Consider the following 430,000-nt stretch of genomic DNA (forward strand, 5'->3'; position numbering starts at 1 on the left):
GCGACCGCCGTCTACATCTACATGCTGTCGCTGATCGGCTACCTGCCCACGACGGTGGTGTTCCTCATCGGCATGATGCGGCTCATGGGCATGCGCAGCTGGGTGCGTGCGCCGATCATCGCGGTCGCGGTCACGGCCTTCCTGTATCTCGTGTTCCTGTACGCCCTGCAGATCCCGCTGCCGGACGGAAGCCTGTTCGAAACGGGCGAGTTCTAGTCAGCGAGGAGATGGAAGATGTATGAAATCGACATGCTCCTTCAGGGCTTCGCCAACCTTGCCAGCGAACCCCTGCCGCTTCTGCTCGCCCTGATCGGCGTGACCCTGGGCATCATCATCGGCGTTCTGCCCGGCCTGACGGCCACCATGGGCGTCGCGATCCTGCTGCCCTTCACCTTCGGCATGGACCCGGTTTCGGCCATCCTGATGCTGTGCGGCGTGTTCTTCGGCGGCATCTTCGGCGGTTCGATCACCGCGATCCTGCTCAAGATTCCCGGCACCCCGGCCGCCGCCGCGACCGCCATGGACGGCTATGCGCTGAGCCAGAAGGGCCAGGCCGGCCTCGCGCTCGGCACGGCGACGCTGTCCTCCTGCTTCGGCGGTTTCCTCAGCGTCTTCATGCTGATCTTCCTGGCGCCGCTGCTGGCCGGCATCGCGCTGGAATTCTCCGCCGCCGAATCCTTCGCGCTTGCGGTGTTCGGCCTGTCGATCATCACCAGCGTGTCGGGGGACTCCCTGGTCAAGGGCCTGATCGCCGGCTTCCTCGGGCTTCTGCTGTCCACCGTCGGCCTCGACCCGATGGCGGGCTTCCCCCGCTTCACCGGCGGCTTCAACGAGCTTCTAAACGTTCCCTTCATCCCGGTGATGATCGGCCTGTTCGCGGCGTCGGAAGCCTTCAAGTCGCTGGGCCAGCCGGAGACGCGGGCCGAGGTCAAGGTCTACATCGGCCGGATCATCCCGCCCTGGAGCGTCTTCAAGGGCCTGATCTTCACCATTCTGCGCTCGTCGGGTCTGGGCATCATCGTCGGCATCATCCCGGTGCCGGTGCGGACATCGCGTCCTTCGTCGCCTACAACGAGGCCAAGCGTTCTCCAAGAACCCGGAGAATTCGGCAAGGGCGAGATCAAGGGCGTCGCGGCCGCGGAGTCCGGCGCCAACGCCTGCACCGGCGGCGACCTGCTGCCGATGATGACGCTCGGCATTCCGGCGACGCGGTCAACGCGGTCATGCTGGGCGCGCTGACCATGCAGGGCTCCAGCCCGGTCCGCTGCTGTTCAAGGACCACGCGGTCTGGTCTTCACCCTGTTCGCCGGCATGCTGTTCTGCTACGCGGCCTGCTGATCGTCGGCCTGTCGTCGCTGCGTCTGATGGGCAAGGTGCTGGAGATGCCGCGCGCCATCCTGACGCGCTCATCCTGGCGCTCTGCGTCGTCGGCGCCTACGCCATCAACAACAGCATGTTCGACGTGGCATCATGCTGGCGTCGGCGTGGTCGGCTTCTTCATGCAGCGTTGGGACTATCCGGCGTCGCCGGTCGTTCTGGCCTGATCATGGTCCGATGGCCGAGGCGAGCTTCCGCCGCGCCCTGTCCCTGTCGGGCGCAGCCTGGACTTCCTCTACACCCGTCCGATCACGCTCGGCTGCTGACCGTCGCGGTCATCACCCTGGCGCTGCGCTGCTGCGCTACTTCCGGGCAACGGCGCAACGTCGACCGCGAACGGCGCGGCCGCCGGCACCGTGGGACCGCGAAATGACCGCCCGTGGCGTTGCCGTCACCCAGATCGGCCTGGAAGCCGTCTTCGATCCCGACCTGCGCAACGCACCGGCGAGAATCCGGTCTGGGACGCCGAGCGGGGTCTGTGGACCTGGATCGACATCCCGGCGCGGACCATCCACCGGCTCGACCCTCCAGCGGCGCCCACCGCGCTGATCCTGCCGGAGATGATCGGCAGCCTCGTCCTGCGTCCGGACGGCGGCGTGGTCTGCGCCTGCGAGACCGGCGTCTTCGACGTGGATCTGCCGGAAGAGGGCGGAGAGGCGGTGGTCACCACCCTCGCCACCCACCGTTTCCCGAAGGAGGGCATGCGCTTCAACGACGGGCGCTGCGACGGCAGGGGCGGTTCTGGCTGTCCAGCATGGTCATGGACATCAGCAAGGGCGACGCGTCCGGCCTGTGGCACCGCTCACGCGGGCCGATGGGCTGACGGACACCGGGACCGGCGGCTACATCATCCCAACGGCTCCGCCTTCAGCCCGGACGGCCGCACCCTCTACGCGTCCGACAGCCACCGCGACGTGCGGATGGTCTGGGCCTGGGATTATGACACGGACACCGGCACCGCCGCAACCGCCGCCCTTCGTCGACATGCGGGCGATGGTCGGCGTCCGACGGCGCCGCGGTGGACGTCGACGGCTGCTACTGGATCTGCTGCCTGGACGAGGCTGCATCAAGCGCTTCACCCCGAACGGCGACCTCGACCGCCGCATCGAGGTGCCGATGCGCAAGCGACCATGTGCGCCTTCGGCGGGCCGGACCTGCGGACGATGCTGGTCACTCGCTCTGCCGCGGCCCGGCGGACCTCGCGAGGACCCGCATGGCGGGCGCGTCCTGATGTTCGATCCCGGCGCCCAGGGCCTGCCGGAACCCCGCCTGACTGTTTGAACCTCTCCCCACTGGGAGAGGTGGCCCGAAGGGCCTTTCGCGCTGGCTAAAGCCAGCGCTGACGGCGGCAGGCGGATGCCTATGGCATCCGCTGAGAGCCGGTGAGGGGGATGTGCGTGGCGGTGCGTTCGGCGCAAGCGGAACCCCTCACCCTGACCCTCTCCCAGAGGGGAGAGGAACTTCAAGACCAAGACACGAGAGGCAAGGAATGTTTGACGATCTGAAGGGCAAGCGCGTTCTGATCACCGGCTCCACGCAGGGCATCGGCCTGGCGGCGGTGGAGGCGTTCGCCCGCGCCGGCGCCAAGGTCGCCATGAACGGCCGCCGCATCCCGGCGGACCTGGAGGCCACGCTGGCCCGTCTGAACGGGCTGGGCGGCGAGGTCGTCTTCCTCCAGGCCGACGTGTCGGACAGCGCGGCCTGCGGCACGCTCGTCGAGGCCTTCGTGGAGCGCTTCGGCGGCATCGACGTGCTCATCAACAACGCGGGCGGTCTGGTCGCGCGCAAGCCGCTGCCGGAGATCGACGACGCCTTCTTCGACGCGGTGACCGACCTGAACTCCCGCTCCGCGCTGATGGTCACCAAGCACGCCCTGCCGCACCTGAAGGCCGCGGCGGCGCAGAATGGCACCACCTCCTCGGTGATCTCGGTCGGCTCGGTCGCCGGCTACACCGGCGGCGGTCCAGGCGCCGGCCTGTACGGCGCGGCCAAGGCGTGGCTGCACAACATCCAGAAGAACTGGGTGGCCTTCCACACCAAGGACGGCATCCGCTTCAACATGGTGTCGCCGGGCACCTTCGACACGGCCTTCCACGCCGACAAGGACGAGGACACCAAGGCCCGCATCGGCTCCGGCTTCCCGATGGGCCGCTTCGGCCGTCCGGAGGAATGCGCCCCGACCTTCCTGTTCTTCGCGTCGCACGCCTGCAGCGGCTACATCACCGGGCAGGTGCTGGACGTCAACGGCGGCCAGTACATGCCGTAACGGTTGGCAATCCCGTCCGCGTCCGTCTGGGTCAGAGCGGGCGCGGCGGGATCGCGGCGGTGAAAGCCGCCGTCTTGGCGGCGATGGCCGGCAGGGTGGGGAAGGGCACGCCGTCCTCGCACCGCAACTGACGGGCCACCGCGTGCAGGGTGCCGTGATGGCGGCGGCAGAGGATGCCGTCGGCGTCGCGGTCGTAGAGCCGGACGAACTGGACGGGCGCCGCCCCATCCTCCGCATGGACCTCCACCTCCACCAGATGGGTGCAGAAGGAGCAGGCGGTCAGCGGGTCCGTCGAATCGAAGGCCACGCCGGCCTCCAGGCAGCGCCGCGCGAAGGCTTCGAGCAGCACCGACGCGCTGTCCACCGTCTCCAGCCCACGCAGGGCGCGCACGACGTCGCGCATGTGGCCGACCTCCGGCAGGATCAGTCCGGCGGCGGAATGGCGGTCGTGGATCACCAGTTTCATCATGATGCGCAGGCCGTCTCGAACCGGGCGTCCCGGTGGTTGGCCGTGCCGCTGGCGGCGTAGCCGGGCCGGTTCGACCACACCCGCTGGCGGATGCGGATCTGCGTCCGGCAGTCGGCCGAGCAATAGAGCGGGGCCGGGCCGCGGCCGGAGGCGCGGGTGAAGGGCCGCCCGCAGCAGGCGCAATGCAGCGTGGGCGTGGGAAGGGTCCGGGTCGTACGGGCGTGTGTCGGCGTCGGCATGGCTGGATTCACGAGGCATTTCCAAAGTTGGACGGACTATACGAGCGGTCTGTGACAGTTTGACGGGTGGGGGCGGACTACCACTTTTTCGCGCCCCGGCCGCCGCTCGCGGACACGGAAACGCCCGCGGGCGCCGGCCGGTTCCCCCGGCACGGCGTGGCGTCCGGTAAATTCGGTCGATGTGTAAAATTCAGTTGATCTTTGTTCAGAAAAAGAATCGAAAAGAGAGTGCTTCTCCCGAATGGCACCGATAAATTGTCTTTGATGATAAAAAATCGCGTTGTAAGGTCCCTTTTGGCGGACGAGGGTGTTTCTGCGGGCCGGTGACGCGCTGGTTGTGGCCGGCGCCCCTGAGCGGGGCCGTGCCGGATCGTCCCTTGCCGCTGCAGGAGGAAGGGGCGGATATGGGAGCACCGACGAAGGCGACGATTCTCATCGTGGATGACACCGCCGACAACCTTTCGCTGCTGAGCAGCCACCTGAAATCCATTTATGCGGTCAAGACCGTGAACAATGGCGACGCTGCGTTGCGCATCGCCTTTTCCGACCATCCGCCGGATCTGATCCTGCTCGACGTCATGATGCCGAGCATGGACGGTTACGAGGTGTGCCGCCGCCTGAAGGCCGATCCGCGGACCAGCGACGTTCCGGTGATCTTCCTCACCGCCCGCACCTCCGTGGAGGACGAGAAGTTCGGCCTGGACCTCGGCGCCGTCGATTACATCAGCAAGCCGATCAGCCCTCCCATCGTCCTGGCGCGGGTGAAGAACCACCTTTCGTTGAAGGCGACCGCCGATTCGCTGCGCGCCACCGTCGAGGAGGTGCGCGCCGCCCACAGCCGGCTGGAGGAAACCCAGCAGCACCTGATCCAGACCGAGAAGATGGCGGCGCTGGGCCTGCTGGTGTCCGGCGTCGCGCATGAGATCAACACGCCGATCGGCGTGGCCCTGACCGCGGTGTCCCATCTTTCCGGGCTGGTCGAATCGCTGGCCTCGCAATTCCAGAGCGGGGCGATCCGCAAGTCCGACCTCGCCCGCTTCCTGGAGAACGCGCGGGAAGGGACGCTGCTGGTCACCACCAACATCGTGCGCACCGCCAACCTGATCCAGAGCTTCAAGCAGGTGGTGGTGGACCGCGCCGGATCGGAACGGCGGGTGTTCGACCTCAAGGATTACTTGTCCGACGCGCTGTTCGGGCTGGACCCGCATCTGCGCGAGGCCGGTCACAGCCTCACCATCTCCTGCCCCGCCGGCCTGACCATCGACAGCCATCCCGGCCCGCTGTCGGAGGTGCTGTCCATCCTGATCCGCAACGCCGTGGCCCACGCCTTCCGCCCCGGGCAGAGCGGGCGCGTCACCCTGTCGGTCACGCCGAGCGAGGAGGAATGGGTGGAACTGCGCCTGTCCGACGACGGCAGGGGGATCGATGCGGAGCATCTGCCCAAGCTGTTCGATCCCTTCTTCACCACCCGCCGGGGCATCGAGTTTCCGGGCTTGGGGCTCTACATCGCCTTCAACCTCGTCCATCAGGTGCTTCAGGGCACCATCGAGGTGGAAAGCCCGTCCGACGGCGGGGCCAGCTTCGTCGTCCGCATGCCGCGGCGCGTGTCCGCCCTCGCCGAAGCGCCGGCCTGAAACCGGCCCGTCGCGACGCGGCAGGCGTGGGCGGGCGCGGTCAGGACACCGGAACGCGCTCGGCGACCCGTTGCAGCACCGTCGGAGGATCGACCGGCTTGGCGATGTAATCCACCGCCCCCATGGCGAAGCCGCGCTCCCGGTCGGCCTCGTCGGTCCGGCCCGTCAGGAAGATCACCGGGATGTTCCGGGTTCCCGGCGCCTCCTTCAAGGCGGCGCAGACCTCGTAGCCGTCCATGTCCGGCATCACCACGTCGAGCAGGATCAGGTCCGGCGCCGGGATCGCGGCGGCGATCTCCAGCGCCTTGCGCCCGTTGTTGGCGACCTTCACCCGATAGCTGTCCTTCAATAGGCTGCTCAGCAGCTTCAGGTTGTCCGGCGTGTCGTCCACGATGAGGATTGTGGGCTTCGACGCGGCAGGAACCGGTGCGGGCGATGCGATGTCCATGAAAACGTTCCGAATTGAGGTGCCGGCAAGGCCGGCGTCTGTTCAGGCCTGGGCGGTCGCGCCGCGGTCGATCGTCAAGCGGTCGGCCAGCGCCGCGTCCAGGGTGGCGACGGCGTCGTCGAAGTCGAAGTTGCGGATCTGGTCGGCGATGGTGTCGAAGCGGTCGGGGAAGGCGGCTCGCAGCAGGCCGGCGTTGGCCGCCAGGGCCTCCTCCGCGTCGGGGTCGCTGTCGAGCAGAAGCTGGCGGAGCCGGTCGCACAGGGCGAGGAGTTCGTTTTCATCCACCGTGGCGGGCTGGGCCGCGGCCCCGGCTCCGGACGCCGCGGCGTCGCCCGCCGATGCCAGCGCCGCGTCCAGATGGGCGAGAAGGGCGCCCAGCGGCGGCTCCAGCGCGGCCAGCCGCGCGTCGATCTCCGCGCGCGGCCGGGCGTCGCGGATGACCGCTTCCAGGCGTTCGGCGGCGTCCTGGACGGGGTGGGCGCCGATGTTGCCGGCGGTTCCCTTCAGCGTGTGGGCGTAACGCTCCGCCGCGGCGGCGTCGCCCTCGTCCAGCGCCGCGCGGATGGCGACCGTCACCCCGCGCTGTCCGGCGGTGAACTTGCGCAGCAGGTCGAGGTAGAGGCGCTTCTTGCCCAGCACCCGCGACAGCCCGGTGGCGGTGTCGAGCCCGGGGACAACGGCGGGCAGGTCGCCCTGGTCCTCCACCGCCGGTGCGGGGAGGGGAACCGGGGCCTCGGCGCCCAGTCCCGGCCGGGGCGTGATCCAGGCCAGCAGGGTGGCCCACAGCGCATCCGGGTCGATGGGCTTGGCCAGATAATCGTTCATGCCCGCGTCCAGGCAACGCTCGCGGTCGGCCTGCATGGCGTTGGCGGTCATGGCGACGATGGGCAGGCCGGTGAAGCCCAGCCGCCGGATCTCCAGGGTCGCGGCGACGCCGTCCATGACCGGCATCTGCATGTCCATCAGCACGAGGTCGTAGTGGGCCGCCTGCACCATGGCCACGGCGATGGCGCCGTTCTCCGCGACCTCCACCACCAGCCCGGCGTCGCCCAGCAGCTCGCAGGCCACCTGCTGGTTCAGGTCGTTGTCCTCGGCCAGCAGGATGCGGGCGCCGCGCAGGTGCGACAGGTCGGCGGCCGCCGCGGCGGCCGTCGCCGGAAGGGCGTCCGCGGTCTGCTCGTCCGCGCCCAGAACCCGCATGATGCCGTCAAACAGGGCGGACGGGTTGACGGGCTTGAACAACACCTCCTCAATGGCCGTGTTCTCGGCGCCCTTCAGCACCTCCTCCCGGCCATAGGAGGTGACCATGATGTGGTGGGGGGCGTGGTCCAGCTCCAGAGCGGCGAGGCCGGCGGAGGTCTCCAGCCCGTCCATGCCCGGCATCTGCCAGTCCAGCAGAACGACGCGGAAGGGCCGCCCCTCGCGCGCCGCGAGGCGGGCCGCCTGGATGGCGGCGGGGCCGGACTCCACCGCCTCGGCGGTGAAGGACATGGCCGCCAGCATGTCGGTCAGCACGACGCGGGCGTTCTCGTTGTCATCCACCACCAGACAGCGCAGGCCGCGCAGGTCGGGCCGCGGCAGCAGAAGGCGGCGCGGCTTGTCGCGGCCCAGCCGGGCGGTGAACCAGAAGCAGGAGCCGCGGCCCGGCGCGCTCTCCACCCCGACCGCGCCGCCCATCAGCTCGGCCAGCCGCTTGGAGATCGCCAGCCCCAGCCCGGTGCCGCCGTATTTGCGGGTGGTCGAGGCGTCGGCCTGCTGGAAGCTCTGGAAAAGCTGGCGTTTCTGCTCGTCGCTCAGGCCGATTCCGGTGTCGCGGACCTCGAAGCGGATCAACAGCTCGCTCCCGACCTCCTCCTCCAGCCGGACGATGATGGCGATCTCGCCGCGCTCGGTGAACTTGACCGCGTTGTTGGCGTAGTTGACCAGGATCTGCCCGATGCGCAGCGGGTCGCCGATCAGGTCGCTGGGCACGTTCTGGGCGACGTCGAAGATCAGCTCAAGCCCCTTGGCCGCGGCCTTCTCCGCGATCAGGTCGGCCAGCGTGCCCAGCACCTTGTCGAGGTGGAAGCCGGTGCGCTCGACGCTCAGCTTGCCGGCCTCGATCTTGGAGAAGTCCAGGATGTCGTTGATGATGCCCAGCAGATGCTGGCCGGACTGGCTGATCTTGAGGACGTAATCGCGCTGGCGCGGCGTCAGGTCGGTCTTCAGCGCCAGATGCGACAGGCCGATCACCGCGTTCATCGGGGTGCGGATCTCGTGGCTCATGTTGGCGAGGAAACTGGCCTTCGCCTGGGACGCCGCCTCCGCCCGGTCGCGGGTCAGGCGCAACTCCTCGGCCTGGGTGCCCAGCCGGACGACGGCGTTCAGGATGCTGTCCAGCTCCTGCGTGCGGGCGCCGGGAAGCCGGATGTCGCGCTCGCCCTCGCCGATGCGGCGCAGGCCGTCGGCCGCGAACAGCAGCGGCCGCACCACATGGCGGCGGATCAGCAGCCCCGCGGCGATGAAGATCGCCAGCACCGCGACGAAGGCGAACTGGATGACCTGCGACACCAGACGGGTGCGCTCCTGGATCTGGCCCAGCCGGCCCGCCGTCAATTCGGTCACGTCCACCAGCAGCCGGTCGCCGACCGCGTTCAGTTCCACCAGCGTCTGCGCCCATGACTCGCCCAGGCGCTCCTCCTCGGCGGTCGGCGCGGCGTCGCCGGCGGGGCCGTTCTCCGCCCGCCGCGCCTTGGCGGAGGAGACCTGCCGGATCACCGCGTAGGCGTCCGTCACCTGCCGCTTCAGCGAGGGATCGAACTGGAAGGTCGGGTGGAAGGCCAGCGCCTGGGCGGCCAGAAGGGCCTCGCGGCGGCGGCGCGGGTCGTCGACGGAGAGGACGATCGCCCCCGACTGCTTCAGCCGCTCCAGATTCACGACGGCGCGCTGGCGTTCCAGGATCAGCGGCACCATGCGGTCCTGGCTGTCGGCGGCCAGCCGTTCCATCTTGCCCTGTTCGGCGACGATGCCGAGGAAGAGCAGGCCGATCAGCGCCAGCAGGATCGCGCCGCCGGTCAGAATCGCCGGCTGCAGCCGTACGCGGGGATGCCTGCGGTCGCGGGCGGACGCCATGGCCGGTTCCGGATCAGTAGATGTCGAAGGGGAAGTAATTGCGGTTGATCCGCTGATAGGTGCCGTCGTTGCGCAAGGCCGTCAGGGCCCGGTCCACCGACTCCTTCAGCGCCTGCCGGCCGGGCGGGAAGACGATGTGCACGGTCCCGCCCAGCCCGTCCTCCGACATCGGGGTACCGATGGTCTCGAAGCCGTCTCCGGAGTCGGACAGCAGGAAATGCACCACGTTCAGCGTCGGGCCGATGGCCATGTCGCTCTGGCCGCTGCGCATGGCTTCCCACAAGTCCTCAAGCGTCAAGACGGGCACCACATTGGCCTGCAGCGCCGGATCGGCGTCGGCCAGACGGAGCAGGGCCGCGTGCTGCCGCGAACCGCGGATGGCGGCGATGCGCCGGCTGCGGACCGCGTCCTCCAGGCCCAGTTCGGGCATGCCCCGCCGCCCGACCAGGCTGGTGCTCGATCGCCAATAGGGAATCGAGAACAGCAGCCGCTGCTCGCGGTCCGGCGTGCGCAGGACGTTGCCGAAGCCGATGTCGTAGCGGCCGGCGGCGACGTCGTCGATGATCTGCTTGAAAGGGGCGGCGTCGAAGCTGCACGCCACGTCCAGCGACCGGCACAGCTCGCGGCCGAAGTCGATGTTGAAGCCGACCAGCAGCCCGTCGGCGTCGCGGTTGCTGAAGGGCGGCGAATGGTCGATGACCACGATGCGCAGGAACGGCTTGCCGGCCGGCGGCGGCGCGTCCGCCCGTGCCGCCTGGGCCAGCGCGAGTCCGGCGAACAGGACCGCGATGATCGGGAGGACCGGTGCGGTGGGGAAGCGCATGCGGAAACCCATCGGGGCCTCAGTACATCCGGAAGGGCAGGAAGCGGGAGCTGATGGCGTCGTATCGCCCGTCCGCGAGGATGGCGCGCAGGGCCATGTTGACGCGGTCGCGCAGTTCCTCGCGCCCCAGCGGCAGGGCGATGGCGGATTCGCCGCCCAGCCCGCTCTCGGTCAGCGGGTCGCCCACCACCTCCAGAGCCTCCCCCTCCGCGCTGGTCAGCAGGTGGACGGTGACGGCGGTCGGGGCCAGCGCCAGATCGACCCGCCCATCGATGACGGCGCGCAGCGCCTCCGCCTGATCGTCGTAGATCACGATCGCGCAGCCGGTGTTCTTCGCGGTCAGGTAGTCATATTGCTTCGAGCCGCGGGTGACGGAGACGCGCTTTCCCGCCAGATCGGGCGCCACGCCCAGCGTCCATTCCCCGGCCCGTCCGATGTAGCTGGAGCTGGACCTCTTGTGGCGGTCGGTGAAGAGGTATTTCTTCATCCGCTCCGGAGTCTTCAGGATGCTGGCGACCGCGAAGTCGGCGGCGTTGCGATCCAGCAGGTCCAGCACCTCCGGGAACTGCAGGGCGGTGATCTCGCAGCGGATGCCCATGGTGTCGCACAGCGCCCGGGCGATCTCCACCTCGAAGCCGGTCAGCTTGCCCTGCTCGTCCACCATCGCGTAGGGCGCCATCCTCCAGGTCAGCACCCGGTAGACCTCGTCCGCACGGGCCGACACCGCCGCCGGAACGCAGAACAGGATGGCAAGCCACAGGGTCGCGACGGTGCGGAACGGCATCAGGCGGTGCATGGGCTGCCTCGGCAAAGCGGAACGATGGAGCACAGCGCCCGTCCGACGTTTCAGCGCCGCGGGCACGGAGCGCTCCGATTGAATTTCAGCGCTTTCGCCGGACCGTTTTCCGGCTTCGACGAGACAATACCATCATGAAGAGACCGGTCAAGCTTGGCATTAACCTCATAAGTTGTTTCATTTCTGGAACATATCGCGGAACTGGTGTCGCGTGGATTTTCCGTCGCCGGTGCCACGTTTGGGTTTTGTCCACCCTGGCGATCGTCAGGCCGCCAGGGTGCGCGAGAGCGCCTTGACCTTTCCGGTCGACTCCGCGGCCTCTTCGGTGGCGCGGGCGATGCCGGCCATGTTGCCGCTGATGGTCGTGATGGCGTCGGCGGTGAGCTGCATGTGGGCCGAGATGTCGCGGACGACGGCGCTCTGCTCCTCCGTGGCGGACGCGATGGCGGCGGAGATGCCGTTCAGCTTGCGGATCGTCCCGCCGATCGAGGTGATGGCGCGGGCGGCGGAATCGGTGGCTCCCTGGACCTGTGCGATCTGCGAGGTGATCTGCTCCGTCGCCTTGGCCGCCTGGGTCGCCAGGGCCTTCACCTCGGACGCGACCACCGCGAAGCCCTTGCCGTTCTCCCCGGCCCGCGCGGCCTCGATGGTCGCGTTCAGCGCCAGGAGGTTCGTCTGGTTGGCGATGTCCGAGATCATCTTGACCACCATGCCGATCCGCTTGGCGGCCTCCACCAGCTCCTCGACGGTCGCGCCGATCCGTTCGGCCTCGCCGACCGCCTCGTTCGAGATGACGGAGGCGGTGGCGGTCTGCTGGCTGATCTCGTTGACGGAGGCGACGAGTTCCTCGGCGCCGGCGGCGACGGATTGCACGGTGTGGCTGGTCTGGGCGGCGGCGGTCGCGGCGGCGGCGGCCTGCCGGTTGGCATCGGCGATGGCCTGGCTGATATGGCCGAGGTCGCCATCCACCGTGCGCCCGACGCCGGCGCGGTTCAGCCGCTCCTTCACCCGGTCCGTGATGTCGGTGGCGAACTTGACGACCTTGACCAGACGGCCTTGCGGGTCGAAGACAGGGTTGTAGCTGGCCTGGATCCAGACGTCCCCGCCATCCTTGCGCAACCGCCGGAACTCGGTCGTCTGATGCTCGCCGCGACGGAGCGCGTCCCAGAACCGGCGGTAGCCGTCGCCGTTGCGCTCCTCCGGCGCCACGAAGATGGCGTGATGCCGCCCGGCGATTTCGTCCAGCCGATAGCCCATGGTGGCAAGGAAGTTGGCGTTCGCCGTCAGGACGTTGCCGTCGATATCGAATTCGATGACCGCCTGCGATTTGTTGACCGCTGCGATCTGCCCCTCCTGATCGGCGGACCGGCGTTTGACGGTGGTGATGTCCATGGCATAGACGACGATCTTGACGGTGCGCCGCCCCTGGTCGCGGATCGGCGTGAAGATCGCATGGACCCACGACTCCCGCCCCGCCTCGCCACGCAGCAGGCATTCGCCGGACCACGGTTCGCCGCGCCGCAGCGCATCCCAGAGGGCCTGGGGGTTGCCGCTTCCCTGGCCCTGAAGGGAAAGAACCGATGACCATTGCCGGCCCTTGATCGCGTCCTGGCCGCAGCCGAGGGCTGCAACGAAATTTTTGTTTGCGGAAAGAACCATGCCGTCCGGTGAAAGTTCGACGATGGCCTGTGCGGCATCCAACGCCGCGAGCTTGGCGGTTTCTTCTGCGCGTTTCGCTGACAAAAATTTGAACATGGCATCACCAGAGGCTTGTGGAAATGGCCGTCGGACCGTATTCGGGATTGATTTAGATGCCACTAATCATGGATTTCAAATTAATTTGTCACAAGAGGTTTTGTCAAATAGTCATAGTCTTATCGTTTACCGCATTTGTAATATACGGCAAGGGCACTCTCGGGCGGGTCAGGCCTTCATTGAATGTTTTGGTTCGGCACTGATTAATTTCCGGAGCGTTTTCGGAACGGAAATTACTGAGCAAGCCTTTGATTCCTGCCGATGGTGCCTGTCAAGACTGAGGCACGCCACCCGCGCGATTGGAAGGCCTGTGCGTCAGAGTGTTTCATCGCGACGCCAAGCCGTGGCGCCAGACAGTTGACAAGGAAACCATTCGCCTATAGTTTCCTAGGAAACTCATTGGAGGGCCGGTTGCCCGAATCGAACGTCAGCCCCCTGGACGCGCATCTTGGCTACTGGCTGCGCTTCGTGTCGAACCATGTCTCCCAGGCCTTCGCCGCGAAGCTGGCGGGGCGGGGGGTGACCGCCGCCGAATGGGTCGTCCTGCGCGACCTTCACGACCGCGACGGTGTGGCGCCCAGCCTGCTCGCCGACCGGCTGGGCATGACGCGGGGGGCGATCTCGAAACTGGCCGACCGCCTCACCGCCAAGGGGCTGCTCACCCAGACCCCCGACCCGGACGACCGGCGTTACCAGACCCTGGCCCTCACCCCGGACGGCCGGGCGCTGGTGCCGGACCTGTCCGCCCTGGCCGACCGCAACGACGCCGAGTTCTTCGGGCACCTGGACCCCGCCGAGCGGGCGCGGATCGAGGAGACGCTGAAGGGCGTCGTCCGCCGGATGGGGCTGCGCTCCATACCCATCGACTGACCGCGACGCGCGCGCCGCACGGAGGAAACGTCATGGACTCCAAGATCACAGCCATCCTGCGGGAGTGCAGCCGCGCTTCGGACGAGGAGCGCATCACCTTCCCCGAGGTCGTCGCCGCGCTGGGCGTCGCGGGGGTGGAGCGCTATCACACCGATCTCGTGCGCGCGGAAACCACCTACTACTTCCCGGACGGGACGACGGAGCGGGTGGAGGCCCGGCCTTGCCGCCTGCCGCCGGCCCTGGACTTCTCGGCGGAAGGCGTGGCATCCGCCGTCCGCGCCATCCAGTCCGGAGCGATCCGCTACGGTGGCTTCTGCGAACGGGTGCTGCGGGCCGGCTGCGCCGGCTGGACGGTCAGCCTCCTGGGCCGGCGGGTCGTCTATTACGGCCGCGGCGGCGACAGCCACACCGAGTGGTTTCCCGGCGCACGCTGACGCCGGTCCGCCGTTCCCGCCGTCACCAGCCCAGGCGGCGGGACAGCACGGGGCCGAGGTCGCCGCGCCACTCCTTCAACTCGGCCTCCGCGCGCTCGACCGCCCGCTGGTCGCGGTAGCGCTTGAGCGCGCGGTTCGCGTCGCCGCGCGCCTCCATGGCGGCCAAGCGCTTCGCCACCTCCGGCTCCGACGCCACCGCCTGCCGCCAGCGCTCCAGCCGCACCTCCGCCACCGCGTCCACGATGGGCTGCAGCGCCGGCATGCGGCCCAGCTTCTTCACGCCGGGCGCCAGCCGGGCCGCGGCGGCGGCGGCGGCTTCCTTGGGAATGCGGGGGAAGGCCCGCTGCACCGCCTTGGTCAGCGCGTCCTTGATGTCGTCGCCGCGTTGCTTCGCCTCGGCGCCCCGGCTCACCCGCACGGCGGCGCGCGCCTGCTTCTTGGCGTGCCAGGACAGGATGCCGTCGGCGATCTCCCGCGCGTCGGCGTCGAGCCAGACGACGCTCTCCGCGCTGTCCGCGAGCAGGGCCTTCGCCGCGTCGGGAAGCTCCGGGTTGTCCGCAGAGGCCGTCCCGGCGAGACCCAGGGCCTTCAGCGACCGCAGCGAGCGCGCCCGTCCCTCGTCGCCGGCCAGCAGAACGGATTCCGCCAGCGTCCCGCCATCCAGCAGGCTGTGCAGAAGCTCCAGGTCACCGTGCGTCCAGCGGCGGGCGGCGGTCAGACGGTCCACCCGCAGGCGCAGCAGGTCGCGCACCGCCGGGCGGGCGGCGGCCGGGACGCAGCTTTCCACACGCCACACCCCGCCCTCGAACCGCGCGACGACCCATTGCGCGCCGTTCTCGACGGGGCGGTCGGTGGGGAAGGCGCCGTCCAGATTCCAACGGTCGCTGGCCCGCAGACAGCCCTCCGGCGGCGCCAGCCATGGCGTTCCCGGCTTGGAATAGAAGCTGGGGGCCACCGGGCTGCGCAGGACGAAGCGCCAGCCGGCGACCTCCGCGGCAAGACTGTCGGGCATGGCGGCCGGACGAGGCGCGTCACCCAGCTTCAAGAGGGGTTCGGGGGCATCCTGGCTGGGCAGAGAGGTTTCGGGCGACGGGTGTTCAGACGGCATGACGGCTCCTTCCGGCGGCACTGTAGCACAGGGCGTGGCGGCGCCCCGCAACTTTAGCCGTGCGCCAGCCTGTCATTTTCGAACGTTCTGCGGAAATTTTCCAAAAGCAAATCTGCAATAGCTGTCACCAAATTCGGAGTTTTGTTCAAAACACGCTCCTGATCAGGCGCTTCGAGGTCCTTTGACCGAAGTCAAGGAAAGGCGTCGTGCTCTGCCTTTGAGTCGGTCAATGTTGTCCGTTCCCGAGGGTTCTGCGATGCGATTATTCTCCATCAAAGTCATTCTACCGATGATTGTCGGTGGGCTCGCCCTGCTTGGAATTTTCATGGCGGGGGACGCCGCGTTCGTGGCCCTTCGCGGCGTCGAAGCGGCGTCGGCTTACCGGAACGTCAATCAGGTGGCTGGTGGATTGGTCGTCGCCGCCGGAGAATTCGCCCTTGAGCGGGGAGCCACCAACGGAGCGCTGAACGGCGCCAGCGCGCTGCCCCCGGAACGGCGCCCCCGGCTGCAACAGCGCCGCGATGCCGCCGACGCCGCGTTGCGCACCGCGCTGGAGACGCTTCCCACCATTCCCGAAATGGTCCCGCACGGTCCTCGCCTGAGCGAGGTGGAGGCATCGTCGGCCTCCTTCCGGGAGCATCGGCGCGGGGTGGACGATGCGTTGGCCCGCGACGCCGGCGGGCGTTCGCCGCACGTGGTGTCGGGCTTCGTCGGCACGATCACCGCTCATATCGAACGGATCGGCGCCTTGCGCCTGCTGCTGGAAGCGGTCGCCCCGCCGCCGAAACCGGCGACGCTGCAACTTGTCCAACTGCGCGGCTACGCAGCGGACATGGCCGAACACGCCGGGCGGGAGCGCGCGCTGTTCAGCGCCCTCATCGCCAGCGGTCGGCCGGTCGTCCCCGGACAGGCCGAAGCCCTTGCGAAATCCCGCGGACGGTTGGAGCAGGCGTGGGATGGCATCCGCGCTCTGCGCACCCGGCCGGACATCACTCCCGACCTCGCGCGGGCCATCGACGGGGTCGAGACGGCGTACCTCCAGGGATTCGCCGAGACCCGGCAGGCGGTGCTGAAGGGCGGCGCGGATGGCCGGTATCCCCTGACCGTCGACGACTGGATGAGCCGGGCGACCTTGGGCATCGACTCCATCCTCAGGCTGGCCGGAACGGTGGGCACCGCCATCGACGCGGCGGTCGCGGGGGCCGCGGAGGAGGCGCGGACCGACCTGCTCGTCAGCCTTGCCGTGCTCACGCTCAGCCTGATTCTGGGCATCGGGGGCTCGCTGCTGGTGATCCGCCGGATCGTCCGGCCGCTGACGGCGATGACCGGGGCCATGCGGCAACTGGCCGACGGCGATCTGGCGGTGGCCATTCCCGGCACCGGACGGCGCGACGAGATCGGCGCCATGGCGCAGGCCGTCGCGGTCTTCCAGGAGCACGCCGTCGCGCGCGAGCGGCTGGAGGCGGAGCAGCGGCGCGACCAGGAGACGCGCGAGCGGCGGGCGGCGGCGCTGGACCGGCTGACGCGGGGCTTCGAAGCCAAGGTGAGCGGGCTGGTCGGCACCCTGTCCTCCGCCGCGACGGAGATGGAGGCGACCGCCGGCTCCATGTCGGCGGCAGCCCAGCAGACCAACCAGCAATCCTTCGCCGTGGCCGCCGCGTCGGAACAGGCCTCGACGAACGTGCAGACCGTGGCGGCGGCGACCGAACAGCTCACCGCGTCCATTCGGGAGATCGGCAACCGCGCCGCCCAGTCGCAGTCCATCACGACGCGGGCCGTCGCGGACGCCCGGCGGACGGACGAGACGGTGCGGCTGATGGCCGGCTGCGCCCAACGCATCGGCGAGGTGGTCGGGCTGATCCAGGCGATCTCCAGCCAGACCAACCTGCTGGCTCTGAACGCCACCATCGAGGCGGCCCGCGCCGGCGACGCCGGCAAGGGCTTCGCCGTGGTGGCGCACGAGGTGAAGACGCTGGCAAGCCAGACCGCCCAGGCGACCGACGACATCGCGGTCCAGATCGCCCAGGTGCAGACGGTGACGCGCGACGCCGTCTCGGCGATCCGCGACATCGCCACGGTGATCGGCGAGGTGAACGAGATCGCCACCGCCATCGCCGCCGCGGTGGAGGAGCAGGGCGCCGCCACCCAGGAGATCACCCGCAACGTCCAGCAGGCGGCCGTCGGCACGCAGGAGGTCGCCTCCAACATCGCCGGCGTGCAGCAGGCGGCCAACGACACCGGGGCGGCGGCGACCCATGTGCTGAGCGCGGCGCAGGAGCTGTCCCAGCAGGCGGAGCGGTTGACCGGCGAGGTCGGCGATTTCCTCGCCGGCGTCCGCAGCGCCTGATCGCAACGGGTGCTTGGGCGGTGCTCAGTGGTGCGCGGATTCCTCCCCGGCGCCGTCCTGGCCGAAGCTGTGCAGGATGCGGGCGAAGCTGGTGGCTCCGGCGCTGCGCATGGGAACGAAGGGCTTGCCCATGCGGCGGCACAGCCCCTTCACCCGCAGGCAGGCGTCGTGGCTGACGCAGTCGACCGGACAGACCACCACGTCGGCGCGCTCCACCAGCCCCTCCAGGCAGCGGGTGGTCTGCTCGAACCCGCCGTCATGGTGCAGCAGGCAGCCGTTGCGCGTCTCCACCGCCGCCCGCAGATGGGGCAGGCTCTTGGTCCGCCCGCCCACATAGAGGATGGCCCGCCCGCCGAGATCGGTCGGGGTGCTCGTCTCGGCGGTGGCGGCGCGACGGGTTTGCGCGGCCGGCGGGTCGAGCAGGCGGCGCAGCCGCTCGACCTCGGCCTCGGCGTGGCGGGCACGCATGCGCTCGCTGGCGACGCGGCGGTGCAGGGCGTCCATGGTGCGCAGCAGCCGCGCCTGACCCGGCGCCCGGACCGACGGGGCTTTCGGGACGCTGGGCGTTTCCGGAACCGCAGGCGCGGCCCGCTGTGCGGCGAGTTGCGCCTCCAATTCCCGGATGCGCGCGTCCTTCTCGGCGACGCGCTCGGCGGCGGCGCGTTCCTGCTTCGCCAGCCGGGCGGTCAACTCGTCGCAGCGCCGGGCCAGATCGCGGTTCTCCCGCAGCTGGCGCCGGTTCTCGCCCCCCATCAGGTGGGACAGCATGTGCACGTCGGCGAAGGCGCGCACGCGCACGGCGTCGGGCATGGCGCCGTGGCTCAGCACGCCCCAGTAGGCGGCGGCCACGTCGCCCGAGGCCACCGCGGCGGTCCACAGCGCCATCCAGCCCTCTTCCGTGGTCTCGCGGGCGAAGCGCTTCACCGCGACGGCGAAGGTCTCGTCCAGCCGCTTGTGCATCAGCCGGGCTTCCGGCCCGTCCTCCGCGGCCTTCTCCACGAAATAACGGTGGATGTCGTAGGGGCGGGCGTCCGCCGTGGGGACCAGCTTCAGCCGCCGGCACAGCCACGCCACGTCTTCCGACGACAGGCAGGTGCCCACGATCGAGCAATGATACTCCGTGGGGATCGTCCACAGCTTCCGGCGCTTGGCCTGTCCCAGTACGCAGGATGGCACGGTCTTCCGACAACGCTCACACATCGTCTCCGCCCCCGATTGGCTTCGGCTGTTGGGTTTCCGGTTCCCTCCGGAGCCAGGTGCGGCGGTGGAGCGGAACATGCTCCACTAATAGTGCGAATCATTCGCATTTGCAAATGAAGAGCGCTGTCAGCCGGACGCGCCCCGCGGGGCAGGTGATCCGGCGTCCGGGCGACGGCTTCAGGCCGGGAGAACGCGCTCGATCATCAGCCGCCGCGTCGTTCCGTCCGCGTCGCTGTAGGGCATGAAAGCCCCCTCCCGGAGGCCGAGCAAGGCGACGCCCAGCGGGGACGCGACGGTGATCTGGTTCTCCTTGGGCGATTGGTCCGGGTAGACCAGCTCGCCCCATTCGGGCGGCAGGCCGTCGTCGCGGCGGAACAGCACCCGGCTGCCCATGCGCACGATCGTTCGGGGCAGGTCGCTTTCCGGGCGGACGATCGCACGGTCCAACTCCCGCGACAGGAAGGCCGAGACCTCCGGAGCCTGCACAGCCAGCCGCTCCACGGCGTGCAGCAGGCGGCCGTAATCCAGGCGTCCGATCCAGATCAGCGGCCGGTCGTTTCCCTCGGTCATCGCTTTGTCCTCGGCTGGGCGGCGGCGGGCAGTCAATCCCGGACGAACTCTTGCCCGCGGGCATTGTCCGCAACCATCCGTATGATTACGGAGCGCAGGCCACACTTCGCCCTGTAAAAAATTTATCGTTGTTTTTCAGTGTGTTGCGTGATTTCCGTAGTAATACGGATATTTTGATCCGGGTTATTCCCCAGTAGAAAAGCCGTCATATGCCTTAGGGGAAGTGAGCAGAACCTTCCAGGAAGGAGATGCGGCCAACCTTCGGTGCTCCTGACCGAAACCATGGGGAAAAGGAATGGACGATCTGCTTTCGGGGGCGCTGAGCCGCCTGGATGAAGCCGCAAAGCATGTTGAGGTGGATTCCGAGGTTCTCGAGAAACTGAAATACGCCAAGGAGACCCTGAGCGTCCGCCTGTCCGTGCGCATGGACGACGGATCGCGGCGCTCCTTCCCGGCGTGGCGGTGCCGCTACGACGACACCCGCGGCCCGACCAAGGGCGGCATCCGCTTCCACCCGAGTTCCAACGTGGAGGAGGTGACCACGCTGGCCTTCTGGATGACCTTCAAGTGCGCGGTGATGAACCTGCCCTACGGCGGGGGCAAGGGCGCGGTGAAGGTCGATCCGCACAGCCTGTCCAAGTCCGAGCTGGAGCGACTGTCGCGGGCCTATGTGCAGGCCTTCGCCGGCATGATCGGGCCAGACCGCGACATCCCGGCGCCGGACGTCTACACGAACTCCATGATCATGGGGTGGATGGCCGACGAGTACAGCTCCATCGTCCGCCAGCCGAGCCCGGCGGTCATCACCGGGAAGCCGCTGCCGCTCGGCGGTTCGCTCGGGCGCGACGACGCGACCGCGCGCGGCGGCTACTACCTCATCAAGCATCTGGAGGAGGATCTGCGCCTGACCGGATCGGCCCGCCGGGTGGTGATCCAGGGCTACGGCAACGCCGGCTTCCACATCGCCCGCCTGCTGCACGCCGACGGCTACCGCATCGTCGGCCTGTCCGATTCCCGTGGAGCCATCGTCTGCGAGGACGGGCTGGACCCGCAGGCCGTGCAGGAGGCCAAGGAGCGCGGCGGTTCGGTGACCGCCTACACCGGGAACGGCGCCCGCGCGGTGACCGGCGACGAGCTGCTGGGCACCGCCTGCGAGATCCTGGTCCCCGCGGCTCTGGAGGATCAGATCCACAAGGGCAACGCTGGGCTGATCAAGGCCCGCGTCGTCCTGGAACTCGCCAACGGCCCGATCACGCCGGACGCCGACCGCATCCTGAACGAGACCGGCGTCATCGTCCTGCCCGACATCCTGGCGAACGCCGGCGGCGTGACGGTGTCCTACTTCGAGTGGGTGCAGAACCGCCAGGGCTACTACTGGGGCCTCGACGAGATTCATGAGCGCCTTCGCGTGATCATGGAGACCGAGGGCCGCCGGGTCTGGGACATGGGCACGGCCAAGCGCATCCCGATGCGCACCGCGGCCTACGCCCACGCGCTGGAACGGCTGTCGAAGGCCATCGCCGCGCATGGAACGCAGCCGTTCTTCGTCGGCTGATCCGTGCGTCGCGGGGACGGGGGCCCGCCGGGTTCCCGTCCATCGCATGGGCGCCCATCGCATGGGCGACCCGGCCGGGGGGAGGTGTATAGTCCGTGCCCGTCCACCCGCGCCGTTTCGCTCGTGCAGCCTGAAAGAACGCCTTGAGATGCCTTTTCCGCCCGCCAGCCGTGCATCGGGAGCGCCGGCCATCCTGACCGGCCGGGACATGGTCCTGCTGTCCCTTGCCTTCCTGGCGGCCTATCTGCCCATCGACTGGCTGACCTTCATCCACCCGCGCCCGAGCCTCAACATCACGCCATGGAACCCGCCGGCCGGACTCTACATGGCGCTTCTGCTGTGGACCGGGGCGCGCGGCCTGCCGATGGTCTACGCCACGCTGATCCTCGCCGATCTGGTGGTGCGGGGGCATCCCGCCTCGGTCTCCTCGCTGCTGCTCTCGAACCTCGCCATCGTCGCCGGGTACGGGGCAGCCGCCCATGTCCTGCGCCACCGGGTGGCGATCGGCCTGGCGTTGAACCGGGTGCGCGATGTCGGCTGGCTGGTCGGCGTCACCTTCCTGAGCGCCGCCGTCGTGGCGCCCGTCTTCGTCGGCGTGTTCGTCCTGGACGGGGCCTTGCCCGCCGCCGACCTGCCGACGCTGGCGTTCCAATACTGGCTGGGCGACGCCATCGGCATCGCCGTGGTCACGCCCTTCGTCCTCCTCCTGCACCGGCCGGACAAGACGCCCGCCTGGAGCGTGCCGAAGACGCCCACCGCCGCGCAGACGGCCGCCATCGCCGCGGCGCTCCTGCTGGTCTTCCTGCCCATCGGCGACGGCCAGTTCAATCTGTTCTACGTGCTGTTCCTGCCCCTCGTCTGGGTGGCCGTGTCGCATGGCCTGCCGGGCGCGGTGCTGGCGGCGCTGGCCATTCAGAGCGGCCTGATCGCCGGGCTGCAGGCGATCGGCCTTCCCCTGGGCGCGGTGGTCTATCACCAGACGCTGATGCTGGCCCTGGCCATCACCGCCCTGTTCCTCGGCGCTCTCGTCAGCGAGCGGCGCGAGGTCGAGGCCCGGCTGCGCGAACACCAGGCCGAGCTGGCCCATCTCTCCCGCCTCACGGTGACCGGAGAGATGGCGTCCGCCCTGGCCCACGAGCTCAACCAGCCGCTGCTGGCCGCCATCAGCTACGCGCGGGCCGCCCAGCGCCTCCTGGAAGGCAACGACACGCCGCCGCGCGCCCACGACCTCATCGACAAGGCGGTGATCCAGGCGGAGCGCGCGGGCGAGGTCATCCGCGGGCTGCGCACCTTCCTGAGCAAGGGATCGCTTCAACTGGCGCCGGAGCCGGCCAGCGAGATCCTGCGCGAGACGCTGACGCTGGTGCGGGGGGACGCGGCCTACAACCGGGTCCAGCTTCGGGTGGACATGGCGGAGCCGCTTCCCCTCGTGCTGTGCGACCGCATCCAGATCGAGCAGGTCCTCCTGAACCTCGTGCACAACAGCATCGAGGCCATCGCCGCGGCCGACAGCCCGGTGCGCGAGGTCGTCCTGCGGGTCCGGGCCACGCCGCCGGACGGCCTGACCTTCGAGGTCGAGGACAGCGGCCCCGGCGTGTCGGCGGGCATGGTCGACCATCTGTATTCGCCGTTCGCCACCACGAAGCCGGCGGGCATGGGACTCGGCCTGCCCATCTGCCGCTCGATCGTCGAAAGCCACGGCGGCAGGCTGTGGCTCGGCCGCACCGGTGCGACCGGTTCCGTTTTCCAGGTCTTTCTGCCCGCAGCCCCGTCCCGACACCCGGCCGTCCCATGACCCAGACCCGTTATCCCTCCACCACCGAACCGACCGTCTTCATCATCGACGACGACGAGGCGGTCCGTGACGCGCTCTCCGTTCTGGTCGAGGTGGCCGGCCTGTCCGTGCGCACCTTCGTCAACGCGTTGGAATTCCTGCACCGCTACAGCCCGGAGCAGCCGGGTTGCGTGGTGGCCGACCTCCGCATGCCCTTCATGGACGGGCTGGAGCTTCAGGAGGAGCTGACCCGGCGCGGCTGCGGCCTGCCGGTCATCATCATCACCGCCCATGGCGAGGTGAGTTCCGCCGTCACCGCCTTCCGGTCCGGAGCGGTCGATTTCCTGGAAAAGCCGTTCGACGACGGCGTCTTCCTGCGCCGCATCCACGAGGCCCTGCAGCGCGACGCCCACCAGCGCCGGGACCGCTCCGCCGCGGAAACCGCCCTGGCGAAGCTGGCCCTTCTCAGCCCCCGCGAACGGGATGTGGCGGCGCTGATGGTGGAGGGCTGCGCCAACAAGGCCATCGCGATCCGCCTCGGGATCGGCGTCCGCACGGTGGAGACCCACCGGGCGAACATTCTCAGCAAGCTCGACATCCGGACGGTTCCGGAACTCATGCGCCTCTGGATGCACGCACCGTGACGCGCATCCCTTTCTCCTGCGCTTGAGCGGTCGAAGCGTGCACCGGGTCAGCGCAGGAAGTACTGAACCGGCACCACCAGCTCCATGCGGTCCTGCGCCACGTCCGGCGGCGGGGCCGGGAGCGGGGAGGCGCGTTCGACCAGCGCGATCGTCTCCTCGTCCAGCGCCTCGAAGCCGGAGCCCTTGTGCAGCCGCACCGCCAGCACCCGGCCCTGCCGGTCGAGCGTGATGTGGACCTGCGGGACACCCTGCTGGCGCCGCATCTGGGCGATGCGGGGGTAGCGCTTGTAGCGTTCCAGATGGCCGAGCACGGCGCCGTGCCAGGTGGGCAGCGCGTTGCTGTTGCGCGGCACCGGCGCCGCCTGGGCCGGGGCGCCCGAGGGCGGGGCGGCGGCGGGAGCGGCGTTGGCCGGGGCTTCCGTCACCGGCTTGGGCGGCGCCTGCGTCTGCGGGCGCGGCTTCGGCGGTTCGGCCTTGGGCTTCGGCTTGGGCTCTTCCTTGGGCTTGGGCTTCGGCTTGGGCGGCGGTTCCGGCAGGGCGACCTCCGCCGGCACGGGCGGGGGCGGCTCCGGGGCGATCTCGGGGATGGGCTCGGGTTCCGGCTCCGGCTCGATCACCGGTTCGGGCGGCAACTCCGGCTCCGGGAGCATCGATTCCAGGGTCGGCGGCGGCTCCGCGGCCGGCGTTTCCGGCATCGGCGGCAGGTCGAGCATCACCGCGGGCGGCATGGCCGGCGCCTCTTCCATCGCCACGTGCCAGGACAGGGCGGCGAGCGCCACGAGGGCGTGGGCGCCCAGCACGACCACCAGACTGCCGCCCCAGCGCGCCAGGGCGGGCGCCGTGCGCTCCCCGCCGTCCGGGAGGTCGTTGGGATCGAAGGTCGCCACGCTCATTTCGCGGCCGCGCCTTCCAGCCCGACCAGGGCGATCTTCAGATAGCCGGCGGCGCGCAGCGCGTTCATCACTTCGGTCAGCGCGCCGTAATCCACGCTGCGGTCGGCGCGCAGGAAGACGCGCGCGCCCTTGTCGCCGTTCGTCACCCCGTCCAGCGCCGCCGCCAGGGCTTCGCGGGCCACCGGCGTGTCGCCCACCGACAGGCTGTTGTCCGCCTGGATGGTCAGGAACAGCGGCTTGTCGGGCCGCGGCTGCGGCTGGGCGGTGGAGGCCGGCAGGTCCACCGGAACGTCCACGGTCGCCAGCGGGGCCGCCACCATGAAGATGATGAGCAGCACGAGCATCACGTCGATGAAGGGCGTGACGTTGATGTCGTGCGACTCGGTGAGATCGTCGCCGTCGTCGAGACGCGCCGCCATGGCCTTACTCCGCCGCCTTGGACACGGCGCGCGGCAGGGCGCGGCGGTCCATGTCGCGGCTCAGCAGCCGCAGCACCGCCGCCGAGGAGTCGCCGAGCTGGGCGCGGTAGCCGCCGATGGAGCGGGCGAAGCCGTTGTAGATCACCACCGCCGGAATGGCCGCGACGAGGCCGATGGCCGTCGCCAGCAGCGCTTCGGCGATGCCCGGCGCCACCACCGCGAGGTTGGTCGTCTGCGACTTGGCGATGCCGATGAAGCTCACCATGATGCCCCACACCGTGCCGAACAGCCCGACGAAGGGGGCCGTGGAACCGATGCTGGCGAGGATGCCGGTGCCGCGCATCATGCGCCGCCCCTCCGCCGCCTCGATCCGCTCCAGGCGGGAGGCCGCGCGCTCCTTCAGACCCTCCTGCGAGGGGGCGTCGGCGGACTGGTGCGCCTCGGCGATCACGGCGCGCAGGAAGGCGGTGGCCGGGGTCTTCTCGAAGCCGATGCTCTCCGCCGCCTGGGTCAGCGAGCGCGCCTGCTCCAGCGCCGCCAGGGAGGCCCGCGCCTTGCGCTTGGCCTTCGACAGTTCCAGCGACTTGGCGAGGAAGATGGTCCAGGTCGCCACCGAGGCCAGCGCCAGCCCGATCATCACCGCCTGCACCACCGGGCTCGCCGCCATGAACATGCCCCAGGGGGACAGGTCGTGCGGCAGGGTCGCCGTCGCGGCGGTCATGTGGTCCAGCCCGGCGGCCGCTCCAGCCGCGGCGTCCGGCGCGGCCAGCGGGGCCGCCAGCGTGTCGGCGGCGGGAGCCGCCATGGGCGTTGGCGCCGAAGCCGGTGCCGCGGGAGCACCGCCGTTGGTTGCGGGGACGCCCTGCGCCCAGCCAAGTCCGCTCGACAGGAAGGTGCCGGCGGCGGCCATCGCGGCGATGGAACGGGTGTGAAGCGCTGTGAGCATTGGCGGTTCAAACTTCTTTGCGGCTGACTTCCTTCCTGTATAGTGCGAACGACTCTCATTTGCACCCATAAAGTGCTATATTGCTGCTATGCGACAAATGGGCATCGCGGCGGTTGTTCACGGCGTGGAATGTGAACCGCAAGGGGAGAGTGCGATGCCCAACGTCCGGACCGTATCGGAACATGGCAGCTTCCGGCTCGTCGAACGGGACGGTCTCTACGCCGTGATCGAGGCGCGCAACGGCCAAGTCTACGGCCTTCATGGGGACGAGGGCGACCGTGCCGGCGCGCCGGACCGTCCGGACGCCGCCGAAGCCGTCGTCGCCCCCGGCGACTGGAGCGCCGAGGACGACGCCCGCCGCCGCTTCGAGGAGATGACCGCCCGCGGCGAGGACCTGGCCCGCAACATCTGGTGATCCGAAATCCGGTGACCGACGGGGTCAGAAGGCCTGGATCGCCTTAGAGGAGACCGTCCGCCACCGGGCGTCGGCGTCCTTCAGCATGGTCTGGATGTGGCCGATGTGGACCTGACCGTAGAGGATCAGGATGTTGCGGTCCGGCTCGGCCTTGATGGCCGCCACCACCTTGTCCTCGCGCAGGGTGGTCAGCGCGGCCGGCAGGGCCTCGCGCACCATGGAGCCCGACGCGGTGGTGGCCAGCATGATCCGGATGGCGGCCTGGACGCGCCGCTGCACCCAGCCCGGCAGTTTGCCGTACTCGTCGCGGAGTTGCGCCAGATCGATGGTCTCCGGATCGGCGTCGTCCGGGTCGTCGGGGGGCAGGGCGGCCAGCAGCTGCGACAGGGTGACGTCGACGTTGCGGGCGTCCGGCCCCGGCGGGCCGATCAGGGCGCGGTTGTCCTGAAGCACCAGCCCGTCGCCGAGCAGGCTCGCCATCATCTCATAGGGATGCTGCTTGCTGTCCGGATTCCAGTCCGCGCCCAGCCGGCGCAACACGTCGGCCACCCCGGCGGGGTTGGAGGCGTCGTCGGGACGGACCTCCTCGTAGAAGACCAGCCAGCCGTCCTGGCGCCGCTGGGCGATGTGCCGGGCGATGCCGCTGTAGAAATCCGGCTTGGCGACATGGACCATGCCCTGCATCTCCACCTGCCGCCGGCCGTCGCTCATCACGACTCGGGACAGTTCCAGCGGGATGTGGTCGGCGATCACCGGCAGGGCGGCCACCACCCCCACGGTCAGGGTGACAAGGCCGCCGGCCAGGATGCCGACGGCGATCAGGGCGGTTCGGAGCGCGCGCTTCATGCCCCGACGCTGGCACGAAAAAGCGGTGGGGGCAACCGCTCCGGACCCGAACGCCGATCCTGGGACCCCAAACCTCAGACACCGACCTCCACCGCGGCGTTGACGATGTAGATCATCTCGTTGCGGTCGTTCTTGTCGGCCAGGAAGATGCCGCTGGGCGCCAGCATGCCGCCGGACACCACGTTGAAGGAGACCTGCCCATAGGGGAAGACCGCCCGCACGGCCTCCAGGTCCAGACGGTCGGCGTCCGCGGGAACGGCGAGATGGACGCGGACCTGCATCCGGCTGGTGTCGCCGTCGACCAACGCCCGCATGCCAGGCATGGAGTTGCGCTCGATGGCGTTGCGCACGGCGCGCACGGCGGCCTTGGTCACGTCCTGCCCGTGCAGATCGGCGCCCATGCCGAGTTCGACGAACATCACCTGCTTCATGGTCGTGGGCCCCCCTTGTTCCTGTGCTCGCCTTGTTCCTGTGCTGGGCGATTCCGTCCGAGGATGCGTCAGGATCGACGCGGCGCGGCAGCCGGTCCGGCCATTTTTTCGGCCTGCGGAATGCGGTCAGCCGATCCGGAAGGCAAGGTAGCTGTCGGTTCCCACCTGTCCGGGCATGGCGAGCAGTCCGCCGGGCGTCTGTCCGCTGAAGGTCAGGCTGAGGTCGGTGCCGCCGTTGCCGTCCAGGTCGAGCCGTGCGGTGGCCCCCTGATAACCGGCGGCCCCCGCCAGATCCTCCCAGGTCAGTTTGGAGACGGCGTCGGTCCAGCCCCAGGCGATGGCCCATTCCCCCGGCTGCAGGTCGGTGACGGTGGACCATGTGACGCCGTCGCCCCGCCCGTCGATGTAGAAGGTGTCCGTGCCGGCTCCGCCGGTCAGGAAGTTGGAGCCCACGCCGCCGTCCAGCACATCGTCTCCGCCTCCGCCCTGCGCGGCGTCGCTGCCGCCGAGGAGATTCAGGAAGTCTCCCTGGGGGCTGCCGATGACCGCCTCGTCCGACGCCGTTCCCAGGAACTGGTTCCGCAGCCCGGCGACCGGGCCGGAGTATGGGGCCATCCGCACCTCGTAGCTGCGGGCGCCATCCTGAACGAGGGCCCGCTGGCCCGGTTCGGCGCGGGACAGGGCGCCGGCGGCCTCCTGCCGCGTGACGGTGCGGTCGGTGAAGACCAGGCGCTCGACGCCGCGCAACCGGTCGGTGCCGCCGGCCCCGGTGACGGTCAGGTCCGCTGGGCCTCCCAACGGATCGCCGGTCACGAAGGCGCTGGCGGAGGGGAAATCGTAGAAGGCCGTGTCGGTGCCGGTTCCGCCGTCGAGAAGGTCGTCGCCACCCCCACCGGCCAGCGTGTCGTCCCCCGCGGCACCCACCAGCGTGTCGGCGAAGGTCGAGCCGGTCAACCGGTCGCCAGCCGATCCCCCGATGACGGTCTCGATGCGGGTGCCGTAGCCGACGAAGAACTGGTTCTGGGCCAGGATCGAGGGGGCCTGCGCCGAGAACCAGCCCCAGCCTCCCGTCAGGTCGACAGCGACGGGAACGTCCACGCCCGCCGCGGACAGCGTGTCGTTGCCCCCGCCGTCCCAGATGTAGCGCCCGGGCGCCCCCGGCGTCAGGAGATACAGGTCGTCGCCCGGCCGCACGGTGGGGTTGGGGCCGTAGAGACGCTGGATCGCGGCGATGTCGTAGACGCCCAGCCCGCCGGGCCAGACGCCGTAATAGGACATGACCGTGTTGGTCCGGTTGTCCTCGGACGGGGGAAGGAAGGGCGGGGTGCCGCCGCCCGTGCCGTTGTAGTCGCCGGGATGCTTCAGGCCCAGCGCGTGACCGATCTCGTGAACGTAGGTCCGGTAACCGGCCGATTCGGGATCGAGGTAGATGTAGGAGCCCGCCGGGTTGGGGTAGTAGGCCATGCCGGAGGCGCCGAAGGCGTCCAACTGGCTCATGTGGAACTGGAGGTTGGCGGTCATCGGCGCCGCCGATTCCACGAAGGCGAGGTTGGCGACGGCGCTCCATTCCCCCATCGCCTGCATCGCCATGGCCCGCTGGCTGTCGTTGAGCGGTCGGAAGCCGGGCACGTAGCGGAGGCCGGCGTCCACCACCCAGCCGTAGGTCAGGCTGTAGGGCGCCGTCGTGGCGCCGTCCGGCGGCGCGCCCCAGCGGCGCCCGCTGTCGAAGGCGCGCAGGAACGGTGGGTCGCCCGGGCCGCCCGTCGCCCGGCGCGCCGTCTCCATCGCCGGAGGGGGAAAATCATCCTCGGAGCTTGACCGGCCATCGCCGACTCCGTCCCCAGTCTCGCCAGGGCCGAGAATCCGAAACCCACTCATGTTGGCGCGCTCCGTTTGGGTGGACCGGTGTTTCGCTAAATTCGTTCCAAACTTCGATGGTTTTTGGCGAAAACGATCTGCGTTCGTCTTTCAATCGGTCAGTATTTATGACGAACGGCGAGGCGGCGTTCAATGGATCAGACGGCACTCGCAAATCCGGAAGAGGGAATTTTCTCTACGGATTTTCAGTGCTTTGCGGAGCCGTGGGGAATTTTCTCCCGTATCTTCGCGGGGGCGGGATGGCGCTCCGGTCTGTCGTGAGGAGGATTGGCAAGATTTCAGGAAACGCCTTGAGAACAGTACCTGCAAATGAAAATCCCGATCCTCTCCGCGTTTCCCATGATAAGAGGAAAATAAAATCGTTAAAGAATATTAAGACGCAATCCTGTCACAGCATAACGATGGTTTCGTGGATTGACAGGGTGGAGAGATTCCGCAACCGTTGCCGCAGAACAACAACGGGGGAGAAAAAGAGTGCGGTATGGCTGTGTAGCGCTCGCTATCTGTGCTGTTTCTGTTGGGGCATGCTCGACCGGTGCACAGATCGCCTCCGTCCCGCCAGTGCCGCAGGACCCGGTGCCGCAGGAGGTCGCGTTCGAAGAAACACTGGCGCCGGTCGTTCCGGACATCGAACCGGTCTATGTTCACAAGGGAAAAGCGTCCTATTACGCCGATTTCTTCCACGGCCGGACCACGGCATCGGGGGAGCGCTTCAGCCAGAACCGGCTGACCGCGGCGTCCCGCCGACTTCCGCTGGGCAGCCGGGTGACGGTGACCAACGCCGACAACGGGCGCAGCGTCGAGGTCGTGATCAACGACCGCGGCCCCTACGTGAAGGGGCGGGTGATCGACCTGTCCCGGAAGGCCGCCAGCGAACTGGGCATGATCGAGGACGGCGTGGTGAACGTCCGCGTCGAAGCCCGGCCCTCCGACCAGCCGAACCGCTCCCTGCGGCACCGGCTGGAGCAGATGGTCGCCGCCCTGTACCCCGACCGCAAGCCCCTGTCCGAACCGCCGGTGACGGTCGCCGAGCGTCCGGAAACGGATTGGTCCGAACCGGATCTGGCCAACACGGACTTGGCCAACACGGATCTGGGCACCGCCGAATAGCGGGACCGCGTCCTCCCGACGCTTTCCGTCCGCCCAACACACGCAAGCTTCCGTCCAACGGGCGCGGCGCCGCGAAGGCCGCCGATGCGCGCCCGCGGGGGAGGGAGCCGTGCGCACAGAGGAGGTTTCAACCCATGCTGAAACTGGTGATCCGCGACACGCATCACGCCGCCGGCCTGTTCCTGGAGCAGGTGGACAACGTCCGCCAACTCATCGCCGAGCTGAAGGCGCTGAAGCGCGTTCCATCCGCCTCGCTTTATCTGGAAGGTCTGGCCGAGCGCTGCCTGCGGCGCGGCTGGACGGTGATCCCCGCCGATCCGCTGATCCGCGGTTGCACGTCGCGCACCCACATCGTCGAGCTGCATCTCGACCCCAACCAGCCGGGCGCGCCGTTCGTCGGCATCTACGAGCCGGGGGAGGACGGCACCCCCTGCCGGCGCCTGCACGATTCCCTGGAAGGGCTGGCGGGCCGCCTGCGCCTGCCGCCCGCCAACATGGGCGCCGCGCCGACGACGGTGGGGCAGGCGCCCGCGCTGGCCGCATAGCGCCGTCGCCTGAGGCCATGACGGCGGCCCGGAGACTCCGGGCGCATCCATTGATTGGAATCATACCGCGGCAGGACGGGCAGGGGTAGCCTGCGGGCCGGCAATCCCGCCGCCCGCTGCCCGTGCCCGCCCCCATGACCGTCGAGCATCTCAGCCTCGTCTTCCTGCTGCTCCAGCAGATGTGCGTGTATCTGGTCATCGCGTACATGCTGAGCCGGACGCCGCTGTTCCTTCCGGTGATGCACCTCACCGTGCGCTGGCCGCACAAGCTGGCCTGCTACGTCATCTTCTCCATGTTCTGCGTCATGGGGACCTATTTCGGGTTGCAGATCGACGATTCCATCGCCAACACCCGCGCCATCGGGGCCGTGCTGAGCGGCATCCTGGGCGGGCCGTCGGTGGGGCTGGCGGTCGGCTTCACGGGCGGGCTGCACCGCTACTCGCTGGGCGGCATGTCGGCGGTGGCCTGCGCCATCTCCACGGTGACGGAAGGGCTGATCGGCGGGCTGGTGCACCGCCATTTCGTCCGCCAGGGCCGCATCGAGCCGCTGTTCGATCCGCTGCGCGTCGGCGCCGTCACCCTCGTGGCCGAGGTCGCGCAGATGCTGATCATCCTGCTGGTGGCCAAGCCCTTCCCGGCGGCGGTCCATCTGGTGGAGGTGGTGGCGCTGCCGATGATCGTCGCCAACACGCTGGGGGCGGGGCTGTTCATGCGCATCCTGATGGACCGCCGCGCCCTGATCGACAAGCAGTCCAGCGCCTTCTCCGCCAAGGCGCTGAAGATCGCCGCGCGGGCCGACGGCGTGCTGCGCCAGGGCTTCAACGAAGAGAACAGCATGCGGGTCGCCCGCATCATCTACGAGGAGACGGACGTCGGCGCGGTCGCCATCACCGACCGGGACAAGCTGCTGGCCTTCATCGGCGTCGGCGACGACCATCATCTGCCGGGCACGCCGATCACCTCGCCCCAGACCTATCAGGCCATCGCCAACAACCAGGTGCTCTACGCCGACGGCAATCTGGTGTCCTACAAATGCTCGATCCACCCGAACTGCCGGCTGGGCGCCTCGCTGGTGATCCCGCTGGTCGGGGAGGACGACCGGGTGATCGGCACCGTGAAGCTGTACGAGCCGAAGACCAAGCTGTTCTCCACCATCAACCGCACGCTGGGGGAGGGCATCGCCCGGCTGCTGTCCAGCCAGATCCTCGCCGGGCGCTACGAGCAGCAGAAGGCGCTGCTCGCCCAGTCGGAGATCAAGCTGCTGCACGCGCAGGTCAACCCGCATTTCCTGTTCAACGCGCTGAACACCATCTCCGCGGTCATCCGCAACGACCCGGAGCGGGCGCGCCAGCTCGTGCAGAGCCTGTCGGTCTTCTTCCGCAAGAACCTGAAGCGCCCCAGCCAGGAGGCCACGGTGGCCGACGAGGTGGAGCATGTCAGCGCCTATCTCCAGATCGAGCTGGCGCGCTTCACCGGGCGCCTGTCGGTGGAGATCGACGTGCCCGACGCGCTGCGCCACGCCCGGCTGCCGGCCTTCCTGCTCCAGCCGCTGGTCGAGAACGCCATCAAGCACGGCACCTCGCAACTCCTCGGCCCCGGCCACGTCCGCATCGCGGCGCGGCGGGAGGGCGGCGACCTGCTGCTGGCGGTGGAGGACAACGCCGGCCTCTACGAGGAAAAGCCGGGTGGCGACGGGCTGGGCATGTCCATCGTGGACCGCCGCGTCCGCAACCGCTTCGGCAACGGTTACGGGGTGGACGTCGTCTGCGAGGCCGACGTCCTCACCCGCATCACCCTGCGCCTTCCCCTGGACATTCCTGCCGTCGCGGAGACCGCGCCATGATGACCGTCCTGATCGTGGACGACGAGCCGCTGGCCCGCGAGGAGCTGCGGCGCCTTCTGGAGGAGTTCCCCGACCTCCAGGTCGCCGGGGAATGCGCCAACGCCATCGAGGCCATCGGCGCCATCAACCGCCAGCCCCCCGACGTGGTCTTCCTGGACATCCAGATGCCGCGGGTCAGCGGTCTGGAGATGCTGAGCATGCTCGACCCCGAGCGGATGCCCCGCATCGTCTTCCTGACCGCCCACGACGAATACGCCGTCCAGGCCTTCGAGGAGCACGCCTTCGACTATCTGCTGAAGCCGGCGGACCCGGCCCGGCTGGCCAAGACGCTGCAACGGCTGCGCCGCGAGCGGGCGCCGCAGGATCTCGCCGTTCTGAAGGGCGCCGCCCCGCTGCGGCTGATCCCCTGCACCGGCCACAACCGCATCTCGCTGCTGAAGCTGGACGAGGTGGAATGCGTGGCCTCCAAGGCCAGCGGCGTCTTCGTCGTCGGAGCGGACGGCGAGGAGCGCTTCACCGAATTGACCCTGTTGACCTTGCAGGAGCGCACCCCGCTGGTGCGTTGCCACCGGCAATATCTGGTCAACCCCGACCGCATCCGGGAAATCCGCCTGATCGACAACGGTCTGGCGGAAATCCAGACTCTGGGCGGCCAGAGCATCCCGGTCAGCCGCCGCTTCCTCGGCCCGCTTAAGGAACGGCTGGGCATCGGGTGAGTCATCAAAGTCTCCTCTCCCCTCCGCTCACGCGCAAACTTCGTTTGCGCTGACGCGACAGGCGGACCTTCGGTCCGCCGAGAGCGGGGAGAGGGTTAGGGTGAGGGGGTTGCGCTTGTGCCGGACATACCGCCATGCGCAACCCCCTCACCGGCCCTTCGGGCCACCCTCTCCCCGGAGGGGGGAGGGTTAAGAAGCCCCCCGCCGCTCACCCCCGCATTCCGACCGTTCGCCACGCCATGGCGCCGCTCCGGGGAGGGCACCACACGGAGGATGAAACCGCTCATACAGTGACGGCAGTTCCTTCCAAGGAGAGCTGTCATGGATCACGCCCTAACATTTGTGATCGCGACACTCTGCATCCTCGCCCTCTGCTACCGCTTCTACGGCGTGTTCTTTGTGCGCAAGGTGCTCCGTGCCGATGATTCCGAGGTGACGCCGTCCCACATCCTGGCCGACGGGCGAAACTATGTTCCCACCAAGAAGTGGGTGAACGCCGGCCAGCATTTCGCGGCGATCGCCGCCGCCGGCCCGCTGGTCGGCCCCGTGCTGGCCGCGCAGTTCGGCTATCTGCCGAGCTTCCTGTGGCTGCTGATCGGCTGCGTCATCGGCGGCGCGGTGCACGACACGGTCGTGCTGTTCGCCTCGATGAAGCACAAGGGCCAGTCCCTGTCGGAGGTCGCCAAGGCCGAACTCGGCCCGGTCGCCGGCTGGTGCACCGGTCTGGCGATGCTGTTCATCATCACCATCACCATGGCCGGCCTGTCGATGGTCGTCGTCCATGCGCTGGAGCGCAACGCCTGGGGCGCCTTCGCGGTCTTCATGACGATCCCGATCGCCGTGGCGCTCGGCCTCTACGAGAAGATCACCGGTTCGTCCAAGGGCGCCACGCAGGTCGGCATCGCCGCCATCGCCGCCTCCGTCTTCGCCGGCCCCTACATCCAGGGCACGGTCCTGGGAAGCTGGCTGACGCTGCACGCCGAGACGGTCGCGCTGATCCTGCCGATCTACGCCTTCTTCGCCACGGCCCTGCCGGTGTGGATGCTGCTGACCCCGCGCGGCTACCTGTCGAGCTTCATGAAGATCGGCGTGTTCGGCGCGCTCGTCGTCGGCGTCGTCTTCATCAACCCGGAAATCCGCTTCCCCGCGCTCACCGACTTCATCCATGGCGGCGGCCCGGTGCTGGCCGGCCCGGTGTGGCCGTTCATCTCGATCACCATCGCCTGCGGTGCCATCTCCGGCTTCCACGCCTTCATCGGCTCGGGCACCACGCCGAAGCTGATCGACAAATGGAGCGACATCCGCACCGTGGCCTTCGGCGGCATGCTGGCGGAATGCGTGGTCGGCGTCATGGCGCTGATCGCCGCCACCTCCCTGCACCCGGCCGACTATTTCGCCATCAACTCCTCGCCCGCCGCCTTCCAGGCCCTGAACATGCAGGTCGTCGATCTGCCGCGGCTCAGCCAGGAAATCGGCCTCGACCTCTACGGCCGCACCGGCGGCGCGGTGACGCTCGCCGTCGGCATGACGGAAATCTTCACCCGCATCCCGTGGTTCGGCACGCTGGCCTCCTACTTCTTCCAGTTCGTCGTGATGTTCGAGGCGGTGTTCATCCTGACCGCCGTGGACAGCGGCACCCGCGTGGCCCGCTATCTGATCCAGGACCTGGGCGGCGACCTCTATGCCCCGCTGAAGCGTCTCGACTGGGTCCCCGGTTCGATCGCCGCGAGCGTGCTGGCCTGCGTGGCCTGGGGCTACCTGCTGACGTCGGGCGACATCAACTCGGTGTGGGCGCTGTTCGGGGTGTCGAACCAGCTCATGGCCTCGGTCGGCCTGATCATCGGCGCCACGATCATCCTGCGCCTGGGGCAGAAGCGGGTCTACATGCTGACCTGCCTGGTCCCGCTGGCCTACCTGTTCGTGACGGTGAACTACGCCGGCTACTGGATGATCACCAACGTCTATCTGAACCCGCTGGCCAAGGGCCACAACGTCTTCAACGCCGGCATCTCGATCATCATGCTGTCGCTCGGCTTCGTGATCCTGATCGCCGCGCTGAAGAAGTGGAAGGAACTCCTGCGCATCCGCAAGGACACCCTGCCTGAGACGCTGATCGCCACCCCGGCTGAATAATCCGGCACCGGGCAGACCGCCCAAGGACGATCAAGCGCTCAACCGGAAGAGGTATCGCTGCTCCCCCAGCGGTACCTCTTCTGCATTCCTGTGGAATGGCTGGGACGCCACCGAATCCGCGAATTACAAGGGTTGATTCGCCATCGGGCGGGTGCCATCCAAGGGCCGGCGCCGTGGCCTCCGGGCTGCGGCGCCGGTTTTTCGTGGATGGAACAGGTGGTCGGACACATGCCGCAGGTTGCACGGTCGGTACTTTCGCTCCTGCTCGGGGTCGCTTTCCTGATGCTGGGCAACGGCGCGCTCAGCACGCTCATCGGCCTGCGGCTGGCCGGCACGGACTCCGGCGCGGTCGCGGTGGGCCTGATCACCGCGGCCTTCTACACGGGGCTGACCGGCGGCTCGCTGTTCGCCCACCGGGTGATCACGCGGGTCGGCCACATCCGCGCCTTCGCCGCCTTCGCCTCCGTCCTGTCGGCGGCGGCGCTGTCGCACGCCCTGTTCGCCTCGGTGCCGCTGTGGACCGTGCTGCGGCTGGCCGAGGGCTTCTGCATGGCCGGCCTCTACATCTGCATCGAAAGCTGGCTCAACGGTACCGCCAACAACGAGACGCGCGGGCAGATCCTGTCCTTCTACATGGTCACGCTCTACGCCGCCTCGGCGGTGGGCCAGCAGCTGTTGCAGCTGGACGACGAGGCGGGCGTGCGCATCTTCATGCTGATCGCCATCCTGCTGACGCTCGCCCTGGTGCCGGTCGCCTTGACGCGGACCACCCCGCCGACCCTGCCCAATGTGGAATCCTACGGCCTGCGGCGGCTGTACGAGGCGTCGCCGCTGGGCGTCGTCGGCGTCTTCATCAGCGGGACGGTGACCGGCTCCATCTACGGCCTCGCCCCGGTGTTCGGCGCGGCCTCCGGCTTCGGGGTGTCGGGGACGGCGCTGTTCATGAGCACCCTGATCCTGGGCGGCGTGGCGCTGCAATGGCCGCTGGGGCGGCTGTCCGACCGCTTCGACCGGCGCGCCGTCATCATCGGCCTGTCGGCGGCGCTGGCGCTGGTCAGCGTCGGCATGATCCTGGCGGAGGGGAGCGGGCGGCAGGAGACCTTGCTGCTGGTGGCGCCGTTCTTCGGCGGGCTGGCCTTCACGCTCTACCCGGTCTGCGCCGCCCACACCAACGACCACGCCGGACCGGACAATGTGGTGTCGGTCAGCGGCGGTTTGATCCTCGCCAACTCGGTGGGGGCGATCATCGGGCCGCCGCTGGCCTCCGCCGCCATGGGCTTCGCCGGGCCGGAGGCGCTGTTCGGCTTCATCGCGGCGGGGGCGGGGTCGGCGACGCTCTACGGTCTGTGGCGCACGCGCATGCGCCCGCCGCCGCCCGCCGAGGCGCAGGCGAGCTTCCGCCCGCTGCCCCAGACGACGCCGACCGTCACCCCGCTCGACCCGCTGGGCCCGCCCCGGCCGGAGCCGGCGGCGGGGGATTGAAGGGATTTGCGGTGTGAAGCCCTCTCTCCCCTGGGGAGAGGGTTTGGGTGAGGGGGATTTACGCCCGACAGGGCGGAGGAAAACTATCGATCAGCGACGCGGATCGCCTTCGGCGCCCCCTCATCCTGACCTTCTCCCCGCTTTCGGCGGACCGAAGGTCCGCCTGTCGCGTCAGCGCAAATTTCGTTTGCGCGTGAGCGGAGGGAAGAAGGAATGGGGTCACTCCTCCACCTTCGCGGGGGCGGTGGGCTGCCAGGGGAAGGCGCCCATCGGTCCCATGCCGACGCGGTCGCGCGGGATCGCCACGTCGCTCTGCATGTAGAGCGCGATCAGCTCGGCCAGCGAGCGCAGCGAGTCCGCGTGAATGCGCTCGTAGCCGTGGGAGCTGTCGATGCCGAAGCAGACCAGCGCCGTGCGGATGTCGTTGCCGGCCTCGATGGCGGCGGCGCTGTCGCAGCGGTAATAGCGGAAGACGTCGCGCTGGTGCTCGATGTCGTGCTGCTGGCACAGCGACAGCAGCTTGTGCGTCAGGTGGTAGTCGAAGGGACCGGTGCTGTCGGCCATGGCGACGGTGACGCCGAACTCGCGGCTGTTCTGGCCCATGGCGGTGGTGCCGTTGTCGATGGTCACCATCTCCGCCACGTCCTTGTGCAGGACCGACGAGGCGCCGGAGCCGACCTCCTCGGAGATGGTCAGCAGCAGATGGCAGTCCACCGGCAGCGGCAGCTTGGCGTCCAGCACCGCCTTGGCGGCGGCGAAGATCACCGCCACCCCCGCCTTGTCGTCGAGATGGCGGGAGTTGATGAAGCCGCTGGCGTCGAACTCCGCCTGCGGGTCGATGGCCACGAAGTCGCCGACATTGAAGCCGTGGGCCTGCAACGCCTCGAGGTTTTCGCAGCGGGCGTCCACCCGGATCTCCAGGTTGGTCCAGGCCACCGGCTGGGTGTCGATCTCCTCGTTGAAGGTGTGGCCGGACGCCTTCAGCGGCAGGATGGTGCCGCGGTAGCTGCCCTTGTCGGTGTAGACGGTGCAGCGCGCCCCCTCGGCGAAGCGCGCCGACCAGGTGCCGATGGGCACGACCTCCAGCCGGCCGTTCGCCTTCAGCATCTTCACCTGGGCGCCCAGCGTGTCGAGATGGGCGACCACGGCGCGGTCGGGGCTGTACTGCCGCCCCGCCAGATCGGCGCGGATCGCGCCGCGCCGGGTCAGCTCGAAGGGGATGCCCAGACGGTGCAGTTCGTCACCGCAGAAATGCACGATCTGGTCGGTGTATCCGGTCGGGCTCGGGATCTCCAGCAGGCGGCGGAGAAGGCCCGTCAGATAGTCCATGTCGATGACCGGCCGAACGATTCCGGTCCGCGTCAAGGCTGCCTGCTCCATACCACCTCCTGAACGTCACGCCCGCGGATCGACCGCGGAATAGGGGAAGAGAAGATCGAGGAAGCGTTCGGCGGTCGGCTGCGGTTCGTGGTTGGCAAGGCCGGGCCGCTCGTTCGCCTCGATGATCGCGTAGTCGGACCCCAGCAGGTCGGGGATCAGAAGATCCAGGCCGACCACCGGTATGTCGAGCGCGCGCGCGGCCTCCACCGCCGCCTCCACCACGCGGTGGTGCAGGCGGTCGGTGATGTCGTGCAGCGTGCCGCCGGTGTGCAGGTTGGCCGTCTTGCGCACGGCCAGGGCCTGCCCCTCCGGAAGGACCGAGTCCATGGAGAAACCGGCGTCCCGCACACAGCGTTCCGTCTCCTCGTCCATCGGAATGCGGCTTTCTCCGCCGGTGGCGGCGGCGCGGCGGCGGCTCTGCGCCTCGATCAGCTGCGCGATGGTCCGGTCGCCGGTGCCGACGATCTCCGCCGGACGGCGCACCGCGGCGGCGACCACGCGGTAGTCGATCACCAGGATCCGCACGTCCTGGCCCTGGACGAACTGCTCCAGCAGGACCGTGTCGCAGATCTTCTTGGCCTTGCCGATGGCCCAGGCCAGAGTCTCCGCGTCGCGCACGTCCACCGTGATGCCCTGGCCCTGCTCGCCGCGCGCCGGCTTCACCACGACGCTGCCGTGGCGCTCCAGGAAGGCGGCGTTGTCGTCCATGCCGTCCGCGGTCATCTGGTCCGGCACCGACAGGCCCGCCCGCAGCAGCGTGCGCCGGGTCACCGCCTTGTCGTCGCAGCGGAACAGCGCCACCGCCGAGGTCAGCTCGCTGAGGCTTTCGCGGCACAGGATGCTGCGCCCGCCGAAGCTGAGGCGGAACAGGTTGGACTCCGCGTCCACCACCTCCACCGCGATGCCGCGGCGCCGGGCCTCGTTGATGATGATCATGGCGTAGGGGTTGAGGCTGGCCTCCACCGCCGGGCCGGCGAACAGCTTCTCGTTGATCGGGTTCTTGGTCTTCAGCGCGAAGACCGGCACCCGCCGGAAGCCCAGCTTCTCATAGAGCGCGATGGCGTTCTCGTTGTCGTGCAGGACCGACAGGTCCATGAAACTGCGCCCGCGTTCCTTGAAATGCCCGGCGAGCGCGCGGACCAGCGCCTCACCGATACCGGGATAGGCCGCCTGCGGATCGACCGCCAGGCACCACAGCGAGGAGCCGTTCTGCGGGTCCCTGAAGGCGCGGACATGATCCACCCCGGTGACCGAGCCGACGACCGCCCCGCTGACCGGATCGGTGGCGATCAGATGGGTCAGCACGCGGCTGTCGCGCTCCGCCCAATAGAACTCCTGGTCCATGGTGACCATGCCGCGGGCGCCGTAGATGCGGTTCACGGCGTCGGCGTCCTGGCGGCTGCGCGGCTTCTCGATGGTGAAGCCGCGCGTCTCGAAGCCGGGCCGGAAGGAGGCCAGCCGCAGGCGGTAGGTGTGCGAGGGGTCGAGGAACAGCTCGTTCGGCGCCCTGGAGAGCGCGACATGCGGGTCCTCCAGATACAGCGCGATGTCGCGCCGTCCCGGTCCCTCCTGCCGCATGGCCTCGATCAGCTTCCCGACGTCGGGGAAGGTGTTGGCGAACAGCAGGCGTCCCCAACCGCAATTCACCACCGCGCACGGCATCGGCCCGGTTCCCACCCCCGTCCGCCGGCTCGGGCGCGGCGCGTCCTCGTCCATCAGGGCGGACACCAGGGTGCGTTCGATACGGAAGGGCGTCTGGTTGCGATTCTGCATCGTCATCATGCGGTGTTCAAATCCCGTGGGTTTGCAGCCAGAACTCCAGCAGGGCGGCCTGCCAGAGCTTCGAACCGCGAAGCGGCGTGATGTGGGTTTCCGGATCGCTGAACAGGCGGTCCAGATAGGCCGGCTGGAACAGCGCGCGCTCCCGCGCGGCGGGCTGGTTCAGCACGTCGCGCACCAGTTCCAGATAGGGGCCGCGGAGATATTTCAGGGCCGGCACCGGGAAGTAGCCCTTGGGCCGGTCGATCACCTCGGAGGGGACGACGCGCCGCGCCGCCTCCTTCAAGACGTATTTGCCGCCGTCGCGCACCTTCAGCTCCGGCGGGACGCGGGCGGCGAGTTCGACCAGATCGTGGTCGAGGAAGGGCACGCGCCCCTCCAGCCCCCAGGCCATGGTCATGTTGTCCACCCGCTTCACCGGGTCGTCGACCAGCATGACGGTGGTGTCGAGGCGCAGCGCCTTGTCCACCGGGCGGTCGGCGCCGGGACGGGCGAAATGGGCGGCGACGAAGGCGCTCGCCGCGTCCTCGTCGGCGAGGTATTGCGGGTTCAGCGCCTCGGCCATCTCCGCGCGGTTGCGGTCGAAGAAGACCTTGGCGTAGGTGGACAGCGGGTCCGTCGCCTCCATCATCGGCGGGTACCAGTGGTAGCCCGCGAAGATCTCGTCGGCGCCCTGGCCGCTCTGCACCACCTTCACATGCTTGGCGACCTCCTGCGACAGCAGGAAGAAGCCGATGGCGTCGTGGCTGACCATCGGCTCCGACATCGCCCGCACGCAGTCCTGAAGGGCGGGCAGGGCGCGGCTGCTGTCGATGAACAGCTTGTGGTGGTCGGTCTGGAACCGCTGGGCGATCAGGTCGGAATACTGGAACTCGTCGCCCTTCTCCTGCCCCACGGTCTCGAAGCCGATGGAGAAGGTCTGCAGGCCGGTCTGCCCGGCCTCCGCCAGCAGGGCGACGATGACGGAGCTGTCCAGCCCGCCCGAGAGCAGCACGCCGACCGGCACGTCGGCGACCAGACGCCGTTCCACCGCCTTGCGCAGCGTGGACAGGACGGCGTCCTGCCAGTCGTCTTCCGACATCCGCTCGTCGCCGGGCTGCGGGCCGAAGACCGGCTCCCAATAGGTTTCCTCGGTGCGGCGCCCGTCCGGCTCCAGCGTCAGCAGGGTGGCCGGCGGCAGCTTGCGCACGCCCTTCAGGATGGTCCCCGGCGCCGGCACGACGGCGTGGAAGCTCATATACTGGTAGAGCCCCACCGGGTCGATCGCGGTGTCGATGTCGCCGCCGGCCAGCAGGGCGGGCAGGGTCGAGGCGAAGCGCAGCCGCCCCGCCGTCTCGGACAGGTAGAGCGGCTTGATGCCCAGCCGGTCGCGGCCCAGCGTCACGCGCCCGCTGTCGCGCTCCCAGATGGCGAAGGCGAACATGCCGTAGAGCCGCTCGACGAAGCGGCGGCCCCAGGCGTGATAGGCTTTCAGCAGGACTTCGGTGTCGCCGTGCGAGAAGAAGCGGTAGCCCTTGGCCTCCAGCTCCGCCCGCAGCTCCGGGTAATTGTAGATGCAGCCGTTGAAGACGATGCCGAGACCCAGTTCGGGGTCGGTCATCGGCTGCTGCGCCGCTTCGGACAGGTCGATGATGCTCAGCCGCCGGTGGCCGAAGGCCATCCGGCCATGGGCGAAGACGCCTTGCCCGTCGGGGCCGCGCAACGCCAGGGCTTCGGTCATCGAGCCGACCGCGGACGCGGAGGCCGGGCGAGAATCGAAGCGGATTTCCCCGCTGATGCCGCACATTGTAAGAAAAATCTCCATATTCGAATTGACTGGACGCCGGCAAAAAACGCTGGAAAGCGGCGAAGGACCGGCGCCACCCCTCAACAGGCGTGCAGCTTGATCGTCGCAAGGTTGGGGCCTGCCTTGCAGGGCTTATCCGGGGTAGGGGGTGACGAAAGACCGGACGGGGCGCCCGTATTTCGGGCGTAAAAGGCTTACCGCTTCTGTCGCCGCCCGTTGCTCGATCCGGAAAAACGCAAGGCGCCGAGGCAGGAAGCGAATTGGAGGGACCAGGAGATTTGGAGGCGCTCCCTCTGCCCCTTATGGGGTCCGATACGCAACGGCCCCGAAAGAAAGGCAGGGTGCGAGGCTCAGTGGGCGAAACTCACAGGAAGCCGGCGCAGAAGGCTCCACATCCGTTCGATGTCCACCTCGAACGACGCGGCGTTGTCCATGCCATCCTCACGGGGTGGAACCGCTTCGACATGGCTGGTGTAGGATAGCCCGCAAACGCCGCTGATATGGTAGAAGCAGGGGTTGAGGTAATTGCTGCTCCGGATCTCCACCATCCAGGTGCCCGGCGCGCAGAAACCGCAATTGACCAAGCCCGCTCCATGCGCGCCGATCACCAACTCGGCCTCCTTGAACAAGCGGACCTGCTCGGCGAAAGACCGCTCCCCAAGCACCACCGTCTCGAAGCCGACCCGTTCAAGGGTCGTCGCCAGCGCCGCCTCGTTGGTGATGCGCGGGCAATCGCTGTCACGCCGGCTGATGAAAATCCGGCGGCGCGCGCGTGGATCGTGGGCGATGCGTCTGCGCAGGGTCGCGAACAGATCGGTCACCGTTTCGTCCGGGAAAAGCCCGACCCCGCCGAGGTGCGATGGCACGATCAGACGGCGGCACCGGACGAGATCGGATGCCGGATCGGTTCCGTCGGCCGATGTTGCGAACCCCACATCACCCACCAGGAGCCGCAGGGAGTCCGCTTGCCAGGGCTTCAGGGGCGGGGCGAGCAACGGCGGTGGCGGGCCGATGTGGTGGGCACAGGCTTGCACGCTCGCCAGAATGTCCATGATCCAATGAAAGTAATTCCGGTTCATCGCGGTGGACGCCAGAAGCGCCGGCCCTTCGACGACCTGGGCGTCAAGGCCGCCGTGCTCCAACCGCTCCAGATCCTCCCGGATCCGCTGGCTGTCGGACAGGTAATGGGAGTCCTGCCACACGCCATGGCCTGGCACATAGACGGCGCCGGTGGAGCGGCGGACATAGACATCGCTCAGAAAGGACATGGCCGGTGGGTGGGTGACGATCTCCGCGTGCGGGAAGCCGGACAGGAGCGTGCCGTCTGGATCCCGGCATGGACGCCAGACGCGGCGGATCGGCCCCTCGGGGAAGACGATGGTGGGGTTGGGCGATGCCCAGAGTTTGGCCTCCGCGACGTCCACGGGCACCGCGGCCACGTCCTGCGCGCGGCAGACGGAATAGCTTGGCTGCGGATGGGATGCCGGGGCACCGAATGTCCGCACCGTGAGCGGCAGGCTGCATTGAACGGTGGCGTCGTCCTGGACGTAGATGAAGGTCAATTGGACGCGATGCGCCCGGCCATCGCGAAGGTAGGCTGGAACCCGGTACGAGAAGTTCAGGCAGCAATGCCCGTTATGACGCTCGCCGACAAAAGGAAGGAACTCATCGGCTCGGATCGATGCCCGGTGCACGCCGTCGATCAGCACCTGGCACCAGACCGGGGCATAAGGACCGGCGCTGCTGATCACCCAGCCGGAAAAACCTTCATCATCATAATCGACCTGCACCTCGGCGGTTGGCGTGGAGGCGGAAGGTGCAGTTGCGGTCGTGTTCAGCACGTTGGGCTTGTCCGGACTGGCTCATGCGCTCTTCGTTCGCCGCGCTGTGCTGGGCGGACGCTGAAACATACCATCACACGCTTCAAGAACGCAGCGCTCATCGGCACACAATCTCCGATGGAATGGACGAACCAAAAAGCCGGCCGCAATTAGACGTCTAATTGCGCCGCTGGTCGTCCGTCGCCAACGCGGCGCCGAGTTCGCGGGCGGCGTGGCGCAGGGCGCCAGGCTCGTGGCCGGTGAAGCCCAACATCAGCGCTTGCAGGGGTGGGGCGGCGATGTGCATCGGGCTGACCGGGCGGACGGCGATTCCGCGCCGGGCCGCCACCGCCTCCACGTCGCGGTCCGACAGGCCGGGGCGCAGCCGGGCGATCAGCTTCATGCCCTGCTCCGGCACCTCCGCTTCCATCCAGGGGGAGAGATGGGCGCGGATGGCGTCGGCGAGCGCGTCCCGCGCGGCCGTGTAGCGGCGGCGCATGCGGCGCAGGTGCGGGCCGAAATGCCCGTCCTCCAGGAAGTCGGTCACCACGCCCGTGTACAGGGTGGCCGGGTGCCAGTCGGTCAGGCGGCGCATGGTCAGCACCGGCTCCAGAAGCTCGGGCGGCAGCACGGCGTAGCCGAGCCGCAGGCCGGGAAACAGGACCTTGCTGAAGGTGCCGACATAGATGACCCGCCCACCGCCGTCGATCCCCTGAAGGGAGGCGAGCGGACGGCCCGCGTAGCGGAACTCGCTGTCGTAATCGTCCTCCAGCACCCAGGCGCCGGCCCGCCGCGCCCAGGCCAGCAGTTCCATCCGCCGCGCCATCGACAGCACCACGCCCAGCGGGTAGTGGGAGGAGGGGGTGACATAGGCCAGCCGGGCGTCCGGCGCCGCGGCGACGCCCGACGCCACCTCCATCCCCTGCCCATCGACGGGAACCGGCACGATGCGGGCCTGCGCCGCCTCCAGCGCGGCGCGCACCGCGGGGTAGCAGGGGTCCTCCAGCCACACCGGATCGCCGGGCCGCAGCAGCACCCGCAGCACGAGGTCGATGGCCTGCTGGGCGCCCGCGGTGATCACCACCTGCTCCGGCTCGCAGCGCACCGCCCGCGCGGTCTGGAGATAGCGGGCGATGGCCTGCCGCAGCGCCGCCGGTCCGCCGGGCTCGCCGTAGCCGAGCATCTCCGGGTCGGGCCGCTGGAGGTGCCGCAGGGTCAGACCGCGCCAGATCCGCAGGCTGCGCTCGTCCAGCGCGCAGCGCCCCGTGCTGAAGGGCAGGGTGCTGAAGGGCAGGGTGCCGAAGGGAGTGGCCGGTGGCGGCGGGGAGGGGATGCGGCGGGGCGGTTCCGGCGGGGGGATCTCCAGCCCGTCCGGCAAATCGCGGGACACGAAGCTGCCGGCCCCGACGCGCCCCTCGATGAAGCCTTCGGCCAGAAGCTGCTCATAGGCGGCGACCACCGTGTTGCGGGCGACGCCGAGCCGTTCGGCCAGCGCCCGTGTCGGCGGCAGCTTCCCGCCGGGCGGCAGGGCGCCCGACAGGATGGCACGGCGCAGCTCCCGGTAGACCTGCCGCAGCAGCGGCTCCCCGCCCGTCCGGTCGATGGGAAGCAGCATCAGGTCGGAGAGATCGGCGGGCATCGGATTGGTCCAGTCGACAAGGTCGGAATTGGCTCTCACGCCGGACCAATGGCTAGGCTCTAATGGCGCCGTTGTCCACCGCCGCGAAGAGAGTTCCGCGATGTCCGAGGCCGTTCCATCCGACAGCTATCCCGTCACCGACCGCAACCGGGTGAAGCGCCTGCATGAGCGGGGACGCTACGACCGGGAATCCGTCCACGCCATCCTCGACGGCGCGATGATCGCGCACATCGCCTACGTCGTCGACGGGCAGCCCTACTGCACCCCCACGGCCTTCTGGCGGGAGGGCGAGCATCTCTATTGGCACGGGTCCTCGGCCAGCCGGATGCTGCGGGCGCAGCGCGATGGCCTGCCGGTCTGCCTGACCGTGACGCATCTCGACAGCCTCGTGCTGGCCCGCAGCGGGTTCAACCATTCGGCGGATTACCGGTCGGCCATGTGCTTCGGCACCGCCCACATCGTCGAGGAGCCGGACGCCAAGGCCCGCGCGCTCGACGCCATGGTCGACCGCTTCTATCCGGGACGCAGCGCCGAGCTGCGGGCCGGCACGGCGCAAGAGATCAAGGCGACCATGGTCGTCGGCATGGAGATCGAGGAGGCGAGCGCCAAGGTCCGGAGCAAGGGCCTGTCCGACGAGGGGGAGGACATGGACCTGCCCATCTACACCGCCCGCTATCCGGTGCTTCAGGTGATCGGCGCCGCGGAGCCCTGTCCGCGGCTTCCCGCCGACACGCCGGTCCCGCCGGGGCTGGCGGGATTCACCGCCGGCCGCCGGCTGGACGAGCTGATGGTGGAGAACCACCGCCTCCGGTTCGGCGGGGAGTGACGCGCCCCGTCACCGGGGCCGACTTCACCGCGTCCGGCGCCACTCGCCGTCGATGGTGTAGGGTGCCGAGGAGCGGCGGCGATGAGTCCGGCCGCCCCGCGGGGGAGGACCGTCCAGATGCTCGGCGAGGATCGCCATGTTCTTGCGGTTGGCCTTCCAGAACACGTCGGCGATGTTGCCGGCGACCGGAACGGCGCTGATCAGGCTGTCCATCGCCACGTTGCCGACCATGCGCAGCAGCTTGCCGCGCGGCACGCCGAGCCTCCAGGCCTCGCGGATGAGATAGCCGGACACCGCCGTGGTGGCGAGGTTGCCGAAGCCGGGAACCAGACCCAGCACCGCGTCGGCGCCGAAGGTGATGTTGGTGCCCGGCACGCGGACGGCGCTGTCCATCATCCGCGCCAGCCATTCCAACCGCTGGCGCGCGGCGAAATGCGCCGTCTCGCCGTAGGCGGAACCGTAACGGAAGGAAGAAAAAGACGTATCGGTCATACGGACCCTCCAGAAGGGGACGGCTGAACCGTCCGCTCAAGTGAAGGGCTCCGACATCGCGGTCCGTACCTTGCGGACCGCCAGAGGGGCCCGGAGCCAGTCCCGCACAGATGGCCCGGTCCTTCCGCCCGCGCAAGACCCGCCCGGTACATTTTCGTATGAGTACGTTGGAATCATCCCCGATTTTTTGGGGGCGCCGTCACAACAGCATCAGGAACGCCGGCAGGCCGCCCAGGACCGCCCCCTGGGCCCCGCCCCACAGAACGTCGCCCTGCTCCACCGAGCGGCGCAGCGCCGGGTTGGTGCCGCGCAACTGGCACAGGGCGAAGATGGCGGCGTTCACGGGACCCGCCAGGGCGAACCACAGGATCCAGGAGGGCATGCCGCCGAGCCAGACGGCGGGGGCGAGCATCAGGGCGGTGCGCCCGGTCCAGGAGAGGCCGCGGAACAACAGGGCTTCCCATGACCAGACCCCGCGCGGGCCGACCGGGCCGAAGGGCAGGAGATGCTGCCCGACGAGCGTCGCCCCGGCGGTGGCCACGCCGACCACCAGCGCCTGGTTGATCGGCATGGCCAGCGACCACAGGGCGGTGCTGAGCAGGGTCGCCGGGACGCCCCACATCAGCAGGCGGGACAGGGCCCCCGTCTGGCGGCTGAGCGCGCTGAGAAAGAAACTGCCGAGCAGGGAGCAGGTGACGGTGAGCAGGACGGCGGCGAACAGCAGATAGTCGATGACGAACTGTTCGGTCAGCATCACCATGGCCGTTCTCCCCCACCCGTTCTTTGTTCGTATTCCCCTCAATTACGGTGGGGCGCGACCGGGCCGGCGTCAATGGAAATCACCCCGATTTTTGGGGGGCCGCCTCACCCCTTCATTCCGTGCGTCTCAGCAGGTCGAGAAAGCGCTCCAGCACCAGGTTGGGCCGCGTCCCCTTCCTGGTGACCGCCTGGAATTCCTGGGCGTAATGGAAGCGGTCCGGCAGAAGGGCGCGCATCGCCCCGCGCTCGACCCATTGCCGCGCGTAATGGGTGGGCAGGAAGCCGACGTAGCAGCCGGTCAGGATGAGGAAGGCCACGCCCTCGCGGTCGGTCGCGGTGGCGGTGGCGGTCAGCGCCTGCTGCACCCCCGCCGCCTCCGGCACCTGCTGCGCCTCGGTCGGGGCCACGGCGTCGGCGGCCTCCACCGCCGCGTCGGGCACCGTCCCGGCGTCGAACAGCGGATGTCCGCGCCCGCAATAGAGGCGCGATTCCTCCTGGTACAGCGGCAGGCGGTCCAGGCCGGGCAGGGCGCGGCGCGCCGGCACGACGCCGACCTGCAGGCGCCCGTCGAGAACGCCGCGCTCGATCTCGTTGGGCGGGATCATGCGGATGTTCACCCGCACCTCCGGCCCCTGCTGCTTCAGGCCGCGCAGGGCGTTGGTCACGCGCATCTTCGGCATCGTCACGAGGTTGTCGGTGATGCCGATGTTCAATTCGCCGCGCAGCCGCCCGTGCGCGGCGTTGATCTCGCTGCGGAAGCTCTCCAGACCGGCGAACAGGCGCAGCGCCGCCTCGTAGGCCATGCGCCCGTCGTCGGTGAGCAGGAAACCCGCCCGCCCGCGCCGGCACAGCCGCAGCCCCAGCCGCCGCTCCAGATCGGCCATGTGCAGGCTGATGGCGGCGCGGCTGATGTTCAGCTCCACCTCCGCCGCGGAAAAGCCGCCGCACTCCACCACCGTCTTGAAGACGCGCAGCAGGCGCAGGTCGGCGTCGTTGAGGCCGCTCAAGGGGCGGGCGGGCTTGGACATGGATAGGTAAGCGGATGCTTGCGTAAGGTTTGGATGGTTTGGATTTAACCGCAACCAAGCCTCCGCGCACACTGTTTTCCGAGATGTTCTCCGAAGCCCACCCCAGCCAGCAGGAGTGCCGCCCGATGCCGCCGTTGGACGAGAGCCAGAAGACCGGAACCGCCCCGACCGCCGGGCTGACGCGCGAGGAGCTGGACGCCCACTGGATGCCCTTCACGGCGAACCGCGAGTTCAAGGCCAACCCACGCCTGATCGCCCGCGCCGAGGGCGCCTGGTACTGGGACGCCGAGGGGCGCAAGATCTACGACAGCCTGTCCGGCCTGTGGTGCTGCGGCGCCGGCCACGGCCGCCGCGAGATCAGCGAGGCGGTGGCCCGCCAGATCGGGGAGCTGGACTACAGCCCGGCCTTCCAGTTCGGCCACCCCGCCGCCTTCAAGCTGGCGCACAAACTGGCCTCGATGACGCCGGCCGGGCTGGACCATGTGTTCTTCGTCAATTCCGGGTCGGAGGCGACCGACACCGCGCTGAAGATGGCGCGGGCCTATTGGCGGCTGAAGGGCCAGCCGGCCAAGACCAAGCTGATCGGCCGGTCGAAGGGCTATCACGGCGTCAATTTCGGCGGCATCAGCCTGGGCGGCATCGGCGGCAACCGCAAGCTGTTCGGCGCGGGCGTCGAGGCCGACCATCTGCCGCACACGCTGCTGCCGCAGAACGCCTTCACCAAGGGCCTGCCGGAGCAGGGCGCCGAACTGGCCGATGCGCTGGAGGAGCTGGTCGCCCTGCACGACGCCTCAAACATCGCCGCGGTGATCGTGGAACCGCTGGCCGGCTCCGCCGGCGTGCTGCCGCCGCCCAAGGGCTACCTGAATCGGCTGCGCGCGCTGTGCGACAAGCACAACATCCTGCTGATCTTCGACGAGGTCATCACCGGCTTCGGCCGCATGGGGGCCGCCTTCGGCGCCGACGCCTTCGGCGTGGTCCCCGACATCATGAACGTCGCCAAGGGGTTGACCAACGGCGCGGTGCCGATGGGCGCCGTTGTCGCCAGCCACGAGATCTACCAGACCTTCATGGACAACGGCGGCGCCGACTACATGGTCGAGTTCCCGCACGGCTACACCTACTCCGCCCACCCCGTCGCCTGCGCCGCCGGCCTCGCCGCGCTGGAGCTGTTCGAGCGGGACAGGCTCGCCGAGAAGGCGGCGGATCTGGCTCCGCATTTCGAGACGGTGCTGCACGGGCTGAAGGGACTGAAGCACGTCACCGACATCCGCAACTACGGCCTCGCCGGCGCGGTGCAGATCGCTGCCCTGCCGGGCGAGCCGGCCCGCCGCCCCTACGAGATCGCCATGAAATGCTGGAAGGCGGGCTTCTACGTCCGCTTCGGCGGCGATACGCTGCAGTTCGGCCCGCATTTCATCAGCGAGCGCGACGACCTCGACCGGCTGATGAACGCCGTCGCCGACGCCATCCAGGCGACCGCCTGAGCCATCGACGGAGGACAGTGGAGACCGCCATGACCCTCGTTCCGCACCTCATCGGCGGCACGGCCGACGCCCCCGCCGACACCCGCAGCGCCGACATCGTGAACCCGGCGACGGGCGAGACCGTCGGCCGCGTCCCGCTTGCCGGCCGCGCCACCGTGGAATCGGCCATCGCCGCGGCCGAGGCCGCCTTCCCGGCGTGGCGGGCGACGCCGCCGGCCAAGCGGGCGCGGGTGATGTTCCGCTTCCGGCAGCTGCTGGAGGACAACGCCGACCGCGTCTGCGCGGCGATCACGCGGGAACACGGCAAGACGCTGGAGGACGCCCGCGGCGAGCTGACCCGCGGCATCGAGAACGTCGAATACGCCTGCGGCATCGCCGACCTGCTGAAGGGCGAGCATTCCAAGAATGTCGGGCCGGGCATCGACAGCTGGTCGGAGTTCCAGCCGCTGGGCGTCGTGGCGGGCATCACGCCCTTCAATTTCCCGGCCATGGTCCCGCTGTGGATGTTCCCGGTCGCCGTGGCCTGCGGCAACAGCTTCATCCTGAAGCCGTCGGAGCGCGACCCGAGCGCGTCCCTGCTCGTCGCGCAGCTGGCCCAGGAGGCAGGGCTGCCGCCGGGCGTGCTGAACGTCGTCCATGGCGACAAGGAGGCGGTGGACACGCTGCTGACCGACCGGCGCGTCCAGGCGGTCAGCTTTGTCGGCTCCACGCCGGTCGCCGAGCATGTCTACGCCACCGGCACCGCCAACGGCAAACGGGTGCAGGCGCTGGGCGGGGCCAAGAACCACGCCATCGTCATGCCCGACGCCGACCTCGACAATGCGGTCAGCGCCATCATGGGGGCGGCCTACGGCTCCTGCGGGGAGCGCTGCATGGCGATCTCCGTGGTCGTCGCGGTGGGCGACGCGACCGCCGACCGCGTGGTGGCGATGCTGGCGGAGCAGGTGCGCGGCCTGACGGTCGGGGCGGGGACCGGCACCGGCTGCGACATGGGTCCGCTGGTCACCCGCGCCCATTTCGAGAAGGTGAAGGGGTACGTGGACCAGGGCGTCGCCGAAGGGGCGGAACTGGTGGTCGACGGCCGCGGGCTGGTGGTGCCGGGGAACGAGGGCGGCTTCTTCCTCGGCGGCTGCCTGTTCGACCGGGTGACGCCGGAGATGAGCGTCTATCGGGAGGAGATCTTCGGCCCGGTCCTCTGCGTCGTGCGCGTGAAGACGATGCAGGAGGGCATGGACCTGATCGACGCCCACGAATACGGCAACGGCACCTGCCTGTTCACCCGCGACGGCGAGGCCGCGCGCTACTTCACCGACGCGATCAAGGTGGGCATGGTCGGCGTCAACGTGCCGCTGCCGGTGCCGGTTTCCTACCACAGCTTCGGCGGCTGGAAGCGGTCGCTGTTCGGCGATCTGGCGGCCTACGGGCCGGACGGCGTGCGCTTCTACACCCGGCGCAAGACGATCACCCAGCGCTGGCCGGCGGGCGGCGTGCGCGAAGGCGCGCAGTTTTCCTTCCCATCGATGAAGTGAGCGGAGCGAGTTTCCCCTCTCCCCTCTGGGGAGAGGGTTAGGGTGAGGGGGGTGCGCATGGCGCCACGTCCGGTACAGGCGCAACCCCCTCACCGGCTCTCAGCGGATGCCATAGGCATCCGCCTGCCGCCGTCAGCGCTGGCCTTTAGCCAGCGCGAAAGGCCCTTCGGGCCACCCTCTCCCCAGAGGGGAGAGGGCTAAGAGGCTACATCATCGGCAGACCGTCCTTGAACGCGGCTTTCACGTCGGGTCCCCGGACCTCGGCCAGCCGCAGCCAGTCGAGGAAGTCGCCGTGCCGCTCGACATGGGCGGCCAGGCCGAGCGTGTGCTCGCGCGCCAGACGCTCGGCCAATTCGCCGTCGCGCCGCTCCAGCGCCCGGATGATGTCGCGGTGCTCGTGCATCGACTGTTCGGCCCGGTTGTCCTGGCGGATCGACAGCTTGCGGATGGCCCGCATGTGGATGAACAGGTTGTCGGTCAAGGTCTCCAGGATGCGCGCCCGGCTGAGACGGATGATCGCCTTGTGGAACTCGATGTTGGCGTCGGAATATTCCTGGATGTTGTCGGACGGGGCCTGTTCCTCGAAGCTGCGGAAGATGTCCCACAGCGTGCCGATGTCCTCCGCGGTGGCGCGCTCGGCGGCGAGGCGGGTCGCCATGCTTTCCAGCGCCGCCCAGGCGATGATCATCTCGATGATCTCGGTCTTGGTCTTGCGGACGACGTAGATTCCCCGCCGCGGCTCCAGCCGCACCAGCCCTTCCTGCTCCAGCAGGGTCAGGGCCTCGCGGATCGGGGTGCGGCTGACGCCCAGCAGGCCGCTGAGCTGGCGCTCGTCCAGCCGGACGTCGCCGGGGTGGTCGTAGATGTCCATCTGGATGATGGCCTGCTTCAACCGTCGGTAGACCTGGTTGCGGAAGGTGGCTCCGGAGTCCAGCGGTTGCACGGACAGTTCGGGTGGCGGCATCGGGCTGCTCCTTCGATGGGCGGATGGCCGGGGAATCACCCGACGAAGCGGTTCCGGTTGAGATGCTCCTCCACGCGCTTCACCCCGCTCACGCCGCTTGCCGCGGTGTGCAGGGCGCGGCGCTGCTCCTCGCTGTCGACCATGCCCCAGAGCTGCACGACCCCGTCGTTGACGACGATGTTGATCCGATCGAGGTCCACCCAGGACTGTCCGTCCAACGCCTCCAGCAGCGCGGCGCGGATCGCCTCGTCGCCGGACGCGCCGAAGCCGGCGGCGCCGCGCCGGTTGCGGAGCAGCCCCTGCAGCAGGTTGGCCCGGCTGATGATGCCGACCGGGCGCCCGTCGACCAGAACAGGGGCGCGCTTGATCCGCTTGTCCTCCATCAGATCGGCGATCTCGGCGATCTCCGTGTCGGGTGCCACGGCGTGGACCGGGCGCGACATGACGTCGCGCGCGCAGCGCCCGTGCGTCTTCAGGAAGTCGGCGGCCTGCACGTTGCGGCCCACCAGCATCTCCAGCCAGCGGGCGCGCGGGCGGTCGGTTCCCGTCTCCACCCGGCGCAGAAGGTCCCCCTCGCTGATGATGCCGACCGCGCGGCCGTCCTGGTCCACCACCGGCAAGCCGCTGATCCGATGGCCTAAAAGCAGTTCCGCGATGTCCGGCACGGGGGTGTCCAGCGCCACCGTGATGACCGGCGATGTCATGACATCCTTCGCTTGCATCTCGACGTTCCTCCCTGAACTGGCGGTGCGGAGCCTGTGTCCGGCTCCTGCTGCGTGTCTGGTATACGAAATGCTATGTTTCTTATCCCTTGCTCCCCAACGGACTTTGCGCCATCTGTGCTGCAACGCAGCATGAGTGTGGTCAGAGTCCGGAGTTCCCCATGTTGGAGAGTCTTGTCATCGTGTTCGCCCTGGCCGGGTTGGCCGCCGTGGTGACGGAGATTTTGCGGAACGATCCGGGCCTCATCTCCGAGATCACCAGCGACGTGCGCGCCATGGCCCAGCCGGGCCGGTTCCGGGCGGTGCGGGGCGACCGCTGCCGCGAGCCCCGTCGCCCGTCCTCCTGCTGACGGCTCCTCAGGCCGGATCGGTCTCCACCACGGCGCGGCGGCGGTTGATGCTGCGGGCCATCAGGAAGCCGGCCGTCATCACCCCCAGCGCCGCGACGAAGGGCGCCGTCCCGGTCAGCACCGGCAGGCTTTCCGTCACGTGGGAATGGATGCTCGGGTCGGTGAGGATGACCTCCGCCGCGATGTAGCCGAGCAGCCCGGCGCCGGCATAGACCAGGGCCGGCAGCCGCTCGATGGCCTTCAGGATCAGGGTGCTGCCGAAGACGATCAGCGGGATGCTGATGGCCAGCCCCAGGATCAGCAGGACCGTGTTGCCGTGCGAGGCGGCGGCGATGGCGATGACGTTGTCCAGGCTCATAACCGCGTCGGCGATCACGATGGTGCGGACCACCCCCCACAGCCCGGCGGAAGTGCCGGCATGCTCCGCCTGCGCCTCCTCCTCGGTGGGCAGCATCAGCTTGATGGCGATCCAGAACAGCAGCGCCCCGCCGATGATCTTCAGGTACGGGATGGCCAGCAGATAGGCGATGATGACGGCGAACAGCACGCGCAGCACGATGGCCGCCCCGGTGCCGAGGAAGACGCCGATCTTCTGTTGCTTCGGCGGCAGCGAGCGGCAGGCCAGAGCGATGACCAGCGCGTTGTCGCCGCTCAGCAGGATGTCGATCCAGATGATCTGGAGCAGAGCGATCATGAAATCGGACGTGTCCATCGTCCCGAACCCCCCGATGTGAGAAGAAGGTCCCCGGCCGGCCGTCCCGTCCCGGAGGCCGGCGGGGGAGTGGGTGGAGCTATTTCACGGGGATGACCTGGGTCCCGCCGTCCTGCCGGGACTGGCGCTTGCGCAGCAGGGCGGAGATCAACGGCCAGAACAGCATGACCAGCGCCAGGGTGACGATGCTGCCGACCAGCGGGTTGGACCAGAAGATCGCCAGATCGCCCTGCGACACCAGCATGGCCTGCCGGAAGGAGCTTTCCGCCATATCGCCCAGCACCAGCGCCAGCACCAGCGGGGCCAGCGGGTAGGACAGCTTCTTGAAGACGTAGCCGACGACGCCGAACACCAGCATCATGACGATGTCGAGGAAGGCGTTGTGCACCGTGTAGGCGCCGACCGCGCAGATCACCACGATGACCGGCGCGATGATGCTGAAGGGGATGCGCAGGATCGAGGCGAAGACCGGAACCGTGGTCAGCACCACGATCAGGCCGGCGATGTTGCCCAGATACATGCTGGCGATCAGGCCCCAGACGAACTCCTTCTGCTCGATGAACAGCAGCGGGCCGGGCTGGAGCCCCCAGATCAGCAGGCCGCCCAGCAGCACCGCCGCGGTGGGCGAGCCGGGGATGCCCAGAGTCAGCATGGGCAGCAGCGCGCTGGTGCCGGCGGCGTGGGCCGCGGTTTCCGGTGCGACCACGCCCTCCATCTCGCCGTTGCCGAAATTCTGGCGGTTCTTCGAGAAGCGCTTGGCGAGGCCATAGCTCATGAAGGAGGCCGGGGTGGCGCCGCCCGGCGTGATGCCCATCCAGCAGCCGACGATGGAGCCGCGGATGGCGGTGACCCAATAGCGGGGCAGGCTCTTCCAGGTCTCCCACACGACCTTGGCGTTGATCTTGGCGCTCTTGCCCTTGAAGGCCAGGCCCTCCTCCATGGTCAGGAGGATCTCGCCGATGCCGAACAGGCCGATGACCGCGATCAGGAAGTCGAAGCCGCGCAGCAGTTCCACCGAACCGAAGGTCATGCGCAGCTCGCCGGTCACGCTGTCCAGCCCGACCGCCGCCAGCGCGAAGCCCAGCATCATGGCGCACAGCACCTTGAAGGGGGATTCGCTGCCCATGCCGACGAAACTGCAGAATGTCAGGAGCTGGACCGCGAAGAACTCCGCCGGGCCGAAGCGCAGGGCGAAGCCGGCGATCACCGGGGCCAGGAAGGTGATGAGCAGGACCGCCACGAAGGCCCCGAAGAAGGACGAGGTGAAGGCCGCCGTCAGCGCCTCGCCCGCGTGGCCCTTCTGCGCCATGGGGTGGCCGTCGAAGGTGGTCGCCACCGACCACGGTTCGCCCGGTATGTTGAACAGGACCGAGGTGATGGCCCCGCCGAACAGCGCCCCCCAGTAGATGCAGGAGAGCATGATGATCGCCGAGGTCGGCGACATGCTGAAGGTCAGGGGCAGCAGGATCGCCACCCCGTTCGCCCCGCCCAGCCCCGGCAGCACGCCGATCAGGACGCCCAGCGTGATGCCGATGAACATGTAGGCGATGTTCATGGGATCGGCGAGCACGCCGAACCCGTGTATGAGTGACCCGAGCGCTTCCAAGTTTCCCTCCCTTTCCGGCATCCGCGCCCGTTCCGTTTGGAATCGTCGCGTCTTGAGCGCGCAGGACGGGGTTCGTCCCCGCCGCATGGGCTGGTTCGTCGCGGATGCCTGCCGCTGCTTCGGTGTGCGCGGCCGTTCCCGCGGCCGCCCCGGCTTTTAAAAAACTGGACTGGTAATAACTGGACCCGTCAGAACCCGAACCCCGTCAGAACCCGAACATCGTCTCCACCGGTCCCTTGGGAAGCGGAACCAGGAACCAGATCTCGAACATCACGAAGAGGCCCGCGGGCACGAGGATGGAGACGGGCAGGATCGTCTTGAGCGGATACTTGCCCACCCAATGCATGAAGAAGGCGATGAACAGCACCGCCGACAGATAGATGCCCAGAAAGGCGGTCAGGATCACGAAGACCACGCTGGGGACCAGCACCTGGAGAACCAGGGCGAGTTGGTGTTTCTCGACGAAGGCGGTGCGTTCGCCGCTGTGGCGCCAGAGGTTGACGGCCAGCGTGGCCAGACTGCTGACCAGCATGATCAGGCCGACATAGAAGGGGAAGTAGCCGGCCTTCGGCCCGTCGGACCCCCAGCCGTTGCCGACGCGGACGCTGTCGGCCATCACCACGATGGCGACCAGGGCGAACAGCCCGGCGACGACGATTTCCATGGTCCGGTTCGAGACGACCGGATCACTGTTCTGCGTTCCATGCTCCATGGCTCACTCCCACAAGAACCCGGAAGGTGGGGGAGGGCGCCCGGGGCGCGATGCCCCGGGGGCCGCGCTTGAGACGAGAGGGCTATTGTTTGGTGAAGCCCGCCTTGTCCATCAGGGTCTTGTGCTGGGTTTCCGCCGCGGTCAGCCAGGTCTTGAAGTCGTCGCCGGTCTTGAAGCTGACGTTGAAGGCCCCCTTCGCCATGAAGTCCTTCCATTCCTCCGTCTCGCGGACCTTCTTGAAGAGGTCCACGTAATAGGCGATCTGGTCCGGCGTGACGCCCGGCCCCATGAAGATGCCGCGCAGCATGGTGTATTCCACGTCCAGCCCGGATTCCTTGCAGGTCGGGATGGTGTTCCACGACTTGCCGTCGGCCACCGGCTCCTTCAGCGGGATGCGCTCCTTGTCGAAGACGCACAAGGGGCGCAGAGCGCCGGCCCGCCATTGCGACACCGCCTCGATCGGGTTGTTGACGCTGGCGTTGATGTGGTTGCCGACGAGCTGGGCCGCCACGTCGCCGCCGCCCTTGTAGGGAACGTAGGTGAAGGTGACGCCCGCCGACTGCTCGATGGCGGCGGTGATGATCTGGTCCTCCTGCTTGGAGCCGGTGCCGCCCATCTTGAAGCGGTTGGCGCCGCCCTCCTTGGCGGCCTCGACGAATTCCTTGGGCGATTTCTGCGCGGCCTCGCTGTTCACCCACAAAACGAAGTTGTCGAGCGCCAGCATCGCCACCGGGGTCATGTCCTTCCAGGAGAAGGGAACGCCGGTCGCCAGGGGTGTGGTGAACAGGTTGGACAGGGTGATGATGATCTTGTGCGGGTTGCGGTTCGACGATTTGACGTCGAGGAAGCCTTCCGCACCGGCGCCGCCCGACTTGTTGATGACGACGATGGGCTGGCCCATCAGGTTGTTCTTCTGAATGATGCCCTGGATCATCCGCGCCATCTGGTCGGCGCCGCCACCGGTTCCCGCCGGGACGACGAATTCGACCGACTTGGTCGGTTCCCAGGCGGCCTGGGCCGCGTTCGGGATCAGCAGGAGGCCGAGCGCGCCGGCCAGGGCCGTTCCGCTTGCGAGCCTTCTTTTCCGGGTGTTTTTAAAAGCGAAGGAGTCAAAAGGGGTCTTCCGCGCGCAGCGCGGGCGCTGTACGTCCTTCATGCCTCATTCCTTCCCTTTTGGGTGGCCGGGCTTCCGTCGGCACGGCTCATCATTTTTGGATTGTCTGGCGAGACGGATTGTTTGTTCAGCAAACTGTCCGTGTGGCGTATGGTATGTGGCATCCCAGCTTTCTTCAACAGGAATGTCACAAGACAACCGGCCCCGATCACTGGGTGCGGCGCAGAAATCCGCTGGAAATCGGCGGCTAAATTCTTGTAGTTCGCTGCAATTTCAAGAATTTGCCGAAAGAATTACCCCTTTCGTGCTAGCGCTTAAATTCGAGGAACTACTTCTTTCGTTAGGGTAATTCCTGTGACGGATTTGGCGCACTTCAAAAACTAATTATCCTAAAATCGAACCATTTAAGGCCACACGGGGCTGGCTAGGCTCCGGTCCTGTCGAAAACGATTGAGCGCACAGCAAGCGGGACGGCGCGATCCGCGCACATTCCCGCCCACCGCCACAAACGTGGCGCTGTAAAAAGGAAAGAGTGAAAGACCATGGAACATATGGCCATTGAGCTTGATCATCAGAACCACGCCGACACGACTGGTTTTGTCGGTGATTCTGCTGCCGATCCGTTCCAGGCTGTTGTCGAAGGCATCACCCCGGTGACCGCCGACAGCGCCGCGACGTCGGACTCAATTCTCCATCTCCAGGCACTCCAGACCACCGCACAGCCTCTGGCGCTGGCCGAAGCCACGGCCGCTGCCGCTGCCACCGCCAAGATCGTCGTGAACGCCTCCGGCACCGCCGCGGGCGGTGTGTCGCCCCATTTCAAGCTGCTGGTGGACGGCGCCGTGGTCGGCGAAGGCACCGCGGGCGGCGACGCCAAGGATTTCTCGTTCGACGCCAACGTGACCGCCGATCAGGCGCACAAGGTTCAGATCCAGTACGACAACGACGGCGCCGTCGATGGGCAGGACCGCAACCTGACGGTCAACGCCATCACCATCAACGGCCACAAGGTCGCCCCGACCGACCCCTCCGTCACCTATGACAAGGGCGCGCTCGACGGGAAGGACGTCGTCCCGGGCCAGGCCAACATGTGGTGGAACGGCACGCTGGCCGTCGCCGCTCCCAAGGAATTCTTCGCGACGACCGCCGCCGCGGCCCCGGCCGCCCCGACGGCGCCGACCTCCGGCACGTCGGACTACCCGTCCACCCCGGCCTCGCAGATCTACTACGTCGATGCGACCAACGGCAGCGACAGCAACTCCGGCCATGATGCGAACCAGGCCTGGAAGTCGCTGGACAAGGTGAACTCGACCAACTTCGCCCCCGGCTCGCTGGTCCTGTTCGAGCGTGGCGAGACCTGGCACGACAGCCTGCTGGCCTCCACCTCCGGCACCTCCGACAAGCCGATCGTCTACGGCGCCTACGGCACCGGCGCCAACCCGGTGATCGAGGCGGCCAGCGGCTCCAGCTACGCCGTCAGCCTGAACAACAAGGACAACATCACCTTCGACAGCCTGACCATGAAGGGCTCGGGCGATGCCGGCCTGCTGCTCAACGGCGGCGCCGACAACGTGAAGGTCACCAACTCCCAGATCGTCGACAACCACGGCTCCGGCGTCGTCATCAGCGGCACCTCGCACGGGCTGCGGATCGACCACTCCACCATCGACGGCAACGGCGCCTACGGCATCGTGCATTACTCCGCCGACAACGCCGACCAGTACTTCACCAACAACACCATCAGCGACAACGGCTGGCGGACCGACGGTGTGTATTCGGGCTGGAACGGCCGCATCCTGAGCGGCGAGATCGCCGACAACACGATCTTCAACAACGGCGCCGGCGGCGGCGACGGCCGGTCGCACGGGCTGTACCACGACCACAGCCAGGCCAACAGCACGCTGAAGATCCACGGCAACACGATCTACGACAACCCGCGCGGCGCCGGCATCCTCGCCAAGTCGAGCACCGAGATCTACGACAACACGATCTACGGCAACGCCAACGTCGGCATCTCGGTCGGCCAGAACCAGGGCACCAGCGTCACCTACAAGATCTACGGCAACGAGATCTTCAACAACAACGGCGGCATCATGGAACACCTGAAGGGCGCCGGGTCGATCACGCTCGACGTGCACGACAACATCTTCAACAACAACAACGGCCGCTCTGCGGTGTCCATCGCCGACAGCATCAGCCAGAACGTCGTCAACAACACCATCTCCTCGGCCTCCAAGGCCAGCCCGACCGCCTAAGGACGGGCTCTCTCTCCACGTTTTCGGCGACGACCGCGCCCGGCCAGTCTCTGGCCGGGCGTCGGTGCGTGCGGATGCCGCCGATTCACCAGTGCAGGAAAATGCCGACGTCGCCCGGCATGCCGCCGGGATAACTCAGAATCTGGGCGCGCAGCTTGTAGCCGGCCGGGCGCAGATACCGGTCGTAGTTGTCGTAGACCTCCCGCGCGAAGCCGGTGAGGCTGTCCGGCCAGTCGGGCTCGAAATTGTTGATCGCCCGGCCGCCATCGCTGCAATAGCCGCTGGGAAAGCGCACGATCTCGATCTCGGTTTCCCCGCGTTCCGCCGCCGCGCGCACGGCGCGGGTGAAGCGCTCCTTGGCATCGGGACGGACATGCTGGTGCATGAAGGCGTCGTGGATCGCGCTCTGCTCCTCCTGCCTTTTCTTCTCAAGCTCCTGCGCCTCCTTCCGTCGCGCCATCTCCTGCGCTTCGGTGATCGCGTGGAGATCCTTGGGCGTGATCAGATCACCGCCAAGCGTGGGATACGGAGGGGTGGAAGGACCGTCTGCGGGCATGTCGCATGTCTCCCGGTAAAGGCCACTCCTTCAGGGTGGCACGCGGAACGGCGGCGCGTCCACCGCCGGCGCACGGAAAAGCCGCCGCCGGATTCGGCGGCGGCTGAAGCGCCTGGAAATGACGAGGTGGCGGCGGGCCGCCGTTATCCGAAGATCGCCAACCCGATCACCGTCGCGGCGAAGGCCCCCACGGCCGAGGCCAGGGCGGCGATGATGGTGGGGGCGTGCGACTTGGACGACTTCACCTTCAGCGCGTCGTCGAAGCCGCGCAGCGTCGTGTCCATGCGGACGAGGAAGACCTCCAGCCCGGCGACCCGCTCCTGAAGGCCGTGCAGCGCGTCCGACAGGGCGGCCTGCTGCGCCGCGGCGGCACCGGCTCCGGCCTGGCCGGCGGCGATGCGTTCCTGCGTCTCGCGCAGCAGCCGGGCGATGCCCTGCTGGCCGGCGGCGATCTGCTGATGGTCGCGGCGGGCGGCGTCCAGCCCGGCGCCGATGCGCACGAGATGCGGGGCGAGCGTGCGCTCCAGCAGCTTCTCCTCGGGGCTCGGCTGGGCGAAGGTGGCGATGGTGCCGGTGCTCGGGGCGACGACCACGGCGACGACGCGCGTCGGGTCGAGCCCGGCCGGAATCGCGAGATCGGCTTCGAAGGCGTGGTGGCCGTCGCCGAAATTGCCGCCCACCAGATCCTCGCGCGGGCGGTCGGCCAGCGCGCGCCCCAGAACGAGGCTGCGCCCGTCGGGCATCTCGGCGCGGAACTCGACCGTCAGGCGGTCGGTGGGGTAGGAGCGGTCCCAGGCCCAGCCGTAGATCCGTCCGGCCTGGACGGCGTCCACCCGGCCTTCGATGACGGACGCCGCAGGCTCCGCCGCGACGGGGGTGGAGGAAACGGTGTCGGGCGTGGCGACGTCGGGCATGGCGGGCACTCGCGAGTAAGCGGGAGAAGGAACGGGAACGGGGCGCCGGCCCCGGAGAAAACATTCTCCGGAACCGGCGCCCCTCTTTGCGGCAACCGCCGTCAGGCCGCCTTGCGCTGCGGCGACTTGCGCGCGGTCGGGCTGGGCATGCGGTGCGGGATGTAGTTCTCGTCCAGGAACTCCCGCATGTCGCGGTAGCGCTGGTAGAAGGTGCGGTTGAACTTCTCGAACAGGCTCTGGTCCCAATACTCTTCCAGGACGAAGGGCTTGTCGGAATAGACGTCGTAGCAGGGGATCGCGAAGGTCTCCGCGAACTCCGCCGTGCGGCTGTCGTAGCTGAAATAGACCGACGGCGTGCCGTTCGACAGCGCCATCAGGTTGCCGTGCAGGCGGTAGCCCAGCACGAGGTCCTTCGAGCGCACGATGTTCTCATAGTCGGCGACGACGTCCGAGTACCACAGGCGCGAGCGGTACAGCTCGTCCAGCTCCTCGTCGAAGTACCAGTTCTTCAGCCAGTTGTTGTTGTGCAGCTCGTCCCAGGCCTCGGCCTTCTGCTCGTCGGTGCCCCAGAGCAGCTTCTTCTCCTCGACCTCGCCCTGCATCATCAGGACGGTGTCGAAGCGGCGGCTCATGTCCTTGACGAAGTCGCGATGACGGGTGAGGTAGGTCTTCACGTCCGGCGAATAGTGGCTGGACACCTCACGGCGCATGGTGATGCCGACGTTGCGCACACTGTCCAGCGACGGCAGGTCGATGCGCAGCTCCGGATCGCGGTTGCGGAAGGCGGTCGGGCAGCCGACGATGCGGACGTTCTTGATGCCGAGGTCCCACAGCACTTCGGCGGTGTAGGTGCCGCGCACGCCCAGCGTCGTCGACTTGTCGGCGAACATCTGCCAGATGCGCTTGCTCTCGTCCGACAGCTTCAGCTTGCCGGTGGCCGGGGCCTGGGCGCCGACGCCGAAGGCGATGACCGGGATGCGCAGCTTGGACAGCACCTGCTCGGTGCCCTCCGGCCAGGTCATGTGGTCGTGGATGTAGTTCGACCCGCGCAGGAACACGTAATCGTATTCGGCGTTGGCCTTGTCCACCACCTCCTGCTTGAACTCGCGGATCTCGACGACGTCGAGACGGTCGAAGGTCAGCAGCTTCAGCGAGGAGTCGTAGACGAAGGCGTCGCCGATGTTGTGGTAATGATTGATGCTACGCTGAATGTTCTGGTAGCTGTACCACCGCACGCAGTCATGGTCATAGACTTCGCCGGAGGGAATCATGACTAGGATGTTAGCCAATTTAATTCTCCTGGGGTCGGGGTGGTGGAAGGTTGCGGGGTTCGGGTTTTATCTTGATGAATTTTAGCCGCCTTGGGACGGCTCAACCCGGATCATTATTCGGACCAGATCGCGTTCCCTGGTCGGCTTGCACTTCTTCTGGGCAAGCCGGGTCAGGTAGAGCCAGGCGTTTCCATCCGTGTCCTCGAAATTCCGGCTTCTGGCGTCCGGATCGAGAATGGCCGGGTAATAGAAGGTCTCGTCCGCGCCGCAGTCCTTGTCGGTGAGCAGCGGCGCCGCCCAGGCGAGGCGGGGGGCGGACCAGCCGATCAGGTCGGCGGAGGTCGACACCCACACGCCGGACACCGGCTCCGCCCCTTTGCGCTCCGCCCGCCGCCCGGCCATCACCGCGACGTAGAGGCCGCTCGGCGTGTGGCGGACGAGGCTGGTGACGGTGAAGGGCAGGCGGTCGGGCGGCAGCGGCGTGCAGACCGACGCCTCGGGATCGGCCTCGCCCTGGGTGTAGGGATCGCGGAAGCGGACGGTGAAGTCCCGCCCGTCCCACGCCCGCCAGGAGGCCGGGTCGGCGAGGTCGCGGGTGCGCATCAGGCAGACGCCGCGCTTCTGCGCGGCGATGCCTTCGGCGAAGGCCATGGCGTAGTACCAGCCGTCGCGCTCGACGATGTTGCTCGGCGCGAACAGCCCGGCGCGGCGTCCGAGATCGCCGCGGAAGCGGTAGGGCACCCCGGCGACGTAGCGCGCCGGCCCGAAGCTCTGCCCGCCATCGTGCGAGACGGTGAGGGTCAGCGCGTTCCACCAGCAGGCCATGTAGTCGCCGGTGGGGCAGAGGTCGCGGCGCTTGTGGCCGTGATACTCGTTGTGGACCAGCCCGTAGACGGTCGTGCCGTCCAGCGTGTAGGGCGAGGTCAGCCAGCCCATGTCGTCGAACCGCGCCGGATCGTCGCGCTTGGCCGACTGGAAGACGATGCGGCAGGCGTGGTGCAGGTCGTTCATCGACGGGCCGCTCAGGGTGCGCGCGCGGGTGTGCGCGGCGAGCAGCCGGACGCTGCCGTCCGCCGCCTTCCAGGCGCGCGCCGGGGCGTCCGGCACGTCCCAGTCCTCGCAGGCCTGGGTGCGGTGGTCGTAGACGGTTTCCAGTGCCGCACCCGTGGGGACGGTGACGCGGAGGTCCGCGGCGTGCGAGGGGGTGGCGAGGAGGAGGGTGCAGGCGATGAGGGCGTATAGCCCCCACCCTAACCCTCCCCCGCTGCGCAGGGGAGGGAACTCCGCGGCATGCCCCTCAAGCCCTCCCCTGCGCAGCGGGGGAGGGAGGGACCCGCGAAGCGGGAGGGTGGGGGCAAGGGGGGGGCGCATCACGGCTTCTGCGCCACCGCCCGCTCGGGCATCGACACGGCGCCGCCGCCCGCGTTGGCGATCAGCGCGTCGAACACGTCGGCGTGGCGGCGGGCGCATTCCGCGCGGTCGATGGGGCGGCGGATGCGCATGCGCAGCCGGTCCCAGAGGTCCGGCGTGGTCAGCGCCTCGGTCAGGCGGTCCACCAGATCCTCGACGCTGGCGTTGCGGAAATGCAGGCCGTCCACGCCGTGGGTCACCTTCTCGCCCATGCCGCCGATGTTGCTGGAGATGATCGGGCGGCCGTGCAGGAAGGCCTCCTGGATCACCACCGGCGAGTTTTCCCACCAGATGGAGGGCATCACCACCCAGTCCACGTCCTTCATCAGGCCGGGCAGCTCGGCGGAGCGGTAGCTGCCGTAGAAGCGCACGCGGTCGCCGGCGCGCTCCACCGCCTCGTTGAACTTCTTCTGGTAGGCTTCGGGCTGGCGCTCCAGGTTGCCGCCGAAGATCATCAGCGCGCCGTCCTCGCCCCACGCCTTTTCCGAGACGCGGCCGATCGCCTCGACCAGCACATGGGCGCCCTTGAACTCGGTGAGCTGGCCGAAGAAGGCGAAGCGGTTGCGCTTGCCGCCGCGGGCCAGCGGACGGGGCGGGGCGATGCCCTCGACGGTCAGGCCGTTCTCGATCATGCGGAACTTCTCGCGGGGCAGGCCCCAGTCGACGTAGCGGTCGATCAGGAAGTTCGACGGGCTGACGTAGAAGTCCGCCTGCTCCAGGAAGGTCTTCAGGAACAGCTCGCGCTTGAAGAACTGCGCCTCGCCGATGTGCGGGAAGCAGCCGGCGCAGTCGGCCGGGCTGGCGCGGTAGCACAGCGTGTTGCGGCTGGTCTTCACCATCTGGCCGTGGTGGTGGCAGATGGACAGATACTCGTGGAAGGTCACCACGATCGGCACGCGGGGCAGGGCCTGCCGGATCGCCTGGATCGTCTCGATGCCCAGACCCAGGAAATGGTGGAAGTTCACCACGTCCGGCTGGAGGTCGCGGACGTAGCGGACGAAGTCCTTCTCCAGCCCCGGCAGGTTGCGGTTCGACAGCCGGAAATGGTCGTAGTCGTTGGCGTAGTAGAGGACCTCCCGCTCCTTCTGGCGCAGCGCCATCAGGGCGGAGCTGCCGTGCGGGGTGACCGGCGGGGAGGTGCGGGCCAGATAATGGCTCTCCCAGCCCGGCAGGTCGTGAAGCCCCTGGTGCAGATTGTAGGAGGCCACCTCCGCACCGCCCAGCGAGAAGGCGGGATGGCCGTGGCTGATGATCAGGACGCGCTTGTTGCTCATGGTCGGGCCGATCTCGAAAGGGCTGCTGGGTTCAGGCGGCGGCGCGGGCGGACCAGATGTCCTCGAAGCTCCAGCGGTCCACCATGGCGCCGGCGCGCCGCCAGCGGTCGGCGTGCGCGTCGCGCGGCTGCTCGTCCAGCGCCACCAGCGTGACGCGGGGCAGCCAGACGCAGGCCCCGCCGAGCGCGCGCAGGCGCAGGCAGAGATCCAGCCCCTTGTGGTCGGACCCCATGTAGGAGCCCATCGTCGCCAGCGCCCGGACCAGCGCGTCCTTGGGCAGCAGCGCGCATTCCGGGGCGGCGGCGTCCACCGTCGCCGCGTCCTGCTCCTTCAGCCAGTCGCGCGGGTAACCGGCGAAGCGGCGCTCGAAGGTCTTGGTGCCGTCAGTACCTTCCACGGCCATGATGCCGGCGAAGCGGATCGAATGGTCTTCGTAGAGCAGGGTCGGGCTGACCATCACCGGCCCGCCGGACTTGCGCGACACCCGCTCCAGCGCCGACAGCCAGCCCTTCTCGGTCGGCAGGACGGAGGGGGAGAGCGTCAGCACCCGCTCGCCGCGGGCGTGGGGCAGGGCGGCGGCCATCGCCTCGAACGTGTCGGTGGCGTCGGGGGCGGCGACGAAGGTGACGGCCATGCGGTAGAAGGCGGCGGCCTGACGGACGGCACCGCCCAGCCGCTCGTGCGTGCCGGCGGCGGCGACCACCAGCAGCTCGGTCTCGGCGAAGTCCGGATCGATGGCGAGGCGGGCGATGTTGAGGTCCACGTCCTCGCGCCCGTCGGTCACCGGCAGGATCACCGAGAGGCGCGGCGCCTTCACCGGGCGGCCCATCGGGTGCACGCCCGCCGACGGCGCGGTGCCGGAGCGGGCGCGGGCGGTGCGCAGCATCGGGCCGACATGGCGGGCGATCAGTGTGTCGATGGACGGGCTGTCCAGATTGACCAGCGACAGCATGCGGCGCAGCGCCTCCGGCGCCGGGGGCAGGCAGCTCAGCGGCAGGAAGGCGAAGCGGTCGTCGGCCAGTTCCAGCTCCAGATGGAACTCGGCGCCCTGGGGCAGGCCCGACGGCTCGGCCGCGAAGGCGGTGAAGCCGTGCTGGTCCTGGCCGGGGATCAGGCGCCCGGCGAACAGGCCGTCATGCTGGAAGGCCTCCGTCACGTCGCGGCGGGCCAGCCGCGACCAGCCCTCGTCCAGCCGGACGGCGACGCCCGGTCCCTTCAGCGTGACGGCGCGGACCTGTCGCGTCGGGTCGAGCAGCCAGCCGGCGACGAACAGCCCGGCCCCCGGCACGCGCAGCGCCATGTCCAGCCCGGTGCGCACCGGGATGTCGAGCCGCGACACCGTTTCCGCCCCGTCGTAGCGCGACGCGGCGATGCGCGTCATCCGCTGGCGCGTCTCGGCGTCCTGGATGTTGCCCAGCATGTCGCGCACATGGGCGGAAGCGACGCCGTCGGGCAGGATGGTGCGGTGCTCGAAGATCTCCAGATGGCGCCAGCCCTCGGCGGCGCGGTAGTGGATGCGGCGGATGGCGGTGGGGAGCGGGGTCTCGTCCGTCAGCACCGCCATCACCCCCGACGCTTCCGGCGGCAGGTCCGGACGGGCGAAGGACCCGGCGGTGGCGCGGTAGGCGGCGGTCTCCTCCGCCTCGATCAGGATCTTCTGGGCGCCGTTGCGGAAGCTGCGCGCCCAGCCCTGGAGCATCAGGCTGCCGTCGCGGAAGCGCCCGAACACCTCGGCGAAGCCGTCCGGCTGCGACACCTCCTGGGCGAGGCCCGAGAGCAGGCGCCCGATGCGGTCGGATTCGCCTTCCGATGAGGCGGCGAGCTGGATCGCGAAATCCAGCGCCAGGGCCAGAGCGCCCGGCTGGAAGCCCTTCAGCGCCGAGACGAGGTGCGACGGGTTGGTGCGGACGTTGGACAGGCGCGGCAGGACGAGGCGTTCCCCTTTCTCGTCCGCCAGTTCGACGCGCGACGGGCGCATCTGGGCCAGCCCCGGCACGCGGATGCCGCCGAGGAACCAGCGCTCGCCCTCGGCGTCGGCCCAGGAGCGTCCGGCGTAGCGGCCCTCCACCGACCCGTCGAGATGCACGGCGCCCTGCGCGGGCAGCGCCCGGTCGATGGCGCCGAACAGGACGAGCGTGTCGTCGTCAAGAAGAATGGCCGCCGTGATGTCGGCCTTGGTGATCGGTTCCTTCATCCCGCGATGCTCCCCGCAATCGAGCCCTGCCCATGTGTTTGCCCGTGCGATCCCCCCGGACCGTTCATTATGTCGTCATAGAGAATGACGTGTTTTTCGGCGGACTCCTCGGTCGTCGGGACCGCCGGCATGTTGGAGACGAGCCGGTCCCACAGGCCCGGCTCGGTCATCGCGCGCGTCATCACGCGCGCCAGATCCGCGGCGTCCCCCGCCCGGAAATGCAGGCCGTCCACCCCGTCGGTCACCGATTCCGCCATGCCGCCGATGCCGCTGCAGATGACCGGGCGGCGGTGCTGGAAGGCTTCGCGGATGACCAGCGGGGCGTTCTCCCACCAGATCGACGGCATCACCACCCAATCGGCGGCGGCCATCAGCTCGGGCATCTCCTCGCGCCGGTAGGGGCCGTGGCGGACGGCGGTGCCGCGGGCGCCCTTGAAGCCCTGCTCGACCTTGTCCTTGAAGGCGTCGGTCTGGAACGGCGCGCCGCCATGGACGGCCAGCGTCAGGTCCTGCCCCTGCTTCTCCAGCCGGGCGGCGGCGTCCAGCGCGACGGTGATCCCCTTGAAGGGGTTCAGGTTGCCGAAATAGGCGAAGGCGTTGCGCGGCGCGCCCGCGGGCAGCGGCCGGTGCGGCGCCGGGCGGACCGCCGGGCGCCCGTTCTCCATGACGGAGATGCTGTCCGGGTCGATGCCCCAGGCGATGTAGCGGTCGCGCAGGAAGGCGCTGGGCGCCAGGAAATGGTCGACCAGCCCAAACATCGCCTTGATGTGCTTGTCGCGCAGCACGAACTGGTCGGCGGGCCGGTCGGGGAAGCAGCGGTGGCAGGCGTCGGGCGAGGCCATGCGGCACAGTGCGTGGCTCCCCGTCGTCACCATCTGTCCATCGTTGGCGCAGATCGGGTAGTAGTCGTGCAGCGTGTAGACGATGCGCGCCCGCGGGCAGACGCGGCGGATCAGGAACAGCATCTCCACGCCCAGCAGCAGCGTGTGGTGGATGTGCACGATGTCCGGCTGGAAGGCGCGCAGCAGGTTCGACAGGTCGGGCACGATGCCGTGCAGGTCGATCTGGCTCTGGAAGAAGTGATCGAAATGCCCGGCCCACAGCACCACCTCGTCGGCGCTGCGGCCCAGCGTCTGGAGGTTGGTGCCGGGCTTGCGGTCGCGGTGGACGCCGTTGGTGCAGGCGAGGAACAGGGCCTCCGCCCCCTTGGCCTTCAGGCTGCCGAACAGCTCGTGCGCGAAGATCTCCGTGCCGCCGGGGTGCAGGCTGGGGTGGTTGTGGGCGACGACGAGGACGCGGGGGAGGCTCATCGCGCGCCCTCCTTTTCCAGAACCAGGAGATCCTGGAAGTTCTCGGCGTTGCGCTGCCCGCTCCAGTGGCCGCGCAGGACCGGGCGCGCCGGGCGCAGCCCCTGCTCCGCGAAGGTGTCCAGCAGGAAGGATTCGCTGTAGGCGACGGCGGCGTTCGGGTTCGCCTCGTCGGCGATGAACTCCGGCCCGGCGGCCTCGATGAAGGCCGGCCGGGCGGTCTTCTTGGCGATGCCGTCCCGCGCACGGGCGTCGACCAGGAACAGGCTGAGGAAGCAGCGCCCGCCCGGCGTCAGCACGCGGGCGATCTCCGCCGCGTAGCGCACCGTCTCCGCCGTCCGCAGATGGGTGATGACCGAGGTCAGGATCACGAAGTCGTGCCCGCCGTCCGGGAAGGGCAGGCGGGTCTGCGCCGCGTCCTCCGCCCCGCCGGGGTTGTAGAGCGCGTTCGCCACGTCGAGCGTCCGGAAGCGGAACTCCGGATAGGCCGGGGTGATCGTCTCGGCGCACCAGCGGATGCCGTCCTCGACGATGTCCACGCCGTCGTAGCTGGAGTCGAGATACTGGGTCAGCGGCACGGCCATGCGCCCGATGCCGCAGCCGATCTCCAGCACGCGGTGCTTCGGCTTCAGCCCGCCGACGCGCACGAAGTGGCGCAGGAACTCCGCCCCGATGGCCCGGAAGTCGCCGTCTCCGATGAACACGCGGTCCGGCGGCGGCACAGGCAGGAAGCGGTTGCGGGCGATCTGCGCGCACAGCCACTCCAGCCGCGGGTCGGTGTTGCGGCGCAGGACGGCGAGGCGGCGCCCGGTGAGGATCTCGTTCATCAGGTCAGCTCCGGTTCCGGTTCGCGCGCCCGAACAGGCGGGACTTGCCCGGAACGGCAACGGGAAGGGCGGTGTCCGTGGGGGCGCCCGCCGACAGGGGGCGCATCAGGCTGTCCTCCAGCGCGGGCGGCGGTGGCGGCTCGTTCCAGTCGCGGGCGGCCAGCTCCTCCATCATCGCGGCCCAGCGGCGGGCGTGGAGCCAGCCGTTGTATTCGGACGCGACGCCGCGGGTGTAGCCCTGGTGCCGGCTGATCGAGCGGCGCTCCAGATGGTACAGCTCGACCGACGGAACGTAGCGGATGTCCAGCCCCGCCTTGCGGATGCGCAGGCAGAGGTCGGAGTCCTCGTAGTCGCCGATGACGTAGTCCTCGCAGAAGCCGCCCACGGCGTCGAAGGTCTCGCGGGTCATCATCAGGCAGGCGCCGGTCACGCCGGGCACGCTGCGCTCCCGCCGGGCGGGCAGGAAGTCGCGCGGCAGGCCCTTGAAGAAGTGATGGTTGTACCAGCGCCCGCGGACGTCGCGGTCGAAGTAGAGTCCGGCGTGCTGCAGGCTGTCGTCGTCGAACAGCAGCTTCGGCCCGACCGCTCCGGTCCCCGGCGCACGCTCCAGCGCGGCGAGCAGGACGGGCAGCCAGCCCGGCTGGTCGGGGATCACGTCGGAGTTCAGGAACAGCAGCGTCCGCCCGCTGGAGGCCGCGACGCCGGCGTTGTTGGCCGCCGAGTAGCCGTAATTGGCCGGCTGCACCAGCACCCGCATCGGCAGGCCGTAGAGCGCGTGGAAGCCGTGCAGCATGTGCACCAGCTCGTCGCGCTGCTCCGGGCTGTCGAGCACGAAGACCAGCTCCACGCCGGCCATGCCGGGATCGGTGGCGAAGCTGGAGAGCTGGAAGCGCAGGAACTCCAGCGCCTTGTAGAGCGGGATGATGACGGAGACGGCGGGCGTCTCCGGACCGCGCCCGAAACCGACGGTTTCCGGCTCGCCGCGGCTGGCCATGTGGGCGGCGTGGAGCGGGGCGACGGCCGGGGCGATCACGGTTTCCAAAACCAGCGGCGTCGCGTGCTGCGGCGGCAGGCTGCCGAGCACCGCGGCGCGGGCGTCGGCGGGCGACAGCGGGCGCAGCGGCGGCACCAGACGGATCGACCCGCCGGAGCCGAGGCGAAGCTCCGCATGGACCTGAAGCGCCGCGGCGGGCTCGGGCGCGCCGGGCAGATAGGCGACGAAACCGCTGCGGTCGGTGGACGGGGCGGTGCCGAACAGCTTCGCCACGTCGTCGCGCGGGAAGCGGTGCTCCAGCATCTCCAGCCGCCGCTCGCCGCCGAAGGGCGTGTGCACGGTGAGGCCGCCGGACAGGCCGTGCGGGTCGTGCACCCAGCCGGCCAGGAACAGCCCGCCGTCGCCGGTCGGCACGGCGAGATCGAGGGCGGCGCCGATGGAACGCTTGGCGTCGGCCACCTGCCGCTTGGGCAGCGGGGCGAGCACCTGGAGCTCGCGCACCGCCGCCGCCGCCGTGGCGTCCGACCGCCCGCGCTGGGCGAGCGCGTTCAGAATGTACTGGCGCAGCTCCAGCGGCGTGTCGCGGCGGGTGGACAGGCGTTCGGTCAGGCTCGGCAGGTTGGGTGCCACGGCCGAGAAGGCGCGGCAGGCCAGCCCGTTGCGGCCCAGCACCACCAGCAGGTTGCCCGGCGCGCACAGCGCCTTGTCCACCAGCAGCGACATGGCCGCGCGCCCGCGCCGGTCCAGCGCGGACCCGATGCAGACATCGAAGGGGGAGGGGCCGACGGCGCCCGGCGTGATGATCACCGCCCCCGTCACCTCGCCGAAACCCGACGACAGCGATCCGCCGCAGAGCAGAAGATCGCCGGTCGCCAGGGCGCGGGCGACGAGCGGGGAGGGGGTGGGCGACAGTTCCAGCACCATGCGGCGGCAGACCGTCGCGAAACCGGCGTCGCTGCGCAGCGCCGGGGTGGAGCGCGCGAAATCGAACAGGAAACGGACCACGCGCAGCCGCGACGGCGCGTCGAGACTGCCGAGCAGGAAGGCGGGATCGGGATCGGGGACCTGCGGTTCGGCCAGGACCTCCGCGACGACGCGGCCCTGGGCCACGAAACGGACGGGCGCACCGGAGATCCGGGGCGCCCGCAGGATCGACAGCACCCGCTGCCCACCCCAGCTCGTCCGCACGGACAAGGTGGTGTAGGGGGGCCGGACCTCCTCACCGTCGAGGGTCGGAACGACCCGGCCGGAGGGCTCCGGTCCGTCGCTCTCCCACGAGGCGAGCACGAAGTCGTCGCCGAGCGCATGGAGCTGGGCGGACGCGATGGAGGCGGAGGCCGGCAGGACGGCGAGTACGGTCATGCGTTCCTTAGCCGGACCCATCGGCGGCGTGGATTCAGCACGCCGCCGGTCCGGTCCCTGGGTGGGTTACGGCTTAGTGAATGACGAAGAAGTCGTTCGGATTGTTGTGAACTTCGTCGGCCGAAACGCCCTTCAGCATGATGCTGTCGCCGTTGCCGAGATCGATGACGGCGTTGCCGCCCATGTCGGTGACGCGGGCCGCCAGATCGGAGGCGTCGTTGATCTCGAGACCGTTGATGTTGCGCTCGATCTGGAGGATGTCCTCGCCGGCGCGGAAGTCGAGAACCACGTCCTGGCCACCGCCGCCGGAGAAGACGAAGATGTCGTTGCCGCCGCCGCCGACGAGGATGTCGTTGCCCGCCCCGCCGTCCAGGATGTCGTTGCCGTCACCGCCGGACAGGAAGTCGTCGCCCTCGCCGCCCTTAAGGATGTCGTCGCCGGTGCCGCCCATCAGGATGTCGTTGCCGGCGCCACCGTCCAGGTAATCGTTGTGGCCGCCGCCCATCAGGACGTCGTCGCCGTTGCCGCCCCGCAGAATGTCGGCGCCGTCGCCGCCGTTCAGGACGTCGTCGCCGTTGCCGCCGTCGAGGATGTCGTTGCCGCGGCCGCCGATCAGCACGTCGTCGCCGTTGCCGCCGGACAGGTAATCGTCGCCGTCCCCGCCATCCAGCGTGTCGTTGCCGTTGCCGCCGTCCAGAACGTCGGCCCCGCTGCCGCCGCTCAGCAGGTCGTCGCCGTTCCCGCCGAACAGGGCGTCGCGCCCGTCGCCGCCCAGGATCGTGTCGGCGCCGTTGCCACCCATCAGGATGTCGTCACCGTTGCCGCCGTCGATGAAGTCGTTGCCGTTGGTGCCGGTGATGATGTCGTCATAGTTGCCGCCAGGAAGGGTGGCCATGAATCATACTCCTTAACGATTGGATTCGGTGGGGTGGGGGATTTCCTACCCCGAAATGGCGAGGTACCCCTTAGCCTTTACCCAAATACCGTTCGGGGAGGCTGTGACAAACATAAGGTCAAACCCAGGCAAATCTTGAGTTCAAAGAGTCAAAACACAATAATCATCAACGTTCATTACGTCATTCCTGTCACCTTGGCTTCAAATCCCTTCGAAAATCTAAACATCTAATTTTGGACACGGCGCCGAATTGGCGGTTTTACGGCTCCGCTGTAAGACAAAGACTCATGATTAGACGAAGATGCAAAATTGTTCGCCCATAATACTTTCAAAGATATCGGGAAGGCGTTTTTGTCGAAATTCGACGAAATGCCTTGAAATGGCCCGCAAGTCCTATGCATTAGGCTTAGGATTATGCCGTTGTTCATTGCCCTTCGGGGGTGTCCGGCAATGCTGCGGCGCATTAAAAACCCCGGCTTTTTAAAAAGCCGAGGGAGAAGGACGGGAATTTTAAAAGCCGGAATTTGAAAGCGGTGGCTGTGCGGTGGGAGCCGTCCGGAGGCGCGCGGCGTCCGGAGCGCCGTCTTCCGGACGTTCCGGGCAGGCATTGGCCGATGTCCAGGCCGCTCCGGCGGCCCGCCGATGTCGGGCCGAACGCCGCCGGACGGCTGTCGGGAACACCCCGGAAGGGGCAAAATTTTTTGTCTTGCGTCTGATCCGGATCAGGCCTTGCCGGCCTCCGCGGCGTCCAACGCGACCCGCGCCAACTGCATCAGCTTGTCGTCCACCGCCGCCCGGTCATAGCCGGGGCTGTCGGCCAGCGAATCGCGCAGGCGCATGGCGATGAACTCGCCGGTGTGGTGCTTGTCGTAGAGATGGACGTCGCCGATGGCCTCGGCGACGCGCTTCAGGGTGTTCCGGTCCCACTGTGTGGTCATGCTCGCGCGCTCCCATTCTTGCCTGCTGGCCTTTTCTTGCCTGCTGGGCAACGGGGGAGCGCGCGAAATGATCCGGTGCGGCGGCGCCGCGGTCAGTTCTCGCGGAAGGCGCGGTTCATGCCGTCGGTCAGCGGCGTCAGGAAATACTCGATGGCCTTGCGGGTGTGCCCGTGGATCATCACCTCGGTCGGCATGCCGGGATGCAGGTCCACGTTCGGCAGCGCCTTCAGCGCCGCGGCGTCGAGGCTGATCCGGGCCAGGAAATAGGCCTGCCCGGTGCGCTCGTCCTCCAGCTGGTCGGCGGAAAGGGTCAGCACCTTCCCCTGCACCGGCGGAACCAGCCGCTGGCGGTAGCCGACCAGCCGCACCATGGAGCTGCCGCCGACGTCGATGTTCTGCACGTCGGCGGGGGAGACGCGGGCCTCGACGATCAGTCCGTCGTCCTGCGGAACGATGTCGAGGATGCCCTGGCCCGCCGGGATGACGCCCCCTGGCGTGTAGAAGCGCAGGTTGGTGACCCGGCCCGCCTGGGGAGCGACGAGTTCCTGGCGCTTCAGCACGTCGCCGGCGCTGCGCAGCCGTTCCGACAGGTCGGAAACGGTGGCCTGGATGGTCTGAAGCTCGTTTCCGACCTCCGACCGGCGGGTGTTGCCGAGGTTGATGATCTCCAGCTCCGCCGCGGCGATGCCCTGCTCGGCCTTCGACTTGTCGGCCTGGATCTCGCCCAGCCGACCCCTGGTGTCGGCGACGTTGCGCTGCAGCTCCAGCATGCGCGGCTTGCGCTCGTAGCCCTTGGCGAGCAGCGTCTCGACGATCCGCAGCTCGTCCTGGGTGTAGCGCAGCCGGTCGTTGGCGGCGACGCGCTGCGACTCCAGCGCCACCAGCTCGTCGCGGAGCTGGCCGATGCGCTTGCGCTGGATGGAGATCTGCCCCTGATAGGCGTCGCGCCGCGATTCGAACAGGCGCTGTTCGGCGGCCAGCGCCTCGGCGGCGACGGAGCTGGTCTTGGCGGCGGCGACCAGCTCGTCGGCGTAGACCGGGGCCTTCGCGTCGGTCTGTTCGGCGCGCAGCCGGGCCAGCCGGGCCAGCGAGGTCCAGTACTGCCCGTGAAGCTGGGCGACCACCGCGCCGCTCTGCGTGGTGTCGAGGCGCAGCAGGACCTGCCCGGCCGTCACCATGTCGCCGTCCTTGACCAGCAGCTCGCTGAGGATGCCGCCCTCCAGGTGGGAAACGGTCTTGCGATGGCTTTCCACCATGATGGTGCCGGGCGCGATGGCCGCGCTGTCCAGGCTGGCGGTGAAGGCCCAGCCGAAGAAACCGCCGAAGCCGATGGCGACGGCCAGCGCCCCCGCCAGCGCCGTGCCGCGCAACGTCGGTTCGTGCGGCGTCACGTCGATGACCGGCGCCCAGGCGGCGGTGAGCGGGGATGGCGGGGTCGGGGATTGGGTGATCGTCGTGTCGGTCATGCGGACTCTCCCGTCCGGACCAGCCGGGCCACCTTCACGGCGCCGCCGGGCTGGACCATCTTCAGCACGTCGGTGCGTTCGCCGAAATGCTCGACCATGCCGTCCTTGAGGACGAGCAGCTTGTCGGCGACGGACACGATGGAGGGGCGGTGGGCGACCATCACGATGGTGGCGCCGTCGCGGCGCGCGTGGTTGATCGCGTTCAGAAGCGCCTGCTCGCCCTCATGGTCGAGGTTGGAGTTCGGCTCGTCCAGAACGATCAGGCGGGGCTTGCCGAACAGCGCGCGGGCCAGCGCGATGCGCTGCCGCTGGCCGCCGGACAGGGCGAAGGCGTTCTCGCCGACCGGCGTGTCGTAGCCGAAGGGCAGGCGCCCGATCATGTCGTGGACGCCGGCCAGCCGGGCGGCGCGCACGATCTCCGCCGGGTCGGCCTGGGCCATGCGGGAGATGTTCTCGCCGATGGTGCCGTCGAGCAGCGCCACCGACTGCGGGACGTAGCCGACATACCGGCCGAAGCTCTCGCGCTCCCACAGGAAGGTGCTGGTGCCGTCCAGATAGATGCCCCCGGCGGTGGGCTCCCAAATGCCGACGAGCAGGCGGGAGAGCGTCGATTTGCCGGCCCCCGACGGGCCGATGATGCCCAACACCTCCCCCGGCTCCAGCGCGAAGGAGACGCCGCGCAGCACCGGGCGCTGCAGGCCCTTCGGCACATGGCTGACGCGGTCCACGGTCAGGCGCCCGTCGGGACGGGGCAGCGGCATGGTGCTGCGCCGCGTGCCATCGCCGTTCAGAAGCTCGCGGATGCGCTTGTGGGCCGTCTGGGCGACGATCCACTGCCGCCAGTTCTCCACCAGATGCTCAAAGGGCTGGAGCAGGCGGGCCATGATGATGCCGGTGGCGATCATGCTGCCCGGCGACGCCTCGTTCCGGATGACCAGCGCGGCGCCCGCGGAAATCGTGGCGATCTGCAGGATCAGCCGCAGCGAGCGGGAGGCCGAGGCCATGCCGCGCGACAGCACGACGCCCCGGTCGATCAGCGAGGCGGAGCCGATCTGCGCCATCTGCCAGCGCCGGGCCAGCGGCGGCAGCATGCCCATGGCCTCGATGGCCTCGGCGTGGCGGACGGTGCTGGCGACGTCGGCGAAGACCTTGGCCGACGCCTCGTTCGCCTCGGCGATGGGGCGGCGGGTCAGCGCGTCGGTCAGCGCGTTCATGGTCAGCAGCAGCAGCGCCGACCCCACCGCGATCCAGCCGTAGATCGGGTGCAGGATGAACAGGATGACCAGGAAGATCGGCGTCCACAGCAGGTCCAGCGGCACCACCACGGCGTTGCTGGTCATGAAGTTGCGCAGGTCGTTCAGGTCGCGCATCGTCTGGCCGGCGTTGCGCGTCCCGCCGCCCAGCGCGTCCACGATGGCCGCCTGCAACGCCGGCACGTTGAAGCGGTGCGCGATCACCGCCCCGCAGACCAGGAAGGCGCGCGCCCGGATGAAGTCCAGCACGCCGTACAGCACCAGCCCGCCCACGGAGATCACCGCGAGCATGGTCAACGTCTCCAGGCTGCGGCTGCTCATCACGCGGTCGTAGACCTGCATCGTGTAGAGCGGCACCACCAGCATCAGGATGTTGACGAAGAAGGTGAGGGCGCCGGCCAGCAGCAGGCCGCGTCCGATCTTCCGGTAGGCTTGGGTCAGCAGGGTCCGATCCATACCGCTCATGCCGATTCCTTTTCTTGCGTCCCGCGTTCCGGAGTCCCGCGTTCTCTGGTTCCGGGGCGGGCCATGAAGCCGGTCATGCAAAGGGTTTCATGGTTAATGAAATGTTGAGATGCGGCCGCGTCGCATGAACTCCTTTTGAGACGAAGTCCGGACAAAGGCCGCCCATTGCGGGGAGCCTGCCGCGCGCCATTTCCGCTTACGTCCGACGCTGCGCTGCGGCGTGTGACAAGTTTGAGCCCATACCCCGTCCGGCGCTCATCGAAAGAGGTATTTGCAGCGCTGTAAAATGTTGTTCCAAAACATTTTTCCGATGACGCGCCGAGCATTTCCCGGCGGTCATGTCTCTTTTTCGTCAACTGGCCTTCCGTCTGAATTGGCGGCATGGTGCATCGCGGAACTCTTGCACTTGCCACCGGGGGATGTACGATCCTTTGATGCCGGCGGGTGCCTGGACTGACGAATATTTCTCAAATCCAAGGAATATTTACGATGAACACGCCCCAGACCGTACTCGTGACCGGCGGTGCCGGCTATGTCGGCAGTCACTGCGTGGCCGAACTGCTCGACCGCGGCTTCCGGGTCGTCGTGCTCGACAACCTGCGCCAGGGCCACCGCGCCGCCGTGCCGTCCGACGCCGCCTTCGTGGAGGCCGATCTCGCCGACACGGACGCGCTGACCCGCGTCTTCGCCGAATGGCGATTCGACGCGGTGTTCCATTTCGCCGCCCTGTCGCTGGTCGGTGAATCGATGCGCGACCCGCATCTCTATCTGCACGGCAACACCGTCAACTCGCTGAACCTGATCCGCGCGGCGACGACGGCGGGCGTGCGCAAGATGGTCTTCTCCTCCACCGCCAACCTGTTCGGCACGCCGGAGCGCCTGCCGATCGATGAGGAGACCACCATCGACCCCGGCAGCCCCTACGGCGAATCCAAATTCTTCATCGAGCGCGCGCTGCACTGGGCGGACCGCTGCCACGGCCTGCGCTCCGCCTGCCTGCGCTACTTCAACGCCGCCGGCGCGCACCCGAACGGAAATCTCGGCGAGGACCACGCCCCGGAAACCCACCTGATCCCGCTGGTGCTCGACGCGGCCAGCGGCCGGCGCTCGCACATCGAGATCTTCGGCGACGACTACCCGACGGCCGACGGCACCTGCGTGCGCGACTACATCCATGTCTGCGACCTCGCCGACGCGCATCTGCGGGTGCTGCCGGCGCTGGAGACGCGCAGCGTCCGCTTCAACCTGGGCAACGGCAAGGGCTACAGCGTCCGCGAGGTGATCGAGGCGACGGAGCGGGTCACCGGCCTGACGGTCCCGGTGAAGGTCGGGCCGCGCCGCGCCGGCGATCCGGCGGTGCTGATCGCCTCGTCGGAGCGCATCCGGGGCGAGCTGGGCTGGACCCCGCGCTTCCCCGATCTGGACAGCATCATCGGCAGCGCGTGGGAATGGCGCCGCCGCCATCCGGGCGGCTACCGCGGCCCGGCCGTGGCGCAGGCCGCCGAGTGACGGAGAAACGAGGGATGAGCACGCAGCGCCGGGCGGGCGCCGAAGCCAAGCCGGCCGAAGCCAAGCCGGATGCCATCGATGCGGCGGAACTGGCCGAGTATCACGGGCTCGCCCGGCTGATCGAGCGGATGCACCGCCGGTTCCTCGACGTCGTGCGGGCCGGCCTGCTGCGGCAGGGGATCGACGACATCGGCCCGGTCCAGGCGCTGATGGTCATGCTGATCGGCGACGACGAGCCGTCGGTCCGCGACCTGATGGAGCGCGGCTATTACCTGGGGTCCAACGCCTCCTACAGCCTGAAGATCCTGGTGGAAGCCGGCTACATCGACCGTGGCGCCAGCCAGCGCGACCGCCGCACGGCCCGCCTGCGCCTGACCGACAAGGGACGGACGCTGCGCGACGAGCTGTTCAAGCTGGAGCAGGTGCAGGCCGGCGCGCTGGTCCGCAACGAGGCGGAGGCGGCCGATCTCAAGGCCGCCTACCGCACCCTGCGCCGGCTCGACCGCATCTGGGGCGACATGGTCCGTTACGCCGGGCAGGGGCTTGATTGAGGGACTCGATTGAGGAACTCGACTGAACCGCCTTACGCATCTTCCATCCGCAGGCATCCGCACATGACCGACTCATCCCTCTCCATCCGCGACGTCGAGCGCCTGCTCGAATCCTCATCGGCGGAGGCCCGCATCGACACGATGCAGAAGCTGGCCGGCGATCTGGAGAAAGGCGGGCTGACCGACGCCGAACGGTCGCTGGCGCTGGAGGTCATGCACTGCTTCGCCGCTGACGCCCAGGTGGCGGTGCGCGAGGCCGTGGCCTGGCAGATCCGCAACAACGCCATGCTGACCGCGGAACTGGCCGAGCGGCTGGTGAAGGACGTGGCCCGCGTGGCCTTTCCGATCCTGCGCGACGCCGGGAGCCTCAGCGACGAGCTGCTGCTCGACGTGCTGGCCGACCCCGACGCCGGCAAGCACATGGCCGTCGCCAACCGCCACACCGTGTCGGCGCGGGTGGCCGGGGCGGTCGTCGAGACCGGCAACGTCGCGGTGGTGACCGCGCTGCTGCGCAACCCCGGCGCGGAGCTGGCGGAACCGGCGCTGCACCGGGCCTTGGACCGGTTCGGCCGGGTGCGCATGGTCAGCGAGGCGGCGGCGACCCGTCCCGGCCTGCCGCTGGCCGTGGTGGAGCGGCTGGTCGCCTTCGTCTCCGACGCGGTGCGCGCCACGCTGGCCCACAGCCATGGCCTGTCCAAGGATCTGGTGGACCGGCTGGCCAACCGCGGGCGCGAGTCGGCGACGCTGCGGCTGCTGCGTCCGGCGCTCCGCGGCACGGAGGATGTGGAGGCGGTGGCCCGCTGGCTGCACGCCAACGGGCGCTTCACCGCGGCGCTGCTGTTCCGCGTGCTGTGCGCGGGCGACGTGGCGCTGTTCGCGGCGGGGCTGGGGGCGAAGGCCGGCATTCCGGCGGAGAACGCCCGCAAGCTGGCCTGGGACGACGGGGCGCTGGGGCTGCGGGCGGTGCTGAAAAAGGCGTCGGTCGCGCCGGTCCTGGTGCCGCCCTTCCAGGTGGCGATCGCCACGGCCAAGCGCATGGGCTACGAGGGCAGCGACAACCGCCGCAACGATTTCCAGGCGGAGGTCATGGCCGATCTGTTCGCCGCCCTGACCCCGACGAACGAGTGGGCGGTGGATGAGCTGCTGCTGCAACTGTTCGACGGCGCGTCGGACGAGGTGATCGACCGTGCGCTGGATCAGGCGGGCCTGCCCTTCGCGCCGGTGCGCGGGACGGGGACGTAATTTGCGGATGGGGCGACGCTTGCCCCCTCCCTAACCCTCCCCCGCTGGGCGGTGGAGGGAACTAATCTCCCTCTCCTGCGATAGCGGGGGAGGGAAGGGGCCCGCGGCGAAGCCGTGGGAAGGGTGGGGGCAACGCACACTACACTTCCTCCGGCACCAGCACCTTCCCGCAAATATCCCGCGCCTTCTCAAAGCGGTCCGGCGCCGCGGAGCGCGCCAGCAGCCCTTCCCCGAAGATGAACGAGTAGAACAGGTACGCCCGCGCGAAGGCGTCGTCGGGGTCCAGCCCCAGGCCGGCGAACAGGTCCGACACGCAGCGCAGGCGCTCGCGGTCGACCTCGGCCACGATCTCGGACGCGCGGGGATCGCGGCGCGCCCAGTCGCGCATCGCCAGTTCGATGGCGATGCCGCGCGGGTTGCTGCTGCCGCCGTACAGCGACAGCACGTAGCGCAGCCCCTCGGCGGGCGTGCGGCCGTCCAGCCGGGTCTGCGCCTTGATCGCCTCGATGCGGCCGGTCTTCCAGCCCTCCAGCATCGCCTCCACCAGCTCCATCCGGTCGCGGAAGTGCCAGTAGAAGCTGCCCTTGGTCACCTTCAGCCGCTTGGCCAGAAGCTCGACCCGCACCTGCTCGACGCCGCCTTCCGCCAGGGCGGAAAAGGCGGCGGACAACCAGGATTCACGGTTCAGCGTCTTCGCTTCCATCGGTAACACTCCGGAGACCATACGGCAGCGTATCGAGTCGCCGTTGGCCTGTCCACAATCCGCCGGGTGGAAAAAGCGCTGAACCTTATACGGATTTGACCGGAGAGGGGAAGACGGGCGCGCCTCAGCGCGCCTTTGCCGCGGTGAACAGGTCCTTGTGGGCGTCGCGCAGCAGGTTCTTCTGCACCTTGCCCATCGCGTTGCGCGGCAGCTCGTCCATGAAGAAGACGCGCTTGGGCACCTTGAAGTTGGCGAGCTGCTCCTTGCAGACGGCGATCACCGCCGCCTCGTCCGGAATGGTGGCGCCTGGTTTGCGCAGCACGACGGCGGTCACCGCCTCGCCGAAGTCGGGGTGCGGTACGCCGACCACCGCCGATTCGACCACGCCGTCGATGCCGTCGATGACCGTCTCGACCTCCTTCGGATAGACGTTGAAGCCGCCGGAGATGATGAGGTCCTTGGCCCGCCCGACGATGTGCACATAGCCGCGCCCGTCCACCTTGCCGACGTCGCCGGTGATGAAGAAGCCGTCCGGCTTGATTTCCTGCTTCGTCTTCTCGGGCATCCGCCAGTAGCCGGAGAAGACGTTCGGCCCGGCCACCTCGATGATGCCGATCTCGTCGGTGCCGAGGCTGGCGCCGGTCTCCGGGTCGACGACGCGCACGGAGACCTCCGGCAGCGGGAAGCCGACGGTGCCGGGGATGCGGTCGCCGTCCAGCGGGTTGGAGGTCAGCATGCCGGTCTCCGTCATGCCGTAGCGCTCCAGGATCGCGTGGCCGGTGCGGGCGGAGAACTCCTTGTGCGTGTCGGCCAGCAGCGGCGCCGAGCCGGAGACGAACAGCCGCATGTGCGCCGTCGCCTCCCGCGTCAGGCCGGGATGGGCGAGCAGGCGGGTGTAGAAGGTCGGCACGCCCATCATCACCGTGGCGCGCGGCAGCAGCCCCATCACCTGATCGGCGTCGAACTTCGGCAGGAACAGCATGGCGGAGCCGTTCAGCAGCACGCAGTTGGTCGCCACGAACAGGCCGTGCGTGTGGAAGATCGGCAGGGCGTGCAGCAGCACGTCGTCCGGCTGGAAGCCCCAGTATTTGTGCAGCGTCAGCGCGTTGGAACCGAGGTTGCGGTGGCTCATCATCGCGCCCTTCGACCGCCCGGTGGTGCCGGACGTGTAGAGGATCGCGGCGAGGTCGTCGGCGTCGGCCGGGACGGTCGCGAAGTCCGTGCCCTTGGCGGCGGCCATCTCCGGCAGAGTGCCCTCGCCGTGGGTGCCGAGGGTGAGCAGGTGGGCGACCTTGGCCTTGTCGGCGACCTCGCGCAGCGCGTCCGCGGATTCGGGGCGGGCGACGAAGACGTGGGGCTCGGCATCGGTCAGGAAATACTCGACCTCCGCCTTTGTATAGGCCGGGTTCAGCGGCAGGAAGACGCCGCCCGCCCGCACGGTGGCGAGGTAGAGGATGATGTTCTCGACCGACTTCTCCACCTGCACGGCGACCCGGTCGCCCTTCTTCAGGCCGAGGTCGGCGAGCAGGTTGGCGTAGCGCCCGGTCAGGGCTTCGAGGTCGCCGTAGGTGACGGTGCGGGCGTTGGCGGTGCCGGGCTCGGTCTCGGCGAAGGGGCGGCTGCGGTCCGCCGGAAAGCGGGAACGGAACAGCTCGAACAGATTGCCACCCACCAGATTGCCACCCACGTCGGACATCGTCTTTCCCTCCATGCACCCGGTGATCCGGTGTCCAGGGTTTAGCACAGGCGCATGCCGTGGACCACATCTTTGTATACGGAATGGCCGTCTATTGTATTTCGCTTCCGCCCATGATGGACACGAACTCGGTGAAGATGTCGATCTGGATGGTCACGTGGCGCCGCATGGCGGCGTAGGCGGCCTCAGGATCGCCGGCCAGGATCGCCTCGACCACGTCGTCATGCTCCGTGAAGCTGTCCTTGACGCGGTAGGGGTGGTTGAGCTGGTAGCGGCGGTAGGGGGCCAGCCGGGCGAACAGGCCGCGCGCGATCTCCTGCAGCGGCTCGTTGTGGCTGCCCGCCTGGACGGCCTCGTGGAAGGAGCGGTTGACCGCGTAATAGGCGTCCAGCTCCCGCGCCTCCATATGTGCCTTCGAGGTGTCGTGCAGGCGCTTCAGGGCCTGCTTCTCCTCCTCCGACATGCGGCGGGCGGCGAAGCGGGCGCACAACCCCTCGATTTCCGACATCACCTCGAACATCTGCACCATGCGGTGCAGCTTCAGCGGGGCGACCACCGCCCCCTGGCGCGGCTGCTTCTCCACCAGCCCGGCATGGACGAGCTGGAGGATCGCCTCGCGGATCGGGGTGCGGGAGATGTTGAAGCGCTGGGCGAGGCTTTCCTCGTCCAGCCGCGTTCCGGGGCGCAGGCGGCCCAGGAAGATGTCCTCCTCGATGGCGAGCCGCACCTCGTCGGCGCGGGTGGCGCCCTTGTCTGCGGCCTTGCTGGCGGCAATCCGGTCGCTCATCCCGAGCGTGTCCCCTTCGTCGTCCGCGGCCTTCCGCCGCTCCCGTCTCTGTATACAAGAGATGGACAGCGCGTATCCAGCATGATAGTCCTTCACCCCAACAATGAGAACCGGAGATCCGTCTTGGACTCCGGGCCACTGCGGTTCTGGGGAGGATGCGCATGGATTTTGCGCTTTCGGAGGAGCAGCAGGCGTTCCGCGACACGGCGCGCGATTTCGCGCAGCAGGAAATGGCGCCGAACGCCGCGCACTGGGATGAGAACAGCGTCTTTCCCGTCGACACCCTGCGGCAGGCCGCGGCGCTCGGCTTCGCCGGGATCTATGTGGGGGAGGAGTTCGGCGGCTCCGGACTCGGGCGGCTGGACGCGGCGCTGATCTTCGAGGAATTGTCGGCGGCCTGCCCGTCCACGGCGGCCTACATCTCCATCCACAACATGGCCTCCTGGATGATCGACCGCTTCGGCAATCCGGAGCAGCGTGAGCGCTTCCTGCCCAAGCTGACGACCATGGAGCATTTCGCCAGCTACTGCCTGACCGAGCCGGGGGCGGGGTCCGACGCGGCCTCGCTGCGCACGCGGGCGGAGCGGGACGGCGACCACTATGTGCTGAACGGGTCGAAGGCCTTCATCTCCGGCGGCGGCACGTCGGACGTCTATGTCTGCATGGTCCGCACCGGCGAGCCCGGCCCCAAGGGCATCTCCTGCATTGTGGTGGAGAAGGGTACGCCCGGCCTGTCCTTCGGCAAGCAGGAGCACAAGCTGGGTTGGAAAAGCCAGCCGACCTCGGCGGTCATTTTCGAGAACTGCCGGGTCCCCGTCGCCAACCGCATCGGCGAGGAGGGGGAGGGCTTCCGCATCGCCATGAAGGGGCTGGACGGCGGGCGTCTGAACATCGCCGCCTGCTCGGTCGGCGGGGCGCGCTTCTGCCTGGAGCAGGCCATCGCCTACACCACGGAGCGCAAGCAGTTTGGCAAGCCGCTGAACGCCTTCCAGGCCCTGCAATTCAAGCTGGCCGACATGGCGACGGAACTGGACGCCGCCCGGCTGATGCTGCACCGCGCCGCCGCCAGCCTCGACGCCGGCTCGCCGGAGGCGACCGCCCATTGCGCCATGGCCAAGCGCTTCGCCACCGACGCGGGATTCGAGGTGGTGAACGAGGCGCTGCAGCTTCACGGCGGCTATGGCTACATCAAGGAGTACCCGATCGAGCGGATTTTCCGCGACCTGCGGGTTCACCAGATTCTCGAAGGCACCAACGAAATCATGCGCGTCATCATCGCCCGCCACCTGACCGGCGGCTGACGGCAGCACAACAAACAGCGTCACAATAAGACGAGGGGAAACGCTATGGCGACGATCGCCTTTATCGGGCTGGGCAACATGGGTGCGCCGATGATGCGCAACCTGCTGAAGGCCGGCCACACCGTCCTGGCCTTCGACCTGTCGGAAGCCGCCTGCACCGCCGCGCGCGACGCCGGCGCCACCATCGCCGCCGGCCCCGGCGCGGCGGCGGGGGAGGCCGAAGTCGTGGTGACCATGCTGCCCGCCGGCAAGCATGTGCGCGAGGTCTACACGGCGCCGGACGGCATCATCGCCAACGCGAAGCCGGGCAGCCTGTTCATCGACAGCTCCACCGTGGACGTGGACAGCGCCCGCGCCGTCGCTGCGGCGGCGGAGGCGGCGGGCCACGCCATGGTGGACGCGCCGGTGTCCGGCGGCGTCGGCGGGGCGGATGCGGCGACGCTGACCTTCATGGTCGGCGGCAGCGACACCGCCTTCCGCCGCGCCGAGCCGATCCTGTCGGCGATGGGCAAGGCCATCGTGCACACCGGCGGGCCGGGCAACGGCCAAGCGGCGAAGATCTGCAACAACATGATCCTCGGCATCTCGATGCTCGGCGTGTCGGAGGCCTTCGCGCTCGCCGAGAAGCTGGGTCTGGAGTCGCAGAAGCTGTTCGACGTGGCGTCGAAGTCGTCGGGCCAGTGCTGGTCGCTGACCAGCTATTGCCCGGTGCCGGGCCCGGTCCCGACCTCGCCGGCCAACCGCGACTACCAGCCGGGCTTCGCCGCGGCGCTGATGCTGAAGGACCTGAAGCTGGCGGTGGAGGCCGGGCAGAGCACCGGCAGCCCGCTGCCGCTGGGCGGCGAGGCGGCGCAGATGTACGCGCTGTTCTGCAACGCCGGTTTCGGGGGGAAGGACTTCTCCGGCATCGTCAATCTGCTGCGCGGGAAGGACTGAGGGGGCGACGTCTGCCCCCCACCCCGGCCCTCCCCCGCTGGGCGGGGGAGGGAGATTCTCGCGAAGCGGTGGCAGTCCCCTCCCCCGCCCAGCGGGGGAGGGTTAGGGTGGGGGCGAAGCAACCGCCCTCAATCCGCCTGCTGCATGACGATGGCGTCGGATGCCCGGCCGCGGAAATGGATGTTGCCGTCGCCATCCAGGAACGCCCAATCGCCGGTCAGGTAATAGCGGCGGCCATGGCGGAAGCGGGCGGCGGTGCGCCCCGGATCGTTGGCGTAGGCGTCGAACCAGAAGAGCGGCGAGGACTCCACGTCGATGGCGATCTCGCCCGCGCCGCCGACCGGCGCCTCGCGGCCCTGCGGGTCGAGGATCACCACCCGGAAGCCCGGCATGGGCCGACCCAGCGAGGAATCGGCGGTGCGGTCGGCGTGGCCGGGGTCGTAGCGGTTCATCATGAAGATGCCGGTCTCGCGCTGCCCGTACTGGTCGAGCAGGGGGACGCTGACCACCCGGTTGGCCCAGCCGATCAGCTCCGGCGGCAGCGGTTCGCCGACCACCGACAGGATGCGCAGCGCCAGCTTGTGCGGGCCGCCCTCCGGGTCGGCGCTGTGCCAGGCGCGGATCTGCGAGGGCGCGCAGGTCAGGTTGGTGACGCCGAACTTCGTCAGCATCCGGTAGCCCTGCCGCACGTCGTAGGGGCCGTCGCAGAAGATCGTGGTGCGCCCCAGAAGCAGCGGCCCGACCAGCCCGTAATAGGCGCCGTAGGCCCAGCCGGGGTCGGCCATGTTCCAATAGATGTCGTCGTCGCGCAGGTCGAGGCCGATGCGCATGTACTGCTCGATCCCCGCCAGCGCCATGACGGGCAGGGAGACACCGAGCGGCTTCGGCTCCGCCTCGGAGGTGTAGATCAGCGCGAAGGCGTCGCGGTCGGCGTAGCGGGCGATGTCGCCCAGGGGAGCGGACTCATGAAGCGCCGACCAGAAGGGCACCGCGTCGGCGCCGGGACCGAAGGCCTCGTCGCCCTCCACCATCACCACGGGGCGGCTGTTGTCGCGCGGAATCTTGCGGCGCAGGAAGCCGGTGGTGACGATCGCCCGCGCCTCGCTGTCGGCCAGCCGGTAAGCGACCGCCGCCGCGGAATAGGTGGTGAAGAGCGGCATGTAGACGCCGCCGAGCCGCCAGATCGCCAGCGCGGCGATCAGCAGCTCCGCCCCCTTGGGCAGCAGCACCGCCACCCGGTCGCCGCGCCCGACGCCGAGGCCGCGCAGCACCGCGGCGAAGCGCGCCGAATCGCGGGCCAGCCGGGCGAAGCTCAGCTCCGTCGTCTGCCCGGCCACACTCTCGTGCAGCAGGGCGGCGCGGGCGCCGTCGGCGCGGGCGTGGCGGTCGCACAGCAGGTCGGCCAGCGGGATCGCCTCGCCCTGGTAGTCCGGGCGCAGGAAGGCGGTGGGCTGCACGGTGGCGGGGCCGGGCGCCGCCGCGCCTTCGCTGTCGCCGTCGCCTTCCGGGCGGTGGCGGGCGGCGGCGATGCGGCCCAGCGAATCCAGTTCCGGCCCCAGATGGTAGCGGCGGCTGCGCGGGTCCTGGTCGATGAAGCGCTCCCGCGCCAGCGCGGTCAGCAGCCGGTGCGCGGTCGCCTTTGACAGGGCGGTGTCGCTCATCAGATCGGCCAGACGCGCGCCGTCGGCCCCGTGGGAGGCGACGGCGCGCAGCAGGGCCAGCGCGCGCTCCAGGCTTTGCGTGCCGCCGGACGCTCCGGCGGGGGCGGTTTCGGTGTCGGAATCGGGCCGGGTCATGATGGGGTCCATATTATGGACCTTCGGGCCGGATGTCGTCCCAAAAAACATGCATACACGGAATGTCCGTGTTGAAAACGGTGCGCATCACAGGCTATAGTTCAGACGTTGCACAAAGGACGGTCCACAATATGGACCAGTTCGCTAGGCCAACGATCCGGCGAACGATAAAAAAGGCAGTTCCACAGCAACGGAGGAGGAAATGTCAGGCGCGCCCGTCGCATCGCCACGCGGTTACGCCCATCCGGCCGACGCCACCCGCGCGGCCTCCCCATCGGACACCATCTTCGAAGCCCGGGGCGTGTCCTTGCGCTTTGGCGGCGTGCAGGCGCTGACCGACGTCGGTTTCAGCATCCGCAAGGGGGAGCTGTTCTCCATCATCGGCCCGAACGGTGCGGGCAAGACCTCCATGGTCAACTGCATCTCCGGCCGCTACCGGCCCACCGACGGAAAGGTCTATTTCAAGGGCCAGGACATCACGGGCATGACGCCCAACCACCGCGCCGCGCTCGGCATCGGGCGCACCTTCCAGAATCTGGCGCTGTTCGGCCACATGACGGTGCTCGACAACATCATGGTCGGGCGGCATCACCTGCTGAAGAACAACTTCTTCACCGGCTCGCTCTACTGGCTGACCGGCGCCCGCAAGGAGGAGCTGGCCCACCGCCGCGAGGTCGAGGAGATCATCGACTTCCTGGAAATCCAGCATGTCCGCAAGGCCACCGCCGGCACGCTGTCCTACGGCCTGCGCAAGCGGGTGGAGTTGGCCCGCGCCATCGCGCTGAAGCCCGACCTGATCCTCCTGGACGAGCCCATGGCGGGCATGAACCTGGAGGAGAAGGAGGACATGGCCCGCTACATCGTCGACCTGAACGAGGAGTTCGGCATGACGGTGGTGATGATCGAGCACGACATGGGCGTCGTGATGGACATCTCCCACCGCGTGATCGTCCTGGAGTTCGGCAAGAAGATCGCCGAGGGCACGCCCGAGGAGGTTCTGGCCGACCCGCGCGTCAAGCGCGCCTATCTCGGCGAGGACGACGAGGAGGACGAGGCCGTGGCCCCGCCGCCCAAGCAGGAGGTCGCGTGATGTCTATTCCCGACATTAAGACCCACGACACGCTGCCGAAGCTGCTGACCCTGCACGCCCGCGAGCATGGCGGCGACGTCGCCATGCGCGAGAAGGACTTCGGCATCTGGCGCGAGTTCACCTGGGCGGACATGCACGCCCGCGTGCGCGCCTTCACGCTCGGCCTCATCAAGCTTGGCGTGGAGCGCGGCCATGTGGTGGCCCTGCTCGGCGACAACCGGCCCGACTGGGTGATGGGCGAGATCGCCGCCCACGCCATGGGCGCCATGAGCCTGGGCATCTACCGCGACGCCATGGACGAGGAGGTCGCCTACCTCATCACCTACGCCGACGTGCATGTCATCTTCGCGGAGGACGAGGAGCAGGTCGACAAGCTGCTGAACCTGGGCGAGCGCCTGCCGACGCTGAAGCACATCATCTATTCCGACCCCCGCGGCATGCGCAAATACAGCGACCCGCGCCTGATGGAGGCGTCGGATCTGGTCAAGCTGGGCAACGCGCTGCACGCCGAGAAGCCGAACCTCTACGAGGAGCTGGTCGGCGCGACGAAGGGCGACGACGTGGCGGTGCTCTGCACCACGTCGGGCACCACCTCGAACCCGAAGCTGGCGATGCTGCCGGCGGGGCGGCTGATCCGCCACGTCGCCAGCTATCTGTCGGTGGACCCCAAGGGGCCGGCGGACGAGTATGTGTCGGTGCTGCCGCTGTCCTGGATCATGGAGCAGATCTACGCCGTCGGCATGGGCATGGTGTCGCGGATGCGCGTGAACTTCGTCGAGGAAGCCGAGACGATGATGAACGACTTCCGCGAGATCGGGCCGAGCTTCGTGCTGTTCGCCCCCCGTCTGTGGGAGCAGATCGCCGCCGACGTGCGCGCCCGCATGATGGACGCCTCGCCCTTCAAGCAGAAGATGTACGACTACGGCATGAAGCTGGGACTGGAGGCGCTCGCCAACGGAACCCGCTCCGCGGTCGCCGACCGCATTCTCTTCGCAGCGCTGCGAGACCGCCTGGGCTTCACCAACCTGAAGTCGGCGGCGACCGGCGGTGCGGCGCTCGGCCCCGACACCTTCAAGTTCTTCCAGGCGCTGGGCGTGCCGCTGCGCCAGATCTACGGCCAGACCGAGACGATGGGCGCCTACACGGTGCACCGCTCGAACGACGTGGATTTCGACACGGTGGGCGTGCCCTTCGACGACGGCGTCAAGGTCAAGGTGATCGAGCCCGACCAGAACGGCATCGGCGAGATCGTGGTCAGCCACCCCAACATGTTCGCCGGCTACTACCGCAACGAGGCCTCGACCACGGCCGATCTGCGCGACGGCTGGATGCACACGGGCGACGCCGGCTTCTTCGACAAGAAGGGCCATCTGGTCATCATCGACCGCATCAAGGACATCGCCACCACCAGCAACAACGACCGCTTCAGCCCGCAATACATCGAGAACAAGCTGAAGTTCAGCCCCTACGTGGCCGAGGCGGTGATCCTGGGCAACAAGCGGCCCTACCTGTCGGCGATCATCTGCATCCGTTTCCCCATCGTGTCGAAGTGGGCGGAGAAGAACCGCATCACCTTCACCACCTACTCCGATCTGGCGTCCAAGCCGGAGGTCTACGAGCTGCTGCGCCAGGAGGTGGAGCGGGTGAACGCGACGCTGCCGGAGTTTCAGCGCATCACCAAGTTCCTGCTGCTCTACAAGGAACTGGACGCCGACGACGGCGAGCTGACCCGCACCCGCAAGGTGCGGCGCGGCGTGATCGCCGAGAAGTACGGCGAGATCATCGACTCCATCTACGCGGGCCAGCCGGCCATCGACGTGGACACCACCATCACCTTCCAGGACGGCACCAAGCAGCGCATCCGCACGGTGCTGAAGGTGGTCGACCTGCTGCCCGCCCCGGCCAAGAAGCCGGCGCAGGCCGCGGCATGAGGGGAATGAGGATGACGCACATCAATCCCCCTCTTCCCCCCGGGGAGAGGGTAGGGGTGAGGGGGACCGGCGTTTGCCGAACCTTTCATCCCGCGACGCGCCCCCTCACCCTAACCCTCTCCCCGGGGGGGAGAGGGGATAAGAATTGTGGTTTTGGGGAGGCCACGCCATGACCTTGCTCTTCCAGCTTCTCGTCAACGGACTGATCGTCGGCGCGCTGTACGGCGTCGTGGCGATGTCCTTCGTGCTGATCTACAAGGCCAGCCGCATCGTGAACTTCGCCCAGGGCGAGTTCCTGCTGATCGGCGCCTGGACCTGCTGGTGGCTGCTGACCTCCTGGCAGTTGCCCTTCTGGATCGGATTCCCGATCACGCTGGCCTTCATGATGGTCTTCGGCATCGTGCTTCAGGTCGTCGTGCTGCGGCCGATGATCGGGGAGCCGATCATCTCCGTCATCATGGTCACCATCGGCCTGTCGATCTTCTTCCAGGCCCTGATGAAGTGGATGTTCGGTGTCTTCGCCAAGCCGTTCCCGACCATCTTCGCCAGCCCGACCGTGAACATCTTCGGGCTCGACGTGCAGACCGTCTATGTGATGAGCCTCGTCATCTCGATCCTGATCATGGCGGGCTTCGGCTGGTTCTTCAAATACTCGCGGATGGGGCTGGCGATGCGGGCGACCGCCTTCGACCAGCAGGTGGCGCAGTCGCTGGGCATCTCCGTCCGCCACATGTTCGCGATGAGCTGGGCCATCTCCGCCATGGTGTCGGCGGTGGCCGGCGTCACGGTCGGCGTCGTCAACGGCGTGTCCTCCGCGCTCTCCTTCTTCGGCATCAAGGTCTTCCCGGCGGTCATCCTCGGCGGGCTGGACAGCGTGGCCGGGGCGGTGCTGGGCGGCCTGATCGTCGGCGTGCTGGAGAATCTCGCTCACTATCTGGACAGCCAGTGGCTGAACTGGGGCAACATGTACGAGATCGCCCCCTTCTACGTCCTGATCGTCATCCTGATGATCAAGCCATACGGCCTCTTCGGCACCAAGGACATCGAGCGCGTGTAAGGAGCGGCCGCAACCATGGCGAACATCAGTCTCATCCCCTGCGGCGACTTCAAGACCCGGTACGCCGCCGACACGACCATCTTCCCGACCAAGACCAGCCGCAACTTCGCGATCCTGGGCGTGGCGCTGCTGCTGCTCTGCCCGGCCTTCATGGACCGCTACTGGCTGAACCTGTGCATCCAGATCGGCTATCTCGGCATCGCGGCGCTGGGGCTGAACATCCTGGTCGGCTTCACCGGCCAGATCTCCATCGGGCACGCCGCCTTCTTCGGCTTCGGCGCCTTCTCGTCGGCGTGGCTGTCGAACAGCTTCGGCATCCCGGTGGCGCTCGCCATCCCGCTGGCCGGCGTGATGACCACCGCGGTCGGCATGCTGTTCGGCATCCCGGCGGCGCGGCTGAAGGGCCTGTACCTCGCCATCGCCACGCTGGCGGCGCAGTACATCCTCCAGGACTTCTTCTCGCGCGCCGACTGGTTCACCGGCGGCACCGCCGGGACGATCGCGGAGCCCTTCACCCTGTTCGGCTACGCCTTCGACACCGACGAGAGCTTCTTCTACGTCGTGCTGGTCTATGTGGTCGTCATGTACATCCTGGCGACCAACCTGATGCGGTCGCGCGACGGGCGGGCGCTGGTGGCGGTGCGTGACCATTATCTCTCCGCGGAGATCATGGGCATCAACCTGACCAAGTACCGCACGATGTCCTTCGGCATCTCGTCCTTCTACGCCGGCATCGGCGGCGCGCTCTACGCCCACTATCTGCAGTTCGTGTCGGTGGAGGGCTTCACGATCCTCTTCTCGATCCAGTTCCTCGGCATGATCATCATCGGGGGCCTGGGCTCGATCATGGGGTCGCTGATGGGCACCGCCTTCATGGTGCTTCTGCCGGAGGTGATGCAGGCCATCACCACGGCGCTGTCCGGCACCGCCATCGACGCCGCGCTGAACCTGAGGGAGGCCATCGCCTTCCTGCGCGAAATGGCCATCGGTCTGGTCATCATCCTGTTCCTGGTCTTCGAGCCGGACGGGCTGGCCCACCGCTGGAAGCAGATCAAGGCCTACTGGAAGCTCTACCCGTTCTCGCACTAGGGCCCTCTTCGCCCTGGCACGCCTCTCGCACATCGGCTTCTGAAAAACATAACGACTGGGAGAAAACGCACCATGACCATGAAGACCGTCCTGCTGGCGTCCGCCGCCGTCGTCCTGCTCGGCACCGGGGCCGCCAACGCCCAGAAGATCCCTGTCGGCCATCTCGCCGACCAGTCCGGCGCCACGTCGGACGTGGGCGTGCCCTTCGGCCAGGGCGTGGCCGACGCGCTCGCCTACATCAACAAGAACGGCGGCGTCGCGGGCACGACGATGGACGTCGAGACGGTGGACTACGGCTATCAGGCGCCGCGCGCCATCAGCCAGTACAAGAAGTGGTCGTCGGGCAGCGGCAAGGTCGCGGCCATCCAGGGCTGGGGCACCGCCGACACCGAGGCGCTGACCGGCTTCGTCGGCAAGGACGAGATCCCCTACTACTCCGGTTCCTACTCCGGTCACCTGACCGACCCGACCGGCAAGGGCCCGCACGGCTCCAAGCCGGCCCCGTACAACTTCTTCTACGGCCCGTCCTACTCCGACGGCCTGCGCGCCATGCTGATGTGGGCGGCCGACGACTGGAAGAAGAAGGGCGGCTCGGGCAAACCCAAATACGTCCACATGGGCGCCAACCACCCCTACCCGAACGCCCCGAAGGAAGCCGGTGAGCAGCTCGCCAAGGAGCTGGGCTTCGACGTGCTGCCGGCAGTCCAGTTCGCTCTGACGCCGGGCGACTACACCGCCCAGTGCCTGACGCTGAAGGAGGCCGGCGCCAACTACGCCTATCTCGGCAACACGGCGGGCTCGAACATCTCCGTCCTGAAGGCCTGCCAGACGGTCGGCGCCCAGGTGCAGTTCATGGGCAACGTCTGGGGCATGGACGAGAACGCCGCCAAGGCCGCCGGCTCGGCCGCCAACGGCGTGATCTTCCCGGTGCGCACCGCGGCGATCTGGGGCGGCGACGCGCCGGGCATGAAGATCGTCAAGGAGATCTCCAAGGTCTCCGACGCCGCCGGCACCGCCTACCGTCCGGTGCACTACGTGTCGGGCATCTGCTCCGCCTTCTACATGAAGGAAGCCATGGACTGGGCGAAGCAGAACGGCGGCGTGACCGGCCCGAACATCCGCAAGGGCATGTACCAGAAGAAGGATTGGGTGCCGGCGGGCCTTGAGGGCGTCTGTGTGCCGTCGACCTGGACCGAGACCGACCACCGCGGCATGGACAAGGTCAACCTGTACCGCGCCAACGTGACCGGCGAGACCGGCGGCTCGGTGGACGAGTTGGTGAAGGCCGGCACGATCAAGCTGGAGAAGATCGCCACCGTCGACGTCCCGCGCAAGCCGGAGTGGCTGGGCTGGTAAGCCGGACCGCCCCCGTCGCCACCGTGAAAGGGCGGCGACGGGGGCACCCGTCCCGTCTCACTGCATCAGGTGCCGCATCATGAACGCCGCCACCGCGACCGCCGCGGTCACTCCCGCCAGCGCTCCGGCGCCGGTTCCCGGCACGGCCAAGGCGCCGCTGCTGTCCGTCAACAACATCGAGGTCGTCTACAACGACGTCATCCTGGTGCTCCGCGGCCTCAGCCTGGAGGTGCCGGAGGGGGAGATCGTCGCCCTGCTGGGCGCCAACGGCGCCGGCAAATCGACGACCCTCAAAGCCATCTCGGGTCTGCTCAAGACCGAGGACGGCGAGGTCACGCGCGGCGACATCTCCTTCGCGGGCGAGCGCATCAACGGCATCGACCCCGACAAGATCGTCCGGCGCGGCATCTTCCAGGTGATGGAGGGCCGCCGCATCATCGGCGACATGACCTGCCAGGAGAATCTGCGCCTCGGCGCCTTCACCCGCCGCGACGGCGGCGTGAAGGACGACATCGAGATGGTCTATCACTATTTCCCCCGCCTGAAGGAGCGCACCGGTCTGGCCGGCTACCTGTCGGGCGGCGAGCAGCAGATGCTGGCCATCGGGCGCGCGATGATGGCGCGGCCGAAGCTGATCCTGATGGACGAGCCGTCCATGGGCCTGTCGCCGCTGATGGTGAAGGAGGTCTTCAGCATCATCCGGCAGATCAACAAGGACCTGGGCGTCACCATCCTGCTGGTCGAGCAGAACGCCCGCATGGCGCTCCAGGCCGCGACGCGCGGCTACATCATGGAGAACGGCAAGGTCGTCCTGGACGGCACCGCCGAGGAGCTGCGCAACAACGAGGACGTGAAGGAATTCTACCTCGGCGGCGGCAACGAAGAGCGCAAGAGCTTCAAGAATCTCAAGAGCTTCAAGCGCCGGAAGCGCTGGATTTGACGTGAGAGGAGTGGTTGTTGCGGGCCCCCCTCCCAACCTCCCCCCGCTCTCGGCGGACCGAAGGTCCGCCTGCCGCGTCAGCGCAAACCTTCGGGTTGCGCGAGAGCTGCGCAGAGGGAGGAGTTGAGCCCTCCCCTGCGAAGCGGGGGAGGGTTGGGTGGGGGCCCACCACGACACCTCAAGAAAAACAGCCGGGAGGCATCGGTGTCCGACACTTACGATCAACTCGAAACCCGCTCCCCCGACCGGCGCGAGGCGGAGCTGTTCGCGGCGCTGCCGGCGCAGATCGCCCACGCCAAGGCGAACGCGCCCTATTTCACCCGCCTGCTGGCCGATGTGGACCCCGCCGCCGTCCGTGACCGGGCGTCGCTCGCCACCCTTCCGGTCACCCGCAAGTCGGACCTGATCGCGCTGCAGAAGGAGGCGCCGCCCTTCGGCGGGATGACCACCGTCGCCATCGGGCGGCTGGCCCGCGTCTTCGCCTCGCCCGGCCCGATCCATGATCCGGAGGCCCACGGCACGGACCCCTGGCGCACCGCGCGGGCGCTTTACGCCTCGGGCATCCGCGGCGGCGACCTCGTCCAGAACTGCTTCGCCTACCACCTGACCCCCGCCGGCTCGATGTTCGAGACGGGGGCGCACGCGCTGGGCTGCGCGGTCATCCCCGCCGGCGTCGGCAACACGGAGATGCAGGCCCAGGTGGCCGCGCATCTGAAGCCACGGGCCTACATCGGCACCCCCGACTTCCTGAAGATCATCCTGGAGAAGGGCGACGAGCTGGGGCTGGACCTCTCCTCCATCGCGATCGGCCATCTGACCGGCGGTCCCTTCCTGCCCGACGCCCGCGCCTATTACGAGGGGCGCGGCATCGCCGCCTACCAGAGCTACGGCACCGCCGATCTCGGCCTCGTCGCCTACGAGACGACGGCCCGCGCCGGGCTGGTGGTGGAGGAGGGGGTGATCGTCGAGATCGTCCGCCCGGGCACCGGCGATCCCGTGCCGGAGGGCGAGGTGGGGGAGGTGGTCGTCACCACCTTCAACCAGGCCTATCCGCTGGTCCGCTTCGCCACCGGCGACCTCTCCGCCGTGCTGCCGGGCGAGAGCCCCTGCGGACGCACCAACATGCGGCTGAAGGGCTGGATGGGCCGCGCCGACCAGACCACCAAGGTCAAGGGCATGTTCGTCCACCCGCAGCAGATCGCCGAGGTGGTGCGTCGCCACCCGCAGATCGGCAAGGCCCGCCTCGTCGTCGGGCGGGAGGACGCCAACGACACCATGACCCTGCGCTGCGAGTCGCCCGAGTCCGGCGAGGCTTTGGCGGCTTCGGTGCGTGAAACTCTGGCCGCCGTCACCAAATTGAAGGGTGTCGTGGAGTTCGCGGCCCCCGGCAGCCTGCCCAACGACGGCAAGGTCATCGAAGACGCCCGCGTCTGAGAACCGCTGATAACCGAAAACAACGATAACCGACCCGATACACACGAGGACCTTTTCGACATGAGCGTCAGCACCGACCTCCAGCTCGACCCCTTCGCGCTCGCCAGGGAGCTGTCGGGCAAGCATTTCTTCGGCGGGGAGTTCCGCCCGGCCTCCTCCGGCAAGGGCTTCCCCGTCGTGAACCCGGCGACCGGCGAGACGGTGGCCGAGGCCGCCTTCGGCGAGGCGGCGGATGTCGACGCCGCGGTGGCCGCCGCGGTGGCCGCGCAGAAGGAATGGGCCAAGCGCCCGGTGCGGGAGCGCGGCAAGCTGGTCGCCGAATGCGGGCGCGTGCTCGACGCCCACAAGGAGGAAATCGCCAAGCTGATCGCGCTGGAGACCGGCAAGGCGCTGCGCACCGAGTCGCGCGTCGAGGCGGGCGTGCTGTCCGACGCCTTCGTCTTCTTCGGCGGTCTGGCGCCGGAGCTGAAGGGCGAGACGGTCCCCTTCAATCCGTCCATGCTGACCATGACGGTGCGCGAGCCGGTGGGCGTGGTCGGGGCGATCATCCCGTGGAACGTGCCGCTCCTGCTGATGGCGCTGAAGATCGCCCCGGCGATGGTGGCGGGCAACGCCGTGGTGGTGAAGTCGGCGGAGGAGGCTCCGCTCGCTGTGCTGCGCGTCGTGCAGCTCATCAACACGGTGATTCCGGCGGGGGTGGTGAACATCCTCTCGGGCTACGGTCCGGAGTGCGGTGCCCCGCTGGTGGCCCACAAGGACGTGAAGAAGGTGACCTTCACCGGCTCCGTCGAGACCGGCAAGATCGTCTACAAGACCGCTGCCGAGAAGCTGATTCCGGTGACGCTGGAGCTGGGTGGCAAGAGCCCGATGATCGTCTGCGGCGACGCCGACCTGGATCAGGCCATCGCAGGGGCCATCGCCGGCATGCGCTTCACCCGCCAGGGCCAGAGCTGCACCGCGTCGTCGCGCATCTTCGTCCATGACAGCATCCACGACGCCTTCGTGGAGAAGCTGAAGGAGAAGGTGAACGCCATGAAGATGGGCGACCCACTGGACGAGTCGACCGACATCGGCACCATCGTCTCACCGCAGCAGCTCGACCGGGTGCAGAGCTACATCGCCATCGGCAAGGAGGGCGGGGCGACGCCGCATGTCTGCTCGGCGATGCCGTCCGATCCGAAGCTGACCAAGGGCCTGTACGTGCAGCCGCACATCTTCACCGGCGTGAAGAACAGCGACCGCATCGCGCAGGAAGAGATCTTCGGCCCGGTCTGCTGCGTCATCCGCTGGACCGATTACGAAGAGGTCATCGCCCAGGCCAACGACACCGAATACGGTCTCGCCGCGACCATCTGGACCCGTGACCTGAAAGTGGCGATGGACGCGGTGCACCGGCTGGAGGCCGGATTCGTGCAGGTGAACCAAAATCTGGTCGTGCAGCCGAACCTGTCCTACGGCGGCGTGAAGTCGTCGGGGTTGGGCAAGGAAGCCTCGCTGGAAGCGATGCTGGAGCACTTCACCCACAAGAAGACGATCATCATCAACATGAAGTGAGCGGACCCTCTTGGCCCTCCTCCGGAAGGGGGATGGGCCAAGAGGCCTTGCCACGCCCATTTCCATACGCTACCGTACGGCTCCATACGTCGCCGTATGGCGGGAACGAAGAACAGACCTCCGGGGGGAGCGCCAACACCATGCTGTCGAACCAGTATCCGACCCTGAACTTCGACCTCGGCGAATCCGCGGACATGCTGCGCGACACCGTGCGCAGCTTCGCCGCCGACGAGATCGCGCCCCGCGCTGCCGAGATCGACCGCACCAACGAGTTCCCGAACGAGCTGTGGCGGAAGTTCGGCGACCTCGGCGTGCTCGGCATCACGGCGGAGGAGGAATACGGCGGCGCCGGCATGGGCTATCTGGAGCATGTCGTGGCGATGGAGGAAATCTCCCGCGCCTCGGCCTCGGTCGGCCTCAGCTACGGCGCGCACTCCAACCTCTGCGTCAACCAGATCCGCAAGAACGGCACGGCGGAGCAGAAGACCCGCTACCTGCCCAAGCTGATCTCCGGCGAGCACATCGGTGCCCTCGCCATGTCGGAGCCGAACGCCGGGTCCGACGTGGTGTCGATGAAGCTGCGCGCCGAGAAGCAGGGCGACCGCTACGTGCTGAACGGCACGAAGATGTGGATCACCAACGGGCCGGACGCCGACACGCTGGTGGTCTACGCCAAGACCGACGTCAACGCCGGCCCGCGCGGCATCACCGCCTTCCTGATCGAAAAGTCGTTCAAGGGCTTCTCCGTCGCGCAGAAGCTCGACAAGCTGGGCATGCGCGGCTCCAACACCGGCGAGCTGGTGTTCGAGGACTGCGAAGTGCCGGAGGAGAACATCCTGGGCGGCGTCGGGCGCGGCGTGAACGTGCTGATGTCCGGCCTCGACTACGAGCGCGCGGTGCTGGCCGGCGGGCCGCTCGGCATCATGCAGGCCTGCATGGACGTGGTGGTTCCCTATCTGCACGACCGCAAGCAGTTCGGCCAGCCGATCGGCGAGTTCCAGCTCATGCAGGGCAAGCTGGCCGACATGTACACGATCATGAACGCCGCCAAGGCCTACGTGTACGCCGTCGCCAAGGCCTGCGACCGCGGCGAGACGGCCCGCAAGGACGCCGCCGGGGCGATCCTCTTCGCCGCCGAGAAGGCGACCTGGATGGCGCTGGAGGCCATTCAGACTCTGGGCGGCAACGGCTACATCAACGAATACCCGACGGGCCGCCTGCTGCGCGACGCCAAGCTCTACGAGATCGGCGCCGGCACCAGCGAGATCCGCCGCATGCTGATCGGGCGCGAGCTGTTCAAGGAAACGGCCTGAGGGAAACGGCCTGAGGGAAACGGCGCAAAGCCGGAGGGAAGGGAAGAACCATGACCGATACCGTTGTGATCGCGGGCGCCGCCCGCACGCCGATGGGCGGCTTCCAGGGCGACCTGCAGGGCCTGACCGCGCCGCAGCTCGGCTCCGCCGCCATCAAGGCGGCGCTGGAGCGCGCCGGCGTCAAGCCGGAGGCGGTGGACGAGGTGTTCATGGGCAACGTCCTGCCCGCCGGGCTGGGACAGGCGCCGGCCCGTCAGGCGTCGCTCGGCGCCGGCATCCCGGAGGCCGCGGGCTGCACGACCATCTCCAAGGTCTGCGGGTCGGGCATGAAGGCGCTGATGCTCGCCACCGACCTCATCAAGGCCGGATCGGCCACGGTCATGGTGGCCGGCGGCATGGAGAGCATGTCCAACGCCCCCTATCTGCTGGACCGCGCGCGCGGCGGCTACCGCATGGGCCATGGCCGCGTGCTCGACCACATGTTCCTCGACGGGCTGGAGGACGCCTACGACCGCGGGCGCCTGATGGGCACCTTCGCGGAGGAATGCGCCACCCATTACCAGTTCACCCGCGAGGCGCAGGACAACTACGCCATCGAGAGCCTGAACCGCGCCCGCCGCGCGACCGAGGACGGCAGCTTCGTCAAGGAGATCACCCCGGTCACCGTCAAGGGCCGCAAGGGCGACACGGTGGTGGAGAAGGACGAGCAGCCGCTGAAGGCCGACCCGGCCAAGATTCCGACGCTGAAGCCCGCCTTCGCCAAGGATGGCACGGTGACGGCGGCCAACGCCTCCTCCATATCCGACGGCGCGGCGGCGCTTGTGCTGACCACGCGGTCCAACGCGGAGAAGCTCGGCCTGCCGATCCTCGCGGAGATCAAGGCCCACGCCAACCACGCCCAGGCCCCGGCCTGGTTCACCACCGCTCCGGTCGGCGCGATCAACAAGGTGCTGGAGCGCGCCGGGTGGTCGGCCAAGGACGTTGACCTCTACGAGCTGAACGAGGCCTTCGCCGTCGTCGCCATGGCGGCGATGCGCGAACTCGACATCCCGCACGACAAGATCAACGTGCATGGCGGCGCCTGCGCGCTCGGCCATCCGATCGGTGCGTCGGGCGCGCGCATCCTCGTCACGCTGCTGGCGGCGCTGGAGAAGAACGGGCTGAAGCGCGGCGTCGCCTCGCTGTGCATCGGCGGCGGCGAGGCCACGGCGGTCGCGGTGGAGCTGGTGTAAGGGGACACTTGCCCCCACCCTAACCCTCCCCCGCTCACGCAGGGGAGGGGACAAAACTCCCTCCCTTGCGAAGCGGGGGAGGGAAGGGGCCCGCGAAGCGGGAAGGGTGGGGGCTTCGGGATCGGGAGGGAAAGCAATGCGGCTGACGGAAGAGCAGCGGATGGTGCGCGACATGGCGCGGGATTTCGCGGCGGAACGGCTGGCGCCCACCGCCGCCGAGCGCGACCGCACCGGCGCCTTCCCCAAGGAGGAGCTGGCCGAGATGGGCCGGCTCGGCCTGATGGGCATGCTGGTGCCGGAGGCGTTCGACGGCGCCGGCACCGACCACATCGCCTACGCGCTCGCCATCGAGGAGATCGCGGCGGGCGACGGCGCCATCTCCACCATCATGAGCGTGCACAACTCCGTCGGCTGCATGCCGATCCTGAAGTTCGGCAGCGCCGAGCAGAAGGAGCGCTTCCTGAAGCCGATGGCCCGCGGCGAGCAGCTCGGCTGCTTCTGCCTGACCGAGCCGCAGGCGGGGTCCGACGCCGCCGCCATCAAGACCCGCGCGCGGCGCGACGGCAACCACTGGGTCCTCAACGGCACCAAGCAGTTCATCACGTCGGGCAAGAACGCCGACGTCGCCATCGTCTTCGCGGTCAGCGACCCCGACGCCGGCAAGAAGGGCATCACCGCCTTCGTCGTGCCGACCGACACCCCCGGCTTCCAGGTCGCGCGGGTGGAGGAGAAGCTCGGCCAGAGCTGTTCCGACACCTGCCAGATCGTGCTGGAGGACTGCCGCATCCCCGCCGACCTGATGCTCGGCGCGGAGGGCGGCGGCTACCGGGTGGCGCTCGCCAACCTGGAGGGCGGGCGCATCGGCATCGCCTCGCAGTCTGTGGGCATGGCGCGCTCCGCGCTCGACCACGCCACGCGCTACGCCCAGGAGCGGCAGAGCATGGGCGTGCCGATCATCCAGCATCAGGCGGTGGCCTTCCGGCTGGCCGACATGGCGACGAAGGTGGAGGCCGCGCGCCAGCTCGTCCTGCACGCGGCGAGCCTGCGCGACGCGGGCGAGCCCTGCCTGAAGGAGGCCGCCATGGCGAAGCTGTTCGCCTCGGAAATCGCCGAGCGCGTCTGCTCCGACGCCATCCAGATCCACGGCGGCTACGGCTATCTGAACGATTTCCCGGTGGAGCGCATTTATAGAGACGTGCGCGTCTGCCAGATCTATGAGGGCACGAGCGACATCCAGCGGCTGGTCATCAGCCGCGCCCTGATGCAGTAGAACAAGAAGAGACGGGAGGACGACGGCCATGACCGTCCTGAAGAGCGCCCTGAACCCGCGCTCCGCCGAGTTCCAGACGAACGCCGACGCCATGTCCGCCCTGGTCGCCGACCTGCGCGAAAAGGTGGGCGCGATCAAGCAGGGTGGCGGGGTGAAGGCCCGCGACAAGCACCTGTCCCGCGGCAAGCTGCTGCCGCGCGAGCGCATCCGCCAGCTTCTCGACGTGGGCTCGCCCTTCCTGGAGCTGTCGCAGATGGCCGCCTACGGCGTCTATGACGACGACATCCCGGCGGCGGGCATCATCACCGGCATCGGCAGCGTGGCCGGGCAGGAATGCATGGTGGTCGTCAACGACGCCACGGTGAAGGGCGGCACCTACTTCCCCCTGACCGTCAAGAAGCACCTGCGGGCGCAGGAAGTGGCGCAGCAGAACAACCTGCCCTGCATCTATCTGGTGGACAGCGGCGGCGCCAACCTGCCGAACCAGGACGAGGTGTTCCCCGACCGCGACCATTTCGGCCGCATCTTCTTCAACCAGGCCAACATGTCCGCTCAGGGCATCCCGCAGATCGCGGTGGTGATGGGAAGCTGCACGGCGGGCGGCGCCTACGTCCCGGCGATGTCGGACGAGGCGATCATCGTGCGCAACCAGGGCACCATCTTCCTCGGCGGCCCGCCGCTGGTGAAGGCGGCGACCGGCGAGGTGGTGTCGGCGGAAGACCTCGGCGGGGCGGACGTGCATTCCCGCACCTCCGGCGTGACCGACCATTACGCGATGAACGACGCCCACGCGCTCGCCATGGCGCGCAAGGTCGTGTCGAACCTGAACCGCAGCAAGCGCATCGACATGGACCTGCGCGAGCCGCAGGAGCCGGCCTACGACCCCCGCGAACTCTACGGCGTGATCCCCAGCGACCCGCGCAAGCCCTTCGACGTGCGCGAGGTCATCGCCCGCGTCGTCGACGGCTCGGTGCTGGACGAGTTCAAGCCGCTCTACGGCACGACGCTGGTCTGCGGCTTCGCCCACATCTTCGGCTACCCGGTCGGCATCATCGCCAACAACGGCATCCTCTTCAGCGAATCCGCCCTGAAGGGCGCGCATTTCGTCGAGCTGTGCTGCCAGCGCGGCATTCCGCTGGTCTTCCTCCAGAACATCACCGGCTTCATGGTCGGGCGGAAGTACGAGGCCGGCGGCATCGCCAAGGACGGCGCGAAGCTGGTCACCGCCGTCGCCTGCGCCAAGGTGCCGAAATTCACCGTCATCATCGGCGGCAGCTACGGTGCCGGCAACTACGGCATGTGCGGGCGCGCCTATTCCCCGCGCTTCCTGTGGATGTGGCCGAATTCGCGCATCTCCGTGATGGGCGGGGAGCAGGCGGCGGGCGTGCTCGCCCAGGTCCGGCGCGACGCCATGGAATCCCAGGGCAAGTCCTGGGCGCCGGAGGAGGAGGAGGCTTTCAAGGCGCCCATCCGCCAGCAGTACGAACACCAGGGCCACCCCTACTACGCCTCCGCCCGGCTGTGGGACGACGGCATCATCGATCCGGCGGACACCCGCATGGTGCTCGGCCTCGGCCTGTCGGCGTCGCTGAACGCCCCGGTCGAGAAGACCACCTTCGGCGTGTTCCGGATGTGAGCGGAGGGACGACGAGCATGAGCGACATTCTGATCGACATCGCCGCCAGCGGCGTCGCCGCCGTCACGATGAACCGGGCGGAGGTGCACAACGCCTTCAACGAGCGGGTCATCGCCGATCTGACCGACGCCGTCCTCAGCCTGGGATCGAACCCGGACGTCCGCGCCATCCTGCTGCGTGGTGCTGGCAAAAGCTTCTCCGCCGGGGCCGACCTCGGCTGGATGAAGAAGATGGCGGGCTACAGCCACGAGGAGAACGTCCAGGACGCCATGGGCCTCGCCACCATGCTGCGCACGCTGGACGAATGCCCGAAGCCGACCATCGCCGTGGTGCAGGGGCCGGCCTTCGGCGGCGGGGTGGGGCTGGTCGCCGCCTGCGATATCGCCATCGCCGCGGAAACCGCCAGCTTCGCCCTGACCGAGGTGCGGCTGGGCCTGATCCCCGCGGTCATCAGCCCCTATGTGGTGGCCGCGATGGGCGAGCGCGCCTGCCGCCGCTACTTCCTGACGGCGGAACGCTTCTCCGCCGCCGAGGCGCTGCGGCTCGGCCTGCTGCACCAGACCGTTCCGGCGACGGAGCTGGACGCCTGCGTCGAGGTGATGGTGCGCAACCTTCTGCAATGCGGCCCGGCCTCGCAGACCGCGGCGAAGGAGCTGATCCGCGCCGTGGCGCGCCGTCCGCTGGACGACGCGCTGGTCCGCGGCACGGCGGAGCGCATCGCCCGCCAGCGCGCGAGCGACGAGGGGAGGGAGGGCGTCGGCGCCTTCCTGGAGAAACGCGAACCCGCGTGGCGGAGCTGATGGCCATGTTCGAGACAGGCATGTTCGACAAGATTCTGATCGCGAACCGCGGCGAGATCGCCTGCCGCGTCATCCGCACCGCCCGTCGCATGGGCATCCGCACCGTCGCCGTGTACTCGGAAGCCGACGCCCGCGCCATGCATGTGGAGATGGCCGACGAGGCCGTTTGCATCGGCCCGGCGCCGGTCGGCGAGAGCTACCTGCGCGGCGACGTCATTCTTGAGGTCGCCCGGCGCACCGGCGCCCAGGCCGTCCATCCCGGCTACGGCTTCCTGTCGGAGAACGCCGGCTTCGCGGCGGCTTGCGCCGAGGCCGGCGTGGTCTTCATCGGCCCGCCGATCGAGGCCATCCGCGTCATGGGCTCCAAGGCGGAATCCAAGCGCGTGATGTCCCAGGCCGACGTGCCGCTGGTTCCCGGCTTCCACGGCGAGGCCCAGGACCTGGAGACGCTCAGCGCCGAGGCCGAGCGCATCGGCTATCCCGTGCTGGTCAAGGCCTCGGCGGGCGGCGGCGGCAAGGGCATGCGCGTGGTCCGCGCCGCCGGCGAATTCGCCGACGCGGTGGCCGGCGCCAAGCGCGAGGCCAAGGCCGCCTTCGGCGACGACAGCGTGCTTCTGGAGAAGTATCTGGGTCGCCCGCGCCATGTGGAGATCCAGGTCTTCTGCGACACCCACGGCAACGGCGTCTATCTGTTCGAGCGCGACTGCTCCATCCAGCGCCGCCACCAGAAGGTGATCGAGGAGGCACCGGCCCCGGCGCTGCCCGACGATCTGCGCCGCCGTATGGGCGAGGCCGCGGTGGCCGCCGCCAAGGCGGTGAACTACGTCGGCGCCGGCACGGTGGAATTCCTCTACGAGGACGGCGGTTTCTACTTCATCGAGATGAACACCCGCCTCCAGGTCGAGCATCCGGTGACCGAGAAGATCACCGGCCAGGATCTGGTGGAGTGGCAGCTGCGCGTCGCCGCCGGGGGGACGCTGCCGCTGATGCAGGACCAGCTCACCCGCCGAGGCCACGCCTTCGAGGCGCGCCTCTACGCCGAGGACCCGCAGCGCGAGTTCCTGCCGGCCATCGGCAAGCTCGTCCGCCTGCGCCCGCCCGCCGAGAACGACCATGTCCGCGTCGACACCGGCGTCCGCGAGGGCGACGAGGTCACCATGTTCTACGACCCGATGATCGCCAAGCTGATCGTCTGGGACGAGGACCGCGACGCCGCGCTGCGCCGCCTGCGCGTGGCGCTCGCCGCCTACGAGGTGGTCGGGGTGACGACCAACGTCGCCTTCCTTGGCGCCATCGCCGGGCACCCGGCCTTCCGCGCGGTGGAGATCGACACCGGCTTCATCGAGCGGCACCGCGCCGACCTGCTGCCCCCGCCGGCCCCGGTGCCGGACCGCGGGCTGGCCATCGCGGCGCTTAGCGTGCTGCTCCGCCGCAACGCGGACACCCGCAAGGCCCGTCGCGCCGCGTCGGACCCCTGGTCGCCCTGGCTGTCGGCCAGCGGCTGGCGCCTCAACGACGACAACCACCACGACCTGCGCCTGCTCGACGGCGACACGCCGCGTAGCCTGACCCTGCATTTCCGCCCCGACGGCTACGAGATCGAGGTGGAGGGCCGCCCGGCCATGCGGGCGGAGCGGGTGACGCTGGACGGCGACACGCTGACCGCCACCATCGACGCGGTGCGCACCCGCGCCACGGTGGTCTGCCAGGGTCTGGACCTGACCATCCTGTCGGATGGATCGGTGTGGCGCCTGCATTTCGACGACCCGACCGCCCGCGCGGCGGAGCAGGAGGGCGGTTCCGGCCGCCTGACCGCGCCGATGCCGGGCACCGTCGTCCGCGTCCTGGTCGAGCCGGGCCAGACGGTGGAGGCGGGCGCGCCGCTGATGCTGCTGGAGGCGATGAAGATGGAGCACACCATCAAGGCTCCCGCCGCCGGCACGGTCAGCGCCGTCAACTTCGCGGCGGGCGATCAGGTGTCCGAAGGCGTGGACCTGCTGGTCCTCGACGTGGCGGAGGGATGAGCATGCGCCTGCCCAGGAGCGTCCGCATGGTGGAGGTCGGCCCGCGCGACGGCCTCCAGAACGAGAAGCAGATCGTCCCGACGGCGGTGAAGATCGGTCTGGTCGACCGGCTGACCGAGGCCGGGCTGACCGCCATCGAGGCCGGCAGCTTCGTATCGCCCAAATGGGTCCCGCAGATGGCCGACACGCCGGACGTCTTCGCCGGCATCCGGCGCAAGGAGGGGGTGCGCTACGTCGCCCTCACCCCGAACGCCAAGGGGCTGGAGGGCGCGCTCGCCGCCCGTGCCGACGAGGTGGCGGTCTTCGCCGCCGCATCGGAGAGCTTCAGCCAAAAGAACATCAACTGCTCCATCGCCGAAAGCCTGGACCGCTTCGTCCCGGTGCTGGAGCAGGCGAAGGCCCAGGGCGTGCCGGTGCGCGGCTACGTCTCCTGCGTGCTCGGCTGCCCCTACGAGGGGGAGATCGCTCCGGCGGCGGTGGCCGCGGTGGCCGGCCAGCTGCTCGACATGGGTTGCTACGAGGTCTCGCTCGGCGACACCATCGGCACCGGCACGCCGGCCAAGGCCCAGGCGATGATCGCGGCGGTGGCGGAGCGCGTGCCGATGGAGCGCCTCGCCGTGCATTTCCACGACACCTACGGCCAGGCGCTCGCCAACATCCTGGCGACCCTGGAGATGGGCGTGGCGGTGGTGGACAGCTCCGTCGCCGGGCTGGGCGGCTGCCCCTACGCCAAGGGGGCGTCGGGCAACGTGGCGAGCGAGGACGTGCTCTACATGCTGAACGGGCTGGGCATCGAAACGGGGGTGGATATCGACAAGCTGGTGGCGGCTGGCGCTTATATCAGCGATGCCATCGGCCGACCGACCGCCTCGAAGGTCGCCCGCGCGCGGGGATGTGCGTAAAACACGGGGAAAGAGGGAAGGGAAGGGCGCCATGAGCTTCACGAACCTGCTGGTGCATGTGGACGACAGCGACCGCTGCGGGGAGCGGCTGACCGTCGCCCTGACCCTGGCGCAGAAGCATGGCGCCGCGCTGACCGGCCTGTTCGCGCAGAGCGACAGCTCCGGCGCCGGCATCGTCACGCGCAAGGCCGGCCCGGCGCTGACCCAGGCGGCGCAGCGGGCGCGGGAGCTGTTCGAGGAGAAGGCCCGCGAAGCCGGTGTGACCACGCGCTGGTGGCAGCTCAGCCACGGCGAATACGGCCATGTGATCGCCGAGACGGTGATCTGCTCGCGCTACGTCGACCTCGCCGTCTTCGGCCAGCACAACCCGGAGGACAGCCGCGTCCCGGCGGACCTGCTCGAAGAGGTGGTGCTGAACGCCGGGCGCCCGGTCCTGGTCGTGCCGCACACCGGCACCTATCCGCAACTCGCCGACCGCCCGGTGATCGCCTGGAACGGCAGCCGCGAGGCCGCCCGCGCCGTCAACGACGCGCTGCCGCTGCTGAAGCAGGCCAGTTCCGTGCTGCTGCTCGCCTTCCACACCCAGCCGCGGGCGGAGGGCGGCGGCAACGTTCCGCAGGTCGACATCCTGGAGCATCTGGCGAGCCACGGCGTGAAGGCCACGCAGGAGCGCATGACCATCGCCAGCATGACCCCCATGGACGCCGTGCTGTCGCGCGCGTCGGACCATGGCGCCGATCTTCTGGTGATGGGCGGCTTCGGCGGCTATGGCGGCTCGCTGTTCCCGCTGTTCGGGCGGGGCAGCAACACCCGCCAGATCCTGCGCCAGATGACCCTTCCCGTTCTGTTGTCGCACTGACCGACGTTGTTCGCACGAAAAGTTGTTCGCACGAAACAAGGAAAGAAGAAGAAATGGCTGACGAGATGGCTCGCGATCCGCGCGAGGTGATGGAGTACGACGTCCTTGTCGTCGGAGCCGGCCCGTCGGGCCTGAGCGCGGCCATCCGCCTGAAACAGCTCGCCGTTGATGCCGGGCAGGACCTGTCGGTCTGCGTCGTCGAGAAGGGCTCGGAGGTCGGCGCCCACCTGCTCTCCGGCGCGGTGTTCGAGCCGCACGCGCTCGACGAGCTGATCCCCGACTGGAAGGAGAAGGGCGCGCCGCTCACCACCCCGGCGCGCGAGGACCGCTTCCTCTATCTCACCGAGACCAAGGCCCTCAAGTCGCCCTTCGCCCCGCCGCAGATGCACAATCACGGCAACTACATCATCTCGCTGGGCAACCTCGCCCGCTGGATGGCCGGGCAGGCCGAGGAGCTGGGCGTGGAAATCTACCCCGGCTTCGCCGCGGCGGAGGTGCTCTACGACGACACGGGTGCTGTCAAGGGTGTCGCCACCGGCGACATGGGCATCGGCAAGGACGGCGAGAAGACCGCCAACTACACGCCGGGCATGGAGCTGCACGCCAGGCAGACCATCTTCGCCGAGGGCTGCCGCGGCTCGCTGACCAAGACCCTGTTCGAACGCTTCGACCTGCGCCGCGACGCCGATCCCCAGACCTACGGCATCGGCATCAAGGAGCTGTGGGAGGTCGCGCCGGAGAAATCCCAGCCCGGCCTGATCGTCCACACCATCGGCTGGCCGATGGACCCCAAGACCTACGGCGGCTCCTGGCTCTACCACATGGAGGGCAACCTCGTGTCGGTCGGCTTCGTGGTCGGGCTCGACTACGAGAATCCGCACCTGTCGCCCTTCGAGGAGTTCCAGCGCTACAAGACCCACCCGGCGATCCGGCCGACCTTCGAGGGCGGGCGGCGCATTGCCTACGGCGCGCGCGCGCTCAGCGAAGGCGGCTTCCAGTCGATCCCCAGGCTGACCTTCCCCGGCGGGCTGATCGTCGGCGACGCGGCGGGCTTCCTCAACGTGCCCAAGATCAAGGGCAACCACACCGCGATGAAGTCGGGCATGCTGGCGGCCGAGGCGGTGTTCGAGCTGCTCTCCGCCGAGGCTCCGGCCCGCGAGGCGACGGCCTATCCGGAGAAGCTGAAGGCCTCCTGGGTGTGGTCGGAGCTGCACGCGGTGCGCAACATCCGCCCCGGCTTCCAGAAGGGTCTGTGGGCGGGTCTGGCCAACGCGGCCTACGAGACGGCGACCAAGGGCAAGTCGCCGTGGACGCTGCACCACCGCCACGGCGACCACGAGACGCTGAAGCGGGCGTCGGAGATGCCGAAGATCGCCTATCCCAAGCCGGACGGGGTGGTGTCGTTCGACCGGCTGTCGTCGGTGTATCTGTCGAACACCAACCACGAGGAGGACCAGCCGGCGCACCTGACGCTGAAGGACGCGTCGGTGCCGATCGCGGTCAATCTGGCGCTCTACGACGCGCCGGAGACGCGCTACTGCCCGGCGGGCGTGTACGAGATCGTGCGGGCGGAGAACGGCAGCGACCCGCGCCTGCAGATCAACGCGCAGAACTGCGTGCACTGCAAGACCTGCGACATCAAGGACCCCACCCAGAACATCAACTGGGTCGTCCCGGAAGGCGGCGGCGGCCCGAACTATCCCGGCGGGATGTGACGCTCTAGCCCCCTTCCCTCCGGGGAGAGGGGGGCCCGCAGGGCCTTTCGCGCTGGCTAAAGGCCAGCGCTGACGGCGGCAGGCGGATGCCTGTGGCATCCGCTGAGAGCCGGTGAGGGGGATGTGCGGCGTGAGGCGTTCGGCATAAGCGCAATCCCCTCATCCTAACCCTCTCCCGGAGGGGAGAGGAGGGGACTTCAACAACGACATCAGGGGGAAACACGATGCAGATCAACGGTCAGGCCGCCATCGTCACCGGTGGCGCCTCCGGCATGGGGGCGGAAACCGCGCGCCATCTGGCGAAGCTCGGCGCCAAGGTGACCGTGCTCGACATGAACGAGGCGGCGGTCAAGCAGGTCGCGGAAGAGATCGGCGGGCTCGGCCTGCTGTGCGACGTGTCGAGCGCCGAGTCGGCGGAGAAGGCCGTGGCCGAGGCCCGCGCGGCCCATGGCCCGGCCCGCATCGCGGTCAACTGCGCGGGCGTCGCCCCGGCCAAGCGGATCGTCGGGCGTGACGGCCCGATGGCGCTGGACGATTTCCGCAAGGTGATCGAGGTCAACCTGATCGGCACCTTCAACATGCTGCGCCTCGCCGCCGCCGACATGGGCAAGCTCGACCCGCTGGAATCGGGCGAGCGGGGCGTGATCGTCAACACCGCCTCCGTCGCCGCCTACGAAGGGCAGATCGGGCAGGCCGCCTACGCCTCGTCGAAGGGCGGCATCGTCGCTCTCACCATCTGCGCCGCCCGCGATCTGGCGCGCAGCGGCGTGCGCGTGATGACCATCGCGCCGGGCCTGATCGGCACGCCGATGCTGCTGAACATGCCGCAGGAGGTTCAGGACAGCCTTGCCGCCACCGTCCCCTTCCCGAAGCGCTTCGGCCAGCCCTCCGAATACGCCCGCCTCGTGCAGCACATCCTGGAAAACGAGATGCTTAACGGCGAGGTGATCCGGCTGGACGGCGCCATCCGCATGGCGCCGCAGTAACGGGATTCAGCGAAAGTGCGGCATCGCTCCCTCTCCGCGCTGCACAACAGCGCGGAGAAGGGGAGGGCGCTGAACGACGATCTCCCTCCGCCTCAATCGTCCCAGATCGGCAGGGTGCCGAGTTGCGCGTTCGACAGGGCGGTCGTCAGGCTGCGTCCGTCGTCGCGCAGCTGGTCCAGCCCGACGATCACCTCCTTGTCGCCGATCCCCACGCCGTGTTCCACGTCCACCACCACGGCGACCGGTTGGCCGGAGGCGTCCATCAACACCTCCTCAACCTCCCCGATCTTCGTGCCGTCCGGCCCCAGGACGTCCATGTCGTCCAGTTGCCCGACCGTCCGCTTGAGGGACGGCACCATGACATTGTCGTCCTTCACCTCCCGATAGGCGTTGGCCGGGTTGGCGATGGCGGCGCTCTGCTGGGCGAGCGAGGGCCCGGCCGTGACCATGACAGCGGCCATGGCAAGGGTGACCGCCGTTGCGGAAAGGAGCTTTCTCATCGCGTTGCTCTCCTGCTGCTGACCGTGCAACAACATGGGGCCGCCGGCACGGTTCCATCCGATGCGCCGGTGCACACCGTCCGATTGCGCAGGAACCGCCGATGCTCCGATTCGCCACGACCGTGCTGCTGATGGCCTTGTCCGGCGTCGGCGTCCAGGCCGCGCAGGCCGGAACCGTGACGGCCGAGACCATGAAGGAAGCCCGCAGGATGGACCATTTCGATCTGCGCGCCGACCGGACGGGCCTGGATTACCGGGTCTTTCTCGTCCGCCCCGCGGAACCGCCGCCACCGGACGGCTATCCGGTCATCGTCCTGCTGGACGGCAACGCGACCGTACCGATGATGGAGACGGTCATCGGTCCGAATCCATCGGAGCCCTACGGTTCCGCGGTGATCGTCGGAATCGGGTATCCGACCGCCGAGCCGTTCGACATCCTCCGCCGCTACCGCGACCTGACCCCGCCGACCCCGCCGGAGTTCATTCCACCGTCGCGGGACGGCTCCTCCGTCATCGAAACCGGTGGGCGCGACGATTTCCTGGCCTTCCTTGAGACGCAGGTGATCCCGGCGGTCGAAGCGCGCCTGCCCATCGACCGGCGCCGCCGCACTCTGTTCGGCCATTCGCTGGGCGGCTTGTTCTCCCTCTACGTCCTCTACACCCGGGGGGACCTGTTCCAGACCTACATCGCCGCCGACCCGGCGATCTGGTGGAGCGGGCAGGCGATCCTGAAGGAGCAGGCGGCGTTCCTCGACCGGGCGGCGCGCGACGGCGTGGCGCCCGGCACGGCGCTGCTGATCGAGACGTCCGGCAAGCTGGTGGAGCGCCCGTTGCCCCCGGCGGAGGCCGAGCGGTTGAAGCGCCTGCGTTCCGGGCAGACGGGCAGGGAGGTCGCGGCCACACTCGCGGCGGTTCCGGGTTTGCGGCTGGCCTTCCATGACTTCATGGAGGAAAGCCACGGCTCCATGCTGCCGCTGGCCGTGGCCGACGCCCTGCGCTTCGCGTTCGGGCGAAATCCGGACTGATCGGGGCCGGATGCGGCCGTTGGCGATACGGGAGAACCTTTCGGAATCGACACGGCTCCCCACATGTGAGTGACCGTCCGCAAGGAGCGGGCGGCCAGATTGGGGAGCGGATTCCTTGACCGTGCAGTCGATCTTCATGCCCGAGGCCATCTACCGGTACATGCTCGACGCTTCGCTGCGCGAGACGGCCATCCAGGCGAAACTGCGCGCCGAGACGGCCCGTTTGACCGAGGCGCATTACCAGATCGCGCCGGAGGAAGGCCAGCTTCTGGCGTTCCTGGTCGAAATGATCGGCGCGCGCCGGACCCTGGACATCGGCACGTTCACCGGGTACAGCGCGCTGACCGTGGCGCAGGCACTGCCGGACGATGGCCGCGTCATCAGTTTCGACATCAACGAGCAGTGGACCTCCCAGGCCCGTGCGATCTGGTCCGAGGCCGGAGTCGCGAGCAGGATCGACCTGCGCATCGGGCCGGCGCTCGACAGCCTGGACACACTGATCGCAGACGGCGGGGACGAGTCGTTCGATTTCGCCTTCATCGACGCCGACAAGGAAAATTACGACGCCTATTACGAGCGGTGTCTGCGTCTGGTGAGGCGCGGCGGCCTGATCGTGGTGGACAACACCTTGTGGCGCGGGCGAGTCGCCGATCCCGGCGATCGCAAACACAAGACCGAGGCCATCCGCGCCTTCAACGCGGCCCGCCTGGACGACGAGAGGGTGGCCCTCTGCATGCTGCCTGTGGGCGACGGCGTGACCCTCCTGCGGCGGCGCTGAGCGCAGGACGGCGGACCGTCCGCGGCGGAGAGCATCAGCACGGTGCCGTTTGTGGGAGCTTTCAGAGGGGAATATTCTGGAAGGCGCCAACAAATCCCATAAGGATCATTATGGAAAATAAACCTGAGAAAGCCGTGACAACGTCATCCGGACGATGATCCTTATGGAGGCGTGACAAATTTTGCTCTATTTCATAAGAGGTATCGCCCACACCTGATTTCACTGCGGCGATTTTGATGGTCGATCGCACATGATGTCAGGTTTGGGCCTCTCCACCGTTCACAGCGTCACCCCTTCAACGATGCAGGGTCGACGGCGCTTAGGATTTCTGGCCGCCAGCCTGTTGGCAGCGGCGGCTTTTGCCCCGTTCTTCAGCGCGGCTTGGGCCGCGGACCAATCGCATCTCTCCACCGTCACCACGCTGCGCAAGGATACGGATGGCCAGCCGGCCAAGATGCTGCAATTCGGCGTCTACCGGACGGAGGCCGACGCCTGGGTCGCCTGGAAGGCGGTCGTCCGGCGCCAGCCCGACATGGTTGCCGACCTCGTTCCCCGAGTTACCCTGCAAAGGCCCGAGGTCCCCGATTCCGGTTTCGTCCTGCGGGCGGCACCCCTGCCCGACCTCGATCCGACTTTCGTCTGCCGCCGGATCGTCGGTGGCGGCGGCAGTTGTCTCGTCGTGGACGCCGTTGCCGAGCATCCGGCAGCGACGACGCCCGCCGCCGGCCCGGAGGACAACGACCACAACGGCGTCGTCACCTACAGCCCGGACCAGAGCCGGGAAATGCAGGAGATCGAACGGCAAGCCGCCCGCCTGTCGCGAATCGCCGCCATCGTGCCCGGAAACGAAGCCCGGGTGGACATCGGGGCGTTGAAGGCCAGCCGCTGGAACCTCTGCTCCCTGACCTTCGACGACGGGCCGCACCCGGCGGTGACCCCGCGCATCCTCGACATCCTGCGCAGCGAAGGGGTGCGGGCAACCTTCTTCCCGATCGGCAACGTCGCGGTCCGCCACCCGCGGATCATCCAGCGAATCGTCCAGGAAGGACACGAGGTCGGCAACCACAGCCTGACCCACCCGAACATGCGCACTCTGAACACCGAGGCCCAACGCGCGCAGATCGCGGAAACGAATCGCATCCTGTCTCAAGCGGGTGCCGATCCGGTGCTGTTCCGCCCGCCCGCCGGACGCTGGAACAGCGACACGCTGAGCGCCGTCGAACAGGAGAAGATGAGCCCGGCGCTGTGGAATGTCGACACGCGCGACTGGTTCACCCGCGACGCCGGCAAGATCATGGCTCAACTCGAAGCCACCGGCACCATCGGCAGCGTCGTTCTGATGCACACCACCTACAACGCGACGGCGGAAGCGCTTCCCCGGGCCATCGGCCTGCTGCGCACGCGCGGCTGCCGCTTCGTGACCCTGTCGGAATGGATCACAAGCCTGAACAGCCTCGCCACGCCGCGCATCGCGCAGCGCTGAGGGGGAGCGACGGAACAGGGCCCCATCCCTCCGCCACCCCCTTCCCGGACGTCGGGAAAGGAGCGGTTCGGAGCGGATGCGTGATCAGGCGACGTTCTTGGCGCGGCCGCGGCGGGCCGGCTTGGCCGGAGCGGCGGCCTTCTTGCCCAGACCGATCGACTTGGCGAAGGCGGACCGCTGTTCCGCGTAGTTCGGGGCGGTCATCGGATAATCCGCGGGCAGGCCCCACTTGCGGCGGTATTCGTCCGGCGTCATTCCATAAGCCGTGCGCAGATAGCGCTTCAGCATCTTCAGCTTCTTGCCGTCCTCAAGGCAAACGATGTAGTCCGGCATCACCGACTTCTTCACCGGCACGGCGGGACGCAGCTCCACCGCTTCCGGTTCCACCGGACGGCCCGTGCCCGACAGACTTTGATGGACGATCCGGATGAGGTTCGGAAGATCATTCACCGCGATCTGGTTCGAGCGGACATAAGACGCAACGATCTTGCCCGTCATGGCGACCAGATCGGTGGCCGAATTCTCAGAACCGTCGGTGTCGCTGCTTTGCATGTCAGTTTCCTTCGAGAACGAATGATCCAGGACGGAGGATGGGCAAAGTGATGCGCAAAGCGCAAGCCTGTGCATCAGGTTTAACATGCAAATGTGTAATGTGTTTCATGCAGGACACGCGGCCGGGCGGTCCAGTCGAACGAAAATAGTAGGCTTCGGTGATGAAATCGCTGCCCGTTCAGGCACCGCAACGCGCGCGCTTTATCAGGTCGGCGTACCAGCGGGCAGAGGCTTTCGGCGTGCGTTTCTGCGATTTGAAGTCGACATGGACGATGCCGAAACGGTTCCCGTAACCGCTTCCCCACTCGAAATTATCGAGAAGCGACCAGACGAAGTAACCGCGCACGTCCGCTCCGCCGTGAATCGCCTCGTGCATTGAGGCGTTATAGAGTTGCAGATAGTTGATTCGGTGCTGATCGTCGATGACGCCCGATTCGTTCGGCGAATCGCTGCCGCCGCAGCCGTTTTCCGTAATGACGATGGGAATGCGGTAGCGCCGGGTGATCTCCAGCAACTCGTCGCGGAAGGCGTCGGGGAAAACCGCCCATCCGACACCATAGGTCGGCGAATCGGGCGGCGCGTCACCCCAGCCGTAACCCCAGGTGGTGTCGGGGTTCACGCGGGCGAAGATCGGGCCGTAATGGTTCAGGCCGAACCAGTCCATGGGGCGGCAGATCCGGGCCATGTCGCCGGCCTGGACGTAGGGTTCGATGGCGCGGGCGACGCGCGGCGGGTAATGGCCGAGAAGCTGCGGATCGCAGAAGGTCAGGTTCCAATGCTCGTCCAAGAGGGCGGCGGCCTCCGCGTTCTCCGCTTTGCCGCCCTCCGGCAGCACCCGCTGGCGGTTGTGCACCGCCCCGATGGAGGCGCCGGGCACCAGGGCGCGGATCACGTCCACCCCGGCCCCGTGGGCAAGGTTCACATGGTGGATGGCCCGCAGATGCTGGTCGCGGTCGGTGATGCCGGGAGCCGCCCAGGGGATGGCGTAGCCGAACAGGGTGAAGACGGAGAACTCGTTGAAGGTGATCCAGCGCGTCACCCGGTCGCCGTAGCGCCGCGCCAGCAGGGCCGTGTAGTCGGCGTACCAGCCGGCGCTGTCCCGGTGGGCCCAGCCGCCGAGGTCCTGCAAGGCCTGCGGCAGGTCCCAGTGATAAACGCACAGCCAGGGCTCGACTCCGGACTCCAGCACCGAGTCGATCAGGCGGTCGTAGAAGTCCAGACCCGGCTGGTTGACCGCTCCCCGCCCCCGCGGCAGCACCCTGGGCCACGCCACCGAGAAGCGGTAGGCATCCACGCCGAGCCCGCGCATCAGCGCCACATCCTCGGCGTAGCGGTGATAGTGGTCGCAGGCGATGTCGCCGGTGTCACCGTTCACCACACCGCCCGCCGTGCGGCAGCGCGTGTCCCAGATGCTGGGTCCACGCCCGTCCTCCGCCGCGGCCCCCTCGATCTGATAGGCTGAGGTGGAGACGCCCCAAACAAAGTCCTTCGGCAGGTCCGCCATCGCCGTCTCCATCCGCACCACTCGTCCATTCCCATACTACCTTTGGCGGAATGGTCAAGAAACAGGCATAATGAGGGGCGAATGGTTCGACGGAGCGGTCTCCCTTGGAACGTAAAGCTGCGCAACGGCGAGCGACGCCCCATCCCACCTCCGGTTTTCCCGATGGATTCCTGTGGGGAACCTCGACGTCGGCCTTTCAGGTCGAAGGGGCCGCGGCCGAGGATGGGCGGGCGCCCAGCATCTGGGACAGCTTCTGCCGCCTGAAGGGCCGGGTGGACAACGGCGACACCGGCGACGTCGCCTGCGACCATTATCACCGCTACGCCGAGGATGTGGCGCTGATGCGGGACATCGGGGTCGGCGCCTACCGCTTCTCCATCTCCTGGCCGCGCGTCCTGCCCCGCGGGCGCGGGGCGGTGAACGAGGCCGGGCTGGATTTCTACGACCGCCTGATCGACCGGCTGCTGGAGGCGGGGATCGAACCCTGGGCCTGCCTCTACCACTGGGATCTGCCGCAGTCCCTGCAGGACCTCGGCGGCTGGGCCAACCGGGACAGCGCCGGCTGGTACGCCGACTACGCCGTCCTCTGCGCCCGCCGCTTCGGTGACCGGGTGACCCGCTGGGCGACCTTCAACGAATTCTCCGTCTTCACCCTGTTCGGCTACGCGCTGGGCTGGGGGGCGCCGAGCGTGTCCGACCGCGGGGAGCATCTGAAGGTCATCCACCACACCAACCTCGCCCACGGGGCCGGGGTGGACGTGCTGCGCGATCTGGTGCCGCGGGCCTCCATCGGCGCGGTGCACAGCTTCCAGCCTTGCCGGCCCGCCGACCCGGCGCCCGAACACGTCGAGGCCGCGGCCCTGTTCGACGAGCTGTGGAACCTGTGCTTCCCCGACGCGCAGATTTTGGGTCGCTACCCGCCGCGCATCGCCCGCGCCATCGAACCCTACGTCCAGGCCGGCGACATGGCCCGGATCTGCCGGCCCGTGGACTGGTTCGGCATGAACCATTACGCGCCCCTCTTCGCCCAGGCCGAGCCGGGCGCCGTCTGGGGCTGCGGCTTCGGCGCCCCGCCGGAGGGTATGCCGCGCACCGACATCGGCTGGCCGCTCCAGCCCGGCGCCTTCCACGAGGCGTTGATTCACGCCACCGCGCGCTACCGCCTGCCGATCTACGTGACGGAGAACGGCTACGGCACCAAGGCGCCGGAGTCCCCGGACGCACAGGGGATCGTGATGGATCGGGAGCGGCTGGACTATCTGCAGGCCTGCATCGGCGAGATGGCCCGGGCGTTGTCGGACGGGGCCGACGTGCGCGGCTATTTCGTGTGGTCGCTGCTCGACAACTTCGAATGGGGCGGCGGCTACGGCACGCGGTTCGGCATCGTCCACGTGGACTTCGCGACGCAGGCGCGCACGCCGAAGGAGTCCGCGAAATGGTATTCGGCGCTGATCGGCGGGCGGTTGGGCGGTTAAACCGCCGCCACGGCTGGGGTGGGCACGCTTGCCGGCCGTTCCTGGATCTCCTCGCCGGTGTAGACCGGGCAGGTCCGGCACACGCCGGGCAGAGCCGCCTCGTCGCCGGCCATCATGGCGAGCCTCAGCGCCCGGTAGCGCTCACCGTTCCAGATGTCTTCCAGGGTGTCCCGGCCCAGGTTGCCCATGACCTTGATGCCGGAAATGTCGTAACAGCACAGAGTCACGTCGCCGTTGGGACGGATCACCGTCTCCGTGAAAGGCGCGCCGCAGAAGCCGCGGCGCCGCCTCGGATCGACCTCGACCACCAGCGCCGCCTCCTCTCCCGTCTGCGTCCAGCCCGGCCATTTGTAGGCGTAGTTCGTGGCGATCGGCAGGCCGGGAAAATCCTGGACCAGGAAGGCCGGAACCGTGGCGGCCGGCGGGTCACCCGGGCGGCGCAGGACGTTGTTGGAGATGATCAGCTTCACCCCGGCGGGTTCGAGATACCGGCGCATCAGAGTCAGGTTCCGGCGCACCGTCGGATAGTGGGATCCCCGGCGGATGGCGTCGTTCTCTTCCGGCGAGCGGCCGTCGATCGATACATAGATCTTTTCCACGCCGCACTCCGCCAGGGCACGGCAGCGCTCTTCGGTCGCCAGCATGGCGTTGGTGACGAAATGGATCTGATCGATCGACGTCTCGTCCCTCAAGCGCCGAATCATGGATTCCAGCTGGGGGTTCATCAGCGGTTCGCCCCCCAGATACATGACCCCGCTGACCAGCCCCTCGATCCCTTTGAGATTCCGCAGGATGCGCTCGAACATCTCCGGCTTCAGCAAACGGCGCTCGGTGCTGTGGTAGGCCACGCCGGTGGTGCAGTGACGGCACCGCAGGTTGCAGGCGCTGGAGGATTCGATGCGGACCCTCATCGGCAGCATCGCCGTTCCATCGCTCACCCGCCCCTGTCCGGCGTTCAGGGCGACGGCCGCGGCCCGCGGGTAATCATCGGCATCGATGCAGCGCAGCACCAGCCGGTGCAGAGCCAGTTTGGCCCCCAGCCTCAGGGTCGCGTCGGTGGAGCGGGTCAGGCTGTGCAGCCGGTGGCTCGCCTCCTCAATCCGGTCGAGCGCGGACAAGGCGAGGCCGTGTTCGTAGGCGAGAGTCTCTTGCCCGGGGTCCAACCGAAGGGCTCGGCGATGCGTCCGTTCGGCGGCGGCGCTGTTCCCCTGACCCGTCTCGGCACGGCCAAGCGCCGTCAGCATGGCGGGGCGATGGGGCTCCAGAGCGATGGCCGCCCGGGCCTGGAGGGCCGCCCCCGCGGGGTCTCCGATGCGGTTGAGCACACCGGCCAGATTGAGACGGCTGTCCGCCGCGAGCGGTCTTTGGACGATGGCCTTCCGGTAGGCCGCCGCGGCCTCCAGCGACCGCTCCGCCTGGACCAGGGCATTGCCATGGTTGAAGTGGCATTCGGGAAAGACCGGCCGCAGCAGCGTCGCCCGGCGATAGGAGTCGAGCGCCTTCTCGAGTTTGCCGGCTTGCCGGAACGCACCGCCAAGAACATGCAGCGCCTCCGACGAACCGGGATTGACCGCGACCGCGCAGGACAGGCGCGCGCAGGCCGCGTCGGCCGCACCCGACTGCAATGCGACCAGCCCCCACAGCCGCAGCGTGTCGCCATGGTCCGGGACCGCCTGCAGGACGGCGCGGTAAGCCGCCTCCGCTTCCGGCAGGCGCCCTTGCTGATGCAGCGCCACCGCCTGCCGGAAGCTCATGGAAAGATCCTGCATGACCGCCGCCCGCTCCTGCGCCTTGTCTCCGCCCCTTCACGGCCCAAGAAAGCGCTTTCATGACGGGAATTGCAATCTTCCGGATCCTATTTTCGAGTGTTTGTTGAGGAATTGGACTTTCCTGGGATAGAAGAAAAAAACCCTACCTTCAAATCAAAGACGACTGCCATGAGCGCGCCCATTCCTTCCGAGACGCTTCTCGCGGATGCCGTGGCGCTGCACCGCACCGGCAATCTCGCCGGGGCCGAACCGCTGTACCGCACCCTGCTGGAGCGGCAGCCCGGCCATCCCGATGCGCTGCATCTCCTCGGGGTGCTGCGAAGCCAGGCCGGCGATCCGGCGGAGGGCGCCTCCCTGATCGCCGAGGCCATCGCCCGCCGCGGCACCGTCGCCGCCTACCATTCCAACCTCGCGCTTGCCTTGAAGGCGCTCGGGCGCTTCGACGACGCGGAGGCGGCGCTGCGCAACGCCATCGCCCTGGCACCGGGATCGGCGCCGCTCGTCGCGCTGGGGGGCGTGCGGCGGGCCGGCGGCCGCCCTGCCGAGGCCCTGTCCGTCTACCGCGCCGCCCTGGCCATCGATCCGGCCGACGGAGCCGCGCAGGAGGGGATCGCCCACGCCACCGCGGAACTCGCGGCGACGGACGCCGGCCCTCCGGCCGCGGCCCTGACGGCCTACCGCCGGGCCTTCCGGCTTCGTCCCGCCGCGCCCTTCGCGGCTTACAATCTTGCCTCGACGCTTCGGAAAGCCGGGGACGCCGGGGCCGCCATTCCCATGTTCCAGGCGGCGGCGGCCCTCGCCCCGGCGGACCCGGCGGCGCTGTCCGGGCTCGGGCTGGCCCTGCTCTCCGGGGGCCGCGCCGACCAGGGCGCCGCGATCCTCGCGCGGGTGGTGCGGCTGCGCCCGGACGACGCGCAAGAGCGTTTCCATCTGGCCGAGGCCGCGCAGGCGGCGGGCGATGCCGACCGCGCCGCGGCGGCCTACAAGGACACGGCGGCCCTGCGCCCCACCGACTACACGGCGTGGGAAAACGCCGCCCTTCTCGACGCGCGCGGGGACCGCCTGTCCGCCCTCGCCGCCCACGCCGGCGGGCTGATGGCCGCGGCGCGGGCGAAGCACCTGTTCTGGAAGGCCCCCGTCTACGTCGCCATGCATGTGGCGAACGACCGGATCGCGGCGGGCCGCCCGGACGCCGCGATGCGGGCGCTGGACCGCTTCCGTCAGGCCGCGGCGGCCGAGAACCGGGATCTGCTGCCCTGGATCGATTTCCTGCGCGGCTCGCTGCTGCTGCGCAGGCCGGGGGACGAGGCGGCGGGCCGTGCCTTGTTGGAGGGGCTGGTCCCCGCCCTGCCCTTCCTGCGCCACGTCGCCTCCGCCGACGAATTCGATGCCCTCTGCCGGTCGGTTCCGCCGGAGGAGCGCGCGCTCCACCGGGCCGGATTCCAATCGGAGCCGGCCGCCGGCGGCGAGGGACCGCTGCTGTTCGCGGCCTGCGACGACCGCTACCTGCGGCTGTTCGCGGCCCCCCTTCTGCTGACGGTGGAGGCCTTCTGCGGCGCCGGGCAGCGGGTTCATCTCCACATCGCCGACCCCGGCCCGGACATCGCGGAGGTGGTTGCCGGCCTGCGGGCGCCGCTGCGGCGTTGCCGCCTCACCGTCAGCACCGAACGGACGCCGCCGGACCTCGATCCGGCGGGCCGGCGCACCCTCTACACCTGCCTGCGCCTGATGAGGGCGCCGGACGTGCTGGACCTCCACGGGCATCCGCCGCTGGTGATGATCGACATCGACGCCCTGCTGCCGATCGACCCGCGGCGTCTCGTCGACGCCATGGCGCCGGAGGAGGAGGCGATGCTCATCCATCGGCCGGACAGCCTGGACCATCTCTACAACACCATCAGCAACGGGCTGATCGTGCTGCGCCCGAGCAGCGCCATGCTGGAGGTCCTGGAGCGCACGGCCACCGTCCTCCTGCATTGGCTGCGGCGGCGCAGCATGGCCTATTTCCTCGACCAGATGGCCCTGATCCAGGGGTTCGCGGATGTGGAGCGCCGGCGCGGTGCGGTCGGAATCCTGCCGATCGAGGAGCTGGGCCGCCGTCTCGGCGTGCCCGACGTCTTCCTGCCCTTCTTCGACGAGAAGCACCGCGCCGGCTTCACCGACGAGCTGTCCGCTCTGACGGCGCGCGTCTGCGAGGAAACGCAGGGCGGCGGCCGGTCCGAGGAGGAGCGCCGCGCCGCCCTGACCGCCCTGCTGCGCCGGCTTCAGGCCGCAGTCCCCACAACGCGGTAGGGCGGCCCCCCTTACTCCGCGACCGCCGCGATCCTGCGGTCGCGGTCCCCGCAGGGCACTTCGCGCATGCGGACGGTGTCGCCCACCCGTTCGAGCACCAGCTTGCGGCGGTGGTGCGCCTCCAGGCCGGGGTGGCTGCCGATGGTGATCAGCGTGGCGTCGGGGAACTCGGCGTCGATCAGGCGCAGCATCGCCTCCTCGGTCCGCGGGTCCAGGCTGTCGGTGGAATCCTCCAGGAAGATCCAATCCGGGCGGTGGATCAGCAGGCGGGCGAAGCCCAGCAACTGCTGCTCCGGCACCGCCAGGACCTCGTCCCAGCTGTCGGGCTCGTCCAGCCTCGCCAGCAGGTGGCCGAGCCCGATCCGCCCCAGCGCCTCCGCCGCGCGCGCGTCGCTCACCGTCTCCGCGCCGTCGGGATAGCTGAGGGCGGCGCGCAGCGTGTCGTGCGGCAGGTAGGGCCGTTCGGCCATGAAGAACACACGGGAGAGCGCGGGCAGGACGACGCGCCCCCCACCCCAGGGCCAGACCCGCGCCACCGCGCGGAACAGCCGCACCGCCGCCGCCGGATCGCCGACGATCAGCACGCGCTCGCCGGGACGGATCTCCAGGTCGAAGGGCTCCACCGCGCGGCGCCCGTCCGGCTCGGCGATGGACAGCCCGTGGAAGCCCAGGCTGTGCTCGCCGTCGCTACGCTCCACGGTGATGCGCTCCGTTCCCTCCCCGCCGATCTCGCGGTCCAGGCGCTGGAGCGCCTCGTGCAGGCCGAGCACGCGCTCCACCGACGCCTTCCACTCCGCCGCGCGGGCGAGGTTGTCGATCGGCCAGGAGAGGGCGCCCACCGTCTGCTGGAAGGCCTGCGCCGTCTGCATCAGCACGCCGAGCGAGATGGCCCCGGCGATGTAGCTGGGCGAGGCGACCAGGATCGGGAAGACGGCGGACAGCACCGAATAGGCGGCGCTGAAGACCATCATGTTGGACAGCGCGTGCGTCTGGCCGTTCCAGCCGCGCTGCACCCCGCCGAACAGCACGCCAAGGCGCTGGCGCTCCCCCGACTCGCCGTGCAGGAGCGCCACGTCCTGCGCGTTCTCCCGCACGCGGGCGAGGCCGAAGCGGAAGGACGCCTCGTGCCCCTGCCGCCGGTTCACCGCCTTCACCAGCGGCTTTCCCATCAGCAGGGCGATGCTCGTGCCGACGGCCGCGTAGACCAGCGCGATGTAGAGCAGATAGCCCGGCACATGGAAGGTGCTTCCGGCCAGCGTCACCTCCGGCGCGCCGGACAGCCGCCACAGGATGTTGGTGAAGCTGATCAACAGCAGAGCGCAGTAGGACAAGGACAGGACAAGATCGATCGCCGCCTCGGTCGCGATGCGGATGTCCTCGGCGATGCGCCCGTCGGGGTTGTCGTGGTCGCCGGACAGGTAGGTCACCTGATGCTGCCGCCCGCGCGTCAGCCAGTCGCCCAGCAGCTTCTGCGTCAGCCATGTCCGCCAGCCCAGCTGGAGGCGGCGCTTCACCCGAAGATGCAGGATGGTGTTGACGATGTTGAACAGGATGATGCCGCCGGCCGCCGCGATCATCAGCACGAAGCGGTCCATCGAGCGCTGCTCCAGCGCGTCGAACAGATGCTGGCTCCACAGGTTCAGCAGGATGGGGACCACCACCTGCCCGACCGTCAGAAGCCCGAGCGCCCCGGCGAGAAGCCACACCGTCCAGTTCCGCCGGCCCGGCCGGGAGCCGCCGGACCGGCAGTCAGCCGACCAGAAGCCTCCGGCAAGGTGAAGGAAACGGCGGGTGAAGCCGGACCGGTCCGGCGTCCTGGACGCGATCGACATGGCCCTTCACCCCCTGGGCTTGAAGCAAGACCTCCTTTACCCTAACGAACAGTTTATTACCAACAGCTTGCCCCGCAGTGCACCAAAGGATTGGTGCGCCGCCACAAGGTCATAGTCGGCTAAGGGGTGGCGGCGACCCCGTCCGCCATCGGCAGCGCCGGCGGATTGGCCCAGGCGGTGCGGGAATCGATCTCCAGTTCGAAATCGGAAAAGATGGTGCGTCCATACAGGCCGTGGCCACGGTCCGGAAGGTCCGTGAAAAGATGAAGCGCCATCGGCCCCGACCAGGGTGCCGCCAGCACCGCCGACAGGTCGAGCGCGCGGCGCGGCTCCTCCAGCACCATCCAGCCGCTGGAGGCGAGGATGCCGTCCTCCCGCTCGGCCTCGTCCACCGTCAGCGACGGCGGGGCGACCACCAGCTTGCAGGCGACGGGGGTGCGGCAGCGCGGATCGTCGATCACCGCCCGCGCCCGCACCGCCACGGCACCCGGCACCTCGTCCAGCGGGATGTGCGCCGCCGTGACGACGCCATGGAGCGGGTGGAGCAGGACGCGCCCGCCGCGCAGCAGGCCGAACCAGGGGAAGGTCGCCTCGAACTCGCGGCCCTTGCGCAGTTGCGCCAGCACCGGCTCGGTCAGCGGCCAGACCAGGCGTTCGGGCGCCGGACTCGGCGCCAGATGCGCCGCCGGGCCGTAGTCCAGCCCCGGCAACCCGCCCCACAAGCGCAGCGCCAGCATGGCCGGCTGCCCGATGGCGCGGGCCGGCGGCGCGACGGCGTATTCGTCGAGCAGACCGGCCTGGGCCAGCGACAGGCGCGGCGCCTCCGTCACCACTCCGGTGGCGCCGATCCGCAGATCGAGAAGGCGATCCATCCGGGTGGAAGCGGCGGGCAGGCGCAGCGGCAGCCAGCCGGATCGCAGGTCGCCGAAGGACAGCGTCCATTCCGCGATGGCCTCGCCGGTCTCCACCCCGGTCAGGGCGACGGCGAGCACCCCGCTTCCCTTCGGCGCCCGGTCGAGATGCAGGTCGAGTCCCGTCAGCCCCCGCGCGCCCGCCGGCAGGCGCTGCACGATCTCGGCCGCCCCCGCGGGATTCCGGCCGTGGCGCAGCGGCACCGCCAGCGCCCCCACCGGGCGCGGCGTGGCGAAGACCAGCCGCGGCGGGCTGAGGCGCAGGGCGTCCAGAAGCTCCACCGCCTCCGGCGGCAGGCGGGCGGAGCGGCCCCATTCCTCGCGCAGGGTGGACAGGGTCCGCTGAAGCCCGGCGTTGCGGCGGTGCAGCCCGTCGATCTCCGTAAAAGCCTGAGCCAACAGGCCATGCAGCAGGCTGGACGCATCGCCCGTCAGTTGCGGCGGCGCGCTGTCCGGCCCCCCGGCCTCCGCCCACCAGCCGAGCAGACGTTCGGCGTCCCGCCGCGCCGCCTCGTCGCCGGACCACAGCGCGCGGACGGCGGCGGGCGGGATGGCCAACGTGCGCACCGCCTCGCCCTCCGCCGCCCCGGCGTCCCCCGAGAGCAGCAGATAGCCGCCGTCGTGACGGACGAGCCGCAGGAGGCGGAGGGGAACGGCGCCTGGCTCCAGTCCGGTGCCGGCGCCGACCACGATGAGCTTCGGCGTGCCGTCGTAAAGGGAGGCGAACTGGGCCGCGGGGGCGGAGAGCTTCATGACGATGACACCCTTCTCAGGCGGCCGCGGATGGGTCTGGAAGACAGGAGGACAGGGGCACGCAGGCGGCCCAATCGGGATCGGCGTCCGGCTCCGTCGCATCCTCCCAGCGCCGCAGCTTGTCCGGAGGGAACCCCAGCCCCTGGCAAAGGCGGACGGTCCGGGCGTCAAGCGGGACGACGGTCTGGTAGGCGTGCTCGAAGGCGGCGCAGCCGTTGACCGCGTCGGCCAGGGACGGCGCATCCGGCGCATCGGAGGAGCCCAGCAGCGCCCATCCCGTGACGCCGAGGGCGCGCAGCCGCCCCATCAGCGGATGGGCCGCGCCATGCCGCACCGTCACCACCAGATCGAAGACGGCCAGCGTGCCGACCGCCCCATCCTCCTCCACCGGGTCCAGCGGACGCAGCGGCGTGCCCAGATAGGCGTCGCGGCGAGTCAACGGGCGTTCGGGCAGCACCAGCGGCAGCGGATGGGGGATGACCGACGCGAACGCCTCCACCATCTCCGCCGTCAGCGACAGGCTGCGGCCACCCAGCGCCACCAGATGCGCGTCATAGCCCTTCGCGGCCAGCCAGCGGGCCATGCGGGCGGCGGTGTCCAGCGCCGCCGCGTCGGCGGGGTCGGCCACCAGCGCCGCCAGCCGCCGGTTCCCAACGGGGTGGAGCAGCGGCAGCACCGAGGGCAGTTGATGCACCGTCCGGTAGACATCCTCCGGCGTCGCGACCCCGGCGCGGTAGCGGTCGATGGGCGCCGCCGCCCAGCCCCCGTTGGACGGCCGCGACCACGCCGCGGCCATCGCCTCGCGCAGCGCGGACAGGGCGGCGTCGGCGCCGGCCGGCGGCTGGACCGCGCCGGGCAGCGCCAGGGTCAGGCTCAGCCGGGCTTCGGCGCAGGGCTTCCAGGGCTCCCGCTCCAGCAAGGCGGTGCCCGCCGGCTGGCGCCGCACGAGGTCGAGCAGGACCGCGGTGGGCAGCATCGCCATGGCCGCCCCGCCGTCCGGCAGGGGAAACGGCGCGTCCGCCTGCAGCCCCACGGGCGCACCGGACCAGGACAGCGCGCAGCCGCCCTCCGCCGTCCGCGCCGTCACCGCGGCACGCACCAGGGTGGCCTGGGCCGCCGCGCGTTCCAGAACCCACAGGGCGCCGCGCAGCAGGCGGTGGCGCTTCAGCAGGTCGTAAAGGCCGGAGTCCATGACCGCCAGCAGGCCGGGGCACTCTCCATAGCCGGGCCGTTCCGGCGCCCGCAGGGCGCGGCGCACGAAGTCGGCGAGCGGCACATCCTCCTCGCCCGCCGCGGGGTCGGTGACGCAGCGGACTATGGCGTGGTCGGGCAGATGGACGGCGTAGCGCCGCCCGACCGCCGTCTCCGCCCGCAAGACGGCCTGGACCGCGAACAGCGCGGGGTGGCGCTTCTGGATGTGGGTCAGGATGGGGCGGTAATCGCGCTCCGATTCGGTCAGCATGCTCTCGCCGCGGCGGCGGTAGCCGAAGCCGGTGCCCGGCACATGGACACCGTGGAAGCCGCGCTCCAGCCCTTGCAGCCAGAACTCCCAGTCCTCGCTGCCCTGGCGCATCGCCTCGTCGAAGCGGGCGCCGCTGTCCAGCAGGCGGCGCGACGCCATGCTGCCCGCCTCGCTGACGTTGCGGAACAGATGCTCCAGCGGCGAATAGGCGCCGGACATGTCGCAGAACTCGAAGAAGCCGAACTTGTCGACGTCCGGATAGGCCCAGCCGACCTCCGGCCCCGCCGCCCGCAGCGCATCCAGCATCCTCTGCAGCAGATGGGGCCGGATGCGGTTGTCGGAATCGAGGAAATAGACGGCCTCCAGCGCCGGAAAGGCGTCCAGCGCGAAGGCGATCCCGCTGTTGCGCGCCGCGCTCAGCCCGGCATTGCGTTTGTGCAGGTGAAAGAGCCGCCCCGGATGGGCCGCCGCGAACTCCCGGCACACCCGTTCCGTTTCCGGAAAGGGGCAGCCGTCGTTGACCACGACCACCGCGTAAGCGAAGTCCGTGTCCTGGGCAAGCGCGGTGGACAACGCTTCGACCAGCAGGCCCGAATGCTTGTAGGTCGGCACGACGATGACCGCGCGGACGTCTTCGGCGTCACCGGACCCTGAAGCGGTGTGAGTTCCAACGGAATGCATGGGCGGACGCAGTGGTGACACGACACCGTCGATAGCACCGCTTCCGCTTGCCCACGATGTGACAATTCCGGGACGGGTATGATCAAGCCCGCGGCCAATCCAGAGACGCGCCTTGGGACGTTTGGTTGAATCGACGAGAAGTCCTCTGCGATCTACTTGACGGCCGGTCCGACCGTGATCACTGACTTGCCCTCTTCAGCCACGTATTTCTGGGCGAACCCCTTGGCAAGCGTCGAGAGCGCTTTATCGAAAGAGCCGGATTGGAATCCCAGGTCCGCAAGCTTTTGTCCGGCCGCCTGTTCCTTCGACGTCGCAAAGAAGCGCTCGTCGCCTCCTTTCAGCGTGTAGGCCGTCATCGGCCTGCCGATCCCAGCCAACTGGTCGTACGTGTCCTGCAACGCCCTCATCTCGTCGGCCAGTTGAGACGTCGCGGCCATCCGGGCCTCCATGCTCATGCCTGACGCGAACATGGCCGCCCGCCGGGTCTCCGTCTCGGAGAACATGCGCTGCGTGATGGCTTGCATCTTCTGTTGCCGCGCCTCTGCATCGGGGGTGCGCCCGGCCTCGGCGTCCTCCTGGGCGGTCTGCCAGAACGCCTTCTTGCGCTCCGATTTGAGAGCGGACGACAGCGCGTCGTTGAGTTCGTCCGCCGACAGCGCCCCGCTGGAGACGAACTTGCCCAACGACGTCCGATCATCCGCCGACAGGTTCGTGAACAGGTCGAGCGCGTCCCCCTTGAGCGCCGATGCCAGATCGCTGAGATCGACCTTGTCGGTCTTGGAGGCGGCGGCCGGTCCCGTCCCGTCGGTGGCGCCGGTCTTCGCCGCGGCGGGTTTCGCCTGGACGGAGGCTGCGGCGGTGGCCTGGAACAAGGATGCCGAAACGTCGGAAATACCCATGGCCCCCTCCGGTGATTCTGAACGCATGGCGCTCGACGCCAAGCAGTCTACCACCAGGATCATGAACTGAAAATTAATATAAAATTCTTCCAATTCTAATGATTAGATCGCTAACTATCAATCACCGCAAATCAACAGCGCCAACAAGACAAGCAGGCCGGCGGAACCACACCCCGCACGGCCTGCCCTCCTCTCCAATCATTCGAGATCGAGCCGACCGTTCTTCGCCACTTCGCTCAGGAAGTGGTAGCTGTCCTTGGGCGTGCGAACCAACGTGTCGTAATCGACGCGGACGATGCCGAACCGCTTCGACAGGCCGAAGGCCCATTCGAAATTGTCCAGCAGGCTCCAGCACAGATAGCCCTTCACGTTGCAGCCGTCCGCCAGGGCGCGCCCGACCGACGCCACATGGTCGCGCAGGAAGGTCACGCGCTCCGCGTCGTGCACCCGTCCGTCCGGCGTCACCACGTCGTCATAGGCCGCACCGTTCTCCGCGACGAAGACGGCGGGGTTGCCGTAGTCGCGCTTGAACTCCATCAGCAGGTCGTAGAGCCCGTCGGGCTGCACGGGCCAGGCCATGGCGGTCCAGCGGTCGCAATGGGCGTCGCCCCACCACACGTCGAACGGATGCCCCGTCTCGTGCTTCATGGTCATGCGCGAGTAGTAGTTGATGCCCAGCAGGTCGATGGGGAAACGGATCGCCTCCTCGTCGCCGGGCAGGACGAAGTCCTTCATCCGCTCGGCCATCAGGTCGGGGATTTTTCCGCGCATCACGCCGTCCAGGGCCACCCGGTTCCACACCGCGTCCCAGCGGGCCGCCGCCGCGACGTCCTCCGGCCGGTCGCTCTCGGCCCGGCAAGGCTGGAGGTTGATGACGGTGCCGAGCGTCAGGCCCGCATGCTCCGCCGATAGGGCGCGGAGCGCCGCCCCTTGCGCCAGATTCTGGTGGTGCAGCGCGCGCAGGATGCCGGTCTCGCCCAGCCTGTGGCCGGGCGCGTGCTCCCCGGTGCCGTAGCCGTGGGTGGCGACCACGTTCGGCTCGTTCAGCATCATCCAGTCCTTCACCCGGTCGGCCAGCCGGGCGGCGACGATGCGGGCGTAGTCGGCGAAGGGGCCGACGACCTCCCTGCCCTGCCAGCCCCCGCGATCCTCCAAGGGTTGCGGCAGGTCCCAATGGTAGAGGCAGGCCATCGGCCGGATGCCGGCGGCCAGCAGCCCGTCCACCAGCCGGTCGTAGAAGTCTAGCCCCGCCGCGTTCACCGCCCCGGTCCCGGTCGGCAGGATGCGCGGCCAGGCGATGGAGAAGCGATAGGCGTTGAATCCCGCGTCCTTCAGCAGGGCGATGTCCTCCGCCCAGCGGTGGTAATGGTCGCAGGCGACGGCGGCGCTGCTGCCGTCCTGGATGCGCCCGGCGTCGGTGAAGCTGTCCCACACGCAGGGGCCGCGCCCGTCCTCGTGAATCGCCCCCTCGATCTGATAGGCCGCGGTGGACGCCCCCCACAGGAAGTCCTTGGGAAAAGTGAAGAGTGCCATGACGGGGACTCCCTTGAAGTGATTATGCTGCGGGCGCACTGTTGCGAGCGCGAAGGTCATGTTGCGCAAGCGAAGAGATCACCACACTTATTCTGACCATCAGGTATAGTCTCTTCGTCTTAACAAGTGTATGCTTCACCCAAGGCGGCTGCCCTGACAAATCAGCACAGCAGCATTCCCGCCGGCGGGAGGCATCCCATGGCCGTTACCACTCCCAAAACCACCAAGATCGTCTTCCTGGGCGCCGGCAGCGCGGCCTTCGGGCTGAGCATGTACCGCGACCTCTTCACCACGACGGAGCTGGCGGGCAGCACCCTGACGCTGGTGGACACCAATCCGGCGGCGCTCGACCGCATGACCGCGCTCGCCCGCCTGTTGAACGCCAAGGGCGGCGCCGGCCTGATCATCGAACAGACCACCGACCGCCGCGCCGCCCTGCAAGGCGCGGAATTCGTCGTCAACTCCGTCGCCATCGACCGCAACCGCCTGTGGAAGCTCGATTTCGAGGTGCCGAAGAAGCATGGCATCCGCCACACGCTGGGCGAGAACGGCGGCCCCGGCGGCCTGTTCTTCACGCTGCGCACGCTGCCCCTGATCTTCGACTTCGCCCGCGACATCGAGGAACTGTGCCCCGACGCCCAGTTCATCAACCTGTCCAACCCGGAAAGCCGCGTCGTCCTGGGTCTCGGCAAATACACCAAGGTCAGGACGCTGGGCCTGTGTCACGGCATCTTCCTGGCCCGCTGGTTCATCTGCCAGATCCTCGGCATGGCCGAGAAGGACGTGGAGGTCTGGGGCGCCGGGCTGAATCACTTCCAGTGGCTGATGCACATCCGGGACAGGGCCGGCGGACGCGATCTCTACCCGCTGCTGCGCGAGAAGGAAAAGACCCACGACCCGGCCTTCACGCCGCTGACCCGCCGCCTGTTCAACAGCTTCGGCCTGTGGCCGACCTGCAGCGACGACCATATGGGCGAATACCTCCCCTATGGCTGGGAAGGCGGGGAGCATGGATTCGACTTCGCGGAGGACGAGCGCGGGCGCGGCATCCTCAACACGCTGATGGACGGGGTGACCGCCGGGACGACCCCGGTGCCGGACGATTGGACCCAGCCGTCCTGGGGCGAACGGGCGGTGCAGGTCATCGCCGGTGTGCTGCACAACCAGAAGCGCTTCATCGAATCGGGAATCGTCTACAACCAGGGCGCCATCCCCAACCTGCCGCCCGATCTGGCGGTGGAGGTGCCGCTGCTGGCCGACGCGGCGGGCGTCCACCCGGTCTCGCTCGGCCCCCTGCCCGATCCGATCGCCAAACTGCTGCACGTCCAGGCGAGCGTGCAGCAACTGTCCGTCGAGGCGGCGGTCCACGCCTCGAAGGAACTGGCGCTCCAGGCCCTGCTGATCGACCCGGTGGTGACCTCCACCGACGCCGCCGTGAAGATCCTGGACGAGTTGTGGGAGGCGAACCGGCCCTACATCCGCCCCTGTGTCTAGGTCCTGTTCTCAAACCCTGAGCCATAGTCGGATAGCCCCGATGTGGACCATGGCGAGGTAGTTGGCGGCGAGTTTCTCGTATCGGGTGGCGATGCGACGGAACTGTTTGAGGCGGTTGATCAGGCGCTCGATGGCGTTGCGGGAGCGATAGGCGGCCCAATCCACCAGAGCACAGGGCTTCTGGCTGGAGGGCTGTGGGATCACCGCCCCGATCCCGCGCCGACGCAGGTAGCGGCGGATGGCTTGGCTGGAGTAGGCGCGGTCAGCGACCACGCGCTCGGGTCTTTCCCGCGGTCGTCCACCTGCCACTCGGCGCACTGCGACCGCCTCCATCAGCACCGTCAACGCGCTCTGGTCGGCGGCTTGACCGGGGCTCAGCACGAAAGCGAGCGGTTGGCCGTGGCGGTCGGCGCGCAGGTGGATCTTGGCTGAGAAGCCGCCGCGCGAGCGGCCAAGCGCTTGGTTCAACTGCCCCCTTTTGCGCCGGCGGCGTGCTGGTGGGCGCGGACCACTGTGCTGTCGACTTGGTGCAGGCTCCAGTCCAACTTGCCGGCCTCATCCGCCTCGGCCTGAACCAGTTCCAACACGCGCTCCCATACCCCGGCCTTGCGCCAGCGGTAGAAGCGGTTGGCCGCCGTCTGCCAGGGACCGTACTCGGCCGGAAGATCGCGCCAGGGCGAGCCGGTGCGGTTCACCCACAGGATCGCCCGCACGGTGCGCTCCAGGTCCCGCGCCGGCCGGCCCGTCCACGGGCGTTCCGGCGGAAGCAACTCCAGCAAATGCTGAAGCTGCTCATCGCTCAGTTCAGATCGTGCCATCCCCCTTCAACAGGGCACAGCCAAACCCTCACAGCCTTTGAGAACAGAACCTAGGAGCGCGCAGGGCCGGTGCGGGTCAATGCGCCGGTTCGGTGTCCGGCGCGACCGGCTTGCGACGGGTGCGCGGCGCCGCCGGCTTCGCGGCCTCCGCCTTCACCGCCTTGGCGCGGGGCGGCTTTGCCGCCTTCGCGGCGGCCGGGGTTTCCGCGGGAGCGGCGGCCAGGGTGTCGTTTGCCGGGGCGGGCTCGGCCTTGGCCTTGCGGGCGCGCGGCTTCTTGGTCGCGACGGCCTCCTCGACCACATCGACCACGGCGTTCAGGCCGACGCCCAACAGTTCGGTCGCCGCCGTCTTGGTCCGGCGGACCGCCTTCTTCACTGCACCCGCGGCGGCGTCCTTGACCGCCGCGACCATGGCGACCGGCTCCGCCGTCGCGGCCGTCCGGTCCTCGGCTTCGATCTCGGCGCAGGCCTGCGCCCAATGCTCTTCCCCCCGTCCCTCCGGTCGCCCGTCGCGCTCCCAGATCTCATAGGCGCGGTGGCGGATGCGGTCCTCACGATCGCCTTGCATTCTTCCGTCTCCAAATGGGCTTGGTCCAAGTGGGCATGGCCGCAGAAACATCGACGCTTGAGGAAAACGGCGTCCTGCGCCCGTGGGTTCCCGTTTTAGTGCCCGGTTTATGTGACGATAAACGTACACAAAGAAAGCGTGCCTTAGTTCATAGGAAATTCATAGGCCCATAGCTTGTCCAACCTCGACAGACAGCGGACGGTGATAGACCATGGGGTGGTACCGCCGCGGTGGCGCCAGGGTTGGTCCGGCTTGCTGTCCGCATAGAACCCTTCGCCGGGTTGAAGCGGGCCGCCCGGCCCAATTAACTTTGGGTGAAACGTCTTGGCAGGGGGCCGTTTGCGGCCCAGAGCCGTCACGGAAGGCAAAGAGTTCAGCGCATGTCCCTTGATCCCTTGCTTCAAGCCAACCGTATCCTGACCGAAGCCATCAGCAACTACCTCCAATCCTCGAACGAGCTTGCCGCGGCGGCGGAGCGGGCGACGGCGGCCAGCGCCGGGCGCGACGCGACCACCCGGCGGCTGGCCTTCCAGGAACTGTCGGAACGCGGGAACCAGGCGCGCTTCGCCAAGAAGCATCTGACCGACACGGTGCGCCGCCTGCGGGCCACCCTGCCGCCGGCCCAGATCGAGGCGGTGGCGGCGAAGCTCGACGGACGCGAGAGCGCCGAGAGCGCGCTGACGCTGGTGCGCACGATCCTGACCGAGAAGGTCTGGTCGGCGGCCTGACCGCCCCCCTTCCGCCCGGCGACGCACCGGCCCGGGCGATTGCGCTTCACGACCGGTTGGACGGCACTCCGAAGGCGGGGGGACCGTTCAACCGGCGTTTGCCATTGGCCGCTATGCCCGCGTATTACGGACGACTCATTTGACATCGTAGGGTGCAGGGGCCAGTGTCTGACTGCTGAAGATTATCACAAGCGCAGGGTCTGCGGCGCCATCCCGCGGAATAACCCGCAGATTGGATCTTAAGGGTGCAAGACGGCTCAAAGGCGATGATCGCCCGCTTGGTCGGTTTCGACACGGTTTCGCGCCGCTCCAACATGGCACTGATCGACTGGGTTCGGGACTATCTCGCCGGATACGGCGTGGAGAGCCGGCTGGTCCCCAGCCCGGATGGCGCCAAGGCCAACCTGTTCGCCACCATCGGCCCGATGACCGAAGGCGGTGTGGTGCTGTCGGCCCACACCGACGTGGTGCCGGTCGATGGGCAGCCCTGGGACACCGATCCCTTCACGCTGGTCGAGCGCGACGGGCGCCTCTACGGGCGCGGCACCGCCGATATGAAGAGCTTTCCCGCCGTGGCGCTGGCCCTGCTGCCGGAAATTCTGGAGGCCGGGCTGAAACGGCCGCTGCATCTGGCGCTGTCCTACGACGAGGAGGTCGGCTGCATCGGCGCCCCGGCCATGATCGCCCGAATCGCCGGTGAATTGCCGCGCCCCAGCGCCGTCATCGTCGGCGAGCCGACCTCGATGGGGGTCGTGCTCGCCCACAAGGGCTGCTACGTGCTGCGCACCACGATCACCGGACACGAGGTCCACTCGTCCCAGATCGACCGCGGGGTCAGCGCCGTGATGACCGCGGCGCGGCTCGTCAATCTGGTGGGCGACATGGCGGCGGAGAACGCCGCCGCGGCGGACCCCGCATGCGGCTTCGACCCGCCCTTCACGACGCTGCAGGTCGGGACCATCGAAGGCGGCACGGCGGCCAACATCACCGCCCGCCACTGTTCCTTCGTCTGGGACATCCGCCCGCTGCCCGGCGACGACTGGACGCGCTACCGCGACCGGTTCGAGGCGGAATGCGCGCGGCTGCGCGCGGTCATGCGGCGGATCAGCCCGGATTGCGACATCCGCACCGAGCAGCTCGCCGGCGTGCCGGGCCTCGCGCCGGAGCCGGACGGGCCGGCCGCCCAGCTCTGCCACGCCCTGACCGGGCGCAACGACACCGGCATGGTCTCCTTCGCGGCGGAGGCCGGGCAATTCCAGGAGGCCGGGCTCTCCACCGTCCTCTGCGGACCGGGTTCCATCGATCAGGCGCATCAGCCCAACGAGTACATCGACGTCGCCCAGGTCACCGCCTGCGAGGGGTTCCTCCGGGATCTCGTCCGCCGGTTGGCGGCATGACCCGCAACAGGGTGCGACGGAGCGTCACGCCGGACCACAATACAGGCGGCCTTTTTATTCAGGCCGCAATCAATGGAAGGAACCAATTGTTGGATCGACGGCACCTTGTTGCTGAATTGCCTAGAGCACTCCCAATTTGGCCTATGCCGTTGACGGGGGAGACTTTGACGGCGTTCCTGTCGCACTGTGCCCCGGGGGCGCCGATGCCGCGGCGCTTCCATGAAAACGGGAGCGCCGGTGCATGGTGGATCTGAGCGACCTCGAGCGCGACGCGCTGACCGAGCTGGTGAACATGGGCGTCGGCCGTGCCGCGACCAACCTCAGCCGCATGGTCGCCGATCAGGTCCTGCTGTCCGTTCCCTCCATCGAGATCGTCAGCCGCAACGACGCCGCCGGCCTTCTCGCCGCGCGCGAGAAAATGAGCCTCGTCGCGGTGGAGCAGCGTTTCGACGGGTCCTTTTCCGGCCGCGCCCTGTTGATCTTCCCGGAGACCAACAGTCTGGAGCTGGCCCGCGCCGTCCTGGGCAGCGAGCTGAGCCTGGAGGAGATCGTCGATCTGGAACAGGACGCGCTCGCGGAGATCGGCAACATCATCCTCAACGGCTGCCTGGTCGTGATGGCCAACACGCTGAAGGACAATCTGGACATCTCGCTGCCCAGCGTGTTGCGCGGCGACAGCGACCGCATTTTCCAAAGCAACGGGCCGAACCCCGACGAGCTGGTCATGTTCCTCTACATCGACTTCCTGATCCGCAGCCGGAGCATTCGCGGCTACATCGCATTGCTCATGGGACTGTCGTCTTTGGAGTCGCTGAAGGGACTGATCCATGGATTCATCGACCGCATCGCCTCCGGAACGCCCGATGGAACCGACCGAGTTTAAGCGCATGCCCTGGCTGGACGGCCTTCTGGACGCAATGGATGCCGGCATCGTCGTGCTGGACCGCCATGGCCGCGTGCAGTTCTGGAACCGCTGGATGGAAAGGGCGTCGGGCACCCCCGAGCCCGGCATCCACGGGCGGGAACTGGTGGAGGCCCTGCCGGCCCTGCGCGACACGCGGCTGCACAACGCGGTGCGCGACGTGCTGGAGACCGGGGCGCCCAGCGTCCTGTCCCACACGCTGAATCCGGTGCTGTTTCCGCTGCGCTGTCCCGACGGGCGGCGGATGGTCCACAACGTGCTGATCCGTCCCTTCACCGTCAGCAACGCCTCCTACTGCCTGATCCAGGTCACCGACGTCACCGCCGTGGTCAACCGGGAGCGGGTTCTCCGCGAACAGCGCGACGCGCGCTACCGCGCCATCGTGGACACCGCCCCCGACGCCATCGTCACCACCGACACGCGCGGTGTGGTGCAATGGGCCAACGGGGCCGCCGCCCTGCAGTTCGGCTTTCCGCCCAACGAGCTGATCGGCCAGCATGTCAGCCTCTTCCTCGCCGACGGTTCCCCCGACTGGTCCGGCCTGCTGGAGCGCGACCCGGCCGGCCGGCCCGCGCCGGTGGAGCTGATCGGCCGCAAGCGCGACGGCACCCGCATCGACCTGGAGGTCTCGCTGGCCCGCTGGGAGTCGGAGGGGCGGAGCTTCATCACCGGCGTCCTGCGCGACATCACCGAGCGCCGCCGCACCCGCGAGGAGCTGAAGGCCAACGCCCTCGCCATGCGCCAGCTCGCCGAGCAGACCAAGGCCACGCTCGATGCGCTGCCGGCGCACATCGCCGTTCTCGACCATGGCGGGCACATCATCTCCGTCAACAAGGCCTGGGCGGAAAGCGGGCCGCGGGCCGGCTTTCTCGGCGACGGCTCGGCCATCGGCGACGACTATCTGGAAGCCTGCGCCGCCACCCGCAGCGGGGCGGAGCATGCCGACGCGCTGATCGAAGGGCTGCGCGGCCTGCTGCGCGGCGGATCGCCGGTGTCCATCGAGTATCCGGGCCTGTCCGACGCGGGGGCGCGCTGGTACCGCTGCCTCGCCGCGCCGATGGCCGCCGGTCCTTTCGGCGGGGCCGTGCTGATGCACATCGACGTCACCGAGATCAAGTCGATGGAAGCGGCGCTGCGCAAGCTGGTGGGGCAGAAATCCACGCTGCTGCGCGAAGTGAACCACCGGGTGAAGAACAGCCTCCAGCTCGTTTCCAGCCTGCTGACGCTGCAGACCATGAGCCTGCCGGGGGCCGCCGAGCGGGTTCATTTCCAGGACGCCCGCAGCCGCATCGACGCCATCGCGCGGGTGCACAGCCGGCTGTACCAGACCGATCAGTTCCAGACCATCGAGTTCGGCAGCTACCTGAACGAGCTGTGCGCCGACCTGTCCCGCGCGTCGGGCGGCGACACGCTGGGCTCCATCGAGGTGCGGGCCGAGCGGGTCGACCTGCCCATCGATCAGGCGGCGCCGCTGGGGCTGATCGCCAACGAGCTGATCACCAACGCCATCAAGCATCGCGGGCCCTCGCCCGCCAACGTGCTGGTCTCGCTCGACCGGGCCGGCGACCTGCTGGCGCTGACCGTGACCGACCAGGGGCCCGGCCTTCCCGCCGGGTTCGACATGCGCCGGTCGCGCAGCCTGGGCATGCGGCTGATCACCAGCCTGACCGGTCAGGTCGGGGCGACGGTCACCCTGATGCCGGTGGAACGGGGCACCTCCTTCCGCATCGCGCTGACCATGCCGGAAACACGCGGCCCCATCCTGGAAGACAGCGCGGCGGAGTGGAACGGATGAAGATCCTACTCGTCGAGGACGAGGTCCTCATCGCCATGGAGCAGAGCTTCTACCTGGAAACCGCCGGGCACGAGGTTCATGGACCGGCCTCCACCAGCGAAAAGGCGCTGGTCCTGGCGCAGGAGGTCAAGCCGGATCTGGCGCTGGTGGACATCCACCTGGCCCAGGGTTCCAGCGGCATCGACGCGGCCCGCCGGATGACCGCGCTGGGCATCCCCTGCCTGTTCGTGACCTCCTACCGCGAGGAGGTGGAGCCGACGCGCGAGTACGGCGTGGGCTGCCTGCCCAAGCCCTTCTCGCAGACCTCGCTGGTCTCCGCGGTCGAGGCGGTCGCCGCCATCCTGGCCGGGCGGACGCCCGCCAAGGTGCCCGACACGATGGAGCTGTTTTCCTGACCCCCTGACGCCAAGGCTGGCTGTCCGCGACAAGTGTCCGCCGCAAGCGCGCTACGGCCTGACCAGCACCGGCATCACCCAGCCCTTGAGAAAGGCGTCCTCCGGCGGCACCGCGACCGGCCGGCCCGCCGCCAGCAGCACCTGAAGCAGCGCGGTGTGCAGGGCGGTGCAGCCGCCGAGATCCAGCCGGGGCTCCTCCACGGCGCACAGCCATTCGGCCAGCGGGATCGCCTCGTCCACCGTGCAGGCGCCCTCGAAACGGGCGGTGCGGTCCTCGAAACGGATGGGCATCACACCAGCTCCCGCAGGTTGAGGGCGAGCAGGAGCCGCCCGTCGCCGAGCACCGCCGTGCCCGCGTAGCCGCGCAACCGGGCGAGCAGCCCGGTCATCGGCTTCAGAACCACCTCGGCGCGCTCCCGGAAGGCGTCCACCACCAGCCCCACCGGCTGCCCGCCGAGGTCCACGAGAAGCACCGCCTCCCCGCTGCGCTCCCGCTCGTCCTCCGGCAGGTTGAGCAGGCGGCGCAGCCGCAGGAGCGGCACCACCGCATCCTGAACGACGACGCTTTCCGCGTGCTTCATCCGGCGAATCGCGCCGTGGGGAACGCGCTGCATGCCGGTGACCAGCGTGACCGGAAAGCCGTAGAGCGCACCCGCCGTCTCCACCGTCACCAGCCGCGTGACCATCATGGTCAGCGGCAGGACGAGGCGGAAGCGCGTCCCGGCGCCGGGGGTCGAGGCGACCTCCACCCGCCCCCCGGCCTGTTCCACCGCGCCGCGCACGGCGTCCATCCCCACCCCGCGGCCCGACAGGTCCGACACGGTGTCCGAGGTGCTGACCCCCGGCAGGAAGATCAGGCGCAGCGCCTCGGTGTCGGACAGGGCGGCCGCCTGCTCCGCGGTCAGGGCGCCTTGAGCCACCGCCTTGCGGCGCACGGCCGCCGCGTCGATGCCCGCCCCGTCGTCGGAGACCTCCACCACCACGCCGCCGCTGTCCTGGAAGGCCTGGACGCGGATCGCCGCCACATCGGGCTTTCCGGCGGCGCGGCGGCGCTCCGGCGGCTCGACGCCGTGGTCCAGCCCATTGCGGACGAGGTGCAGCAGCGGTTCGCCCAGGATATCGAGAATGTCCTTGTCCGCCTCCGTCTCGCCACCGGAGAGGTGCAGCTCGACGGGCTTGCCGAGCCGCCTCGCGGTGTCGCGGACCATCCGGGGCAGCGGGTCGAAGACACGCGACAGGGGCAGAAGCCGCAGGCGCAGCACCGCGTCCTGCAGTTCGCCGACGATGGCGTCGATGCGGCCGTGGGCCTCCTTGATCCCCTGGGCCAGCGCGTCGGCGCTCCGCCCCTCCTGCGCTTCGCGGGCGAGGTAGGGCAGGCTTCCCTTGGCGACGACCAGTTCCCCGACCAGCGCCATCAGCCGGTCCATGCGCTCCGCGTCGACCCGCAGCGTCCGCCGGGCCGGGAGTGCCGGAGCGGCGGGCGCCGCCGGCGTTGCCGCGGCCGGCCCGTCGGCCAGGGATTCGATGCAGCGGATGAGCGCGTCCGCCGGGCCGTCGGCGGCGCGGTCCAGAGTCGACGCGTCCGCGTTCCGGCCCTCGGCGGCGAGGATGTTGCGCACCACCCGCAGCACCGCGGCCCGGCGGGCCGCCGTCTCCCCGTCGCTGCCGGGCAGGCCGAGGATGCGCGCCTGCTCCCGCAGCATGGCCGTGGCGAGGCTGGCCGGCGCGGCCAAGGGCACCGGCGCGGCCGGGGCGGGTATCGCGACCGTGGCGAGGGACACCTGATCGGGAACGCCACGGAACAGGCGTGTCAACTCATCCTTCGAAGCGCCGCTCAGCGCGCGGAAGCGCAGGGCGCAGCGGTAGGGGTCGAAATCCGTCAGCGGCGGCCACGCCCCGGCGGCCTCGATGCGCAGCAGCAGCAGGTCCGGGACGCGGCGGCACAGGTCCAGCGGATCGTCCCCGGCGAAGAAGCAGTCCTCCGCGGGATCGTAGGCGATGGCGGTGACCGTGCGCCCGGCGGCCGTCGCCCGGTCGGCCTCCGGCAGGTCGTCCACCCAGGCGAAGCCGGCGGGCGTGCCGCTGTCCGCGGCCTCGGCCGGCCGGCCTAGGGCGGCACGAAGCCCCGCCTCCTGCGCCTGCGCGCGGGTGTCGGCGTCGTCGGGCAGGGATTGGTGGTGCTCCAGCCCGTCGACCCAGGCCGCACCGACGTCCAGCAGGTCCAGCAACCGGTCGGCCAGATCGCCGCTCATGACGGCGCGCCCGTCGCGCACGGCCATCAGCGCGTCCTCGCCGGCATGGACCATGCGGGTGAAGGGCGCCATGTCGAACAGCGCGGTGGCGCCCTTCAGGGTGTGCAGCGCGCGGAACAGGTCGTTGATCGCCGCCGTCTCGGTCGGGTCGCGCTCCAGCCGCAGCAGGGCGGCGCCCGCCGCCTCCAGCAACTCCCGCGATTCCAGGACGAACTGCTCGAACAGCGCGCTCATGACCGTTCCCCACCGCCGGTTTGACGCCCGCCATCCGGACGCCGCCCGGTCAGCAGACGGGCGGCGGCGGTGAGGTCGGCGGGGCGCACCGGCTTGACGAAATACCAGTTGGCCCCGGCGAGCAGCGCCTTGTCGCGGTCGCTGTCCTTGGATTCGGTGCTGATCATGATCGCGGGCACGTCGCGCAGGGTTTGCTCCTGCCGCAGGCGGCGCAGCATGGTGTAGCCGTCCATCTTCTGCATGTTGATATCGACGATCAGCAGATCCGGCGTGGAGGCCAGCGCGTGCTCCAGCCCGTCGAGCCCGTTCACCGCCTCGTCGACCCGAAAGCCGTCGGCCTCCAGAACCTGTCGGGTGTAGGCCCGGACGGTCACGGCATCGTCCACCACGAGAACGCGAGGTTGCGGGTCTGGTCGATCGGTCACCGGGCGGCCTCCTTAACTCTGGGGCTTCTGATAGAGGATGGCGTCGGGGAACCGGCGCGGCACGAAGAGCGAGGACATCCGGCTCATGCTTTCCGAATGGCCCAGGCAGACGAACCCGTTGGGCGACAGCGCGTCGTAGAACATCGACGCCGCCTCGCGCCGCCCCAGATCGTCGAAGTAGATCAGCAGATTGCGGCAGAAGATGACGTCGATGCCACGAAAATTCGCCATCTGCTGCGGATCGGCGATGTTCACCAGCGAGAAATCGATGGAGTCCCGCAGTTCCTCCATGATCTGCCAGGTCTGGTCGTCCAGCCGGGTGAAGTACTTGGCGATGAGATCCCGCGGCATCGCCTGGAGCGACCGCTGCTCGTAAATCCCCTCGCGCGCGCGGGCCAGCACATGGCTGTCGATGTCGGAGGCGTACAGCTCGATCTCGAAATCATCGACCCGGTTCCACCGCTCCAGCAGGGTGATGGCGATGGAGTAGGGCTCCTCCCCGGTGGCGCAGCCGGCGGACCAGATGCGCACCCGGCTGCCCGGCGCGCGCCCGCTCACCACCTCGTCCAGCGCGGCGTTCACGAGGCAGTCGAGCTGGTACATCTCGCGGAAGAAGTAGGTCTCGTTCACCGTCATGCGGTTGACGAGAAGCTGCAACTCCTCCCCCGACGCCTGGAAGCGCAGCAGGTTCAGATACTGGCGGACATGCTCGACGCCGACCGCCGCCATCCGCTCCGTCACGCGGCGGTCGACGAAGTAGCGTTTGGCCTCGGTGAAGGACAATCCGGTGCGTTCCCGCAAGAACCGGCAGAAGGCGTCGTAATCGGCGGCGCTCAGGCCGGCGCCCCCCTTGTCCGAAGGCAGCGTCATTCAGGCTCCGGAAAACAGGCGGCGTGCCGCATCGACGGAAAAGGCGACGAAGGGATCGTCCGGGAAACGCGCGCCAAGCCGCTCCACGACCGGCAAGGCCGCGGGATCGCCGCTGTCCATCAGCGCCTCCACCGCGGAGAGGCAGACGTTCACATGCGGGTCGCGGTCGATCACCCCGGCCAGCAGGTCCAGCCGGTCCGGATGGGGCAGCTTTCCGACGAGCTGCGCCGCGAAGATGCGCAGGTCCGAATCCGCGGCCGTCAGCAGCGGGGCGACCTCCGGCATCACCACGGCGGCGGGCATCTGCTGCAGGCTTTCGATCACGCCGTTGCGCAGCCCGACATCCTCGCTCACCAGATGGGGCACCAGCGCCGCCGCGGCCGCCGCGGTGCCGGTGCGGACCAGGGCGGTGAGCAGGGTTTCACGGACGCTCGGGTCCTCCTCCCGCGCCAGCCTTGCCGAGAGGGCGGGAACAGCGTCGGGACGCTCGCCGAGCGCGTGGGCGGCCCGGCGCCGCCGCGCCGGGTCGGCATCCTCCAGCCAGGCCAGCGGATCGCCGCCCTCCTCAACGGACCCGGGCTTCGCTCCGTCGATCTTGCGTGCCTTCACCAGGGCCATGCCGCCGCCTCCACCGCGCCTGTCACTGTTGTCATCCCCTCACCCATCGCGTCACCTGATGGGCCACCCGGTCGGACGGCAGCACCATGTCGGCGCCGCCGCGACGGATCAGCTCCTGCGGCATGCCGAACACGACGGCGCTGCCCTCCGCCTCCGCGATGGTGCGCCCGCCCAGGCGGCGCAGCTCCGCCATCGCGGCCGCGCCATCCGACCCCATGCCCGTCAGGAGAACACCGATCAGCCGCGACGGTGCCACGGCGCGCAGCGCGCTTTCGACGAGCCGGTCCACGTTGGGGTGCCAGCTCCGCCGCTCGTCCATCGGAACGGGCTGGGCAACGAGCCGCCCGCCGCGCCGGACGATCTGGAGGTCGGCGCCGCCACGCGCGATGCAGGCCATCCCCGGCTGGAGCGCCGTCGCCGTCGCGGCTTCCACCACCGTCACGGCGGAAATGCTGTCGAGGCGGCGGGCCAGCGGGCCGGTGAAGCTCGCGGGCATGTGCTGGACCACCACCACCGGCCAGGGAAAATCGGCCGGCAGAAGCGGCAGGATGTCCTCCAGCGTGCGCGGCCCGCCGGTGGACACGCCGATCAGCACCAGCCCCTCGTCCGGATCGCCGGCGCTGTCGGCCACGGTCGGCGGCTTGGAAAGCGGAGCATCGGCCAGGAAATCCGCCCCGGCGATGCGCTCCCGCGCCAGGCGCAGACGTTCCCGCAACCCTTGGACCCGGCGGGGCCTTGACCCGGCGGCGGCGCGCACGGTGTCGACCAGCTCCTCGGCGATGCCGGTGATGGCGCCGACCCCCGTCGGCTTCCGCACCGCCTCCACCGCCCCCAGCCGCAGGGCTTCCAGAGTGATCTCCGCCCCGTCCGCGGTCAGGGCCGAGACCATCACCACCGGCTTCGGATGCTCGACCATGATGCGCTTCAGACAGGCGAGGCCGTCCATGCCCGGCATCGTGACGTCCAGGGTCACCACATCCGGATCGAAGACGGGCAGCCGTTCCAGCGCCTCCGCCCCGTCGGCGGCGGTCTCCACCACGAAGCCGGCGGACGAGAGGATGTCGTCGATGCGCCGCCGCATCAGCGCCGAATCATCGACGACCAGAACCTTCAGCATGACTGGACCGCCTTCCGATCAGACGGTGGCCAGCAGGTCGGCGAGCTGGTCCATGTCCAGCAGTTCGGCCGGGTCCATCAGCAGGATCATCCGCCGCTCCCCGGCGTTCTCCAGCGCGCCGATCCGGCGGATCAGCCGGTGCTGGGCCTGCGACACGACGGGGGCCGGCCCGATGGCGCCGACCGGGATGCGGACGATCCCGGCCATGCCGTCCACCAGCAGCCCGGCGCGCGCCGCCCCCGCGGCGATCACCACGACGCGGCCCCGCTCCCCCGCGCTCCCCCGCCCCTCCGGCAGGCGCAGCAGGCGGCGCAGCGCGACCAGCGGCAGGACGGCGCCGCGCAGCGTGGTCACGCCGCTGACGAAATCCGGCGCGTTGGGCAGCGGAGTCACGGCGTCGGGCTGGCGCAGCACCTCCTGCACCGCCGCGACCGGCAGGCCGTATTCCGCCCCGGCCAGCCGGAACACCACGAAGGCCTCCGCCCGCTCCGCCTGCGTTTCCGTTGCCACAGCCGCCTCTCCTTCGCGCATCCCGGCGTCGCCACCCGACACCCCTGCCCCATTGCCCGTGCCATGGCGGAACAGCCGTTCCGCCGACAGAACCGGGATCAGCCGCGCGCCGCCGTCCAGCCGCGCGATGCCGTCCATGTCCGCAAACTCCGCCTCCCGCGCCATCAACGGCGGCACCGGGTCGATCCGTTCGCGGGAAACGCGCAGGATTTCCCGCACGTCCTCCACCACCACACCGACCAGCCCCTCCGCCGTGCGCAGGACCGCCACCTTGCCGCGCCCCCGATCCGCCGCCGGGGAATCGGGCGCGGCGGCGAGCCCGAACAGCTCCCGCAGCCCGACCAGGGGAAGCAGCGCGTCGCGCAGCGTCATCATGCCCAGAAGATGCGGGCGGGCGCGGGGAACGCGGGTCACCGTCCCGGGGAACGGAACGACCTCCCGCACCGCCGCCACCGGCAACGAGAACTCCTGCTCCGCAACGGTGAGGACGACGAGTTGTTCCTCGTCCTGCCGCACCACGGCAAGAGTCTTCGGCTGGGCGGAGGCGCTGAAATCCGCCGCCCCCGCGGAACCGCCGGCCGGTCCGAGGTCGGCGAACTGGCGCTCGATCAGCGGGCCGGGATCGAGGATCAGGGCGCCATCCTGTTCGCCCCCAGCCAGAATGGCCCCGGCCAGAAGATCCGCGTCGATGGATGGATCGGGCACCGACCCGGCATCGGCGACGCGGTCCTCGTCCACGGCGGACAGGCCGAGGACGCGGTCCACCAGCAACCCGACCGGCTGGCCGTTGTGGCGGACGATCAGCAGCCGCGCCGCCTTGGTCTCCCCGCCATCCGCTCCACCCTCCCCGGTCCTGGCCCCGGCCCCGGTCCTGGCCCCGGCCCCGGAAAGGCCAAGGACACGGCGCAGCCCGATGACCGGAAGCACGGTGCCGCGCCGCCGGGCCAGCCCTTCCAGGCTGGGCGGTCCCAGCGGGATGGGCACCAGCTCGGGCGGGCGGCGGATTTCCAGAACCCCGTCCAACGGCAGGGCCAGCCCCATGCCACCGACCGAGAAGAGGACGAAGGAACGCACGCCGTCGCGGCGGATGATCGCGGCCATGGGTCGTCTCCCCGCCGGCCGGTCAGCCGGCCCCTTGCAGTTCTTCGGCCATGGCGGCGATCTCCTCGATCGCGGCGGCCAGTTCCTCGGCGCCCTTGGCCTGCTCCCGCGCGGCCTTGGCCGCTTCGTTGGCGGAGCGGTTGGCCTGGTTGGCCGCGGCGGCGACCTGCTCCACGCCCTTCTGCGCCTCGGCCACGGCGCGCTGCACCTCGCCGGCGTTATCGACGATCTCGCGGCTGCCGGAGGTCACGGTGCGCAGGTCGGCGATGGCGGCGGCGAGGCTGCCGGCGAACTCCTGGTGGCGGGAGGACTGGCGCGCCGTCTCGCTCCCGATGTCCTCGATGTCGCGGCGGACGCGCCCGATCTGGTCCTGGATGGCGTGGACGATGTCCTTCACCCGCTCGACATTCTCCGAGCTGTCGCGGGCGAGGTTGCGGATGTCGTTGCTGACCACGGTGAAGCCGCGCCCGAATTCCCCGGCCCGCGCCGCCTCGATGGAGCCGCTGACCGCCAGCATGCCGGTCTGGATGGCGATGATCGAGATGGCGTCGACCACCTTGTCGATGCGCCGGCCGATCTGCTCCATGGCGCCGATGCGCTCCACCGTGCGGCGGCTGGCGGCCACCGCCTCCCCCACCCCGGCGGTCAGGGCGCCCACCATGTCCTGCGTCTCGGACAGCAGCGCCTCCAGACCGACGCAGCGCTGAAGCGCCTCCTCGGCGCGGCCGTGGCCGAGCTTGGCGCTGGCCTCGATCTCGGCGATGGCGCTGCTGGACTGGTGGGTCGCGGCCCCCTGGGCCTGGGCGCCACGGGAAATCTGGGTGATCGCCGCCATGATCTGGGCGGCGGCGCGGTTGATCTCCTCGATGGCGGCGGAGAGCTGCTCGGCGGCCGAAGCGAGATCCGCGGCGGCGCGGTGCACGTCGGTGCTGCCGGTCAGCTCGTCGGCCAGATCGGAGAGCTGGCCGGCGGCCTGCTCGCTCTGGGCGAGCGCCTTGGCCTGCTCGCCGACCGTCTTCAGCGCCTCCTCGCTCGCCGCCGCCTGCTCCTCCGCGGCGGAGGCGACGCTTTCGGCGCCGCGCTGCGCCTCCCGCCCGGCGGAATCGGCCTCCATCGCGGCCTTGATGGTGTCCTGCGCGCCGCGGGCGATGTCCCCCATGCCGTCGCGCACCCGGTCGAGCTGGGCGGCGATCTGGCGGCCGCGGTCAACCTCGGCCTTGGACGCCCCCGCGCCGGTCACGATGCTTTCCGCGATGGCGCCGACCGCCTCCTGGATCTGCGCGACCATGCGGTTGATCTCGTTGGCGGAGCGCTCGGAGCGCTCGGCCAGGGCCTGCACCTCGTCGGCCACCACGGCGAATCCGCGCCCGGCGTCGCCGGCGCGGGCGGCCTCGATGGCGGCGTTGAGCGCCAGGAGGTTGGTCTGGTCGGCCATGACCGCCACCCCCTCGACGATGGTGCCGATCTCCGCCGCCTGCCGCTCCAGGTCGCGGACCAGGGCGACCGCGGCCTCCTGCCGCGCGGCGGCGCGGACCAGCCCATCGACGGAGGTGAGGATCTGGCCGCTGACGTCCTTCATCAGCGCTTGCAACGCCTCGATGCGGGACAGCGAGGATTCGGCGTTGCTGCGCGCCCGCCCGATCAGGCTGGCGCTGCGGTCGATCATCCGCTGCGACTGCTGGGTGGCGCTGGCCGCCTCCTCCGCGCCGGCGGCCACCTGCTCCATCGCCTTGCGCAGTTCCTCGGCGGCGGCGGCGGCCTGGGTCACGCCGCTGGCAAGCTCGTTCGCGGCGGCGGCGATGCCCTCCGCCGCCTTGCGCCGCCGGTTGCCGGCGCGGGCGCGCCGCCGCACCTCCGCCGCGCGGCGGGTCGACAGGGCGTTGTCGGGTGTTCCGGACAGGGCGGCGTCGTTGGGAAGCGCAGCCGCGTCCTCGCCGGTGTCCGCGTTGCGGGAGGCGCTCGCCGTATCGATCCGCTTCTTCTTGACCAAGGCCATGATCCAAACCCCTTGCCCCGTGAGTCCGTGCTTCTCTGTCGGGGGCTCTTGTTGATTGGCGTGTGTTGATTGCCGGCGGTTGTGCCCGCCCTCAGGCCAGCACCCGGCCGATGTAGCGCCCGATGGCCGCCTTCAGCTCCGTCGCGGACCCGGCGTCGAGCGCCAGGACGATGGTCCCCTCGACATCGTGGGGCGGCGTCCGGAAGGTGACGTGGAACAGGATCGCCTGCGCCTCCGCCGTCAGGGCGACGCCGCAGCGTTCCAGAAGTTCGTCCCCCAGACCGCGAAGAACCTGCGGCAGGGTGGTGCCGACCGCGACGCCCAGCAGATTCCCCATGGAGGACAGGCAGCTGTTCAGCACGATGTTGCCGACCTCGGCCAGCGCCTCCTCCATCAGCTCCGCCGCGTCCTCCTTGGGGACGCCCGGCGGCAGGGCGGCGGCGGCCAGCGGCAGGCCGCTGCGTTCCGGCATCAGCAGGATGGCCGAACCGAGAAAGGCGCCGGAAAGGCACTCGGTCACCGCGGTCAATTCCCCCGGCAGCGCCGACCGAAGCAGGCCGGACACCCGGTCGCCGGGAACCAGGCTGACCAGCGGCACGGAGATCTCCACCGGCCCGCCGATCATCCGGCTGAGCGCCGTGGACGCCCGGCCGACGCCGATGTTCCCCAGCTCCGTCAGCGCGTCGCGCTCCAGATCGTCCAGCTCAAACCCCATGGGGATCGGGTCCATTGGCGGGCGCCGGCCGGACCGCGCCGGTCAACCGGCGCCCCCGCCGGTTCCATTGCCGGCGGACGCATCGTTGGACGAAGAACGGCGCGGCAGGCTGGCGGCGGTCAGGAAGCGGGCCATCTGCTCCTCCTCCAACGGCTTGGGCATGAAGGCGGCGCCCAGCGCACGGATGCCGGAGACCACCGCATCCTGGGCGTTGGCCGTGATGATGGCGACGCGGATGTCCGGCTTCGCCTGCAACAGGCGGGCGGCGGCCTCCAGGCCGTTGTCGCCCGGCATATTGAAATCGATTATGGCGATATGGATATCACTTTCGTCCAGTTTTCCATAAAGTTCAACGCTGTTCGCCGCCTCGATGACCGTCCAATCCGGCTTGTTCCGAAGTATTATGCCGCGGACATGCATGCGGGACAGCTTGCTGTCGTCCACGACGATTACGGTCTTGCTCAACGCCTGTGCTCCGGGAGGAGAGAAAATTTGAATTGTGAAGCGATTATAACCACGGCCACGCCATGCGCCAGCATGGATTGCGGTTTGCAATCAGCGTTTTTCGCCGAGCCTCCCCTTGGCCCACCGCGGTGGCTTTGCTAACAGAAGGTCGGCCAACAGGGCCATGCCGTCCGGGGTTCCGTCCGTGGAAGATTTCATCAGCGCGCTCGTGGTGTTTCTCGTCGTGGTCGATCCGATCGGGCTGGTCCCGATCTATCTCGGCCTCACCCGCGGCTTCGACAGCCGGCGCAAGCGCACCATCGCCCTGCGCGGCCCGCTGATCAGCTTCGCCATCATCGTCTTCTTCGCCTATCTGGGCGAGCTGGTGCTGAACGCCCTGTCCATCGGCATGCCGGCCTTCCGCATCGCGGGCGGCGCGCTGCTGTTCTGGATCGCCTTCGAGATGCTGTTCCAGCGCCGGGCCGAGCGCAAGGAGCGCACCGCCGACGACGCCCGGACGGAGGAGGAGGCCCACGACCTCGCCGTCTTCCCGCTGGCGATTCCGCTGATCGCCGGGCCGGGTGCGATCACCTCCACGCTGCTGCTGATGGACCGCTACGGCGCCACTCTGGGCGGCCAGGGCATGGTGCTGGGCGCCGCCGCGGTCGCCGTGGGCAGCGTCATGGCGCTGCTGGTCGTCGCCGATCTGGTGAACAGGCTGCTCGGCCGCACGGTGATCCACACGGTCAGCCGCGTGCTGGGCATCGTCCTGGCGGCGCTGGCCGCCCAGACGATCATCGAAGGCATCACCGCCGTCTATCCGCCCCACTGATCGCCACAAAGGACCTCGTTCCATGGACCGGCACACGCTCAGCAACGGACGCCTCGGCGCCGCGATCAAGGCCGACGGGGCGGAGCTGTGCTCGCTCACCCTCGACGGGCGGGAACTGCTTTGGCAGGCCGGGCCGGAATGGCCGCGCCACGCCCCCGTGCTGTTCCCCATCGTCGGGCGGCTGAAAGGCGACACTCTGCGCCACCGCGGCCGGACCTACCGCATGACGCAGCACGGCTTCGCCCGCGACCGCCGTTTCGCCTGGGTGGAGCACACCCCCACCCTCTGCCGCCTGTCGCTGTCCGACGACGCGCAGACCCGCGCGCTCTATCCCTTCGCCTTCCGTTTGGAGCTGGTCTTCGAGCTGGACGCGGCGGGGCTGACCATCCGACACCGCATCGCCAATCCGGGCGACGAGGCGCTGCCCGCCTCGCTCGGGGTACATCCGGCCTTCCTCTGGCCGCTGCAGGACGGCGTGCCGAAGGAAGCGCACGAGCTTCTCTTCGAAACCGACGAACCCGCGCCGATCCGCCGCGTCGAGGGCGGCCTGCTGGCGCCGCAGCCGGAGCCGACGCCCATCGAGGGCCGCCGCCTGCCGCTGAACGAGGGGCTGTTCGCGCGGGACGCGGTGATCCTCGACCGGCCAGCCAGCCGCTCCGTCCGTTACGGCGCGCCCGGAACGCCGGCCATCACCGTCTCCTGGGAGGGCTTCCGGGAGCTGGGCATCTGGTCGAAGCCGACCGGTGCGCCCTTCCTGTGCATCGAGCCCTGGCACGGCCACGCCTCCCCGGCGGAATTCGACGGGGAGTTCGCGGACAAGCCGGGGCTGCTGCATCTCGAACCCGGCGCGACGCGGGAGCTGAGCTACCGCGTCGCCGTGGCGTAAGGGACCGGCACTCCGTCAGCCGCGCTTGTTCAGCGGAACGAAGGCGCGGCCCGGATTGCCGGTGTAGAGCTGGCGGGGACGACCGATCTTCTGCTGCGGGTCCTCGATCATCTCCTGCCACTGGGAAATCCAGCCGACGGTGCGCGCCAGCGCGAACAGCACGGTGAACATGCTGGTCGGGAAGCCCATCGCCTTCAGGATGATGCCGGAATAGAAGTCGACGTTCGGATACAGCTTCTTCTCGACGAAGTAGGGATCCTCCAGCGCGATCTTCTCCAGCTCCATGGCGATGGCGAGGTGCGGCTCGTCCTTGATGCCCAGCACGTCCAGAACCTCGTAGCAGGTCTGGCGCATGATCTTGGCGCGCGGGTCGTAGTTCTTGTAGACCCGGTGGCCGAAGCCCATCAGGCGGAAGGGATCGTTCTTGTCCTTGGCGCGCTTGATGAATTCGGGGATGCGCTCGACCGTGCCGATCTGCTCCAGCATCAGCAGCACGGCCTCGTTGGCGCCGCCATGGGCCGGTCCCCACAGCGCGGCGATGCCCGAGGCGATGCAGGCGAAGGGGTTGGCGTGCGACGAGCCGGCCAGCCGCACCGTGGAGGTCGAGGCGTTCTGCTCGTGGTCGGCGTGGAGGATGAAGATCTTGTCCATGGCGCGGGCCAGGACCGGATCGACCTTCCAGGTCTCGCAGGGCGTCCCGAAGGTCATGTAGAGGAAGTTTTCCGCGTAGCTGAGGTCGTTGCGCGGGTACATGAAGGGCTGGCCGACCGAGTATTTGTAGGCCATGGCGGCCATGGTCGGCATCTTGGCGATCAGCCGGTGCGCGGCGATCATCCGCTGGCGCGGGTCGAGGATGTCCGTCGAGTCGTGGTAGAAGGCCGACAGCGCGCCAGTCACCCCGCACATCACCGCCATGGGGTGGGCGTCGCGGCGGAACCCGCTGTAGAAGCGGCTCAACTGCTCGTGCACCATGGTGTGGTAGGTGATGGTGCGCTCGAACTCCTCCTTCTGCTGCGGATCCGGCAGCTCGCCGCGCAGCAGCAGGTGGCAGACCTCCAGATAGTCGCAGTTCTCCGCCAGATCCTGGATGGCGTAGCCGCGGTGCAGGAGGATGCCTTCGTCGCCGTCGATGTAGGTGATCGCCGACTCGCAGCTCGCCGTCGAGGTGAAGCCGGGGTCGAACGTGAAATAGCCGGTTTCCGCGTAGAGCTTGCGCACGTCGATGGCGCGCGGGCCGGTTTCGCCTTCCAGCAGCGGCAGCTTGACGGTTCTTCCGGTCGTGTCGTCGGTGACCGTGATGGTCCCGACCTGCTTGACCTCGCCGCGCCAGACCGGCCGGCCCTTGCTGCTCTCCATCGGCCCCTCCTTATGCACGCGTCATCGGGCGTGACGCTGTTTCGTTGCACGTAGGAGACTGTATGAAAGGGGGGTGTCGTCAATAGCACTCCCGATAGATGCCACTCCGCCGGGCATAGGCCGTCAGAAGATTCCCGCCTCCAAGCCGGCGGCCATCAGCAGCCCCAGTTCCCCGCAGGAGGCGGCGAAGTCGTCGCGGTACGGGCCGCGGCAGACCAGCGGTTCCTGCACCGGACGCCAGCGCAGACCCGTCGCGATGGAGGCGACGGCGCGGCAGGTCCCCGTCCCGTCATGGCCCGCCCGGACGAACAGCGCGTAGGGCAGCCCCTGCGTGCGTTCCAGGCAGGGATAGTAGCTGCGGTCAAAGAAATCCTTGAGCGCCCCGCTCATGTACCCCAGATTCTCGGTCGTGCCGAGGATCACGCCCTGCGACTCCAGCACATCCTCCGGTCCCGCCTCCAGCGGCGGCTTCGCCACCACCTCCACTCCCTGCACCTCCGGCGACCGCGCCCCGCGCAGCACGGCCTCCAGCAACGCCCGCGTGTTGGGCGATGGGCAGTGGGCGACGACGAGGAGGCGTTTGGGGGGCATGATTCGTCCTTTCCACGGCAATTCTACCAACAACACAGGATGAGGTCCCATGAGCGATGACGCGCGCCGCTTCGTCGTCGTCACCGGTGGCCCCGGCTCCGGGAAAAGCACCCTGATCGACGCGCTGGCCCGCGAAGGCTACGGCCACAGCGTGGAAGCCGGCCGCGCGATCATCCAGGACCAGACGGCCATCGGCGGTCGGGCGCTGCCCTGGGTCGACCCGCCGGCCTTCGCGGAGCTGATGCTGTGCTGGGAACTGCGCTCCCTCCGCCTCGCGCGGGAGCATGCGGGGACGGTCTTCTTCGACCGCGGCATCCCGGACGTCATCGGCTATCTGCGCCTGATGAAGCGTCCGGTTCCCACGCATATGGAAACGGCGGCCCGCCGCTTCCGCTATCACCGGACCGTCTTCATAGCACCGCCCTGGCCGGAGATCTTCGCGCCGGACGCCGAGCGCCAGCAGACCCCGGCCGAAGCCGCGGCGACCCACGACGCGATGGTCGAGACCTATGGCGGGTTGGGCTACGAGCTGGTCGCCCTGCCCAAGGCGCCGGTGGCGGAGCGGCTGCGCTTCGTCCTGGATCGGCTTGCCGGGCCGGAACCACTCACGCCATGAGTTGGCCGCCGTTCACCTCGATCACCTGACCGGTGATGTAGCCGCTGAGCGCGTCGGAGGCCAGGAACAGATAGGCGCCGACGCAATCCTCCGCCGTGCCCAGCCGGCCCAGCGGGATGCGCGCCGCCGTCGCCGCCAGCTTCTCCGGCGAGGAGTAGCGCTGGTGGAAATCGGTGTCGATGGTTCCGGGCGACACGGCGTTGACGCGGATGCGGTCCGGCGCCAGCTCCGCCGCCAGGGAGCGTGTGAAGGTGGAGACGAACGCCTTCGACGCGCTGTAGATCGACGAGCCGGGGCTGCCCCCGGTGCGGGCGGAGATGGAGACGGTGTTGACGATGGCCCCGCCCCCGGACGCGCGCAGGGCCGGCAGGGCGCGCCGGCAGGCCACGACGACGGAGCGCAGGTTGAGGTCGATCACCTCGTCCAGGAAATCGTCGCCGATCCGCTCCAGCGGCACCCGCCCGACCATGGTGCCGGCGTTGTTGACGAGGATGTCCAGCCCGCCCAGCGCCTTCACCGCCGCGTCCACCGCCGACTCCACGGCGCGCGGGTCGCGGAAGTCGCCGGTGACGGCAAAGACCTCCGTCCCGCCCGCCGTTAGGGCGAGCGCCAGCCGGGCCGCGGCATCGCCGTTCCCCGATCCGTGGAGCGCCACCCGCGCGCCCAGGCTGGCGAAGGCGGTGCCCACCGCCGCCCCGATGCCCCGGCTGCTGCCGGTCACCAGCACGCGCTTGCCGCGCAGATCCTCGCCCAGCAGGGTCATGGCCTTCCCTTTCAGCGTTCGCGGCGCACGCGGCGCACGGCGTCCAGCCAGCCGTCGTAGAGGCGGACGCGCTTGGCCGCATCCATCCGCGGCTCGAACCGACGGTCGCAGCGCCACGCGCCGGCCAGCGCCGCCTGATCGCGGTAGACCCCGGCCTTCAGCCCGGCCAGCCCGGCGGCCCCCAGAGCGGTCGTCTCGATCACCGCCGGGCGCTCCACCGGCAGGTCCAGCACGTCGGCCAGGAACTGGCACAGCCAGTCGTTCGCCGCCATGCCGCCGTCCACCCGCAGCGCGTCGGAGGTCGCCATGTGCGAGGCCGACCAGTCGGAGACCATGGCGTCGCGCAGGTCGCGCGTCTGGTAGGCCACGGCCTCCAGTGCGGCGCGGGCGATGTGGGCGGGGCCGGCGTCCAGCGTCAGCCCGAAGATCGCGGCGCGGGCCTCGGGGTCCCAGTGGGGGGCGCCCAGGCCCACGAAGGCCGGGACCAGATAGACGCCGTGGCTGTCCGGAACGCGGGTCGCCATGTCGTCGGTCTGGGAGGCGTGGGTGATGATCCCCAGCCCGTCGCGCAGCCACTTGATCGCCGCCCCGGCGATGAAGATGGAACCCTCCAGCGCGTAGGTCGTCCGCCCGTCCAGCCGGTAGGCGACGGTGGTCAGCATGTTGGAGCGCGATTCCACCGGCGCATCGCCGGTGTTCAGCAGGGCGAAGCAGCCGGTGCCGTAGGTGGACTTCACCATGCCCGGCTCGAAGCAGGCCTGCCCGAAGGTCGCGGCCTGCTGGTCGCCGGCGATGCCGGTGATCGGGATGGCGCGGCCCAGCAGGTCCGGCTCCGTCGCGCCGAACTCGGCGCTGCTGTCCAGCACCTCCGGCATCATGGCGCGAGGGATGCGGAACAGGGCGAGCAGTTCGTCGTCCCAGTCCTGGCGGTGGATGTCGAAGACCATGCTGCGCGAGGCGTTGGTCGCGTCGGTGGCGTGCACCCGCCCGCCGGTCAGCCGGTGCAGCAGGAAGCTGTCGATGGTGCCGAAGCACAGCTCGCCCCGCTCCGCCCGCTCCCGCGCGCCGGGGACATGGTCGAGAATCCAGGCGATCTTGGTGGCGGAGAAGTAGGAATCGATCAGCAGCCCGGTCTTGCGCCGCACCAGCGGCCCGCAGCCTTCCTCGACCAGCTTGCGGCAGAGGTCGGACGTGCGGCGGTCCTGCCAGACGATGGCGCGGTGCACCGGCTCGCCCGTACGGCGGTCCCAGACGACGGTGGTCTCGCGCTGGTTGGTGATGCCGATGGCGGCGATGTCCGACGCGCCCAGCCCGGCCTCCGCCACGGCCCCCCGCACCACCGCCACGGTGTCGCGCCAGATGTCCTCCGGATCGTGCTCCACCCAGCCGTCGGCCGGATAATGCTGCGCGAACTCGCGCCGGGCCATCCCGGCGGGAACGCCCCGCCGGTCGAAGACGATGGCGCGGGTGGAGGTGGTGCCCTGATCGATGGCGAGGACGTGGCCGGCTTCAGACATGGTCTTTCCTATGGTCTCGTTCGTTCCCTCTCCCCTCTGGGGAGAGGGTTGGGGTGAGGGGGGTGCGTTTTTGCCGGACGTGGCGCCATGCGCATCCCCCTCACCCTCCCCTCTCCCCAGGGGGAGAGGGTTATGCTGGAGTTAGTATGATATCACTGCGCCATCGCGGCCTTCTTCGGCGGCGAGGCCGGCCAGGACTTGATGAGCTGGTCGTAGTCCACCGTCTCGCCCTTGGGCTTCTCGTTGGACAGCTTGCGCTGCGGCGCGGTGGTGCCGTCCTTCTCGGCCTTGGCGAACCAGAACTCCGCCGACTCCTTCTTGTTCAGCTTCGGCCCGCATTCGCCCTGCACGCCCGACCGCTCCAGCCGCTCCATCACCGAGTCCTGGGCCGCGGCCAGCGCGTCCATGGCCGCCTGCGGCGTCTTGGCGCCCGACGAGGCGTCGCCGATGTTCTGCCACCACAGCTGCGCCAGCTTCGGGTAATCCGGCACGTTCACGCCGGTCGGCGTCCACTGCACGCGCGCCGGGGAGCGGTAGAACTCGACCAGCCCGCCCAGCTTCGGCGCGCGCTCGGTGAAGCTCTTGTCCCAGATGTCGCTTTCCCGGATGAAGGTCAGGCCGACATGGCTCTTCTTCAGGCTGACCGACTTCGCCATGGTGAACTGGGCGTAGAGCCACGCCGCCTTGCGGCGGTCCACCGGGGTCGATTTCAGCAGCGTCCACGACCCGGCGTCCTGGTAGCCCAGCTTCATGCCGTCCTTCCAGTAGGCGCCCTTGGGCGACGGGGCCATGCGCCATTTCGGCGTGCCGTCGGCGTTCACCACCGGCAGGCCATCCTTCACCATGTCGGCGGTGAAGGCGGTGTACCAGAACATCTGCTGCGCGACGTTGCCCTGGGCCGGCACCGGGCCGGATTCGGAGAAGGTCATGCCCGCGGCCTGCGGCGGCGCGTATTTCTTCAGCCACTCCACATATTTGGTGACGGAGTAGACGGCGGCCGGGCCGTTGGTGTCGCCGCCCCGCTCGATCGAGGAGCCGACCGGGCGGCAGCCCTCCATGCGGATGCCCCACTCGTCCACCGGCTTGCCGTTGGGCAGGCCCTTGTCGCCGTTGCCGGCCATCGACAACCACGCGTCGGTGAAGCGCCAGCCCAGCGACGGGTCCTTCTTGCCGTAGTCCATGTGGCCGTAGACCTTGACGCCGTCGATCTCCTTCACGTCGTTGGTGAAGAACTCGGCGATGTCCTCATAGGCCGACCAGTTGACCGGGACGCCCAGATCATAGCCGTACTTCGCCTTGAACTTGGCCTTGATGTCCGGGTTGGTGAACCAGTCGTAGCGGAACCAGTAGAGGTTGGCGAACTGCTGGTCGGGAAGCTGGTAGAGCTTGCCGTCCGGCGCGGTGGTGAAGGACTTGCCGATGAAGTCGTTCACGTCCAGCGTCGGCAGGGTGACGTCCTTGCCCTCCCCCTCCATCCAGTCGGTGAGGGGAACCACCTGCTTGTAGCGGAAATGGGTGCCGATCAGGTCGCTGTCGTTGATCCAGGCGTCGTAGATGTTCTTGCCGGACTGCATCTGCGTCTGGATCTTCTCGACCACGTCGCCTTCCTGGATCAGGTCGTGGCGCAGCTTGATCCCGGTGATCTCGCTGAAAGCCTTGGCGAGCGTCCGGGCCTCGTACTCATGGGTGGTGATGGTCTCGGAGACGACGTTGATCTCCATGCCGGCGAAGGGCTTGGCGGCGTCGATGAACCACTGCATTTCCTTCAGCTGCTCCTCCTTCGACAGGGTCGAAGGCTGGAACTCGCTGTCGATCCAGCGCTTGGCCGCCTCGATGTCGGCGAAGGCCGGGGCCGATGACAGAAGAAGCGCCGCCGCGGATGCGGAGGCGAGATACAGGGTACGCATCGTTTATTCCTCCCGTTTCCATTGTTGTAGGCCCGTTCCGGCCGGCGACGGCCGGCCGTCACACCCAGCGGAAGACCGCCGCGGCGTAGAGAAGCGAAAGCGCGGTCGCGTAGTGCACCTCCTCCCCCACCAGCCCCAGCCAGGCGAGGTGGATGAAGGCGCTGCCGAGCAGCGTGATGAACAGCCGGTCGCCGCGCGTCGTGGTGATTCCCAGCACGCCGTGGCGCGCCACCTCCGGCCGGTTGAGCGCCAGGACGGTCAGCAGGGTCAGCAGCCCGGCGATGACGGCGAAGAAGGCGCCGGTCTGCCAGGTCCAGGCCATCCAGGCGAGATGTTCGGTGACGGTGTCCATGGCGGCGTCCTCCCTCCCGTCAGACGCGGCCCAGGGCGAAGCCCTTGGCGATGTAGTTGCGCACGAACCAGATCACCAGCGCGCCGGGCAGGATGGTCAGCACCCCCGCCGCCGCCAGCAGCCCCCAATCCATGCCGGAGGCCGAGACGGTGCGCGTCATCGTCGCCGCGATGGGCTTGGCGTCCACCGAGGTCAGCGTGCGCGCCAGCAGCAGTTCGACCCAGCTGAACATGAAGCAGAAGAAGGCGGTGACGCCGATCCCGCTGGCCACCAGCGGCATGAAGATCTTCACGAAGAAACGCGGAAAGCTGTAGCCGTCGAGATAGGCGGTCTCGTCGATCTCCCGCGGTACCCCCGACATGAAGCCCTCCAGAATCCACACCGCCAGCGGCACGTTGAACAGGCAGTGGGCCAACGCCACGGCCAGCGGCGTGTCGAACAGCCCTATGGCGGAGTAGAGGTTGAAGAAGGGCAGTGCGAAGACCGCCGCCGGGGCCATGCGGTTGGACAGCAGCCAGAAGAACAGATGCTTGTCACCCACGAAGCGGTAGCGCGAGAAGGCGTAGGCCGCCGGCAGGGCCAGCGCGATCGACAGCACCGTGTTCAGCGCCACATACTGCAGCGAGTTCAGGTAACCCGAATACCAGGACGAATCGGTGAAGATCCTCCGGTAGTTCTCGAAGGTCAGGGTGTGGGGCCACAGCGTCAGGCCGCTGACGATCTCGGTATTCGTCTTCAGGCTCATGTTCACGAGCCAGTAGATCGGCAGCATCAGGAACAGGATGTAGAGCGTGAGGACGATCCGTGCGCGCAGCATGGCCCGTTTCCTTTGCTAGTTCCGTTGCGCGTCCATGCGGGTCATGACCGTGTAGAAGACCCAGCAGACCGCCAGGATGATCAGGTTGTAGACGATGGACAGGGCCGCGGCCTTGCCCAGGTCGAACTGCCCCAGCGCCAGCTTCACGAGGTCGATCGACACGAAGGTGGTCGAGTTGCCGGGACCGCCGCCGGTCACCACGAAGGGCTCGGTGTAGATCATGAAGCTGTCCATGAAGCGCAGCAGCACGGCGATCAGCAGCACCCGGTGCATTTTCGGCAATTGGATGTTGCGGAACACCGCCCAGCGCGAGGCCCCGTCGATCCGGGCCGCCTGATAGAAGGCGTCGGGGATGGAGCGCAGGCCGGCGTAGCAGAGCAGCGCCACCAGCGAGGTCCAGTGCCAGACGTCCATCGTCACGATGGTCACCCAGGCCGACAGCGGGTCCGCCGTGTAGTTGTAGGGGATGCCCAGCCGGTTCACCGCCCAGCCCAGCAGGCCGATGTCCTCGCGGGCGAAAATCTGCCAGATGGTGCCGACGACGTTCCACGGGATCAGCAGCGGCAGCGCCAGCACCACCAGCGTCGCCGCCACCCGCCAGCCGTGGCGCGGCATGCTCAGCGCCACGGCGATGCCCAGCGGCACCTCGATCAGCAGGATCAGCAGCGAGAACAGCAGGTTGCGCCACAGCGCGTCGAAGAAGCGCCCGCCGAGGTCGGTGGAGGGGTCGAGAAGCTCCTGGTACCAGCCGATGCCGTTCCAGAAGAACTGGTTGTTCCCGAAGGTGTCCTGCACCGAGTAGTTGACCACCGTCATCAGCGGCAGGATGGCCGAGAAGGCGACGATCAGCAGAACCGGCAGGACCAGAAGCCATGCCCCCTGGTTGACGGGCTTGTCCATCACGCCGCCTCCCCTTCCACGAGCGTTCCGTCCGCGTAGACATGCACCATGGCGGGGTCGAGCAGCAGCGACGCTTCGTCCCCCGCCAGCGTCAGATCCTCCGGCACCGTCGCCGCCATCGGCAGGCCCGACAGCTCCACCCGCGCGATGCGCGTGCGCCCCAGATCGTCCAGCCGCCGCACCCGCACCGGCACGCCGCCGGCCCCGGCGGGGGCCAGCGTGGCGAATTCCGGCCGCACGCCGATCTCGATCTTTGCCCCGCCGTTCAAGGCCGGATAGCCGCGGCGCAGCGCGATGATGTGGCCGCCAACCCGCGCGGCGCGCCCCGACACCTCGGCCGGCAGGACGTTCATGCCCGGCGACCCGATGAAATGGCCGACGAAGACGTGGGCGGGCCGCTCGAACAGCTCCTGCGGGCGGCCCACCTGGACGACGCGCCCGTCATGCATCACCACCACCTTGTCGGCGAAGGTCAGCGCCTCCGTCTGGTCGTGGGTCACGTAGATCATCGTCAGGTCGAGCGCGCGGTGCAGCGCCTTCAGCTTCGACCGCAGCTCCCATTTCAGATGCGGGTCGATGACCGTCAGCGGCTCGTCGAACAGGATGGCCGCCACGTCCGGGCGGACCAGCCCGCGCCCCAGGGATATCTTCTGCTTGGCGTCGGCGGTCAGGTTCCGCCCGCGCCGGTTCAGGTCCGCCGTCAGGTCGAGCAGCCCGGCGATCTCCCGCACCCGCGCGTCGAGCGGCGCCCCGCGCAGGCCACGGTTGCGCAGCGGAAAGGCGAGGTTCTCGTAGACCGTCATGGTGTCGTAGACGACGGGGAACTGGAAGACCTGGGCGATGTTGCGCGCCTCGGTCGGCAGCGCCGTGACGTCCTTGCCGTCGAACAGCACCCGCCCCTCGCTGGGGGTCAGCAGGCCGGAGATGATGTTCAGCAGCGTGGTCTTGCCGCAGCCCGACGGCCCGAGCAGCGCGTAGGCCCCGCCCTGCTCCCACACATGGGTCATCGGCTTCAGCGCGTAGTCGTCGTCGCTTTTGGGATTGGATATGTAGCTGTGGCCGAGGGATTGAAGGTCGATGCGCGCCATGCCGTCCGCCCTCCCGTCACGCCGCCATGACCAGCGGCGGCGCCGCGGCCAGCCGCCCGTCATGGCCGAACACGAACAGCCGCCGCGGGTCGATGAAGCAGTCGATCCGCTCGCCCGGCTCCACCTCCAGCACGCCGCGGGTGACCGCCACCCAACGGTCCGTTCCGCCATCGGTGCGCGGCAGGTCGATGTGGACGAAGCTCTCCGAACCGGTGATCTCGCTGACCGCCACCGCACCGCTCAGGGACATCGCGTCGGCGTGGGGCCGCGTCAGGTGCAGGTGGTCGGCGCGGAAGCCGATGGTGTAGTCGTCGTCCGGCAGTTCCGCCAGGACGCCGCGCGCCGGCCCGTGCTCCCCGGTCGCCAGCACGATTTGCAGGCCGCGCTTGTGCACCCGCATGGTGTTCAGCGGCGGGTCGGAGAAGACGCGCGCGCTGGTCAGGTTGGCCGGGCGGCGGTAGACGTCCGGCGTGCGCCCGAACTGCGCCAGCCGCCCTTCCCACAGCGTTGCCGTGTTGCCGCGGAGCAGAAGCGCCTCCGCCGGTTCCGTCGTCGCGTAGACGAAGACCGCGCCGGTCGCGGCGAAAATTTTCGGCAGCTCCTCCCGCAGCTCCTCGCGCAGCTTGTAGTCCAGGTTGGCCAGCGGCTCGTCGAGCAGGACGAGCTGCGCCTCCTTCACCAGGGCGCGGGCGATGGCGGTGCGCTGCTGCTGGCCGCCGGAGAGCTGCTGCGGCGTGCGCTGCAGGTAGGGCTCCAGCTTCAGCAGGCGCGCCGCCTCCCGCACCTTGCGGTCGATCTCGTCCTTGGGCCGGCGGGCGACCCGCAGGGGGGAGGCGATGTTCTCGTAGACGGTGAGGGAGGGGTAGTTGATGAACTGCTGGTAGACCATGGCGACGGAGCGTTCGCGGACATGCCGCCCCGTCACGTCCACCCCGTCGACCAGCACCCGCCCGGCGCTGGGCACGTCCAGCCCGGCCATCAGCCGCATCAGCGACGTCTTGCCCGACAGGGTCGGCCCCAGCAGAACGTTCAGCGACCCGCGCTCCAGGGTCAGCGACACGTTCTCCAGGTGAACGTGGCCGCCGACATGCCTGCTGACCTTGTCCAGAACCAAGCCCACCGGCCTTCCTCCCCAATATTCATTTTTTCTTTATTGAGATGGTTCTTGTCGCCGTGTTTCCAGCCCACTCTTCCGCGCCCGCTATTCCGCAGCGTCGGATGCCCTCTCCCTCCGGCTGCGCTCCTCCGTCATGAACGCGTCGAGCGCCTGGGCCTGGGCGGCGTCCAGCCGCAGGCCCAGCTTGGTCCGGCGCCACAGCACGTCCTCGGCGGTCTCCGCCCATTCCTCCGTCATCAGATAGCGGACCTCGGCCTCCGTCAGGGTGCCGCCGAAATCCTGGCCGAGATCCTCCGGGCGCGCGGCGCTGTCGAGAATCCGGCGGGCGCGGGTGCCGTAGGTGCGCGCCAGCCGCTCCAGATGCTGCTGCGGCAGGAAGGGCGCCCGCCCCCGCAACTCGGCGACCAGCGCCGCGACGCCGTCCGCCGGGAAATCGCCGCCCGGCAGGGTCCCGGCGCTGCTCCAGTCCGAGGCGCCCGGAGCGAGCTTCGGCAGGAAGGGCGCCAGTTTGGCGATGGCCGCGTCGGCGAGACGGCGGTAGGTGGTGATCTTGCCGCCGAAGATGTTGAGCAGCGCCGCCTTGCCGTCGCCCGGCGCGTCGAGCGCCAGCACATAGTCGCGGGTCGCCGCCTGCGCCGTGGAGGCGCCGTCGTCGTAGAGCGGGCGGACGCCGGAGTAGGTCCACACCACGTCGGCGGGCGTCACCGGCTTGGCGAAATACTCGCCGGCGGCGGCGCAGAGATAGGCGATCTCCGCCTCCGACGCGCGGACGTTCGCCGGATCGCCCTGGTAGTCGTTGTCGGTGGTGCCGATCAGGGTGAAGTCGCGCTCGTAGGGGATGGCGAAGACGATGCGCTTGTCGGCGTTCTGGAAGATGTAGCAGCGGTCATGGTCGAACAGCTTCGGCACCACGATGTGCGAGCCCTGGACCAGACGGATGCGGGCGTCCACCGTGGACCGCGCGCCCTGCCGCATCACCTCCGACACCCAAGGGCCGGCGGCGTTGACCAGCGCGCGGGCGCGGATGCTGCTGCGCTGGCCGCTGCGCGCGTCCTCCACCGTCACGGTCCACAGCCCGTCCTCGCGGACGGCGCTCAGGAAGCGGGTGCGGGTGCGGATCGCAGCACCCATGCGGGCGGCGTCCTGCGCGTTCAGAACCACCAGACGCGCGTCGTCGACCCAGCAATCCGAATATTCGAAAGCGCGCGCGAAACCCGGCTTCAGCGGCTTCCCCGCCGGATCGCTCCGCAGGTCGAGCCCGCGTGTGCCCGGAAGCTTCTCCCGCCCGCCGAGATGGTCGTAGAGGAACAGGCCCAGCCGCAGGAACCAGGAAGGCCGCAGGCCGGGCAGATGCGGCAGGACGAAGCGCAGCGGCCAGATGATGTGCGGCGCCATGCGCCACAGCACCTCGCGCTCGCGCAGCGCCTCGCGGACCAGCCGAAATTCGTAATATTCCAGGTAGCGCAGGCCGCCGTGGATCAGCTTCGTCGAGGCCGAGGACGTGCCCGACCCCAGATCCTTCTGTTCGCACAGATAGACGGAGCAGCCGCGACCCGCGGCATCGCGCGCGATGCCACAGCCGTTGATGCCGCCGCCGACGATGGCAAGGTCGTAGACCCCGGCCATCCATCCCTCCTCTCCGTTTTGCGCCCGCCCCTTGCGGTCCGCGCCTTTGTTTTCGTTTCAAACGGTAGCCGAGGCCTCAGCGGGCCGCAATACGAAAAAAGTGAAAGCGATACGAAAGGCCATGGTGTGGCCCGCCCTCCCTCTTTGGGAGAGCCGGTGAACTCCCGCGGTGCCGGCGGGTTATCCAGGGGAACCGGAACCGGAGGACCGCGTGTTCGAGTGGATCGCAGACATGGTCGAGAGCGGCGGCTACGCCGGCATCGCGCTTCTGATGCTGCTGGAGAACGTCTTTCCGCCCATTCCATCGGAACTCATCATGCCGCTGGCCGGCTTCGTCGCGGCCCGCGGGGATCTCAGCCTGCCGCTGGTGGTGCTGGCGGGCAGCGCGGGGTCGGTGGCGGGAGCGCTGTTCTGGTACTACGCCGGGCGGTGGCTGGGCAGCGAGCGGCTGAAGCGGCTGGCCGCCCGGCATGGCCGCTGGCTGACGGTGGCACCCGCGCAGGTTGACGAGGCGACGGGCTGGTTCCGCCGGCACAGCGCGGCGTCGGTGCTGATCGGCCGCCTGATCCCGGCGGTGCGCACGCTGATCTCCGTTCCCGCGGGAATCGCCGGGATGGGGCTGACCCGCTTTCTGGTCTATTCGACCATCGGAACGGCGCTGTGGTCGCTGGTCCTGGCCGGCGCGGGCTATCTGCTGGAAGGCCAGTACGACAAGGTCGCGGGATGGATGGACCCGGTGGCCAAGCTGGTCATCGCCGCCATCGCCGCCTGGTACGCCTACCGCGTCGCCACCTTCCGCCCGCAGGAACAGAACTGACGGGGTCGCCCCCGTCAGTTTCCCCGTAGCGGACGACCCTCAATCCTTCGCATCGTCCTTCGAACTGCGGGTGGGCAGGTCCTTGCGCTTCGCGGACGCCATCTCCCGCAGCTCCTTTTCGCTCATCGACTTGGCCATGTCCTTCGAGGCGCCGCGCAGGCTGGATTCCGGCTGCTCCCCGCGCTTGGCGGCCAGCGCCGCGCCGGCGGCCATCTGCTGCTTCTTGGACTCCGCCTTGCTCATCCGATCCCTCCACCGGTGATGTGAACGCTCCTTTCCTCAACAGGATCGGAACGGATTCCGTTCTCGCAGGCCGGCGCCGCAACCTGTGATGCCCCCGTCGCGCCCATTCGCTCCGCCGTGACTGAAGCGAGGTCGGCCGGAACGGAATAACCACACGCGGGTGTGTTCAAAGCCGTTCCATATCCGTAATGCGGCTTTCCCTTTTGTCAGAATCGCCATGAGTTGTATCATTCGTTGACAATCCCTCTTTAGGACGTATTTTTGGCGGCCTAATCCCTTTTGGGGACGCATATGACGTTTCTGTAAAAATTCGCCGCGAATTTTCCCGTCGGATCATTGCAACGCCGAAGGAATTGTGGGGATTTCGATGCCCGACACCACGCCGCACCTCCCCAACGACCGCCTTCATCTCTCCAACAGTTTCGGACCGGTCAGACTCTGGCCCGATCTTCGTGTGCATGAGGGATTCGAACGGCTTGTGGACCGGCACCCCACCGCCCCGGCGGTGGTGACGGAGGACGGCATCCTCGACTACGCCGGGCTGGACGGAGCGGCCAACGCGCTGGCCCACGCTCTGCTGGCGCTCGGGCTGGACAGGGAGGAGCCGGTCGGCGTTCTGGCGGAGCGGTCGGGCCATCTGCCGCAGGCGTTCCTCGGCATTCTCAAGGCGGGTGGGGTCTATGTGCCGATGGTCGCCGACCTGCCGCCGGAGCGGCTGGGCAACATGGCCCGGCAATCGGGGATGCGGCTGCTGATCGCTCTGGACGGCCTCGCCCCGCCGGACGCGCTGGCCGATGCCCTGTCCGCCAACGTCCGGGTGGAGCGGCCGGACGCGGTACTGCGCCCCGAGGCTCTGGATGGCGACAGCCTCGCAAGATCCGCGGAACGCCCGAACCGGCCCGGCCCGGCCGATGGGCTGGCGGTCATCCTCTTCACCTCCGGCTCCACCGGCCAGCCGAAGGGCGTGCTGATCCAGCACGACGCCTGCGTGAATCTGGCGCTCGGCCACACGGAGGCGCAGGACGTCGGGCCGGGCGACCGGGTGCTGCTGTCCACCTCCCCCGGCTTCATCCTGGGATTCCGTGAGCTGTGCCTGCCGCTGCTCTCCGGGGCCGCCTATGTCCCGGCCTCGCGCGCGCTGATCGACGATCCGGCGCGGCTGCTCGACCACATGGCCCGGCTGGGTGTGACCATCGCCCTGTTCACCCCCTCCTACCTGCGGCTTCTGCGCGGAGCGGTGCCGGCGGGCCTCCGCATGATCCTGACCGCCGGGGAGCGGCCGAACCCCGACGACGCGCGGCATTACGCCCGTCACCTCGACTACTGGAACATGCACGGCGCCACCGAGGTCTGCGGCACCATCTGCATGCACAAGGTGAATCCCCACGGCGACGGCCCGCTGCCCAGCGGGCGGCCCTTCACCAACAACGCCGTCCATCTGCTGGACCGCCACGGCAACGAGGTCCCCGATGGTGAGGTCGGCGAGATCCACGTCGTCGGGCGGGGCGTCTCGCGCGGCTACCTGAACCAGCCGGAGCTGTCGGCGGAGAATTTCGTCGGGACGCGCTTCGGGCGCGCCTACCGCACGCACGACCTGGGGCGCTGGAACGAAAACGGCGACCTGGAGACGCTGGGCCGCGCCGACGACATGGTGAAGGTGTCCGGCCAGTCGGTGTCGCTGGGCGAGATCGAGCGGACGCTGCTGCGCCACCCGCTGGTCAGCCGCGCCGCCGCCCTTCAGCACCAGGGCCGCCTGACCGCCATCGTCGAGAGCGCCGACCCGGAGGCCGCGCAAGGAGAAGACTGGCGCGCCTATCTCGGCCGCAGCCTGCCCACCTACATGGTGCCGGCGCGGGTGAAGGCGGTGGCGCGGATGCCGATCAGCTCCGCCGGCAAGACCGACCGCCGCGCCCTGCTGGCGCTCGCCGATGAGGTCCTGGCCGCGGCACGCGGCTCGGGCGGAACGCCGCCGCAGGGCGATCTGGAGCAGGCCATCGCCGCGGTCTGGGAAGAGGTGCTGGACACCCGCCCGGTGATGCGGGACGACCCGTTCTTCGCCATCGGCGGCACCAGCCTGCTCGCCATCGCGGTGGGCCAGCGCCTGCACGCGCTCGGCCATCCGGTGGCGGTGCCGGTGATCCTGGCCGCCCAGACGGTGGAGGCGCTGGCCCGCCGCATCGCGGACGAGAGGGACGAGGACGCCGCTCCGCCAGACCTGACCAATGGCCCCGCCACCGCCGGGCAGGAGGATTTCTGGGTCGCCGCCAAGCTCGGCCTCGCCGCCGCCGGGTCGCACGTCGTGCGCGTCCTATCGGTGCGCGGTCCGGTTCCGGGGGTGGAGCGCTGGCGCGCCGCCTGGGCCGCCCTGCTGGAGCGCCACCCGGCCCTGCGCACCGCCTTCGAGGACGATGCCGGCGCCGACGCCAACGGGCGGGTGCGCTGGCGCACGGTCCCCGCCGCCGACCTGCCGCCCGCCGCCGGCTTTTCCATCGACCGCTGCCACCTCCCGGAGGAGGCGCGGGAGTTGATCGCCGGCTATGCCGGGACGCCCTTCGCCCTGACCAAGGCGCCGCTGGCCCGCGCCGGCCTGATGGTCATCGAGTCCGGCAACGAGACGCTGTTCTGGTTCGTGCTGCACCACGCGGTGGTGGACGGCCAGTCCGCCCGGACGGTGCAGGAGGATGTCCTGGCCCTGCTGCTGGGCCACGCCTTGCCTCCGGCGCCGCACGGCATGGCTCTGGCCGCGCGGGACGAGGCGCGCCACCTCCGTTCCGACCGGGCGGAGCAGGACCGCGCCTTCTGGCGGTCCACGCTGGACGCCCTGCCGCTTGAGGCGTTCGAGGAGCTTCCGCTCGACCAGCCCCGCCCCACCACACCCGGCGGACGCTCCGCCCCGCCCCTGGCGGAACGGCTGGACGCCGCGACCACCGCGGCCCTCACCACCATCGCGAAGGCGCAGGGCGTCGGCCTGCACGGCCTGCTGCTGGCGATCCTCGCGGCGGAGACGCGGCGGCGCGGCGGACGGGCCGACCTGATCCTGGGCACCGGCGTTTCGCTGCGCCCCGCGGGGGCTGACGACGCCGTTGGGCATTTCGTCAATCTCGTGCCGGTCGTCCTGCCCGGCGCCACGGCCCCACTGACCGGGCAGATCCGCGCCACCCAGGACGCTCTGACCGAGGCGGTCGGGCACGCCGGCCTGCCCGCCAACCTGATCCAGCGGGAGTTCCGTCAACGCCGCCCCGGAGCGCTGCCGCCCGCCCGTCCCAACCTCTTCTCGGTGGCGCTGACCGCCAACCCGCCGCGGACCAGCGGCGATCCGGCCAGCGGCCTGTCGCTGGCCCCGCGTCGCCTGCCCGGCGCCCTCGCCCACCCCGCCGCCGGGCTCGACCTCGCCTTCAGCCACGAGCCGGTGACGGCGGAGGACGGCGAGGGGCTGGAACTCGCCCTGCTGTGGAATCCGGACGTCTACGCGGAGGCCACCGCGCGCTCCTGGCTGGCCGGCTTCGCCGCCTGGGCGCGCTGGCTGGCCGCCGATCCGGCGCTGCTGGAATCGCCGCTGCCCGCCCTGCTGCCGGAAGAGGCGGTCCTTCTGGAACGCTGGGAGCATGGGGAGGAGCGTCCCCGCCCGGCCCGCCGCGCCCATGAGCTGTTCGAGGAGATCGCCGCCCGCCAGCCGGACCGCCCCGCCGTGGTCACCCGTGCCGGCCTGCGCCGCTACGGCGAGTTGAACCGGGACGCCGACCGCATCGCCACCGCCCTGCTCCGCTGCGGCGTGACGCGGGAGGAGGCCGTGGCGGTGCTGACCGGCTGCGCCCCGGACCTGCCCGCGGCGGTGCTCGGCGTGTGGAAGGCCGGGGCGGCCTACCTGCCGCTGGCCCACGACCTGCCGCCGGAGCGCATGGCCTACATGGTCCGCGACGCGGGGGTCCGGCTGCTGATCGCGCTGGACGGCCTGCCGGTCCCTCCCGCCCTGGCAGAGGCCGTGCCGACGCTGATCCGCCCGGACATCCTCGAAGGCCCCGCCGAACGGACCGCCGTGGCCGGGGCGCCGGACGACCTCGCCTACATCATCTACACCTCCGGCACGACCGGGCATCCGAAGGGCGTCGCGGTCCGTCACGACGGCTTCATCAACGCCGCGCTGGCCACCGGAGAGACGGTCGGCCTGCGGGCCGACGACCGCATGGCGCTGGCCGCGACGCCGGGATTCGACGCCTCGCTGTGGGAACTCGGGCTGGCGCTGCTGCACGGCATGGCGCTGGTGCCGGTGCCGCCGGACCTGCGCGACGATCCCTGGGCGCTGAAGGACGCCTATGCGGAGCTGGGCGTCACCGTGGCCTTCCACGCCCCCTCCTATCTGCGGGTCAGCCAGGAGAAGCCGTTCCGCGGCCTGCGCGTCCTGCTGACCGGCGGGGAGGCGCCGAACGCCGACGACGCCCGCCGCCACGCCGCCGATCTGGCCTTCTGGAACGCCTACGGCCCTACCGAGGCGAGCATCCTCGCGTCCATGGGCCGCATCCTGCCGGACAGCGGACGCGGCGGCCCGGTGCCCGCCGGGCGCCCGCTGCCCAATGGCCGCGTCACGCTGCGCCGCCCGGACGGCACGCCGGTGCCGCCCGGCCTGCCGGGGGAGCTGTGGCTGGGCGGGGTGGGGCTCGCCCGCGGCTATCTCAACAACCCGGAATTGACCGCCCGCTCCTTTGTCGAGACGGCGGAGGGCCGCTTCTACCGCACCGGCGACCTCGGCCGCTGGTCGGCGGAGGGGCAACTGATCCTGTGCGGCCGCATCGACCATCAGGTGAAGCTGCACGGCCAGCGCGTCGAGCTTGCCGAGATCGAGCAGGACCTGCTGGCCCACCCCGCCGCCGCGCAGGCCGTCGTCCTGGTGGACGCCGCGGCCGAAGGCACCAAGGCCCTGCGCGCCTTCGTCCGCGCCAAGGACGGCGCCACCCTGCCCGACGAGGAGGCGTGGCGCGCCTTCCTGGCCGACCGCCTGCCCGCCTTCATGGTCCCGGCCAGCGTGACGGCGGTGGACGTCGTCCCCCTGACGCCGGCGGGCAAGATCGACCGCGACGCCCTGCTCCGCCTCGCCCACTCCCATAGCCACGCCGCCACGGCGGAGCGGCAGGCGCCGCGGGATGGACTCGAAAGCCGCATCGCCGCCCTGTGGAGCGGTCTGCTGGGCGAGGAGGTCGCGCGCGGCGACAATTTCTTCGCGCTCGGCGGCAACAGCCTGCTGGCGGTGACCATCGCCCACCGGCTGTCGCAGGAGCTGGGCACGACCGTCCCGGCGCGCGCCCTGTTCGCCGCCCCGACCCTGGCCGGCTTCGCCCGCAAGGTGGCGGAACTGCGCGACGCGGACGCGCCTCAGGCCGACGCCGGCGATTCCGACCTCGCCACCGAAGGGGAACGGGAGTTCCGGGTGGCCGAAGCGGCGGGGCTGGACACGCGGCCCTTCATCATCCCGGTGATCCGCGCCGTGGAGGGCGACCTGCCGGACCCGGACCGCTGGTCGGACGCCTGGACGGCGCTCGTCGAGCGGCACGAGGCGTTGCGCACGTGCTTCGCGGAGGACGCGGAGGGGCGCCTGCGCCGCCGCGTCGCGGCCTCCGTCGATGGTGCGCTGGAGCTGTCCACGCAGACCGGCCGCGCCGCGGCGCTCGCCCACATCCGCGCCCGCCAGGGAGAGCCCTTCACCGTGTCCGTGGCGCCGCTGTGGCGGGCCGGGCTGGTGACGACGGCGGACGACGGCGCGCCTCTGTTCTGGATGGCGATTCACCACTCCATCGGCGACGGGCGCTCGGTCGGCATCCTGCTGGAGGAATTGGCCGCCCTTCTGGCCGGTGAGCGCCTGCCGCCCCTGTCCACCCGCCACGCTTCCCTGGCCGCCCGCGAGCGGCGCTATCTGGACGGCCCGGATTGCGTTGCTGACGAGGCCCATTGGCGGGAACAGCTGTCCGCCCTGCCCGCCGAGGCGTTCGACGACTGGCCGCTCGACACGCCGCGCGCCGCCGGAGCCGCCCCCGGCAGCCATCGCTTCGAACTGCGGCTGGACCCGGCCACCGCCGCCGGGCTGAAGGCCGTCGCCCGCCGGCATGAGGCCAGCCTGCACGCCGTCCTGCTGACCCTGCTGGCGCGCGAGGCCCGGCGGCGCACCGGGCGCGGGGCCGTCACCATCGGCACCACCGGGGACATCCGGGAAACCGCCGAGGACATGCGCGTCGTCGGCTACGGCGTGACCATGCTGCCGCTGGCCCTCCGCCCCGCCGCCGACGCCCCCTTCGGGGCGGAGCTGCGCGCCACCCAGGCGGCTCTGGCCGGGGCGCTGCTGCACGCCCGCCTGCCCTTCGCGCGGATCTGCCACGGCTTCTGGGCGGAGCACCCGCAACACCGCGACCCGGCGCGCTACCCGCTGTTCGACATCGCGGTGACGGAGAATCCGCAGGGCGCCTCCGCCGCCGGCCCGCTGCGCTTCGCCCGTCCCGATCACCAGGGGCTGGCCTACGAACGCACCGGCCATTCGCCGGGCCAGGACATGGTGCTCATCCATGAACGGCTTGCCGACGGCGGGCTGCTGCTGCAATGGCACGTCAACGCCGCGCTCTACGCCAAGGACACGGCGGAGCGCTGGTTCGAGGCGCTGGCCGGCTGGGCGCGCTGGCTCGGCGGCGACGCCGCCCGCGCCGAAAGCACGCCACCCGCCCTGCTGCCGGAGGAGGAAGCCACCCTCGCGGCGTGGGAGCACGGACCGGCGGTGGAGCGCCCGGCGCTGCCCTTCCACGCGCTGTTCGAGCGGCTGATCGACCGTCCCGGCACCGGCCAGGGCGGGCGCCCGGCGGTCATCGGCGCCGACCGCGTTCTGACCTACCGCGCGGTGGAGGCGGAGGCCAACGCCATCGCCCACGCCCTGCGGGAGCGTGGAGCGGAGCGCGGGACCGTGGTCGGCGTGCTGACCGGCCGCTCCGCCACCCTGCCCGCCGCGCTGCTCGGCGTGTGGAAGGCGGGGGCGATCCATCTGCCGCTGGCCGCCGACCTGCCGGCGGAGCGGCTGGCCTTCATCGCCGGGGACGCCGGGGCGGCGCTGCTGCTGGCGCTGGACGGCGTCACGGTGCCCGAGGCGCTGTCCGCCCTGCCCGTTCTGCGTCCGGAGGAGCTGTCCGCCGATTTCCGCACGGCGCACGCCCACCGCCCGCAAGCCCACCATCCAGAGGACGAGACCGGGCCGGAGGACACCGCCTACATCCTCTACACCTCCGGCTCCACCGGCCGGCCCAAGGGCACGCCGGTCCGCCACGGCGCCTATGTGAACATGGTGCTGGGCGCCGTGGAAACCTTCGGCCTGACCGCCGAGGACCGGACGCTGATGTTCGCCTCCCCCTCCTTCGACGTGTCGCTGTCGGACATCGGCGTTCCGCTGGCCGCCGGGGCGGCGCTCTGCGCCGTGCCCTACGAGGTGCTGAGCGCGCCGGCCCGCCTGATCGCCTTCCTCGCCGAGCAGCGGGTGACCGTCGCCGACCTCACCCCGACCTATCTGCGCCTGTTCGACGGGGCGGATCTGCCGTCGCTGCGCATCCTGGTGACCGGGGGAGAGGCGCCGCTGGCGGCGGACGTGCGGACCTACGCCGGGCGGCTGCGCTACTACAACGCCTACGGCCCGACCGAAAACACCATCACCAGCGCCATGGGCCTGCTGGGTGCGGAGGACCGGGGCTTCCTGCCCGTCGGCCGCCCGTTGCCCAACACCTCGGTCCACATCCGCGACGCGGCGGGCCGTCCGGTGCCGCCGGGGGCGGTGGGAGAGATCTGGCTCGGTGGCGCCAACCTCGCCCGCGGCTATCTGAACCGTCCGGAGCAGGAGGCGGCGGCCTTCGTCGGGACGGGGGCCGGGCGGCTCTACCGCTCCGGCGACCTCGGGCGCTGGCGCGCCGACGGCGAACTGGAGGTTCTGGGCCGCATCGACGATCAGGTGAAGCTGAACGGCATCCGCATCGAACTCGGCGAGATCGAGCAGGCGCTGGGCGGCCATCCGGACGTGGCGCAGGCGGTGGCCGTGGTGCAGGGCAAGGCCGGAACGGCGCAGAGCCTGTGGGCCTTCGTCCGTCCCGTCCCCGGCAAGCCGGTCCCGGCGGAGGACTCCTGGCGCGGCTGGCTGGCCGACCGGCTGCCCGCGGTGATGATCCCGGCGGGGGTGATCGCGGTGGAGACGGTGCCCGTGACGGCGTCCGGCAAGGTGGACCGCGCGGCGCTGCAAGGTCTGATCGCCGGTCACGCCCCGCAGGGTGCGCGGATCGCACCGCAGGGCCGGCTTGAGGAAACCGTCGCCCGCGTCTGGGCGGAGCGGCTGGGCCGCGGCCCGGTCTGGCGCGACGACAATTTCTTCGCGCTCGGCGGCCACAGCCTGCTCGCCATCGCCGTCGCCCACGCGCTGGAGACGGAGCTGGGGCGTCCGGTCTCCGCCCGCGATCTGTTCACCGAGCCGACCCTGCGCGGCTTCGCCGCCCGCCTCGCCGCCGCCATGCCAACGGAACCCCTGTCCGGCGCCGAATCCGACCGCGCGACGGAGGGCCAACGGGAGTTCTGGGTGGCCGAGCAGGCCGGGCTGGACACCCGCGGCTTCATCATTCCCCTGACGCTGGCGGTGGAGGGCGATGTTCCCGCCGATGACCGCTGGCGGGAGGCTTGGAGTGCCCTGGCGGACCGGCACGAGGCGCTGCGCACCGGCTTCCGCGAGGATGAGGACGGCACGCTCCGCCGGACCGTCCATTCATCGACCGCGGGGCTGAACCTGGCGACGGCCCCCGACCGCGCCGCCGCGCTGGAGCGCATCCGGGCGCGCCAGACCGAACCCTTCGCCATGGCCGCCCCGCCGCTGTGGCGGGCCGGGCTGGTCCGGGTGGCGGACGGCAGCGGCGATCTGTTCTGGCTGGCCCTGCACCATTCCATCGGCGACGGCCTGTCGCTCGGCCTGCTGGCCGACGACCTCGCGGCGCTGCTGCGCGGGATGCCGCTGCCCGGCCGGGCCCCCGGCTTCGGCCGTTCCGCCGCGCGGGAGGAAAGCTATCTCGCCGGCGAGGCCACCCGGACGGACGCGGAGCATTGGCAAAGCCTGCTCGCCGGGATCGACCCCGCCGCCTTCGAGGAGTGGCCGCTTGATAAACCCCGGCCACCGGTGCGCAGCGTGGACGCCGCCCAGGGAAGCCATTGCCACCGCGTCCGCCTCGCCCCGGACGTGGCGGAGGCCTTGCGCGCCCTCGCCCGGCGCAACGGCGCCAGCCTGCACGCCCTGATGATGACGCTGATGGCACGGGAGGTGCGCCGCCGCACCGGCCGCGCGGCGTTCCTGATGGGGACCGCCGCCTCCACCCGCGAAACGGCGGAGGAGGCGGGCGTCGTCGGTTATTACGTCAACATGCTGCCGGTGCCCTTCCGGGTGGAGCGGAGCGAGCCGCTGGAACAGGCGGTCAAGACCACGCAAGACCATCTGGCGGAAGCGCTGCGCCATGGCCGCCAGCCCTTCGCCCGCATCCACCAGCAGTTCCGCCGCAGCCAGCCGCAGGCGCTTCATCCGGCCCGCTACCCGCTGTTCGATCTGGCGGTGACGGAAAATCCAGCGATGCCCGCCCCGCCGTGCGACGGGCTCCGCTTCGCGGCCATCGACACCCTCGACGACGGCGATATCCGTTACGAGCTGCGCCACAGCGCCCCCGCCCAGGATCTCGTCCTTGTGCATGAGGGGCAGGCGGACGGCGGTCTGGTCCTCCAGCTCTACGCCAACGCCGCCCTTTACGAGCGGGAAACCGCCCAGGCCTGGACGGCGGCCTTGGCCGGATGGGCGCGGCGGCTCGCCGATCCGGGACGGGCGCCGGGCGACCCGCTGCCCGCCCTGCTGCCGGACGAGGAAACGCTGCTCGCCGCGTGGGAGCGCGGTCCGGCGATGCCGCACCCGGTTCCCTGCTTCCACCACCAGTTCGCCGCGCTGGCGCGCTTGCAGCCGGGCCGCCCGGCCCTCGTCACCGACGACGGGGAAACCAGCTACGCCGCGATGAACGCCCGCGCCAACGCGCTGGCCCACGCGCTGCTCGCGCAGGGCGTGCGGACCGGCGACGCGGTCGGCGTCCTGACCGAACGCTCGCCCGCCCTGCCGGAAGCGGTGCTGGCGATCTGGAAGGCCGGGGCCGCCTATCTGCCGCTGACCCGCGACCTGCCGGCGGACCGGCTGGCCTTCATCGCTCGCGACGCCGCCATCCGCGTGATCGTGGCGCTGGACGGCCACGCCCTTCCCGACGCGCTGGCGCAGGCCGGCCACGCCGTCCTCCGCCCGGAATCCCTGACCGACGACTTCCACGCCGCCCACGCCCAGGAGCCGGAGGCCGGACAACGCAGCGCGCCCGGCGATCCCGCCTACATCATCCACACCTCGGGGTCCACCGGGGTGCCGAAGGGCGTCGTGCTGCATCATGGCGGATTGCTGAACCTCGGCCTGTCGATGGCGCGGATGATGGGCGTCCAGCCGGACGAGCGGACGCTCCTCAGCTCCTCCCCCTCCTTCGACGCCTGGATCTCCGATTGCGTGATGACCTGGGCGACGGGCGGCGCCCTCGTGCCGATCCGCCGCGCCGAGATGGACGACACCGCCGGGCTGCGCGCCAGGATGGAGCGGCTGGGCGTCACCTCTGCCACGCTGCCGCCCTCCTACCTGCGGCTGTTCGAGCAGGCCGACCTGCCGACCCTGCGCATCCTGATGACGGTGGGCGAGCCGCCCAACGCCGCCGACGCCCTGCACTACGCGGCCCGGCTGCGCTACATCAACGGCTACGGCCCGACCGAGAACACCGCCGCGGCCAGCATCGGCATCCTGTGCCCCGGCTCGCCGTGGATGAGCGCCGGGCGCCCGCTGCCCAACACCGCCATCCACATCCTGGACGAGGACGGCGAGCCGGTTCCCCCCGGCGCCATCGGCCATGTCTGGCTGAGCGGCATGGGCTTGGCCATCGGCTACCTGAACCGGCCCGACCTGACCGCCGCCGCCTTCGTCGAGACGCCGAAGGGCCGCCGCTACCGCACCGGCGACCTCGGCCGCTGGCTGCCCAACGGGGAACTGCTGGTCCTCGGACGGTCGGACAGCCAGGTGAAGCTGCGCGGCCAGCGCGTGGAGCTGGGCGAGATCGAACACCGGCTGGAGGCCCATCCCGGCGTGCAGCAGGCGGTGGCGCTGGTGGACACCGCGCCGGGCGGTGCCCAGACGCTGTGGGCCTTCGTCAGCCTCGCCCCGGACGCCGCGGAGCCGAGCCAAACCGCCTGGGCCGCCCATGCTGCGGCGGCGCTTCCCGCCTACATGGTGCCGGCGGCGGTGATCCGGGTGCCGGCGATCCCGGTGACCGTGGCCGGCAAGGTGGACCGCAAGGCCCTGCTCCAGGCGCTGGCCGATCACACCCCGGCCGAAGGCGCCGCCTCCACCGCCTACACCCCGCCGCGCAACGCGGTGGAGCAGAGGGTGGCAGACCTCTGGGCGGAGCAGCTTCAGCGGCCCGTTCCGGGGCGCGAGGCCGGCTTCTTCGAGCTGGGCGGCGACAGCCTGCGGGCGATCGCCGTGGTCAACCGCCTGCGCCGCGAATTCGCCTGCAGGATCAACGACCTCTACGAAGCGCCGGTGCTCGCCGACTTCGCGCTGCGCCTGCGGCCCCAGCCGGACCATCTGCACCGCGTCATCACCGCCGTCCGCACCCATTGGCGGGACTATCAGGCGACCCTGCCCGCCTTCGACGCCGCCCGCGACCGCGCGCTGGCCGAGCAGCAGCAAGCCTACGAGGCGCGCAACGCGGCCTACGCCGCCTTCGACGGGACGCAGCGGCGCGATTATGGCGAGGCGCTGCTGACAGGAGCCACCGGCTATCTCGGCGCCTATCTGCTGCGGGAGCTTCTGTCCGATCCGACACGGCGGGTGACCGCCCTGGTCCGCGGGGGCGACGACGATGCCGCCCGCGCCCGGCTCGGCCGCGTGCTGGCCGGCTATTTCGGAGCGGACGACGGCGCCGCGCTGATTGCCGATCCACGCCTGACCGTCCGGGCCGGCGACCTGCGCCGCGACGGGCTGGGCCTCGCGCCCACGGCGCACGGCGCGCTGGCGGAGGGGCTGCGGGCGGTCTTCCACTGCGCCGCCAACGTCAACCATTTCGGCCATTACGCGGAGTTCCACGCCGACAATGTGGAGGCGACCCGCCGGCTTCTCGACCTCGCCGCCGCGCGGCGCGGCGACCCGGCGGACTTCCACCTGATCTCCACCCTGTCGGTCACCGGCAAGGCGCCGGAAGACGGCTTCAAGCTGGTCACCGAATACGACGCGGTGCCGGAAACGCTCGACGAGAACTACTACGTCCGCAGCAAGCAGGAGGCGGAGCGGCTGGTCACGGCGGCGCGCGGCGATCTGCGCAACGCCAGCATCCACCGCGTCGGCAACGTCGTCTTCGCGGCGGAGGGCGGGCCGTTGCAGCTGAACCTGCGGGACAACGCCTTCTTCCGGCAACTGGCCGCCTTCGTGCGGCTGGGGGTGGTGCCCGACGATTCGCACGTCTGGCTGTGCCATGTCGATCGCGTGGCCCGCGCCGTGGCGCTGCTGGCCGGTGCCGCCGGCCTCGCCAACGAGACGCACCATGTCGAGAATCACCGCCGCGACACTCTGGCCGACTTCGTCACCTCGGCGGCGGGCATGGAGGGTGCGGTGCGGGCGGTCGGCTTCGACACGCTGCTCGACCGGCTGGAGCGCGCCATCGCGGAGCCGGACATGGACGGCGCGCTGGCCCAGACGCTGGAGGGCTTCGGCCTCTACAGCGGACGCTCGCCCCAGGCGCGCGGACGGCGGCAGGAGCTGACCTCCGAACGCACGCAACGGCTGCTCGGCCGCATGGGCTTCGGCTGGCCGCCGGTTCCCCGCGCCGGGCAGGCCGACATGCTGCGCGCCGCCGCGGACCTCTTCACCCGATGAACGCCTCCGGAGCCACCATGCTGACCCACGTCCACGACATCGGTTTCCGCACCGGGGAGTTCACCGTGGAACCGTTGGCCGACGCCGAGACGGCGCGCGTGCTGGCCGTCCTGGCCGCCCGCCACGGGGCGGAGAGCGACGCCGCCGCCCTCGTCCCGGACGGGCGGGAGGCCGAGTTGCGCGGCGAACTGGCGGAGGCGGCACCCGGCCTGTCCGCCCTGGCCACGGCGATCCGCGACCGGCTGGAGATCAGCCACAGCGGCGTGCTGATCCGCCGCGCCCATCTCGGCCGCCACGACCTCGACACCCGGCGCCGCCTGCTCTACGCGCTGGCGGTGTGCATCGGCGCGCCGACCGCGACCGACCGGATCGACCGCAAGGTGGTGTGGGACATCAAGCTCCGGCCCGAGTTGGTCCGCAACGGCGGCGCCTCCACCTTCTCCGAGCACGCCGACGAGGCCGACTTCCACACCGACACCCAGTATTTCCCGAATCCCGAACGCTACATGCTGCTCTATTTCGCCAAGGCGGCGGCCTGCGGCGGCGGGCGGTCCAGCCTGCGCGACGCCCGCTGCGTCCGCGAGGCCCTGGCCGGCAGCGACGAGGGACGCTGGGCGCTGGACCTGCTGTCGCGGACGGCCCTGCCCTTCCGCATCCCCGCCACCTTCACCCGCACCGGGTCGCGCGACGCGGTCGAGGTGACCTTCGCCACCGTCTTCGGCGACCGCCCGCTCATCCGCTTCCGCACCGACACGCTGCGCCGCGGGCTGGCCGCCCGACCGGAGCACGACACGCCGGAGGCCCGCCGCGCGCTTGCCATCCTCCAGGCGGAGCTGGACAACCCGGCCCGGCGGCTGGAGACCTTCATGGAGTCCGACAGCCTGCTGGCGATGAACAATCACGAGGCGCTCCACGGACGCGGCGCCTTCGCCGACCCGGACCGCCACGCGCTGCGCATCCGCATCGATGACGGCGCCCCGCAGGATGGCGCACCACAGGATGGCGCACCGCAGGATTCAGCGCGATGAACCTTCTCCGCCTGCTGGGACGGCTGGGACCGGCGCCGCTGCGCCGGCTGGTTCTCTACGCGCTGGGGTCGGCCCTCTTCTCCACGCTGGTGCTCGCCCTGGTGAACCGCGGGGCGGAAGAGATCGCCGCGGAGAAGGCCGATTTCGTGAATGTGCCGCTGGCCGCCGCCTTCGTCGTCAGCGTCCTCCTCTACATGCTCGTGGAAGGCCGCATGGTCGCCCACCTGTCGGCGGACGCCGAGGAGGTGGTGGACACGCTGCGCATGCGGCTGCTCGACCAGATCCGCCGCGCCGACCTGTGGAAGCTGGAACGCTTCGGCCAGACCCCGCTGTTCGAAAGCGTGACGCAGAGCAGCCAGCTCATCTCGCAGAACTCTCAGTTCCTGGCGCTGACGGTGCGCTCGGTCCTGCTGACCGGGACGATCCTGCTCTACATCGCCACCATCTCGCCGGTCGCCTTCCTGCTGATCGGCGGGCTGCTGGGCGCCGGGACATGGTTCTACATCCGGCTGGGCCGCGCGCTGGAGGAACGGCAGCGCGCCATGATGGCCGAGGAGGCCGCCCTGTTCGAAGGCGTGTCGGACCTGTTCGACGGGTTCAAGGAGCAGCGGCTGAACAGCGCCCGCAGCCACGACCTCAACGCCGCCTTCGGCGCCGTGTCCGGCCGCACCACCACGGCGCGCGGCGAGGTTCATCTGCACACCTGGCAGCAGTTCGTGTTCGGCGAATGCGCCTTCAACCTGATGCTGGGCGTGGTCGTCTTCGTGGTGCCGACCTACTCCAGCGCCATCTCGGCGGAGCTGGTGAAGATCACCGCCGCCATCTTCTTCATGTCGGCCCCGGTCTTCGGGTTGATGCAGTCGCTGGCGGTGATGAGCGCCGCCGAGGCCGCCGCCGGGCGCATGATGGCTCTGGAAGGCCGGCTCGCCGAGCTGGCGGAGGCCGGGAGCGATGGCCCCGCCCTGCCGGTGCCGATCAACTTCGCCGAAGTGAGGCTGGAGGGGGTGGAGTTCGCCTTCCCCGCCCCGCCGGGCGAGCCGCCCTTCGCGGTCGGCCCCTTCGACCTGACCATCCGGCGCGGCGAGGTGATCTTCATCACCGGCGGCAACGGGTCGGGCAAATCGACCTTCATCAAGCTGCTGACCGGCCTCTACCACCCGCTGCGCGGGCGGATCACGGTGGATGGCGTGCCGGTCGGGCCGCAGCGCATCGCCGCCTACCGCGAGCTGATGGCGACCGTCTTCGCCGACTTCCACCTGTTCGCCCGGCTTTACGGCCAGGACGCCCTCAACCCTGTGGTGGCCGCCGACCTGATGCGCTGGATGGAGATGGAGCGGGTCACCGCGCTGGAGGGCGACCGCTTCGGGCGGCGCGACCTGTCCGCCGGGCAGCGCAAGCGGCTGGGCCTCGTCGCGGCGATCCTGGAAAAGGCGCCGATCCTGATCCTCGACGAATGGGCCGCCGATCAGGACCCGCATTTCCGCTTCAAGTTCTACCGGGAAATCGTGCCGGAGTTGAAACGGCGCGGCCTGACCATCGTGGCGGTGACCCACGACGACCATTACTTCGACGTCGCCGACCGCCGCCTGCACATGGAGGAAGGCCACCTGACCGAGCTGACCCTCGCGGTGGAGGGCGTGGCATGAGGCTGGCCGCCATCGTCCTGCGCGAGCTTCCGGAGAATCTGCGCACGCTCGCCCTGATGAACGTCCTGTCGGCGATCGCGACCGCGGCGCTGCTCTGGCTGGTCGACGCCGCCGCCAAGGACGCCGCCAAGGGCATCATCAGCCCGCGGCTTCTGGTGATGTACGCGGTCACGGTGACCCTGTTCGGGGTGACCCACAATTACGCGCTGGTCACCGCGTCCCAGGACGCCGAGCGGCTGATCCACAAGATCCGGCTGCGCCTGTTCGATCTGGTGCGCCGCGCCGACCTCGTGACCGTGGACCGCATCGGGCGGGCGTCGCTGCACGGCGTGCTGACCCAGGACACCCAGACGCTGGCCCAGACCCTGCCGCTTCTGGCGATCGGCGGGCAGCAGGCGGTGATGCTGGTCTTCCTGGCGGTCTATCTGGCCTGGCTGTCGCCGCTGGCCTGCGTGATGGCCTTCGCCTTCGCCGGGATCGCGGTGGCGGTGAAGGTCGCGCGGGTGCAGCGCCTGCGCCTCAGCATGAGGGAGGCCGCGGCGGCGGAGGCGCGCGTCTTCGACGGGCTGACCGACCTTCTGCGCGGCTTCAAGGAGGTGCGGATGAACCGCCGCCGCGGCGACGGGCTGATCCGCGACCTCGCCGACGCCTCGTCCCGGGCGCGGGCGGTGAATGTGGACATGAAGGCGCAGTGGGGCCGCAACTTCGCGCTGGTCGAGGCGATGTTCTACACGCTGATCGGCATGATGGTCTTCGTCGTGCCGCTCTTCACCACCGGCTATCACGAGGTGGTGGTGGCGGCGACCACGGCGGCGCTGTTCATCGTCGGGCCGGTCAGCACCGTCTCCTTCGTCACCCCGCTGGTCGCCCAGACCGAGATGGCCCTGTCCAACATCGAGGCGATGGAGGAACGGCTGCGCGCCGCCGCCGGGGATGCCCCGGACGAGGGCGCCGACCGTCTGCCCGGACCGCCCTCCCGCATCGCGCTGAAGGACGCCAGCTTCGCCTATCACGACGGCGAGGGCGCTCCGGTGTTCGCGGTCGGGCCGCTGTCCGCGGAGTTCCGGGCGGGGGAGATCACCTTCGTCACCGGCGGCAACGGGTCCGGCAAATCGACCATGCTGCGCCTGCTGACCGGCCTGATGCCGCTGGGAGGCGGCCGGCTCCTCGCCGACGGGGAGCCGGTGCCGGCGGAGCGGATGCAGAGCTACCGCGACACGATCTCGGCCATCTTCTCCGACTATCACCTGTCGCGCCGCCTCTACGGCGTGGCCGACCCCGACCCGGCGCGCGTCCGCGCCCTGCTGGAGCGGCTGGAGATGCAGGACAAGGTGACGGTCGCGGACGGCGGCTTCAGCACGGTCGCCCTGTCCACCGGCCAGCGCAAGCGCCTCGCCCTGGTGGTCGCGCAGCTGGAGGACAAGCCGGTCATCGTGCTGGACGAATGGGCCGCCGACCAGGACCCGCATTTCCGCCGCGTCTTCTATGAGGAGCTGCTGCCCGAGCTGAAGGCCCGGGGCAAGATCGTCATCTGCGTGACCCATGACGAGCGCTGGTTCGGCCTCGCCGACCGTGTCTATCACATGAACGAGGGCCGCATCGAGGAAGGCCACGATCACCGTCACCTGTTCGCACTGGAGCCGGCATGATGGCCCCGCCCCCGTCCTCCTGGCTGCAAGGCTTCCGCCCGGTGGCGGAGCCGCGCCGCAGGCTGGTCTGCTTCCCCTACGCCGGAGCCGGAGCCGCCGTCTTCCGGGACTGGGCGCCGGAGGTCGGGCCGGACACGGAGTTGCTGGCCGTGCGCCTGCCGGGTCGGGAAACCCGCATCGGCGAGCCGCCGCTGCATCGGGTGGAGGACGCCCTGCCCGCCATCCTGGCCGCGCTGGCCCCGCTGGGGGACCGCCCGCTGGTCCTGTTCGGCCATTCGCTGGGCGCGGCCCTGGCCTACGCCGCCGCCCGCGCCCTGACGGCGCAGGGGCGCCCGCCCGCCCTGCTCGCCGTGTCGGGGCGCCGGGCGCCGCATCGGACGTCGCGGCGGCCATCCACCCGGGGCCTGGACGATGCGGCGTTCCGCGCCCGCCTCGCCGCGCTGGGCGGCACCCCGCCGGAGGTTCTGGCCTGCGACGACCTGATGGAGCTGATGCTGCCCATGCTGCGGGCCGATTTCGCCATGTCCGAGGCCTTCCATGACCATGATCCCCCGCCGCTTGCGGTGCCCATCCTGGCCTTCGCCGGAACGGAGGACACCGAGGCTGCCGTGGACGAGGTCGCCGGGTGGGAACGGCTGGCTGGGGCGGGCTTCACACTGCGCCCGCTTCCCGGCGGCCATTTTTTCCTGCACGAGCAGCGCGCGCCGATTGTCTCATGCCTGATGGATAAGACGTTCCGAAACGATAAAAGTCACCGCACTTCTTTTTAATGGCAAATCCTTTGACGAAGACAACTCTATTCGTTAGCCCATATGACGGTGCCGCCGGCGACCACCGGCGGCGTTTTCGGAGCGGGCCGTCCCTTCGGGGTCGGGGTCGTCGCATTTGGCCTTCCCTAGCCTTCTCCCCAGAGGCGGGGGGAGATTCCAAATGCGTTTGCCCGGCCTTCGGGGCCGACTGTCGCCGCGCACCATCCCGGCGCACGGCGTTCATTGCTGATTTTCTCTCGACAACGTCCCTTTTTGGAGCACCACAGCATGGTCAGTGAGAAGGATACACCGGGCGGCAAGGCGAAGCCGGAAACGGCGGCCACCCCGGCTCCCACCCCGGCTCCGGAGGCCGTGACGGCCGCCCCCGAAAACGCCAGCACGGCCCCCAGCACGTCCGAATCCGCTCCGGAAGCCCCCCCGGCCGCTCCGGCCTCCACCGAGGCGCAGGCGGCGGAGATCATCCGTAAGCATGTGCTGCTGTCCGCGGCGGCGGGCGTCATCCCGCTGAACTTCGTGGACACCGCGGCGCTCGCCGTCGTCCAGCTCCGCCTGCTCAAGGAGCTGTCGGAGCTGCACGGCGTCGACTTCCGCGGCGACATCGGCCGCTCCGCGGTCGGCACGCTGTTCGCCACGGTCGCCCCGACCGCTCTGGCCGGCGGCCTGCTCGGCTCCATGGCGTTCAACCTGGCCCTGCGGTCGGTGCCGGTGATCGGCACGGTGACGCGGCTGGCCACCCAGCCGGCCTTCAACAGCGCCTTCACCTATGCGCTGGGCAAGGTCTTCCAGCAGCACTTCGCGTCGGGCGGCACCTTCCTGACCTTCCAGCCGGAAAAGGTGAAGGCCTTTTTCCGCGAGAAGTTCGAGGAGGCCCGCCGCCGCAAGGGCGCCGCGCCGGAGGCGGCCGAGGCCGCCGCCTGACCGCGGCACCCGGACGCCACCGCGGATCAAGGAGGATGGGCGGGGATGCCTCCACGCTTCCCCGCTCCCTTCCGGTCGCCCTCACCCCTCCGCCTGCTCCCCTTCCAAGGCCGGACGCGCATGCCCCTCGTTCTCGTCATGCTCTATCTCCTCGCCTGTCTGGTGTGCGCCGTCATGGGCCGCAACACCACGATCGGCTTCATCGGCCATTTCCTGCTGGCCCTCTTCCTGACCCCGCCGGTGAACTTCGTGATCCAGGCGGTGGGGCGCCCCAGCACGCGGGAACGTGAGAAGATGCTGACGACGAGACCGCGATGACCACGCTGGACCAGTCCGCCGGCGAAGGCATCGCCCGCGCGCCGTTGCCGCAGCGCGCCGGCCTTTGGCTGAAGCGGCGCAGCGTGTCGATCTACGCGCTGACTCTGACGCTGATCCTCGGTTTCCTCGCCATCGCGCCCGCCGTCTTCGTCGAGGTGCCGTCCGGCCATGTCGGCGTGCTGTGGCTGCGCTTCTTCGGCGGCACGGTCACCGACCGGGTCTACAGCGAAGGCACCCACCTGATCTTCCCGTGGGACCGGGTGACGATGTACGACGTGCGCCTGCACACCGACACCCGCACCTACGAGGCGGTGGCGGCCAACGGCATGTCGATGACGGTGACCGTGGCTCTGCGCTACCGCGTCAACCCGCCCGCCGCCGGTCTGCTTCACAAGCTGGCCGGGGACGACTACGCGGAAAAGCTGGTGCATCCGGAGATCGCCAGCCTCATCTACGAATTCGTGTCGAAGCACAATCCGGAGAACTTCTATTCGATCAACCGCGCGGACATCCAAGGCTTCCTGCTGACCGAGGCGCGCAAGCAGTTCCCGGCGCCGCCGACCGATCTGCAGGCGCTGAAGCTTCCCCCCGGCGCCATAGCGGACGATTACAGCTCCGTGATGATCCGGGTGGAGGATGTGCTGGTGGCCGGCGTCAGCTTCCCGCCGCTGGTCCGTCAAGCCATCGACCGCAAGATCGAGCAGCAGCAGATCATGGAGGAATACGACTTCCGCATCGCCCGCGAGATCAAGGAGCGCGACCGCAAGCGGATCGAGGCGGAGGGGGTGCGCGACTTCCAGGACATCGTCGCCCGCAACATCACGCCGGAGTATCTGCGCCTGCGCGGCATCGAGGCGACGCGGGCCTTCGCCACCTCGTCGAACGCCAAGACCATCATCATCGGCGGGCGGGACGGTCTGCCGGTCATCCTGAACACCGGTGACGACGCCAGATCGGGGACGGCAGCGTCGGGGACGGCAGGAGCACCCGCCGCAACGCCGCCCCACGAGACCGCCGCCAAGGACTCCAATGGCCTCGCCGGACGCCTGTCCACCTTCGACGAGCCGCCGCCCGAGAACACCGCGCCGGAAGCCCCCCCGGAGGCCGCCGGGCGCTGACGTCCGGCGGGACCGCCCGTTCCAAAGGAGCCGGCTACTCCGCGGCCTCGGCGAGGGTCTGGGCGAAGTCGCGCTCCATCTCGTCCAGCAGGCGGATCACCTCCACCGACGCCCGCTTCATCTCGGCGGCGTGGCGTTCGGCCTCCATCCGGTTGCCGGCCTGGAGGGCGAGCAGCGTCTCGCGGCCCGACTCATGGACGGTCCGGTGCGGCGTGGCCATGCCCTTGTAGGTGGACAGGCGCATCGTCCGGGGATCGTTCACGCTGTCGTACCAGCGGCCGAGGCGGCAGGAGTGATGGGTGGACAGGTCCGCCGGCAGAAGCGTCCGCTGCCCGCCCACCGCCTCCATGATCTTCTCGACGAAGGCGAGGTGGTCCTGCTTGGCCAGCCGGACCAGTTCGCCGACCCCGTCGCGGCTCATGCGGTCCACCTCCTCGCGGCCGATCTTCCGCTCGTCGAAACGGATGTGCAGCCGGTTGTCGTGCCGCGCCACCACCGAGCCGCGCAGGGACAGCTTGTAGCCGGGAAGCGACACCGTGACCTGCCCACCGGTGGGCGCCGCCCCCTTCGTCTCGGCGTAGCAGCCGCATTCGGAGATGTCGCGGACCAGCGCCGGCGTCTGGTCCACGCTGCCGTCCAGCAACACCGGACGGCGGCGCGTGTGGCGGCGGTTCGCCAGATCGGAGGAGGTGCGGATGGCCCGCGCCAACAGGGACGGCAGGGTGTCCAGCGCCTCCTGCATGCGGTTGGCGCTTTCACCGACCGTGTAGGCCACGGTGGTGGCCCGCTGCGTCTCGCCGCCCACTTCGGTCATCCGGGTGGTGATATCGCGGAAGATGCCGGCGACCTCGCCGATGTTGCGGGCGATCTCGCGCGAGGCGGAGGACTGCTCCTCCACCGCCGCGGCGATCGAGGCGTTGATCTCCTGCATGGTGGTGATGGTGGTGGCCACCCCGTCCATGCCGGTGATCGCCTGCTCCGCCACCGCCTGGATGGCGCCGACCTTGGCGGCGATCTCGTCCGCCGCCTTGGCCGACTGGCCGGCGAGGTTCTTCACCTCCGTGGCCACCACGGCGAAACCCTTGCCGGCTTCCCCGGCACGTGCCGCCTCGATGGTGGCGTTCAGCGCCAGCAGGTTGGTCTGCCCGGCGATGGCGCGGATGAGGTTCAGGATGCCGCCGATCTCCTGCGCCGCGGTGCTGAGCTGCGCCATGATCTGGCGGGCCTCGCCGCTCTTCTCCACCGCCTCGCCGGCGATCCGCGACGCGCCGCTGACCTGGACCGAAATCTCGCCGACCGCGGCCTGGAGCTGCTCCGCCCCCGCGGCGACGGTCTGGGCGGCGTCCAGCGCCTCGGCCGTGTCGGCGGACGTGCCGGCGATGCTGTCCTTCACCGCCGCGCAGACGCTGTCCAGGTCACCGACCGTGCGGCGCAGGTCCGCGGTGTAGCTGGCGACGCTGTCGACCACGTCGTTGGCCTCGTGATCGATGGAATCGACCATCGCGTCCACCGCCTGGAGCCGCTCGTCGATCAGGCGGTCCCAATAGACGGACAGGGCGGCGTCGAGATCCATCAGCACCGCCGAGACCACGGCGCGCTGCATGGTCACGATGGAGCCGAGCCGGCCACCGGTCAGCAGGGTCCCGCCCATGCTCTGCGCCAGGGCGGCCATGATCTCGCCCAGGATGAAGGCGTAGCCGCCGACGTACCAGCTCGGGCTCAGCCCGATGCGGTGGTGGGCGATGCCCACCGCGCGCACCGACTCCTTGTAGCTGTCGTCGAAGCGGCCTTCGAACAGCCGGGTCCAGTGGGCGATCTGGGCGCGCTTGGCCCCTTCGACCTGCGCCGGGTTGGCGAACAGGGCGGCCAGTTCGGGCTGCGACAACGTGCGGGCGTAGAAGCGGTCCAGAATCCCCGGAAGGGCCCTGGCGATGATCGGCGACGCCTGCTGCAGGCTGCCGACCGCCTCCGGTCCCAGATCGAAATAGGCGGTCTTGGTGACGTCCAGGGCGCGCAGGGTGTCCGGCATGGCGAATGTTTGTATTCTGTAATGAACGAGCACCAACCGATAACATCTCCGCCATACCAAAGGTATCTCTAAAAGGAATTCGCATGCGGCATGCTGTCCCACTTCATGATTAACAGATGGTTTAATTTGTGCACCTCCAAAAAGGAACGCGGTCGATAAGCCTGATAATACAATCACTTTCCTCCAGGCGGGCGACCAACGCCGCAACGACACCTTCACATTGCAGGGAGCCGGTGCGTCCCGAGGTTGCTAAAACTATTTGTTACAAATACGCGACAAAGGTTACGAATGCCCGCCCTCCCGGTGCATCCGGGACGATCCGACGGTTTTTCAAGGAGTTTTCGGCCGATGAATCCCCTCCGGACGCTCAGCCTTGCGACGAAGCTGACCATTCTGTGCACGCTCGGCCTGATTGCCCTGTCCGGCGCGCTGACCTACGCGACCATCGCCAAGATCACCGCCAGCATCAGCAACGACGCTGCGGAGCGGAGGGAGCAGGCGATCACCAACTTCCGGATGCTGCTCGACCAGCGGGGGTCCGAGTACCGGCTCAAGGACGGCGCGCTCTACATCGACGATGTCAAGCTGGACGGCGCGAACGACATCGTCGACACCGTCCGCAGCGTGACCGGCGGCGTGGCCACCATCTTCCGCGGCGACACCCGCGTGGCGACCAACATCCACAACCCGGACGGCAGCCGGGCCGTCGGGACGAAGCTGGCCCGCGGCCCGGTCTACAGCGCCGTCATCGACGGCAAGGAGCCCTTCCGCGGCGAGGCCGACATCCTGGGCGAGGCCTATTTCACCGCCTACGACCCGATCATCGACCAGAACGGCGAGGTGATCGGCGTCCTGTTCGTCGGCCTGAAGAAGAGTGTCGCGTTGCGCGTGCTGGAGGAGGTGGTTCCCAACGTCATCCAGGTGGCGGCGGTCATCACCGTCGGCATGGCCCTGGTGATGCTGCTGGTGGTCCGGCGCCAGTTCCGCACGCTGGACCAGATCCGCGGCACCATGTTCCAACTGGCCGACGAGCGCTACGAGGTGACGGTGCCCGGCCTGGACCGCCAGGACGAGATCGGTGCGATGGCCAAGACGGTCGAGGTCTTCCGCCAGAAGGGCATCGACAACCAGCGCCTGCGCGAGGCGCAGGAGCGTGAGCGCCGCGAGGCCGAGGCCGCCAAGATCGCCGCCCTGGAATCCATGGCCCGCACGGTGGAGCAGGAAACCCGCACCGCCGTGGACCGCGTCGCCGAGCGCTCCGTCTCGATGGACAGCAACGCCCAGGCGATGGCCAGCTCCGCCGAGACCGTCTCCGCCAACTCGCAGAGCGTGGCGGCGGCGGCGGAACAGGCGCTGGGCAACGCCCAGGCCGTGGCGGCGGCCACCGACCAGCTCACCGCCTCCATCGCCGAGATCACCGGCCAGGTCACCTTCGCCAGCCAGATCTCCCGCCGCGCGGTGGAAAGCGGCCGCAAGACCGAGGACGTGGTGCTGTCCCTGTCCGAGGCCATCGGCCACATCGGGGAGGTCGCCACCTTCATCCAGGACATCGCCAGCCAGACCAACCTCCTGGCGCTGAACGCGACCATCGAGGCGGCGCGCGCCGGCGAGGCGGGCAAGGGCTTCGCCGTGGTGGCCCAGGAGGTGAAGAACCTCGCCACCCAGACCTCCAAGTCGGCGGAGGAGATTTCCCGCCAGATCACCGACCTGCAGAGCATGACCGCCGGGGCCGTCGACGCGGTGCAGGACATCGGGCGGACCATCACCGAGATCGACGGGGTCGCCAGCAGCATCGCCAGCGCCATGGACGAGCAGGGGGCGGCGACCAGCGAGATTTCCCGCAACGTCGGCCAGACCGCCGCCGCCGCGCAGGAGGTGTCATCCCGCATCGCCCATGTGTCGGAGGAAGCGGCGGTGACCGGCAGCCGCGCCGACGAGGTGCGCCGGGTCGCGTCCGACGTGGCGGGGAGCATCGACCATCTCCGCGAGATGCTGGTGCGCGCCGTGCGCACCGCCACGCCGGAGGTGGACCGCCGCCGCGCCCCGCGCTTCGAGGTCAACCTGCCCTGCACCGTCGCCGGGGCGGTGGGATCGCTGTCGGGACAGCTCACCAACCTGTCGGAAGGCGGCGCCACCATCCGCGGCCTGGACCGGTCGCAGGTGGGCAGCCGCGGCGTGCTGACCATTCCCGGCTGCGCCGTCTCCATCCCCTTCGCGGTGCTGGGGGGCAAGGAGCAGGATCTGCATGTCCGGTTCGAGCTGACGCCGGACATCGCCGACCGGTTCTCCACGGATGTCCAGCGCCTCACCGCCGGCCTGCGCCCGCTTCCCGCGGTCGCCTGAGGCGGATCGGGTCAAGCCCGCGGCCGATCCGCCGGGCTTGACCGCGGAATCCCGGCCGCTACCGCAGTTGCGCCAGCGGGCTGCCGAGCGCGCGCAGGTCGCGCGCGTGCATCTGCAGACCGGGCAGCCATTTGGCGGCAAAGGCCCGGATGTCCGGGTCGGTCCCACCCTGGGCCTGCGCGTTGAACAGGGCGATCGACACCTCGTGCTCGGCGATCTGCTGCTGCAGATACTGCCGGTCGAACGCGGCTCCCTGAAGCGAGGCCAACGCGTCGGCGACCGCCTGCCGGCCGGGGTCCGGGGCGGTGGGCGGCGTGACGCCCTTGGCTTGGGCGAGCCGGGCGAGATCCCGGTTGGCCTGGGTGTGGTCGGCGGCGATGCGCCGGCCGAGGTCGCGCACGGTGGCGCTGGACGCCTGCCGCTGGGCCAGCGTGCCCATCGCCACCTCGCCGAAGCCGCCATAGGCCGCCTGGGTCAGGAAGGACTGGTCCGCCACCGTCAGCGTCGAGGAGGCGCCTGACCCGGCGCTTCCCACCTGGGACGCGGAGGCACCGGAGTTGCCCATCGGTGGCACGAGCCCCGGCTCGCTCGAGCAGGCGGCGAGCGCGAGGATGGACACGGCGGCTAGGGCCGCGGTTCGCAGCATGGGCATTCCGACCTCCCGTTATGCAATCTTGCGTTGGGACGCACCGGACCCCCAACAGCCTGTCGTTCTCCTTGTGCCTGGCAATGGGCGCTTTTACGGGTGCCCTGCCCACAAGGGCAGGTTGATCGGAACCATCCTCATAGGATGGACAGCCGGGGAGCGGACAGGCCTGCCCGAACGGGTGTGTCCTGGCAACCGCCTGTCCTCCCACCAAAGGAACGCAGCGGTGGCCGGCGCCATCGGGCGCCGGTCACGGGAGGGGCCGCTGCCCCTCCCGGCCGCACTGGGCATCGTCTGTCGGACGCGTCAGCTGTTCTTCTTCAGGAAGGCGATCAGGTCCTTGCGGGCCTGCTCGTTCTTCACGCCGGCAAAGGCCATCTTGTTGCCGGGGACGGTGCCCTTCGGATCGGTCAGATACTTGTCGAGATTGGCCTCGTCCCAGGTGAGCCCGGCGCCCTTCATCGCGTCGGAGTACTTGAAGCTCTCGATGGAGCCCGACGGACGGCCGACGACGCCGTGCAGGTTCGGGCCGACGCGGTTGGGGCCGCCGGCCTCGATGGTGTGGCAAGCCTTGCACTGGTTGAACACCTTCTCGCCCGCATCGGCGTCCTGCGCCGAGGCGATGCCGGGAAGGGTGGCGAACAGGCCGAAGGCCAGAACGGCAACACGACGCTTCATTGCGCTATCCTCGATTTCCAATGCCTAAAAGACAGGCACGACCACCCAAAGCCCGCAGGACGTCCTGCGTTCTTCGCTTTGCCATGAACAATATTCGTCGCTTCGGCGCGCGGCGACTGCCGGCCCGTTACTTCGTCTTGATCATGACAAGCGGCATGGGAAACCAGCCGCCACCTCGGCCGGCGTTTTAATCCTGGTATGCTGGCATGCACAATGCCGGGAATGGGCAGAGGGCATGCCCTGCGACAAAATGACCAACTCTTTGCGAAAATTTTTCGGGATTAAATTTCGCGGTCACTTCAACCGGCAATGGACCAGCGTCGTTCCGGTGGTGTTGGCCTTGTCGATGTCGGTGTCGCGCAGGTCGGCGCCCGACAGATTGCAGTTGGTCAGGTCCGCCCCGGTCAGCCGCGCGCCCCGCAGATCGGCGCCGCGGATGTCGCTGTCGGCCAATTGGGCGTTGCGCAGATTGGTCGGCCACATGCGCCCGGTGGATTCGCCGCTCGCCGACAGAAGCTCGATGGCGCGCATCACCGCGTTGCGCATCATGGCGCGGGTCAGGTCGCAGCCTTCGAAGCTGGCGCCGGACAGTTCCGAATTCTCGAAACAGGTCTCGCGCATGCGGCAGCCGGGAAACTGGGCGATCTGCAGCTTGCTGTCCCGGAAGGTCGCCCGCGTGAAGTCGCAGTTGCGGAAGATCGCCCCGCTCAGGTCGCAGCCGTCGAAATCCGTCCCGACGAAGGCCGCGTCGGACACGTCGAACCGCTTGCCCTGCTTGCCGTTGCTGTTGATCCACCGGACATGGCCATCCAGCCCCTCCCGGATTTCCGGCGGGAAGTCCGACTGGTTGCGGTGGTAGATGGCGCCCATCATCCGCGCCTCCGCCCAGTCGGCGGTGGCCATGGCGACGTTGCGCAGTTCGGCGTCGCGCAGGTCGGCGCCCTGAAAGGTGGCGCCGGCGACGGCGGCGTTGTTCAGGATGGCGCCCTTCAGCTTCGCCATGCTGAAATCGGCGCCGCGCAGATCGGCGCCGCTGAGATTGGCGCCGAACAGTGCGGCGTTGCTGAAATCCGCCCCTTCCAGGCTGGCGCGGGTCAGGTTGGCGCCGGTCAGGTCGGCGTCGGTGAAATTCGCGTTGACCAGGACGGCTTCCCGCAGCGCCGCCTCCTGCCGGGCCTTGCGCCGGTCCTTCCACAGCACGAGCTGTCCCGGGCGCAGGTCCGCGCGTTCGAACAGGGTGTTGCGCAGGCACGCCTTGGTGAAGTTGGCCCCGCGCATGTCCGCCCCGACCAGCGAGGCCTCCCGCAGGTCGGCGGACACGAAGCTGGCGCCGAACAGATCCGCCCCATCGAAATTGCAGCGCCGGAGAACGCTGCGCCGGAAATTCGCTCCGGTCAGGATGGCGTCCGACAGAGCCAGCCCCGACAGGTCGAAGCCGGTCAGGTCCGCCGCCTTCATCTGAAGACGCAGGCCGTTCGGGCGCGCCGCCAGATAGAGCCGGTGGGCTCGGATGGCCTGCGCCAGATCCTCCAGGCTCAGCTCCGCTCCATCGCCCGGCCCGTTTGTCGGGGCAACGCTCATCCCGGTCCCCAGCACCCCAATGGTCGACTCCACGCCCGCCTCGTGGACAGAAACAAGCTTACGCGTAAAATTGCTTGAAAAATTGTTAAGAAGTCCGCACATCGCGACATGGCAGCCGCGCATTTGCGCCGTGTATTTCAATCGACGCAAAGCAAAGACGCCCCAAACGCTCCCGATTCGTGCTATTCCACATCGAGGCTAAGGAATAGGCGCGCCCTCTTTTGGAGAGCGCTCACTCTATTGGGCATAACCTGTAGGGGGTATTTGACCTTTTCTCCCTTAATTGCCTCACCCCTCCGTGCTACTCGTCCCGGTCAGCTTCGCCGGTATCCGACGTCTCCGCTCGGGTTCCGGCGGCGGGCAGGATGGGCGTCTCACCAGCGCCGTCCCGGCACCGCAGCCGGCAGAACGACAAGAGGGATAAGGGATGACCAACCCGATCAACAGGTCACCACGGGCCGGGGCGGACGGGACCGCACCCGCCGCAGCCGCCCCCGTGCGGGTCCTGGTCGTCGAGGATGAGACGATCGTCGCCATGTATCTGACCGATATGCTGGAGGAGCTGTCCTACGAGGTCTGCGGCGTCGCCGCCAACGCCGCCGACGCGCTGAAGATCGCGGAGCGGGAGCGCCCCGCCCTGGCCCTGGTGGACATCGGCCTCGCCGGTCCGCAGGACGGCATCGAGACCGCGCAGGCGCTGCGCGAGCGCTTCGCCGTGGGCAGCATCTTCATGTCCGGGGCCAGCGATCCCGTCCTGCTGGAGCGCGCCCGCGCCGCCGGCCCGCACGGCTTCATCCAGAAGCCCTACGACGAGCGCCAGCTGAAGACCCTGCTCAACAACGCCGCCCCCCGGCATTAGCTCCCGCCGCCTTCCGCTTGCCGTCCCATGGCTGCGCCGCTCCGGCGCGCGGCCATTCCGGCGTTCCGCCGGGCGCGCGCCGACCGTGCGCAAGGGGACAACCGAGACACAGGCCTGGACTTCTTAGGGACCATCGCGTCATGACGATGACGGACGCTCACGACCGGCTTTCCCCACAACTTCTCCTGCGCGCGCTGCGCCAGTTCCGCAAGGGCGACTTCTCCGTGCGCCTGCCGCTGGACCTGGACGGGCTGGACGGCGAGATCGCCGCCGCCTTCAACGACGTGGTGGAGATGAACGAAGCCCTGGTGGAGGACGTCGGCCGGGTCAGCGTCGCCATCGGCAAGGAGGGCCGTATCGGCCAGCGCGTCCGCCTGCCCACCGCGTCGGGCGGCTGGGGCGCCTGCGTGGACAGCGTCAACGCCATGGTGACCGACCTGACGCAGCCGACCCAGGAGATGGCCCGCGTCATCGGCGCGGTCGCCAAGGGCGACCTGTCGCAGTCCATGCCGCTGGAGGTCGACGGGCGCCCGCTCCAGGGCGAATTCCTGCACACCGCCCGGACGGTCAACCGGATGGTCGAGCAGCTCGTCACCGTGACGGCGGAGCTGACCCGGGTGGCGCGCGAGGTCGGCATCGAGGGCAAGCTGGGCGAGCAGGCCCAGGTGAAGGACGTCGCCGGCACCTGGAAGGACCTCACCGACAACGTCAATCTGATGGCCGCCAACCTGACGGCCCAGGTGCGCAACATCGCCGACGTCACCACGGCGGTGGCGAAGGGCGACCTGTCGCGCAAGATCACCGTCGATGTGAAGGGCGAAATCCGCGAGCTGAAGGACACCATCAACACGATGGTCGACCAGCTCAACAGCTTCGCCAGCGAGGTCACCCGCGTCGCCCGCGAGGTCGGCAGCGAGGGCAAGTTGGGCGGGCAGGCCCAGGTGAAGGGGGTCGCCGGCACCTGGAAGGACCTTACCGACAACGTCAACCTGCTGACCGGCAACCTGACCAATCAGGTGCGCAACATCGCCGACGTGACCACGGCGGTGGCCAACGGCGACCTGTCGCGCAAGATCACCGTGGACGTGAAGGGCGAGATCCGCGAGCTGAAGGACACCATCAACACGATGGTCGACCAGCTCAACAGCTTCGCCTCGGAAGTCACCCGCGTGGCGCGCGAGGTCGGCACCGAAGGCAAGCTGGGCGGGCAGGCCCAGGTGAAGGGGGTCGCCGGCACCTGGAAGGACCTCACCGACAACGTCAACGCGATGGCGACCAACCTGACCAGTCAGGTCCGCAACATCGCGGAGGTCACCACGGCGGTGGCGAAGGGCGACCTGTCGCGCAAGATCACCGTGGACGTGAAGGGCGAAATCCGCGAGCTGAAGGACACCATCAACACGATGGTCGATCAGCTCAACAGCTTCGCTTCGGAAGTCACCCGCGTGGCGCGCGAGGTCGGCAGCGAGGGCAAGTTGGGCGGGCAGGCCCAGGTGAAGGGGGTCGCCGGCACCTGGAAGGACCTTACCGACAACGTCAACCTGCTGACCGGCAACCTGACCAATCAGGTGCGCAACATCGCCGACGTGACCACGGCGGTGGCCAACGGCGACCTGTCGCGCAAGATCACCGTCGACGTGAAGGGCGAGATCCTGGAGCTGAAGGACACCATCAACACGATGGTCGACCAGCTCAACAGCTTCGCCAGCGAGGTCACCCGCGTGGCGCGCGAGGTCGGCACCGAAGGCAAGCTCGGCGGTCAGGCCCAGGTGAAGGGGGTCGCCGGCACCTGGAAGGACCTCACCGACAACGTCAACATGATGGCCGCCAACCTGACCGGTCAGGTGCGCGGCATCGCCGAGGTCGTGACGGCGGTCGCCGAGGGCAACCTGAAGCGCAAGCTCACCGTGGCGGCGCGCGGCGAGATCGCGGCGCTGGCCGACACCATCAACGGCGTGATCGAGACGCTGGCGATCTTCGCCGATCAGGTCACCAACGTGGCGCGCGAGGTCGGCATCGAAGGCAAGCTGGGCGGTCAGGCCAAGGTGCCCGGCGCCACCGGCGTGTGGGGCGATCTGACCGACAACGTGAACCAGCTCGCCGCCAACCTGACCACCCAGGTGCGCGCCATCGCCGAGGTGGCGACCGCGGTGACCAAGGGCGACCTCACCCGCTCCATCGCCGTGGAGGCGTCGGGCGAGGTGGCGGCGCTGAAGGACAACATCAACGAGATGATCCGCAATCTGCGCGACACGACGCAGAAGAACGCGGAACAGGACTGGCTGAAGACCAACATCGCCAAGTTCACCCGGATGCTCCAGGGCGAGCGCGATCTGGTCACCGTCACCAACATGATCCTGTCGGAAATCGCGCCGCTGGTGAACGCCCAGCACGGCGTCTTCTACGTCACCAGCCGCGAGGGCGACGAGCCGGTCCTCGATCTGGTCGCCAGCTACGCCCTGAAGGAGCGCGACGGGCTGGGCGCCCGCTTCACGCTGAAGCAGGGACTGGTCGGCCAGTGCGCCCACGAGAAGAAGCCGATCCTGCTGACCAACGTGCCGAAGGACTATGTGCGGATCAGCTCCGGCCTCGGCGAGGCGGCGCCGCTGAACATCATCGTCCTGCCCGTGCTGTTCGAAAACGAGGTGAACGCCGTGCTGGAGCTGGCCTCCTTCGGCCATTTCAGCGAGACGCACCGCTCCTTCCTGGAGCAGCTGACGGAAAGCATCGGGATCGTCCTCAACACCATCGCCACCAACATGCGGACCGAAGGGCTGCTCAAGCAGTCGCAGCGCCTGACCGCCGAGTTGCAGAGCCAGCAGGAGGAGCTGAAGACTACCAACGAGCGGCTGGAGCAGCAGGCCGCCTCGCTCCGCCAGTCGGAGGAGCTGCTGATGGCCCAGCAGGAGAAGCTGCGCCAGACCAACGAGGCGCTGGAGGAGAAGGCGGAACAGCTCTCCCTCACCTCCAAATACAAGTCGCAGTTCCTGGCGAACATGAGCCACGAGCTGCGCACCCCGCTGAACAGCCTGCTCATCCTGTCCAAGCTGCTGTCCGACAACGGCGACCACAACCTGACCCCCCGGCAGGTGGAGTTCGCCCGCACGATCAATGCCGCCGGGTCCGACCTGCTGAACCTCATCAACGACATCCTGGACCTGTCCAAGATCGAATCCGGCACGGTCACGCTGGAGATCGGCGCGGTGGTGCTGGACGACCTGCGCGGCCATGTCGAACGCACCTTTGCCCAGCTGGCCGAGGAGAAGGGGCTGCGCTTCGACATCGACATGACCCAGCCGCTGCCCGCGGCCATCCAGACCGACCAGAAGCGGCTGGAGCAGGTGCTGAACAACCTGCTGTCCAACGCCTTCAAATTCACCGAGACCGGCGGCGTCACCTTCCGGGTCGGGCTGGCGAGCGAGGGCTGGAGCGCCGCCCACCCCGTGCTGAACGCGGCCGAGGGGGTGCTGGCCTTCACCGTCGTCGACACCGGCATCGGCATCCCCGAGAACAAGCAGCGCATCATCTTCGAGGCGTTCCAGCAGGCCGACGGCACGACCAGCCGCAAATACGGCGGCACCGGCCTCGGCCTGTCGATCAGCCGTGAGATCGCCCGCCTGCTGGGCGGCGAGATCCGTGTGCAGAGCGAGTCCGGGGCGGGCAGCGCCTTCACGCTCTACGTGCCGATGGCGTTCGACATCGCCCGCTACGGCGACCCGGCGCCGAAACTGGCCCCCTTCCCCACGCCGACACGGCCCATCGTCGTGCCGGGACCGGAGGAACGGCTGGCGCTGCCGCAGAACCACCCCGTCGCCGACGACCGCGAGCGCATCCGCCCCGGCGACCCGGTGGTGCTGATCGTCGAGGACGACGTGAAATTCGCCTCGATCCTGGTCGATCTGGCGCGGGAGAAGGGGTTCAAGGCGATCCTCTCCCACGCCGGAAGCCCGGCCATGCCGATGGCGCGCAAATACCGTCCGGACGCGGTGATGCTGGACATCGGCCTGCCGGACATCGACGGCTGGGCGTTGCTCGACCTGCTGAAGCGCGACCCGCACACCCGCCACATCCCGGTGCACGTCATCTCCGCCAAGGAGGAGCGGCGCCGCGGCCTCGCCATGGGGGCCTTCGACTACACCGAGAAGCCGGCCGACCGCGAAGCGATCTTCGCCGCCCTCGCCAAGGTCAAGGGCTTCGTGGAGCGCCACCAGCGCCGGCTGCTGATCGTCGAGAAGCTGCCCAACCCGGAGACCGGCGGCATCGCCGGCCTGATCGACCACGACAAGGGCGGCAATGGGGGCGGAAGCGGGGGCGGGGACGACATCGACATCAGGACCGTCACCTCCGCCGAGGCCGCCCGCGCCCTGCTGGCGCAGGAGCGGTTCGACTGCATGGTGCTCGACCTGACGATCCCCCAGCCCAGCGATTTCGAGCTGATCGACAGCCTGCGCACCCGCGATTCCACCGCCTGGATGCCGGTCGTCGCCTATGTCAGCGACGCCATCGCGCCGGAGGACGAGGCGCGGCTGCGCCGGCTGGCCGAGACGGTGGTGCTGCGCAGTGTCCATTCCGCGGACTCGCTGCTGGACGAGACGGCGCTGTTCCTGCACCGGGCGGTGGACCGGCTGCCCGACGACAAGCGCAACGCGCTCGACCAGATCCGCCAGCGCGACCCGGTGCTGGCGGGGCGCAAGGCGCTGATCGTGGACGACGATTTCCGCAACATCTTCTCGCTCGCCAGCGTCCTGGAGGCCCACGACATGACGGTGCTGCACGCCGAAAGCGGGCCGGAGGGGCTGGAGTTGCTGAAGGCGCACCCCGACCTCGACGTGGCGCTGGTGGACATCATGATGCCGCTGATGGACGGCTACCAGACCATCCGGGAAATCCGCGCAACCACGGCGGGACGCGGCCTGCCGGTGATCGCCGTCACCGCCAAGGCGATGAAGGGCGACCGCGAGAAGTGCATCGAGGCGGGGGCGACCGACTATCTCGCCAAGCCGGTGGACATCGATCACCTGCTGTCGCTGCTGCGGGTCTGGGCCGGGCGCCGGCAGGGCGATGACGGCGCCGCGCGCCACGATGCCGGACGGGAGTGAGGAGACGCCCATGCCCCACACCCAAATCCCGAGCTTCGCCGAGATCGAGGACGCCACCCTGCCCCCGCCGGAGGTCCGCGTGCTCGTGGTGGACGACGATCCCCGGAACCTGCTGGCGATGCGGGAGACCCTGGCCGACCTGGACGCCACGGTGATCCTCGCCCGCTCCGGCGAGGAAGCGCTGAAGCGCGTGCTCGACCAGGACTTCGCGGCGATCCTGATGGACGTCCACATGCCGGGCATGGACGGCTACGAGACGGCGGAGCTGATCCGCAACCGCCGCAAGTCGCGGCACATCCCCATCCTCTTCCTGACCGCCATCAACAAGGACGAGATGCACATCTTCCGCGGCTATTCCGCGGGGGCGGTCGACTACATGTTCAAGCCGGTGGACCCGGTCATCCTGCGCAGCAAGGTCACCGTCTTCGTCGAGCTGTACCGCAAGACGGAGGAGGTCAAGCGCCAGGCCGCCCTGCGCGAGCGGCTGATGGCCGAGAACTACCGCGTGCGGGCCGAGAAGCTGGAGGCCGAGCAGGCGCTGCGCCGGTCGGAGGAGCGGCAGGCGATGATCGCCCGCTCCCTGCCGATCCTGCTCTACACCGCCGGACCGGAGCGCGGCACGCCCTTCCGCTACGTCACCGAGAATGTCGAGGCGCTGTTCGGCTTCCCCGCCGAACGCTTCCTGACGGACGGCGGCTTCTGGGAATCGCGCCTGCATCCCGACGACCGCGAGCGCGCCGCCGTCCAGTTCGAGGCGATGCGGCAGGGCGGCGTGTCCACCGTCGAGTACCGCTGGCGCGCCGCCGACGGGCAGTACCGCACGCTTCTGGAGAAGGCCATGCTGTTGCCGGGCGAGAACGGCCGCCCGCCGGAGCTGTGCGGCACGGTGCTGGACGTCACCGACACGCGGGAGCTTCAGCTGCAGCTCGCCCATGTCCAGAAGATGGAGACGATCGGGCAGCTGACCGGGGGCATCGCCCACGACTTCAACAACATGCTGACCGTGGTCATCGGCAGCCTGGAGCGGCTGGGCCGCATGGCCTTCGACGACCCCAAGGCGGCGCGGCGGGTGGAGATGGCCCTTCAGGCGTCGCTGCGCTGCTCCGACCTGACGCGTCGGCTGCTCGCCTTCGCACGGCGCCAGCAACTCCACCCCGAGAGCGTGGACATGGAGGCGCTGGTCCGCAACATGGGCGAGCTGATGGAGCGCACGCTCGGCTCGGCGATCACCGTCGAGATCGACAGCGCGCCGTCGCTGTGCCCGGCGCTCGTCGATCGCACGCAGGCGGAGTCGGCCCTGCTGAACCTCGTCATCAACGCGCGCGACGCCATGCCGGCGGGCGGAAAGCTGACCATCGCCACCGCGATGGTGGAGGCCGAGGAGGGGGATGCCGAGCTGAACCCCGGACGCTATGTGCGGATGACCGTGAGCGACACCGGCTGCGGCATGCCGCCGGAGGTCCTGGCCCGCGCCTTCGAGCCCTTCTTCACGACCAAGGAGATCGGGAAGGGCACCGGGCTGGGGCTGAGCATGATCCACGGCTTCGTCAAGCAGTCGGGCGGGCTGATCCGGGTGGAGAGCGAGCCGGGGCGCGGCACCTCCTTCCACCTCCATCTGCCCTGCGCGCCGGTGGCCGCCCGTCGGGCGAAGGCGTGCGAGGAGAGCGAGGACAGCGGTCCGCTGCCCGGCCAGGGCGAGGTGATCCTGGTGGTGGACGACGACCGCGACGTGCGTCAGGTCGCCGTCCTGACCCTCCAGGATCTGGGCTACACCGTGGTCGAGGCGGAGAACGGGCCGGAGGCGCTGGCCGTGCTGGCCGGGGAGCCGCGGGTGGACCTGCTCTTCACCGACGTGGTGATGCCGGGCGGCATGAACGGGCTGGAACTCGCCCAGGAGGCGCAGCGGCGCCATCCCGCCCTGAAGGCGCTGTACGCCTCCGGCTACGCCCATGGCGTGGCCGGCGGATTGACCGGCGAGGGGCCGGGTGCGGAGTTCCTGATCAAGCCCTACCGCGACCGCGACCTCGCCCGCGCCGTCCGCAAGGCGCTGGGCGGCAGCGTGGCGGACGCCTGCCCGGAGTTGAAGAGCGCCTGACGATTGCCATTTCTGTCCAGGGCCGTCTCTGAAAGGTCATTGTCGCCCTTTTGCCCCAACCTTGAACGGGGCCGCGGTGCTCAGATGACGGTCGCGTTGCAATAAAGGAGTAGCCGACGTGCCTGCTGTCCGTCTGTCCGGGATTCGCTTCGCCTCGGTCCTTTGTCTTGGCCTGTCCGTCGCCCTTCCCCTGACCGCCGCGCCCGCCGCGGCGCAGGTGTTCAGCCAGGGCGGTTACGGCGCGCCGACCCAGACCAACCCCCAGGGCAACGGCGGCAACACCACCTTCGGCATCGACAACGACCTGCTGGGCAAGCTGGGCGGGGCCGCCGTCGGGGCGCTCGCCGGGTCGCAGATCGGCAAGGGCAGCGGCAACCTGCTGGCCATCGGCGCCGGCGGCCTGCTCGGCTACTTCGCCGGCGGCTACCTGATGGAGCAGCTGAGCCCCGGCAGCCGCGACGCGGCGCAGAGCGCGGAGACCCGCGCGCTCGACGCGCCGGTCGGCCAGACCATCCGCTGGAACAGCCCGGACAGCGCCAACACCGGCGGCACCATCACCCCGATCCGCGCCGGGCGTGATTCCGCCGGTCGGGAGTGCAAGGAGTTCCAGCACAAGGTGACCATCGACGGCCGCCAGGAATCCGCCACCGGCACCGCCTGCCGCGGCGACGACGGCCAGTGGCGCCTCGCCGCCACCCCCTGATCGACCGTCGGACGATAACGGAGCGGGTGGACCGGCGCGGCCGACCCGTCAGGACAGGGAGGCGCCGGTCAGGGTCTCCGAGACGCGCCACAGCCGCTCGGCCAGCGCGTCGTCCGCCGCCCAGGGATGCACACCGCGCCGTCCCGTCGCCGCGTCGTGGATCGGCGCGACGTCGCAATCCTCGCAATAGAGCCCGCCGAGGCCGGCGAGCCGCGGGCTGGTCGCGCACCAGACGTTGGTCGCCGCCCCTTGCGTGACGGTCTTCATGCCGCGCGACGGGTCGATGCGCGGGCGCCCCTCCGCGTCCAGGGCGTCGAAGCCGGCGATCTCCGCGGCGCTCAGATGGCGGCCCAGCTCGGTGATGATCTGTCCCGGATGCAGCGAGAAGGCGCGCACCCCATGCTCCCGGCCGCGGCGGTCCAGGGCGACGGCGAACAGCGCGTTGGCCGTCTTGGATTGGCCATAGGCGATCCACTTGTCGTAGGAACGCCGTTCGAAATCGAGGTCGTCGAAGTCGATCCCGGCGAGTTGGTGGGCGCGCGACGAGACCGCCACGACGCGCGCGCCGCCCGCCGCACGGAGCGCCGGCCACAAGGCCAGGGTGAGCCGGAAATGGCCGAGATGATTCGTCGCGAACTGCCCCTCGCGCCCGTCGGAGTCGCGACGAAGCGGCGTCGCCATGATCCCGGCGCTGTTGACCAGGATCGACAGCGGCCGTCCGGCCCCGTGGAAGCGCCGGGCGAAGGCGGCGATCGAGGCGGCGTCCGCAAGGTCGAGCGTCTCCAGTTCGACGCGGTCGAGGCCGGCCAGCGCGGTCGTCGCGCGGTCGCGATCCCGGGCCGGCACGATCACCGTCGCGCCGGCCTCGGCGAGCGCGCGCGTCGTCTCCAGACCGATGCCGGAGTAGCCGCCGGTGACCACCGCCACCCGCCCGCGGAGATCGATGCCGCGGACCGCTTCGGCGGCGGTGGTGGCGGGGCCGAAGCCGGACCCGATGGGTGTCTGGTCGGGGGAAATCATGGGGGGCCTCCTGGCAAGGCATGGCGTCGGACGCCGTTGTCGCCTATATGCGCGGGATGATCCATCCAGCCCCGTCCGGAATCCTGTCGTGATCGTCCAGAACGCGCCCGCCGACGTGCTGTCGGATGTGCTCCGCCTGATGCAGGCCCGGACCCTGTGCTCCGCGCGCCTCGCCGCCCGGGGCGACTGGTCGATCCGCTTCCAGCCTCCGGACACCATCAAGTTCAATGTGGTGACCGCGGGCACCTGCTGGATTCGGGCGGACGGAACGGACGGGACGGAAGCGCCGCAGCGCCTCGACGCCGGCGACTGTTTCGTGGTGGTGCGCGGCGGCTTCGTCCTGGCGAGCGCGCCGGATCTGCCGCCCGTCCCGGCCCGGGAGGTGTTCCGGGCGCCGGGCGGTGAGGCCCGCGTCGATGCGGGGGATGGCGCGCCCGACGGCGCGGACGAGGTGCGGTTCCTCGGCGGCAGCGTGCGGTTCGACCGGTGGGACGGCGGCCTGCTGTTCGACCTGCTGCCGCGCCTGCTGATGATCCGCGGCGGCGCACCGGGGGCCGCCCCGGTCGGCTGGCTTCTGGAGCAGCTCGACCGCGAATGGCGCGGCGGGACGGCGGGGTCCCAGCTCGCCTGCAACGACCTGCTGCGGCTGATGTTCATCCACGCCTTGCGGACGCATCTGAGCGAACAGCCGCCGCTGGGCGCCAACTGGCTGGCGGCCAGCCTGGAGCCCTCGATCGGCCGGGCCCTCGGCGCCATCCACGCCGAGCCCTGCCGCAACTGGACGCTCGCGGAGCTGGCGGGCATCGCCGGACGCTCGCGCTCCAGCTTCGCCGCCGCTTTCCGCGAGCGCGTGGGCATGCCCCCGATCGACTACCTGCTGCGCTGGCGCATGCGCCTCGCCGCCACGCGGCTGCGGCAAGGGCAGGAACCCGTCTCGGCCATCGCCGCCTCGCTCGGCTACCTGTCGGACAGCGCCTTCAGCGCCACGTTCCGGCGGATCATGGGCGTCTCTCCCGCACGCTACCGCAGGGAAGCGGACCGGGAGGCCGCCTTGGAGCCCGGTTCCGCGATCGGGGGGTGAGAGGCCTCGGCGGGAGAATGGGGGACGACCAAGCCCCCTCCTCCCGCCACCGTTCCCCAGGAGGGATCGGCGATCACGAGCGCCGCACCGGTGGCGGCGGGACACCGGAACGCGTATGGTGCGGGGACTTGTTCGCCTCATGTTTCTTTTCAGGACCCTGCCGCCTTGGACCAGACCGCCGTTCCCACGCCCCAGTCCGCCACCATCGCCGAGCGCGTCGCCAAGACCGGCATCGACGAGGCGATGATCGAAGCCCTAGTCCGCACCTTTTACGGCAAGATCCGCGACGATGCCCTGCTCGGCCCGGTCTTCGGCGCCGCGATCACCGACTGGGAACCGCATCTGCAGAAGATGATGGACTTCTGGTCCTCGGTCGCCCTGCTGACCCACCGCTACGACGGGCGCCCCCTGCCCGCCCATGTCCGCTTCGACATCGGACCGGCGCATTTCGAGCGCTGGCTGGAGCTGTTCCGCGAGACGACGGCCGAGGTCTGCACGCCCGAGGCCGCCGCCTTCTTCGAGGACCGCGCGGCCAACATCGGGCGCAGCATCCAGATGGGGGTGGATTTCTTCCGCAAGCAGGCCGCCGCTGACAACGCCAAGGCTGACAACGCCAAGGCCGACAACGCCAAGGGGGCCATGGGCGCCTGATCTCAGGCCCCGCGCACCGGCTTGCCCTTCACGCCCCAGCTGTCCGTGAAGTCGCGCACGCCGGGGATGGTCATCATGTGGGCGTCCTTGACGTAGACGAACTGCTTGGGGCCAAGCTCGTACTCCATCATCGTGATGCCCTTGGAGCGGCAGCGTTTCTGCTCCTCCGCCCCGATGCGGCGGTCGGACACCACCATGTCGGGATGCTCCAGCCCGACGCCGGCGCAGAAGCTGCGGAAACCGGCGTTCGTGCCCTCGGCGACGAGGCGCGGCTGGGTGTCGGGCGTGCTGTTGAAGCGGCTGGCCGCGGTGCCGACCGCCCCCCGCATGGACGGGCTGCCGACGATCCAGATCCCGCGCTCCTCGGGCGGCGGCTTCGGCACGGTCGGGGGCGGCAGGGTGGCCGTCTGCTGCGGCGACTGGAAGCCGGGAAACTGGCACCCGGCCAGCGCCGCCGCGACGGCGACCATGGCAAGGCCTTTCGACAGGGATGGCACTTTGTTGTCTCCTCCATAAGCCTCGCACGGGCGGCGCCATCGGCGCCGCTGGTGGTAGCAACGCTCAAGCCGGCCCGATGGCTCCAAGATGGCGGGCGAGCGCGGCTTCGAGAAGGCGGGGGGTCACCGGCTTGTGCATCAGGCCGATGCCGTGCCGGGCGGCGTCGCGCTGCGGTTCCGGACCGATCTCCCCGGTGACGATGAGGCCCGGCACGTCGGCACCGAACAGGTCGCGGACGCGCAGGATGGCCTCGGTGCCGACGCGGCCCTGGCGCAGCCGGTAATCGGCCAGCACGATGTCGGGCCGCCGCCCGCCCGTGCGCAGGCGCTCCAGCGCCTCGCCGGTGCTCCCGGCGGACAGCACCTCGAACCCCCATTCGCCCAGCATCGCCGCCAGTCCCATCAGAACGATGGCGTCGTCCTCCACGACCACGGCCAGCCGCCCGCCTCCGGTCGCCGTCATGGCGTCGGCCCGCACCGTCCGGGGGGTGGTCGCCGGGGGGTGCGGCGCGTCCTGGCGAACCAGCGGAACGCTGACGGAGAAGATCGAGCCGCGCTCCGGACGCGACACCAGATCAACCGGGTGGTCGAGCAGCCGCGACAGCCGGCGCACGATGGCGAGGCCGAGGCCGAGCCCCTGGTCGCGGTCGCGCTCGGGGTTGCCGATCTGGTGGAACTCCTCGAAGATGCGCTCCCGCTGGTCGGGCGGAATGCCCAGGCCGGTGTCGTGCACCTCGACGCACAGGCGCGTCCCCTGCGGCCGGCAATCGACCATGACGCGGCCGCGGTCGGTGTAGCGGATGGCGTTGTCGACCAGATTGCGCAGCATCCGCCCCAGAAGGACGCGGTCGCTGCGCACCGTCCCGGTGCAGGGAACGACCCGCCAGTCCAGCCCCTTGGCCTCGGCCAGCGGGGCGTAGGCCGCGGACAGCGGGACGAGCAGGTCGGTGACCGGAAACTCCTCGATCTGCGGCGCCACGACCCCGGCGTCGAGGCGCGACACGTCGAGCAGGCTGTCCAGCAGATCCTTCAGCGTGTCCAGCCCCTGCTGGAGCCGGTCCAGCGCCCGCAGCCCGGCCTCGCCGGTGACGTGGGGGGCCAGCGCTCCGGCGAACAGCAGGATCGACTGCATGGGCTGGCGCAGGTCGTGGCTGGCCGCCGCCAGGAAGCGGCCCTTGGAGCGGTCGGCCTCCTCCGCCGCCTGCTGGGCGCGGCGAATCTCGTGGATGTCGACCGCGGTGCCGATCCAGGAGACGATGGCCCCCTTCTCCCGCACCGGCACCACGCGGCACTGGTGCCAGCGCCACGCCCCGTCGGCGCGCCGGATCCGGACGTTGCTCTGATAAGGCGTGCCCGCGACGATGGAGCGCGTCCGCAGCGCGATGAAGCCCTGACGGTCGTCCGGATGGATGGTCTTCCAGGTGGACATGCTCTCGACGTCCTGCCCGGTGTAGGAGCAAAGCTCCACGTTGTAGTATTCGGGGGTGCCGTCCGAACGGTTGATCCACATGAGCAGCGGCGTGTTGTCCACCAGCGTGCGGAACCGCGCCTCGCTCGACCGCAGCGCCTCCTCCGCCCGCTTGCGGGCGGTGATGTCGCGGGCCACCCCGACGACGCCGATGGCCTTCCCCCAGGCGTCGCGCAGCGGCATCACGCTGATCATCAGAACGCGTGTGCCCTCCTCCGTCGGAAAGGGCAGTTCCTCCTCCACCGTCTCTTCCCGCCCGGTGGCGATCACCCGCCCGCACAGGTCGTCGAGCCGTACAGCCTCCTCCGGCGGGAACAGGTCCTCGTCGGTCAGGCCCACCACCTCTTCCCGCGTCAGCCCGAACAGGCGCGCGGTCGCGGAGTTGACCAGGGTGAAGTGGCGGTCCCGGTCCTTGGCGAAGATCGGGTCGGTGACGCTCTCCAGAAGGCTTTCCAGCAGGGCGTTCTTGTCCCGCAGCAGCGCTTCCGCCGCCTGGGCGGCGCGGTGGGCGGCCTGGGACTCCATCTCGTGCATGGCGAGGCGGGCGAATTCCTCCAGGTCCCGCTCATCCTCCGCGCTGAATTCCGGGTGGGGCTGGTGGTCGAGCAGGGAATAGGTTCCGATCCGCAGCCCGTCCGGCGCGATCAGCGGCGCCCCGGCGTAGAAGCGCAGATGCGGCGGCCCGGCCACCAGCTCGTGGTCGGCGAAGCGCTTGTCCTCCCGCGTGTCGCGCACGACCAGCGCCGCGTCGTCGAGGATGGTGTGGGCGCAGAAGGACAGCCGTCGTTCAAGGACCATCGTGTCCAGCCCATAGCCGGCCTTGCACCATTGCCGCGTCTCGTCCACCAGATTGACCATGACGATGGGCACGCCGAAATGGCGGGCGCCCAGCCGGGCCAGCCGGTCGAAGGCCGCTTCGGGCGGCGTGTCCAGCACGCCGTAGCTCTTCAGCCGGGCGAGCCGGGCGCGCTCATCCGATGGCCATGGCGGCTCGATGCTGGTCAACGTGACCCCTTACAAGCAAGACGCGGACAAGACGGCGGACGGCCGGACGCAGACGCGCCTGAACCATGATGTGGGCAGGGCGGAGGCTCATGGAAAGACGCGGACGCGGTTTCCCTTCCGCCTCCCTCCGGTCTGCGGCACAATTCCTTTGAATGCAAACCCTTTGAGTCCGGGCAGCGAGCCGTCCGCGACCCCACATGACCAGAAGCCGTCCCCGTCCCCATTCGGAGCACAGCATGAAGGACAGCCGACCGAACCACGAATCCGCCGCCTACCGCATCGCCTTCGAGGACCGCGATTTCCTGTTGAGCGAGCCGATGCGCGGCGTGCGCTTCATGCTTGAATACGCCAAGCCGGAAGCGGAGCTGAAAGCCTGGGGCATCCGCTCCACCATCGTGGTCTACGGCAGCGCGCGGGTCCCCTCGCCCGAACGGGCGGAACAGCTTCTCAGCGCCGCCCGGACGCCCGAGGAGCGGCAACAGGCCGAACGGCGGGCCAAGCAGGCGGCCTGGTACGAGGAGGCGCGGACCTTCGGCCGCATCGTGTCGGAACGCGGCGGCGCGCTGGCGCCCACCGAGGACGGGCAGCGCGACAACGTGATCGCCACCGGCGGCGGTCCCGGCCTGATGGAGGCCGCCAACCGCGGCGCGCAGGAGGCCGGGGCGCCGAGCATCGGCTTCAACATCAGCCTGCCGCAGGAGCCGCACCCCAACCCCTACAGCACGCCGGAGCTGACCTTCCGCTTCCATTATTTCGCCATCCGGAAAATGCATCTGGCGATGCGCGCCAACGGGCTGGCGATCTTCCCCGGCGGTTTCGGCACTTTCGACGAGGCGTTCGAGATCCTGAACCTGCGCAACACCAACAAGGCGTCGCGCCTGCCCATCGTCTTCGTCGGGCGCGACTACTGGAACGAGGTTGTGAACTTCCGCGCCCTGGCCGACCACGGCATGATCAGCGCCGGCGACCTGGAACTGTTCGACATCGCCGACACGGCGGAGGAGGCGTGGGACTGCATGACCCGGCTCGGCCTCAAGCGCGGCAACCCGCCGCTCGGCCCCGCCGGCACCGGCATGTCCGCCGCCGACGAGGAGACCTGAGGTTCAGCCCGGAGGCGGGCTGTCGGCGGCCGGGGCCGTCGGGGCGGGGGCGTTCAGCGCCACCCGCCCGACACCCGGGATCTTGACCGCGAGATCGAAGGGATCGACCCCGAAGGTCATGCCGAGCAGATTGACCTCGAACCCCTCCTCCTTGGCCAGGAGCAGGCCGGCGATGCCGAACAGGCTGACCTGCCAGCCGGTGCCGCTGGGCGCCCGCGCGATCACGTCGGTGCCCAGATAATCCTTGCCCAGCGCCGTGGAGGGCAGGTCGAGCCGGAGGTCCGGCACCGCCCGCCCCACCCAGGCGGCGAAGGTGTTGCTGTTGGGGCCGGGCCAGATGCGGTATTCTCCGGCGTAGGGGTAGCTCCGGGCGGCCTCGGCGATCTTGGGGATGGCGGCTTCGGCGGCGGGGCCGCGCAACTCGGCCAGCACGGCGGGGGCGGAGCCGAACCAGCGCCCGTCCGGGTCGCGGTTGCTGACTGCCACCGCCGGCAGGCCGCGGTAGACCCGCCAGCCGACCACCTCATAGACGGTGTAGGCCGACGCCCCCGCCGGCTTCACCGCGAACCAGGGGTGCGTGCCGAAGGCGCCGCGCCAGGACAGGGCGCGGGCGGCGTAGACCTGCACCACCGCCTCCGGCGTCGTGGCGGGATCGGGCGCGAGGCCGACGGACCTGCGGTCCGCCCGGCTCCAGTCGACACCGAGCGTCGCCGTTCCCGACGCGATCACGAAGGCCGGACCGGCCAGAAGCAGGACCAGCGTCATCAAAATCACCAGGATGGTGGCCGTCATTCTTTTCCGCACCGCTCCCTCTCGCCTGATGGGCCGTATCCCAGATAGGCTGTCCTCGTCCCGCCCGCCACCGATGTTGTACGTTGAGGACCATCCGGTTGGTTCATCACCAGTCGGTTATCAAAGGAGCGCCCCGATGCCCGCCGCCGACCTGACCGATCTCCTGGACCGCATCACCCGTCAGGCGCCGACCCGCGCCGCGACGATGGAGGTCGCCCGCGCGCTCGGCTGGACCACCGGGCCGAGCCGCAAGGGGTGGAAGGTGGTCCAGCCCACCGGCTATGTCGGCGGCATGGTCGTCCCGCCCAGCGCCGACACCGCCGCCGCGGAGGCGTGGTTCGACCCCGAGGGAACGGAACGCGGCCTCGCCGGCGCAAACGCGGAATTCCCGCCCTACCTCACCAGCCTGGACACCGCCCTGTCCGCCGTCCCCGCGGCGGAGCGTGCGGCCGCCCTGCGCAACGCGCTGGACCGCCACCGGGCATGGCAGGAGGAGACCGGCCGGGACGACGCGGCGCTCGGCCGCCTGCCCGCCTTCGTCATCGCGGCGTGGCTGTCCGTAAAGCCGGCGGCGTAACGGACCTCAGTCGGCCGCTCCGCTCTCCTTGCGGGTGCCGTTCACGGCCTGGGCGGCGGCGAAGCCGATGATCCGGTTGGCGGCGTCCGGGTCTTCCACCCGCACGACCACGCCGCGCCCGACCAGATGGATGTCGTGGGCCTGGAAGGCCTGGATCAGGCGGTGGTAGGCCTCGCGCCGGATGACGAACTGCTCGTTGGGCTTGGTGATGAACTTGACGCCGATGATGACCGCGTCGTCCTCCACCCGCCGCACGCCCTGGGACTTCAGCGGCTCGATGAAGCTCGGCCCCATCTCCGGGTCGGCGGACAACTCCTTGCCGACGTCCTTCACCAGCTTCTTGACCAGCCCCATGTCGGTCTCCGGCGGGACACGGAACTCCAGACGCATCAGCGCCCAATCGCGGCTGTAGTTGGTCAGCGCCTTGATCTGGCCGAAGGGCAGCGTGTGCACCGCGCCGCGGTGGTGGCGCAGCTTGAGCGAGCGCAGGGAAATACCCTCCACCGTGCCGCGCAGGTTCCCCACCTCCACGTAATCGTCCATGTGGAAGGCGTCCTCCAGCAGGAAGAAGACGCCGGCCAGGATGTCGGCGATGGTCGATTGGGCTCCCAACCCGATGGCGATGCCGACCACCCCCGCCCCGGCCAGCAGCGGCCCGATCTCGATGCCCAGCGAGGACAGCACGATCATGGCGACGATGGCGACCAGCACGACCTGAAGGAACTTCCGCAGCAGCGGCAGCAGGGTCGCCAGCCGTTGCCCGCGGGACGACGGCCCGTCGTGCCGGGCCTCCTCCAGCGTCCGGTCGATCGCCCGCACCACCATCGTCCAGGCGACGTAGCCGAGCAGAAGCACGACCGTCACGTTGAACAGCAGCCGCAGGGCGATGCCGGACGCTCCGCTGGCCTGCTCCACCCGGAAGCCCCAGATGGCCGCGGTGGCGAAGACGCCGACGACGAACAGGGCCAGCCACAGCGCCCGCATCACCCGCGCCACCGCGGCCTTTCCCGCCTCCGTCTCCTCCCCCCGGTAGAAGCGGGCGAGCGGGCGCTGGGCCATCAGCGCGACAGCCGGCACGGCCAGCGCCACCAGCAGGCTGGCGAGCATCCGCGGCCCCGTCGCCGGCTCCAGCCGCACCGCCGCCGCCGCGACGACCAGCCACAGGACGACCAGATAGACCGAGGCCACCACCGCCCATAGCCCCAGCGTGGGATGGTCCTTCGCCTCGATGCCCAGCGGACGGGCGATCGCCCGCGCCACCGCCACGCGCCCACGCCACACACGATGGAGCAGATACAGGAAGGGCACGGTGCTCAGCGGCAGGCCGACGGCGACGATGGCGTTCCCGCCGACCCCCAGCGCCAGCAGCAGATCGACCAGCCCGAGCACCGTCGCGGCCAGCGTCACGGTGACCACGCCGGTGCGGTGCAGGGCGCGCGCGTCGGCATCCTCCAACGGGATCAGGCGCAAGCCGCGGTGTCCTGGCGCGCAGAGGAAGCGGATCAGCCGGTCGGTCAGCAGCACGGTCAGCGCGGCCTGAAGCACCGCCAGCAGGACCGCCGGGGCCGCGGGGTGCGGCGGGCGCACGATCGCGTAGACGACCAGCACCCCGAGCGCAAAGGCGCCCACCGGAACCAGCCCCAGCACGAAGCGCAGCGCGCCGGTCAGCAGCGGCGCCCCGCCGTCCGCCTCCAGCTTGCGGAGCGGCCCCGCCAGGACCCGGCGCGTCAGCAGAAACGCCACCGTCCCCGCCGCGAAGAGGATCAGCAGGCCGCGCAGCAGGCGCAGCGGGTGCACCGCCGCCTCCCGCCCGTTGGGGCGGGCGAAGGCGTCCGACAGGATGGAGGGAAGCAGTGGATAGGTGGCGGCGACCGCCTCCAGACGCGCGGCATACACCTCCAGCGCTGTCGCCGGTCCTTCGGGCGTGGAGGTGTGGGCATCCGGTGTCTGCGCCACGACCCATCCGGACGGCCAAGCCGCAAACAGCAGGGCGGCAAGCAAGGCCAGGGCCGGCCACCGGGCCGACGTGCGGCGCGTCCCCGAATCTCTGTTCATAGGGCCATCCTGCCGGAGAGCGACGGAGCGGTGCCCATCGGGCGGAAAAGCCCGCGCCGATGACGTGGACCGACAATGGGAAACGCTCGTCCGCCCCTCGATCAGGAAGCCAGTACGTTACCGTTGCCTATCGAACGGCCCCGCGGCGGAACGCGCACCGTGATCCTGACTTTGGAACGTCCCGAAGCATGGGAACGGAGCATGGGAACGGCCGGAGGCCGCCGCCCGCCAACGGGTGAGGCGTATGTTACCGTAACACCCGGGTTCGTGACCTGCCTTCACATGGAGGCATCATCAATCGTTCCTAAAATGCCCGGAGTCACCAACGGTCATAAGGAGCCGCCGCATGCGCCTGTTATCCATCCCGTCCTTTGCCTTCGGGGTCCACGCCGCCGCGCTGGTCGCGACGCTGGCCTTCGCCGCCCCGGCGCAGGCCCAGTTCGGCCTCTTCCTCGGCGGACGCGGCGGGGTGGATCTGACGGACGAGGATTGGGATCTGTTCCGCAAGGCGCTCGGCGACGCCCTGACCCCCATGGAGGAGGGGCGGCGCACCGAATGGAACAACCCGAAGACCGGGGTGCGCGGCGATGTGGTCGTGCAGAAGGTTCATGAGCGCGACGGTGCGCCCTGCGGGGACGTTCAGGCCAATTTCATCCGGCGGACGATCCAACCCTACAGGCTGACCTTCTGCAAGATGGCCAACGGGCAGTGGGCGATCGCGCCCTGAGGGGCGCCGGGGCAATCGCGCCCTGAGGGGCGCCCAGGTTGATCGCGCCCTGACGGCCGCCCCCCGTCAGAACCCGGTTTCGCGGATGAGCACGGCCAGCGCGGTGCGCCAGAAGCGGTCGGCCAGGCTGCGCGCCTCGCCGTCGACGCGGGCCACGCCGCGCATCTGGTGGGCGGGTCCCGCCTGCGTCCGGTCCAGCGGCGCCAGGGTCACCCGGTAAACGGCCTCCACCGGCTTCAGGTTGGAACGCGCGGCCTCGGCGTTGGTCCGCCCCATCGACGGGCCGGTCTGGCTTTCCACCGCGATGGGACCGCCGTGGATCGAGGCCAGGGCGGGAACGTCCAGCCCCTTCACGCCGACCCGGTCCACCGCCGTCACCCGCGCCTCCATGCGGGGGCGCAGCGGATCGTCGGGGTGGAACACCGCGGCGGCGCCCGCCATCACGCGGGTCAGGTCGTTCTCGGCCACATAGCCGACCAGTTCCCCGCCGCCGTCGGCCACGATCTGGCCCAGCGCCAGCGACGGCCCCACCCAGCGGCCGGGGCGCAGCGCGTCGGCGACATCCACCACCGTTCCGGCGATCGGCGCGCGGATCTCCAGCCGCGCCAGACCGTCGAGCAGACCCTGCCGGTCGGCGAGCCCGGCGGCCAGATCCTCCTCCATCACGCGCACCCGGTCCAGCCCGTCGCGGGCGGCCAGCATGCGGTCGATGCGGTCCTGGGCCAGCGCGATGCGCAACTCCGACTGCTGCAGCCTGCTGGTCAGCTCCGGCGCCTCCAGGCGGAACAGCAGGTCGCCCGCCGCCACGCGCTGGCCGGGTTGGACCAGCACCTCCGCGATGCGGGACGGCACCGGGGCGAACAGGGTCGAGAACCCCTCCGCCCGCCACACCGACGGCACGGCGATGGAGCCGGTGACCGGCACGAAGGCCAGCCACACCAGCGCGGTCAGGCCGCCCAAAGTCATCAGGAGGTTCCGGTTGGGCCGCAGGCTGCCCCGCCGCTCCCACCATTCCATCATCTCGTTGACCAGCGGGCGCAGGATGAACCAGCCGACTTCCACCGCGAACAGCACGATGCCCAGCACCTTGATGAAGACGTGATAGACCAGCACCGCGATGCCGATGAACAGCACCAGCCGGTAGACCCAGGTGGCGAAGGCGTAGGCCAGCAACACCCGGTGCATCCACGGATCGAACCGCTCCGGCACCTCGTCGCCCAGGCCGAACAGCCATTCCCGCAGCCGCCAGCGGGCCAGCGCGAAGGCGCGGTCCTGCAGGTTCGGCACGTCCAGCGCGTCGGCGAGCAGATAATAGCCGTCGAAGCGCATGAAGGGGCTGAGGTTGATCGTCAGGGTCGTCACCCAGCTCACCGTCGCCACGAAGAAGGCGGCGCTGCGCAGCGGCCCGTCGGGCAGGAAGCTCCAGGCCAGGGTGGCGAAGGCGGCCAGCGCCAGTTCCGTCAGCATGCCCGCCGCCGCGATGTGCAGCCGGGCGCGGCGGGAGACGAGCCGCCACGCGTCGCTGGTGTCGGTGTAGAGCACCGGCCACATCACCAGGAAGGCCGCCCCCATGGTCGGCACCCGGCAACCGAAGCGTTTCGCCGTGTAGGCGTGCCCCAGCTCGTGCAGCGTCTTGGTCACCAGCAGGGTCAGGCCGTAGAGCGCCATGCCCTCCAGCGTGAAGAAATGCAGGAAGGTGTGGGCGAAGCTGTCCCACTGGCGCATCGCCAGGATGATGCCCAGAATCCCCGCCCCGATCACCGTCCACAGCCAAGCGCGGCTGTAGAAGGGCGCCACATAGCGCACCGTGGCGTTCAGGAAGGCGTCCGGGCGGACCAGCGGAATGCGGAAGAACAGGTAATTGTGCAGCAGCCACATCCACCAGGACGTGCGCCGCGCCGCCGTCTGCTTCGCCAGGAAATCGACGTCGGCGTCCTGGGTCAGGTTGCTGGAGGCCAGGAACTTGTAGAGGCCGACCACGTCCTCCGCCTCCGGCTGCAGGACCGTTTCGGCGGCCACCGCGGCGGCAATGGCGCGGGGCGACCCGTGATGCCAGCGCGCGATGACCTCGAAGGCGCCGTGGCCGATGCGGAAATAGCGGTTGCGCACCGGGTCGTGGATCGTCCAGCAGGGCGAGCCGTCCACCGCCGGCGGGGCCGGCAGCAGCTGCAACTCCTCGCGCAGCGGCGGCAACCGCACGCTGTCCAGCGGGTCCACCGGCGTGACGACCGCCGGTCCCGTCGTCATGCCGATGGCGGCGGCGCCCATGGCTCAGAGCCCCACGGTCTGGCGCAGCGCCGCCAGCGGACGGCGGAACAGGTAGAAGGCCAGCGGCACCCGCTCCCCCTGGATCTTGGCGGTGCCGCGCAGCCCGATGCGCGGCGTCGGCTGGTCCGGCGCCAGATCGGCGCGGACGCGGTAGGCCAGAACCCCGCCCGGGGTCAGCCCCGGTTCGTAACTGGCGTGGGACACCCTGGCGCGCAGCGGACGCAGCGGATCGACGTTCAGATAGAGGCTGACCTCCGCCCCCTCCTGCAGCACGATCGCGTCGTTGACCGGCACATGCACGTCGACCTCCGCGGCCTGCGGATCGGCCAGGGTCAGGATGCGCTCGCCGACCGCCACCGGCTTGCCCAGCCAGTCGTTGGCGTCGGTGAAGACGGCGATGCCCGTCCGCTCCGCCTTCACGGTGACGCGGTCCATCAGGTCGCGGGCGAAGTCCATCTCCGCCCGGCGCAGCTCCACCTGGGTCTTCAACTGGGCGATGCGCGCCTTGCTCAGCGGATCGGTGAAGGCCCCCTGCGAGGCGGTCAGCAACTCCGCCTCCGCCGAAGCCAGCGCCTTGCGCGCCACCTCCAGGCGGCTCTTCAGAACCGTCGCCTCGAAGGTGAACAGCGGTTGGCCGGTGGTCACCGGCTCGTTCGGCTGCACGTGGAAGCGTTCGATCACGCCTTCCAGCGGCGCGCTGACGATCAGCGGGTCGCGCGGCGCCACCTCCGCCGGAGCCAGCGTCGATTGCGGCACCGGGATGGCCAGGACCGCCGCCAGGACCGCCACCACCGCCAGCGCCCACACCCCCTTGCGCGCCCGGACACCGGAGCGGCGTCCCGCCCGGGTCAGCGCCCACCAGGCGTGTCCATAGCCGCCGGAGAGCTGCGCGAGCAGCACCTTCTCGCCTTCCGTCCAGGCGTCGTCGCGGGCCAGCCACAACACCGCCGTGACGGTGCCGTCCGGCCCCGGCAGGGGCACCCACAACGCTTGCGCCGGTCCCCACTGCCCCCAGTCGCGGGCCAGCGCGGGCGGCACCTCGGTGGGAGCGATGCCGTGCAGGTTGCGCGCTTCCGCCCCCGCGGCGATGGCCGAGGCGGCGGCCTCCAGCCAGCGGGTGAAGGGAGCGTCGCGTTCCGGAACGGCGACGTTGGACACCGCCTCCAGCCGCGCCTTGCCCGACGGCGCGACGGTCAGGAACACCGCCTGCTGGTAGGCGATCATCCGCCGCGTCTGGTTCACGATGAGGAAGCGCAGCGCCTCCGGATTCTGGGCCTGCCGGGCCTCCTGCTGCAGGTTCAGGAGGAGCAGGAGGCTGTTCAGCGGGTTGGCCGCCTCCATCCGGACGGATTTGACGTCATCGGGCACCTTTGGCCTCCTCCGCCGGGTTGAAGCGGGCGGTTCCGCTCATGCCGGCGACCAGATTCGGGGCGTTGCCCTGCTTGTCGGCCAGCAGCTTGCCCGTCACCTTCAACGACTGGCTGACCGGGTCGACGCGGGCGCCGATCAGGGTGACCTCGCCGTCCAGGGCCTCGCCCGTCTCGTCGATGCGCAGCTCGAACCGCTGGCCGGGCTTCAGCCAGACCAGCCAGGAGGACGGGACGATCAACTCCACGCGAAGATCGCGGTCGGACAGCACTTCGAGCAGGGCCGTGCCGGCGGGAACCGACTCATGCTCGCGGATCCGCTGTTCCACCACCTTGCCGTCGAAGGGCGCCTTCACGTCGCAACGGCGGACCTCGATCTCCGCCTTGCGCAGATCGGCACGGGCGGCCTCGGCCTTCACCTCGGCCATCTCGACCTCGGCCCCGCCGATCGACTTCAGCTGCTCCAGGCGCCGGCTCTGCCGCACCGTGACGTCGGCGGCGCGCAGGTTGGCGCGGGCCGCATCGACCGCCGCCTGATAATGGCTGCAGTCGAACGCGATGAGCGTCTGCCCCGCCTTGAAGGACTGGCCCGCCTCCACGGTGATTCGCCCGATGCGCCCGGCGATCTCGCTGGACAGCACGGCGTGCTGCCGCGCCTCGATCAGCGCGCGGACCCCGCCTTCGGGGACCGGCGCCGGGTCGGCGGCGGCAAGCGGCAGGGGGAGCAGCGCGATAGACAGCGCAGCGAGGAAGCGTGAGGGGCGAAAGCGGCACATCATGGCAGAGATTTTCTGCACCCTTTGCTCCGGAAGCGCAACGATCCAGGATTCGCGAGCGGTCCTGTACGCTTATTTGTTTCAGCGGCGGCGCACCGACACAGCCGAAAGGGGGCGGTGCCGGTGCGCCGCCCCATCGGAATCAGCGCGCGGAGGCACGCCCCAGCGGGGACAGAGCGCTCGGCGGCACCGAGTAGACCTTCGCCGGTTCCGGCCGCGTGGGCGGGCTGTAGGACACCGTCATCGGGGTGGCCATGGTGGCGGCCGGTTGCTGCGGCAGTTCGGCCACCGTCACGCGCTCCGGTGCCGCGGCCTTGCGATCCGCCGGCTCCTCGCCGCGCGCGGCGACCGGGGCGCCCTTCGGCTCGGTCTTCGGCTCGGCCGCCTTTTCGACCGGAGCCTTCTCCACCGGGGCCTTCTCGGAGGTCGTGGCGGGAACCAGCAGATCCTGGAGGCGCGCCGTGCCACCGGCCTTCTGCTGCCAGGTGCCCAGCCCGTCGGACACCGCCTGACGCAGCGTCGTGAGATCCTGGGACGGAACGGCCTCCGGCATCGGATCGACGCCCGCCGACACCATGACGCGGGCGTAGGCGTTCTGCAGGTCGGCGTAGACGAGATCGCGCCGCAGATCGGAGACGAGTTCCGACACCTCGGCCTGGATCACGCTCATGTCGCCCTGCTGGCCGACCGTGCTGCTGTTGACGTACTGCTGCCGGATGCGGCGGTCGATCGCCGCCTGATCGGCGTTGAGCGAGAACTCCTGCGACAGCTCGCGGAACTGCACCATCGCCACGCGCACCTGGCTCAGCACCGCCACGCTGAGGGCCTGACGGCGGAAGGCGACCAGCTCCTCCTGCGCCTTGGAGAAGGCGTGGGTGTCCGGGGCCGAGGCCAGGGACAGGATGTTCCACGACACCCGCGCTCCGTAATCGGCCCAGCGCTGGTTCAGCAGGAAGCTGTTGCTGTCGTAATGCAGGCCAGCGTTCAGGTCGATGCCCGGCAGCAGCTTCAGCAGGGCGCGGCGCGTCTCGTCGGCGGTGATGCGGGCGTTGTAGGACTCCTCCAGCAGCTCCGGACGGTTGAGGAGCGCGTAGGTTTCCAGGGATTCGACCGACGCCGTGATCGCCGGCACGTCCTTGCCGGTGACGTCCGGCGGCATCTGGATGGTGAAGTTCTCGCCCGGCGGCAGGCCCATCAGCGCGCCGAGCTGCGACTTGGCGGCGACCAGTTCGCGCCGCAGCGTCTGGAGCTGGCGCAGCGTGTCGACCAGCGCGCGCTGGTAGGAAAGGGTCTGCAGCGGGGCCTGGACGCGCTGGGCCTCCAGGGCGTTCGCGTTCTTGCGGGCCGCCTCGATGCGCTTCTCCAGCGGCTCGATCCGCTTCAGCAGCCGCTCCGCCGCGACCGCGCGCCAATAGGAGGTGCGCACGTCCTGCAGGATGCCCTGGACGACGCGGCGGCGGCGCTCGTCGGCGATCAGGACGAGGTTGGAGTTCTGGCGGGCGCGCAGGTAGCTGACGCCGAAATCGAGAATGTTCCAGGTGAAGCCCAGGTCGGCGGTCCGGCGATGCCGGTCCGTCGCCGTGGTGCTCTCGCCCGTGCGGCGGCCGGTGGCGAGGTTGAGGCTTTCCGATCCGGATTCGTTGTTGCGCCCGGTGTAGCCCGCCCCCGCCACGAGACGCGGCAGCATATCGAAGCGCGACAGATCGAGCTGCTGGTTGGCGACCGCCATTTCCATCAGCTTCACGCGTTCGTCGAGGTTGTACTTGATGGCCCGCGCCATCGCCTCGTGCATCGACACGGGGCCGGTGATCGGCTCCTGCGGCGCCATGATGACCGACATGTCCTCGCGCAGGCGGGACACGTTCTCGTCATCGGAGAGGGGCTTCGGGCTGACGGAACATCCGCTGGCGAGCAGCGCGGCGGCAGCCAGGACGAAGGACGCGCGGGCCTTGTGGCCCCGCGGCCGGAAGGAGGAAGCGAACCGGGTCATTCTCGTCGGCAATCCATTTGGAAAGAAAAGCTTAAGCGGGGAAGACGGCGAAGGAAGGCGCGGGCGGCGCTAGGCCGCCCGACTTCCCGGAGGAGCATGCGAGATGAGGGCCGCGAGCAACGCCGCGGACTGCGCGTCGGCGGCGCCGTGGACCTGGGCGACCTGGCGGGAGAAGGCCGGGCGGGCCGGCAACGTCCCGTCGAGGTCGGCGCGCGGGCCGGGGGCCTGTCCCGGACCATCCGGCGCGGCCGGAGCGGCGGCCGGATCGCCACCCGCCGGCGGTGCGTCACCGGCCGGCGGCTGCCCCTGACCCTGACCCTGCGGCCGTCCTTGCGGTCCACCCGGGGCGGCCGGCCGGTTGGCCGGCGCGCTTTCGATCGTGGAGCCGGGGCCCGGCTGGCCGCCGGGCCGGTTGCCCGGCGCACCGCCGGGGCCGCCGGTTGCGGTGCCGGGGCCTCCGGGAGCCGCGCTGCCACCCGGCGTGCCGCCGGTGGCCGATCCAGCCGCACCGCCCGGACCGCCGACTCCGCCATTCAAGCCGCCATTGCCCGTTCCGGTGCCCGTCGCCGGCCCGCCGGCTGCCGGTCCGCCCGTCGCCGGGCCACCGGAGCCGAGGCCAGCGCCCGGACCACCGCCCGCCGGTGCTCCACCGAACCCGGCACCGGCACCGGCGCCGATCCCGCCCGACGCGGTCCCGCCCAAGGCTGAACCGCCCAAGCCCGAACCGCCGCCAACACCGCCGCCAACACCGCCCCCGAGACCACCGCTGCCCAGGCCGCTGCCGCCGCTGACGACGCCGCTCAACCCGGAACCGCTCGACCCGCCGGTGCCACCGCCCAGAACCCCGTTGGACGAATTCGCCGTGCCGCCGCCGGAGGGAGCCCCGCCCATGGCCGAGATGGTGATCGAGCGACCGGCGTCGCTGCTGGTCGAGTTGCCGATGTTCCCGATGGTGATCGAGCGACCGGCGTCCGTGCTGCTGTTCCCGTTGCCGGAGCCGCTCCCGCTGCCGATCGACGAGCTGGTGATGACGCGGCCCGCGTCGCTGCTCGTCTGCAGGCTGGGCAGGGTCGGCGCGGTGCCCAGCGTCGGCCCGGTCGTCTGCGTGGTCCCGGCGGACGTCGCCACCGCGGAGTTGGAGGGAGACGCCGCCGTCGTCGTGTTCCCGGTGGAGGCGGCCACGACGACGACCGGCGGTGGCGGAGGCGGAGCCACCGAGTAGGTGGTCGTGCCGGCGTTGCCGGTGTTGCCCACGGCATCGCTCGCCTTGGCCGAGATCACATAGCTGCCGACGCTCAGGTCGGAGGCCAGGGCCAGTTGCCAGACGCCGGTCGCGCTGGCGCGCGCCGTGCCGACCGCTTGCCCGTTGATCGTCACGGTGACCAGACTGTTCGCCTCGGCCGTCCCCTGCACGACCGGCGTGCTGCCGACGGTGGTGTTCAACGCCACGGTCGGGGCGACCGGCGGCGTGGTGTCGATGGTCAGGGTGGTGACCGCCGACAGGCTGCTGACGTTGCCGGCCTTGTCGGTGGCCTGCACCTGCAGGCTGTGCGTGCCGTCGGCCAGCGCCGCCGTGAACTGGAAGGTCCAGGCGCCGTTGGCGTCGGCGAGCGCCGTACCGACGGCCTTGCCGTCGACCAGCACATTCACCGTGCTGCCGGCCTCGGTCGTCCCGGCGAGGGACGGCGTGGCGATCCCGGAAATCCGCTCGCCCGCCGTGGCGCCGGCGACGGTGGCGCTGGTCACCGACGGCGCGGGCGCCACCGGCACCGCGGTGTCGATCACCACGGTCAGCGCGTCCGACGGATCGCTGACGATGCCGAAGCGGTTGGTCGCCGTGGTCGTGATGCTGTGCGTCCCGTCGGTCAGCGCCGTCTGGAGGCGATGGACCCAGAAGCCGTTCTCGTCGGCCACCGCGGTTCCCACCGCCTTGCCGTCCACCAGCACGGTCACCGTGGCGTTCGCCTCCGCGGTGCCGGACAGGGTGGGCCGCGTCACGTTGGTCAGCCGGTCCGTCGCCGAAACGCCGGAGTCGGACAGGCCGCTCAGCGCCGTCCCGACCGGCTTCGCCGGGATCGGGGTGTCGATGCGCACCTGGCTGGTGTCGCCCACCCCCTTCAGGGTCGTCACCAACGGTCCCTGCGCCGCGTCCGTCACGATGGACCCGTTCAGCGCCAGCCCCAGGACCGCGATGCCCTGCGGCGCGCGGTCACCGACCGGAACGACATAGTCGAACCGCAGAAGCGTGCCGGTGCTGCCGGCCGCGTTGTAGGTGGCGTTCCGGATCTCGCTGCCCACCGCCAGTTCCAGGACCGGATTGCCGCCGCTGATGATGGACGCTTCGCTGAGCTGCACGAAGAAGCTGACCGTTTCGCCCGGCAGATAGGTCCGCGCCGGGGGAGGCGTGACGCTGACCACCGACGGCGGTGTCCGATCCACCGCCACGCTGCGGGTCGCCTGGGTGGGGTTGCCCGCCGCGTCGGTGAGGCTGGCGGTGACGGTGTAGTTGGCGCCGTCCGTCAGCGCCAGCAGGTCGCTGGACGGAACGGTCAGGCTCCAGCGGTTGTTGGTCACCGTCGTGGTGTAGGACTTGCCGTTCAGCGTCACCGTGACCGTCCGACCGTACTCGACACCGTTGGTGACGCCCGCCACCGTCTGCCCCACGGCGCTGTCCGCCGCGTTCAACACATTGTCGCCCGCCACCGTGGCGATGGCGAGGGTCGGCGGCGTGCGGTCGACCGAGACGCTGCGCGTCGCCTGGACCGCGGCGTTGCCCGCCACGTCCGTCAGGTCGGCGGTGATGGCGTAGGTGCCGCCGTCCGGAAGAGCCTGCAGGTCGGCGGAGGGGATCGACAGGCTCCAGGCGTTGTTGGTCACCGTCGTGGTGTAGGTCTTGCCGTTCAGCGTCACCGTGACCGTCTGGCCATCCTCGACCCCCGTGGTGGTGCCCGACACCGTCTGGGCCACGGCGCTTTCCGACGCGTTCAGCACATTGTCGCCGCTCACCGTGGTGATGGCGACCGTCGGCGCCGTGCGGTCGAAGGTGACGGTCCGGACGGCCGAGTCGGCGCTTTCCATCCCGGCGATGACCTGACGGACGGTGAAGTCGACCGCACCGCTGAGGCCGGACACGTCGACGCCGGTGAAGCTGTAGGCCCCCGACGCGTCGGCCGTGGTCGTCGCCACGAGCGAGCCGTTGGCGTAGAGCCGCACCGTCGTACTGGCGTTGGCGTTGGCGCCGCTGCCGTTGAAGGTGACGCTGCTCGCCTTGGTGATGTTGTCCGTGTTGCTGTTGCCCGTGTCCGACGCGGGCGCAAGCGTCACGGCGCTTCCCAGGATGGCCGGGGTGATCGAGAGGCTGGCCGTGTCCGTCGCCGCGGAGAAGGCGGATGTCCCGCCGCCGCCTGCGGTCGCCACCTTGGTCCCGGCGGTGCCGCTGGTCTGGTCCCAGGCACGGAAGGTGATCGCGGCGCTGAGGATGCCGGCGTTGGCCCCCGTCGGCTGGTAGTAGAGCCGGTCGGTCGTGCGCAGCAGCAGCGCGTTTCCGCTGTCGTTCACGGTGCCGACCGCGGTCCAGCTGGTGCCGCCGTCGGTGCTGTAGTACCAGGTGCCCCCTTCCGAATTGTCCAGGCCGACCAGCGCGATGCCCGTGACGGCACCGCTGTCGACATCGGAGACGTTCGCGCCGAGCGCCACCAGAGACGACACGGCGACGCCGACGGCGCCGTTCGGCGCACCCGCGGCCTGGGCGACGCTGGGCAGGGTCAGGACGGTGTCGGTCAGCACCGGGGCGTCGTTCACCGCGGTCACGTCGATGCCCGCCGTTACGCTGGCGGCGCTGAACTGGCCACCGGCTCCCAGCCCGCCGTTCGCGGTGGTGTCGTTCCCAACCGTGGTGCCCGCCGTGCCGGCGGTCTGATCCCACGCCTTGAAGGTGATGCCGTTGGCGACCGATCCGTTGTAGTCGGCGTTCGGCACGAAGCGCACACGGTCGGTGCTGGCGAGCAGCAGGGCCGACGCACCCGAGACGCCGGTGATGGTGGTCCAGGTCCCAGCCCCGGTCTTGTACTGCCACACGCCGTTGCTGGTGTCGGTCGCGGTGATCGCGATGCCCAGCGTATTGCCGTCGACATCGGTGGCGGTGCCGGCGGAGGCCAGGATGGCCGCCACGGTGTCGCCGTTGTTGCCGGTGGCGTCCTCCTGGATGGCGGTCAGGCTGCGCGCGTCCGTGCTCAGCACCGGCGCGCTGTTGATGACGGCGGTGTAGATCGAGGTGGCGGTCTGCGTGCCGCCCTTGCCGTCGTTGGCCGTCACCACGACGCGCAGGTACTTGTGGGCGTCCGAGGTGGTCAGCGTGTAGCTGGAGCTCGTCGCCCCGCTGATCGAGGCGCCGTTGGTCCCGGTGGTGTCGTCGGCACGATACCACTGGTACGAATAGGTCCGGCCGTCGCCGTCGGCGTCCGTCCAGGTGCCGTTGGTGGTCGACAGCGCGTTGCCGACCGTCGCCGTGCCGCTCACGCTCGGCACCGCGCTGTTCACCGGCGCGCTGTTGGTGATCGCCGTGTAGGTCGAAGTGGCGGTCTGCGTGCCGCCCTTGCCGTCGTTGGCCGTCACCACGACGCGCAGGTACTTGTGGGCGTCCGAGGTGGTCAGCGTGTAGCTGGAGCTCGTCGCCCCGCTGATCGAGGCGCCGTTGGTCCCGGTGGTGTCGTCCGCCCGGTACCACTGGTACGAATAGGTCCGGCCGTCACCGTCGGCGTCCGTCCAGGTGCCATTCGTTGTGCTCAGCGCGTTGCCGACCGTCGCCGTGCCGCTCACGCTCGGCACCGCGCTGTTCACCGGCGCGCTGTTGGTGATCGCCGTGTACGTCGAGGTGGCGGTCTGCGTGCCGCCCTTGCCGTCGTTGGCCGTCACCACGACGCGCAGGTACTTGTGGGCGTCCGAGGTGGTCAGCGTGTAACTGGAGCTCGTCGCTCCGCTGATCGAGGCGCCGTTGGTCCCGGTGGTGTCGTCCGCCCGGTACCACTGGTAGCTGTAGGTCCGGCCGTCACCGTCGGCGTCCGTCCAGGTGCCATTCGTTGTGCTCAGCGCGTTGCCGACCGTCGCCGTGCCGGTCACGCTCGGCGCCGCGCTGTTCACCGGCGCGCTGTTGGTGATCGCCGTGTACGTCGAGGTGGCGGTCTGCGTGCCGCCCTTGCCGTCGTTGGCCGTCACCACGACGCGCAGGTACTTGTGGGCGTCCGAGGTGGTCAGCGTGTAACTGGAGCTCGTCGCCCCGCTGATCGAGGCGCCGTTGGTCCCGGTGGTGTCGTCGGCCCGGTACCACTGATAGCTGTAGGTCCGGCCGTCGCCGTCGGCGTCCGTCCAGGTGCCGTTGGTGGTCGACAGCGCGCTGCCCACCGTCGCCGTGCCGGTCACGCTCGGCGCCGCGCTGTTCACCGGCGCGCTGTTGGTGATCGCCGTGTACGTCGAGGTGGCGGTCTGCGTACCGCCCTTGCCGTCGTTGGCCGTCACCACCACCCGCAAGTACTTGTGGGCGTCCGAGGTGGTCAGCGTGTAGCTGGAGCTCGTCGCCCCGCTGATCGAGGCGCCGTTGGTCCCGTTGCTGTCGTCGGCCCGGTACCACTGATAGCTGTAGGTGCGGCCGTCGCCGTCGGCGTCCGTCCAGGTGCCATTCGTTGTGCTCAGCGCGTTGCCCACCGTCGCCGTGCCGCTCACGCTCGGCGCCGCGCTGTTCACCGGCGCGCTGTTGGTGATCGCCGTGTAGGTCGAGGTGGCGGTCTGCGTGCCACCCTTGCCGTCGTTGGCCGTCACCACGACGCGCAGGTACTTGTGGGCGTCCGAGGTGGTCAGCGTGTAGCTGGAGCTCGTCGCTCCGCTGATCGAGGCGCCGTTGGTCCCGGTGCTGTCGTCCGCCCGGTACCACTGGTACGAATAGGTCCGGCCGTCGCCGTCGGCGTCCGTCCAGGTGCCATTCGTTGTGCTCAGCGCGTTGCCGACCGTCGCCGTGCCGCTCACGCTCGGCACCGCGCTGTTCACCGGCGCGCTGTTGGTGATCGCCGTGTAGGTCGAGGTGGCGGTCTGCGTGCCACCCTTGCCGTCGTTGGCCGTCACCACGACGCGCAGGTACTTGTGGGCGTCCGAGGTGGTCAGCGTGTAGCTGGAGCTCGTCGCTCCGCTGATCGAGGCGCCGTTGGTCCCGGTGGTGTCGTCCGCCCGGTACCATTGGTACGAATAGGTCCGGCCGTCACCGTCGGCGTCCGTCCAGGTGCCATTCGTTGTGCTCAGCGCGTTGCCGACCGTCGCCGTGCCGCTCACGCTCGGCACCGCGCTGTTCACCGGCGCGCTGTTGGTGATCGCCGTGTAGGTCGAAGTGGCGGTCTGCGTGCCGCCCTTGCCGTCGTTGGCCGTCACCACGACGCGCAGATACTTGTGGGCGTCCGAGGTGGTCAACGTGTAGCTGGAGCTCGTCGCTCCGCTGATCGAGGCGCCGTTGGTGCCGGTGGTGTCGTCGGCACGATACCACTGGTAGCTGTAGGTCCGGCCGTCGCCGTCGGCGTCCGTCCAGGTGCCGTTGGTGGTCGACAGCGCGTTGCCCACCGTCGCCGTGCCGCTCACGCTCGGCGCCGCGCTGTTCACCGGCGCGCTGTTGGTGATCGCCGTGTAGGTCGAGGTGGCGGTCTGCGTGCCGCCCTTGCCATCGTTGGCCGTCACCACGACGCGCAGGTACTTGTGGGCGTCCGAGGTGGTCAGCGTGTAGCTGGAGCTCGTCGCTCCGCTGATCGAGGCGCCGTTGGTCCCGGTGGTGTCGTCCGCCCGGTACCATTGGTACGAATAGGTCCGGCCGTCGCCATCGGCGTCCGTCCAGGTGCCGTTCGTTGTGCTCAGCGCGTTGCCGACCGTCGCCGTGCCGCTCACGCTCGGCACCGCGCTGTTCACCGGCGCGCTGTTGGTGATCGCCGTGTAGGTCGAAGTGGCGGTCTGCGTGCCGCCCTTGCCGTCGTTGGCCGTCACCACGACGCGCAGGTACTTGTGGGCGTCCGAGGTGGTCAGCGTGTAGCTGGAGCTCGTCGCCCCGCTGATCGAGGCGCCGTTGGTCCCGGCGGTGTCGTCGGCACGATACCACTGGTACGAATAGGTCTGGCCGTCGCCGTCGGCGTCCGTCCAGGTGCCATTCGTTGTGCTCAGCGCGTTGCCCACCGTCGCCGTTCCGCTCACGCTCGGCGCCGCGCTGTTCACCGGCGCGCTGTTGGTGATCGCCGTGTAGGTCGAGGTGGCGGTCTGCGTGCCGCCCTTGCCGTCGTTGGCCGTCACCACGACGCGCAGGTACTTGTGGGCGTCCGAGGTGGTCAGCGTGTAACTGGAGCTCGTCGCCCCGCTGATCGAGGCGCCGTTGGTCCCGGTGGTGTCGTCGGCCCGGTACCACTGATAGCTGTAGGTCCGGCCGTCGCCGTCGGCGTCCGTCCAGGTGCCGTTGGTGGTCGACAGCGCGCTGCCCACCGTCGCCGTGCCGGTCACGCTCGGCGCCGCGCTGTTCACCGGCGCGCTGTTGGTGATCGCCGTGTACGTCGAGGTGGCGGTCTGCGTGCCGCCCTTGCCGTCGTTGGCCGTCACCACGACGCGCAGGTACTTGTGGGCGTCCGAGGTGGTCAGCGTGTAACTGGAGCTCGTCGCTCCGCTGATCGAGGCGCCGTTGGTCCCGGTGGTGTCGTCCGCCCGGTACCATTGGTACGAATAGGTCCGGCCGTCGCCATCGGCGTCCGTCCAGGTGCCGTTCGTTGTGCTCAGCGCGTTGCCGACCGTCGCCGTGCCGCTCACGCTCGGCACCGCGCTGTTCACCGGCGCGCTGTTGGTGATCGCCGTGTAGGTCGAAGTGGCGGTCTGCGTGCCGCCCTTGCCGTCGTTGGCCGTCACCACGACGCGCAGGTACTTGTGGGCGTCCGAGGTGGTCAGCGTGTAACTGGAGCTCGTCGCCCCGCTGATCGAGGCGCCGTTGGTCCCGGTGGTGTCGTCGGCCCGGTACCACTGATAGCTGTAGGTCCGGCCGTCGCCGTCGGCGTCCGTCCAGGTGCCGTTGGTGGTCGACAGCGCGCTGCCCACCGTCGCCGTGCCGGTCACGCTCGGCGCCGCGCTGTTCACCGGCGCGCTGTTGGTGATCGCCGTGTACGTCGAGGTGGCGGTCTGCGTGCCGCCCTTGCCGTCGTTGGCCGTCACCACGACGCGCAGGTACTTGTGGGCGTCCGAGGTGGTCAGCGTGTAACTGGAGCTCGTCGCTCCGCTGATCGAGGCGCCGTTGGTCCCGGTGGTGTCGTCCGCCCGGTACCATTGGTACGAATAGGTCCGGCCGTCGCCATCGGCGTCCGTCCAGGTGCCGTTCGTTGTGCTCAGCGCGTTGCCGACCGTCGCCGTGCCGCTCACGCTCGGCACCGCGCTGTTCACCGGCGCGCTGTTGGTGATCGCCGTGTAGGTCGAAGTGGCGGTCTGCGTGCCGCCCTTGCCGTCGTTGGCCGTCACCACGACGCGCAGGTACTTGTGGGCGTCCGAGGTGGTCAGCGTGTAGCTGGAGCTCGTCGCTCCGCTGATCGAGGCGCCGTTGGTCCCGGCGGTGTCGTCGGCACGATACCACTGGTACGAATAGGTCTGGCCGTCGCCGTCGGCGTCCGTCCAGGTGCCATTCGTTGTGCTCAGCGCGTTGCCCACCGTCGCCGTTCCGCTCACCGTCGGCGCCGCGCTGTTCACCGGCGCGCTGTTGGTGATCGCCGTGTAGGTCGAGGTGGCGGTCTGCGTGCCGCCCTTGCCGTCGTTGGCCGTCACCACGACGCGCAGGTACTTGTGGGCGTCCGAGGTGGTCAGCGTGTAGCTGGAGCTCGTCGCCCCGCTGATCGAGGCGCCGTTGGTCCCGGTGGTGTCGTCCGCCCGGTACCACTGGTACGAATAGGTCCGGCCGTCACCGTCGGCGTCCGTCCAGGTGCCATTCGTTGTGCTCAGCGCGTTGCCGACCGTCGCCGTGCCGCTCACGCTCGGCGCCGCGCTGTTCACCGGCGCGCTGTTGGTGATCGCCGTGTACGTCGAGGTGGCGGTCTGCGTGCCGCCCTTGCCGTCGTTGGCCGTCACCACGACGCGCAGGTACTTGTGGGCGTCCGAGGTGGTCAGCGTGTAACTGGAGCTCGTCGCCCCGCTGATCGAGGCGCCGTTGGTCCCGGTGGTGTCGTCGGCCCGGTACCACTGATAGCTGTAGGTCCGGCCGTCGCCGTCGGCGTCCGTCCAGGTGCCGTTGGTGGTCGACAGCGCGCTGCCCACCGTCGCCGTGCCGGTCACGCTCGGCGCCGCGCTGTTCACCGGCGCGCTGTTGGTGATCGCCGTGTACGTCGAGGTGGCGGTCTGCGTGCCGCCCTTGCCGTCGTTGGCCGTCACCACGACGCGCAGGTACTTGTGGGCGTCCGAGGTGGTCAGCGTGTAACTGGAGCTCGTCGCTCCGCTGATCGAGGCGCCGTTGGTCCCGGTGGTGTCGTCCGCCCGGTACCATTGGTACGAATAGGTCCGGCCGTCGCCATCGGCGTCCGTCCAGGTGCCGTTCGTTGTGCTCAGCGCGTTGCCGACCGTCGCCGTGCCGCTCACGCTCGGCACCGCGCTGTTCACCGGCGCGCTGTTGGTGATCGCCGTGTAGGTCGAAGTGGCGGTCTGCGTGCCGCCCTTGCCGTCGTTGGCCGTCACCACGACGCGCAGGTACTTGTGGGCGTCCGAGGTGGTCAGCGTGTAACTGGAGCTCGTCGCCCCGCTGATCGAGGCGCCGTTGGTCCCGGTGGTGTCGTCGGCCCGGTACCACTGATAGCTGTAGGTCCGGCCGTCGCCGTCGGCGTCCGTCCAGGTGCCGTTGGTGGTCGACAGCGCGCTGCCCACCGTCGCCGTGCCGGTCACGCTCGGCGCCGCGCTGTTCACCGGCGCGCTGTTGGTGATCGCCGTGTACGTCGAGGTGGCGGTCTGCGTGCCGCCCTTGCCGTCGTTGGCCGTCACCACGACGCGCAGGCACTTGTGGGCGTCCGAGGTGGTCAGCGTGTAACTGGAGCTCGTCGCTCCGCTGATCGAGGCGCCGTTGGTCCCGGTGGTGTCGTCCGCCCGGTACCATTGGTACGAATAGGTCCGGCCGTCGCCATCGGCGTCCGTCCAGGTGCCGTTCGTTGTGCTCAGCGCGTTGCCGACCGTCGCCGTGCCGCTCACGCTCGGCACCGCGCTGTTCACCGGCGCGCTGTTGGTGATCGCCGTGTAGGTCGAAGTGGCGGTCTGCGTGCCGCCCTTGCCGTCGTTGGCCGTCACCACGACGCGCAGGTACTTGTGGGCGTCCGAGGTGGTCAGCGTGTAGCTGGAGCTCGTCGCTCCGCTGATCGAGGCGCCGTTGGTCCCGGCGGTGTCGTCGGCACGATACCACTGGTACGAATAGGTCTGGCCGTCGCCGTCGGCGTCCGTCCAGGTGCCATTCGTTGTGCTCAGCGCGTTGCCCACCGTCGCCGTTCCGCTCACCGTCGGCGCCGCGCTGTTCACCGGCGCGCTGTTGGTGATCGCCGTGTAGGTCGAGGTGGCGGTCTGCGTGCCGCCCTTGCCGTCGTTGGCCGTCACCACGACGCGCAGGTACTTGTGGGCGTCCGAGGTGGTCAGCGTGTAGCTGGAGCTCGTCGCCCCGCTGATCGAGGCGCCGTTGGTCCCGGTGGTGTCGTCCGCCCGGTACCACTGATAGCTGTAGGTCCGGCCGTCACCGTCGGCGTCCGTCCAGGTGCCATTCGTTGTGCTCAGCGCGTTGCCGACCGTCGCCGTGCCGCTCACGCTCGGCACCGCGCTGTTCACCGGCGCGCTGTTGGTGATCGCCGTGTAGGTCGAAGTGGCGGTCTGCGTGCCGCCCTTGCCGTCGTTGGCCGTCACCACCACCCGCAGGTACTTGTGGGCGTCCGAGGTGGTCAGCGTGTAGCTGGAGCTCGTCGCTCCGCTGATCGAGGTGGCGTTGGTCCCGGTGGTGTCGTCCGCCCGGTACCACTGATAGCTGTAGGTCCGGCTGTCTCCATCGGCGTCCGTCCAGGTGCCGTTGCTCGTCGACAGCGCGTTGCCGACCGTCGCCGTGCCCGACACGCTCGGCACCGCGCTGTTCACCGGCGCGCTGTTGGTGATCGCCGTGTAGGTGGAATAGGCCGTCGTCGTGTTGGAGTTGCCGTCGTTGGCGATCACCGCCACGCGCAGGTACTTGTGGGCGTCCGAGGTGGTCAGCGTGTAGCTGGCGCTCGTCGCCCCGGCGATCGACGCCGCGTTGGTGCCGTTGGTGTCGTCGGCACGGTACCACTGGTAGCTGTAGCTCAGCGAGTCGCCGTCCGGATCGCTCCAGGTGCCGGTCCCCCCGGTCAGCGCGTTGCCCACCGTCGCCGTTCCGCCCACCGTCGGAACCACGCTGTTCACCGGCGCGCCGTTGCCCGCCGCCGCCACCTGCGACGAGTAAGCCGACGTGGCCGCCTGCGTGCCGCCGCGCCCGTCGTTGGCCGTCACCTCCACCCGCAGGTACTTGTTCAGATCGCCCGCCGCCAGCGTGTAGCTGGAGCTCGTCGCTCCGCTGATCGAGGTGGCGTTGGTCCCGTTGCTGTCGTCGGCCCGGTACCATTGGTACGAATAGGTCCGGCCATCACCGTCGGCGTCCGTCCAGGTGCCATTCGTTGTGCTCAGCGCGTTGCCCACCGTCGCCGTGCCGCTCACGCTCGGCGCCGCGCTGTTCACCGGCGCGCTGTTGGTGATCGCCGTGTAGGTGGAATAGGCCGTCGTCGTGTTGGAGTTGCCGTCGTTGGCGATCACCGCCACGCGCAGGTACTTGTGGGCGTCCGACGTGGTCAGCGTGTAGCTGGCGCTCGTCGCCCCGGCGATCGACGCCGCGTTGGTGCCGTTGGTGTCGTCCGCCCGGTACCACTGGTAGCTGTAGCTCAGCGAGTCGCCGTCCGGATCGCTCCAGGTGCCGGTCCCCCCGGTCAGCGCGTTGCCCACCGTCGCCGTTCCGCCCACCGTGGGAACCACGCTGTTCACCGGCGCGCCGTTGCCGGCCGCCGCCACCTGCGACGAGTAAGCCGACGTGGCCGCCTGCGTGCCGCCGCGCCCGTCGTTGGCCGTCACCTCCACCCGCAGGTACTTGTTCAGATCGCCCGCCGCCAGCGTGTAGCTGGAGCTCGTCGCTCCGCTGATCGAGGTGGCGTTGGTCCCGTTGCTGTCGTCGGCACGGTACCACTGGTAGCTGTAGGTCCGACTGTCTCCATCGGCGTCCGTCCAGGTGCCGTTGCTCGTCGACAGCGCGTTGCCCACCGTCGCCGTGCCGCTCACGCTCGGCGCCGCGCTGTTCACCGGCGCGCTGTTGGTGATCGCCGTGTAGGTGGAATAGGCCGTCGTCGTGTTGGAGTTGCCGTCGTTGGCGATCACCGCCACGCGCAGATACTTGTGGGCGTCCGACGTGGTCAGCGTGTAGCTGGCGCTCGTCGCCCCGGCGATCGACGCCGCGTTGGTGCCGTTGGTGTCGTCGGCCCGGTACCACTGGTAGCTGTAGCTCAGCGAGTCGCCGTCCGGATCGCTCCAGGTGCCGGTCCCCCCGGTCAGTGCGTTGCCCACCGTCGCCGTTCCGCCCACCGTCGGAACCACGCTGTTCACCGGCGCGCCGTTGGAGGGGGAAGAACCCCCGAGGGTGATCTGGCTGGTCCGTGCGGTGCTGGTCGTTTCACCGTCGTTGACGGTGACCGTCGCGGTGCGGGTACCCGCCGTGGCGCTGCCGGCGGTGTTCTTGTACTGGATCAGCTGGAGCACCGCCTGGTAACCCGCCACGCTGGCCGCACCCCGCAGGGTGATCGTGCCGGTGTCGTTGCCGGTGACGCTGATGCCGTAGGTCTTGGCCGTCGCCACGGACGCCGTAAGCATGCTCAGCACTTCCGCCGCGCCGTCCGACGTGCCGGACAGGGTGATGGTGGCGCCGAGCAGGCGCGTGTCGCTGTCCGTCTGGGTCACGACGGCGTTGGGAGCGATCAGCACGCCGGAGGCGGGGGTGGAGGTGCTGACGGACTCCCCGGTGCCGGCGCCCGCCCCGTTCAGGTCGACCGACGGGTCGCCCGCGTTCCAATGCACTTCGTAAGCGCCGAGGTCGAGGACACCGTCACGGATGCGGTCGATGCCGCGGATGTCGTAGCTACCGCCGTAGCGGTTCGCGTTGCTGCTGTCGCCGGCGTTGATGAAGGTCGTCGCTGTCGAGGCCGGACGATAGTCGCGCAGGCTCTTTGTGGCGTTGGTGGAGTCGACGAAGATCGCATTGCCAGTTATGGCACCCTGATAATTGCTGCCTGTGTTCAGGGTGATCTTTCCGCTGTTGTAAATAATGGCGTTCGGATCGGCAAAACTCGTCCCGCCAAGACTACCGGAATTGCCCGCAATGATCGTGTTGTAAACGTTGACCGTTGCTGTTCCCGTAGAACCGTTGTACACGGTACCGATCGCCGCGGTATTGATGGCAGCGGCCGCCGCGTTGTTGGCGATGAAACTGTTGTTGGCAATGGTGACATTGCGTATGTTCGCCGTGAAAGCCGACGCGCTGCTCTGCACCACGATGATGCCGCCGGGATAGGTGGCGCTGTTCCCGTCGGGGCTCATGACGAAACTGTTGTCGACAAAGACACTGTTTTCGATCGTGGTCGCTACGGATGCCTGCGATTTGATCACCGCATGTGCGGCGGTCCCGGCCACCATCCCAACGTTTTCACGAAAAACGGAGTTCCTAACCGTCACATTTGCCGCATTGGTGCCGGTGTAGATGATCGTGTTCGCATTGTTCGCAAAGGTCACGCCGTCCACTTCGATCGAACCGTTCGTCAAGGCCAAAAGGCCGCCGGCGCCAGTTGCAACGTAAAAGCGCTCGAACGTCAAATTCTTGACCGTCAGCGTCTTGGCCGACGCGTTGAAGGTGATGCCGCGGTAGTCGGTCGACGCGGGCACACTGCCGGTGCCGGCGCCGGATATGGTGATGTCGGCAATCCCATCACCGTTCACATCACCGTTGATCGTTATGTCCTGAGCCGCCGCCGTCAGGGGAGACGACGTGACACCCAGGGAAATCGTACTGGACGTCAACGTCGAGCTGAACTCGATGATGGTCGATTGGGTCGCGTTCTTGATCGCGTCGTTCAGCGATCCGGCCGCCGTTCCGCTCGCCGAGGTGACGACGACGGTTCCCAGCCGGCCGCTGAAGGTTTCCATGGACGCGCGGGCGAAGGGAATCGCCGCTTCGATAGCCCCGCTTTGCACCTCCAGCGTCCAGTTCTGGCCGGCGGCGTTGCCGGTCTCGTCGCTGGACACCGCCACGTCGGCCCCGGTGAGCCGGTGGATCGTCTGGACGAACTCCTGCCCCGCCTGTCCGGCGCCGACGTTGCAGGCGTAGAAAAGAATGTCGCCGCCGGGCTTCAGCGCGGCGCCGATCGCCTGGAGATCCTGGGCGCGATTCGCCAGCCCGTCCGCCCAATAGGCGCGGCCGGCGATGTAGAGATGGCCCTCGTTGCCATGGCTGACGACCTGGACGGAATCCAGGCCGGACATCCCGGACAGCGCCTTCGCCATCTGGCCGAGCGCTTCCTGCTGGGAGTCGAGGAGAACGACCTTGGCGTCGGGCGCGATGTCCTTGAGCAGCGTCTGGTAGTCGGACACGCTGGTATCGACGAACACCACCGACCGGGCCGCTCCCTGGAGCCCGGCGAGTCGCGCCGTAACCGCCGCGGGCTCGGTGAGCGCCGGGGCGGAGGCGGCCGGAGACGACGCCGCGGCGGGAACGGTCGACTCCTTGATGGCCCAATCGGCAAGCTTGTCGGCGTCGGCAGCCTTCGCGGCGCCCTTGTCGCCCGGCGCGGGCTGATCGGGTTGCTGATGGACCTCGGCGGCCGTGACGGCACCCGCCGCGTCGAACATGAAGCGCGGTTCGAGAGCCATCGCGAACATCGATGAGGACGGCTTGTGCGTCTTGCCGGAACGCCCAGTCACACCATTGCCGTTCGAACCACGCTTGCGCGTCATCGTCAGTCTCCCGCCATACGCAACACCGCCCGACCCTAAGCCGAAAGCGGTCACCAAAAAGTGAATAGCGTTGGAAGGGTACCACCTTTTCACAGTCGTTGACAGCGCATCGGTCTATTCAGGCGACAAAAGGGGTGCCCGATTTGCACCGATTCGCGTCGTCAAAAAGAACAGCATGTCATAATTTGACGCATTTGCTTCCGCGAAGCGTTTTGTATTTCATTGCTGAAACGAACGCATATGTTGGTATGCTTTCCACACCGCCATTTCGCTGTCAGCGAGCGAGCATTGTGGTGTCGTCAAACATTTGTGTGCAAAACACCACGCACCGATGTCACAGGCCCGGCAAGCCATGACCGGGCCGAGACCCGATTCGGAGAGGGCGGACCGCCCGACCGAACCACCAGCGATTCCGGCTCAGGACGCGCCGCCCTGCTGCATCTGGGCTGGCAGGATCTGCGGCGGCAGGTGCTGAATTCCCGGATGGCCGGGCGGAAGCCAGATCAGTTCCAGAGACGGCGACGTCTTCGCCAGAAGATCGAAGCCCAGCCGGTGGTAGAACCAATGAACGCGCGTGTCCACCTCGGCCACAGACAAGGTGATCGGGATGCGCATTTGCGCCGCGGTTCCCTGGATACTGCGCAAAAGATCGGTGCCGATGCCCTTGCCACGGGCCAGACGGTGGATTTCCACCTCCGACACCCGCCAGTCGTAGCGCCCCAGATCCATGACGATCCGCCCCACCGGCTGGCCCGTCTTCTCGACGACGAAATCCAGATGCTCCGGATAGCGGGTTTCCTGGCCCATCCGCCGGGCGCTGTACTGCTGTTCGTAGAGCGTCCGGATGAAGTCCCGGTCGTGATGCGCCTTGGCCAGCCAAGGGCGCGCGTCCATGAACAGGCCCATCAGGAAATCGTCGTCCGACGGCCGGGGGAACCGCACCGTCAATCCGCCGAGCAGCGGCAGCGACCCATTCAGAACGGCCATCGGCCACACCCCTTCCGGTAGCACAAGCGCGGATCCTGAATAGCCGAAGATGCGTGCACGGCGCAAGAATCGCCGTCGCGGACCATCGCCGCAGCGAACACCGTGCGAGTCGTCCGCTTCGGCGTCGGTCCGGGACGGGGAGCACCATGGCAGGAACCACTCGATACCCCGGGCAAATCATCCAATACGGCGCCTCCGCTCCGGCCGCATCGTCAAAAGCATACGCTGATATGCAACCCAAGGGTCATTCTGCAAAGATAACAATCGAAAAAAGTAACTTTTTGTATCGCCTATTGCCGCTGATCTAGCCGATCAGGAGAATATGTCGGTATGCTTTCTATCACATTCGGCGGCGTGGCGCGTCCTTAAGGGGAGGCCGGCCACAGGTCGCCGCAACCGGTTTCATACACAGGAGGTTTCGCCATGGAAGTTTACCTCGGCCTGGTCATCCCGTTCACCGGCGCCTACGCTCCGCAATACACGGCCCAGTGTCTGGGCCAGCAGTTTCAGGTCAGCCAGAACCAGGCCCTGTTCGCGATCACCGGCGCGATGTACGGCGGCAACGGCACGACCAACTTCAACCTGCCGGACCTGCGCGGCCGCGTGATGATCGGGTCGGGCACCAGCCCCTACCTCAACAACCAGACGCTCAACCCGGGGAACTTCGGCGGCGTCGCGAACAACACCCTCACCCAGCAGAATCTGCCGGCGCACATCCACGCCGCGACCTTCTCGCCGGTCGGCAGCAGCACCAGCGCGACCGTCACCGCCGCCGCGGCCATCCCGGTGAGCACCGTCGACGGCGCCAGCAGCACCCCGCTGGGCGGCAACAACTATCTCGGCGCCCTCCGGTTCAACGACACCGTCGGCGCCGGCGTCGAGCTGGTGGGTCCCTACAGCTCCGGCACCGCGCCGAACGGCTCGGCCCTGGTCGGTTCGGCCACCGGCACCGTCACGATGGGCGGGCTGACGGGCACGGTCAGCATTTCGGCGGGCGGCGGCGTCACCAACCCGACTCCGGTGAACAACATGCAGCCCTATCTGGCCCTGACCATGCTGATCGTCACCAGCGGCATCTTCCCGATGCGCGACTGATCCGGAAGCACACCCCGATCGTCGACCACCGGATGGACGGATGCGGCGCGTTGGCTTTGTATGCCTGGAACGACAACCGTACCTTCAGAACTTGAGCCCGGACCTTTGAGATGACCATCGACATCGCCTCCATCTCCCACGAGATGTTCGCCCCGCATCTCGGCCAGACGTTCCGTTTCGTGGCCCCGGAGGACGGGTCCGTGATCACGGAGGTCGAGTTGACGAAGCTGACGCCGCGGCCGGAATGCACGCCGCGCTGGGCGAAACGCACGTCCTTTTCGGCTCTGTTCGAAACCTACGGCCCCAGCCAGCTGTGGAACGGCTATTTCCAGATCGACCATCCGACGATGGGATTGCTGGGCCCCTTCTACATCGTGCGGATCATTCCGCGCGATCCCGAACGGGGCTGCTTCGAGCTGGTCCTGAACTGAGCCCCGGCAGCCAGACGCCACCGCACAACACCGCGCACCGTCCGTCCCAGCGCATCGATTCCACCGGAGATTTCGCCATGGAATTCTACCTAGGTTCCGTTTTTCCATTCGCCGGCAATTTCGCCCCCGTGAACACGCAGCAATGCCTGGGGCAGGCGGTGAACACGAGCCAGTACCAAGCCCTGTGGGCGGTCATGGCCGGGGCCTTCGGCGGCGGACAGGGCTCCCCGACGTTCAACCTGCCGGACCTGCGCGGCCGCGTGATGGTGGGGCCGGGCACCAGCCCCTACACCAGCACCACGCTCAACAACGGCAACGCGGGCGGGACGCAGTACACGACGATCATCGGCAACAATCTGCCGATGCACACCCACGGGGCCGCCTTCCAGGGTGGCAGCGCGGGCGGCACCGCCCCGTTCAACGCGACGGTCACCGTTCCGCTGAACCCCGCCGTCGGCACCAGCAACATCCCGTCCGCCATTCCCGCGGTGCTGGGCGGCCAGTTCGTCGACCCGAGCACCGACCTGAGCGTCGACGGCCCCTACATCCCGGCCTCCAGCCTGCCGACGCCGCCGACCGGAAGCTCGCTGACAGGCGCGCTCTCCTCGCAGGGCACGGTCAGCGGCGGTCCCACGGGTGCCACCGTTGCGGTGAGCCCGGGCGGCGGCGTCGTCTCAACCCCGGTCGCGATCAACAACCTGCAACCCTACCAGTCGCTGTTCTTCTTCATCTTCATGCTGGGCTATTTCCCGTCGCGTGATTGATGCGGAGAGCCCCGGTCCCTTCCGGTGGGCCGGGGCCTTCCCCGCGCACGGCGCCTGCCGCGCCCGCACCGATCCGGATCAGCAGATCATCGAGTAGACCGGCGAAGCGCTCCCGTGCGGCGCGCTCCATCAGGCTGTGGTCGGCTCCGGCGATGCGCTCCATCCTCAAGCCGCCCATCCGGCGCAGACGCCCGCCGCCCGCCCCGGCCTGGGCCTCCAACTCGCCCAGCGTCACGTCGCCCTCGCTGTGCACCATCAATGCGAGGACTCCGCGGTCGGTCAGCGCCTGGAAGGCGTGGAGCAGGTCGTCGCGGGCGTAGCCCCGGCCCGTCAGCCCGGCGCGCAGCCGCCCGGCCCCGATGCGCAGGCGGCGGGCCGCGCGCTCCGACAGGCCGAGCGCGACGCGCGACGCCTTGCGGTCCTGGCGCAGGATGGCCCGCCACACCGCCGGCTCGGTCAGCCGGGGCAGATAGGCGGCGGCCGGCTTCACCGCGCTGCCGATGGCCTCCTCCTGCGTCACGCCGTCCCCCAGGACGAAGCGGCCCGGATTGACCAGCGCCAGCCCGACCACCCGCGGGTCGGCCAGCGCCACATGCAGCGCCACCGCCGCGCCTGCGCACAGCCCCACGGCGACGGCGGCGCCATGCCCCGCCGCCGCCAGCGCGTCCAGCCCGGCCCGCGCGTCCTCCACCATGTCCCGGCAATAGATCAGCCCGTCGCGGCGCCCCGGCTTCGACGCGCTGTCCCCCAGCCCGCCCAGGTCGAGGCGCAGCGAGGCGATTCCCCGCGCCGCCAGCCGCCGGGCCAGCCGCACCGACATGCGCCCGGTGCCGGTGTGGGGCGTGGCGCCGCTGTTCAGCAGCAGAACGGCGGGCCGCCCGGTGGTCGCGGCGGCAGGCTCGCAGAGGATGCCGAACAGACCGGCGCCGGGACCGAAGCGGAGCGGGCGCTCCACCGCGCCGGCAAAGCACAAACGGAGGGTCGGCGCCTCCACCGTCCGGACCGGCCCCGGGGGCGCCATGTCCTGCGTCAGCCAGGCCGTCACCCGTGCGAAGGCCGGGCAGTCCAGGGCCGCGTGCTGGACGCTGGTCATCAGCCGTGCGTGGTCGGCAAAGGGCGCCTCCTCCACCGCGGCGCCCAGAGCACGGAACCGCTCCGCCAGAACGGCGGCGCGGCCCTCCGGGCGATCGAGGATGAGCACCCGCCGCGCCGGAGCCTCCGTCATCCGCGCAAGGTCGAGCGCGCGCAGAGCCTCCACCGTTTCCGGAGCCAAACGGAAGCCGGCGCTGTCGATCCCCTCCGGCCCCACCGCGGACGGGGCATTCGCCGGCCGTTCGGCGAGCAGGGCCACCGCCCGCAACTCCTGGAGGAAGGCCCGGCCCGAGGGGAAGGGGGACAGCAGGACCAGGGAGTCCGCCCCCACCTCGCGGGCCGCCGCCGCCGCGAGCAGCGCGCCCAGCCGCAAGCCCACCAGAGCCACCTCCTCCACCCCCGCGACGGCGCGCAGATGGGCGGCCGCGGCGCGGATGCCGCCGAGCCACGCCTCCAGCCGGGCCGGATCGCCCTCCTCCCCGGCGCTGTTTCCGGTGCCGGGATAATCGAAGCGCAGAACCGGCATCCCCGCCGCCGCCAGTGCCCCGGCGAAGCCGCGCCACGCCCGGTGGGTGGCCAGCGCCTCTCCGCCATAGGGCGCGCACAGCACGACGCCGCGCCGCCCTCCCGCCGGGTGCAGCCAGCCGAAACAGCCTTCGAACAGAATGGGTGCGGCAGCGTCGGATGTGAGCCGATCGGGCGTCATGCGGTCCACCGGTAGCGCGTCGGGTCCAGACCGTTCAACGCGTGGACCTCGCCATCGGGCACCGCCGCGCCGGGATGACGCGGGACCAGCCGGACCCGGCGCTCCCGTCCTGGCGGCAGATGGAACCACTCCTCCTCGGCCCGGAACCCGTCGTCCTCGATGTGGACGGAGCGGGCAAGCCGCCGGCTCGACAGGAACAGCACCCACCCCTCGTCCGTCCGCTCCAGGCGGGTGCCGAGGCCCAGCTCCGCACGCTCCATCCGCCCGCCCTGGAGAAAATGGAAGGCCTCCGCCACCGGCGTGCCGGACCGCGGGTCGGACAGCGCCGCCACCACCACGTCGTGCGCCGGCGGGCCGAAACGGTAGGCGCCGGTCAGGTCGACAAAGCGGTCGGGCAGCGAGGCAGCCGGAACCATCTGGACGCTGCGCGGCGGCAGGGTGACCGTCCGCTCGGCCCGCAGCACCGGCACCTCGCCCCGCCGCAGGGCGGTCAGGGTCAGCACCGCCTCCACCGGCGCCGCCGTCTCGTTCAGCAGATGGATCGCCAGCCCGTTCACCCCCTCGTCGGTCAGCAGCACCTGCACGGGCCGGAAGGCGCGGCGCAAGGCGTGCCACGCCGCCTTCGGCACACGGCCGGAATCGACCACGCCCCAGCCGGCCCCCGGCCAGACGTCCTGGAACATCCAGACCAGCCCGCCCCCGCAGGAGGAGCCCGCCCGCCGCCACTCCGCGAAGACGGCCTCCATCACCTCCCCCGTCACCGCGCGGGACAGCCGCGCGTAGCGGTCGGGGTCCTCGTAGCGCAGGACCATGGGATCGACGCCGTACAGGCCGCGCAGGTAATGGTCCCGCACATCCTCGAAATCCCACGGGGCGCCGGGGTCGCGCGGCACGCGCGCCTTCCAGCGCGGGTCATGAACCGCCGGCACGCCGGGCAGCGCCCCGGCCGCCGGCATGTTGGCGAAGGCGAGGCATTCGGAGGCGAAGCGAACATTCGCCCGACGCGCGTCCTCCAGCGGGCGCAGATAGGCGCCGACGCCGTAGTAATGGGTCACCCCCGCGTCGGCGGCGAAGGGTAGCGGCCCGCCGGTCGGGGAGTTGGCCACGTATGGCACATCGGGCCGTCCCCGCTCCGCCTCGTCCCGCAGGACACTGTCGAACAGCGGCTGGCTCCAGCGCTCGCGCGGCAAACCGAGCATGGCCGCCTGCTGCTCCGCCTCGCTGCCGCCGCACAGCACGGCCAGCGACGGCGCCGACTGGACCCGGTCGAGGAACTGCGCCGCCTCCCGCCGGGCGCCGTCGAGGAACGGCTCGTCGGCCGGATAGTCGAAATTGGCGAACATGAAGTCCTGCCAGACGAGAATCCCCATCTCGTCGCACAGGTCGAAGAAGGCGTCGGCCTCGTAGGCGGCGATGCCCGGCACCCGCAGCATGGTCATGCCGGCCTGCCGCGCCAGTTCCAGCCAGGGAGCGTAGGCGTCCCGCGTCCCCGGCAAGGCCACGACGTCGGGGCTGCTCCAGCAGGCGCCGCGGCAGAAGATGCGCTCCCCGTTGATGCGCAGGGCGAAGCCGTCACCGGGCTCCCGCTCGATGCGGCGGAAGCCGGTCCGGCCCAGCTCGATGCGGGCGTCGCCCACCACCGCGCGCACGGTGTGGAGCGCCGGGTTGCCATGGCTGTGCGGCCACCAGGGCGCGACCTCCGGCAGGCGGACGTCGCCGCGCAACTCTCCCGTCCCGGTCCAGCGGAGCGGCGCCCGCGCCTCCCCCACCTCCAGCCATCCCGGCGGCGGAGCGGAGCCGCTCCAGTCCGCCGCCAGGGCCAGGGATAACCGGCCGTCCCGCCCGTCCAGCGTGGCGCGCAGATCCGCCGCGCGGACGCGCAGCGGTCCGGTTTCCGTGATGAGGTCCACCGGGCGCCAGGGACCGACCGCCGGCACGGGCGGGCACCAGCCGGGCATATGCCCCAGCAGCGTCGTCCGCACCGCGCGCAGCCCCGCCGGACCGGCCAGCCGGACCGGCCAGCGCCCCCGCCCCTTCTGCGCCTTCAGAACCGGATTCAGGGCACGGAAGACGATGCGCAGCGCGTGCGTCCCGCGCAACGTCACCGGAACGTCGTGGCTCTGGAACATGCTGGCGCTGCTCAGGATGCGCTTGCCGTCCAGCCAGACCTCCGCAACGGTGGCGAGGCCATGGAAACGCAGGATGCAAGGCCCGTCACCGGTCAGCGTCACCCGGTACCAGACGTCGCGGTCGTGCAGGGGAAGCGGATCGCCCAAGCGGTAGAGCCCGGCCGCGCGCAACGCCTGCGCGACGGTGCCGGGCACCGGGGCGGGCAGCCAGTCCCCCGCAGGCGTTCCCCCCGGCTCGGTCACGCACAGCTCCCACCCCGCGGACAGGGGCGTCACGCTGCGGCCCGTCACGGCGTGTAGGCGCGCCATCGTCCGTCACCCGTAACGGCGGAGCAGCGCGCCGAGCGCCCGGTCGTAGGCGCGCTCCATCGCCTCCAGCGGTTCCGCGTGATCGCCGAAGCGCCGCCGGTGCACGCCGCGCGCGAGCTGGAACTGAAACGCCTTGGCGGTGGCGGAGAGGGTGGCGCAGGCCTCCGCCGCGTCCGCCGGCCCGCCGATCCAGCGCGCATACATCCCGAGAAGCTCGAAATTCGCCCCCACCTGCCGCAGCGTGTTGAAGGCGTAGAGATGGAAATAGTCCATGGGCCGGGCGGCCAGCGTTTCCAAATGCTCGGGCAAGGCGGCGCGGAAGGCGGCGATGGGGTTGTCCACCGGACGGCGGCCCAGATGGCGGGACAGCAGCCCGCGGGACGCCTCCATCAGGGCCTCCCCCTCCAAGGCCGGACCGCCGCGCTTCACGAACTCCACATAGGGGAACAGGGGGGCGGGGGCGAACAGGCCGTCGTAATCCTCCCCCTCCAGCGTGAAGCGCCCGGCGTTGTGGATGTAGTCGAGCCGCCGCGCGCCCGTGTCCATGCCGAGGATCGCGATGGTCGTCTTGACGCGCTGCGCGCGATACGAGGTTCCCCGCGTGTCGGGCAGGTGATAGCCGTCCACCTCCACCAGCACCGGGCGGCCGCGCGCCACCTGCACCGCCGCGTGGGTCTCCACCCGGTCGTAGAGGGCGAGTTCCTGCACCTCCAGCCCATAGAGGCGGCGCAGGTCCTCCGGCGGCACCTTGAAGAAGGTGAACTGGTCGCCTTCGAAATCCTGCGCGACGGTGAAGGCCAGGGCGGCCATCGGTTCCATCCCCAGCGCCCGCAGCAGCCCGAGCCACAGGTCGGTGTAGCAGTTGGTCTCCGCCCAGTCGCGGTCCGGCCTGTCGAGCGGATGCGCCATGCCCGGCCTCCCCTGCCCGCTCAGCCCCACAGGACGGCGCGCACGGCGGCCGGCCACGCCTTCACATCGAAGCCGTGATGGCGGAACAGCGCCAGCGCCACCCGCTCCATCCCGAAGCCGACGCAGGCCGTGTGGGCGACGGCACCGTCCGGCGTCCGCAGATCCCACAACAGCCCGAAATGGTCCTGGTGGTAGTTGAAGCTGAGGCAGGCGGTGGGCTGTTCCGCCGACGCGATGGGGATCAGCAGTTCGAACTTCAGCCCCTGGTCGCGCTGGCTGGCCGCCAGCATCCTGCCGGCCCGCCCGAAGAAGGGGTCGTTCGCCAGATCGACCGCCACCGGCAGGGAGAGCGATTCCATCAGCGCCCGCCCGCGCTCCACCCAGCTCTGCCGAAAGGCCATGACCTGCTCCGGCGTGCCGGCGCGCACATATTCGCGCATCCGGAACAGCTGCATGCGCGCCGGGTCCAGCGACGGTTCATGGCGGAAGCAGTAGGAATAGACATCGACCAGCGCGCCGTCGGCGGGCAGCGGCCCGCGCTCCGCGATGGTCGGGTAGACGGGGTAGCAGGCGGCGGGAGTCAGGACGACGTTGGTCGCCATCTGGGCGTCGGTCCACTCCTCCCCCTCCTCCAGCCGGCGCAGCAGGGACTGGTGGGCGCGCTCGTCGCCCTTGAAGGCGTGAACGGTGCCGGCCAGATGCGGAAAGCTCTTCAGATAGCCGCTCTGTTCGAACTGATGGCGGGCCACCCCCGGAGGAAAGCGCATCACGTCCGCGCCGTCGTCGCCACCCCAGGTGGTGATCAGGTCGTTGAAGCGCTCCACGACATCCTCGAAGACGCCGCTGCGGCCGTAGAGCCCGTCGACCCCCGTGGGGATCAGCAGCCCGGCCGCGACCAGCGCATCGCGGAACGCCGCCTGCCCATTCTCCGCCGGTGTACTTCCTGCCCGCATGTCCATCCGCCGCGTTCCGTTCCGAGAAAGCCTCAGCCGAAGAGAGTGCCGTTGTCCCTGTGCGCCAGCAGCAGGTTCGCCGTGTTGCCCAGTATCCGGTCGTTGTTGATCATCAGCGGCGCCGAGTGGGCGTCGCGCAGATGGCGGCACAGGCTGTAGGGGCTGTCGTTGCGGTAGGCGGCCAAGCCGCCGGCCAGCATCGCCTGCCCGACGATCCGCACCACCATCTCCGCCGCTTCCGTCTTCAGCGTGTTCATGGCGACCGTGAAGCCCGGCGCGGTGAGACGGTCGGGATCGTCCGCCGCCTCCTCGAACCGGGCGAGCGCACCGCGCACCATGCCGCGCATGGTCTGAAGCCCGGCGGTCGCCTCGGCCAGCCGCCGCGCCCCCGGCGGCGGGGTGCCGGGGCGCTTGCGCGCCTCCGCCCGGATGAAGGCGGCGGCCCGCGCCACCGCGTCCGTCGCGATCCCCAGCCAGACGCTGCTCCACAGGATGTGGGTCACCGGCAGCATGGTGCGGGCGGAGATGTCGGCGTAGGGCAGCGGCAGGATCTGCGTCCGGTCGGCCTCCGCCACCAGACGGAAGCCGATGCTGCGGGTGCCCCGCATGCCCAGCGTGTCCCAGCCGCCGATCTCCTCCAACCGCGTCTGCCCGCGCAGCACCGGCACGATGACCTGATCGGAGGGCGGCGAGTCCGCCGTGCGCCGCGCCGTCACCAGGATCGCGTCGGCCTCCGTCCCGTAGGAAATGACCGTCGCCTGCTTTTCCAGCCGGAAGGCCGCGCCCGTCGCGTCGTCGCCCGCGCCTTCGACCGCGCAGGCGCTGGAGCGGACGTCGCCGCCGATCCCGGCCTCGGTCGTCGCGGAGGCGAGAAGAAGCTGCTCCCCGGCCAAGCGCTCCAGGAAACCGCGATGCCAGTCGCTGCCCTGCCCATGGCGCACGAGGCAGGCCACCTGGATCTGGTGCATGGCGTAGATCAGCCCGGTGGACGGGCATTGCCGGGCCAGCGCGTGGGCCACCGCCGCCGCATCGGCCAGACCGCTGCCGCCGCCGCCGAAATCCCGCGGCACCATCAGGCCGAGCAGCCGCGCCTCCTTCAGGGCGGCGAAGGCTTCGGCGGGAAAGCGCGCCTCGCGGTCCACGCTGTCCGCATGGCGCCCGGCGACGGCCGCGGCATCGGCGGCAACCTCGGCGGCCATCGCGGGCAAGCTGTCCGGTGCCGGCGCCCTCATCCAGCCCCCAACCCGCCCGGCGCGCCGCCCAGCAAACCGGCGACCGCGGAACGGATCGCCGCGATGCTCTCGAAGGTGCGGCGGCGCAGCAGATGTTCCGGGAACTCGACGCCGTAGCGCTCCTCCAGCGCCAGCATCAGGTTCACCGACCCGTGGGAGGTCAGTCCGGCGGCGTAGAGATCGTCCTCGTCGGCCAGGCTGGAGGCGTCGGTGGCCAGCCAGCCGCTCTCGGCCAGAAGCGCCCGGATGTCGGCGGCGCTGACCGCCGGGGCATCGCCGCCCCGCGGCGCCGTCCCAGCCGCGATCTGCCAATCCGGTTGGCGCATGCTCATTCCTCCTACCCCCATTCAACCTCTGGCTTTCCCTGTGCCGGGACAACGCCACAAAACCTTAATTGTTCTGCGCCTTCCTCTGCTTTTCCGTATGCCTCGGGTGCTTTTCGGATGCCAAACGCTCCTCTTGCTTAACTCCTGTGGCGATTGCCGTTTCCCCGGACGGCTCTAACTTGAGCGGCGGTTCATCCACCAATCTCATGAATGGGAGAACACCAATGGCTGTGCGGCAATCGGATGCGGAATGGCGCGGCAATCTCGCCCAGGGGTCGGGCACCATGCGGCTGGGCAGCGGCGCGTTCGAAGGCGCCTATTCCTTTCCGTCGCGCTTCGAGAACGGCACCGGCACCAACCCGGAGGAGTTGATCGCCGCCGCCCATGCCGGCTGCTTCTCCATGGCGCTGTCCGCCGGGCTGTCCAAGGCCGGACACACGCCGACGCGCGTGCACACCACCGCCCGCGTCCATCTGGACAAGGCCGGCGAGGGGTTCGCCATCACCAAAATCGAACTGGATTGCGAGGCCGAGATCCCCGGCATCGACGCCGAGACCTTCCGGCAGCAGGCCGACGGCGCCAAGAAGAACTGCCCGGTGTCCAAGGCGCTGGCCGGAACGGAGATCACCCTGAACGCCCGGCTTCTGTGATCGTGTCCGGTCCGGCGGTCCGCGACGATGCAACGACCGCCGGGCCGACGCCGCTCCGCCCATTAACGTTCGGCGCTGGAATTTGCCACATTCACACGGCGGAAGCAGAGCGGCGGGCGGTCCGGAGTACGGCTTTTGACAATTTTCTGCATTTTCAAATCAGGGCATTCTTAAAATTGTTAATTGGTTAAGCCCCTTTCTTCCGAACAGAACGATCAAACCTGAATGAAATTCTCCAAACAAGACACCTATCGATCTTTTCATTATACAAGAACCCACAACTTCATTATCTAATGTTCATGACGATTTACAAGATTAGGGAAAAATTAAGTTCGTGATTTTTATGTTTGTATGCATTTTATCTTAGCGGCAATGCGAGGTACTCGTTATGATTGGATGGTGTAAACCATTGGTCGTAACGCTTACGCCCCGCTCGCAAGGTGAATCGCCTATGCCGCCGCAATCCCCCCTTGAGTCGATCCGCCAGAGCCTGATGTCGGGCGGGCGCCTGCCGGCGATGGTCGCCGCCCCCATCGCGCTCGGCGTGTCGCTGGCCGCGAACGCGGCGCCGATGGACACGCTGACGACGATCCAGAACCAGACCTTCGAGCCGACCTCCGGCAACATCCTCATCACCAGCACCGGCGGCGTGGTCGACAGCGGCACCGGCAACCACGCCACCGACCTGACCACCGGCGTGTGGGTCAAGTCGCCCGGCGGATGGACCCTGACCAACCAGGGCACGATCAAGATCTCGATCGAGACCAACTTCTATCAGGCCGACGGCATCTACGCTCAGACCTATGGCACCGTCATCAATTCCGGACTGATCGAGGTGCCGAAGACCTACAACGGCATCCTGTTCGCCAATTCGGCGAATTCGCTGAAGTCGGTCGTCGAGAACACCGGGACGATCATCGGCAATTGGGCCGCCATCGAATCCTCGCACGCGCTCAGCCTCACCAACGGCTCCCCGTCCAACAGCGCCGCGCTGATCAAGAATGTGCGGTCCGCAACGGCGTTCTCGCAGACGGATTACGCCGCGGTGATGGTGTCCGCCCTGTTCACGCCCTCCAGCATCACCAACCACGGCACGATCATCGGCACCACGGACGCGCTGTCCGTCTCCGGCGTTTCGACCATCGTCAATCACGGGACCATCGCCGCCGGAAGCGGCTTCAGCGCGATCAAGACGTTCGGCATCGCGGGCGGCAGCTTCATCAACCTGAAGGATGGCAGCCTTGTGGTCGGCGGCATCCAGGCCGCGGGTGCCAACCAGGTCCTTCTGCTGGAGGGCAGCGGCACGCTGTCCGGTCCGGTGTCTGGCCTGACCACCCTCAACGTGAACGGTACGGAGTGGACGCTGGGGGGCGTGAGTTCGGCCACGACCACGAACCTCCAGGCCGGCACGCTGCGCGTCAACGGCTCCCTCACCACCGGGCTGCAGCTCGGCAGCGGCACGACGCTGACGGGCACCGGGACGGTCGTCGGCAACCTGACCAGCCCGTCCGGGACGACCGTGACCCCCGGCGGTTCCGGCGCGCCCGGCACCCTGACGGTCACCGGCAACGTCACGCAGCAGAGCGGCAGCACGCTGGCGATCCGGACGACGTCTTCGGCTGCCAGCAAGCTGGCCGTCACCGGCACCGCCACCATCGGCGGCGACCTGTCCGTCACCTCCACCGGCAGCGGTTACGGCGACAGCACGACCTACACCATCGTGACCGCGACGGGCGGGGTGTCCGGCGCCTTCACCACGATCACCGGCAGCGACACGACGCTGACCCCGACGGCCACCTTCGACACGGCGAACAACCGGATCCAGCTCACCCTGACCAAGGTGACGCCGCCGCCCGACCCCGATCCGACTCCGAACCCCGATCCTGATCCGAATCCCGATCCTGGCCCGACTCCGAACCCCAACCCCGATCCGACGCCCAACCCCGATCCGAGCCCGAATCCCGACCCGACCCCGAATCCTGCCCCCACGCCTCCGGTCACCGGCGTGATCGACACCAGCCGCCCCAGCTTCACCAACAGCGATGGCGCGGTCCAGGGCAGCTCGGTCACGTTCGATGGCGGAACGCTGCGCCCGGCCTCGCCGCTGACGGTCGGCCAGTCGGTCACCGTGACCAGCCGCGGCGGCACCATCACGCCGGACGGCAGCACCGTCACCCTGGCGGGCGCCGTCGGCGGCAGCGGCGCGCTGGCCGCGTCGGGACCCGGCACCGTGGTCGTCTCCGGCCAGCTCGCCAACGCCGGCGGCCTGTCGGTCGGCGACGGCGCGGCCCTGACCATCGCCAAGAGCGGCGTGGTCGCGGGCGGCACGCTGGCCCTGAACAACGGCGGCAGCGCCACGGTCGGCGGCATCGTGGCCGTTCCGGTGACGGTGGCCCGCGGCGGCGCCATGACCGTCGTCGAGGGCGGCGGCGTCGGCGGCACGCTGGCGGTGGAGGGCGGCACCCTGACCGTCGCCGCCTATGGCGCGGTCAACGGCGCGGTCACCGTGACGTCCGGCGGCAGCGCCACCCTGGCCGGCGCCGTCATGGCCCCGGTCACGGTGAGCGACGGCACCGTCACCGTGGCCGCCACCGGCATCACCGGCGCGGTCAGCGTGGGGAACGGCGGGTCGGTTGCCGTGAACGGCGTGGTCTCCGGCTCGCTGACCACCAGCGCCGGTTCGACCTTCAGCGGCGGCGGCACCGTCCGCGGCCCGGCCACGCTCGCCGGCACCGTGTCGCCGGGCAACTCGCCGGGCGTGCTGACCTTCCAGTCCGCGGTGACGCTGACCGGCACCAGCGTCCTGAACGCCGAGATCGACGGCCCGACCGCCGGCTTCGGCGCCGGCCATCACGACCAGATCCGGGTGCAGGGGGCGTCCTTCACGGCCGCCGGCACGCTGGCTCCGCTGCTGCGCGGCATCAGCGGCGACGCGACCAACGCCTACACCGCCACGCTGGGCCAGAGCTTCACCATCGTCCAGGCCGACGGCGGCGTGTCAGGCGGCTTCGCCACGGTGACGCAGCCGGCGGCGGGGCTGGAGGCCGGCACCCGCTTCGACACGCTGTACGACGCCACCGCCGTCCGGCTGGTGGTCACGCCGACCAGCTACGCGGTCCGCGGCGGCACCCGCAACCAGCGGGCCGCCGGCGCGGCGGTGGACGCGCTGCGTCCGGCCGCCGGGGCGCGGCTGGAGGGCGTCGCCGCCCCGCTGTTCAACGGCCTCTACGGCCTGCCGGGGAACGGCATCGCCGGGGCGCTCGACCAGCTCTCGGGCAAGCTCCACGCCGACACGCTGGCCGCCGACCGCACCAGCCGCCGCCTGTTCGGCAGCGCGGTGGAAGGCCGCCTGTCGGCGCTGCGCGGCGGCGAGGCGGCGTCCTCCGGCGTCCGGCTGGCCGGCAGCGGCAACGGCACGAGCGCCGTCGGCGAAGCCGGTGAGGCCCGCGGGTCGGGCGGCGTGTGGGGCCAGCCGCTGGCGGCCTACAGCCGGACCGGCTCGGACGGCAACGCCGCCGGCACCACCGAGCGGATCGGCGGTTTCCTGCTGGGCGCCGACCACAGCTACGAGAACGGCGTGAGCGGCGGCGTGGCGCTCGGCTACCTGCGCAACCGCGTCACCTCGCGCGACGGGCTGGGCAAGGCCGACGTGGACAGCTACCAGGCGACGCTCTACGGCTCCTGGAGCCTGCGCGGCACGGCGGACAGCCCCTATGTCGAGGGCGCCATCGGCTACGGCTACGCCAACTACGACGCCTCGCGCGGCATCGCCTTCGGCACGCTGGGCCAGGGCGCCAGCGGCAGCGCGGACGGCCATGACGTCTCGGTGGAGATTGCCGCCGGGCACCGCATGGCCTTCGCCGGCTCGGACAGCGCCTGGATCGAGCCGCGGGCCGGACTGCGCTTCGACCGCATCACCCGCGAGGCCTTCCGCGAGTCCGGCGGCGGCGTGGCGCTCGACGTCGAGGCGGCGGGCTGGACCAGCCTGCACAGCGCGCTCGGCGTCCGCGCCGGGACCAGCGTGACGGTGGGCGGCTGGCGCCTGCTGCCCAACGCCGCCCTGGCGTGGGAGCATGACTTCGCCGACGCGACGGCCTCCACCACCAACCGGCTGGGCGGGGTGGCCTTCACCGCCGACGCCAGCAAGCCGGGCCGCGACGCCCTGGTGATCGGCGCCGGGCTGGGCATGGCTCTGGACGACCGGCTGACCGCCACCATCGGCGTTCAGGACGCGATCCGCGCCCGCGAGAACACGGTGTCGGCGACCGCCGGCCTGAAGTGGAAGCTGTGAGGAGCATGACGGCGATGCGCAAGGCCATCATCACGGGGGCGCTGGCAGCGCTCCCCCTCCTCATGAGCGGGGCTCCCGCTATTGCGGTGGAACCGGGCAAGACCTTCGGCGACTGGCAGACCGAATGCGAGACGCCCCCCGACGGCAAGCCGCGCTGCTTCCTCTCGCAGACCCGCGTGATGGAGAACAAGGAGGCCAAGCAGGCGACCCGCATCCTCAAGGCGTCGCTGGGCTATTTCGCCCCGGACGGCAAGGGGGTGATGGTGGTGATCCTGCCGCTGGGCGTCGACCTGCGCGCCGGGGCCGCCCTGACCATCGACGACGGCAAGCCGCTGCCGTTGACCTACCAGCAGTGCATCCAGGACGGCTGTCTAGCCAACGCCCCGATGGACGAGGCGACCCTGACCGCGCTGCGCCGCTCCAAGGGGGCGCAGATCGCCGTGCGCCCCTATGGCGGGACGCAGGCCGTGGCCTTCCCGATCTCCACCAAGGGGATCACCGACGGCTTGGCCGCCCTGAAGCCCTGAAGTTGCTTCCGGCCACCGCGGCGACGGCGCCGCGGATGGCCTCGTCCCACCGTCCCGGCGCCGGCTGCCGGTGCAGGGTGACGGTGGGATACCAGGGCGTGCCGCCGCGGCCGAGCAGCCAGCGCCAGTCCGGCGCGTAGGGCAGCAGCACCGCGGTCGGGCGCCCCATCGCCCCGGCCAGATGGGCGACCGCCGTGTCCACGCAGACCACATGGTCGAGCTGTGCCAGCACCGCCATGGTGTCAGCGAAACTCTCCAACTCCGGCCCCAGACCGACCAGCGGCGCCGCCCCGTAGTAGCGGGCGGCCTCGGCCTGCGCCGGCCCCTTCTGGAGCGACACCAGCGCGGTCTTCTCAAGCGCGAACAACGGCGCCAGCCGCGCGAGGGTCAGGGAGCGGTTGCGGTCGTTCCCGTGCGTCGGACGCCCCGCCCAGACCAGCCCGACGCGGCGGTGGCCGCGGGGCAGCAGCCCGTCCAAACGATCCGTCCAGCGCTCCACCCGCTCCGGCTCGGCCCGCAGATGGGGGACGGGTTGCGGAACGCTGTCGAGCGTCGTGCCGAACAGCCCCGGCAGGCTGGACAGCGCGGCGTAGGCATCGAAGGGCGGCGCCGCGTCCCAGGCGGTGAAGGCCCGGTGCCCGCCGGGCAAGGCGCGGATCACCGGCAGCATGTCCAGGCTGCACGCGACGATCACGCGCGGGCAGAGCGCCGCGGCCCTCGGCAGGTAACGGGCGAACTGGATGGTGTCGCCGAAGCCCTGGTCGGCGATCAGCAGAAGCGTGCCATCGGGCAAGGGGCTTCCATCCCAGGGTCTGGGGATGGCGCTCCCAAAGCGCTTCAGAATCGCCGGCGGGACCGGGGGCGGCACGCCGGGAAGGCGCCAGCGCCATTCATACTCCCGCCAGCCTTCCTCCCACTGGCCGGAGAGCAGCAGCCCCTCGGCCAGCTCGAAATGCGGCCCCGGCCAGTCCGGGCGAAGCCGCAAGGCCCGCCGCTCGCAGGCGATGGACGCCGCGACCTCCAGCCGGTCGTAGAGGGCCACGCCCAGATTGTACCAGCCCGCCGCGTCGCCGGGATCGAGCGTGACGGCGCGGCGGCCATGGGCGGCGGCCTCGTCCAGCCGGCCCGCGCGGCGGCGGATTTCGCACAGGTCGCTGTCGGACGGGGCAATCGGCATGGCGGCGGCTACAGGCCGTAGCCCAGCCCAAGAATGACCGGCTCCAGGATCGGGATCGCCGGCTTCAGATGGGTCATGTAGGCGCGGTGACGGCCGATGGAGCGGCTGTGGAGCTTCTCCGCGACCTGGGCGTGGCTGGGCGTGCGGGCGGGGCGCCGGTTCTCCTCGAAGCGCAGGCAGCGCCGGTCGAAGCCGAGCCCGAGGAAGCCCAGCAACCGCCGCACCGCCGGTTCCGGCTCCCGCACCAGATCCTCGTAGCGCAGCGGCAGGTAGCGCAGCGGCATCTCCCGCCGGTAATGCTCCACCAGATCGAACACCCGCAGGACGTGGCGGGCCGCCGTTTCGACGTCAATGGCGCAGTGGAAGCCGTGGGTGAGGTCGGTGCCCATCATCGACAGCACGACGTCCAGCGGGTGGCGAAGCACATGCACAACCGGCGCGCTCGGGAACATCAGCGCGATCAGGCCGAGATGCGTCTCGTTGAAGGGCATCTTGTCGGTGAACAGCGCGTGGCCGGGCTTGGCCGGGAGCAGCTTGCGGGCGTGGCGCAGATAGGCGTCGCGCAGACGCTCCAGCCCATCGCGCTGGTCGCCCATCCACAGCTCCGACAGCGCTTCGGGATAGCCGAGCGGGCTGCCCAGCGTCTGCGGCAGCGCCCGGACCACCGCGCCGAGCGACGGCAGTTCGTCCCCCGCGGCGATGGCCGGATGGCAGGACAGGATCTGCTCGACCAGCGTGGTGCCGGAGCGCGGGGCGCCCGTGACGAAGACCGGCTGCGGCCCGGCGGCGGGCGTGGCGGGCCGCGGCATCAGGCGCAGGCGCGGCGCCACGAAGAAGGTGGCCAGCCGCGCGATGAGGTCCACCGCCGCCGCCTCGTCGTAACGGCGCCCGGCCTGCCGCAGCAGGGCCTTGCCGGCGGCGAAGGCGGCGAAGGCCTCGTCGTGGCGGCCCAGCCGGTCGAGGATGCGCCCCGTCTCCAGCAGCGCGTCGGGGTCGGGGCAATCATGACGGGAGGCCGACGCGTCCAGGATGGCCAGCGCCCCCTCTCCGTCCCCCTGCCGGGCCAGCAGGGCCGCCGCGAAGATGTCGGCGCCGCGGTGGCCGGAGTCGAGCCGCCGGGCGCGGCCGACCAGCCGTTGCGCGGCGGGAAGATCGCGGGCGGCGTCCTCGGTCTGCGCCCAGCCGTGCCACGTCAGGGCGATGGACGGGTGCAGGGCCGCGGCCCGGCGGTAGGTCCGCCGTGCCTCCTCCAGCCGGCCCTGCCGGGTCAGGCTCCAGGCGAGATTGGCCACCGTCGCGGCGTCCGGCGGCGCCAGGGCCAACGCCCGGCGGTAATGGAACTCGGCGGCCTGGGGCCGCTGGGTGTCGGCCAGCACCAGCGCCATCAGCCTGTGGGAGTTGGCATCCTCCGGCGCGAGCCGGACCGCGTTGCGGGCGTGAGGCTCGGCTTCCGCCGCGCGGCCCGTCCGGACCAGCAGCCCGGCCAGTTCCTGGGTCGCCGCGAGATCGTCGGGAGCGGCCCGCAACCGCCGCTCCAGCGCCGCAGGGGCATCAGCGCCGCTCGGAAGGTCGTCGGGCGTGGTCGGCATGACAGGCGGGTCCCATGGCGGCTGAACGCCCGCATGGGCGCGTGGTGCGGCGCCAGGATAGGGAAGGGCTTGGGTGGCGGCAAGGACATCCCCTCTCCCCCGCTCACGCGCAAACTTCGTTTGCGCTGACGCGACAGGCGGACCTTTGGTCCGCCGAAAGCGGGGAGAGGGTTAGGGTGAGGGGGGTGTGCTTGTGCCGAACGTACCGAAACGCAAATCCCCCTCACCCGCCCGCTTCGCGGGCACCCTCTCCCCGGAGGGGAGAGGGTTGTAAAGGCGAAATGCGATGGCTTTGGTGCCCCTACCGCCCCGTCCAGACCGGGCGGCGCTTCTCCAGGAAGGCCGCGATGCCCTCCTGATAGTCGGCGGAAAGGTAGCAGAGGCGCAGCAGGTCGGCGTCGCCGTCCGCCGGCAGCCCATGGTCGCGCCAGCGCCGCAGCGCCTCGCGCGTCGTCCACAGGGTCAGCGGGGCGAGGCCCGCCAGTTCCTCCGCCAGTTCCTGGGTGCGCTCGGCAAGGTCGTCGTCGGGCACGACACCGCGCAGGGCACCGGCGCCGGCCAAGTCGTCGGCGCTCAGCAGGCGGGCGCTGAAGATCATCTCCTTGGTCCGCGCGGTGCCGAGGATGGCCGCCAGCCGGGCGAGATTCTTGATGCTCAGGCAGTTGCCCACCGTGCGGGCGATGGGGAAGCCGAAGCGCACCGACGGCGTGGCGATGCGCACGTCGCAGCAGGCGGCGAGCAGCGCCCCCTCCCCCACGCAGGCGCCGGCCAGGGCGGCGATGGTGGGAACCCGCACCGCCTCCAGCGCCATCGCCGCCGTCTCCGCGCGGTCCTCCAGGATCGTGTAGTCCTCCGGCGTCTTGACGCTCTGCAGGCAGGACAGGTCGGCGCCGGCCATGAAGGCGGGCTTGTCGCCGGCCGCACCGGTCAGAACCAGCGCCTTCACCGCCGGGTCGGCATCGACCTCCCGGCAGATCTCGATCAGCCGGTCCTCCATCCAGGGGGTGATGGCGTTGCGCGCCTTGGGCCGGTTGAAGATCACCCATTGGACGGCGCCGCGCCGCTCGGTCAGGATTTCGGGCAAGGCGTCGGCCTCGCCGCTCGTGGCGATGGTCATCGTTCGGAACTCTCTTGGATTGGGCTGACGGATCAGGCTGCGATCAGGCCGCCGGCCCGAGGATCTGGCAGGACCCGATGGGAAGAAGCGCCGTCACCACGCTGCCCGGAGCGAAGCTTTGCGCGGGCGGAATGAAGGCGCGCAGCGTCCGCCCGCCCCCGAGATCCACCAGCACGTCGCGGTACTCGCCGAGATAGGCGGAGCGCTGGACCGTGCCGGACACCACGTTGCAGCCCGTGGCGTCCGGCGCCTGGTCGGCGCCGAACAGCCGGACCTGCGAGGGCCGCACGCACAGCGACACCGTCCCGCCATGCGCCGCGCCGCTGCGGTCGGGTGCCGTCAGCACATGGCCGCCGACGCGGATGGCGCCGTTGCCCTCGCTGGTCCCGGCCAGCTCGTTGTTGGCGCCGATGAAGGTGGCGACGAAGGCGTTGGACGGCCGCTCGAAGATGTCCTCCGGCGAGCCAAGCTGCTGGAGGTGGCCGGACTTCATGACGGCGATGCGGTCGGCGGTGACCAGCGCCTCCGACTGGTCGTGGGTGACGTAGACGGTGGTCAGCCCCAGCAGGTCGTGGACCTGCCGGATCTCGAACCGCATCTCCTCGCGCAGATGGGCGTCGAGGTTGGACAGCGGCTCGTCGAGCAGGAGGATGCGGGGCTCGACGGCCAGCGCGCGGGCCAGCGCCACGCGCTGCTGCTGGCCGCCGGACAGCTCCGACGGGTAGCGGTCGCGCAGGGCTTCCAGCCGGACGGTGCGCAGCGTGCGGTCCAGCCGCTCGGCGATCTCCGCCTTGGGCAGGCGGCGGATGGCGAGGCCGAAGGCGACGTTCTCCGCCACCGTCTTGTGCGGCCACACCGCGTAGTTCTGGAAGACCAGGGAGATGCCGCGCTTCTCCGGCGGCAGCACCCCGCGCGCCGAGGACAGCAGCACGTCGTCGGCCCAGATCTCGCCCTCCGTCGGCGCTTCGAACCCGGCGAGGAGCTGGAGCGTCGTGGACTTGCCGCAGCCCGACGGGCCGAGCAGGGCCAGCAGCGTGCCGTTGGGGACCTGGAGGTCGATGCCGTGCAGCGCGGTGTAGGTGCCGAAGGACTTGCGGAGGTTCTTGATGCGGATCCCGCTCATGTGGGGCGAACTCCTTCCGCCGGGGCGGTTTTACGGCCGGATTTGCGGGACGTGCGTCGCACGGTGGTCAGGCGCGTCAGGGGACCGGCGGCGGCCACCAGCGCCAGAGTGATGAGGAGGAGAAGGACGCTCATGGCGCAGACGGCCTCGTAATTGCCGCCGTCCTTGGCGTTGTAGATCAGGGTGGTCATCACGTTGGTCTTGGGCGTGATGAGGAAGACGGCCACCGACAGTTCCCGGATGATCGGGATGAAGACCAGGAACCAGCCCGACAGCAGCCCGCCGCCCATCAGCGGGATGGTGATGGACAGGAAGGTCCGCCCCTCCCCCGCGCCCAGGCTGCGGGCGGCGCGCTCCAGCTCCGGCCCGATGCCCTTCAGGATCGACCCGCCATGGGCGTAGGCGATGGGCAGGAAGGTCGCCGCGAAGGCCGCCACCAGCAGCAGCGGCGTGCCGTAGAGGTTCAGAGGCGCCCGCGTGTAGGCGGCGAAGAAGCCGACCGACATGACGATGCCGGGGATGATGATGGGGACGGTCGCCACCGCGCCGAACAGGCTGGCGCCGAACACCATCTTCCGCTCGACGATATAGGCGACCACGGTGCCGAGCATCACGCACATCGTCGCGGCGAGCGTCGAGAACAGCAGCGAGTTGACGATGGCGGTGTGCGTCTCCGAATTGCCAAACAGCGCCCACCAGTACCAGTGAAGCGAGAGGTTCTCCCACGACAGGCCCTGGCCCCAGGCGCGGGTCAGCGACACCAGCAGCAGCGCCGCGTAGGGCAGGAACACCGAGACCAGCGGCAGCAGCAGCGCCGCGAAGAAGGCCGGCCAGCGCGCGGCGCCCAGCGCGATCCGCCGCCCCGCCCGGCTCTTGCCGGAGATGGTGACGAACTGCTTGCGGCCCAGGATGCGGCGGCGCATCCAGAACAGCATGGCGGTGACCAGCAGCAGCGGCATGCAGTAGGCGGCCGCCATGTAGATTTCCGGCGGGAAGAGTTGGTAGAACTCGGCCAGCTTGGTCGTGACCACCGGGATGCCGGTCGGCGTCAGCAGGAAGGCGGGAACGCCGAACAGCGTCAGCCCCTGGATGAAAGACAGGATGAAGCTGGCGATCACCGCCGGGGTGACCAGCGGGATGGTGATGCTGAGCATGGTGCGCAGCGTGCCGGAGCCCAGGGTGGCGGCGGCGTCCTCCAGCTCCACGGCCATCTCGTCGAGCGCGCTCGACACCATGGTGAAGCTGTAGGGGACGGTGTAGATGCCGCAGATGAAGATCGCCCCGGTCATCGAGTAGATGTTCAGCAGCGGCCCCGCCTCCGCCCCGGCGAGCGTGCGCCACAGCGCGTTCAGCCAGCCGGAGTTGGGCGCCGCCAGCAGAATCCAGCCGGTCGCCCCGATGAAGGACGGGGTGACGAAGGCGGTCAGCGTCAGAACGCGAATGGTGCGGCGGAACGGCAGGTCGGTCCGCGACACCAGCCAGGCCAGCGGCACGCCGATGCCGACGGCGATCACGGCGGTCGCCACGGCCAGGAGCAGCGAATTGAACAGCGGTTCCAGCAGGTCCGCGGACTGGAAGATCCGCGCGTAGTTGCCGAGCGTCCAGGCGCCGGTGATGTCGTCGTGGAAACTGTTGTTGAGAACCCAGCCGAAGGGCAGAACCACCAGCAGGAAGAGAAGAAGGGCGACGGCGCCGAAGACCAGGGTCCTGGCGAGCGGCACGCGGGCCATCACCGGGCGCGCGGTCACCGTGGCTGCGCTGTCTGGGCTGTCCGTTGAAATGACCCCCATAGGGTCCGCCTCCATTGTCCGTACTATCCCTCGCCCCTCCGGGGAGAGGGTGCCCGCGAAGCGGGCGGGTGAGGGGGTTGTGCGTGGCGGCACGTCCGGCACAAGCACATCCCCCTCACCCTAAAGCAAACTTTCGTTTGCTTTAGACTCACATCGCCTCACTCGCCGGCGGGCTTCGGCCGCATGTGCGGCCGGGACCGCCGTCGCGGTCCAAAGCGGATTGCAATCCGCATTAACCCTCTCCCCGCTTTCGGCGGACCAAAGGTCCGCCTGTCGCGTCAGCGCAAACGAAGTTTGCGCGTGAGCGGGAGGAAGAGGGAATTAAGGTCAGCGCACCAGTTCCTTCCACTTGGCGATGCCTTCCGCGACTTCCGGGCCGAGGTCGTCGCCGGTGTTGCGGGTCCACTTCAACTGGTCGAGCGAGCGACCCTCCGCCCAGGGCACGTCCTTGCGCAGCGTCGGCCAGTAGTTCTTCTGGAGGATCATCGACACCTCCGTGGAATAGAGGAAGTTGGTGAACAGCCGGGCGGCGTTCGGGTGCGGGGCCTTGGCCAGGATGCCGGTGACGCCCAGGTTCAGGATGGCGTCGTCGGACGGCGCCACCACGTCGATGGGGTTGCCGGCGGCCTTCTGGGTCAGCGTGTAGCTGAAGGGCGCACCGGAGCCGACGACCCGCTCACCGGCCAGGATGTCGGTCACGGTGTCGACGTTGGACTGGCCGACCTTCGGCTTCTGCTTGCCGAAGGCGCGCAGGAAGTCGTCGCCGTACTTGCGGCGGATGGCGACCACCCAGTTCGCCACGTCGCCGGAGAAGGCCGGGCTGCCCGTGGTGATCTTGCCCTGCCACTGGTCTTCCAGCAGAGCCTGCCAGCTGGCCGGCGGAGACGGGACCTTGCCCGGTGCGTAGTTGATGCTGGTCAGGCTGATGGCGCCGACATGGAACATCTTGTCGGGGTCGAGGGTGCGGAAGGCGTCCGGGATGTGCACCCCGTCCACCGGCTCGAAGGGCGCGAGCGCGCCGATCTTCTTCAGCTCGGTGTAGTGCAGCATGTTGGTGGTGCCCAGCGAGTCGCACTCGTGGACGCCGCTCTGCAGCTCCATGCGCAGGCGGGTGTAGACGGTCTGCGAGGCCTGGCGGAGCAGGTTCACCTCGATGCCCGGATACTTGGCCTTGAAGGCGTCGCGGATTGCCTCCATCGTCTGCTGCTCGTAGGAGCCCCAATAGAGGGTCAGGGCGCCTTCCTTCTTCGCGGCGGCGTAGAGCGGGTCGTCCGCCGCCGACGCGATGCGCGAGAAGGCGGTGCCGGCCAGCCCGCCGGTCACCAGGGCGGTGCCGACGAGTCCGCCGGTCTGGAGAAGGCGGCGGCGCGAGAATTCCATCATGTTGCCAATCCCTGTCTTGTCGTTGCGGTATCGCCGTTTCGGCGTCGTTCTTCGTTGCGGAGGAAAAAGGGTCAGTAATCGCCGGTGGTCGCCCCACCGTCGGCGACGATGGTCTGGCCGGTGACGTAGGCCGCGTCGTCGGACGCCAGGAAGGCGACGACGGCGGCGATCTCCGCCGGCTTGCCCAGGCGCCCGATGGGCGTCTTCTCCAGCCATTGTGCGCGCACCGTGTCGGGCACGCCCTCGACGATGGCGGTCTCGACAACCCCCGGAGCGACGGCGTTGACCAGGATGCCGCGGCGCGCCCCTTCCAGGGCGGCGGTGCGGGTCAGCCCGACCACCCCGGCCTTGGAGGCGGAGTAGTTGGCCTGCCCGAAGGTCCCCAGGATGGCCGTGGAGGCGATGTTGACGATGCGCCCCCAGCCGCGGTCGCCGACCAGCCGGAAGGCCGTCTGGCAGCCCAGCCAGGTGCCGCGCAGGTTCACGTCGATGACGGCGTTCCATTCCGCGTCGGTCATCTTGGGCAGCGAGCGGTCGCGGACGATGCCGGCGACGTTGACCATGATGTCCACGCCCCCGAAGGCCTCGGGCAGGCCGGTCACGGCGGCGCCCCAGCTTTCCCGGTCGGCGACGTTCAGCGCGGTGGCGTGGGCCTGAGCCCCTTCGGCGCGCAGCGCGGCGGCGACGGTCTCGGCGGCCTCCGCGCCGATGTCGGCGACGACGACCGCGGCACCCTCCGCGGCCAGCCGCTCGCAGACGGCGCGGCCGATGCCGCCGCCGCCGCCGGTGACGAAGGCGACACGGCCGGCGAGGCGGTTGGATTGAGCGACAGCGGAACTCATGCCTGCGCCTCCTTGCGGGCGATGGAGAGCACGTCCTCGCCCTCCTGCACGGTCTCGCCGCGCTGGTTCTTCACGGTGATGGCGACGCGGACGATGCCGCGGTCCGGCTTGGAGGCGCTGGGGCGGACCTCCGCCACCTCCGCCTCGTAATGCACGGTGTCGCCGGCGAAGACCGGGCCGACGAAGCGGCGGCGCGTCTCCAGGAAGGCGAGGATCGCCCAGTCGTCGATGGCGGAGCGCAGGCCGGTGCTGAGCGAGTGGGTCAGCATGCCGTGGGCGATGGTCCGCCCGAAGCCGTTGGCCTTGGCCGCCTCGGCGTCCATGTGCAGCGGGTTGAAGTCGCCGGTCAGCCCGGCGAACCAGACGATGTGCGCCTCGGTGACGGTGACGCGCGAGGAGCGCGTTCGGTCGCCCGGCTTGATGTCGTCGAGATGGATGGCGGTCATTCTTATGGCACCCTCAGTCGGGAGTCCGCGGGCGGAACACGGGGAGGCTGGTGGCCTCGTCGAGCTGGTGAAAGGCCACGGCGAGCGGCAGTCCGGCCCGCAGATCCGCCTCCGCCACCCCCTCGACGCGGGAGAAGACGGTGACGCCCTCCTCCAGCCGGATCAGGGCGCAGACGTAGGGATCGCCGCGCTGGTTGCCGCGATGGACGACCGAATAGGTCAGCAGCTCGCCGCGCCCGCTGGCCTCGACCCAATCCGGGCGGGCGTGCGGGGCGTGGATGGAATGGGCGCGCGGGTACCATTGATACCGCCCGGTCTCCGGGCAGCGCTGGATCAGGAAGCGCCCCTCGCGCGCCGCCTCCCAGAAGGGGGCGGATGTCTCATCCTGGACAGGCGGGATGGTCATACTGGTCATCGGGGCACCTTACCGGGCAAGGATGGCGGTGGCGGCGGAGCAGAAGGTGCCGCCCAGCCCATGGGCCAGGGCGATGCGGGCGTCGGGCACCTGGACGCCCGGCCCCTCGCCGCGGAGCTGGCGGACGCTCTCGATCAGGGTGAAGATGCCGCGCTTGCCGGGGTGGTTGGACGACAGGCCGCCGCCGTCGGTGTTGGTCGGCAGGCTGCCGCCCAGCGTCAGGTTGCCGTCCGCGACGAAGGCGCCGCTTTCCCCCCGCCCGCAGAAGCCCAGATCCTCCAGCGCCAGCATCGGCGTGATGGTGAAGGCGTCGTAGATCTGCGCCACGTCGATCTCGCCGGGGGTCACCCCCGCCATGGCGAAGGCGCGCGGGCCGGACAGCGCCGCCGGGGTGGTCAGGTCGTCGGGGATCTGGCTGTTCTGGGTGCGCGCCACGGCGGCCCCGTAGCCGACCAGATGGACCGGCGGCTTCTTCAGGTCGCGCGCCCGCTCCCGGCTGGTCATCACCACGGCGCCGCCGCCGTCCGTCACCACGCAGCAGTCCAGCCGGTGCAGCGGGGACGCGATCATCGGCGAGGCCAGCACGTCGTCCACCGTGATCGGCTTGCGCAGCCGGGCGTCGGGGTTCTTCGCGGCGTGCTCGCGGAAGGTCACGGCCACCTGGGCAAGCTGTTCCGGCGTGGTGCCGTAGAGGTCCATATGGCGACGGGCGAACAGGCCGTAGGTCGAAATCAGCGTCGGCGCGTAGGGAATCTCGTACTGGCCGGGACCGGCGGGGAAGACGAAGGGGTCGAAGGACGGGCTGCTCAGCGGCCACCAGCGCGGGCAGGCGGCGTAGCTGATGACCACCACCTCGGCCAGCCCGGTGGCGATGGCCGCCGCCGCCTGCCCGGCCTGGAGGATGTAGGAGCAGCCGCCGACGTCGGTGCTGTTCACGTAGGTCGGCGCGATCCCGATGTACTCGGCCAGTTCGACCACATCCATGGTGCTGCCGCCCTCGGCCCAGTCGCCGGAGGCCGCGCACAGCCCGTCCACGTCCTTCAGCGTCAGCCCGGCGTCATCCAGCGCGCCGAGGATGCACTCCATCTGAAGGGCGAAGGGGTGGACGCGCGGCGCATCCCGGCGGGGCGATTCATAAACGCCGGCGATGGCCGCCTTTCCCGAAAGATCGATCACGCGCGGGTTGTCCTTTCCTGGTTGTGGAAGGCCGCGCATCGCTGCCGCGACGCGCGCCGAGCGGTTTCACAGGACAGGCGATGAGAGTAAAGAGACCGCCCGTCTCGGAAATCATGAAGACTTTCCGATGGCCGACAGAGATTACGATCAGGCCGATCCGCTCCCGGCAAGGTCAAGAGTACCGGACACAGTCAGTGTCACAAGCAGAAAAAACGATGCGGTCCGGTGCACGGAACGCACCAATATCACCGCCGGGCCGAACCGCGGAACGGTGCCTTCCATGCACCGGATTGGGCCAAACTAAGCGATTGTTTTCCGGCCGCCGTGGCGCAAGCCTTTGGGTATCGCATTCCCGCCGCCGCCCTGGACCGGACCGGTTTCCGGCCGGGCGCGCGGCCCCGCCCGGACCGCCTGCGCGGCGCCCGGCCATCCGAAGGATCATGCATGCTCAACACCGATACGCAACGCCGCGAAGGCCCCCTGGCCGGCGTGCGCGTGGTCGATCTCACGCACATGTTGGCCGGCCCCTACAGCACGTGGCTGCTCGGCGCGCTGGGGGCGGAGGTCATCAAGATCGAGCGTCCCGGCAAGGGCGACTTCACCCGCATCATTGCTCCCTTCAGCGAGGAGGAGAGCATTTACTTCCTCAGCGTCAACCGCAACAAGCGGAGTCTGACGCTCAACTTGAAGGAGGAAAAGGGGAAGGCGATCTTCAAGAAGATCGTCGCCACCTGCGACGTGCTGGTGGAGAACAACCGGGCCGGGGCGATGGACCGGCTGGGGCTGGGCTACAACGACCTGAAGGCGGTGAATCCGCGGCTGGTCTACGCCTCGATCTCCGGCTTCGGGCAGGACGGCCCCTACCGCCACCGGCCCTGCTTCGACGTGGTGGCCCAGGCCATGTCCGGCATGATGAGCATCACCGGCGAGCCGGGCGGCGATCCCTGCCGGGTCGGCGCGTCGATCGGCGACATCGGGTCCAGCCTGTTCGCCGCCGTCGGCATCCTCGCCGCCCTGCAGAAGCGGACGGCCACCGGCGAGGGCAGCTTCATCGACGTGGCGATGCTCGATTGCCAGCTCGCGCTGATGGAGAACGCCATCGCCCGCTTCCTGAACGCCGGGGAGACGCCGCGGGCGCTGGGCAGCCGCCACCCGCTGATCGCCCCCTTCCAGGCCTTCCCCACCGCCGACAAGCCCATCGCCATCTGCGTCGACACCAACGAGCAGTGGGACCGGATGTGCCGCGCCATGGGGCTGGAGCATCTGCTGTCCGACCCGCGCTTCCCCACCGGCTCCGCCCGCAACGCCAACCATGCGGAGTTGGAGCCGCTGCTGCGCGAGGTCTTCCTCACCCGCGGGCGCGACGCCTGGCTGGACGCGATGGAGGACGCCGACGTGCCGGCCAGCCCGATCAACAGCGTGCCGGACGCGCTGAACGATCCCCAGGTGGTCCACCGCAAGATGGTCGTGGAGGTGCCGGAGGGCTCGGGCAAGCGCTTCGCCGCCGTGCCGATCACCATGCCGCAGGCTCCCCTGCCCGCGGAAAGCCCGGCGCCGCGGCTGGGCGAGCACACCGACGCCATCCTGGCGGATCTCGGCTTCAGCCCCGACGAGATCGGCGCGCTGCGCCGCGACGCGGTGGTGTGATGGGCAACGCGGGGGGAGAGCGGCGGGCGGCGGGCGGCGAAGGGGCGCGTGCGGTGCTGGCGGAAATGTTCCATACTGCCGCCGGGATCGCTCCCAGCCTCGCCCCGGCTTCCGTCCACAGCCCAAAGGTCCGCATGGCGCGCCGCCTTCCGCCCCTTCTCGCCCTCCGCGCCTTCGACATCTTCGCCCGCCAGGGCACGGTGCGGGCCGCCGCCGACGAGCTGGCGGTGTCCCACACGGTGGTGTCGCGCCACATCCAGAATCTGGAACAGGCGGTGGGGGTGAAGCTGGTGGCGAAGTCGGGGCGCGGCCTGTCCCTGACCCGCGAGGGCATCCGCTACGCCTCCCAGCTCCGCCGCGCCTTCGACCTGATCGGCGAGGCCAGCAACGAGCTGCGCAACGGCGGGATGGAGGCGGTGCACATCTGCTGCCTCGCCGGGCTGGCCTCGCGCTGCCTGCTCGCCCGCCTGCCGGAACTGGAGGAGGCGCTGACCGGGCGGGAGGTGATCCTTCAGCCGACCTCGACCCGCCCCGACTTCAGCCGGGAAGAGGCCGACGCCGAGATCATGTATCTGGAGGACGGCGGCGCCGTCGCCGACGGGCTGCGCTCGGAGATGTTCGCGCGGCCGCGCATCCTCGCCATCGCCAGCCCGGAGTTCAAGGCGCGCTACCCCGACGTGCGCACCCCCGCCGACCTCGTCGGGCTGCCGCTGATCCACGAGCAGTCCACCGGCATGTGGGAAGCCTGGCTGGAGGAGGCCGGCATCGCCGACATCCCGCGGCTGCGCGGCCCCCGGCTGTGGCAGGCGCACCTGACCATCGAGGCGGCCCGGCTGGGGCGCGGCGTGGCCCTGGTCAGCGACCTGCTGGTGACCGAGCCGCTGGCCAACGGCGAGCTGGTGGAGATGGTGGACAGCAACGTGACCATCGGCGGCTATTACTTCATCGCCCCGGTCCACCGCTGGAACACGCCGGTCATCTCGGCCATCCGGCAATGGCTGCGCAGCGTCTTCCCGCCGGACCAGACCTCCACCCTCCAAGGCACTCCATGACCCAGGACCACGCCCTGCCGCCGGACATCCTGCCGTCCGACATCCTGCTGTCCGGCGTGCACACCGTCGAAGACAGCTGGATCGACCTTTACGGCCACATGAACATGGTGCGCTACGTCGCCCTGTTCGACGAGGTCGGCTACGCCCTGATGGAACAATGGGGGCTGGGCGAGACCTACACGCGGGACGAGGGGTTCGGCCTGTTCGTGGTCGATGTGGCGGTGCATTACCGGCGGGAGCTGCGCGCCGGAACGCCTCTGCAAGTGGCTCTGCGGCTGCTCGACGCCGACGACAAGCGGCTGCTGAGCCTGCTGGAGATCCGGCGGGCCGACGACCGAACGGTCGCGGCGACCATGGAACAGCTGTCGATCCACGTCGATCTCGGGACCCGCAAGGTGACGCCCTTCCCGCCCGCCCTGGCGGAGCGCCTGCGCGCCCTGGCGGCGGTCCAGTCCGCCCTTCCCCTGCCGCCCCGCCATCGGCGACGGCTGCACTGCCGGGGGTAGCCGCGCAGGCGCCTTTATGGCCCTCGCCCCTCCGGGGAGAGGAAAATTTCAAACGCGACAGCGAGGCTGCCAGAACGGTTGCCGGCCGGCGGGACCTTCACGATATGTCCGCCATGACTCATCTGCGCATCGCGTTGCGGCTGGCTTGGCGGGACCTGCGGGGCGGCGTCGCCGGACTTTGGATCGTCGTCCTCGGGGTGGCGCTGGGGACCGCCATGATGGCCGCCGTCGGCTCCCTCAGCGGCGGCGTGCTGGACGGGATGCGGGCCACCGCGCGCGAGGCGGTCGGCGGCGACCTCTCGCTGCGCCTGTTCCACGCCCCGGCGACGCCGGAGCAACGGGCGTTCCTCGAAACGCTGGGCGGGCTCGGCGAGACGGCGGAGCTGCGGCCCGTCGCCTCGACGGTCGCCGGCGGCGCCCGCGCCCTGGTCGAACTGAAGGCGGTCGAAGAAAGCTACCCGCTGGTCGGCACCGCGGCGGTGTCCGGCGCCCTGTCCCTTGCCGAGGCGCTGGCCCGGCGGGACGGGCGATGGGGAGCGGCGGTGTCCGCCGACCTCCTCGACGCGCTGGCGCTGAGCGTCGGCGACCGGCTGCGGCTCGGGACCGCCGAGGTCGCGATCCGTGCCGTTCTGGAGCATGAGCCGGACCGGGCCTTCCGCGCCTTCTCCCTCGGCCCGCGCGTCGTCATCGACCGCCGGGCGCTGGACGAGACGGGCCTCGCCGAGCCGGGGATGCCCGTCTACTGGTACTATCGCCTCGTCCTGCCGGAAACGGCCCGTTCCGACGCCGTCCTGCGCGATCTGGAAAGCCGCTTTCCCGATGCCGGATGGCGGATCGTCGACGCCGCCCACGGCATTCCGGGCGTGGACCGCACCGTGCACCTCGCCCGCGCTCTGTTCCTTCTGGGGTCGCTGTCCATCCTGCTGATCGGCGGCGTCGGCATCGGCCGGGCGCTGTCGGCACACCTCGCCCGGCGCTTGCCGGTCCTGGCCACGCTGAAGGCGCTGGGCGGCTCGCCGCGCCTGCTCTTCACCGCCTTCCTGGTGCAGACGCTGGCCGTGGTCGGCGTGGCGCTGCTGATCGGCCTGTGCACCGGCGCCCTGCTGGCCGCCATGGCGGTGAACGCCCTGCCGCTCGACTGGATGCCGGAGACGGGTGGAGCCGTCGATCCGGCGGCCCTGCTGCTGGCGGGGACGGTCGGGCTTCTGGCGGCGCTGCTCTGCGCCGTGCCGCCGCTGGCCCGCGCCGCCGGGACCAGCCCCGCCGCGGTCTGGCGGGGGGCGGCGGATGGCCTGTCCCAGCCGTTGGGGTGGCGGACCCGCGGCGCCGTCGCGCTGCTTGGGCTGGCGCTCGCCGGTCTGCTCGCCGCCTGGACGGGGATGCCGCTCGCGATCGCCGGATTCCTGCTTGTCGCCGGGATGATCGCGGCGGCGTTCGCCCTGTTCGGGCGGGGGCTTGCCGGGATGGCCCGCCGGCTGGCGCATGGACGGCGTCCGGTGGTCCGGCTGGCCGTCGCCAATCTCGGGCGGCCCGGCGCGCCGACGGTCCCGCTGGCCGTGGCGCTGGGCATCGGCCTGACCCTGCTGGTGGCGGTCGGCGTGGTCGGACGGTCGGCGACCGGCCATGTCGAGGCGACGCTGCCGGCGCAGACGCCCTCCGTCGTCGTGCTGAACATTTCCCCGCGGGACGGCAAGCTCCTGAGCGAACAGCTTTCCGCCCTGCCCGGCGTCGTGCGGGTCGAGACGGCGCCCTTCCTGCACGCCCGGATCAGCCGCCTCAACGGCACCGCCATCACCGAAGCGGATGCCCCGCGCTCCGTCGGCTGGGCGGTGCGCGGCGACCGCGGCCTGTCCTGGCGCGACCGTCCCGCACCCGCTGACCGGATCGTCGCGGGGAGTTGGTGGCCCGAGGGTTACGCCGGCCCACCGCTTGCCTCGCTGGACGCGCAAGTGGCCCGCCGGCTGGGGCTGGCGGTGGGCGACCGCCTCACGCTGGCCCTGGCAAGCGGCCCGGTGACCGCGACCGTCGCCAACCTGCGGCGCATCGACTGGGCGCGGCTCGACCTGGATTTTCCGGTTCTCCTCTCCCCCTTCCCGGAGCCGCCGCCGCACAGCCTCGTCGCCGCCGTCTGGTCACCCTCCGGCGCGGTTCCGGCGGTGGAGGCGGCGGTGGCGCAGGCGGTCCCGCAAGCCCCCACCGTCCGCGTGGCGGAGGTGCTCGACGCGCTCGGCTCGACCGTCCGGACCGTGCGCGGGCTTCTGAACGGCCTGTCCGCCGTCGCCCTCGGCGCGGCGGCCGTGGTCCTGCTCGGCGCCGTCGCCAGCAGCGCGCAGCGGCGCCGCCATGAGATGGCGATCCTGCACACCCTCGGGGTCGGGCGGCGTTCGATGATTCAGGCGGTGGTGCTGGAGTTCGTCCTCCTGGGCGCCGCCGTCGCCGCGGTCGCGGTGCCGCTCGGCTGGATCGTCGGGGCGGCGGTGGTCGCCGGTCTCGCCGATGGCGCTCCCCTTCCCGGAGGGGCGGTGCCCCTGGCCGCCGTCCTCGGCACCGTCGCCGCGATGGCGGCGGCCGGGGCCGTGCTGGTGGCCTTCCTGCCCGGGAAGGACATGATGCGGCGGTTGCGCAGCGGCGGCCTGTCCGGCTGATCCGCCGGCCCGTCAGGCCATCTCCGCCGCCGGGATGATGTCGTCGGTCAGCAGGGCGTGGAGGACGCCGACATGCCCGTCGGAGCGCGCCGGGCGGGTGGGGTCGGAGGTGACGACGACGGTCAGCCCCAGGCCGGGCACCAGATAGAGCATCTGCCCGCCATAGCCGCGCGCGTAGGCGATGCGGTGCCTCTTCGCCTCGGCAAGGAACCAGCCGTACCCGTAGTCGTCGCCGGAGAAGGGGGAGCGCGTGCGCGGCACCCAGGAAGCCTCCACCCAGGCGGCGCTGATGACGCGCTGTCCGTTCCACAAGCCGCCCTGCCGCCACAGTTCGCCGAAGCGGAAGAGGTCGAGCGGCGACAGCGCCATGTTGTTGCCGCCGAGGTAGAAGCCCTGCGGGTCGCGCGTCCAGGACGGCACGTCGATGCCCAGCGGCTCGCCCAGCCAGTCCCGCGCCAGGGCCAGCAGGCTGCGCCCCGACGCGCTGGCCAGCGCCGCGCCCAGCAGGTGGTAGCTCCCGGTTGAATAGAGCATCCGCGCGCCCGGATCGGTGACGAAGGGACGGCGGAGCGCGTCGACGACCCAGTTGCGGCTGTTGATCCAGCGGCCGTAGCCCGGCCCGGAGGTCGGCTCCAGACCGGCCTGCATGGTCAGAAGGTCGGCGATGGTGATCCGGCGCACGCGCGGATCGACGGCCGCCGGAACCAGCCCCGGCGCCGCCTCGGCGAGGGTGACGTCGACGCCACGCAGGACTCCGCGGTCGATGGCGATGCCGGCGAGCGAGGCGGCGATGGTCTTGGACACCGACTTGACGTTCACGGCGCGGTTCACCGCCGGTCCCCGGAAGGCCTCCGCCGACACCACCGCCCCATGCCGCCCGATGACCAGCGCGTGGATCTGATCGAGCCCGGCCGCCCGCTTGACCGCCCGGTCCAGCAAGGCCGGGTCGAACGCGGCCCCGGCCGCCGGTTGGGCGGCTTGCAGCGGGCGCGCCAGGGCGCCGCCGAGGGACGCGGCAGCGACGGCTGCGGTGGCGGCGAGGACGGTGCGGCGGCCGAGCCGGAACGGCGGTGTCGAGGTCATCCCGGATATGTGGTTCCGCTTCGGCGCCATCCAAGATTGCCCCGGCGACGCTGGTCGGACTTTGTCCCACCCGGCGCCGCACGCGCCGCTTGCCTCCCACCCCAAGGGGAACATATTAAGAACACGCACGCAGCATGGGATGGGACGATGGACGACGCCTTGATCGAGAAGCTCGGCATTCTGGCCGATGCGGCGAAATACGACGCCTCCTGCGCCTCGTCCGGCGCCAAGCCGCGCCGCGGCGGCAAGGAGGGGCTGGGTTCGACCACCGGCGCCGGCATCTGCCACGCCTACACGCCGGACGGGCGCTGCGTCTCGCTCCTGAAGATCCTGCTGACCAACCACTGCCTGTTCGACTGCGTCTACTGCATCAACCGGCGCTCCTCCAACGTCCGCCGCGCCCGCTTCACGGTGGAGGAGGTGGTGACACTGACCCTGGGCTTCTACAAGCGCAACTGCATCGAGGGGCTGTTCCTGTCCTCCGGCATCATCCGCTCGCCGGACCACACGATGGAGCAGATGATGCTGGTGGCGCGGACGCTGCGGCGCGACCACGGCTTCGCCGGCTACATCCACCTGAAGACCATCCCCGAGGCCAGCCCCTGGCTGATCGAGCAGGCCGGGCTGTGGGCGGACCGCCTGTCGATCAACCTCGAACTGCCCACCGACCACAGCCTGAAGGCCTTCGCGCCGGAGAAGAACGGCGGCACCATCAAGGCGGTGATGGGTCAGGTCAACGAGCGCATCGTCGAAGCCAAGGAGGAACGCCGCCGCTTTTCCCCCGCCGGCCAGAGCACCCAGCTGATCGTCGGCGCCGACGACGCCACCGACCGCTCGGTCCTGGAGACCAGCGGCACGCTCTACCAGCGCTACGGGCTGCGCCGCGTCTACTACTCCGCCTTCAGCCCGATCCCGGAGGCCAGCTCGGTCCTTCCGGTCAAGCCGCCGCCCCTGCAGCGGGAGAACCGGCTGTATCAGGCCGATTGGCTGCTGCGCTACTACGGCTTCACGGTGGAGGAGATCGCGTCCGGCGGCGAGGACGGGATGCTCGACCTCGGCATCGACCCGAAGCTGGCCTGGGCGCTGAAGAACCGCGAGCGCTTCCCGGTGGACGTCAACAGCGCCGACCGCGAGATGCTGCTGCGGGTGCCGGGGCTGGGTGCGCGCGCCGTGGACAAGATCCTGTCGGCGCGCCGCCACACCCGCCTGCGCCTGGAGGATCTGGGGCGGCTGTCGACCGGGCTGCGGCGGGCGCGCCCCTTCCTGATCGCCGCCGATTACCACCCGGCGGGCGGGCTGACCGACCGGCTGGATCTGCGCCAGCGGCTGGTCACGCCGTCCAGCCAGCTGAGCCTGTTCTGACGATGCGCACGATCACCTTGCGGGAGGGGGCGGACCTCGACGGCTTCCGCCGGGCGGTGCGCCGCCTCGCCGCCGCCCGCACGGCGCCCGAAGGCGTGCTGTGGAGCGTCGGCGCACCATCGCTGTTCGGCGACGACGCCCCTGCCTCCGAAGACGGTGCCCCGGTCTTCCTGCCCCAGGCGGTCGGACAGCTGATCGAAACCGTCGTCTGCCACAGCGACCCGGAACGCTACGCCCTGCTCTACCGGCTGGTCTGGCGGGTGCTGAACGGGGAGCGGGCTCTGCTCGACCAGCACGCCGACCCGCTGGTGCACCGGCTGGAGCGGCTCGACAAGGCGGTGCGCCGTGACATCCACAAGATGCACGCCTTCCTGCGCTTCCGCGCGCTCTCCGACCCGGACGGCGGGGAACGCTACGTCGCTTGGTTCGAGCCCGACCACCACATCGTCGAGGCCGTCGCACCCTTCTTCGTCGAGCGCTTCGAGAGCATGGTGTGGACGATCCTGACGCCGAAGGGCTCGTTGCACTGGGACCGCCGGAGCCTGATGACCGGCCCACCCGCGGAGCGTCCGGACTCCTTGGCCGACGACCGCTTCGCCGAGGGCTGGCTGCGCTATTACGAGAGCACCTTCAACCCCGCGCGGGTCAACCCGACGGCCATGCGGGCGGAGATGCCGCGGAAATACTGGGCCAACATGCCGGAGACGGCGGCCATCCCCGCGCTGGTCCGCTCCGCCCCCGCCCGCGTCCAGGCGATGCTGGAGGCGGAGGCCGCCATCCCGCGCCGCCGCATGCCCGAGAAGGCGGTGGCGGCGATGGCCCGGCAGGCCCCGGAAAGTCTGGCTGAGTTGAACCGCGTGATCCAGCGTTCCGAACCCCTGGTGCCGGGCGCGACGCAGGCGGTGCTGGGCGAGGGGCCGGAGGGGGCGGCCATCGCCATCGTCGGCGAGCAGCCGGGCGACCAGGAGGACCGTGACGGCCGCCCCTTCGTCGGCCCCGCCGGCCAGTTGCTGACTGCCGCGCTGGAGGAGGCCGGCATCGACCGCGGCGGCGTCTACCTGACCAACGCGGTCAAGCACTTCAAGTTCGTCCAGCGCGGCAAGCGGCGCATCCACCAGTCCCCCACCGCCGGCGAGGTCAAGCATTACCGCTGGTGGCTGATGACGGAACTGGGCTTCGTCCGCCCCCGCCTCGTCGTCGCGCTGGGAGCCACCGCGGCCCTGGCGCTGACCGGCCGGACGGTCGCGGTTCTGCGCGAACGGGGACCGATGGCTTTCGACGGATGGAACGGCTTCGTCACCGTCCACCCGTCCTACCTGCTGAGGCTTCCGGGGGAGGAGGAGCGGCGGCGGGCGCAGGCGGAATTCGTGGCCGACCTGCGCCGGGCCGCGGCGCTGGTGTGAGACGGGAGCGAACCGTCCCCCGCGCTCACATCCTCACGCGCCCTGCTGCTTGAACCGCTTGCCCACCGTGCATTGGATGCGCTGAAGCTCGTACTTCGGGTGATCGTTGATCCACTTGGCGCTCTCGATCTGGCCGGCGATCGGGCAGCTCGACATGGTCAGGGGTTCGGTGTCGGGAACCATCGGATTGATGGTTCGGCACTGGGTGGGGTCGGAGGCCAGGCAGAAGATCATCGACAGAGTAACAAACATCGGGTGCTCCAAAACGCAACGGCACGGCTGTGCCAACATCGTGTGGATCAGCGAGAGCAAGCCGCATGCCATGCCCCGGACGAGGACAGGATGCCGGGATACAGGCTGCTCAGAAATGAGCCAAACCACAGGGCGCCGAATCATTAGGCATCGAAGGTTAACCAATGCCTAAACGTTAGGAGTTTGCGAGGCCGAAGATGCAGGGGAAGAAGCGGAACGGGCACAAGCCCCAGAGAAGTGTTCGCGCAAGTCTGGACTCGCCGCGCCGCAGATCAACGGAACGTTGAATTGACCGTTTCGTGTCCTTGGTTCGATCTGCGCGGGCGTCAGGCTCCAGGCTGCTCGCACCGCCATTGACGGACGTTCCAGTTGGGATGCTCCATGAGCCAATGCACGACGTGGACGTAGCTGTTGCGCGTGCATTCCACCGCCGTCGGATAGCGTTCGATGGAGAGTGGACGTTCGATGGCGCATTGCTCCGGCCGCATGGCCAGACAGATCACCAGAACCAGTTCGAACATGATGTGTCGTTCCCGTAGGCAAGACGGATGAACCGGCGCCTTCGGCACGTCCGCCCAGACGGACGAAGGCCGGAATAACCCTCCCAACAGTCCGCGACCCAAACAGTCTGCGGCGAGGAGCGGGCCGCAGCCAATCATGCTGCTTTGCAGCAAATATTGCTGCTCCGCACAAAATTCACGCAGGAAACTGCAAATAAATAAATAGAAAAATCATATTTTTAAGGGATTATCCTCTTACTCCCAATTTGTGGACATGTCTGGATAAATCTGGATCAAGACGACTGTTTGTCGTTTTCTATTCTACAGAGCCTTGACGAGAAGATGGCCCCAATATAGCATTAAGCACCAATTTGGCGTCAGCTTTTCTGAATATTGAATTCAGATCCAACCATACCGCGCGACAACATCCGCGCGACAGCGCCTTTTGCACTCAGAACCGCGCTCATAAGCAAGAAGCCCATTGGTTTTTGGGTAAACAATAAGCGCCATCACGGGAGGGATCGTCATGAAAATGTTGTCTCGCTGGCTTCTGGCGTCTGTCGCTGTCGTCGCCGCCGGCTCGGTTTCTGCGAATGACAGCATTCTGAAGAATGAAGCGAACCCCAACAACTGGGCGTCACAGCTCGGCAACTACGCCGGGCAGCGTTACAGCCCGCTCGACCAGATCACCACGAACAACGTCAAGAATCTCCAGGTCGCGTGGTCGTTCTCGACCGGGGTTCTGCGCGGCCATGAAGGCGGGCCGATCGTCGTCGGCGACGTGATGTACATTCACACGCCGTTCCCCAACAAGGTCTTCGCGCTGGACCTCAACAATCCGGGGCGGGTCATCTGGAAATATGAGTCGGTCCAGGACCCGACCGTCATCCCGGTGATGTGCTGCGACACCGTCAACCGCGGTGTCGCGGTCGCCGACGGCAAGGTCTTCCTGGCCCAGGCGGACAACACGCTGGTCGCGCTCGACGCCAAGACGGGCAAGGAGGTCTGGAAGGCGAAGAACGGCGACCACACCAAGGGCGAAACCCTGACGGCGGCCCCGCTGGTGGTCAAGGACAAGGTCTTCGTCGGCATCAGCGGCGGCGAGTTCGGCGTGCGCGGCCATCTGACGGCCTACGACACGAACAGCGGCAAGATGGTCTGGCGGGCCTTCTCGACCGGCCCCGACGCGGACGTGAAGATCGACCCGTCGAAGACGATGATGATGGGCAAGCCGATCGGGCAGAAGGATCTCGGCGTCTCGACCTGGCCGGGCGAGGAATGGAAGCGCGGCGGCGGGACCACCTGGGGCTGGTACACCTACGATCCGGCGCTCAACCTGATCTATTACGGCACCGGCAACCCCGGCACCTGGAACCCGACGCAGCGGGCCGTCGACAAGGACCGGGCCAAGAGCGACAACAAATGGTCGATGACCATCTTCGCCCGCGATCCGGAAACCGGCGAGGCGAAATGGGTCTACCAGAAGACGCCGTTCGATGAATGGGACTTCGACGGGGTGAACGAGAACATTCTGGCCGACATCAATATGAACGGCCAGCAGCGCAAGGTCCTGGTCAACTTCGACCGCAACGGCTTCGCCTACACCCTGGACCGGGCGACTGGCGAGCTGCTCGTCGCGCAGAAATACGACCCGACGGTCAACTGGGCGACCGACGTCGACATGAAGACCGGACGGCCGAACGTCGTCGACAAATACAGCACCTTCGCCAACGGCGAGGACAAAAACACCGCCGCCGTCTGCCCGGCGGCGCTGGGCACCAAGGACCAGCAGCCGGCCTCCTTCTCGCCGGACACCGGCCTGTTCTACGTCCCGACCAACCACATCTGCATGGACTACGAGCCGTTCTCCGTCTCCTACACGGCGGGGCAGGCCTATGTCGGCTCGACCGTGTCGATGTACCCGACGCCGAACTCCCACGGCGGCATGGGCAACTTCATCGCCTGGGACGCGGCAGCCGGCAAGATCGTCTGGTCGCGGCCGGAGCGCTTCGCGGTGTGGAGCGGCGCCCTGTCGACCAAGGGCGGCGTGGCCTATTACGGCACGCTCGAAGGTTACCTCGTCGCCGTCGACATGAAGGACGGCAAGGAGCTGTGGCGGTTCAAGACCCCGTCCGGGATCATCGGCAACATCAACACCTACACCCACAACGGCAAGCAGTATGTGGCCGTCCTGTCGGGCGTCGGCGGCTGGGCCGGCATCGGTCTCGCCGCCGGCCTGACCCAGGAATCCGGGGCGCAGGCGTGGCACAACGCCGTCCATCCCGGCCACACCGAGGGCGGGGGGGTGGCGACCGCCGGCCTCGGCGCGGTCGGTGCCCACCAGTCGCTGGGCGAATACACCCAGCTCGGCGGCGTTCTGACGGTGTTCCACGTTCCGGACCAGAAGTGATCGGCAGACCTGCCCCCGGTGCCGCAAGCACCGGGGGTTTTTTGACTTCCGGCATTCACTGAGCCCGGGCATCCGGGCAAGGATCTCGACATCCATGAAACGCAGACTTGGCTTGCTGACCGGTGTGCTCACGGCGGGCACCGTCGCCTGTTTCGCCGCCCTGGCGCAGGACGCGCCGACGACCCCCGAGGGGACACCGACCTACATCGTCAAGGACGGTCAGGTGGACAAGGGAACCTACAACGGTTACCGCCGCTTCCACGCGACCTGCCACACCTGCCACGGCTTCGACGCGTCGGGGTCGTCCTTCGCCCCCAGCCTCGCGGACTCGCTCAAGCGCCTCAGCTATGACGAGTTCAAGGAGGTCGTCGTCAACGGCCGCCAGAACCAGGGCGCCACTGGCGACAAGGTGATGCCCTCCTTCGGCCTGGACCCCAACATCATGGATCACCTGGACGACATCTACCGCTACCTGAAAGCGCGGGCGGACGGCGCCCTGCCCGGCGGACGCCCGCAACGCATCGGCGGTTGAACCGGCGGAGGACCCCCTTCATGGCCATTCCCTCCACGTTCGCCGCCGCCGTCGCCATCGCCGCGGCGCTGCTGTCCGTCACCGCGCCGGCCCGCGCCGTCGAGGTGACGGAGCGCGAGAGCGTGCGCGTCTGCGCCGACGCGAACCTCCTGCCCTATTCCAACGAGCGGATGGAGGGTTTCGAGAACGAGATCGCCCGGCTCATCGGCGAGGACCTGAAGAAGCCGGTGACCTATTACTGGTGGCCGCAGAGCATCGGCTTCGTCCGCAACACGCTGCGCGCCCGGCAATGCGACCTCGTGATGGGCACGGCGTCCGGCGAAGAGCTGATGCAGAACACCAACCCCTACTACCGGACCGTCTATTCCCTCGTCTACCGCACCAAGTCGGGGATCCGCGCGGAAAGCGTGGGCGACCCTTCCCTGAAGGACGCCCGCATCGGCGTGGTCGAGAAGACGCCCGCGGTCAACCTGCTGCGCCTCTACGGCATCACCCGGACCGAGCCCTACCAGCTCAACACCGACACGCGCGCCAACAACCCGGCCCGCGACGCCATCGAGGACGTGGCCGCCGGCAGGACCGACGCCGCGGTGATCTGGGGGCCGATCGCCGGCTACTTCGCCGCCCAGCAGACGGAGCCGCTGACCGTCGTTCCGCTGGTCAGGGAGCCGGCGGTCGCCCGGCTGCAATTCAACATCTCCATGGGCATCCGCGCCGACGAGCCGGAGTGGAAGCACTGGCTGAACGACTTCATCAAGCGCCGCCAGGACGACATCGACCGCATCCTGCTGCGCTACCACGTCCCGCTCATCGGCCCGGACGGCGCGCTGAAGACCGCCGCCGCCATCGAGCCGCCGGGCTACCGGATGGACCAGTACCGCGCCCCGACCCCCGCCGGTCTGTCCGGCGCCTCCACCGTCACCCTGGCGGAATTGCGGCGGCTGATCGAACACTTTCCCGACACGCGGCTGGTCGACGTGATGCCGGCGCCGCCGCGCCCGGCGGACCGCCCGGCGCCGGCCGTGTGGGTTCCGCCGCCCCGCCGCAGCCTGCCGGGAGCGGTCTGGCTGCCCAACGTCGGCTACGGCAGCCTGTCGGGCGAGCAGGAACGCTATTTCCGCGCCGGGCTGGAGACGCTGACCGGCGGGGACCGGGCGTCCCGGCTGGTCTTCTTCTGCGAACCGGACTGCTGGATGTCCTGGAACGCCGCAAAGCGCGCCGTGGAGTGGGGATACGGCAACGTCTACTGGTATTCCGACGGCGCCCTGCGCTGGCAGGAGGCGGGATACGGGCTGGAGACGGTCGAACCCTTCGCCGGCGGCGCGTCCAACTGACCGACGCGGCTCGCCTCAGTCCAGGCGTGCGGCGATGTCCCGGGCGATGCGGCCGGCCTTCTGTTCGAACTGGACCGGCTGTTCGCACAGCGCCGTCTGGTTGCGCCGCCGCTCGTCAAGGATGCGCCGCCGCCACGCGATCTCCTCGCGCAGCGCCGCCGCCTCGGGGGCATCGGCGGGGAGCGCCTGGAGACGGGTCAGCGCCGCGTCGATGCTGTCGAGCAGGACGCGCTGCTGGTGGGCGTAGCGCTTGATGGCCGAAATAGCTTGGCCGCGCTCCCGGTTGAGCGCGTCGAAGGCTCCGGCGAACAGGGCGGTGAGGGCGGCGTTGCGGTCCGCCGCCGCCCCGTCGGCCTCCAGTTGATCGGCGAAGCGGTCGATCGCCGCCTGTTCCTGGCCCGGATCGAGCCGGCGGTCGAGAATCTGCTTCAGCACCGGTTCGGTGCCGGGAATGTCGCGCCAGTCGCCTTCCTTCCCCTCGATGGGATCACCGGGCCAGATCTGGCCGGACGACAGGGTCGGCACGAGGATCTGGACGCAGGGCCAATCCGGATCGCTCCCGGCCGCCGCCGCCGGGACGGACGCCGCCGGGACAGACGCCAGGGTGAGCAACGCGGCAGCGAGGACAGCGGAGCGGTGACGCATGATGAAAGTCTGCCGGATATCGGGCGCCCTTGCCCATCCACGCATTCGGGTGAGGCCAACGGAATTCGCCGCAACGGCGCTCCTGTTCCTGCTGCTGAGCGGCGTGGCGGCGGCGCAGGCGCCGGCCAAGGTTCTGGTCTTCGATCTGGAACTGGTGGACACCAGCCGGGAGCCCCCCGATCCGGACCATGCCGGACGGCTGGAGCGGGTGACGGCGCTGCTGCGCGACGGGCTGAAGGACGGCGGCTACGAGGTGACCGGCGTCCGCGACAGCGCCGTCGCCGCGGAGGTGCCGGCGTCGCTCTATCGGTGCAACGGCTGCGAACGCGACCTCGGGCGCCGGGCCGGCGCGGACATCGTGGTGACGGGTTTCATCCATAAGATCAGCACGCTGATCCTCAACATGCAGATTATAATGCGCCGCACCGGAGACGACACCGGAGACGGCGGGATCGTCGCCGTCGCGAACGCGGACATCCGCGGCGACAACGAGCGTTCCTGGCGGCGCGGCGTCGACTGGCTGCTGCGTCACCGCCTGCTGGCCGCACCGCCGTCCGACCGGTGACGAACCCTGACGACATCCGAGGCGGGGGAGCCAACCTTCGTCCGACACGGGGAGGAGGATCGCTTGGCCGATGACGCTTTGCTCTCCTATGTGCCGTACCGCCCGGCGGCGAGCCGCGTCCGGTACTACGACATCACGCTGCGCGACTATGTGGACCAGTTCCGGATCGGCGTCTGGGACCAGGAGAAGGAGCGCACGCAGCGCGTCCGGATCAACGTCTCTCTGACCCTGCCCTGGCCCGACCGGCCGATGACCGACAGCCTGGACGACGTGCTGTCCTACGACTTCCTGATCGACGGCATCCGCGCCCTGCGCGACGGCGCCCATGTGAACCTCGTCGAGACGCTGGGCGACCGGATTCTCGCCCTGTGCTTCTCCAACCCGGAAGTGACCCGCGCGCGGGTGCAGGTGGAGAAGCTGGACGTCGTTCCGGAATCCGCCGGCGTCGGCGTTGTCATCGAACGCACCCGCCACGAGGGAGCGCAAACGGGATCATGAGCAGCGCGCCGCTGTGGGTCGTGAAGCTGGGCGGCAGCCTGTGGCGCGCCCCGGAATTGCGAAGCTGGCTGGAAATCCTGGCCGCGGCGCGGCGCCTGAGGGTCGTGGTCGTCCCCGGCGGCGGCCCCTTCGCCGACGCCGTGCGCGACGCCCAGCCGGCGCTCGGCTTCGGCGACCGCGCCGCCCACCGCATGGCCCTCCTCGCCATGGAGCAGTACGGAACCGCCCTGGCCGACCTGGAGCCGAGGCTGACCCCGGCCCGCAGTCTCGCCGACCTGCGCGGCCGGCCGAGCCCGACCGTCTGGATGCCCCTCCCCCTGGCGGACAGCGCCGACGTGGCGGAGAGCTGGGACGTCACATCCGACAGTCTGGCGGTCTGGCTGGCCGGTGCGCTCGGCGCCACCTGCGCGGTCCTCGTCAAGTCCGCCTCCCTGCCGGACGCCACCGTCCCGGCGACCCGGCTCGTCGCGGAGGGCGTCGTCGACCCGGCCTTGCCGGGCCGCATGGCGCGCTACGGCGGCGCCGTCTGGTGCGTGTCGCGCGACGATCACCGACGCTTCGCCAAGGCGCTGGACCAAAGCAACCCGTGCGGCACCCGGCTGACCCTGCCCGCCGACGATCCGAACGCCGACGATCCGAACCCCGATGGCTGAACGCCCCAAGCACGTCCTGTTCCTGACCGGCGCGCTGGCCGAACCGCGCCTGCGCCATGTGCTTGCTTCCCTGGAGCCACTGGAGTTCCGGACCACCGTGGTCAATCTCGGCATCAAGGTCGCGGCGCTGGCGACGACGGAGATCGTGCTGCGCCGCCTCGCCTCGACCGAGGGGGCCGACCTCGTTCTGCTGCCGGGGCGGTTCCGCGGCGACCTCGACCGGCTGTCCGCCCATTTCGGCGTGCCCTTCGAGCGCGGTCCCGACGAGGTGGAGGACCTGCCCCAGCATTTCCGGCGGCAGGCCGCTCCGCTCGATCTCAGCCGCTACCGCACAAAAATCTTCGCCGAGATCGTCGAGGCGCCGCTGCTCGGCCTGCCGGCCATCCTGGAGCGCGCCGCCCGCTTCACGGCGGACGGGGCCGACGTGATCGACCTCGGCGGACTGCCCGACCATCCCTTTCCCCATCTGGAGGAGGCGGTGACGGCGCTGCGCGAGGCCGGTCACACGGTCAGCGTCGATTCCCTCGACCCCAAGGAGCTGTTGCGCGGTGCCGGGGCGGGGGCCTCCTACCTGCTGAGCCTGACGGAGGAAACCGCCTGGGTCGCCCAGGAGACCGACGCGGTGCCCATCGTCATCCCCACCACACCGGGCGATCTGCCGTCTCTTTACCGGGCGCTGGACGCCATCCACGGTACGGGGCGGCGCTGCATCGCCGACCCGATCCTGGAGCCGATCCATCACGGCTTCACGGACTCCCTGCTCCGCTACCGCGAGGTGCGGACGCGCCATCCCGACCTGGAAATCCTGATGGGCGTCGGCAACGTGACCGAACTGACCGACGCCGACACGCCGGGGATGACCGCCCTGCTGATGGGGATCGTCTCCGAGCTGCGCATCGACCACATCCTGACGGTCCAGGTCAGCCCCCATTGCCGCCGGACCATCCGAGAGTTCGACGCGGCGCGGCGCCAGTTCCTCGCCGCGTCGGAGGCCCACGCCCTGCCGCGCAACTTCGGCGACGCCCTGCTCTGCCTGCGCGACCGCAAGCCCTTCACCAGCACGCCCGAGCAGGTGGCCGACCTCGCCGCCCGCATCCGCGACCCGAACTACCGGATCGAGGTGACGGAACAGGGACTTCATCTCTACAACCGCGACGGGCACCATGTGGCCGGCGATCCCTTCGCCCTGCTTCCGCACATCGACCCGCGTACCGATGCAGGGCACGCCTTCTATCTCGGGGCGGAACTGGCGCGCGCGCAAATCGCGTGGCAGCTCGGCAAGCGCTACAGCCAGGACAACGAACTGCGCTGGGGCGTGGCGGTGGACGCGCCGGACGGCGCCGGAGGGCGCGAGACGTGACCTTCATCCGCGAAACCATCATCACGAGTTGCGACGCGGCGGGCAACGTCCATGTCGCTCCCATGGGCGCCACGGTGACGGAGACCGGCTATGTCCTGGCCCCCTTCCGCCCGTCGCGCACGCTCGACAACCTGCTTGCCACGCGCTGCGCGGTGGTGAATTTCAGCGACGACGTCCGGGTGTTCGCCGGCTGCGTCACCGGACGGCGGCGCGACTGGCCGACCATTCCGGCGGAGCGCATCCGCGGCGCGGTGCTTGCCGGGGCGCTGGCGCATGAGGAGGTGGAGGTTGCGGCGGTTGAGGATGACGGCGTGCGCCCCCGCCTGGACTGCCGCCCGGTGCATCGCGTCACCCACCGCCCCTTCCGCGGCTTCAACCGGGCGCAGGCCGCGGTGGTGGAGGGGGCGATCCTGGTCAGCCGCCTGAATCTCCTGCCTCCCGAGAAGATCGACCGCGAGATCGACTATCTGTCGATCGCCATCGGAAAGACCGCCGGCCCCGTGGAGCTTGAGGCGTGGGGTTGGCTGCTCGACCGCATCGCCGAACACCGGGCGGGCGGGGACGGCGCGCCATGACCCGGCTGCTCGCCAGCGTCGCCTCATTGGATGAACTCGCGCTCGCCGCTCAAGGCGGGGCGGACATCCTCGATCTGAAGGACCCCAAAGCGGGTGCGCTCGGCGCATGGCCGCTGGAGAGCATCGCCCGCGCCGTGGACACGGCCCGCCGATGGCCCGCCCGTGCGCCGCTGAGCGCCACCGTGGGCGACCTGCCGATGGACCCCGCCATCGTGACGGGGCGGGTGGCCGCAACCTGGGCCTGCGGCGTCGATTACGTGAAGATCGGCCTGTTTCCGTCCGGCGATCCGGCGGGCTGCGCGGCCGCGCTGACGCCGGAAGCCCGGCGGGGCGCCCGCATCGTCGCCGTTCTCTTCGCCGATCTCTGGACCGACGCCGACCGTCTGCTTCCCGCCCTTGCCCAAGCCGGCTTCGCCGGCGCCATGCTCGACACCGCCGGCAAGGGCAAGGGCAGATTGCCAAGCCACAAGACGAACGAGGAATTGTCACGATTCCTGGCGCGGGCGCGCGGTCTCGGCCTGCTCACCGGCCTTGCCGGTTCGCTGAGGCGGGAGGATATCCCGGCTCTGCTGCCGCTCGCGCCCGATTACCTCGGCTTCCGCACCGCGCTGTGCGCCGGAGCCGACCGGGGCGGCGCGCTGGACCCCACCGCCCTGGCGGCGATCCGCGACGCCGTCCCGAATCACTCCGTCAGGGAGTGACCGTCCGGGCCGCTACTGCCCGGACCCCTGCTTCGGCGGTTCGGACGTGGTGTTGCCGCCCTGCGATACCGACCCGCCGCCGATGGTGCCCTGCCGCTGTCCGGCCAGGGAATTGTCCGGCAGTGCGCCCGTGCCGCTCGTGGAGCCGCCGGTGGCCCCGGACGCCGAGGGATCAGGGGTCGAGGAACCGGACGTGCCGCCCTGACCGCCTCCGCCCTGGGAAACCGAACCGCCGACGGTGCCCTGCCGCTGTCCGGCCAGGGAGTTGTCCGGCAGTGCGCCGGTCGATGGGCTGGTCTGGGTTCCCGAGCCCTGCGGCATCGCGCCGCCCGTGGATTGGGCCGACGCCGGGAGCGCCGCAAAGACCGCGGCAAAGGCCAGCGCCGATGCGCCGGCCAGGATGTGCAGATGTTTCATGGACATGTCCTTCGGCATGATGTTGGGGGGATAACCGCGCCTCTAACCCATGTCCTTCGTGCTGCGGTTCTCGCGCGACGCTTCGCCCATGCGGCCGATGTCGTCCTTCGCCCGCTCGTCCCGGCCGGCGTCCTGCGGCTGGTCCTTCTTGAAATCCTGCTCGCTGCCGAGAACGCTCTTCTCGCCGCGCGGCTGGTCCTGATCCTTGTCGGATTTTCCGGTCATGACGTTTCCTCCACCGGAACCCGCCCGGCGGGATGACCGGACGGTCGTCTCCTCCATCAACCGCAGGTCGCCGGGGGCGGTTCCACCCGTCCCGTCACCCCTGTTCCGCCGGGCCGCCGCGGCGGGCCCAGAAGCCCCGTCCGGGATCGTAGGCGAGGATCGCCGCCCCCAGGAACAGCGCGAGGCACGCCGTGACGGCCAGGAACGCCGTGCCGTTGAATTGCAGATACAGCGCGAAGCGGATCAGTTCGACGGCCTGCGTGAAGGGGTTGACCCCGGCGATCCAGGCGAGCGTCGGGCTGCCCTCGCGGATGCGCCACAGCGGATAGAGCGCGGAGGAGGCGAAGAACATCGGGAAGATGACGAAGTTCATCACGCCCGCGAAATTCTCCAGCTGACGGATGAAGGAGGACAGCAGGAGGCCGAGCGCTCCCAGCATCAGCCCGCTCAGCACCAGGGCCGGGAGAACGGCGAGGTAGCCGACTTCCGGCGGCTGGACGCCCCAGAACCAGGCGATGGCGAAGAAGACATAGACCTGGGCGATCGACACCAGCACGCCGGCCAGCAGCTTGCAGACCAGCAGGTACCAGCGCGGCAGCGGGCTGACCAGCAGGGTCTTCATGCTGCCCATCTCCCGGTCGTAGACCATGGACAGCGAACTCTGCATCCCGTTGAAGAGCTGGATCATGCCCACCAGCCCCGGCGTCACGTAATCCTCGTACAGGATGTAGGTTTCGTAGGGCGGGATGATCGACAGGCCGAGCACCGCGCGGAAACCCACCGCGAAGATGGCCAGCCAGACCAGCGGCCGCACCAGCGCGGCGAAGAACCGCTCGCGCTGGTGCACGAAGCGCAGCCCCTCGCGGACGATGACCGCGCGCAGGCACCGCCAGTAGAGCGTCGCGTTCATCCAGCCCCCCCCTTCGCCGTCAGCCGGGCGAAGGCATCGCCCAAGGTCGCCGTCCCGGTGGCGGCGCACACGTCGTGCACCAGCCCGGAGGCCAGCACGCGGCCACGGTGCAGCACCACGACGCCGTCACCGTCGCGCGCCTCGTCGATCAGGTGGGTCGCCCACAGCACGGCCAGCCCCCGCTCCCGGCAGAGGTCGTGCACGTGGTCGAGCACCTGCCGGCGCAGCTCGATGTCGAGGCCGACGGTGGGCTCGTCCAGCAGCAGCAGGCTCGGGCGGTGGAGCAGCGCGCGGGCGATCTCCACCCGCCGCCGCTGCCCGCCGGACAGGGTGCGCACGCGCTCGTCCGCGCGCTCGGACAAGCCGATGCGGGCCAACTCCTCGTCCGCCCGCGCCGCGATGTCGGCGGGTGCCAAGCCGTGCAGCCCGCCGTGGTAGCGCAGGTTCTGGATGACGGTCAGGTCCGGGTCGAGCGTCGGCTGCTGGAACACCACGCCGATGCGCGCCAGCGCCTGGGCCGGATGACGGCGCATGTCGAAGCCGAAGACCCGGATGCTCCCCCGGCGGGTGTTGTAGATGCGTGTGATCAGCGAGAAGAGCGTTGTCTTGCCGGCGCCGTTCAGCCCCAGCAGCACGGTGAGCCGCCCCGCGGGGACGCCGAACGACACGCCGTCCAGCGCCGTCCGCGCCCCGAAGCTGTGGCTCAGCCCCTCGACCGCCAGGACGGGGTCCGCCGTGGCGCCGCCGGACATGGCGCGCGGTTCGGGAGGCGCGGTTTCGAAGCAATCCATGTCGTCTCCATCACCAGGAGCAACCACCTGTGAAATCCCCTCTCCCCTCCGGGGAGAGGGTTAGGGTGAGGGGGTTGCGCTTGTGCCGGACCTAGCCCCATGCGCAACCCCCTCACCGGCCCTTCGGGCCACCCTCTCCCCGGAGGGAAGAGGGCTATAAAGTCACGGCTTGACGATCACGCCCCAGGGCGCGCCGCCGACCGAGATCGACTTCACGACCCGGCCGCGCTCCAGGTCCATCACCGACATGTCGTTGCTGACGCCGTTCGTCGTGTAGAGACGCTTCTCGTCCGGCGACAGCGCCAGATTCCAGACGCGCTGGCCAACGAGGTGGTAGCGCTTCACCTCGTAGGTCCTGGCGTCGATCTCGGCGACCCGGTTGGCCGGGCCGAGGGCGACGAAGGCGCGCTGCCCGTCGCTGGTCAACTGGATCCCAACCGGCTGGATGGACTCCCGCGGGACGCCCTGGACGGCGAAGCCGATCTTGTGGACAAGCTTGCGGGAGGCCGCGTCGATGACGCTGACCGTCCCGCCGACCTCCGACGACACCCAGACGAACCGTCCGTCCCCGGTGAACTGGGCGACACGCGGGCGCGCATCGACCAGCACGTTGTCGATGATCTTGTGCGACTCGGTGTCGATGAAATGCGCCATGTTCGTCGTCTCGGACGTGTTCACCAGGATCTTGCCGTCCGGGCTGACGCCCATGCCCTCCGGCTCCACCCCCACCTGGATCTCGCCGACGATCTTCTTCGTCGGGATGTCCACCACCGAGACCATGTTGTCGTCCTCGTTGGCCACGTAGAGCCGGTGCCCCTGCGGATCGAGGACGAACAGCTCCGGATCGGGGCCGGACGGCAGCCGGTCGACGACCTTCTGGGTCGCCACGTCGATGACGTCGATCCGGTTGTCGTCGCCGACGCAGACGAAAATCCGCGTCATGTCCTCGTTGAAGGTGATGCCGCGCGGCCGGCGCCCGACCTTGATCGTGGCGACCACCTGCAGCTTGCCGCCGTCCACCACCGAGACGGTGTTGCTCTTCTCGTTCGACACGAAGATGGTGTCCGCCTGGGCGGACGGGGCGATGACGAAGCCCAGCAGCGCTAAAGCGCCGATCCGGGCGGCTCCTCCGGTTAACGACATGATGGTCCCTCCCATGGTTGCCCCCTGCCGGGGCTTTTCTCAGCGGTTGCCGCACCGGCTTTCCGGGCGGTCGTCGCCGAGCGTGTCGAGTTCCGAGAACTGGTGCAGGTAGCCCGGCTGCGGCGACACCGAGACGAGCACCCGCGGCCCGGCCAGCAGCACCGGCTGCCGAAGCTGCCCGTCCCAGTCGCGGAAGGTCAGCCCCTGTCCCTTGAAGGCCGGCAGGGCGAAGTCCGGGCCGCGCACGAAGGCGGCAAGCGCCGCGGGGTCGGCGGACTTGGTGCGCGTCGCCGCCTCGCCCACGGCGCGGACGGCCATCCAGGCGGTGTAGTCGCGCGGGCGCATCCAGCGCCCGGCCTGCCGTTCGAAGCGGCTGTGGATCTGCGTCGCCCCCCACTGCTCGTGCACGCGCGACCACGCCGTCGGGACGAGCCCGTGGGTGCCGGCCACCGGGCGGGGCAGCCAGGTCTGGTACAGCAGATACTCGCCGAACCCGTCCGCCTCGTCGGCGACGACCAGCACGTCGTGCTCGGTGCCCTGGGTGAAGGTGAGGATTTCCGACTGGACGGTGACGTGGCCGGTGTCGACGCGGCGGTTCGCGTCCTCGAAGGCCCAGCGCTTCTCCTCGACGATTTTGGCGCGGTAGCGCTTGGCGGCGGCGCGGATCGCGTCGGCGTAGGCGGCGTCCTGCGGCGTCCGCCCGACCACCAGCAGCCAGTTCATCCATTTCCGCGACGCGAGATACTGGGCCAGCGCGTCGGCCTGCATCCGCCGGCTGGGCGTGACGTGCAGCAGGTTGGCGCGGCAGCGCTCGTTGCGCAGGTCGTCGTCCGGGGCGCGGGTGTTGAAGATCAGCATGCCGCCGGCCTCGGGCGCCGCCGCCGCGGCGAGCAGCGCGTCCTCCTTCAGATCGGCGACGAGCAGGCGCACATCCTGCCCGGCGAGGTCGCGCACGGCGTCCTCGACGCGCCCGTCCTCCGGCACCGTCACCTCGACCAGATCGAAGCGCTGGTTGAGGAATCGCCCGGTCGTGTTGTTGTCGGCGATGGCGAGGCGGGCGCCCTGGACACCCTCGTCCTCCGACACCGGTTCGAGGAAGGTCTGGGGAATCCGCGGCTCCTCCGCACGGGTCAGATAGCCGATGCGGACCACCAGCGGGTCGGCGCCCCAGGCCGGGGTCCCGAGCAGGAGCGCTGCGGCGGCGGCCAGAAGGGCGGCGGCCCGCATCGCGGGCGGGCGCCCGCTACGCCTCCGACAGGATAAGCATCTCTCCGATCCCCCCGGCCGACCGGTCGCCGATAAGGCGCCGGGCGCGGGTTCCGGCGGTTGGAAATCCACTGGGCCATGCCCCGCCATCGATCAGCTCCTTCCGCATCAGTTCCAGAAACAGCCAGTCGTTCATGCCGCCGTCGCTGAAGCCGGACGGGATGGCCTCCGGCGCCCGCGACAGCAGGATGGAGCCACGGCGCATGGCCTGCCCCGCATCGGGGCCGCAGCCGGCGCCGACGACGATGGTTCCCGCGATCATCCGGGCGCCGCACAGGCTCCCCACCCGTCCATGGACGGCGATCAGCCCCCGCCGCATCCGCTCGCCGACGCGGTCCCCGGCGTCGCCCGCGACGACGACGGAGCCGCCGCTCATGCCGCGCGTGCCGCCGGCCAGCGGCGCCCCCAGGAAATTGCCGGCATCGCCCGCGACGCGCAGGGACCCGCCGGCCATCTCCGCGGCGGCGAAGGCGCCGCAGTTCCCCTCGACGGTCAGCGCGCCGCCGCGCATGCCGCTGCCGGCGCAGGCGCCGCAATCCCCCTCGACCCGGATGTCGCCGGCGGTCATGCCGGTCCCCACCCCGTCGAGCACCGCACCGCCGGGACGCAGGACCAGGGCGCCGGTCGGGCCGCCGTCCTCAAGCGTGAACAGCGTGTCCAGCCGATGGCGCTCCCGCCCACGGAGCAGCATCAGCCCGGCCAGCGCCTCCCGCCCGCCTTCGGCCAGCCGTTCGGGCAGGACGCCCGTCATGTCGATGGGCGGACCGGAAGAATCGCGCGTGGTGAGGACGGCGCCGCTCATGCCATCACCTCATGCAGGCGGAACTGGTGGCGGCCGAGCTTGCCGCCGTAATTGCCGGCGGTGACCGACACCACGCCGCCCGCGGCGCCCAGGTCCGCCACCGCGGCGATGCCGGCGCGCATGGCGGCGGCGACCGCCGCCTCGCTCACCCCGTCGATGACCAGTTCGAGGATGGATTCCACACCCTCCGGCACCAGCGACGCCGGCACCGCCGTCCGCAGCGTCGGGCAGAAGGCCGTGTTGGTGGAGGCGATCATGCCCTTGTACTTGCCGCCGATCTTGGAGCCGGAGCGGACCACCCCGCCGGGAAAGGGCAGGATGGCGCCCGGCACCGCGCGGATCGCCAGGACCGCGGCCTGCGCCGCCGCCAGCCCGGCGCGGCGGTCCGCCGCCAGGATGATGAAGTTGCCGCCGCCGACGCCCTCGACCGCCGCGGTGGCCGCCTCGCACAGGAACTCGCCGTCCATCACCGGGATGCGCCAATAGCGGCGGCCGCCGATCCGCTTGGCGATCTGCCAGCCGTCGCCGAAATAGCGCAGCGCGTTGCCGAGCGGTATGGACGGCCCGTCCCGCAGCCCCGCGTAGCAGGCCGTTCCGGGGCAGGTCATCACGCATTGACCGACGCGGCGCGCCACCTGCTTGGCCAGTTCCGCCTTGGACATGGCGAACAGCAGCACCGCGGCGCCCGGCCTTGCATCCGGCGTCTCGCCGGGCGGCAGTGCGCGCTCCATCGCCGCCTCGCAGCCGCAGGCGATCACGGAGGTGGCGAAGCCCGTCATGCTGACCACCGCCGCCTGGACCCAGGCCGGCGTGTCGGCGGTGACCACCAGCCGCGTGCCGAGCATGGGGAAGGCCTCGGCGAAGGTGTCCTCGATGTGGACGCCGTTGAGCCGCATCAGAACGCCCCCATCAAAATGGTCCGGGCTGGCAGGCGTGGCGGATCAGGCCGGTGCCGCCGCGGATCTCCTCCTCCGCGATGCGGAAATGGGTCAGCCGCTGGCCCATGCGCTCGTCGAAGCGGCGCGCCATCCAGGACTCGATCTTGGCGTCGTAGGCGGGCTCCACCACATGCGTGCGCCCCTGGAGGAACGACACCACCACGCCGTCGCGGACGATCAGCCGGCCGTCCTTGAAGACGAGGTCCGGTTTCTCGAACATGGCGCGGCGGTCCGGCCGGTCGGTGTAGACGGTGATGTCGGCGACCGCCCCCGGCCCAAGATGGCCGCGGTCGCTCAGGCCCAGGATGCGCGCCGGCGCGGCGCGGGTCATGGTGGCGATCTCGCCCAGCGAATACTCGCGCGTCAGCGACCCGAGGATGGTGTGCTCCGGCAACGCCGGGTGCAGCTCCGCCATCCGGGCGAGGCGGTAATCGCGGTCCATCAGCAGGCGGATCAGCTCGGGATAGCTGGTGAAGGGCGCGCCGTTGGGGTGGTCGGTGGTGAGGAATATCCGCCAGGGGTCCTCGATCAGCAGGAACAGCTCCAGCCCGATCGCCCATTGCAGCGCGTTGACGAAGGCCTTGTCGCGGTAGCGGAAGGGCACGACGCCGCAGCCGGCGTCGCATTCGATGTCCATCATCACCCATTTCTTCGGATGGGCGAGCCCGGTGTTGCTCATCTGCGCCATGGTGTCGGCCGACGCGGTCACCGTCTGGCCGAACATGATCTGCCCGACGTCCACCGAGATGTTGGGGCGGCGGTTCACCGCCTCCGCCACCCGCGCGGCGGAGGAGGAGAATTTCCGGTCGCCCTCCGCGCCGTAGGCGTGGAACTGGACGTGGGTGAGGTGGAGCCGCAGGCCGTCGACCGCCGCGATGCTGTCGAGCGTCGCCTCCACATTGCCCGGCACGCCGAGGTTGAAGCCGTGCAGATGCAGCGGGTGCGGGATGCCCAGCCGCTGCACCGCCCCCGCCAGCGCGGTGAGGATGCGGCGCGGCGTGATGGCGTGGAAGGGGCCGTTCTCGTCGACGTCGAGGCGGCGCTGGTTGTATTTGAAGGCGTTGATGCCGCCGGGATTGACCGCCTTGACGGCGAGGCTGCGCGTGGCGTTCAGCATGAAGCCGACGTAATCGGCCACCGCGTCCTCCCCGGCGCCGGAGGCGAGAAGCTCCAGCAGCAGGTCGTCGTTGCCCAGCACCAGATAGCCGCCGGTGTCGATCAGCGGGATGTCGGCCATCTCCAGATGCGCGTGCCGGGCGTTGCTCGGCAGCATCGCCGGCTCGAAGGCCGCCGTGTAGCCCATCCGGGCGTAGCGGCAGCCCGTGGCGTGGGTGGAGGGGGTGGCGATGCCGACGCCGCAACCGCAGGGCTCCTCCGCCGCCGCGCGATGCTCCTCCGCCATCAGCAGGCGCGCGATGTTGACCTTCCCGCCGGCGATGTGGCTGTGGATGTCGATGGCGCCGGCCATCACGACCCGCCCGGACAGGTCGTGGACCTCGTCCGGCGTGGCGCCGGGGCCAGGGTCGGGGCCGGGATCGGCGACGATCCGCCCGTCCCGGACGAACAGGTCGCCCACCGCGCCGTCGCGCCCGTTGGCCGGGTCGTGAATGCGCCCCCCGGCGAGCTTCATCAGCATGTGGAAGCCTCCTGCGGCAGGGCGGCGGCGATGGCCGTCAGCACGGTCGCCGCGTCCGGCAGACCACGGTCGATGAGGCGCCGCGCGCGCAGGGCGACCACCGTGTCGCTGCGGAAGACATGGCCCGCATGGTCGATGCCCGGCGTGCCGACGGGGATGAACACCGCCGGCTCGTCGGCGAAAGCCGTTCCCGGCGGAGCCAGCGCGATGATCGCCTTGTCGGCGGGAAAGGCCGGGACCTCCGGCCGGAAGGAAGACACCCAGACGACGGCGTCCGCCACCGCCGCATAGCGCGCCCCGTCGAAACGGTGGGGATCGTGCCGCGCTACCCCTCCGGCGAGGGAGGTGCGCAGCGGCACGCCGAACCGCCAGGTGCAGACCTGATTGACCCCGACCACATTGTCGTGCCCGGCGAGCGGCAGGCCGGCGCAGCGGGTGTGCCGGTTCGCATCGCGCACGAGGCGGACCAGCCGTTCCACCGTCAGGTCGGCGTGCGGTCCTTCGAAAGCGGCGGCGGCCCAGGCCACGACCGCGTAGCGCGCCGTCCGCAGCCGCTCCGCCAGGGCGGCGATGTCGCCAGCGGCGATGCCGGCGGCTCCGGACGCGCGGGACGGATCGGGCAAGGCCGCGGCCAGCGCCGCCGCCGCGTCCCCGACCCTCGCGGAGTCACCGGCCAGGACCGTGATGGGAAAGCCCGAAAGTGCGGCGCGCGTGGTGTCCAGCGGTTCGCCGCACAGGAACACCACCTCCCGCGACGGCGGCGCCTGGAAGGCCGGCGCGGGCACCACCCAGCGCTCGAAGACGCGCGGGTGCGGCACCGCCGGGTCCGGTCCGGCCACCAGCAGCAAATCGCAGCGGTTGCGCAGCTCGGCCAGGGTGGTGGCGATCCAGCCCGTGCGCTGGAGCACCGCCAGATTGCGGTACAGCCCGTCGGACAGCGCGTGGTCGACCACCGCGCCCAGCCGCCCGGCGAGGGCCAGGGCGGCGCGCGCGCCATCGACGTCGGTGCCGAGCCCGGCCACCAGAGGCGCTTGCGCCGCCGCCAGCACCGCGGCGGCGGCCTCCACCGCCTCCGCCAGCGGCACCGGAACGCCCGCGACGCGCGGCGGTTCGGCCGCCGGTGTGCGGGAAAAGCGCTCGCGCGCCACCGGGCAATCGGTGGAGCGCACCGCCAGCGTCGAGGGCGGTTCCTCCTCGACGGTCAGGTCGTCGCAGCCGAGGCCGCAGAACGGGCACACGACGTCGCGATGGACGACGGGGCGGACGGCAGGAGGGGGTGGCCGGTCGCTCGCCATGCCGTCAGTCGTACTTGATGTAGGCGAAGCGCGGATCGTCGCGGGGCGTCCCCTCCAGCGCGCCGCCGTCGCGGGCGGGCTGCCATTGGATGACCTCCTCGATCTTGCGGGCGAGTTCGAAATCCTTGTCGGTGATGCCCTTGGCGGTGTGGGTCTTCAGCCGCACCTCGACCCAGGCGTAGGAGGCGGTGAGGTCCGGGTGATGCCACGCGGCCTCGGCCAGATGGCCGACCGCGTTGATCACCATCAGGGTGCCCTTCCAACTGTTCGTCTTGTACTTGCGCCGGATCCAGCCGTCCTCGAACCGCCACCGCGGCAATATTTGCTGCAGTCGCTCAACGATTTCCGTATCGGAATAGGTGGTTTCCTGAACCGCGGTCATGTCTTCCTCCCCGAAGTGACCGAACAGTCCTCACCCCGAAGAGGTATATACTATTGGATCGGGGTCTTTTTTTAACGCAAGATTATCATGATCAAAAGAACGACGCAACTTTCCTTAAGCGAGTGAGGTCCTCATGCCACTCGGCGTCGATGAAGTCCGGGAGGTGCGGGTCATGGCGCCCGCGCGGCTGCATCTGGGGTTTCTCGACATGAACGGCGGTCTGGGCCGCCGCTTCGGCAGCCTGGGGCTGACGCTCGACGGCATGGCGACGACGCTGCGGGTGCGTCCTTCCGACCGGCTGTGCGCGAACGGCCCGTCGGCGGAGCGCGCGCTGAAGGCCGCAAGGGCGGTCTGCGACCGCTTCCGCTGGCCGGCCCGCGCCGAACTGACGGTGGAGGAGGCCATTCCCGAACATGTCGGGCTGGGCTCCGGCACCCAGCTCGGTCTGGCGGTCGGCACCGCGCTCGCCCATCTGCACGGCCGGCCCTCGACGGTGCGCCGCCTCGCCGCGGAGCTTGAGCGCGGCGCACGCTCCGGCATCGGGATCGGCGCCTTCGAGAAGGGCGGCGTCATCCTGGACGGGGGCCGAGGGCCGGGCGACGCGCCGCCGCCCATCGTCGCGCGCCTGCCCTTTCCGGACTCCTGGCGCATCCTGCTGATCCTGCACCGCGACGGCCAGGGGCTGCACGGCACCGCCGAGCTGCAGGCCTTCACGGCGCTGCCGCCCTTTCCGGCGGAGCGGGCCGGGCATCTCTGCCGCCTGATCGTCATGGCGGCCCTTCCCGCCCTGGTCGAGGGCGACGCCGATCGTTTCGGGCAGGCGGTGGGCGAGCTGCAACGCACCGTGGGCGACCATTTCGCCCCGGTCCAGGGCGGGCGCTTCACCAGCCCCCTGGTGGCCGACGCGCTGGCGTGGCTGGAGGCCGAGGGGATTCCCGGCGTCGGACAGACGTCCTGGGGGCCGACCGGCTTCGCCATCGTCGGCGACGCCCGGCGGGCCGAAGCCCTGCTGGCGGAGGCGCGGCGCCGCTGGGCGGGGTCCGCGCTGGACTTCCACCTGGCCCGTGGCCGCAACGACGGCGCGACGCTGGAATCCACCACCGACCGGGTGGTGCTGCGGGCCTCCTGACCCCCACACCCGAGCCAAGCGGGAGGCGCGCGATGGCCGCACCCTACGTTCTGCACATGCTGACACCGCTGAAGCACGTCAGCGCCTTCGACGTCAACATGGCGGCGGACGCCGGCATGGGGCCGCTGTTCCCCTACACGGGCGTCGCGCTGGAGGAGGTCACCGGCATCACCCAGGACGCCATGTTCTCCCGCGACCCGGCGAACGCGGCGCGCACCGGGCTGTTCATCGGCGGGCGCGACGCCGTGCTGGCGCTCGATATGATGGACGCCGCCCGCAAGGCCATGTTCGCGCCCTTCACCATCTCGGTCATGGTCGATCCGTCGGGCGCCTTCACCACGGCCGGCGCCATGGTCGCCGTCGTCGAGCGCGCCCTGCGCCGCAGCCACCCGGACGGGCTCAAGGGGCTGACCCTGAAGGTTTTCGGCGCGACCGGCGTGGTCGGCGGAATCGCCGCCGTGATCGCGGCGCTGGCCGGCGCGCGCGTCACCCTGGTCAGCCACCGCGGCCTGTCGGGCGTGGAGCCCAAGGCCGCCGAGTTCCGCCGGCGCTTCGGGGTGGAGCTGGCCTGCGCCGACGCGCCCGACGACGCGGCGCGGGAGGCGCTGCTCGGCGATGCCGAGGTGGTGTTCGGCTGCGGACGGGCGGGCGTGCAGATCCTGTCGGCGCGCAACCTCGCCGCTGCGGGCCGCCTGCTGGTCGCGGCGGACATCAACGCGGTGCCGCCCTCCGGGATCGAAGGGGTCGGCCCCAAGGACAACGGCACGCCGCTTCCCGGCGGGCACGGCGTCGGCGTCGGCGCGCTGGCGATCGGCGCGGTCAAGTTCCGGGTGCAGCACGCCCTGCTGACGCGCCTCGCCGCGGCGAAGTCGGCGGTGTATCTGGACTTCTGCGATGCCTACGACGCCGCCCGCCAGATCGCCGGCTGACCCGGTGGCGGAAGGGCCGGACATCGTCGTCGCGGCCCTGTCGGCGCGGGCATTGGCCGCCGCCGCCCGCCGCGCCGGCCGGCGTCCGGCGTCCGTCGACCTGTTCGCCGATCTGGACACCGGACAGATCGCCGGGCCCTGCCTGCGCCTGCCCTCCGGGGCGCTGCGCCTGGAGCCCGCCCCCCTTCGGGACGCCCTGGCGCGGGCGGATCTGCGCGGCCTGCCGCTGGTCTACGGCGCCGGCTTCGAGGACGACCCGGCGCTTCTGGCGCGCCTCGCGGAGGAGCGGCCCCTGCTCGGCAACCGGCCCGAGGTGGTGGCGCGCGTCAAGGACCCGTTCCGCTTCGCCGCCACCCTGGCCCGGCTCGGCATCCCCCATCCTTCGGTCGCGCCGGCCTGGGACGGATCACCCGGCGACCATCTGCTGAAGCGGATCGGCGGCAGCGGCGGCGCGCACATCACCCCGGCCTCGACCGCCGAAGCCAAGCCGGGCTGCTACGTCCAGCGCCGCGTCGCCGGCCATGCCCTGTCGGTCCTCTTCCTCGCGGACGGCGACCGCGCGGTCATCGTCGGCTTGAGCCGGCAGTGGACCGCGCCGACCGCGACGAGCCCCTATCGCTACGGCGGTGCCGCCGGGCCATGGCGCTGCCCGGAGCGGTGGACCCGGACCTTGCCCGCCACGATCAGCCGTCTCGCGGCGGCGTTCGAGCTGGTCGGGCTGAACAGCGCGGATTTCCTGGTGACCGGGTCGGCCCCTCAGCTGTTGGAGATAAACCCGCGGCCGGGCGCGACGCTGGACGTCTTCGACCGTCCACCGATGCCGCCCTTGCTCGGCCTGCACCTGGACGCCTGCGCCGGGCGCCTGCCCGGCCGGTTGCCGGTGTTGACGGGATGCCGGGCGGCGGCGGTGCTCTACGCCGACTCTCCCACCCGGATCGAGGCCGACCGGCGTTGGCCGGTCTGGACCGCGGACCGGCCGGCGGCACCGGCCGCCATCGGACGCGGCGAGCCGATCTGCACGGTGTTCGGGGACGGTCCCAGCGCCGGCGCGGCGCGGCGCCATGCCGAGCGGCGGCAACGCGAACTGGCGGCCTTCGCCGCGATGGAGATGCAGTGATGACCACGCAAGCGCCGCAGGATCCGCGTCCAAGCCTCGCCGCGCTGTCGGCGCCGCTGGTCGAACGACTGGTGGCCGAAGCCCCGGTGCTCCGTCTCGGCGTCCTGAGGGTCGGCGGGGCCTGCGTAGTCGATGCCGGGATCGGCCATCCCGGCGGGCTGGAAGCCGGACGGCGCATCGCCGAACTGTGCATGGGCGGCCTGGGCCGCGTCACGCTTGGCCCGGTGCCGGGGCCGGCGCCCTGGCCGTTCGGCGTCACCGTTCACAGCGCGCAGCCGGTCCTGGCCTGTCTCGGCAGCCAATATGCCGGCTGGAGCCTCAGCCACGGCAGCGGCAAGGGCGCCTTCTTCGCGCTGGGCTCCGGCCCCGGCCGCGCGCTGGCCCGGCAGGAGGCGCTGTTCGACGAGCTGGCCTATCGCGACACCGCCGACACGGCGGCCTTCGTCATGGAGGCGACGGCGGTGCCGCCCGCCGAACTGATCGCCCACATCGCCGCCACCTGCGGCATCGCCGCGGACCGGCTGACGCTGGTCCTCACCCCGACCCAGAGCCTCGCCGGGACCACCCAGGTCGTCGCCCGCGTGCTGGAGGTCGCCCTGCACAAGCTGCACGCCCTCGGCTTTCCGCTCGACCGCGTCGTCGACGGCATCGGCATGGCGCCGCTTCCCCCACCCGGCGGCAAGTTCCTCACCGCGATGGGCCGCACCAACGACGCGATTCTTTACGGCGGCACGGTCCATCTGCACGTCACCGGCCCGGACGGCAAGGCCGAGGATCTGGCGCACCGCCTGCCCTCCTCCGCCTCGCGGGACCACGGGCGCCCCTTCGCGGAGGTCTTCGCCGCGGCGAAGGGGGATTTCTACGCCATCGATCCCATGCTGTTCAGCCCGGCGCGCGTGACCGTCACCGCCATCGACAGCGGGCGCAGCTTCCACGGCGGAACCCTGGCGCCGCACCTCGTGGAGCGCTCGTTCCGCGATGTCCGGTGAGCGCGCCGCCCTGATCCTCACCGAACGGCCCGACTGGCACACGCCGCGGCTGGTCCGGGCCATCGAGGCGCGCGGCCTGCCCTGCCGCTGCGTCTCGCCGCGGCGCTGCGGGATCGCCGTCGGCCACACGGCGACGGGACTGCTGATCCCCGGCTTCGAGGACACGCTGCCGGCGGGCGTCTTCGTCCGCGCGGTGGGCCAGGGCAGCTTCGAGCAGGTGACGCTGCGCCTGGGTGTGCTCCACGCGCTGCGCGACCTCGGGGTGCCGGTCTGCAACGACGCGCGGGCCATCGAGCGCTGCGTGGACAAGAGCATGACCAGCTTCCTGCTGGACCGCGCCGGCCTGCCGACCCCGCCGGCCCTCGCCGTTCAGGAGGCCGAACCGGCCCGGCACATCCTGGACCATGCGCCCGACCAGGTGCTGAAACCGCTGTTCGGCGCGCAGGGGCGCGGCCTGCAACGGCTCGACGGGCCCGACGCCCTGCCCGACGCCGAAGCGATCGGCGGAGTCTACTACCTCCAGCCCTTCATCCCGCCGCGGAGCGAGGGCGCATGGCGGGACCGCCGCGTCTTCGTGGTCGGCGGGCGGGCGGTCGCGGCGATGACCCGGCACGGGCGGAGCTGGATCACCAACGTCCATCAGGGGGCGAGCTGCGAGGCCGCTCCCGCCGCCGACGAACCCGCCGCGCTCGCCGTCCGCGCCGCGGCGGCGGTCGGCGCACGCTACGCGGGCGTGGACCTGATCCAGGATCGGGAGGGGCGCTGGCTGGTGCTGGAGATCAACAGCATGCCGGCGTGGCAGGGGTTGCAGCGGGTCAGCGCGGTGGACATCGCCGACGCCCTGGCCGCCGACTTCGTGGAGCGGGTGGGCACATGATCGGCGGGCACATGATTGATTGGGCGCCGATCCCCCCCGATCCGGCCTCCGGCGTGGCCGGCGCCTACCGCGCCGCCTGCCACCTGGACCTGCGGGCGCTGAAGCCCGGCAACGTGCACATCCATGCCGAAGGCCACGGCATGACCGTCGCCCAGTTCCTCGCCAGCGCCGACGTGACGGCCCCCATCCTGGCACAACCGGGGCTGAGCGTCGGGGAACGGCTGCACGCCTCCGTCGTTGCCACGCGCGCGGTCGCCGGCTGCAACACCAACCTCGGCATCCTGCTGCTGGCCGCACCGCTGGCCCAGGCGGCGCTGATGACTGGCGGCGGTTCCTTGCGCGACCGGTTGGGCCATGTCCTCGCCACCCTGACGGTGGCGGACGCGGAACTGGCTTTCCAAGCCATCGCGCTCGCCGAACCCGCCGGGCTGGGCCGCGTGGAGGGGGCGGACGTGCACGCCCCCGCGCGGGTGACCCTGCTCGACGCCATGCGGGAGGCGCAGGACCGCGACACCATCGCCCGGCAATACGCGACGGGCTTCGCGGACATCTTCGACACCGGCGTGCCGAGCCTGCGGCGATGGCTGGACGCCGGGGCGGATTTCGAGCGGGCCACGGAAATGATTTATGTCGAATTCCTTGCCACCCTGCCCGACAGCCATGTCATCCGAAAATACGGGCGGGAGCGTTCTGAATGGTTACGCTTACAAGCTTCGGAATTGAGGGAAAACACGGCCCCGGATCGTGCATTCACGCTAACGCGATCGCGCTTGGCGGAAATGGACCGTGACCTCAAATACAATGGCGTCAACCCGGGAACGACCGCGGATATTGTCGTGGGTTGCCTTCTTGCGTTCTGGCTCATGCAATCGCCGCAGCCACCCGTCATAACGGACGTTCTTCAAAACGACGCGCTCCGCGAAGAGCGCCGGCAACGCTAGGGAGAAAGGACATGCCGATGTGGGGAGGACAATCCACGAAGATCAACCGCGTGCTCGTCGGTGAGTCGCTGGTCGGTGATGGGAACGAGGTCGCCCACATCGACCTGATCATGGGGCCGCGCGGCAGCGCCGTGGAGACGGCCTTCTGCAACGCGCTGACCAACAATAAGGACGGCTTCACCGCCCTTCTCGCCGTCGTGGCACCCAACCTGATGTGCAAGCCGGCGACCATCCTGTTCAACAAGGTCACCATCAAGGGCGCGGAACAGGCGGTGCAGATGTTCGGTCCCGCCCAGCACGCCGTCGCCAAGGCCGTGGCCGACTGCGTGTCGGAAGGCACCATCCCGCAGGAGGAGATCGACAACATCTTCATCTGCGTCGGCGTCTTCATCCATTGGGAAGCCAAGGACAACGCCAAGATCCAGGACTACAACTACCGCGCCACCAAGGAAGCCATCGAACGCGCGGTCGCCAGCTTCCCGAGCGCGCAGGATCTCATGAGCCAGAAGGACAAGGTGAAGCATCCCTTCGCCGCGTGACCGGCTTACCGGTTCAGGGCATCCAGCTCCGCGCCGCCGATGCGGCCGTCGTGCAGCGCCGTCGCCACCAGGGCGCCGGCGCCGCCGCGCGCCGCGAGGTCCCGGAGGTCGTTGCCGTCGCGCACCCCGCCGGCGGCAAACAGGCTGGCCTGCGGGTTGGCCCGGCCGATCTCGGCGAGGCGGCTCCAGTCCGGGCCCTCGCCCGAGCCCACACGGGCGAGGGTCATGGCGATGATCCGCTGCGGCCACAGGTCGGGGTGGTCCAGCAGGCCGGTCGGTCCGACGAAGCGGTCGCGGAAATCGAGCGAGAGGATCACCCGCGCCCAGGCCGGATCGGCCTTCAGCATGGCCAGCGGCGCGAGGCCGTCCAGGCTCTCGCTGCCGAGCACCGCGTCGCCGAGCCCCGACGCGACGAAGCCGCGCACCTCGTCGGCGGCGCGGAACCCGGCATCGACCCAGAATCCGACATCGGGAAAGGCCGCCCGCAGCCGCGCCAGCGCCGGCCGGTTGTCGCCGATGCCCTGGATGGCGTCGAGGTCGGCGGCATAGACGACGCGGAACGGATGCAGGCGGAGCAGGCCGCCGACCACCGCCACCGGGTCGTTGCCCGCGCACAGCGACGAGCGCAGCGGCGGGTAGCGGCCCCGGTCGCCGCGGCGGGCGTGCACCACGCCGCCATCCCTGAGGTCGATCACCGGAACGACGTGGAACATCTCGCCCTCCCTCGGCTGCATCGTGGCGGACGGCATGCGCATCCTGGTCTGTGAGTTCGTGACCGGCGGCGGCATGCCCCCGGACACCGCCATCCCCGCCAGCCTCGCCCGCGAGGGCGACCTGATGCTCCACGCCCTGCTGGCCGACCTGCTGGAGGTGCCGGGGGTGGCGGTGACGGTCACCCGCGACGCCCGCCTTCCGCCGCTCGCGGCCCCGGTGCGCAGCATAACCATCTCCGACCCGCGCGAGTCCTGGGCGCTTTGGGAGGACCTCGCCCGGCAGGCGGATGGCGTCTGGCCGATCGCTCCGGAAACGGACGGCGCGCTGGAGCGCTTCAGCCGCATGGTCGAGGCCGGCGGGCGCCGCCTGTTCAACAGCAACGCCGACGCGGTGGCCGTCGCGTCCAGCAAGGCGGCGACGGCGGCCCTTCTGTCGGCGGCCGGTCTGCCCGTCGTCCCGGTCTGTCGGACCGGCGCCGTCGCTGCGGACGGCCCGTCGGGGCACGGCCCCTGGGTCGTCAAGCCCGACGACGGGGCCGGCTGCATCGACACCCGGTTGATCCGCGACCATGCCGATTGGCAGGGCTGGCTGGCTGAGACGGACCGGAGCGGTTTCGTGGTGCAGCCCTTCCAGCCCGGCACGCCGGCCAGCCTGTCGATGCTCTGCCGCGAGGGGCGGGCCTGGCCGCTGACCGCCAACCGCCAGACCATCACCCTGTCCGGCGGATTCTTCTCCTACGACGGAGGCGTTGTCGGCGGGATGGCGCTGTCGCCCGCCCTCCTCGACCTCGCGCAGGGCGTCGCGGCGGCGCTGCCCGGCCTGTTCGGGTTCGTGGGGGTGGATTTCATCGACGGTCCCGACGGACCGACGATCATCGAGGTCAACCCGCGCCTGACCACCCCCTCCGTGGGATTGCGGCGCGCGACCGGGCTGAACGTCGCCGCCGCGGTGCTGGAACTGGCGCGCGATCCGCCGGTCCCGCCCCAACCGGTGACGCGCATCGAACCGGTCCTTCTGACGCTGGAGGAATGAGGCATGGATGGCGGCGCATTGATCGGGCTGGACATCGGCGGGGCGCACCTGAAAGCGGCCCTGTTCGACGGGGCGGGAACGCTCCGCGACCTCGACCAATGGCCCTGCCCGCTCTGGCAGGGCCTCGACCGGCTGGAGCAGGCCGTCGCGGCGGTGCTCGTCCGCTGGGGGCATCCGCAGCGTGTCGCCGCGACGATGACCGGGGAGTTGGCGGACCTGTTCGACGACCGCGCGGACGGCGTGCGCCGGATCGCCACCACGATGCGGTCCGCCCTGCCCGCCGCGACACTCACCGTTTTCGCCGGCCCCCGCGGGTTGGTGCCGGCCGCTGCCGTGTCCGACTGCGCGGAGGCGGTGGCCTCCGCCAATTGGTACGCCACGGCGCTGGTGGCCGCTGCGGGCGGCGACGGCGTCCTGCTGGATGTCGGCAGCACCACGACCGACATCGTCCCGCTCGTCGGCGGCGGCCCGCTCCATGCCGGCTATTCCGACGCGGAGCGGCTGGACAGTGGGGAGCTGGTCTACACGGGCGTTGTGCGCACCCCGGTCATGGCGGTGGCCCGCGCCGTTCCCTACGGCGGGCGCCGGCGCGCTCTGATGGCGGAGCTGTTCGCGACCATGGCCGACGCCCATCGCCTGACCGGGGCGCTGCCGGACGGAGCCGATCAGCACCCGGCGGCGGACGGGCGCGACAATGGCATCACCGCCAGCGCGCGGCGCCTGCTGCGGATGGTCGGTGACGACCTGGGACCGGACGGCCTGCCGAAGGCCCGCCGCCTCGCCGACCATCTCGCGGAACGCCAGCTCCGTCGGATCGAGGACGCGCTCGACCAAGTGCTGTCACGGGGCCTGATGGCGGACGCCCCGCCGCTCGTCGGCGCCGGGGTCGGCCGGTTCCTGGTGCGGCGCCTCGCCGAACGCCGGGGATCGGCATACCGGGACTTCGAAGCGCATCTGCCGGTGGCGCCGGCCTTGCGGGAACGCACGGGATGGTTCGCCCCCGCCGTCAGCGTCGGCTGGCTGGCCTTCGACGGTGCGCCGCACAAACACCTTTGCCCGGTTGCCGCCCCCGCAGACGGGGTCCCATACTTGCGCGATTGAACACAGTGCAGGACCGGACGATGGCTGCTGGGGCCACGTTCCTCTGGCCGTCCGCGCGCACGGCGCCGGCCGGCGTCTGGCTGCTCGTCTGCCTGCTCTGGGCAGACCCGGCGCCGGCCGATCCCCTGCCCGTGTTCGAGGTCGCACCCGGCGTGTTCGTGCACGCCGGCCGCCACGAGGAAACCGACGCGGCCAACGCCGGGGACATCGCCAACTGCGGCTTCATCGTCGGGGACGACGCCGTCGCCGTGATCGACAGCGGCGGCTCGCCGGTTGTCGGACATCGTTTGCGCGACGCGATCCGCGCCCACACCGACCGGCCCATCCGCTACGTCGTCAACACCCACATGCACCCGGACCATGTGCTGGGAAACACCGCCTTCCTGCCCGACCGGCCCGAATTCGTGGCGCACGGCAACTTCCAGGCGGCCCTGACGGCGCGCATGGACCATTACCGGCAGGCGTTCGAGGCCGAGACCAGTCCCGCCGCCGCCGCGGAGGTGCGGCTCATCCCGCCGACCCTCGTGGTCGCCGACCGCCTGGAACTGGATCTGGGAGGGCGCGTGCTCGACCTCGTCGCGTGGCCGGTGGGCCACACGGACAACGACCTGACGGTGATCGATCGGCGAACCGCGACGCTGTGGGCCGGGGACCTGTTGTTCATGGAGCGGGCGCCGGCCATCGACGGTTCCGTCCTCGGCTGGCTCCGCGTTCTCGACGCCCTGGCCACGGAACCGGCGGCGCGCGTCGTTCCCGGACACGGCCCGCCTTCGGCCCCCTGGCCGGATGCCGCGGGGGATCTGCGCCGCTACCTGGGCCGGGTGGTCGAGGGCGTCCGCAAGGTCCAGGCGGCCCACGGCACGATTCAGCAGGCGGTCGAGACGGTCGCCGCCGACGAGGCGCCGCGCTGGCGCCTGTTCGAGTCCTACAACCCGCGCAACGTGACGGCGGCCTTCGCCGAACTGGAATGGGAATGACACCATGACCACACCGCACCGGACCATCTTCACGCTGTCGGGCACTGCGCTGGCGGGAGCGGCGTGGCTGTGCCTGAGCGGCGCGGGCGCTCTGGCGGCCTCGCCGCAGGAGGAGCGCTGGGACATGCTGCGCGACATGTATTTCTCGGGCCGTACGGTCGAGGATGCCGGGGCGCTCCTCAGCCTGGAGGCCCCGAAACGCGCCAACGACGCGGCGGTCGTGCCCATCCGGATCGTGACGGCCCCGGGAAGCGGCGTCCGGATAACCGCGGTCCACCTCATCGTGGATGAAAATCCGGTGCCGATGGCCGTGACCTTCCGGTTCCCCGGCGGCGACAGCCCGCAGACGATCGACACCCGATTGCGGGTCAACGCCTACACCAACATCACCGCCGTCGCGGAAACCGGCGACGGACGGCTGCTGCGGACCGCGCAGTTCGTCAAGGCGTCCGGCGGGTGTTCCGCCCCGGCCCTGAAGAACGCCCAGCTCGCCGTCGCCCGCATGGGCAAGATGAAGCTGAACCTGCCCGACAGCATCGTCGCCGGAAAGCCGCTGACCGCGCAGTTGCTGATCAGCCACCCCAACTACACCGGCATGCAGTACGACCAGCTCAACTACTACTTCATCCCGGCCCACTACGTGAAGACCGTCGCCATCCGATACAACGGAGCGCCGGTGCTCGACGTGCAATCGGACATTTCGATGAGCGAGGACCCCAGCATCCACTTCTCCCTGGTGCCGGAGGAGCAGGGAACGCTGGAGGTCACCGCCGAGGATTCGAACGGGCGGGTTTTCCAGGAGAGCTGGCCGATCCGCGCCAACTCCGGTTCGTGAGGGGACGGCGCCGCCGGACCGTCAGAAGCATTTCAGGTCGGCGGCGACCTGGGCCTGCCGGAACTCGTTCAGCAGATCCTTGATCCACCCGACGTCGCGCATGAGCGCCGCGCGCTCGCCGGGTGCCTCCTGCATGCCCCGCGCGGTCTCCACCGCCACATAGCTGTCGTAGGGAAAATGCGCGGCGATCTCGTCGATGCTGCAGGAGCATTTGCGAACGACGTCCGGCCCCTGTCCGTTGGAGACCATGCAGCCGAGGACGTAGTCGACGCGGGCGTAGGTGGGGTAGCCGTCCTCGGCCTGCGCCGTGCCGCAACCGATCAGAAGCGCGATCAAGGCGATCGGAACACCATTCCTCGTCATCGGGTCGGGTCCATGCTTGTCTGTTCGAAGAAGCGCGTCGTCATCGTGGGACGATCAAGCATTCGGTCTCAAGCACGCATTTGGAGACTGCCGCGGGAAAGACCGGCTGTACAAAACCAGAGATGAATCAATTCGGCGTTCTTTCACCACAAAGAAATCCACCCCAATTTTCCATGCCGCTATCCCTTCGCAGGATGGCCGCACCAGGATTGGACCGGTAGGCTTCCTCAAGAGGACCGAAACCGCAGATGGTCCTTTCCACCCATCCAAGACCCAAGGGAGCGCATCATGAAGACCTGGCGCAAACCGAAAATCCGTGTGATCGCCGTCGGCACCGAAATCAACGCCTACGCCTGCGCGCAGCTTTGATGGCGTGGCAGCGGCGAAGCCGTGTGCCTCATCGTGCCCACCACCGACCTTCCCGCGGGCAGCGGCCAGCCCTGTCTCCGCTGCCCGCTGGCCTGTTCCGACAGGGCCGCCAATCGAAAACGGCCCTGAACCGGGTCACCGCACTCACGCCGGGCGCAACGGCTCGAACCGGGCGAACCATTGGCCCGCCCCATCCGGCGCCGCGTTGTCGTAATACAGCGAGGACAGGCTCAGGCGGCCGGCTCCCTCCAACCGTGGCCCCGTCGCCATGGTGTGAAAGCCCTCGCCACCCACCACACGGTGCGCGATGGTGAGGTAAAGCCGCGACAGCATCCCATCCCGCAGCATCGTCGACAGCATGCGGGGGCCGGTCAGCAGATACACGCTGCGAAAGCCGAGCGCGCCGAGTTCACGGATCAGAGGCGCACCCTCCACCGACGCCCCCTCCCCGGCGACGATCACCGGATAGCCATGCGCGCGCAGCGCGTCCACCCGCTCTCGCGGGGCCTGCCGGCCCGTCGCGACCAGAACGCGCTGCCTTTCCCGGATCACCGACTCCGGAATCGGGAAATCCAGACTGGCGCTGGCGATCACGACGGCGGGCTGAGGGAGCAGGCCGTTCTCCCGCCGCCATTGCGCGAGGTCGCGGTCCATGGCGCGCGTCCCGATCTGCAACACGTCGTCCAGCCGGCCGGCCGCGAGGTCGCGCAGATAGCCGCCATGCGTGACGAGGCAATCGGCCTGGGCCTGCAGTTCAAGGAACAGGCGGAAATCGTTCTCGCTGGTGATCTCGGCGGGAAGGTGGCTTGCTCCGGTGACGGCGTCCGGCAACGCGATGCGCCCGTCGAGGCTGCCGACGAAGCTCGCATAGACGAACGGAGCCGCTGCGCTGCCCAGGGTGTGCAACGCATCGGCCACATAGAGCCCGGCCAGCGCCACCTCTTCGGGCGGTCCCGGAAAAAGCCTCAGCACGCGCGCAGCCATACCCGACGATAGCACCGCCCTTTCCGCGGCCAACAGCGCGGAAGGAGGGGGGCGCTTGCGGCCGCCCCCTCCCCGTCAGGTGAACCAGCGGGCGGCGTCACCGGTCTGCCCGACGATGGTGACGCTCACCCCCGGCCGCAGATCGAGCACGGTGTTGCCGTTCACGACCCTCGCCGACGCGATCACGCTCTTGAGGTCGAGCGAGGGGTCGAACAGCGCCAGCCGGTCGGTGCCCGCGGTGAAATCCATCACCATCGACCCGCCGGACGCCCCGCCGAGGGCGAAGATGTCCGCCCCGGCACCACCCCACACCGTGTCGGCCCCCTGGTCGAGGAACAGGAGGTCGTCCCCCGCCCCGCCGACCAGCACATCGTCGCCGGCCCCGCCGAACAACGTGTCGTTGCCGTCCTCGCCGAACAGCGTGTCGTTGCCCGCCCCGCCATCGGCGAGGTCGTTGCCCATCCCCAGCGACAGGATGTCGTCGCCGGCCCCGCCGAACAGCGTGTCGTTGCCATCCTCGCCGAACAGCGTGTCATTGCCCGCCCCGCCGTCGGCGAGGTCGTTGCCCGTTCCCAGCGACAGGATGTCGTCGCCGCCCTCGCCGAACAGCGTGTCGTTGCCGTCGCCGCCGAAGAGGGTGTCGTTGCCGGTGCCGCCGAACAGAGCGTCGTTGCCGCCTTCACCGATCAGGATGTCGTTGCCGGCTCCGCCGCCCATCGTGTCGTTGCCGGCCCCACCGCCCATCGTGTCGTTGTCGGCGCCGCCATCCATCAGGTCGTCGCCGTCGCCCCCATGCATCAGGTCGTCGCCGTCGTCGCCATAGAGCGTGTCGTTGCCGAGCGTGCTGGCCACCGTGTCGTTGCCGCCGCCGCCCGACAGGAGATCGTCGCCGGGGCCGAGGATGATCGACTGGCTGCTGGCATCGCCGTACACCACCTGGTTGCCCTCGCCACCGGTCAGCGTCGCCGAACCGATGACCGCGGCGAACGACACGGTGTCGAGCTGGATGGTCAGCGGTCCCGCGGCCCCGGTCGTGTCGATGACCAGGGCCGTCGGCATGGTGGAGCCCGACGCGGCGCCGGTGACCCGGACCGCCGCCCCCGGCACGCCGGGCGCGGTGAAGGCGAGCGTGCGCAGCAGCAGGGACGTCTGCTGCGACAGCATGCTCAGATAGCGGGCGCCGCCGCTGGACAGGTCGGACCGCGAGACCGACCCCGCCGTCGTGCGCGCCTCGATCGCCTGGATCAGGTCGGCCTGCGCCAGGGTCGCGCCCTCGCGGGCCGCCGGGCCGCTCGCCGTAACGCCGACGCCGGTCGGCAGGCCGACCTGCAGCGTGGTCACCAGCGCCGGCTGTCCGGTGGTGGAATCGGTCACCGTCTCGCGGACCAGCGCCACGTCGGCCAACCCGGCGTTCGGACTGCCGGGATCCTCCACGCGGCCGACGGCGGGCGCCTGGACCACCACGGTGCTGAAGGCCCGTCCGTCGGACTGCGACGCGAGCGTCTGGACCTGCGTGCCGTCCACCACCGCTCCCGCCGCCTTCGCCGCGGTCGCCGTCCCGGCCGCCGAGACGTTGCCCGCCGCGTCGGTCAGCGTGACCGACAGGGACAGCGTGCCGTCGAGCAGGCCGGACACGTCGATCCCGCCCACCGCACCGCCCGCCCCGGTGAGCGTTCCGGTCCCGGTCAGCGGCCCGCCGCCGCCCGAGGAGGACAGCGTCCAGCGGTAGGTCGCCCCGGTCTCGCCGCCGGAGAGGAGGAAGCCGACGCTGCTCTGCTTGGCCTGGTCGATGGAGGCGTCGCTGAAGGCCACCGACGGCGCCGTCGGGGCGATGGTGTCGATGACCACCGACAGGGCGCCGGACGCCGGACCGCTGTTGCCCGCCGCGTCGGTTGCCCGCGCGGTGAAGGCGTGCGTGCCGTCCGCCAGCGGCGTCGCGCTGAGATCGGCGACCCAGGCGCCCTGCCCGTCGGCGGTGACCGTCGCCAGCTCCGTCCCTCCGTCAGACAGGACGACCCGGCTGTCGGCTTCCGCCGTGCCGCGCACGAACAGCCGGTTGCGGTTGGTGCTGGTGACCGTCACCGGCAGCGTGCCGGCGGAGTCCGCGCTCACCGTGGTGATCGCCGGGCGGCCCGGCGGGGTGACGTCCACCATCGGCAGCGTCAGCGTTCCCGTCGCTGGCGTGGTCACGCCGTCGCTCACGGTCACCGCGACGGTCGCCGTGGCGGCGGCGCCGCCGGTGATCCGCAGGGCGGCGAGGGTCGCGTTCACGTCGGCGACCGACCCGCTGATCGTCAGCGTTCCGTCCCCCGCCGTCGCCACATTGGCCTGTCCCGCCGCCGTGGCCCCCAGGGTCGCCTGGGACGGGGTCAGGGTCACCGTGACCGCCGGGCTGTCCGGATCGGTGACCTGGATGCCCGTCAGCGCCGTGGCGAGGCCCTGGTCGAGGGTGATCGGCTGCGGCAGGGTCAGCGTCGGGGCGGCCAGGGTCGCCGGATCGGCGATGGTCACCGCGATGGTCGCCTCGGCGTCGGTCGTCAGCGTGCCGAGGTCGCTGGTCGTCACCCGGATCGTGCCGGAGGTCTGGCCCGCCGTTCCGGTGAAGGTCAGGGTGGCCAGCGTGGCCGTGATGTCGGCCTGCGTGCCGAGCAGGCGCCAGACCCCGGCGGAGGGCTGGGTCAGGGTCACCCCGCCCTGCGCCGTCAGAGCCAGCGCGCCGTTGGTCGGGGTCAGCGTGACCTGAAGGTTCGGGCTGTCGTAATCGCTGACCGACAGGCCGGTCACCGCCGTCGCCACGCCGGAGACCACCGACAGGGTGGCGGGCGCGCTGTGCTCCGGCGAGGACAGCACGCCGATGACCAGCAGGCTGTCGGCGTCGGGGGTCAGCGGCTGGTCGTCGGACGATTCGAAGCGGATCGACGCGCTGGTGACGTTGCGCGACGCGGTGAATTCAAGCTGCTGCAGGGTGCGGTTCACGTCCTCCAGCGAGCCGGTGAGCCGGATCTTGCCGTTGCCGAGGTCGCTCGCCGTGGCCGCGCCCTGGAGCGGCAGGGTGAGGGTGCCGTTGGTCGGCGTCAGCACGACGGTCATGGTGCCGCCGTCGATGTCCGTGATCTCCAGCCCCAGCACCTCGGTCGACCGGCCGGCGACCAGGGTCGGGCTGCTCGGCAGCACGTTGGCCGGCGGCGACTGGATGGCGATGGCCAGCGTGCCCGAGGCGTCCGGCGTCGCGGGATCGCCGTCGGCAACCGTCACCGCGATGCTGCCCGCCGTCTGCCCGCCGGAGCCGGTGAAGACCAGCGAGGCGAGCGTCGTGTTGACGTCGGCCACGCTGCCGCTGACCGTCACGGTGCCGTCGCCGGCCGTGCTGACCGCGGCGGGGCCGGCAAGGCCGAGGCTGCCGTGGCCGGGCGTCAGGGTCACCGTCACCGTGGCGCTGTCGCCGTCCATCACCGACAGCCCGGCGATCGCCGCGGCCGTTCCCGCCACCACCGTCGGGGAGGTGGGCAGGGTCAGCTTCGGGTCGATCGGGTCCTCGTTGCGGATGGTCCCCGACGCCGACGCCGTCTCGATCGCCGTCGCCGCGACCGACGGGTTGGACAGGGTGACGGTGAAGGTCTCGTCCGGCTCGATGTCCGTGTCGCCCGACACCAGGATGGTGATGGTCTTGGTCGCCTCCCCGTCGGCGAAGGAGACGCTGCCCGACGGCAGGGTCCCGCCGAAGTCGGCGGCGTCGAGCGTGGCGCCCGCCGACCCGGCGCCGGCCGCGACCGCCCAATCCACCGTCAGGGCGCCGCTCGTGTTGCCGGCGCGGGTGACGGTGAAGGTGAAGGCGGTCGTGCCGCTGTCACCTTCGCGCCTGTCGGCGTCGGTCGCCGCGATGGCGAGGCGCGACGGGACGACCACGGCCACCTGGGCCACGCTGATCTGCTGCTGGAGGTTGGTGCCGGTGAAGGCGGTGACGGCACCCGACACGTCGCCCGCGGCGGTGCCGCTGCGCAGCTCGTCCGCCGCCGTGCCCTGCGCCACCACCTGGGCCTGGGCCATCTGGGTCAGCCCGTCGATGCCGCCGCTGTTGGTCGTGCCGGCGGTGATCACCGCGCCGTTCGACGCGGCGATGACGTTGGCCGCCCCGTTCGTCACCGCGGCCAGCTTCGCGCTGTCCACGGCCCCGATCCGCGCCCCGGCGACGGCCAGGATGGCGGCCAGGACCGCCGGGTCGGCGAGGTCGATCGTGCCGCCGGCCGGGACGGCCTTGATCGCGTCGGCGATGGCACCCACCAGCGCCCGCCCGATCACGCCGCTGGCCCGCGGCGTGCCGATCACCACCCCGGCGAGCACGGCGCTGCCCTGGACGATCACGTTGGCGATGCTGGCGGCGGCGGCCTGGGTCTTCAGCGCCGCCGCGATGGCCGCAGCGTCCGCCCCGGCCGTGGTCACCGCGACGATGGGGTCGTAGCTGAGCAGGTCGAGGCCGGCGTCGAGGCCGAGCTTGCTCTTCAACTCGGTCGCCGCCGCGGCGATCTCGCTGTCCGTTCCGGCGAGCCCCGCCATGCCCATGATGATGGTGGTCAGCGGCGTGATGACGGACGCCGAGCCCGGCGCCTCGTAGACGCCGGTGAAGGACAGGTTGGTCGAGATGTCGGTGCCGCCGATCATGACGATGGGGCCGGACCCGCCGGGGATCGACCAGCTCCCCACCGCGTTCGTGGTCCCGAACGCCTCGCCGGCGTCGAGCTGGCCATTGGCGTTGGCGTCGGCGAACACCGTGGCGCCGGCGATGTAGCCGTCGATGGCGTGGCCGCCACGGACATTGACCAGCACATGGCCGGTGGCCGGCGCCGCGCTGCCGAAACCGAGGCTGGTCACGGCGTTGCCGGCGCTGTCGCGGATCTGCGCGCCGTTCAGGTCGATGGTCCCGGCGACCACGATGCCGTCGCTGTCCAAGTCGTCCGCGCCGACGGCGTAGCGGAACACCAGCTTGCCGGAGTCCACGCGGAGGAAGGTGGCGTAGCGGGTCTGGGTCCCGATGGTCAGGGCCAGCCGCGGCGCCCCGGTGCCGGAGACGCTGACCGCGTCGCTGAAGGCGACGGTGAAGTCCAGCGTATCGCCGCGCGCCGCCAGATAGCGGCCGGCGGCCGGGCCGGTCACCGCGGCGACTGTGGCGGCCTGGTCGTCGTTGAGGATGGTGCCGATCGCCGTCGCGTTCTCCACCGTGATCTTGGCGTCGGCCACCGTGGTCGAGGGGGAGAAGAGCAGCACCCGGAACTGCTCGTTGCCCTCCACCTGCCGGTCGCCGCTGATCGGAACGGTGATGGTCTTGCTGGTCTCGCCGGCGGCGAAGGTGACGGTGCCGCTGGGCAGCGTGCCGCCGAAGTCGGCCGCGTCGGCGAGGCTGCCGCTCAAGCCGGTCGTGTCGACCTGCCATTTGACCGTGGTGGCGCCCGAAGTGTCGCCGCGCCGGGTGATCGTGTAGGTCAGGCCGGTGGAGCCGCCGTTGCCCTCCGCGATCGACAGGCTGGACGGGGTGAGGCTCAGCCATTGCACCGGCGTCAGGCTGATCGTCACCGCCCGGCCGACCAGATTGGTCCCGTCGGACACGGCGTAGCTGAAGGACCCGGCGGCCCCGGTGGCGCCGAAGGGCGGCGTGTAGATCACCGCGGCGAGCTGGTCGGGCGTCAGCGTGTCGCCGACGGCGAGCGCCGTGCCGTCGTAGCGCTGGAGCGTCCCGACCGTCGGCAGACCGGTGACCGTGATGGTCAGCGGATCGCCCTCCGGGTCGACCGGCTTGTCGATCGACAGGCCGACGCGGCTGGAATTCTGGTCGATGGCGACGTGCTTGGCCTCCTGCACCGCCGGGGCGGTGTTGACCCCTCGCACGGTGATGGTCAGCGTCGCGGTGGAGGTCGCGCCGGACTGGTCGGTGACGGTGTAGCTGACCGTCTCCTGCCGGGTCTGGCCGAACAGCAGCGTGCCGTAGCCGCCCGCCGGGTCGAAGCTGTAGCCGCCGTCGGCGTTCAGGGTCAGCCGGCCGCCGCCGGCCAGGGTGATCGCCCGGCCGACGTTGGCGGCGTCACCGTTAACCGCGCTGACGGCCAGACGGTCGCCGACGTCGGGGTCCGTATCGTTGGCGAGCACGCCGCTCGCCGCAACCACCGTGACCGGGGTGAGCCGGTCGGTGTCGCCCGCATCGTTCGCCGCGACCGGCGCGTCGTTGACGTTGGCGACCTGAATGGTCAGCAGGTCCGAAACCGTCGCGCCGGAGGAATCGGTCGCGGTGACGCGCACCGTCCGGGTGCCGACATCGGCGTTGCCCGGCGTGCCGGACAGGCGCCCGGTGGCCGCGTCGAAGCTGAGCCAAGCGGGCAGCGCCGAACCGTCGCCGCTGGTCGCGCTGAAGGTCAGGCTGTCGCCGGTGTCGGCGTCGGTGAAGGCTCCCGCCGGAACGGTGAAGGAAAAGGCCTGCCCCTGGTCCACGTTGCGGGTGCCGAGCGCCTGGGCCAGCACCGGGGCGTCGTTGACCGACAGAACGTTGACGCTGGTCGTGCTGTTCGTCGCCGAAGCGCCGTCCGCATCGGTGACCGTCACGGTGAAGGCCGTGGTCTCCTGGGAGCTGGGAGCCGCCCGGTTGGCCACCGGCTGGAAGTCGAGCAGCCGCAGGGCGGCCTGGGCCGCCGCCGCGGAGCCGGCGGTCAGGGTGTAGGTGCCGGCGGCCGCCTTGGCAAAGCCGCTGGCGGAGAGGCTGGCGGCGGTGAAGGCGCCGGTGGCGTCGCCGACCGTGCCGCCCGAACCGCGGACCGTCACCACGACCGTCTGGGCTTGGCCGGCCTCGTTGTCGGCAACGGTCATGGTGGCGAAGGGCAGGCGGCTGACGATATCGTTGGTCGCTTGCCCGGCCACCGCGCCGCCGATCACGGGGGTGCTGTTGCCGGACGGACTCCGGGTGTCGATGGCGTAGCCGACCGAGGTCACGCTGCCCACCGGGCTGTTTCCGGCGGTGTCACTCCACCCCGTTGCCACGGTGATCCGGCTGTCGGAAGCAACCGTTTCCACGCTTGGGGTCAGGATGGCCGTATAGACCAGCCCGTCGCTTCCGGGCATGACCGCCAGATCCGACAGCGTTCCGTTCTGGGCGCCAACGGCCGAGAGGGAGAAGCCAACCGGCGCCTCGCTGAAGGTGAAGGTGACGGTTGCCGTCTCCCCCGGCCCGATCGTCGTCTTGCTCAGCGCAATGGCAACAGACGGTGTCCCGGTGTCGATGGTGACGGTCAGCGCGGTGGAGGCGGATGAGGTGTTGCCCGCCGCGTCGGTCACCGTGGCGGTCAGCGTGTGAGCGCCGTCGCTCAGCGAGGCCGCCGTGAGGCTCCACGCACCCGCCGCGGACGCGGTCACCGTGCCCAGGGCCGTCGCGCCCTCGTACAGCACCACGACGCCAGCCTCGGCAACGCTGCCGGTGATGACGGGAGCCGCCACGTTGGTCAGCGTGTCGGAGGTGGACCCGCTGTTCGACGCCGTCGCCAATGCAAGGCTGGTTGGAGCGTTGGCCCCGGTGTCGATGGTCACGGTCAGCGCGGTGGAGGCGGACGATGTGTTGCCCGCCGCATCGGTCACCGTGGCGGTCAACGTGTGCGCGCCGTCGCTCAGCGAGGCCGCCGTGAGGCTCCACGCACCCGCCGCACCCGCGGTCACCGTGCCCAGGGCCGTCGTGCCCTCGTACAGCACCACAACGCCAGCTTCGGCAACGCTGCCGGTGATGACGGGAGCCGCCACGTTGGTCAGAGTGTCTGCCGTCGAGCCACTGTTCGAGCCCGCGGCGAGCGCCAAGCCGGACGGAGCGTTGGCCCCGGTGTCGATGGTCACGGTCAGCGCGGTCGAGGCGGACGAGGTGTTGCCCGCAGCGTCGGTTACCGTGGCGGTCAACGTGTGAGCGCCGTCGCTCAGCGAGGCCGCCGTGAGGCTCCACGCACCCGCCGCACCCGCGGTCACCGTGCCCAGGGCCGTCGCGCCCTCGTACAGCACGATCACGCCAGCTTCGGTAACGCTGCCGGTGATCACCGGTACCGCCACGTTGGTCAGCGTGTCGGACGTGGACCCGCTGTTCGACGCCGCCGCCAATGCGATGCCCGTCGGGGCAGAGGCCCCGGTGTCGATGGTGACGGTCAGCGCGGTGGAGGCGGACGATGTGTTGCCCGCCGCATCGGTCACCGTGGCGGTCAGCGTGTGCGCGCCGTCGCTCAGCGAGGCCGCCGTGAGGCTCCACGCACCCGCCGCACCCGCGGTCACCGTGCCCAGGGCCGTCGTGCCCTCGTACAGCACCACAACGCCAGCTTCGGCAACGCTGCCGGTGATGACGGGAGCCGCCACGTTGGTCAGAGTGTCTGCCGTCGAGCCACTGTTCGAGCCAGCGGCGAGCGCCAAGTCGGACGGAGCGTTGGCGCCAGTGTCGATGGTCACGGTCAGTGCGGTCGAGGCGGACGAGGTGTTGCCCGCCGCATCGGTCACCGTGGCGGTCAACGTGTGCGCGCCGTCGTTCAGCGAGGCCGCCGTGAGGCTCCACGCACCCGCCGCACCCGCGGTCACCGTGCCCAGGGCCGTCGCGCCCTCGTACAGCACGACCACACCAGCCTCAGCCACCGTCCCGGTGATGACCGGGGTTGTGACGCTGGTCAGTGTGTCGGACGTCGAGCCGCTGTTCGAGCCAGTGGCGAGCGCCAAGCCGGACGGAGCGTTGGCCCCGCTGTCGATGGTCACGGTCAGCGCGGTGGATGCGGACGAGGTGTTGCCCGCCGCATCGGTCACCGTGGCGGTCAACGTGTGCGCGCCGTCGCTCAGCGAGGCCGCCGTGAGGCTCCACGCACCCGCCGCACCCGCGGTCACCGTGCCCAGGGCCGTCGTGCCCTCGTACAGCACCACAACGCCAGCTTCGGCAACGCTGCCGGTGATGACGGGAGCCGCCACGTTGGTCAGCGTGTCGGACGTGGATCCGCTGTTCGACGCCGCCGCCAATGCGATGCCCGTCGGGGCAGAGGCCCCGGTGTCGATGGTAACGGTCAGCGCGGTGGAGGCGGACGAGGTGTTGCCCGCCGCGTCGGTCACCGTGGCGGTCAACGTGTGCGCGCCGTCGCTCAGCGAGGCCGCCGTGAGGCTCCACGCACCCGCCGCACCCGCGGTCACCGTGCCCAGGGCCATCGCGCCCTCGTACAGCACGACCACGCCAGCTTCGGCAACGCTGCCGGTGATCACCGGGGCCGCCACGTTGGTCAGCGTGTCGGAGGTGGACCCGCTGTTCGACGCCGTCGCCAATGCAAGGCTGGTTGGAGCGTTGGCCCCGGTGTCGATGGTCACGGTCAGCGCGGTCGAGGCGGACGAGGTGTTGCCCGCCGCATCGGTCACCGTGGCGGTCAGCGTGTGCGCGCCGTCGCTCAGCGAGGCCGCCGTGAGGCTCCACGCACCCGCCGCGGACGCGGTCACCGTGCCCAGGGCCGTCGCGCCCTCGTACAGCACCACGACGCCAGCCTCGGCAACGCTGCCGGTGATGACGGGAGCCGCCACGTTGGTCAGCGTGTCGGAGGTGGACCCGCTGTTCGACGCCGTCGCCAATGCAAGGCTGGTTGGAGCGTTGGCCCCGGTGTCGATGGTCACGGTCAGCGCGGTGGAGGCGGACGATGTGTTGCCCGCCGCATCGGTCACCGTGGCGGTCAACGTGTGCGCGCCGTCGCTCAGCGAGGCCGCCGTGAGGCTCCACGCACCCGCCGCACCCGCGGTCACCGTGCCCAAGGCCGTTGCGCCTTCGTACAGCACGACCACACCAGCTTCGGCCACCGTCCCGGTGATCACCGGGGCCGCCACGTTGGTCAGCGTGTCGGACGTCGAGCCGCTGTTCGACCCCGTCGCCAATGCGATGCCCGTCGGGGCAGAGGCCCCGGTGTCGATGGTCACGGTCAGCGCGGTCGAGGCCGTGGAGGTGTTGCCCGCCCCGTCGGTCACCGTGGCGGTCAGCGTGTGGGCGCCGTCGCTCAGCGAAGCCACCGTGAGGCTCCACGCACCCGCCGCGGACGCGGTCACGGTGCCCAAGGCCGTCGCGCCTTCGTACAGCACGATCACGCCAGCTTCGGCCACCGTCCCGGTGATGACGGGAGTTGTGACGCTGGTCAGCGTGTCGGACGTGGACCCGCTGTTCGACGCCGTCGCCAATGCAAGGCTGGTTGGAGCGTTGGCCCCGGTGTCGATGGTCACGGTCAGCGCGGTCGAGGCGGACGAGGTGTTGCCCGCCGCATCGGTCACCGTGGCGGTCAGCGTGTGCGCGCCGTCGCTCAGCGAGGCCGCCGTGAGGCTCCACGCACCCGCCGCGGACGCGGTCACCGTGCCCAGGGCCGTCGCGCCCTCGTACAGCACCACGACGCCAGCCTCGGCAACGCTGCCGGTGATGACGGGAGCCGCCACGTTGGTCAGAGTGTCTGCCGTCGAGCCACTGTTCGAGCCAGCGGCGAGCGCCAAGTCGGACGGAGCGTTGGCCCCGGTGTCGATGGTCACGGTCAGCGCGGTCGAGGCCGTGGAGGTGTTGCCCGCCGCATCGGTCACCGTGGCGGTCAGCGTATGCGCCCCGTCGCTCAGCGAGGCCGCCGTGAGGCTCCACGCACCCGCCGCACCCGCGGTCACCGTGCCCAAGGCCGTTGCGCCTTCGTACAGCACGACCACACCAGCTTCGGCCACCGTCCCGGTGATCACCGGGGCCGCCACGTTGGTCAGCGTGTCGGACGTCGAGCCGCTGTTCGACCCCGTCGCCAATGCGATGCCCGTCGGGGCAGAGGCCCCGGTGTCGATGGTCACGGTCAGCGCGGTCGAGGCCGTGGAGGTGTTGCCCGCCGCATCGGTCACCGTGGCGGTCAGCGTGTGCGCGCCGTCGTTCAGCGAGGCCGCCGTGAGGCTCCACGCACCCGCCGCACCCGCGGTCACCGTGCCCAGGGCCGTCGCGCCCTCGTACAGCACGACCACACCAGCCTCAGCCACCGTCCCGGTGATGACCGGGGTTGTGACGCTGGTCAGTGTGTCGGACGTCGAGCCGCTGTTCGAGCCAGTGGCGAGCGCCAAGCCGGACGGAGCGTTGGCCCCGCTGTCGATGGTCACGGTCAGCGCGGTCGAGGCCGTGGAGGTGTTGCCCGCCGCATCGGTCACCGTGGCGGTCAGCGTATGCGCCCCGTCGCTCAGCGAGGCCGCCGTGAGGCTCCACGCACCCGCCGCACCCGCGGTCACCGTGCCCAAGGCCGTTGCGCCTTCGTACAGCACGACCACACCAGCTTCGGCCACCGTCCCGGTGATCACCGGGGCCGCCACGTTGGTCAGCGTGTCGGACGTCGAGCCGCTGTTCGACCCCGTCGCCAATGCGATGCCCGTCGGGGCAGAGGCCCCGGTGTCGATGGTCACGGTCAGCGCGGTCGAGGCCGTGGAGGTGTTGCCCGCCCCGTCGGTCACCGTGGCGGTCAGCGTGTGGGCGCCGTCGCTCAGCGAAGCCACCGTGAGGCTCCACGCACCCGCCGCGGACGCGGTCACGGTGCCCAAGGCCGTCGCGCCTTCGTACAGCACGACCACACCAGCTTCGGTAACGCTGCCGGTGATCACCGGTACCGCCACGTTGGTCAGCGTGTCGGACGTGGACCCGCTGTTCGAGCCCGTCGCCAATGCGATGCCCGTCGGGGCAGAGGCCCCGGTGTCGATGGTGACGGTCAGCGCGGTCGAGGCGGACGAGGTGTTGCCCGCCGCGTCGGTCACCGTGGCGGTCAGCGTGTGCGCGCCATCGCTCAGCGAAGCCGCCGTGAGGCTCCACGCACCCGCCGCACCCGCGGTCACCGTGCCCAAGGCCGTCGCGCCCTCGTACAGAACGATCACGCCAGCTTCGGCCACCGTCCCGGTGATGACGGGAGTTGTGACGCTGGTCAGCGTGTCCGTGGTCGAGCCGCTGCTCGAGCCAGCGGCGAGCGCCAAGCCGGACGGAGCGTTGGCGCCAGTGTCGATGGTCACGGTCAGCGCGGTCGAGGCCGTGGAGGTGTTGCCCGCCGCATCGGTCACCGTGGCGGTCAGCGTGTGCGCCCCGTCGCTCAGCGAGGCCGCCGTGAGGCTCCACGCACCCGCCGCACCCGCGGTCACCGTGCCCAGGGCCGTCGCGCCCTCGTACAGCACGACCACACCAGCCTCAGCCACCGTCCCGGTGATGACCGGGGTTGTGACGCTGGTCAGTGTGTCGGACGTCGAGCCGCTGTTCGAGCCAGTGGCGAGCGCCAAGCCGGACGGAGCGTTGGCCCCGCTGTCGATGGTCACGGTCAGCGCGGTGGATGCGGACGAGGTGTTGCCCGCCGCATCGGTCACCGTGGCGGTCAACGTGTGCGCGCCGTCGCTCAGCGAGGCCGCCGTGAGGCTCCACGCACCCGCCGCACCCGCGGTCACCGTGCCCAGGGCCGTCGTGCCCTCGTACAGCACCACAACGCCAGCTTCGGCAACGCTGCCGGTGATGACGGGAGCCGCCACGTTGGTCAGCGTGTCGGACGTGGATCCGCTGTTCGACGCCGCCGCCAATGCGATGCCCGTCGGGGCAGAGGCCCCGGTGTCGATGGTAACGGTCAGCGCGGTGGAGGCGGACGAGGTGTTGCCCGCCGCGTCGGTCACCGTGGCGGTCAACGTGTGCGCGCCGTCGCTCAGCGAGGCCGCCGTGAGGCTCCACGCACCCGCCGCACCCGCGGTCACCGTGCCCAGGGCCATCGCGCCCTCGTACAGCACGACCACGCCAGCTTCGGCAACGCTGCCGGTGATCACCGGGGCCGCCACGTTGGTCAGCGTGTCGGAGGTGGACCCGCTGTTCGACGCCGTCGCCAATGCAAGGCTGGTTGGAGCGTTGGCCCCGGTGTCGATGGTCACGGTCAGCGCGGTCGAGGCGGACGAGGTGTTGCCCGCCGCATCGGTCACCGTGGCGGTCAGCGTGTGCGCGCCGTCGCTCAGCGAGGCCGCCGTGAGGCTCCACGCACCCGCCGCGGACGCGGTCACCGTGCCCAGGGCCGTCGCGCCCTCGTACAGCACCACGACGCCAGCCTCGGCAACGCTGCCGGTGATGACGGGAGCCGCCACGTTGGTCAGCGTGTCGGAGGTGGACCCGCTGTTCGACGCCGTCGCCAATGCAAGGCTGGTTGGAGCGTTGGCCCCGGTGTCGATGGTCACGGTCAGCGCGGTGGAGGCGGACGATGTGTTGCCCGCCGCATCGGTCACCGTGGCGGTCAACGTGTGCGCGCCGTCGCTCAGCGAGGCCGCCGTGAGGCTCCACGCACCCGCCGCACCCGCGGTCACCGTGCCCAGGGCCGTCGTGCCCTCGTACAGCACCACAACGCCAGCTTCGGCAACGCTGCCGGTGATGACGGGAGCCGCCACGTTGGTCAGAGTGTCTGCCGTCGAGCCACTGTTCGAGCCCGCGGCGAGCGCCAAGCCGGACGGAGCGTTGGCCCCGGTGTCGATGGTCACGGTCAGCGCGGTCGAGGCGGACGAGGTGTTGCCCGCAGCGTCGGTTACCGTGGCGGTCAACGTGTGAGCGCCGTCGCTCAGCGAGGCCGCCGTGAGGCTCCACGCACCCGCCGCACCCGCGGTCACCGTGCCCAGGGCCGTCGCGCCCTCGTACAGCACGATCACGCCAGCTTCGGTAACGCTGCCGGTGATCACCGGTACCGCCACGTTGGTCAGCGTGTCGGACGTGGACCCGCTGTTCGACGCCGCCGCCAATGCGATGCCCGTCGGGGCAGAGGCCCCGGTGTCGATGGTGACGGTCAGCGCGGTGGAGGCGGACGATGTGTTGCCCGCCGCATCGGTCACCGTGGCGGTCAGCGTGTGCGCGCCGTCGCTCAGCGAGGCCGCCGTGAGGCTCCACGCACCCGCCGCACCCGCGGTCACCGTGCCCAGGGCCGTCGCGCCCTCGTACAGAACGATCACGCCAGCTTCGGCAACGCTGCCGGTGATGACGGGAGCCGCCACGTTGGTCAGAGTGTCTGCCGTCGAGCCACTGTTCGAGCCAGCGGCGAGCGCCAAGTCGGACGGAGCGTTGGCCCCGGTGTCGATGGTCACGGTCAGCGCGGTCGAGGCCGTGGAGGTGTTGCCCGCCGCATCGGTCACCGTGGCGGTCAGCGTATGCGCCCCGTCGCTCAGCGAGGCCGCCGTGAGGCTCCACGCACCCGCCGCACCCGCGGTCACCGTGCCCAAGGCCGTTGCGCCTTCGTACAGCACGACCACACCAGCTTCGGCCACCGTCCCGGTGATCACCGGGGCCGCCACGTTGGTCAGCGTGTCGGACGTCGAGCCGCTGTTCGACCCCGTCGCCAATGCGATGCCCGTCGGGGCAGAGGCCCCGGTGTCGATGGTCACGGTCAGCGCGGTCGAGGCCGTGGAGGTGTTGCCCGCCCCGTCGGTCACCGTGGCGGTCAGCGTGTGGGCGCCGTCGCTCAGCGAAGCCACCGTGAGGCTCCACGCACCCGCCGCGGACGCGGTCACGGTGCCCAAGGCCGTCGCGCCTTCGTACAGCACGACCACACCAGCTTCGGTAACGCTGCCGGTGATCACCGGTACCGCCACGTTGGTCAGCGTGTCGGACGTGGACCCGCTGTTCGAGCCCGTCGCCAATGCGATGCCCGTCGGGGCAGAGGCCCCGGTGTCGATGGTGACGGTCAGCGCGGTCGAGGCGGACGAGGTGTTGCCCGCCGCGTCGGTCACCGTGGCGGTCAGCGTGTGCGCGCCATCGCTCAGCGAAGCCGCCGTGAGGCTCCACGCACCCGCCGCACCCGCGGTCACCGTGCCCAAGGCCGTCGCGCCCTCGTACAGAACGATCACGCCAGCTTCGGCCACCGTCCCGGTGATGACGGGAGTTGTGACGCTGGTCAGCGTGTCCGTGGTCGAGCCGCTGCTCGAGCCAGCGGCGAGCGCCAAGCCGGACGGAGCGTTGGCGCCAGTGTCGATGGTCACGGTCAGCGCGGTCGAGGCCGTGGAGGTGTTGCCCGCCGCATCGGTCACCGTGGCGGTCAGCGTGTGCGCCCCGTCGCTCAGCGAGGCCGCCGTGAGGCTCCACGCACCCGCCGCGGACGCGGTCACCGTGCCCAGGGCCGTCGTGCCTTCGTACAGCACCACGACGCCAGCTTCGGTAACGCTGCCGGTGATGACGGGAGCCGCCACGCTGGTCAGCGTGTCGGAGGTGGACCCGCTGTTCGAGCCAGTGGCGAGCGCCAAGCCAGACGGAGCGTTGGCCCCGCTGTCGATGGTCACGGTCAGCGCCGTCGAGGCGGACGATGTGTTGCCCGCCGCGTCGGTCACCGTGGCGGTCAGCGTGTGTGCGCCATCGCTCAGCGAAGCAACCGTGAGGCTCCAGGCACCCGCCGCACCCGCGGTCACCGTGCCCAGGGCCGTCGCGCCCTCGTACAGAACGATCACGCCAGCTTCGGCCACCGTCCCGGTGATGACGGGGGTTGTGACGCTGGTCAGCGTGTCGGAGGTGGACCCGCTGTTCGACGCCGTCGTCAAAGCAAGGCTGGTTGGAGCGTTGGCCCCGGTGTCGATGGTCACCAGCAGGGAGCCCGACGCCCCGCTCTCGACACCGGACAGCACCACCTTGGCCGTCAGAGTCCAATCCCCGTCGGCAAGCGTCGTGCCGGGGATCACGGACCAGGCGCCGGAGCCATCGGCCGTACCCGTCCCGATCTCAACGCCGTTTCCGTACAGATGCACGACGCTGCCGGCTTCGGCGGTTCCCGTCAGGGTGGGTTGAGCCGCATTCGTCAGCCCGTCGCCGGGCACGCCGCCGTCCGAGGCCGGGCTCAGCGCCGGGGTGGACGGGCTGGCGGGCAGGACGATCAGCGTGTCAACGCCGTTGAGCGTCAGCGTCTGGAACGGCGTGTAGACGGTTTCAACGCCGGAAACGAACAGCGATCCCTGGTTGCCGACCGGGGCGAAGGTCACCACGTCGGTGCCGACGCCGCCGATCAGAGTTTCCAGCAGCGTCACCGCCAGGGTGCTGCCGGCGCCGTCCAGCGTCACCACGTCGGTGCCGGCGCCGCCGGTCAGCGTCTCGACGCCGCTGACCAGCAGCGTGTTGCCCACACCGTCCAGCGTCACCACGTCGGCGCCAATGCCGCCGACCAGCGTCTCGATACCACTCACCAGCAGCGTATTGCCGGCGCTGCCCAACGCCACCAAGTCGACGCCGATGCCGCCGACCACCGTCTCGACACCGTCCACCAGCAGCGTGTTGCCGGCGCTGCCCAGTTCCACCAGGTCGGTGCCGGACGTGCCGATCAGCGTCTCGATCCGCCACACTGTGAGCGTGTTGCCGGCACTGTCGCCAAGCGTCACGATGTCGAGGCCGCTGCCGCCCTTGATCGTTTCGACACCGCTCGCCGTCATCACGTTGCCGCCGGTGCCGAACGTCACGACGTCGGTGCCGGAACCGCCGGTCAGCGTCTCCAGCAACCGGACCAGCAGCGTGTTGCCGCCGCTGCCCAGCGTCACGACATCTGTACCGGAGCCGCCAAACAACGTCTCGACCCGCGACACCTCGATGGTGTTGCCGCCGCTGCCCAGCGTCAAGACGTCGGTCGCGATGCCTCCGATCAACGTCTCGACGTGGCTCACCAGCATGGTGCTGCCCCACGTCGTGCCCAAAGACACCACGTCGGTGCCGGATCCGCCGGTCAGGGTTTCCAGCCGGGACACCGACATCGCGTTGCCGCCGTCGCCGAGCGTCACGATCTCCAAGCCGGTGTTGCCGTTCAAAGTCTCGATGCCGCTGACCAGCACGGTCAACCCGGAGGCGGAGACCGTTAGCACGTCGGTGCCGGTGCCGCCGATCACCGTTTCCAGAGCGTTCACCAGCATGGTGCTGCCGGCGCCGTCCAGCATCACGACGTCGACGCCGGAGGCGCCGATCAACGATTCCAGAAGGGACACCGTCAATGTGTTCCCACCCGTGAGCAGCGTCGCCACGTCGGTGCCGGAACCGCCGACCAGGGTCTCGACGCCGGTCAACCGCAGCGTGGCGCCGCCGGTGCCCACGGTCACGACGTCGGTGCCGGCCCCGCCGATCACCGTCTCCAACAGCCGGATCGTCAGCGTGTTGCCGCTGCCGTCGAGGTTCACGGTGTCGGAGCCGGTGCTACCGATCAGCGTTTCGACCAGACTCACCGACACCGTGTTGCCGCCGATACCCAGCGTCACGAAATCGGCGCCGGCCCCGCCGATCAGCGTCTCGGTCAACCGCACCAACAGCGTGTTGCCGTTGCTGTCGAGGCTCACGATGTCGGCGCCGGTGCCACCGATCAGCGTTTCGACGAGACTCACCGCCACCGTGTTGCCGCCGCTGCTCAGCGTCACCACATCGGTGCCGGCACCGCCAGTCAGAGTTTCGACGCCCCGTATCAGCAACGAATTGCCGCCGGTGCCCAACGTCACGTTGTCCGTACCGGAGCCGCCAATCAGTTGCTCAATCAACCGGACCAAGACCGTGCCGCCGCCCAGAGTCACAACGTCGGTGCCGGTGCCGCCCGTCAGCGTCTCGACGCCGGTCACCAGCACCGTGTTGCCGCCGCTGCCCAGGGTCACCACATCGGTGCCGACGCCGCCCGTCAGCGTCTCCAGCTTCGACACGGTCAGCGTGTTGCCCGCGCTGTCGCCCAACGTCACCACGTCGGTGCCGATGCCGCCGGTCAGCGTCTCGATGCCCTCAACCAGCATCGTGTTGCCGCTGCTGCCCAGCGTCACCGCATCGGTGCCGATGCCGCCGGTCAGCGTCTCGACGCCGCCCACCAGCATCGTTTTGCCCAGGGAGCCCAGCGTCACCACGTCGGTGCCCGCACCGCCGGTCAGCGTCTCGACCCCGCTCACCAGAAGCGTGTTGCCGCCGCTGCCAAGAATCACGAAGTCGGTGGCGGTGCTGCCGGTCAGCGTCTCGATCCCGGAGACGATGTAGGTCGCCCCGATGTCGACCAGCGACACCACGTCGATGCCGGTGCCGCCGGTCAGCGTGTTGATCTGCGACAGCGCGATCGTGTTTCCGCCATTGTCCAGCGTCACGATCACTGGGGCGACGTTGCGGAAATACTCCACATCGCCCCCGTCCACGCCGACCACCAGATCAATGTCGCCGTCGCCGTCGAGATCGCCCAGGGTCGGCCGCGGGTACGCTCCGGGGCCGAGAGCTCCGTAGGGATTCGTGGCCAGCAACGAAAAGGTCGGCGCCGCCGCCGTACCGACGTTGACGTAGACGGTGCTCTTGGTGATGAGGTCGACGAAACCGTCCCCGTTGATGTCCGCCAGCGCGGGCGACGCGTAGCCATCGATGTCGCGGGGCACACTGAAAGGATTGGTTGCTTCCAGCGAGAAGGTCGGCGCCAGCGTCGAGCCGTTGTTGCGGTAAAGGAAAATGTCCCCGCTCGAATTGCCGATCAGCAGGTCGAGGTCGCCATCGCCGTCCAGGTCGGCGAAGCTCGGCGCCCCGTAACTGCCAGCGCTCTGAATGCCGAACAGGCCGGTGCCCTCCAGCGAGAAGGTCGGCGTCTGCGCTGAGGTCCCGTTGTTGCGGAAGAACAGGGTGGTCCCGGCATGATTGCCGATGAACAGGTCGAGATCGCCGTCGCCGTCGATATCCGCCAATCCGGGAAGCGCGCCGCCCGCGCTGACGTTGGTGACCCCGAACGGGTTGGTGCTGTCCAGCGTGAAGGTCGGCGACAGCGTCGTTCCGGTGTTCCGGAAGAAGAGCGTGTTCCCGTCCGCGTTGCCGACCAGGAGGTCGAGATCGCCATCACCATCAAGGTCGACCAGCACCGGCGCGGCCTCGCTTCCGGTGTCGGAAAGGCCGAAGCTGTTGGTGCCGATCATGGTGAAGGTCGGATTCGCCACGGTCTTTCAGCCCTCGCGTCACACAGCCGGCTCGGACACCGGTCTCATCAGGTGAATCTGTGCATTATTAAGGCCTAATTATTGGTACATGTGAAGCATGCGAGTTGCCTCGTTGGTTGATAAGGTCGGGGCGCGCCCGCAAAAATCCTTACTTTTCCAATAGTTTCTTGCGTACCGCGAAAGCACGTATGCATCCGTCGCAACCGGATATGACACACGGACAGGTGCCCTCATCCGGTTGAATTTGAAACCAAGGGTTTCCAGTGGGGCGGAGAAGCGCTGTCCCGAACAGAACAAACACGAAACGCTCCTGCCGGCGTGTCCGTCGGGCAGCCGGTCCCATCGGAAGCACCGGCCGAACACCGAAGCGGCTTCAAAGCCGCTCCACCGATGGCGAACCGATGGATCGATGCCGTCCGACGGCCGCCGAGGCGGCGACTCGGGCTCCACCGACGACCGATCGGCGGACGGGCGGACGTCCGGCCGCCGCGCCACCGGCGGCGCCGGGCCGGTGCGAGGGGAGTCGAAACAGGCCGTGCGAGGGACGGGATCGTTTCCTCCTTCGGCCTGCGGGATGTTCAGAACCGACAAAATCCGTTCCGAAGAGACAATCAAGCCCGCAGCGCTTCCGCTACCCTCCGGCCATCACGACGGCCGCGACCGGTCCAGCCGACCGACTCCAAAGACCTGACCGAAGGAACGAGACCCATGCTCCAGGGCAGCCACGTCACCACCAAGGACGGCGTTCATATCCACGTCAAGCAATGGGGCCCGCAGACCGGACAGCCCGTCGTCTTCAGCCATGGTTGGCCGCTCACCGGGGACGCCTTCGAGGACCAGATGATGTTCCTGGCCCAGCACGGCTATCGCACCATCGCCCATGACCGCCGCGGCCATGGCCGGTCGTCGCAGCCGGGATTCGGCAACGATCTGGACCATTACGCCGACGATCTGGCCGCGGTCACCGAGGCGCTGGACCTGAGGAACGCCGTCCATGTCGGTCATTCCACCGGCGGCGGCGAGGTCGCGCGCTACATCGGCCGCCACGGCGTGTCGCGTGTCGCCAAGGCGGCGCTGATCGGCGCCATCACGCCCATCATGGTGAAGACCGCCTGGAACCCGGACGGCGTGCCGATGGAGGTGTTCGACGGCATCCGCGCCGGCGTGAAGGCCGATCGCTCCCAGTTCTTCAAGGATCTCACGATCCCCTTCTACGGCTACAACCGTCCCGGCGCCAAGGCGTCTCAGGGCGTGATCGACAGCTTCTGCATGCAGGGGATGATGGGCGGCCTGCTGGCCGAGTACGAGTGCGTCAAGGCCTTCTCCGAGACCGACCAGCGCGACGATCTGAAGAAGATGATCGTTCCGACGCTGGTCCTGCATGGCGACGACGACCAGATCGTCCCGCTCGCCACCACCGGCAAGGCCGCCGCCGCCATGCTGCCCAAGGGCACGCTGAAGATCGTCTCCGGCGCCCCGCACGGCCTGTGCACCACCCACAAGGACGTCGTGAACGAGGAACTGCTGGCCTTCATCCGGAGCTGAGCCGGACGAACCGGTCGGACGGCCCCCGGTTGAACAGTCCCTGACCGAACAGCCCCCCGCCGAACAACCAAGATCCGCGGTGCCCGGTTGCGTCCGGGCACCGCGCCCCTGTTCGACTCCGGCGCGCCTGGCCCGGCGGCGTCACGGGGCGTGGTCGGGCACCAGGCTGTCGACGATGCGCACCAGATCCACGACGGACCTCACCCCCATCTTGCGCATGGCCTGACCGCGGTGCAGCTTCACCGTCGCCTCGCTGAGGTCCAGGTCACCGGCGATCTGTTTGTTGCGCCGGCCGGACACCACCATCATCGCGACCTCGCGCTCGCGCGCGGTCAGCGTGTCGAAGCGGGCGCGCTGGGTGACGAGGCTGCGCTCCTGGTCACGCCGCTCGCCGTGGCGGGTGATGGCGGCGTGGATCGCGTCCAGCAAATGCTGGTGGTGGACCGGCTTGGTCAGGAATTCGAAGGCGCCCGCCTTCATCGCGCGGACCGACATCGGAACGTCGCCATGCCCGGTGATGAAGATCACCGGAAGGCTGTTGCCGCAGCGCGCCAGCTCCGCCTGGAAATCCAGCCCGCTGCGCCCCGGCAGCCGCACGTCCAGCACCATGCAGCCGACGTCGATGGCCGGTTGCTGGTCGATGTACTGCTGCACCGACCCGAAGCTCCGGACCGGCAGCCCGACGGAGTCGAGCAGCCCCTCCAGCGCTTCGCGGACGGCTGCATCGTCGTCGATGACCACCACGGTCACCGTTTCCTCGGCGGCCTTGCGCCCCATCACGTCTCTCCGAGCGATACCGGGATCACGAATTCGAACACGCTCCCGCACGGCGTGCCCGCCGTCGCGGTCAACCGCCCCCCATGCAGCTCCACGATGGACCGGCTGATCGAGAGCCCCATGCCCAGCCCGCCGGGCTTGGTGGTGTACAAGGCGCGGAAGAGGACATCCGGATCGGCCTCCGCGATGCCCGGCCCGCTGTCCTCGACGCGGACGCCGATCCCGCCGTCGCCGCTCCCGGTCGCGATGCGCAGGCGCCGCGGCGGCCGGTCGGAGGCGGCCATCGCTTCGATGGCGTTCATCACCAGATTGAGGATGAGCTGCTGCAGCTGCACCCGGTCGCCATGGACCCAGGGCGGACCCGCCTGGAGATCGGTTTCCACGGCGATGCGGGCCCGGCGCAGCTCCGCCCGCACCAGCGCCAGCGTCTCGACGATCAGGGCGTTCATGTCGACCCATCCCGGATCGGCCGGGGTCCGCCGCGCCAGCGCATGGATGCTGCGGACCACGTCGCCGGCCCGCTGGGCGTCGCGCACGATCCGCTCCGCCACGGCGCGGGTCTTGCCGAGGTCGGGTTCCGGCTGCGACAGGTGCTGGAGGCAGGTGCCGGCGTTGGTGATGATCGCCATCAGCGGCTGGTTGACCTCGTGCGCGACGGCGGCAGCCAGTTCCCCCATCACGGTGAGCCGGCCGATATGGGCGAGGTCGGCCTGGGCCTTGCGCAAGGCCTCGGCGATGCGGCGGCGCTGGGTCAGGTCGCTGAACACCAGGATGGCGCCGGCCACCTCGCCGCGGTCGTCGATGATGGCGGAGCAGCGCTCCTCCACCACGATTCCGGTCATCTCGGCCGCGGCCGCATCGGGCCGGGCCGGAGCCGTTTCGCCGCGGGGCAGCAGGCGGGACAGCCGGTCCGGCGGGGCGTGCGCGCCGCTGCGCCGGACGAGGGCGGAGAAATCCTCCTGCGGCTCCTGGGTTTCCTCGTCCACGGCGACGAAGACGGAGGTCAGCGGCTGCCCGGCCGCGTCCGCCGCCGTCCAGCCGGTCATCGTTTCCGCCACCCGGTTCATGAATTCGACGCGCCCGTCGCGGTCGCACAGGATGACCCCGTCGCGGATGCTCGCGAGCGTGGCGGCGTAGCGCCGTTCGCTCATCCGCAGCCTGGCATCGCTGGCCTGCTTGAAGAGCGCCATCTGGATGACGGTGCGCATCTGCGGCTCTTCGAGGGGCTTCAGCAGATAGCCGAAGGGCTCCGTCCGGCTGGCCCGCTCCACGATCTCGTCGTTGGCGTAGGCGGTGAGGAAGACGACGGGTATGCGCTGCGCCTCGCGGATCCGGCGCGCCGCCTCGATCCCGTCCATCTCCCCGTCCAGGCGGATGTCCATCAGGACCAGATCGGGCTGATGGCTGCCGGCCAGCCGCACCGCCTCCTCGCCGCTGGCCGACAGGCCGACCACGACATGCCCCATTCGGGAAACCTGATGCTGAATATCACGCGCGACGATGCGGTCGTCTTCAACGATCAGGATACGAGCCGCGATCATTCATCTCCCCGATTGCGCCCCTTCAAGGGAAAGGCAACGACGAATTCTGTTCCTGTGCTGGGGTTGTATTCCAACGCACCGTGCAACTGAGCGGTCAAGTCCGCGATCAGCTGGAAACCGAGCGTGTCCATCCTATCGGGATCATAACCACCGGGCAAGCCCACGCCGTCGTCGCGGACGGTCAGCCGGCACTCCCGCCCGTCCACCGCCAGGACCACGCCCAGCACCCCGCCCCGCCCCCCCGGAAAGGCGTGCTTCAAGGCGTTGGAGACTAGCTCATTGACGATCAGGCCGCAGGGCACCGCGCGGTCGAGGTCGAGCTGCAGGTCGTCCATGGCGGTTTCCAGCCGCACCGCGCCGGCCTGCCGGGAATAGGCGCGCAGCAGGTGGGCGCACACCGATTCCAGATGCTCGCGCATCGGCACGCGGGCGAAATTGCCGAGGCGGTAAAGGTTCTCGTGCACCAGCGCCATCGAGCGCACGCGATCGCGGCTGTCGGCGAACAGGGCGGCGACCGCCTCGTCCTCGACGCGGCGGGCCTGGAGGTTGAGGAGGCTGGTGACGAGTTGCAGGTTGTTCTTCACCCGATGGTGGATTTCCTTCAGCAGCGCCTCCTTCTCGTCCAGCGTCGCGGTCTCCAGCGCCGCCGCGGCCTGGGCGCCGAGCAGCGTCAGGACGTTGACCCGCTGCGGCGTGAAGGCATGGGTGGCCAACGCGTTCTCCAGATGCAGCAGACCGACGACGCGGCGGCGGCGCAGCAGCGGCATGCACAGGATGGACCGCGCCTCCGTCTGGCGGAAATAGGGATCGGCGGAGAAGGGGCCGGACGCCCGGGTGTCGTCGACGATCACCGCCTCCTGGTCGCGGATCGCGCCGTGGACGATGGCGTGGGGCAGCGGGATGCGCTCGGCATCCTCGCGGACCAGCCGGACCGACACGCCGTAGAGCCCGGTCGTCGCCTCCGCCTCCACCCGCAGCCCGTCGCCGCGGGCGAGGATCAGCAGACCGCGGCTGGCGCCGGCATGCTCCAGGACCAGGGTCAGCAGGGTGGTGGTGAGCTGCTCCACGCCCGCTTGCTCGGAGACCGCGCGCAGCGTCCCGAGGAGCGCCGCCGGATCGATGCCGTCGAAGCCACGCGGAGCCTCCGGCGGGGCCGGCTCGACCGTTTCCAGGGCGAGGGATGGATAACGCCGGGCGAGCTGCCGCACCTTGGCGGTGGCGCCCCACCGCGCGTAGGCCTCGGCGGCGTCGCGGACGCAGGCGCGCTCCAGCGTCGCCAGCCCCAGCCGGCGGTAGTGGCCGGCGGCGCATTCATGGGCCAGCGCCTCGACATGCGGCAGGGCGTTGCGCCGGGCCGCCTGGACCGCGCGGTCGTAGCCGCGCATCGCGTCCTCCGTCCGCCCCTGGGTCCTCGCCGCCTCCGCCTCGACGAGGGCGAGGCGGGCGTCGAAGCTGTCGGGGCCGTGGACCGCCCAGTCGCGCAGCTGGCCAAGATGCCGGTCGAGCGCCGCGGCGTGGCGGGCGCGGTGGTCCGCAGGGGCGTCGTCCATCGCCCCGGCCCGGGACAGGGCGGCGTGGACGTGGAACTCCGCCATCTCCCAATGACCCGACGTGGTCCACAGCAGCCCCTCCGCCCGTTCCGCCGCCTCGACCGCCGCCGTCATCTCCCCGGCGATGCAACGGAGCTGGAGGGTGCGTATCCAGTGCCAGCAGGTGGCGATGTCCAGGCTGGGGTTGGCGAGCAGCCGCGCCTCGAAGGCGGCGTTGTCGAAGCCCTGGCCGCCAAATTTCCGTGCATCGAAGCCGCCGATCGCGTCGGTCTGGCCGCGCAGGGCGCGCAGCAGTTGGAGCTGGGTGGTCAGGATGTCGGCGCAGAGCCCGAACCTGACCTGCCGGACATAGGCGAGGCGCGCCTCGGCCGTGCGCTGGACCGTCGCCAGCGGATCGCCCGACGCCAGCATGCTGGTAACGAGCGTGACGCTGGTGAAACCACCGTAGGTGACGTCGCCGACTTCCCGCGCCTCCTCGAAGGCGCGCAGCAGCAGGGCGCGCTCGCTGCGGATGTCGCGGGTCCACGGGACGACGTGATAGGCGAAGGTCATCAGCACCCGCGCCCGGTAGCGCGTCGGCCCCTGCCGCTCCGCGAGATCGTAACCGAGGCGGCCGAAGTCGTAGCCGGCGGCGTAGTCGCCGAAACAGGGGCCGGCCATCATGCCGAGATAGGCGAAGCCCAGGGCGGACGCGTCGCCGCGCCCGTTCCGGAGGGTCAGGTTGGCCATCCGGCAGAGGATCAGGCAGACGAGGTTGCGGTCGCTGAAGAAGGCGGGTGGCAGGGCGGCGGCCAGCACGTCCAGCGTCGCTTGGCTGTCGGGATCGGCGACGGTGGACAGCGACGCCAGCGACGCGATGGGCCGGTCGCCGATGGCCGCCCGCAGCCGCTCATACTCCTGCTCCGCCAGGGCGGCCGGCGGGTGGGCGGGCCAATCGATCCCGACCCCCCGCAGATAGGCCAGACAGGAGTCGACGGCGCGGTCGCTGCGGTCGATCGCGGTGTGGACGGTGACGAGCAGCGCCGTGATCGCGGCGCGGTCCGCCGGATATTCGGCCCGGCCGGCGAGGGCGAGCAGGCGTCGCTCCGCCTGCTGCAGGTCGCCGCAGAGGAACTCGCACTCGGCCTGGAGATGCTCCAGCGCGAAGGCCAGCCGGCCGTCCCGCCGCCCATCCCCCCCGCCCTCCAGCAGACGCAGGCCGCCCAACGCATAGGCCAGCGCCGAACCGTGGGCGCTGGCGGCCTTGGCCTGATGGCCGGCGGCGAGATGAAGGGCGGCCACCTCCGACCGTTCGCGCCCATACCCGATCAGCGGGAGGCAGCGATCGTACTGGCCGACCAGGGCGAACAGCCGCTCCCCCGTCAGGTCGCCCGCGAAGCCGCGATGCAGCGCGCGGGCGATGCCGAGGTGGAGCGCCCCGCGCGTGTCCTCCGGCACCAGGGCGTAAGCGCCTTCCTGCACCCGGTCGTGGAGAAAGCGGACTCCGTCCCCGGTGCGCAGGATCAGGCCCTCGGCCAGCACCGGCTCCAGTCGGCGCGCGGTCTCCTCCTCCGTCAGGCCGGCGGCCAGGGCCAGGGTGGACAGCCGGACGGCGGCGCCGAGCGCGGCATGGCGGAACAGCAGGTCGCGCGCCGGCGCCGGGAAGCGGGCCAGCCGTTCGCCCATCAGCGTGGCGATGCCGGCGCCACCCGGCGCCCGCTCCACCGCCGCCAGATCCCAGTCCCAGCGCTTGGCGTCGCGGTCGAACCACAGATGGCCGGAGCGCTCCAGCGCGCTCAGCAGCTGGACCACGAAGAAGGCGTTGCCGCCGGTCCGCTCCTGCAGCCGTGCGGCGAGGGCCGCCACCGCGTCGGGCTTGCGGTCCAGCGTGTCGGCGACCATGCGGCGCAGATCGTCGGGGGACAACGGTCCCAGCGCGATCCGCTCGCAATCGATCGCGTCGCCGGCCGCTTGAATCCGGCGCATCAGCGCCTCCAGCGGGTGGCCGCCGCCGACCTCGTCGCTCCGGTAGGCGCCGACCAGCAGCAGATGGCCCACGCCCCCGTCGGCGACCAGCCGGTCCAGCAGGTCCAGCGTCGCACCGTCCAGCCATTGCAGGTCGTCGAGGAACAGGACCAGCGGATGGTCGGGGTGGGCGAAGACCTGCAGCACGCGCCGGAACAGCAGGTCGAAGCGGTTCTGGGCCTCCCGCGGCGGCAAGGGGGGCACGGCGGGCTGCGCGCCGATCAGCAGGGCGAGATTCGGGATGAGCGCGGTCATCAGGGCACCGCCCTCGCCCACCGCCTCCGCCAGGGCGCGGCGCCAGTGGTCGCGATGCGGGGCCGGCAGCGCCAGGATGCGGGTGACCAGCCCGCGGAAGGCGTCCGCCAGGCTGGCATAGGGAAGGTCGTGCTCGCCCTGGTCGACCTTGCCGCCGGCGAACAGACCCTGCGGCGGCACCACACGCTCCTCCAGCGTCCGGACGACCGCCGACTTGCCGACCCCCGACCGGCCGGCGATCAGGACGATGCCCATCCGGCCGCGGGCGGCGACCCGCTCGAAGGCGGCCTCAAGGGTGGCCGTCGGCTCGTCCCGCCCATAAAGGCCCGGCGGCGGCACCAACCCCTCCGGCAGATCGCGCCGGCCGACCGGAAAGGCGGGAATGCGGCCCTCCATGTCCCAAAGCCGGAGGGCGTGGGCAAGGTCGCGGACAAGGCCGTCGGCGGTCTGGTAGCGGTCCTGCGCCATCTTGGCCAGCAGCCGCAGCAGGAGGTCGGCGATGGCGGGGGGCAGGTCGGGCGCATGGTGGGTGGGTGGGATCGGCGCCCGCGCGAGATGGCTGTGCACCCATTCCATGGGATCGCACGCGGCGAAGGGAAGCGCGCCGGTGAACAGCTCGTAGAGCGTGACGCCCAGCGCGTAGAGGTCGCTGCGCTGGTCGACGGGCCGGCTGGTCCGCCCCGACTGTTCGGGGGCCATGTAGGGCAGCAGCGCGTCCGGCCGCCCGGCGGGGTGGAGCGGCGGCACCGGCACGGGGAAGGCCCGGCCGAAGCCGGTCAGGCGCACCGCGCCGTCATCATCGACCAGCAGGTTGAACGGCCGCAGATCGCCGTGCAGCAGGCCGCGGCGGTGCAGGTGCGCCACCGTCTCCGCGATGCGGAGCGCCAGCGCGAGCCGCTGGCGGAAGGGCATCGCCGGCACGGGCAGCGCCGACAGCGGCTGTCCACCCGGATCGGCGAGGGTCAGAACCGGGACATGGCCATGCTGCAGAAGATCGAGCGGCTTGACCGCCCAGGCGGGGTCGAGCCGGCGGGACAGGGCGTGCTCGCGCCGCAACCGGTCGAGCGCGTCGTCGAAGCGTCCGGCCTGATCGTTCGGAACCGTCACCGCCATGCGGGCGAGGATGGGAAAGGGCTGGTCCGGCCGCGTCACGCGCAGCAGGCGGCTTTCCCCGTCGCTGTCCAGGACGCGGCTGCCGGAACCGGCTTCCGTCAGATGATCGATGCTGAGTTCCATGGATCGGCCCCTCTCCCTCGACGCCCATGGTAGCGGCATTCCGCCGCCAAGGGGGACTCCGCCGACGGATCGCCCGATCTTGACCGGCCGCCGGCCACACTTAGCTTTGCTTGCGGCCCGATCGGCGCCGGCATCCCGCCGGCGGCGGTCCGCCACTCCCAAGGTCCGGCTGCAGGAGCGCGCCATGGTCGACGCCATCATCATCGGAGCCGGCCAAGCCGGGCCACCGCTCGCCGGGCGCCTCACCGCCGCCGGCATGACCGTCGCGGTCGTCGAACGCAAGCTGTTCGGCGGCACCTGCGTCAACACCGGCTGCACCCCCACCAAGACCTTGATCGCCAGCGCCCGCGTGGCCCGGATGGCGCAGCGCGCCGCCGAATACGGCGTGGTTCTGGACGGCCCGGTGCGCGTCGACATGGCCCAGGTCAAGGCGCGCAAGGACGCGGTCTCCGGCCGGTCGCGCCAGAATGTCGAGCGCTGGCTGCGCGGCATGCCCGGCTGCCGGGTTCTGCAGGGCCACGCCCGTTTCGAATCCCCCAACAGCGTGCGCGTCGGCGACGAGGTGCTGACGGCGGAGCGCATCTTCATCAACGTCGGCGCCCGCGCCGCGGTGCCGGACATGCCGGGGGTGCGCGACGTCGGCATCCTGACCAGCGGCACGATCCTCGACCTCGACCGCGTGCCGCGGCATCTGGTGGTGGTCGGCGGCAGCTACATCGGCCTGGAATTCGCGCAGATGTACCGCCGTTTCGGCGCCGAGGTGACCGTCGTGGAGAAGGGCGAGCGGCTGATCGCGCGCGAGGACCCCGATGTTTCCGCGGCGATCCGCGACCTGCTGGAGGCGGAAGGCGTGACGGTCCGCCTGTCGGCCGACTGCATCCGCTTCGCCCCCCACGACGACGGCGTGGAGGTGGGCGTGACCTGCGCCTCCGGCGCGCCGTCGGTGGTGGGAAGCCACGCGCTGCTGGCGGTGGGGCGCGCGCCCAACACCGACGACCTCGGCCTCGACCGGGCCGGGGTGGAGACCGACGCCCGCGGCTACATCACGGTGGACGAGACGCTGCGCACCACCGTGCCGGGCATCTGGGCGATGGGCGACTGCAACGGGCGCGGCGCCTTCACCCACACCGCCTACAACGACTTCGAGATCGTCGCGGCGAACCTGCTCGACGGCGACCCGCGCAGCGTGGACGACCGCATCCAGGCCTACGCCCTCTACACCGACCCGCCGCTCGCCCGCGTCGGCATGACCGACGAGGCGGTCCGCCGCTCCGGCCGGCGCGCGCTGGTCGGCATGCGGCCGATGACGCGCGTCGGGCGCGCGGTCGAGAAGGGCGAGACGCAGGGCTTCATGCGGATCGTCGTCGATGCCGACAGCCGGGAGATCCTGGGCGCCGCCATCCTCGGCCCCGGCGGCGACGAGGCCATCCACGGCGTGTTGGACATGATGTACGCCAAGGCGCCCTACCCCACCCTGCAACGCGCCGTCCACATCCACCCCACGGTGGCCGAACTGCTGCCGACCCTGCTGGGCGAGCTGAAGCCATTGGACTAGGTCCTGTTCTCAAACCCTGAGCCATAGTCGGATAGCCCCGATGTGGACCATGGCGAGGTAGTTGGCGGCGAGTTTCTCGTATCGGGTGGCGATGCGACGGAACTGTTTGAGGCGGTTGATCAGGCGCTCGATGGCGTTGCGGGAGCGATAGGCGGCCCAATCCACCAGAGCACAGGGCTTCTGGCTGGAGGGCTGTGGGATCACCGCCCCGATCCCGCGCCGACGCAGGTAGCGGCGGATGGCTTGGCTGGAGTAGGCGCGGTCAGCGACCACGCGCTCGGGTCTTTCCCGCGGTCGTCCACCTGCCACTCGGCGCACTGCGACCGCCTCCATCAGCACCGTCAACGCGCTCTGGTCGGCGGCTTGACCGGGGCTCAGCACGAAAGCGAGCGGTTGGCCGTGGCGGTCGGCGCGCAGGTGGATCTTGGTTGAGAAGCCGCCGCGCGAGCGGCCAAGCGCTTGGTTCAACTGCCCCCTTTTGCGCCGGCGGCGTGCTGGTGGGCGCGGACCACTGTGCTGTCGACTTGGTGCAGGCTCCAGTCCAACTTGCCGGCCTCATCCGCCTCGGCCTGAACCAGTTCCAACACGCGCTCCCATACCCCGGCCTTGCGCCAGCGGTAGAAGCGGTTGGCCGCCGTCTGCCAGGGACCGTACTCGGCCGGAAGATCGCGCCAGGGCGAGCCGGTGCGGTTCACCCACAGGATCGCCCGCACGGTGCGCTCCAGGTCCCGCGCCGGCCGGCCCGTCCACGGGCGTTCCGGCGGAAGCAACTCCAGCAAATGCTGAAGCTGCTCATCGCTCAGTTCAGATCGTGCCATCCCCCTTCAACAGGGCACAGCCAAACCCTCACAGCCTTTGAGAACAGAACCTAGCGGCGCGGCGGCGGCGCAGGTCAGTCCTGCGTCCGCGCGACGGCGAAGGCCCTTGACCGCCATGTCACCGGGCGTATTTTGGATCACATGATCTAAAACACCGGCTCGGAAGGCGGGACCCATGGCTCGGCCGCGGAAATTCGATGAGATGGCGGTGCTGGACGCGGCGGTGGACCGCTTCTGGACCCAGGGGTACGAGGCGACCTCCACCCGCGAGCTGGCCGACAGCATGCGCATGACGCTCGCCAGCGTGCACAACGCCTTCGGCGACAAGCGGGCGCTGTTCCGCCGCGCCCTGGAGCATTACCTGGACGGGTCGCTGCGCGCCCGCATCGCCCGGCACGAGGCGGCGGCATCGCCGGCCCTCGCCATATCCGGCTTCCTGCGGGAGAGCATCGAACGGTCGCTCGGCGACGGCTGCCGGCGCGGCTGTCTGCTGGTGAACTCCGCGCTGGAGGTCACGCCGGACGACCCCGACCTGCGCGACTTCCTGAACGCGGAACTGACGACCATCGAAGACTTCTTCCGCCGCTGCATCGTCACCGGGCGGCGGAGCGGCGCGATCCCGGCCGGCATCCCCGACGACGACGCGGCGCGTCTGCTCTTCTCCTGCCTGCTGGGCATCCGCGTCCTGGCCCGCATCCGCCCCGAACGCGACCTGTTGGAGGGGGCGGCGCGCGCCGCCCTGGCCAGCCTGGGGCTGCCGCCGATGCCGGATTCCTGACCGCCCGACCGGCTCCCTCCTTCCCCACCTCATCCCGATCAACGGGGCGGACCGCAGCGGCGGTGCCGCCAACAGGGACGCACGCCCATGAGCAGGATCTCCGCAACCGCGGCCATGGACCGCCTCGACGGCGCCGCCTGGATGGCGACCCTCGCCGGCATGGCGGGAAGCCTCGTCGCCGTCGGGCTGGCCCGCTTCGCCTACACGCCGCTGGTCCCGTCGCTGATCGAGGCCCATTGGTTCTCCGCCGCCGACGCGGTGACGCTGGGTGCGGCGAACTTCGCCGGCTATCTGGCGGGCGCCCTGCTCGGCCGGCCTGTGGCCAGCCTGTTGCCGAACCGGGCGCTGCTGCGGGTGCTGATGCTGACGGCCTCGCTCGCCTTCATCGCCTGCGCCTATCCGCTGTCGACCGGCTGGTTCTTCGGCTGGCGCTTCGTCTCCGGGCTGGCCGGGGGCGGCATCATGGTCCTGGTCGCGACCAGCATCCTGCCCCACGTCCCGGCGGCGCGGCGCGGCTTCGTCAGCGGCATGATCTTCCTCGGCATCGGGCTGGGGATCGCGGCCTCCGGCACCGCCGTGCCGGCGCTGATGCGGCTGGGCTTGCGCGAGACATGGCTGGGGCTGGGCGGCCTGTCGCTGCTGCTGACCGCCCTGTCCTGGTTCGGCTGGCCGCCGTCGGCCCCGCCGCAGGCCGCCGCCGCCGCCCCGGTGGACCATGCTCCGCGGCACGAAGGGCGCGCTCTCCGCGCGCTCTACGCCGAGTACGCGCTGAACGCGCTGGGCTTGGTGCCGGTCATGCTGCTGCTGGTCGATTATGTCGCCCGCGGCCTGCATCACGGCGCGGACGTCGGCGCTCTCTGCTGGGTCCTCTACGGCGCGGCGTCGGTGGCCGGACCGGTCGCCGCCGGATCGTTGGCCGACCGGATCGGCTACGCCGCGGCCTACCGCACCGCGCTGCTGCTCCAGGCGGTCGCCGTCGCCGCCCTGGCCATCAGCGGCCATCCGCTGGTGGTCGGGGTCGCGACGGTGGTCATCGGCGCCCTGACTCCGGGCGTGGTTCCGCTGGTGCTGGGCCGCATTCACGAATTGCTGCCGCTCAGCCCGTCGGAGCAGCGCGCCGCCTGGAGCCGGGCCACCACCGCCTTCGCCCTGTTCCAGGCGCTGGCAGGCTATGGCTACTCCTCTCTCTTCGCCCACAGCGGGGGGAACTACGCCGCGGTCTTCCTATGCGGCGCCGTCGCCCTGGTGTCGGCGCTGGGCATCGACATCCTTGTCTACGCCCGGCGCCTTGGCCGGCGGGCAGAGGGATGAGAGGGATGAAGCCGTCGCCACCGTGGAAGCCGCATGCCCTCGCCGCCAATGCCGTGGCGAGACGCCGACGAGACGGCTGAAGGTGCGGGTGAAATGGCTCTGATCGGCGAAGCCGCAGGCCAGCGCCACGTCGGCGAGCGTCCGGGACCCTTCGCGCATCAGCGTCTTGGCCTGCTCGACCCGCTGCCGCAGCAGCCATTGGTAAGGCGTCGTGTCGGCGGTGCGGCGGAAGGCGCGGACGAAATGGCCGACCGACAGCCGGCATTCGGCGGCGAGGTCGGCCAGCCGGATGTCCCCGTGGAGGTTGGCGGCGATGATGTCCTTCACCCGCCTTTCCTGCCAGGAGGCCAGCGTTCCGCCACGCCCGCCGCCGCTCATCCGCCCATAGGCGGTGACGAGATGGGCCGCCAGCGCCGAGCAGAGGTGGTCGTGGAACAGCAGGCTCATCCGCTCCGGGCAGGTCAGGGCCGGAAGCATGGCCGACGCCAGCGCCGAGACGGTGGGGTCCTTCAGCGGACGGCTGGGTTCGATCGCCAGATCGTCCAGCCGGACGCCGCGGCCGTCCGGGCAGACGCTTTCCAGCAGCGAACGGGGCAGATGGAAGGTCAGCGTGTCGAAGGCCGAATGCATGTGGCAGTCGATGGTGCGGCGGTAATCGTGGATGGAGGTCAGACCGGCGATGTTGCCGGGCTTCTCGACCAGCACACCATCGACCCGGATGTCGGAATGGAAGTTCGACAGATGATGGCTCACCAGGAAGGCGTCCTCGCGCTCCGGACGGCGGAAGCGGCCGATGCCCCCGCTCAGGCAGCGCACCCGCGCGACCCCGGCCGTTCCACGGGGCGACCGGAGGACCAGCACCTCGGGCTCCTGCGGCACGGGGATGTAGCGCAGATGAAGATTGCTCTGATGGTCCGGGGCCATCGGTGTCTCCGTCGACATGCCGGCGGACCGCCGCCTGTGCTCCGACAGAGGTTAGACGCGGCCCCATGCCACGCACCATTAGACAGAGAGAAGCCGCCGCAACATTTCGGTAGGACGCACCTAGACAATGGTTTAGGCGGCTCCGTCGCAAAGTCGACCCTATTGGTGACGAGGCATCATCCCGACGGCAAGGCCTCGCGGTCCCAGGTTCCGTCGTTCGGCAGCGCGCGCAGCTTGTGACGTTCCACCTCGCGCTTGGTCACGGATCGGGGAAAGCTCTCCACGAAGGCGATGAAGCGGGGGATCTTGAAGGCGGCCATGCGGCCCTCGCACCACGCGGCGATGGCGGCGGGCTCCACGCCGCTGCCCGGTTCGCGGATGACGAACGCCTTCACCTCCTCCTCGCCCTTCTCGGACGGGGTGCCGACCACCACGACCTCGCGCACGCCCGGACACCGGCTGAGCACGCTTTCCACCTCATAGGCCGACACGTTCTCGCCGCGGCGGCGCAGCCAGTGGGCCTGACGGCCGGTGAAGTGCAGATAGCCGTCCGCGTCCAGATGGCCGAGATCGCCGGTGTGCAGCCACAGGTTCGACAGGCATTCCAGCGTGCGTTCCGGCGCGTTGAAATAGCCCGACATGAAAATGTGCGGGTAGCGGGGGCGCAGGGCGATCTGGCCGGTGACGCCGGGCGGCACCGGCTGGTCGTCCTCGTCGAGGATGGTCACCTCCGCCCAGCCGTGGGTCAGCCCGTTGGCGCGCGGCTTGGGCGAGTCCATCCGGTTGTTGACGATCAGCACCCCGCCGGTCTCGGTCAGCGAATAGACGTTGACGAAGCCGACGCCGAACCGCTCCACGAAACGGTCGGCCACGGCGGGCGGGATCTGCCCGGTCACCCCCAGCGAGACGCGCACCCGGTGGTCGCGGTCCGCCGGGCCTTCCGGCAGCTCGGTCAGCACGGTGATCATGGTGCCGATGAGATCGACGATGGTCGCCCCGGTCTCCCGCGCCCGCGCCCAGAAGCTGCTGCCGCTGAAGCGCCGGTCGATCACCGTGGGGATGTCGGCGACCATCGGCCCCATCACCCCCAGCATCAGCCCGCCGACGTGGAACAGCGTCAGGATCGAGTAATGGACGTCGTCCGGCTTCGTCTCGAACGCCTCGACGTAGCGCATCCCCGCCGCGATCCAGGCGAAATGCGGCAGCAGCGCGCCCTTGGGCAGGCCCGTGGTGCCGCCGGTGTAGATGATGACCGCCGGATCGCCGCCGGACACCTCCACCGCCGGCAGCGGGTAACCCGGCTCCAGAAGCTCGGCGAAGGCGGGGAAGCGACCGCCGGCCCCCGCTTCGCCGTCGTCCACCGCATAGACCCGCATGCGGGGCAGCCGGTCCGCGACCGCCTCCACCCGTTCCGCCAGTTCGCCGTCCACCACCAGGACGGCGGGCGTCGCGTTGGTCAGGGTATGGACGAGGTCCTCGCCCACCAGACCGGCGTTCAGCGGCACCCAGATCGCCCCCAGCTTGCCGGCGGCGACCCAGGTCAGCAGATGCTCCGGCGCGTTGCGCAGGAAGCAGGCCACCCGGTCCCCCTTGCGCACCCCCAGCCGGTGCAGGTTGGCGGCGACACGGGCGGACTCCCCGTCCAGTTCCCGGTAGCTCATCGCCCGCCCGGCGACGGTCAGCCGGGGCGCATCCCCGTGCTGCGCCGCGCGGGCGGCGACCACCGCCGGCAGGGTTTCCCACTGCACCGGAACGCCGTGGATTTTGCGCGTGATGGTCATGCGGCGCCTCCCCTCATGTCGCCCCTCCCTCATTCCGGCAGGATGCGCCGCTTCTGCAGCTCCTGCAGGAGATCGACGAACATCTCCTCGCTGTCCACGCACTCGTGGAAGCCCAGCTTGCGCGCCTTGATCGTGCTCATGTGGTGCGGGTTGGGGCGCTGGCCGTAGCCGAACAGGAAGTCGGCGAACTGCCAGGACGGCACGACCTCGGTGTATTTGTAGGGCTTGAGACCGTGCTTGGCGACCACGCGGTCCCAGATCGGCTCGTTCTGCGGCATGATGCGGGCCAGCGAGAAGGGCTGCGCCGGCTCCAGCTCCATGCGGAACAGCTCCGCCACCTTGGGGAACACGTTCTCCCAGACATAGACGTCGCCGTTGGCGATGTTGAAGACCTGGTTGGCGCATTGCGGGCTGGTGCCCGCCCATTCCGCGGCCTTGGCGATCAGCCGCGCGTCGGTCGCCTCGCCGATGCGCGACGCCCCGCCGGGGAAGCGCAGCGGCAGCCCGTATTCGCGCGATACGGCGGCGAAGACGCCGATGGCGGTGATGATGTTCAGCGGGCTGCCGACGGCGAGGCCGCAGACGATCTGCGGGCGCAGCACGCTCCAGCTCCATTCCTTGCCCTGCTGGCGCTCGGCAATCCAGTCTTGCTGGTCGTAGTAGAAGTTGGGACGCATGTAGCGCTTGTCGCTCTCGCGCGCCGGCTGGCGGAAGGGGCCGAGATGGCCGCCATAGGCCTTGGTGCCCTGCAACAGCGTGATGTGGCGCAGGTTGGGCGACACCGCCTCGACATTCTCCACCACGTTCTTCAGCATGGCGAGGTTGGTCTCGACATGGTCCCATTCCGACCAGCCGCGCGTCACGTCGGGCTTCTCGTAGACGGCGGTGTAGCAGATGTTGGTGACGCCCTTGATCTCGCGCAGCTTGCGGCAGTCGTCGGGGTCGCGCAGATCGACGGCGGCCCATTCGGCGGTGGTTTCGAAATCCGGGGTGCGGCGCGACACGCCGCAGACGTCCCAGTCCGGGGAGGCTTCGAAATGCTCCAGCATCGGGCGGCCGACGGTCCCCAGCGCCCCCACGATCAGCATCTTCTGACGGGCCATGATTTCGTCCTTCTGTGCGGAAGTCTTCAGAAAAGGGTCATCAGGTATTGGCGGTCGCCCAGCGGTTCGGGCGCGCCCTCGTAAATCTTGCGGCCGGTGCGCAGCACGGTGACGCTCTGCGCGATGGGCAGCGCGTGGACGACGTTCTGCTCGACCATCAGCACGGCCATGCGCAACGCCCGGTTGACCTCGGCGATGGCCTCCATGACGCGCTGGACGAGGTTGGGGGCGAGGCCGATGGACGGCTCGTCGAGGATCATCACGTCGGGCCGGTGCATCAGCGCCATGCCCATCGCCAGCATCTGCTGCTGCCCGCCCGACATGGTGCCGGCGATCTGGCCGGCGCGTTCGCGCAGGATCGGGAACAGGTCCATCACCGCGTCGCGGTTCGCCCGGATCTCGGTCGGGTCGTTGGCGGTGTAGGCGCCGAGTTCCAGGTTCTCGCGCACCGTCAGGCTGCGGAAGATGCCATGCCCCTGCGGAACCAGCGCGATCCCCGCCTTGACGTTGTCGGCGCAGCGCCGCCGGGTGATGTCCTCCCCCCGGTAGCGGACGGTCCCGGATGTCGGCCGCAGGAGCCCGAAGACGGAGCGCACCAGCGTCGTCTTGCCGGCCCCGTTGTGGCCCAGCAGCACACGGATCTCGCCGGCCCGCACCGTCAGGTCCATGTCGTGGACCACTGCCCGCTTGCCGTAGCCGGCGCTGAGGCCGCGCACCTCCAGGATGGGTTCGGCGATCGGCATGGTGTGAATCTCGGTCATCCGAAATACCTCTCGGCCAGTTCGCGGTCGCGCATCAGCGTGTCCGGCGGTCCCTTGGTCAGCACGCGCCCCTCGTCGATGAAGACGATCTCGTCGCAGACGCCGCGGATGACCTCCAGATTGTGCTCGATGATGCAGACCGCCTTGTTGGCGCGGGCGAGATCGCGGATCACCCCGCAGATGCGCTCCACCGTCACGGTGTCGAGGCCGGACAGCGGCTCGTCGAGCAGCAGCACGTCGGCCCCGGTCGCCAGCAGCCGGGCGATGACCAGCAGCTTCTCCTCGGCGTAGGACAGGTTGGCGGCGGTCTCGTCGGCCTTGGCGAGCAGCCCGACGAAGGAGGCGATCTCCAGCGCGCGGGCGACGTTCTCGCGGTCGGCCCGGCGGACGAGGCCGGGGCGGAAGTAGACGTCCAGCGGACGGTCGCCCGGCTGCGCGGGCAGCGAGACCAGGATGTTCTCCACCACCGTCAGCTTGGTGAACAGCTTCAGGTCCTGGAAGGAGCGGGCCAGCCCGGCGGCCACCACCTCGTGCGGCTTCAGTTTCGTCACGTCGCGGCCCCGGTAGAGGATGGTGCCGCCGGTCGGGCGCAGGAAGCCGGACAGCAGGTTGAAGGCGGTCGTCTTGCCGGCGCCGTTGGGGCCGATCAGCCCGACGATCTCGCCGCGCTTCAGGTCGATGGTCAGGTCCTTGACCGCCTGGATGCCGCCGAAATGCTTGGACAGCGAGGTCGCGGAGACCACCACCTCGCCCGGCGTGCCCGCCGCGCGCTCCACGGCGCCCGACAGCGGGCCGTTGGCGGGAACGCTGGAGCGCGCGGCCCCGGTCGGGGTGCGGAACACCGTCTCGGGGAACAGCCCCTCCGGGCGCAGCCGCAGGATGACGATCAGCACCACGCCGTAGATCACCTGCCGCACCATGTCGGCGATGTCGCCCGGCACATGGACGAACTTCAGCCCCTCCGGCAGCAGCACCAGGATCGCCGCCCCGGCCAGCGAGCCCCACAGGTTGCCCATGCCGCCCAAAATCACCATGGCGAGGATGAGGATGGTCTCCTCGATGGTGAAGGACTCCGGGTTCACGAAGGCGATGTAGTGGGCGACCAGGGACCCGGCGACCGAGGCCAGCCCCGCCGACATCGCGAAGACCACCAGCTTCATGTGGACGAGGTTCTTGCCGACCGCCTGGGCCGCCGCCTCGTTCTCCCGCATGGCGCGCAGCGAGCGCCCGAAGGGCGAGGCGCCGAGCCTCCAGGCGACGGCGCAGCACAGCGCCGCCATCACCGCGGCCAGAGGCAGGAAGCTCGCCGGGCTGGTCAGCGCCGTGCCGAACAGCGACACCGGCGGGATGCCGGCGATGCCGTCCGGCCCGCCGGTCAGCGGCTTGCTGTTCATCAGCACGTCGATGGTGATGGCCTGCAGCGCCAGCGTGATGACGACCAGATAATGGCTGCCCACCCGCATGGCGGGAAAGGCGACCAGCAGGCCGATGCCGGCGGTCACCACCACCCCGGCCAGAAGGGTCAGGGGAAAGCCGATGCCGAGCTTCGTCGCCAGGATGCCGGCGGCGTAGGCGCCGCTGGCGTAGAAGGTGGCGTGGGCCAGGGCGAAGATGCCGCCGAACCCGATCAGCAGGTTGAAGGAGGTCGCCAGGATGCCGTAGAGGCAGACCATGACGAGGATGTGGGCGAGATATTCCATGGACCTGTTCCCCCCTCAAGCCCGGCGGACGATGCCGGAGGGGCGGGCGAGCAGGAACCCGAACAGAACCACGAAGACGATGGTGTTCTGCCACTCGGTGGGGATCTGCCACATGCCCAGGCTCTGCACGAAGGCCAGCAGGAAGGCGGCGATCACCGCCCCGCGCAGCGACCCCACCCCGCCGACGATCACCGCGACGAAGGCGACGAACACCGCGCCGAAGCCCATGTTGGGGTTCAGCCCGTCGCGCAGCAGGACCAGCGCCCCGGCCACCGCCGACACCGCCGATCCCAGCGCGAAGACCAGGATGGACAGGCGCGTGGTGTCGATGCCGATGACGGTGGCCATCTCGCGGTTGTCGGCCATGGCGCGGATGGCCTTGCCGTAGCGGCTGGCCCGCAGGAACAGCGCGATGCCGCAGCCGACCAGCAGCGCCGCCGCCACCTGCCCCAGTTGCACCGTGGTGAAGAAGGCGTTGCCGACGAAATGGACGTCGTAGGCGACGCTGTCGACCGTCTTGACGCCGGTGCCGAAGACGATGCCGATCAGGTTCTTCATGACGATGAACAGGCCGAGCGAGGCCACCAGAACGACGAAGGGCGGGCTGCCGCTGATCTCGAACGGGCGGTAGATGAACAGGTAGCAGCTGACGCCGAGCGCCGCGGTGAAGGCGATCCCCAGCAGCACCGCCGCCCAGAAGGGCAGCCCGGCGAGCGCCGCCAGCGCCCAGATGGCGTAGGCGCCGACGGCGTAGACCGGCCCGTAGGCGAAATGCACGACGCCGGTGGTCCCGAAGATCAACGCGAAACCCATCGCCAGCAGGGCGAAATGCGCGCCGTTGAACAGACCGTTCAGGGTCAGTTGGATGAGCAAGTCCATGGAATGGCGCTCCTGATTTTTCCCCCTCTCCCCAGAGGGGAGAGGGCTAAGTCGGGCGGACCGACGATCAGTCGCCCGAGGTGAACTTCACGAACGTCTGCTCGCCGTTCTCCAGGCGGAACACCGCCACCGGCTTCTGCGCCACGCCGTTCTTGCGGAAGGTCAGCGTCTTGCCATAGACGCTGTCGAAGGTCGGGTTCTCCCACAGCGCCTGCACCAGACGCTCGCCGCTGTAGTAGTCGCCGCCCTTGGCCTTTGCCCGCCGGATCAGCTCGGCGACGACATAGACGCCCTCGTAGTAGTTGGCGGCGTAGAAGTCGGGCATCTCGCCGAACTTCGCCTTGTAGGCGTCGGCGAAGCGCTTGGACCAGGGGTTCTCGTCGGTGGCGGCGAAGTAGTCTGTGACGACCTCCACCCCCTCGGCGTGCTTGCCGGCGACCTTGGTGTCCTCGGCGGTCCATTCCATGCAGTAGACCGGCTGCTTCATGCCCAGCTCGCGCATGCGCTTCACCGCCAGCCCGGCCTGCGGCGTGGTCGGCCAGTTGGCGATGGCGTCGGGCTGGGAGGCGCGCAGCTTGGCGACCTGGGTGTCGATGTTGGCGGCGTCGGCCTGGAACTGCTCGGCGGCGACCATCTTCAGCCCCATGCCCTCCCACGCCTTGGTGGTGGCGGCGATGGTGGCGTCGCCGAACTCCGACTTGATGGCGATCTGGGCGAGCTTCTTCGCCCCCTGCTCCGCCGCGCGGTGGGCGATGCCGGCGGCCAGGTCCGACGCCATGGAGCGGATGTTGAACATGTAGGGGGAGGTGCCGACCGTCTGGGCGCTGACCCCGCCGCCGTTGATCATCATCACCTTCTTCTGGTCGCCGATGGGCATGGTGGCCAGCGTCACCGTGGAGAAGGAGGGCAGCACCGCCTTCACCCCCTCGACGTCGATCAGCCGGTTCATCCCGGCGACCGCGGCCTGGGCGCTGCCGCTCTTGTGGTCCTCGATGACCAGTTGCAGCTTGATGCCGTCGATGCCGCCCTGGGCGTTGATCTCGTCCACGGCGAGCTGCGCCCCGGCGCTCATCACCTTGCCGTAATGGGGCGAGGCGCCGGTCATCGCGAAGATGCCGCCGATCTTGTAGACCGCCGGATCGGCGGCCAGGGCGGCGCCGCCGGTGAGCGCGCTGGTCAGCACGAGCGCGGCGAACAGGGTGCGTTTCGACATCGTTCCCTCCCAGGAATCCGTTGTTCGGGGGTGACGCGGTCCCGTTGGCGGGACTCGTTGCCGTTTCGAAAGACAGTCAGCGGGCGCCCCTCAGCGGGCGAAGGACAGACCGGACAGCAGCCGCCGGACCGACGGCGCCGCGTGGTTCTCGGCCAACAGCGGGGCCAGCCGCGCGGTCTTTTCCGCCATCGACGGGCGGTTCTCCATCCGCAGGATGCGCCGGCCCGCCGCCAGGGCGTCCAGCCGGTCGCGGTAGTAGGAGATGCGCGCCTCCGCCGCGTCGGCGAAGCCGTCGGCGGGCAGGATCTCGGTCAGGAAGCCCAAGCCGTAGGCCGCCGCCGCGTCCATCATCCGGCCCCCCACCAGGATCTGAAAGGCCAGCGCCGCCGGCAGCCGTTCCGTCAGGGCGGCGTGGACGAAGGCCGGATAAAGGCCGAAGCGCATCTCCGGAAAGCCGAACTGTACGTCCTCGGCGCCCAGCACGAGGTCGCTGAGGCACGCCACGATGCAGCCGGCGCCCATCGTCCGGCCATGGACCACGCTGATCACCGGCACCGCCGAGCCGTGCAGCGCCTGCATCGCGGCCCGCAGCGCCTCTTCCTGGGCGGCGAAGGCCTCGGCGCCGCGGGCCATCTCGGCCACGTCGCCGCCGGCGCAGAAGCCGCGTGGCCCGGCGCCGTCGATCGCCACCAGCGCCGCCCCGGCGGCGGGCGCGCCGTCCACGGCCTCGGCCAGCGCCCGCAAGGTCGCGGTGTCGAGCGCGTTGATCTTCTCGGGCCGGTTCAGGGTGATGCGCCGCAGGTCGCCGTCGTCGCGGACGAGAAGCGTGCCGGTCATGACGGCGCCCTCCCCGCCCCGTGCAGGATGCGTCCGGCGATCACCGTCTCGCCATGCTGGTTGTCGATCCAGACGTCGTAGCCGTCCCCCTCGGCGCGGCGCTGGCCGCCCGCGGTCACCACGTCGTCCTCGCGCACCGGGCGCAGGAAGCGGATGTCGAGCGTCGCGTCGGACACCGCCGCCTCGCCCAGGCTGCGGCGGACCGACTGCCAGAGCAGGTTCACCGACAGCAGGCCGTGGGCGATGATGCCCTTCATCGGCGTCGCCGCCGCGAAATCGGGATCGACGTGGATCGGGTTGAAGTCGTCGGTCAGCTCGGCGTAGAGCCGGATCGCCGCGCGGTCGATCCGCTTGGTGACCGGGGTCAGGCGGTCGATGGGGGTCGTCCCGTCCGCCATGGTCAGGCCGCCCACAGGATGGTCATGCGGCCGCGGAAGCAGGGGGTGCCGTCCTCCCCCACCGTCTCGGTGTCGAAATGGACCCAGCGGCGGTCGCGCTTCAGCTCCTTTCCGGCGCAGGCGATGCGGGTGGTCAGCCGCTCCCCGACCACCGGGCGGCGCAGCATCTCGTAACGCTGGGAGCCGTGGATGTTGCCCGGCGGGCGCGGCACGACGAGGCTGGAATAGGCCCTCATGCTGGCCACCGCGATCATCCCGGCGGGCATCCGCCCGTCCGGAGGGTCGTCGGGGTAGAGGCTGGTCCAGCGCTCCATCAGGGCGTCGGACAGGTGCAGCTCCTGGGCGCCGAAGGCGGCGCCCTCCCGGAGCGTGTCGAACAGATGCATGGATGGTCCCTCCCGAAGGGTTGGGTTCACTCCACCAGGGGCCGGACCTGCGGCAGCGCGCCGCCGCCGGCCAGCGGCTCGAACAGGACGCGGACGCGCAGGCCGATGCGGGCGTCCGACGGCGGGCAGCCGCGCAGATTGACCATCAGGCGGAAGCCCTCGTCGAAATCGACCAGCGCCAGCGCGTAGGGCACGTCCGCCTTGAAGGCCGGGGTCGGCGCCCGGTGGACGATGGTGAAGCTGTGGATGGTGCCGAGCCCGTTGGACCGCTCGGCCACCGGCCCATCGGCCCGGCAGGCGGTGCAGAAGGGCCGCGGCGGGAACTGCACATGCCCGCAGGCGGCGCAGCGCTGATAGGTCAGCACCCCCTCCGCGCAGGCGTCCCAGAAGGCGCGGGTGTCGGCGGTGATCAGCGGGGCGGGTTTGAGATCGGTCGCGGTCATCGTCAGGCCCTCCCCAGGATCAGCGAGCAGTGGGCCGACAGGATGCCGCCGTCGCCGTGGACGAAGGCGGTCTCCGCCCCGGCCACCTGCCGGGCTTCGGCCTCGCCGCGCAATTGCCGCACCGCCTCGACGATGTGGAACATGCCGCCCGCCGCCCCCGAATGACCGTAGGACAGCAACCCGCCGTGGGTGTTGCAGGGCAGGACGCCGTCCAGTTCCAGCGCGCCGTCGAGGATCGCCGGACCGGCCTCCCCCTTCGGGAAGAAGCCGATGGATTCCAGCTCGGCCAGCAGGGTGATGGTGAAGCTGTCGTAGATCTCGGCCACGTCGATGTCCGCCGGGGTCAGCCCGGCCATGGCGAAGGCCTGGGCCGCCGATTGCCGGCAGCCGAAATCGGTCAGCGAGGGCATGGCGAAAGCGTGCTCGTGCGTGTTCATCTGGCCGTGGCCGAGGATCGACACCGCGCGGTCGCTGCGGTCGGCCGCCGCGTCGGCGGCGCTGATCACCAGGGCGGCCCCGCCGTCCGAGACGAGGCAGCAGTCGAACAGCCGCAGCGGGTCGGCGATCATGCGGGCGGACAGCGCCTGCTCCATGGTCAGCGGGTCGCGGGCCTGGGCGTTGGGGTGGCGGCGCGCGTGGCCGCGCTGGGTGACGGAGATGGCGGCGAGATGCTCCGCCGTGACGCCGCGCTCGAACATGCAGCGCCGGGCGACCAGCGCGTAGGCCGCGGGGATCGACATGCCGTAGGGGCGCTCGAACTGCGGGTGCCCGACCTCGGCCAGCGCGGCGACGGCGCCGCTGCGCCCCAGGCCGGTCAGGCGGTTGTCGGCGCAGACCGCCAACACGTTGCGGCAGATCCCCGCCCGCACCAGCGCCGCCGCCTGCATCACCAGCGCGCAGGCGGTCGCCCCGCCGGCCTGGACGGCGGCGCTGTAGGAGGGCGCCATGCCGAAATACTCGTTGAAGACCGACGACAGCATCAGATGCGGCTCGGCCAGCGAATAGGCGCAGAGCACGCCGTCCACCTCGTCCGTCCGCAGGCCGGCGTCGGCCAGGGCGGCGGACGCCGCTTCGGCGTGGAGCGCCATGCAGCCGCTGCCCTCCAGCCGTCCGACGGCGGTGTCGGCGGCGCCGGAGATCACTGGGGTCATCGCGTGGTCTCCCGTGGGGAAAGGGGAGCGGCGGCCCGGCCCGGCCCAGCGAGCAGCCGTCCGAGGCGCCGCGTCGTGTCGCGCAGGTCGGCGGCCATGGCCGCGGCCCGCTCGTCGGAGAACTGCGCGGTCAGCCCGACCGCCGACAGCGCCAGGAAGGGCCGGCCCTCGGCGTCGAGGATCGGGCTGGACACCGTCGTCACGCCGCGCGTGAAGCCGTCGCGGTCCACCGCGTAGCCGGCGGCCCGCGCCTCCTCCACCTCGGCCAGGAATTGCTCGAAGGGCGACGGGTTGTCCTGGCGGATGGCGGCGTACTGGCGGCGCATCTCCTCCACCAGCAGGCCGGCGTGCGCCGCCATGCAGCGCCCCAGCGCCCCGACCAGCAGCGGCAACCGGTGGCCGATCCGCATGTGGATCTGGATGGCCGAGCTGGACACCGCCTGATCCACCAGCATGACGCGGTGGTCGCTGACCCGCAGCCACGCCGTCATCGGCGTCTGCCACGCGGCGGCCAGCCGTTCCAGCTCCGGATGGAGCAAACGGGTGTAGCCGACCTGATCGAGCGCGCTGCCCGCCAGCTCCAGCAGCCCGGCGCCCAGCCGGTAGGCCTTGCCGACCTCCTCGAACTGGACCACCCGCTCGGCGGCCAGGGTCTTCAGGATGTTGAAGCAGGTGCTCGGGTTGAGGCCGAGCGCGCGGGCGACCTGCGCGCTCGACACCGCCCCGTCCTGCGCCGCCAGATGACGCAGGATCGCGAAGGCGCTGACCACCGCGCCGACCGGCTTGCCGGCGTTGAAGGTCGTCGAAAGGGTGAAGGACTCCCGGTCCTGGTCGTCGGTGAGCATGGCGCGCTCTCCGTTCTCTATTGAGAATTCTATTTTCTATGAAGATTATGGGTGCGCAAATATTGTTGGTCAAACGAATTGTCTGACCTTTGCATTGTTTGGAATGCATACCCCCATAGTCATTTTGCACGGCTTCTCCCCTCCACATCCCGAACGCAAAACGGCCCCGCCGGGAGGGGCGGGGCCGTTCGGGCCGCAGAGTGGTGCCGCAGAGTGGTGCCGCAGAGTGAGGGCGCGTGCCGGTCACCAGGCCAGTTCGAGAATTGCCCGGACGTCGTCCTCCCCGGTGATCGGCCGCGGGTTGCTGCGGACCATCATGTTCTGCATGGCCCCGGCGGCGATGGCGGCGAAATGGTCGCGCGTCACGCCGACCGCCCGCAGGCTGTCGGGCTGCCCCAGGGCGCGCACCAGATCGGCGACCGCCGCCGCCGCGTCGCCGTCCTCCCGCCCCAGCGCCCGCGCCACCAGCCGTTGGCGGTCGGCGTTCACCGGGTGGTTCCAGCGCAGCACGCTGGGCAGCATGACGCAGGAGCAATGGCCGTGCGGCACGTTGGCGACGGCGCCGAGCTGGTGGCCGATGCCGTGGCTGGCCCCCCACTCCACCCGGCCCAGCCCGGTCGAGGCCAGCCAGACGCCGAGCTGGCTGTCCAGCCGCGCGTCGAGATCGTCCGGCCTCTCCCGGTTGGCGGGAAGGGAGCGCGCCAGCATCGCCAGCCCGTGCAGGCAGGTCGCGTCGGTGAAGGGCTGGGGCTTGCGGGAGCAGATTGTCTCCACCGCGTGGTCGACGGCGCGGATGCCGGTGGACAGCCACAGCCGCTCCGGCGTGTGGACGGTCACGGCGGGGTCGAGGATGACCACCTGCCCGCCGATGCACCGCCCGGTGTAGAGATCCTTGACCCGTCGGTCGGGGTCGGTGGCGCCGCCCAGGTTGGAGAACTCCGCCCCCGACAGGGTGGTCGGCACGATGATCTGGCGCAGCGGCGGGTCCTTCACCGGCGGGACGATGCGGGTTCCATCCTCGGCGACCCGGATGCGCACGGCGTCGAATCCGGCGGTGTCGGTGATGCCCTCGGCCAAGGCGACCAGGGCGACCTTCACCGTGTCCATGGGGGTGCCGCCGCCGACGGTGACGATCAGGTCCGGCTCCAGCCGCCGCACCTCCTCGACCAGCGCCAGGACGGAGGCGCGCGGCACATGCTCGACGCAGGAGTCGAAGACACCGGCGCACCCCGCGCCCAGCGCGTCGCGGATGGCGGCGACGACGCCGGTCCCGCGGCTCAGCGTCCGGCTCGCCACGATCAGCGGGCGCCGGCTGCCCAGCTTGGCGACGGTTTCCGCCACCGCCTCCGCCGCCGGGCGGCCGTAGATGATGCGATCCTGCGCCAGGAACTCGTAGACACCCGACTGCATGGTGGTTTCCTCCCGTCGTTGATTGGGGATACTTGCCCCCACCCTAACCCTCCCCCGCTGGGCGGGGGAGGGGACTGCCGCCGCTTCGCAAAAGGCACCCTCCCCCGCCCAGCGGGGGAGGGCCGGGGTGGGGGCAAGCGCAGCAACCACTCACCCACCCAGATAGGCGGCCGAAAGCGCCGGGTCGGCGGCCAGCTCCGCCGCCGGGCCGCCGCGCACCACTTGCCCGCGCCGCAGCACGCAGCCGGAATGGGCGACGCGCAGGGCGATGGCCGCCACCTGCTCGCACAGCAGGATGGTGGTGCCGCGCTCGCGGCAGACGGACTCGATGAAGCCGAAAATCTGCTGCACGATCACCGGGGCCAGCCCGAGCGACGGCTCGTCGAGCAGCAGGTAGCGCGGCTCGTGGATCAGCGCCGCCGACAGGATGACCATCTGCTGCTGCCCGCCCGACAGCATCCCCGCCGGGGTCTGCCGCCGCGGCGCCAGCATCGGGAACTGCTCGTACACGCGGTCGGCCACCGCGCGGAAGTTGCCGCCCCGGTTGCGGAAGTCCCAGGCGACCTTCAGGTTCTCCTCCACCGTCATGCGGTGGAACAGCCGCCGCCCCTCCAGCGCGTGCGACAGGCCGCGGCGCGCCCGCTCGTGCGGGGGAAGCCGCGTGATGTCGTCGCCGTCCAGCGTGATGCGCCCCGCCGTCGCCGGGACAAGGCCGGACACCGCCTTCATCAGCGAGGATTTGCCGGCCCCGTTGGCGCCCAGGATGGCGGTGATGGTCCCCGGCTCCGCGCGCAGCGAGACGCCGCGCACCGCCTCCACCGGCCCGTAACGGACCTCCAGCCCGTGGATTTCGAGACCTGTGGTGTCAGGCATGAACGGCCTCCCCCGGATGGGTTTCGGTGCCGAGATAGGCGGCGACCACCGCCGGGTCGCGGTACATGCCGGCCATGCCGCCCTGGTAGATGACCCGCCCGCTGTCCAGCACGACCACGCGGTCGACCAGCTCGTTGAGGAAATCCATGTGATGCTCGATCAGGATCACGCCGACACCCCGTTCCTTCAGATGGCGGACCAGACCGCCCAGCCGTTGCAGTTCGACCTCCGACAGGCCCGCCGCCGGCTCGTCGAGCATGACGAGGCGCGGATCGGCGAGGATGACGCGCGACAGCTCGGTCATCCGCTGGTCGCCGTAGGGCAGGTCGCGCACCGGCGTGTCGGCCAGATGCGACAGGCCGGCCATGGCGATGATGGCGTCGGCGCGGCCCAGCATGGCGGCGTCCTCGCGCAGGGTGCCCGGCAGGTTCAGCGCCGCCGCCAGCGGGTTCTGCCGGTAGAGCCGGTGCCCGCCGAGCAGCACGTTCTCGCGCACCGTGAAGGCCGGGACGAGCCGCGGGTCCTGGAAGGTGCGCAACGCGCCCCGCCGGGCCACCGCGTGGTCGGGCAGACCGGTGATGGCGGCGCCGTCGAAGGTCACGCGCCCGTCGCCCGGCCGGTAGATGCCGCTGATGATGTTGACCAGCGTGCTCTTGCCCGAGCCGTTCGGCCCGACGAGGCCGAGGATCTCCCCCGCCCCCACGGTGACCGAGGCGTTGTCGAGCGCCCGCAGCCCGAGGAAGCTGATGGACACCCCCTCCGCGCTCAGCAGCGGCCCGCTTCCCGACGCCGCCGGAGGATCGGGCGGCGGAACCGGCAGCGGCGCCACGTCCTTGGCGAAGCGCGGGCGCGGCAGCAGCAGGCCGGCCAGACCGCGCGGCAGCAGGACGAAGGACAGCAGCAGGATCAGGCCGTAGACCATGAACTGGTACTCGGCGAAAATCTGGAGCTTCTCCGGCAGATAGGTGAAGACGACGGCGCCCAGCACCGGCCCGGCCAGCGTGCCCAGCCCGCCGACCACCGCCATCACCAGCACCTCCACCGAGCGGTGCAGCCCGAAGGTCTCCGGCCCGAGATAGCCGACGAGGTGGGCGTAGAAGCCCCCCGCCAGACCGGCCAGCGCGGCGCTGAGCATGTAGGCGTTCCGCTTGGTGCGGGCGCGCGGCACGCCGATGCTGCCGGCCGCCACTTCGCTGACGTGGATGGCGAAGAAGGCCCGCCCGAAGGGGCTGGTGACGAAGTTCCGCAGCAGCCAGACCACCCCCGCCACCACCGCCAGCATGATCTGGAAATAGGCGGTCGGGCCGACGGACCAGCCGAACAGGGTCAGCGTGCGCAGGCCGGGCGACGGCACGCCGCTCAACCCCATCATGCCGCCGGTGACCGAGGTCCACTCGCGCACCACCTCGTAGAAGATCATCCCGAAGCCGAGCGTCATCATGGCGAGGTAGAACTCGCGCACACGCCCGGCGGCGAAGGACAGCAGCCAGCCGCTCAACGCCCCCATCGCCGCTCCCGCCAGCAGGGTCAGCGGCAGCGGAAGCCCGAAGTTCTTCATCAGCAGGGCGGAGCCGTAGGCGCCGATGCCGAGAAAGCCGGCGTGGCTCAGCGAGATCTGCCCGGCGACGCCGGTCAGCAGGTTGATGCTCTGGGCCAGCAGGACGTTGACGAGGAGGAAGGACCAGATCTGCACGGTGGCGCCGCTGACGAACTCCGCCGCGACGCCAAGCGCCAGCAGCAGGGCCGCGACCACCGGGGTCCGGGTGAGGAAGGAGAGGAGATTCCGCATCGCTGGCCCTTACACCTTCGTGAATTCCTTGCGGCCGAACAGGCCCTGCGGGCGGATGGCGAGGATCACCATCAGGATGGCGAAGGCCATGCCGTGTTCGGCGGCGGTGGAGACGTAGCCGCCGACCAGCTTCTCGATGACGCCGAGAGCGATGCCGCCGACCAGGGCGCCCGCGGTGTTGCCCATGCCGCCGAAGACCGCGGCGACGAAGCCCAGCACCATCAGGTTGAAGCCGAAGCTGGGATCGACGGTGCCGGTGATCTGCGCCACCATCACCCCGGCGATGCCGGCCAGCACGCCGCTGGCGACGAAGGACAGCACGATCACCCGGCGCACCGGGATGCCGGCCAGCGCCGCCGCGTCGGCGTCGTGCGACACCGCCCGCACCGCGCGGCCCCAGGCGGAGCGGCGCAGGAACAGCTCCATCGCCACCATCAGGGTGAGCGACAGGCCGAGCACGGCGAGATACTGCGACGACACCTGGACCCCGGCGACGTCCACCGAATCCAGGCTGTCGAAGACCAGCGACGGGAAGGCGATGGCCTGCGACCCGAAGACGGTGGAGACGAAGCCCTGGAGGAAGATGCCGAGCCCCAGCGTGGAGACCACCCAGCCCATGCTGTCGCCGGACTTCAGCAGCGGGCGGATGGCGATGCGCTCCGCCACCACCATCAGCCCGCCGGCCAGCAGGATGCCCAGCGGCACGGCGAGGGCCGCGGGCATCCCGGCCCCCAGCATCGCCACCGTCGCCACCGAGGCGGTCATCAGCAGCGAGCCCTGGCCGAAGTTCAGCGTGCGCGTGGTCCAGAAGGTCAGCGACAGCCCCATGGCGATGAGCGCGTAGACCGCGCCGACGCAGACGCCGGCGAAGATGAGTTGCAGCACGAAATGCATGGCGTCGTCCTTGTTGTCCCTCTCCGCCCGTCGCAGCACCCGCTTTTGAGTCCCCTCTCCCCTCTGGGGAGAGGGTTAGGGTGAGGGGGCCCCGCATCGCCTGCGCTTTCCGTCCCCCCGACATCCCCCTCACCCCGACCCTCTCCCTAGAGGGGAGAGGGGGGATCGCTCTGGGGACGAAAGGAAGAGAGGGGAACCCCGTCAGTTCTTGACGATCGTCAGCCCGATCCTGTCGCCGGTCTTGGCATACTCGAAGATCGCCACGTCCTCCGGCGCGATGGCGTGGTGCTTGGTGGCGGAGAAGGAATAGGTCGCGTTCACCCCGCGCAGGCCCTGGATGCCCTCGATGGCGGTGGCGATGGCCTTGGGATCGGTGGAGTTGGCGCGCTTGATGCCCTCGAACAGCACGTCGGCGGCGTCGTAGGCGTTGCTGACCGACAGCGACATGAAGATCTGCGGGCGCTGCGGGTCGTTGCCCCACCAGCGGTCGGTGCCGTACTTGGCCTTGTAGGCGTCGGCGAAGCCCTGCGCCGCCGGGTTCAGCGTCTCCTCGCCGAAGACGTAGACCATCGAGCCGCGCGTGCCGGTCACCAGTTCTCCGGCGGCCTCCTGGTAGGGGATCGACAGGGCGCCGTTGGAGGCGACCAGCGGCACGTTGAAGTTCAGCCGCGCCATGGTGCGGCGGATCACCGCCAGATCGGCGCCCAGCCCGACGCAGACCACCACGTCGGCCCCGGCCCGCTGGAGGCGGGCGACCTGCGCCGTTACGTCCTGGGCGCGCTGGTTGTAGGTTTCCGTCGCCACGACGGCGCCGCCCGCCGCCTTCAGCTCCTTGGCGATCATGTCGGCGCCGGACACGCCGTAGGCCGTGCTCTCGTGCACCAGCCCCGGCTTCTTGAACTGCCGGGCGACGTAGCGGCCGAGCACCGTCGATTCGACGTCGTTCTGGAGCGCGAAGGAGAAGACGTTCGGGCGCGGCTTGCCACCGTCCGGGTAAGTGACGGTCGGGGTCTGCGCCACCGGGTTCATGTAGGGGCGTCCGTCCGCGGCGGCCATCTCGATCACCGCCAGCGTCGGGCCGCTGCCCGCCGGGCCGATGATGGCGACCAGCTCCTTGTTGTCGAGCAGCCGCCGCATGTTCTGCACCGCGCGGTCGGGCACCAGCTGGTCGTCGAGCAGCATCGCCAGCTCGACCTTCTTGCCGTTGATGCCGCCCTTGGCGTTCCACTTCTCGATGGCGAGTTCGACGCCGCGCCGCCCGCCCTCGCCATACTCGTTGTAGGGGCCGGTCAGGGCCGAGGTCATGCCGATCTTGATGGTGTCCTGCGCGGCGGCGGACCCGGCGGACAGGGCGAGCGCCGAGGTCAGCGTGACGGCGGCCCCGAGCAGGCGGATGACGGAACGACGGTGCATGGCGCTTTTTTCCTCCCTTATGCGGCGGAGCGTGCTGCCTCGCCTTTTGAATGAACCATGAGTCATTTTTCATTGAGAATGTAACGCGGGCAAACTGTCAGCGCAACGGCATATTTGAGGGAGGGGCAAGGCGGGAGCCCCCACCCCACACCCTCCCCACCGGGCCATCGCCATTGGCCTTCACAAGCCCTCCCCTCCAAGAGACCGATTGGAAACGCCCATTTCCAGTTCGCCCCCATTTGGCCGTCACCCTAACCCTCTCCCCAGAGGGGAGAGGGAACTTACGATGGTTCCGCCCAGCAGCAGGGGGCCGGGGTGGGAGCAAACAGACTGCTTGACTGAAACATGAATCATCATTCATTGTTTGGTCGACCAACGGAGCATCGACTCCGCACCGCGCTGTCCCACGCACCGGCGGGGCGCGGAAGAAACGCGAAGGGAGGCATCCATGCCGTCATCCGCCGCACAGGCAGACCCCACTCCACCGGCCCCGGCCGCTGCGATCCCGGCCCCCACGATCCCAACCGACCGGCGGCTGGCGCTCCACCGCACCATGCAGACGATCCGGGCGACCGAGACCACCCTGTCCCGGCTGTTCGCCGACGGCGAGATTCCCGGCTTCATCCATCTCAGCGTCGGGCAGGAGGCCGTCGCCGCCGGGGTGGTCGGCGCGCTGGGGCCGCAGGACAGCTTCGCCACCACCCACCGCGGCCACGGCCATGTGCTGGCGCGCGGCGTGAAGCTCGACCTCTTCTTCAAGGAGATCATGGGGCGGGCCGGCGGCATCTGCGGCGGGCGCGGCGGCTCGATGCACGTCGCGGACCTGTCGCTGGGCGTGCTGGGGGCCAACGGTATCGTCGGCGCCGGGCTGCCGCTCGCCACCGGGAGCGCGCTCGCCCACCAGACGCGGCGCACCGGCGGCGTGGCGGTCGCCTTCTTCGGCGACGGCGCCATGGCCGAGGGCGCGCTGCACGAATGCCTGAACATGGCGGCGCTGTGGAAGCTGCCGATGGTCTTCGTCTGCGAGAACAACGGCTGGTCGGAATTCTCGCCGACCTCCACCCAGTTCGCCGCGACGCTGGACAAGCTGGGCGCCGCCTTCGGCGTGCCGCACCGGAAGGTGGACGGCAACGACGTGGCCGCGGTGGCCGAAGCCGCCGCGGATGTGGTGGAGGCCGCCCGCGGCGGCGGCCCGCGCATCCTGGAATGCCTGACCACCCGCTGGCACGGCCATTTCGAGGGCGACCCGCAGCGCTACCGCAACGCCGACGAGATCGCCGGCCTGCCCCAGAACGACCCGCTGCGCCGCTCCGCCGAGGCGCTGCTCGCCGCCGGGGTCGAGGAATCGGCGCTGGCCGCCCTGGTCGATGCGGTGGACGCCGCGATCCGGGAGGCGCTGGAGGCCGCCCGCGCCGACGCCCTGCCCGACGTGGACGCCGCCTTCCGCGACGTCTACACGCCGACCGCCACCCTCACCGCCGGGGCCTGACCTCCGATGCCGAAGCCTTTGCGCTATGTGAACGCCGTCGCCCAGGCCCTGAACGACGCGATGGCCGCCGACCCCGCCGTGATGCTGATGGGCGAGGACGTGGCCGCCGCCGGAGGGCCGTTCAAGGCGACCCGCGGCCTGCTCGACGCCCACGGGCCGGAGCGGGTGCGCGACACGCCGATCTCCGAGGCCTCCCTGGTCGGCGCCGCCGTCGGAGCCGCGCTGACCGGCATGAAGCCGGTGGTCGAGATCATGTTCATGGATTTCGTGACCCTGGCGATGGACGCCGTGGTCAACCAGGCCGCCAAGGCGCGCTTCATGTTCGGCGGGCAATGCAGCGTGCCGATGGTGCTGCGCACGCCGCACGGCGGCGGTCTGAACGCCGGGCCGCAGCATTCGCAGTGCCTGGAGGCGTGGTTCGCCCATATCCCCGGCCTGCGCGTCGTCTGCCCGGCCACCGTCGCCGACGCCTACAGCCTGCTGCGCGCCGCCATCGAGGCGCCGGACCCGGTCGTCGTCGTCGAGAACAAGGCGCTCTACGCGCTCCAGGGCGACATCGACGTGAACGCCCCCCGCGAGGTCGGCAAGGCGCGCATCGACCGGGCGGGCCGCGACGCCACCATCGTCACCTACGGCGCCACCCTCTACGCCGCCCGCGCCGCTGCCGACCGGCTGGCCGCCGAGGGCATCGAGGCCGAGATCGTCGATCTGCGCTGGATTCAGCCCTGGGACGAGGAGGCCGTCTTCGCCTCCGTCGCCAAGACCCACCGGGTGGTCATCGCGCACGAGGCGGTGCAGGCCTTCGGCGTCGGGGCGGAGATCGCCGCGCGCATCGCATCGGACGCCTTCGACGACCTCGACGCCCCGGTGCTGCGGGTCGGCGCGCCCTTCATGCCCATCGCCTTCGCCAAGACCCTCGAAGCGGCCTATCTGCCCGACGCCGACCGGATCGTCGCGGCGGTCAAGAGCACGCTCGCCTGAAACCGCCCCACGGGAGGACCAGCATCATGACGGACGAACGCCCCATCCTCACCAGCCGCGACGGCGCCGTGGGCCTGATCACCATCAACCGCCCGGCGACGCTCAACGCGCTCGACGTGCCGACCCTGCTGGAGCTGGAACGGGCTCTAAGCGAGTTGGAGGCCGACGACGGCGTGCACGTCATCGTCGTCACCGGGGCCGGCGAGCGCGCCTTCGTGGCCGGCGGCGACATCGCCGACCTCGACAGCCGCCAGGGCCTCGCCCACTATCTCGACTTCGCGGAGGTCGTGCACCGGGTGTTCCGCCGGTTCGAGACCTGCGACAAGCCGACCATCGCCGCCGTCAACGGCTGGGCGCTCGGCGGCGGGACCGAGCTGGTGCTGTCGCTCGACATCCGCATCGCCGCCGACAGCGCGAAGTTCGGCCTGCCGGAGATCAACCTCGGCCTGTTCCCCGGCGCCGGCGGCACCCAGCGCATCCTGCGCCAGATCCCGGCCTGCCGGGCGCGCGAGCTGGTCTTCACCGGCGACCAGTTCACCGCCGCGGAGGCCGTCGCCTGGGGGCTGGTCAACCGCGCCGTGCCCAAGGCCGATCTGCTGGCCGAGGCGATGGCGACCGCCCAGAAGATCGCCGCCAAGTCGCCGCTGATCCTGAAGCTGACCAAGCGCACGCTGCGCCACGGCGCGGAGATGCCGCTCGGCGCCTCGCTGGCCTACGAGCAGGCGATGATCGGGCTGGTGCTCGACAGCCGGGACGCGCACGAGGGCTGCCGCGCCTTCCTGGAGAAGCGCAAGGCCGCCTTCACGGGGCAATGACCATGGTCCGCGAACTGGTGATGCCCAAGCTGGGGCTGACGATGACCGAAGGGGTGCTCGCCGAATGGCGGGTGTCGCCCGGCCAGCCCTTCCGCAGCGGCGACGTGCTGCTCGTCGTCGAAACCGACAAGATCGCCTCGGAGGTCGAGGCCGACAGCGACGGCGTGCTGATCGAGACGACCATCCCGGCCGGCGAGACGGTGGCCGTCGGCACCCCGATCGCCCGTTGGTCCGCCGATGGCGCGGGGGCTGCCCGCGCTCCGCAACCGGCGGAGGCGCCCGCCGCGAAGGCCGCCCCGGCACCCGTTGCCGCCAACGCACGCCCCCTGCCCGCCCCGGTCCGCGCCAACGGGGAGCGCATCCTGTCGACACCGCTCGCCCGCCGACGCGCCGAGGGGCTCGGCATCGATCTCGCGACGGTGGCCGGAAGCGGCCCGCGTGGCCGCATCAAGGTGGCCGACGTCGAGGCGGCGGCGCAAACGCGGCCGGCGCCTCAACCAGCGCCTCCGCCGCCGAAGATCGAGACTTCCGCCGGTGAGCGGTCGAAGCCCACCACCCTGCAGGCGACCATCGCCCGCCGCCTGACCGCCGCCAAGCGCGACGTGCCGCACTTCTACCTCGCCGCCGAGGCCGAGGTGACCGAATTGGCCGCCCTGCGCGACCGGCTGAACGCCGACACCGAATCCGGGCTCCCGCGGATTTCGATGACCCATCTTGTGCTGGCCGCGGTCGGACGGGCGCTCGCCGCCATGCCGGAGATGGACCGGGTGTGGGATGACGCCGATGGCGGCACGATCCTCGCCCTTGGCCGGGGCGACATCGGCATGGCGGTGGACACGCCGCGCGGGCTGGTCGCCCCGGTGCTGCGCGGGGCGGCGGCCCTGCCGCTCGACCGGCTGGCGGCGGAGGCCGCGTCGCTGACCCGCCGCGCCCGCGATGGCCGCCTGACCGAGGAGGATTTCCAGGGCGGCGCCGTCACCGTGTCGAACGCCGGCATGCACAACGTCACCTACATGACCTCGATCATCAACCCCGGCCAGTCGAGCATCCTCGGCGTCGGCAGCGTCCGCCCGGTCTTCCGCCCCGACGCGGCGGGCGCGCCGGTGCTGCGGCGCGAACTCGGCCTCGTCCTGTCGGCGGACCACCGGCTGTTCGACGGGGTGACCGCCCTGGCCTTCCTCAACCGCATCATCGCCGGGCTGGAGCGGCCGTTGCGCCTGCTTCGCGCCGCCTGACCGAAGGAACGATTCCCCCATGGACTTCCAGCTTTCCGAAGAACAGCGCCTGATGATCGAGACGGCCTCGCGCGTCGGCACCGAATTCGGCCTCGACTACTGGCGCGAGCAGGACGCGAAGAAGAGCTTTCCGACCGAGGCCTGGACCGCCATCTGCGAGGCTGGTCTCGGCGGCGTCTCCCTGCCGGAGGAGTATGGCGGCTCGGGCCTCGGCATGCTCGACATGGCGCTGGTGGTGGAGGCGTTGTCGGCGGCGGGCGGCGGCGCGACGCTGGCGCAGCTCTTCATGATCAACCCGATCTTCGGCGGCGTGGCGCTGGCGAAGTTCGGCACCGACGCGCAGAAGGACGCCATGCTGCCCGCCCTGATCCAGGGCAAGCTGAACTTCTGCATGGCGCTGACCGAGCCGAACGCCGGTTCCAACAGCCTGGAGATCCGGACCTTCGCACACGCCGACGGCCAGGGCTGGCGGCTGAAGGGCCAGAAGATCTGGATCACCGGCGTTCCCGACGCGCAGAAGATGCTGGTGGTCGCCCGCACCACCCGGCTGGAGGAGGCGGGGCGCCGCACCGCCGGCATCAGCCTGTTCCTGATCGACGTGGACCGCGAGGGGCTCAGCCACCAGCCGATCGAGAAGGTGGGCACCAACACGCTGGCCTCCAGCACCGTCTATTTCGACGATGTGCGGATCGAGCCGGACGAACTGATCGGCACGCTCGACGGCGGCTGGCACCAGCTTCTCGACGTGCTGAACACCGAGCGCATCGTCACCACCGCCGGACTGGTCGGCGCCGGCAGCCTCGCCATCCGGCTGGCGGTGGACTACGCCAAGGACCGCAAGGTCTTCGGCGACCGCCCGGTGGCCGCCTACCAGGGCGTCCAGTTCCCGCTCGCCCAAGCCCACGCCGAGCTGCAATGCGCCCGGCTGATGAACCTGAAGGCGGCGTCGCTCTGCGACACGGGCCTGCCCTACGGCAGCGAGGCCAACGTCGCCAAGCTGATCGCGGCGCAGGCAGCGTCCCACGCCATCGAACGGTCCATGCAGGCGATGGGCGGCATGGGCTACGCCAAGGAATACCATGTCGAGCGGCTGTGGCGCGACGCAAGGCTGTTCCGCTTCGCCCCGGTGTCGGAAGAGATGGTGCTGAACTTCATCGCCATGCACGATCTCGGCATGCCGAAATCCTACTGAGCGAAGCCGGCGGATAAGCCGGCCGCACATCCCGAGGGAGGGGACACCCGTGGTCAATCTGAGCGCCTTCATCCGGTTCCACGCGCTGCGCACGCCGGACCGGCTGGCGCTGGTCTACGGCGACCAGCGCATCAGCTACGCTGATTTCCTCGACCGCATCGGGCGCATGGCCGCCTTCCTCCACCGGCGCGGCGTGCGCGAGGGCGACGTGGTGGCGGTGGTGATGAAGAACAGCGCCGCCTTCCTGGAGATCGCCTTCGCCGCCAGCCACATCGGCGCGGTGTTCCTGCCGATCAACTTCCGGCTGGCCGCCCCCGAGGTCGCCTTCATCACCGGCAACGCCGGGGCCGTGGTGATTCTCGCCGACACCGAACTGGCCGCGGCGGTGAAGGACGACCCGCGCGCCGTGCTGGTCGACGCGGCGGCCCAGGCGGACGGACGGGCTCTGGCCGGCACGGAGGGGCCGGTGCCGCCGATGCGGGTGCGCGGCTCGCAGGACCTGTTCCGGCTGATGTACACCTCGGGCACCACCGACCACCCCAAGGGGGTCATGCATTCCTACGAGAATTTCTACTGGAAATGCATGGACCATGTGACGGCGCTGGGGCTGACGGCGGAGGACCGGCTGCTCGCGGTCGGGCCGCTGTACCATGTCGGCGCCTTCGATCTGCCGGGGCTCGCCGTGCTGTGGCTGGGCGGCACGATCTGCGTGCTGCGCGACTTCGACCCGGACGCGGCGCTCGCCGCCATCGAGCGCGAGCAACTGACCTGCGCCTGGTTCGCCCCGGTGATGGTCGGGCGCATCCTGTCCCACCCGGAGCGCGGACGCTACGACGTCTCCAGCCTGAAATGGGCGATCGGCGGTGGCGAGCGCACGCCGGAGCAGCGCATCCGCGACTTCTCCGGCCTGTTCACCAACGCCCGCTACATCGACGGCTACGGCCTGACGGAAAGCTGTTCGGGCGACACGCTGATGGAGGCCGGGCGGGAGATCGAGAAGATCGGCTCGACGGGCCGGGCGCTCGCCCATGTGGAGATCGACATCCGCGACGACGCCGGCACCTCCCTGCCGGCCGGCGAGGTGGGCGAGATCTGCCTGCGCGGGCCGAAGATCACCAAGGGCTATTGGAAGGACCCGGAGAAGACGGCGCGCAGCTTCTACGGCGACTGGTTCCGCACCGGCGACGTCGGCTATCTCGACGCCGACGGCTTCCTGTTCCTGACCGACCGCAAGAAGGACATGATCATCAGCGGCGGCGAGAACATCGCCTCCTCGGAGATCGAACGGGTTGTCTTCCTGCTGCCCCAGGTCGTCGAGGTCGCCGTCATCGCCGTCCCCGATGAGCGCTGGGGCGAGGTCCCGGCGGCGGTCGTGGTGCTGAAGGAGGGCGAGAGCCTCGACGCCGAGACGCTGGATCGGCACTGCCGCCGTCATCTCGCCGGCTTCAAGGTCCCCAAGCGCCTGCTGATCCGCGAGGCGCTGCCGCGCAACCCGTCCGGCAAGGTGCTGAAGCGCGTGCTGCGCGATGAACTGGCCCCCGCCCATCCGGAGGACACCCCTTGACCGCTCCCGACCAGACCGCTCCCGACACTTTGGCGGCGGCCATTGCCCGCTTCGTCGCCGGCCTGACCCTGGACAACCTGCCGCCCGACGTGGTGGAGAAGGCGCGGGTCTGCCTGCTGAACGGCTACGGCATCGCGCTCGGCGGCCACGCCACCCCCTACGCCCCGGTGGCGCGGGCGGCGGCGCTGGCTCTGCATGGCGAGCGATCCGACGGCGTCACCATGCTGGGAGATGGACGGAGGACGAGCGTTCCCGGAGCGGCGCTGGCCGGCTCCGCCCTGTTCCATGGCCGGGCGCAGGAGGACACCTGCGGCGCCGCCCACATCGGCGCCGTGCTGATCCCGCTGCTGACCGCGCTGGTCGAGGCCGGGGACGGCCCGGTCGAACGGCTGCTGCCGGCCCTGGTCGCCGGCTACGAGGCGGGCGGGCTTCTGGAGAACGCCTTCTCGCCGCTGACCACGCCCGCCGGCCTGCGCGCCTCGCCGCTCTACGGCACGCTGGCCGCCGCCGCCGGAGCGGCGCATCTGCTCGGCCTGCCGGAGGAGCGCATCGCGGCGGCGCTCGCCAACGCCGCGTCCTTCACCGGCGGCATCCTGCAATCCTTCGACGACGGCACCGACGAGTGGCGCTATCAGGTCGGCGTCGCCGCGGTGAACGGCCTGACGGCGGCGCGGCTGGCGGCGGCGGGCTCCGTCTCGGCCCCCCACGCCTTCGAGGGCCGCACCGGCTTCGTCCGGGCCTTCGCCCGCACCGGCTGCGATCCTGTGGAGCTGGCGGCGCGGCTGGGCCGCGACTGGTCGATCCACCGCGTCACCTTCAAGCCCTACCCGGTCTGCGCCTTCAACCAGACGCCGGTCACCGCGGCGCTCGCCCTGCGCGGTGAGGTGGCGGGCCGGGCCGTCCGGTCGGTGACCGTGCGCATGAACCCGTTCGAGACCGGCTATGCCGGCATGGATTCGAAGGGACCCTTCGCCAGCATCTCCGGCACGCTGATGAGCATCCCCTTCTGCATCGCGCTGACCCTGCTGCGCGGCGTGCCGACCATGGAGACGATGACCCGCTACGACGACGGCGCGGTCAACGCCCTGGTCGAGCGGGTCGCTCTCGTCCCCGACGAGGGCGTGCGGCGGCTGTGCTGCGCCATCGAGGTCGTGTTGGAGGACGGCACGGCGCTGACCCGCCGCCAGGACATGACGACCGATGATTTCGCCCTGCCCTGGGAGGCGGTGAACGCGCTGGTCCGCCGCATCGGGGCCGAAACCGGGGTGCCCGCCGACGCTTACGACCGGATCGGGCGCTTCGCCCGCGCCCTGCCCGACGCGGCGATCGGCGACGTGCTGGAGGCGTTCGGGCGGCTTCCCCGGTCGGTTTCTCTCGTCAAAGACGTGGCGAACGGCTAAATCCGGGACGGAGAGGGAGATTGCAGGCGATGGCGGCGATGGGTCGGACGGCGGGAAAGAAGACGCGGGTGCAGCGGTCGGAAGAGGTCCGCGACGCCCTGTTCCAGGCCGCCGCCGAGGTGGTGGGGGAATACGGCTACATCGACGCCTCGATCACCCGGATCACCCAGCGGGCGAACCTGGCGCAGGGCACCTTCTACAACTACTTCTCCTCACGGCAGGAAATCTTCGACGAGTTGCTTCCGGTGCTGGGCGCCAAGATGCTGGCCCACATCCGCCAGCAGGCCAGCGGCGCCAGGACCTTTCTGGAGAAGGAAGAACAGTCGTTCCGCGCCTTCTTCTCCTTCCTCAAGCGCATGCCCTATTTCCTGCGCATCCTGAACGAGGCGGAAATCTTCGCGCCGAAGGCTCACCGCCAGCATTTCCACAACATCACCGGCGGCTACATGCGTTTTCTGCGCAACGCCCGCAAGAACGGCGAGATCGCCAACCTCAGCGACGAGGCGCTGGAGCCGCTGGTCTACATGCTGATCGCCACGCGGGGCTATCTCGCCCTGCGCTACACCGATGAGAACGGTGTCGTCAATCTGCCGGAAGAGGCCGTCCGGATGTATCTTCAGCTCCTGGCCAAGGGCCTTCTGTCCGGGGAGCCGCCGGTGTCCGCCAATTCCGGCCCGGCTGGCTGAACGGACTCAATCGGGCGCCTCGCATCCGGGACGCCGCGGCGGGGCCACCTCCCACCCGATGCAACGCCCAGGCCACAGATCCCGTGCTATTGTCGGGGGACGCCAACGATGAGAGGTTCCCGACCGGTCATGGCCCGACGATGGTCTTTCGCAGCGCTGACGATCCTTTGCGGCGTTTGGTTCGCCGGTGACGCGACGGCGGCCGATCCGGTTCCCCGATCGGCACCCCCGGCTTCCGGCACCCTGCCGATGGATCCCAGCACGGTGGCCTTTCAGCCGTCGATCCCGTTACCCTCGGCGCAGCCGATCGGCAGCTACGCAAACGGCTGCATCCGCGGCGCGCAGACGCTGCCCCCCGAAGGCCTCGGCTATCAGGCGGTCAACCTGTCGCGGAACCGGAACCACGGCCACCCCGACACCATCGCCTTCGTCGAGAACCTCGCCCGCCGGGCGCAGGCCGAGCGGCTCGGGCGGCTGGCCGTCGGCGACATCTCCAAGGTCTATGGCGGCCGCATGGAAAGCGGGCACGCCAGCCACCAGATCGGCCTCGACGTGGACGTGTGGTTCGATCTCGACCAGCCGCTCCTCCCGCGGGAGGCGCGGGAGCGGACGGATTTCCCGACCATGGTGAACCGGCAGGCGCAGCGCGTCTTCCCGGAGCGGTTCGGCCCCCGGCAGGCGCGCCTGCTGCAACTGGCGGCGACGAGCCCGAAGGTCGCGCGGGTGTTCGTGAACCCGGCGATCAAGCTGGCGCTGTGCCAGAGCGAGCACGGCGACCGCTCCTGGCTGAACGCGGTTCGTCCCTGGGCCGGCCACGACTCCCACTTCCATGTGCGGATGAACTGCCCGGCCGGATCGACGGCCTGCGTCCCGCAAGCCCCCATTCCGCCGGGCGACGGCTGCGGCCAGGAGCTTCTGAGCTGGTTCGAGCCCCCGAAGGAGGCGCCGGCGCCCCGCCAACCCAAGGCCATTCCAGAGCCCCCGGCCGCCTGTCTGGAGGTTCTCGCGGGGAATTGATCCCCACGCCGGCCGGAGCGGTGCCCGGCTGGCCGCGACCGGAATGTTCGGGAGGCCGGCGAACCGGAGAACGGCCAGCGGCGGGTCCCCGGACAGCGCTCCGACGATCGCGCACAGAGCGCCTGACATAAGGACGATCGCCGCCCGCCATCCCCTCACCCGTCCCCAGAAAAGAAATTTTCCCCGGCCGATCTATTGATTGCGAATGATTCGCATTCGTGGTTATGAGAGGCCGCAAGCTTCTGGGAACGGGTGTTGTCCTTGTCATGGCTGAAAGAGACCGGACTTCCCTGCTGGGTCTGCTGCTCGACCACTACGAAGAGATGACCGGCCATCTGGCCCGGCGTCTGGGGTCGCTCTGTCTGGCCGAGGATGTCGTGCAGGACACCTATCTGCGGCTGCGCAGCCTGACCGCCCTGCCGGAGATCGAAAACCCGCGCTCCTACCTGTACCGCATGGCCGACAACATCGCGCTCGACCGGATGCGCGCGGAAACCCGCTGGGGGCGGCGCTTCGCCCCGGCGGAACTGGGGCTCGACCGTCCGCTGGACGAACCGGACGCCGAAACCGCCTTGGAACACAAGCAGCGGCTGGAGCGGCTGAGTCACGCGCTGGCTGAACTGCCGCCGCGCTGCCGCGAGGTGTTTCTGCTTCACAAATTCGACGGGCTGAGCCATTCCGACATCGCCGCGCGCCTCGGCATCTCGCGCAGCATGGTGGAGAAGCATGTCATGAAGGCCCTGGCCCATTGCCGCGACCGGCTCGCGCTATGATGGAGCGCAACCGCGACCAACCGGACTTATCGGGCGCCCCACGGGATGCGGCCCTGGCGTGGTTCGTGCGCATGGAATCGGGCAACGCCGACGCGGCGGACCACCGGGCCTTTTCGGCGTGGCTGGCGCAGGACCCGGTTCATCGGCGCGAGTACGACCGCCTCGCAGGACTGTGGGGCGACCTGGACCGCGTGCCCGATCCGCGCAAGGCCCGCCGCGCCGCGCCGACCCGGCGCCGGTTCCTGGCGTTCGGCGCCGCGGGCGGGGCGGCGGCCTGCGCCGCGGCGTTGGGCGGGGTGGTCGTCCTGACCGGCTGGCCGGGCGACCTGAGGACCGGAATCGGAGAACGGCGGACGGTGGCGCTGGACGATGGCTCGGTCCTCACCTTGGACGCCGACAGCGCGGTGGCCGTCGCGTTCACCGCCGGAGAACGGCGCGTGCGTTTGACCGAGGGGCGGGCGCATTTCGTCACCGCCCCCGACCCGGGGCGTCCCTTCGTCGTCACCTGCGCCGACGGGCGGATCACCACCGCCGACGCCAGCTTCGTGGTGCACCGCTGCCTGGACTCCGTGGTCGTGGCGGTGGAATCCGGAACGGCCAGCCTGACCACCGGGAAGGAGCCTCCCCTTCCCATCGCCGCCGGACAGAGCCGATCCTATGGCCCCGACGGTCCCGGTCCGCTGCTGAGCCAGGGCGTGGCGGTGGAGAACGCATGGCGGCACGGCCGGCTGGTCTTCCAGGGACAGCCGCTCGACGCCGTGATCGCCGATCTCAACCGCTACCACCCCGCCCGCATCGTGCTGTGGGACCGCCCGCTCGCCGGCCTGCGCTTCGACGGCAGCGTGGACATCGGCCGGCCGGACGCCGCCCTGAACGCCATCCTCCGCACGCTTCCCTTGCGCACGCTGCGTCCCGTTCCCGGTCTGGTCATCATCCGTTCCATCTAGCCGGTCCGTATCAAATTTTTTGAAAATCAAGGTGAGGTGGTTCCCGCCGGACAACGTCGTGACTTGCATACGCGAAAATGCAAATCATTCGCAAAATGACGGGGTCTCGGTGATGATCGATGTTGGGGGGCGCCTGCTGCGGGGGCAGACGGCGCGTGGGAACAAGGTGTGGGGGAACAAGGTGCGGGCCGGTTGGGCTCCGGCTTTGTTGGGCATGCTGCTGGCATCGACCGCGCTGCACGGCGCCATGGCGGCGCCGATGACGACCGGGGAAGCGCCCGTGCAAGTGGCCCAGCAGGGCCGGACCGTCAGCTTCGCCATCGCCGCCGGCCCGCTGCCAGGGGTGCTCGCCGCCTACGGGCAGGCCACCGGCTTCCAGGTGCTCTATCCCTCCGACATCGCGCAGGGCGTTTCCTCGCCCGGTGTGACGGGCACGCTGGCGCCGCAGGACGCGCTGATCCGTCTGCTGGCCGGCACCGGCCTGATCGCGCGCTTCGTCGATCCCGACACGGTGACGCTGGAGAAGCTGCCGACCCAGGCCGGGGGGGCGGCGGTGCTCGACCCGGTGACGGTCCAGGGCGGGCTGTCCCGCGATCCGGGCCGCAGCGAGGGCACCGGCTCCTACACCACCGGCTCGACCGACAGCGCCACCAAGCTGAACCTGACGCCGCGCGAGACGCCGCAGTCGGTCAGCGTGATGACCCGCCAGCGCATGGACGACCAGGGGCTGAACGAGATCCGCGACGTCCTTGATCAGACGGTCGGCGTGGCGCGGTTGCACACCGGCGCGCTGGGCAGCGACGGCGACGAAGTCTTCGCCCGCGGCTTCCCGGTGACGAATTATCAGGTGAACGGGATCCCGCGCTCCACCGTGTATGGGTTCGACGATTCCATCTCCGACACGGCGGTGTTCGACCGGATCGAGGTGGTGCGCGGCGCGACCGGCCTTCTGAACGGTGTCGGCGAGCCGTCGGCCTCGGTCAATCTGGTCCGCAAGCGCCCGACCCCGATCCTCCAGGGCTACGCCGAGGGGCAGATCGGGTCCTGGAACCGCTACCGCGGCGAGGCCGACCTGTCGGGTCCGCTGACCGAGAACGGCCGCCTGCGTGGGCGCGTCGTCGGCGCCTACCAGGACAACGACAGCTTCATCGACCGCCTGCACGAGCGCAAGAAGGTGCTCTACGGCGTCCTGGAGGCCGACATCACCGAGGATACGACCTGGACGGTCGGCGTCGAGTACCAGAAGCACCGCTCCGACGACGCCTCCCGCGCCGGTTTTCCGCTGTTCTACGCCGACGGGACGAAGACCGACTTCTCCCGCTCTCACAACAGCGGCGCCCGGTGGGCGTATTTCATGCACGACAACCTGACCGTCTTCAGCGAACTGAAGCACCGCTTCGGGGACGGCTGGACGGCGACGCTGAACGTGGAGCGCAACAACCGCGAATATGATGGCCTGCTCGGCTATGGCGCGCGCGGCAGCCTGAACCGGGACGGCACCGGCATGGGCATTTGGCCGGGCCGCTGGAACTCCGACCTGGAGCAGACCTCGGTCAGCGCCGACCTGAACGGCGGCTTCGACCTGTTCGGGCGGCGGCACGACCTGATGGCCGGCATCAGCGGCTACTACGCCAAGCGCGAGGGGCTCGACCACCCGCTCTGGACCATCCCCGGCTACGATCCCTCGATCCCCAACTACTTCACCTGGAACGGCAGCATCGCCCAGCCGACGCTCAACCCGACCGGCCGGTCGCAGACCGACGAGCGGCAGATGGCCGCCTACGCCGCCACCCGCCTGCGCCCGACCGACGCGCTGTCGGTCATCCTCGGCAGCCGCATCAGCCGGTGGCAGCAGATCGAAAAGAGCAGCCCGAACGCGGGGGCGGGAAGCTACAGCAAGCGGTCGGAGAACGGGGTGCTCACGCCCTACGCCGGCGTCGTGCTCGACCTGACCGACATCTGGTCGGTCTACGCCAGCTACACCAGCATCTTCAAGCCGCAGGACTACAAGGACGCCAGCGGCCGGACGCTCGACCCGCTGGACGGTGACGCCTACGAGGCCGGCGTGAAGGCGGAGTTCTTCGGCGGCGCCCTGAACGCCAGCGCCGCGGTGTTCCTGATCAAGCAGGACAATCTGGGCGAAGTCGACGCCGGCCGCTTCACCCCGGACGGCGGGCAGGCCTACCGCGCGGTCAAGGGCGCGGAAAGCAAGGGCTTCGAGATGGAGGTCGCCGGCGAGGTGATGGCCGGATGGCAGATCGGCGGCGGCTACAGCCACACCTCGATCAAGAACGCCGACGGCCAGCGGATGATGACCTATGTGCCGCGCGACACCTTCAAGCTGTTCACCACCTACCGCCTGCCGGGCGCCTGGGACCGCGTGACGGTGGGCGGCAACGTCAAGTGGGAAGGCGACGTCTACACCGGCACCGGCGCCCGGCGCTATGACCGCGACGGCTACGCGGTGGTCGATCTGATGACGCGCTATCAGATCACCGACAAGGTCTCGGCGACGATGAACCTCAACAACCTGTTCGACAAGAAGTACCTGAGCAGCGTCCAGAACTACGGCTACTATGGCGAGCCGCGCAACGTCCTGCTGTCCCTGCGGGCGACGTGGTGATGACGGCGCGGCGGGCGGCGGCTTCCGGTTCCCGGCGCGGTATCCGCCGCGGCCTCGCCGCCGCCGCGCTGGTGCTCGGCGGGCTGGCCTCCGCCGCCCTGCTGCGCCCGGCCGATCCCGCCGCCTCGGCAGAGGTGGCGGTGGTCGGGCGCGGCACGGTCGAGGACACGGTGACGGCGCTCGGCAAGATCCAGCCGCGCGCCTACGTCGACGTCGGCGCGCAGGTGTCCGGCCAGTTGACCCGGCTGCATGTGGCGGTCGGGCAGATGGTCCGCGAGGGCGATCTGCTGGCTGAGATCGACCCCGCCCTGCAACAGGCCAAGGTCGAGGCCGGGCGCGCCGAGCGTGCCCGCCTGACCGCACTGCTGGCCGAGCAGCGGGCGCGCGCCGACTTCGCCGAAGCCCAGCTTTCCCGTCAGGCGGCGCTGCGGCGCAGCGGGTCGGGGCGCGGCGAGGCCTATGACCAGGCCCGGATGGAGGCGCGCATCGCCGCCGCCCAGGTCGAGGCCACCCAGGCGCAGATCCGCCAGACGGACTCGACCCTCCAGGCCGACGAGGCACAGCTCGGCTACACCCGCATCTACGCGCCGATGAGCGGCACGCTGATCGCGGTGGACGCCCGCCAGGGCCAGACCATCAATTCCGCCTACGAGGCGCCGGTCCTGATGCGGATCGCCGACCTGTCGGCCATGACCGTGTGGACCCAGGTGTCGGAAGCCGACGTGACGCGGCTGACGGACGGCATGCCGCTCTACTTCACCACGCTCGGCCATCCCGGACGGCGCTGGACCGCGCGCCTGCAGGAGATCCTGCCCGCCCCGCCCAAGCCGCCCGCCTCGGGGAACGGCGGCTCGTCCGCCACCGGCGGCGGCGGGGCGGCCAACAGCGTCGTGCTCTACACCGCGCTGTTCGAAATCGCCAACGACCGGGGGGAGCTGCGCCCGGACATGACCGCCCAGGTCTTCTTCGTGGCCGCCGCGGCCAAGGACGCCATCACCGTGCCGGTCGCCGCCCTGAGCCTGGCTGACGGGGCGGCGGAGCGGCACCGCGTGACGCTGATCGGCAGCGGCGGCGCCATCGAGACGCGCGAGGTCCGCGTCGGGGTGCGCGACCGCTTCAACGCCCAGATCCTGGAGGGTCTGGCCGAAGGCGAGCGGATCGTGGTCGGCTGGAAAACCGACGACGGCCGCCCGCCCAAGATCGGGTTCCGGCTGTGAGCGGGCCGCTTCTCGTCCTGGAGGACATCCGCAAGACCTACATGAGCGGCGGCGGCGTGGCGGTGGAGGTGCTGCGCGGCGTCTCCCTGACCGTCGAAGCGGGGGAGTTCGTCGCCATCGTCGGCAGCTCCGGCTCCGGCAAATCGACGCTGATGAACATCCTCGGCGGGCTCGACCGTCCGACCTCCGGACGCTACCGCGTCGACGGGCGCGACGTGACGGCGCTGGAGGGCGACGAGCGGGCGGCGCTGCGGCGGGACGGGTTCGGGTTCGTCTTCCAGCACTACCATCTGATCCCCGGCACGACGGCGCAGGAGAACGTCGAGATGCCGGGCCGCTACGCGGGCCTGCCCGCCGCGCTGCGCGAAAGCCGCGCCGTGGAGTTGCTGGGCCGCCTGGGGCTGGGGGAGCGGCGCCATCACCGCCCCAACCAGCTTTCGGGCGGCCAGCAACAGCGCGTGTCGATCGCGCGGGCGCTGATGAACGACGCCCCGGTGATCCTGGCCGACGAGCCGACCGGTGCTTTGGACAGCGCCAGCGGGGCGGAGGTGGTGGCGCTGCTGCGCGAGCTGTCCGCCGCCGGGCGCACGGTGATCCTCATCACCCACGACCGCAAGGTGGCCGAGGCCGCCGGCCGGGTGATCGAAATGCGCGACGGCCGCATCGTCGCCGACAGCGGCCGCCCGGCCCCGTCACCGGCGGCCCCATCCCCCGCCCCGGCGGAGCGCGCGGCCGCCGGCGCCTCCCTGTGGGCCGACGCGGCGGAAGCCCTGTCGGCGGCGCTGCGGTCGCTGGGCGCCAACGGCTTCCGCACGGCGCTGACCCTGCTCGGCATCGTCATCGGCGTGGCGTCCGTGATCGCCCTGCTCGCCATCGGCGAGGGCGCCAAGCAGGCGGTGATGGCGCGGGTCGGCGCGCTGGGGGTCAATCTGGTCTATGTCGTGGCGGGCAGCGGCGATCCCCGCCTGCCGGCCACGCCGCTGACCGAGGCGGACGGCGAGGCCATCCTGGACCTGCCCAACGTCGAGAGCGTGATGCCCTTCCTCGCCGCGCCGGTGATGGCCCGTCACGGCAACATCGACCACCGCACCGAAGTACTGGCGACCTCGGCGTCGCTGCCGCTGACCCACCGCTGGCCGGTCGCCCAAGGGGCCTTCTTCACCCGCGCCGACGAACGGGGCGGGGCGGCGGTGGCGGTCCTCGGCCACCGCGTCGCCGAACGGCTGTTCCCGCGCGGGGAGTCGCCGCTGGGCAAGCATGTGCTGGTGAACAACATTCCCTTCCTGGTCACCGGCGTGATGGCGCAGAAGGGCGACCTGACCGGCAACCAGAGCACCGACGACTGGGTGTTCGTGCCGCTGTCCACCGGCGTGCAACGGCTGATCGGCAAGCCGGACCTGGAGTTGATCCTCGTCTCGGTTCACGACGTGGGGCGGATCGCACAGACCCGCGACGCCATCCACGCCCTGATCGCCGGGCGTCACGGCCAGGAGGATTTCCAGATCCACGACGGGACCGCGCGCATCCAGGCGGCGGCGGAGACCCAGGACACCATGACGCTGCTGCTCGGCTGCGCCGCGGTCATCACGCTGCTGGTCGGCGGCATCGGGGTGATGAACATCATGCTGGTCAGCGTGACCGAGCGGACCCGCGAGATCGGCATCCGCATGGCCGTCGGCGCCCGCGCCGCCGACATCGAGCGGCAGTTCCTGATGGAGGCGGCGCTGGTGGCCGGGCTGGGCGGCTTGGTCGGGGTGGCGCTGGGGCTGGCCGGCGGCGCGGTGATCGGGCTGCTGGCGATGCCGGTGGTCTTCACCGCGACCGCGATCGCCGGGGCGGTGGCCTCCGCCGTGCTCACCGGCATGGTCTTCGGCCTGATCCCCGCCCGCCGCGCCGCGCGGCTCGATCCCGTGGCGGCCCTGGCGAGCGAGTGATCGGCTGGCTGGGGTGGCGGGGTGTTGCTCCCACCCCGGCCCTCCCCCGCTTCGCAGGGGAGGGAGAAACACGTCCCCTCCCCTGCGCCAGCGGGGGAGGGTTAGGGTGGGGGCAATGCCTCCCTCAGCGCAGCCCCGCCTCCACCTGCTCCGCCATCCGCCCCAGCGCCGTGTCCATCGCCGCGGGCGGACCGCTCTCCAGACTGTCCAGAACGATCAGCCGGGCGCCGCCGTCCGCCACCGCCCGGGCGATCTCCGGAGACGGTTGACGGTGGTGCAGCACCACGGGAATGGCCTCGGCCTTCAGGGTGGCGGTCAGCTCGGCCAGACGCTCGGGCGTCCAGTCGCGGTCGTCGCGGGTCCAGACCCGGCGCAGATCCAGCCCGAGATCGGCGGCCAGCGTGGCGAAGCGGTCGGACAGCGCCGCCGCCGACGGGTCCGGCAGAGCGGCGAACGCCTGCGCCGATTGGGACGACACCGTCAGCAGCCCGCGCTTCAGGGCGGCGAGATTCGCGTCGATGGCGTCCTTGGAACCGGGATAGAGGCGCCGCAGGTCGGCGGCCAGGATGTCGGCCATCCGTCCGGCGTTGGCGATGCCCAGCCAGGGGAAGGCCGCGTCGCCGTTGACCGCGATCCCCGGCAGGGCGCCGTCCACCGGGCGGGCGGCGTCGATCTCGACGAGGCGGATGTTGGCGCGCCGCGCCAGCGGGTAGAGCGGGTCCTCGCCCCAGGCGGAGCGCAGGGTCAGCACCGCGTCGGCCTTGCGGGCGGCCTCCGCCAGCCTCACCTCGCCGCGCCCGCTCAGGAAGGCGTGCTGGCGCCCCATGGGAATGGCCGGCGGAACCACCGATTCCACCACCACCGGCGTGCCCTTCGTCAGCGCCTGGGCCAGCCCGGCGGTGACCGGGTGACCGGCCAGCACAGTCTCGGCGGAGGCGCCGGCCACCGTGGACAGCAGCAGGAGCGCCGCGAGCGTGACGCGCTTCATCCCTCTTCCCCTTTCATGAACAGACGCGCCAGCAGCGCGCCCACGAACAGCAGCCCCGCCGCCAGGATGATGGCGCCGCCCGACGGCACCGGCAGGGCGAAATGCACGGGCAGCAGGATTCCGGCCACCGCCGCCACGCTGGCGAAGGCGACCGACAGCAGGAAGAAGCCGCGCAGCGACGCGGCGACGACCCGCGCCGCGGCGGCCGGAATGACCAGCAGAGCCCCCACCAGGATGGCGCCGATGATCTTGACCGACGCGACGGTGACCACGGTCACCAGCACGATGAACAGATAGTCCAGCCCCTTCACCGGCACGCCGCGCACCCGCGCCAGCGCCGGGTTGAAGCTGGCCAGCAGCAGCCGGTTGAACAGCGGCAGCATCAGCGCGGTCACCCCGAGGGCCACCACCAGCAGCACGGTCAGGTCGCGGTCGTCCACCGTCAGGACCGAGCCGAACAGCACATTCTCCAGGATGTGGATGTTGACCCGGCTGGCCAGGATCAGCAGCAGGCTGGCGCCCAGCGCCAGAGACACCGACAGGAAGACGCCGATCAGCGTGTCGGCGGTCAGGTTGCTGCGGTTGCGCGTGTAGTTGACCAGCAGCGCGAACAGCAGGCAGTAGCCGAACAGGCTGGCGTAGGGACCGGTGTAGGGCTCCCCCACCAGGATGCCGATGGCGACGCCGGTCAGCGCGGCGTGGCCGACCGCCTCGGAGAAGAAGGCCAGCCGCTTGGTCACCACCAGCGTGCCCAACCCGCCCAGCACCGGGCCGATGACCAGCCCGGACAGCAGCGCGTTGACGAGAAAGCCATGGGTCAGCCCGGCGGGCAGCAACCCGGCCCCGGCCCAGCCCTGGACCAGGGCGCGCAACGCCTCGAAGCTCATGACGCGATCCTCATGACGCGATCCTCATGATGCGATCCTCTCGGCCGCGTGGCCGCGCGGGACGGCCGAGAACAGGTCGAACACCCGCTCCGGCGACAGCATCTCCAGCGGGGCGCCGTCGAACAGCACGCGCCGGTTCAGGCCGGTCACCCGCGTCGCCAGCCGGCGCACCTGGGCCAGATCGTGCTCGACCCACAGGACGGTGGTCCCGGCGGCGGACAGCTCGGCCAGCAGCGTTTCGAAAATGGCGATCCCGGCCTCGTCGAGCGCGGTCATCGGCTCGTCCAGAACGATCAGGTCGGGCGCCGGGATCAGCGCCTGGGCGAGCAGGACGCGCTGCCGCTCGCCCCCCGACAGGGCGCCGAAGCGGCGGCGGGCCTTGCCGGCCATGCCGACGCGGTCCAGGGCCGCGCCGTAGTTCATGCGGCGGTCCGGCCCGAGGAAGGCGGGACGGCGCTGGCACAGCACGGCCAGGAAATCCTCCACCGTCAACGGCAGGCCGCGGTCGAACTCGACCGATTGCGGCACATAGGCGACGGTGCCCGGCCCGTCGCCCGGCCAGTCGAGCCGGATGGTCCCGCGGTGCGGCGCCTGACCGAGCAGGGCGCGGATCAGCGACGACTTGCCGCCGCCGTTGGGGCCGACCACCGCGTGCACGGTGCCCGCGGCGACGCGCAGGGACACGCCGTCCAGGATCACCGTGCGCCCCAGCGTCAGGTCTACCCGGTCGAACAGGATGGCGGGACCGGTCACGGCGCGGCCTCGGCCATCGCCAGAACCAGCGTGTCGAGGTTCCGGGCCATCTCGCGCTCGAACAGGTCGGGCGCGTAGTCGCCGTGCGAGATGTGGGAGAAGGCGTAGAGCCGGATGCCGGTCTCGCGCCGGATGGTCTCCACATAGGCGCTGGGGAAGTTCAGCTCCGAGAAGATCACCTGCACGTCGAGCTTGCGCATCGTCGCGATGGTCTCGGCGAGCTGGGCCGGGCTGGGCTCGATGCCGTGGGCGGGCTCGACGACGGCGGAGACCTCCAGCCCGAACTCGCGCAGCAGGTAATCGTAGGCGCCGTGGATGGTGGCGACGCGCAGGCTGGCGGTGCCCGCCGTCGCCAGCTTCGCCAGCGCGTCGGCCCGCAACTGGCGCAGGCGGCGGGAATAGGCGCGGGCGTTGGCGGCGTAGGCGGCGGCGTTGTCCGGGTCCAGCCGTCCCAGCTCGCGCGCGATGGTCGAAACCTGGAGGACCGAGTTGGTGATCGACAGGAAGCTGTGCGGGTTGACCACCTTCCCCGCCGCCCGCGCCGCCGTTCCCGCGGCGGGCAGGAGCGGCACGTCGGCGTTGGATTCGACCACCGGCAGCGACGGCTTCGCCGAGGCGGCGATCATCCGCCCGGCGAAATCGTCGTGACCGATGCCGTTCAGCACGATGGCGTCCAGCCCGCCGATGCGCTGGATGTCCTCCGGGCGCGGCTCGTAGGCGTGCGGGTTGAAGCCGGCCGGGATGACCGGCACCACCTCGGCCGCATCGCCGACGATGTTGGCGACGTAGGAATAGTAGGGGTGCAGGGTGACGCCGAAGCGGCGGCGCCCGGCGGGAGCCGCGAAGGCGCGGGCCGGCATGGCCGCGGCGGCCAGGGCGCCGGCCAGGATCAGGCGGCGGTTGGGAAGAATGCTGGTCATCGGGTCACCCCGGCGGTGAAGGTGGAGACGATCCGCTTCCAGCCGGCGGCGGCCAAGGCCGTGTCCTCCGGTGGGGCGGGCGGGGCTTCGGCGGCGCGCTTCAGCCAGATGTCGGCACCGTGGCCGTCCAGCCGCAGGACCAGGGACCCGGCCAGCTCCGGCGCGGCGGAAACGCCGGCATAGGCGATCCCGTCCCCGGTCTCGGTGAGGGTCCCGGTAAGGGTCCCGGTAAGGGTCCAGGTGTGCCCGCCGCGCGCCGCGGCGCTGGAATCGGCCGCGAAGGGCGGCAGGGCCCCGGCGGCCAGCTCCTCCGGCGTCGGCGCCCGGCCCGCCGCCGTCCGCAGGGCGGCGATCTCCTCGCCCGCCGCCTTCAGGTCGGCGTAGAGGCCCTGCTCGGCGGCGGTCAGGCCGGTGCGGGAGTCGACGAGGTGGGCGGCAAGAGGCGCCTCCGTTTCCGGAGCGGCGCGCAGCCCGACCGCCAGGGCGGCGGACACGAGAATGGCGCCGGCGGCCAACGCGACCCACAGGGTCTCGCGCTCGGCCCCGGCGCGGCGGACGATCTGGTGATGCATGGTTCCGGCTTCGCTGAGGACGCTACTTGATCGCCGTGTGCTCGATCTCGACCGTGTGGCCGGGGCCGGCGTCGAACAGGACGTAGAAGTCCTGCGCGGGGCGCGGGAAGGACAGAGTGGAGTCCGGCCCCAGCTTGCCCTTGACCAGCACCTGCTCGTCGTAGGCGATGACGTCCAGCACGACGCCGGGCGCCTTGGACCCGTCGGAGAAGCCGCCGGTGCACTGCACCGTGTCGCCCTCCACCATCCGGCATTCGCAGATCGGGTAATGGGCATGCGCCGCACCGGCGGCGCACAGGGCGAACAGCGCCGCCAGGGCGAGCGCGCGCGGGGTCCTCATCGCTTTCCTCCGAAAATCTCGCTCAGCGGCAGGGATGCCTGATGCACCCGGCCGCTCCAGTCCTCCATAGTCACCCACAGCTCCTCCCTGCCGGCCAGCTCGTCCGGCACGGTCACGTCGGCCTCCCGCTCGTAGGGGTTGCCGAAGGCGAGCGCGCCCGTGGTGCGCAGACTGCGCGGCTTGCCGACGCGCAGGAAGACGCCGCGCACATGGTCGACGTCGGCGGGACGGATGTGGATGCGGTACTCCTTCATCCGCTCCCCGGTCGGCATGCGCCTGGGAGCCTCGTCGTAGGTCGCCAGCGTGATCGGGAAGGGTCCGACGGCGACGTCGCGCCGGATCTCGGGCGGCACGAAGATCGGCTTCGGGCTGAAATAGTCGGGGAGGAAGGGAAGCGGCACCAGCATCATCAGGGCGCTGAGATGGAACTTGCCGCGCTGCCAGAGCCTACGCAGTGAGTCATTACGCATTGGACGGGCCCTCCGCCAACCGGGAGCCGCGCCGGACGTCGCGCACCGCCTCGACCGTGGCGCGGGCGGTCCGCTTCATCCAGATCAGCATGCCGCTGAAGATCAGCGTGGTCATCAGCAGGCCGAAGGCGAACCAGACCAGCTTGACCGGCAAGCCGCCGAAATCGCCGGTGTGCAGGGCGCGCATGATGGTGCGGGTCAGCTCGATGCCCGAGGCCGCTTCCATCCCGCCCTCGATGGCGATCACCTCGGCGGTGAAGGGATTCAGCCGGACATAGTCGGGCAGCAGCGGCACCTGCCCGCTGGACCCCGCCACCGTCGCCGGGTCGTAGGCGGTGCCGGGCAGCCACAGGTAGCGCAGCCGCATGTCCGGCAGGGCCGTCATGGCGCTGGCCATGATGGCGTCGACATCCGGCTTCGGCGCGGTCGCGGCGACCGGGATCTGGTCGCGCGCCAGCAGCACCGGCACCTTCCCGCCGCCCAGCCCCATCCCGAGATGGAACAGCATCATGTAGATGAGGAACCACAGGCTGGTGACCGAGATGACCGCGATGAACCAGATCGACCATGTGCCGGCGACGCGGTGCAGGTCGCCCCACATCACGCGCGGCGCCTGCCGCCAGCGGATGCGCGGCTGGTAGAAGGATTTCCAGAACCGCTTGTAGACCACCAGCCCGGTGACCAGCGACCCGACGAGCGGAATGGCCAGCAAGGTCACGAGGTACCAGCCCACGGGGAAGGTCATCAGCCAGCCGTGCAGCGCGCGGAAGAAGCTCTGGAACGAGTTGCCGGTGGACATGCCCTGCACCGCCCCGCTGACCGGGTTGACCCAGGCGGTGGTGGAGGTGCCGTCGGGCATCGCCATCCGGGCGCTGACCGCCATGTGGGAGCCGCCCCAGCTCAGCGAAGTCACCCGCCCGCCCGGCGCCGCCGCCTCCGCCGCGGCGATCAGCGCGCTGGGCGGCAGGGTCTCCCCGGCGCCGGAGGCCCGCATGGCGGGGTTGACCAGCCACATGATCTCCGTGCTGACCACGGCGATGGTCCCGGTCAGGCAGACGAAGAACAGGAACGCCCAGATGGGCATCGCCAGCCAGGAGTGCCACAGGAACCACAGCCGCGTGCGCGACTTGCCAACGCTCATCTCGTCCTCTCAGAAGGAGCCACCGATCCTCCTGTTCAGACGAACGGGGGTGCCCTCCGCCTCACGCCCAAATGCGAAGAATTCTCATTTTCGTTTGGAGGCTCCCGGTCAGGCATCGTCGCGCCCGCCCGCACCTCCCGTCACGCACGGGAAACGGACGCACTCCCATTCCCCGACCGGCTCTCGGCACGGGGCGGAGCCTCCGTGCAGCAAGGCAAGATGAGAGAGCCTCGGCCCCATTCACTACCCCCGATTGAACATTCAAAAAGCCCGAAACCGGCGCCCTGCGCATCGTCAAACCCCATTGACAGTGCCAAATCAATCAAGCATTTTGAACGCCATTCAAAATTAGGTCTGGCGACAAAGCCAAACCATGAACAGGGGCATCGGCGATGGGGTACGAATGGCAGTTTGCCATAATACTTGAGTATTGGCCGATTTTCGCACGCGGGGCCATTACGACCCTCCAGATAACGTTACTGTCGTCCGCCATCGGGTTGCTGATCGGCCTCTTGGTCGGCGTGAGCCGAGAATCATCCGGTATCTTTGTAAGATCCGTCACATCGATCTATGTGGAGATGATTCGCGCGACTCCGGCGCTCGTGCAGATTGTCTGGCTTTACTACTGCTTCCCGATCATCTTCGGTTACCAACTCAGCGCGATGACCTCGATCATCATCGCCCTGGGCATCCATTCCGGAGCCTACGTGTCGGAGATCGTGCGGGCCGGCATCAACGCGGTGGACACCGGCCAGTTTCTCGCCGCCAAGTCGATCGGCATGAACCACTTCACGGCGCTCCGCCGCATCATCCTGCCCCAGGCCGGACAGAAGATGATCCCGCCGCTGATCAACGAATTCGCCAACCTGATGAAGCTGACGACGCTCGGCTCGATGATCGCGGTCTATGAGCTTCTTCAGGAATCCAACAACCTCATCGCCACGACCTACCGTCCGCTTGAGGTCTACACGTTCCTGGCGATCTTCTTCTTCTTCATCACCTACCCTTGGATCTGGTTGTCGCAGCGCCTGGAACGGCGCCTGAAGATGCGGGCCTGACCGATCCTCGCACGATCCTCCGGTGGAGTTTCCCCTATGTTGCGCATCACCAACCTCGGGAAGAGCTACGGCAGCGCGCGCGTCCTGAGCGGCATCGATCTCGACGTGCAGCCCCACGACGTCGTGGCGATCATCGGACCCAGCGGCTCCGGCAAGAGCACGCTTTTGAAATGCATCAACTTCCTGGAACGCTACGACGAAGGCGAGGTCCGCTTCGGCGATGAGCTGGTCGGCTACGTCGAGGCCGACGGCCAGCGGCGGCTGGCCACCGAGCGCCAGACCAACCGGCTGCGCGCCGAAATGGGCATGGTCTTCCAGAACTTCAACCTGTTTCCCCACATGACGACGCTCCAGAACGTCATCGAGGGACCGATCCAGGTCAAGGGTGTCGCGCGCGACGAGGCGGTCCGCCACGCCGAGCAGCTGCTCGCCAAGGTCGGGCTGGCCGACAAGCGCGACGTCCGCCCGACCAAGCTGTCGGGCGGGCAGCAGCAGCGCGCCGCGATCGCCCGCGCCCTGGCGATGCGCCCGCGCCTGATGCTGTTCGACGAGCCGACCTCGGCGCTCGACCCCGAACTGGTCGGCGAGGTGCTGACCACCATGCGCGAACTCGCCGCCGAAGGCATGACCATGGTGATCGTCACCCACGAAATGAGCTTCGCGCGCGACGTCGCGAGCCGGGTCGTCTTCATGGAAGGCGGCCGAATCGTCGAAGAGGGGCCACCAAGCAAGATTTTCACCAACCCGGACAACGCGAGGACCCGCGCGTTCCTTGCCCGCGTCCTGCATTGAAGAGGCTGAACATGTCCGCATTCCGCACGCTGATCTCGTCGCTGGTGGTTGGCGCCCTGGTGACCTTCGGCGCCGTCAAGGCCCAGGCCGCCGGCGAGGTCGAGAAGATCGTCCGGCAGGGCGAGCTGAAGATCGGCTACATCCCCTCCCCGCCCGGCACCGCCAAGGACCCCAAGACGGGCGAACTGACCGGTTTCTACGTGGACGCAGCGCGCGCCATCGCCGAGCAGATGGGCGTCCGCCCGGTCTTCATCGAGACGACCTGGGCGAACTTCGTCGCCGGGCTGCAGGCCGGCCAGTTCGACATGTCCATCGGCGCGACCTTCGCCACCGTGAAGCGCGCCACCGTCGTCGACTTCACCAAGCCGATCTTCTATCTCGGCAGCGTCGCCGTGGTGAAGAACGACGAGGCGCGCTTCGCCTCGCTGGCCGACATGAACAAGCCGGACGTGCGCATCGCCGTGGTCCAGGGCACGGCCGCCGAGGACTTCGTGCGCCGCACCATCCCCAACGCCAAGCTGACCTCGCTGGCCGGCGGCAACCTGACCGCGGGCTTCATGGAGGTGGCGGCCGGCCGCGCCGACGCCAGCTTCGAGGATCTGTTCACCGCCACCCGCTTCACCGAACAGCAGCCGGGCGTGAAGATGCTGTTCAACGACCGGCCGGTGAACTTCCTGCCGATCGCCTGGACCGTCCGCAAGGGCAACAGCGAGCTGCAGTCGGTCCTCAACGTCGGGCTCGACAACCTGCTGACCTCCGGCCAGTGGGACATGATCGCCGCCAAGTACATCACCGGCGGCCGCTACGTGAACGAGCCCGCCCTGCGCGAATTCCCTAAGCAGGCTCCCTGATCCCCGGCCCTGCCGCCCGACCCGATCCCCATCGGTCGCCCTGAAAACCCCCGAAGAGGACATCTGCGTCCATGCCGCAATACCCGAGCTGGCAGGATACCCTGGCCGGCAAAACCTGGCGCACGACCCACTTTCCCCGCATCAAGGCGGACATGCCGACCTTCCTCGGCGTTCCCTACGCCATCCGGGACGAGGATCTGGCCGGCGCCGACGCCGTCATCATCGGCGCGCCCTTCGCCGCCGGCTGGGGAACCAAGTACAGCGGCGTCGACAAGGCCGAATGGCTGGCCGCCACCGTCCGTGTCCGCCAGCAGTCGATCCGCTACCGCGGCGGCTACGTGCAGGACTTCGACCTCGACATCTTCGAGCATCTGAAGGTCGTCGATTACGGCGACGTCGACATCCCCATCGAGGCCAGCTACGAGGGCACGGTCGAGCGCATCCTGGAAGCGCAGGAGGCCGTCGAGCGCAAGGTCAAGGCGGCGCTGGCCGCCGGCGCCGTGCCGATCGTCATCGGCCAGAACTCGCCCTGCGCCTCCTACGCGATCGGCCGGCCGGTGGCCGAGCATGTGAAGGGGCCGGTCGGCATGATCAGCCTCGACACCCACTGGGACTGCTGGCCCTACGACTGGGCCACCATGAACGATCACATCGCCGGCTCGACCAACTGGAAGGACAAGCTGTTCCGCGACTGCCCCAGCTACGCCATCCGCAACCTCGTCGAGATCGGCGAGCGCGGCATGCTGGAGAATCCGGAGATCGTCCGCCACTACCTCCGCAACGGCGCCTGCTTCATGCCGATGTGGAAGATCCGGACGGAGCTGGGCATCCAGGGGGTGATCGACAACCTGCGCCACGCCTACGACGGCACGGCCGGCGTCTACGCCCATTTCGACATGGACGTGCTGGGCGGGGCCGGCCCGACCGAGGGCGACGTCCTGGGCGAACTGGCCGAGCCGATCGGCATGACCGACTATGAGGCGATCCGCATCGCACACGAGGTCGGCAAGCGCGGCTGCGACGGGCTGTCCTTCCTGTGCATCCCGCCCGGTTCGGCGATCATGTACCGGGTCATCGTCTACGCGGTGACCTACTTCCTGGCGGGCCTCGCCATGCGCAAGGCCGGCCAGACCGGGACCTGACGGACCCGGCGGCGGGGAGCGGCGCCCGCGCCCCGGTGCACGCGCGCTCCCCGCCCCTTCTCCACCGTTTCCCTTCCTACGAACCTTGCGAAGCGCCCCGTCCGTCGGCGGCGGAGGCGCTGGGATTTCCGATCGATGCTCAACGTCAATGGCGACGCCGTTCTGACGACCCTGCGGACCCTGGCGGGATTCGGCGCGGTGGGGTCCGGCGTCTGCCGGCCCGCGCTCTCACCGGCGGACCTCGCGGCCCGCCGCTGGCTGGCCGGCGAAATGGAAAGGATCGGTCTCAGGGCGACCATCGACGCGGTGGGCAACCTGTATGGCGCGGCGCCCGGCGCCGGCCGGTCGGTGCTGATCGGTTCCCATTCCGACAGCGTGCCGACCGGCGGCTGGCTGGACGGCGCGCTCGGCCTCGCCTATGGGCTGGAGATCGCCCGCGCCTGGATGGAGGCCCGCCCCGGCGCGCCGGTCGGCATCGACCTGATCGACTTCTCCGACGAGGAAGGCCGGTTCCTGAGCTGCCTGGGCAGCCGCTCCTTCTGCGGCGACCTGCCCGGCCTGCCGGCCGGTTTCGCCGAGGAGGCGGCCAGCGCCGGTCTGGGCACCGCCCCGCACAGCCGTTTGGACCCGCAACGCCACCGCGCCTTCTTCGAGGCCCACATCGAGCAGGGGCCGCGGCTGGAGGCCGCCGGTCTCCCCATCGGCGTGGTCACCGGGATCTTCGGCATGCGCCGCTACGCCGTGCGGTTCGATGGCCGCGCCGACCACGCGGGCACCACCCCGATCGCGCTGCGCCGCGACGCCGCCCGCCTGCTTTACCGCTTCGCCGACGCCTGCCACCACCGCTTCCGCCAGGCCGGTTCGGCGGACAGCGTGTGGAACCTGGGCAAGGTGTCGCTGCAGCCCGGCGCCGTGAACGTCGTCGTCGAGCGGGGGGAGCTTCTGCTGGAATTCCGCGACCTCGACCCGGTGGCGCTGGACGGCTTGAGCGCCGCGCTGGCGGCCCTGGTCGGCGAGTTCGACGGCCAGGAGGGGGTGCGGGTCTCGCTGGAGGAGGCCGGGCGTCTGGCGCCGGTGTCGCTGGACGCCACGCTTCGGGGATTGGTTGCCGACGCCGCCGCCGCCCGTGGCGCCCGGTCGATGCCGCTGCCGAGCGGGGCGATCCACGACGCGATGGTGCTGGCGCGGAGCGTCCCCACCGCCATGCTGTTCGTGCCGAGCATCGGCGGGCGGAGCCACACGCCGGTGGAGGACACGCGGGCGGACGACATCGTGCTGGGCGCCCATGTGCTCGCACAGGCCGTTTTCGCCTGCGCCGAGAGCCTGTGAGCGGACGGTCCCGAGGCCGCATCCCGAAGCCGCATCGCTGTGGCGGAGGTTGGTCCGGGACGATAGGATGGCGGCCTTCGGAGACTGCGCCGGTGTGTCTCGGCACGGTTTTCGGGAAAAAGTGCGCGGAGCGTGAAAGTCGGGGATGATGCAGGACGAATTTCTGTCCGAAAATTTTGGCAGACGGCTCCATGAGCTGCGCGTGGCGCGCAAGATGACCCTGTCGAGCCTGGCGAAAAGCTGCGACTGCTCGGTGGCGCTGCTGTCGAAGATCGAGAAGGGCAAGGCCCGGCCATCGCTCAACACGCTGCACAGGATCGCCACGGCGCTCGACACCAACATCGGAAACCTGCTGCCGACGGAGCGGGCCCAGCCGGCGATCATCGTTCGGAACGGGGATCGCCCCATCCTGTCCGACGGCTTGCTGCGCGGGCGGGACGGTGTGCAGCTCGAAGCCCTGTCCGTGCTCGCCCCGGGCAGTTCCTTTCAGGTGAACATCCATCATGTGGCCGTCGGGGGACGCTCCGACGGCTGCATCACCCATCCGGGCGAAGAGTTCGTCTATGTGCTGTCGGGTGAGATCGACCTGATCCTGGGCGACGAGACCACCCGGATGAGCGCGGGGGATGCCGCTTTCTTCGCATCCGAGATTCCTCACGGCTACGCCAATCCGGGGACCGTTCCGGCCGCGGTCCTGTGGCTCAACTCTCCGCCCACCTTCTAGAAGTCCGGTGGGACAGGCGTCCCCGTTTCCGCTGCGGCCACCGCGGACCGGCATGGGAACGGGGTACGACCCCTAGAAATCGGGGGACCCGGACACAGGCCGCTGTGCCGCCGGGCTCCCCGCCCGGCGGTTGCGCCGGGTCGGGCAACGCCCTCCGCATCGACTCCGTCCCTGGCACGCCCCCCGAGTCAAAGGGGCCGTCCAAGCGCGCCCTTATCGGACGTTGATCGATCCGCGCGTCTGGCGACGACCGACACACCACCCTGCATCCAACCGGGCGAACAGGACGGTGCCATGCCCGCCGTCCTGCGGCGCACCGGCTTTCCGACCCCGACGCGCCGCATCGGCTTCGGGCGGCGTCGGCCGCCCCCCACTCCACACAGCGCAAGGACGCCTCTCCTCCGAAGCCCGCCTTCGGCGGCCCACCCGTCTGCGAGGGGACGGATTCATTTCGAACGCAAATGACCTTGATAATGCCTGATGCATCAGGCATTGTGCGCGTCATCAACCTTTCGGGACCGGCACAGAACCGGCTCCCTGGATAATGCGGATCGGAGGAGCGCCCCTATGAACGTCGATAAACTGCCCATCGTCCTGACGGTCGCCGTGGCGGCGCTGTTCGCCGCTGTTCCGGCCAAGGCGCAGACCGCGGAGCGCACCATGCGCCTCTCGGCCGCCGTCGCGCAGGATCACCCCTTCGCCGCCGGGGTTTCGGCACTGACCGCCTGCGCGGCCGAGAAGTCGGGCGGCAAGATGAAGATCCAGAGCTTCTGGAACGCCGCGCTGGGCAGCGACATGCAGGCCGTGCAGCTCGTGCGCGGCGGCTCGCTGGACATGGTGGTGGCCTCCACCTCGCCGCTCGCCTCGCTGGTGCCGGCCATGGGCGTCTTCGACCTGCCCTTCCTGTTCGAGAACGAGAAGGAAGCCGACCGCATCCTCGACGGCGCCGTCGGCCAGCAGCTGTCCGAAAAGCTCCAGGGCGTCGGGCTGGTCAATCTCGCCTACTGGGAGAACGGGTTCCGCAACCTCACCAACTCCCGCCGGCCCATCCAGAAATGGGAGGACCTGGGCGGCACCAAGATCCGCGTGATGCAGAATCCGGTGTTCATGGACACCTTCTCCACGCTGGGCGCCAACGCCGTCCCCATGGCCTTCAGCGAGCTGTTCACGGCGCTGGAGACCCGCGCGGTCGACGGCCAGGAGAACCCCTACGCCAACATCGAGACGGGCAAGTTCTACGAGGCGCAGAAATACCTGTCGGTCACCAACCACGCCTACACGCCGGCGGTGATCCTCTACTCCAAAAAGATCTGGGACGGCCTGTCGTCGGCCGAGCGGGACGTGCTCCAGTCCTGCGCCGCGGTGGCCCGCACCGAGGAGCGCCGGGTGAACCGCGAACAGTCGGAAAAGTCGCTCGCCCGCCTGAAGGACCTCGGCATGCAGGTGAACGAGCTGTCCGCCGAGGAGCGCAAGCGCATGCTCCAGAAGGTGGCGCCGGTCTATGAGAAGCACGCCGCGGCCATCGGCGCCGACACGATGACCCTGCTGCAATCCGAACTCGACCAGCTGCGCCAAGCCAAGCCGTAACGCATCCCCACAATCCACGGGCAATCCACAGGCAGTCTGCGGGCGGGCCGCGGGTCCGCCCGTGGAGCCGCGCGCCCGTCCGATCTCCCTATGGGAACCCCGATGCTCATCAAAAAGATCGACACCTTCGTCCTGAAGACTCCGCTGAACGCGAAGACCTTCTATTCCTCCCAGGCGGCTTTCCCGGAGCGCAACAGCCTGCTGGTCCGCATCACCACCGACGACGGCCTGATCGGCTGGGGCGAGGGCGGGCAGTACGGACCGGCGGAGCCGCCGGAAAGCTGCATCATCGACGTGCTGGCCCCCCGGCTGATCGGCCGCCGCGCCGACCAGCCGGTGCGGGTGTTCGAGGATCTCTATTCCTTCTGCCGCGACTTCGGCCAGAAGGGCACCTACATCGAGGCTCTGAGCGCCATCGACATCGCGCTGTGGGACCTGTGGGGCAAGTCGCTGAACCGGCCGGTGCACGCGCTGATGGGCGGCGCCTTCCGCGACAAGGTCGCGGCCTACGGCACCGGCTGCTACTACCCGGACTATTTCCGCGACACGCCGCGCATGATGGCCGCACTGGCCGAGGAGGCGCAGCGCTACCGCGAGGCCGGGCTGCCGGCGATCAAGATCAAGATCGGCCTGCTGCCGATCGCCCAGGACATCGAACGGGTGGCGCTGGTCCGCGACGTGCTGGGGTCGGACACCCTGATCATGGTCGACGCCAACCACGCCTACAACACGGCCGGCGCCATCCGGATCGGGCGGGCGCTGGAGCGGTTCGACGTCCGCTGGTTCGAGGAGCCGGTGCCGCCGGAGGACCGCAAGGGCTACCGCCGCGTGCGCGATTCCATCGACGTGCCCATCGCGGGCGGCGAGTGCGAATACACCCGCTACGGCTTCCGCGAGCTGCTGGCCGAGGGCTGCATCGACATCGCCCAGCCGGACCTGTGCTGCGCCGGCGGCTTCACCGAGTGGCAGAAGATCCTGGCCCTGACCACCGCCCACGGCGTGATGACCGTTCCGCACATCTGGGGGTCCGGCATCGCGCTCGCCGCGGCGCTCCAGGCGCTGGCGACGGCGCCGCTGGTTCCCTACACGGCGCTCGGCGTGCCGCTGCAGAACGAGCCGATGGTGGAGTTCGACCGCACCCACAACCCGCTGCGCGACGATCTGCTGGTCGACAACTTCACGCTGGTGGACGGCGGACTCGCCGTGCCCGGCGGGCCGGGCCTGGGTGTGGAGGTCGATCCCGACCAGCTCGCCCGCTACACCGTGTGGTCGCGCAGCGCGTGACCGGGTTGGAGACGTCCCGGCGGAGATCCGTGATGTGGAACGGCACCCTCTTCTTCAAAATCCTCGACGGCATCCTGGTGGCCTGCATCGCGGCGATGCTGGTCATGGTGTTCGGCAACGTCGTGCTGCGCGCCGTCTTCAACAGCGGCATCGACGTGTCGGAGGAGCTTCCACGCTTCCTGTTCGTGTGGATGACCTTCATCGGCGCCGTGATCGGATTCCGTGAAGGCGCGCATTTCGGCGTGGACGCCCTGGTCCGCCTGCTGCCGCGCGCCGGCAAGAAGGTCTGCTGGGCGATCAACCAAGTCGTCATTCTGGTCTGCTGCGCGGTCATCGTCCAGGGCACGCTCCTCCAGCACGATCTGAACGCGACGAACCACGCCCCGGTGACCGGCCTGTCGATGATCTGGGTCTTCGGCGTCACCTACCTGACCGGCGGTGCGATCGGGCTGATGTGCATCCTGAACCTCGTCCGGCTGGCGCTCGGCAAGGTCGGCGACGACGAGCTGATCCAGGTCGAGGAGGAGGGCATGGGCGAGGTGAACCCGAACCGGCTCAAGGGACCCGGCACGCTGCCGGGCACGCTCACAAGCCCGAACACGCTGAAGGAAACGGCGCCGTGACCATCTTCATCTTCGTCGGCAGCCTGCTGGGCGCGATGGCGCTGGGGCTGCCCGTCGCCTTCGCTCTGATCGTCTCCGGCCTCGCCCTGATGGCCTTCATGGGGATGCTCGACCCCCAGATCGTCGTGCAGAGCATGTGGGACGGCGCCAACAGCTTCCCGCTGCTGGCCGTGCCCTTCTTCATGCTGGCCGGCGAGTTCATGAACGCCGGCGGCATGTCGCGGCGCATCATCGCCATGGCCATGGCCTGGGTCGGGCATCTGCGCGGCGGGCTTGGCTTCGTCGCGGTGTTCGCGGCGATCCTGATGGCCTCGCTGTCCGGCTCGGCGGTGGCGGACACGGCCGCGCTGGCCTCCATCCTGCTGCCGATGATGCGGCAGGCGGGCTACGACATCCACCGCTCCGGCGGGCTGATCGCGGCGGGCGGCATCATCGCGCCGGTCATCCCGCCGTCGATCGGCATGATCCTGTACGGCGTCGCCGGGCAGGTCTCCATCACCAAGCTGTTCCTGGCCGGCATCGTGCCGGGAATCCTGATGGGCGTGGCGCTTCTCATCACCTGGTGGTGGCTGGCCCGCCGCGAGATCCTGACCACGCCGCCCAAGGTGCCGCTGCGCGAGCGGCTGCGGCTGACCGCCGACGCCTTCTGGGCGATGCTGCTTCCGGTGGTCATCATCGGCGGGCTGAAGACCGGCGTCTTCACGCCGACCGAGGCGGCGGTGGTCGCCGCGGTCTACGCCATGTTCGTCGGGCTGGTCATCTACCGCGAGTTGAAAATCGCCGACCTGTACGGGCTGATGCTGTCGGCGGCGAAGACGACGGCGGTGGTGATGTTCCTGGTGGCGGCGGCCGGCATCTCCGCCTGGCTGATCACCGCGTCCAACATCCCGGCCCAGCTCGCCGATCTGCTGGCCCCGGTGATGGACAACCGGCTGCTGCTGATGATCGCGCTGATGGTCATCGTGCTGATCGTCGGCACCGCGCTGGACTTCGCGCCGACCATTCTGCTGATGGTCCCGGTGCTGATGCCGATCATCAGGCAGGCCGGCATCGACCCGGTGTACTTCGGTGTCCTCTTCATCATGAACAACGCCATCGGCCTGATCACCCCGCCGGTCGGCACGGTGCTGAACGTGGTCTGCGGCGTCGGGCGCATGTCGATGTCGAACCTGATGAAGGGGGTCGGCCCCTTCCTGCTGGCGCAGACCGCCGTGCTGTTCCTGCTGGTGCTGTTCCCCGAGCTGGTGATGGCGCCGCTGGCCTGGTTCACGGCGCGGTGACGGGCCCCGATGCCCCAAGGACGTGAAGGCGGATTTGAAGGCGGGGGAGGCACGGTGCTAAAATGTCGGACCTGACGCGGCGCCTCCGTCTGCGGCGATTCACTGAGGAACGGTCTTCCATGCTCGACGGCAACGGTCCCCTCGACACGGCCTCCATCGGCGAGCAGGTCACCGAGCGGCTGCGGAGCGAGATCATCTCCGGCCGGCTGGCGCCGGGGTCGCGGCTGATGCTGGACCAGTACAAGGCGTTGTGGAACATCAGCATCACGCCGCTGCGCGACGCCGCCAAGCGGCTGGAGGCGGACGGGCTGGTCCACATCTACCCGCGGCGGGGCATCTTCGTGGCGGAGATCGACCGCAACGCCCTGATGGAGGTGTTCCAGCTCCGCATCGCCCTGGAGCCGCTGGTGACGGAGCTGGCCACCCCCCACGCCCCGGAGGCCGAGGTGGAGGCGATGACCGAAGCCTACATCGCCGCCGGCCGCCCCGCCCCGGAGGCGGAACGGCAGGCCCGCCTGCAGGAGGTGGACGAGGTCATCCACGACTTCGTGCTGGCCCACTGCCCCAACCAGCGGCTGGCCCGCATCATGGCCACACTGCGGGATTCGGTGGCCTGGTGCCGGAACGCGGTGATCGAGAAGGTGCCGAACGCCTTCGATCCCTCTCTGGAGGAGCACATCGCCATCTGCAAGGCGCTGCGCGCCAAAGACGCCGAGGGGGCGGCGGCGGCGATGCGCGACCACCTGATCGCCACCCGTGACCGCACCTTGAAGGCCATGGAGGGCCGGGCATAAAGGGCGGTGTGGCGCAACTCCGAACGGTCCTGTCGCAATTTCCCCATCGCACGACTAGGTTCCATCGTCACATGGGAAGGCCGGCCTCCGGGCTGTGCGGGAATAATGGCGGCGAAGGACAATGTTCACCCTTACGAAGAACGAGCACTTCGAGCAGGACATCAAGAAAAGCCGCTTCCTCGCCTCGGCGGGTCCGGTCAACACCGAGCAAGAGGCGCGTGACGTCATCGCTGCGTTCAGCCAGCGCGATGCGGGTCACAATTGCTGGGCCTTCCGGATCGGCGACCTCTACCGGTCCAACGATGACGGCGAGCCCGGGGGAACGGCGGGACGTCCGATCCTCCAGGCCATAGACGGCCAGAACCTGGATCGGGTGGCGGTGGTGGTCAGCCGCTGGTTCGGTGGCGTTCTTCTCGGTGCGGGCGGGTTGATGCGCGCCTATGGCGGCACCGCGGCCGCCTGTCTCCATGCCGCCGAACGCCAGCCGATCATCGCCTTCGCCGCCCTGTCCGTCACCTGCGCCTTCGCCGACGAGGCCAGGATCCGGGCGGGACTTGGCGCCTTCCCCGCGGCGCTTGCCGAGACCAACGGCTTCACGCCCGACGGCGTGCTGCTCCAGATCAGGATTCCCTGCGGTCAGGTGGACGATGTCGTCCGCATGATCACGGATGTTTCGCGTGGTCAAGCGACGGTCCAGACCGGGCAAGCGCCTGCCGCATGACGGCCGCCGTGGCGCTGTCGGTCGGAAAGAAGGCCTCGATGGCCAATTCGGACAATGTGACGTCCACCGCCGTTCCGAACACCGTCGTGGTGCTGAAGAAGCTGAGCGTCCCGGCCTCCGTCCGGAGCCGCAGGGGAACCACCACGCCATCATGCGACGGCAGCGGCTCGCTCCGGCTGTTCGGCGAGTTGAGGGCGGATCCGTCGGGCACCGGATACCCCTTCAGCTCGTCGAACAGCGCGGTCAGCACGGGATCGTCGCTGGCGTCGATCTGGCGGGTCAAACGGTGCAGGATATGGGCCCGCCATTGGGCAAGGTTCTCGATCCGCGGCGCCAGCCCGGACGGGTGGAGGCTGAGGCGCAGCACATTGACCGGAGGCTGGAGAAGATCCGGCGCGGCACCGGCAAGCAGCGGAGCGACCGCCCGGTTGGCCGCGACCAGCGTCCAATGCCGGTCCACGGCCAACGCCGGGTGAGGCTCGTGCCCGGTCAGCACGAGATCGACGGCCCGGCGCGCGGCCTGCATCTCCGGGTCGTCCAACCGGTGTTCGGAAAAGACCGGCGCGAAGCCCGCGGCGGCGAGCAGCGCGTTGCGGTCGCGCAAGGGGATGTCCATCCGTTCCGCCAGATGGAGCAGCATGGTGCGGCTGGGCTGCGAACGCCCCGTTTCCAGGAAGCTGACGTGCCGGGTCGAGACGTCGGCCTCGCAGGCGAGATCGAGCTGGCTGAAACCGCGCCGCTTGCGCCATGCGCGCAGCAACTCGCCGACCGGCTGGCGCGGCACGGTCCGGGAGGACGGACGGTGCCGGGTCGCTGCCTGCGTCATGGTTCCAACTCCCTCTCGGCGTTCGTGTTGTTTTGCAGCTCCATGCTATCAGCGCCGACTACCGGGCATCCAGGAAAGCCAGAAGATCGCGGTTGAAGCGGTCCATGTGCGTCAGGAACAGGCCGTGCGGAGCCCCCTCGTAAACGATCAGCGTCGCGTTCGGCATCAAGGCGGCGGTTTTCCTCGAGGTGATGCCGAGCGGGCTGGAGACGTCCAGGTCGCCATGGACCAGCAGGGTCGGCACGGCGATGCCCGGAAGCTCCCGTCGGAAGTCGGTGGACGTGGTCGCCCGATGGCAGTCCAGCAGCGCCTTCATCGAAGCCTGCAAGGCCATCGACTTCACCCAGTCCATCATGCCCGCCGAACTGTCCGCCGTCAGGAAGGGGCGAATGTTGTCCTCCAGCCATTTCGGGAAGTCCCGCATCAGGCATTCCGAGCGGAAGGTCTCGAAGACAGCGGGATCGATTCCGTCCGGATCGTCGTCGGTGCGGGCGAGGGTCGGCGTCGCCGTGCCGACCAGGACCGCCCGGGACACACGATCGCTGCCATACCGGCTGAGATAGCGGATGATCTCGCCGCAGGACATGGAATGGCCGACCAGGGTGACGCCGCGCAGGTCCAGCCGGTCGAGCACGGTGGCGAGGTCGTCGGCCAGCCGGTCGAAGTCGAAGCCGCGTCCCGGATCGCTCGACCGCCCATGGCCGCGCCGGTCATAAGCCACGCAGCGGCATCCACGCTCCGCCAGCGCCAGCATCTGGTAGGCCCAGGAGTCGGAGTTCAGCGACCAGCTGGACAGGAAGACGACGGGTTTTCCCTGCCCCCAGTCCCGGTAGAAGAGCCGCACGCCATCGTCCGTGTGGATGAAGCCGGGCTGGGTCGGGTTGGCGCTGGATGCCGGGGTCATGCTCATGGTCGGTTCTCCTGTGTTCGGAACGCAGCGGGGCGGGAAATCCGGTGCGCTACGCACCCGCCGGGACCCGATCTAGAAAGCCGGTCACCGAGCGGATGCGCCCGTCGGCGGCCAGCTGGACAAAGTCGGTGCCGCCGGCCACGGACTCGGCGTCCGCCGCGGCGAGGGTCCAGGAGAAGCGCACATGGTCGTTGTGACCGTCGGGCGTGCCGCGCAGGATGAAGCGGCAATCCGGGAAACGCTGCTGCACGGCGCCGATGAGCGCGTCGATGGCGTCGTGGCCGTCCGCCTGCGCCATCGGGTCGAGGTAGCGCGCATCATCGGTCCAGTGCTCGGCGACCAACGCACGCCGGCGGTCGGGGGCGGCCTCGTTCCAGGCGGCGAGGTAATGATGGGCGACATGGACGGCGTTCGTCATGCGGAACTCCTTCGTTGGACGGTCCGGATCGGCCGGACATCCGCAGCATCGTCGTTCCGCGAACGGTGCGCGATTACGTGGCAGGTAAAGGAAAAGCCCGAGATCGGGTCATCGGGCGCCTCTTGCCCTGGGTGTTGATCGGGCCGTCGGGGAGGATCCCGCTCCGACGGGGTTGGGGCGCGTTTCCGCTGCGGGTCTGTCGGGAAAGGGTGGGCACCTCCACTCCTCACGACACCCCCTGCCGACCTCCGCGGCTCGGTCGCCGACGCCAACCATCCCGGCGCGGACATGGCGGGCGTTCGCAAGACAGCCGACAGGACAGCGGTGAAGTGGAGAACTGGCGACGCTCATCGTCACCACGGCCCTCCGCATCTGGTGCGTGTCAGGGCACGACGGCACCCTCGAATGGGTGGACGGGTTCAATCACCGGCGCTTGCTCGGCCCCATCGGCAACATTCCTCCCGCCCTGGCCGAAGCGCGCTGCCATGCCCAAACCGAGGACGTCGCCATGGCGGCGTGACTCAAGCCAAATGGCCTCCGGGAAACCCGGCGCGGTTCAGTTTAGCCCCGCCCTTGCCCTCCCCTGCCGACCGCGTTTCCCCGGCGCGACCGCAACTTCCGCCACCAGATCAGGGTTCCCGTCACCGACAGCACCGCCACCACCAGCCCGGCGAGAGCGACCGCAACGCGACCCGCCCAGCCGAACATGCGGCCGGAGTGGAGCGGGAATTGCCAGAGCAGAAAGCGGTCGGCCGCCGTCCCACTGACATAGCCGTCCCGTCCGGCGATGCCCCCGCTGTCGCCCTGGACATAGACCTCTTCCCGCGCGACGCGAAAGGCGCCCTCCCGGAACCCCGGCTCCGCGAAGCCGACGCGATAGACCCCCGGGCCGGGAAGATAGGCCATGTAGCGCAGCGGCCAGTCCGCGCAGCCCGCCGGCAAGACGGCGCGCGCGGCCTGCGCCGCTTCGGTCCAGCCGATCGTCGGCGGTCCCGTCACGCCGCCGCGCCTCGGCATCGCCGCGACGGAGGGCGGGCTGACCGTGCCGAAAACGGCGACCACCGGCCGGAAGACCTCGCCGGGCAGGTTCATGGCCACGCTGGTCACGGCCAGTAGGGCGAGGATGCTCCACAGCCACAGCCCGCCGGCACGGTGCAGATCGAGGGTGAGGCGGTGGCCGCCGGCCGCTCGCTTGATGCCCCAGGCCGGCCGCCATTTGCGCCAGAAGGCCCCACGCCACGGGAACTGGCTCCGCGGCAGGGTGAGGAAGCCCGCGACGACTCCATCCAGAATCCACAGGACGGACACGACGCCAAGCAGCCAGCGCCCCCAATCCCCCGGCAGATGCAGGTTGTGATGCAGCGCGACCAGGAAGGGGACGGCGTGGGCCCGGTCGAAACGCAAGGCCCCCGCCTCGCGCCGGCCCAGGATGCGGCCATCGGCCGGGTCCAGCCAGACCTCGTTGTAGCCAGGCTGGAAGGGTCGCCCCGTCGCCGGGTCCAGGCGCGGCGCGACCGAAGCCCACACCGCCTCGCCGGGCCGTTTCGGCGGGTAGAGGTAGGTGAGGCGCACCCGCGGGTCGGCGGCCTCCAGCCGCTCGACCAGCGCCGACAGGGCAAGCGGCCCGGCCGTGGCGTCGACCCGCATCGAGGGGTTGAGCCAACGGTCCAGCTCGTCCCGGAAGACGATGACGCTGCCCGTCAGGCCGGCCACCAGGAGGAAGGCCGCGATCGCCAGCCCGATGACCCGGTGCGCAAGAACCGCCGCGTGACGCATCCTTTACGGCTCAGAAGCCGACGCTGGCCGACAGGGCGAAGGTCCGCGGCGCCCCGGTGGACAAGGCGCCCAACTGCGGCGATGCCGAGGCCCAGTAGCTCTTGTCGAACAGGTTGGTGACGCGGGCCCGCAGCTCGATCGGAGTGTCCTTGGCCTCGACGAGATAGGAGGCGCCGACGTCGAAGCGCGTCCAGCTCGGGATTCTCTGGGTGTTGGAGGCGTTCACATACTGGCCGCTCGTATGGACGGCGCCGCCGGACAAGGTCAGCCCGTCCAGGAACGGCGTGTCCCATTCCAGCCCGAGATTGAGCTGCACGTCCGGCGAGGCGATCGCGTCCTTGCCGTTGTTGACCCCGCCGGCCGTCTTGGTCTGGACCGCGTCCAGAACCATCACGCCGCCCAGCAGCCGCAGCCCCTCGGCGAGTTCACCGTAGCCGTAGAGTTCGAGGCCGCGGTTGCGCTGTTCGCCGTCGACGCCGAAGACCGGCAGGCCGCCCGTGCGGCTCGCCGTCGACAGGCCGCTGGGCTGGGTGATCTGGAAGGCGCTGAAGGTCGCCCCGAACCGGCCGAGGTCGAGCTTGACCCCGGCCTCCAGTTGCTTGGACACGAAGGGCGCGAAGACCTGGCCGGCGTTCGCCGTGCCGCTCGGCGCCACCGGCCCCTGGGACAGTCCCTCGATGTAGTTGGCGTAGAGCGAGAGGCGCGGATCGGGCTTCACCACCAGCGCCACGGCGGGCGTCGTGGCGCTCTCGCTGTAGCGGCTGGTCTGCCGGCTCGGTACGGCGCCGTTGTAGCTGTCGGTCGTCACCTGCTGGCGCCGCAGGCCCAGCGTCAGCTGCACCCGCTCGTCGAGAACGGAGAGCGTGTCGGCGATGGCGAGGCCGGCGAGCCTCTGGCGGCTGAGCAGCCGCGGATGGGTGTCGTAGCCGGAAAGGTTCGGCTTCGGGATGACCACCGGGTTGTAGAGGTTGGAGGCGACCGTGTTCAGCGTGTAGGTCACGTTGTAGCGGGTCTGCCAGACGGCGCTGGCGCTCAGATTGACGCGATGGTTCACCGGCCCGGTGTCGAAATCGGTGCGCAGGCCCGTTTCGGCGGTCTGGGAATTCACGTCGTCGAAGAAATAGAGGTTCCGCTCCGTGAAGTTGCCGTTCAGGGCGGTGATCGTCGGCACGCTGACCAGCAGGTCGGTCGGGTTCTGGCGGAAGCCGGCCGAGGCGTAGGCGGTGACGGAGGAGCCGAGATCCACCTCGCCCTTCAACGCCCCGTGCAGCGACTTCAGCTCCACGAACCCCCAGGGCTGGGCGAAGTTCGTTCCGGCCTTTGGCGCGCCCGGCACGTCGGTCAGGGTCGGGGACACGCTGGCCGCGCGCATCGGCGCCTCGGTCCTCCGCTCCAGATAGCCGAGGTCGCCTGACAGGCGGAAGGCGTCGCCCCGGTAATCGACGCCGGCCGTCGCGTGCTTGATCTCGGCCGACTGGTTGTCGATGGCGGTGTCGCCCTTGCCGTAGACGGCGTTGACGCGCACCCCGAACGCGTTGTCCGGCCCGAAGCGGCGACCGACGTCCGCATGGCCCGCCACATAGCCGTCGGATTCGTAACTGGTGGTGAAACGGGTCAGGGGCTCGTCGCCCGCCCGCTTGGGCACGAGGTTGATGACGCCGCCGAGCGAGCCGCCGGGCGGCACGCCGCTGACCAGCGCGCTCAGCCCCCGCAGCACCTCGACCCGCTCGATCCCTTCCAGCGAGGTGAAGGTGCGGGGCGCGACGCCGAAGAGGCCGCCGAAGGCCACGTCGCCCGCCCCGACGGCCAGCCCGCGCAGGGAGAAGCTGTCGCTGTAGCCGCCGCGCGACGACCAGTCGCTGCGGATGGAGGGCTCGTTCGCCAGCACGTCGGCCAGCGACTTCGCCTGCTGGCTCTCGATGGTCCGGGCGGTGTAGCTGGAGGTCGCGAAGGGCGTGTCCATGACATCGCGGTTGCCGAGCAGCCCCACCTGCGAGCCCCGCGCCACCTGCCCGCCGGCATAATCCGGCGGCCGTCCGCCGAGGACGGACGTGCGCGGCGCCCTCGCCGCCCCCTCCACCATCACCGGGTCCAGCAGGACGGCACCGTCCTGCGATGCCGCCTTGGTCAGCAGCACCGTGCGGTCGTCGATGAAGCGGCCGGTGACGCCGGTTCCGGTGAGCAGGCGGCGCAACGCCTCGTCCACCGTGAAGCGGCCGGCGACGGCCTGCCCCTGGATGCCCGTGACGGTGGCGCTGTCCACCGTCACCTGGACACCGCCCTGCCGGCCGAAGGCGTTCAACGCGCTCGCCAGCGGCTGGGCCGGAATGTTGAAGGCGCGCTGTTCGGCGCCCGGCGCGGCCTCGGCCACGCGCTCCTCGGCAAGCACCGGCGCTGCGGCCGACAGCGCGACCATCACGGTCGCCGCCAGAAACCCCGCGCCGCGCCGCCGCAGGCCCCCCGGCCCGCTGCCCGCCTTGCCCCCCAAGCGGACAGCCTCACCCTTCAGAAAACCCCCCATCGCCCAAAACCCCTGCATCTCGTCATCGACCGATCATGCGATTGCGTTTCAATCGCACTTCCGATCAAAGACACCGAGATCAGGCGCGTTTTTCACGATTGCCGAAAATTTTTAGCGGCGCCCCGTCAGGGCATCGACAGGACGTGCAAAAACGGCGTGAGCGTGCGCAATCGTCCGCCATGGGGTTGGACGATCGCCTGCAGGGCACGCTCGGGCTGGCGCAGATCGTACAGACCGGTGACGCGGCGTTCCGCCAGTTGGGCGCTCTCAAGCAAAATCCAGCCGGGCTGGTAGCGGCGCAGCTCGTCGACCACCTCGGCCACCGTGGCGTTGTCGACGAACAGGTAACCCTCGCGCCAAATGGCGACGTCGCCGGGTGCCAGTTCCCCGCGAACGGCGCGCCCGCCGGCACGATCGACGGTCAGACGCTGCCCCGCGCCCAACCGCTCCTCCATCGGCGGACCGCCGTCGTGGCGAACCGCGACCACGCCGGATTTCACGCTGACGGTCGTGGTCGCCGGATCGAGGCGCACGTCGAAGGCCGTGCCGACGACCGTGACGGCCACGCCGCCGGCCTCGACGATGAAGGGACGCGCGGAATTCGGCGTGACCTCGAAGAAGGCTTCCCCAGCCAGCAGCCGCACGCCGCGCCGGTTCGGACCATCCTCCGTGTCGATGGCGCTCCGGGGGCCGAGATGAACCGTGGAGCCATCGGCCAGCGTTACGCTGCGCAATTCCCCGGCGCCGGTGGTCTGGTCGGCGCGCAGGCGCGTCAGGGTGTCGGCGTTGACCATCAGCATCAGGCTGGCAGCCAATGCGGCCCCGGCAAGCCCCAGACCAGCGGGCCAGCGCGACCGACGACGCGGCGACCGCGCTTTCCGATCCGCAGGAACCCCGGCAGGCTCCCAACGGGCCGAATGGACCGGTGGCACGGCACCGATCAGCACCCAGGTCCGTTCCGCCTGCGCCCAGGCGCGGCCATGGTCGCTGTCGGCCGCGATCCAGGCCGCCAAACCACGGCGCAGGGCGGCGTCATCCGGCTCCGCCTGGAGACGCAGCAACCAGTCCATCGCCTCCTCCAGAGGCTGATCCGGTCTTTCGTCCGTCGTCATGGACTTCGTGCTTCTTTCCTTGGCCGCCTTCGCGAATCGATCATCTGCCCGCCACGTTGGAACGGCATTGCCCTATCTCACACAACACAGCCGGCCACGCATTCTTTTTTCCCGGAAACGCCGTGCCGTCCCCGTCAGCCCGACGGCGGGCCGAGCCGAGCCGCGACGTGCATCAGCGCCCGATGCACCAGTCGATGGACAGTCGGGACCGACATGCCGAGATGGTCGGCGACCTCCTGAAGAGTACAGCCGCCGAAGCGGTGCATCTCCAGCGCGATCCGGCCATTCTCCGGAAGTTCGGCCATGGCCGCCGCGACGCGCTCCATGTCCCGGCTGTGCATGGCGTCCTGTTCGGGGGTGCGGGGCACGGCGGGCACCATCCAATGGGTCCGTTCGTCCTGTTCCTGGCGCTGTTCGCCGCCCTCGCGGCGGCGCCCGTTGAGCGCCAGATTGCGGACGATCCGGTAGAGATAGGCGACCGGATGGTCGATGACCCGGTCCACGAGGTCCGGAGAGGAGGGCACGAAACGCAGGAACGCCTCCTGCACCACGTCTTCCGCCTGTCCACGGTCGCCCACGATCGGCGTGGCGTAGTCCACCAACGCCGCCCGGTGCGTCAGATACAGCTTCAGTTTTCCATCGTCCCGCTGCACGACCCGCCGCCATATCCTCACCGCCGCGCTCAATCCCCACGGACGGACGGCCTGGAGAGCAGACTAATAAGAATGCAAATCATTATCAATTCTCTCCGCGCATAGCCATTCTCCCGGGCCGCTTGAAGGTGCAACCGGGTGCGCAAGGTCTGAAACGACCCTGGAAACAGGGGCACCTCCGCGCCTTTCCCCATCCCCACCCCGCGCAATGGCGGTCCGCGCGTCCAACCCCCGGGTGACCGGGGGGGGGCCACCATCCGCCCGATGAGCGCGAGCTTTCCGACGTTCGCCGGTTGGAGGCATCAAGCAAGGAGGTGTGTTGATGCAACAGCAGGACGGGCGTAGCGAAAAGGCCAAGATGTTGGCGGGTGAACTTTACGACCCTCTGGATCATGAGCTGGTCGTGGGCCGCGAGCGTGCTCGGGACCTCTGCCAAGCCTTGAACGCCACGCGCGAGGCGGAACAGGACGAGCGGCGGCGCATCCTTTGCGACTTGTTTGGTTCAGGCGGCGACACGGTGTGGATGCAGCCACCCTTCTTCTGCGACTACGGATCGAACATCGAGCTTGGAGAACGGGTGCTCTTCAACTTCAACTGCGTCGTGCTGGACGTGTGCCCGGTGCGCATCGGAAGCTTCACTTTCTTTGGTCCCGGAGTGCAGATCTACACACCTCTGCATCCGATGAACGCCGAATTGCGTCGACAACAGGAGTTCGGCAAGCCCGTGGAGATCGGATCGGATGTCTGGGTCGGCGGAGGAGCGCTCATCATGCCGGGCGTGCGGATCGGATCGCGGACGGTGATCGGTGCCGGCAGCGTCGTGACGCGGAGCGTCCCGGACGGCGTGCTCGCCGCTGGCAACCCCTGCCGCGTGATCCGTGAAATCACTGAGTAGGCGGGGTGCCCGTCCGCAGACAGGGACCGTTCGGTCATGAAGCCGGAAAAGAAGCGAAGATTCTCCTCATAGGGCTGAAACGACAACGTGAGCGGGAAAACGCCCGCCGGCCACTTTCGTCCGGAACGCCCATCGAATTTGCTCACTCTGTTGGGAATGAATGGGCGCCGGACTGTTAAGAGCCAACCGCTCCTGTTTCCCCTGACGCAGTGTGCCATGCCTGATGCCGCATCTTTGATGCAATTCGCCCGCACCGCTTTCGCCCTGGGCCGGTCCATGACCTGCGCCGCCCCGGCCGAAGGCGCACTGGCCATCGAGCTTGCCCGAGGCGCCGGCCGTTCGCAGGGGGCGCCGTTGGTCGTGACCCGCAGCGACACCCGGGCTGCCCGGCTCGCCAGGGCGATCCGGGACGTGGCACCAGACCTCGAGATCGTGCTCTTCCCGAATTGGGATGTCCCCCTGGGCGACCGGGTTCAGCCATCGCGCGCTGTTCTTGGGCAACGGGCCGCCGCCATCGCCGCCTTGTCCCGACCGGCCAAGGACACCGGGCGGTTGGTTCTGGCGACCGCCGAGGCGGCGCTGCAGCGTCTCCCACCTCCCGACGCCTGGCCGGACGTCGCGCTGGTCATCGCGACGGGCACACTCTATGACGAGGAGACTTGGCGGAAGCGCCTGGTTGCCGGCGGCTACATCCTCGACGACCGGGTCGACGAACCAGGGGAAGCCGCATTCCGCGGTTCCGTGGTCGAGATCTTTCCGGGCGACGCCGACCGCCCCGTCCGTTGCGACATCGTCGATGGCCGGGTCGCACGGATACGGACCTTTGATCCGGCAAGCCAGCGCTCGACGGGCGACTGCGACCGGATCTCCGTTCATCCGGTGACCGAAATTCCGGCGGCGCCGGAGATCGTCGCGCGGTTGATCCATGGGCTGGAGGGTCGCAGAGACCCGATGGCCGCTGGGCTCGCGGAGGAACTTGCCGCCGGACGGCGTCCCTCCGCTTTCGAGCGCCTTCTGCCCCTGGCCTACGACCGCTTGCCGAGCTTGCTTGAGCTTCTTGCCGACAGTCCCGTCGTTATCGACGAGGGGGTTGGCGACCGTCTGGAGGCGCGGTTCGACGAAGTGGAGGAAGCCGATGCATCGGTCATGCACCTCGACCGCAACGCGTGGGAGACGGGGCTGCGGGGGCGCGCCGTTCTGACCCTGGAGCCCGACGGGCGAGCGTCGTCCAGCGAGGCGCCGGCGGTGTCCGAACGCACCCTCCCCCGCCTCGCCGGAGAGAGGATTGCCGCGGGCGAGGCCGTGATCATTGCCGCCGCGAACGCCGCCGACGCGGCCAGGATGGCGGAGCGGGTGTCGGCGACGACCGGCCGGCCGGTGCCGGTGCTCGACCGGTGGCCGGTGGATGGACCTCCCGTGACGCCGGCAGTCCTGGTGCTTCGGGTCGCGGCGGGCTTCACGTTCGACGGCGTGACGGTGCTCGCCCAGCGTCGCCGTCCGGAGGGCGGAGCCGGCCCGGTCGCCCCGCTGGCACCCGTCGACCTGTCGCCCGACGATCTTGCGGTCCATCTCGACTACGGGATCGGTGCGGTGCGCGGGCTCGAAACGGTTGAGGCCGGGGGCCAGCCGGAAGACGTCCTGGTGATGGAATATGCCCGCGAGAATCGGCTCCTCGTGCCTGCGGCCGACCTCGACCGCGTGTGGCGCTACGGCAGTTGCGACGCCCAGGTGGCGCTCGATGGGCTCAAGGGCGGGAATTGGGTCACCCGCCGTGCGGAGTTGGAGCGCGAGATCGGCCGAACCGCCAAAAGCCTCGTGCGCCAAGCCGAGCGCCGGGCCCGCAAGAAAGCCCCCGTGATCGCGCCGCCGGCCGGACCGATGCGGCGCGTGGCCGCCCGCTTCCCCTACGAGGAGACCGTGGGGCAGCGGCGCGCCATCACCGCCGTGATGGCCGAACTCGCCAGCGGGCGCCCCATGGACCATCTGGTCTGCGCCGACGTCGGCTACGGCAAGACCGAAGTGGCGTTGCGCGCCGCTGCGGCGGTGGCTTTCACCGGCCGGCAGGTTGCCGTCCTTGCTCCGACCAGCGTGCTCGCCCGCCAGCACCTGGAGGTGTTCCGACGGCGGCTGGCCGGCTTGGGCCTGCGCATCGAGCCGTTGACCGGCGGCATGGCGGCGTCGGCCGCAAGGGCCGTGCGCGAAGGCCTCGCCGACGGATCGGTGGCGATCGCGGTCGGCACCCATGCCCTCCTGTCGAAGACGGTGCGCTTCGCCGACCTGGCGTTGGTCGTCGTCGACGAGGAGCAGCGCTTCGGCACCGTGCAGAAGCGGGCATTGGCCCGGCTTTCGGCCGGCGTCCACTGTCTGGCGCTCAGCGCCACGCCGGTTCCGCGGACGCTGCAGGGGGCGCTGGCGGGACTGCGCGGGGTGAGCGTCATCGATACACCCCCGGTGCGGCGGCGCCCGGTGCGCACGCGGGTCATCCCCTATGACCCTTCGGTTCTGCGGTCCGCCTTGATGCGCGAAAAGGCGCGGGGTGGACAGAGCTTCTGCGTCGCTCCCCGGATCGCCGACCTGCCGGCGCTGGAGGCCGAAGTGCGCGCGCTCGCCCCCGGTCTGTCGGTCGCCGTCGCGCACGGCCGTCTCCCCATGGCCGAACTTGATCAGGTCATGTTCGATGTCGCGGAAGGAACGGTCGACGTGCTGGTTTCAACCCCCATCATCGAGACCGGCATCGACATTCCCCGCGCCAACACCATCGTGATCCGCCGTCCCGACCTGTTCGGGCTCGGCCAGCTCCATCAGCTCCGCGGCCGGGTGGGGCGCGGGGGAACGCAGGCCTACGCCTATCTCCTGACCGATCCGGACACGCCGCTCAACGAGCGAACCGAGCGGCGGCTGGGCTCGCTTGAGGCGATCGAAAGCCTGGGCGGCGGCTTCGCCCTCAGTTTGCTCGATCTCGACCAGCGCGGGGCGGGCGACCTGCTGGGAACCGATCAGAGCGGCCATCTGCGGCTGGTCGGAACCGAGCTGTACCAGCATCTGCTGGCCCGCGCGCTGGCCGGCGCCGAGATGGACGATTCCCCCGAACTGCGCCTCGGCGTGCCGCAGACCATACCCGCCGCCTACCTTCCGGAGGAGGAGTTGCGCATCGGGCTGCACCGCCGCCTCTCGCATCTGCGCGACGAAGCGGCGATCGAGCCGCTGCGCGAGGAGATCGAGGACCGCTTCGGGCCGTTGCCGGGAGAAGTCGAGCTGTTGCTGGCGACTGCCGCGCTCCGCGCCCGGTGCCGGAGGCTGGGCGTCGCTGCCTTGGCCGCCGGCCCCTCGGGTGTATCGCTGACCCTGAACGACACGCCCTGCCGAGCCCAGCGCGAAGCGGCGCTGGAGCGTCTGTGGACCGGGCAGGTGCGCCGGACAGACGACCGTCTTATCGTTGCGCTGAGCGCCGAAGGACCATTGGAGATCTTGAGCAATGCACGCGCCGTGCTTGATCAGTTGCCGTCGGCCGGCGCGGCCTGGGTGACATGAGGCGATCCCTGGCCTCCCAGCATGGCGGACTTCGAGCTTTTCCGCCCGACGCTGGACGCGGTGATGATGTTCAGGATCCTGGTGCTGCAAGCGTTGTACGGCTTGTCGGACGAGCAGGCGGAGTATCAGATTTCCGACATCTGATCTGGCTCGATGAGCGAACGGCGCCCGTATGGCGCCAAAACCGCGGCATATTTTTGCCATTCCGCACAAAACCGGGCCTTCGGCCTCCAAAATCGCCGGCTTCTCACCGCCACCACCCCTTTCAGCGGCCTCAACCACCGATCAAGGCCAGCTTATCGAGGTGTTCGCCGGCCTCCCGCTTCCACTCGGAAAACAGGCGAACCGCCTTTCTCAAACGGGCTCTCAGATTTTCCCTGATCGGCGACGCCACTGGCATTCTTTCCTCCCCATCGTGATGGGAAACCGACTCACAGATCACTGTCCTTTGAAATCCTATGCAGTGGTTCAGCAGTGCCGTTCACCGGCATGAAACAAAAACCATAATGATTGCCTGGATTAATCAATATGGTCGTCTTTCATTGGGAAAGCCATTCACCTAGTATGGGCATGCCCAATCACAGGACGCCAAGATTATTGTCCCGGCGTTCCCATGCAGTCGGTTGCAATGACCGGAATGCCTGCCTGTGTTCGGGAGCCTTCACGTCGGTCATCAACATGGGCGTGTCACGCGACGCTTTGGACCTCGTGCATCGAAGCGCCTTCAAAATGGTTACCCTGGTTTGGGGTAGATAAGCGAAGCCTCCGAACTCGAAAGTCATGCTTACATGAAACTATGGGCTTGGAAAATTGCAAAGACAACGGTCGCGCTGATCGCCGTGAGCGCTGTGGTTTTTCTATCTGTGCGCGCCTATGACTCGCAGCGTGGCCTTCCGCTTGAAATCTGGCATACATTTGTACCGAAAGAACTCCATTATAAGGAATTGGAACGTATCGGCTGGCCCGAATACCTGAAGAATGAGGCTGCCATCTTTGACAGCGTGCGATCAGAAGTTACCCAGAAGCTGCCTCCGGAAGAGCGCATTCCGGTCAACCGATATTTCGATGGAAGCCCAATCTATCCTGGGCAGTTCTCACAGGACTGGAATCGTTCCTATGTGCTTGAGCCCAACGGCCCTGTCAAAGGAGCGGTTCTGTTCCTTCACGGTTTGACCGACTCACCCTACAGCCTTCGTCACATCGCCCGTCTTTATCAATCGTACGGCTTCGTCTCCATCGCCATACGGTTGCCCGGACACGGCACGGTTCCCGCGGGTCTGACCGATATCGAATGGGAAGATTGGTTGGCCGCCACCCGGTTGGCGGCGCGGGAAGCGCAGCGGCGCATCGCTCCGGACCAACCGCTCCATGTGGTCGGGTTCTCGAACGGCGGCGCGCTTGCTTTGATGTACGCGCTCGACACCCTCGATGAGGCCCGGCTGAAGCGTCCCGACCGCATCGTTCTGATCTCACCGATGATCGGGATCACCGCGTTCGCGCGTTTCGCCGGTCTGGCCGGCTTGCCCGCGATATTCCCCCCGTTCGCAAAAGCCGCTTGGCTTGGCGTTGTGCCGGAATTCAACCCCTTCAAGTACAACTCTTTTCCGGTCAACGGCGCGCGGCAGTCGCATTTGCTGACCTCAGCTCTCCAGAGCAGGATCGCAAGCCGCGCGGGTGGCGGGCTGGACGGGCTGGCGCCGATCCTCACCTTCCAATCGGTGATGGATTTCACCGTCAGCACGCGCGCGATCCTATCCGGACTGTACGCTCACCTGCCCGCCAACGGCAGCGAACTCGTGCTGTTCGACGTGAACCGCAACACCAAGTTCGGCCCGCTCCTGAGTTCGGCGTCCGAAACCATGCTGACGCGCATCCTGCCCGCCCCGCCCCGCCGGTTCAGGACCACGATCATCACCAACGCCGATCCGGAGCGCACCGATGTGGTCGCACGAACGATGGAGGCCGGCACGGAGACGGAGCAGATGCAGGAATTGGGGTTGGTTTATCCCTCCGACGTCTATTCGCTCTCGCACGTCGCCCTTCCGTTCCCGACGAGCGATTCCCTTTACGGCCTTCACCCCGACCCCAACGAGGATTTCGGCATCCATCTGGGCGCGGTGGCCGCCCGGGGAGAGCGTGGAGCGCTGGTTGTCAGCATGGATGCCCTGCTCCGCATGTCATCCAACCCCTTCTTCCCCTACCTGCTGGGGCGGATCGAGGAATCCCTGACAGGGGAAGAGTCCGGGGAAACGTCGAGCCACCTGTCTCCCAACGGCCGGTCTCCCTAGACGCACAGGAAGGCGGTGAAGACATGCCCACAAAGAAGGTCGCGATCGCTTGCCAAGGGGGAGGAACGCACGCCGCGTTCACCTGGGGCGTTCTCAGGACCATTCTGATGACGAAGCAGAGTTGGGACGAGAACCCGCGGGACGGCGACACCTTCGACATCGTCGCGATCAGCGGCACGTCGGCGGGCGCGCTGTGCGCGCTTGCGGCGTGGTACGGCCTCGCCCCGAACACCGCCGACGCGGCGTGCGGCACCATTGGCAAGGCGATCGAGCGCCTGGACTTCCTATGGACGACCTTCGCCGCGACCACCCCGGTCGAGACCGCCCACAACCGTCTGGTCGCCGGCTTGCTGGAGTGGAAATCGCAGGGATTGCCGCTGCCGGCGTCCAACCCCTATTCCAGCGCCGGCAGGTTCGGGCTGGCCGGCCTCAACATGATGGGAGCCCGCTGGCAGTATCTTGGGTTTCCGGAGTTGCTGAAGGACCTGTGTCCACATTTCGACGCGATCGATTGGCCGCGGGTGGCCGAAGCCGACATCCGGATTCTCGCCGGCGCCATCGAAGTGCTCAGCGGCAATTTCGAGGTGTTCGATTCCAACAAGACTCTTGAACAGATGGGCCTGCGACCGGACGGCCGGGAGATCAACCAGTACGACATCACCCGCTGGCGCATGCGCCGGGCGCTTTCGCTGGAAGGCGTGGCGGCATCGGGGACGCTTCCGGAGGTTCTGCCCGCACAGGTCATCCCCGACATGGTGTTCCCGACCTGCGTGCCGGGCCGGACCGTCACACGCAACGGCTACTATTGGGATGGCCTGTATTCGCGCAACCCGCCGGTGCGCGACCTTCTCGACGCCAGGGTGAAGGACGAAAAGCCGGACGAGGTCTGGATCGTGCGCATCAATCCCCAGGAGTTCCATCCCGCCTCACCGAACATCGGCCTCGAGGACATCCGGGACCGTGAGAACGATCTGGCCGGCAACCTGTCTCTCAACCAGGAATTGGACGCTATCATGACGATCAACCAGTGGATCGAGCGCCACGGAAACGGGAAACCACCCCTGGACAACCACAAGATCGTCGCGGTGCGGACCATCAAGATGACCCGCGGCACCGCCTGGGGGCTCAAGCACACCTCGAAATTCAACCGTTGCCCGGACTACTTCGCGACGCTTCGCGAGGAAGGGCGAACCGTCACCGAGGGGTGGCTGGCGGACTGGCGGAGGCTCGGCAAGGACTTCCCGCGCTATCCCTACGACGCGCGCTACCCCGAGCCGACCCAACCGCCTTCGCACGGAGCCCCCTGAGCAGGCCTCCCACGGAGCCACCGCCATGATCGATCTCGCCTCCGTCCTCGCCGCGCTCGCGCTGCTCATCTTTCTGGCCTATCGCGGCGTGACCCTGCTGATCGCGGCTCCGGCGGCTGCGCTGCTCGCGGCTCTGCTGACCGGCGGCCTGCCGATCCTTGGCGCCTACACCCAGATCTTCATGACCAACACCGGCTCCTTCATCATCTCCTTCTTTCCCCTGTTCATGCTCGGGGCGATCTTCGGCAAGCTGATGGACGACACCGGATCGGCGCGGGCCCTCGCCCGGATGGTCAGCGCCCGGCTGGGGCCGCACCGCGCGGTCGTGTCGGTGGTGCTGTGCTGCGCGGTCCTGACCTACGGTGGCGTTTCGGCCTTCGTCGTCGCCTTCGCGATCTACCCCGTGGCCGCCGCCCTGTTCCGCGACGCCGACATCCCGAAGCGGCTGATACCGGGAGCCCTGGCGCTGGGCGCCTTCACCTTCACCATGTCGGCCCTGCCGGGGACGCCGGCGATCCAGAACGCGATCCCGATGCCCTTCCTCGGCACCACGGCCTTCGCCGCGCCGGGCCTCGGGATCGTCACCGGGCTCGTGATGTTCGTTTTGGGGGTCCTGTGGCTGGACCGCCGGGCCGCCGCCGCGAGAGCCTCCGGCGAGGGGTACGGCAGTCATGTCGACAGCACTCCGGTGCTGGACCGCGCGACGCGCGAGCACGCGCAGTGCGAGGGATTCGACATTGCCGAACTGTCCACCGACCCCACCCCACAAAAGCGCACCGACACGGACGCCTTGCCTCCCGCGGCACTGGCGGTGCTGCCGGTCGTCGTGGTCATCGCCAGCAATTTCCTGTTCGTCCAGGTCGTCGCTCCCCGGATGGACACCGCCTTCCTCGCCGAGCCAAGGTTCGGGGCCACGACCATCGAGGCCGTGCGCGGCGTGTGGGCGGTCATCGTGGCGCTGTTTCTCGCCATCCTTCTGCTCATCGCCGGCAACTGGAACCGTCTGGACGATCTGGGCACGAGCCTGGACAAGGGAGCCGACGCCTCGGTCCTGCCGATCTTCAGCACGGCAAGCCTTGTCGGCTTCGGTGCGGTGATCGCCGCCCTTCCGGTTTTCGGGACGATCAGCCAGGCCATTCTGGCCATCGGCGGGGGCAACCCCCTGGTGTCGGTCGCGGCGTCCGTGACGGTTCTTTCCGCGATCACCGGGTCGGCGTCCGGCGGCATGAGCATCGCCCTCGATACGCTTGGCCCGACCTTCGTGGGCATGGCGAAGGCTTCCGGCTTCTCGCTCGACGTGATGCATCGGGTGACGGCGGTCGCCTCGGGTGCGCTCGACGCGCTGCCGCACAACGGCGCCGTCATCACGCTGCTCACCGTCTGCCGACTCAACCATCGCGACTCCTACGGCGACGTCTTCGTCGTCGCCGCCGCCATACCGATGCTCGCCCTGGTCGTCCTGATCGTTCTGGCCAGCCTGCTCAAGCGCCTCGGAATCTAGGGCAAACCTCACATCGGGATCGCCGGACGCCGCAAAAATGGGGGAATCCGTGAACCACATTCGAGCCGAACGCGCATGCTTCCGACGGGCCCTGCTCGCCGCCGCACCGTCGATCCTGCTCGCGGCTTGCGGTTCCGGCGAGGAACCCGTCGCGGACCCGGTCCGCCCCGTGCGGGTGGTGACGGTCGCGAAGCACGAGGGCGGCGAAACCCTGTCGTTGTCCGGCCAGATCCAGGCGCAGGACGAGGTCAGCCTCGCGTTCCGCATCGACGGGCGGATGATCGAGCGCCTGGTGAATGTCGGCGATCAAGTCGAAGCGGGGCAACCCATCGCGCACCTGGACCCCGAACCCGCCCGCAACGCCCTGAGAATGGCGCAGGCGAACCTGAGCGCCGCCATGGGGCAGCAGACCCTGGCACGCAACGACTATGAACGGCAGGAGACCCTCCTGGGCCAGGGCTGGACCACCCGCGCCCGCTACGACACCGCGGCGCAGGCGCTGAAGGCCGCGGCGGCGCAGGTCGATTCGGCGCAGGCGCAGTTCGACACCGCGCAGGACCATCTCGGCTACACGGAGCTGGTGGCCGACGGCGCCGGCACGGTCACCGCCCGCGGCGCCGAACCCGGCGAGGTGGTGGCGGCCGGTCGCATGATCGTGCATCTGGCCCGCCGGGACGGCCGCGACGCCGTTTTCGACGTTCCGGCACCGGTGTTCCGGATCGCCCCCGCCAACACGATCGTCACGGTGGCGCTGACCTCCGACCCCGCGGTGCAGACCATTGGGCGCGTGCGCGAAGTGGCGCCGCAGGCCGACCCGGTGACCCGCACCTTCACGGTCCGGGTCGGCCTTCAGAACCCGCCCGACACGATGCGCCTCGGCTCGACGGTCAACGGGTCGATCCAGGTCGGCGGCGTGGGCGGTTTCGAGATTCCCGCAACGGCGCTGACGCAGGCGAACCGGCAACCGGCGGTCTGGATCGTCGATCAGGCGACGAGCACCGTCGCGTTGCGCAACATCGACCTTGAACGCTACGACCTCGCCCGGGTCATCGTCGCGCGCGGGCTCGAAGCCGACGAGATCGTGGTCACCGCGGGCGTGCAGGCGCTGCGGCCGGGGCAGAAGGTCCGCATGCTCGGGGCCGGGCCATGAGCGGCTTCAATCTCTCCGCGTGGGCGATCCGGAACCGCTCCCTGGTCCTCTTCCTGATGATCGGGGTCGTCCTGGCCGGAGCCGTCGCGTTCCTGAAGCTCGGCCGGGCGGAAGACCCGGCCTTCACCATCCGCACCATGGTGGTGCAGGCTCAATGGCCGGGCGCCACCCTGGACGAAACGCTCCAGCAGGTGACCGAGCGGCTCGAACGGACGCTGCAGGAGGTGCCGAACCTCGACACGTTGCGCAGTTACACGGTTCCCGGCACGACCGTGATCTTCGTCGATCTGGTCGGGAATACGCATGGCCGCGCGGTGAGCGACACCTGGTACGAGGTGCGCAAGACGGTCAGCGACATGCGGCACACCCTTCCGCCGGGCGTCCTCGGCCCCGGCTTCAACGATGATTTCGGCGACACCTTCGGCATCATCTACGGCTTCACCGCCGACGGGTTCACGCATCGCGAACTGCGCGACACCGTGGAGGACGTCCGCTCGCGCCTGCTCCTCGTTCCGGACGTCTCGAAGATCGAGCTTCTGGGCGAGCAGGACGAGCGCGTCTACGTGGACTTTTCGCTGGAGACGCTGGCGGGGCTGGGGGTCGAGCCCGGCGCCCTGGTCGCCGCGCTTCAGGCGCAGAACGCGGTGCGCCCGGCCGGCGTGCTGCGCACCGGCAAGGAGGCGCTGTCCCTGCAGGTCTCGGGCGCCTTCGCGTCGGAACAGGACATCCTCGACGTCAATTTCGTGGCCGGCGGGCGCATGCTGCGCCTGCGCGATCTGGCCGAAGTGCGCCGCGATCTGGCCGATCCGCCCCAGCCGCTGTTCCGGGTGAACGGCGAGCCGGCCATCGGGCTCGCCATCGCCATGCGCCCGGGCGGCGACATCCTCGCCCTCGGCCGGAACGTCTCGGCGGCGATGGCCCGCATCGGCGCCGGCCTGCCGATGGGGATCGAGGCGCATCTGGTGGCCGATCAGGCGCGCACCGTGGACGAGGCGATCTCCGACTTCATCACGTCGCTGTGGCAGGCCGTCGTGATCGTGCTGATCGTCAGCTTCATCGCGCTCGGCCTGCGGGCGGGGACCGTCGTCGCGATCACGATTCCCTTGACGCTGGCCATCGTCTTCGCCGTGATGGATCTGCTCGGCATCGACCTGCAGCGCATCTCGCTGGGCGCGCTGATCATCGCGCTCGCGTTGCTGGTGGATGATGCCATGACCACCGTCGACGCGATGACCCGGCGGCTTGCCGCCGGCGACCGGAAGGAGGTCGCCGCCGTTTACGCCTACAAAGCTCTGGCCATGGCGATGCTGTCCGGCACGCTGGTTACGATCGCCGGTTTTGTGCCGATCGGATTCGCGCAGAGTTCCGCCGGCGAATACACCTTCTCCATCTTCGCCGTCGTGGGCATCGCGCTGATCGCGTCGTGGCTCGTCGCGACCGTCTTCGCACCCGTCCTGGGAATGATGCTGCTGCGGCCGCCCAAACCGGGACAGGACGGGAAACCCGGCGCCGTGCTGCGGCTGTACCGCCGCGTGCTGGGCGAGGCGATCCGGTTCCGCAGGCTGACGATCGCGACGACGCTCGGCCTGTTCGCCGCGGCGATCCTGGCGTTGGGGCTGGTTCCGCGGCAGTTCTTTCCGCCGTCGGACCGGGTCGAGCTTCTGGTCGATCTCCGCCTGCCGCAAAACGCCTCGATCCACGCCACGCGCGCGGCGGTCGAGCGGTTCGACGCGCTGCTGGGCAAGGAGCCGGGGGTCGCGCGCTGGAGCAGCTACGCCGGGCGCGGCGCGATCCGCTTCTACCTGCCGCTGAACGTCCAGCTCGCCAACCCCTTCATCGGACAGGCGGTGATCGTGACCACGGATGTGGCGACGCGCGACCGGCTGCAATCCCGCCTGGAGACCCTGCTGGCCGAGGAGTTCCCGGACGCCGTCGCGCGCGTGTACCCGCTGGAACTCGGGCCGCCCGTCGGATGGCCGCTCCAGTACCGCGTCGTCGGGCCGGACCCGAGCGAGGTGCGCGAGATCGCGATGACGCTCGCGCAGGTCGTCGCGACCTTTCCCGAGACGCGGCGGATCAACTTCGACTGGATGGAGACCGCCCGCAAGTTGCGGGTGCGGATCGACCAGGACGAGGCGCGGCGCCTGGGCTTGAGTTCGGCCGCCGTCGCCGGGATGCTGAACGCCGCCGTCTCGGGAAGCGCCGTCACGCCCATCCGCGACGGCATCTATCTGATCGACGTTCTGGCACGGGACGCCCGTGGACAGACCTTGTCGGTGGAAACGCTGCGCAGCCTGCCGGTGTCCCTGCCGAACGGGCGAAGCGTTCCGCTGAACCAGTTGGCGTCCTTCGGATACGCCCAGGATCTTCCGCTGGTCTGGCGACGCGGGCGACAGCCGACCCTGACGCTGCAGGCGGACGTGGCTCCCGGCACTCTGCCGGAATCCGCCATCGAAGCCCTGGCGCCCCGGATCGCCGACCTGTCGGCCACCCTGTCGCCGGAATACCGCATCGAGGTCGGCGGGATCGCGGAGGAAAGCGCCAAAAGCCGCGCGTCGGTCTTCGCCGTCATTCCGTTGATGCTGCTCCTGGTGCTGACCGTGCTGATGGTCCAGCTTCGCAGCTTCCAGCGTCTGGCGATGGTGCTGAGCGTGGTGCCGCTCGGTCTGATCGGCGTCGTGCTGGCGTTGCTGGCGTCCGGCCAACCGCTCGGCTTCGTCGCCATCCTCGGGGTCCTCGCGCTCGTTGGGATGATCGCGAAGAACGCGGTGATCCTGATCGAGCAGATCGAGGCGGAGCGGGCCGCTGGACAAGCCGTCCCGGACGCCGTGATCGACGCCTGCGGCTCCCGGTTCCGCCCGATCATGCTGACCGCCGCCTCCACCGTGCTCGGCCTCATCCCCATTGCCTTCACCGTGTTCTGGGGCGCGATGGCCTTCGCGATCATGGGCGGTCTTCTCGTCGCGTCGCTGCTGACGCTCATATTCCTTCCGACGCTCTACGTGGCGTGGTTCGGCAGCCGTGAGACGGGGCGCAGGCCGGTTCCGGTACCCCCCTCGGCGATGCGGCCGCCTCGGAACGCCCGGTCTTGAACGCGGAGATGACGATGCCGATGGAAAGGGAGAACGATGCCATCGACATCAGGCTCAGCCACCTGTCGCAGTTGTTCGACAGCATCGATCCGTCGCCGTTCCGCGAAGGCCGTCTGACGGCGGACGCCGAGGAGTATTTCCTGAGGCGCGTGGGGGCACAGCCCAGGAATCAACCGGTTCGCATCGTCATCCATCTCCCGGCCGAGGAAATGACGCGGTCTCCGCCATTCGACGTCGCCGCCGCGCTGATCGGACACTTCACCGCCTGTGCCGCCGGAGAGGCGAAAAGCATTCGCGAGTCGATCCGAACATGGCGCCAAGCGGCCCTGATCGGCTTCGTGGTGCTGTCCATCTGCCTTTTCCTTGCTTGGCAGATTGCCAATAATCTTCCAGCCCGCCCGGCGACCCGGATTTTGCAGGAAAGTTTTGTCATCCTTGGGTGGGTCTCGGTCTGGAAGCCCATCGAGACCTTTCTTTACGAGTTGCTGCCGCCGGGAAAGCGCCGCCGTCAGCGCCTGCTGCTTCGTCTTTCGTCCGCCGAAGTTGTTGTGCGCTATTGATTTCAGCGTTGTCGCTGACCAATCATGCAGCAGTTCGCTTTGACCATTCCTGGCGAAAGGCGAGATGAGATGATGCGGTGGGGAGGATCGTTAAGGACGGCGCCGAGAAAGCCGGACAGCACGGTCACGGGAAAACGGTGGTCCGCCGCGGGACTCCGGGTCGGAAACATGGTGCAAGCCTCGCGGGCCTGAAGACGGGTGGAGATCGGTGCGTCGCTGAAGGAGACAGCGGTCATGATGTCATCTCCCTGGAGCTGCCAGTGGCGGCACTGAGGCCGTTCGGTTGGGTTGTACCGCATAATGTAATGTTATAACATTACATTCAAAGGCGTGGTGGCCCTCCCCACGCCAAGGGGATTTGGAGGACATTCATGAATCGCCGTGTCAGCCGCGCCCGCCCTCGGGCGGAAACGATACTCTCTTGCCCTTTTGCCACGTCGCCAGCCGTATTGTGCGCCGCCGGAAGCCATCGAGCGCATCGAGGGGGTGCGCGGACCGATGTCATCGCTCTCTACGGGTCGGAAGCTCTGGGCGGTGTCGTCAACGTCATCACCCGCCATGCCACCGATGCCTGGCATGGCAGCCTGACCGCCCAGGGCGGGTTGGCGGCCGGGACGGGCGGAAGATGATCCGCTGCGAATCGACCGGCACCATCGGGGAAGGCCGGGGGTCCTTGCGGGAACGACCTACCGCCTGCCGGACGGGCGCCTGATCTTTGTTCCCGAAACGGGCGCCCCTGGCACACCGTGACCGGACGTCGCCACGGAGGCGGCGTGCATCGCGGTTCCCCAACCTTTTCTGCAACCCTTCGTTCACAAAGCTTGACCGGAACGGCGGGGTTCCCCATGAATGGTGCCGGTACTGGTTCTTCCGGCGGCCTCCGCCGGAAGCTAAGAGGGAACCCGGTGAGCCGCGTCCTGCGGCGAGGCCGGGGCTGCCCCCGCAACTGTGAGCGGTGAGCCGTTCCGTCATTTCCTGCCACTGGCGCCCGTCGGCGCTGGGAAGGCCGGACGGAGCGGCGACGACCCGCAAGCCAGGAGACCTGCCAGCACCACAACGAAACGTCCTCGGGCGGGGTGTCCCGGTGGAACGCTTGCCATGCGCCCAGTCGGATTCCGTTCCGGACGCGGCGTGTGTTCCGCAAGACGTCCGCCAGTTCTCCCCGCCCGCAACGGCAGGAAGCATGGATGGCGCAACCGCCTTTCCCGACACCCGGTTCCACCGCGTCCCATTCGGACTTGCCCGTCCGCGCCGAATGCCGCCCGGCCATCGCGGTCGAGGGGCTGCAGTGCCGGCTGGGTGGGCGCACCGTGCTGTCGGACATCGGCTTTGCCGTCCCGGAGGGCGCCTTTCTCGGCATTCTCGGGCCGAACGGGTGCGGCAAGACCACGCTGCTGCGCTGCCTCGCCGGGTTGCAGGTCCCTTCGGCGGGACGCATCCGCATCGAGGGCGACGATCCGCAGACCCTGCGCCCGGCGGAGTTGGCTCGCCGGCTTGCGCTCCAGGCGCAGGACGCCGCCGCGGCGCTGGGCTTCACCGTGCGCGACGTGGTTGCCATGGGGCGACTGGCCCACCGCCGCTCCGCCTTCGCCGGGGCCGGAGCGGACGACCACCCCATCGTCGAGGACGCGCTGACCCGTCTGGAGCTGAGCGCCCTGGCGGACCGGCCAATCGAACATCTGTCGGGCGGGGAGCGCCAGCGGGTGATGATCGCCCGCGCCCTGGCGCAGCGCCCGCGCATCCTGCTGCTCGACGAACCGACCAACCATCTGGACATTCACCACCGCTTCGCCGTGCTCGACCTCGTGAGAGGCCTCGGGATCACGGTCGTGGCAACGCTGCACGACATCGATCTCGCGGCACGCTGGTGCGACCGTGTCCTGCTGATGGCGGATGGGCGCCTTCAGGCCGATGCCGCGCCGGCGGAGGCGCTGACCCCGGAGCGGCTGACCGCCGTCTACCGCGTCGCCGCTACGGTGGACCGCCATCCCGGCGACGGCCGGTTGCGCATCGACCTGTCGCCCCTGACGGATCACAGATCGGACCGCACATGATCCCGCTTCCTCTCCGCGGCCTTCCTCTGACGCTTGCCCTGATGATGGGCGTTGGCAGCAGCGCCCACGCAAACGCCCATGCGAACGCCCATGCAAACGCCCATGCCCGGCCCCGTCCGGTCGAGGTCGCCAACTGCTTCGAAACCGCCCGCTTCGCCGCACCTCCCAAGCGGCCCATGGTCCACGACACCAACATGACGCAGACCATGCTGGATCTCGGGCTGGCCGACCGGCTGGTCGCCGTCTCCGGCATCGAGGGGGCCGAGCACCGGCTGATCGCGCCGCCCGGCGTGGTGGCGGCTCTGCCCCGCCTTCCCGACCGGTCCCCGAGCCTGGAGGCGGTGCTGTCCGCCGATCCGGACTTCCTGTTCGCCGGCTGGAGCTATGGCTTCAGCGAGGCGCGAGGCCTCACCCCGGCCCGGCTGGCGGAGATGGGGGTCGCCACCTACACGCTGCGGGAAAGCTGCATCCGCATCGGTCTCCGTGAACCGATCAGCATGGACACGCTCTACGCCGACCTGCTGGCGCTCGGAAGCATCTTCGGGATCGCGGAGCGCGCCGAGGCCATGGTGGCCGATTTCCGCCGCCGCGTCGCCGCGGTGACCGACCGCACCGGCACGGTCGCGAAGCGGCCCCGCGTGATGTATTGCGACCAGTGCCACACCGACGGCGCTCCGCTGTCGGTGGGGCGCGAGGGGATGACCAGCCTGCTGATGGATCTGGCCGGCGGACGCAACATCTTCGACGACATTCCCAACAGCTACGTCCGGGTCAGTTGGGAGGAAATGGTTCGGCGCGACCCGCAATGGATCATCGTCAGCGACCACCGCGTCCCCGCCGAGGCCGCCATCCGTCACCTGACCGCCGCTCCGCAACTGGCCGACGTCGAGGCGGTGCGCAAGCGTCAATTCATCGTGCTTACCTATGCCGAGCAGACGCCCTCCACCCGCAACGTCGATGCGCTGGAACGCATGGCGCGGATCCTCCACCCGGAGCGCTTCGCTCGATGAGCCGGTCACGCCTGCTGCCCCTGTCCCTGGCGCTGGCCGCCGTCCTGGCCCTGTCCACGGTCGCCGCCGTCGGATTCGGCGCCGCCGGCATTCCCATTCCCAAGGTCTGGGCGGTGATCGCGCACGAGCTGTGGCCGTCGCTTGCCCCACCTCCCGACGCCAGCCGGGCCGAGCGCAACATCGTCTGGGAGCTGCGTCTGCCGCGCGTGCTGCTGGGCGCCCTGGCCGGGGCCGGGCTGGCCGCTGTGGGCGCCGTGCTGCAAGTGGTGACGCGCAACCCGCTGGCCGACCCCTATCTGTTCGGCGTGTCGGCGGGCGCCTCGGTGGGGGCGGTGACGGTGATCCTGTACGCCGGGACGGTCGCGGGGGCGCTCGGCCTGCCGGTCGCCGCCTTCCTGGGCGCGCTTGTCGCCATGCTGGCCGTCTTCGCGGCCGCGCGCGGACGCGACGGCGTGGTGACCAGCGAACGGCTGGTCCTGACCGGGGTGGCGGTCGCTTTCATCCTGCACGCCGTCACCAACGCCCTGATCGTCACGGGGACGGACCGCGGCGCCGACGCGGCGCTGTTCTGGATGATGGGCGGTTTCGGCACCGCGCGTTGGAGCGTCCTGCCCATTCCCGCCGGGCTGACCGTCGCCGGGCTGCTCTGGCTGTGGCTGCGCGCCGAGACCATCAACACCCTGGCGTTGGGCGACGACGCGGCCCGCTCGCTGGGCACCGACCCGGGCCGCCTGCGGCTGGAGCTGTTCGTGGTCACCGCGCTGATGACCGGCGCGCTGGTGTCGGCCTGCGGCGGCATCGGCTTCGTCGGGCTGGTTCTGCCCCACATCGCGCGGATGCTGGTGGGCGGCCATCTGCGGGCGCTGCTGCCGGTGGCGGCGTTGGGCGGCGCGCTGCTCCTCCTGTGGGTGGACGTCGCCGCCCGCACCCTGTTCGCCCCGCGCGAGATTCCCGTCGGCGTCGTCACCGCTCTTGTCGGCGGCGCCTTCTTCCTGTGGCTCATGCGCCGCCGCCCGGCGGCCTGACGGAAAACCACACCATGACGTCGTCCCATCCCGTACCCGCACGCGCCATCGTCCTCTACGGACGCGCGTCCTTCGATCATGGACAGAATCTGAAGGCGCTCGCGGCGTCCCTCGCCGATCTCCACGCCGCACGCGGCGTGCCGGTGACGGTCGGCATCGCCCACGCCGACCTGTCCGGCCCTGCCCTGCCGGCGGTGCTGGCGGAACTGGAGCGGGCGGGCACGACGGAGGCGCTGGTGATCCCCAGCATGGTGCCCGCCGATCCCAGCCTGTCAGCCTGGCTGCCGGGCGCGCTCAGTCACTGGGCCGGCACGCAGGGCGCCGGCATGACGGTCCGTCTGGCGCCGCCGGTGGAAAGCGCGCTGGACCTGCCCGCCGCCCTCGACCGTATCGCTTCTGGTCCGGCAGAAAGGCTGGCCGACGTGCGCGAGACGGACCCCAGCCTGGGCAAGCCCGGCTGGTCGGCCATCCCCGAGCATGGCCGGCAAGTCTTCGTCTGCGTCGGTGCGCGCTGCCTGCACCGCGGCGCCGATGCGCTGTATCAGCGTCTGCGCGAGGCGATGAAAGGACACCGCGCCCTGAACGCCGGCCCGCGCCGGGTGATGTGCGCGCGGACGAGCTGCCTCTACCCCTGCAACCGCGGGCCGCTGCTGGTCGTCCAGCCCGACGCGGTCTGGTACGGCGATCTGACGCCGGAACGGATCGACCGCATCGTCCATGGCCATCTGCTGACTGACCACCTGTCCACGGGGGATGTTCTGCACCGCAACCCACCGCCGGAGGAACCGGCCGTGGGCTGACCCCGCCTAACCGTCCACCCCTTCCTCTTCGTCTGACCCCGCTTCACCCGGCCACCGCGGAACGCACCCGTTCCGCGGAACGCCTTCCCTTGTCCCGACTGAATCCTGCCGGAGAACATCCATGCCCACCTTTCCCACCCGCCACGGAGGTTTCCGTCCTCGGTCCCTCGCGCCGCTGCTCCTGCTGTCGGCCTCCTTCGGTCCTGGCGCCGCCCTCGCGGAGGACGGCGAGCCGCCGGTCACGCTTCCTCCCGTCACCGTCACCGGACAGCGCATGGACGCCGCCCCCGCCGGGCTGGCTCTCGACGTTCCCAACAGCGGAGGCAGCCGCCTGGGCCTCACCCCGCTGGAGACTCCGGCCAGCGTCGAGGTGATCTCCGGCCAGACCATCCGCGACCGCGGGCAGACCAGCGTGACCGAGGCCGTCACCCAGAACGCCACCGGCTTCAGCTCGCTGGCCGCACCCGGCAACGGCGGCTCGTCCCTGGCGACCCGCGGCTTCTCCGGCCACGGCTCGGTGATGCAGCTCTACGATGGGACGCGGCTCTATGTCGGATCGGGGACCGTCACCTTCCCCTTCGACACTTGGTCGGCGGAGCGCATCGAGGTGCTGCGCGGACCGGCCTCCGTGCTTTATGGCGAGGGTGCGATCGGCGGAATCGTCAATGTGGTGCCGAAGCGCCCGACCACGGACCTCCGCAACGAAGCCATGGTCGCCATCGGCACCGACGCCCAGCGCCGCGCCGCCTTCGGCAGCGGAGGTCCGCTGACCGAGACATTGTCCTACCGCCTGGACGTGAGCGGCAACCGGTCCAACGGCTGGGTCGACCGGGGCGGCACGAAAAACCTCGCGCTGTCCGGGGCGGTGACGTTCCGGGCCACGCCGGACGTGTCCGTCACCCTCTCCAACGACCATGGCGACCAGCAGCCGCAGGAGTATTTCGGGACGCCGCTCATCAACGGCGGCATCGATCGCGCGCTGCGGCATCGCAATTTCAACGTGGCCGACAGCGCGATCCGCTACCGCGACAACTGGACCCAGCTCAAGTCCGAATGGGCGGTGTCGGACGCCCTCACCCTGCGCAACACCGCGTACCACCTGACGAGTCACCGGCACTGGAAGAACGTGGAGAGCTACGCCTGGAGCGCCGCCACGCAGCGGATCAACCGCAGCAGCTACATCGAGATCTATCATGACCAGCGGCAGGTCGGCGACCGCTTCGACGCGACGTGGCGCAGCCGGCTGTTCGGCATGAAGAACGAGCTGGTCGGCGGCTTCGACGTCAACCGGATCACCTTCAAGAACAGCAGCAACTCGCCCTATGGCGGGACCAGCAGCGTCGATCCCTTCGACCCGTCGCCCGGCCTGTTCGTCAATCTCGCGGGCACCACGGCACGGCTTCGGTCGACGACCGACCAGTATGCGCTGTTCCTGGAGGACCGCCTGTCGGTGACCGACAAGCTGGCGCTGATCGGCGGGCTGCGCCACGACGCGCCGTCGATCCACCGCGAGGATCCCGTCGCCCGCACCAGCTTCGACAAGGATTTCCACGCCACCAGTTGGCGGGCCGGCACGGTCTACGAGGTGATCCCCGGCCTCGCGCTTTACGGGCAATACGCCACGGCGGTCGATCCGGTAGGGAACCTGATCTCGCTGTCGGCGGCGCAGAAGGACTTCGACCTGTCCACCGGCCGTCAGGTCGAGGTCGGCGTCAAGCAATCCTTCTTGGAGGGGCGCGGCGAGTGGACGCTCACCGCCTATCACATCGTCAAGGACAAGCTGCTGACCACCGATCCCAACCGACCGGGGATCACCGTTCAGGTCGGCCGGCAGTCGTCGCGGGGGCTGGAGGCGTCGCTGTCGCTTGGCCTGTGGGAGGGTGTGAGGGTGGACGTGAACGGCGCGCTGCTTCGGGCAAAATATGACGACTTCAGCCAGACGGTGTCGGGCCGCGCGGTGTCCTACGCCGGCAACGTGCCGACCGGCGTGCCGGAGCGCACCGCCAACGCCTGGGCGAGTTGGGCCTTCCTGCCGGGCTGGGAGGCGCGGGCCGGTGTGCAGTATGTCGGCAGGACCTACGCCGACGCCGCCAACACCGTTGTCCGGCCCGCCTACACGGTGGTCAACGCCGGCCTGGATTACCGGCCGACGGACAACACCAAGCTGAGTTTGCGCGCCGTCAACCTGTTCGACGAGGTGTATGCGGTGGCAGGTGGAACGACAAGCTGGGTGTTGGGCCGTCCGCGCTCGGCCGAACTGGCCTTCTCCATGACGTTCTGAGCTGACGAACATGCGGCGGGCGATAACGGCCACAGCGACCGCCGCGTGTGCCGCCAAGCACCGCCTTGCCCACCCTCGACATCAAGGATTGATACCGCCGCGCTTAAGCATTGACACGTGGGAGCCACGGATAGCTGGTGAGGGAGCGTAGGCGCTCCGGTGTGGCGGTTAGTACTACAGCCGGGATCATCGGTTGTTGCGTCTGTTGAGTTGGCGTTCTGCGAAGAGGATGCCGCGCATGACGACGGTCGCCGAGGCGAGGACCTGGGACGGCGCTCTGGACGCGCTGATGGGACGGCTTGGGTCGCGGTTCTGCCGGGTTGAGGCGCGGCGACGGGCGCGGTCCTACGTTGCCGGCCTGTTGGCGCCGCTGGAGCGCAAGAACGGTTGGCATCTGGCCGAAGCAGCGGGCGACGCCAGCCCAGACAGCGTGCAGGATTTCCTGGCGCGCATGCGCTGGGATGCCGACGCCGTGCGCGACGATCTGCGCGCCTATGTGGTCGAGCACCTGGGCGATCCGCAGGCCGTGTTGGTGCTTGACGAGACCGGCTTCGTGAAGAAGGGCACGCGCTCGGTCGGCGTGCAGCGCCAGTACTCCGGCACCGCGGGGCGCATCGAGAACTGCCAGATCGGCGTGTTCCTCGGCTACGCCGGCCGACATGGCCACGCGCTGATCGACCGCGCCTTGTACCTGCCGCAGTCCTGGGCCGGTGACGAGGAACGCCGTCGCCTCGCCTGGGTGCCCGAGGAGGTGGCCTTCGCCACCAAGCCGAAGCTGGGAGCGGCGATGCTGGAGCGCGCGCTCGACGCCGGGGTGCCGTGCGCGTGGGTCGCGGCCGACAGCGTGTACGGAGCCGACAGCGCCCTGCGCCAAGCCCTGGTGCGGCGCCGGATCGGCTATGTGCTGGCGGTCACCAGCGGCCAGCGGCTGTTCCCGGGCACGGTGAGCGATTGGGTCGAGGAGGTGCCGGCTGACGGCTGGCATCGGATCGGTGCCGGTGATGGCTCCAAGGGGCCGCGGCTGTACGATTGGGCTCATCTGCCGTTTCGCGGCGCCCCGGAGGGATGGGACAAGGGACTGTTGATCCGGCGCCGCTTGGCCGATGGCGATCTGACCTTCTACTTCACCTTCGCTCCGGCCGGGACGACGCTGAAGGAACTGGTGCGGGTGGCCGGCACGCGCTGGACCATCGAGAGTGCCTTCGAACTGGCCAAAGGCGAGGTTGGCCTCGACCATTACGAGGTGCGCTCGTGGCCCGGCTGGCACCGGCACATCACCTTGGCCATGGTGGCCTTGGCGTTCCTCACCGTCGTACGCAAGGCGGCCATCGGGGGGAGAGGACCCGGCCGACTTGGAAGCCGACCTTCTGCCCTTGACCGTGCCGGAAATCCGCCGCCTGCTCCACCGGCTGCTCGCCCCTCCGCCCCCAAAACCCGCCACGGTTTTTGCTTGGTCACTCTGGCGAAGACGCCATCAGCAGCGGGCGCGATGCTCCCACTGGAAACGCCGCACCCAAACCGATAAAGACCGGCTATAGTATTAGGGCGTTCCAGGCGTCACAGCAGGCCTGGACGACGGCGTCGTAGTCGTCCAGGAGCCGGTGGGACAAAAAGCTCTCGCGCAGGTACAGCCAGACGCGCTCGACGGGGTTTAACTCCGGACTGTAGCAACCGTCTTTGTCCGAAGAAGGGAATGAACCACGGGTGCTCCCTGTCAAGACGCGCGCGAGGCGCGCCCGCCCTTCGGGCGGCTTCGGCCTTGACCGGTCCGCGCCCGCGGTTCGGTATGCTTGGCATTCGGTCGGCGGCGAGCGCCGACCGTCGGCATCGTTACGTTAGGCGGGGTGGGCCTCCCAGGTCTGGCCTTTGACCAGCATGGCGTTGAGGCGCACGATCAGTTTGCGCATGCAGGCGGTCAGCGCCACCTTCGACGGCTTGCCGCGCCCTTTCAGCTGGACGTAGAAATCGGCGATCACGCCTTTGCTGTGGGTGGCGGCGACTTCGGCCGCGATGTAGAGGATATGCCGAACATCGGCGCGCCCACCGGCGATATGGCGCTGACCACGCGATTGGCCGCTGTCATGATCGAAGGGAGCAACGCCGACCAGGGCGGAGATGCGTTCTCCGGTCGTCTTTCCCAGTTCCGGTAGCAGAATCGCCAGCGTGATGGCCACCACTGGCCCGACGCCGGGTGCAGTCTGGAGCGCAGCCACTCGGCCGGCCAGTTCCGATTGGGCCTTGACCCTGCTGTGGATCTCGGCTTCCAGCGCCTCGATCGCCGAAGTCAGCCCCTTGACGGCCTCTTCCAACGCCGCCTGCGCCATCGCCGGGGCGCCTGCCGAAGCGTGACGCAGATCGACGCGCTTGTCGACCAGCAGGCGGCGCGCCTTGACCAATGCCACCAGTTCCTCACGGTCCGGATCAGGTGGCGTGGTGGTTGGAGCCGCTTGGGAGGCGGTGAACTCAGCGATCAGTGCGGCGTCGATGGTGTCGTTCTTGGCCCGCTGCCCCTTGGCCTTGGCGAAATAGCGTACGCGAGCCGGATCGAACACGCGCACCGACAGGCCGGCGGCCTGCAAGGCGTCGCGAACCGACCGCTCATACCCACCGCTGGCTTCCAGTCCGACAACAGCGACCCTCTTCCGAGCGAGCCAAGCCACCAAATCTTGGTGCCCGTTCGGCGTGTTGGCGACCCGGATCTTGCCGCCGCTAGAGACAACCGCCACATCCAAAAAGCACTTGCCGCAGTCGATGCCGGCGGTCGGGACCATGTTCGACATCCTTGTATTCCTTCCTTGTGGTGCGGGCTCGTGCCCAAGCAACCGTTCGGATTTCAAGGAAGGCTGGCCGCCATCATGCTACAGTACGGCTTTTGTGCCAAAGGCGGCTCGAGGTCAGCCAGCCCGGACGGCACACTGCAGGCGTGCCGTCCGGGCATCAATTTAGGGCCTTCCCAAGGGTCACGTCCCTGAACGTGGTGTAGGAGCTGTGGGGAGCCGGCCCGCCGAAGCGCCCCCAGAGCTGGCGTAGGCGGGCCGGTTTTCCACAGCGGGGCGGTCATCGTGGGTCTTCGGTAGAGTCTGGTCACCACACCTCAACCCGACCGAAGGGTGACCACGATGACCGACGAGATGATGGCGCTTCGCGCGCTGCTGGAGAAGAGCCCTGACGCTGACGTCTTGCGCGAGATGATCGGCTTCGCGGCCGAGCGGCTGATGGAACTGGAGGTGCAAGGCCTGACCGGCGCCGCCCACGGTGAGCGCTCCGCCGAGCGGCTGGTTCAGCGCAACGGCTACCGCGAGCGTGATTGGGAGACCCGAGCCGGCACCGTCGAGCTGCGCATCCCCAAGCTGCGCAAGGGCAGCTACTTCCCCGGCTTCCTGGAGCCGCGCCGCATGGCCGAGAAGGCGCTGACCGCCGTGATCCAGGAAGCCTACGTCCACGGCATCTCGACGCGCTCGGTGGATGATCTGGTGAAGGCGCTCGGCATGAGCGGCATCTCCAAGAGCCAGGTCAGCCGGCTGTGCGAGGAGATCGACGAGCGGGTGAAGACCTTCCTGGAGCGTCCCATCGAAGGCGATTGGCCGTACCTGTGGATCGACGCCACCTACGTGAAGGTTCGCCAGAACGGGCGCATCGTCTCGGTGGCGGTCACCATCGCGGTGGCCGTGAACACCGACGGCCGGCGCGAGGTGCTGGGCATGGACATCGGCGCCTCGGAAGCCGAGACCTTCTGGATCGAGTTCCTGCGCAAGCTCAAGCGCCGCGGCTTGGCCGGGGTGAAGCTGGTGATCTCCGACGCCCACGAAAGCATCAAGGCCGCCGTGTCCAAGGTGTTCCGCGCCACGTGGCAGCGCTGTCGGGTGCACTTCATGCGCAACGCCCTGGCGCATGCCGGGCGGAGCGGCCGGCGCGTGGTGTCGGCCTTCATCGCCACCGCGTTCGCCCAGGATGACGCCGGCGCCGCCAAGGCGCAGTGGCGCCAGGTGGCCGATCAGGTCCGCCCCAAGCTGCCCAAGTTGGCCACCCTGCTCGACGAGGCCGAGGAGGACGTGCTGGCCTTCATGACCTTTCCCAAGGAGCACCGCGCCAAGATCCACAGCACGAACCCGCTGGAGCGGCTGAACGGCGAGATCAAGCGGCGCACCGAGGTGGTGGGCATCTTCCCCAACGAGGCGGCGATCACCCGGCTCATCGGCGCCATCCTGCTCGAACAGAACGACGAATGGGCGGTGCAGCGGGCACGCTACATGACCCTGGAAACCATCGCCCCCTTGCGCGATGATCTCGCCCTCACGTTGCCCGCTGCGACCGCGTGACTGTCCCGGCCAGACACGCCGGAGACCAGATGAGCGCCCCGGCTCCTACACCACGCCTCCGGACACGACCGGCCTCATCGGGCTTTCCCGCTTGCTGGCTCGTGTCGCCGCCAAGGCGTGGATCGAAGGGACCAGCGACTTCGGAGATTTGCCCGGCTTCCGCGACGCCAAACCCGGAGCCTCCGATGCCGAAAACCTTTCCTTCCAAGACGACTGAGTCGCGCATGCTGACGGTCGAACAGGTCGCGGATATCACCCAGACCTGCTCGCGGTGGATCCGCGAACAGATCAAGGCTGGACACCTGCACGCCCACCGCTTTGGGCGCCTCGTCCGCATCGCTCCCGAAGACCTGGAAGTCTTCATCAAGATGCACCGTCGCTAATTCACCTGGATTCCTCATAGTTCTGCCCATTTCAATGGGTTGAGAGGCCATTTGGAGAACACTACGGAGCAAAACCTTCCGTTTTGTCCCGTGGTACTGTCCCAAAACGGTCACCGGGATCGCGCCACTCCATAACATTCCACAAGGTTCCCATGGACACCATTTACCCCGCCCTCCGCACGACCACGCCGACCATTGCGAAAAAGCCCCGCACGCTCGCCGAATTGCTGGATAGCCTCGACGCAGCTGATCTCGAGGTTGGCAAGCAGCGAGCCCTGCGTTCGTCGATCGTTTCCATCGCCAAGCTCCTGAAGGCTGCCCCCGATCAGCTGGAGGCCAACGAGCGCGCCTTGCTGGCTCGCCTGCACAAGCTGCACCCGCGTGAGGTCGGCGTCAGCGCCAAGCGCCTGCAGAACCTGCGGGCCGATCTCACCCGCTCGCTTCGGCTGGTTGGCTGGTCCGAAGGCCGCAATACCCAGATCTTCACGGAGGCCTGGGCAGCCCTCTATGAGCAGGTTCCCAGCAAATTCACGCGCTATGCCCTGACCCGCTTCTTCCGCTTCTGCTCGGAACGGGACATCGCTCCGGAGCATGTCGATGACACCGTGGTAGCCGGTTTCCGTCACTACCTCGACAAGGTGGACTTCTGCCGCGGCCCCGCGACCATGCAGCGCGATCTGGTCCGCATCTGGAACCGGATGACGACGGCTGTCCCGACTTGGCCGAAGACCCGCCTCACGTTGCCGCGCTCGCCCCGGCAATGGTCGCTGGAATGGCATTGCTTTCCCGAAAGCCTGCAGACCGACGTCGACAACTGGCTCGCGCAACTGACCGGTGATGATCCCTTGGCCGAATTCGGCCCCAAGAGGCCGATGAAGCCGAGCACACTCAAGGCGCGCCGGCAGCAGGTCCGCATGTGGGCCTCCGCCATCGCCTTGCGCGGCAACGACCCGAGCACACTCAAGTCGCTCGCCGATTTGGTCACAGTGCACACATTCAAAGAAGCGCTGCGGTACCTCATCACGGACAACGGGCACGGCAAGGCACAGCCGGCTGCCCTGGCCATCGCCATGCTGGGCGCCGCCCAGCACTGGGTGCGTCTGCCGGATGATCAACTGGAAGTACTGCGCGCCGTCGTCCGGCGCATCAGGCCGCCGCGGCAAGGGATGACCGACAAAAACAAGTCCATTCTGCGCCAGCTCGACAACCCGGCCCGCCTCGCCGACCTGCTGCAGTTTCCCCAGCGGGTGACCGACAGCGTTTACCGCCAAGCGCTCGGCACCCGCGGCGAAGCGCTGCGCGTTCAGACCGCCGTCGCTGTAGAACTGTTGCTGATGACGGCCATCCGTCGCGCCAACTTGGCCACGCTCTGCCTCGACCGCCACTTGCGTTGGACCCGCTCACCGATCGGCGACACCGTCCACATCGTGTTGGAGGCACACGAGGTGAAGAACGGCCAAGATCTCGCCTTCGAGTTGCCGCCTGCGTCCACCCGTCTGCTCAACCTCTATCTGCGTGAGTATCGCCCGCAGTTGACCGAGCCGGACAACCGCTATTTGTTCCCCGGCAAGGGATCTGGCCACAAAGCTCTCCACCGCCTGTCCGAACAGATCAGCACTCAGGTCCACAAGGAAACCGGACTGACGGTGACGGCGCACAGCTTCCGTCACATCGCCGCCAAGCTGAACCTGCAGCACGACCCGACCAACTACGAAGGGACCCGCCAACTGCTCGGGCATCGGAACATCACCACCACGGTGACCCACTACGCCGGGGAGGAACGCGCCGCGAACATCCGTCGTTATGATCGGCTGGTCGAAGATCTCCGCTCCAGGCCATCACTCTCCCCACGCCGTATGGAGGCTCGGTGATGCCCCGCGGCCGCCGCCTTCTGCCGTTGGCCCCGCTCGCCCTGAAAACCTGGCCGGACGTTGACCGCCACGCCTGGGAGATGGCCCGCGCTGGTTCGGACCCGCTGGACGATCCCGGTCTGGCTGCCCATTGGCGTGCCGTCACCGCGGACCACACCGTCCTGTGCTACGGTCACTGGCTGGCATGGCTCGCCGATCAGAGCCTGCTCGATCCCGTCCTTCCGCCGGACGGCCGGATCACCCGCGAGCGCGTGCATGGTTATCTCGCCTACCTGCGCCGTTCCCTGGCACCAAAATCGATTGCGACCATGATCACGCGCCTGCACGAAGCGGTCCGCGTCATGGCGCCCGGTGCCGATATCGGTTGGCTGCGCACCGCCGCCTCTCGGTTGGAAGCGCAGGCGGTGCCGGCGCGCAGCAAAATGGATCGGCTGGTTGAGACCAACCGCCTCGTCGAGGCCGGCTTGCGTTTGATGAGCGAAGCGCAGTCCAAGCGCAATCCGCGCACCCGGGCCTCCACTACCGCGACGGATTGTTGATGGCCTTCCTGGCGCTGCGGCCCATCCGCCTGTCCAACCTCGCGATGATGGCGCTCGGCTTACACGTCCTCATCGACGACGATTCCGTGCTCGTGCGCTTTGCCGGTTCCGAGATGAAGACGCACCGACCACTGGAATTCCCGTGGCCCAGTTCTCTGGTGCCCCATTTGCATGCGTACCTTACGGAACATCGCCCGGTCCTGTTGGAGGGGCTGGCGTCGGACGCTTTGTGGATCGGCCGGCTTGGGCCCCTCGACCTCAAAAGCGTGCAGCAGATCCTGCCGCGGGTGACCAAACGGACGGTTGGGGTTGCGATCCCGCCGCACTTCTTCCGGGACTGCGCGGCGACCACCGTCGCGCTTCGGGCTCCCGAGGAGGTGGCGATCATCATGTCCATTCTGGGCCATGCCACGTTGCGGACATCGGAGCGCTACTACAACCATGCGGCCTCGCTGAACGCCGCCCGACAATTGCAGGACACCGTGCAGCACTTGCGCAGGACAGGGCCGGGAACCCGGGGCCGACGCCCGAGCGTGGAGGGCTGAGCATGAAAGCCGTCATCTACGCCCGCTACAGCTCTGACCAGCAGCGTGACGCCTCCATCGAGGACCAGGTTCGCCTGTGCCGGGAGCGTCTCGCTCGGGAAGGCTGGACACTCACCCAGACCTACGCCGACCGGGCGATCAGCGGCGGTTCGCTCTTGCGCCCCGGCATTCAGGCGTTGATCGAAGACGCGATGGCCGCCCGCTTCGCGGTCGTGGTGGCCGAGGCGCTGGACCGGATCAGCCGTGATCAAGCGGACGTCGCCGCCTTCTTCAAGCGCATGCAGTTCGCCGGCATCCGCATCATCACGCTGGCCGAGGGGGAAATCACCGATCTGCACGTCGGCCTGAAGGGCACGATGAACGCCCTCTTCTTGAAGGATCTCGCCGACAAGACGCGGCGCGGCTTGCGCGGCCGGGTGGAGGCTGGTGCTTCGGCGGGCGGGCGGTGCTACGGCTATGATGTCGTGCACGCCTTTGGGCCCGATGGGCTGCCGGTGCACGGACAGCGGCGCATCAACGAGGCCGAGGCAGCCGTTGAACGCACCCGACCAGTGGGTCGTGCAGGAGGTGCCCGAATTGCGCATCGTCGACCAGGAGCTTTGGAATCGGGTGAAGGCGCGCCAAGCGCAGATGACGAACGACGTCCGTGGTGCTGCAGGCGGTCCGCAGGAGTTCTGGGATCGACGTCGTCCCCGTTTCCTGCTGTCGGGTTTGATCCGTTGCGGCTGCTGTGGCGGAGGTTACTCGAAGATTTCCGCCAACTTGTTCGGCTGCTCAGCGGCACGCAACAAAGGTCCAACAGCGTGCGGCAACCGGATGAACATTCGCCGCGACGTGCTCGAAGCGACGGTGCTGGATAGCCTGCGCCAACGGCTGATGGAGCCGAAACTGTTCAAGGTGTTCTGCGAGGAGTTCACCGCGGAACTGAACCGCCAGTTGGCCGCCGAGAGCTCGACCGTGGATCAGGCCAAAGCAGAGTTGGCGCGGGTCGAGCGGCGCATGGGCAAGCTGGTCGACGCCATAGCGGAAGGGGTTCCGGCCCGGTCGGTGAAGGACGAGCTTGTCCGGCTGGAAGCCCGGCAGGAGGAACTCCGCCTGACTCTTGCCGAAGCCCCTGCCAAGCGTCGCCCCCTCCTCCACCCCAATATGGCGGATCTGTATCGGGCACGGGTGACGGCGCTGCAGGACGCGCTCACCACGCCCGACACGCAGGCCGAGGCCGCGGAACTGATCCGGTCGTTGATCGAGGCCGTGGTGCTGATGCCGGAGGACGGTACGCTGCGGGTGGACCTGCACGGCGCGCTGGCCGGCATCCTGGCGCTGTGCTCCGGAACGCGAAAGGCCGGCCCCGTCTCCGGGGCCGGCCTTGCCGAGCAAATAAAGATGGTTGCGGGGGCAGGATTTGAACCTGCGACCTTCAGGTTATGAGCCTGACGAGCTACCGGGCTGCTCCACCCCGCGGATGTTCCTTGGGAAGGGACGATGTGCGACGATTGTCAAGTGTGTTTGAAGCCTTGTCCGTCCACGTCCTGGCTGGTTTGGCGTGTGCCGTGGTGACCTGGCGGCGACCTACTCTCCCACGTCTTAAGACGCAGTACCATCGGCGCTGAGGCGTTTCACGGCCGAGTTCGGAATGGGATCGGGTGTTGGGAGCCTCGCCATGACCACCAGGTCACCAAGGCACACGCGAACCATCCGGACAGGGACGGCAGAGGTGTCAATGATCGAGGACGTTCTTGCATTCTTGCGGTGTTGGCTCGTGCGCCCAGGGCTTGCCGCTGCGCGCGGGCCGCCTGCTGGGAAGGATCAAGCCGATCGAGCGATTAGTAAGGCTCAGCTTCAGGCGTTGCCGCCCGTCCACATGCCTCCTATCGACGTGATGGTCTGTCACGGCTCTCAAGGGAGTTCTGGTTTAGAGGTGGGTTTCCCGCTTAGATGCTTTCAGCGGTTATCCCGTCCATACTTAGCTACCCGGCCATGCCACTGGCGTGACAACCGGTGCACCAGAGGTATGTCCATCCCGGTCCTCTCGTACTAGGGACAGATCCTCGCAAAACTCCGACACCCACGGCAGATAGGGACCGAACTGTCTCACGACGTTCTAAACCCAGCTCACGTACCACTTTAATCGGCGAACAGCCGAACCCTTGGGACCTGCTCCAGCCCCAGGATGTGATGAGCCGACATCGAGGTGCCAAACGACTCCGTCGATATGGACTCTTGGGAGTCATCAGCCTGTTATCCCCGGCGTACCTTTTATCCGTTGAGCGATGGCCCGTCCACATGGAACCACCGGATCACTATGGCCGACTTTCGTCTCTGCTCGACTTGTCTGTCTTGCAGTCAGGCGGGCTTATGCCATTGCACTCGACGAGCGATTTCCGACCGCTCTGAGCCCACCATCGCGCGCCTCCGTTACACTTTGGGAGGCGACCGCCCCAGTCAAACTACCCGCCATGCAGGGTCCCGGCTCCGGATCAACGGAGCGCGGTTAGAT

Annotated in this window: 328 protein-coding genes, 1 tRNA gene, 2 rRNA genes, 8 pseudogenes and 1 riboswitch (1 of these 340 cut by a window edge); of the genes and pseudogenes, 166 read left to right on the plus strand and 173 right to left on the minus strand. The window is 69.6% G+C overall.

What is annotated here, in order from left to right; all coding sequences use genetic code 11:
- The first annotated feature begins 15 nt into the window (after window positions 1-15).
- The 5 genes from TSH58p_RS00010 to TSH58p_RS00025 all read left to right on the plus strand — a co-directional run bounded on the left by TSH58p_RS00010 (window position 16) and on the right by TSH58p_RS00025 (window position 3,643).
- Window positions 16-216 carry a tripartite tricarboxylate transporter TctB family protein gene (locus TSH58p_RS00010; RefSeq protein ID WP_256380037.1) on the plus strand — a complete coding sequence of 67 codons (201 nt, stop codon included), beginning with the start codon at window positions 16-18 and terminating at the stop codon, window positions 214-216.
- Window positions 217-234: 18 nt separating this feature from the next.
- Window positions 235-1,239: a tripartite tricarboxylate transporter permease gene (locus tag TSH58p_RS00015; protein ID WP_109469003.1), complete on the plus strand. Its 1,005-nt coding sequence runs from the start codon at window positions 235-237 to the stop codon at window positions 1,237-1,239.
- Window positions 1,224-1,544 carry a hypothetical protein gene (locus tag TSH58p_RS32850; RefSeq protein ID WP_162600001.1) on the plus strand — a complete coding sequence of 107 codons (321 nt, stop codon included), beginning with the start codon at window positions 1,224-1,226 and terminating at the stop codon, window positions 1,542-1,544. The genes TSH58p_RS00015 and TSH58p_RS32850 overlap by 16 nt, the downstream gene beginning before the upstream one ends.
- Window positions 1,545-1,733: 189 nt before the next feature.
- The gene (locus tag TSH58p_RS34630; protein WP_109469004.1) at window positions 1,734-2,708 is read left to right on the plus strand and encodes an SMP-30/gluconolactonase/LRE family protein; all 975 of its coding nucleotides are present in this window, start codon (window positions 1,734-1,736) and stop codon (window positions 2,706-2,708) included.
- A gap of 158 nt (window positions 2,709-2,866) precedes the next feature.
- Window positions 2,867-3,643, plus strand: a complete 777-nt coding sequence (locus TSH58p_RS00025; RefSeq protein ID WP_109469005.1) for an SDR family NAD(P)-dependent oxidoreductase — start codon at window positions 2,867-2,869, stop codon at window positions 3,641-3,643.
- A gap of 31 nt (window positions 3,644-3,674) precedes the next feature.
- Here TSH58p_RS00025 and TSH58p_RS00030 read toward each other — a convergent pair whose 3' ends face one another.
- Window positions 3,675-4,112, minus strand: coding sequence for a hypothetical protein (locus TSH58p_RS00030; RefSeq protein WP_109469006.1), 438 nt, complete (start codon window positions 4,110-4,112; stop codon window positions 3,675-3,677).
- Window positions 4,109-4,351 carry a hypothetical protein gene (locus tag TSH58p_RS00035; protein ID WP_109469007.1) on the minus strand — a complete coding sequence of 81 codons (243 nt, stop codon included), beginning with the start codon at window positions 4,349-4,351 and terminating at the stop codon, window positions 4,109-4,111. Before TSH58p_RS00035 ends, TSH58p_RS00030 begins: the two co-directional genes overlap by 4 nt.
- 404 nt (window positions 4,352-4,755) lie before the next feature.
- Here TSH58p_RS00035 and TSH58p_RS00040 point away from each other — a divergent pair, with 404 nt between their 5' ends.
- On the plus strand, window positions 4,756-5,985 hold the full coding sequence (locus tag TSH58p_RS00040) for a sensor histidine kinase (RefSeq protein ID WP_109469008.1): 1,230 nt from the start codon (window positions 4,756-4,758) through the stop codon (window positions 5,983-5,985).
- Between the two features lie 64 nt (window positions 5,986-6,049).
- Here the strand turns inward: TSH58p_RS00040 and TSH58p_RS00045 are convergent.
- The 5 genes and pseudogenes from TSH58p_RS00045 to TSH58p_RS00065 all read right to left on the minus strand — a co-directional run.
- Window positions 6,050-6,433: pseudogene (locus TSH58p_RS00045) on the minus strand (two-component system response regulator); the annotation flags it as partial.
- 42 nt (window positions 6,434-6,475) lie between these two features.
- A complete protein-coding gene (locus tag TSH58p_RS00050) occupies window positions 6,476-9,544 on the minus strand; it encodes a response regulator (RefSeq protein ID WP_109469010.1) in 3,069 nt (1,022 codons plus the stop codon).
- A 13-nt stretch (window positions 9,545-9,557) separates the two neighbouring features.
- Window positions 9,558-10,379 (minus strand): ABC transporter substrate-binding protein, encoded by an 822-nt coding sequence (locus tag TSH58p_RS00055; protein ID WP_247873812.1) that lies wholly within the window; start codon window positions 10,377-10,379, stop codon window positions 9,558-9,560.
- Window positions 10,380-10,386: 7 nt separating this feature from the next.
- Window positions 10,387-11,163 carry an ABC transporter substrate-binding protein gene (locus TSH58p_RS00060; protein WP_109067973.1) on the minus strand — a complete coding sequence of 259 codons (777 nt, stop codon included), beginning with the start codon at window positions 11,161-11,163 and terminating at the stop codon, window positions 10,387-10,389.
- A 264-nt stretch (window positions 11,164-11,427) separates the two neighbouring features.
- A complete protein-coding gene (locus TSH58p_RS00065; RefSeq protein ID WP_109067974.1) occupies window positions 11,428-12,918 on the minus strand; it encodes a PAS domain-containing methyl-accepting chemotaxis protein in 1,491 nt (496 codons plus the stop codon).
- Window positions 12,919-13,329: 411 nt separating this feature from the next.
- Between TSH58p_RS00065 and TSH58p_RS00070 the strand changes: the two genes are divergently transcribed.
- A complete protein-coding gene (locus TSH58p_RS00070; protein ID WP_199230015.1) occupies window positions 13,330-13,788 on the plus strand; it encodes a MarR family winged helix-turn-helix transcriptional regulator in 459 nt (152 codons plus the stop codon).
- A gap of 32 nt (window positions 13,789-13,820) precedes the next feature.
- A complete protein-coding gene (locus tag TSH58p_RS00075; RefSeq protein WP_109067975.1) occupies window positions 13,821-14,222 on the plus strand; it encodes a DUF1398 domain-containing protein in 402 nt (133 codons plus the stop codon).
- Window positions 14,223-14,244: 22 nt separating this feature from the next.
- On the opposite strand, the gene TSH58p_RS00080 is transcribed toward TSH58p_RS00075, so the two are convergent.
- The gene (locus TSH58p_RS00080) at window positions 14,245-15,330 is read right to left on the minus strand and encodes a hypothetical protein (RefSeq protein ID WP_247873814.1); all 1,086 of its coding nucleotides are present in this window, start codon (window positions 15,328-15,330) and stop codon (window positions 14,245-14,247) included.
- A 325-nt stretch (window positions 15,331-15,655) separates the two neighbouring features.
- Here TSH58p_RS00080 and TSH58p_RS00085 point away from each other — a divergent pair, with 325 nt between their 5' ends.
- Window positions 15,656-17,677 carry a methyl-accepting chemotaxis protein gene (locus tag TSH58p_RS00085; protein ID WP_158282547.1) on the plus strand — a complete coding sequence of 674 codons (2,022 nt, stop codon included), beginning with the start codon at window positions 15,656-15,658 and terminating at the stop codon, window positions 17,675-17,677.
- A 24-nt stretch (window positions 17,678-17,701) separates the two neighbouring features.
- Here TSH58p_RS00085 and TSH58p_RS33765 read toward each other — a convergent pair whose 3' ends face one another.
- Entirely contained in the window at window positions 17,702-18,853 is a 1,152-nt protein-coding gene (locus TSH58p_RS33765; protein WP_247873815.1) for a DUF2325 domain-containing protein, read from the minus strand.
- Window positions 18,854-19,054: 201 nt separating this feature from the next.
- A complete protein-coding gene (locus tag TSH58p_RS00095) occupies window positions 19,055-19,447 on the minus strand; it encodes a GreA/GreB family elongation factor (RefSeq protein WP_109067978.1) in 393 nt (130 codons plus the stop codon).
- A 295-nt stretch (window positions 19,448-19,742) separates the two neighbouring features.
- On the opposite strand from TSH58p_RS00095, the gene TSH58p_RS00100 reads away from it, so the two are divergent.
- The 3 genes from TSH58p_RS00100 to TSH58p_RS00110 all read left to right on the plus strand — a co-directional run bounded on the left by TSH58p_RS00100 (window position 19,743) and on the right by TSH58p_RS00110 (window position 23,420).
- Complete coding sequence (locus TSH58p_RS00100; RefSeq protein ID WP_109067979.1) at window positions 19,743-21,002, plus strand: Glu/Leu/Phe/Val dehydrogenase; 1,260 nt, start codon at window positions 19,743-19,745, stop codon at window positions 21,000-21,002.
- A 148-nt stretch (window positions 21,003-21,150) separates the two neighbouring features.
- Complete coding sequence (locus TSH58p_RS00105) at window positions 21,151-22,797, plus strand: ATP-binding protein (RefSeq protein WP_158282548.1); 1,647 nt, start codon at window positions 21,151-21,153, stop codon at window positions 22,795-22,797.
- The gene (locus TSH58p_RS00110) at window positions 22,794-23,420 is read left to right on the plus strand and encodes a response regulator transcription factor (RefSeq protein ID WP_109067981.1); all 627 of its coding nucleotides are present in this window, start codon (window positions 22,794-22,796) and stop codon (window positions 23,418-23,420) included. The genes TSH58p_RS00105 and TSH58p_RS00110 overlap by 4 nt, the downstream gene beginning before the upstream one ends.
- 47 nt (window positions 23,421-23,467) lie before the next feature.
- On the opposite strand, the gene TSH58p_RS00115 is transcribed toward TSH58p_RS00110, so the two are convergent.
- From TSH58p_RS00115 to exbB, 3 genes are read right to left on the minus strand one after another with little or no spacing between them, the layout of a single operon-like run.
- Entirely contained in the window at window positions 23,468-24,313 is an 846-nt protein-coding gene (locus TSH58p_RS00115) for an energy transducer TonB (RefSeq protein ID WP_109067982.1), read from the minus strand.
- On the minus strand, window positions 24,310-24,732 hold the full coding sequence (exbD, locus tag TSH58p_RS00120) for a TonB system transport protein ExbD (RefSeq protein WP_094304509.1): 423 nt from the start codon (window positions 24,730-24,732) through the stop codon (window positions 24,310-24,312). Before exbD ends, TSH58p_RS00115 begins: the two co-directional genes overlap by 4 nt.
- Window positions 24,733-24,736: 4 nt before the next feature.
- A complete protein-coding gene (gene exbB, locus TSH58p_RS00125; protein ID WP_247873816.1) occupies window positions 24,737-25,678 on the minus strand; it encodes a tonB-system energizer ExbB in 942 nt (313 codons plus the stop codon).
- Window positions 25,679-25,832: 154 nt separating this feature from the next.
- Here exbB and TSH58p_RS00130 point away from each other — a divergent pair, with 154 nt between their 5' ends.
- Entirely contained in the window at window positions 25,833-26,093 is a 261-nt protein-coding gene (locus TSH58p_RS00130; RefSeq protein WP_109067983.1) for a hypothetical protein, read from the plus strand.
- Window positions 26,094-26,117: 24 nt separating this feature from the next.
- On the opposite strand, the gene TSH58p_RS00135 is transcribed toward TSH58p_RS00130, so the two are convergent.
- From TSH58p_RS00135 to TSH58p_RS00145, 3 genes are all read right to left on the minus strand, one after another.
- Complete coding sequence (locus TSH58p_RS00135; RefSeq protein ID WP_109067984.1) at window positions 26,118-26,939, minus strand: hypothetical protein; 822 nt, start codon at window positions 26,937-26,939, stop codon at window positions 26,118-26,120.
- Window positions 26,940-27,013: 74 nt separating this feature from the next.
- Window positions 27,014-27,370, minus strand: coding sequence for a Lin0512 family protein (locus TSH58p_RS00140; protein ID WP_014241764.1), 357 nt, complete (start codon window positions 27,368-27,370; stop codon window positions 27,014-27,016).
- 126 nt (window positions 27,371-27,496) lie between these two features.
- A complete protein-coding gene (locus tag TSH58p_RS00145) occupies window positions 27,497-29,155 on the minus strand; it encodes a reprolysin-like metallopeptidase (protein WP_247873817.1) in 1,659 nt (552 codons plus the stop codon).
- A gap of 669 nt (window positions 29,156-29,824) precedes the next feature.
- Between TSH58p_RS00145 and TSH58p_RS34635 the strand changes: the two genes are divergently transcribed.
- The 6 genes from TSH58p_RS34635 (at window position 29,825) to TSH58p_RS00180 (ending at window position 37,078) form a co-directional block, all read left to right on the plus strand.
- Complete coding sequence (locus TSH58p_RS34635; protein WP_247873818.1) at window positions 29,825-30,358, plus strand: septal ring lytic transglycosylase RlpA family protein; 534 nt, start codon at window positions 29,825-29,827, stop codon at window positions 30,356-30,358.
- Window positions 30,359-30,492: 134 nt separating this feature from the next.
- A complete protein-coding gene (locus tag TSH58p_RS00155; RefSeq protein ID WP_109067986.1) occupies window positions 30,493-30,903 on the plus strand; it encodes a hypothetical protein in 411 nt (136 codons plus the stop codon).
- A 134-nt stretch (window positions 30,904-31,037) separates the two neighbouring features.
- On the plus strand, window positions 31,038-32,747 hold the full coding sequence (locus TSH58p_RS00160; RefSeq protein WP_109067987.1) for a sensor histidine kinase: 1,710 nt from the start codon (window positions 31,038-31,040) through the stop codon (window positions 32,745-32,747).
- On the plus strand, window positions 32,744-33,463 hold the full coding sequence (gene btsR / locus TSH58p_RS00165) for a two-component system response regulator BtsR (RefSeq protein WP_109067988.1): 720 nt from the start codon (window positions 32,744-32,746) through the stop codon (window positions 33,461-33,463). Before TSH58p_RS00160 ends, btsR begins: the two co-directional genes overlap by 4 nt.
- A 321-nt stretch (window positions 33,464-33,784) precedes the next feature.
- Entirely contained in the window at window positions 33,785-35,596 is a 1,812-nt protein-coding gene (locus TSH58p_RS00175) for a carbon starvation protein A (protein WP_109067990.1), read from the plus strand.
- A 228-nt stretch (window positions 35,597-35,824) separates the two neighbouring features.
- A complete protein-coding gene (locus TSH58p_RS00180; RefSeq protein ID WP_109067991.1) occupies window positions 35,825-37,078 on the plus strand; it encodes an MFS transporter in 1,254 nt (417 codons plus the stop codon).
- 219 nt (window positions 37,079-37,297) lie between these two features.
- Here TSH58p_RS00180 and TSH58p_RS00190 read toward each other — a convergent pair whose 3' ends face one another.
- From TSH58p_RS00190 to TSH58p_RS00210, 5 genes are all read right to left on the minus strand, one after another.
- Entirely contained in the window at window positions 37,298-38,458 is a 1,161-nt protein-coding gene (locus tag TSH58p_RS00190) for an osmoprotectant NAGGN system M42 family peptidase (RefSeq protein ID WP_199230016.1), read from the minus strand.
- A gap of 15 nt (window positions 38,459-38,473) precedes the next feature.
- Window positions 38,474-40,240 (minus strand): N-acetylglutaminylglutamine synthetase, encoded by a 1,767-nt coding sequence (gene ngg, locus TSH58p_RS00195; protein WP_199230017.1) that lies wholly within the window; start codon window positions 40,238-40,240, stop codon window positions 38,474-38,476.
- Between the two features lie 7 nt (window positions 40,241-40,247).
- Window positions 40,248-42,023, minus strand: coding sequence for an N-acetylglutaminylglutamine amidotransferase (locus TSH58p_RS00200; RefSeq protein WP_109067992.1), 1,776 nt, complete (start codon window positions 42,021-42,023; stop codon window positions 40,248-40,250).
- Window positions 42,024-42,373: 350 nt separating this feature from the next.
- Complete coding sequence (locus TSH58p_RS00205) at window positions 42,374-43,864, minus strand: DUF563 domain-containing protein (RefSeq protein ID WP_146205810.1); 1,491 nt, start codon at window positions 43,862-43,864, stop codon at window positions 42,374-42,376.
- Window positions 43,865-44,021: 157 nt separating this feature from the next.
- Complete coding sequence (locus TSH58p_RS00210) at window positions 44,022-45,482, minus strand: PLP-dependent aminotransferase family protein (protein WP_109067994.1); 1,461 nt, start codon at window positions 45,480-45,482, stop codon at window positions 44,022-44,024.
- 100 nt (window positions 45,483-45,582) lie between these two features.
- Between TSH58p_RS00210 and TSH58p_RS00215 the strand changes: the two genes are divergently transcribed.
- Window positions 45,583-46,308 carry a pyridoxamine 5'-phosphate oxidase family protein gene (locus tag TSH58p_RS00215; protein WP_109067995.1) on the plus strand — a complete coding sequence of 242 codons (726 nt, stop codon included), beginning with the start codon at window positions 45,583-45,585 and terminating at the stop codon, window positions 46,306-46,308.
- A 24-nt stretch (window positions 46,309-46,332) separates the two neighbouring features.
- On the opposite strand, the gene TSH58p_RS00220 is transcribed toward TSH58p_RS00215, so the two are convergent.
- From TSH58p_RS00220 to TSH58p_RS00230, 3 genes are all read right to left on the minus strand, one after another.
- Window positions 46,333-46,800, minus strand: coding sequence for a DUF4112 domain-containing protein (locus TSH58p_RS00220; RefSeq protein ID WP_109067996.1), 468 nt, complete (start codon window positions 46,798-46,800; stop codon window positions 46,333-46,335).
- Between the two features lie 199 nt (window positions 46,801-46,999).
- Window positions 47,000-47,560 (minus strand): hypothetical protein, encoded by a 561-nt coding sequence (locus TSH58p_RS00225; protein ID WP_109067997.1) that lies wholly within the window; start codon window positions 47,558-47,560, stop codon window positions 47,000-47,002.
- 112 nt (window positions 47,561-47,672) lie between these two features.
- Window positions 47,673-48,587: a LysR family transcriptional regulator gene (locus TSH58p_RS00230; protein WP_109067998.1), complete on the minus strand. Its 915-nt coding sequence runs from the start codon at window positions 48,585-48,587 to the stop codon at window positions 47,673-47,675.
- Between the two features lie 125 nt (window positions 48,588-48,712).
- Here TSH58p_RS00230 and TSH58p_RS00235 point away from each other — a divergent pair, with 125 nt between their 5' ends.
- Entirely contained in the window at window positions 48,713-50,074 is a 1,362-nt protein-coding gene (locus TSH58p_RS00235; RefSeq protein WP_109067999.1) for an aspartate aminotransferase family protein, read from the plus strand.
- Between the two features lie 29 nt (window positions 50,075-50,103).
- Window positions 50,104-51,603 (plus strand): CoA-acylating methylmalonate-semialdehyde dehydrogenase, encoded by a 1,500-nt coding sequence (locus tag TSH58p_RS00240; protein WP_109068006.1) that lies wholly within the window; start codon window positions 50,104-50,106, stop codon window positions 51,601-51,603.
- Window positions 51,604-51,808: 205 nt separating this feature from the next.
- Here the strand turns inward: TSH58p_RS00240 and TSH58p_RS00245 are convergent, their stop codons facing one another.
- Both TSH58p_RS00245 and TSH58p_RS00250 read right to left on the minus strand, forming a co-directional pair.
- Window positions 51,809-52,567, minus strand: a complete 759-nt coding sequence (locus tag TSH58p_RS00245; RefSeq protein WP_109071377.1) for a GntR family transcriptional regulator — start codon at window positions 52,565-52,567, stop codon at window positions 51,809-51,811.
- Between the two features lie 35 nt (window positions 52,568-52,602).
- Window positions 52,603-53,271, minus strand: a complete 669-nt coding sequence (locus TSH58p_RS00250) for a CBS domain-containing protein (RefSeq protein WP_247874176.1) — start codon at window positions 53,269-53,271, stop codon at window positions 52,603-52,605.
- A gap of 179 nt (window positions 53,272-53,450) precedes the next feature.
- Between TSH58p_RS00250 and TSH58p_RS00255 the strand changes: the two genes are divergently transcribed.
- Window positions 53,451-53,639 carry a hypothetical protein gene (locus TSH58p_RS00255; protein ID WP_109071375.1) on the plus strand — a complete coding sequence of 63 codons (189 nt, stop codon included), beginning with the start codon at window positions 53,451-53,453 and terminating at the stop codon, window positions 53,637-53,639.
- Window positions 53,640-53,646: 7 nt separating this feature from the next.
- Here TSH58p_RS00255 and TSH58p_RS00260 read toward each other — a convergent pair whose 3' ends face one another.
- From TSH58p_RS00260 to TSH58p_RS00280, 4 genes are all read right to left on the minus strand, one after another.
- On the minus strand, window positions 53,647-54,351 hold the full coding sequence (locus tag TSH58p_RS00260; RefSeq protein ID WP_109071374.1) for a TerC family protein: 705 nt from the start codon (window positions 54,349-54,351) through the stop codon (window positions 53,647-53,649).
- A 79-nt stretch (window positions 54,352-54,430) separates the two neighbouring features.
- The gene (locus TSH58p_RS00265) at window positions 54,431-55,978 is read right to left on the minus strand and encodes a tripartite tricarboxylate transporter permease (protein ID WP_371732412.1); all 1,548 of its coding nucleotides are present in this window, start codon (window positions 55,976-55,978) and stop codon (window positions 54,431-54,433) included.
- Between the two features lie 184 nt (window positions 55,979-56,162).
- Window positions 56,163-56,669, minus strand: a complete 507-nt coding sequence (locus TSH58p_RS00275; protein ID WP_109071371.1) for a tripartite tricarboxylate transporter TctB family protein — start codon at window positions 56,667-56,669, stop codon at window positions 56,163-56,165.
- An 82-nt stretch (window positions 56,670-56,751) separates the two neighbouring features.
- Window positions 56,752-57,825: a tripartite tricarboxylate transporter substrate binding protein gene (locus tag TSH58p_RS00280; RefSeq protein ID WP_109071370.1), complete on the minus strand. Its 1,074-nt coding sequence runs from the start codon at window positions 57,823-57,825 to the stop codon at window positions 56,752-56,754.
- 509 nt (window positions 57,826-58,334) lie between these two features.
- On the opposite strand from TSH58p_RS00280, the gene TSH58p_RS00290 reads away from it, so the two are divergent.
- Window positions 58,335-60,038 carry a right-handed parallel beta-helix repeat-containing protein gene (locus tag TSH58p_RS00290; protein ID WP_348981746.1) on the plus strand — a complete coding sequence of 568 codons (1,704 nt, stop codon included), beginning with the start codon at window positions 58,335-58,337 and terminating at the stop codon, window positions 60,036-60,038.
- Between the two features lie 85 nt (window positions 60,039-60,123).
- Here the strand turns inward: TSH58p_RS00290 and TSH58p_RS00295 are convergent, their stop codons facing one another.
- From TSH58p_RS00295 to TSH58p_RS00355, 13 genes are all read right to left on the minus strand, one after another.
- Window positions 60,124-60,498, minus strand: coding sequence for a hypothetical protein (locus TSH58p_RS00295; RefSeq protein ID WP_247874174.1), 375 nt, complete (start codon window positions 60,496-60,498; stop codon window positions 60,124-60,126).
- 239 nt (window positions 60,499-60,737) lie between these two features.
- Window positions 60,738-61,508, minus strand: a complete 771-nt coding sequence (locus tag TSH58p_RS00300; RefSeq protein WP_109071366.1) for a hypothetical protein — start codon at window positions 61,506-61,508, stop codon at window positions 60,738-60,740.
- A 101-nt stretch (window positions 61,509-61,609) separates the two neighbouring features.
- A complete protein-coding gene (locus tag TSH58p_RS00305; protein WP_109071365.1) occupies window positions 61,610-62,797 on the minus strand; it encodes a polysaccharide pyruvyl transferase family protein in 1,188 nt (395 codons plus the stop codon).
- A 63-nt stretch (window positions 62,798-62,860) separates the two neighbouring features.
- A complete protein-coding gene (locus TSH58p_RS00310) occupies window positions 62,861-64,150 on the minus strand; it encodes a hypothetical protein (protein WP_109071364.1) in 1,290 nt (429 codons plus the stop codon).
- On the minus strand, window positions 64,150-65,463 hold the full coding sequence (locus TSH58p_RS00315; RefSeq protein ID WP_014241733.1) for a glycosyltransferase family 4 protein: 1,314 nt from the start codon (window positions 65,461-65,463) through the stop codon (window positions 64,150-64,152). The genes TSH58p_RS00310 and TSH58p_RS00315 overlap by 1 nt, the downstream gene beginning before the upstream one ends.
- A 31-nt stretch (window positions 65,464-65,494) precedes the next feature.
- Window positions 65,495-67,657 (minus strand): hypothetical protein, encoded by a 2,163-nt coding sequence (locus TSH58p_RS00320; RefSeq protein ID WP_109469011.1) that lies wholly within the window; start codon window positions 67,655-67,657, stop codon window positions 65,495-65,497.
- On the minus strand, window positions 67,654-68,967 hold the full coding sequence (locus tag TSH58p_RS00325; protein WP_109469012.1) for a glycosyltransferase family 4 protein: 1,314 nt from the start codon (window positions 68,965-68,967) through the stop codon (window positions 67,654-67,656). Before TSH58p_RS00325 ends, TSH58p_RS00320 begins: the two co-directional genes overlap by 4 nt.
- Entirely contained in the window at window positions 68,964-69,791 is an 828-nt protein-coding gene (locus TSH58p_RS00330; RefSeq protein ID WP_109469013.1) for a class I SAM-dependent methyltransferase, read from the minus strand. The genes TSH58p_RS00325 and TSH58p_RS00330 overlap by 4 nt, the downstream gene beginning before the upstream one ends.
- Before the next feature lie 4 nt (window positions 69,792-69,795).
- The gene (locus tag TSH58p_RS00335) at window positions 69,796-72,147 is read right to left on the minus strand and encodes a glycosyltransferase (RefSeq protein ID WP_109469014.1); all 2,352 of its coding nucleotides are present in this window, start codon (window positions 72,145-72,147) and stop codon (window positions 69,796-69,798) included.
- A 73-nt stretch (window positions 72,148-72,220) separates the two neighbouring features.
- Window positions 72,221-73,042 carry a calcium-binding protein gene (locus TSH58p_RS00340; protein WP_109469015.1) on the minus strand — a complete coding sequence of 274 codons (822 nt, stop codon included), beginning with the start codon at window positions 73,040-73,042 and terminating at the stop codon, window positions 72,221-72,223.
- A 722-nt stretch (window positions 73,043-73,764) separates the two neighbouring features.
- Entirely contained in the window at window positions 73,765-73,980 is a 216-nt protein-coding gene (locus TSH58p_RS00345) for a hypothetical protein (RefSeq protein ID WP_109469016.1), read from the minus strand.
- Between the two features lie 92 nt (window positions 73,981-74,072).
- On the minus strand, window positions 74,073-75,446 hold the full coding sequence (locus TSH58p_RS00350; RefSeq protein ID WP_109469017.1) for an HlyD family type I secretion periplasmic adaptor subunit: 1,374 nt from the start codon (window positions 75,444-75,446) through the stop codon (window positions 74,073-74,075).
- Window positions 75,443-77,164 (minus strand): type I secretion system permease/ATPase, encoded by a 1,722-nt coding sequence (locus tag TSH58p_RS00355; RefSeq protein WP_109469018.1) that lies wholly within the window; start codon window positions 77,162-77,164, stop codon window positions 75,443-75,445. Before TSH58p_RS00355 ends, TSH58p_RS00350 begins: the two co-directional genes overlap by 4 nt.
- 489 nt (window positions 77,165-77,653) lie before the next feature.
- Between TSH58p_RS00355 and galE the strand changes: the two genes are divergently transcribed.
- From galE to TSH58p_RS00375, 3 genes are all read left to right on the plus strand, one after another.
- A complete protein-coding gene (gene galE / locus TSH58p_RS00365) occupies window positions 77,654-78,673 on the plus strand; it encodes a UDP-glucose 4-epimerase GalE (protein ID WP_109469020.1) in 1,020 nt (339 codons plus the stop codon).
- 14 nt (window positions 78,674-78,687) lie between these two features.
- A complete protein-coding gene (locus TSH58p_RS00370) occupies window positions 78,688-79,224 on the plus strand; it encodes a MarR family winged helix-turn-helix transcriptional regulator (RefSeq protein ID WP_109469021.1) in 537 nt (178 codons plus the stop codon).
- A gap of 63 nt (window positions 79,225-79,287) precedes the next feature.
- Entirely contained in the window at window positions 79,288-80,466 is a 1,179-nt protein-coding gene (locus TSH58p_RS00375) for a DUF2336 domain-containing protein (RefSeq protein ID WP_109469022.1), read from the plus strand.
- Between the two features lie 139 nt (window positions 80,467-80,605).
- On the opposite strand, the gene TSH58p_RS00380 is transcribed toward TSH58p_RS00375, so the two are convergent.
- The 3 genes from TSH58p_RS00380 to TSH58p_RS00390 all read right to left on the minus strand — a co-directional run bounded on the left by TSH58p_RS00380 (window position 80,606) and on the right by TSH58p_RS00390 (window position 83,652).
- On the minus strand, window positions 80,606-81,169 hold the full coding sequence (locus tag TSH58p_RS00380; protein WP_109469023.1) for a TetR/AcrR family transcriptional regulator: 564 nt from the start codon (window positions 81,167-81,169) through the stop codon (window positions 80,606-80,608).
- A 124-nt stretch (window positions 81,170-81,293) separates the two neighbouring features.
- A complete protein-coding gene (locus TSH58p_RS00385; RefSeq protein ID WP_109469099.1) occupies window positions 81,294-82,865 on the minus strand; it encodes a malonyl-CoA synthase in 1,572 nt (523 codons plus the stop codon).
- A gap of 91 nt (window positions 82,866-82,956) precedes the next feature.
- Window positions 82,957-83,652: a GntR family transcriptional regulator gene (locus TSH58p_RS00390; protein WP_109469024.1), complete on the minus strand. Its 696-nt coding sequence runs from the start codon at window positions 83,650-83,652 to the stop codon at window positions 82,957-82,959.
- Between the two features lie 161 nt (window positions 83,653-83,813).
- Between TSH58p_RS00390 and TSH58p_RS00395 the strand changes: the two genes are divergently transcribed.
- Window positions 83,814-84,953, plus strand: a complete 1,140-nt coding sequence (locus TSH58p_RS00395) for an isobutyryl-CoA dehydrogenase (protein ID WP_109469025.1) — start codon at window positions 83,814-83,816, stop codon at window positions 84,951-84,953.
- Between the two features lie 45 nt (window positions 84,954-84,998).
- Complete coding sequence (gene mmsB, locus TSH58p_RS00400; protein WP_109469026.1) at window positions 84,999-85,889, plus strand: 3-hydroxyisobutyrate dehydrogenase; 891 nt, start codon at window positions 84,999-85,001, stop codon at window positions 85,887-85,889.
- Window positions 85,890-86,017: 128 nt separating this feature from the next.
- Here the strand turns inward: mmsB and TSH58p_RS00410 are convergent, their stop codons facing one another.
- Window positions 86,018-87,697: an AMP-binding protein gene (locus TSH58p_RS00410; protein ID WP_247895489.1), complete on the minus strand. Its 1,680-nt coding sequence runs from the start codon at window positions 87,695-87,697 to the stop codon at window positions 86,018-86,020.
- Between the two features lie 190 nt (window positions 87,698-87,887).
- Between TSH58p_RS00410 and TSH58p_RS00415 the strand changes: the two genes are divergently transcribed.
- From TSH58p_RS00415 to TSH58p_RS00505, 18 genes are all read left to right on the plus strand, one after another.
- The gene (locus TSH58p_RS00415; protein ID WP_247874323.1) at window positions 87,888-88,775 is read left to right on the plus strand and encodes an ABC transporter ATP-binding protein; all 888 of its coding nucleotides are present in this window, start codon (window positions 87,888-87,890) and stop codon (window positions 88,773-88,775) included.
- Window positions 88,775-90,706, plus strand: a complete 1,932-nt coding sequence (locus TSH58p_RS00420; RefSeq protein WP_109469027.1) for a long-chain fatty acid--CoA ligase — start codon at window positions 88,775-88,777, stop codon at window positions 90,704-90,706. The genes TSH58p_RS00415 and TSH58p_RS00420 overlap by 1 nt, the downstream gene beginning before the upstream one ends.
- 169 nt (window positions 90,707-90,875) lie before the next feature.
- On the plus strand, window positions 90,876-91,763 hold the full coding sequence (locus tag TSH58p_RS00430) for a branched-chain amino acid ABC transporter permease (protein ID WP_109469028.1): 888 nt from the start codon (window positions 90,876-90,878) through the stop codon (window positions 91,761-91,763).
- Window positions 91,764-91,778: 15 nt separating this feature from the next.
- Entirely contained in the window at window positions 91,779-92,852 is a 1,074-nt protein-coding gene (locus TSH58p_RS00435; protein WP_109469029.1) for a branched-chain amino acid ABC transporter permease, read from the plus strand.
- A gap of 72 nt (window positions 92,853-92,924) precedes the next feature.
- Window positions 92,925-94,208 (plus strand): ABC transporter substrate-binding protein, encoded by a 1,284-nt coding sequence (locus TSH58p_RS00440; protein WP_109469030.1) that lies wholly within the window; start codon window positions 92,925-92,927, stop codon window positions 94,206-94,208.
- A 79-nt stretch (window positions 94,209-94,287) separates the two neighbouring features.
- Window positions 94,288-95,148, plus strand: coding sequence for an ABC transporter ATP-binding protein (locus TSH58p_RS00445; RefSeq protein ID WP_109469031.1), 861 nt, complete (start codon window positions 94,288-94,290; stop codon window positions 95,146-95,148).
- 204 nt (window positions 95,149-95,352) lie between these two features.
- Entirely contained in the window at window positions 95,353-96,582 is a 1,230-nt protein-coding gene (locus TSH58p_RS00450) for a phenylacetate--CoA ligase family protein (RefSeq protein ID WP_109469032.1), read from the plus strand.
- A 60-nt stretch (window positions 96,583-96,642) separates the two neighbouring features.
- On the plus strand, window positions 96,643-98,136 hold the full coding sequence (locus TSH58p_RS00455) for an aldehyde dehydrogenase family protein (RefSeq protein ID WP_109469033.1): 1,494 nt from the start codon (window positions 96,643-96,645) through the stop codon (window positions 98,134-98,136).
- 140 nt (window positions 98,137-98,276) lie between these two features.
- Window positions 98,277-99,449, plus strand: a complete 1,173-nt coding sequence (locus TSH58p_RS00460) for an isovaleryl-CoA dehydrogenase (protein ID WP_014241705.1) — start codon at window positions 98,277-98,279, stop codon at window positions 99,447-99,449.
- 50 nt (window positions 99,450-99,499) lie between these two features.
- Entirely contained in the window at window positions 99,500-100,681 is a 1,182-nt protein-coding gene (locus TSH58p_RS00465) for an acetyl-CoA C-acyltransferase (protein ID WP_109469034.1), read from the plus strand.
- A gap of 136 nt (window positions 100,682-100,817) precedes the next feature.
- Window positions 100,818-101,951 (plus strand): acyl-CoA dehydrogenase family protein, encoded by a 1,134-nt coding sequence (locus TSH58p_RS00470; protein WP_109469035.1) that lies wholly within the window; start codon window positions 100,818-100,820, stop codon window positions 101,949-101,951.
- 28 nt (window positions 101,952-101,979) lie between these two features.
- Entirely contained in the window at window positions 101,980-103,587 is a 1,608-nt protein-coding gene (locus TSH58p_RS00475; protein ID WP_109469036.1) for a carboxyl transferase domain-containing protein, read from the plus strand.
- 17 nt (window positions 103,588-103,604) lie between these two features.
- Entirely contained in the window at window positions 103,605-104,387 is a 783-nt protein-coding gene (locus TSH58p_RS00480; protein WP_109469037.1) for an enoyl-CoA hydratase/isomerase family protein, read from the plus strand.
- A 20-nt stretch (window positions 104,388-104,407) separates the two neighbouring features.
- The gene (locus TSH58p_RS00485; protein WP_109469102.1) at window positions 104,408-106,411 is read left to right on the plus strand and encodes an acetyl/propionyl/methylcrotonyl-CoA carboxylase subunit alpha; all 2,004 of its coding nucleotides are present in this window, start codon (window positions 104,408-104,410) and stop codon (window positions 106,409-106,411) included.
- 2 nt (window positions 106,412-106,413) lie between these two features.
- Complete coding sequence (locus tag TSH58p_RS00490; protein WP_109469038.1) at window positions 106,414-107,313, plus strand: hydroxymethylglutaryl-CoA lyase; 900 nt, start codon at window positions 106,414-106,416, stop codon at window positions 107,311-107,313.
- Between the two features lie 31 nt (window positions 107,314-107,344).
- A complete protein-coding gene (locus tag TSH58p_RS00495; protein WP_109469039.1) occupies window positions 107,345-108,172 on the plus strand; it encodes a universal stress protein in 828 nt (275 codons plus the stop codon).
- Between the two features lie 65 nt (window positions 108,173-108,237).
- A complete protein-coding gene (locus tag TSH58p_RS00500) occupies window positions 108,238-109,887 on the plus strand; it encodes an electron transfer flavoprotein-ubiquinone oxidoreductase (RefSeq protein ID WP_109469103.1) in 1,650 nt (549 codons plus the stop codon).
- Between the two features lie 224 nt (window positions 109,888-110,111).
- Window positions 110,112-110,873: an SDR family NAD(P)-dependent oxidoreductase gene (locus TSH58p_RS00505; protein WP_109072748.1), complete on the plus strand. Its 762-nt coding sequence runs from the start codon at window positions 110,112-110,114 to the stop codon at window positions 110,871-110,873.
- A 92-nt stretch (window positions 110,874-110,965) separates the two neighbouring features.
- Here the strand turns inward: TSH58p_RS00505 and TSH58p_RS00510 are convergent, their stop codons facing one another.
- Window positions 110,966-111,373, minus strand: coding sequence for a PRC-barrel domain-containing protein (locus TSH58p_RS00510; protein ID WP_109072749.1), 408 nt, complete (start codon window positions 111,371-111,373; stop codon window positions 110,966-110,968).
- 101 nt (window positions 111,374-111,474) lie between these two features.
- Between TSH58p_RS00510 and TSH58p_RS00515 the strand changes: the two genes are divergently transcribed.
- From TSH58p_RS00515 to TSH58p_RS00525, 3 genes are all read left to right on the plus strand, one after another.
- The gene (locus TSH58p_RS00515; RefSeq protein WP_109072750.1) at window positions 111,475-112,398 is read left to right on the plus strand and encodes an alpha/beta hydrolase; all 924 of its coding nucleotides are present in this window, start codon (window positions 111,475-111,477) and stop codon (window positions 112,396-112,398) included.
- A gap of 136 nt (window positions 112,399-112,534) precedes the next feature.
- On the plus strand, window positions 112,535-113,176 hold the full coding sequence (locus TSH58p_RS00520) for a class I SAM-dependent methyltransferase (RefSeq protein ID WP_371732414.1): 642 nt from the start codon (window positions 112,535-112,537) through the stop codon (window positions 113,174-113,176).
- A gap of 262 nt (window positions 113,177-113,438) precedes the next feature.
- Window positions 113,439-114,659 (plus strand): polysaccharide deacetylase family protein, encoded by a 1,221-nt coding sequence (locus tag TSH58p_RS00525; RefSeq protein WP_247874312.1) that lies wholly within the window; start codon window positions 113,439-113,441, stop codon window positions 114,657-114,659.
- Between the two features lie 84 nt (window positions 114,660-114,743).
- Here the strand turns inward: TSH58p_RS00525 and TSH58p_RS00530 are convergent, their stop codons facing one another.
- Entirely contained in the window at window positions 114,744-115,211 is a 468-nt protein-coding gene (locus TSH58p_RS00530) for a MucR family transcriptional regulator (RefSeq protein ID WP_051658475.1), read from the minus strand.
- Window positions 115,212-115,389: 178 nt separating this feature from the next.
- Window positions 115,390-116,715 (minus strand): GH1 family beta-glucosidase, encoded by a 1,326-nt coding sequence (locus tag TSH58p_RS00535; RefSeq protein WP_109072760.1) that lies wholly within the window; start codon window positions 116,713-116,715, stop codon window positions 115,390-115,392.
- A gap of 104 nt (window positions 116,716-116,819) precedes the next feature.
- Between TSH58p_RS00535 and TSH58p_RS00540 the strand changes: the two genes are divergently transcribed.
- Window positions 116,820-118,190, plus strand: coding sequence for a GH1 family beta-glucosidase (locus TSH58p_RS00540; RefSeq protein ID WP_109072752.1), 1,371 nt, complete (start codon window positions 116,820-116,822; stop codon window positions 118,188-118,190).
- On the opposite strand, the gene TSH58p_RS00545 is transcribed toward TSH58p_RS00540, so the two are convergent.
- A complete protein-coding gene (locus TSH58p_RS00545) occupies window positions 118,187-119,959 on the minus strand; it encodes a radical SAM/SPASM domain-containing protein (RefSeq protein WP_109072753.1) in 1,773 nt (590 codons plus the stop codon). The two genes, TSH58p_RS00540 and TSH58p_RS00545, sit on opposite strands and share 4 nt — an antisense overlap.
- Window positions 119,960-120,127: 168 nt before the next feature.
- Here TSH58p_RS00545 and TSH58p_RS00550 point away from each other — a divergent pair, with 168 nt between their 5' ends.
- Window positions 120,128-122,251 (plus strand): tetratricopeptide repeat protein, encoded by a 2,124-nt coding sequence (locus tag TSH58p_RS00550; protein WP_109072754.1) that lies wholly within the window; start codon window positions 120,128-120,130, stop codon window positions 122,249-122,251.
- Between the two features lie 11 nt (window positions 122,252-122,262).
- On the opposite strand, the gene TSH58p_RS00555 is transcribed toward TSH58p_RS00550, so the two are convergent.
- From TSH58p_RS00555 to TSH58p_RS00575, 5 genes are all read right to left on the minus strand, one after another.
- A complete protein-coding gene (locus tag TSH58p_RS00555; RefSeq protein WP_109072755.1) occupies window positions 122,263-124,083 on the minus strand; it encodes an ABC transporter ATP-binding protein/permease in 1,821 nt (606 codons plus the stop codon).
- 119 nt (window positions 124,084-124,202) lie between these two features.
- The gene (locus TSH58p_RS00560; RefSeq protein WP_109072756.1) at window positions 124,203-125,747 is read right to left on the minus strand and encodes a DUF6212 domain-containing protein; all 1,545 of its coding nucleotides are present in this window, start codon (window positions 125,745-125,747) and stop codon (window positions 124,203-124,205) included.
- A 16-nt stretch (window positions 125,748-125,763) separates the two neighbouring features.
- Complete coding sequence (locus TSH58p_RS00565) at window positions 125,764-127,821, minus strand: glycosyltransferase (protein ID WP_158282670.1); 2,058 nt, start codon at window positions 127,819-127,821, stop codon at window positions 125,764-125,766.
- Between the two features lie 221 nt (window positions 127,822-128,042).
- Window positions 128,043-128,789, minus strand: a complete 747-nt coding sequence (locus TSH58p_RS00570; RefSeq protein ID WP_109072761.1) for a hypothetical protein — start codon at window positions 128,787-128,789, stop codon at window positions 128,043-128,045.
- 198 nt (window positions 128,790-128,987) lie between these two features.
- Window positions 128,988-130,322 (minus strand): GH1 family beta-glucosidase, encoded by a 1,335-nt coding sequence (locus TSH58p_RS00575; protein WP_109072758.1) that lies wholly within the window; start codon window positions 130,320-130,322, stop codon window positions 128,988-128,990.
- Window positions 130,323-130,520: 198 nt separating this feature from the next.
- Here TSH58p_RS00575 and TSH58p_RS00580 point away from each other — a divergent pair, with 198 nt between their 5' ends.
- Entirely contained in the window at window positions 130,521-131,816 is a 1,296-nt protein-coding gene (locus TSH58p_RS00580; protein ID WP_109072759.1) for an alpha-glucosidase/alpha-galactosidase, read from the plus strand.
- A 9-nt stretch (window positions 131,817-131,825) separates the two neighbouring features.
- Here the strand turns inward: TSH58p_RS00580 and TSH58p_RS00585 are convergent.
- Window positions 131,826-132,634, minus strand: a pseudogene (locus TSH58p_RS00585) (IS5 family transposase).
- A gap of 76 nt (window positions 132,635-132,710) precedes the next feature.
- Window positions 132,711-133,202: a DUF2934 domain-containing protein gene (locus tag TSH58p_RS00590; protein WP_109072199.1), complete on the minus strand. Its 492-nt coding sequence runs from the start codon at window positions 133,200-133,202 to the stop codon at window positions 132,711-132,713.
- A gap of 380 nt (window positions 133,203-133,582) precedes the next feature.
- Here TSH58p_RS00590 and TSH58p_RS00600 point away from each other — a divergent pair, with 380 nt between their 5' ends.
- From TSH58p_RS00600 to TSH58p_RS00625, 5 genes are all read left to right on the plus strand, one after another.
- On the plus strand, window positions 133,583-133,930 hold the full coding sequence (locus TSH58p_RS00600) for a hypothetical protein (RefSeq protein WP_035680830.1): 348 nt from the start codon (window positions 133,583-133,585) through the stop codon (window positions 133,928-133,930).
- A gap of 245 nt (window positions 133,931-134,175) precedes the next feature.
- Complete coding sequence (gene argE, locus TSH58p_RS00610; protein WP_199230223.1) at window positions 134,176-135,327, plus strand: acetylornithine deacetylase; 1,152 nt, start codon at window positions 134,176-134,178, stop codon at window positions 135,325-135,327.
- A 241-nt stretch (window positions 135,328-135,568) separates the two neighbouring features.
- Window positions 135,569-136,210 carry a chemotaxis protein CheC gene (locus TSH58p_RS00615; protein WP_014242550.1) on the plus strand — a complete coding sequence of 214 codons (642 nt, stop codon included), beginning with the start codon at window positions 135,569-135,571 and terminating at the stop codon, window positions 136,208-136,210.
- Complete coding sequence (locus TSH58p_RS00620; protein ID WP_109072195.1) at window positions 136,191-138,044, plus strand: PAS domain S-box protein; 1,854 nt, start codon at window positions 136,191-136,193, stop codon at window positions 138,042-138,044. The genes TSH58p_RS00615 and TSH58p_RS00620 overlap by 20 nt, the downstream gene beginning before the upstream one ends.
- A complete protein-coding gene (locus TSH58p_RS00625) occupies window positions 138,041-138,439 on the plus strand; it encodes a response regulator (RefSeq protein WP_109072194.1) in 399 nt (132 codons plus the stop codon). The genes TSH58p_RS00620 and TSH58p_RS00625 overlap by 4 nt, the downstream gene beginning before the upstream one ends.
- 51 nt (window positions 138,440-138,490) lie before the next feature.
- Here TSH58p_RS00625 and TSH58p_RS00630 read toward each other — a convergent pair whose 3' ends face one another.
- The 10 genes from TSH58p_RS00630 to TSH58p_RS00675 all read right to left on the minus strand — a co-directional run bounded on the left by TSH58p_RS00630 (window position 138,491) and on the right by TSH58p_RS00675 (window position 148,832).
- The gene (locus TSH58p_RS00630) at window positions 138,491-138,730 is read right to left on the minus strand and encodes a hypothetical protein (protein WP_109072193.1); all 240 of its coding nucleotides are present in this window, start codon (window positions 138,728-138,730) and stop codon (window positions 138,491-138,493) included.
- Complete coding sequence (locus TSH58p_RS00635; protein WP_109072192.1) at window positions 138,730-140,925, minus strand: chemotaxis protein CheA; 2,196 nt, start codon at window positions 140,923-140,925, stop codon at window positions 138,730-138,732. Before TSH58p_RS00635 ends, TSH58p_RS00630 begins: the two co-directional genes overlap by 1 nt.
- A complete protein-coding gene (locus TSH58p_RS00640; protein ID WP_109072191.1) occupies window positions 140,922-141,350 on the minus strand; it encodes a response regulator in 429 nt (142 codons plus the stop codon). Before TSH58p_RS00640 ends, TSH58p_RS00635 begins: the two co-directional genes overlap by 4 nt.
- A 12-nt stretch (window positions 141,351-141,362) precedes the next feature.
- Complete coding sequence (locus TSH58p_RS00645) at window positions 141,363-142,220, minus strand: protein-glutamate O-methyltransferase CheR (RefSeq protein WP_109072190.1); 858 nt, start codon at window positions 142,218-142,220, stop codon at window positions 141,363-141,365.
- The gene (locus TSH58p_RS00650; RefSeq protein WP_109072189.1) at window positions 142,221-142,838 is read right to left on the minus strand and encodes a HEAT repeat domain-containing protein; all 618 of its coding nucleotides are present in this window, start codon (window positions 142,836-142,838) and stop codon (window positions 142,221-142,223) included.
- A gap of 31 nt (window positions 142,839-142,869) precedes the next feature.
- A complete protein-coding gene (gene cheB, locus TSH58p_RS00655; protein WP_109072188.1) occupies window positions 142,870-143,955 on the minus strand; it encodes a chemotaxis-specific protein-glutamate methyltransferase CheB in 1,086 nt (361 codons plus the stop codon).
- A gap of 18 nt (window positions 143,956-143,973) precedes the next feature.
- On the minus strand, window positions 143,974-145,566 hold the full coding sequence (locus tag TSH58p_RS00660; RefSeq protein ID WP_109072187.1) for a chemotaxis protein CheW: 1,593 nt from the start codon (window positions 145,564-145,566) through the stop codon (window positions 143,974-143,976).
- A gap of 22 nt (window positions 145,567-145,588) precedes the next feature.
- Window positions 145,589-147,562, minus strand: coding sequence for a methyl-accepting chemotaxis protein (locus TSH58p_RS00665; RefSeq protein WP_109072186.1), 1,974 nt, complete (start codon window positions 147,560-147,562; stop codon window positions 145,589-145,591).
- A 91-nt stretch (window positions 147,563-147,653) separates the two neighbouring features.
- Window positions 147,654-148,277: a chemotaxis protein CheC gene (locus TSH58p_RS00670; RefSeq protein ID WP_109072200.1), complete on the minus strand. Its 624-nt coding sequence runs from the start codon at window positions 148,275-148,277 to the stop codon at window positions 147,654-147,656.
- Between the two features lie 42 nt (window positions 148,278-148,319).
- Window positions 148,320-148,832, minus strand: a complete 513-nt coding sequence (locus tag TSH58p_RS00675) for a response regulator transcription factor (RefSeq protein WP_247873862.1) — start codon at window positions 148,830-148,832, stop codon at window positions 148,320-148,322.
- A 94-nt stretch (window positions 148,833-148,926) separates the two neighbouring features.
- Here TSH58p_RS00675 and TSH58p_RS00680 point away from each other — a divergent pair, with 94 nt between their 5' ends.
- Window positions 148,927-149,553 (plus strand): MarC family protein, encoded by a 627-nt coding sequence (locus TSH58p_RS00680; RefSeq protein ID WP_247873861.1) that lies wholly within the window; start codon window positions 148,927-148,929, stop codon window positions 149,551-149,553.
- Between the two features lie 22 nt (window positions 149,554-149,575).
- On the plus strand, window positions 149,576-150,439 hold the full coding sequence (locus TSH58p_RS00685) for an aldose 1-epimerase family protein (RefSeq protein ID WP_109068420.1): 864 nt from the start codon (window positions 149,576-149,578) through the stop codon (window positions 150,437-150,439).
- A 15-nt stretch (window positions 150,440-150,454) separates the two neighbouring features.
- Here TSH58p_RS00685 and gltA read toward each other — a convergent pair whose 3' ends face one another.
- Together gltA and TSH58p_RS00695 are read right to left on the minus strand one after the other, a co-directional pair.
- A complete protein-coding gene (gltA, locus tag TSH58p_RS00690; protein WP_109068419.1) occupies window positions 150,455-151,795 on the minus strand; it encodes a citrate synthase in 1,341 nt (446 codons plus the stop codon).
- Between the two features lie 123 nt (window positions 151,796-151,918).
- On the minus strand, window positions 151,919-152,386 hold the full coding sequence (locus TSH58p_RS00695; RefSeq protein WP_109068418.1) for a flavodoxin family protein: 468 nt from the start codon (window positions 152,384-152,386) through the stop codon (window positions 151,919-151,921).
- A 49-nt stretch (window positions 152,387-152,435) separates the two neighbouring features.
- Here TSH58p_RS00695 and TSH58p_RS00700 point away from each other — a divergent pair, with 49 nt between their 5' ends.
- A complete protein-coding gene (locus TSH58p_RS00700; RefSeq protein WP_109068417.1) occupies window positions 152,436-153,002 on the plus strand; it encodes an AAA family ATPase in 567 nt (188 codons plus the stop codon).
- On the opposite strand, the gene TSH58p_RS00705 is transcribed toward TSH58p_RS00700, so the two are convergent.
- The 9 genes from TSH58p_RS00705 to glpD form a co-directional block, all read right to left on the minus strand.
- Entirely contained in the window at window positions 152,992-153,765 is a 774-nt protein-coding gene (locus TSH58p_RS00705; protein ID WP_109068416.1) for an SDR family NAD(P)-dependent oxidoreductase, read from the minus strand. The two genes, TSH58p_RS00700 and TSH58p_RS00705, sit on opposite strands and share 11 nt — an antisense overlap.
- Window positions 153,766-153,776: 11 nt before the next feature.
- Window positions 153,777-155,282, minus strand: coding sequence for a glycerol kinase GlpK (gene glpK / locus TSH58p_RS00710; RefSeq protein WP_109068415.1), 1,506 nt, complete (start codon window positions 155,280-155,282; stop codon window positions 153,777-153,779).
- 152 nt (window positions 155,283-155,434) lie between these two features.
- The gene (locus TSH58p_RS00715; protein WP_109068414.1) at window positions 155,435-157,189 is read right to left on the minus strand and encodes an ABC transporter substrate-binding protein; all 1,755 of its coding nucleotides are present in this window, start codon (window positions 157,187-157,189) and stop codon (window positions 155,435-155,437) included.
- Window positions 157,190-157,247: 58 nt separating this feature from the next.
- A complete protein-coding gene (locus tag TSH58p_RS00720) occupies window positions 157,248-157,541 on the minus strand; it encodes a DUF2160 domain-containing protein (protein ID WP_109068413.1) in 294 nt (97 codons plus the stop codon).
- Between the two features lie 19 nt (window positions 157,542-157,560).
- Entirely contained in the window at window positions 157,561-158,358 is a 798-nt protein-coding gene (locus TSH58p_RS00725; RefSeq protein WP_014242527.1) for a carbohydrate ABC transporter permease, read from the minus strand.
- Window positions 158,359-158,373: 15 nt separating this feature from the next.
- Window positions 158,374-159,258, minus strand: a complete 885-nt coding sequence (locus TSH58p_RS00730) for a carbohydrate ABC transporter permease (RefSeq protein ID WP_059399526.1) — start codon at window positions 159,256-159,258, stop codon at window positions 158,374-158,376.
- Window positions 159,258-160,346 (minus strand): ABC transporter ATP-binding protein, encoded by a 1,089-nt coding sequence (locus TSH58p_RS00735; RefSeq protein WP_109068412.1) that lies wholly within the window; start codon window positions 160,344-160,346, stop codon window positions 159,258-159,260. The genes TSH58p_RS00730 and TSH58p_RS00735 overlap by 1 nt, the downstream gene beginning before the upstream one ends.
- 16 nt (window positions 160,347-160,362) lie before the next feature.
- Window positions 160,363-161,466 (minus strand): ABC transporter ATP-binding protein, encoded by a 1,104-nt coding sequence (locus TSH58p_RS00740; protein WP_109068411.1) that lies wholly within the window; start codon window positions 161,464-161,466, stop codon window positions 160,363-160,365.
- Window positions 161,467-161,547: 81 nt separating this feature from the next.
- Window positions 161,548-163,089: a glycerol-3-phosphate dehydrogenase gene (gene glpD / locus TSH58p_RS00745; protein WP_109068410.1), complete on the minus strand. Its 1,542-nt coding sequence runs from the start codon at window positions 163,087-163,089 to the stop codon at window positions 161,548-161,550.
- Window positions 163,090-163,300: 211 nt separating this feature from the next.
- On the opposite strand from glpD, the gene TSH58p_RS00750 reads away from it, so the two are divergent.
- Window positions 163,301-163,906 carry a DedA family protein gene (locus tag TSH58p_RS00750; protein WP_109068409.1) on the plus strand — a complete coding sequence of 202 codons (606 nt, stop codon included), beginning with the start codon at window positions 163,301-163,303 and terminating at the stop codon, window positions 163,904-163,906.
- A gap of 39 nt (window positions 163,907-163,945) precedes the next feature.
- Here TSH58p_RS00750 and TSH58p_RS00755 read toward each other — a convergent pair whose 3' ends face one another.
- Window positions 163,946-164,149, minus strand: coding sequence for a DUF3008 family protein (locus TSH58p_RS00755; protein WP_109068408.1), 204 nt, complete (start codon window positions 164,147-164,149; stop codon window positions 163,946-163,948).
- A gap of 367 nt (window positions 164,150-164,516) precedes the next feature.
- Here TSH58p_RS00755 and TSH58p_RS00760 point away from each other — a divergent pair, with 367 nt between their 5' ends.
- The 8 genes from TSH58p_RS00760 to TSH58p_RS00795 all read left to right on the plus strand — a co-directional run bounded on the left by TSH58p_RS00760 (window position 164,517) and on the right by TSH58p_RS00795 (window position 184,578).
- Complete coding sequence (locus TSH58p_RS00760; protein ID WP_109068407.1) at window positions 164,517-177,131, plus strand: non-ribosomal peptide synthetase; 12,615 nt, start codon at window positions 164,517-164,519, stop codon at window positions 177,129-177,131.
- A complete protein-coding gene (locus TSH58p_RS00765; RefSeq protein WP_109068406.1) occupies window positions 177,128-178,159 on the plus strand; it encodes a TauD/TfdA family dioxygenase in 1,032 nt (343 codons plus the stop codon). Before TSH58p_RS00760 ends, TSH58p_RS00765 begins: the two co-directional genes overlap by 4 nt.
- Complete coding sequence (locus TSH58p_RS00770; RefSeq protein WP_109068405.1) at window positions 178,156-179,805, plus strand: ATP-binding cassette domain-containing protein; 1,650 nt, start codon at window positions 178,156-178,158, stop codon at window positions 179,803-179,805. The genes TSH58p_RS00765 and TSH58p_RS00770 overlap by 4 nt, the downstream gene beginning before the upstream one ends.
- Window positions 179,802-181,454: a cyclic peptide export ABC transporter gene (locus TSH58p_RS00775; protein ID WP_109068404.1), complete on the plus strand. Its 1,653-nt coding sequence runs from the start codon at window positions 179,802-179,804 to the stop codon at window positions 181,452-181,454. Before TSH58p_RS00770 ends, TSH58p_RS00775 begins: the two co-directional genes overlap by 4 nt.
- Window positions 181,451-182,224, plus strand: a complete 774-nt coding sequence (locus TSH58p_RS00780) for a thioesterase II family protein (RefSeq protein ID WP_109068403.1) — start codon at window positions 181,451-181,453, stop codon at window positions 182,222-182,224. Before TSH58p_RS00775 ends, TSH58p_RS00780 begins: the two co-directional genes overlap by 4 nt.
- Before the next feature lie 267 nt (window positions 182,225-182,491).
- Window positions 182,492-183,142, plus strand: coding sequence for a YcjF family protein (locus tag TSH58p_RS00785; RefSeq protein WP_109068402.1), 651 nt, complete (start codon window positions 182,492-182,494; stop codon window positions 183,140-183,142).
- Between the two features lie 120 nt (window positions 183,143-183,262).
- Window positions 183,263-183,460 (plus strand): hypothetical protein, encoded by a 198-nt coding sequence (locus tag TSH58p_RS00790; RefSeq protein ID WP_040136327.1) that lies wholly within the window; start codon window positions 183,263-183,265, stop codon window positions 183,458-183,460.
- Window positions 183,457-184,578, plus strand: a complete 1,122-nt coding sequence (locus tag TSH58p_RS00795; RefSeq protein ID WP_109068401.1) for a prohibitin family protein — start codon at window positions 183,457-183,459, stop codon at window positions 184,576-184,578. The genes TSH58p_RS00790 and TSH58p_RS00795 overlap by 4 nt, the downstream gene beginning before the upstream one ends.
- Window positions 184,579-184,612: 34 nt before the next feature.
- On the opposite strand, the gene TSH58p_RS00800 is transcribed toward TSH58p_RS00795, so the two are convergent.
- Window positions 184,613-186,607 (minus strand): methyl-accepting chemotaxis protein, encoded by a 1,995-nt coding sequence (locus tag TSH58p_RS00800; protein ID WP_109068400.1) that lies wholly within the window; start codon window positions 186,605-186,607, stop codon window positions 184,613-184,615.
- A gap of 348 nt (window positions 186,608-186,955) precedes the next feature.
- Here TSH58p_RS00800 and TSH58p_RS00805 point away from each other — a divergent pair, with 348 nt between their 5' ends.
- Entirely contained in the window at window positions 186,956-188,950 is a 1,995-nt protein-coding gene (locus TSH58p_RS00805) for a methyl-accepting chemotaxis protein (protein ID WP_109068399.1), read from the plus strand.
- A gap of 58 nt (window positions 188,951-189,008) precedes the next feature.
- Here TSH58p_RS00805 and TSH58p_RS00810 read toward each other — a convergent pair whose 3' ends face one another.
- The 3 genes from TSH58p_RS00810 to TSH58p_RS00825 form a co-directional block, all read right to left on the minus strand.
- On the minus strand, window positions 189,009-189,602 hold the full coding sequence (locus tag TSH58p_RS00810; protein WP_109068398.1) for a DUF4142 domain-containing protein: 594 nt from the start codon (window positions 189,600-189,602) through the stop codon (window positions 189,009-189,011).
- Window positions 189,603-189,902: 300 nt separating this feature from the next.
- Window positions 189,903-190,274 carry a cytochrome c family protein gene (locus tag TSH58p_RS00815; protein ID WP_109068397.1) on the minus strand — a complete coding sequence of 124 codons (372 nt, stop codon included), beginning with the start codon at window positions 190,272-190,274 and terminating at the stop codon, window positions 189,903-189,905.
- A gap of 294 nt (window positions 190,275-190,568) precedes the next feature.
- A complete protein-coding gene (locus TSH58p_RS00825) occupies window positions 190,569-191,888 on the minus strand; it encodes a pentapeptide repeat-containing protein (RefSeq protein ID WP_247873860.1) in 1,320 nt (439 codons plus the stop codon).
- A gap of 394 nt (window positions 191,889-192,282) precedes the next feature.
- Between TSH58p_RS00825 and TSH58p_RS00830 the strand changes: the two genes are divergently transcribed.
- The 4 genes from TSH58p_RS00830 to TSH58p_RS00845 all read left to right on the plus strand — a co-directional run bounded on the left by TSH58p_RS00830 (window position 192,283) and on the right by TSH58p_RS00845 (window position 200,611).
- Window positions 192,283-192,714 (plus strand): response regulator, encoded by a 432-nt coding sequence (locus TSH58p_RS00830; protein ID WP_109068394.1) that lies wholly within the window; start codon window positions 192,283-192,285, stop codon window positions 192,712-192,714.
- Between the two features lie 146 nt (window positions 192,715-192,860).
- The gene (locus TSH58p_RS00835) at window positions 192,861-197,813 is read left to right on the plus strand and encodes a HAMP domain-containing protein (RefSeq protein WP_109469104.1); all 4,953 of its coding nucleotides are present in this window, start codon (window positions 192,861-192,863) and stop codon (window positions 197,811-197,813) included.
- A 10-nt stretch (window positions 197,814-197,823) separates the two neighbouring features.
- Window positions 197,824-199,908: a response regulator gene (locus TSH58p_RS00840; protein ID WP_247874315.1), complete on the plus strand. Its 2,085-nt coding sequence runs from the start codon at window positions 197,824-197,826 to the stop codon at window positions 199,906-199,908.
- Window positions 199,909-200,026: 118 nt separating this feature from the next.
- Window positions 200,027-200,611 carry an RT0821/Lpp0805 family surface protein gene (locus tag TSH58p_RS00845; RefSeq protein WP_109072768.1) on the plus strand — a complete coding sequence of 195 codons (585 nt, stop codon included), beginning with the start codon at window positions 200,027-200,029 and terminating at the stop codon, window positions 200,609-200,611.
- 48 nt (window positions 200,612-200,659) lie between these two features.
- Here TSH58p_RS00845 and TSH58p_RS00850 read toward each other — a convergent pair whose 3' ends face one another.
- Window positions 200,660-201,631, minus strand: coding sequence for an oxidoreductase (locus TSH58p_RS00850; RefSeq protein WP_109072769.1), 972 nt, complete (start codon window positions 201,629-201,631; stop codon window positions 200,660-200,662).
- An 88-nt stretch (window positions 201,632-201,719) separates the two neighbouring features.
- Between TSH58p_RS00850 and TSH58p_RS00855 the strand changes: the two genes are divergently transcribed.
- Complete coding sequence (locus tag TSH58p_RS00855) at window positions 201,720-202,712, plus strand: AraC family transcriptional regulator (protein ID WP_109072770.1); 993 nt, start codon at window positions 201,720-201,722, stop codon at window positions 202,710-202,712.
- 165 nt (window positions 202,713-202,877) lie between these two features.
- A complete protein-coding gene (locus TSH58p_RS00860; protein ID WP_109072771.1) occupies window positions 202,878-203,363 on the plus strand; it encodes a group III truncated hemoglobin in 486 nt (161 codons plus the stop codon).
- 2 nt (window positions 203,364-203,365) lie between these two features.
- On the opposite strand, the gene TSH58p_RS32855 is transcribed toward TSH58p_RS00860, so the two are convergent.
- Window positions 203,366-203,860, minus strand: coding sequence for a substrate-binding domain-containing protein (locus TSH58p_RS32855; protein WP_158282671.1), 495 nt, complete (start codon window positions 203,858-203,860; stop codon window positions 203,366-203,368).
- Between the two features lie 64 nt (window positions 203,861-203,924).
- Window positions 203,925-206,333 (minus strand): PAS domain S-box protein, encoded by a 2,409-nt coding sequence (locus TSH58p_RS00870; protein ID WP_109072773.1) that lies wholly within the window; start codon window positions 206,331-206,333, stop codon window positions 203,925-203,927.
- A 236-nt stretch (window positions 206,334-206,569) separates the two neighbouring features.
- Between TSH58p_RS00870 and TSH58p_RS00875 the strand changes: the two genes are divergently transcribed.
- Window positions 206,570-207,433, plus strand: coding sequence for an LOG family protein (locus TSH58p_RS00875; protein ID WP_109072774.1), 864 nt, complete (start codon window positions 206,570-206,572; stop codon window positions 207,431-207,433).
- A 3-nt stretch (window positions 207,434-207,436) separates the two neighbouring features.
- On the opposite strand, the gene TSH58p_RS00880 is transcribed toward TSH58p_RS00875, so the two are convergent.
- A complete protein-coding gene (locus TSH58p_RS00880; protein WP_109072775.1) occupies window positions 207,437-208,225 on the minus strand; it encodes a DUF3750 domain-containing protein in 789 nt (262 codons plus the stop codon).
- 136 nt (window positions 208,226-208,361) lie between these two features.
- Between TSH58p_RS00880 and TSH58p_RS00885 the strand changes: the two genes are divergently transcribed.
- A complete protein-coding gene (locus tag TSH58p_RS00885; protein ID WP_109072776.1) occupies window positions 208,362-208,802 on the plus strand; it encodes a hypothetical protein in 441 nt (146 codons plus the stop codon).
- A gap of 6 nt (window positions 208,803-208,808) precedes the next feature.
- Here the strand turns inward: TSH58p_RS00885 and TSH58p_RS00890 are convergent, their stop codons facing one another.
- Window positions 208,809-210,857, minus strand: a complete 2,049-nt coding sequence (locus TSH58p_RS00890) for a mechanosensitive ion channel family protein (RefSeq protein WP_109072777.1) — start codon at window positions 210,855-210,857, stop codon at window positions 208,809-208,811.
- 346 nt (window positions 210,858-211,203) lie between these two features.
- Here TSH58p_RS00890 and TSH58p_RS00895 point away from each other — a divergent pair, with 346 nt between their 5' ends.
- A complete protein-coding gene (locus tag TSH58p_RS00895) occupies window positions 211,204-211,584 on the plus strand; it encodes an RT0821/Lpp0805 family surface protein (RefSeq protein WP_109072778.1) in 381 nt (126 codons plus the stop codon).
- 66 nt (window positions 211,585-211,650) lie between these two features.
- Here the strand turns inward: TSH58p_RS00895 and TSH58p_RS00900 are convergent, their stop codons facing one another.
- The 6 genes from TSH58p_RS00900 to TSH58p_RS00925 form a co-directional block, all read right to left on the minus strand.
- Complete coding sequence (locus tag TSH58p_RS00900; protein WP_109072779.1) at window positions 211,651-213,852, minus strand: HlyD family efflux transporter periplasmic adaptor subunit; 2,202 nt, start codon at window positions 213,850-213,852, stop codon at window positions 211,651-211,653.
- Between the two features lie 3 nt (window positions 213,853-213,855).
- Window positions 213,856-215,220: an efflux RND transporter periplasmic adaptor subunit gene (locus tag TSH58p_RS00905; protein WP_247874316.1), complete on the minus strand. Its 1,365-nt coding sequence runs from the start codon at window positions 215,218-215,220 to the stop codon at window positions 213,856-213,858.
- Window positions 215,210-215,998, minus strand: a complete 789-nt coding sequence (locus TSH58p_RS00910; RefSeq protein WP_247874317.1) for an efflux RND transporter periplasmic adaptor subunit — start codon at window positions 215,996-215,998, stop codon at window positions 215,210-215,212. The genes TSH58p_RS00905 and TSH58p_RS00910 overlap by 11 nt, the downstream gene beginning before the upstream one ends.
- A gap of 139 nt (window positions 215,999-216,137) precedes the next feature.
- Entirely contained in the window at window positions 216,138-217,985 is a 1,848-nt protein-coding gene (locus TSH58p_RS00915) for a TolC family protein (RefSeq protein ID WP_109072780.1), read from the minus strand.
- 69 nt (window positions 217,986-218,054) lie between these two features.
- Window positions 218,055-232,961, minus strand: coding sequence for a DUF4347 domain-containing protein (locus TSH58p_RS00920; RefSeq protein ID WP_162600002.1), 14,907 nt, complete (start codon window positions 232,959-232,961; stop codon window positions 218,055-218,057).
- Between the two features lie 501 nt (window positions 232,962-233,462).
- Entirely contained in the window at window positions 233,463-234,032 is a 570-nt protein-coding gene (locus TSH58p_RS00925; RefSeq protein WP_109069743.1) for a GNAT family N-acetyltransferase, read from the minus strand.
- Window positions 234,033-234,455: 423 nt separating this feature from the next.
- Between TSH58p_RS00925 and TSH58p_RS00930 the strand changes: the two genes are divergently transcribed.
- The 3 genes from TSH58p_RS00930 (at window position 234,456) to TSH58p_RS00940 (ending at window position 236,322) form a co-directional block, all read left to right on the plus strand.
- The gene (locus TSH58p_RS00930; protein ID WP_109069744.1) at window positions 234,456-235,127 is read left to right on the plus strand and encodes a phage tail protein; all 672 of its coding nucleotides are present in this window, start codon (window positions 234,456-234,458) and stop codon (window positions 235,125-235,127) included.
- A gap of 110 nt (window positions 235,128-235,237) precedes the next feature.
- Window positions 235,238-235,558, plus strand: a complete 321-nt coding sequence (locus TSH58p_RS00935; protein WP_109069745.1) for a hypothetical protein — start codon at window positions 235,238-235,240, stop codon at window positions 235,556-235,558.
- Window positions 235,559-235,635: 77 nt separating this feature from the next.
- A complete protein-coding gene (locus TSH58p_RS00940; RefSeq protein WP_109069746.1) occupies window positions 235,636-236,322 on the plus strand; it encodes a phage tail protein in 687 nt (228 codons plus the stop codon).
- Here the strand turns inward: TSH58p_RS00940 and TSH58p_RS00945 are convergent.
- From TSH58p_RS00945 to TSH58p_RS00970, 6 genes are read right to left on the minus strand one after another with little or no spacing between them, the layout of a single operon-like run.
- A complete protein-coding gene (locus TSH58p_RS00945) occupies window positions 236,291-238,120 on the minus strand; it encodes an alpha/beta fold hydrolase (RefSeq protein ID WP_109069755.1) in 1,830 nt (609 codons plus the stop codon). The two genes, TSH58p_RS00940 and TSH58p_RS00945, sit on opposite strands and share 32 nt — an antisense overlap.
- On the minus strand, window positions 238,117-240,558 hold the full coding sequence (locus tag TSH58p_RS00950; RefSeq protein WP_199230104.1) for a glycoside hydrolase family 2 protein: 2,442 nt from the start codon (window positions 240,556-240,558) through the stop codon (window positions 238,117-238,119). Before TSH58p_RS00950 ends, TSH58p_RS00945 begins: the two co-directional genes overlap by 4 nt.
- A 6-nt stretch (window positions 240,559-240,564) precedes the next feature.
- Window positions 240,565-241,467: a DUF1839 family protein gene (locus tag TSH58p_RS00955; protein ID WP_109069747.1), complete on the minus strand. Its 903-nt coding sequence runs from the start codon at window positions 241,465-241,467 to the stop codon at window positions 240,565-240,567.
- A 20-nt stretch (window positions 241,468-241,487) separates the two neighbouring features.
- On the minus strand, window positions 241,488-242,426 hold the full coding sequence (locus TSH58p_RS00960) for an amino acid--[acyl-carrier-protein] ligase (protein ID WP_247873998.1): 939 nt from the start codon (window positions 242,424-242,426) through the stop codon (window positions 241,488-241,490).
- Window positions 242,427-242,452: 26 nt separating this feature from the next.
- A complete protein-coding gene (locus TSH58p_RS00965; protein ID WP_109069748.1) occupies window positions 242,453-243,652 on the minus strand; it encodes an acyl-CoA dehydrogenase family protein in 1,200 nt (399 codons plus the stop codon).
- The gene (locus tag TSH58p_RS00970) at window positions 243,649-243,957 is read right to left on the minus strand and encodes an acyl carrier protein (protein ID WP_247874002.1); all 309 of its coding nucleotides are present in this window, start codon (window positions 243,955-243,957) and stop codon (window positions 243,649-243,651) included. Before TSH58p_RS00970 ends, TSH58p_RS00965 begins: the two co-directional genes overlap by 4 nt.
- Before the next feature lie 245 nt (window positions 243,958-244,202).
- Between TSH58p_RS00970 and TSH58p_RS00975 the strand changes: the two genes are divergently transcribed.
- The 3 genes from TSH58p_RS00975 (at window position 244,203) to TSH58p_RS00985 (ending at window position 249,446) form a co-directional block, all read left to right on the plus strand.
- Window positions 244,203-244,628, plus strand: coding sequence for an OsmC family protein (locus TSH58p_RS00975; protein ID WP_109069749.1), 426 nt, complete (start codon window positions 244,203-244,205; stop codon window positions 244,626-244,628).
- A 451-nt stretch (window positions 244,629-245,079) separates the two neighbouring features.
- Entirely contained in the window at window positions 245,080-248,919 is a 3,840-nt protein-coding gene (locus TSH58p_RS00980) for an autotransporter outer membrane beta-barrel domain-containing protein (protein WP_109069750.1), read from the plus strand.
- Between the two features lie 5 nt (window positions 248,920-248,924).
- Window positions 248,925-249,446, plus strand: coding sequence for an invasion associated locus B family protein (locus tag TSH58p_RS00985; RefSeq protein WP_109069751.1), 522 nt, complete (start codon window positions 248,925-248,927; stop codon window positions 249,444-249,446).
- On the opposite strand, the gene TSH58p_RS00990 is transcribed toward TSH58p_RS00985, so the two are convergent.
- From TSH58p_RS00990 to TSH58p_RS01040, 10 genes are all read right to left on the minus strand, one after another.
- Entirely contained in the window at window positions 249,415-250,623 is a 1,209-nt protein-coding gene (locus TSH58p_RS00990) for a glycosyltransferase family 9 protein (RefSeq protein ID WP_247874001.1), read from the minus strand. The two genes, TSH58p_RS00985 and TSH58p_RS00990, sit on opposite strands and share 32 nt — an antisense overlap.
- 8 nt (window positions 250,624-250,631) lie before the next feature.
- A complete protein-coding gene (locus tag TSH58p_RS00995; RefSeq protein ID WP_109069752.1) occupies window positions 250,632-252,212 on the minus strand; it encodes a sulfotransferase in 1,581 nt (526 codons plus the stop codon).
- 301 nt (window positions 252,213-252,513) lie between these two features.
- On the minus strand, window positions 252,514-253,329 hold the full coding sequence (locus TSH58p_RS01005) for an enoyl-CoA hydratase (RefSeq protein WP_109069753.1): 816 nt from the start codon (window positions 253,327-253,329) through the stop codon (window positions 252,514-252,516).
- Between the two features lie 43 nt (window positions 253,330-253,372).
- Entirely contained in the window at window positions 253,373-254,452 is a 1,080-nt protein-coding gene (locus tag TSH58p_RS01010) for an ABC transporter ATP-binding protein (protein WP_109069754.1), read from the minus strand.
- Window positions 254,449-256,242 carry an iron ABC transporter permease gene (locus TSH58p_RS01015; protein WP_199230105.1) on the minus strand — a complete coding sequence of 598 codons (1,794 nt, stop codon included), beginning with the start codon at window positions 256,240-256,242 and terminating at the stop codon, window positions 254,449-254,451. The genes TSH58p_RS01010 and TSH58p_RS01015 overlap by 4 nt, the downstream gene beginning before the upstream one ends.
- A 327-nt stretch (window positions 256,243-256,569) precedes the next feature.
- Window positions 256,570-257,625, minus strand: a complete 1,056-nt coding sequence (locus TSH58p_RS01020) for an ABC transporter substrate-binding protein (RefSeq protein WP_109069761.1) — start codon at window positions 257,623-257,625, stop codon at window positions 256,570-256,572.
- 71 nt (window positions 257,626-257,696) lie between these two features.
- Window positions 257,697-258,467, minus strand: coding sequence for a 3-oxoacyl-ACP reductase FabG (gene fabG / locus TSH58p_RS01025; RefSeq protein ID WP_109069762.1), 771 nt, complete (start codon window positions 258,465-258,467; stop codon window positions 257,697-257,699).
- Window positions 258,464-258,913, minus strand: coding sequence for a MaoC/PaaZ C-terminal domain-containing protein (locus TSH58p_RS01030; RefSeq protein WP_014242262.1), 450 nt, complete (start codon window positions 258,911-258,913; stop codon window positions 258,464-258,466). Before TSH58p_RS01030 ends, fabG begins: the two co-directional genes overlap by 4 nt.
- 13 nt (window positions 258,914-258,926) lie before the next feature.
- Complete coding sequence (locus TSH58p_RS01035; RefSeq protein WP_109069763.1) at window positions 258,927-259,328, minus strand: Zn-ribbon domain-containing OB-fold protein; 402 nt, start codon at window positions 259,326-259,328, stop codon at window positions 258,927-258,929.
- A 9-nt stretch (window positions 259,329-259,337) separates the two neighbouring features.
- Window positions 259,338-260,504 (minus strand): acetyl-CoA acetyltransferase, encoded by a 1,167-nt coding sequence (locus tag TSH58p_RS01040; RefSeq protein WP_199230106.1) that lies wholly within the window; start codon window positions 260,502-260,504, stop codon window positions 259,338-259,340.
- 444 nt (window positions 260,505-260,948) lie between these two features.
- Here TSH58p_RS01040 and TSH58p_RS01045 point away from each other — a divergent pair, with 444 nt between their 5' ends.
- The 4 genes from TSH58p_RS01045 to TSH58p_RS32860 all read left to right on the plus strand — a co-directional run bounded on the left by TSH58p_RS01045 (window position 260,949) and on the right by TSH58p_RS32860 (window position 266,354).
- The gene (locus TSH58p_RS01045; RefSeq protein WP_204165708.1) at window positions 260,949-262,151 is read left to right on the plus strand and encodes a CaiB/BaiF CoA-transferase family protein; all 1,203 of its coding nucleotides are present in this window, start codon (window positions 260,949-260,951) and stop codon (window positions 262,149-262,151) included.
- A gap of 134 nt (window positions 262,152-262,285) precedes the next feature.
- Window positions 262,286-263,203 carry a LysR substrate-binding domain-containing protein gene (locus TSH58p_RS01050; protein ID WP_109069765.1) on the plus strand — a complete coding sequence of 306 codons (918 nt, stop codon included), beginning with the start codon at window positions 262,286-262,288 and terminating at the stop codon, window positions 263,201-263,203.
- Window positions 263,200-263,709, plus strand: a complete 510-nt coding sequence (locus TSH58p_RS01055) for a thioesterase family protein (RefSeq protein ID WP_109069766.1) — start codon at window positions 263,200-263,202, stop codon at window positions 263,707-263,709. The genes TSH58p_RS01050 and TSH58p_RS01055 overlap by 4 nt, the downstream gene beginning before the upstream one ends.
- 104 nt (window positions 263,710-263,813) lie before the next feature.
- Window positions 263,814-266,354: an ABC transporter permease gene (locus TSH58p_RS32860; protein ID WP_158282594.1), complete on the plus strand. Its 2,541-nt coding sequence runs from the start codon at window positions 263,814-263,816 to the stop codon at window positions 266,352-266,354.
- 12 nt (window positions 266,355-266,366) lie between these two features.
- Here TSH58p_RS32860 and TSH58p_RS01075 read toward each other — a convergent pair whose 3' ends face one another.
- A complete protein-coding gene (locus TSH58p_RS01075) occupies window positions 266,367-267,437 on the minus strand; it encodes a serine hydrolase (protein WP_109069767.1) in 1,071 nt (356 codons plus the stop codon).
- A 147-nt stretch (window positions 267,438-267,584) separates the two neighbouring features.
- Here TSH58p_RS01075 and TSH58p_RS01085 point away from each other — a divergent pair, with 147 nt between their 5' ends.
- Window positions 267,585-268,799: a putative DNA modification/repair radical SAM protein gene (locus tag TSH58p_RS01085; protein ID WP_109069769.1), complete on the plus strand. Its 1,215-nt coding sequence runs from the start codon at window positions 267,585-267,587 to the stop codon at window positions 268,797-268,799.
- A gap of 2 nt (window positions 268,800-268,801) precedes the next feature.
- A complete protein-coding gene (locus TSH58p_RS01090) occupies window positions 268,802-270,202 on the plus strand; it encodes a UdgX family uracil-DNA binding protein (RefSeq protein WP_109069770.1) in 1,401 nt (466 codons plus the stop codon).
- 33 nt (window positions 270,203-270,235) lie between these two features.
- On the opposite strand, the gene TSH58p_RS01095 is transcribed toward TSH58p_RS01090, so the two are convergent.
- Together TSH58p_RS01095 and TSH58p_RS01105 are read right to left on the minus strand one after the other, a co-directional pair.
- On the minus strand, window positions 270,236-270,454 hold the full coding sequence (locus tag TSH58p_RS01095; protein WP_035680398.1) for a hypothetical protein: 219 nt from the start codon (window positions 270,452-270,454) through the stop codon (window positions 270,236-270,238).
- 326 nt (window positions 270,455-270,780) lie between these two features.
- Window positions 270,781-270,975, minus strand: coding sequence for a hypothetical protein (locus tag TSH58p_RS01105; RefSeq protein WP_109069771.1), 195 nt, complete (start codon window positions 270,973-270,975; stop codon window positions 270,781-270,783).
- A gap of 505 nt (window positions 270,976-271,480) precedes the next feature.
- Between TSH58p_RS01105 and TSH58p_RS01110 the strand changes: the two genes are divergently transcribed.
- The 3 genes from TSH58p_RS01110 (at window position 271,481) to TSH58p_RS01120 (ending at window position 275,230) form a co-directional block, all read left to right on the plus strand.
- Window positions 271,481-273,364 carry a methanol/ethanol family PQQ-dependent dehydrogenase gene (locus tag TSH58p_RS01110; protein WP_109069772.1) on the plus strand — a complete coding sequence of 628 codons (1,884 nt, stop codon included), beginning with the start codon at window positions 271,481-271,483 and terminating at the stop codon, window positions 273,362-273,364.
- 94 nt (window positions 273,365-273,458) lie between these two features.
- The gene (locus tag TSH58p_RS01115; protein WP_109069773.1) at window positions 273,459-273,896 is read left to right on the plus strand and encodes a cytochrome c; all 438 of its coding nucleotides are present in this window, start codon (window positions 273,459-273,461) and stop codon (window positions 273,894-273,896) included.
- A 20-nt stretch (window positions 273,897-273,916) separates the two neighbouring features.
- Window positions 273,917-275,230: a quinoprotein dehydrogenase-associated putative ABC transporter substrate-binding protein gene (locus tag TSH58p_RS01120; RefSeq protein WP_247874004.1), complete on the plus strand. Its 1,314-nt coding sequence runs from the start codon at window positions 273,917-273,919 to the stop codon at window positions 275,228-275,230.
- Window positions 275,231-275,245: 15 nt separating this feature from the next.
- Here TSH58p_RS01120 and TSH58p_RS01125 read toward each other — a convergent pair whose 3' ends face one another.
- Window positions 275,246-275,875, minus strand: a complete 630-nt coding sequence (locus TSH58p_RS01125) for a hypothetical protein (protein WP_109069774.1) — start codon at window positions 275,873-275,875, stop codon at window positions 275,246-275,248.
- A 49-nt stretch (window positions 275,876-275,924) separates the two neighbouring features.
- Between TSH58p_RS01125 and TSH58p_RS01130 the strand changes: the two genes are divergently transcribed.
- From TSH58p_RS01130 to TSH58p_RS01155, 6 genes are all read left to right on the plus strand, one after another.
- Window positions 275,925-276,440 carry a DUF3280 domain-containing protein gene (locus tag TSH58p_RS01130; protein WP_109069775.1) on the plus strand — a complete coding sequence of 172 codons (516 nt, stop codon included), beginning with the start codon at window positions 275,925-275,927 and terminating at the stop codon, window positions 276,438-276,440.
- 63 nt (window positions 276,441-276,503) lie between these two features.
- A complete protein-coding gene (locus TSH58p_RS01135) occupies window positions 276,504-276,938 on the plus strand; it encodes a dihydroneopterin aldolase (protein ID WP_109069776.1) in 435 nt (144 codons plus the stop codon).
- Window positions 276,935-277,591 (plus strand): aspartate/glutamate/uridylate kinase, encoded by a 657-nt coding sequence (locus TSH58p_RS01140; RefSeq protein WP_109069777.1) that lies wholly within the window; start codon window positions 276,935-276,937, stop codon window positions 277,589-277,591. The genes TSH58p_RS01135 and TSH58p_RS01140 overlap by 4 nt, the downstream gene beginning before the upstream one ends.
- Entirely contained in the window at window positions 277,584-278,951 is a 1,368-nt protein-coding gene (locus TSH58p_RS01145) for a DUF6513 domain-containing protein (RefSeq protein ID WP_109069778.1), read from the plus strand. Before TSH58p_RS01140 ends, TSH58p_RS01145 begins: the two co-directional genes overlap by 8 nt.
- A complete protein-coding gene (locus TSH58p_RS01150) occupies window positions 278,948-279,526 on the plus strand; it encodes a DUF447 domain-containing protein (protein WP_109069779.1) in 579 nt (192 codons plus the stop codon). Before TSH58p_RS01145 ends, TSH58p_RS01150 begins: the two co-directional genes overlap by 4 nt.
- A complete protein-coding gene (locus tag TSH58p_RS01155; RefSeq protein ID WP_109069780.1) occupies window positions 279,523-280,227 on the plus strand; it encodes a (5-formylfuran-3-yl)methyl phosphate synthase in 705 nt (234 codons plus the stop codon). Before TSH58p_RS01150 ends, TSH58p_RS01155 begins: the two co-directional genes overlap by 4 nt.
- Window positions 280,228-280,239: 12 nt before the next feature.
- Here TSH58p_RS01155 and TSH58p_RS01160 read toward each other — a convergent pair whose 3' ends face one another.
- The 11 genes from TSH58p_RS01160 to TSH58p_RS01210 all read right to left on the minus strand — a co-directional run bounded on the left by TSH58p_RS01160 (window position 280,240) and on the right by TSH58p_RS01210 (window position 290,032).
- Window positions 280,240-280,644 (minus strand): hypothetical protein, encoded by a 405-nt coding sequence (locus TSH58p_RS01160; RefSeq protein ID WP_146205859.1) that lies wholly within the window; start codon window positions 280,642-280,644, stop codon window positions 280,240-280,242.
- A 42-nt stretch (window positions 280,645-280,686) separates the two neighbouring features.
- Entirely contained in the window at window positions 280,687-280,869 is a 183-nt protein-coding gene (locus TSH58p_RS01165) for a hypothetical protein (RefSeq protein ID WP_109069782.1), read from the minus strand.
- 94 nt (window positions 280,870-280,963) lie between these two features.
- Window positions 280,964-281,779 (minus strand): ABC transporter permease, encoded by an 816-nt coding sequence (locus TSH58p_RS01170; RefSeq protein ID WP_109069783.1) that lies wholly within the window; start codon window positions 281,777-281,779, stop codon window positions 280,964-280,966.
- On the minus strand, window positions 281,776-282,570 hold the full coding sequence (locus TSH58p_RS01175) for an ABC transporter ATP-binding protein (RefSeq protein ID WP_199230107.1): 795 nt from the start codon (window positions 282,568-282,570) through the stop codon (window positions 281,776-281,778). The genes TSH58p_RS01170 and TSH58p_RS01175 overlap by 4 nt, the downstream gene beginning before the upstream one ends.
- Window positions 282,571-282,732: 162 nt before the next feature.
- On the minus strand, window positions 282,733-283,713 hold the full coding sequence (locus tag TSH58p_RS01180) for a PQQ-dependent catabolism-associated beta-propeller protein (protein WP_109069804.1): 981 nt from the start codon (window positions 283,711-283,713) through the stop codon (window positions 282,733-282,735).
- A gap of 39 nt (window positions 283,714-283,752) precedes the next feature.
- Entirely contained in the window at window positions 283,753-284,940 is a 1,188-nt protein-coding gene (locus TSH58p_RS01185; RefSeq protein WP_109069784.1) for an ABC transporter substrate-binding protein, read from the minus strand.
- Between the two features lie 16 nt (window positions 284,941-284,956).
- Complete coding sequence (locus TSH58p_RS01190) at window positions 284,957-285,781, minus strand: formylmethanofuran dehydrogenase subunit C (RefSeq protein WP_109069785.1); 825 nt, start codon at window positions 285,779-285,781, stop codon at window positions 284,957-284,959.
- Window positions 285,778-286,677: a formylmethanofuran--tetrahydromethanopterin N-formyltransferase gene (gene fhcD, locus TSH58p_RS01195; protein ID WP_109069786.1), complete on the minus strand. Its 900-nt coding sequence runs from the start codon at window positions 286,675-286,677 to the stop codon at window positions 285,778-285,780. The genes TSH58p_RS01190 and fhcD overlap by 4 nt, the downstream gene beginning before the upstream one ends.
- A gap of 13 nt (window positions 286,678-286,690) precedes the next feature.
- Window positions 286,691-288,355, minus strand: a complete 1,665-nt coding sequence (locus tag TSH58p_RS01200; RefSeq protein WP_109069787.1) for a formylmethanofuran dehydrogenase subunit A — start codon at window positions 288,353-288,355, stop codon at window positions 286,691-286,693.
- A complete protein-coding gene (locus TSH58p_RS01205; RefSeq protein ID WP_146205860.1) occupies window positions 288,349-289,650 on the minus strand; it encodes a formylmethanofuran dehydrogenase in 1,302 nt (433 codons plus the stop codon). Before TSH58p_RS01205 ends, TSH58p_RS01200 begins: the two co-directional genes overlap by 7 nt.
- 4 nt (window positions 289,651-289,654) lie before the next feature.
- Entirely contained in the window at window positions 289,655-290,032 is a 378-nt protein-coding gene (locus TSH58p_RS01210; RefSeq protein ID WP_109069789.1) for a 4a-hydroxytetrahydrobiopterin dehydratase, read from the minus strand.
- A 172-nt stretch (window positions 290,033-290,204) separates the two neighbouring features.
- Between TSH58p_RS01210 and TSH58p_RS01215 the strand changes: the two genes are divergently transcribed.
- The 7 genes from TSH58p_RS01215 to fae are packed head-to-tail and all read left to right on the plus strand — an operon-like array spanning window position 290,205 to window position 296,553.
- Window positions 290,205-291,161, plus strand: a complete 957-nt coding sequence (locus tag TSH58p_RS01215; RefSeq protein WP_247874005.1) for a beta-ribofuranosylaminobenzene 5'-phosphate synthase family protein — start codon at window positions 290,205-290,207, stop codon at window positions 291,159-291,161.
- Between the two features lie 32 nt (window positions 291,162-291,193).
- Window positions 291,194-292,090, plus strand: coding sequence for an NAD(P)-dependent methylenetetrahydromethanopterin dehydrogenase (locus TSH58p_RS01220; protein WP_109069791.1), 897 nt, complete (start codon window positions 291,194-291,196; stop codon window positions 292,088-292,090).
- A complete protein-coding gene (locus TSH58p_RS01225; RefSeq protein WP_247874006.1) occupies window positions 292,056-293,207 on the plus strand; it encodes an ATP-grasp domain-containing protein in 1,152 nt (383 codons plus the stop codon). The genes TSH58p_RS01220 and TSH58p_RS01225 overlap by 35 nt, the downstream gene beginning before the upstream one ends.
- Window positions 293,207-294,196: a methenyltetrahydromethanopterin cyclohydrolase gene (gene mch, locus TSH58p_RS01230; RefSeq protein ID WP_109069793.1), complete on the plus strand. Its 990-nt coding sequence runs from the start codon at window positions 293,207-293,209 to the stop codon at window positions 294,194-294,196. Before TSH58p_RS01225 ends, mch begins: the two co-directional genes overlap by 1 nt.
- Window positions 294,186-295,073 (plus strand): RimK family alpha-L-glutamate ligase, encoded by an 888-nt coding sequence (locus tag TSH58p_RS01235; RefSeq protein ID WP_109069794.1) that lies wholly within the window; start codon window positions 294,186-294,188, stop codon window positions 295,071-295,073. Before mch ends, TSH58p_RS01235 begins: the two co-directional genes overlap by 11 nt.
- A complete protein-coding gene (locus TSH58p_RS01240) occupies window positions 295,070-296,014 on the plus strand; it encodes a triphosphoribosyl-dephospho-CoA synthase (protein WP_199230109.1) in 945 nt (314 codons plus the stop codon). Before TSH58p_RS01235 ends, TSH58p_RS01240 begins: the two co-directional genes overlap by 4 nt.
- 17 nt (window positions 296,015-296,031) lie before the next feature.
- Window positions 296,032-296,553, plus strand: a complete 522-nt coding sequence (gene fae, locus TSH58p_RS01245) for a formaldehyde-activating enzyme (protein WP_109069806.1) — start codon at window positions 296,032-296,034, stop codon at window positions 296,551-296,553.
- Between the two features lie 5 nt (window positions 296,554-296,558).
- Here the strand turns inward: fae and TSH58p_RS01250 are convergent, their stop codons facing one another.
- On the minus strand, window positions 296,559-297,302 hold the full coding sequence (locus tag TSH58p_RS01250) for a HisA/HisF-related TIM barrel protein (protein ID WP_247874007.1): 744 nt from the start codon (window positions 297,300-297,302) through the stop codon (window positions 296,559-296,561).
- Between TSH58p_RS01250 and TSH58p_RS01255 the strand changes: the two genes are divergently transcribed.
- From TSH58p_RS01255 to TSH58p_RS01270, 4 genes are read left to right on the plus strand one after another with little or no spacing between them, the layout of a single operon-like run.
- On the plus strand, window positions 297,301-298,299 hold the full coding sequence (locus tag TSH58p_RS01255; protein ID WP_109069808.1) for an ATP-grasp domain-containing protein: 999 nt from the start codon (window positions 297,301-297,303) through the stop codon (window positions 298,297-298,299). The genes TSH58p_RS01250 and TSH58p_RS01255 overlap by 2 nt on opposite strands.
- Before the next feature lie 3 nt (window positions 298,300-298,302).
- Window positions 298,303-299,400: a hydantoinase/oxoprolinase family protein gene (locus tag TSH58p_RS01260; protein WP_109069795.1), complete on the plus strand. Its 1,098-nt coding sequence runs from the start codon at window positions 298,303-298,305 to the stop codon at window positions 299,398-299,400.
- 20 nt (window positions 299,401-299,420) lie between these two features.
- A complete protein-coding gene (locus TSH58p_RS01265; protein WP_247874008.1) occupies window positions 299,421-300,377 on the plus strand; it encodes a quinoprotein relay system zinc metallohydrolase 2 in 957 nt (318 codons plus the stop codon).
- A 4-nt stretch (window positions 300,378-300,381) separates the two neighbouring features.
- Window positions 300,382-301,212, plus strand: a complete 831-nt coding sequence (locus tag TSH58p_RS01270) for a quinoprotein dehydrogenase-associated SoxYZ-like carrier (RefSeq protein WP_109069797.1) — start codon at window positions 300,382-300,384, stop codon at window positions 301,210-301,212.
- Window positions 301,213-301,233: 21 nt separating this feature from the next.
- On the opposite strand, the gene TSH58p_RS01275 is transcribed toward TSH58p_RS01270, so the two are convergent.
- The gene (locus TSH58p_RS01275; protein WP_247874009.1) at window positions 301,234-301,575 is read right to left on the minus strand and encodes a hypothetical protein; all 342 of its coding nucleotides are present in this window, start codon (window positions 301,573-301,575) and stop codon (window positions 301,234-301,236) included.
- Between the two features lie 288 nt (window positions 301,576-301,863).
- Between TSH58p_RS01275 and pqqA the strand changes: the two genes are divergently transcribed.
- Window positions 301,864-301,944: a pyrroloquinoline quinone precursor peptide PqqA gene (gene pqqA / locus TSH58p_RS34640; protein ID WP_014242213.1), complete on the plus strand. Its 81-nt coding sequence runs from the start codon at window positions 301,864-301,866 to the stop codon at window positions 301,942-301,944.
- Window positions 301,945-302,088: 144 nt separating this feature from the next.
- Here the strand turns inward: pqqA and TSH58p_RS01285 are convergent, their stop codons facing one another.
- Entirely contained in the window at window positions 302,089-302,928 is an 840-nt protein-coding gene (locus TSH58p_RS01285) for a dihydrofolate reductase family protein (protein WP_109069799.1), read from the minus strand.
- A 75-nt stretch (window positions 302,929-303,003) separates the two neighbouring features.
- Window positions 303,004-321,837 carry an Ig-like domain-containing protein gene (locus TSH58p_RS33770; protein WP_247895490.1) on the minus strand — a complete coding sequence of 6,278 codons (18,834 nt, stop codon included), beginning with the start codon at window positions 321,835-321,837 and terminating at the stop codon, window positions 303,004-303,006.
- A gap of 708 nt (window positions 321,838-322,545) precedes the next feature.
- On the opposite strand from TSH58p_RS33770, the gene TSH58p_RS01340 reads away from it, so the two are divergent.
- Window positions 322,546-323,382 (plus strand): alpha/beta fold hydrolase, encoded by an 837-nt coding sequence (locus TSH58p_RS01340; protein WP_109072727.1) that lies wholly within the window; start codon window positions 322,546-322,548, stop codon window positions 323,380-323,382.
- 141 nt (window positions 323,383-323,523) lie between these two features.
- Here TSH58p_RS01340 and TSH58p_RS01345 read toward each other — a convergent pair whose 3' ends face one another.
- Genes TSH58p_RS01345 through TSH58p_RS01355 form a run of 3 tightly spaced genes read right to left on the minus strand, consistent with a single transcriptional unit; the run spans window position 323,524 to window position 330,745 of the window.
- Complete coding sequence (locus TSH58p_RS01345) at window positions 323,524-324,159, minus strand: response regulator transcription factor (protein WP_109072726.1); 636 nt, start codon at window positions 324,157-324,159, stop codon at window positions 323,524-323,526.
- Window positions 324,159-325,700, minus strand: coding sequence for a response regulator (locus TSH58p_RS01350; RefSeq protein ID WP_109072725.1), 1,542 nt, complete (start codon window positions 325,698-325,700; stop codon window positions 324,159-324,161). The genes TSH58p_RS01345 and TSH58p_RS01350 overlap by 1 nt, the downstream gene beginning before the upstream one ends.
- The gene (locus TSH58p_RS01355; protein WP_109072724.1) at window positions 325,697-330,745 is read right to left on the minus strand and encodes an AAA family ATPase; all 5,049 of its coding nucleotides are present in this window, start codon (window positions 330,743-330,745) and stop codon (window positions 325,697-325,699) included. The genes TSH58p_RS01350 and TSH58p_RS01355 overlap by 4 nt, the downstream gene beginning before the upstream one ends.
- Window positions 330,746-330,929: 184 nt before the next feature.
- On the opposite strand from TSH58p_RS01355, the gene TSH58p_RS01360 reads away from it, so the two are divergent.
- Window positions 330,930-332,300 (plus strand): FAD-containing oxidoreductase, encoded by a 1,371-nt coding sequence (locus TSH58p_RS01360; protein ID WP_109072723.1) that lies wholly within the window; start codon window positions 330,930-330,932, stop codon window positions 332,298-332,300.
- A 9-nt stretch (window positions 332,301-332,309) separates the two neighbouring features.
- Here TSH58p_RS01360 and TSH58p_RS01365 read toward each other — a convergent pair.
- A pseudogene (locus tag TSH58p_RS01365) lies at window positions 332,310-333,118 on the minus strand (IS5 family transposase).
- 175 nt (window positions 333,119-333,293) lie between these two features.
- Here TSH58p_RS01365 and TSH58p_RS01370 point away from each other — a divergent pair.
- Entirely contained in the window at window positions 333,294-333,896 is a 603-nt protein-coding gene (locus TSH58p_RS01370; RefSeq protein ID WP_109469043.1) for a TetR/AcrR family transcriptional regulator, read from the plus strand.
- Between the two features lie 87 nt (window positions 333,897-333,983).
- Window positions 333,984-335,207 (plus strand): YbfB/YjiJ family MFS transporter, encoded by a 1,224-nt coding sequence (locus TSH58p_RS01375; RefSeq protein ID WP_109469044.1) that lies wholly within the window; start codon window positions 333,984-333,986, stop codon window positions 335,205-335,207.
- Here TSH58p_RS01375 and TSH58p_RS01380 read toward each other — a convergent pair.
- The 18 genes from TSH58p_RS01380 to TSH58p_RS01470 all read right to left on the minus strand — a co-directional run bounded on the left by TSH58p_RS01380 (window position 335,121) and on the right by TSH58p_RS01470 (window position 354,007).
- The gene (locus TSH58p_RS01380) at window positions 335,121-336,131 is read right to left on the minus strand and encodes an AraC family transcriptional regulator (RefSeq protein WP_109469045.1); all 1,011 of its coding nucleotides are present in this window, start codon (window positions 336,129-336,131) and stop codon (window positions 335,121-335,123) included. The genes TSH58p_RS01375 and TSH58p_RS01380 overlap by 87 nt on opposite strands.
- Before the next feature lie 176 nt (window positions 336,132-336,307).
- Window positions 336,308-337,912, minus strand: coding sequence for an AMP-binding protein (locus TSH58p_RS01385; protein ID WP_247874332.1), 1,605 nt, complete (start codon window positions 337,910-337,912; stop codon window positions 336,308-336,310).
- 29 nt (window positions 337,913-337,941) lie between these two features.
- Complete coding sequence (locus TSH58p_RS01390) at window positions 337,942-339,015, minus strand: SDR family oxidoreductase (RefSeq protein ID WP_109469046.1); 1,074 nt, start codon at window positions 339,013-339,015, stop codon at window positions 337,942-337,944.
- Window positions 339,016-339,041: 26 nt separating this feature from the next.
- Entirely contained in the window at window positions 339,042-339,776 is a 735-nt protein-coding gene (locus TSH58p_RS01395; protein ID WP_109469047.1) for an ABC transporter ATP-binding protein, read from the minus strand.
- The gene (locus tag TSH58p_RS01400; protein ID WP_109469048.1) at window positions 339,773-341,476 is read right to left on the minus strand and encodes an ATP-binding cassette domain-containing protein; all 1,704 of its coding nucleotides are present in this window, start codon (window positions 341,474-341,476) and stop codon (window positions 339,773-339,775) included. The genes TSH58p_RS01395 and TSH58p_RS01400 overlap by 4 nt, the downstream gene beginning before the upstream one ends.
- Before the next feature lie 15 nt (window positions 341,477-341,491).
- A complete protein-coding gene (locus TSH58p_RS01405) occupies window positions 341,492-342,355 on the minus strand; it encodes a branched-chain amino acid ABC transporter permease (protein WP_109469049.1) in 864 nt (287 codons plus the stop codon).
- A gap of 67 nt (window positions 342,356-342,422) precedes the next feature.
- Complete coding sequence (locus TSH58p_RS01410; RefSeq protein ID WP_109469050.1) at window positions 342,423-343,568, minus strand: ABC transporter substrate-binding protein; 1,146 nt, start codon at window positions 343,566-343,568, stop codon at window positions 342,423-342,425.
- Window positions 343,569-343,658: 90 nt separating this feature from the next.
- On the minus strand, window positions 343,659-344,405 hold the full coding sequence (locus tag TSH58p_RS01415; RefSeq protein ID WP_109469051.1) for an enoyl-CoA hydratase/isomerase family protein: 747 nt from the start codon (window positions 344,403-344,405) through the stop codon (window positions 343,659-343,661).
- On the minus strand, window positions 344,402-344,803 hold the full coding sequence (locus tag TSH58p_RS01420; protein WP_109469106.1) for a MaoC family dehydratase: 402 nt from the start codon (window positions 344,801-344,803) through the stop codon (window positions 344,402-344,404). The genes TSH58p_RS01415 and TSH58p_RS01420 overlap by 4 nt, the downstream gene beginning before the upstream one ends.
- 2 nt (window positions 344,804-344,805) lie before the next feature.
- Window positions 344,806-345,189: a MaoC family dehydratase gene (locus tag TSH58p_RS01425; protein ID WP_109469052.1), complete on the minus strand. Its 384-nt coding sequence runs from the start codon at window positions 345,187-345,189 to the stop codon at window positions 344,806-344,808.
- A 26-nt stretch (window positions 345,190-345,215) separates the two neighbouring features.
- Window positions 345,216-345,632 carry a Zn-ribbon domain-containing OB-fold protein gene (locus TSH58p_RS01430; protein ID WP_109469053.1) on the minus strand — a complete coding sequence of 139 codons (417 nt, stop codon included), beginning with the start codon at window positions 345,630-345,632 and terminating at the stop codon, window positions 345,216-345,218.
- 2 nt (window positions 345,633-345,634) lie between these two features.
- Entirely contained in the window at window positions 345,635-346,783 is a 1,149-nt protein-coding gene (locus tag TSH58p_RS01435; RefSeq protein ID WP_162600003.1) for a thiolase family protein, read from the minus strand.
- Complete coding sequence (locus TSH58p_RS01440) at window positions 346,780-347,628, minus strand: IclR family transcriptional regulator (protein ID WP_109469054.1); 849 nt, start codon at window positions 347,626-347,628, stop codon at window positions 346,780-346,782. Before TSH58p_RS01440 ends, TSH58p_RS01435 begins: the two co-directional genes overlap by 4 nt.
- Before the next feature lie 243 nt (window positions 347,629-347,871).
- A complete protein-coding gene (locus tag TSH58p_RS01445) occupies window positions 347,872-349,038 on the minus strand; it encodes an iron-containing alcohol dehydrogenase (RefSeq protein ID WP_109469055.1) in 1,167 nt (388 codons plus the stop codon).
- A gap of 150 nt (window positions 349,039-349,188) precedes the next feature.
- Window positions 349,189-349,911, minus strand: a complete 723-nt coding sequence (locus TSH58p_RS01455) for an ABC transporter ATP-binding protein (RefSeq protein WP_109068214.1) — start codon at window positions 349,909-349,911, stop codon at window positions 349,189-349,191.
- Complete coding sequence (locus TSH58p_RS01460) at window positions 349,904-351,700, minus strand: ATP-binding cassette domain-containing protein (RefSeq protein ID WP_109068213.1); 1,797 nt, start codon at window positions 351,698-351,700, stop codon at window positions 349,904-349,906. Before TSH58p_RS01460 ends, TSH58p_RS01455 begins: the two co-directional genes overlap by 8 nt.
- Window positions 351,701-351,709: 9 nt before the next feature.
- Window positions 351,710-352,633, minus strand: coding sequence for a branched-chain amino acid ABC transporter permease (locus TSH58p_RS01465; protein ID WP_247873840.1), 924 nt, complete (start codon window positions 352,631-352,633; stop codon window positions 351,710-351,712).
- A 162-nt stretch (window positions 352,634-352,795) separates the two neighbouring features.
- The gene (locus TSH58p_RS01470) at window positions 352,796-354,007 is read right to left on the minus strand and encodes an ABC transporter substrate-binding protein (protein WP_109068212.1); all 1,212 of its coding nucleotides are present in this window, start codon (window positions 354,005-354,007) and stop codon (window positions 352,796-352,798) included.
- A gap of 553 nt (window positions 354,008-354,560) precedes the next feature.
- Between TSH58p_RS01470 and TSH58p_RS01475 the strand changes: the two genes are divergently transcribed.
- The 14 genes from TSH58p_RS01475 (at window position 354,561) to TSH58p_RS01540 (ending at window position 371,880) form a co-directional block, all read left to right on the plus strand.
- Window positions 354,561-355,496, plus strand: a complete 936-nt coding sequence (locus TSH58p_RS01475) for a thiamine pyrophosphate-dependent dehydrogenase E1 component subunit alpha (protein WP_109068211.1) — start codon at window positions 354,561-354,563, stop codon at window positions 355,494-355,496.
- Window positions 355,497-355,502: 6 nt separating this feature from the next.
- Entirely contained in the window at window positions 355,503-356,477 is a 975-nt protein-coding gene (locus TSH58p_RS01480) for an alpha-ketoacid dehydrogenase subunit beta (RefSeq protein ID WP_035681241.1), read from the plus strand.
- 26 nt (window positions 356,478-356,503) lie between these two features.
- Window positions 356,504-357,292, plus strand: a complete 789-nt coding sequence (locus tag TSH58p_RS01485; RefSeq protein ID WP_109068210.1) for an enoyl-CoA hydratase/isomerase family protein — start codon at window positions 356,504-356,506, stop codon at window positions 357,290-357,292.
- A gap of 2 nt (window positions 357,293-357,294) precedes the next feature.
- On the plus strand, window positions 357,295-358,527 hold the full coding sequence (locus TSH58p_RS01490; RefSeq protein WP_199230020.1) for a dihydrolipoamide acetyltransferase family protein: 1,233 nt from the start codon (window positions 357,295-357,297) through the stop codon (window positions 358,525-358,527).
- Between the two features lie 19 nt (window positions 358,528-358,546).
- The gene (locus TSH58p_RS01495; RefSeq protein ID WP_109068208.1) at window positions 358,547-359,719 is read left to right on the plus strand and encodes an acyl-CoA dehydrogenase family protein; all 1,173 of its coding nucleotides are present in this window, start codon (window positions 358,547-358,549) and stop codon (window positions 359,717-359,719) included.
- A 49-nt stretch (window positions 359,720-359,768) separates the two neighbouring features.
- Entirely contained in the window at window positions 359,769-361,283 is a 1,515-nt protein-coding gene (locus tag TSH58p_RS01500; RefSeq protein ID WP_109068207.1) for an AMP-binding protein, read from the plus strand.
- A complete protein-coding gene (locus tag TSH58p_RS01505) occupies window positions 361,280-362,683 on the plus strand; it encodes an MmgE/PrpD family protein (protein ID WP_109068206.1) in 1,404 nt (467 codons plus the stop codon). Before TSH58p_RS01500 ends, TSH58p_RS01505 begins: the two co-directional genes overlap by 4 nt.
- Before the next feature lie 29 nt (window positions 362,684-362,712).
- Complete coding sequence (locus tag TSH58p_RS01510) at window positions 362,713-363,369, plus strand: TetR/AcrR family transcriptional regulator (RefSeq protein WP_247873838.1); 657 nt, start codon at window positions 362,713-362,715, stop codon at window positions 363,367-363,369.
- Between the two features lie 249 nt (window positions 363,370-363,618).
- Window positions 363,619-364,386 (plus strand): penicillin-insensitive murein endopeptidase, encoded by a 768-nt coding sequence (mepA, locus tag TSH58p_RS01515; RefSeq protein ID WP_158282557.1) that lies wholly within the window; start codon window positions 363,619-363,621, stop codon window positions 364,384-364,386.
- Window positions 364,387-364,652: 266 nt separating this feature from the next.
- Window positions 364,653-365,159, plus strand: coding sequence for a sigma-70 family RNA polymerase sigma factor (locus tag TSH58p_RS01520; protein WP_109068203.1), 507 nt, complete (start codon window positions 364,653-364,655; stop codon window positions 365,157-365,159).
- Between the two features lie 71 nt (window positions 365,160-365,230).
- Window positions 365,231-366,106, plus strand: coding sequence for a FecR domain-containing protein (locus TSH58p_RS01525; RefSeq protein ID WP_158282556.1), 876 nt, complete (start codon window positions 365,231-365,233; stop codon window positions 366,104-366,106).
- Between the two features lie 112 nt (window positions 366,107-366,218).
- Complete coding sequence (locus TSH58p_RS01530; RefSeq protein WP_109068201.1) at window positions 366,219-368,729, plus strand: TonB-dependent siderophore receptor; 2,511 nt, start codon at window positions 366,219-366,221, stop codon at window positions 368,727-368,729.
- Window positions 368,729-369,946 (plus strand): efflux RND transporter periplasmic adaptor subunit, encoded by a 1,218-nt coding sequence (locus tag TSH58p_RS01535; protein WP_247873837.1) that lies wholly within the window; start codon window positions 368,729-368,731, stop codon window positions 369,944-369,946. The genes TSH58p_RS01530 and TSH58p_RS01535 overlap by 1 nt, the downstream gene beginning before the upstream one ends.
- Complete coding sequence (locus tag TSH58p_RS01540; protein WP_109068199.1) at window positions 369,943-371,880, plus strand: MacB family efflux pump subunit; 1,938 nt, start codon at window positions 369,943-369,945, stop codon at window positions 371,878-371,880. The genes TSH58p_RS01535 and TSH58p_RS01540 overlap by 4 nt, the downstream gene beginning before the upstream one ends.
- Before the next feature lie 124 nt (window positions 371,881-372,004).
- Here TSH58p_RS01540 and TSH58p_RS01545 read toward each other — a convergent pair whose 3' ends face one another.
- The 8 genes from TSH58p_RS01545 to TSH58p_RS01580 are packed head-to-tail and all read right to left on the minus strand — an operon-like array spanning window position 372,005 to window position 377,951.
- A complete protein-coding gene (locus TSH58p_RS01545; protein ID WP_109068198.1) occupies window positions 372,005-372,868 on the minus strand; it encodes a metal ABC transporter solute-binding protein, Zn/Mn family in 864 nt (287 codons plus the stop codon).
- Window positions 372,865-373,755, minus strand: coding sequence for a metal ABC transporter permease (locus tag TSH58p_RS01550; protein ID WP_109068197.1), 891 nt, complete (start codon window positions 373,753-373,755; stop codon window positions 372,865-372,867). The genes TSH58p_RS01545 and TSH58p_RS01550 overlap by 4 nt, the downstream gene beginning before the upstream one ends.
- 24 nt (window positions 373,756-373,779) lie before the next feature.
- Complete coding sequence (locus TSH58p_RS01555) at window positions 373,780-374,508, minus strand: metal ABC transporter ATP-binding protein (RefSeq protein ID WP_109068196.1); 729 nt, start codon at window positions 374,506-374,508, stop codon at window positions 373,780-373,782.
- Window positions 374,505-375,428 carry a metal ABC transporter solute-binding protein, Zn/Mn family gene (locus TSH58p_RS01560; RefSeq protein ID WP_109068195.1) on the minus strand — a complete coding sequence of 308 codons (924 nt, stop codon included), beginning with the start codon at window positions 375,426-375,428 and terminating at the stop codon, window positions 374,505-374,507. The genes TSH58p_RS01555 and TSH58p_RS01560 overlap by 4 nt, the downstream gene beginning before the upstream one ends.
- Window positions 375,425-376,000 (minus strand): DUF6162 family protein, encoded by a 576-nt coding sequence (locus TSH58p_RS01565; RefSeq protein WP_109068194.1) that lies wholly within the window; start codon window positions 375,998-376,000, stop codon window positions 375,425-375,427. Before TSH58p_RS01565 ends, TSH58p_RS01560 begins: the two co-directional genes overlap by 4 nt.
- 22 nt (window positions 376,001-376,022) lie before the next feature.
- Window positions 376,023-376,340: a hypothetical protein gene (locus TSH58p_RS01570; RefSeq protein ID WP_109068193.1), complete on the minus strand. Its 318-nt coding sequence runs from the start codon at window positions 376,338-376,340 to the stop codon at window positions 376,023-376,025.
- The gene (locus TSH58p_RS01575; RefSeq protein WP_247873836.1) at window positions 376,337-376,810 is read right to left on the minus strand and encodes a hypothetical protein; all 474 of its coding nucleotides are present in this window, start codon (window positions 376,808-376,810) and stop codon (window positions 376,337-376,339) included. The genes TSH58p_RS01570 and TSH58p_RS01575 overlap by 4 nt, the downstream gene beginning before the upstream one ends.
- The gene (locus TSH58p_RS01580; protein WP_109068192.1) at window positions 376,803-377,951 is read right to left on the minus strand and encodes a PepSY domain-containing protein; all 1,149 of its coding nucleotides are present in this window, start codon (window positions 377,949-377,951) and stop codon (window positions 376,803-376,805) included. The genes TSH58p_RS01575 and TSH58p_RS01580 overlap by 8 nt, the downstream gene beginning before the upstream one ends.
- 392 nt (window positions 377,952-378,343) lie before the next feature.
- On the opposite strand from TSH58p_RS01580, the gene TSH58p_RS01585 reads away from it, so the two are divergent.
- The 12 genes from TSH58p_RS01585 (at window position 378,344) to TSH58p_RS01640 (ending at window position 390,136) form a co-directional block, all read left to right on the plus strand.
- Window positions 378,344-379,009 (plus strand): amino acid ABC transporter permease, encoded by a 666-nt coding sequence (locus TSH58p_RS01585; protein WP_109068191.1) that lies wholly within the window; start codon window positions 378,344-378,346, stop codon window positions 379,007-379,009.
- A gap of 36 nt (window positions 379,010-379,045) precedes the next feature.
- The gene (locus tag TSH58p_RS01590) at window positions 379,046-379,801 is read left to right on the plus strand and encodes an amino acid ABC transporter ATP-binding protein (protein ID WP_109068190.1); all 756 of its coding nucleotides are present in this window, start codon (window positions 379,046-379,048) and stop codon (window positions 379,799-379,801) included.
- 11 nt (window positions 379,802-379,812) lie between these two features.
- Window positions 379,813-380,652, plus strand: coding sequence for an ABC transporter substrate-binding protein (locus TSH58p_RS01595; protein WP_109068189.1), 840 nt, complete (start codon window positions 379,813-379,815; stop codon window positions 380,650-380,652).
- 71 nt (window positions 380,653-380,723) lie between these two features.
- On the plus strand, window positions 380,724-381,794 hold the full coding sequence (locus tag TSH58p_RS01600) for an arginase family protein (protein WP_109068188.1): 1,071 nt from the start codon (window positions 380,724-380,726) through the stop codon (window positions 381,792-381,794).
- A gap of 135 nt (window positions 381,795-381,929) precedes the next feature.
- Window positions 381,930-383,123, plus strand: coding sequence for a hydantoinase/carbamoylase family amidase (locus tag TSH58p_RS01605; RefSeq protein WP_109068187.1), 1,194 nt, complete (start codon window positions 381,930-381,932; stop codon window positions 383,121-383,123).
- A gap of 148 nt (window positions 383,124-383,271) precedes the next feature.
- Window positions 383,272-383,847 (plus strand): helix-turn-helix domain-containing protein, encoded by a 576-nt coding sequence (locus tag TSH58p_RS01610; RefSeq protein ID WP_256380038.1) that lies wholly within the window; start codon window positions 383,272-383,274, stop codon window positions 383,845-383,847.
- Between the two features lie 567 nt (window positions 383,848-384,414).
- Window positions 384,415-385,434 carry a TRAP transporter substrate-binding protein gene (locus TSH58p_RS01615; RefSeq protein WP_109068186.1) on the plus strand — a complete coding sequence of 340 codons (1,020 nt, stop codon included), beginning with the start codon at window positions 384,415-384,417 and terminating at the stop codon, window positions 385,432-385,434.
- A gap of 102 nt (window positions 385,435-385,536) precedes the next feature.
- Window positions 385,537-386,718, plus strand: coding sequence for a mandelate racemase/muconate lactonizing enzyme family protein (locus TSH58p_RS01620; protein ID WP_109068185.1), 1,182 nt, complete (start codon window positions 385,537-385,539; stop codon window positions 386,716-386,718).
- Between the two features lie 32 nt (window positions 386,719-386,750).
- Window positions 386,751-387,341, plus strand: a complete 591-nt coding sequence (locus TSH58p_RS01625) for a TRAP transporter small permease (RefSeq protein ID WP_109068184.1) — start codon at window positions 386,751-386,753, stop codon at window positions 387,339-387,341.
- Window positions 387,338-388,621 (plus strand): TRAP transporter large permease, encoded by a 1,284-nt coding sequence (locus TSH58p_RS01630; protein WP_109068183.1) that lies wholly within the window; start codon window positions 387,338-387,340, stop codon window positions 388,619-388,621. The genes TSH58p_RS01625 and TSH58p_RS01630 overlap by 4 nt, the downstream gene beginning before the upstream one ends.
- Window positions 388,622-388,740: 119 nt before the next feature.
- Complete coding sequence (locus tag TSH58p_RS01635; RefSeq protein ID WP_109068182.1) at window positions 388,741-389,415, plus strand: GntR family transcriptional regulator; 675 nt, start codon at window positions 388,741-388,743, stop codon at window positions 389,413-389,415.
- 121 nt (window positions 389,416-389,536) lie between these two features.
- On the plus strand, window positions 389,537-390,136 hold the full coding sequence (locus TSH58p_RS01640; RefSeq protein WP_109068181.1) for a YigZ family protein: 600 nt from the start codon (window positions 389,537-389,539) through the stop codon (window positions 390,134-390,136).
- Here the strand turns inward: TSH58p_RS01640 and TSH58p_RS01645 are convergent.
- The 7 genes from TSH58p_RS01645 to TSH58p_RS01680 form a co-directional block, all read right to left on the minus strand.
- Window positions 390,078-390,962, minus strand: coding sequence for a helix-turn-helix domain-containing protein (locus TSH58p_RS01645; RefSeq protein WP_109068180.1), 885 nt, complete (start codon window positions 390,960-390,962; stop codon window positions 390,078-390,080). The genes TSH58p_RS01640 and TSH58p_RS01645 overlap by 59 nt on opposite strands.
- Window positions 390,963-391,020: 58 nt before the next feature.
- A complete protein-coding gene (locus TSH58p_RS01650) occupies window positions 391,021-391,872 on the minus strand; it encodes an alpha/beta fold hydrolase (protein ID WP_109068179.1) in 852 nt (283 codons plus the stop codon).
- Window positions 391,873-391,921: 49 nt separating this feature from the next.
- Window positions 391,922-392,290 (minus strand): nuclear transport factor 2 family protein, encoded by a 369-nt coding sequence (locus TSH58p_RS01655; protein ID WP_109068178.1) that lies wholly within the window; start codon window positions 392,288-392,290, stop codon window positions 391,922-391,924.
- A 561-nt stretch (window positions 392,291-392,851) separates the two neighbouring features.
- The gene (locus TSH58p_RS01665) at window positions 392,852-394,066 is read right to left on the minus strand and encodes a PepSY domain-containing protein (RefSeq protein ID WP_109068177.1); all 1,215 of its coding nucleotides are present in this window, start codon (window positions 394,064-394,066) and stop codon (window positions 392,852-392,854) included.
- Window positions 394,067-394,076: 10 nt separating this feature from the next.
- Window positions 394,077-396,587 (minus strand): TonB-dependent receptor, encoded by a 2,511-nt coding sequence (locus tag TSH58p_RS01670; RefSeq protein ID WP_146205817.1) that lies wholly within the window; start codon window positions 396,585-396,587, stop codon window positions 394,077-394,079.
- A 125-nt stretch (window positions 396,588-396,712) separates the two neighbouring features.
- Complete coding sequence (locus TSH58p_RS01675; RefSeq protein ID WP_109068175.1) at window positions 396,713-397,699, minus strand: FecR family protein; 987 nt, start codon at window positions 397,697-397,699, stop codon at window positions 396,713-396,715.
- Between the two features lie 134 nt (window positions 397,700-397,833).
- The gene (locus tag TSH58p_RS01680) at window positions 397,834-398,352 is read right to left on the minus strand and encodes an RNA polymerase sigma factor (RefSeq protein WP_109068174.1); all 519 of its coding nucleotides are present in this window, start codon (window positions 398,350-398,352) and stop codon (window positions 397,834-397,836) included.
- A gap of 322 nt (window positions 398,353-398,674) precedes the next feature.
- On the opposite strand from TSH58p_RS01680, the gene TSH58p_RS01685 reads away from it, so the two are divergent.
- From TSH58p_RS01685 to TSH58p_RS01725, 9 genes and pseudogenes are all read left to right on the plus strand, one after another.
- Entirely contained in the window at window positions 398,675-399,247 is a 573-nt protein-coding gene (locus TSH58p_RS01685; RefSeq protein ID WP_109068173.1) for a sugar O-acetyltransferase, read from the plus strand.
- Between the two features lie 216 nt (window positions 399,248-399,463).
- Window positions 399,464-402,778: a DEAD/DEAH box helicase gene (locus TSH58p_RS01690; protein ID WP_146205816.1), complete on the plus strand. Its 3,315-nt coding sequence runs from the start codon at window positions 399,464-399,466 to the stop codon at window positions 402,776-402,778.
- A gap of 42 nt (window positions 402,779-402,820) precedes the next feature.
- Window positions 402,821-402,916 (plus strand): annotated as a pseudogene (locus tag TSH58p_RS01695) (transposase); the annotation flags it as partial.
- Between the two features lie 650 nt (window positions 402,917-403,566).
- Window positions 403,567-405,066: a carboxylesterase gene (locus tag TSH58p_RS01700; protein ID WP_109068171.1), complete on the plus strand. Its 1,500-nt coding sequence runs from the start codon at window positions 403,567-403,569 to the stop codon at window positions 405,064-405,066.
- A gap of 23 nt (window positions 405,067-405,089) precedes the next feature.
- Window positions 405,090-406,373: a patatin-like phospholipase family protein gene (locus TSH58p_RS01705; RefSeq protein WP_109068170.1), complete on the plus strand. Its 1,284-nt coding sequence runs from the start codon at window positions 405,090-405,092 to the stop codon at window positions 406,371-406,373.
- 25 nt (window positions 406,374-406,398) lie between these two features.
- Window positions 406,399-407,874 (plus strand): GntP family permease, encoded by a 1,476-nt coding sequence (locus TSH58p_RS01710; protein WP_109068169.1) that lies wholly within the window; start codon window positions 406,399-406,401, stop codon window positions 407,872-407,874.
- 49 nt (window positions 407,875-407,923) lie between these two features.
- Entirely contained in the window at window positions 407,924-409,024 is a 1,101-nt protein-coding gene (locus tag TSH58p_RS01715; protein ID WP_109068217.1) for an efflux RND transporter periplasmic adaptor subunit, read from the plus strand.
- Complete coding sequence (locus TSH58p_RS01720; protein WP_109068168.1) at window positions 409,021-412,116, plus strand: efflux RND transporter permease subunit; 3,096 nt, start codon at window positions 409,021-409,023, stop codon at window positions 412,114-412,116. The genes TSH58p_RS01715 and TSH58p_RS01720 overlap by 4 nt, the downstream gene beginning before the upstream one ends.
- Window positions 412,117-412,124: 8 nt before the next feature.
- Entirely contained in the window at window positions 412,125-412,676 is a 552-nt protein-coding gene (locus TSH58p_RS01725; protein ID WP_247873835.1) for a hypothetical protein, read from the plus strand.
- 2 nt (window positions 412,677-412,678) lie between these two features.
- On the opposite strand, the gene TSH58p_RS32900 is transcribed toward TSH58p_RS01725, so the two are convergent.
- Entirely contained in the window at window positions 412,679-412,912 is a 234-nt protein-coding gene (locus TSH58p_RS32900; protein WP_146205815.1) for a hypothetical protein, read from the minus strand.
- 220 nt (window positions 412,913-413,132) lie between these two features.
- On the opposite strand from TSH58p_RS32900, the pseudogene TSH58p_RS32905 reads away from it, so the two are divergent.
- From TSH58p_RS32905 to TSH58p_RS01755, 8 genes and pseudogenes are all read left to right on the plus strand, one after another.
- A pseudogene (locus TSH58p_RS32905) lies at window positions 413,133-413,302 on the plus strand (TonB-dependent receptor plug domain-containing protein); the annotation flags it as partial.
- Between the two features lie 20 nt (window positions 413,303-413,322).
- Window positions 413,323-413,426: pseudogene (locus TSH58p_RS34645) on the plus strand (hypothetical protein); the annotation flags it as partial.
- Window positions 413,427-413,521: 95 nt separating this feature from the next.
- Window positions 413,522-413,741: riboswitch (cobalamin riboswitch) on the plus strand.
- 122 nt (window positions 413,742-413,863) lie between these two features.
- A complete protein-coding gene (locus tag TSH58p_RS01730) occupies window positions 413,864-414,730 on the plus strand; it encodes an ABC transporter ATP-binding protein (RefSeq protein WP_109068166.1) in 867 nt (288 codons plus the stop codon).
- A complete protein-coding gene (locus TSH58p_RS01735) occupies window positions 414,727-415,740 on the plus strand; it encodes an ABC transporter substrate-binding protein (protein WP_247873834.1) in 1,014 nt (337 codons plus the stop codon). The genes TSH58p_RS01730 and TSH58p_RS01735 overlap by 4 nt, the downstream gene beginning before the upstream one ends.
- Window positions 415,737-416,765, plus strand: a complete 1,029-nt coding sequence (locus tag TSH58p_RS01740) for an iron ABC transporter permease (protein WP_109068165.1) — start codon at window positions 415,737-415,739, stop codon at window positions 416,763-416,765. Before TSH58p_RS01735 ends, TSH58p_RS01740 begins: the two co-directional genes overlap by 4 nt.
- 14 nt (window positions 416,766-416,779) lie before the next feature.
- Entirely contained in the window at window positions 416,780-417,565 is a 786-nt protein-coding gene (locus TSH58p_RS01745) for a ferredoxin (protein WP_109068164.1), read from the plus strand.
- A gap of 121 nt (window positions 417,566-417,686) precedes the next feature.
- Window positions 417,687-419,846 (plus strand): TonB-dependent siderophore receptor, encoded by a 2,160-nt coding sequence (locus TSH58p_RS01750; protein WP_109068163.1) that lies wholly within the window; start codon window positions 417,687-417,689, stop codon window positions 419,844-419,846.
- Between the two features lie 238 nt (window positions 419,847-420,084).
- Entirely contained in the window at window positions 420,085-421,371 is a 1,287-nt protein-coding gene (locus tag TSH58p_RS01755) for an IS701 family transposase (protein WP_109068215.1), read from the plus strand.
- A 7-nt stretch (window positions 421,372-421,378) separates the two neighbouring features.
- Here TSH58p_RS01755 and TSH58p_RS33775 read toward each other — a convergent pair.
- A pseudogene (locus TSH58p_RS33775) lies at window positions 421,379-421,513 on the minus strand (IS630 family transposase); the annotation flags it as partial.
- A 168-nt stretch (window positions 421,514-421,681) separates the two neighbouring features.
- A complete protein-coding gene (locus TSH58p_RS01760; protein WP_109068162.1) occupies window positions 421,682-422,626 on the minus strand; it encodes an IS110 family transposase in 945 nt (314 codons plus the stop codon).
- Between the two features lie 339 nt (window positions 422,627-422,965).
- Here TSH58p_RS01760 and TSH58p_RS01765 point away from each other — a divergent pair, with 339 nt between their 5' ends.
- The 6 genes and pseudogenes from TSH58p_RS01765 (at window position 422,966) to TSH58p_RS01790 (ending at window position 428,931) form a co-directional block, all read left to right on the plus strand.
- Window positions 422,966-424,165, plus strand: coding sequence for an IS256 family transposase (locus tag TSH58p_RS01765; protein ID WP_109469057.1), 1,200 nt, complete (start codon window positions 422,966-422,968; stop codon window positions 424,163-424,165).
- A 224-nt stretch (window positions 424,166-424,389) separates the two neighbouring features.
- Entirely contained in the window at window positions 424,390-424,548 is a 159-nt protein-coding gene (locus TSH58p_RS32910) for a helix-turn-helix domain-containing protein (RefSeq protein ID WP_158282677.1), read from the plus strand.
- 152 nt (window positions 424,549-424,700) lie between these two features.
- Entirely contained in the window at window positions 424,701-426,419 is a 1,719-nt protein-coding gene (locus TSH58p_RS01775) for a site-specific integrase (protein ID WP_109469059.1), read from the plus strand.
- A complete protein-coding gene (locus tag TSH58p_RS01780) occupies window positions 426,419-426,958 on the plus strand; it encodes a hypothetical protein (RefSeq protein WP_109469060.1) in 540 nt (179 codons plus the stop codon). Before TSH58p_RS01775 ends, TSH58p_RS01780 begins: the two co-directional genes overlap by 1 nt.
- Complete coding sequence (locus tag TSH58p_RS01785) at window positions 426,958-427,503, plus strand: tyrosine-type recombinase/integrase (RefSeq protein WP_109469061.1); 546 nt, start codon at window positions 426,958-426,960, stop codon at window positions 427,501-427,503. The genes TSH58p_RS01780 and TSH58p_RS01785 overlap by 1 nt, the downstream gene beginning before the upstream one ends.
- A gap of 2 nt (window positions 427,504-427,505) precedes the next feature.
- A pseudogene (locus TSH58p_RS01790) lies at window positions 427,506-428,931 on the plus strand (recombinase family protein).
- Here the strand turns inward: TSH58p_RS01790 and TSH58p_RS01795 are convergent.
- The 3 genes from TSH58p_RS01795 to TSH58p_RS01805 all read right to left on the minus strand — a co-directional run.
- A tRNA-Met gene (locus TSH58p_RS01795) sits at window positions 428,888-428,964 on the minus strand. The pseudogene TSH58p_RS01790 and the gene TSH58p_RS01795 sit on opposite strands and share 44 nt — an antisense overlap.
- Window positions 428,965-429,059: 95 nt before the next feature.
- Window positions 429,060-429,175 (minus strand): 5S ribosomal RNA (gene rrf, locus TSH58p_RS01800).
- A gap of 130 nt (window positions 429,176-429,305) precedes the next feature.
- Window positions 429,306-430,000: ribosomal RNA gene (locus TSH58p_RS01805) — 23S ribosomal RNA — on the minus strand; it runs 2,065 nt beyond the window's last position.

Source organism: Azospirillum sp. TSH58 (genome assembly GCF_003119115.1).
Taxonomy (GTDB): Bacteria; Pseudomonadota; Alphaproteobacteria; order Azospirillales; family Azospirillaceae; genus Azospirillum.

Coding starts and splice junctions, on each gene's coding strand:
- TSH58p_RS00290 (WP_348981746.1), top strand. CDS start 58,335: ATGGCCATTGAGCTTGATCATCAGAACCACGCCGACACGACTGGTTTT.
- TSH58p_RS01035 (WP_109069763.1), bottom strand. CDS start 259,328: ATGACCAGTATGACCATCCCGCCTGTCCAGGATGAGACATCCGCCCCC.
- TSH58p_RS00580 (WP_109072759.1), top strand. CDS start 130,521: ATGGCCGTTACCACTCCCAAAACCACCAAGATCGTCTTCCTGGGCGCC.
- TSH58p_RS00015 (WP_109469003.1), top strand. CDS start 235: ATGTATGAAATCGACATGCTCCTTCAGGGCTTCGCCAACCTTGCCAGC.
- TSH58p_RS01440 (WP_109469054.1), bottom strand. CDS start 347,628: ATGCTCACCGACGACCAGGACCGGGAGTCCTTCACCCTTTCGACGACC.
- mmsB (WP_109469026.1), top strand. CDS start 84,999: ATGGCGACGATCGCCTTTATCGGGCTGGGCAACATGGGTGCGCCGATG.
- TSH58p_RS01360 (WP_109072723.1), top strand. CDS start 330,930: ATGGTCGACGCCATCATCATCGGAGCCGGCCAAGCCGGGCCACCGCTC.
- TSH58p_RS01755 (WP_109068215.1), top strand. CDS start 420,085: ATGACGACGGTCGCCGAGGCGAGGACCTGGGACGGCGCTCTGGACGCG.
- TSH58p_RS00760 (WP_109068407.1), top strand. CDS start 164,517: ATGCCCGACACCACGCCGCACCTCCCCAACGACCGCCTTCATCTCTCC.
- TSH58p_RS01470 (WP_109068212.1), bottom strand. CDS start 354,007: ATGCACCGTCGTTCCGTCATCCGCCTGCTCGGGGCCGCCGTCACGCTG.
- TSH58p_RS01425 (WP_109469052.1), bottom strand. CDS start 345,189: ATGCATCTGTTCGACACGCTCCGGGAGGGCGCCGCCTTCGGCGCCCAG.
- TSH58p_RS00065 (WP_109067974.1), bottom strand. CDS start 12,918: ATGTTCAAATTTTTGTCAGCGAAACGCGCAGAAGAAACCGCCAAGCTC.
- TSH58p_RS01590 (WP_109068190.1), top strand. CDS start 379,046: ATGTTGCGCATCACCAACCTCGGGAAGAGCTACGGCAGCGCGCGCGTC.
- TSH58p_RS01405 (WP_109469049.1), bottom strand. CDS start 342,355: ATGGACTTGCTCATCCAACTGACCCTGAACGGTCTGTTCAACGGCGCG.
- TSH58p_RS00930 (WP_109069744.1), top strand. CDS start 234,456: ATGGAAGTTTACCTCGGCCTGGTCATCCCGTTCACCGGCGCCTACGCT.
- TSH58p_RS00805 (WP_109068399.1), top strand. CDS start 186,956: ATGAATCCCCTCCGGACGCTCAGCCTTGCGACGAAGCTGACCATTCTG.
- TSH58p_RS00385 (WP_109469099.1), bottom strand. CDS start 82,865: ATGTCCGACGTGGGTGGCAATCTGGTGGGTGGCAATCTGTTCGAGCTG.
- TSH58p_RS00925 (WP_109069743.1), bottom strand. CDS start 234,032: ATGGCCGTTCTGAATGGGTCGCTGCCGCTGCTCGGCGGATTGACGGTG.
- TSH58p_RS01535 (WP_247873837.1), top strand. CDS start 368,729: ATGACGGCGCGGCGGGCGGCGGCTTCCGGTTCCCGGCGCGGTATCCGC.
- TSH58p_RS01615 (WP_109068186.1), top strand. CDS start 384,415: ATGAACGTCGATAAACTGCCCATCGTCCTGACGGTCGCCGTGGCGGCG.
- TSH58p_RS01165 (WP_109069782.1), bottom strand. CDS start 280,869: ATGACCGGAAAATCCGACAAGGATCAGGACCAGCCGCGCGGCGAGAAG.
- TSH58p_RS00295 (WP_247874174.1), bottom strand. CDS start 60,498: ATGGCGCGACGGAAGGAGGCGCAGGAGCTTGAGAAGAAAAGGCAGGAG.
- TSH58p_RS01690 (WP_146205816.1), top strand. CDS start 399,464: ATGCCTGATGCCGCATCTTTGATGCAATTCGCCCGCACCGCTTTCGCC.
- TSH58p_RS00495 (WP_109469039.1), top strand. CDS start 107,345: ATGAGCTTCACGAACCTGCTGGTGCATGTGGACGACAGCGACCGCTGC.
- TSH58p_RS01525 (WP_158282556.1), top strand. CDS start 365,231: ATGGAATCGGGCAACGCCGACGCGGCGGACCACCGGGCCTTTTCGGCG.
- TSH58p_RS01665 (WP_109068177.1), bottom strand. CDS start 394,066: ATGCGTCACGCGGCGGTTCTTGCGCACCGGGTCATCGGGCTGGCGATC.
- gltA (WP_109068419.1), bottom strand. CDS start 151,795: ATGGAGAGCAGCAAGGGCCGGCCGGTCTGGCGCGGCGAGGTCAAGCAG.
- TSH58p_RS00875 (WP_109072774.1), top strand. CDS start 206,570: ATGAAGGACAGCCGACCGAACCACGAATCCGCCGCCTACCGCATCGCC.
- TSH58p_RS00940 (WP_109069746.1), top strand. CDS start 235,636: ATGGAATTCTACCTAGGTTCCGTTTTTCCATTCGCCGGCAATTTCGCC.
- TSH58p_RS01625 (WP_109068184.1), top strand. CDS start 386,751: ATGTGGAACGGCACCCTCTTCTTCAAAATCCTCGACGGCATCCTGGTG.
- TSH58p_RS00220 (WP_109067996.1), bottom strand. CDS start 46,800: ATGACCGATACGTCTTTTTCTTCCTTCCGTTACGGTTCCGCCTACGGC.
- TSH58p_RS00215 (WP_109067995.1), top strand. CDS start 45,583: ATGTCCGAGGCCGTTCCATCCGACAGCTATCCCGTCACCGACCGCAAC.
- TSH58p_RS00775 (WP_109068404.1), top strand. CDS start 179,802: ATGAGGCTGGCCGCCATCGTCCTGCGCGAGCTTCCGGAGAATCTGCGC.
- TSH58p_RS00995 (WP_109069752.1), bottom strand. CDS start 252,212: ATGCCGACCACGCCCGACGACCTTCCGAGCGGCGCTGATGCCCCTGCG.
- TSH58p_RS00440 (WP_109469030.1), top strand. CDS start 92,925: ATGACCATGAAGACCGTCCTGCTGGCGTCCGCCGCCGTCGTCCTGCTC.
- TSH58p_RS00975 (WP_109069749.1), top strand. CDS start 244,203: ATGGCTGTGCGGCAATCGGATGCGGAATGGCGCGGCAATCTCGCCCAG.
- TSH58p_RS00280 (WP_109071370.1), bottom strand. CDS start 57,825: ATGAAGGACGTACAGCGCCCGCGCTGCGCGCGGAAGACCCCTTTTGAC.
- TSH58p_RS00490 (WP_109469038.1), top strand. CDS start 106,414: ATGCGCCTGCCCAGGAGCGTCCGCATGGTGGAGGTCGGCCCGCGCGAC.
- TSH58p_RS00725 (WP_014242527.1), bottom strand. CDS start 158,358: ATGCTGCGCGCACGGATCGTCCTCACGCTCTACATCCTGTTCCTGATG.
- TSH58p_RS01240 (WP_199230109.1), top strand. CDS start 295,070: ATGATCGGCGGGCACATGATTGATTGGGCGCCGATCCCCCCCGATCCG.
- TSH58p_RS01110 (WP_109069772.1), top strand. CDS start 271,481: ATGAAAATGTTGTCTCGCTGGCTTCTGGCGTCTGTCGCTGTCGTCGCC.
- TSH58p_RS01355 (WP_109072724.1), bottom strand. CDS start 330,745: ATGGAACTCAGCATCGATCATCTGACGGAAGCCGGTTCCGGCAGCCGC.
- TSH58p_RS00060 (WP_109067973.1), bottom strand. CDS start 11,163: ATGCACCGCCTGATGCCGTTCCGCACCGTCGCGACCCTGTGGCTTGCC.
- mepA (WP_158282557.1), top strand. CDS start 363,619: ATGGATCCCAGCACGGTGGCCTTTCAGCCGTCGATCCCGTTACCCTCG.
- TSH58p_RS01730 (WP_109068166.1), top strand. CDS start 413,864: ATGGCGCAACCGCCTTTCCCGACACCCGGTTCCACCGCGTCCCATTCG.
- TSH58p_RS01160 (WP_146205859.1), bottom strand. CDS start 280,644: ATGAAACATCTGCACATCCTGGCCGGCGCATCGGCGCTGGCCTTTGCC.
- TSH58p_RS01275 (WP_247874009.1), bottom strand. CDS start 301,575: ATGACGAGGAATGGTGTTCCGATCGCCTTGATCGCGCTTCTGATCGGT.
- TSH58p_RS00135 (WP_109067984.1), bottom strand. CDS start 26,939: ATGAAGCGCGCGCTCCGAACCGCCCTGATCGCCGTCGGCATCCTGGCC.
- TSH58p_RS00570 (WP_109072761.1), bottom strand. CDS start 128,789: ATGGGTATTTCCGACGTTTCGGCATCCTTGTTCCAGGCCACCGCCGCA.
- TSH58p_RS00075 (WP_109067975.1), top strand. CDS start 13,821: ATGGACTCCAAGATCACAGCCATCCTGCGGGAGTGCAGCCGCGCTTCG.
- TSH58p_RS00790 (WP_040136327.1), top strand. CDS start 183,263: ATGCCCCTCGTTCTCGTCATGCTCTATCTCCTCGCCTGTCTGGTGTGC.
- TSH58p_RS01490 (WP_199230020.1), top strand. CDS start 357,295: ATGGTCCGCGAACTGGTGATGCCCAAGCTGGGGCTGACGATGACCGAA.
- TSH58p_RS00555 (WP_109072755.1), bottom strand. CDS start 124,083: ATGTCGATCGCGTCCAGGACGCCGGACCGGTCCGGCTTCACCCGCCGT.
- TSH58p_RS01415 (WP_109469051.1), bottom strand. CDS start 344,405: ATGACCGGCACGCTTCTCGTCCGCGACGACGGCGACCTGCGGCGCATC.
- TSH58p_RS01125 (WP_109069774.1), bottom strand. CDS start 275,875: ATGCGTCACCGCTCCGCTGTCCTCGCTGCCGCGTTGCTCACCCTGGCG.
- TSH58p_RS00255 (WP_109071375.1), top strand. CDS start 53,451: ATGTTGGAGAGTCTTGTCATCGTGTTCGCCCTGGCCGGGTTGGCCGCC.
- TSH58p_RS01235 (WP_109069794.1), top strand. CDS start 294,186: ATGTCCGGTGAGCGCGCCGCCCTGATCCTCACCGAACGGCCCGACTGG.
- TSH58p_RS01260 (WP_109069795.1), top strand. CDS start 298,303: ATGGATGGCGGCGCATTGATCGGGCTGGACATCGGCGGGGCGCACCTG.
- TSH58p_RS01180 (WP_109069804.1), bottom strand. CDS start 283,713: ATGTCGTTAACCGGAGGAGCCGCCCGGATCGGCGCTTTAGCGCTGCTG.
- TSH58p_RS01010 (WP_109069754.1), bottom strand. CDS start 254,452: ATGAGCGGGATCCGCATCAAGAACCTCCGCAAGTCCTTCGGCACCTAC.
- TSH58p_RS01760 (WP_109068162.1), bottom strand. CDS start 422,626: ATGTCGAACATGGTCCCGACCGCCGGCATCGACTGCGGCAAGTGCTTT.
- TSH58p_RS01075 (WP_109069767.1), bottom strand. CDS start 267,437: ATGACCTCGACACCGCCGTTCCGGCTCGGCCGCCGCACCGTCCTCGCC.
- TSH58p_RS00600 (WP_035680830.1), top strand. CDS start 133,583: ATGTCCCTTGATCCCTTGCTTCAAGCCAACCGTATCCTGACCGAAGCC.
- TSH58p_RS01735 (WP_247873834.1), top strand. CDS start 414,727: ATGATCCCGCTTCCTCTCCGCGGCCTTCCTCTGACGCTTGCCCTGATG.
- TSH58p_RS01395 (WP_109469047.1), bottom strand. CDS start 339,776: ATGACCGAGATTCACACCATGCCGATCGCCGAACCCATCCTGGAGGTG.
- TSH58p_RS00155 (WP_109067986.1), top strand. CDS start 30,493: ATGCTGAAACTGGTGATCCGCGACACGCATCACGCCGCCGGCCTGTTC.
- TSH58p_RS00550 (WP_109072754.1), top strand. CDS start 120,128: ATGAGCGCGCCCATTCCTTCCGAGACGCTTCTCGCGGATGCCGTGGCG.
- TSH58p_RS00105 (WP_158282548.1), top strand. CDS start 21,151: ATGCCTTTTCCGCCCGCCAGCCGTGCATCGGGAGCGCCGGCCATCCTG.
- TSH58p_RS01030 (WP_014242262.1), bottom strand. CDS start 258,913: ATGACCGCCATCCATCTCGACGACATCAAGCCGGGCGACCGAACGCGC.
- TSH58p_RS00200 (WP_109067992.1), bottom strand. CDS start 42,023: ATGTGCGGCATCAGCGGGGAAATCCGCTTCGATTCTCGCCCGGCCTCC.
- TSH58p_RS00470 (WP_109469035.1), top strand. CDS start 100,818: ATGCGGCTGACGGAAGAGCAGCGGATGGTGCGCGACATGGCGCGGGAT.
- TSH58p_RS01115 (WP_109069773.1), top strand. CDS start 273,459: ATGAAACGCAGACTTGGCTTGCTGACCGGTGTGCTCACGGCGGGCACC.
- TSH58p_RS01175 (WP_199230107.1), bottom strand. CDS start 282,570: ATGGATTGCTTCGAAACCGCGCCTCCCGAACCGCGCGCCATGTCCGGC.
- TSH58p_RS01765 (WP_109469057.1), top strand. CDS start 422,966: ATGACCGACGAGATGATGGCGCTTCGCGCGCTGCTGGAGAAGAGCCCT.
- TSH58p_RS00085 (WP_158282547.1), top strand. CDS start 15,656: ATGGCGGGGGACGCCGCGTTCGTGGCCCTTCGCGGCGTCGAAGCGGCG.
- TSH58p_RS01635 (WP_109068182.1), top strand. CDS start 388,741: ATGCTCGACGGCAACGGTCCCCTCGACACGGCCTCCATCGGCGAGCAG.
- TSH58p_RS01005 (WP_109069753.1), bottom strand. CDS start 253,329: ATGACCATCGCCACGAGCGGCGAGGCCGACGCCTTGCCCGAAATCCTG.
- TSH58p_RS01155 (WP_109069780.1), top strand. CDS start 279,523: ATGACCCGGCTGCTCGCCAGCGTCGCCTCATTGGATGAACTCGCGCTC.
- TSH58p_RS01170 (WP_109069783.1), bottom strand. CDS start 281,779: ATGAACGCGACGCTCTACTGGCGGTGCCTGCGCGCGGTCATCGTCCGC.
- TSH58p_RS00685 (WP_109068420.1), top strand. CDS start 149,576: ATGGACCGGCACACGCTCAGCAACGGACGCCTCGGCGCCGCGATCAAG.
- TSH58p_RS01520 (WP_109068203.1), top strand. CDS start 364,653: ATGGCTGAAAGAGACCGGACTTCCCTGCTGGGTCTGCTGCTCGACCAC.
- TSH58p_RS01045 (WP_204165708.1), top strand. CDS start 260,949: ATGCTCAACACCGATACGCAACGCCGCGAAGGCCCCCTGGCCGGCGTG.
- TSH58p_RS00575 (WP_109072758.1), bottom strand. CDS start 130,322: ATGGCACTCTTCACTTTTCCCAAGGACTTCCTGTGGGGGGCGTCCACC.
- TSH58p_RS01345 (WP_109072726.1), bottom strand. CDS start 324,159: ATGGGGCGCAAGGCCGCCGAGGAAACGGTGACCGTGGTGGTCATCGAC.
- exbD (WP_094304509.1), bottom strand. CDS start 24,732: ATGGCGGCGCGTCTCGACGACGGCGACGATCTCACCGAGTCGCACGAC.
- TSH58p_RS32910 (WP_158282677.1), top strand. CDS start 424,390: ATGCTGACGGTCGAACAGGTCGCGGATATCACCCAGACCTGCTCGCGG.
- TSH58p_RS00815 (WP_109068397.1), bottom strand. CDS start 190,274: ATGAAGCGTCGTGTTGCCGTTCTGGCCTTCGGCCTGTTCGCCACCCTT.
- TSH58p_RS01700 (WP_109068171.1), top strand. CDS start 403,567: ATGAAACTATGGGCTTGGAAAATTGCAAAGACAACGGTCGCGCTGATC.
- TSH58p_RS00315 (WP_014241733.1), bottom strand. CDS start 65,463: ATGAGCAACAAGCGCGTCCTGATCATCAGCCACGGCCATCCCGCCTTC.
- galE (WP_109469020.1), top strand. CDS start 77,654: ATGAACACGCCCCAGACCGTACTCGTGACCGGCGGTGCCGGCTATGTC.
- glpK (WP_109068415.1), bottom strand. CDS start 155,282: ATGTCTGAAGCCGGCCACGTCCTCGCCATCGATCAGGGCACCACCTCC.
- TSH58p_RS00880 (WP_109072775.1), bottom strand. CDS start 208,225: ATGACGGCCACCATCCTGGTGATTTTGATGACGCTGGTCCTGCTTCTG.
- TSH58p_RS00920 (WP_162600002.1), bottom strand. CDS start 232,961: ATGGCTCTCGAACCGCGCTTCATGTTCGACGCGGCGGGTGCCGTCACG.
- TSH58p_RS00510 (WP_109072749.1), bottom strand. CDS start 111,373: ATGAGAAAGCTCCTTTCCGCAACGGCGGTCACCCTTGCCATGGCCGCT.
- TSH58p_RS01480 (WP_035681241.1), top strand. CDS start 355,503: ATGCCGAAGCCTTTGCGCTATGTGAACGCCGTCGCCCAGGCCCTGAAC.
- TSH58p_RS00475 (WP_109469036.1), top strand. CDS start 101,980: ATGACCGTCCTGAAGAGCGCCCTGAACCCGCGCTCCGCCGAGTTCCAG.
- TSH58p_RS01620 (WP_109068185.1), top strand. CDS start 385,537: ATGCTCATCAAAAAGATCGACACCTTCGTCCTGAAGACTCCGCTGAAC.
- TSH58p_RS01710 (WP_109068169.1), top strand. CDS start 406,399: ATGATCGATCTCGCCTCCGTCCTCGCCGCGCTCGCGCTGCTCATCTTT.
- TSH58p_RS00840 (WP_247874315.1), top strand. CDS start 197,824: ATGCCCCACACCCAAATCCCGAGCTTCGCCGAGATCGAGGACGCCACC.
- TSH58p_RS32860 (WP_158282594.1), top strand. CDS start 263,814: ATGTCCGCCATGACTCATCTGCGCATCGCGTTGCGGCTGGCTTGGCGG.
- TSH58p_RS01605 (WP_109068187.1), top strand. CDS start 381,930: ATGCTCAACGTCAATGGCGACGCCGTTCTGACGACCCTGCGGACCCTG.
- TSH58p_RS01435 (WP_162600003.1), bottom strand. CDS start 346,783: ATGACCCCAGTGATCTCCGGCGCCGCCGACACCGCCGTCGGACGGCTG.
- fae (WP_109069806.1), top strand. CDS start 296,032: ATGTGGGGAGGACAATCCACGAAGATCAACCGCGTGCTCGTCGGTGAG.
- TSH58p_RS01460 (WP_109068213.1), bottom strand. CDS start 351,700: ATGCGGAATCTCCTCTCCTTCCTCACCCGGACCCCGGTGGTCGCGGCC.
- TSH58p_RS00370 (WP_109469021.1), top strand. CDS start 78,688: ATGAGCACGCAGCGCCGGGCGGGCGCCGAAGCCAAGCCGGCCGAAGCC.
- TSH58p_RS01220 (WP_109069791.1), top strand. CDS start 291,194: ATGGCCGCACCCTACGTTCTGCACATGCTGACACCGCTGAAGCACGTC.
- TSH58p_RS00590 (WP_109072199.1), bottom strand. CDS start 133,202: ATGCAAGGCGATCGTGAGGACCGCATCCGCCACCGCGCCTATGAGATC.
- TSH58p_RS00890 (WP_109072777.1), bottom strand. CDS start 210,857: ATGAACAGAGATTCGGGGACGCGCCGCACGTCGGCCCGGTGGCCGGCC.
- TSH58p_RS01565 (WP_109068194.1), bottom strand. CDS start 376,000: ATGCATCACCAGATCGTCCGCCGCGCCGGGGCCGAGCGCGAGACCCTG.
- TSH58p_RS00635 (WP_109072192.1), bottom strand. CDS start 140,925: ATGAGCGCGCTGTTCGAGCAGTTCGTCCTGGAATCGCGGGAGTTGCTG.
- TSH58p_RS00965 (WP_109069748.1), bottom strand. CDS start 243,652: ATGAGGGCGCCGGCACCGGACAGCTTGCCCGCGATGGCCGCCGAGGTT.
- TSH58p_RS00335 (WP_109469014.1), bottom strand. CDS start 72,147: ATGACCGTACTCGCCGTCCTGCCGGCCTCCGCCTCCATCGCGTCCGCC.
- TSH58p_RS00960 (WP_247873998.1), bottom strand. CDS start 242,426: ATGGACATGCGGGCAGGAAGTACACCGGCGGAGAATGGGCAGGCGGCG.
- TSH58p_RS01655 (WP_109068178.1), bottom strand. CDS start 392,290: ATGACGAACGCCGTCCATGTCGCCCATCATTACCTCGCCGCCTGGAAC.
- TSH58p_RS00505 (WP_109072748.1), top strand. CDS start 110,112: ATGCAGATCAACGGTCAGGCCGCCATCGTCACCGGTGGCGCCTCCGGC.
- TSH58p_RS00320 (WP_109469011.1), bottom strand. CDS start 67,657: ATGAAGGAACCGATCACCAAGGCCGACATCACGGCGGCCATTCTTCTT.
- TSH58p_RS01600 (WP_109068188.1), top strand. CDS start 380,724: ATGCCGCAATACCCGAGCTGGCAGGATACCCTGGCCGGCAAAACCTGG.
- TSH58p_RS00665 (WP_109072186.1), bottom strand. CDS start 147,562: ATGGCCTTGGTCAAGAAGAAGCGGATCGATACGGCGAGCGCCTCCCGC.
- TSH58p_RS00735 (WP_109068412.1), bottom strand. CDS start 160,346: ATGGCGCGCATCGACCTTCAATCCCTCGGCCACAGCTACATATCCAAT.
- TSH58p_RS00395 (WP_109469025.1), top strand. CDS start 83,814: ATGGATTTTGCGCTTTCGGAGGAGCAGCAGGCGTTCCGCGACACGGCG.
- TSH58p_RS01270 (WP_109069797.1), top strand. CDS start 300,382: ATGACCACACCGCACCGGACCATCTTCACGCTGTCGGGCACTGCGCTG.
- TSH58p_RS00310 (WP_109071364.1), bottom strand. CDS start 64,150: ATGCGCCCCCCCCTTGCCCCCACCCTCCCGCTTCGCGGGTCCCTCCCT.
- TSH58p_RS01595 (WP_109068189.1), top strand. CDS start 379,813: ATGTCCGCATTCCGCACGCTGATCTCGTCGCTGGTGGTTGGCGCCCTG.
- TSH58p_RS00110 (WP_109067981.1), top strand. CDS start 22,794: ATGACCCAGACCCGTTATCCCTCCACCACCGAACCGACCGTCTTCATC.
- TSH58p_RS01740 (WP_109068165.1), top strand. CDS start 415,737: ATGAGCCGGTCACGCCTGCTGCCCCTGTCCCTGGCGCTGGCCGCCGTC.
- TSH58p_RS00230 (WP_109067998.1), bottom strand. CDS start 48,587: ATGTCCAAGCCCGCCCGCCCCTTGAGCGGCCTCAACGACGCCGACCTG.
- TSH58p_RS00620 (WP_109072195.1), top strand. CDS start 136,191: ATGGAACCGACCGAGTTTAAGCGCATGCCCTGGCTGGACGGCCTTCTG.
- TSH58p_RS01340 (WP_109072727.1), top strand. CDS start 322,546: ATGCTCCAGGGCAGCCACGTCACCACCAAGGACGGCGTTCATATCCAC.
- TSH58p_RS00720 (WP_109068413.1), bottom strand. CDS start 157,541: ATGGACACCGTCACCGAACATCTCGCCTGGATGGCCTGGACCTGGCAG.
- TSH58p_RS01020 (WP_109069761.1), bottom strand. CDS start 257,625: ATGATGGAATTCTCGCGCCGCCGCCTTCTCCAGACCGGCGGACTCGTC.
- mch (WP_109069793.1), top strand. CDS start 293,207: ATGACCACGCAAGCGCCGCAGGATCCGCGTCCAAGCCTCGCCGCGCTG.
- TSH58p_RS01575 (WP_247873836.1), bottom strand. CDS start 376,810: ATGCGTAATGACTCACTGCGTAGGCTCTGGCAGCGCGGCAAGTTCCAT.
- TSH58p_RS00140 (WP_014241764.1), bottom strand. CDS start 27,370: ATGAAGCAGGTGATGTTCGTCGAACTCGGCATGGGCGCCGATCTGCAC.
- TSH58p_RS01385 (WP_247874332.1), bottom strand. CDS start 337,912: ATGACCATCACGCGCAAAATCCACGGCGTTCCGGTGCAGTGGGAAACC.
- TSH58p_RS01265 (WP_247874008.1), top strand. CDS start 299,421: ATGGCTGCTGGGGCCACGTTCCTCTGGCCGTCCGCGCGCACGGCGCCG.
- TSH58p_RS00645 (WP_109072190.1), bottom strand. CDS start 142,220: ATGACGCTGCCTTCGGACAAGGGGGGCGCCGGCCTGAGCGCCGCCGAT.
- TSH58p_RS00900 (WP_109072779.1), bottom strand. CDS start 213,852: ATGGGCGCCGCCGCCATCGGCATGACGACGGGACCGGCGGTCGTCACG.
- TSH58p_RS01705 (WP_109068170.1), top strand. CDS start 405,090: ATGCCCACAAAGAAGGTCGCGATCGCTTGCCAAGGGGGAGGAACGCAC.
- TSH58p_RS00245 (WP_109071377.1), bottom strand. CDS start 52,567: ATGCCGCCACCCGAACTGTCCGTGCAACCGCTGGACTCCGGAGCCACC.
- TSH58p_RS00670 (WP_109072200.1), bottom strand. CDS start 148,277: ATGGGGTTTGAGCTGGACGATCTGGAGCGCGACGCGCTGACGGAGCTG.
- TSH58p_RS00955 (WP_109069747.1), bottom strand. CDS start 241,467: ATGGCGCATCCGCTCGACAGGCCGGACCGCGACTGGGCGGAGACCAAC.
- TSH58p_RS00480 (WP_109469037.1), top strand. CDS start 103,605: ATGAGCGACATTCTGATCGACATCGCCGCCAGCGGCGTCGCCGCCGTC.
- TSH58p_RS00050 (WP_109469010.1), bottom strand. CDS start 9,544: ATGGCGTCCGCCCGCGACCGCAGGCATCCCCGCGTACGGCTGCAGCCG.
- TSH58p_RS01255 (WP_109069808.1), top strand. CDS start 297,301: ATGCGCATCCTGGTCTGTGAGTTCGTGACCGGCGGCGGCATGCCCCCG.
- TSH58p_RS01530 (WP_109068201.1), top strand. CDS start 366,219: ATGATCGATGTTGGGGGGCGCCTGCTGCGGGGGCAGACGGCGCGTGGG.
- TSH58p_RS01085 (WP_109069769.1), top strand. CDS start 267,585: ATGGACGACGCCTTGATCGAGAAGCTCGGCATTCTGGCCGATGCGGCG.
- TSH58p_RS00990 (WP_247874001.1), bottom strand. CDS start 250,623: ATGCCGATTGCCCCGTCCGACAGCGACCTGTGCGAAATCCGCCGCCGC.
- TSH58p_RS00915 (WP_109072780.1), bottom strand. CDS start 217,985: ATGACCCGGTTCGCTTCCTCCTTCCGGCCGCGGGGCCACAAGGCCCGC.
- TSH58p_RS01055 (WP_109069766.1), top strand. CDS start 263,200: ATGACCCAGGACCACGCCCTGCCGCCGGACATCCTGCCGTCCGACATC.
- TSH58p_RS01225 (WP_247874006.1), top strand. CDS start 292,056: ATGCCTACGACGCCGCCCGCCAGATCGCCGGCTGACCCGGTGGCGGAA.
- TSH58p_RS00830 (WP_109068394.1), top strand. CDS start 192,283: ATGACCAACCCGATCAACAGGTCACCACGGGCCGGGGCGGACGGGACC.
- TSH58p_RS01775 (WP_109469059.1), top strand. CDS start 424,701: ATGGACACCATTTACCCCGCCCTCCGCACGACCACGCCGACCATTGCG.
- TSH58p_RS01725 (WP_247873835.1), top strand. CDS start 412,125: ATGACGATGCCGATGGAAAGGGAGAACGATGCCATCGACATCAGGCTC.
- TSH58p_RS01745 (WP_109068164.1), top strand. CDS start 416,780: ATGACGTCGTCCCATCCCGTACCCGCACGCGCCATCGTCCTCTACGGA.
- TSH58p_RS01050 (WP_109069765.1), top strand. CDS start 262,286: ATGGCGCGCCGCCTTCCGCCCCTTCTCGCCCTCCGCGCCTTCGACATC.
- TSH58p_RS00055 (WP_247873812.1), bottom strand. CDS start 10,379: ATGGGTTTCCGCATGCGCTTCCCCACCGCACCGGTCCTCCCGATCATC.
- TSH58p_RS00225 (WP_109067997.1), bottom strand. CDS start 47,560: ATGGTGATGCTGACCGAACAGTTCGTCATCGACTATCTGCTGTTCGCC.
- TSH58p_RS01560 (WP_109068195.1), bottom strand. CDS start 375,428: ATGACCAGCATTCTTCCCAACCGCCGCCTGATCCTGGCCGGCGCCCTG.
- btsR (WP_109067988.1), top strand. CDS start 32,744: ATGATGACCGTCCTGATCGTGGACGACGAGCCGCTGGCCCGCGAGGAG.
- TSH58p_RS01090 (WP_109069770.1), top strand. CDS start 268,802: ATGCGCACGATCACCTTGCGGGAGGGGGCGGACCTCGACGGCTTCCGC.
- TSH58p_RS00235 (WP_109067999.1), top strand. CDS start 48,713: ATGCCGCCGTTGGACGAGAGCCAGAAGACCGGAACCGCCCCGACCGCC.
- TSH58p_RS01445 (WP_109469055.1), bottom strand. CDS start 349,038: ATGCAGTCGGGTGTCTACGAGTTCCTGGCGCAGGATCGCATCATCTAC.
- TSH58p_RS01510 (WP_247873838.1), top strand. CDS start 362,713: ATGGCGGCGATGGGTCGGACGGCGGGAAAGAAGACGCGGGTGCAGCGG.
- TSH58p_RS00530 (WP_051658475.1), bottom strand. CDS start 115,211: ATGCAAAGCAGCGACACCGACGGTTCTGAGAATTCGGCCACCGATCTG.
- TSH58p_RS00355 (WP_109469018.1), bottom strand. CDS start 77,164: ATGAGCGGTATGGATCGGACCCTGCTGACCCAAGCCTACCGGAAGATC.
- TSH58p_RS00835 (WP_109469104.1), top strand. CDS start 192,861: ATGACGGACGCTCACGACCGGCTTTCCCCACAACTTCTCCTGCGCGCG.
- TSH58p_RS00375 (WP_109469022.1), top strand. CDS start 79,288: ATGACCGACTCATCCCTCTCCATCCGCGACGTCGAGCGCCTGCTCGAA.
- fabG (WP_109069762.1), bottom strand. CDS start 258,467: ATGAGTTCCGCTGTCGCTCAATCCAACCGCCTCGCCGGCCGTGTCGCC.
- cheB (WP_109072188.1), bottom strand. CDS start 143,955: ATGCTGAAGGTTCTGGTCGTCGATGATTCGGCGCTGATGCGGCGGCGC.
- TSH58p_RS00420 (WP_109469027.1), top strand. CDS start 88,775: ATGTCTATTCCCGACATTAAGACCCACGACACGCTGCCGAAGCTGCTG.
- TSH58p_RS00325 (WP_109469012.1), bottom strand. CDS start 68,967: ATGAGCCTCCCCCGCGTCCTCGTCGTCGCCCACAACCACCCCAGCCTG.
- TSH58p_RS00560 (WP_109072756.1), bottom strand. CDS start 125,747: ATGAAGCTCTCCGCCCCCGCGGCCCAGTTCGCCTCCCTTTACGACGGC.
- TSH58p_RS00520 (WP_371732414.1), top strand. CDS start 112,535: ATGCCCGAGGCCATCTACCGGTACATGCTCGACGCTTCGCTGCGCGAG.
- TSH58p_RS01670 (WP_146205817.1), bottom strand. CDS start 396,587: ATGGGGGGTTTTCTGAAGGGTGAGGCTGTCCGCTTGGGGGGCAAGGCG.
- TSH58p_RS00500 (WP_109469103.1), top strand. CDS start 108,238: ATGGCTCGCGATCCGCGCGAGGTGATGGAGTACGACGTCCTTGTCGTC.
- TSH58p_RS01200 (WP_109069787.1), bottom strand. CDS start 288,355: ATGCTGATGAAGCTCGCCGGGGGGCGCATTCACGACCCGGCCAACGGG.
- TSH58p_RS01485 (WP_109068210.1), top strand. CDS start 356,504: ATGACGGACGAACGCCCCATCCTCACCAGCCGCGACGGCGCCGTGGGC.
- TSH58p_RS01750 (WP_109068163.1), top strand. CDS start 417,687: ATGCCCACCTTTCCCACCCGCCACGGAGGTTTCCGTCCTCGGTCCCTC.
- TSH58p_RS01210 (WP_109069789.1), bottom strand. CDS start 290,032: ATGACCGCGGTTCAGGAAACCACCTATTCCGATACGGAAATCGTTGAG.
- TSH58p_RS01545 (WP_109068198.1), bottom strand. CDS start 372,868: ATGAAGCGCGTCACGCTCGCGGCGCTCCTGCTGCTGTCCACGGTGGCC.
- TSH58p_RS01420 (WP_109469106.1), bottom strand. CDS start 344,803: ATGGCGGACGGGACGACCCCCATCGACCGCCTGACCCCGGTCACCAAG.
- TSH58p_RS00650 (WP_109072189.1), bottom strand. CDS start 142,838: ATGGCCCTGGTGAAGGCACGCAAGATCGACGGAGCGAAGCCCGGGTCC.
- TSH58p_RS00160 (WP_109067987.1), top strand. CDS start 31,038: ATGACCGTCGAGCATCTCAGCCTCGTCTTCCTGCTGCTCCAGCAGATG.
- TSH58p_RS00615 (WP_014242550.1), top strand. CDS start 135,569: ATGGTGGATCTGAGCGACCTCGAGCGCGACGCGCTGACCGAGCTGGTG.
- TSH58p_RS00895 (WP_109072778.1), top strand. CDS start 211,204: ATGCGCCTGTTATCCATCCCGTCCTTTGCCTTCGGGGTCCACGCCGCC.
- TSH58p_RS00950 (WP_199230104.1), bottom strand. CDS start 240,558: ATGGCGCGCCTACACGCCGTGACGGGCCGCAGCGTGACGCCCCTGTCC.
- TSH58p_RS01370 (WP_109469043.1), top strand. CDS start 333,294: ATGGCTCGGCCGCGGAAATTCGATGAGATGGCGGTGCTGGACGCGGCG.
- TSH58p_RS00175 (WP_109067990.1), top strand. CDS start 33,785: ATGGATCACGCCCTAACATTTGTGATCGCGACACTCTGCATCCTCGCC.
- TSH58p_RS00410 (WP_247895489.1), bottom strand. CDS start 87,697: ATGGACCCCATCATGACCCGGCCCGATTCCGACACCGAAACCGCCCCC.
- TSH58p_RS00715 (WP_109068414.1), bottom strand. CDS start 157,189: ATGCGTACCCTGTATCTCGCCTCCGCATCCGCGGCGGCGCTTCTTCTG.
- TSH58p_RS00980 (WP_109069750.1), top strand. CDS start 245,080: ATGCCGCCGCAATCCCCCCTTGAGTCGATCCGCCAGAGCCTGATGTCG.
- exbB (WP_247873816.1), bottom strand. CDS start 25,678: ATGCTCACAGCGCTTCACACCCGTTCCATCGCCGCGATGGCCGCCGCC.
- TSH58p_RS00190 (WP_199230016.1), bottom strand. CDS start 38,458: ATGGAGCAGGCAGCCTTGACGCGGACCGGAATCGTTCGGCCGGTCATC.
- TSH58p_RS01430 (WP_109469053.1), bottom strand. CDS start 345,632: ATGACCGCGACCGATCTCAAACCCGCCCCGCTGATCACCGCCGACACC.
- TSH58p_RS00340 (WP_109469015.1), bottom strand. CDS start 73,042: ATGGCCACCCTTCCTGGCGGCAACTATGACGACATCATCACCGGCACC.
- TSH58p_RS01095 (WP_035680398.1), bottom strand. CDS start 270,454: ATGTTTGTTACTCTGTCGATGATCTTCTGCCTGGCCTCCGACCCCACC.
- TSH58p_RS00695 (WP_109068418.1), bottom strand. CDS start 152,386: ATGCCCCCCAAACGCCTCCTCGTCGTCGCCCACTGCCCATCGCCCAAC.
- TSH58p_RS00465 (WP_109469034.1), top strand. CDS start 99,500: ATGACCGATACCGTTGTGATCGCGGGCGCCGCCCGCACGCCGATGGGC.
- TSH58p_RS01475 (WP_109068211.1), top strand. CDS start 354,561: ATGCAGACGATCCGGGCGACCGAGACCACCCTGTCCCGGCTGTTCGCC.
- TSH58p_RS00435 (WP_109469029.1), top strand. CDS start 91,779: ATGGCGAACATCAGTCTCATCCCCTGCGGCGACTTCAAGACCCGGTAC.
- TSH58p_RS00100 (WP_109067979.1), top strand. CDS start 19,743: ATGGACGATCTGCTTTCGGGGGCGCTGAGCCGCCTGGATGAAGCCGCA.
- TSH58p_RS00460 (WP_014241705.1), top strand. CDS start 98,277: ATGCTGTCGAACCAGTATCCGACCCTGAACTTCGACCTCGGCGAATCC.
- TSH58p_RS00535 (WP_109072760.1), bottom strand. CDS start 116,715: ATGGCGGACCTGCCGAAGGACTTTGTTTGGGGCGTCTCCACCTCAGCC.
- TSH58p_RS01720 (WP_109068168.1), top strand. CDS start 409,021: ATGAGCGGCTTCAATCTCTCCGCGTGGGCGATCCGGAACCGCTCCCTG.
- TSH58p_RS00095 (WP_109067978.1), bottom strand. CDS start 19,447: ATGACCGAGGGAAACGACCGGCCGCTGATCTGGATCGGACGCCTGGAT.
- TSH58p_RS00515 (WP_109072750.1), top strand. CDS start 111,475: ATGCTCCGATTCGCCACGACCGTGCTGCTGATGGCCTTGTCCGGCGTC.
- TSH58p_RS01190 (WP_109069785.1), bottom strand. CDS start 285,781: ATGAGCGGCGCCGTCCTCACCACGCGCGATTCTTCCGGTCCGCCCATC.
- TSH58p_RS00275 (WP_109071371.1), bottom strand. CDS start 56,669: ATGGAGCATGGAACGCAGAACAGTGATCCGGTCGTCTCGAACCGGACC.
- TSH58p_RS00250 (WP_247874176.1), bottom strand. CDS start 53,271: ATGACATCGCCGGTCATCACGGTGGCGCTGGACACCCCCGTGCCGGAC.
- TSH58p_RS01780 (WP_109469060.1), top strand. CDS start 426,419: ATGCCCCGCGGCCGCCGCCTTCTGCCGTTGGCCCCGCTCGCCCTGAAA.
- TSH58p_RS00545 (WP_109072753.1), bottom strand. CDS start 119,959: ATGCAGGATCTTTCCATGAGCTTCCGGCAGGCGGTGGCGCTGCATCAG.
- ngg (WP_199230017.1), bottom strand. CDS start 40,240: ATGATGACGATGCAGAATCGCAACCAGACGCCCTTCCGTATCGAACGC.
- TSH58p_RS00785 (WP_109068402.1), top strand. CDS start 182,492: ATGGTCAGTGAGAAGGATACACCGGGCGGCAAGGCGAAGCCGGAAACG.
- TSH58p_RS01120 (WP_247874004.1), top strand. CDS start 273,917: ATGGCCATTCCCTCCACGTTCGCCGCCGCCGTCGCCATCGCCGCGGCG.
- TSH58p_RS01185 (WP_109069784.1), bottom strand. CDS start 284,940: ATGCGGGCCGCCGCCCTTCTGGCCGCCGCCGCAGCGCTCCTGCTCGGG.
- TSH58p_RS00885 (WP_109072776.1), top strand. CDS start 208,362: ATGCCCGCCGCCGACCTGACCGATCTCCTGGACCGCATCACCCGTCAG.
- fhcD (WP_109069786.1), bottom strand. CDS start 286,677: ATGCGGCTCAACGGCGTCCACATCGAGGACACCTTCGCCGAGGCCTTC.
- TSH58p_RS01685 (WP_109068173.1), top strand. CDS start 398,675: ATGCAACAGCAGGACGGGCGTAGCGAAAAGGCCAAGATGTTGGCGGGT.
- TSH58p_RS01640 (WP_109068181.1), top strand. CDS start 389,537: ATGTTCACCCTTACGAAGAACGAGCACTTCGAGCAGGACATCAAGAAA.
- TSH58p_RS00390 (WP_109469024.1), bottom strand. CDS start 83,652: ATGAGCGACCGGATTGCCGCCAGCAAGGCCGCAGACAAGGGCGCCACC.
- TSH58p_RS01285 (WP_109069799.1), bottom strand. CDS start 302,928: ATGGCTGCGCGCGTGCTGAGGCTTTTTCCGGGACCGCCCGAAGAGGTG.
- TSH58p_RS01550 (WP_109068197.1), bottom strand. CDS start 373,755: ATGAGCTTCGAGGCGTTGCGCGCCCTGGTCCAGGGCTGGGCCGGGGCC.
- TSH58p_RS00345 (WP_109469016.1), bottom strand. CDS start 73,980: ATGACCACACAGTGGGACCGGAACACCCTGAAGCGCGTCGCCGAGGCC.
- TSH58p_RS01250 (WP_247874007.1), bottom strand. CDS start 297,302: ATGCCGTCCGCCACGATGCAGCCGAGGGAGGGCGAGATGTTCCACGTC.
- TSH58p_RS01390 (WP_109469046.1), bottom strand. CDS start 339,015: ATGGCCCGTCAGAAGATGCTGATCGTGGGGGCGCTGGGGACCGTCGGC.
- TSH58p_RS01650 (WP_109068179.1), bottom strand. CDS start 391,872: ATGAGCATGACCCCGGCATCCAGCGCCAACCCGACCCAGCCCGGCTTC.
- TSH58p_RS00040 (WP_109469008.1), top strand. CDS start 4,756: ATGGGAGCACCGACGAAGGCGACGATTCTCATCGTGGATGACACCGCC.
- TSH58p_RS00445 (WP_109469031.1), top strand. CDS start 94,288: ATGAACGCCGCCACCGCGACCGCCGCGGTCACTCCCGCCAGCGCTCCG.
- TSH58p_RS00780 (WP_109068403.1), top strand. CDS start 181,451: ATGATGGCCCCGCCCCCGTCCTCCTGGCTGCAAGGCTTCCGCCCGGTG.
- TSH58p_RS00180 (WP_109067991.1), top strand. CDS start 35,825: ATGCCGCAGGTTGCACGGTCGGTACTTTCGCTCCTGCTCGGGGTCGCT.
- pqqA (WP_014242213.1), top strand. CDS start 301,864: ATGAAGACCTGGCGCAAACCGAAAATCCGTGTGATCGCCGTCGGCACC.
- TSH58p_RS00240 (WP_109068006.1), top strand. CDS start 50,104: ATGACCCTCGTTCCGCACCTCATCGGCGGCACGGCCGACGCCCCCGCC.
- TSH58p_RS00625 (WP_109072194.1), top strand. CDS start 138,041: ATGAAGATCCTACTCGTCGAGGACGAGGTCCTCATCGCCATGGAGCAG.
- TSH58p_RS01585 (WP_109068191.1), top strand. CDS start 378,344: ATGGGGTACGAATGGCAGTTTGCCATAATACTTGAGTATTGGCCGATT.
- TSH58p_RS00810 (WP_109068398.1), bottom strand. CDS start 189,602: ATGCCCATGCTGCGAACCGCGGCCCTAGCCGCCGTGTCCATCCTCGCG.
- TSH58p_RS00455 (WP_109469033.1), top strand. CDS start 96,643: ATGAGCGTCAGCACCGACCTCCAGCTCGACCCCTTCGCGCTCGCCAGG.
- TSH58p_RS01410 (WP_109469050.1), bottom strand. CDS start 343,568: ATGTCGAAACGCACCCTGTTCGCCGCGCTCGTGCTGACCAGCGCGCTC.
- TSH58p_RS01350 (WP_109072725.1), bottom strand. CDS start 325,700: ATGATCGCGGCTCGTATCCTGATCGTTGAAGACGACCGCATCGTCGCG.
- TSH58p_RS00265 (WP_371732412.1), bottom strand. CDS start 55,978: ATGCCGGAAAGGGAGGGAAACTTGGAAGCGCTCGGGTCACTCATACAC.
- TSH58p_RS00350 (WP_109469017.1), bottom strand. CDS start 75,446: ATGACCGACACGACGATCACCCAATCCCCGACCCCGCCATCCCCGCTC.
- TSH58p_RS00910 (WP_247874317.1), bottom strand. CDS start 215,998: ATGATGTGCCGCTTTCGCCCCTCACGCTTCCTCGCTGCGCTGTCTATC.
- TSH58p_RS00430 (WP_109469028.1), top strand. CDS start 90,876: ATGACCTTGCTCTTCCAGCTTCTCGTCAACGGACTGATCGTCGGCGCG.
- TSH58p_RS01400 (WP_109469048.1), bottom strand. CDS start 341,476: ATGGAATATCTCGCCCACATCCTCGTCATGGTCTGCCTCTACGGCATC.
- TSH58p_RS01205 (WP_146205860.1), bottom strand. CDS start 289,650: ATGGCGAGCGACCGGCCACCCCCTCCTGCCGTCCGCCCCGTCGTCCAT.
- TSH58p_RS00795 (WP_109068401.1), top strand. CDS start 183,457: ATGACCACGCTGGACCAGTCCGCCGGCGAAGGCATCGCCCGCGCGCCG.
- TSH58p_RS00415 (WP_247874323.1), top strand. CDS start 87,888: ATGTCAGGCGCGCCCGTCGCATCGCCACGCGGTTACGCCCATCCGGCC.
- TSH58p_RS01105 (WP_109069771.1), bottom strand. CDS start 270,975: ATGTTCGAACTGGTTCTGGTGATCTGTCTGGCCATGCGGCCGGAGCAA.
- TSH58p_RS00260 (WP_109071374.1), bottom strand. CDS start 54,351: ATGGACACGTCCGATTTCATGATCGCTCTGCTCCAGATCATCTGGATC.
- TSH58p_RS00985 (WP_109069751.1), top strand. CDS start 248,925: ATGACGGCGATGCGCAAGGCCATCATCACGGGGGCGCTGGCAGCGCTC.
- TSH58p_RS01145 (WP_109069778.1), top strand. CDS start 277,584: ATGGCTGAACGCCCCAAGCACGTCCTGTTCCTGACCGGCGCGCTGGCC.
- TSH58p_RS00330 (WP_109469013.1), bottom strand. CDS start 69,791: ATGAACGAGATCCTCACCGGGCGCCGCCTCGCCGTCCTGCGCCGCAAC.
- TSH58p_RS01570 (WP_109068193.1), bottom strand. CDS start 376,340: ATGAGGACCCCGCGCGCGCTCGCCCTGGCGGCGCTGTTCGCCCTGTGC.
- TSH58p_RS00850 (WP_109072769.1), bottom strand. CDS start 201,631: ATGATTTCCCCCGACCAGACACCCATCGGGTCCGGCTTCGGCCCCGCC.
- TSH58p_RS00660 (WP_109072187.1), bottom strand. CDS start 145,566: ATGGCCGCGATCATCCGCCGCGACGGCGTGCGTTCCTTCGTCCTCTTC.
- TSH58p_RS01215 (WP_247874005.1), top strand. CDS start 290,205: ATGGCGCCCGCGCGGCTGCATCTGGGGTTTCTCGACATGAACGGCGGT.
- TSH58p_RS00300 (WP_109071366.1), bottom strand. CDS start 61,508: ATGCCCGACGTCGCCACGCCCGACACCGTTTCCTCCACCCCCGTCGCG.
- TSH58p_RS01675 (WP_109068175.1), bottom strand. CDS start 397,699: ATGACGACGGACGAAAGACCGGATCAGCCTCTGGAGGAGGCGATGGAC.
- TSH58p_RS32900 (WP_146205815.1), bottom strand. CDS start 412,912: ATGACCGCTGTCTCCTTCAGCGACGCACCGATCTCCACCCGTCTTCAG.
- TSH58p_RS00705 (WP_109068416.1), bottom strand. CDS start 153,765: ATGACCCTGCTGGGCGAGGATCTGCGCGGCAAGCGCGTGCTGGTGACC.
- TSH58p_RS01455 (WP_109068214.1), bottom strand. CDS start 349,911: ATGCCTGACACCACAGGTCTCGAAATCCACGGGCTGGAGGTCCGTTAC.
- TSH58p_RS00700 (WP_109068417.1), top strand. CDS start 152,436: ATGAGCGATGACGCGCGCCGCTTCGTCGTCGTCACCGGTGGCCCCGGC.
- TSH58p_RS00945 (WP_109069755.1), bottom strand. CDS start 238,120: ATGACGCCCGATCGGCTCACATCCGACGCTGCCGCACCCATTCTGTTC.
- TSH58p_RS00145 (WP_247873817.1), bottom strand. CDS start 29,155: ATGGAGACGGCGCGCCGGGCGACGGGCGGCCCGGGCGACCCACCGTTC.
- TSH58p_RS00030 (WP_109469006.1), bottom strand. CDS start 4,112: ATGATGAAACTGGTGATCCACGACCGCCATTCCGCCGCCGGACTGATC.
- TSH58p_RS00730 (WP_059399526.1), bottom strand. CDS start 159,258: ATGGACAAGCCCGTCAACCAGGGGGCATGGCTTCTGGTCCTGCCGGTT.
- TSH58p_RS00485 (WP_109469102.1), top strand. CDS start 104,408: ATGTTCGACAAGATTCTGATCGCGAACCGCGGCGAGATCGCCTGCCGC.
- TSH58p_RS00210 (WP_109067994.1), bottom strand. CDS start 45,482: ATGCCCGCCGATCTCTCCGACCTGATGCTGCTTCCCATCGACCGGACG.
- TSH58p_RS01380 (WP_109469045.1), bottom strand. CDS start 336,131: ATGGCCCCGGACCATCAGAGCAATCTTCATCTGCGCTACATCCCCGTG.
- TSH58p_RS00800 (WP_109068400.1), bottom strand. CDS start 186,607: ATGCCGGACACCCTGCGCGCCCTGGACGTCACCAAGACCGCCTATTTC.
- TSH58p_RS01645 (WP_109068180.1), bottom strand. CDS start 390,962: ATGACGCAGGCAGCGACCCGGCACCGTCCGTCCTCCCGGACCGTGCCG.
- TSH58p_RS00770 (WP_109068405.1), top strand. CDS start 178,156: ATGAACCTTCTCCGCCTGCTGGGACGGCTGGGACCGGCGCCGCTGCGC.
- TSH58p_RS01610 (WP_256380038.1), top strand. CDS start 383,272: ATGCAGGACGAATTTCTGTCCGAAAATTTTGGCAGACGGCTCCATGAG.
- TSH58p_RS00130 (WP_109067983.1), top strand. CDS start 25,833: ATGCCCAACGTCCGGACCGTATCGGAACATGGCAGCTTCCGGCTCGTC.
- TSH58p_RS00035 (WP_109469007.1), bottom strand. CDS start 4,351: ATGCCGACGCCGACACACGCCCGTACGACCCGGACCCTTCCCACGCCC.
- TSH58p_RS00115 (WP_109067982.1), bottom strand. CDS start 24,313: ATGAGCGTGGCGACCTTCGATCCCAACGACCTCCCGGACGGCGGGGAG.
- TSH58p_RS00080 (WP_247873814.1), bottom strand. CDS start 15,330: ATGCCGTCTGAACACCCGTCGCCCGAAACCTCTCTGCCCAGCCAGGAT.
- TSH58p_RS00025 (WP_109469005.1), top strand. CDS start 2,867: ATGTTTGACGATCTGAAGGGCAAGCGCGTTCTGATCACCGGCTCCACG.
- TSH58p_RS01495 (WP_109068208.1), top strand. CDS start 358,547: ATGGACTTCCAGCTTTCCGAAGAACAGCGCCTGATGATCGAGACGGCC.
- TSH58p_RS00935 (WP_109069745.1), top strand. CDS start 235,238: ATGACCATCGACATCGCCTCCATCTCCCACGAGATGTTCGCCCCGCAT.
- TSH58p_RS01580 (WP_109068192.1), bottom strand. CDS start 377,951: ATGAGCGTTGGCAAGTCGCGCACGCGGCTGTGGTTCCTGTGGCACTCC.
- TSH58p_RS01015 (WP_199230105.1), bottom strand. CDS start 256,242: ATGGGGGTCATTTCAACGGACAGCCCAGACAGCGCAGCCACGGTGACC.
- TSH58p_RS32850 (WP_162600001.1), top strand. CDS start 1,224: ATGCTGGGCGCGCTGACCATGCAGGGCTCCAGCCCGGTCCGCTGCTGT.
- TSH58p_RS00380 (WP_109469023.1), bottom strand. CDS start 81,169: ATGGAAGCGAAGACGCTGAACCGTGAATCCTGGTTGTCCGCCGCCTTT.
- TSH58p_RS00765 (WP_109068406.1), top strand. CDS start 177,128: ATGAACGCCTCCGGAGCCACCATGCTGACCCACGTCCACGACATCGGT.
- TSH58p_RS01140 (WP_109069777.1), top strand. CDS start 276,935: ATGAGCAGCGCGCCGCTGTGGGTCGTGAAGCTGGGCGGCAGCCTGTGG.
- glpD (WP_109068410.1), bottom strand. CDS start 163,089: ATGGCCGGGGTCTACGACCTTGCCATCGTCGGCGGCGGCATCAACGGC.
- TSH58p_RS00755 (WP_109068408.1), bottom strand. CDS start 164,149: ATGAGCAAGGCGGAGTCCAAGAAGCAGCAGATGGCCGCCGGCGCGGCG.
- TSH58p_RS00630 (WP_109072193.1), bottom strand. CDS start 138,730: ATGCCCATCCGTTTCGAGGACCGCACCGCCCGTTTCGAGGGCGCCTGC.
- TSH58p_RS01375 (WP_109469044.1), top strand. CDS start 333,984: ATGAGCAGGATCTCCGCAACCGCGGCCATGGACCGCCTCGACGGCGCC.
- TSH58p_RS01785 (WP_109469061.1), top strand. CDS start 426,958: ATGGCCTTCCTGGCGCTGCGGCCCATCCGCCTGTCCAACCTCGCGATG.